We start from the raw sequence: 422,083 nt of genomic DNA on the forward strand, positions 1-422,083 counted from the left end.
GCTCGCGAATGCTCGTCACATATGCGGTCTCGAGGTTCTGCATAAAGAAGTTGGGGCGCAGCATGGTGTAGGGCGCCTTGACCTTGCGTAGGTATGCCTCGACGGCGTGGTGCGGGGTGCTGCGGTTGCCCTGAACGCCTTGCAACGAGAGAAACGCGACCTGCTTCATGCGCGCACGCTTGGCCGCATCGATTGTGGGAAACAGGTACGTTTGGACGTCCTCAATTGGCGGCGGGCGCATGAGGAACATGCGGTCGCAGCCTTCCATGGCGGCGTCGAGGTCGGCATCGGGTGACCCGAACTCAAAGAGACGCACTTCGACACCCTCGGGCAGGACCGCGGCGTCGTCCAATGACCGCACCCCCGCCACGACCTCTTGACCACGTTCCAGCAGGTTCGTCACCGTCGGGAGTCCTACGGTTCCTGTGGGTCCAGTGACAAATACTTTGCTCATCGTTGCTCCTCGGTGGTGCGGGTCAGGGTGTGGGCGAGGTGGTCAAGCTCCTCGTCATCGAGTCTGCTGAAGTGTGGTGCCAACGCGGCCTGGGCATCGGCTTCAAAGTCCCGGACGATGCCGCGGGCACGTTCCGTCAGCCGAACGACCTTGGATCGAGCATCGGTGGGGTGCGGGGCGAGTTCCACGAGCTCCTCGCGTGCGAGCGGCTCGATGGTTTGGGTGATGGCGCCTCGGGTCACGCCGATGTGGGTTGCCAATCGTCCCGGCGTGACGTCAGTGGGTCCGTGGGCAAGCGCGAACAGCAGGTCGATCTGAGACCTGGTGAGCGAGATGCCGTCGAAGGGGCGTCCAGGAAGGGAGGCAAGGCGGCGCTGCCACCAGACCAGCGATTCGAGGACCTCGGCAATGCTGTCCGCGCGGGCCATGTCAGGCGCTAATGAACGGCATCTGGTGCACGTATGTGGTGTCATCCACTTGTGTGACCAAGAAGTCTGCCAGGTCGTCACGGCTGATCTGGGTGCTGGCGTTCACGCCAACCCAGCCCACGCGGTACGTGCCCTTGCCCGGGTTTTCTGTGAGGCGCGGTCCGCGTGCGACGGTCCATTGCAGGGCCGATGCTTGAAGGACTTCGAGGTGACCCTCAGCGTCTGCAAGGACGTGTCCCGCCATGATCTTCAGCAGCGTGCGGATGATGCGGTCGGGCACGCCAGGCTTGTCTTGCGCTGCGCGGAGACCTCCCCCAGAGAGGGTGACGAGGCGCGTGACCCCGGCTTCGTCCATCGCCGTCACGATGTTGGTAGTGCCGCGGGTTTGCAGGTCCTTCTCGGAGCCTTTGACTTGGCCGAAGAGGCTGAGGACGGCGTCTGTGCCTTCGATGGTGGAGGCGACGGCGGCCGCGTCAAGGACGTTGCCTTCGATCACGGTGAGGTTGTCGTGTGTGGGAATGCGGGAGGCGTCACGTGCGAGGGCACGGACGGTGTCGCCGCGTTCGAGTAGACGGGTCAGGACGCGCGAACCGGTCTTACCGGTCGCGCCGAAGAGTGCAATAGTAGCCATATAAGTAGTTTAGCGACTAAACCATCTAGGCGCTGGGACTCAAGGCCCAGGCGTCGTGAAGCCCGCTGAGATGCTCGCGGTGACGCCTGACATGACGGCTGTTGTGACGCCATCACGAGGCGACTATCCCTCGCTTGGCTCCGGTGAAGGCTCAGGACTAATCGTCGCGAGCGGGTTAGCAGGCAGGTCACCTGGTGCGAGCCGCGCCTCCACGCCATCGACGGGAAGGCAGGTCTCACTAGCGGACAAGTTGAGTTCCGGATCCAGTTCCGGCGCCGACTCGCTCCGCAGACCCGGGCTTGTCGCGTAGGCCTCTCCAAGAATGAGGTCAAGCGTCACATCTTCTCGCTGGTCAAGCGTGAGCTCCGCCGCGGTGAACTGAAGTGCAAGGGTGTATGCCTCAGCCACACCGTTCTCCCCAAAGAGAATCCGCACTGTGCCGTCGTAGGTACGCGACCAGTTCTGCGAACCCACCACCCGGAAGCCGCGACTATCCAGCGCCGTCGCCGTCGTCCCGGCCAAGCCACTGGTCTCGGTGGCGTTGTTCACGCGCACCACGACCTGATCAGCAGCAACAGGCTTGGTGTCAGGAGGCGGGCACACAAGGTTCGATTCCGTCTTAATGACTCCTGCGGGAGTGTGAATAGCCACGCTGAACGGGCCGTCTGCGCTGCCACGATAGATCGCGAGCGAAGCGATGGTGAGTGCTGTCAGCACAATGATGACAACGCCGAACACGACAAGTTGGCGTTCGCGGCGCCGGCGGCGCGTTACCGAGGCAGGCTTGACCTTGCCAGGAGTGGGGGCGTCTGTCACGTGTTCCACCTCTTGAGCAGGGCGCGTCGGGGACGTCTTGGCGGAGGATAGGGGATTCGAACCCCTGAGGGCTTTAACACCCAACACGCTTTCCAAGCGTGCGCACTAGGCCACTATGCGAATCCTCCAGGCGACGAAATGCTACCCGAGCATCGGCTGAACTCCTAACTGAGCCGAATTTGGCACGCGGAAACAACCGGCTACACTGAAGCCAACCCCCCACGTGGCGATATCTCGCCCAACTCCCCCAGGGCAGGAATGCAGCAAGGGTAAGCGGGCTCTTTCGGGTGCGTGGGGGGCCTTTTCATGCCCGGGTGCAGCGACGTTGTGCACGGCCGATGCGCGTGTCACTGGGGAGGGTTAGGCTCAGTCCCGTGACTCAAGCCTTGTATCGCCGCTACCGCCCCGACACCTTCGCCGATGTCGTGGGGCAGGAACACGTCACCACGCCTCTCATGCAGGCGCTGCGTTCTGACAAGGTCAACCACGCATACCTGTTCTCCGGTCCCCGCGGCTGCGGAAAGACCACCTCCGCCCGCATCCTCGCACGTTGCCTCAACTGCGTCGAAGGCCCCACCGATACTCCGTGCGGCAGCTGTGCATCATGCGTAGAACTCGCACGCGGCGGTGCCGGGTCGATGGACGTGGTGGAGATCGACGCGGCCTCACACAACGGTGTCGACGACGCTCGTGAACTTCGCGAGCGCGCGGCTTTCGCTCCCGCACGCGACCGCTACAAGATCTTCATCCTCGATGAGGCACACATGGTGACCACGCAGGGCTTCAACGCTCTGCTGAAGCTCGTCGAAGAACCCCCACCCCACGTGCGTTTCATCTTCGCCACCACCGAGCCCGACAAAGTCATCGGCACCATCCGCTCGCGCACCCACCACTATCCGTTCCGATTGGTGCCGCCCGCCGTCCTCACGGACTACCTCGGCACTCTGTGCGAAGCGGAGAACGTCCCCGTCGCCTCCGGAGTCCTCCAACTCGTGGTGCGCGCCGGCGGTGGATCAGTGCGCGACACGCTCTCCGTGCTCGACCAACTCGTCGCCGGCTCCGACGCCAACGGCGTGACCTACGAGGGCGCGATTGCACTCCTGGGCTTCACCGATGCGACGCTGCTCGACGACACCATCGATGCACTCGCAGCCAGTGACGGCGCGTCTCTCTTCAATGTCGTGAACCGGGTCATTTCCACCGGGCATGAACCCCGGCGCTTTGTCGAAGACCTCCTCGAACGCATCCGCGATCTCCTGGTGTTGGCCGCCGCTGGGCCCGCAGGTGCGGGAGCCCTGGGCGAGGTCCCTGAAGACCAACTCGAACGCATGGTCGATCAGAGCCGACGCGTCGGACTGGCACGGGCATCTCGGGCAGGCGACCTCGTCAACGACGCGCTCACGAGCATGATCGGCGCCACCTCTCCCCAACTTCACCTCGAACTCATGTGCGCCAGGCTCCTCGCCACGGACGCCGCCCCAGCCCCGATCGCCCCCGCTGCTCCCATCGCTGGAGCCGCCTCGCAGTCCGCGGTGACGGCACCTGCACCACCGTCGACTCCCGACGACGGCCTCACCCCCGCCCAACGCGCCAAGGCCGCAGTCGCAGCGGCTCGCCCCCAAGCGCAAGCCCCCCAAGCGCAAGGCCCGGAGAGCGCCGCGCCTCAAGCCTCGGCCCAGCCAGCATCGGCCGCTCCCTCACGCCCCGCTCCGTGGGATGACCCCGAGGAAGTCCCGGAACAACCTCAAAAGGCCTCCCCCGCAACTTCATCCGCACCGCCTGCCCCCACACCGGCAGCCTCGCCAGCCCCCGCTAGCGCGCCGGCACCAGCCAGTGCTCCTGTCGCGGCTAGTGCGCCAGTCACAGCCAGTGCCCCGGCACCCGCGACTGCCCAGGAATCGCCTTTGGCTCCCGCCGGAGCCACAGCAGGAGCCGACGACGCCGAACTGGTGCGCCGCCGCTGGCCCGAGGTCCTTGGCACTCTCGAACGCCGTCGCGTCACATGGTCGATGGTCTCGCAGAGCGCACAGGTGGCAAGTGTCGACAGCGGCGTCCTCACCCTTGCCTTCGATAACAGCGGACTTGCCGGACGATTCGCCGGCTCCGCTCACGCAGAGAACGTTGCCCTTGCCGTACGCGAGACGCTTGGACTCACCGTGCGCGTCGAAGCAACCACCGGTCCAGTCTCGCCACCGCCCGGCGCTTCCGCCGCAGCCGCAGCACCCCCTGCGGGCGCCGCCAGCGCCCCCGCGTCCCGTGCGGCATCGGCCCCAGCGCCCGCAAGCAGCCCATACTCGGCCTCGTCCGTGCCACTCCAGGAATCGGCACCGCCCGTCGACGATGGCTACCCAGAAGAAGAGATCATTTCGGCCGACGATGAGGCTGCGCCGGACGCTCAATTATCAGGAACCGACGTAGTCGCAAAGATGCTCGGCGGCACCGTCATCGACAACCCGTAGGGACCCGACTGCCTGTCACATGTGAGTACATGGCTGGTACATTCTGAGCATGTCCGAGCGCGATGAGGAAGTCTCGTCACGGCCGCCCAACAAGTTTGAGTTGCGGCGAGCCAAAACCCGATCAGATCTCCTCCTCCTCGGAGTGCAGCGCTTCCCCATCAAGGGGTACGGCCCCACGACCATCGAAGACATCGTGCGTGATTCGCGCTACACACGAGGTGCGTTCTACTTCCACTTTGACTCCAAAGAAGAGTTCTTTCTCGAGGTCATTCGCACCCGACCACGTGTGTACGGCGACTGGGTCTCCGTGGTCCACGACCCCGCAGTCACGGACCTCCGCTCGGCGCTCCTGGCGGTCGTCATGCGCTTCCGGGCAGCCGAACCCGATGCCCCAAACTGGACCCTGTTGATTGCCGCGTTCGTAGAAGCCAACAGGCACAATGACGAACTCATTGCTCAACTGCGCGGCTTCTATGCGGGCTGGATCGAGGACCTCTCACCGCTCATTCCAGCTCTCCAGGAACGCGGTTTCTGTCGGACAGACCTGACCCCTGAGCAAGCAAGTCACCAGCTCCTTGCCGTGACCGAAGGCTTCGGCGCGCTCGACAGCCTCTACGGCGCGGGACTCGAGATGATGATGGACGTCTACGTCCGCCTCCTCGAGCCATAGGGTCCGTCCCGGCATTCACTCCGCACCGCCTCAACGGAGGCGTGCGCGCCTGGTCGTGAGTGTGGGTGCCGCCGCCTACTCTTAGTCCCATGTATGACGGCGCAGTGCAGGACCTGATCGATGAGCTTGGCTACCTTCCCGGGGTGGGCCCCAAGAGTGCTCAGCGCATCGCGTTCCACCTTCTCTCTGCTGATGCAACGGACGTCCGCCGGCTTGCAGACGCGATCATCACCGTGAAGGAGAAGGTGCGTTTCTGTGACACCTGCGGCAATGTCGCTGAGTCAGAGCAGTGCCGCATTTGTGCTGACACTCGGCGCTCCGATGACGTCCTGTGCGTGGTTGAAGAGCCCAAGGACGTGGTGGTCATCGAGCGCACCCGGGAGTATCGCGGGCGCTATCACGTCCTCGGTGGCGCGATCGATCCGATGAGTGGCGTGGGGCCTGATGATCTGCGGATTCGTGAACTGCTGACGCGTCTAGGTGATGGCACGGTGCAGGAAGTCATCATTGCGACCGACCCGAACATTGAGGGCGAGGCCACCGCGACGTACCTGACACGCATGTTGGTCCCCATGGGTGTGACGGTGTCGCGTCTGGCATCCGGACTTCCTGTGGGTGGCGACCTTGAGTATGCGGACGAGGTGACTTTGGGTCGCGCGTTCGAAGGCCGCCGCCAAGTCTCCTAACCCCCTCCCCCCGTTTCTTTCATGCGAAATGGCTCCATTTCGCTGTTTTGAGGTGCCTAGACAGCGAAATGGAGCCATTTGGCGAGTTAGGCGACGCGGGTTCCTTTGCGGAGTTTCTTGTAGGGGACGCGTAGGCGCTGAATCACCAAGGCCATCGACCCGAAGAGCAACACCACACAGACAGCGACACCTGGCCAAGGCGCCGGGGCTGTCGTCGCAACCGCGCGCTCATACTCCTGCCAGTCCTGCTCCTCCAGCGCCCACTCGGCTTCCAGTTCCTCGGCGGTCTGCGCGTCGGCTTCCTCGCCCGCTCCTGCACCGTCACCCGTGCCGAAGATTTCCGCGCATTCGTCCCACTGGGTCACGTTTCCCAGGTCGTCCTCGAATGGGCCCACCCGTGCACCGGACACCGCCGTGTGGATACCTGAGAACAGTCCAGGGGCGGCGCGCCCGTCACGGATGTACGTCTCCGGATCCACGACTGGAGCGGTTTCCGCAACCATGACTGCGGGGTTGAGCAAGAGGATCCACGCTACGCGCTCGGTGTGGGCTACACCCGACGTGTATTCATGTTCCGTGCATGTGTAGTCGGCTGGGTCAAGCGAACTGTAGTCACCTGACACGTATGCCGCGTCGAGGGCTTGTGCTTCCTCTTCGGACAGCTGTTCCCAATCGATGTAACGGTCGGTGTATGTGACCGTGTCGGTGACGGCGATGCTCGCGACGCCGTACAACACCAGAGTGCCGATCAGCAGCACGCCGGTCGTCAGGTGCGCGAGTGCCACAGATGCCACTGCCCGCGCAGCCAGTGACGACCACGCCAGCCCTACTGCAGTGAGCGCGAGGACCACTAGGAGCACGGCGGCAATGGTGACGAGGAGCTCGTCGAGGTGCCATCCGGACTTCAAGAAGGCGTAGACCAAGAATGGCGAGAGCGCCAGGAGCGCGATGACGGCCACACACCAGGACGCCAGGAGCTTGCCGACGGCGATGTCGCCGGCAGTCAGGTGGGACATTTGAAGGGGTGCGAGGACGCCCTCCGTCGAGTCACCGTTCACGGAGGTGGCGGACAGCGACGGTGCAATCAGTGCGCCGACGCCCATCACGAGGATGAGCGCGAGTTCCAGCGGCACGGATGTGAGCTCTGACGTGTCCATCACTGCGGCGAGAATGCAGATGCCAATGGTCACGGCGAAGGTCAGACCGTAGAACACGTACCCCTTGACGGTGGGCCTGCGCCGCCGCAGTTCGATGCGCGCCATGAGGCCGACGCCGTGCCAGGTTGGCGCCCAGGGGTTACCCCGGCGCGGTGGGGGCGATACGGGGGCGTGGGCGGGAGCGACGGCTCCGGGTTCAGTCGTGACGGTGCTCATCGTCGCTCCTCATTCATTGCCATGTACGTCTGTTCCAATGCGGAGCCCACTGGTCCGAACTGGTGGATAGCCACACCGTGCTCGACGATCCAGGACAAGGACTGCGCGGCGTGATCTTGGCTTTCCACACGGACGATGGCCCCGCCGGCTTCCGGCTCGAAGGCCACCTGGTATTGGGTGAGGAGGGCTTGCAGTTGCGCCGGGTTGGTAGCGCCGATGCGGTAGCGGGTTTTGGCGTCGGCGACCATGGCAGCGGCGTCGTCGCCGAGTGTGCGGCCTTGGGACATGAAGATGGCATCGTCGACCATCTCGTCCAGCTCCGCGAGCACGTGGCTGGAGACGAGGACGGCGCGCCCTTCGGCTGCGAATTCACGCACGAGTTCGCGCAGTTCGATCCGGGAACGTGGATCGAGTCCGTTGGCAGGTTCGTCCAGGAGCAATACGGCGGGGTCGTGAACCAGAGCACGGGCAAGGGACAGCCGCTGCTTCTGACCGCGGGAGAGCACACGCGCGGGACGCTCGGCAAACTCTGTCAGGTGGACCCGTGCAAGCAGTTCCATACCGCGAGTTCGAGCGGTAGCTCGTGGAATGCGGTAGGCCTCGCCCATGAGGGTCAGGGTCTGGAGGCACGTGAGGTTGTCCCACGAGCCGAGTTGGTCCGGCATCCATCCAATGGACGCACGTACTGCAGCGGCGTCTGTCCGGGGGTCACAACCGGCGACGGTGATAGTTCCACTGTCGGGGCGCAGGAGCCCCGACAACATCAGCATGAGGGTGGTCTTGCCGCAGCCGTTGGGACCGATGAGCGCGGTCACTGAGCCGGCCGGCACGGTCAACGTCGCGTCGGTCACGGCGTGAACTGAGCCGAATCGACGCGCGACGCCCGTGGCGACAATTGCCTCACGCACGGGCGCGGGTGCCAGTGCTGGTGAAGTCATGGTTCTCCTGTCTCGGGGATGGCGCGCCCCCTGCGCGCCGATAGGGACACCCTTTCAGTGGTCAGGCACTATCGGTATCAGGGACGTCCCTGATTTTTTGGCGTGTCGCGTCGGTGTACGTGATACCGCGGTGTCATAGTGAGTGAACCGACTACTCGACGACTGCCACTTCTGGAGGCACCATGCCCCGCAACCCGTCAGACAAGCGCGAACGCCTCACTGCTGCGGCCATCCGGTTGGCACGGACGCAGGGACTCGACGCGACCACGATTGCAGCCATCGCCGCAGAGGCCGGAGTGCCATCGGGAAGCGTCTACTACTACTTCAAAACCAAGGACGATGTCGCGGCCGGCGTCGCGCAAGGCATTGCCGATGCGCTCGCCGCGCAGGCCGCGGAACACGACGCCATCGGCGACGCCAAAGCTGCGCTGACGGCCTTCCTCGAAAGCTACCTCGAGGAGTCCACCACTATCGTCGAGTTCGGCACCGTGTTGTCCACGGCTGCACGCGCCGGATACAGCGGTCCTCACGAAGCGACACTTGAGTGGCTCGCGGAACGCTTCTCCGACATCGGCTTTGCCGAAGCTGCCGCCTCCGCCCGTGCCCAGCACCTGCTTGCAGGCGTTGAAGGCGGCTCAGCCGTGGCATCGGCTCTGGGCGATGCCACTCCCCTGCAACGCGAGGTTGCACAGCTGACGCGCTGGGTCGCGAACGCCTCGGCCTGAACCGTCACCAGCTCCTGACCACAGGAATAGGCCATTTGGCGCGTTTTCACTAGAATGAACCGCGCGTCCGAGGCCGGGCGTGCCATCCCTGAAATTTTACGGAGTCAACCCATGCCGCTCGTCGTGCAAAAGTACGGCGGGTCCTCCGTGTCGGACGCAGAAGCGATCCAGCGCGTAGCCCGCCGCATTGTTGAGACTAAGCGCGCCGGCAACGATGTTGTCGTCGCTGTGTCTGCAATGGGCGACACGACGGACGACCTCCTCGACCTCGCCAATGCCGTCACCGATGACCCGGCGCCCCGCGAGATGGACATTCTCCTCACGGCTGGCGAGCGCATCTCCATGGCACTGCTCGCGATGGCTATCCGCCACCTCGGCGTGGGCGCACAAGCATTCACCGGCCCCCAGGCTGGAGTCATCACTACCGAGCACCACGGGCGCGCGCGCATCATCGATGTGGCTCCCGGACGCCTCCAGAAAGCCGTGAGCGATGGCGACGTCGCTATCGTGGCCGGATTCCAGGGCCTGCACCCAGAAACTCAGGACGTCACGACGCTCGGCCGCGGCGGCTCCGACACCACGGCCGTAGCGCTGGCTGCTGCACTTGAGGCAGACGTATGCGAGATCTACACGGATGTTGACGGCGTCTTCACTGCCGACCCGCGCATCGTCCCCTCTGCCCGCAAACTCGATCGCATCTCTTACGAAGAGATGCTTGACCTTGCCGCATCGGGCGCCAAGGTCCTCATGCCGCGCTGTGTTGAATACGCGCGCCGGTTCGAAGTACCGATCCACGTGCGCTCGTCCTTCTCAGGTCTTGAAGGGACCTGGGTGACGGGTGCTGTTGAAGGAGAAGACATGGAAGACCCGATCATCGCCGGAGTTGCGCACGACCGCTCCGAGGCCAAGATCACGGTCATCGGCGTCCCCGACGTCCCCGGCTCTGCTGCTCGCCTGTTCGAGGCCGTCGCCACGGCAGACGTCAACATCGACATGATTGTGCAGAACGTTTCCGCGACCGTCACGGGTGTGACAGACATCTCGTTCACGCTCCCCGCAGACACCGTGCCGCGCGCCACCGCCGCTATCGAAGCCGACCACGCTGGCATCGGCTACGCGGAGCTGTCGACGGATGACGCCATTGGCAAGCTTTCCTTGGTGGGCGCCGGAATGCGCTCCAACTCGGGAGTGAGCGCCAAGTTCTTCACCGCATTGCGTGACGCGGGAATCAACATCGAGATGATCACCACCTCGGATATCCGCATCTCTGTGGTGACGCGCGCCGAGAAGCTCGATGAAGCCGTGCGCGCAGTGCACAGCGCATTTGACCTGGACTCAAAGGACGGCGAAGCCGTCGTGTACGGAGGTACCGGACGATGACTCTGACAGTTGCTGTTGTAGGCGCCACCGGCATGGTGGGCACCGTCATGCGCACGCTGGTTGCCGACCGCTTCCCCGAAGCGAACGTCCGCTTCTTTGCGTCGTCACGGTCTGCCGGGACGACGCTCGATCACCTGGGCGCCGACGTGACCGTGGAGGACATCGCCTCCGGTGACTATGCGGGCATCGACATCGCGATTTTCTCTGCAGGTGGCGGTCCTTCCAAGGAATTCGCACCCAAGTTCGCGGCCGCAGGCGCGGTAGTGATCGACAACTCGAGCGCCTGGCGTTCCGACCCCGACGTCCCGCTCGTCGTCTCCGAGGTCAACCCCGAGGCCCTCAACGACATCCCCAAGGGCATCGTCGCGAACCCCAACTGCACCACCATGGCCGCCATGCCTACCTTGAAGGCGCTGCACGAGGAGGCCGGCCTGAGCCGCCTCATCGTCTCGACCTACCAAGCAGTGTCAGGTTCTGGCGTTGCCGGTGTGGCGGAACTTGCGGGCCAGGCTCGCGCAGTCATCGACGGTGCTGAAGGGCTGGCTCGTGACGGCGCTGCCGTGGACTTCCCGGAGCCCGCGACCTACACCGAACCCATCGCGTTCAACGTCCTGCCCCTCGCCGGCGGCTACGTTGAGGACGACTCCAACGAGACCGTGGAGGAGCGCAAGCTCATCGATGAGTCCCGCAAGATCCTCGGACTTCCTGAGCTCCGCGTGTCAGGCACTTGTGTGCGCGTTCCCGTGTTCTCAGGCCACGCGCTGTCAGTGAACGCAGAGTTTGACCGCCCGCTTTCCCCTGCACGTGCCTACGAAATCCTCGCGGATGCCGAGGGTGTCGAGGTCGAGGAAGTCCCCACCCCGCTCAAGGGCGCTGGGCAGGACACCACGTATGTGGGTCGCATCCGTGCGGACCAGGGTGTTGCCGATGGCCGCGGCCTGGCACTGTTCATTGTGGGCGACAACCTCCGCAAGGGCGCAGCCCTCAACGCGATCCAGGTGGCCGAGCTGGTCGCCGCCAAGATCGCTCACTAATACCCCGTCTTCACCACGGCGGAGGCCCCTCACCAACCGGTTGGTGAGGGGCCTCCGCCGTGTGGTTTCCAGAGCGCTGGTTCCTTCTAGAGCGCTGTGTCGTTTCTGGCGCCGCGTCTCGGCTAGGAGCCGCTCGCGACGGTGTTCAGTCTCGACGCACGGATCAATCGTTGGCTACCGAGGGCGAGCAGCGCGATGAGCAGGACGATGGCGACGGGAACGATGTGAGTCCACGCGCGGTTGAGCGAGTCGCCTGTGCCGACGCGATAGGCGGCACCGCGGGCGACTGCCAGGAGCATCATCAGCGGCACGAACGCCGTGACGACGAAGCGCATGGGTCGCGTGGTGGTGCGGCGTAGCAGGACAAAGGCGGCGGCGATCAGGATGCCCAGTGCTGGGAGCATCGGGAACCACCCTCCGGCGTTGCCCACCGTGTTCTCCCAGGTCGCTTCACCGCTGGCTTTCACGAGTCCTGTTGTCAGGAGCGCAGCGGCAGCGAGCAGTGCCCACAGCCCCCACTCACCTGCCGCCAGGATCCACACCTGCCAGCGCGTGATCCACGGGGTGGCGGCGAGCGCTGCGAGTACGAGGATCCCGACCGCGGCTGCCAGTGAGATGAGCGCAGCCTTCGACATCGAGGTGGCGTACGAGTGCCAGATCCAGACCATGTAACTTTGCCACGCTATGGCGGCCACGCCGATGCTTGCCGGCACCCAGATGCGGACGGCGCGCGGGATTTCGCGTTGGGTCACGATGGGGAGCAGGACGATCGCGAGCAGCACGATGGAGTCGGGCCGGGTGACGACCGTGGCGATTCCGGCAATGACCATGACGACTGCCCAGCCCGTGTGGGTGGAGCGTTCGGCGAGCACCCATGCGCCTACGGCCAGCACTGCGACACCGAGTGCGACGGTCGCGTGCCCATTGATGTAGAAGCTAGTGAACACCAGCCGGTTCGTCACGAGTAGCGCGATCACGGCCACGACGGCGGTGGCGATGCCTGCCCGAGTGGCGAGCGCCCGCCCCACGACGCGCCACAGGCCCCATGTACAGACGGCCGCGATTGCTCCGGCGGTCAAAGGGGTTGCGGCGTGGAGGAAGAACTCTTGTTGGAGTGCGCTTGCCTCGTGCAACAACGGTGTTCCGACCACTCGGTCTTCCAAGAGTGCTGGATAGATGGTGTCGGGGTAGGTGTCATTGGCCAGTGTCGCGCCGATGTTGATGTACGTGAGGCTGTCGGTTGACCACTTGAAAAGCAGCAATGCCCGGACGGTGAACGCGGCGATGAGGCTCAGCGCCGCCGCACCTGCAAGCCAGCCCCAGGCGATTCCGGCGCCACGTTGGTGCCCGTTGCTTGCGCCGGGTGCTGCACGTCGCGTGGTCCACACCAGCGCCAGGGCTACCGCGGCGCCTCCGAGCGCTCCAAAGACCCAGAGGTTGACCGGCAGGTGAAGGACGATGAGTAGCCACCCGAGGGCGGGAGCGAGGGTGGATGCCACCACGAGCGCACCCACTGCCTGGGTCGCTCCGCGGAGTCCGCTTGCGTAGCTCACGACTGCGCCGGCAAGGAAGAAGACGGCCACGATGGTCAGTTCGAGGATCATGCGTCGTCACCTGCGAGGTCGACGTTCACGAGGCTTGTCTCAATGATGCGTTCGTTGGGGTTCGTGGGGCCAGGAACCATGTACACAAGTGAGGAGTGATCGCCGTCCGGATCCAGGATAATCTCCCAACTACGGTCGGCGTCTGCTTCTCCGGTGTGGATTACTGCGTCTGAGGGCACACTGATGGTGTCTTCCAGTGCGGACGTCGTCAGCGACGTTGCGACGACCGAGTCCGCCATGCCAAAGCCGGCAAGTTTCACTCCGGTCCACTCGCGAATCCGTAGCCCGTCATCGGGGAAGTACAGCGTTGCTCCGGGAGCGACGTTGCCAAGTGCCTCAGATAGCGAGTAGGCGTATTCCAATTGGGGAGAGTTCGCGGTGGCGAGGGCGAGGATGTCGCTCGACTCCATCATTGCCACTGCCTGATAACGATCTGGAAATTGTCCGTCGGTTTCGCGAAAGGTCAGTATGCTCGCGCAGATCGCCGCGACGAGTCCGATGGCCAATGTGGTGCGAATCACCCAGCCTCGTGCATGTGGGTGGTGTCGCTCAGTCATGCCCATACTTTAGGCGTTGTGAGTCGCGGCGTGGTTTTTGGCTGGTGGTTCACCCTGGGATTGGTTGTGCCAAGAGGGGTGCGAATGCGAGCTCGGCCGCGCCTACGACCATGAGGTCTTCCCCAAGGCTGTCACGTTCGAGGACGAGGTTGTGGCCCAGTGGTGCGAAGGCCTGTTCCTCGATCTTGGCGCGCAAGTCATCTCCGCGGAGTTCGTAGAGCGCTCCGAGGAATCCACCAAGGATCACTGCCTGCGGGTTGAACACCGACATATGGGAGGCGATCGCGCCCGCCAGGAGTTCGATCTGGCGGTTGATCTCCGCAGCGACTGGCCCGGCATCGACGGCGCCTAGCGACTCGGCGAGGTTGTCGAAGTCGAGTTCCCGCGGAGCCGCAGCGTCCTTGAGGCGGCTGAACTTGACCTCGGTCTCGAGGCAGCCGCGGCGGCCGCAGTGGCACAGAGGGCCGTTCGAGTCCACCACGGTGTGTCCGAGTTCGCCGGCGTAGCCGTCGGCGCCGCGGAGGATCGATCCGTGCGCGATGAGTGCGCCACCGATTCCTGAGGGCGATCCGTTCATATAGAAGTACGTGGAGTGGCTGCGACCTGCCCCAAAGACTGCTTCTGCCAGCAGTCCGACGGTCGCGTCGTTGTCGATGTGTCCTGGTACCCCGAGCGCGTCTTCAAGCATCTGGGCGTAGGGAGTTTCTTCCCACAGGAGGTGCGGCGAACGGGTGATCAAACCATCGGCCGGACGCACGAGGCCGGGCACTGCCGCGCCGACGCCAACGATGCGTTCGAGGTGTGGGTGGTGGGCGAGGAGGGTCTTGGCGGCGTCGGCAGCGATGCGGACCGTGTGTTCGGGGCTAGGAATCGAGGAGAGCGGGACGCGGGTGCGGTCGAGGACCGAGCCTCCCATTCCCACGAGCGCCACAACGATGCCGTCGATGTCGGGGTTGACGGCGATCGCGGCGATGCTGGAGTGCGGGGTGACGCGCGGGCTGGGACGGCCAACGGATCCGGTGAGCGCTGCGACTTCCACGACGAGTTCCGCCTCGGCCAGGTCGGCCACGAGGGCGCCGATGGTCGAGCGGTTGAGTCCTGTGAGACGTGTGAGCTCTGCACGGGAAATCTCGGGGTGATGGTGCGCCAGTGACATCAAGAGTGACAAGTTGTGCTGGCGGGTCGATTCGTTGCGGTTACCGCGTCCCAACGTCAGCGGGCGCACCTGATCTGCGTCGTCCATCGGCTCTCCTTCAAGGTGATCTTCCCCACACTCTGCCAGAGGCTGACCACAGATTGGCTATATGTTGTGCTGGACAACCTATACTGTTGTTGTCAAGGACGACTTATTACGGAGGACGCATGTCAGCAACACCTACCCCAGCAGACCGTTTCACCTTCGGGCTATGGACCATCGGTTGGAATGCCCAAGACCCCTTCGGCGGCGCGACACGCGGCCCGATCAACACGGTCGAGGCAGTCCACAAGCTCAGTGAACTGGGTGCCTACGGCATGACGTTCCACGATGACGACCTCTTCCCGTTCGAGGCCACCGAGGCTGAACGCCGCACAGCAATCGACGACCTGAAGAAGGCCTGCGACGACACCGGCATGGTCATCCCCATGGTCACCACCAACACCTTCAGCCACCCAGTCTTCAAGGACGGCGGCGTCACCTCGAACGACCGCGGAGTGCGCCGCTTCACGCTGCGCAAGATCATGCGCAACCTGGACTTGGCCGCTGAACTGGGCGCCAAGACCTTCGTGATGTGGGGCGGCCGTGAAGGCGCCGAATACGACTTCTCCAAGGACATCCGCGTTGCCCTCGAGCGCTACCGCGAGGCAGCCAACTTCCTCGGCCAGTACGCCACCGACCAGGGCTACGACATCAAGTTCGCCATCGAGCCCAAGCCCAACGAGCCCCGCGGCGACATCCTGCTCCCCACCATCGGTCACGCCATGGCGTTCATCGAGACCCTCGACAAGCCCGAGATGGTCGGTCTCAACCCCGAGGTCGGCCACGAGCAGATGGCTGGCCTCAACTTCACCGCAGGAATTGCTCAGGCGCTCGACGCTGGCAAGCTGTTCCACATCGACCTCAACGGTCAGCGCGGCATCAAGTACGACCAGGACCTCGTCTTTGGCCACGGCGACCTGCAAAACGCATTCGCACTGGTGGACCTGCTGGAGAACGGTGGCCCCAACGGCACCGAGGCGTACTCCGGCCCCCGCCACTTCGACTACAAGCCCTCGCGTACCGAGGACATCAACGGCGTATGGGAATCGGCTGCAGCCAACATGCGCATGTACCTACTCCTCAAGGAACGTGCGGCAGCATTCCGCGCAGACCCCGAGGTCCAAGAGGCCATGCAGGCCGCCAAGCAGGACCAGCTCGCACAGACGACGCTGGCCGACGGCGAAACTGCAAGCGACCTCAAGGCAGACCAGTCGGCATTCGAGAACTTCGATTCCGGTAGCTACTTTGACGGCAATGGCTTCGGGTTCGTGCGCCTGCAGCAGTTGGCTGCCGAGCACCTGATGGGCGCTCGCTAAGCCTCACCCAAGTATCACCGCGGGCACCCGTCGCGCGTCCTCGCAGCGCAGCGTCGGGTGTTCGCGGTGTTCTTTACCGGAAGGAACCGCTCATGACCCTGGTGGCAGGCATCGACTCGTCCACGCAAAGTTGCAAGGTCGTGGTGCGCGACCTCGATACCGGGGAGGTCCAGCGCACAGGTCGCGCCAGCCACCCCGACGGCACCTCCGTCGACCCACAAGCCTGGTGGGTCGCCCTGGGTGAGGCCATTGATTCCGCAGGCGGTCTCCACGACGTCTCCGCAGTCTCCGTGGGCGGTCAACAGCACGGCATGGTCGTGCTCGACGCTGACGGGCGCGTCATCCGTGACGCGCTCCTGTGGAACGACACCCGCTCCGCCGATGCCGCGGTCGCGCTCATCGAGGAATGGGGCGCAGAGACCCTGGTGGCCCGCACCGGCCTGGTTCCAGTGGCATCGTTCACCTCCACCAAGCTCCGGTGGCTTCGCGACAACGAACCTGACAGTGCCGAGCAGGTCGCGGCCGTGGCGCTCCCCCACGACTGGCTCACCTGGCGACTGCGGGGATACGGCCCTGCGGACGAATCGCCACTGGGGCCCGATCTAGAGCAGTTGACGACAGATAGGTCCGATGCCTCGGGAACCGGGTACTGGAACCCTCACACGGATGAATACGACCGTGAACTGCTCGCGAGCGCACTCGGCCACGATGCCGTGTTGCCGCGGGTCCTTGGACCAGGCGAAGTAGCGGGCACTGGCATTCCTGGCGTTTCCTCAACAGCCGATGCTGTGGTGGGGCCGGGCGCCGGAGACAATGCCGCCGCGGCCCTCGGCCTAGGCGCGGAGGCCGGCGACGTCATCGTCTCGATCGGCACCTCAGGAACCGTGTCAGGCATCATGCCCACGCCTGCACAAGACGCCTCTGGCGCGGTCGCGGGATTTGCCGATGCGTCGGGCCAGTTCCTCCCCCTGGTCGCCACCATGAACGCCGCTCGTGTGTTGGATGCCTTCACACAGACGCTCGACGTGTCCTATGAAGAACTTGGCGCGCTGGCACTCAGTAGCCCGCCGGGAGCCGATGGTGTGGTGCTGGTGCCGTACTTCGAAGGAGAACGCACCCCTAACCTCCCCGATGCGACCGCCAGTGTGAGCGGCATGACGCTGGCCAATACGACTCGCCCCAATCTGGCGCGCGCGGCTATCGAAGGCATGCTGTGTAGCCTTGCCGACGGCCTCGATGCGGCGCGAGCCCAGGGCCTCACGCCTCGCCGCCTACTCCTGGTGGGTGGCGCTGCCCAGAGCCCGGCGGTGCAGGCCATCGCGGCTCAGGTGTTCGATGCCCCTGTGGAGGTTCCGGAGCCGGCAGAGTATGTGGCGCTAGGAGCTGCGGCACAGGCTGCGTGGGTCTTGACCGGGCAGCGCCCCGATTGGCCGCTCACTGTGGTGGCAGCACTGCCGCAAGACACGCGTCCAATCATCCGGTCGCAGTACGCCATCGCCGCTCTGAAGTGGAAAGATTCCGCTGTTATGAGCAGTTAAAACAGCGGAATGGAGCCATTTCGCGAATAAAAGAAGGGCCGATGCCGGGGTTGTGGTGACCTGGCATCGGCCCTTCTTGCTGTGGTCGGGGTGACAGGATTTGAACCTGCGACCTCGTCGTCCCGAACGACGCGCGCTACCAAGCTGCGCCACACCCCGTGAATTCAGCCGTGCCAGGATACCTGAAACGGCGCTAGCGGCCTAACTGATTCGAGGCAACAATGTCAGCATTGTGGCCTCGGGCCGGCAGGCAAAACGCACTGGCGCGTACGGTGACGTGCCAATGCCGGCGGACACGTGCAGCCACGCAGAATCCTCGCCTCCAGGTGCATCCGGACGCGGGCCTGGCCACCCATGCAAACCTGACGCGCGGCCCGTGTCAATGTCACAATTCGTGACAAGCGCACCAGCACCAGGGACACATACTTGGCCGCCGTGAGTGTGACCGGCAATCAACACTTCAGCACCGTCACCGTGCAACGCTCCCAAGGCGCGCTGATAAGGCGCGTGCACCACGCCGATGCGCAGATCGCCGCGATCCTTGTCGGGTGCGGGCATCGAGTCACGCTCAATGTGAGGATCGTCAAGACCCACAAAGGACAGCTGGGATCCCATGATGTCGAGGCTGCCACGGGCATTGTTGAGATTGAGCCACCCGCGGGAGGTCATCCCGTCGGTCAGAGTCTCGACGTCCAGCTCCTGTTGACCCGCCTTGATATGCGTGGGCGCAGAGAAGTAGGTGAAGGGGTTCTTGGGTCGCGGCGCGAAATAGTCGTTCGAGCCGTGCACAAACACGCCGGGGAAATCCAGCAGTGGGTCCATGGCATCCAGCGCTGCGGACACTGCATCAACGTGAGCGAGGTTGTCGCCCGTGTTGACAACCAGGTCCGGACGGAACGCGGCCAGGGACTTGACCCAGTCAACCTTGCGTTGTTGGCGCGGGGTGACATGGAGGTCGGAGACCTGCAAGATCCGCACGGGGCGCGAACCTGGCTTGAGCACCGGAGCCGAGATCTGCCTCACGGTGAAGGCTTGCGCCTCCGCAAGCCCCCAGGCCAAAGCACCGGCAGCAACGAGGCCTGCTGCTCCTACGACGCGCTTCACCAACAGTCCTCCATCACCACATGCGCGCCCACGTCAGGGCGTGCGATTGTCACTGAGAATCGGTACGGATCAACGACTAGTCGTTGCCGTTCCCGTTCCCATTGCCATTGCCGTTTCCGTTGCCATTGCCGCCGTCCTCGCCACCTTCAGGCGCGGGGCAGGCTTCATTCAGGGCTTCGTTCCACCAGTCAGACGGATCCTGGCATTGCTCTGCAAGGACCTCTTCATCAATCCAGCCGTTAGGAGGATTGGTGCTGAACTCTGACGGCGGCCAGGTGTCACCCCAGTAGTCATCGGGGGCCTTGTCCCTGTCCCAGCCCTCAGGCCAGTTCTCCCACCAACTTGGCATCGAATCCGTCGACAACTGAACGGTGATGGTTGTTCCCGGCGTCATCATGCTGCCCTGTGCCGGAGTTTGAGTCATCACAGTGCCTGCTTCAACGCCCGGAGCAAAGACCAGCGAGTCACTGACCTGCAGCAAGAACCCAGCCTTGCTGGCTTCCTGACGAGCCCACCATTCAGTGGAGCCGGTGACCTTCGGCACGCGAACGGGCACACCATTGAGGATCTCGTCCGTCGGGTCGTCGAAGCCCGAGTGCTCAACACCATCCAACGCACGGCTCATGAAGTTTGACCACGTTGGCCCAGCAATCGTGGATCCATACACGATGTCGTACCAGCGGCCGTTAATGGTCTTGTACTGCTGCGGAACGTCCTCGTCGGGGTTGCCGAGCCAGAACACCGACACGAGTTCGGGCGTGAAGCCTGCGAACCACGTGTGCATGTTCTCGTTTGCGGTACCCGTCTTGCCAGCGGACTCACGTCCATCAGCCAAGGGGAAGTACTGACCGGAACCATCCGTCATCACGCCCCGCATGGCGTAGGTGACACCATCGGCAGCTTCCTTCGAGATTGCCTGGCGGCAATCTGCCTGCGGCACCGCAATGTCGTTGCCCTCGGCATCCGTGATCGACAGGATTGCGAGAGGCTCACAGTGGATTCCACCGTTGGCGAAGGTCTGGTAGATCTCTGCCATGGTCAGCGGCGAGGCGTTCTGCACACCCAGCACTGACGAGGGCACCAATTCAAAGTCCGCACCATCGGCGCGTTCGAAGCCCAAGGCCTCGGCGGTGTCTCGCACGTCGCACAGGTCCAATTGGCTGGCCATCGCCGCATACGCAGTGTTCACCGAGTTCGCGGTAGCGGTCATGACCGTCATCTGGCCCTGGTTGTCTGAACCGACGTTGCCGGGCTTCCATTCCTCGCCTACGAGGACCTTGCCCTGACAAGTCTCTGCCCAGTTCTCACTGGTCCACTCTTGCTGACGACCCGACACGTACTGATTCAGGGAGTGTCCGGTCTCCAACCAGTTGGCAAGAATCACGGTCTTGAAGGTCGAACCTGGCGAGAAGCCCTTAGAACCACCCATTTCACGATCCGCCGCATAGTTGATCGATGTGGAGTTCTCCGCCTCAGCGGTGGGGTCAAAGATGCGGTTCTGCGCCATCGACAGGATCTGCCCGGTGGCCGGGTCAAGCGCAACCATCGCCATCGCATAGCCGTTCTCGTCGCCAGGCGGAAGCGAATTGTTCAACTCTTCATTGGCGATCTTCTGCTTGCTCACATCAAGCGTGGTGACGATGTCGAGTCCACCGGTCAGGAGGAGGTCGCGGCCATTGAGACCGTCAGAGTTGAAGACTTCGTCATTTGAGATGACCTTGGTGACATAGTCACAGAAGAATGGCGCGTCCTGGGATGCCGAGCAGGACAGCAAAGGCTGCGACACCTTGAGCGAGTCCTGGACCGGCACGGCCTCGTACTCATCGAACTCGGCCTGGGTGATCATGCCCTGATCAAGCATCGTTCCCAGCACCGTGTCACGACGCACCTCGGCCTGCTCATAGTTGGTGACCTCACCGTCTTCACCTTCGAAGACGCGCGTGGGGTCCCACTTGCTGGGGTTCTGGGTAATACCCGCGATCGTGGCAGCCTCAAGCGCGTTCAGCTCTGCGGCAGGCTTGGAGAAGTAGTACTGCGCGGCCGCTTCCACTCCATAGATGTTGGGACCGAACTGCGCGATGTTGAGGTACTGCTGCAGGACTTCTTCCTTGCCACAGTTCACCGCGGGGTCCTCGGCGGAGCATTCGCTACCGAGCGAAGCGTTGAGGTTTTCTTCGAGCGCGAGGGCCAGGCGCCATTCACGAATCTTGCGTGGGAGCGCAACCTCGGTAGCGGCCTCAGCAGCCTCGTCGTCATCGGCGTTCTCTGCCGCAGTACGGAGGGTGTTCTTCACGAGCTGCTGCGTCAATGTCGACGCACCAGGCTGGGCGTCGGAAGTCAGGTTGGTCTTAGCGGCAGACAACAGACCTTCGCCGTCAACACCGTTGTGTTCCCAGAACCGCTTGTCCTCCACAGAGACCACTGCCATCTGCATCCACGGCGAAATCTCTTCCAGCGGGACAATCGTGCGGTTCTGGCTGTAGAACGTAGCAAGGAGCGTCTGACCATCGCGCGCATAGATGTTCGACTGCTGCGGAAGGGTCACGTTCTGCAGTTCATCGGGCAGTTCCTCGAACAACTCAGAGGTACCAGCTGCTGCCGAACTTGCGACCGTCGCCGCTGGCAAAGCAATACCTGCCAGCAGGAAGCCGCCAATAACAGAGAACGCGACAAACATCATCAGGGCGCTGACAAGTTGCACCGCGGTCACGCGGCCATCACGGCGCGCGTGATCAGAAGTGAAGAAACCCATACACCTACCTTACGTTGCACCTCTAACGCACCAGTCACGCAGAATGTTTCCGGCTCCTCAGGATAGTCTCAAGGTATGACTCAGTGGGAATACTCGACAGTGCCGCTCATCGACCACGTCACGAAGCAGATTCTTGACCAGTGGGGCGACGACGGCTGGGAACTCGTTCAGGTTGTGACGGGCCCCACAGGAGGTCTCGTGGCGTACATGAAGCGACCCAAGTCGTGACAGCATCGGCCCGGCTGGCTGAACTAGGCATCACCCTGCCCAACGTTGCCACCCCGGTGGGCGCGTACGTGCCTGCACTCTCCCATGGTGACCTCGTGTACACGTCCGGACAGCTACCGATGGTGGACGGAAGCCTTGTCGCTACCGGTCTGGTCGGTGACGGTGCGGGCCAGGTGAGTCCCTCACGCGCAGCCGAATGTGCCGAGATTGCGATCTTGAATGCGCTCGCTGCCGTGGCCGATGTGGCCGGCGGGATCGACCAGATCACACAGATTGTCAAAATCACCGGGTTCGTGGCAGCGCCAGCAACGTTCACCGGTCACCCAGCGATCATCAACGGGGCCAGCAATCTCATTGGCGAGATCTTCGGTGACCGCGGTCAGCACGTGCGTTCCGCCGTCGGAGTCGCCTCGCTACCTTTGGGCGCACCCGTCGAGATCGAACTCGTCGCACAGGTGCACCAGGCCTAGCGACTACCAGGCCTGGTGAGGCAGCGCCTCGAGCCGTACAGGGCTATCGCGAGGGACTAGCGCGAGCGGGCCCGCAGGCGCTCGGGCTCGTACACATCCACCGCGCCGATGTGCACATCAATCCACCCGCGGGATGCGAAGTCGGCCAGTGCCTTGTTGACCGTCTCACGCGACGCGCCCACCAACTGCGCCAACTCCTCCTGGGTGAGCCCATGGCGCACCGTGACGTGACCGCGTTCCATCCGGCCAAACCTGTGACCCAGATCCATGATGGCTTTCGCCACCCGGCCAGGCACATCGGAGAACACCAGATCCGCCATCGAGTTTGAAAGGCGGCGAATACGCACCGCGAGCGCCTTCATCAAATGGTGGGACAACTCCAAGTGTCCCTCAAGCCACTCATCGAGCTCTTTCTTAGGGAGCTCATACAGCACGGTGTCCTCGACCGCGTGAGCTCGCGCTACGCGTGGCCCCGGGTCAAAGACGCTGAGTTCACCGAGCATGTCCCCCACACCGAGAAGACCCAGCAGGTTCTCGCGGCCATCCCGGGCCGTCCGCACCAACTTGACCTTGCCCTTGACGATGAAGAACATTCCTTCGCCCTCATCGGACTCGGAGTAAATGACATCACCCTTGTGGAGGACCTGACGCGTCATACGGTCCATCAAAGACCGCGCGCTTTCTGAGTCCATCCCAGCCAGGATGGGCGAGGTGCGCAGCGTGTGCTCCTCCCGCGACAATTCAGCCACGGCTACCGCCAGGCGCACTCTCGCGGTGCTTCTCTCCCAATGCCTTCACCATCTGTGATGTCACCGTCTCCAGGTTTTCAGCCACTCTCGTCTCATAAGACTCTAGCCGGGCATCGAGCGCAATGAGGGCTTCTACGCTGCTTGGCGTGGTGCCGGTGCTATCAGGCCATACGGCGTGGGTGAGTTCAGTGCTGGTGGGGGCATCGGCAGCCAACGCTTCCCAAGCATCGGCGAGCCCCAATGAACCCAACTCCTCGGCATCGGTGAGTTGCGCGACCTCAAGATCCTTGCGGGCCTGCACCAGACGGCGCCACCACCGCACGCGGGCAAGTTCACGGCGCATCTCTTGCCGGCTGTGCCGCAACGTAGCAATCACAACATCAGGCGTAGGCACTTTCACCTCCGGATGGGCCAGTTGGGCTCCGCACGCTCCAACACCCACATTATCGGCACGCGTCTGAGCGCTCTTAAGCGTGACCTACAGTGAATCTCATGGCTTCTCGCACCCCGCTCACCGTGGCGACAGCGTCCATGGACGCTCCGCCCGTGGCCCTGACCCGCCGTGCACGCGCAGTGAACAGAGCGCTTGCGGAGATCTACCCCGACGCCCATTGCGAGTTGGACTACCGCACGCCGTTCCAACTGCTCGTCGCCACCGTGCTGAGCGCACAGTGCACCGACGTGCGGGTCAACATGGTGACGCCCGCACTTTTCGAGGCGTACCCCGATGCCACCGCCATGGCTGGCGCAGACCGCGAGCGCCTGGAGCAGCTCATCAAGTCCACAGGGTTTTATCGCTCCAAGGCAGAGTCGTTGTTGGGCCTGTCGCGCGACATCGTCGAGAAGTTCGATGGCGAGGTTCCCGGGAGACTCAAGGACCTCGTGACGCTACGCGGCGTGGGCCGCAAAACCGCCAATGTGGTCCTAGGCAATGCCTTTGACGTGCCGGGCATCACTGTCGACACACACATGGGACGGCTTGCGCGCAGGCTCGGCCTGACCGTGAATGAGGACCCAGTCGTGGTGGAACGCGACCTCATGGCCCTCATTGAGCGGCGCGAATGGACCCTCTGGTCACACCGAGTGATCTTCCATGGGCGCCGGCGGTGCAAGGCACGCAAGCCTGAATGCGGTGAATGCGAGATTGCCGCCATGTGCCCAAGCGCACCAGGCGCCAAAGTTCGCCCTCCGGAGTAACGGGACCCGCCCTCCGGAGTAACGGGACCCGCCCTCCGGACGAGCGAACGCGGGCTATGCCTGCTTGGGACCGCTGTCTGCGTCGTTCACGTCAGTGGGGTCAGCGTCATCGCCTGGCTCTGGGGCATCGGCGAGCGGCACTGATTCAACCTCGGCCTCCTGGTGGTGCAGGTCGATGACGTCGATTTCCTCAGCCTTGCGGCCGTGCTTGTTGGCAAGGGTCTGGGCACGAGCCGAGTCGATGGGCGTGGAACGCAGGTCGTAGAGGCGACGGTAGTAGCGGTCGCGCCAAAGCAGGATGATCACACCGACCAGCGCGGAAGTGAGCGAGGCAAAGAGCACGGACATCTTGACTTCCTCGACACGCTCTCCGGCGAACGCAAGCTCACCAATCAGTAGCGACACCGTGAATCCGATGCCCGCGAGGGAGCCCATGCCGAGCACGTCCCACCACGACAATCCGCGGTCAAGTTTGGCCTTGGTAAAGGTGGCCACGAGGAACGTGAACAGCACGATACCGAGGGGTTTACCGATCACCAGACCGGCAGCGACACCCTGGGCAACTGGGTCGCTCACGGCAACGGAAATGGTCTCCGAGTTGATGGTGACGCCAGCAGCAAACAGTGCGAACACAGGGACGGCGACGCCTGCGGAGACCGGACGCCACAAGTGCTCCCAGTGCTCAGCGAGGCTGGTGCGCTGGCCCTTGCGGGCGACAGCGGGCACTACAAGACCCAACGCCACACCGGCGATGGTTGCGTGCACACCTGACGCGTGCATCATGGCCCAGGCCACGACGCCCAGGGGAATGAGGATCCACCAGTGGGTAATGCCCTTGGACGCGAGGAACCCAAAGACCAGGATGACCGCGAAGGATGCTGCGAGCCACACAAATTGGACCTCATCGGTGAAGAACACCGCGATGATCATGATGGCGAGGAGGTCGTCGACAACCGCGAGGGTCAAGAGGAAAGCGCGCAGTGCTGCCGGGAGCCATCGACCGACGACGGCGAGCACAGCAATCGCGAACGCGATGTCTGTGGCTGTGGGCACTGCCCAACCGTCCATCGAACCGCCGTCTTGCAGGTTGATGACGACATAGAGAGCGGCGGGAACCACCATTCCGCCCACCGCGGCGACGATGGGGACGATGGCGGTTGACGGCTTGCGAAGTTCGCCGGCGACGATTTCGCGCTTGAGTTCGAGCCCGACAACGAAGAAGAAGATGGCCAGCAGGCCGTCCTTAGCCCACGTTCCTACGGAGAGGTGCAGGTGCGCCCACTCGGGGCCGAACTCGAAGTCACGCAACGACTCGTAGGAGTCGGCAAATGCGGAGTTAGCCCAGACCAGCGCCACCACCGTGCCGATGAGCAACAGGATTCCACCTGCACGTTCTGTGCGGAGAATTTCTGCAAGCGTGCGTTCGGTAGAGGGGGTGAGACGCGAGAAAAGTCGCGCAGGGCTACTGGAGGCCATGAAAGATGGTCCGTTCGCTCGGGGTCCAGGTCAACGGGAAACAGCCTACCGAGCGGTTGGCCTCTTCGACGATTCTTCCTGGTCTGCCTTGGGTGCCTTGGGGGGCGGAGGGTCGAACCGGTAGCCGACGTTGCGCACGGTACCGATGAGGTGCTCGTGTTCCGCACCGAGCTTGGCGCGCAGGCGCCGGACGTGGACGTCGACGGTGCGGGTTCCGCCGTAGTAGTCGAAGCCCCACACTTCCTGAAGAAGTTGGTCGCGGGTGTAGACGCGACCCGGATGCTGCATCAGGTACTTGAGGAGTTCGAACTCTTTGTAGGTGAGGTCGAGCGGGATTCCCTTGAGGCGTGCGGTGTATCCGCCGACATCGACGGTGAGGTCTCCCGAGGAGAACTCAACGGCCTTCTCGAGGGGGTCTTCGAGGTTAGCGCGTCCCATGAGGAGGCGGATGCGTGCCTCGAGTTCAGCGGGGACGGCATCGGCCAAGATCACATCGTCTGCACCCCAATCTGCATTGACGATGGACAGGCCGCCCTCGGTCAGTACCAGGAGCAATGGCACTGTGACGCCAGTGACTTGCACCAGTTTGCAGTCCGATCGCGCTTGGGCCAGATCGTGCCGTCCGTCGACTACCAGGATGTCCGCATCAAAGGCGTCAAGCATTGCGGTGGGGTTGGGTGGGAGTGTCCGGACGCGGTGTCCCAGCAGTCCGAGCGCAGGGAGGACCTCGGTCTCCCCGTCTGTTGACGAGGTGAGCACAAGTAGGTCAGCCATCGGAGCCCTCCGTTCGGCTTTACTGTACCGGCCCGAACTCTGAGACACTATCCCCCATGAATCCCACGACTCGCGCGTCGATCACTGCCGTCGCTGCAGCCGTCGTCGCCGGATCGGGATACTTCGGTGGCCGATGGCTCGTCCTTGGCATTGCCGTGATCATGGCATTTATGGCCATCGGGTGGCCCCGACTCTTGCGGGTGGCGCACTTGCGGGTGAGCACCGTGGTGATCGGTCTGGGATCGTTGATGGCTCTCGGCACCGTGGTCTATGGCAGTTCCGAACCGTTCTTGCGCTACATGGTGGTGGCGATGGCCGCGATCACCATCGCAGCGTTGATTTCGGAGATCTTCTTCCCCAGCCCGCGCGGGCGTGCGGTAGCAGCCGTGTCTGCCACGGCGGCTGGTGGCGCGCTGTGCGCGACGGGCACGGCGTGGGTGGCGGCGTATCGCACTGAGGGCGCACAGGAGTTGGTGGTGGCCTCCGCAACGGCCCTCGCGGTAGCGGCCGTCGCGTCCGTGCTGACGAACAACGGCAATGTGAACGCGATCCTGGCGCTGGCGCTAGGTACGGCCACCGGTAGTGGTTTGGCGTTCGTTTTCGATTCGGTGCCCTGGTACGCAGGAACGCTGGTGGGTATCGTCACCGCGGCTTCCGTGGTGGTCATGAATGAGTTGGCGCGCCGTGAGCCGCGGCCTAGTGATGCGTGGGCGGGAATAGCGTCGGGGGTCACGCCTGTTCTGGCTTGCGGAGTCTTGATCTATGTCGGCGGAGTGTTGCTCGTCGGCTAAGCCGCACGGAGCGTGACGCATGCTAGAGAAAATCGTGATCGTGGTAGCCCTGTTGGGCGCCGCGAGCGCGGGCTATTGGTGGTGGCAGCGCCGTCAGGGACGCGTCCGCCATGTGGAGAGGGCCGATGCTCTCAGTAGTGAGCAGATTGGCGCGCAGCGGGGCTACTACGCGACTTTCGTACAGTTCTCGACTCCGATGTGCTCGAAGTGCCCCGGCACCGCGCGCTTACTAAAGAGCGTGGCAAGCGAACAGCCGCATGTGGTGCATGTTGAAGTAGATGCCTCCGAGCGTCTGGATTTGGCTCGGGAGCTCAATATCCAGCGCACACCCACCACACTGGTGTTGGACGGCGAAGGCGTCATTGTGGCCCGGATGGATGGCGCACCGACTGTCGACTCCGCTCGGGCAGCACTGCGAGAGGTGCATTCCGAGGGCACCGAATACACGATCTGATCCCATTGATTTCCACCTAAGGACGCACCATGACCGCTGACTCACCCGCTACCCCCGTAGACCGCCAGGTTGATCCGCGTGGCGTGCGCTTTGGCGCTTCCATCACACTGGCCATCGCGCTGGTCGCGGTGCTCGCTGGGCCCACGACCGTGGGTCTTGTCGCGATGGCGCTACTCGTGGTCCTCTTCGCGCCAGGTGCCACCGTTGGCCCCCAGGCGACCGTCCAATCGTGGCTCTTCATCCGCCTGGTCCGTCCCCGCATCGGCCCTCCTACGGAGACCGAATCCTTCCGCCCTCCCCGCTTTGCACAGCAAATGGGCTTTGCGATGGCCATCCTGGCCCTGGTGCTGGGGCTCGTGGGCGTCGGCATTGGCTTCTATGTGTTTGCTGCCATGGTGTTGGTTGCGTCGTTCCTCAATGCTGTCTTCAACTTCTGCTTGGGTTGCGAGATCTACCTGGCAGTCCGCAAGGCCACCACGCGCGCAGCGTGAGCACTCCCTCACCCTGACGACTACGGGCGCATGCCGTAGTAGCATCGGACGCACTATGACTGCATTGGAAGCTGTCTTCACGGTCCTCGCCGCACTGGCCTTTGGTGGCGCCGCCTGGGTGTCCGCCATCGTGGGCTGGCGCCTGTTGAAGGGCCCCAAGCGTTGACATTCACCATCCCTGACGACATGGCCCCTGAGGTCTACCCCCTGGCATGGCTGGTGGGGCGCTGGCAGGGTCATGGCGAGATCGATTACCCCGGGATCCCCAAGGCTGAGACGCTTCAAGCGATTGCCTTTGACCACGACGGTGGCCCCTACCTGACGTACACCTGCACCACGTATCTGCGTGGGGACGACGGTGAACCCGGCCAGGTGTGGAGTGTCGAATCGGGATTCTGGCGTGTGGCTCCTCAGGCACCTGAGGGTGTGGAACTCAAGGAAGGCCAGCACCCCCTCGAGATCGTGCTCACCGAGGCCTCTGGAGTACTGACCTGCTACATGGGTGCTGTGGGCAACGGACGCATCGATATGGCCACCCGTTTTGCAGCCAGCACCGAGTCCGGGCCCGAAGTGCGTGGCGGAACACGCATGTACGGTCTGGTCGAGGGCGAACTGATGTGGGCGTGGGATCTGGCCGCCTTCGGCAACGACCTGCAGTCCTACATGAGTGCGCGACTCAAGCGCATTGAATCCTGACGGAATCACTGACGCCCAGGAGGCGTTCCCTCCCTATGACTTCACCTCTTCTTTCCCGCTCCGGCGCCGTTGACTCTGCAGCGCCCGATGCCGGTGTCGCGTGGCACTACGGCGACCCGACCGCCGAGCAACGTGCGCTAGAAGCAGGACGGGCCGTGGTCGATCAATCTCACCTCGGCATCGTCACGGTGTCAGGCCCTGACCGGCTCACGTGGCTTGACTCGCTGACGACGCAAGAGGTCAAAAACCTCCAGCCGGGCGAGTCGTCGGAATTCATGATCCTGTCCCCTCAAGGACGGATCGAGCACGTCGCAGGCATCGTGGACGACGGCGAGACTGCCTGGCTCATCTCGGAGACCGCGCCAGGGTTGGCCACGTTCCTTGACCGCATGCGCTTCATGCTCCGCGTGGAAGTCGCAGACGTCACCGACCAGTGGGCCGGGCTCGGAGAGGCCGTGTCCTCCCCTGCCGCCGAAGGCGAGCCGGTCACATGGGTCGATGCGTGGCCGCAGATTCGCACCGGTGGCACCACCTACGTTGAAGACCCCTCCGCAACGCACCCGGGTGCTGCCCGCGCATGGCGTCTGGTGTTGGTGCCCCGCGAGTCGTTGACTGCTGAAGTGGACGAACGCCTCGCTGCCGGATGGTCGCTGGCAGGCACGTGGGCCAGTGAGGCCGAACGTGTGGCCGCTCACCGTCCGCGCGCCGCGACCGAGGTCGACGAGACGACCCTTCCACACGAGTTGGATTGGCTCCGCACCTCGGTTCACCTGCACAAGGGCTGCTACCGCGGACAGGAAACCGTGGCCAAGGTCCACAATGTGGGACGGCCCCCGCGCCGGCTCACGCTGTTGCACCTCGATGGCTCCGCACATGCGGTACCCGAGCTCGGAGCCAACGTGCTTCTCGGTGACGAGGAGAAGGTCGTGGGCCGCATCACATCCGTGGCTCGCCACCACGAGTACGGACCAATCGCGCTCGCCATGCTGAAGCGCTCTGTTGACCCCTCCGCGGTCCTCACCGTGCCCTCCGATGGTGGGCTCTTGTCCGCTAATCAGGAACTCATTGTGAACGCCGATGGATTCTCCGCTGACCGGCCGGACAAGCCCGGCCCCACCATGAAGGGTCTCCTCATGGGCAAGGGCTGCGCTGCCGACGGCGGCGACATGTCCTGACCGGACACCATTGTCAGCGCGCCTGCCGTGACGCGCGCCCCTACCGGGGTTACGGTGGACAGCGTGGAACTGACAGTGACGCAGTTGCGTAAAGACCTGACCAAAGCACTCGACGCGGTCAAGGATGGCGACGAGGTTGTCATCACTGAGCGCGGAACACCCATCGCTCGCTTGGGTGGAGTCGAGTCTGCTTCATTGCTCGCCCAGGTTGAGGCGGACGGGGTCCTCACTCCCCCGGCTCAGTCGCGTGCCGTGCCTCGGCTGCCTGAGGCGGAGGCCGCGAAGGACGCGCTGTCCAGCCTGCTCGGCCGTCTGCGGAGGTAGACCGTGGCGCTGGTCTATTTCGACACCTCGGCCCTGGTGAAGTTGTGCGTCCTTGAGACCGGCTCGCCGTTGGCTGTGGCGCTGTGGCGCCGGGCCGATGCCGTGGTGACCTCCCGTATTGCCGATGCCGAGGTGCGTTCAGTGCTGGGCGCTGCCGAGCGCATCGGCCGTCTTGATGCCGCTCCCGCTGGGCAGGCCCGCGACAGGTGGGACGAACTGTGGCCGTCGCTCGCGACCGTGGAGGTCACGGCAGAGGTCGCAGCGCTTTCAGGTGACTTGACGGACCGTCGTCCGCTCCGTGCCGGGGATGCCATCCACTTAGCCAGCGCCATGCAGTTGAGTGATGCGAACCCGGTGTTTGCTGCCTGGGATCGGCGCCTTGCTGCGGCCGCCCACGCTGAGGGCCTGATGGTGCTTCCCCCTACACTGGCCTGAGTCTGACCGCACTCAACCGCTTGGGATTTCATGTTTGGCACTCTTCAGAACCTGATTGTCTTCGCTATCTCCGCCGCGGCCTTTGTGGGTGCGCTGTGGGGGTTGATTGACGCGTTCAAGTACCCCGATGCGACGTTCCGCGCCGCCGGCAAACTCAACAAGACGTGGTGGCTGGTCATCCTGGGCGCAGCCACCGTCATTGCTTTCCTGGCACTGCCGTGGCCGCTGGGTACTGGTGGCGGCATCGGCGGGATTCTGGGGTTCGCGGCCATCGTTGCTGTCATCGTCTACTTTGTTGACGTCCGCCCCAAGTTGCAGCAGTTCGGTGGTCGGAACATCGGTGGCCGCAGCAACAACACTGGCGGCTGGTAGCGCCGATGCGTGCCGTCCTGCAACGTGCCAAGCGCGCCTCCGTCACAGTCGAGGGCGAGGTCACGGCTTCGTTTGATTCTCAGGGGATTGTGGCGCTTGTGGGTGCCACACACGAGGACGGCCCTGACCAGGTGACGACCATTGCTCGCAAGATTGCCGAGCTCCGCATTCTGGACGATGAAAAGTCCGTCAGCGACGTCAACGCACCCGTCATTGTGGTCTCGCAGTTCACTCTCTACGCAGACGTACGCAAGGGCCGCCGGCCATCCTGGAACGGGGCAGCCGCCGGACCCGTTGCCGAACCGCTCGTCGACGCCGTCGTGGCAGCGCTTCGCGAGCGCGGTCTCACCGTCGGCACAGGCATCTTTGGCGCCATGATGGACGTTGAACTCGTCAACGATGGGCCCATGACGATCCTCGTCGAGGCGTAGGCCCTCCCGGCCCCATGGGGAGCGAAGCCGGTTAGACGTCCCGGACGCGCAAGACAATCCACGCGGCCACCATCGGAATGACTCCCCACAGAATCAGCACTGTCAGACCCCCCGCGGGGCTCAGTGAGATCGAACCATCGTCCACAGTTGCGGTAGCCAACGCGGCCTTCGCTGCCACCTGAGGGAGAAAGGCTCCGATCCAGTTCGCGATACTGCTGGCCATCGCTGGCAGGAAGGGCGGCAGGATCAGCTCGAGCGCGACGATGGTGAAGATTGTTCCCACCGACGAGCGGCCGATGACGATGACGTGATCGGCGGTCTGTTGCACTTCACTCATGAGGTGGCTCGACAAGAACACAGTCCGGCCGCTCTCCGACAGTTCGCGGGCGAGTTGGCGCACCCACACGACGCCGTCGGGATCGAGTCCGTTGACAGGCTCGTCGAACATGACGATCTTGGGGTCGGCGAGCAGTGCGCCAATCTCTTTGAGCGGGGTGGCGAGTTTGCCGTAAGGCTTGCCGCTGACGGTCACCGATCCGGAGCTGGGGTGATCGAGGCCAAGGATCATGCGCATGGTCGTTGACTTGCCTGCGCCATTGGGGCCAAGGAAGCCAGTCACGATCCCGGGCTGGACGGTGAAGGTGACGTGGTCGACGGCGGTTTTGCTGCCGTACTTCTTGGTGAGGTCTTTGGCCTCAATCATGAGGGCCTTTCTCGGGAGTCCCTGGACGTGAGCAGCGTCATTGGTGAGGTCGAACCTGACTTTTCCGTATTCCGCGGCGCTTGTCGCATTCGCCACACCGACATCTGCGCAATCGGACGTTGCGCAGGCCAGAACGACACACGCGGGTCAGGCGACGCCCCTCAGTCGTCACCTGACCCGCGGTCCCCCGGTGCTGCTAGGCCTCCGGAAGAGCGAAGAACACGTCGTCAGCAAAGATGCCTGGCGTCACGCGCAGCAGACCGTCCACAGCATCGGGCACCAGGAACGCGGTGAGCCCATCTTCTGTGGCGCCTTCGTAGAGTTCGGCGAGGATGTCAAACTCGGGTTCAAGCCCGGAGGCAAGTGCGTCGTGGTCGCCGATGACGGTGCCGTCAGGGGTGACGTAGTCAAAGCCCAGTCCCAGCGTGCTGCCCGTGTCGGTACCGGTGTAGGTGGCCTCGACTCCCAGGGTGATCCACACGGTGCCGTCGGTGGGTTCCTCGTTGAACTGGTTCGCAGCGGCGACGTCAGCGTTCGCGCTGGTGTTGAGCGAGGTCAACGTGATGGTCCAGTCGTCGTTCTGGATGGTCTCGCCAAACGCGTAGGGGTTGTCGCGGGTTCCGGCGGGTTCGCTGGGCTCTTCGGCTTCGGCGACTTCCTCCTCCGCTTCAGCCTCGTCAGCATCGGCCGTGTCAGCATCGGCCGTGTCCTCCTGTGCGGCGGCCGATTCCTCGGTGACGACCGTGGTATCACCACCCGTGGCATCGTCCAGGGCGTCGTTCACTGCGCCTGCAGCAACAGCCACAAACACGATGATGCCGACGATGGTTCCCACGACGGAGATGACGACAGCCGCGATACCCATGCCTTTCTTCTGGCCACGGCGAGTCAATGCGACGATACCCAGAATGAAGCCGACGGGCAGCAGCAGCCAGCCGACAATGAGAGCGCCCGGGATGCAGGCAAAAATGGCGGCCACGATCGCGACGATCATGGCGACCAAGCCGATGGTGTTCTTTTGTGCCGCGTCGAGGGGAGCCTCGGGAGCGGGCTGGGGTGCGCCGGCCGGAGGTGCCGGGGGCGTGGGGTTCTGAGTCATGTTTTCCTCGGTAGAGATGTCGTGTCACCGGCCGGCGGCACGGCTCCGTCGTGGAGCACCAACACTGTCTCGATACCAGGCACTTCCGCGCATCGGCCCTTCGTGTGAACCCAGGTAGCCGATCGGCCACGACTGCTGACCAAACGGGGGATGCTCACGTCACACCACGGATCTAGGGTTACTGCTATGACCTTCTCCCCCCTCGCCGCCCCCGTGCGACCCACGTCGGGTCAACGGGCGTGGGATGTGGTGCTGTACGTTCTCGGTTTCCTCGTCACCACCATCGCCGTGATGAACCCACCGCTGTCATGGAGCGATGGAGAGGTCTCCGGCAGTGCGGCACTGCTGTGGCTCGTGAGCGTCGGCGCGTGGGCAACCGTGTTCTTCCGGCGCAGCAACCCCATGGTTGTGGTGGTCGCGGGTGGCGTGCTCGCACTCATTGGCACCGAATACCTGCTCTTGCTCATCGGGCTACACCATGCGATGGTCGCCGCCTCAAAGGAACGACGCCTGTGGATCGCCGGCGCTGGCGTGGCTGCAGTGGCACTGTTCTGGGTCCGGGAAGCCACCACTTCATGGGGCGATGAGGCGGCGCTCGCCACCAACGGCGGCGCGGCATCCGACATCGTGCTCTCCGGCGTCATCGCACTCGCAAGCTTGGGCGCGACGTTCGCCTTCACCACGGTCGCGGTAGGCAAACGCGCCACCGAAAGCCAACGAGCACGGGCCGATGCCGAACACACCATCGCCACACAGTTGGGTGATGAGCTGGCGCGCCAGTCGGAACGCAGCGAGATCGCCCGCGAGATCCATGACGGGCTCACCAATCGGCTAGCACTCCTGTCCATGATGAGCGCCAACGTGGAACGCTCCGTGAAACAAGGAGACGAGCGAGCCGTGGGGCTGGCCCGAGAACTGCAAGAGCAGGCGCGGCTAGCGCTCACTGACTTGCGCTCACTGGTCCAAGACCTGCGCACTGAGCCACAAGCAGCACCCACGCCGTTGAAGTCAATGCGTGCCGTAGGAGATGTCATCAGTGCGACGCGCGCCGCGGGCACCCCAGTCGACGCGATCGTGATTCTCGATGGCGCCTCTCAAGCACCCCAAATACTCGACGCAGCCGTCTATCGCCTTGTTCAAGAGGCCCTCACCAATGCCGTGAAGCACGCACCCGGCCGCGCAGTGTCGCTGTACCTAGAAGCCAATCCGGCATCGGGCGTACGCCTCAGGGTGACCAACCCACTCGTGACCGGCACCCACCACGGAAGCGGCCGTGGAGCAGGAGCTGGGCTCATAGGGATCCAAGAACGCGTGGCAGCACTACAAGGAACCGTATGGATGGGACCGCATGAAGGCGAGTTCATCGTGGACGTCACCGTGCCGTGGATCAACCCGGCCGAGGTCGCAGCCAACACCGTGTCACCGGCGAGCCCTAGAGTGACGCCATGAGCACCGCCCCCGCTGCCGACGGCGCACCCCGCGCTCGCGTGTTGATTGTTGACGACGACCCGATGGTGCGCAGCCAAGTGCGCTTTGTTCTCGACACCAGCGGAGCGATCGAGATTGTCGGCGAGGCCTCAAACGGCCTCGAAGCCATTGCAGCCGTCGAGAACGAGCAACCCGACATCGCACTCATGGATGTGAGCATGCCGGGCATGACTGGGGTGGAGGCCACCGCCGCGATCCGTGCACTCGATGCCCCCACCCGGGTGATCGCGTTGACCGCCTTGGGCCACGACGACGTACTCATGGACATGCTGCGCGCAGGAGCAGCGGGTTTTGTCCCCAAGGAATATGCCGTCGAGGACCTCGAAACAGCCGTCGCACACGTGTTTCGCGGCGACAGTTATGTCTCACCCCACTGCCAACCCGCGCTGATCAGCCAACTCACGGCGGGCGGCGACCACTCCAGGCGTGATGCGGCGCGGGTCCGACTCGCGCTCCTGAGCGAACGCGAGCGCGAAGTCGCAGGGCACGTCGCCACCGGCGCCAAGACCGCTGACATTGCTGCCGCACTCTTTGTGTCCGAGTCGACCGTCAAGAGTCAGTTGGATTCGATCCGCACCAAACTTGGAGTATCGAGCCGCGAGGAGATTGCCGTCCTTGTAGAGCGGGCTCACTAGCGGAGCGGGATCGCTAGTGCCCCGAGTCCCGAGGCAGTCGCACGAGGAGTTCCCCGACTTCACAGTCGAGCACGTCGCAGATCGCGGCCAAGGTTGAGTACCTGATGGCCTTAGCCCGGTCATTCTTCAGTACCGAGAGGTTCACCACGGAGACGCCCACCGCGTCACTCAAGGCCGTGAGCGTCATGCCTCGCGCTTCCAGGAGCTCGTCGAGTCGGCAGTGAATTCCAGTGTCCTCGTTGGACTCTGCCGGGCTCATACGAGGCCTTCCGTGTCTCGCTGGAGACGTTCGCCGATGTCGAGCGCTCCGGCGACAGCGCCAAGCAACAGGATCCCCAGCATGGGAGTGAGACTCACCTCGAAGAGGATGGAGTCATAGGTGTACTCGCTGATGGCAGAGAGCGCGCCGTTGGTGGTCATGTTTGTCAGTATCGAGGTTCCAACCCAACCCACGGCAACGATGGCGACCGCACCATAGACAAGCCGCACGGCGCCGCGCGAGAAGGCGTGGCCACGGGCTACCCGGAGGAAGAAGATTGCTGCCACGACCAGCCCAGCACAGACGAAGAGGGCCTGCCAGATGGGTTGCGCATAGAGCGCGAATTCTGTTGCGGCCGCAGGATTCGCGACGATGACGGTGGCGGTGTCCACGGTTGCCGTCACCGGGGCTCCATCAGGGCCGAGCGGTAGTGAGGCGGTCTCCCCGATCAAGGGCACTTGCACTGGCACGTTGGTGCCGTCCCCCACTGCTTTGAGGCGTCGGACGGCGTCGATGATTGCCATGACTGCACCGACGACCACGAGTCCCACGGACATATACATGCCGACTCGGTCTGCTTTGCTGAGCCTACGTTCCTCATTCATGATTGCCTCCCCGTTGTGTGCGACGTATATCGATAAACGATAAATATCGATTATCGATATGTCAAGCGGTGCCTACCGCCGCGACCCCACCCCCTTGCGCCGGACTACGGGCGGCCTACCGGCATCGGCCCTCCTCACGCTCACAGTGAACGGGTCATGCCCCTAGCGAACACGGCAATATCGGCACCCCTGCGCTCGTTAGCCTTGACAGCAGATACCGGTCAGACGTGGCGACCCCGCCATCGGCCGGCTGGTCTTGAGGAGGAAGAAATGTTCGAGCGGTTTACTGATCGGGCCCGACGAGTCGTGGTGCTGGCGCAAGAAGAAGCGCGCATGCTCAACCACAACTACATCGGCACCGAGCACATCCTGCTGGGTCTAGTTCGCGAGGGCGAGGGAGTTGCCGCCAAGGCGCTGGAGTCCATGGACATCTCCCTGAACGCCGTGCGCGAGCAGGTCCAGGAGATCATCGGCGAGGGCTCGCACGCCCCATCCGGCCACATCCCCTTCACCCCCCGCGCCAAGAAGGTTCTGGAACTGTCGCTGCGTGAAGCGCTGCAGCTGGGCCACAACTACATCGGCACCGAGCACATCCTGCTAGGCCTCATCCGCGAGGGTGAAGGCGTCGCGGCTAAGGTTCTCGACAAGTTGGGCGCGGACCTCGGTTCTGTGCGCCAGCAGGTCATCCAACTGCTGAGCGGCTACGAAGGCAAGGAGCCCGCCACCGCTGGAGCCGGCCCTGCCGAGGGCACGCCCGCCGGCTCGACCGTCCTGGACCAGTTCGGCCGTAACTACACGCAGGCCGCACGCGAAGGAAAGCTCGACCCCGTTGTGGGCCGCGAGATGATCCAGGAACGCGTCATGCAGGTCCTGAGCCGCCGCACCAAGAACAACCCCGTCCTGATCGGTGAGCCCGGCGTCGGTAAGACTGCCGTGGTCGAGGGCCTGGCCCAGGCAATCGTGCGCGGCGACGTGCCCGAGACCCTCAAGGACAAGCACCTCTACACGCTGGACCTTGGTTCGCTGGTGGCCGGTTCGCGCTACCGCGGTGATTTCGAGGAACGCCTCAAGAAGGTCCTCAAGGAGATCCGCACCCGCGGCGACATCATCCTGTTCATCGACGAGATCCACACCCTGGTGGGTGCCGGTGCAGCCGAGGGCGCCATTGACGCAGCCTCGATCCTGAAGCCGATGCTCGCTCGCGGTGAGCTCCAGACCATTGGTGCCACCACGCTGGACGAGTACCGCAAGCACGTGGAGAAGGACCCTGCACTGGAGCGCCGCTTCCAGCCCATCCAGGTTCCCGAGCCCGAGCTGGCACACGCCATCGAGATCCTCAAGGGTCTGCGCGACCGCTACGAGGCGTTCCACCGCGTCACCATCACGGACGAGGCAATCGTGGCCGCCGCACAGATGGCCGACCGCTACATCTCCGACCGCTTCCTGCCGGACAAGGCAATCGACCTGATCGACGAGGCCGGTGCCCGCCTGCGCATTCGCCGCATGACGTCGCCTCCGGAACTGCGTGACCTCGACGAGAAGATCTCCGAGGTGCGCCGCGAGAAGGAATCGGCCATCGACGAGCAGCAGTTCGAGAAGGCCGCGAACCTTCGCGACGTCGAGCGCCGCCTGTCCGAGGAACGCTCCGAGAAGGAAGAGGCTTGGAAGTCCGGTGACCTCGACGTCGCCGCCGTCGTGGACGAGGAACTGATTGCTGAAGTCCTCGCCATGTCGACCGGTGTGCCGGTGACCCGCGTGTCCTCCGACGAGTCCTCGCGACTGCTGTCCATGGAATCCGAACTGCACAAGCGCGTCATCGGTCAGGAGCAGGCCATCAAGGTCCTCGCTCAGTCCATCCGCCGTACCCGTGCAGGCCTGAAGGACCCCAAGCGTCCTGGTGGTTCGTTCATCTTCGCTGGTCCCACCGGTGTCGGTAAGACCGAGCTCGCCAAGACCCTGGCCGAGTTCCTCTTCGGCGACGAGGACGCACTGATCTCGCTCGACATGTCCGAGTACGGAGAGAAGCACACCGTTGCTCGCCTCTTTGGTGCCCCTCCCGGCTACGTCGGCTTCGAAGAGGGCGGCCAGCTCACCGAGAAGGTGCGCCGCAAGCCGTTCTCCGTGGTGCTGTTCGACGAGGTCGAGAAGGCTCACCCCGACATCTTCAACTCGCTGCTGCAGATCCTGGAAGACGGTAAGCTCACCGACTCTCAGGGCCGCGAGGTGAACTTCAAGAACACCATCGTGATCATGACCACCAACCTTGGTGCCGACACCATCTCGCGTCGTCAGGCCACAGGCTTCTCGGTTCAGTCCGAGACCGGCCACACCTACGACGAGATGACCAAGCTGGTCAACGGAAAGCTCAAGGAGCACTTCAAGCCTGAGTTCCTGAACCGTGTTGACAACGTGGTGGTCTTCCCGCAGCTCACGCAGGACGAGATCGTGGAGATCGTCGACCTGATGGTCGCGCGTCTCGACGAGCGCATGCGCGACAAGGACATGGCGATCGAACTCACGGATGCCGCGAAGCGACTGCTCGCAGAGAAGGGCTACGACCCCGTGCTCGGTGCCCGTCCATTGCGTCGTGCCTTGCAGCGTGAGATCGAAGACCCGCTGTCCGAGAAGATCCTCTTCGGTGAAGTCACCTCGGGCCAGTTGGTTCAGGTCGACGCCGAGGGCGAAGGCATCCTGGGCGAGTTCACCTTCACGGGCATTGACCGTGACGACCTCCTCAGCGACGCCGACATCCCCGCCGAGGAACGTGAAGTGCGTGTGGGTGGCCGTGACAACGAAGGCGCCGATGTGCCGCGTGAAGACGGTGGCCCCGACGACAAGGGCGGCGACGCACAGGCAGCCGCTAACGACTAGTCGTTGATAGCGAAAAGCCCCGGCTCTCCTCACGGAGGGCCGGGGCTTTTTGCGTGTCTACGCTTGCGTTCAGCGGGACATCATAAGGTGGGGATGCTCAACTGCCGAGCGAGAACTCACCGATGCGGCCCACGAACACGATGAGCGCAATCACCATGAGCAAGGCCGGCACGGTGATGTTCGCGAGGGGGTCCCCGCGACGGATGTGAACGAAGGTCGCGCCGCCCGCAATGACCATCAGACCCGCAGCGGCCACCGGGACGATCCACGGGATAAAGCCGATGATGGGGAACAACACCACAGCAATGGAACCCACGATCTCCGCGGCACCAATCAGCCTCACGTGCTTGTCCTCAAAATCGTTGGCCCATTCCTGGCCCAGTTCGATCGAGCGCGCCTTACCGCGCACCAAGTGGACAAATCCCGACGGGATAAAAACGGCGGCCAAAGCAATCACAGCGACCCACAGCGCTGCATCCATGGTGATCCTCCTCGATAGAAACGCGATCCTGAGGTCAGACTATTGCAGGTGAGGGCCGGGTACAGCCTGTACCGGGCCGATGCGACCTTGTCGCTGCCATCATGAGGTTGCTCGACGACAAGTTTTGCTCCTAGGAAGACTGGCTGTCCCACCTAGCCCTCATTGGAGACGGTCCGCATCCGTCCCGTGCTGACGTAGCCGATGAGCACCATGGCAATGGTCATCGCGAGCACGATGGCCGTCTGGCTCACGACCCACTCTCCGTCCGCTACCGAACGCAGAAACTCCAGTTGATACGTCAGGGGATTCGCTGCTGCGATAGCGCGTAGGAACTGCGGCACTTGTTCCAGCGAGTACAACGTGGGCGCGCTGAACATCAACGGAGTGAACATCATTGCGACCACAAAATCACGGGTCTTGTAGGACTTGATGATCGCGGTGATGAGACATCCCACGGCGGACCAAAAGAGGCCACATATTGACACCCCCGCGATAAGCGGAAGCACTTGCAACTCCAGCTGGAACGATGTGATGAAGAAGACAACCATCAACACACACAAGACTTGGAACATCAGCGAGACCAGGGGCACGAACAGCATCCCCACGTAGTAGCCGACCCTCGGGACGCCGGAGCTGAGCTTGAGGCTACCCAGTGACCACTTCCGCTCCAGTGTCCAACGGAAGATGACTTGCGTCATCATCCGCACACACTGAATGCCGATCACTCCTACGGCCAGGAACGCTGCAAGGTCAGTCTGGACCGCACCGCCGCGGGAAGCGAGCGCCGTCACCACGAAGGCGGAGTAGAAGATCGGCTCGGCCGCCAAACGCACGATGCCGCGCCATGTCAGGAGGTTCGCCGCCTTGATCTCGAACTCAGCAGTCAGAGCCGCGCCGGACAGAACTCCGCTCATTTGCGCGCCTCTTTGCTGTGCTGACCGGGGTGGTCGTAGGCGGCTCTGATCGCATCGTTCAACGTCGGCTTGTTTCTCGTCACATCGAGAACCTCGGCCCGTGCAGCCACGAGGGCCACGAGTTCACCGATCAAACCTCCGGACTCGACGCGGACACTCAAAGTGTCACCTTCAGCGTGATGCTCGATATCGCCGAGTGCCTCGAGGAGTCCCTCACTGGCGGGATGGCGCAAAACGAACGTCACCGTATCCAGCGGCACAAAGTACTCCAGAAAGCCCTGAGTGGATCCACCGAACACCACCGAACCTTCGTCCAAAAGTGTGAGGTCGTGCATCTCGCTACCCAGAACATCCAGTTCATGCGAACTCACGAGGATGCTGGCTCCCGCTTCGGCACGTTCCCGGAGAATGGACATCAGATTCTCCTTCACCAACGCATCCAGGCCGACGAAAGGCTCGTCAAGAACGTAAAGATCAGGCGCATACGCCAGCGTGCGTGCAATCATCAGGCGCTGCTGCTCTCCCCCTGATAGTTCCTCGGGGCCGCGGCCTGCCTTGCCGGCCAACCCCACGGCTGAGAGCGCCTCAAGGGCAGCATCTCGAGCCTTTCTACCCGTGAGACCGCGCAGCCGTGCGCCAAGGAGGACGTTGTCCGTGACACCGAGGAACCAATCAATGACCAGCTTCTGAGCGCACCACCCAGCCCTGACTCCAGGCGCGCGATCAACGTGACCGGATATGGCTGGCTGTAGGTCTAGCAGCGTGTGCATGAGCGTGGATTTGCCAGCTCCGTTGCGGCCCAGTAGACCGTGGATCCGTCCAGCCTGCAAGGTCAAGTCGACGTTCTTGAGAACCGGGACATCTCGGCCGGGGTACGTCACCGTCAAAGATCGAGCCGTCAAGACTTCTAGCATTTCACTTCCTCGTATCGATGATGGGGTGAGCCCGTTCCTCCACCTTGATGTTGTCTGCAGGTTGATTCATACCAGGGATGTCCGGCGCCTCGCTCGCTCCGCTACTTACCACCCGGTCAGCGCAACCCCGGCATCGGCTCTAATCTAGAAACATGACCCACACACCTCACGTCGCCGCTGACGATCGCTACGAGACCATGCAGTACCGCCGTACCGGCAAGTCGGGCCTGAAGCTCCCAGGCGTGAGCCTGGGACTGTGGCACAACTTTGGTGGCGCCAACAACACCGACACGATGCGCGAGACCATCCGAACGGCCTTTGATCTTGGCGTCACGCACTACGACCTCGCCAACAACTATGGCCCGCCACCAGGTTCAGCCGAGGAGAACTTTGGTCGCATCTTCCGCCAAGACCTGGCGCCGTACCGCGACGAGATCCTGATCTCGACAAAAGCCGGTTACGACATGTGGCCCGGCCCCTACGGCGAGTGGGGTTCACGCAAGTACATGCTCGCCTCGCTCGATCAGTCGCTCAAGCGCATGCAGCTGGACTATGTGGACATGTTTTACTCGCACCGCTTTGACCCAGAGACGCCGCTCGAGGAGACCATCGGGGCGCTGGACACTGCCGTGCGCAGCGGCCGCGCCTTGTATGCGGGCATCTCCAACTACGGGCCCGAGCAGACGCGCGAGGCCGTCCGGATCGCGCGCGAACTCGGCACGCCCATCCTCATCAACCAGTTCCCGTACTCGATGTTTGAGCGCACCCCGGAGGATGGATTGCTCGACACCCTCGAGTCCGAGGGGATGGGCTCGATCGTGTTCTCCCCGCTCGCGCAGGGCATGCTCACTGACCGCTACCTCGATGGAGTGCCCGAGGGCTCTCGCGCCACGCACTCGCAGTTCCTCAGTGAGAACCAGTTGACCCCCACGTACCTTGAGCGCGTGGGTGCTCTCAACGACATTGCCAAGGGCCGCGGCCAGACCCTCGCGCAGTTGGCGATTCAGTGGGTGCTGCGTGGAGACCATGTGACCTCGGCGCTGGTGGGCGCATCGTCCGCCAAGCAGCTGCGGGATACCGTCGCGTCGCTCGACTTTGCACCTTTGACTGACGACGAGATCGCAGCCATCGAGCCGCACGCCGTCCACGGCACGCACCACCAGTAAGCACACCCACCCCCAACTCCACCCTCTCCCTTTCGCCAAGTGGCTCCATTTCGCTGTTTTGCGTCCTCTAGACATCGAAAAAGAGCCACTTGGCATGGATGGGGGCAGCCGTCGCGAAGGCTCTCGTTGAGCTCGCAGACAACCGGATTCCACACTCATCGGCAAGCCCCGTCCGGGCTATGGCATGTGCGCATTGGCGACAATCGCGCGATCCTCGACACCCGGTCCGGGGTCCTTGGCGAAGTGGCAAAATCTCGCTGTTATGCATCCTCTAGACAGCGAAATGGAGCCATTTCGCGGGGAAGAGAGGAGGGGAAGAGAGGAGGGGTTAGAGGGTGTACGTGGCCGGGGCGCTTTCTTGCACTTGAATGAGACCGTCCCGGACTAGCGACTCCAGGCAACGCTCGCGCTGCTCGGCCTCCACGTCACCAAGATCAGGATGCGAATCCAACACCACCGGAGCATCGGCCGCACGCAATAGCGCCATCATGCGCCCGCGCACCTGCCTGTCCGTCCCATGCCACGCCTGCGTTCGCCGCGGTGCCTCATCCAGCCCAGGAGAGCCCGCCGCCACCCACGCACACTCATCGCGCAAAGGACACTCCCCACACCGGGGCGCCCGCGCCGTGCACACCAAAGCCCCCAGTTCCATCGAGCCGGCGTTCCACTCCACGGACAGCCGCGCCGATGCCGGCACCAGCGCCGCCGCCTGCTCCCGTTCCGCACGGGTCATGTGAGCGGTGGGCAACGGCTGCGCACGCCACGCACGGCCGATGACGCGACGCACGTTCGTGTCGAGCACGACGGCGCGCTCACCGAAGGCGAACGCGAGGATGGCATTCGCCGTGTAGTCGCCGACGCCAGGGAGCGCCAAGAGTGCATCAGGATCGCGTGGAACTTCTCCGCCATGGCGCTCCACCAGCGTGTGCGCGCACTCCCACAGACGCTTGGCGCGACGCGGATATCCCAGCCGGTCCCACGCACGCACCGCATCAGCCTGGCTGCTCGCTGCGAGGGCTGCCGGGGTAGGCCACCTGTCGAGCCAACGTCGCCAAACGGGCTCAACCCTGGCCACTGGCGTTTGCTGCAACATCACTTCAGAGACGAGGACACCCCACGCCGAGCAGTCCTCACGGCGCCATGGCAAATCACGCGCCTCGCGCGCAAACCAGTCAATGACCTCACTCACACGGGGGTCGATGGCGGAATCATGCGGCATGGCTTCATTGTCCCAGCGGGAGACGGGGTTACGGTGTGCGGAAGAGAACAAGGAGGACTCATGGGGTCGCTGCGACACCCTGTAGGCGAACAACCGCCTCAGGTGTATTGGTTCCGCCGTGTCCTAGTCCTGGTCGTGGCGATTGCGGTGATCGTCGGCTTGTGGTGGCTGCTGTCCACCATCTTTGGCGGTGACTCCGCCGAGTCCGGCGGCGAGGGCTCAACCCCCGCAGAATCCTCCTCCCCCGGCGCCTCCAACTCTGCCGAGGCCGCAACAGTCAGCGACGACCCTTCACGCGCGTGCACCGCGAACGATGTGACGATCACTACAACCGCATCGCCTGCCTCCCCCACCATCGGCACCATGCCGGCATTCGACCTTTCGATCCAGCATGTCGGCACATCCCCTTGCACGCTTTCAACGGACACCGAGGGCACGGAACTAGCGGTCAGCTCAGGCAACGATCAGTACTACTCCACCAGTTGGTGCCCCGAGGACCCTGGTTTTGAGTCCAAGACGTGGGTTCTTCAGGCCGATGATGTGCAGGCGCTCCAAGTGGTGTGGCCGGGGATCTGGCAGAACTCAGACTGCACAGGTCCGGTCAACGAAATCCGGCCCGGCACGTATCAGGCTGCTGTCTCAGTTGCCGGGATTCCATCCGAGGTCGCGACCTTCACCATGGTGGAATAGCCAGACACCATCTGGCTCGCATTCCCTGCCGCTTCCGCCGCAGCGCCACTTCCCTACATTTTCCGCGTTACTCCCGAGCCTGTTGCGCACTAGTCCCGGGGTAGCGCGGCGTTGACTGCTTCGCGCAATGTCGAGACCCGATGCACGCGGATGCCTGCCGGATCCTTGTCGCGTTTGCCTGACTCGGGCACGATCACGTCAGTGAATCCCAAGCGTGCGGCTTCCGCGATGCGCTGAGAAATGGCGTTGACGGGCCGCACTGCCCCTGACAGCGCCACTTCGCCAATCGCAGCGAAGCCTGGCTTGACCGGGACATCCGCGCGAGCTGAGGCGAGTGCCAACGCCAACGCCACGTCAGCGCCGGGCTCGGTGACGCGCGCTCCGCCAATGGTGGATACGTAGACGTCGTCAGCGGCTACCGCGAGTCCTACGCGCCGGTGCAGCACCGCAAGGATCATGGATACCCGGGAGTTGTCGATGCCCGAGGTTGCGCGTCGCGGATTGCTCAGGGCGCTTGGTGCCACGAGGGCTTGAATCTCTGCGGGCAACGGCCGCTTGCCATCGATGGTGACTGTGGCGCATGTGCCAGGAACTTGGGTTCCCTCGCGCGACAGGAACAGGCCGGACGGATCAGAGACACCCTCGATGCCGCCATCGTGCAACTGGAAACAGCCCACCTCATCAACAGAGCCAAACCGGTTCTTGATGGCGCGCAACAGACGCAACTGTGAGTGCTGTTCGCCCTCGAACTGACAGACCACATCCACCAGGTGTTCCACAATCCGGGGGCCTGCAACGGAACCGTCTTTGGTGACGTGACCCACGATGACCATCGCAAACCCTTTGGTCTTGGCGGCCTGGATCAGTGCCGATGCGACCTCGCGCACCTGCCCCACACCACCGGGAGCGCCGTCCACTTGGGCGGAGGCGATGGTTTGAATGGAGTCCACAATGAGCAGCTGAGGCTGGACAGCGTCGATCTGCGCGAGCACGGCACCAAGGTCCGTCTCCGCGGCAAGCATGAGACGCGGTTCCAGAGCATCGATACGCTCGGCCCGCAGGCGCACCTGACCTGCTGACTCCTCGCCCGTGGCGTACAGCACGGACTGTTCCTCGCGGGCCGCTCGGGCTGCTACATCCAGCAGCAGCGTCGATTTTCCGACGCCGGGCTCTCCTGCAAGCAGCACCACGGCACCAGGAACGAGGCCGCCACCCAGGACCCGATCGAACTCCGCGACACCCGTACTGCGACGGGCCGATGCGGTGGCATCAACCTCGTTGATGGGGGTTGCTGGGTTGGTGGCGGCTGTGGCTTTGGTGGCCGGGCCAGCGGTAGCAGCACCCGATTCTTCAACGGTGCCCCACGCTTGGCACTCGCCACAGCGGCCCACCCATTTGGCGGCACCCCACCCGCATTCGGTACACCGATAGGTGGGCTTGGAAGAACGTGTCGCGGCAGGCATGACCACCACGCTAGTACCGCGGTGTGACACGCGACGGCACCGCTGCACGCCGTGGCGGGCTGCGTAGCCGTACGCTGGGATTCATGTCTGAGGAGAATTCCGACAAGCACGCCACCTCGCCGTGGCATCCCATCAATGGTGAGCGGGAGCCTGTCGCACCCTCCAAGCCTCGTGTTCCCTCGACAGGGTCCATACCTGTGGTGCCGGAATCCATCGACGGTGACGACGGCGAGATCATTGCTCCCGTCGAGCAGCCCGACCACGCGGAGATCATGCCGAACGCTGGCTCCAACCCTTGGCATCCCGCAACTGACGCGGCCGACACCCCTTCCGATGACGCCATTCGCAACCTCGGAGATTCCGCCGTCCGGTCGGCATCTCTGTCCGCCTCCGGTGCACCTACCCCTTTGGGAGGGATCCCCCTCGTGAACGACACCCCTCAGACCTTCGAACCCGAGGATGGAAACACGCCGGTCTCCCCCGTGTGGGTGGCAGGCAATCCCAAGGGCGACGCTCCAGATTCTGCCAACCTGTGGCCCAACCCCACCCCAGCGGACCCCGCCAGCACGCAATCCCCGTTGAGTCCGGCATCGGCCTTCCCGGTGCAGTCTCCTTTGAACGAGGCGTCGCCTCTCAACGATGAGTCCCCGGCGTATGTCCCTCCGGTCATGCCAGGCTCCGCTCCAGCTGAGCCCAGTAGCCAGACAGGAGCGGAATCCGCCACCAAGGAGTCAACGCCCTGGTACCGCAGTCTGTGGTTCCTCATCATCATCGGCCTGCTCGTCATGGGCGGCATCGGATACGGCGTTTACGCTCTGTTCTTTGCGCCCGAGGACGTGACCCTCGAAGCCGAGGTGCTCGTTGATCCCGCGCCCACGGCCACCATCGAACCCATTGCCCTCGAGGACCCCTCGGAGTTTCTCTCCGCAATGCCTGGCACCGTGGGCATGTTCGCGCTCAGTGGCGCAGTGGAAGTGAAATGGGCCGATGCCGGGGTTCCGATTCGTGCCGCAGAGATTGACGACCTGACGTACACCGACGGCACGGAGACGGTCACCGTCCGGGCGATCCAGCATTACGACGAGGAAGCGGCAATCCAGCAGTACGACCGACTCTCCGAAGGTGGCACTGAGCCTGAGCCCGTCACCGTAGGCGGCAGCGAGGTCGGTGAGCGTGTCGTCATTGATGGCGATGTCACCCAGTACGTGTGGCGCAACGCTACCGCCGTGTTCGTGGCGAGCGGCCCCGCGGCCATCGTGGAGGACTTCTACGCCAACTTTGGGCTGTGAAAGTTATCCCCACGTAGGGGAAACCCACAATAGCCAGCCGCAAGAACGTTCCTTAGCCTCGGTAGGGATGCGCGTCGGCGCCGATGTCGACCATAGGCCCTACCCTCGGGTGCGCATCCCGTCCCCTCAACCATGGAGCGTTCAATGCATCTCACGACCATCACAGGTCGGCTGCACGGGCGTGGACTCCGACTAGCCATATCGGCCATCATTGCCGCATTACTGGCCGTCGTCGCAGTTCCCGCCGTCACCTCCTCGCCTGCCTCAGCGCACGGCTGGGTTACCTCACCGCCAAGCCGCCAGGACCATTGCGCCAGCGGCACTACCTCCTTTGACTGCGGCGCCATCGCATACGAGCCTCAGTCAGTGGAAGCTCCCAAGGGTTCAATGAAGTGCTCGGGAGGATCCGACTTCGCCGTCCTCGACGATGAGTCCCTTCCCTGGCCACGGACGAACGTTGGCTCCTCGCTCACTCTTCAGTGGCAGCTCACTGCTGCTCACTCAACGAGCACCTGGGAGTACTTCCTCGACGGTGAACTCATCGCCACCTACGACCAGGGCGGCCAGCAGCCACCCTCAAACATCCAGCACACGCTGACTGGCCTGCCCGCAGGCGACCACACGTTGCTGGCTCGATGGAACATCGCGGACACTCCGATGGCGTTCTACAACTGTGTCGACATCACCGTGGGCGGCGGCGGAACCCCCGACCCCACTCCGACCGGCACTCCCGACCCCACTCCGACACCCACGTCGACTGGCACACCAACCGAGTGCTCGCCGGCATGGAACTCGGAGACCGTCTACAACGGCGGCTCAACCGTCAGCCACGCTGGCAACGAGTGGACCGCCAAGTGGTGGACCCAGGGCGAAACCCCAGGCACCCAGTGGGGGCCTTGGGAGTCCTTGGGCAACTGCGGATCGACCACCACACCCAACCCGACACCGACGGAGCCGAACCCGACTCCCACAGCCACGGGCACGGCAACCCCTTCGCCGACGCCCACCACAACCACCACGCCTGCGCCCGTCTGTAACGGACCGGCGTACGAGCCTGGACGCGTCTACGTTGGAGGCGACCACGTGCGCCACAACGGCTACGCATACAAGGCCAAGTGGTGGAACGTGAACAACGAGCCCGGAACGGCTCAATGGGGACCCTGGGAACAGGTCACCTGCCTGGACTAACGTCCGCTTAGGTGCAGTCCCCTACGCGAGGGCCTCGGAGCATTGCTCCGGGGCCCTCGTTGTGTGTCTCCGCCGCTACGACGGGCCTATCTCGGTGCACTCTGGTGCCACTACAGTGATCACCGAAGCACCTTACGCATCGAGAGCGTAGGGCCAGGTAGCCACGTCAAGGAGGATTCGTGAAAGTACTTCACGCTCCAGTCAACATTGCGAACCAGGCCACGGCATTGCGCGACGCATGGCGGTCACAGGGTGACGAAGCCGAGGTGTGGACATCGACGGAACCCGCGTTCGGTTACGCCTCCGACAAGATCGTCCCACCACCCGCAACCCCGCGAGAGCTCGTAGAAATACTGGACTCCGTGATTGCTGATGGCTTCGACGTGGTCCACTTTCACTTCGCACAGACGTTCTCCCACCCAGCACTTGGCTTGCCGGTGGGATGGGACGTGGATTACCTCCGTGCTGCCGGCGTCAAAGTGATCTATGGCTTCCATGGCACTGAGGTGCGCGATGCATCGCTTGAAATGTCACTCGACCGCTGGAGTTACTACCACTTTGGTGCACCCCACCGTCCCCAACGGGTAGTGCGCGAAGCAGCGGATCAGGCCCGCGTTCGCGCCCACGCGATGACCGTGTCGAACCCCGCAACCCACGACCATGTCCCTGACGCCACGTATCTGCCGCTGTGCCTCAACATCGAGGCCCTCGAGCCATCCACGCAGCAGCGTGAGCGTCCTGTGATTGCCCATGCGCCCTCGAAGCGAGCCATCAAGGGAACAGATGTCATCCTCGCCGCTTTCGACGAGCTCGCTGCGGCCGGCGTTGAGTTTGAGGTGGACCTTATTGAAGGGGTCACGAACGCTGAAGCGCTGGAGCGGATGCGCAATGCCGACATTGTGGTGGAGAAGGTCCTGGGTGCGGGGTGGGGTGTCACGGCGATCGAGGCAATGGCGCTTGGCCGTCCCGTGGTGTCCCGTGTCGCTGATCGCGGGCGAGGCGACCACGCGGACTGCCCCATCGTGGATATCGACCCGGACACACTGGTGTCGACCCTGACAGCACTCATTGGGGACCGTGAACGGCGCCTAGCGCTGGGGAAGCAAGGGCGCGCCTTCGCGGAATCGACGCACTCGCTGGCGGCCACCGCGCCCCGGCTCGCGCACCTTTACTCCGACACCCCAGATCAACCTGAGCGTCACGATGCGCCTGGTCCCGTAGTGCTTGCGCACCTCGAAGCGGTACGCAAGGAACGGGACGCAGCGCTGATTCAGGCGCGCGAGGCGCGGGACACGGCAGCGGCGTCAGTTGCCGCATCAGCTGCCGCCGTCCACCGTGAACAAAGTGCTCACGACGAGCAGGTTCAGCAGCTTCAGGATCAAATTGCGCGGCTCAAGCAGTCGCTTGCTACTGCCGCAGAGCACCGCACGCTGACGTACCGCATCAAGCGGCGTGTGCGGAAAACACTACGCCGCACCTAGCAACACCGGAGGTGCAGCTGGGCGCGGCGTAGAGCTACGTCGTGGAGTGTGGCTAGGCGCCGATGACGATGCGCGTCACGGTCTGCCATGCGGCAGGGTCTGTGACGTTGCGACCGTCGACCAGAACGCGGGCGCCGGGCAGTTCGGCCGGAGTCAGGGTCTTGTACTCGGCGTGGTCGGCCTGAATGATGGCCGCGTCAACGCTGTCGCCCAGCGTGTAAGCATCCCAGCCAAACTTGGCTAGTTCCTCGTCCGAGTACATCGGGTCGTGCACCACCACGGTGGCGCCGCGTTCACGCAGTGCGGCAACCGTGGCGAACACTCCGGAGAAGGCAGTCTCCTTGACGCCGCCGCGGTAGGACGCGCCAAGCACCGCAACGGTGGTGTTCGCGAGTGATCCGCCGAGCCCAGCTGCGGTGAGGTCTACCGCATAGTTGGGCATTTCTGCGTTCGCTTCACGGGCGGCACGCACCACGGTCGCGTCGGGGTCGTTGAAGAGGTACAGACGTGGGTACACGGGGATGCAGTGTCCACCCACAGCAATACCGGGACGGTGAATGTGGCTGTAGGGCTGGGAGTTCGACGCGTCGATGACCTTGTAGACATCGATACCGTTCTTGTCGGCAAAACGCGCGAACTGGTTCGCCAGGCCGATGTTGACGTCACGGTAGGTGGTCTCAGCAAGCTTGGCGAGCTCCGAGGCTTCGGCGCTGCCCAGATCCCACACGCCGTTGGGCTGGGGAAGGTCAGGGCGCTCGTCGAAGTCGAGTACGGCCTCATAGAACTTGCGGGCAAGCTCCGTGCCCTCGTCCGAGAGTCCGCCGATGAGCTTGGGGTATGCGCGCAGGTCCTTGAAAACACGACCAGTGAGCACACGCTCGGGCGAGAACACCGCGTGGAAGTCGGTGCCTTCCTTCAGGCCGGAGACTTCTTCAATGAGAGGCACCCAGCGGTTGCGTGTAGTGCCGACGGGAAGAGTCGTCTCGTAGGAGACAAGCGTGCCCGGCGTAAGAGTTTCAGCGAGCGAGCGCGTCGCAGCGTCCATCCACCCAAAGTCGGGCTGCCAGGTCTCATCGTTGACGAACAGAGGAACCACAATCACCACGGCATCGGCGCCAGGTACAGCGTCCGCGTAGTCGGTGGTGGCGCGCAACTTGCCCGCTGCCACCAACTCGCTGAGGCGGTCCTGAAGCTCTGCCTCACCGGGGAACGGCTCGATTCCCTTGTTCACGGAATCCACGATCTGCTCGTTGACGTCAACGCCAACAACCTCGTGCCCCTTGGACGCGAACTGCACGGCCAACGGCAAACCAATCTTGCCCATCGCGATGACTGCGATCTTCATTTCTGTCTCCTCATCGGGGCATCACGCTCCTGCGGACGCCCTCGTTACATTCGTTGTTAGAGCTCGACTGCCTGGCGAGTGCGCGATGACTCAAGAACAGCATCGGCTACACGTACGGTTGCCAGACCCTGCTCCATGGTGACGATGTCCGCGTCCTTGCCCAGAACGGCATCGCGGAAGTTCTCGTGCTCGGTCTTCAGCGGCTCTGCCTTGGGGAACGAGTACCGGATCATGTCGCCCTCAGAGACCCCACGGAACTCCGCAACCGAGTCCCACTCAGTCTGCACGGTGCCGTTCGCGTAGAACGTCAGGTCGGCAGTCAACGTGTCAGCAACGAACGCACCGCGCTCGCCCGTGACGACGGAGACGCGCTCCTTGATGGGCGACAGCCAGTTCACCAGGTGGCTCGTGACTGCGTCATTGCGCAGACGACCGGTGATGGCGATGAGGTCTTCGTGCTCACGGCCCGAGCGGAAGCCCGACTGTGCCGCGACGGTGGCGAAGTCCGACTGCGTCACCCACGCAGTAAGGTCGATGTCGTGGGTGGCGAGATCCTTCACCACGCCCACATCAGCAATGCGTGCAGGGAACGGACCCTGACGACGCGTCACAACCTGGTACATCTCACCCAAGTCACCCTGGGCCAGACGTGCGCGCAACTGCTGGAGAGCAGGGTTGTACCGCTCGATGTGGCCCACAGCGCCCACCAAGCCAGCGTCGGCAAATGCCTTTGTGACGCGCTCAGCAGACTCGGGGTTCGGAGCAAGTGGCTTCTCGATCAGTGCACTCACGCCCGCGGCAGCTGCCTTCAGCGCAAACTCTTCGTGCAGGCCCGTCGGAACCGCGATCACCACGGAGTCAAGACCCATCGCCAGCAGGTCGTCGAACTCCTGATGAACCGGAAGCCCACCCGCGACGCCGTGCTTGTCGCCAGCGGCATCGGCGATACCCACCAGTTCGACGCCATCGAGGCTCTTCAGCACGCGGGCGTGGTGACGCCCCATCATGCCGACTCCTGCGAGACCGACCTTGAGATCCGCCATCATGCACCTGCCTTTGCTACTGCGTTCACACCTTCGACGATGCGGGCCAAGTCGTCCTCAGAGAGCGAGGGGTGGACCGGGAGCGACAGCACCTCGTCGCACGCACGGCGCGTCTCAGGGAGCTCCGCTTCGATGCCGAAGGACGGAAGTTCGTGGTTGGGAATGGGGTAGTACACGCCGGAACCCACGCCGTGGTCGTTCAGGAGCGCCTGAGCGAAACCGTCGCGATCCGCGCTGACGCGAATCGTGTATTGGTGATAGACGTGTGTGGCGCCCTCGGCAACCTTGGGTGTCTCGACACCTTCAAGGTTGGCGTCGAGGAACGCGGCATTGCGCTGACGCGCTTCAGTCCACGCGGGAAGCTTGGTGAGCTGGACACGGCCAATCGCGGCGTGAATGTCCGTCATGCGGGCATTGAATCCCGCGACTTCGTTCTCGTAGCGACGCTCCATGCCCTGGTTTCGTAGCAACTTGACCATGCGGGCAATGTCATCCGTTGCGCAGGACACCATGCCGCCTTCGCCGGACGTCATGTTCTTCGTCGGATAGAGGCTGAACATGCCAAAGTCGCCAAACGAACCGACAGGCTCACCGTTCCACGAGGCACCGTGTGCCTGGGCAGCGTCTTCGTAGAGCGCGATGCCGTGCTTCGAGGCGATCTCGCGCAGAGCAGTCATGTTCGCCGGGTGCCCGTACAGGTGGACCGGCATGATCGCTTTGGTGCGAGGGGTAATCGCGGCTTCCACCGACGCAGGGTCGAGGCAGAAGAAGTCAGGCTCGATGTCCGCGAAGACGGGTGTGGCGCCAGCAAGCGCTACTGAGTTGGCCGTTGCTGCGAACGTGAACGACGGCACGATGACCTCGTCGCCGGGGCCAACGCCAGCGGCGAGCAGGCCTAGGTGCAGGCCTGCGGTGCCGGATGACACGGCAACACATTGACGTCCGCCCACAAGTGCATCGGCAAACTCTTGCTCAAAGGCGGCGACCTCGGGGCCCTGGGCGATCATGCCCGAGCGCATCACGCGGTCAACGGCCTCGCGCTCATCGTCTCCAACGATGGGCTTAGCCGCAGGGATGTTCTGCTGAGTCATAGGTGTGGTCCTCCGGCGCGGGACAAGCGCGCTCTTAGTTGTAGTGGGGGGACTCGTCGCGAGCCAGTTTATCCCCCGACTCCAGGTATCTGTCACCTGTGACGGGACATATCCACCGATTGTCGCCGTCGGCTTCCAGTGGGACACCCGCCTGGCCCACCCAGCGGATGCGCTTGGCGGGGACTCCCGCCACGAGGGCGTAGTCCGGGACGTCTTTGGTGACCACTGCACCTGCGGCAACGGTGGCCCATGCGCCGATGGTCACGGGGGCCACGCAGACGGCGCGTGCGCCCACGGAGGCACCGTCCTTCAAGGTAACTCCGACGGGCTCCCAGTCGTGCGCTGATTTGGGGGTGAGGTCCGGGTTGACGGCGCGTGGAAAGTGATCGTTGGTGAGCACCACAGCCGGTCCGATGAACACTCCTGTGCCTAACACTGCGGGCTCGTAGACGAGGGCATAGTTCTGCACTTTGCATCCGTCGCCCATCGTGACGCCGGTACCGATGTAGGCACCGCGACCTACGACGCAGTTCTCTCCGAGAACGGCGTTTTCACGCACCTGAGCGAGGTGCCAAATCGACGAACCGTCACCTACGGTTGCGTCGTCGGAGACATCTGCGGAATCAACAATCCGTACGGCCATCGAGCGATGCACCTTCCTCATGGTCGCGCTCAGGCGCGATCAGTGTGGGCAGGCCGGCGTGATGCCGGCTCGCATGTGTATGAACTTCCTGCTCCACTCTAGACGGGAGCTCCACAGATTCCTGTCGGCAAACGATGCCAAAGGTTGCCCACACAGCGAACGCGCGTTGGCGCTCGACCGCAGGAGCGCGCGCACCGGACGGGCGCGGGATTTACTCGAGGGAACCCAGGAAGTCGCTGACGTGTTCGTACATCCGGTGTGAGGCCTCGTCGTCGTAGTCGGCGTGTCCTTCAAAGCCAAACAGGTGCGCGTCGCCTGGATAGACGTATTCCTCGATGGTGTGTCCGGCGTGGTCTTTGAGCGCAGCTGCCTCGTCGTCGGTGACCCAGGGATCGCGTTCCATGCGGTGCAGTTGGGCGGGAAGGTCTGTGGGCCACGGTGCTCCGTCGAGCCAGTCGGGCGGGATGAGACCGCTCATCATGATGAGTCCGGCACAGTTGTCCTGTTGCGTCGCGAGCAGTTGCGCTACCCCAGCGCCGAGGGAGAATCCGGCGTAGACGAGCGGCTCAGGAAGGGTCGGGATAGCGGCCAGGGCGCGGTCCACAAATGCTGGTGGACCTCCCTCGCCGTCGACGAAGGACACCGCGGTGTCGAGGTCGTTGAAGGTGTGGCCTGCGAAGAGGTCGGGGGTGTAGACCTCGTGGCCTTCGGACTGCAGCACCTGCGCCCAGTCGTCCACATGCCGGGTGAGTCCCAGCGCCGAATGCAGCAAAATCACCGTCGCCATGGTCTGACGTTACTGCGGGCGGAGGGCCGATGCTGGCTTAACGGCCGCTGTCGTCCAGCGGAGATTGACCTTGGGACAGCGTGATGAGGTCCGTGGAAGTCTCGCCGAAGGTGCACTGCATGAGTTCGGCTGCCGTGGGGTCGTCGGCGGCGTCCGGCATGCGCATCGCGAGCAAGGTGGTGGTGAGCATGCCTCGCGCAAAGAATGCGCTCGCTTCCTCGGGTGTGAGGCCTGCTTCTTCGCGCACGATCGTGTAGGTGCTGAGGAAGCATGAGCGCGCCAGTGGGCCAAAGGATTCGTCGTGGCCTAGGGAGAACAGGTGCAGGAGCGTCAGCAGGATGCCGCGGTCTGCCACGAGGTGTGTGTACGCGATGGCGAGTTTGAGTGTTTTCTCGTGGACGTCGTCGTTGGCGTTGAACTCTGCGATGGCGCCGCGGAAGGCTTCGATGACCTTGTCTGCTGCTCTTTCAGCCGATGCACGGAAGAGCTTCTCTTTGCCACCAAACATGCGAACTACGTAGGCCTGGGAGACGCCTGCTTGCTGGGCGATGGCGTCGGTGGTTCCCCCGGCGTACCCGCGTTCACCGAAGACGACCGACGCTGCGGTGAGGATCTGCTCTCGGCGGTCAGCTGCGCTGAGGCGTCCGGTTTCTTCTGGTGACATCTTGACATGTTATCAACCGATAACTTACTGTCGCTCCGTAAGTAGTAATCAGTTGATTACATCAAGAGAGGCAACCGATGTCCCCCACCACCACACGCGCACCCCTAGCGCTCGTCATCACGGCCGCATCAGTCCCGATGTTCATGGCCATGCTCGACAACCTGGTCGTCACCAACGCCCTGCCCGTCCTCGCCACGGACCTGGGAGCGAGCATCGAAGAACTGCAATGGTTCATCAACGCCTACTCGCTGAGTTTCGCGTCCTTCATCCTCATGGCCGTCGCGCTCGGAGACCGCCTCGGCCGGCGCCGCATCTTCCTCGGCGGCACAGCACTGTTCACGCTTGCGTCCATCGCTTGCGCACTCGCAGATACTCCCGCCCAGCTCATCGCAGCACGCACCATCCAAGGCATGGGAGCAGCGGCACTTCTGCCCCTTTCACTCGCGCTCCTGGCCTCCAACGTGACCAAGAAACAACGCCCTCTCGCCATCGGAATCTGGGGAGGCATTTCCGGTCTTGGTGTCGCGCTCGGACCAGTCATCGGCGGCGCCGTCGTGGAAGGCATGAGCTGGCACGCCATCTTCTGGCTCAACGTTCCCGTCGGACTCATCGCCATCCCCCTCGCACGCATCGCCCTTCAGGAATCACGAGGCGAACGGGTGCGCCTCGACGGCACCGGACTCGTCTTCGGCATGCTGGGAGTCTTCGCGCTCGTGTTCGGCATCGTGCGCGGCAACGAGGTGGGCTGGACCAGCCCCCAAGTGCTTACTGGGCTCATCGGCGGCACAGCGCTGCTCATCGCCTTCCTGGCCTGGGAACGTCGCACACCCGCACCCCTGCTACCGCTCAGCCTGTTCCGCGACCGCTCCTTCAGCGTGGCCAACGCGGTGGGCATGACCTTCAGCCTTGGCATGTTCGGCGCAGTGTTCATCCTGATTCAGTTCCTTCAGGTGGTGCAGGGCTACTCACCACTCGAGGCCGGCATCATGACAATGCCGTGGACTCTCGCACCCCTCGTAGTTGCACCCATCACAGGCTTCCTCACCCCCCGCATCGGTACACGACCTCTGATCGTCACCGGCTTGGCATCCCAAGCAGTCGGCTTGGCCTGGATCGCGACCGTCATGGAACCCTCCACCCCTTATGGACAGTTCGTCCCGGCGTTCCTGCTGTGCGGCATCGGCATGGGAATGGTCTTTGCCCCCAGCGCCACGGCCGTGCTGGTGAACATGAAGGATGAGGACCACGCAAAAGCGTCCGGCACCAACTCCACCGTCCGTGAGATTGGTGTGGCACTAGGAATCGCGATCCTCACCGCAGTCTTCACGGGCGCTGGCGGCACCTTCACCCCGGACGGCTACACCGATGCCGCCGTCCGTGCCGTCTATGTGGGTGCCGCCGTGTTGGGACTCGCCACCCTCATCGGCACTCAGTTGCCCGCCCGCGATTCAAGCAGCAGCCAAAGCCGGCCACAAAACGCTGACGGCACGCTGGACGTCGACGGCGTCGTTGTAGACGTGGAAGCTCAGCCGCACGCGTCCATCGCGTGAAGCAGCTCGGATCCCTGCTGCCGCGAGATCACCGGGCTCCGCACTCAGCGACACAATCGCCGACCTAGCCGGTGGCATCCCCAACTCCGCACGGAACGCGTCCGCCAAACCCACGCAGTGCGCGTGGGTGGCGGCGCGGTCCTCGCGGGCGTGGATCTCCAACGCCACAGCGGCCGCCTCGCAAAGTTGCCAGGGCGGTGACGTGTCGAGTCGACGCGCGCGATCACTCAAACCCTCGGAGGCATAGAGGTTCGCCCACGGCTCGTCAGACCCGTACCAAGACGCACACACGGGACGGAGCCAGGAAGCCGATGCCCGCACGGCCGCAAGCGCAATGCCACGCGGCGCATTGAGCCACTTATAGGCAGACGCCACAACAATGTCGAACTGTGTGGCATCGATGGGTAGCCACGGGGTGGATTGAGTCACGTCGACGAGGGTGCGGACACCTGTGGCGGCCGCGGCGGTGGCCAAACCGTGCAGGTCAATGAGTGCACCGTTGCGGGATTGTGCAGCCGAGACGGCAACGAGGTCCACGCCCGGACCGATGCTGTCGATCAGTGCCGCCAGCGGCACGGCCTGAACCGTGAGTCGAGGGTCAGCAAGGAATGGGCGCACCAGTGACCCAAAGTCCCCTTCTGCCACGAGCACGCGCGCGCCGTCTGGGAGGGAGGCTGCCGTCATTCCGACGATCTGGGATGTTGACCCGGCGAGTGCCACATCCTGCGCACGGGCACCCACAAGCGATGCGAAAGCGGTGCGCAACCGCTCAACTGCGGCGTCAGCATCGGCCGGATCCATGGCCCCTGTAGCCCAAGAGTCAGTTGCTGCATGCAGTGCCTGAACCGTGGCGCGTGCGGGCAACCCGTAACTCGCGGTGTCGAGGTAACCGCGGGACTGACCGAAGGCATCGGCGATCCGTGAACTCAGCATGCTTCCATCGTGCGCCGTGAGGCGGACTGCGACAAGATGGTGTTGTTCTGGTCCTCACCAAGAAAATTTCGAGGTCTCATGATTGACGCCGAACGGCTCCTGATCTTGCGTGAAGTCTCGCGCCACGGATCCAAAGCTGCCGCTGCCCGCGCCCTCACGCTGTCCGAACCCACCGTCGCCCATCACCTCGCGGCCCTCGAACGCCAAGCCGGAGTGCCTCTCACTACCCGAGTAGGCCGCGTCACCAGACTCACGTCCGCCGGCGAGTCCCTGCTCGAACACGCCAACGCCATTGCCGACTCCCTCGCAAGCGCCGAACGCGCCATAGCCCAACACGCCGACCTCTCCGGCGGGCGACTGCGCATCGCAGCCTTCACGTCCTACTGCGCGGTAGCGCTCCCCAGCCCACTGGCACAGTTCGCGCGACGCTACCCCGGGGTCGAGGTAGGCCTCGTCGAGACGGAGACGGACGATGCCCTGGCACTCTTGGCCGCAGGCGACGTCGACTTGGTCATCGGGTTCGCTGACGACGCCACACCCGCGCCGCGCGACATCGCCGTCAAGATGCTGGAATCCGACGAATACCTCGCCGTCATGCCCGCCACACACCCGGCCGCACGACGCCCCACCATCGACGTCGCGACCCTGGCCGATGACACTTGGATCTCCGGCTGCCAACGCTGCCGAGCACACCTGCACGCCCTCGCCAATGCCGGAGGCTTCACACCCCAGATCGCATTCCAAACCGAGGACTATGTGACAGTTCAGCGGCTCATCGCCGAAGGTCTAGGCGTCGCGCTCCTCCCCCGCATGGCGCTCGCCGCCAGCCCTGAAGTCCCCGGCATCGTCACCGCACCCACCACGCCAACGTCCTACCGCGAGGTGTTTCTCGCAGTCCCCCGCGAGGCGTCCGCAGCAGCCCGCACCTTCGCCGGGCTCCTGGCGCCCTAAGCCAATAGGGTCGCGCCAGCCTCTCGCTCCAACAGCGAGCGCTTCACGTCCACTCCCCACGCAAAACCAGTCAACGCACCCGACGCCCCCGTCACACGGTGACATGGAATGAACAACGCAATCGGATTAGCCCCACACGCAGCCCCCACTGCACGGCTAGCGCCCGGCGAACCCAGTTCCGCAGCAAGTTCACCGTAGGTACGCACCTGCCCCGCCCCGATGCCGCGCAACGCGTTCCAGACGGACTTACGGAACGACGTACCCATCGCCGCGACCGGTACCTTCGCCACCGCACGGTGGTCGCCTTCATAGAAGGCCGTGACAGCATCGGCTGCCTGCACGGGGCCGCGCATCCCAGGTCCACCGTTGAGGCGCGAGCGCAACGCGAGTTCGTGCGCGTCGTCGGTCCAACCCGCGGCCACCACAACACCGTCTTCTTCAATCACCACGAACGTGCCATCAGGCGTGTCAAGACAATCATGTACGCGCATGGGCGCCTCCATTCTTCAGTGACGCCGCACGCCACGCATGCAACATCAGATAGCTGCGCCACGGCGCACATGTGGCGGCCGCCGCAGTAAGTTCCCGAGGAGAGTCCGGCAGACCCAACTCACGTGCGCCCGCACGCACCGCAACATCACCGGTGAGCAACACATCGGTCGCGCCGAGAGCACGCATGGCGACATAGCCCGCGGTCCAAGGGCCGATGCCGGCAAGGGCTTCGAGCGAAGCGACACCATCGGCGACGGCTACTCCCGGATCGAGGCGCACAGTGCCCTCGGCCAGCGCGGCACACGCCCCTACGAGCGCGGCGCGGCGTGCGCGTGGACCGCGCATCCACTGTTCCCCCTGCTCAGCAATCGCAGCGGGAGTGGGAAACAGTGTGGTGACCGTTCCTGTCGCTAGACCTGCGGGGAGGGCTTCACCGAGGTTCGTCACCAGCGTTTGCGCTGCAGTGCGTGCAGCGGCAACGGTGACCTGCTGACCAACGATCGCGCGCACCAACATCTCTGCACCGTCCACTGAGCCTGGAATACGAATCCCAGGATTCGCGAGGACGGACGGCGCGAGGTGAGCTTGGGCAGACAGTGCCGCATCAATAGCCACGGGGTCGGCATCAAGGTCGAGGAGGCGTCGCGCACGGGCCATCAACTCCGGGAGATCGCCCACATCAGTGATGTGCGCCGTCACCGACACCTCCGCTCCGGCCGGCCGCAATGACATAACGGCCGGACCGCGCGCAAGCATGAGCGACCGTGAATACCGTCCATCCGAGACGTCCTCCACCCCTGCCAGCGCACGCGTAGCCAACCACGCGAGTACCCCTGCACCATCAAAGGGCGCACGAGCTGCCAGACGCAGAGAGACCGTGACTGGCTGGTCGGCATCGACCCGCTGGCGACCGCCCAGCCCGCCGGGACGTTCCGTGTGCCGCGCACGTGCCCGCAGTTCGGTGGGGGTCAAGCCAAAGACCTCCCGGCACGTGTCATTGAACTGCCGCACCGAGGAGAACCCGGCAGCATGCGCAACATCGGCTGCGCTGAGCGTTGTCGCGACAAGAAGGTGCCGTGCCGTTTGCGCACGCTGCGCACGGGCCAACGCCACAGGCCCGGCACCCAACTCGTCAACAAGAATCCGGCCCAATTGCCGCGACGAGTATCCAAGCCGGCGCGCGAGCCCAGGAACACCTTCCCTATCCACCACACCGTCAGCGATGAGCCGCATGGCGCGGGCTGCAGTGTCTTGGCGCAAGTTCCAGGCAGGGCTACCCGGGGTCGCTTCAGGCAGACACCGACGGCACGCCCGGTAGCCAGCCTCGTGGGCTGCCGCTGAGGTCAGGTAGAACGTGCAGTTTTCAGGTTTGGGTGTGCGAGCAGGGCACGATGGCCGGCAGTAAATGCCCGTCGACCGCACCGCTGTCACAAACTGTCCGTCAAAGCGCGCATCACGCCCATGCACGGCGGCATACCGTGCAGCGAAGTCCATAGGCGTGTCCATGACTCCAGAATGCCGCGTATTGGACAGCCATGCTGGCGGTTTTCGGACACCGCCGTGGCGCTACAAGAGCGAGACATGGCCGCGCAGTGTCCGCGACCAACGGTTGTGGGGCAACTCGGGGTGCAACGCCGCGAGCGACGTGCAGTACTTCGAGACCTTCGCAGGGCGAACCCCGTGACCCCAGAGCGCCCGGTCCACTGTTCCTGCACGTGACTGAGACTTGGTCTCCACGATCAGGCAGTCCGCGAATGCTGCTGCACGCCCGTCTGCATCAATTCCAGTGACGTTCGAATCGACTGTCACCCGGGCATCGGCCGTCAGCATGGTGGTGCGCAGATAACGGGTAGTCAGCACGGGTCCCAACTCGCGAGCGGCCGCCGCAATCCCTGGGAACCCCGAGACGAAGTCCAAGGCCTGCCCCGACAACGCGTCCGAACGACCCACCGCGCCCTCGAGGAACTCGCGATACTTCACTGTGTCCCCGGTCCGCGACCTGAGTTTCACCTCAACAGCCGTGGTTCCCGTGTCCAGATACGAGCGGGTGCGGACCTTGTAGCGCGAAGGCCGCTTGTGTGCGGCGGCACGGTAACTTTCCCACTCTGGAGTGTCGTAGTAGGTCGAGGCGTACCGGAAGGCACGCACCCCGTCGATCTCGAGGACGCGCGGTCGTTGCGGGAGCGTCGCCACCACGTTGGCCCACGTTGCGGGGCTCACCAGATACTTACGGTCGACGCGCTGTTGCAGCGCCGCGGCATCGTTGATTTCTTCAAGCGAGACGGGGCCAAGGTCCGACGCCCACGCAAGATCGGGGATGGTGGCGAGAGTGCCCGTCGGGGTCCAGGTGACGGTTGCCGCAGTCATCGTGCGCTGCCCACAGTGGCGGGGATCTGTGTGTGGTGGTTCACAGACTCCTGCGGACGCTGGGCTGGAACGCTGTCCCGAATCGTGTACCGGACATCACACAAGGTGGTCTGCTGCACAAGGTCGGTTTTGCGGATCACCACGCGAGCCACGTCTGCATTGAGGAGGTCTTCAAGCATGTGCTTGGCTTCGTCTTCAGTGCTGACCGCGCGGTCCAACATGACCTGCTGCGTACGAGCCTTGGCGTAGAGGCGAGGGCTGTCACCAATCGTGATTGCGAGAATCAAGATCGCCATCAAACTCAACCCAATGACGCCGTTGATGCCCGGGAAGCCACCCAAGAGGCCAAGCGCGATCGCGGTGAAGTAGTACGCGATCTCGGAGTGGTCCATCTCAGTGGATCGCAGCCGGATGATCGACAACACGGCAAAAATGCCGAGGCCAAACCCGAGCGACACATCCGCCGTGGCCATCGCATAGGTCACTCCCATGACACCGACGTTGATCGCCAGGAATGCGACGATCATGTCTCGCCTACGGTGCCGGGGGAAGTACAGGCCAAACACCAGAATGGTGATGGCAATGAGGTCAGCGGCAATCAGTGCGTAGATAGTCATGGGACAGCAACTTTCGGATCAGAGCTCGTAGGTACCGGGGCACCGTGACTGCGTTATGCAGCCATGAGCGGAATTGGTTTCCATTGCATCGGGCATTCATGAGAACTGGCTGAGAACCAGCACACAGATGGCTTGGAAGCCCTCCGCCGCTCCCCGGTGATTCCCAGCAGGTTCTTAGGCGAAGGTGCTTCACTGGAGTCATGAACGCTCGACAGATCCTGGTAGTAGACGATGAGGACAATCTGCGCACCATGTTGGTGGCTGCCCTCAAGCACTCCGGTTATGACGTCGTACAGGCAGTGGACGGCGCGGAAGGCCTCAAGGCCGTGAAGGAGCACCGGCCAGATCTGATCGTGCTCGACGTGATGATGCCCAACATCGACGGCTTCGCCATGTGTAGGCGTCTGCGTGATGCCGGCGACCGTACCCCCGTGATCTTCTTGACCGCGCGCGATTCTTCCGCAGACAAGATTGAGGGTCTGCGCATCGGCGGAGACGACTACCTCGACAAGCCGTTCAACCTCGATGAACTCGTCGCGCGCGTGGAAGCGGTGTCGCGCCGCTTTGAGCGCGAACCCTCCTCCGCCACCACATATGAAGTGGCCGACCTCACCCTCGATGACATTGCCCACCGTGTGACCCGCGGCGGCGAGGAGCTCTCGCTCTCCCCTACCGAGTACCGACTGCTCGCGTACCTCATGCGCAACGTTGGCCGTGTCCTGTCCCGTGGACAACTCCTTGAGAACGTGTGGGGCTACTCCGCTGACGATGACCCTGCCGTGGTGGAGACCTACATCGGCTACTTGCGACGCAAGGTCGACGCTGTCGAGCCCAAGCTCATCCACACAGTGCGTGGAGCCGGATACACGTTGAGGGCTTCGTGACCGCTCGACGCACCTTGTCCCTGCGTGACCGCCTGTGGTGGGGGCTCGCTGCGATTGGCGTGATCTCGGTAGTGGTGGCTGTGATCGTCGCCATCACGACCCACCAGTTCTTGGTGGCTCAGATGGACGATCGTCTTGACTCGTACGCTGGTGCCGTCTCCCTGGACCAGCCCATCAGACAGATACCGGAGGCTCTTGCCGAGATTGACGAGGACGAACGCCCGTCAGAGGCCACCCGTGGCTACATCGACCAGGACGGCAACTTCTACGTCATTGTGACCTCGAACATTGAAGGCGCCAGCGACGCTGTGCCCGTGGTTCCGCTTGCCGAACTCACGGATGAGCGCACCCATTTCACAACCGAGGCCTCCGAAGGTTCGAGTGAGTTCCGTGTGCTCGCGCGCCCCACCGCCAATGGCTGGGACATCACGGCGTTGCCGTTGGACGATGTGAAGTCCGCGACAGGTCGCCTGGTGGCGATCGAAGCTATCGGCATCGCCCTTGTCTTGGGGACGCTGGCTTTGGTCGCCTGGTGGGTGAACAGACTGGGAATCGCGCCGATGCGCCGCATGGTTGACGCGTCGACTCAGATCGCGGAGGGCGACCTAGATGTGCGCCTCGCCGCAGACCAGGGCGGGACCGAGACGAATGAGTTAGCGCACTCACTCAACACGATGATCGGGAACCTGACGGACTCACTCGCGGAACAAGAACGCTCCGAAGCCCGCCTGCGCGAGTTCGTCGCAGACGCCTCCCACGAACTCCGCACCCCACTGACCACCGTGCTCGGCTACGCGGAACTGCACCGCCGGGGAGCGCTTGAAGATGACGACAGCCAAAACGATGCGTGGGCGCGAACAGAATCCGAAGCCGCCCGCATGCGTCGGCTCGTCGAAGACATGCTCACCCTCGCCAAATACGATGCGGAACCACACCTCGACACACGCGACATCGCACTCGGGGACCTCGCCACGGAAATCGTCGCGGATGCAACAGTCGCCTACCCCGAAACGTCCTTCGAGTTCACCGGCGGAGACGCAACAGTCGCCGCCGACGGAGACCGACTACGCCAAGCCATCCTCAACGTGATTGCCAACGCCGCCATCCACGGCGGGGATACCGTCACCGTCACCGTTGCCTCTCACCACGACGACGCCGCCATCACAGTTCATGACAACGGGCCGGGCATGTCCCCCAGCGTTGCCGCACGCGCCACGGAACGATTCGTTCGTGGAGACACGTCACGCCAACGCGCCACCGGTGGCGCAGGCCTCGGCCTTGCCATCACTGCCGCCATCGTGGACGCCCACGGCGGCACGCTGACGGTGGAGTCCGAATCCGGCGAAGGCACCACGGTGACACTGGCACTACCCACCGCCTGAACCTCGGCGACCTCGCTACGTCGGAGGCAGCTCTGTGCCACAGTACTTCCATGGCCACAGCCCCGGACCAAGCACGCCTCGCCGTTCTCATCGACGCCGACAACGCGCATTCCAAGCACGTCGAACAACTCTTCGTGGAGATTGCGAAGTACGGCACCGCGAGCGTGCGGCGGGCCTACGGCGACTGGACTACCAATCAACTCAAGCCGTGGAAGGACACGCTGCTCAACCATTCGGTGCAACCCATCCAGCAGTTCAGTTACACCCAGGGCAAGAATGCAACTGACAGCGCCCTGATCATTGACGCAATGGATCTGTTGCATTCAGGCACCGTCGACGGCTTCTGCCTGGTCTCCAGCGACTCCGACTTCACCCGACTGGCAGCGCGTATTCGCGAACAGGGTTTCAGTGCTTATGGATTTGGCGAACGCAAGACCCCCAAGCCCTTTGTTGCCGCATGCGACGCCTTCATCTACGTGGAGAATCTGGAGCCACCGGAAGCATCGCCCCCGGCTTCATCTTCACCGACATGGAAGCACGATCCCAAACTCGACTCGCTCCTCAAGGAAGCCGTGATGTCGGCGGCTCGCGACGACGACTGGGCCCACCTCGGCGAGGTTGGCAACAAACTGCTGCGCCGGGCCTCGGACTTTGACCCGCGCACTTGGGGTTTCTCAAAGCTCAAAGACCTCATGGCCGCTCACCCGAACTACGAGGTGAAACTTCCTGCAGCCGGCAACGGTGTGATGGTGCGTCGCAAGCCTTCGCGAAAGAAGAGCTAACGCACCAGAGAGTCCGTGAGTGCACCATTGGCAAGGCTCCACTCACGAGTAGGCCCGATCTGCGCCACAAAGTCTGCGTCGTGGCTGACCACCACGAGCGCCCCGCAATAGGCGTTGAGCGCTTGCAGGAGTTGCTCTCGGGTGGCGAAGTCGAGGTTGTTCGTCGGCTCGTCGAGCAGGAGCAACTGCGGCGCTGGCCGCGCCAACAAGACTGTCGCGAGTGCTGCCCGGAACCGCTCGCCGCCAGAGAGTTGGCCTGCTGGCCGTTCCGCCGCAGCCCCCCGAAAGAGGAACTTCGCGAGCTGCTCACGGACCTCGTGGGGGCTCGCGCCACCTGCGCCGCGGAGCACGTTGTGCGCGACGGACAGATTCGGGTCCAGCACATCAAGGCGTTGAGGCAAGTAGCCCACAGGGACCGGGATCTCAACGGTGCCCACACTAGGTGCGAGGTAGTCTCGCGCGCTCGCCGACAGCAACGCCCGTAGCAGTGTGGTCTTGCCCGCACCGTTCGCGCCAGTGAGCACGATGCGCTCGGGCCCTTGAATCAGCGCATTCACGCGGTGGCCATCCTCAAGGCGCCATCCCCGCAACGCGATGTCGTTTAATGCTGCGACGTCTCGACGCGGGGGCACCGCAGTGGTGGGCAGGTCGAGACGGATTTCCCGATCACGCCGGGCCGCATCCTTGGCGGCATCGAGCCGTTCGCGTGCAGCCTCCGCCCGAGCCTCATGCACTGCTGAGGTCTTGGCCTGAGTCACCTGTGCATTGGCCTTGCGCTGGTTGGCAAGAATCTTTGGCATGTCTTTGCCCTGTTTGGCTCCTTGACGCTGCCGCTTCCCCTCGCCTTCAATATGGGCGCGCAACTCGCGCTGCTGTCGGGACGCCTCTGCCGCCGCGGACTTCACCTCGGCATCGGCCCGTTCCCGTTCCGCCTCGACTGCCGCTTCATAGTCCGCGAGGTTCCCGCCAAACCATCTCAAAGAGCTCGCGCGAAGTTCACCGATCGCAGCCACCGCCCCCAGCACACGGCGATCATGACTCACCACCAATGTCGCGCCGTGCCGGCGTTGGAGTGCCGCCAACACCTGTGCGGTAGCGGTCTGATCGAGGTTGTTCGTCGGTTCATCGAGCAACAGCACATCGGGATTCGCATGCAGAGCAGCCGCGAGCGCCAACCTGGTGACCTCGCCGCCCGAGAGTTCACCGACCGTGCGAGTCAGGGTGTCTGCCGGGAGGCCCAATGCCGCCAACGTGGCGAGTGCGCGTTCCTCGGCATCCCAGTCGTCGCCGATGGTGTCGAAGTGACGTTGGTCAACGTCGCCTGACTCCACCGCGCGAATAGCGGCGCGAATGTCGCTGAGTCCCATGACGGCATCGGCTGGGCTGTCCGTAGCGAGCGCGACGTCTTGGGCCACGTACGCGACGCGAGAGGGCCGATGCACGGTGCCAGTTTCAGGCGAGAGCTCGCCGGCGAGCAGTCGCAGCAGGGTTGACTTGCCGGTGCCGTTGGTGCCGACGAGCGCGGTCAGGCCGTCGCTGACAGCACCGGTGACGCCGTCAAGCACTCGAGTGCCGTCGGGCCAGGAGAAAGTGAGGTGGGAAAAGGACAAGGAAGGCATAGGTTCTCGCAATTGCGTCTGGGGCAGATGTGCCAATGGCAGATGTGCGCGTGGCCAGACAGTGCGTCTGGCGAACCTAGATCTTCAACGGAGTGCTCCAAGCAACTCGGGGGTGATGTCCAGTTCCATGCTACGTCCCAGGAGGGGCTTTGGGTAACTTTCTGACCGAAAGCGTCGTGAATCCCCTACCGCGAAGACTCCGTGCAGGCCGCGGATGCTGTGCAGGCGGCCGATGCTGTGGTGATGGTGCGGTGGTGATGGTGCGGTGGTGATGGTGCGGTGGCTACCAGGGCATGGGCTTGTCGAAAATGGGCTTGGCGTCGTTGGGCAAGTGGGGAAGCTCGCCGCCGTCGCCACGAATGCAGAACCAGGTCAGCGGCTCGGTGCCCTCGGGGTCACAGCGCCACGTCCGCATGACGCCCTGCCCCACACGGATCACAGTGCCGGCGCCCACGTCTACGACCTCGTCATCGAGACCCATCTGGCCACGGCCGGTCAGGAACACGAATAGTTCCTCCACCGACGAATGCGCATGCCAGTAGCCCGCCTCTTCACCAGGAATCATGGAGTTCACCGACATCCCGATGAACTGCATGGGAAGCTCGTGATCCACCACCCGGCGCCCGTCGCGCGCGCGATCAGGCTTGAAGCCGCCGTAGTATTCGCGCCAGGATTCGATGGGGCCTAGTTCCATGCGTTGTACGTCGCTCATGCGTCAACGTTACGTCTCAATGCGGGACTTCACCCAAGCAACCACAGCATTGGCGTGTCCGTGGCCCATGCCGTGGTTGTCCTTGAGGTCAGACACCACGGCCATGTGCGCCTGGCCTTCCGCCAAACCCGCAACCGCGATATCCACCCAATGCTGCATCGGCTTCCCGTATGTTTTTTCGATACTGGGGAAGTAAGAGACAGGACCCTTCAGGGTGGCCCCGGACTCGATATCCGGGGCCACGATCCGCTGCTCGCTCACGCCAGTGCCTCGCGCTCAAGACGTGCGTACGAGTCCTCCATGCCGTCCACCATGCCGGTGCTCAACACGTATTCACGCAACTCTGCGGTCGGGTACGTGATGACCATGGTGAGCAGCGTCCCGTCAGGGTGTTCGGTAAGGGTCAGTTCGTTGGTGGTCTGCGAGTCCTCCATACCGATCATCGACTCAGTCATCACGGCACGGTGCGGGGCCTCGAGTTCGAGTGCCGTGCCGGTGAAGCCAAAGCGCTCCCCCTCGACACCCTCGTCGGGCTCCCACTCGTTGCGGTAGGTCTGACCCACCTCCGTCGCTACCTCGCACACCGGCATGGACCAGCCGTCAGGGCCGAGCATCCACTTGCGCATCAGGTCCGGGTCCATGTGTGCCTTCCACACTTGCTCGACGCTTCCGCGAATCACCCGGGACACGCGCGCTTGGGTATCGCCCAGGAGCGTGAGGTCGGCACCCTTGCCGGCCGCAAACGACGCGAGGTCGGCCAACACGGCGTCGATCTGGCTCATGGCGGACTTGGTGCCCTCTTCCATGCCCATGTCGATCAGTTGCTGGAGTTCTTCGAGCGAGTTGAAGTGGGTCACGGTGACCAGGCGCGAACCTGAGTCCGTTTCTTCGAAGGAGAAGGTCATGCGCATGGACGGCATGTCGGCGTTCTCGTTGCCGTCGCCGTCCGCGAAAACGTCGCGCACTTCAAAGGAATGTCCGGGCTCTACCTTGAGGAACTCCCATGCGGCGCCTGACGTCTCGCCGTCTGGTCCCGTCATGTAGTAGTGGCTGCGACCTCCCACAAAGACGTCGTGGCGCGTGAAAGTGGCGGGCCATTCGACGGGACCCCAGAACTTTTCGAGCTGACGGGGGTCGGTGTACGCCTCCCAGAGCCGCTCGCGGGGGGCGGCAAAGTCGGCGGTAATGGTCATGGTGAGTGCGTCGAGGTCCTTCTCGACTGAGGTGACTGGCATGGCGAAGACCTTTCGGTGAGGGTGTCGAGGGTGAGGGTGTCTAGTCAGTGGATCGTGGCTCGTCAAGCAGTGCGTCGAGGCGGCCGATGCGGTTGCGCCAGATCTGCTCGTAGGCGTCCAGCAGGCGCTGGGCGCGACGGATTGCTTCCGGGTTACCGCGGACTCTGCGTTCGCGGCCGTAAGGGTGCTTGGTCACAAGGCCCGCCCCTTCAAGAACGGCGACGTGCTTGCTGACCGCCGCGAAAGACATGTCGTACGTGCCAGCGAGCTCGGAGACCGAGGTCTCTTCCACCAGGGTGCGGCGGATGATGTCGCGGCGCGTGGCGTCGGCGAGGGCGCGGAAGATCCGGTCAACCTCGTCGTCAGTGAGTTCAGTATCTACAACCATTTGGTTATACGTTACGCCCGGCGAGGTTCGCCGTCAACAGATAGGCAGCGGCAATTGCGGGGCCACGGCGGAACCGCAGCGGAATGAGCCCACGGTCCCCACACGCGCCAGCCACCCCGGTGCAGCATGCGCGACGGTGGTCGACAGTGCTGAGAATGCGCCCGTACGCTCTGCACATGAACGATGGCACCCTTGCACTCACCCCTGCGCCCGTGCGCGTCCAACGTCACACCGGAACCTGGGACGCCCCCGAGACTCTGACCGTCCACGCCGCCTCCGATCTGCTTCCCGCAGCACGCCGCTGGGCCCTCGATACCGCCGCGGCCTTCGACGTCGATGTGCGGGTTGAGAACGCAGACTCCCCCGCCTCGGCCACGCCTGATGCAGACGTGACTTTCGTCATTGACGCCAGCATCCGCACTGCCGGCTACCGACTCGCTGTCACCGAGTCCAGCGTCTCCATCACTGTGGCCGACCTTGCTGGCGCTCACGCCGCCACCCAGACGCTGCGTCAACTCACCGGCCCGCAGGCGTTCCGGCGTGCGCCACGCGCGGACATCCCGCTCGCCATCGACGCCGTCACCATTGAGGACTACCCCCGCTTTGGCTGGCGCGGCATCCATCTCGACGTCTCGCGTCACTTCATGCCCAAGCACGAGGTGATGCGGTTTATCGACAACGCAGCGGCCCACCACCTCAACCTGTTCCACTTCCACCTGACAGACGATCAAGGCTGGCGCCTCCCGCTCGATCGCTACCCAGAACTCACGGAAGTGGGTGCATGGCGCCCGCGCTCGCAGGTGGGTAACTCCTACGACGACGTCAAGTTTGAGGAGCGGCCTCACGGTGGCCGCTACTCCAAGGACGATCTGCGCGAGATTGTGGCTCATGCCCGCAGCCGAGGTGTGACAGTCATGCCCGAGATCGATGTCCCGGGCCACGTGGAAGCTGCCATCGCCGCCTACCCACAGCTCAGTTCCACCGGCAAACCTGGCTCGGTCCTGACCACATGGGGCATTAGCCGCGATGTGCTCAACCCGTCGCACGAGAATGTCGAGTTCTTCAAGAACGTGCTGGACGAGGTCATGGAGATTTTCGATTCCGTGTTCATCGGCATCGGCGGAGACGAAGTGCCCACCTCGGCGTGGAAGGCCAATCCAGACATCGTGGCGCACGCCGAATCGTTGGGCCTGAACAGCGTCTCCGATCTGCACGGCTGGTTCCTTGGTCAACTGGCGACGCACCTAGAGAGCCATGGCCGACGTGCAGTGGTGTGGGATGAGGGCCTCACCGAGCACCTCCCACGCAGCGCCGTCGTCACGTCCTGGCGCGGCATCAACGCTGGTGCTGTGGCGATCAAGAGCGGTCACGACGCCATCATGGCTCCCGAGCAGGTGCTCTACCTGGACCACCGCGCGTCAGAACACCCCGACGAGCCCATTGCCGTGGGTTTTGCACGCACCATCGAGGACGTCTTGGCATTTGACCCGCTGCCCCCCGAGGTCATTGCCGCTCACCCAGAGTTGGAGTCCGTGGAACGGGCCGATGCCGTGGCTCCGTTCCCAGGCGACCGTCCAGTCGCAGACGAGGGTGAGCAGGGCGCACTGTTGGGCGCGCAGGCACAGGTGTGGACGGAGCATTTGGACAGCCCGCGCCGGGTGGACTACGCCACGTGGCCGCGGCTGGCCGCCGTTGCGGAAGCCCTGTGGTCCCCGCACATTGACCGCTCCCCGGGCACGGATGCGTCACGAGGCTTTTTGGAGCGTTTGCGCCACCACCTGCCCATCTTGGATGCGCTCGGCATCGAGTACCGCCCGCTCGATGGTCCGCACCCGTGGCAGACGCGCCCAGGCATCACCACCTACAAGCGCGACCTGGCCAAGGAGATGGAGTTGGCCGGCTGGACTGGAGCCGGCGGTTTCCGTGAGGACGAGGACGGCAACGAGTACACCAACTCGATGTAGCCGCTTCCAGGTTGGACGTGACATAGTCGCAGGTCTATGAGGTCGCGCGACTAGGCTCCCCCTTATGACTTACGCCACGACGATCGTCGTGATTCTCGCGGCAGGACTGACCGCGCAACTCATCGCGGCCCGAGCACGCATCCCCGCCATCATCGTGTTGATTGCCACTGGTCTGATCCTGGGCCCCATCACTGGGTTCTTGAGTGTCCCCGGCGGCAATACCGAGGTCTCCGCTCTGATTTCACTGGGTGTTGCCGTGGTCCTCTTTGAGGGCGCCATGGATCTGCGGTTCGGCGAGGTCGAGCGGGTAGGCAAGGGCATTCGCCGCCTCACCATTTTTGGGCCGCCGGTCGCGATGGTGCTGGGCTCACTGGCTGCACATTATGTGGGCGGGCTCGAGTGGCCGGTGGCGTGCGTTCTGGGCGCGCTCCTCGTCGTCACTGGACCCACCGTGATCATTCCGCTTCTGCGTCAGGCGCGACTCAATCAGGAATCCGCGGCCTTGTTGAAGTGGGAGGGGATCATTAATGACCCCATCGGCGTGCTCCTTGCGCTGCTCACCTTGCAGTACTTCCTGATTGTCGACGCCGAAATTGCCCCTGACTTGGGGGACATCGCACAAGCCATTGGCGTGGCATCGGTGGTCGTGACACTCGTGGGAGCTGTCCTCACTGCGGTGGTTCTGGGATCCCTCGCCGGGTTTGGCATTGGCACAGTGTTCCGTCGAGGCTGGCTTCCCAATCACCTCAAGTCGCCACTGTTGCTGGTGTTGGTACTGGTGGTCTACTCGGTTTCGGACATCGTGGTGCATGAGTCCGGGCTGCTGGCGGTGACGCTCATGGGCATCATCTTGGGCAACATGAATTTGGCTGAGCGCGACAGGCTGCTGGACTTCAAGGAAGGCATCTCCGTTGCCATCCTGTCCGCGCTGTTCATCATCATTCCGGCACAACTGGAACTCAGCCAACTGCTGCTGATCGACTGGCGGATTGTCGCGTTCGTTGTGGTGTTGATGTTTGTGGTGCGGCCTTTGACCATCGCGCTCGTCACGATCAAGTCACCGATTCGTTGGCAGGATCGGGTGCTGTTGGGATGGATTGCGCCCCGCGGAATTGTGGCGGCAGCCACGGCGGGTGTGTTTGGTCCGGAACTCATCGAGGCGGGGTACGAGGACGGCGATGTCTTCTTGCCGACGGTGTTCTTGGTCATCATCGTCACGGTCATCGCACACGGCTTCTCCATTGGATGGCTGTCGCGCAAACTTGGCCTCTCGACGGGACCGCCTAACGGCTTGCTCATCGTGGGAGCGTCCCCGTTCTCGGTGTCGTTGGCGAGAGCAGTTGCGAAGCTGAAGGTCTCTGTACTGGTCACTGACATTTCGTACCAGCGTCTTCAGCCGCTGCGGATGGCGTCCGTGCCGGTCTACTTTGGTGAAGTGTTGTCCGAGGACGCGGAGCGCGAGATGAGCAAGCGCAGCCTCAGTTACATGCTGTGCGCGTCAGACAACGACTACTACAACGCGTTGGTGAGTCGCTCGCTCGGCCCCGACTTTGGGTATCACCGGACGTTCCAACTACCTCCGCAGTCAGAGTCCGCTGACGAGGACAAGCAACTCACGTTCCAACGTCGCGGCTCCTATGCGTTCAACGGCACGTGGGACTACTTTGACCTCAACGACCGCGTGGCCTCGGGATGGTCGATTCATACGACCAAAATCACCGAGGGCTTTGGCTGGGATGCGTGGCAGCAGCGGCAGGCGGAACGTGGTGTTGATTGGATGCTGGTGGGCCAGGTGTCACCGGTTGAGGGGTTGCGGCTCTACGCCAACGATCAGACCTTTGAGCCTGAGGCGGGCTCGACGTTGCTGTTCTTCGCTCCCGATCACTCCAAGCGCGAGCGGGCGGCAGAGCGTGAGGCGGCGACGGGGGCTCAACGCGTCGTCAAGCCAGCCGATGGTGGGGCATCGTCGAGCGCTCCGTCATCTCAGGAGTAGGCCACCAGGGTCAGGCGAGCTCCGGGTTTTGCCTCGCGGCACGACGCACCATCAGTGATCCACCCAAGCCGATGCTGAGGAAGACTGCGGCGACAAGGAGTGACGCTCGGGTCGCGTCGGCGAATCCGTCCTCGAGGCTTTCCACCACGTCTGGGGTGGCTTCACCCAACGGTGAATCGGTGCCGAGGTCACGACCTTGACTGATGATGGAGCCTGCAGAATCAGCGGTGGCATCGGTGAGTTGCTGAACTTCCGGGTCAGGCAAAGCGAGCGGTTCGAGTGATTGCGGCACGGTTGTGGCGAGTGCGGCCGCGAGCGCCGCGCCTACCACGGCGGTTCCGAGTGCAGAACCCACTTGGCGGGCCGTGGACTGTGCGGCGGACCCCTCACCGGACTGCTCGGGTGGGACTTGGCTGAGGGTTGTACCGGTCAGTTGTGCGGACGCGAACCCGAGTCCGGCGCCGTACACCACCAGTACTGCGCCAAGCGCCCAGGGGCTGACGCCTGCGGTCGCGATCCACGCCACGAGCAGAACACCGATGACCTCGAGCGACAGACCCAGCACGACCACTTGAGGCGCACCGAATTTCGCAGCGACGTGACGTGCGGATGCTCCTGACACGAACGCTCCGAGCGCCATGGCCGCGAGCACGTAGCCGGCGCCCATCGTGGACAGTGCCAGGACGTTCACGAGGAACAGGGGGAGCACAAAGATGATGCCGAACTCACCGACCGCAACAGTCATCGCGGTCAGGTTGCCCCACCGGAATGTCGGCAGGCGGAACAGTGTGAGGTCAAGCAGTGCGAGGCGGCTTCGGCGGGCTTGGCGCTTCTCGTTTGCCACAAACAACGCGAGCAGCAGGAAGCCGACGACGAGGGCAACGGGAACGATGGAGATGGGAGCAGTCTGGGGCCACGTCCAGGGGCCGATGTCGAGGTCGGCAGTGGCGTTCCACCAGCCGAACGTTTGGCCTTCGATCAACGCGAACACAATGAGCCCAAAGCCGAGTGCGGACGTGACGAGGCCTGCGATGTCGAAGCCGGGCTTGAGTGTGGAGATCTTCGTTTCTGGGACCCAGAGGAACACTCCAATGAGCACGATGGCCGCGACCGGCAGGTTCACGAGGAAGATCCACGGCCACGTGAAGGACGTGGTGAGCCAGCCACCCGCGAGTGGTCCGAGGGCTGCGGCACCGGAGATGACGGCACCCCAGATCCCGAATGCGGCGGCGCGGTCTTTCCCTCGGAAGGTGGCATTCACTGTCGACAGGGTGCCGGGCAGGATGGCGGTTGCACCTAGGCCCTGCACCAGGCGACCCACGATCAAACTGCCCGCGCTATCCGCGCTCGCGGCAATGAGTGAGCCGATGAGGAACAGGATGACGCCCACGGTGAGGATGCGTCGCCGTCCTAGCCGGTCTCCGAGTGAGCCAGCGGTCAGAAGGAACGCGGCGAGGACCACGGCATAGGACGCGGACACCCATTGGGCGTCGGAGAGGTCCATCCCGAGGTCCTGCACGATGTCGGGGATGGCGACGGCCACAATGGTGCCGTCGATCACCACGAGCGAGAGAGCAAGGGCGAGGACTATCAGTGACCGCCAGCGGTTCGCGTGTGCCTTGGAATCGACGTCGGGCTCGCCAGCCGTGTTGTCTGGGGGTTCGGGCGCTGGGGTGCGGGGCGTATCGGAGGTCACGCTTCGACACTAGCCGAGGCGTGACCTCCGAGAGCTCTAGCCCTGTGCGGCTTGCGTGAGGATGTCGCTGTACTGCTCGGTTGCGGCGGCACCGGGGATAGCGAAGCGCTCTCCGATGACGGTGAACGGAACGCCCGTGGCGCCGAGTTCACCCGCCTGCTGGTGCTCGGCTTGGACGTCCTCAGCGAAGTCGTCGCTGGCCAGGATGGCGAGCGCGGCGTCGCGGTCCATTCCTGCCTGTGCTGCGGCATCGGCAAGGTCCTCGTGGCTTGCCAGATCGAGCTCGCCGGAGAAGTGGCCTACCTGGATGGCGTGACGCACAGCCAGTCCGAGGTCGTCGGCAGCGGCTACCAAGCGGTGGGCATCGGCGGTGTTGGCCACGATGCGGTTTTCAACGAAGGGCAGGCCCTCGGCCTCAGCCATCGCGGCGAGCTGCTCGTGCTGCTGGTGGAGCTGGTCGGCACCGGCGTTGAACTTGCGGCCCAGGTATTCCTGGACGGGTTCGCTGGTGGTGCGGTTGGGGTCGAGTTGGAAGGCGCGGGGAATGATCACCACGGGGGCGTCGATGGCGTTCGCGGCTGCGACAAGGCGGGCTTCCCCGATGTAGCAGTAGGGGCACACGATGTCTGCCCAGGCGTCAACGCGCACGGCGGTCACGGCGCCATCGGGTGAAGTCACGTCGTTTGTTGATGTCACGTCGTTTGTAGATGTCATAGTGCGTCCAACAGTATGTGCGCGCTCGTTGTTCCGTGCGTTAAAAGATCTCGGTGTCGAATCCGTCCGAGTCTTTCGAGACGCCCACCATGTCCGCCATCACCCGGTAGGCGTTGGCGATGGTGGTGAGGACGGGAGTGGCGCCGCCGTTGGACACGTGAGTGGCCGCGTCGACCACACGCACGTTCTCGTGTCCCCAGACTTTGCCCCAGCGGTCCACGACCGATGTCTCGGGGCGTTCGCCCATGCGCGCGGTGCCAGCTTGGAAGCGACTCACGATGGGGCCACCGGAGCCACTGCGTGGGTCGATGCGCACCACTTGCGAGGCACCTGCTTCGTGGAGCCAGCGGGCGGCTTTGCCTGACATGAAGTTGCGGATGCGCTTGTCTTGCTCGTGCAGGTCGCCGTGGAGCCGCGGCCGCGGCAGTCCCCAGTCGTCGGTGCGTCGCGGGTCCAAGGTGACCCGGGCATCGGCTGTCGGTACCTCATGGGCGGTGGCCATGATGCGCTGCATGCGTGGCATGAGTCGTGCGAACCGGGGCATGAGGTCTGGCCCGGCGAAGGGGAGGAGTCCGGCGCCTTGGAGTTGCCGGAGGGCCGATGCCGGTGTCGGCACGTAGTCGTTGGCGAGGATGCCGCCGCCCACAAGGTCTTTGTTGCCGTGGCGGAAGTCGGCGGTGGCGATTCCGGCTCCGGGCCCGAGGAGGTCGGTGACGGCGTCCTCGAAGATGCCAATGGCCCCCACTTGAGCTTGGCCTTGGAGGTAGCGGCCTACTTGATCGTGGTTGTTGCCGAGGCCGTCGGGTTCGCGGGTGGAGCGGGAGCTGAGAAGGATGCGGGCGCTTTCCACAGCGCCTGCGGCGATCACGACTTCGCTGGCTTCGATGTGTGATTCCCAGGGGCCACGCTCATCGACGCCTCGAATCACCGCGCCAGTGACGGTCCCGTCGGCGGACGTGGTGAGCTCGGCAACGCGTGCGCCGATGACAAAGGAGGTGCGGCCAGTGCGTGCAGCGCGCCACAGTGCGGTGTTTTGCGATCCGGATTTGGCGCCCACGGGACACGCGAATCCCAGGCATTGCGAGCATCGGACGCATGCGGCGCGGCCGCGGTACGGCTCGGAGTTGATGAGCATGGGCGTCGGCAGCGTGCGCCAGCCCAGGGTTTTGGCTCCGGCCAGAAGGGCCGATGCCGGGCGGGTTCGCGGGAGCGGCGGGAGTGGGAACGGGACGGATCTGTGGCCCTCGGTGCCTTCGGGGCCGGGGGCACCGCTGACACCCCATTCGAACTCGGCGTGGGCGTAGTACGGCTCCATCTCGTCGTACGTGACAGGCCAGTCGGCTTGTCCTGTGCCTTCGGGGGTGCCGTAGGTGCTGGCCATCGCGAAGTCTTGGGGAGCGAAGCGCCATGCTTGGGCACCATAGACGCGGGTTCCGCCGCCAAGTCCGAAGGCGCTTGCGCCCCAGCGAGGGTCGCTGGGCCCCACCAGGTCGGGGTCGGAGACTCCGACGCTGCTGTGGGCGTTGGGAGAGCGCAGATGGTCGCGCGCGAGTTCTCCGGTGGGGGGCGCTCCACCGCGTTCGACGACCAAGACGCTGCGTCCAGCTTCGGAAAGTTCTTGGGCTGCCACGCCCCCACCGGCACCCGAGCCGACGACGATCGCGTCGTAGCGCACGTCCATGCTGCGTGGGTCAATGATCGCGGCGACCACCTCAGCGGGCATGTCTGAACCCTCGGGCATGGGGTTCACGGACTGGGTCCACCCGAGAGCCCGCCAGGACTTGGGGTGCGTGACGGCGACTTGGCCGACCAGGCCGGCGAACCAGCGGACGTCCCGGTCGTCGGCTCGTGAAGCCAACTCCTCGGGCCGCATGCGCGCTGCGAGAGCAGCAAGTCGCTCTTCCCATCCTGCGTGATCATGCTCCAGCACCATGCGCAGGCGTTGTACTACGTCGTCCCCCTCGGACGACGGCCAGACGCCCTCAGGCATCACAGCGGATGCCCATTGGGCAAGATCCACAGCCGTTGTCATGTGCCCAGCCTAGGTGCTTCCAGGAGTGACACTGTCGCGCGTCCATTCACCATAGATGTAAAGAATGTTTGACACGGGCTCGCCGCAAGCCTATGGTGAGTATGTCAAGAATGTTTGACATCTCACACGAGGGTTTGCAGTTCAGTCAGTCCAGGGAGACAGCATGCGCAGCACCGACGTATCTTTCGAGGAGCGCCACACAGCCATCGGGCTCGTCATCGCAGTGGCGGCTGTCGCCGTGTACCTCGTCGTGGTGACGATCCGGGCCATCACGGACGGACTAGCCCTCACCGACGTCGCCTGGCAAGGCCCCATGCTCGCCTGCATCGGCATCGGCGCCGGGTTGTACGCGGCCGTCTACGCCTCCCTCTGGTGGCGCCGACGTTCAGAGACCTTGACCGACGAACGGGACGAACAGATCCGCGCTGCCGGCGAGGAATCAGGCTCAGCTTTCACTGGCCTTGCCATCGTGGCAACCCTCGTGATGCTCGCCCTCGACGTCGACACCTTCTGGATTGCTCACGTCCTCCTCCTTGCCTCCTTCGCCGGAGCACTCACCCAGTCCGCCACCGTGTTGGCCGCCTACCGCGGGAGCATCGCATGAACGCCACCTGTGAACCCTCCTCCCCCACATCCATGCCAGACGATGCCCCGGTACCCATGACAAGCGAAGAACGCGGAGTCTGGGTATTCCTCATCACCAACCTCGCAGCCGCAATCGCCTACGGGTTCGTCATCGTGCCCCGCGCCCTGTCGCAACCCATCGACGAGGTCTCCTGGGTGACGCCAATGCTGTGGGCAATCGGGTTGCAGATCGTGGGCACTATCGTCGGCTCCATCGTGGCGGCAATCGGCTCTGCGGTTGGGCAGACCCTGCGGGGAGGCACCATCGAGCCCGATGTCACTGACGAGCGAGACAAAGAGATCGCACGCCAGGGATCACGCGTGAGCTACGCAGTCCTGGGTACCGGCACCCTTGCGGCCCTCATTCTGGCCATGCTGAGCGCCGACACATTTTGGATTGGCAACACCATCTTCGCGTTCGGCGTGGTCGGCAGCGCCGCCGAAGCCATCGTGAAGATCCGTGCCTACCGGTGGGGGGTGTAAATGACTCGCTCCACACGCGTCACCAACTCCATCCGCCAACTCCGCGCCGAGCGCGGCGATGTCACGCAAGCAGAACTCGCATCACGCATCGGCGTGACACGACAAACCATCATCGCCATCGAACAAGGGCGCTACTCGCCGTCACTTGAGATGGCCTTCCAGATCGCGCACGTACTCGGGGTGCCGCTCGATCAGGTGTTCCAGTACCCCGACGCCGCACAGCACTAGCACCTCTCCACCACCCACGGCCTCACCATGGGCCCTGTTTGCCGTCCCCACATTCACTCGAAGGAGTCGTCATGACCGCCGCCGACACTGTCCGCACCGCCCGAGCCACAGGGCTCGCATACCTGGGCCTTGCCATCACTGGCATGGTGGGCTTCCTTGCCATCCGCCCCCAACTCTTCACTAAATCCCCCACAGAAACCCTCAACAACCTTGCCGACAATCCACACCTGGCCGCCGCCGCCATCGGCCTAGAGATGGGCATCGTCATCACGCAAGCACTCGCCGCCGTGTGGTTCTACAAGCTGCTCCGCGAGATCCGCCCCGGAGCGGCGTTCGCCACTGCCACGTTTGGCCTCATGAACGCCGCCGCAATCATGACCTCAGCCATGTTCAATGCCACCGCGGTGGCCGTCGCAGGCGACCCCACCATCATCAGGGCACTCGACTCAGCCGGGGTCGTCGGCACCCTCGCCTACCTGAGCCACGCCGCCTGGGGCATGGGAGCCATCTTCTTCGGACTCTGGCTGATTCCCATGGGATGGACTGCCATCACCACACGTCGCTTCCCCGTCACCCTGGGCTGGTTCCTCATCGCTGGCGGCATCGGCTACGTCCTCTCGGCGCTCGTGGAATGGGGAGTTGCCGATGCCCCAGCCTGGATCGCAGAGTCCCTCCCCCTCCCCGCCACCGTGGGCGAACTATGGATGATCGGATACCTCCTCACGGTAGGCATCCGCCCCACCCAAGCGGCGCACACAGAAGCGCCTGCGGCAGATCCCGCTCAAAATCAAGAGCTCGCCACCTCAGGCCACCAGTCATGAACACGCCGCACGCACTCCCGGACACCATGACCGCAGCCGTGCAGCATGCCTACGGCAACGCGGACGTGCTGTCCCCGGCCACGGTTCCCACCCCCAGCCCCAAGCCGCGACAAGTGCTCATCCGTATCGAGGCATCGGCGCTGAACCCCGCCGACGTCTTCACCATGACGGGCACGCCATTCGTTCTGCGGCTCATGGGAGGCGTGAGCCGTCCCCGCCAACCCATTCGCGGCTCGGACGCAGCAGGCGAGATTGTCGCGGTGGGGGCCAACGTGACCGAATGGTCGGTGGGCGACCGGGTCTTCGGTGAAGCCCTCGGATCTCTCGCCGAATACGCCGTCGCGAGCGCCGATCGCATCGCGCACTTGCCCTCGTCCGTCTCTGCCCGCGCCGGAGCAGCAACCGTCATGGCCGCACTCGCAGCCCTCCACGGGCTACGCACCGCTGGCCTGGATCCGCTACCCGAAGGTCAACCCGGTGGCGGTCTCGAAGGAAAACGCATCCTCGTCATCGGCGCAGGCGGCGGAATTGGTTCCTTCGCCGTCCAACTCGCCTCCGTTGCGGGAGCACACGTCACAGGCGTGTGCTCGTCGACGGCAGCCGATGCCGTCACTCAGTGCGGAGCACACGTCACCGTCGATTACGCCAAGGAGGACGTCCTCGCGCTTGACGGCGGGTTCGACCTGATCTTCGACAACGTCGGCGCACACGCCATGCTCGATATGGAACCCCTCACCGCACCCGACGGACTGCTGTTACCCAATTCGGGGATTCACGGCGCAGACGGCGGCGCGCTGGCCCGGGTAGCGAAAGCCAACTGGCACGAAAAAATCCGGCGCCGCCGCATCGGCTCGTTCTACTCATCCCCCAACCGCGCGGACCTCGAACTGCTCGCAGGCTTGCTCGCCCAAGGAGCTCTCACCCCTCTGGTGGATTCCGTGTGGAACCTCACCGACGCGGCAGCCGCAATGGAACGCGTGGCCGACGGTCACGCTCACGGCAAGGTGGTGGTCACTCCGAACGCGCCATGAGCCGGCGGTAACCCAGCCCCGTCAGGACCGCCAAGCCCAGCGCACACGCGTAGATCACGATTGAACTGATGGCGATATCCCCGCCACCGGCAGCAGCGACAACTACCAACGCCCCCACCGCTCCGGCAGCAACAGCGGTACGGGACTCGGTCGCAGCCGCGAGCGCGATCAGCGGCAACGCGAGCCACTCCGTCGAGGGCGCGTTGAGAACCAGCACTACCCACAGCACCAGGAGCGCGGCCCACCACATGCCACGCGAGCGGCTGCGCATCGACAGGCCACCCGCAGAAAAGACCACGAACAGCACCACGGTGCCAACGATGACACCCAAGGGCGCACCGCCCTGAGCCTGCCATGCCCCCACAATGCCCAGCATCCCAGCGGCAAACACAGCCAGGACGAGGAGCACGCGCAGAAAGGCAGGGAGTCGAGATGAGCGCATGGCCACTATTGTCCCCAACGAGTCGGGGTGCCCGTGACGCACCACGGGCCGCACCACGTGTGTTGCGCGGCCCTTGATGCGTCAACGCTTCCTCATTGAGCGCTTCTGCGACCTGGTAGTCGAGAGAGAAATCCGTACCGTCGACGGCCGTGATGACAACGTCCACGTCGAACTCAGCCGGGTCACCCTCGCTGCTGAGCAGGCACGTCACCTGCTCATCGACAACGAGATCGATGTTCTCGTCACCGCAGTCAATAATGGGACGTACTCCGACTTGCTCCTCAAGACTGTCCGCAACGGTTCTCTCGACATCCTCGGGCGAGGCGGTGAGGTTGGCGGAAGAGCTGGCGCTGCATCCCGCGAGCCCTACCCCCACTGCCATCGTTCCCACAATCATGCACATGGTGCTGCGTTTCACCGTGTTGCTCCCCTCTTCGTGATCGGCCTAGCCGCTAGTACTCCCAGGCGCGAGCCAAGGTGCTGTCACGCTTGGGGCGCCAGCCGTAGGCACGGAGAACAGTGAAGACAGGAATCTTGGCGTCCGAGGGCCTGAGCGCAGCCTTGCCGTGCGTTCCCCGGCCATCCGGCGACGTCACTTCCCCCACAGCCCACACATGGCTCACCTTGCCCGCGCCCATCGACTTGGACCTGTTCCACGACTTCGCCCCACTGAGCGTTCCCTTCGCAACGTCTCCCACGATGGTGGACGACGAGTGGTACTCCGCAAACTTATACGTGCCCTTGTCAGCGTCGAGGGTGACGATCATGCGCCACCGGAAGACGAGCTTCCCGCGTTGCATGAATGTACGCCACTTGAGGTCCTCAACGCGCCACTGCACCGTGACCTTCGCACCCCTACCGTCGGGCTCAACAGACACCGTGTAGGGGAGCTCTTTCTCATCCAATGACTCGAGATGGGCAACCACGTCACCCACAGGCGCCGGAGCATCGTACTGAGGCAATGGCCCGGTCACCGAGCCCAGACCGGTCAACGTGCGCTGACGCTGCACCTCAGTCAGAGTTTTGACTGCGCCGCTCCAGAGCCACCGTGCAAGCAAAGGCCCTATCAAGGAGGCGATAAGAAAAGGCACCGAGAGCCACAACGGCCACGCCCCAGGCTCGGCGACCAAGGTAAAGATCACAGTGAAGATGTTGCCGATCCAGCCTGCGATAGCCAAGATCAACAGGAACACCGCTCCTGCGATACGCGCTTGCGCACCTGCTACGCGTCGGTTCAGCGACTTCTCATCCATGACGCAGAGGCTACCAACCCGTAGCCACCCCAACCCTCAGAATGCGACGTAGGTTAGAGGCATGCCCACTCACTCCAGCATCGGCCCATCATGAGCCGAACGTTTGCATCGCTGGGGTACTACAACTACCGGCTATGGTTCGCTGGCGCTCTCGTCTCCAACGTCGGCACATGGATGCAACGCGTCGCGCAAGACTGGCTCGTCCTCACCCACCTCACCGATGACTCTGGTGTCGCGGTGGGCATTACGACAGCCCTGCAGTTCTTGCCGTTCCTGCTCCTTGGACCGTGGGCCGGCGTCCTCGCGGACCGTGTCGACCAACGCAAACTCCTCATCATTACGCAGTCACTGGCCGGCGCCCTCGGACTCGGGCTAGGCGCACTCGTCCTGACAGGCCATGCAGAACTGTGGCAGGTCTACGGGTTCGCTTTCGCACTCGGAGTGGTGGGCGCTATCGACACCCCAGCACGCCAAACCTATGTGGCAGCCCTGGTCCCACCCGAAGGCCTGTCCAACGCAGTGGGCCTCAACGCGACCGCCTTTAACGGCGCCAGGTTGATCGGGCCAGCCGTCGCCGGCCTCACAGTCGCCTGGGTCGGGATTGGCTGGGTGTTCATCATCAACGGCCTCACGTTCATCGCAACCGTGCTCTCCCTGGTCGCCATGCGCAAGAGCGAGCTGTGGATCATGGACCGTGCCCCACGAGAACCCGGCCAAGTCAAAGAAGGGCTCCGCTACGTCCGCGGCAGACCGGAGATCATTGTGGTGATGATCGTGGTCTCCACCGTGGCTGCCTTCGGACTGAACTTCCAGATGACCAGCGCACTCATGGCACGCGTCGCCTTCGATCGAGGACCCGAGGACTACGGGTTAATGGGGTCCGTCCTCGCCATCGGATCGTTAGCGGGAGCACTTCTCGCAGCCCGACGGACCCGCATCAGACTTCGCCTGCCCCTGGGCGCAGCCCTTCTGTTTGGTGTCTCGAGCGCCGTGATGGCGTCCATGCCCACCTTCGAGCTCTACATGCTGGCGTCGGTAGCCGTCGGGTTCTCCGCCCTCACCATGCTGACCAGCGCCAACGCGCTCATCCAGACCACCACCGAACCACGCATGCGTGGGCGTGTCATGGCGCTCTATTCGATGATCCTCATGGGATCGACACCTATCGGCGCACCCATCATCGGATGGATAGGTGAACAAGCCGGGCCTCGCTGGGCCGTCGGCGTCGGAGCAATCGCCGCCATCGCGGTGTCCATCGCCGCCACCATGTGGGCCGTGCGGTACTGGAACATGGAGATCACGTACCACCGGCATCGGCCCCACCTCGAGTTCACCTACCCAAGGCAAACCCTCTCCCGCGACGATGCAATTCTGCGACTGCGCGCCCAGAGCGTCGAGGATGCCTCGAACCAGCCTTAGGCACCCTTCCCGCTCTAGGCGCGCGTCACAGGAGTGCGCTCCCGGAGCGCGGCGAGGTTAGCCCTCGACGTTGCGCTGATCCGGGTTGCGGTGCTGCACATCGTGGTGATCGACGTGCTCTTCACGCACTTGCGTGTGCGTGGTGTTGCGGCGCTGGCCATTCACGATGAGGGACACGATGATGCCGATAGCGCCGGCACCCATCAGAATCCATCCGACCATCACGAGGTTGACCGCGTCCACGGTCTCGTTGAGCGCGAAAGCAAGGATCGCGCCAACTGCGATCAGGAAAATACCGGAACCAATTGCCATAGTGACTGCTCCTCCTGTCATGCGTGGCGCCACGACCACCCCAAGGGCGTCAAGGGGAATCTCCCCGAGGCGGCGCCTGCGTGAAGGCCAACAGAAGCAGGTATCTCAGGTATTCCCGCAGGTTCACAGGCTGGATAAGGTGTACGCATGGCCGAGTCCCCGGAGTACTACACAATCAAGCAGCGCTACACCCTTGGTGTGAACCGCTACGAAATCAACCGCACCGGCGCGGATTTCACGGGCGGAGAGCCCTTCGCGTTCGCGCAACAAAAGCGCATGAAGCTCAAGGAAGAGATCACCTTCTACACCGACGACACGAAGTCCGAGGTGGTTTTCTCGTTCAAGGCGCGCAACGTCATGGACATCAAGTCAGTGGTCGACGTGTTTGACGCGCAGCACCAGGCGATCGGCAGCTTCAGCAAGGACTTCGCGAAGTCGCTCATGAACTCCACCTGGTACCTCGATGCACCGGGCCTGCCGCAGTTGACCGCAAATGAGGACTCGACGGGCAAAGCCATCGCACGCCGGTTCATTAACTTCATTCCGTACAACTTCTCCATCCATGCGCCCGATGGTTCGGTCGCCATGACGATCAAGCGCAAGGGCGGTGTCCGGGACCTGTACCGCGTCACGGTTTTCGATACCCGGTACGACGAGCGTGTGGTCCTGGGCCTGATGGTGGCGCTGGACTCGTTGCAGGACCGGTAGGCCTAGGCGATTTGCCCGGTGCCGGGCACATAGCGGCGGAGTACGCGGCGACTCCCGAGGGGCCGACGGCGCGGGCTCGCCTCGGATTTGTTCCCGATGCCGCACAATGGCAGGCATGACACATGCGGTGACCATTGAGAACGACATTTGGCGCATCACCCTTCAGCCAGAACTCGGCGGATCGGTGACCTCTGGCGAGATTCGCCTAGGAGACACGTGGCAGGACGTCATGCGACCAAGCCCCGCAGACATCGACGACCCCCGCCTCTCTGCGTCCTACCCCCTCGCGCCCTGGTCAAACCGTATCCGCGACGGCGTCCTCACCTTCAACGGCCGCAACTATCAGATGCGTCGCAACTCCGTCGACGGCACCGCCATGCACGGCGCCGCCTGGGAGTACCCGTGGAAGGTCACCGCGCAGACCGCGCAGACCGTGACCCTCACCTTCGAATCCACCGGTCTCTACGGCGTCAACTGGCCCTGGAACTTCAGCGCGACCTACACCTACGCCCTCGAAGGCGACACGTTTGTCTGGACGTACTCCGTCACCAACATCGACGAGGAACCGTTCCCCGCAGGCTTTGGCTCCCACCCCTACTTCCAACGCCAAGTCGCGGGATCCACCGATGCCCTCCTCACCACGCACGTGAGCGCGGCCTATGCGCTCGACGCCGGCATGGCCGATGCCCCCGCTGGCGAGATCCGCACAGAAGCCGACTTCCGTGAGCAACGCCCGCTCGGCCCCGGGGGAGTCGACGACTGCTTCACCGGACGCACCGGCAAAGAACTGGCACACATCGAATGGCCCGGAGCCGTGCAACTCGATATCGCCGCAGACGCCGATCTCACCCACGCCGTCCTCTACATCCCAGTGGGGCGTGACTATTGGGCGTTCGAACCCGTCTCCCACGTCAACAACGGCTTCGCACTCGCCGCCGCCGGCCAGGCAGACACCGGCATCTTTGTCCTCGAACCAGGTGAGACCCGCACCACGTCATTCACCATGCGAGCCCACGGGATGAACTAAGCCCTCACGCCGCTGGGGCTGCTGGCGCAGCACGGTGTCGTGTGGGTGCGGCATGGTGTGGCATGGTGCGACGACCGTCGATCGTGCCCGCTACTATGGTTCGAGCACGGCCCCTCACGGGGCTTGCGGGTGTAGTTCAATGGTAGAACTTCAGCTTCCCAAGCTGATAGCGCGGGTTCGATTCCCGTCACCCGCTCCATTTCCCCGCCTTTCGCGGACTCAGCTTGCGCCCCCATCCACTGTCTGACGTGCTGCGTCTGCCTGCCGGGCTACTTGTGTACCGTGCCCCGAATGCGTTGAGGCTTCCGCGGCCAAACTGATGTTGTTGCGCGCCATCCCTGCGTACTTGTCTGTGGTCGCGGGGGAAGCATGTCCATCGATCTCGCGCACCGCCGTAAGGGGAACCCCTGCACAGATCCACGCCTACAACACTCACGTCTTCGCTGGGCGTGAATTGCGCCAACAACGTGCAAACGAGGCTCGATTTGCCCGACCGCATCTGCCCCCGAACCCTGATATGTGCAGGTTCGCGGAGGTCGATCGCAAGCGGACCGACAGCTGTCCGGCAGATGTGTGCCGAAGTCAACGCACACCGTCCGGCCTCTCGACACGCACTTCGCCATCGCGGGCTACGGGTTGCGATAGACGAGACGCATGAGCGCCTACAAGTGATCGCCTACCTCCAGCGTGAGGGCGATGTGCGGCGGCCCCCGGTAGAAGGAACCAATAGCACTCGCAGCGCGAACGACATACTCAACCGACTGGCCTGGAATGGTCTGCACCTGCACTTGTATGCCAGTGGGCGCTGAGGCAGGTGACGTGCGTTCACGCCTACCTCCGGTCCTCTTTTCTCACCGCCTCATAACGGATACCAGTCTGCGGCCGAAGTACCGCCCAGCGACGCAGGGCTCCCTAGGGGAGAGCGAATCGGAGCCAACGCAGTCCAGCACCCCGCGACAGGCCGAAGAGCACCACCCCTGCCCCGCGAAGCCTTCCCGCGACGGACATGGCGCTCAGGCTTCCTTCATCGCGCCGTACCCCCAGACCGCAGAGGGCCCGAAGCCTCCTTTACGACTTCCACCGACGGCTTAGGCGTTGTCCCGTCCGACCGCCTGGGAAGCGTGAAAAACGCCGTGTACTCCCCCACGGGATAGCCGTCGAAAGCAGTGGCCCGTACCCCCGTCAGCTCGCCCGACTCGGAACGCTCCAACTTGCGGTCGACCGTGATCTCAACGAGGTATCCGACGTTTGGATCGACAGCCACTATCTTCGTTCTGAGCCCCTTTGCCCGCCGACACCGCGGGACCAATTGATCCCCGAATCGATTCGGCGGAGCCGAGTGTCCCGCTTGCTGGTACGACCGCGCCACGTCTGATCGGTTCCGGTCAACGGTGGTCCAGTTGCGGGCCGAGTCGTCTGGAATATGCCACTACGTGGCTCAGGCCTGAAGCATGGAAGGGTAACTACACCGCGACGAGGTTCCTAACGATTCAGCGTTTGAGCCACTCAGCAGAGTCGTCGAGCCTCGCGAAGTGCGCTACGTCGAATCGCCAGACGCACACTGGCGACGCGTGCTTGGGTAGCCAACGCAAGCTATCGGAGACCTGATGTTGCTACGACGCCTCGTAGTGGACGAAGAACTCGCGACGGGCAGCATGAGTCGTCGACGGCGGGCCAAGATCACAATGCTCAGCAAGAACACGATCAAGAACTGGAACGACTCACCACTCACCTGGGACAACAATGAGGTCTGCCAGCAGTCGTTTCGGCCTCATCCTAACCGCAACGACCTTCCTGCTGACGCGTGGCTTCCTGACGACTTCGGCCCCTGGGGAAACACCTCGAGCTCGCGTCTCGTGGCTCCAGTATGGGCTCACGACTCGTGGCCCCAAGCCTTCCCACCTACCCGCGACGCCGATTCACCCGGTAGCTCGCTCGCCTCTCCGTATACGAGGACACAAGACCATCAATCACGAGTCGATCGAGCAGGGTTTGGACTTCAAGGCTCCGGGGCAGATCAACGGGTGGCCGCCCTCGCCTAGTCAGCTTCGCGTAGGGGTCCCCCAGCGCGGACAAGACCGCATGCAGGCCGTCAACGTTCTCCGTTTCGAGCGATCTTCCCAGCAGTTCCAGAACCACCATCGGCTCGCCTAGGCCATGCTCAACGAGCTCCTGAACCGCGTCGGCTCCGGGCACAAGCGCCGACTGGACCAGCGCGCGACTGATCTCGTCGACCTCCGCCGACTTCGCACCAGCAAGGAGTTCGCCAAAGCTCGCGACGGCTTCTCGCTTGAACCCATCGCCAATAACTGGACTCGAAATGAACTGCGCGAGGTGATCAGCTGGCAGGATGCTCGACGAGAGGTTCATGGGCGCGTATGACGAGACTCGAAGCGCACCCTCTCGATCACGCCACTGCTCTACGAGCGGCCCCGACAACGTCACGCCGTCGTCGGGCACAATGCTCTCTTCCAGGAGTCCGGCAGCCATGAGCCCCGCACCGTCAATGATACCCGCGGGGTCGAGGTTCGTTACCCCCAGGCGACTGACACGGTCGACGCGCAAGAGAGCTTCGACGCTCGCAGCGTTGAGGATCGCATACGCGACACGGACAATCCGCGCATTGTCTCGTTCGACATCGTGTACGACCTTCTCGCCGGCACGAATACGTTCACATATGGTTGCGTCGAGAGATCCGTCGCTCGATGCGTCCAACAGCTCAGCAACGTTGGACACGACCAGTGCATACCTACCGGCGGCACCCAGTTCCGTCCACAACTCCGGTGACACCTGCGAAATGTCCTCAACGATGCAGTCGGCCGGCGTCAAGGCCAGAAGGGCCACAAAAGCCTCGCCGGGTTCGAGACCTTGCAGCTCCTCAACGAAGTTCGCAGGATCGGCAATTGCGTAGCTCGTGGTCTTGCTTTCGCGCACCGCATCTACGTAGTGTGAGAGGTCAGCGCGCGCTCTCTGATGAACCAGCGGCTCATGCCTTAAGACATCGAGCGAGATCGTTGCGCTATCCACGAGCACTGCAAGGTTCCTTGCGTTAACCTCGAAGGCACCTCGCTCGCGAATGACGTCCTGCCCGGTAGGCCCGAAGATCGTGACGTCCGGCAGGATGCCCACGGCGTCACAGATTAACGTGACCGCCTGCCGCGTGGAGGTCGCCCAGTCAAACTTTGGGGTATTGAGCGTGCTCAGAGTCTCGCGGAGCAGAGCTCCCAACTCGCTCGAGTACTCGTACTCGACGCCCTCCGACATTTCGAGAAAGGCGTAATCCAGGTACCTCGCCCGGGCTTCTAAAGTGAGATCACTTGCGTCGGCAATTGCGACGAAAACACCTGGCCAATGCGGCGTAATCGCCTCCACGAGTCGCTTTCCGTGCGCCCCCTCGATGAGATAGCGATGGAACTCCCGGAAGCCGGTAACACCCCTTCTCAGTAGCAGCTTCACCACCGGGTCGCTATCAAGGTCTCTCGAGGCGAACACGTGGTTCATGATGGACAAGTTGATGGCCGCGTTCTCCGACAAGAGCCCCCGGCCACGAACGCTCAAGAGCGTCTTGATCTCATCGTCCTCAAGTGCGTAGTCCCAGTCGCTGAGCCCAGGATTAACGTTCCTCATAAGGTATTGCAGTGCACGCACACTCATGCCAGCGCTCTGTTGAATCGCGCTATAAACGTCAAAGTACTCACCGAGGTAGCCCTGACGAACGAGCAGGCGCGCAAGGTCGGAACTGAGATAACGCTCAATGAGCCGGTCGAAGGTAGTCGGATCCCCTGCCGCTTCAGGCGCCCTGTCCGCTAGAGCTGCAGCGGTCCTCTCCGGCACTTCTCGGGGACTGTTCTCGCCTTCCGGCGCGGACCGCTGCTCGGTAAGGCTCGGATGCTCCAGTAGAAGCTCCCAGGTTGCGTGCCTTAGAGCTTCGACCGCCTGCTCGTGCGTGCGAATCAACTTCTGCTGGTCGCGTGCGAGCGCTTCGTTCAATGACGAAACTCCGCCCGCGCCAACGACACCGCTGATGATCTGATCGCAAGTAGCTCGATACGCCACTCTCCTCCGCCCACTCGCATCAGTTCCTAGAATCTCTACGTACTCACTACCGGCACGAACTGCGTCCCAGAACTCGGGGCGACATATGGCCTCGCGGTCGTACCTCGCTTGACCGAGGTTGAACAAGTCGATAGTGCGGAGCGGGTTGCTGGTCTGAGCGTTTGCAAACACCTCGGCAATCCGCACTAACGCGGCTCCCCACCTCTCGGCTTGCGCCGGCGACGTTGGGACGGATTGCTCTACCTTCTTTGTCGCCTCGACGATTGCGTCCCGGTGACGCTCAATCGCGGCCGCGACCATGCGGCGACCAGCATCATGCAGGCGGTCAAGTTCGCTGTCACGCAACCTGATCTTCTCGAATTCCCGCATGTGTGCTTGTTTGTAGGCCACCAAAGCAAACATGATGTTGGCGCTGATTCCCGGCGCACTCAGCTCGGCCGCCACGAGCCTGTCATAGAAGACATCGTATTCAGTTCGGAAGTTCTTGATCAGCCGCATCTCCGCCAAGTGGGGCGCGACGGCTCTCAATAGCTCGGGATCCGGCAACTCTACGGCGCCCTTGAACTCCGCCTCCAACAAGCCGCTGGCATTCCTATGGGAGATGAACGGCACCACCGGCACGACAAGTTCGAAGAACTTCGTTCTATTGCTGCGCCCCAACTCGCGTCGCGCCGCGTCCTGGTCGTGGCCCTCCTCGAGAGATGCAAACAGGCTGTCCTTCACCGCATAGATGAACCGGACCGGTCCTGGGCCGAGATCCCTCCACGAGCCAGGCCTCGCCAACGCTGCAAGTCGCTTCAGCCCATCGTGTGAAGTCCACAGTGTTTGAGCACGACCCCACACCGCTGCAAGTCCGCGCTTGCTCGGGCGCCAGCGCCGCAGCTGGTCCGCGCGATTTAGCGTGCCGTTCAACGCTCGCAGGTCTTCGAAGATCGCGCTGTTGTTGTACCGATCCAGATCCTCGAAGAGCACTATGCGCCGGCCGCTGACCTCGAAGAAGTAGACAATCTCATCGAGAAACTCATCGAAGTATGAGTCTTCTTTAGTTGCTACAGACACGGTTGCGGCGCCCGCCGTGATTTTCTCAAGTCGAAAGCTCCCGCCGAGAGCCGTCCGAATCGCCAACCACACTGAACCGAATGCCGCGACTGCGACCGCGACCCCGAGATAGCTCGTCGCACCGTCCGGCATCAGATTCTGCAGCGGAGTGAGCCAGCCAAACATTGTGGCCGCGACGGCGAATACGGCACCTGCCAACAATGCCGCGCCCGCTTCGCGCCACACGACGACCGCTGCAGTTCGCCTAAACCGCGACCGAGGCATCTTTGCGGGATGCAGGCGATACAGGATTTGCTTGACGATCTCCCTCTGGAGCTCGCGCGCCTCACGCTCGCGCGCCTTTCCCCGGGGCGCCTTCCTCGTCTCGGTTGGATCGCCCGTGCCGAGTGTCGACAGGGAGACCTCCACGACATCATCGGGGAAGACATCGACAACACGCTGGAGGATACTGCTCTTGCCAACGCCATAGGGACCGGTGAGCGCGATATTCCGAATCGACGACTTGTCCCTGATTGCGCTCAGCAACATGTCGGCATAGACGCCGTGTTCATCTGACAAGTAGCTCGGCGCGAGACTGCGGATACTCAGCGGTCCCATGTCGCGTGTCTTATCCATGCTTGCTGTATCCCCCACGCTTCGCACACTAGCGAATGGCTCCCAAGCCGCTACCATCTCTACGCTATTTCAATACATGGAACACCCTAGGGGATCGAACAAGTCCAAGCGCGCTCGCACAAGCGGATTGGCACGATGTACTACCTCGGCTCGCCGAAGTCCCGGCACTCACGCGTGAACGCTGCGGGCCTGTCAGCCGCTCAGAACCTTGCCGGGCAAGACACCGACCCATTCGCCGATGGCCTGGCTCTGTGCGTAGTGAAGGAGCGACCGCATCTGCGAGTGCCGGAGAGCCTCCCTGCGCACCGAGCTACAGCAACCATTCAAGACCTCAACCTCATGAACAAGGCGTCGCATGTACCGCGTCGAAAGGGCGCGGCTACGCTCGGCGATCTCTCGGAAATGTCCGCGTTGACTTTTCCATATTGCCGCAGATTGCCCCTACCACGGTCCTCTCGATCTACGCAGCGCTGTTCACGAGCGATCCGCACCTCCCCATCGTCGCTCCGACAGTTCAGGACGACGGCGATGTCGACGCCCCAGGAACGCCCAGGGGCCTAGCCGTCTCTGCAGAGCCCTCCGAGTTCCTCAGCGCTTTGCGCGAGGTCTTGATCTATCTCGGCACAGTTGGGAGATGCGAGGCCGCGAAGTGCTCGCCAGTATGCGTTCGCAGACACACCCGGAAAGCTCGACGCCATCGGCGAGTCACGAGGTATCACTAGGGAGCGCGTCCGGCAGATCGACTAGAAGCCGTGGATCCCCTCGAGGGGTTCGAACGCGACGGGCGGGTTGGTACTCCCACACCTGAGCACGCCGCAGCGGATTTCCGGGCCGAGATCCGGGGGCTCACAGTTTCACCTGGGTTGGTGCCGATCGCAAGTGTCCGCGCGCTTCGCACCGACGCGTGGATCACCTCGACCGCACAAGTCTCAGGAAGTGGCTGGCGGACTGCGGAGTAGAGACTCGAGAGAGCTACGCCATGGTCTGCCGCACTGGCATGCTGGAGCGCGCAATCGCCACGCTAGCCGCCGCCGCTGAGCCGTTGCCGGCCGACACAACACTTGATCGGCTCGGCATCGAGCGGTCTGGTGCACCCCTCGAGCACAGGCTGTCCCGACACCAACGGTTCGTATGGGTCGGCCGCAACGCCTCCGCACTCGCAGAGGGGGTGACATCCGGCTACACGAGCATCCGCGACGCGCATTGAATTCGCCCCCAGAGCGTCGTTACCTACTCGACGGTGTATCCCTTCGAGAGTCGCAACTGCGTTGTCACGCTGACTCGCGCAGCGAACGGTGCCAACAAGGTGCTCTGCGGAGTCACGTCGTGTCGACCGCCGTCGCAACTTCTGGTTGTTCCGCTCAACGATGTCACACGGCCACGGGCGCGGGAGTGGGTCGCTCACGGCGGCCGGCTCCGCGCAACTGCTCGACGTGGTCGAGGGAGCCTCAGTAGATCTTCCCCCGCCTCTGGCTGGGCTCCCAGTCGCTCGACTGGACGGGGATTCAGCCCACCTTAGGCTCGTTCAATGTTTTCGTCGAGCACGTAGCCACCGCCATCGGCGCGCTCAGGGAACGTTGCGCCGATCGAGTGAAGGCATGGCTCCTCAAGCGCAGCGAAGTGGACTTTGCACTGACTTGGGAAAAGTCTCTCCGTTGATCGCCCGTCCAACCCTATGGCTTGCGAACGCCGCAACGCACACTTAGCTTGGATGCCCCCTGACTGGAGTCGTGCTCATGCGAGGACAGGGCAGGTGACACACCCTCGCCGCGTGGCTCCTGCTGATCGCGGCAATCCTGCTTGAGGTCAGCGCAGCTCTGTCGCTTAAGGGCGCCCTCACCCACCCCTCGCTTTATGCCGTCGTGGTCACGAGCTACGCGGGCGCCTTCACGATGCTGGCCTTGGTGTTGCGCGCTGGCGTGGGTCTTGGCGTGGCCTACGGCATCTGGGCCGCAGCGGGCGTGGCGCTGACGTCGGTCATCTCCAAGGCGCTTTCAAGGAGCCGCTCACGTGGCTGTGTCCGGACACAGCCCGCCACTACTCTGGGGTTATGAGCGCTGAGGGATTGAAGCGAGCCCAGGACAAGATGCGCGCCGAGGGCGTGAACCAGGCCGCCATCGACGTCTTCACCCACTACTATGGCGAGTTGGAGGCTGGCGCGACTGGCCTCATCCCGGAGGAGACCATCACGCCGCTGCACGATCCGCAGCGCTTGGCGGACGTCGACGTCTCGCCGGAGGCCGCAAGCGAGGCTCTGCGCCGCACCGCCATCATCAAGCTCAACGGTGGGCTGGGCACATCGATGGGCATGGACCGAGCCAAGTCGCTGCTGCCTGTGCGCGAGGGCAGTTCGTTCCTCGACATCATCGCCCGCCAGGTGGCGCACGCTCGCGGCGAGCACGACGCCCCGCTGCCGCTGGTCCTCATGAACTCGTTCCGTACGCGCGACGACTCTCTTGAGGCGCTGGACAGCCACGCAGGCATCGAAGTGGACGGGCTGCCCCTGGACTTCCTGCAGAACAAAGAGCCCAAACTCCTGGTGGATTCGCTTGAGCCCGTTGAGTGGCCCGCGGACCCGTCTCTGGAGTGGTGCCCTCCGGGTCACGGCGACATCTACACGGCGTTGTTGGGCTCCGGGGTCCTCAAGGCCCTGCTCGATGCCGGCTACAAGTACGCGAGCGCCTCTAACTCGGACAACCTGGGCGCCGTACCTCACCCGCAGATCGCGGGCTGGTTTGCGGCCTCGGGCGCCCCCTATGCCGCCGAGGTATGCGTGCGCACGCTCGCCGACCGTAAGGGCGGCCACCTCGCCATTCGCACCGCGGACAACCAGCTGATCCTGCGCGACACTGCCCAAACCCCCGCGGACCAGATGCACTACTTCACGGACGAACACCGCCACCCGTTCTTCCACACCAACAACCTGTGGTTTGACCTCGAGGCCCTGTACGCGGCCCTCTCCGAGCGTGGCGCTGTCTTGGGTCTGCCGCTCATCCGCAACAAGAAGACGGTGGACCCCACAGACTCCAGCTCCCCCGAGGTGTTCCAGATCGAGTCCGCCATGGGCGCCGCGATCGAGGTCTTCGAGGGTGCCACCGCGATCGCGGTGGAACGCGAGCGCTTCCTGCCGGTCAAGACCACGAACGACCTGCTGGTGTTGCGTTCGGACGCCTACCGCTTGGACGCCGACGGCGGCCTGCGCCTCGACGCCGCGAAGGCTCCCCTCGTGGACTTGGACCCCGAGTTCTTCAAGACCGTGGGCGACTTCGACGCCCGCTTCCCCACCGGTGCTCCGTCACTGCGCGAGGCGGCATCGCTCACCGTGCGCGGCGACTGGACTTTCGGGTCGGATGTCGTGGTGCGCGGCACGGTGATGTTGGAGGGCGGCGGTCACATTCCTGACGGCGCCGTTCTGGACAGCACTGAGTGGGCCGCCGGGGGCAACACGGCCAGCGACAACAGCCGGGACGTCTAGTTGCAGGAGCCTTCCGCGACGCCGGCCTGCGCGTCGTAGGAGTATGTGCCGACCTCGCCGCCGCTGTAGGTGAGCTCAACACACCATTCGGCGGTCGCAGTGCCAGTGATGCTGATGGAGTGCTCGGTCACAAGTTCCTGAGGAACATCCACGGCTCCCACCATGTAGGACTCGTCAGTCATCGTGACCTCGGGCACTGCGCCGGTTTCAACGGCCTGGGTTGCGACTTCTGCCCCCACGGCATGGATGTCCTGCCGCGCCTGAATGTCCACCTGCTCGGGTGCCGGGTCTTGCACATAGAACCATGCGGCTGCGGCGGTGAGCAGCAGGCCTAGCCAGCCGAGGATGGTGCCCGCGATGGCGAACGCTCCGTGGCGGGCGCGTCCGTGGCGGGCTGCATGCCAGCCCAAGTGTCCGAGAACAATCGCCACGATCGAGAATCCCAGGATGGCCGTCACGAATGAGGTGATTCCCATCCATGTGCGTGACTTGGCGGGTGTGGGATCGCTCTCGTTTCCAGGTTCCGCACTTGGGTCGTCGGGTTCACCGGGCCCGCTGGCCGCGCTCGACCCACTGGGCGTACTCGTCGCACTGGCCGCACTCGTCTCTCTTGGCACAGTAGCGCCGCGTGGCATGGCGTCGGCTTCTGGAATAGATGCCCACGGCGAGGCCGACTCGACTCCAGGCGTGGGAGAGTCAGCGCTTGAGTGGGGTGGCTCGCTGTCACCGGCGTCGTCGCGGCGAGCGGTGCGCGTCTCGTCCATCATGCTCCTTCGACTGGTGAGGCGCTGCTGAGCTGAACAGCTGAGCTGTACTGCTGAGCTGAGCGATTGAACGCAGTAGCGCCGATGCTGGTGTCGGTCTTTTCTCAAGGTACCGCCGTGCGGTCCCGGCCTCGGGAGCGCGTGCGGCCTGGCGAGGAATCTCACGCCGCGTTGCGAGGCTGCTCTGGCGAACCAGGAAAGGGAACTTGCCGCCATGGGCAGGAAGAAGGCCCCCGGGGGTGTTCACCCCGGGGGCCCTACCCACGGCTCGAAAGTTCTCGCTGCCTGGGGATAACCCGGCGCGAAGGCTGCGATTGACGCTGCAGCCTGTCGTCTTTGTGGACAACACCTTTCGGCCAGCGACCGGTGCCGCGAGACCCTACGCCGTCACCCGCAGTGGCCGTGCTCTAGCCGTCCATGGCTGTTGCCGTGCCACGGTCTCCCGTTGTCCTGATCGCCCAGGTCACACTGCTCACCTACGCCCTTAGGCGCATCTTTACCAGGCACTTCACCCACAAACCCGAGGGTCAAGCGCCTGGTCTAGTACGCATCGGCCCTTGTGGGACCTGTTCCACGATGAACTGCGCAACCCGCTAGGACTAGTCGTACTCTCGTGGGGCTAGCGGCGCAAGCCAGATTGGGGTGAGATTTCACTCTCTGAGTTATACAGAGGTTTCTCCACAGGATCTCCCCCTTGTTCACCACCTGTTCACATCCCTGTGGACAAAATCTGTGGATAAAGCTATTCGCCGGAGCGCCGGTCGTGTTCCGTCACATCGGCCAACATGGCGTTATAGGCACGCAATTCTGCGTCGTCGTCACGCTCTGCTTGGCGGTCCTTGCGCCTCGCCTCGCGTTCATCGGAGAGCCGCCACGCAATGATCACGCCAATCGCCAACGCCAGCACCGGAAGCTCACCGATGCCCCACGCAATGTTGCCGCCGTACTGCTGATCGGTGATCGCATCAGGACCCCAGGTACGGCCCATGAGCCCAAACCAGGTGGGCGCCAGCAACACTTCAGAGGCCGCGAGCGACACTCCAAAGAATGCGTGGAACGCCATGGTTGAGAACAGCAAGACAATCCGCAGGGGGAAGGCGGGACGTTTGGGCCCGGGGTCGATTCCCACGAGCGCGTTCGCGAAGAAGTAGCCCACCAGTGTGAAGTGGATGATCATGCCGATGTGCCCGGCATGGTTGCGCAGCGCGAACTCGAACAGCGGCGAGTAGTAGAAGACCACGAGGGAGCCAGCGAAGTTGACGGCCGCCACGATGGGATTGGCAAAGAACCGGGCGATGCGCGATTCCACGATGGTGCGGATCCATTCGCGCGGACCGCGAGTACCATCCTTGCGCGCCGGCAGAGCCCGGAGCGCCAAGGTGATGGGCGCACCGAGGGCGAGCGGAATGGGCGCCACCATCACCAGGAGCATGTGCTCCACCATGTGGCCCGAGAACGTGACCATGCCGTAGACCGTGGGTGCACCCTGCGTGATCCACAACATGACAGTCATGCCGACAAGGAACGATGCTGTCCGGTACCAGGGCCAGGAGTCGCCGCGGCGGCGCAGGCGAATGACCCAGCGGACGTACACCAGCGCCATGGCCAGCACCACAAAGAGGGAGAGGATCTCGAGTCGCCACTGGATGATCCAGTTGAGGGCCGATGGTGCGGGCGGCAATCCGTATCCCGTGAGGAAGTAGGCGGGGGTCGGGTCCTCGACGGCGACGATGGGGACCGGCGGCGCTGTTCCGGACATCACCACGGCGATGATGATGACGGCCGCAATGGCGGCGACGTCGACGGTGAGGATGCGCCAGAACTTGGTGCGTACGTGCTCGTCGGAAAGTTTGGGAAGCGCCACTCGCCGGTGCCATGCTGCGAGTCCCACGGCCAGCGCCATCAGGGCGATCTTCGCTGTCAACAGCCATCCGTAGGTGGTCGTGACGAAGTCCGCTGGCGAGTCAATACGCACCCAGGCGTTCGCAGCGCCAGAGACCACGAGCGCCACGGCAGCCCAGATCATGATCTTGGAACTGCGGATCACAGCGTTCTTGGCGTCCAGTCCTAGAGGCTTGCGCATGAGCGCCAGCGCACCGAGCATCCCCATCCACAGCGCGGATCCGCCCAGGTGCAGGAACATCGCAGAGGTCGCGAGGTGGTGATCCGTGGCGCCAGCCGCGTGGCCGGTCTGGGCCTGCCACCCCAAGGCCCACAGGAGCGGAACCATGGCCCAGGCTGCGCTCGCTGGGGTGCGGACAAGTCCAGCCACGATGGACACAAAGAGTGCCGCAATAGCCATCTGCAGGTAGGCCTGACCCAACGGGATGGTGGTCGCGAAGGACCACACTTCTTCAACAAATCTCGATGGCGCGATGGCGTCGTTCCGAATGTAGGCGTACGAGATGAAGATGTAGGCCACGGCAGAGAGAGCCCATACGGCGGCGCTGATCCGGGCGATCGTGCTGGCGCGCTCGGCAGCTGCGTGACGCGCGGGAACGATCGCGACAATCATCAGCAGGGCGCCGGCGGTCATCCCGAGGGCAATATCGCGGACGGCACCGGTCATGGTGACAAGGGTGTCGATGGGCACGCCACAAGGGTACGCGGCGTGAGCGGGCCTGTGGACGCACGTGTCACAGGCAACCATTAGCGTGAACGCATGATGACTCGTGAGCAGGTTCGGGCGCTCCGCATGCATGCGTTGGGGCTGGACTCGCCGCGCATGTCGTCCGTCGACGAGGTGGTGACATGGTTCGGCGCAATGCAGGCTCAAGATCTCGCGAGCGGCCTGTGGTCGCTAGGGATGCGTCTGGCCCCTGGGCAGCCTCGGGGCGTTGCCGACGTCCGGGCCGCGTTGGAGCGTGGCGAGGCACTTCGCACGTGGCCGATGCGCGGGACCATTCATCTCGTCCCATCGCGTGATGCACGGTGGATGCTCGACTTGATGGGAGCCAAGCCGCTCGCGGGTGCACCCAAGCGTCGTGCATATCTGGGGCTCACAGACGAGGATGCTGAACGGGCACTCGCCGTATTGCGAGAGGCTCTCGCGGGCAGACGCCTCACGCGCACCCAATGTGTCGAGGCACTCTCGGAGGCTGGCGTGCCCACGTCGTCGCAGCGCGCCTACCATTTGCTGTGGTTCGCAGCGCAGTCGGGCGTCACATGCATTGCGGCCGATGTTGATGGCGAGCAAGCGTTCGCACTCCTCGGTGAGTGGGCGCCCGAGCAGGTGGAGTTTGACCGCGATACGGCGTTGGCGACTATCGCTGGGCGGTATTTTCGCAGCCACGGTCCCGCGACCGTCAAGGACTTCTCTCGCTGGACGGGGTTGGGTATGCGCGAATGCCGGGCGGGTATTGAGGCTGCGAGCTCCGGAGGGGCGAGAGCCGACGAGCGCAGTGTCGAATTGCACAGCATTGAGTTACGCAGCATCGACACTGAGGACGGGCCGATGGTCGTGGCGGCTCACACGCTCGACGCTGACCCCATCGAGGCTTCGGTGTGGACGATTCCGCCGGGCTTCGACGAGTACATGCTTGGCTACGGCGATCGCTCGGGATTTGTCACCGAGCAGGGCTTCGCCCGCGTCGTCCCTGGCAAGAATGGCGTGTTTCGGTCAACACTCGTGCGCGAGGGATCAGTCATCGGAACGTGGAAGCGTACGGAGCAGGCCTCCGGCGTATCCGTGGCGATCGAGCCATTCGCGCCTCACGAGTTGGCCGCCGATGCCGAGGGTTCCTTTGCGCTGAGCACCACTGAGCGTGACGAAGTAGAGCGCCAGTTCGCTCGCTACGGCGAGTTCTTGGGCCAACCGCTCACGGTGACGTGGGCCGAATAGACCGCGTTTACTCTGCGGCGGTCGCCACCTCACGTGCGTAGCGCACCAGCACCCAGATCAACGGAATGAGCACCACGATTCCCGCGAGGGAAAGCCCCACATAGCCGGCATTAGCCAGCACCACGCCTGACAGCAAACCGGCCGTTGCCCCAGCCAGTCCCATCACCAGGTCTGCGACTCCTTGAATGTCAGTGGGGGCAGCATCGGCGTGATGCGACACCACAGCGATCATCGTGGCGCACGCCACGGTCACAGCCGACCAACCCAGGCCCAACAGCACTAGTCCCACCGTCGCCAACATCTCAGCGGTGTGGTGCGACCCACCACTGCGCGTCACCCATCCAGACGATGCCGTGAATCCGCACGCGATCACCAGGCCCACCACGCCCAATGCCACGACTGCACGGGCACCCCACCTGTCGCTGAGCCAACCGAACAAGGGCGCCAGTATGTACATCCCCGCCACGTGCGCGCTGATGACAATGCCCACAAAGGTGAGCGACGATCCATGTCCATGCAAATGGACGGATGTCATGACCATCACACCGACCATCACCGCATGGCCTGACGCCATTCCCACCAGACTCAATCGCCCAGCCGGGTTTGCCCACACCACGCGAACGGTGTCACGGATCTTGCGTTTGGGCGGAACAGTGGCTGGCACCGGGGTCCGCAATCCGACCGCGATCACCACGGTCGCGAGCGCCAACGCGATGATCGCGAAGAGCCATGGGCCACCCAAGGGTGCTCCCGCCAGGCTTTCGCCCAAGCGTGAACCTGGTTCGAGGAGGTTGGGGCCTAGGATCGCGCCGATCGACGACGCCCACACCACGACCGACAGCACGAGGCCACGGCGCGCATCGGGCACGCCATCGGTCGCCGCGAAGCGTGCCTGCAAACCCGCGGCCATGCCCGCCCCGACAACGAGGCTCGCCACGACAAGGAGCGGCAGACTTCGCGTCAGCGCCGATGCGAGGGCGAGTCCCGCTCCGATCGAGGCAATCGCATAGCCAAGGCTGAGGGCCCGCCGTCGACCGGCCCGCCCTGCCAGCCTCGCGAGTGGCACGGCCGCCAATGCGGAACCGAGCACCATACCGGTCTGGGGCAGCCCTGAGAATGCGGCAGTGCCAGCGATGTCCTCAGCGAGCAGTCCGCCCACGGACACTCCGGCTGCGACACCGGTCCCGGCAATGAGTTGTGACGAAGCAAGGACCGCAACCTTCGATGTGATGGAGGTCGGGGCCGGCACCTCGGTCATGCCCAAACAAGTCCCTGGGATGGGTCGTTCATGACACGGCCCACGTCAGCAAGCACGCGGGCGCCGAGTTCGCCGTCCACAAGGCGGTGGTCGAAGCTGAGTGCGAGTTGCGTGACCCATCGGATCTGGATCTCGCCCTCGTGGACCCACGGCTGCTGACGGATCGAGCCAAAGGCCAAGATCGCGGCCTCGCCGGGGTTGAGGATGGGCGTACCGGTGTCGATGCCCAGGGCACCCACGTTGGTGATCGTGATGGTGCCGTCTGACATCGCTGCGGGAGTGGTCCGTCCCGCGCGTGCGGCTGCGGTCAAGTCCATCAACTCTGAGGCCAGGTCGTGCAGGGACAGGCGGTGAGCGTCCTTGATGTTCGGCACCACCAGTCCGCGAGGCGTCGATGCAGCAATGCCTAGGTTCACGTAGTGCTTGTAGATGATCTCCTGCGCCGCGTCATCCCACGAAGCGTTGGCCTCCGGGTGGCGTCGGATCGACAACAGAAGGGCCTTGGCGACAATCAGCAGTGGAGTGACACGGACGTCCTGGAAGTCGCGGTCCTCCTTGAGGCGGCGCACCAAGTTCATGGTCTCTGTGACGTCTACGGTGAGGAACTCGGTGACGTGGGGAGCGCTAAACGCGCTCTGCACCATGGCCTCCGCTGTGCGCTTGCGGACCGACTTCACCGGGACACGCGTGGAGCGACCGTCCGATGCTGTGGTGCCGGCTTCGAGCCACGGCTGGTCGTCGCCAGCATAGGTCGCGAGGGTCTGCGCCGCGGTGGACTTCACGCGCTGCTCGACGTCTTCACGCGTGACGAGGCCCCCAGGGCCAGACGGGGTAATCGTGGTGAGGTCCACACCCAACTCCTTGGCGAGCTTTCGCACCGGAGGCTTGGCCAACACGGGGTACTGGTGCGCGTCCTGCTCCCCTCCCACCGGGTCAAGGGCATCGGCCTTACGTGGACGACGCGTCGCGCTTCCAGCCTTCACGCCGTAGCCCACGAGCACTGCGCCCGAGCCTTCGCTCGTCGTCTCCGAAACCGGTGCCGGGGCCGCGGGTTCAGGTGCTGACGGCGCAGACACCGGCGACTCTGCAGACCCGGCCGATGCGGCCGATGCGGCGGATGCAGTTGATGGGGCGGATGCAGTTGATGGGGCGGACGGAGCGGAGGGGGCGGAGGTAGCCGACGAATCCGACTGAGCGGAGCCGTCTGCAGGCGCACCTTCACCCTCGGGGTCGACGTCGACTTCCAGAATCGGTGCACCGACCTCGACCGTGTCGCCCACCTCAACGATGAGCTTGGTGACCACACCCGTGAACGGGCTGGGGAGTTCTACGAGCGACTTCGCGGTCTCGATCTCAACGATAGGTTGGTTCACCGTAATGGTGTCCCCCACCGCAATGTGCCACGCGACAATGTCCGCTTCCGTCAGACCCTCGCCCGCATCAGGAAGGTTGAACTGCTCAAATGTAGGCATCCGGTGCTCCTCAGTGGCGCGTCACTCGGTCAACGGCGTCTAGAACGCGGTCAACATCGGGCAGGTAGTCGTGCTCGAACTTGGCTCCAGGGTAGGGGGTGGAGAACCCTCCGACTCTGAGCACAGGCGCATGAAGGTGGAAGAAGGCCTGCTCAGTGATGCGTGACGACAGTTCCGCACCTGAACCAAAGTTGGTCGGAGCCTCATGAACGATGACCGCGCGGCCGGTCCGCTTGACCGACTTCACAACGGTGTCGGAGTCCATGGGCGAGATGGAGCGCAGGTCAATGACTTCGACCGACTTGCCTTCCTTGGACGCAACCTCTGCGGCCTGCAATGCGAGACGCATCGTCGGACCGTAGGCAATGAGCGTGACGTCCTTGCCCTGGCGAGCGACCCGAGCACGGCCCATCTCCGCAGTGGCGGCAGCGACTCCCCCGTCACTTGCCAACTGCGCGGGCACGCGCTCCACATCGACCTCGCCCTTGTCCCAATAGCGAGCCTTGGGCTCAAAGAACATGACTGGATCAGGGCATGCGATGGCCTGCTGAATGAGGTCGAAAGCGTCCTGCGGGCTCGCGGGCGACACGGCACGCAAGCCGGCAGTGTGCGCGAAAAGCGACTCAGGGCTCTCGGAGTGATGCTCCACCGCACCAATGCCACCGGCGAAGGGCACACGAATCACCACGGGAAGGTTGATCATTCCGCGCGACCGGTAGTGCATCTTGGCCAACTGCGTGGTGATCTGGTTGTACGCCGGGAAAATGAAGCCATCAAACTGGATCTCGATGACCGGGCTGTAACCGCGCATCGCCATACCGATGGCAGTTCCGACAATTCCGGATTCAGCCAACGGGCTATCCATGACTCGATCATCGCCAAAGTCTTTGTGCAGTCCGTCGGTGACACGGAAAACGCCACCGAGCTTGCCAATGTCTTCACCCATCAAGGTGACCTTGGGGTCGCGCTCCATCGCCGCGCGCATGCCAGCGTTAATGGCACCGGCCATCGTCATTGTGGCCATCTCAGTTGCCTCCCTCGACGTCAAAGGAGCGTTGGTAGCGCTCAAACCAGGCGCGTTCCGCCTCGACGCCACTGTGGGGCAGGGCGTACACATCGTTGAACATGTCCATGACGTCGGAGCGGGTCCACGACTTCACTGTCTCGCGCGTGCGCTTGCCCAGCTCCTCGGCCTCCGCAGCAACCTCACCGCGGTACTCGTCGGAGAGTTCGCCTCGTGCCGTCAAGTAAGCGTCCAACCGGGCGATCGGATCGCGTTCCGCCCAGAAGGCTTCCTCCGCCGAGTCGCGGTAGCGGCTGGGGTCGTCGGACGTGGTGTGTGCACCCATGCGGTACGTGAGCGCTTCAACGAACACCGGGCCCTTGCCCGAACGCGCATGGTCCAGAGCCCACTGGGTCACGGCGTAGCAGGCAATGACGTCATTGCCGTCGACGCGGACACTCGGCATTCCGGCGCCCTTGCCGCGTTCCGCGATGGGCACGCGGGTCTGGCGGATGACTGACTCGGAGATGGCGTACTGGTTGTTCTGGCAGAAGAACACCACTGGGGCGTTGTACACCGACGCAAACGTGAGGGCCTCAGAGATGTCGCCCTGCGACGTGGCGCCGTCCCCGAAGTACGCCACGGTTGCCCCGTCACGCTCGGGATCGCCGTTGCCGACCATGCCGTCGCGGCTCATGCCCATTGCGTAGCCGGTGGCGTGCAGCGCGTGGGCGCCAATCACCAGGGTGTACAGGTGGAAGTTGTGCTCGCGGGGGTCCCACGCACCGTGCTGGAGACCGCGGAAGATGCGGAGGATCTCGACAAGGTCAACGCCGCGGGTGTGTGCCACCCCGTGTTCGCGGTAGGACGGGAACACGTAGTCGTTGCCGTTGAGCGCACGGCCGGAGCCGATCTGTGCGCCCTCCTGCCCCCATGACTGCACCCACAGGCCCAGCTCACCCTGGCGCTGCAGGCTTGTTGCCTCGAGGTCGAACGCACGCACGATGGTCATGTCGCGCCACATTTCGCGCAGCTCTTGGGCGCTCAGGTGTGCCGCATAAGCGGAAAAGGTCGGATGGTCAACGGGCTCACCAGTGTGGGTAAGCACCTGGACCAGGCCGTCGGTCGATAGTGGGCCCGATGCGCTCACGCGTGCTCCTTCTCGGTCAGGGCAGGTTTGCCCGAGAAACGTAACTTACGCAAGCGTAGGCTACGGCACCGTAGGTTGTAAACCCGTACTGGCTAGTGGTGAGCCTGGTACGCGTCGATGACCTCGTCGGGATCGCCATCCATCTTGAGTTCACCGTGGTCAATCCAGAGCACGCGGTTGCATGTTTCACGGATCGAACTCATCGAGTGGCTCACCAGGAACACCGTTCCGGCACGCTCTCGCAGGTCACGGATGCGCTTCTCGCTCTTACGCTTGAAGTCACGGTCACCCACCGCGAGCGCTTCATCAACCAGCAGGATGCGGTGGTCTCGCGACACGGCAATCGAGAACCGGAGGCGCGCCGACATTCCGGACGAGTAGGTCTTCATCGGCATATCAATGAACTCGCCCAGACCGGAGAACTCAACGATGTCCTTATAAGACTCCTGGGCCTCGGCAATGGAGTGACCCAATGCCAGCGAGCCCAAAATCACGTTCTTCTCACCGGACAGCTCTGCCAACAGCGCAGCGTTGACACCGAGAAGCGCGGGACGCGAGGACGCGTACACGGTTCCCTGTGCCGGAGCCTGCAGGCCAGCAATCGCACGCATCAGCGTGGACTTGCCTGAGCCGTTGTGTCCGATCACGCCGATGCTCTCGCCCTCGCGCACCACGAAGGACACACCGCGGACGGCTCGCACTACACGAACGCCGCGCTGACGACGCAGGATATTGCGGCTATTTCCTGCCGCCTTACCTGAAGCAAATGTCTTGTAGTGAATGTGGACGTTGTCCGCGATGACCGCGGGTGCACCCAAATCGACGTCATTAGTCGTGGCCATAACGCTCCTCCGCCTTCCAGAAGAACCACACGCCAAACGTGAGCATGACGACGGCAGAAATAATGGCAACCCACCACATGAACCCAGTGACAGGGTTGCCCGAGACCATGTAGCCACGAATCAGCGCGATGAAGTCGTGGACGGGGTTGAGCTGTGCAAGTTTCAGTAGCTTGGGGTCATCGATCACGAGCTCAAGCGAGTAGAAGATGCCCGAGGCGTAGAAGAACAGGCGTGTGATCAGCGGGATGATCTGGCTCACGTCACGCAAGTGCACTGTGAGCCGAGCCACGACCAGGGCGACGCCCAGGTTGAACATCGTCATCACGGCCAACACGGGGATCGACATGAGCCACCACCATGTGATGGGCTCGCCGACAATCACCAGGATGACGCCCAGCACCACCATCATCGGAACCATTTCCATGACGTGGCGCGTGATGAGCGACACCGGCAGAAGCATGCGCGGGAAGTTCAGCGAGCGCACGAGCGCTGCATCACCCACGATCGCTCGCGACCCCATGCCGAATGCCTTGGAGAAGTACTCAAAGACGAAGACACCTGCCACCAAGAAGGCGATGAAGTTGTCTGGCCGAGTGTCGCTCGGCATGATGACGCCAAAGATGAATCCGTACAACAGTGCGTTGAGGATGGGCTTGAGGACAATCCATCCAAGGCCCAGGCGGTTCTCTTCCACGGAGGCTTGCACGCGGTAACGCGCCATCGTGTAGATGAATGCCCGGCGCTTCCACACAGAGACGAGGTATTCGCCAAGCGGGGGACGCGCGCCAACGCGCTCCAAGCCGGATTCGCGTGCTAGACGCGCAAGATCAGTATCGGTCACAGTTCTCCTTGAGCAACGAGTGTCAGGGCGACTTGCTCGCGTACGCACTCAAACCCGTACAAGATACCAGTGGCAATCAACACGGCACCATCATAAGTGTCGTGCGCGCGCAACGTCATCAGGCGAGTTCCGAGAGCGCGCGGACCAAGGCATCGTTCTGTTCGGGTGTGCCGATGGTGACCCGGATGCCCTCGGACACGAAAGGCCGCACCAAGAGTGCCGGCTCGCGCCCTGCCAACGCTTGAGCGATGGGGACGGCGCGTTCGCCGGCCGGGAGCCACACAAAGTTTCCTTCGGTGACGGGGATATCCCACCCCAATTCGCGCAGGGCGTTCCGCAGGCGTGGCCGCTCAGTGACAACGGCTTCGACGCGCTCCATCAGTTCGTCGTCCGCATCGAGCGAGGCAAGTGCTGCTGCTTGTGCCAGGGAGGATACGGAGAACGGTGTCACGCACGCGCGCACTGGACGGATAAGTTGCGCGGATCCGACGGCAAAGCCGACGCGCGCTCCAGCAAGGCCGTAGGCCTTCGAGAACGTGCGGGTCAGCACGAGGTTCGGGTGGCGGTCGAGTGCGGCAAGGCCGTTGACTGTCTCGGGGTCTCGCCCGAACTCCACATAGGCCTCGTCGAGCACCACCAGCACCCGACGAGGGACTTGTGCCATGAAGTCCTCGAACTCGTCGTGGCGGATGGATGGCCCGGTGGGGTTGTTGGGCGAACACACAATCACGACTTTTGTCTGGTCCGTCACAGCGGCCGCCATCGCGTCCAGGTCGTGGCGGGCATCGGCTGTCAACGGCACGGGAACTGCGTGCGCTCCTGCGATGGGGACGAGGATGGGGTACGCCTCGAAGCTGCGCCAGGCGAACACCACTTCGTCACCAGGACCGGTGTAGGCCTGCAAGAGATGCTGAAGGACAGCAACGGATCCCCCGCCAACTGAGACCTGGTCTGGTGCCACGGAGAGGCGTTCTGCAAGGCGCTCATGGAGTTCGACGGCGAACATGTCTGGGTAGCGGTTGATACCTTCCGCGGCGGCCGACATCGCAGACACCACACTCGGCAATGGCCCAAAGGGCACCTCGTTGGAGGACAACTTGATGGGCGGCAGGCTGTCTGCTGCGCCGCGAGCGCCAGGGACATAGGCGGGAAGTTCTGCGACCGCCGGACGCGGCACGGGAAGAGTCATAGATACCAATATGACAGGTGTGGAAGACTCTCCGTCATGAAGTTTGTGCTGAGAGCTGTTGCCATGGGCCTCGCTGTGTGGGTCACTACGCTGCTTCCCCTCGATGTTGCTGTGGTGGGTGGCGAGAGTGAATGGTGGACCCGCGCCCTGGTGTTCCTGGCTGTGGGTGCACTGCTGCAGCTCATGAACCAGGTGATCAAGCCCGTCATCTCCGTACTGGCGCTACCCATCACGATTCTGACGCTGGGCCTCTTTACCCTCGTCATCAATTGGTTCATTCTGTGGCTGGCGGCGTGGCTCACCACCTTTGTCCCCGACATCACCCTCGAGCTCGGCGGGTTCTGGGTCACTTTGGGTGCGGCTTTGGTGATCGCGATCACATCGGGCATCGTCAACGGGCTCACGGGCTCGAAGTCGTAGCGCCCGGCACGCCACCTCCGTCCTGAACTGAGGGCGCTGCGGCTTCCGGCATATACAAAGTGCTGGATACCGTTCCATCGGTGAAGGCGCTAGCGCTCGCCACAAACGCCTCGACGGACGGCGCCTGCAGCGCGTCCACTTCTCGCGCAGCCTGCTCATACGTTTCCAGCGAATGCGCACCAAGGGGATTCTCTGCGCGCGCCGCGAGGTGCGGATCGGACGATGAGCGAACGTCCGTGCGCACCACAGTCTCGTTGGCGGCCGGACGAGATGCGTCCCCATCTGTGCCCGGTATTGGGTCGGACTCGTCGGTGATCTCGATGTATTGAATCCCTGGCACCCGGGGGATGTCTCCGGTGGGGCCCGCAACTCCGACTACGTGCGTGATGTGAAACTCGCTTCGCACTCCTTCGAATGCGGCAATGGAGTAGGCGGCATGACTGCCTTGAGAATGCCCCACGAGCATCACGGGAGCATCGGCCGGAATGCCGTGCTCTCTCATTGCTGCGATCGCCACTGCCGCGTAGTCCGTCACTGACTCGACCGGGGTGTTGATGTCACCTGCTGCGCCAGCGAAGTTGTTCGCCCAGTCAGCGGGATTGAGGTCGGAGAGCGTGTTGTCGCTGGTGCCCGGGATATTGACGATGTATGCCTCACTCCCATCAGGCGCAGTGACAGTGTCGATTGTGATGCCGCCGTGAGCCTCATGTGCCGTGTCGCCAAGGCGCTCAACCACATCGCCCACGGTCTCCGATGCGTTCACTGGAGATTGTGCGGGCGTGGCCACCACGCCAGCCACGCGCGGCTCGCTTGCCGCCCTCTCCAACGCATGCATCACCACGCCGCCGGCGGTCGCCAGTGCCTGAAAGGTCGACATGTGCGCGCGTTGGGTGTGCCTGTCTTGAGACCGGTCGAGCGTCCCCAGGAGCCCACCCACCATCTGCTGATTGACAATGCCGGTCAAGGCGGGGCCTCGCTCCGGTCTGATCTTGTCACCTATGGGATCTTTGCCCGTGACGACACCGATGAGTCCCGGCGGCGTGAAGGTCCACTGCAGGGATCCCCAGGCACGTGACGCCCATACGTGCAGGCCCCAGACATCGCCGGCGGCCCGCTGGGCTCTGCGGAGCGGACCAAAGGCGCCCAGCGCCCCCATCTGCGCCTCGACCTGACGTTCTGCGTCGTCATAGTGCCGTGCGACCGCACTCTGGTCGCGCGCAGTTGCCGTGATGTCGGACACCAAGAAGGAAGCGAAGCCGCCGCCCCAGCGCGCACTGGCGAGGTACCGGTTTGCACGCTGAAGCCACGGCAATACTTCTGGCTCGGCTTTGTGTTGTTGTTCTTCGATCTGTTGGAACGCCTGCTCCAAGTAGCGGTGGCAGTCGTCGACGTGTCCGGCTACGGCATCGAGCACCGCGCTGGCGGTCGTCAGGTCCTCCGTGACGGCCTGGGTTCCGGCCGCGCCTCCGCGCACCATGATCGGAGTGTCACCGTCGCATTGCGTCATTGTCCGTACCTTCCTGCCACGGTGGCTGCGGCAGTGCACGCGTCTTGTGCCTCAAGTACCCGGGCTTCCAGTGTTGTGAGGTCGTAATCGTGTGAGTCAAGGACTGCACGGTAGGCGTCCGCGGCAACCGAGACCCACTCGACTGTGGCCGCGCTCGTGAGCGCAGCGCGTGCCGCAGCGACTGCTTCGACTGCTTGGGTGAGGTCGTAATGAGGCAAGTAGAGCGGGGCGGGTGGAGCGGGTGGTGGGAGCGCAGAGCCAGGGTCTGATGCGAGCGTCATGGCGATCACGGTAGAGACGGCACCTCTGTAGCCACACGTACCGGCTGACATCTGTGGATATCGCGTCTAGGGCGCCACGCCTGTGCATGACAGAATGAGGGCCGTGACCTCTTGGAACCCCGCCGCATACGCCTCTCTCGCCGACGTTCAGCCCGCTATCGCGATCACCCCGCTTGATGGCCGCTACCGCGCAGCAGCAGCACCGCTGATCGATCACCTCTCGGAGCCCGCGCTCAACCGCGCCCGCCTCTTTGTTGAGGTGGAATGGTTCATCCACCTGTGTGAAACGCAGGCCGTCCCCGGGACCCGTGCTCTGACCGCAGAGGAAACCGCGCTCCTGCGTGACATCCCCGCCACGTTCGACGCCGCCGGCATCGCCGAGCACGCGGAAATCGAGAAGGTCACCGTCCACGACGTCAAGGCCGTCGAGTACTACATCAAGCGCCGCATCGAAGGCACCTCCTTGGAGGCGCTCAGCGAGCTCGTGCACTTCGCGTGCACGTCAGAAGACATCAACAACCTGTCCTACGCACTCATGGTCAAGGGCGCAGTGGAACAGGCATGGCTCCCCGCAGCCACCTCCCTGGTGAGTGACATCGCGACCCTGGCCGAGGCATCGGCCGGACAGCCGATGCTGTCCCGCACCCACGGACAGACGGCCACCCCCACCACGCTCGGCAAGGAACTGGGCGTTCTCGCTCACCGCCTCAACCGTCAGCTGAACCGGGTCCGCCAGCAGGAATACTTGGGCAAGATCAACGGCGCAACGGGCACGTACGGCGCGCACACCGCCGCCGTTCCTGGCACCGACTGGGTCGAGGTGTCGCGCACGTTCGTCGAGGGCTTGGGTCTGACCTGGAACCCTCTGACGACGCAGATTGAAAGCCACGACTGGCAGGCCGAGCTGTACGCCGACGTGGCACGCTTTGGTCGCATCCTGCACAACCTCGCCACCGACGTGTGGACTTACATTTCGCTGGGCTACTTTGCTCAGGCCGCGGCCAAGGGCTCGATTGGGTCTTCCGCAATGCCACACAAGATCAACCCCATCCGCTTTGAGAACGCCGAGGCAAACCTCGAGATCTCCGCGGCCCTGTTCGACACGCTGGGCTCCACGCTCGTCACGAGCCGCCTCCAGCGCGACCTCACAGACTCCAGTTCGCAGCGCAACATCGGTGCCGCCTTTGGTCACTCGATGCTCGCCATCGACAACGTCCGTCGCGGCCTGAGCACCCTCAGCGTCAACGCCGCCGCACTGGACGCGGACCTCGACAGTTCGTGGGAGGTCCTGGCAGAGCCCATCCAGTCCGCGATGCGCGCCGCTGCAATTGCTGGCGTGCCTGGCATGGAGAACCCTTACGAGCGTCTCAAGGACCTCACCCGCGGGCAGGTCATTGATCAGGACGCGATCCGTGCGTTCGTCGGCGACCTGGAACTCCCAGAGGACACCAAGGACCGTCTGGCCAACCTGACGCCTGGCACCTATGTGGGGCTCGCAGAGCAGCTGGTGGAGCGCTACCTCAAGGTCTAGCAGCTACACAACCGCTCCACCTGCGCCCTGGCGGTCGCTCAGTGCTCATACCGAGCGGTTGCGGGCACTGAGACACCACCAGGAGACATTGCCAGGAAGTCACCTCACGACTCGACGGCGTCGCCCACCGCGATCACGCCTGGAGTCACCACGCTCAGGTAGACCGCTGCCTTCAGGTCGCGGGTCGCGCCCAGGGCCTTCAACCAGGAGGTCTGCCCATCCACGCCGTCCTGGGCCAGATCAATAGTGCGGCACCGCGTGACACGCTTCACCGTCGCTAGCTCTGCCGACCCGATGCGTATGTGACCGTCCCACTCCTCTTCCTCGAACGGGCGCTCGGTCTCGACCACAAGGTTCACGCGGAGGCGGCGAGGGTCCGCATCAATGCCGAGTTCACGCGCACACCACTCGAGCGTCGCGGTGCCGATCAGCGAGATGGGACTGTCGTCGAAGTGCTTCACGTCGTTCTCGGCGGCCACGCGCACCGATGCGTCGAAGTCCGCCGCGAGCGCGGCATCGGCGCTCGTGTCTCCAGCAATCCACGTGCCGGCTGGCCCCGAAATCTCGACGCCTTCTGCGGTGGTCCGTGCGGCGTATTCAAAGACTCGGTCGTGACGGACAAAGCGCTTGCCGTTCTTGCCGCAAGCCAGCCTCGACTCCTCGTCGCGCACCGCCCAGGCTCGGTCGCCGACCAGACCGCGGCCGTCAATGTCGACGGACTCGAGGGACTCGCCGCCCATAGCTTTGACGGGATAGCGACGGATGGACACCACGCGAAGGGACATAAGAAGACAATAGAGCCGATGCGCAGGTCACGACCCGCGCATCGGCTCCACTGGGGTGAGATGGCGTCACCCGGCAGCGCCAGGACACAGGCGATGCACTACTCCAGGGGGGTCCGTTCGGAGGCCGGGTTCTCGGGCTTGTGACCGCCGTACCCCACCTGCACGTTGCTTGGTTTCCCCGGAAGGTCGTCGGGCGTTACTTCCGCCCACACCGTCTCGCCATCAATCTGGTCTTCGAAGACATAGGTGCCGGCATCGTTCGCCTTCAACAGGAACTGTGAGCCGTCCGCCACCGTCAGGATCGCAGTGTTCGGCTCATCCCCTGGCACGAGTGAGGACAGGATCTCTCCGGTGGCAGCGTCTTGTGCGGAGTACCACTGGGTGTCACCCATCGTGGAGTCGTTCAACGGTGCCGGGCTCTGGGTGTCTATCGAGGCATCGGCTGTCAGCGACGTCGCTGGGGTGCCGCCCGAGGCCGGCTGCGCTTCTTCCGTGTGTCCAGGGCCAAGGTTCGCTACCCCGAGCGCGACAGCCCCAACGGAGACCGCGGCAGCGGACCCGATGCCCGCGGCGCGGACCGTCCGGCGTCGCCGAATGCGCGACCTCACCGTGCCGTGATGGGTGTCCGCGAAGTCGCCACCCCCACCCTGTGGCTGTGCGGCATCGTTCAAGAGTGAGTGCAAATCAGTCATCAGAAAGCTCCCTTCGTAGCCGGCGCCTTCACCGGCACGGTCCGTGCGTCGGCCTGCCAGTCGGCGACCGTATCGAGTTGTTCCGCGAGCCTGGCCGATGCATCGGCGAGGTATCGCTTGACGGTTCCGGGTGCGAGGTTCAAGGTGTTCGCAATCGCCGGCACCGTGAGGTCGTCATAAAAGCGCAGCACGATGCAGGCGCGCTCCCGTGGTGAAAGTGTGTGCAAGGCAGCGCGGACGTCCATCACTGCCTCGCGGTCCGGTCCGTCGGAAGCCGTCCCCTGAAGGCGCTCATGCCTGTCGTGGGCCCTACGTGCCGCATCGCGACGCCGAATCCCATCAATAAACACTGTCGGAATAGCGCGCCGCACATACGCCTCAGCCGTATTGACATGCGTGAAGGCGCGGCCCTTGGAGAAGCACTTCACCAAGGCGTCCTGAAGAACATCCTGCGCTTCCACATCGTCCTTCGTGAGAAGCCGGGCATACGCCAACAGGCCTGCGGAGCGTTCCCGCATCAGCGTTTCCAGCACTGGCTCCCATGTCGCCATCGCGGTGCCCCCTTTCGTGTGGTGTGCATTGTCGCTCATAGGACGCACCAGCACCCACGAATCGTTGGGGAACAATTTTTGCGCGGATACAGTGGCGGGGTGAGCGAGACACCACATGTCACGGACGGCACAGCAGCGAGCGCCCCTGCACTCCCCAGCAGACGCCGCCTTCGAGCCGAAGTGTTCATCGTGCTCGGGCTATCGCTTGGTTACTACGCGATCACTGCGGCGCTGCGGCTGATTGAGCGCTACCTCGCGGAACCGTCCATCGGTGAACAAGCCACCACCCTGAACCAGTCGCGTTCGGACATCGACATCATCGACATGCTCCAGCAGCTCGTGTACCAGGCCTACCTCCTGATGCCGGTGGCCTTGGCCCTCTTTCTTCTCTCGACGGGCGGCCGGCAACTGCGTCCCCTCCTCGGACTCACCGGCCCGGCCCGCGCGTGGTGGCGAGACGTGGGCATCGGCATCGGCCTTGCAGCGTGCATCGGCCTTCCGGGACTGGCGCTCTACGCAGTGGGGCGCGCGCTCGGGCAAACCGTGCGCATCGACACCTCGGGCCTTCCCGATGCCTGGTGGGCGGCCACCATCCTGCTGATCTCCGCAGCGGTGGCCGGCGTGCTCGAAGAGACCATCGTGGTGGGTTACCTCCTCACCCGACTGAAGGACCTCGGTTGGGGCGTCCCTGCGGCGATCATCGCATCGGCCCTCCTGCGAGGCGCCTACCACCTGTACCAAGGGTGGCCGATGGCGCTCGGCAACGTCGTCATGGGCCTGGTATTTGCATGGTGGTTCCACCGCACCGGCCGGCTAGCGCCGCTGATCATTGCGCACTGGACACTCGACGCCGTGTCCTTCATCGGACCCGAGGTCGTGCCGCAGGAGTGGCTCACCGAGCTCGGAATCGCGTAACAGCGCCGAAATACTTCTAGACTCAGGCCCATGGCCACCTCCGGAGAGACGCAGGAGTCGCCTGCGCAGCCGGAGGAAGTCGATCCACTGCAGGGGGTGACGGTCTTTGACGCGCCCGAACAACGGGTCCATCGCGTCACTGACTTGTTGGCCGGCATCGCCACAGTTCTGGGCATCATCCTTGCCCTGTTGTTCGGTGCCTACGGGAGTGCCACCACCGCCGGGTTCACCGAGGACGTTCGCGGCATCGCCAGTGTCCTCCAGCGCCTCCTCGTCGCTCCCGTCAACATCTTCTCCGGCATCGTCACACTGGTGGTTCCCGCGGCCGTCATCACGGACCTTGCCATTCGCCGTGAACCGCGACGCATCCTTGAAGTCCTCGCAGCCGGGGTGTTGGCGTTCATCGTGACCGTCATCGCGGCGTACACCACCACCCGCTGGGGCTCAGAGGAACTCATTGAGAGTCTCTCCATCAAGGGCCCCGAGGGCGAGCTCGTTGTCCAGCTCCCGGCCTACCTTGCGGCCGTCGGCGCAATGCTCACAGCCGCAGGATTGCGCACGACTCGCGCAGTGCTGTCGTGGTCATGGCCGATGCTGTGGATCTCGGCCGCAGTCGGCATCATCTCCGGCATCGTCACGCTCCCGGCAGCACTGACCGTGATCCTCATCGGACGCGCTTGCGGACTGCTGTTGCGCTACCTCCTCGGCTCATCGGCAGACCGCGCTTACGGCGGTGCCCTTGCCGATGGAATCCGCCGCGCCGGGTTCGAACCGAAGCGCATCATCCGTGCCGACGTTCACGACGACTACGAACCTGAAGAAGCGGACTCCGTCTCTGCGGCACTCGGGCGCACCCGTGCAGGTCGTGTCTACGACGTCACCACCGTTGAGGGCCACAAACTGGTGGTGCTCGCACTCGACGGCGACCAGCAAGCAGCGGGATTCGTCACCAAACTCTGGCAAACTGTGCGCTTCCGAGGCATCAACGCCCGCGCCGACGTCAGCCTCCGCCAAACAGCCGAGTCCACCGCACTCGTGTCCCACGCCGCTCGTACCGCTGGCGTCCGCACCGCCCGTGTCCTCGGAATGAGCCAGGCGCGCGACACCATGCTGATCGTGTACCAGCGTCCGCTTGCCGTGCGGCCGCTCTCCGAAATGAGCGGCGACGAAATCTCCGACGCCACCCTCGATGCGACATGGGAACAGCTCGATCACGCTCACAAGGCAGGAATCTCGCATCGCAAACTCAGCGGTGACACCATTCTTATTGGTGAAGCAGACGGCGTCCTCGAGCCATCCGTGTGGATCACCTCGTGGGACCTGGGCGAGGTGGCATCGTCCACGCTGTCCCGGCGGCTCGACAACGTTCAACTCCTGGCGGCACTGGGTCTCGTTGTCGGAGCGGAACGTGCGGCGGACTCGGCGTTCCGGGCACTTGGCGACGACGTCGTCGAGCAAGTCGCGCCATTGATGCAAACGATCGTGCTCCCCCGCGACACCCGCCACGCACTCAGTAGCCACAAGTCGCTGTTGCAGGACCTGCGCACCAACATCGTCGCGCAAGTCCCCGACGCGGAGGTCGAAGACCAAAACATCGTGCGCTTCGGATGGCGCACCATCTTTACGTTCGTGGCGCTCATCATCGCCGTCACCATCATCATCACTGGTTTCAACACCCAGCAGATCATCGATGCGCTGCAGACGGCCAACTGGTGGTGGATCGGCGGGGCCCTGCTGTGGGGCATGCTCACGTTTGTGGGTGCAGGTTTGGCCTTGCTGGCGTTCTCCCCCGTGTCACTACCGCCCTGGCGAGTCATCATGGCGCAAGTCGCGGCCGCCTACGTGGCGATCGCGGTCCCTGCCGGCATCGGCCCCGCTGCATTGAACCTGCGCCTCCTTACCAAGCGGAAGGTCCCTGCTCCGCTCGCGGTTGCGACGGTCGCATTGGTCCAGGTGTCCGCAGTGGTGGTGACTGTCGGTGGCTTGCTGTTGCTCACCCTGTTCACAGGTTCCGAGGGAACGCTGGCTTCGTTGCCGTCAACGTCCGTGCTGATCGGGCTCGCGGTGGTGGGTGGCGTCATCGTGGCGTTCATGCTGGTGCCAAAGGTGCGCCGCTGGGTCCTCGCGAAGGTCATGCCGCCCCTACGTCAGACGTGGCCGCGCCTCGTGCAGATCCTGGGTCAGCCATGGCGCCTGGCGATGGGTCTGGCCGGAAACCTCCTGCAGACGATCGCCTACGTGGGTGCGTTCTACTGCACCCTTGAGGCTTTCGGCCAGGAACTGGCGCTCATGGATGTGGCAGTCGTGTACTTCCTATCCAACGCCGTAGGCGCCGTCGTGCCGACGCCCGGTGGTCTGGGTGCAGTAGAGGCAGCCTTGATTGGTGGTCTGACGTCCGCTGGAGTCCCTATCTCCGTTGCCACCCCCGTGGTGCTGATCTACCGCTTCATCACCTACTGGTTGCGCATCCCGATTGGTTGGGGCGCCATGACCTGGTTGCAGCGCAAGGGTGAGCTCTAACCTCCCGCTTCCACGCCAAATGGCTCCATTTCGCTGTCATGAGTGCTTAAAGCAGCGAGATGGAGCCATTTGAGTGGTGCTTGGGGAGGGCGGTCAGGGCCGCATTTAGCCGGTGACGGCCGTCACCTCGTTAAGTGCGACGCCCACCTCAGCGGACTTCCAGACCTCACCCGCAACGTAGTCGACAATGTGGAGCGACTCGGTCGCTGGGTCGGTGACATAAGCCATGCCGTCAACAACGGTGAGCGACGGGTGTGCGGTCTGCCATTCTTCAGGAACGTCCCACGCATCAATCACTACCGTCTCGACCGTCACTTCGCCGGTTGCTGGGTCAATGGTGCGCAGCACGCCGTCGGAGCCCAGCACGAGCGCCTCGCCGTCAGATCCGCGGCGGATACCGCGGAACGTGTACAGAGCATCGGCGTCTCCGAAGGGCTTCACAACGCTCACCGATTCGCTAGCGACGTCGTACAGCGCAATCTGGTCCAGGCCTAGACCTGCGTCGGGGTCATCGTTGAAGTCTCCGAGGACCACCGAGCTACCTTCGCTGGAGAACAGGCTTCCGGTGCGTCCAGGGCTATCTGCGTTGACAATCTTGTGAACGTGGTCGCCGTGGAATACGAGGGCGCCGTCTTCGCACCCGACCATGAAGAAGTGCTCGTCATCGGCATCCCGGAATCCGGTTTCGCCGTGAACGCCGGGGCATTCGTCACTGACGGCCATCTCGGCGCCGTCTGCGGCGAGCACCATGGCGCCGGTGCGTTCATCTTCGTTGCCGCGGGTGACGAGCATCTGTCCGTCTTCGGTCACTGCCGCAACGCCGTGGTGCGCTTCGGGCGCGGTGTATTCGCGGATGGGGTGCAGGTGCGCGTGCTCAGCCATGTCGGTCCACTCAGAAATCTCCACGACGGTGGCGTGTCCAGTGGCGTCGTCCCACAGCGTGGTCGTGCCTTCGTGAGGCACCACGTGTCCCGGGGTTTCGGCGTCGATGGTGAGGTCCGTCAGCATCGGCTCTGCTGTGTAGTAGTGGTAGTGGTCTCCGTGCCCTTGTGACCAGGTGCCTGCGTCAAGCACTGTCCAGCCTCCGTCGGTCGCGACGGTGGCGTGGCGGCCATCCCCTACTGCCGCAACGCGCAAGAAGCCATCCTTGTCGATGGTGCTGACGACGTCGAGGCTGTTCGCGTCGATGATCGCCACTCCCCCGTCGTAGGTAGCGACAAGGCGTGGGGTGCGAACGGCCTGCTCTTCGGACTCGCTAGCTGCGTGGTCGTGGGATTCGGCCGATGCTGTGGGGCTCGTGGTTGAAGCGGCCGATGACCCGCTCTCGGCGGGCGCGCAGGCGGCAAGCGTGAGTAGCGCTGCGACACCGACGGCCGATGCGGTGGGAATGGTGGGAGTCTTCATGAGGGTTGGCCCTGGGGCCACCTTTCCAAGTGGGGCGAGGGCAGCGGCGGGTGGCCGCATGCTGGGTTCGCGAGGTGGTTGAACGATCAGGACACTAACACAAAATGGGAATCGTTATCATTATCGGAGTACGGGGATGTGCCCCTCAGAGCCACAACACCCCGGCAAGCGATTACCGTTGAAACCACCACGCCACGCACAACCACGCACACCCCACCCATCCGCCGGCCGCCCCGCAGCGAACACTCTCAGCGAACACCTCAGCGCCACCCAGCATCACAGGAGAATCCATGCTCGACGCCACCGCCGTTGCCTACGCACTCCTACTAGGCGCCGTCGCCGCATTCAACCCCTGCGGATTCGCGCTACTCCCCGCCTACATCACCGCGATCGTCACCGGAAGCGCCGAGGGCGGCGTCACTCGCGCCCAAGCACTCCGCCGCGGAATCCGCTTCGGCGTAGCAATGAGCATCGGCTTCCTGGCACTCTTCCTCGTGCTTGGCCTCATCTTTGGCGCAGTCAACCTCGCACTACAAGCGAAAATCCTGCCCTACGTCTCCTACGCCACCGTGGTCATTGGCCTAGCGCTGATCTGGCTCGGAATCGTCCTCACCGTCAAAGGCGAGATGCGCGGGCCTGGACTCCGCATCAACGGCGCCGCACCCCGACGCACCTTCTGGTCACAAGTCGGATACGGCGTCGCCTTCGCAGTCGCGTCACTCAGCTGCACCATCGGACTCTTCCTGGTGGTCGTCACCCAAGCACTGAACGCCTCCAGCCCCATCGATGCCGTCGCGCCCTTCATCGCCTACGGCGTCGGAATGGGAACGTCAGTGGTGCTCGTCTCGGTGCTCGCAGCGCTAGTCGGCTCCAGCCTCGCCTCGGGACTACGCAAACACACCGTCACACTCATGCGCGTAGGCGGCGTGCTCATGATTGCCGCCGGAATCTACGTCACCGTGTTTGGTCTCGCAGAAGTACTCCCCCAGTTCGGGATCCACACCTTGGACCCCGTTCTCAAGGCCACTATCTCCGCCCAAAGCGCAGTGTCACAGGCCGTGTCATCCTGGGGCACGCCAGTGCTCCTCGCTCTCTCTGGCATCGCGCTCATTGCCGTCATCTGGGCCTTTGTGACTGGCCGCTCAGAACGCAATGGCACCTCAAGCGAGCAGGAGACTGCCGGCGGCGGCGGTTCTCCGTCTGGCGAGACTGGCGCCACAGAGGCCGCCACCACCGTCAACGTGCCGAACGGCGGGGCCACCTCGCCGGCAACAGGAATCCGCACCGCCGACAGCGGGACACTCGACGCGATCCGCAAAGCCGCGAGCAACAAGTAGCGAGCCGCCTGCGGACGGCACTGTGTACCGTCCCTGACATGGCGCGGCCGCTCTCTGCCACCCCACACCACCACGCGATACAGCCGTTCGGGCACCGACCCGCGACATGCCCGCTGGCGAGAGTCCTTCGCAAGTCAGGGACGGCACAGGTTTAGGTCAACACCGGCCTAGGTCGGAACAGGTAAAGGTGGGCACAGGTAAAAGTGGGCGCCAACACAGCGATGCCGGAACCCTGACGGATCCCGGCATCGTGTTCATGCTCAGATGTGTGCGCTGACGACCAGCGCTTCTTGACTACTTCGACGCGAGCGCCTCTGCCGCTTCAACGATCTCAGCGGTGTCGAGCGAGCCGCCAATGGTCTCAATGCTGCCGTCATCATTGATCAACACGAAGGCCGGCTGGTAGGCAACGCCAAAGCCGGACCACAACGAGCCGTCCTCATCAAAGATGTGGTCAAAGCCTTCAAGGCCATAGGTCTCGACGAAACCCTGCGACGATGCCACGTCAGCCTGACCCGGCAAGCCATAGAGCGTCACGCCGTCAGGAAGCTGCTCCTGTGCAGCGCGCACGTCGGGAGACTCAGCCTGGCAGGTGGGGCACCATGACGCCCAGGCCCACAGGATTGCGTCAGTGCCGGCAAGCGACGCACCGTCGAACTCTTCGCCATCCATCAGGGTGGTCGCGGTGAAGTCGAGCTCCGCGGGGACGTCGGCGGCCATCGCGTCGTCTTCCATAGAGTCGTCCTCCATGGCGTCGTCCATCGAGTCTGAGGCCTCGGCACTGGAGTCCATCGCGTCGTGCGTGGCCTCCATCGCGTCCTCGGTCGCAGACATCTCGTCACCGGGCTCGGCGTCCGACGCACAGCCGGCAAGGGCCAGTGCGGCAACACCGGCGATGGCAGTTGTCACAAAGCGATTCTTCTTTGCAAAGATGCGGGTCATGGGGTCCTCCCAGGTCAGGGCACATCAAGGTGCGGCTGTCTTCACGGTACGACGCGGATCGCGATGAAGTCACGAGACGCTCACTCCGGGTTCGTTGCTGCCAGCCCCGCGGATGGGTTTTGCATGGGTCTCGCCTCGACCAATGTGCTCACAGCGACTCGTCACACTGGGCTCAACGCCCGAGCATGCGATCTTGTTACATGTCTGGAGCCATGTCCGTGAAGTGGGCGTAGTCCTTCTTGAATGCCACGGCGATCGTGTCAGTGGGGCCGGCGCGGTGCTTGGCAACAATGAAGTCCGCTTCGCCAGGCCGGTTTTCCTTGTCGTACACATCCTCACGGTGCAGCAAGATCACGATGTCTGCGTCCTGCTCAATGGCGCCGGATTCACGCATGTCGGACAACATCGGCTTCTTCTCCGTGCGTTGTTCCGCACCACGGTTCAGCTGCGAGATCGCGATCACAGGGACTTCAATTTCTTTCGCGAGAAGCTTGAGCGCGCGAGAAAACTCAGAGACCTCTTGCTGACGCGATTCGACCTTCCGACCTGAGCTCATCAGCTGGAGGTAGTCGACTACGACGAGTTGCAGGTCATGCTGCTGCTTGAGGCGACGGCACTTCGCGCGGATCTCCATGAGCGACATGTTGGGAGAGTCGTCGACAAACAGGGGCGCCTTGGCCAGTTGCGCGGCGGTGTGAGCGAGGCGTTCCCAGTCGTTGGGGCCCATGGGGCCTTTGGTCAACTTGGAGAGCTTCACGCTTGCCTCGGCGGACAGCATGCGCTTGGTGATTTCTTCGCGGCTCATTTCGAGCGAGAAGATGACGGACGCCTTGTTGTGGTGAATCGAGGCGGAGCGCGCAATGTCGAGGCCCAGCGTCGACTTACCTACTGCGGGCCGTGCCGCAAGGACGATCATCTGGCCGGCCTGGAGGCCGCCCGTGAGCTCGTCGAGGTCACGGAATCCTGTGGGCACACCGAGCATCTGCCCGTCTCGGTTGGAGGCTGCATCGACCTGCTCGAGCGTCTGCTCCATGATGTCGCCGATGGAGAGGTAGTCAGCGGAACTTCGGCGCTCTGTGACGGCGAAGATCTCGGCCTGAGCACCATCGACGACGGCGTCGATCTCAGCGCCGTCACCGTCGTAGCCCATTCCCGCAATGCGAGTGCCCGCCTCAACCAAACGGCGGAGGATTGACTGTTCGCGGACAAGGCGTGCGTAGTAGCCGGCCGATGCCGCGGACGGCACCATCGCGATGAGCGTGTGGAGGTACTCCGCTCCACCTGCGCGTCCGAGTTGATTGGTGCGCTGCAGTTCGGCGCCGACAGTCAGTGCATCGACCGGGTCACCGGCGTTGTAGAGCTTGACTGCCACGTCGAACACGATCTCGTGTGCGGGCTTGTAGAAATCGTCTGCGCGCACGGTTTCAATCACGTCCGCCATCGCGTCCTTCGACAGCAGCATGGAGCCGAGAACCGACTGCTCGGCCTCAAGGTTTTGGGGTGGCAGGCGTTCATACGACGGCGGCTCTTGTCCGTACGATGCTTCGAGTTCGTCGACTGACATGAACGCGATGAACCTCCCTGATTGATGCCTACCCGAAGTGTCCCTCACAGGTGTGACACGCCAAGTTATGGCCCTGAGCCGCTCGGCACAAGTTCACCGTTGTGTTACCCGTGGATAGAAATGGGCGTTTCGGTGGAAGACCTGTGCACAACTCCCCACTTCACCTGTGGAGAGATATGTGGATACCACCACAACCATCCCCAGCAATCGCCTATTACCAGGCAATATATTCCCCCTTGGCCTGGGGATAAACCTCCGCAGCAAAGTCACCGGCGTGTCGCACATCGGCGTGTCGCACTCCGGGTGCGGCGCATTCGCCGTAGCACTACGAACCGGCATGCACCCCCACGCCCGCCTCAACACTACGAACCGGCAAGCACTCCACCACGCCCGCCTCAACACTACGAACCGGCTCGCACCCCGACGCGCCGCTGCTCGGACCGAATCGAGCGAGCACACACGGCGCGCCCCGGCCACCTTTGGTTCAAACTGTCCCGGGATGGGGTGGCGAGAGACGGGGTGGCCTGGGGTGGCGTGAGCTGAGATGGCTTGAGGCAGCCCCGGCCGGCACACGGGAGGAACCAGCCACGCCGCTCTCCCCGAACACGCAACGAGGCCCGGCCCCCATGATGGGAACCGGGCCTCGTGAGCGTGAAGAGCGTTACTTCGCTGCTACCACCTGAACGGCGACAGTTGCGGAGATGTCTCCGTGCAGCGACACGTCCACGGTGTACTCGCCCAGCGCCTTGATGGGCTGGCCGATGTGGATGCGGCGCTTGTCGACCTTCGCGCGGTCGCCAATGGCGTCTGCGATGTCGGCCGGCGTCACGGCACCGAAGAGGCGACCGGACTTGCCGGCAGTCTTCTCGACCTTGACGGGAGCGGACTGCAGCGTGTTGCGTGCAGCCTGTGCCTCCTCGACGGAAGCGATCTCCTTGGCGCGCTGCGACTTACGCATGGCGTCGATCTGCTTCTCTGCACCTGCGGACCACGGGGTGGCCAGCTTGCGGGGAACCAGGTAGTTGCGTGCGTAGCCGTTCTTGACGTCAACGACGTCACCGGCGATGCCGAGGCCTGAGACCTCGTGGGTCAGGATGAGCTTTGCCATGTCTGACCCCCGATCAGCGGCCGGAGCCGGCGTAGGGAAGAAGCGCCATCTCGCGTGCGACCTTGATCGCGCGCGCGATTTCGCGCTGCTCCTGAACGGATACACCGGTCACGCGACGTGAACGGATCTTTCCGCGGTCGGAGATGAACTTACGCAGCAGAGCCGTGTCCTTGTAGTCGACGTGGTCGACCTTGGCGGCCTTGAGCGGGTTCACCTTCTTGCGCGGCTTGCGAATGTCTGGCTTAGCCATTGAATACTCCTGAAGTGGAAATAAGTGTTTAGAACGGGGGCTCGTCGGACGCGGGGGCGGATGCCCACGGGTCGTTGGAGGAGCCGCCTGCGGGAGCGCCACCACCGAAGTTGTTGCCGCCGCCGGATCCACCCTGACGCTGGGTACGGTTCACCTTGGCGGTGGCGTAACGCAGCGAAGGGCCGACCTCGTCGACCTGCAGCTCAACGACGGAGCGCTTTTCACCATTGGACTCAAACGAACGCTGCACGAGGCGGCCCGAGACAATGACTCGAGTTCCCTTCGTGAGCGACTCGGCCACGTTTTCCGCGGCCTCGCGCCACAAGGAGCAACGCATGAACAGGGTGTCGCCGTCCTTCCAATCACCGGACTGGCGATCGAAGGTGCGCGGCGTGGACGCCACAGTGAAGTTAACGACCGCGGCACCGGACTGAATAAAGCGCAGTTCGGGGTCAGCGGTCAGATTGCCAACGACGGTGATGGGCGTTTCGCCTGCCATGAGTATTCCCTTGAGTTTCGTGTGTGAGTATTTGGTTGCAGTCGGGATCAGTTGCTACTTGGCCTCAGGGCGCAGCAGCTTGGTGCGAAGAATGCTCTCGTTGAGGCTCAGCTGACGCTCGAGCTCCTTAGCGGTAGCGGTCTCAGCGGTGAAGTTCACCACTGCGTAGACGCCATCGTTCTTCTTCTTGATCGGGTAAGCCAGACGACGGCGGCCCCAGATGTCGAGCTTGTCGACGGTGCCCTTGTCGGTCGTGACCACGTTCAGGTACTTGTCGAGCGACGGCTGAACCGTACGCTCGTCCACCTCTGGATCGAGGATGATCATCATTTCGTACTGACGCATCGAGTAACCCACCTCCTTTGGACTGTGCGGCCACGGACGTTCCGTGGCAGGAGGGTTGATGCTTGCGCGCGATTTCACCCAGGTAGGTGAAGGCGAGCGCAGATCAGGATACCCCGCCGCAGTGACACGGCGCTAGCGGGTGTGGGGTTGTGCATACTCGGCGCTGCTGGAGGACTTCCGTAGACTGCCGGGGACACTGTTCGAGCAAAGGCGTGACTCTTGATGTACGGCAATGATGATTTTGTTCCTGTGCTCCTCGGTACGGGAGTGGGTGCGTATAACGTGGCCCGCTCGCTGCATGAGGTTTATGGGGTGAGGTCTTTGGCCTTGGGCCGGGCGGCGCTGCATGAGACAGCACATTCAGCGATTGTTGGGGTGAGGGCGCACCGCGATTTCGATAGCGCCGATGCCGTGGTTGCGACGTTGTTGAAGGTCGCCGAGGAATTTCCTGACCGCAAGCTGTTGTTGATTCCGACGATTGAGTACTACACGAACGTCGCGTTGGACCACAGGGAGGCTCTTGAGGAGCACTTCATTGTGCCTTTGGTCAGCAGGGAGACAGCCGATGCTTTGATCGACAAGTCGGCTTTCTACGCGACGTGTGAGAAGCACCAGATTCCGCACCCTCGGTCGGTCATTGTTCCTCCCGCCGGTGCGGGTGAGGAGCCCGAGATCCCTGACCTCCCGTTCAGTTTCCCGGTGATTGCGAAGCCTTCCAACACCGACATTTACCCACGCTTGCACTTTGCTGGCAAGGAGAAGGTGTATCTCGTTGACGATGCTGTGGAGTTGGTCAGCGTGCTTAAGCGCGTGAACGCCGGTGGCTATGACGACGACATGGTGGTGCAGGAGTTCATTCCTGGCGACGAGACGGTGATGCGTGTCGCGAACACCTACTCCGACCGAAACGGGACGATGCGTTCGTGTTCTGTAGGACAGGTGGTGATGGCTGACCACGACCCCACGATGGTGGGTAACAACAACGCGATCATCTCTGTCGACGACCCCGACCTCACTGCTTCCCTCCGCTCGCTGCTCGACGCCATCGGTTATACGGGCACGGCCAACTTCGATGTCATGAAGGATCCACGGGATGGTGTCTCCAAGGTCCTTGAAGTCAACCTGCGTCTGGGTGCCACCGCGTACTACGCGACGGCGGCCGGCGCCAACATCGTTCCGGCGATCGTCGAGGACCGCGTGTATGGCCGTGACCCTGGGGACTTAGTGACGACGGACAGCGTCCTGTGGATCAACCTGCCGCGATGGGTATCCCGCATCTACACGCCCAAGGCCCTCCGCCCGCAGGTGAAGGCCGCAGCTCGCCGCCGCACCGCCCACACACTTCGCTACCATCCAGATCTGACTGCCAAACGGTTCATCACGGTGATGCGGATCGACCTTCGCTATGCACTCTCGACGTTCAAGTACGGTCGCGCTGGAATGAATCAATAGCCTCACGAACATGCGCTGCGATGGCAGCGGTCTCGTGTGCGTCGCGTCCCGTGGGCACATTGACGATGCGTGAGATGACGTCTTCAGTGACGGCCACAGCAGGGTCGCTCGGGTCATAGCCATAGCTGCTTGGGTCGGTTGCGCCAGGAAAAAGCGCAGGCCGGTACCAGGACCCGGCATACACGCCACGGCCGCGAAGGTCGGCGACCACGGCATCCGCATCAACTCCTGCGGGGACCAACAACGGAAGTCGAATGAGCGGCTGCAGTGCACCGTCAGCGTCGACGATCGCGACACCTGCAGGAACCAGGTCGCTGAGAGTCTCAAGGTAAACCGCAACCGAGGCGCGCCGGCTCTGTTCGAGCGTTCCCAGCTGCGGAAGGTGCTCCGCCATGTGCCCCTGAACCCAATCTGAGGCCGCGAGGTCCGAATGCGCCAGTTCGCCGGCCTGCTCCGACGGTGCCACGGCGGGCTCGAACAGCCCTGCACGTGTGAGCCCGGCACGCATCGGCCGGCTAAGCGCGCCTGGCAAACGACGCAAGACTCCCAACTGGGTGCGATACGTCTTAGCCGCGAACTGCAGCCGTGCGGACGGTGCTACAAGCGCTTCCAACAGAGCGGAGGCACGGTCGCGAAACTCGGTGTGGGGAGTATCCGGGTTGATCCAGACTGCCCCACCAAACTTCGTGGGAAGCGCCTTCTCCACGCCAAAGGAATGGACCGACACATCCGCAAGGGGGACCCCGTGCTCGTCCCGCGCCATCCGACCCAAAGCGTGCGCCGAATCCTCCACGACCACCACGTTCCGGCCGCGTGCAGCTGCCGCGAGCGCACGCGATCGAGGCTCATCGACGATGCCGAACGTGTGCTGAACGGTCAGCGCCACCGCGTCATCAGGCAGCGTCAAAGCATCGGGGTCAAGAGCACACGAATCAGCATGAATATCGGCATACACCGGCCGCAAACCTTCAACCAGAATGGGATCGACAGCAGTCGAGCACGTGAGGGACTGTGTCAGGACGGTGCCGTTCTTCTGCTCCGCCGCGAGTGCCCGGTAGACCTGCTGAAGCCCGTACCGCGCCTTGAACGTCAGGTGCCAGTCGTCGGGACGCGTGCCAGTGAGCCGCGCAAGTTCCTGCCGAACCGTATCCATGCGCCCCATTATGGACGGGCGCGCCCCGTTGGTCGCGACTCTGCACAGTGCGCGGTGAGGCATTGGCCGCTAGCTCCCATGCGGTCTAGGCTCGTGGACGTGACTGCCACCCTCCACATCACCGAGATCTCAACTGATGACTTTCTCGCACTCGCCCGCACTGGATCCGAGCCGGTCCCCATTGAGCAGGGGCCTGCATGGGATGCGTACGATGCCGCGGTTGAGGGCCGTTCACACTGGCGGCGGCTGCGTATCGACGCGGGGGACGATGCTGTTGCCGTCATCTCGTTGAGTGCGTACGAGGGGCGCGGGTTCCGATATCTGTGGGCCCGCCACGGACCGGTGTGGTTGACCGAGCAGACAGCATCGCGGGAACGCGCCGTTCGCGGAGCACTCGTGGCATACCTGCGAAGGGAAGCGCCGTGGGCGACTTTTGTGCGGCTCCACGCAAAGGAAGAGGCCTCCGACCTCCACGAGCTTCTGCAGACCGTGACGTACGACCACACCATCGTGTTGGATCTCACGCCTGACGAACACAAGATTTTGGCGAGCTTCTCCAAGCGTGGTCGCTATAAGGTGCGCCGCACGCTCAAGGACACGGATATGACCGTGACCGAGGAGTCGGACACCACGCCGGAGAAGTTCGAGGAGCTGTACGCGATCTACCGCGAGACTGCCGAGCGTGATGGCTTCGGGATCTTCCCCGCATCGGTCTACCTAGAGATGCTCGATGCCCTCGGAGAGCACGTCCGCCTCTGGGTAGCGCGGCGCCATGACACTGGCAAGAACGGCGACCTCGTCCCGGGCCGCGCTGTCTCGTGGGTGTTGAGCACTGTCTACGACAACGCAGGATGTGACACGTACGCCGCCGGCAACACCGAGGCCCGTGACACGAACGCGGCCGTGCGCCTCAAGTGGGAGATCATTACTGCGCTCAAGGCTGAAGGCGTCACTCAATACGACCTCATGGGCGTGGGCTCGGATCGCGCGCCCACGCTGATGGGTGTGCGCGAGTTCAAGCAGCAGTTTGGCGAGGTTTCGTTTGTGGATCCCGCCTGGGACGTTGCCCTCAAGCCGTTGCGCTACCGCATGTTGCACTGGGCACTCAAGGCCAAGCGCGCGCTGCGGCGGTAGCCTTCCTGCGCTCGCCTACCGCGGCCTACCGCCCTGCGTCCGCAGCCGCCTGCGCTGCAAGAAGCGGTGACCGGTACCCGGGGGCACACGCCAAAGTGACGATGCTGGCCACAGCAAGCACAGCGGTCATCCAATGGGTCACATAGGCGGCTGAATCCAGAAGCTCGGGCGTCGCACCTGACTCTTCTCGCGTTGTTGTTACCAGGATGATGATCCACACCTGTCCGCACAGTGCAAGGACGATGCGCGCCGCATTCGCGACGTGTCCTCCCATGTCCGAAGCGTTCAGGCTGGCCAGCATCATCCATAGCCACGTCGCCAAGAACGCGACCCACATGGCGGCGGCTCCCCAGAAACCTGCCGCTTCGAATTCGATCGTCGCGAGCGGCGTGTAGCCGGTATAGACGATAGGGCCGAGCACGAGCACCGCCGCGGCAGCCCAAGGCCAGCCGAGCGCTCGCTTGCCGTGGCGCTGACGGGCTCGACGCGATCCCCACGCCACGCAGACAAAGACCACAATCGCGGCCAGGCCGCCAAAAGTCATCGGAGGTCCCCTACGGTGCGGGCGACGGTGCGCCCGAAACATCTGGCGCTGGCGACAACGTCGGTGTTGGGGTGGGCGTGGGAGTCGGCTTCGGTGGGTCCACGGTCTCCGTGGGCGTGGGTACCGGGTCCGGCTCTGACGTCTCGGTGGGCGTCGGGGTCGGCGTAGGCGTTGGGGTCGGCGACGGCGAGGTCGTCGGCTCCAGCAACTGGTCAGTTCCTACGTTCGCGCGTGCAGGGAACTCTTCCACCGGGTAGTCCTCGAGGATTGGGCCCATCATCCAGGTCCACACGGATGCGGGGACAGATCCACCAGTGATCTCGCTATACCCACCAAAGGTGGTGATGCTCTCCGTGGAGCCGTCTTCACCCACTTGGTACATCGACACCGCGCCCACAATCTGTGGCGAGAAGCCCACGAACCATGCGGACTTGTTGTCGTTCGATGTTCCGGTCTTACCTGCGAGGGGTCGGCCAAGTTCTGACGCGGTGATTCCCGATCCACCATTCACGACCTGCTGCATCGCGTAGGTGGTGTCCGCCATGACGTCCTCTTCGAAGACGCGCTGACTGTCAACCTCGTGGCTGTAGACAGTCTCGCCGTCGCGTGCGACCAGCGACGCGACAATGTAGGGATCCGTGCTCAGTCCGCCGGTGGCGAAGGTCGAGTATGCGGACGCCATGTCGATGTTGCGCGGAGATGCTGTTCCGAGGACGTTCGAGGCGTTTGCTTCGAGGCCCAGGGTGTCTTCGGGAAGACCGGCGGTGATTGCGGTGTCCATCACGGTCTGTGGGCCGATGTCCTGTGACAGGCCCACATAGGCCGTGTTGATGGACTGCTCGGTTGCTTCGACGAGGTCGACTACGCCGTAGCTGATGCCGCCGAAGTTGCGCACGGGGTCCTCGAACCCGGGGAACTCCATGTCGTTGTTGCCCAGGTACTGCGATTCGAGCGAGATACCGCGCTCGAGAGCCCCCACCAACGCGAAGGGCTTGAAGGTCGAGCCTGCTTGGGCGACGTCTTGCGTGACGGAGTTGCGCTGGCGTTCAAGGTAGTCCGCGCCGCCGTACATCGAGGTGATGGCGCCGGTGTCTGCTTCGATGGTGCTTGCTGCGACCTGCAGGTTGTCTGCGTGGTCGTCGGGCATCTGTGCCACGGCTTCCTCGGCGGCCTCTTGGTGGTCCGCGATGATTGTCGTGGTGATGTGATAGCCCTGCGACTCCACCTCGTCCCGGCTAATCCCTGTCGCTGCGGCTACCTCATCGAGTGCAGTTTGAATGATGTAGCCCTGTGGCCCACCAAAGACGTCTTCGCGCGCATAAGCGACTGGCTCGGGGAACACCCTTTGATCGTCGCGCTCGTCCTGGGTGATGAACTCGGCGTCGACCATGCCGTCGAGGACATAGTTCCAGCGGACCTCTGCTTGATCGTGGTCAACTGCCGGGTCCCAGGCACTTGGTGCGGGGACGAGGCCGGCGAGCATCGCGGCTTCGGACAGCGTTAACTCGGAAGCGTGCTTGTCGTAGTACTCGCGAGTGGCGGCCTCAATACCGTAGGCACCGCGGCCTAGGTAGATGGTGTTGAGGTAGTTCTCAAGGATCTCGTCCTTGGACTGTTGCGAGTCGATCTTCAGCGCGAGCAGCGTTTCCTTGATCTTGCCTGGAATCGAGGTGGTGGTTTCGCCCACGTAGTAGCGCTCGACGTACTGCTGAGTGATGGAGGATCCACCGCGAGGCTTGTCGAGCACGACGGTGTCCCACAGTGCCTTCACCATTCCGGGGATGTTGATTCCCGAGTTGGTGTAGAAGGTGCGGTCTTCGGCAGCCACGAAGGCGTCCGGAACATACTCGGGAAGGGTGTCAATCGCCACGGACTCGCGGTCGGCGACTCCTAGGCGGGCCATTTCTGTCTCGCCGTCTGCGTAGTAGAAGACGGATGATTCGGCCTGAGCGAAGTCGTCAGGCTCGGGTACTTCGAGGCGTGTGTAGACAATCACGACTGCAACGATGCCGATGATGGTGATGGCGAGCAGGGCAATCAGCATCCACAGCAGGATGCGCTTGACCCAGCCCTTCCAGCCGCGTGGTTCTTTCTCGTCGTCGGAGCCACCTGAGCCGCCCTTGCCGCCGCCTGAGCCACCCACGGACTTCGCGGCGGGTACTGGCTGCACGCCGGTAGCCCCCCATTCGGCCGTGGTGGGCTTTGACTTGGGCGCGGATGTCGCATTGACGCCCGTCGAGGATCGGGTCGGCTGCGCGCCGGTAGGCACGCGCGTCGACCTGCGCTGCGGTGTTTTCGAAGTGTCGCTCACGATAGTTACCCTAGGAAAGTTTCTGGGTTGTGCGGTGGTTGCCGCGCGCACAGGGCCGGTGCCTGTGCCCCCAATGACGTCTTCAACGCTTGACGACCCAGTTTTGTGACCTATGCGTGCAATTCTCCACAGTACCGTGATCTTCGTTTCCGATGTATCGCGGCGATACAACGCTCTGCTATGGTCGAGTTTTGGGCACATCTCTCGAGCGAGGAAGGCACTCATGGCAAAGACTGACGTTCTGTCACTTGCCATCCTTGGCATGCTCGCTGAGCAGCCGCTGCACGGATACCAGATCCGTAAGCGCCTGAGCGGCGAGCTTGGACCGTTCCGTGCCCTGAGTTACGGGTCGCTGTACCCCTGCCTGAAGCGCATGGTCGCCTCGGGCTACATCGCCGCCGATGACTCCAACAGCACCGATGTCACACGGCCCGGTGGTTCCAAGCGCTCGCGCATCGCGTACCAATTGACGGACGCCGGAACTGACCGGCTGGCGCGCGAACTCGCCTCTTCCGGAGCATCATCGTGGGACGACGAAGCCTTCGATGTGCGCTTCTCGCTCTTTGGGAAAACCGACTCCGAGACTCGGTTGCGCATTTTGGAAGGGCGCCGCACTCGGCTAGCCGAGCGCCTCGAAGATGTTGCTGAGGGCCTTGCGCGACAGCGCGATCGCCTGGACGCCTACACCGCTGAACTCCAGCGACACGGCCTTGAACGCGTTGAGCGCGAGGTCGAGTGGCTGGACAAGCTTATTGAAGACGAACGTTCCGCAACCCGCGGGACCGATCACCACACCGCTTCCGCGGGAGACAAGTAAAAGGAGAAATCATGGCTTCACTTCGCGTTGCCATTGTGGGCGTAGGAAACTGCGCCACGTCGCTCATTCAGGGCGTCGAGTTCTACAAGAACACGCCGGCCGACGAGTCGGTTCCGGGCCTCATGCACGTCCAGTTCGGTGACTATCACATCTCCGACATCGAGTTTGTGGCCGCGTTCGATGTGGACTCCCTCAAGGTTGGCAAGGAGCTCGTCGAGGCTACCGAGTCCTCCGAGAACAACACCATCAAGATCTGCGATGTCCCCAAGACTGACATCCAGGTTCAGCGCGGTGTCACCCTCGACGGTCTGGGCAAGTACTACAGGGAGACCGTCGTCGAATCCGACGAGACTCCCGTGGACATCGTTCAGGCCCTGAAGGACGCCGAAGCCGACGTTCTGGTGTGCTACCTCCCCGTTGGCTCGGAAGAAGCTGCCAAGCACTACGCACAGTGCGCCATCGACGCCGGCGTGGCGTTCGTCAACGCGCTGCCTGTGTTCATCGCCTCGGACCCCGTGTGGGCAAAGAAGTTTGAGGACGCTGGCCTTCCCATCGTCGGCGACGACATCAAGTCGCAGGTGGGCGCCACCATCACGCACCGTGTGATGGCCAAGCTCTTCGAACAGCGCGGCGTGGTCCTCGACCGCACTTACCAGCTGAACGTCGGCGGCAACATGGACTTCAAGAACATGCTCGAGCGCGAGCGCCTGGAGTCCAAGAAGATCTCGAAGACGCAGGCCGTCACGTCGAACCTGACTGGCCCCCTGGCTGGCATCAAGGACGGCCGCGACGTGCACATCGGCCCTTCGGACTACGTTGCGTGGCTCGATGACCGCAAGTGGGCTTACGTCCGCCTCGAAGGCCGCGCCTTTGGTGAGGTGCCCTTGAACCTTGAGTACAAGCTCGAGGTCTGGGACTCCCCCAACTCGGCGGGAATCATCATTGACGCGATCCGCGCAGCCAAGATCGCTAAGGACCGTGGCGTGGGTGGCCCGATCCTCTCCGCATCGACGTACTTCATGAAGTCGCCTCCGGTGCAGATGGAAGACACCCAGGGTCGCGCACAGCTCGAGGCGTTCATCGCCGGCGACCTGGAGCGCTAAGCCCACAGCTCTGACGCACAGTTAAGCCCGGGTCACTCGTGTGGTGGTGACCCGGGCTTCGCTGTCTCTCAGCACTCAGCACCCTCACCGCCTTCTGCGCTCCCACCTTGTGCGCTCCCGCCCTGTGCGAAATGGCTCCATTTCGCTGTCTTGGTGCCCCATAACAGCGAAATGGAGCCATTTGGCGGGGGGGGTTAGTTGGCGGGGGTTGGGGTTAGTTGTCGGTGGCGGCCTGAAGCGCTCGCAGGACCGGCGTATCGCCGGCAACAAGTTCCCACTGACGGCCGATGGTGGAGTCCTGATCGAGGCAATCCGCCACCGCGTGCGCCACATCGGCACGCGGAATGGTGCTGCGTTCAACGGTCTCGGCGACCTGGATCAATCCCGTGGGGACATCGTCGGTCAGCCCGCCTGGGCGAATGATCGTCCAATCCAGGTCCGAATCGCGCAGCGCGGCATCAGCATCCCGCTTCGCTTCGACATACGCCTTCCACACGGGCTCAACATCATCGGGCAATGGGTTGTCAACGCCAATCGCGGAGATCTGCACTAGACGCTGAGCACCCGCCTGCTGGGCCCCTGCAATGGACTTCAGCGAACCCTCGAGGTCAACGGTGCGCTTACGTTCGATGTTGCCGTCAGCGCCACCGCCCGCCGCAAACACCACGGCGTCACAGTCCTTGAAGACGTCGGCAAAGTCACCGTTCGTAGAGTCCTCGATGTCCAGCCGGACCGGCGTCGCTCCCAATGAGGCGAGGGCGATCAAGTGCTCTTCCTTACGAGCCGTTGCGACGACCGTGTGCCCGCGGGAGTTAAGGATCGGGATGAGGCGGCGGGCGATCTTGCCGTGGCCGCCCACAATGGCAATGCGTTGTGGAGTAGTCATCCCTCCACTGTGTCATCTACGCCAGCACCCCGCACTGGTCTTGGCAAGACTGACGTTCGCGCGGCGTGAACACGCCACTGGCATCGGGTCACACCACGCCGGATCACCCGGCGCCGCACAGTCGGTCGAGTTAGGCGGCTAGGCGCGGATCCTCGCCGTACCGGTTCTCCCCGGTGGTGCCGGGAAGCGCGCACAACACGAGGGGCACGATGCCTAGGCCGATGAACACCAGCCATGTGAAGTGCCCACTCAGCCCTCTGTCATGCAGACGGCGCACCATTGCGGTGAGGAGGGGGACGGCGAGCGCCATCGTCACGATCACGAGGAGCCCAAAGCCCACGTAGAACAGAATCCAGTTCATCTCGTCAGAAGAATCCACGGCGGGGAACGCAGCGTTCATCAGGATCACACTCGTGAGGTGCAGTGGAATCACCACCAACTGCACGAGAAGGAAGAACCACCAAAATTCTGCACGACGAGCACGCCCCAGTGGTGTGGCGTACTTCTCCATGCAAGCAACGGCAGCCTCAGCAAAACTCATAAGGCCCCTATTGTCTCGCACCGCAACACCTCCCCAGCACCCTAGGCTTGCGACATGTCTTTGGTGAGCGACGTCAAGGGCCTGTGGCACCTTCCAGGCTTCCGGCGATTGACCTATGCGCGACTGCTCTCCCAAGGCGGCGACGGAATGTTCCAAGTGGGAATCGCGGCGGCATTCTTTTTTGACCCCACAACGGCAGCCACCCCCGAGGCGATCGCTGCGGGCTTCGCCATTCTGCTGGCCCCCTTCACCATCGTTGGCCCCTTCGTCGGCCCCCTCATTGATAGGTGGCAACGCCAACGCATTCTGCTGGTGGGCAATCTGATTCGCCTGGCACTCGTGGTCCTCATCTGTGTGGCGCTCGCCGCGAACTGGCCCACATGGACTCTGTATGTCCTCGCACTACTGGCGCTGTCGGTCAACCGCTTCTTGCTTGCCGCCATGACCGCTGGTCTGCCGCGCATCGTTCCGGCGGACGACCTCCTCGCCGCAAACTCCGTGCTTCCTACGTTGGGCACTATTGCCGCGGCCATCGGAGGTGCTCTGGGTGGCATCGTGACGTTCTTTGCTCCGGGAGCGAGCGACGTGGGCCTCGCGTTCACTGCGCTCTTGTCCGCAGCGGTCGCGTTTGGGTTGGCATCGTGGGCGGCCACACTGATTGGCCGCACGGACCTCGGCCCGGAACATCCGCTGGAGAAGTTGCAGCTCGGCGCACAGGTCAAAGCACTTAGTCGTGAACTCGCCGACGGCGTGCGTTATCTCTATGCCCGCCGCACCCCATTCCACGCGCTCGGAGTGATGTCGGCACAGCGCCTGCTGTACGGAATGCTCTTTGTGGCATCTATCTTGATTTCGCGTCACGCCCTTGGCGACCCCGACCGTCCCGAACAGGCACTCGGCGCCTTCACCATTGTGCTGGCCTTTGCCGCTGTGGGGTTTGGGCTCGCTGCCGTGCTGACTCCGACCATCGGCGCCCGCGTCGAACGGCAAACGTGGATCCTGATCTGCCTCGGGATCGGCGCACTTGCGCAGTTGATCTTGGTGGTGTCCGTGGAGCCGTGGGCCTTGCTCACGTCTGCCGTGATCGTGAGCTTTGCGGTGCAGGGCGCCAAGATCGCGGTGGACACCATCGTGCAACGCGACACGTCCGATGATTATCGGGGCCGGGCCTTCACGCTGTATGACATGGCTTTCAACGTTGCGTTCATCGGCTCAGCGGTAGTCGCAGGGCTGACGTTGCCCGACAGCGGCTATTCCCGCACCGTGATGGGCGTCGTGATGGTCCTGTACGTCATGGTGGGCTTGATCTACGCACGGGCGCCGCGCACGCCGCGACCTGTGCCAGCGCCGTCGTCGGCATAGCACCCATGAGCGAGAACCGATGCACTAGAACCGATGCACTAGAACCGATGCGCTAGAGCCCACGCGCACACGAGCGCGCGGCGACCTACTGGCGCTCGTCGGGTGCTGCGACAGGATCGGCGGCACCCGGACGCGGCGGCTTCAACCTGTCGAGCGGATCCACCTCACCACTCACCTCGCGGGCGAGCTGCCGGAGCCGGTCCCCCTCAGGCGTGCGCCGCACCGCAGGGCGGTAGCGCTCGTCGAGGGACGGGTCGCCAAACCGGTTCGTTCCCGGAAACGATGCGGAGAGTGCCATGACCAGCGGAACCAAAAACAGCCAGCCAAAGATCCAGCCGCTGAGACCAAGGAGTCCGGCGATGGGGCTGGAGAGCCCAAGAACTGCCCACCACCCCGATCTGTTCATATCCCGTAGGCGCCGCGACATGACGGCATACGTGGGAAGTGCCATCGAAAGCGAGAAAACTGCGCCGACCACCAAGACGGTCAACACGGCATTCTGGGCATCCTCCACCGTCGCGTTAGCCTCGAGCGACGCCCCGGCAAGAGCTCCTCCACCGAAGAGGATCGCCAGCAAGAGCACCAGGACAATGCCGTTGAACCACCAAAACTCGGCTCGGCTCGCGCGGCCTGTGAAGGTCGCGTACTGCCGAAGGCATCGTTTGACTGCAGTGATTGGTCCCATGTTTCCCCCCATTTGTCATGTCCGTGCGACGTGACACTTCGCCGCTCAGTAATGAAACGTCGCCGGAAGCCTACCAGCGTTCAGTTCATGGGTGGCGGCTCACGCCTGCCGCACAGAATGCTGTACTGCACTCACCCTCGTACGCGGTCAGGACTGCTGACTCCACCACTGGCGGAGTTCAGCCTCAGCGCGTTCCCGGCCGAGCGGTCCATGCTCCATGCGTAGTTCCAGCAGGAACTTGTAGGCCAGGCCGACGTCACGTCCAGGGCCGATGCCCAAGATCTCCATGACGTCGTTGCCATCGAGGTCGGGGCGGATCGAGTCGATCTCTTCCTGTTCGCGCAGTTCAGCAATTCGGTGTTCGAGGTCGTCGTATGCAAACGAGAGGCGGTCGGCTTTGCGGCGGTTGCGGGTGGTGACGTCGGCGCGCGTCAGGCGGTGGAGCCGTTCAAGCTGGTCTCCCGCATCGGTGACGTAGCGGCGCACGGCGGAGTCTGACCATCGGGCGTCTGCGTAGCCGTGGAACCGCAGGTGCAACTCCACTAGGTGCGAGACGGCCTTAATGGTGTCCTTGTCGAAGCGCAGTGCTTTGAGCCGTTTGCGTGTCATCTTTGCGCCCACGACCTCGTGGTGGTGGAAACTCACACCGCCACCTGCTTCGAGGCGTTTGGTCGGTGGCTTCCCGACGTCATGCATGAGCGCTGCCAAACGCAAAATGAGGTCAGGTCCTGGCACGGCGCCGTCGACATCGGTCTCGAGGTCGATGGCCTGCTCGAGCACAGTCAGGGTGTGCTCGTAGACGTCTTTGTGGTGGTGATGCTCGTCTACTTCGAGTTTGAGGGCGGGGAGTTCGGGGAGGACGTGGTCTGCGAGTTGGGCGTCCACCAGAGCAGCCAGGCCGATGCGTGGGTGGGCTCCCAGCATCAGCTTGCACCATTCGTCGCGAACCCTCTCGGCAGAGACGAGCGTGATTTTCTCCGCCAGGCGCGACATTGCGGCGAAGGTTGCTGGCTCGATGTCGAAGCCCAGTTGGGAAGCGAACCTCGCTCCGCGCATCATGCGGAGGGGGTCGTCGGAGAAGGAGACGTCGGGTTCGATGGGAGTGCGCAGAAGCCCTCCCGCGAGATCCTCCAGACCACCGTGAAGATCCACGAACTCCTTGGCGGGTAGGCGGACCGCCATTGCGTTGACGGTGAAGTCGCGGCGCGCAAGGTCTCCTTCGAGGGCATCTCCAAAGGCGACTACGGGCTTACGTGTGATGCCGTCATATTCGTCTTTGCGGAAGGTGGTGATTTCTACCATCAGTCCTGCACGTCGGCCACCGATGGTGCCGAAGGCTCGGCCCACATCCCACGTCGCGGAGGTCCACGTCCGCAGAATCTTCTCGGTCTCGTCGGGACGCGCGGAGGTGGCGAAGTCCATGTCAGCACTGGAGCGGCCAAGGAACGCATCGCGTACTGGCCCCCCGACCAGTGCAAACTCGTGACCCGCCGCGTCGAATCGAGCGGCCAAGTCCATGACCTCTTCAGGCAGTGCGTCCCACAGGACCTGAGAACGTTGCTGCAGGACATCGAGGGATACAGGCTGGGGAGAAGTCACGGGTCTATGTTCCCAGATCACGTCTGGGACGGCTTCACTTCCGCGAGTTTGCCTCAGGTACGCGCTGGCCTCGTTAGAGTTGGCGCATGCCCCGTCCACCTGTGCCACACCCCATACCGGCGCCACCGCCGCCTGGTGGTGCGTCTATGCGGCAACGCAAGGACAGTGCTGCACAGCGTGCCTCTCACCTTCCCGTCTCAAACGAGACCTCCGCTGGCGGCATCGTCGTGAAGGTCGACGATGGCACGGCCGTCGTCGCGTGCATCGGCCGTCGCAACCGTGCAGGACGGCTTGAATGGTGCCTCCCCAAGGGGCATATTGAGGGTGAAGAAACTCCGCAAGAGGCCGCGATCCGCGAGGTTGCTGAGGAGACGGGTGTGGATGCCGAGATCATCCAACCCATCGGCGTGATCGACTACTGGTTTACCGGCGACGACCGCCGTGTCCACAAGGTCGTGCACCACTACCTCATGGAGTACAAGGGGGGCGTCATTACGACGGAAAACGACCCCGACCATGAAGCGGAAGTCGCAGAGTGGATCGCAGTCGCAGATTTGCGGCAGCGCTTGGCCTATCCCAACGAGCGAAAGATGGCTCAGGCGGCCATCCGGTTGCTCCGTCCTGAGCAGTGAGCGCGCGCGTCTGGAGCGCTGCTGTCCTCGCGATCGCAGCGATGACCGCAGCGTCGGCAGCCACAGCAGCACCGGTGGCACAGAACGCTGCCACGACACCGGTGCCCCCAGCGCCTACCGTCGCTACCGAAATTTCGGGACTTACCGCCACCCTGGTCGACTTCAGTGCATCCTCTGACCGGGCATCGGCCCTCAGCGCCCAGGTGCGCGCCACCAACGGTTCCGTGAACGAGATCACCGGCGCTTCCGTGGTGGTATCAACCACGGCACAACCCCTCGGCTCGAGTGCGGAGCTTGCCGCCTTCCTCGAGGATCCCAGTGCGTTCTCCGTCGTGGAGCAAGCGCGAGATCCAGAACTCGTGGTGCCAGACGAAGAAGAACCGCAAACGGACGATGCTGGGAGTGAGGACGAGGGCGGGGACGCCGCAGAGGAAGTTCCGGTCGGGCGCACGCTCAGCCCTCGTCAAAGCACTACCTTCATGGTCACTGGAGACGACGTCGACCTCGGCTCCGCCGCCGGGGTGTACGGCATGACAGTTGCCGTTGTCTCCGATCAAGGGACGTCGCAGGTCGACGCGGTGGCGTTCACGTGGACGGAAGGCGACATCCCGGCCCTCAAGACGGGCTTCTTGGCGTCGACCAGCACCGACACCATTACGACAGGCCAGATTGTCTCTGCCATCGAGGACAGTTCAGCATCACTCGCGGTCGACCCGACCACACTCACGAACCCCATGGTGTTTGACGCGAACCTCTTCGAACGCGACACCTGGTGGCTACCCTCCGGCAATCCAGACATCACGTCCCTCGCCCACGCCGAAGACCCCCGCCTCCTGTCCTTCGCTCTCCAACGAACGCCAGCATCGTCCCTCGCGTCCTCCCTCGACCCAGGATGGATCGCGCCCGTTCCGGTCGTCGACCAGTCAACCGCAACACTCGCCCACAATGCCGGTGCTCAAGCGCTGCTGGTTTCACACGACACTGCGGAGATCGAGACGCTGCGAGCGGATGCTGGAGACCTTCCCGTGGCGACGGTCCCCATTGGCGATGACTCCATCCCGGTCCTGATCCCCAGTGCGGGTCTCACGGAAGCAATCGAGTCATACCGGCCAGGGACGGTTGCGCAGTGGAGTCGAGTCGTTGCCGAGTCGGCGCTCCTCGCATTGGACGGCAACCCCTCCGCCCTTGTCGCACCCGGGTCTAGGTGGCAGACATCCACGTCGACCCCCACACTCATCGAGGACTTCGAGGAACTTCCCTGGACGACGCCCACCGGATTGACGGACATCCTCGGTGAGGCAGCACCACGCTCCCTCTCCGTTCCTGCCACCGCGGGTGAAGAGTCCGATGCTCCTGCGGACTATGTGGCTGCGCTCGGAGACGAGTTGGACCCACTCGCCACCCTCGCAACCGCCACGACGATGCCGCAGGACGCGTACGACGCATGGGGGTCAGTCCTCACTGACGCCGTGCGACTCTCCGCTCGCCTCACACCTGACGCGCACACGAGCCTGACGAACGCCGCACTGTCAGACACCGCGACCACACTGAACTCAGTGTCGATCGCTTCAGGGTCCGACCTCAACTTGCTGTCAGAGGACGGCGAAGTACCCCTCACCGTCAACAACGAGCTTGACTGGGATGTGGCCGTCAGCGTGGTCCTGGCCTCAAACTCCCCCAACCTGACGGTGCTGGACTCCCCTACGGTTGAAGTTCCTGCCGGTGAGACTCGCCAAGCGCTCGTTCACGTCTCCGCTGTGTCCTACGCCAATGTGGACATGACCGCCCATCTTGAGTCACCCGACGGCGTCGCACTGACCGACGATCAGCAGTTCTCCATCCGTGTCCGCGCCGACTGGGGCACCGCAGCAACTCTCGTTTTCACCGGTCTTCTGGTGCTGCTCTTGATTGCGGGAATCATCCGCACCATCCGCCGTGGCCGCAAGGACACCCGCACCGACGCCGCTCCGCAGACGGGGGACGTCGAGATCGAGAACGACTCAGAGGAAGCGTCCGAACGCGGCGCAGACTCGTCAGGTACCGCAGAGCCTGACGCTGAGAGCGCGTCACGTGAGGACACTAGTGCCGATGATGGCCACAAGGGCCAGGTGTCCCGTGACTAGCGTCGACCCCGCAGAACCGGACGAGACCGGTGACGCTGACGCCATGCCAGCACCTCCACGCAAGTCACTCAGCCGCAACTCCGCGGTCATGGTCGCCGGCACCGCGACATCTCGTGGACTTGGCTTTGCCCGAAACGCCCTGCTAGTCGCGGCCATCGGAGCGACATCCGTAGCGGCGAACGCATACGACATCGCGAACCGGCTGCCCAACGTCATGTTCGCGATCCTTGCAGCCGGAGTCCTCAACGCCGTGCTGGTGCCACAAATGGTGAAGGCGTTCGCTCGCCCTGGGGGAAAGCGGACCGTGGACCGCATCCTGACCATCGGCGGCGTGCTCTCCCTCGCCATCACCATCATCGCGACCTTGAGCGCCCAGTTGTGGGTCCACCTGTACACCCACAACTGGCCTCCAGAAATGGTGGCGTTGGCCACCGCCTTCTCCTACTGGTGCATTCCGCAGCTGTTTTTCTACTGCGTGTACACCCTGCTTGGCGAAGTCCTCAACTCGCGCGAGCAGTTCGGTCCCTTCATGTGGGCGCCCGCACTCAATAACGTGGTCGCCATCATTGGACTTGGCATCTACCTGTGGGTGTTTGGTCCCTTCATCGAGCCAGCCTCCACAGCTGAAGACCTCGCCAACATCTCCGACTGGACCCCCGACAGAATTGCGCTGCTCGCGGGCTTCGCCACACTCGGAATCGCGGCTCAAGCGCTCATCCTCATCGTTCCCATGGTCCGCGGCGGATATCGCTGGCGTTGGCAATGGAAAGGCCCCAAGGGCGAACTTGCCGTCGTGGGCACCATCGCAAAGTGGTCCCTCGCAGCGGTCCTCGTGGAGCAGGTGGCCGTCACCCTCGTGACCCGCGTCAGCGCTGCCGCCGCCGTCGCCGCCAGCCCCGACATCGTCGCCAGCAACGCGGCATATTTTCAAGCGATGTCGCTGTACATGGTGCCGCATTCACTCGTCACGGTGTCCCTCATCACTGCGATGTACACCGGCATGGCTAGATTCGCCGTCACCGGCAACATCCCCGCCTTGCGAGCAGGAACGTCCCGCGGCCTCCGAGTCACGGGAGTGTTCACCATCTTTGCCACGATCGCGATGCTGGTGTTGGCGCCCCTCATCACGCGTGCAGCGATCCCCACCGTCAGTGGCGACGACGTGATTGCGATCTCCCAAGTGCTGATGGTGATGATGCTGGGGCTGGTTCCCTTGGGCGCCACCGTGATGATCAAACGGCTGTACTTTGCGCTTGAGGAAGCGCGCGCCATCTTCCTCATGCACATTCCAATGGCACTGGTATGGATCGCGACTGCCTACGCCTTCCAACTCTTCACGGATCCCCGCTGGTGGACGGTAGGTGTCGCGTTCGGCATGGCGCTCAGCAACTGGACCGGCGTCCTCTTGCGCGTTGGCGGCTTACGCAGGCGCCTCGGCGGTGGCGGTGGCGCACGGGTGTTGCGCACCCATGTGCGTGCACTTGTTGCTGGACTCGTTGCCGGGGTCGTGGGGCTCGTCGCAGTGCGATTCGCGCCTGCCGCAGAGTCCCTGAGCGGATGGGGCGGACTCTTCACGGCTGTCGCATGCGTGATCATTATTGGCTCGGTGATGTTGGCGGTCTACGCTGCGATGCTCAAACTTCTTCACGTCAGCGAGTTCGATGAGGCTGTTGCACCACTGATGCGCAAAATCCGCCGCAACTAACGCCGCCCGCGTTCTATGATGGTGGTCATTCCCTCACTCCCCCGGCTGAAGGAGCCATCACGGTGAAACCAGGTACGACGCTAGGACGGCGTTTTACCTTGGTGAACCCGGTAGAGGACGCTCCCGCACACACCGAACGCTGGATTGCTGAGGATTCCCGACTTGCTCAAAAGGTCACCGTCGACCTTGTCCGCGGCGAATCAAGTGCTCGAATTCGACAGGCTTCGGTGCGCGCGGCGCAGGTACGTGACGCCCGCTTTGCCCGCATCGTTTCCAGCGGCAGGCACTCCGAAGATGGCGCATCGCTGATCTACGTCGTGTCGGAACGCCCGCGTGGCGTCAGTGCGGCCGACATCGTCGCCAAGGGCCACACGTCGGCTGATGTGGCGAGTGCACTCGTGTCTGAAGCTGCGCGGGCTCTCTCGGTGGCCGGCGCGCAGGGGACGTCTCACGGTGCGTTGACCCTTTCCTCGCTGTTGGTGTCGCCCTCGGGGCGCGTCATCGTCACAGGCTGGGGTGTTGACGGGCCCGTGGCCTTGGCTCATGACGAGATCGAAGAGATCTCGGAGGAAGCCGACGTCCGTGCACTCGCTGCAATCTACGTCAGCATCGTGACTGGCACCGATGCCGTTGCTGAGTCGGAAGCTGGAAGCGTCGAGTCCGAACGTGACGGCACTGAATCTGATGGTGACCGGTCTGACGGCACCGAGTCTGACGCCGACGACATCGAACACGAGGTCGAAGAGGATACTTCGGTCGAATCCGCCCGTCTCGCGAGATACCAAGCTGGGGAGGTTCCCACCACCCTCTCCGCCCTGATCCGTGACCTCGGCGTGCCCCCAGCCGGCGCGCTACGCAAGGCCGCAATCGCTACGGCCGCACCATCGGCCATTTCAGTCCTGTCCCCCGCCTCCGCCGCCACGCCACCGTCTCCGGTGTCCTCATTGACGGTTCCCACCGTGGCACCCGAAGGCGAAGACCAGTCACTTCTGCCCCTGGAACCGTCAGACATCGGTGTGACTGTCGAAACCATCGCCGCAGCAGCCGCCATGGTGGACGACCGCTGGATGCGCGCACGCGTGATCGCGTCTGCTCCCGAAGAGGTCGATGATTCCGAACTCCCTCCCCCGGACCCCAAAGAGGAACCGATCCGGGCGTGGAACACCATCGTCGACGCCCAGAATGCTGAACACAAGCCATCGTTCGTCGAGTTCGTCACGGGCACACTGCATCGGTGGTGGCCCGGCTCCGAGGCCATCGAAGCGGCTCACGTGCGTGCGCATGCCCGCGCCCAACGATCGGGGCCCCTCAACGCAGGTCCCATCGTGCTGTCCCTGACCTTCGTGGCACTCGTCATCATCCTGGTGTTGGCGTTCAAGTCATTCACCACAACCCCCGATTCGGCCACGGTCGACCAAACGCCGAACCCGTACCCCAGCTTCACGTACTCAGTCGAGCCTTATCCCTCGCCCAGCCCAGAGCCACCCGAAGAGGGCTAGATCACGAACTCTTCATGTTGGAGCGGGAAGATACGCCGTCTACGATCTGTTCAATGGGTGAGCGCAAACGCACTCTCCGCCGTCGTTATGTAAGGAAACACCGTGAGCGAGACTCGCAACCTGATCATCGTGGGATCCGGCCCTGCCGGCTACACGGCCGCTATCTATGCTGCACGCGCGGGACTTGACCCGTTGGTTGTTGCAGGATCCGTGACGGCTGGTGGTGCACTGATGAACACCACTGAGGTCGAGAACTTCCCCGGCTTTGTTGAAGGAATTCAGGGTCCGGAGCTCATGGAGACTCTCCAGGGCCAGGCTGAGCGCTTTGGTGCGCAGATCGAGTTCGACGATGTGACCGAGATGTCGCTTGAGGGCGACGTCAAGACCGTCAAGACGGGACTCGGCAAGGAGTACTCGGCGCACTCCGTCATCTTGGCAACGGGCTCGGCGTACCGGGAACTCGGCCTTGACGATGAGAAGCGCCTCTCCGGCAAGGGCGTTTCCTGGTGTGCGACCTGCGACGGGTTCTTCTTCCGTGACCAGGAAGTGGTGGTCATCGGTGGTGGCGACTCCGCCATGGAAGAAGCGACCTTCCTGACCCGCTTTGCCTCCAAGGTGACGATCGTTCACCGCCGCGATGAGCTTCGGGCCTCGAAGATCATGGCCGACCGTGCCAAGAACGACCCGAAAATCGAGTTCGTGTGGAACGCCGACGTTGTTGGCCTTGAAGGTGAAGACAAGCTCTCGGGCGTACAGGTGCGCGACCGTATCTCTGGCGAAGAGAAGACCATCGCCGCGACTGGAATGTTCGTCGCCATTGGCCACATTCCTCGTTCGGAACTCCTCACCGGAGTTGTCGACACCGATGCTGAGGGCTACGTCCTCGTCGAAGGCCGCACCACAGCGACCAACGTCTCCGGAGTGTTTGCGTGTGGCGACTTGGTCGACAACCGCTACCGCCAGGCCATCACCGCGGCTGGTTCCGGTTGCTCCGCCGCCCTGGATGCACAGCACTTCCTCGACAACCTCGCCGATGCCGCCACGAGCGGTGACGAGGCCGTTCCTGCTGTCACTGAGGCACCCGCGGCAGCCTTGCCTGCTGCGCCTGTTGCCGCCACGGAGGATTCTTTCCAGAACGAGGTCATCGACTCGTCGGTGCCTGTGATTGTGGACTTTTGGGCAACCTGGTGCGGCCCGTGCCGCGCGGTTGCTCCTGTTCTTGATGAGCTGGCTGCCGAGTACGCGGGCCGCATTAAGGTCGTCAAGGTCGACACTGACGCAAACCCGCAACTGGCCATGGCCTACGGCGTCACGTCCATTCCCACCATGACTTTCTTCAAGGGTGGCGAGGTTGTGAAGTCCGTTTCGGGCGCCAAGCCCAAGCCTGCCCTGGCGGCACTTTTTGATGAGGTCCTCGGCTAATCCACTGATTCATTTGTGTGGGGCCGGGGTCATTGAGACCCCGGCCTTTCGCATGTCCGCATCCCAACACATGAAAGACTGACCCCCATGAGCACATCCGACCGTCACGGCACCCGACTCGATCCTTGGTTCGATGCGTACGCCGCGCGCGCCCACCGGATGAGAGCGTCGGAGATTCGTGCGCTGTTCGCTGTAGCGAACCGCCCTGAGGTGGTGTCTCTTGCTGGCGGCATGCCCTACATCGGCGGTCTGCCCCTCGAAGAGATTGGGGAGATGTCTCGTCGTCTCATTGTCGAGCAGGGCGAGGTAGCACTTCAGTACGGATCCGGACAAGGCGACGAGGGGTTGCGTGAACAGATCACCGAGGTCATGGCTCTTGAGGCGATCTCGGCGCATCCGGACGATGTTGTTGTCACCACCGGCTCACAGCAGGCCCTGGATTTGGTCTCCACGGTGTTCTTGGATCCCGGCGATGTCGTGGTCGCGGAGGCGCCGTCCTATGTGGGGGCCCTTGGCGTGTTCCGTGCCCACGAGGCAGATGTCGAGCACGTGGCTATGGATGCTGACGGCTTGATCCCTGCCGAGCTGGACCGGGTTCTTACCGAGGTCAAGGCTGCTGGACGCAGGGTCAAGTTCCTCTACACCGTCCCGAACTATCACAACCCTGGCGGTGTCACACTGGCGCTCTCGCGGCGTCAGGAGGTCGTCGATATCTGCAAGCGCCATGGGGTGCTCATTCTTGAGGACAACCCTTACGGCCTGTTGGGATTCGATCGCGAGCCCCTGCCGGCCTTGCGTTCGTTGAGTGAGGAAGGCGTCATCTATCTGGGGTCCTTCTCCAAGACTTTCGCTCCCGGGTACCGCGTGGGTTGGGCGGTAGCGCCTCACGCAGTGCGCGAGAAGCTCGTGCTCGCATCGGAAGCCGCCATCCTGTCCCCTTCGAACGCTTCCCAGTTGGCGATCCGCACATATCTGGATCATTCGGACTGGCAGGGACAGATCAAGAAATTCCGCGAGCAGTACCGCGAACGCCGTGATGCAATGATCTCGGCTCTTGAGGAGCACCTACCCCAGGCGTCGTGGAACGTCCCTGACGGGGGCTTCTACGTCTGGGTCAAGCTTCCCGAGGGCCTCGATGCTAAGTCGATGCTCCCCCGGGCCGTCACCGCGCGTGTGGCCTACGTCCCTGGAACCGCGTTCTACTTCGACGGCCAGGGTTCCACCCATATGCGGTTGTCGTACTGCTATCCCACGCCCGAACGCATCCGCGAGGGCGTCCGCCGGCTCGCGTCGGTGGTGGAGGCAGAGATGGAAACCGTGAACCTCTTTGGGGTCGCCGGCAAAGGCCGTGGCGACGCCGTTGACTTCCCTTCACCCGACCTCGCGTAGCAATGGGAGATCTCATGAATGTCCTGGTACTTTCCGGTGGGTTGTCGCACGAGCGTGATGTTTCCATCCGCTCAGGTAGGCGTGTTCAAGAGGCGCTGCGTCACGCGGGCGCGAAGGTCACGGTGCACGATGTCGACTCCGACTTGATTCCTGCAGTCAAGGAGTTGGGTGACGGCGTCGTATGGCCGATGCTGCATGGGGCCTCTGGCGAGGATGGTTCACTCCAGGGTCTCCTGGAGATGCTTGACGTGCCCTACGTCGGCACTGAGGCGCGTACGGCGCGAGTGGCATGGGTGAAGCCCGTCGCCAAGGCAGTCATGAGTCGCTCCACCGTCTCTACGCCTGAGTACGTGACCCTCCCCCAGTCTTTGTTCCGTGAAGTGGGCGCCGAGCAGGTGATGGATGCCGTGGTTCACAAACTGGGCCTGCCGCTTGCCATCAAACCTGCACGTGGCGGTTCTGCTCTCGGAGTTTCCATTGTGCAGGAGCGTGCCGAGCTGAACCGTGCACTGGTGCACTGCTTTGCATACGACGCGACGGCTCTCATTGAGAAGGCGGTGACGGGCACCGAAGTCGCGGTGTCAATCCTAGGTACCGGCGCTGATGCCGCCGCACTCCCACCCGTGGAGATCTCGGCCAACGGACCATACGACTTCGACGCGCGATACAACGCGGGGCGTGTGGAGTACTTCGCACCTGCACGTCTCGATGATGCACAGTCAGCCGAGGTGACGCGTGCGGCGCTCGAGGTCCACCGACTTCTTCACCTTCGTGATCTTTCGCGCATCGACATCATTCTCGATGAGGAAGGCGTGGCGCAGGTTGTCGATATCAACGTCGCTCCTGGAATGACCGAGACCTCCCTGTTCCCTCAAGCCGTCGAGGCTGATGGTCGGGACCTCGCCAGCGTCTATTCGGGAATTGCTCAACACGCGCTTGAGCGCCACGGACGCGGCTAGCGCCTTTTATCTATATGAGAAGAGGCTCACGCCCTTCTCCTAAACCAGAAACAGTATCGCCGCAGGTAGATGGACCTTTTGGTCCTCACCTGCGGCGTCTGTGTCTTCCGGACTTGTCAGCGTTAGCCCGCCAAACCTGGGTCACTTGGGTCAATCTCGCGAATAATGCGGTTGAGGTCGTCAACGGTGGCGAACTCGATGGTGATTCGCCCCTTCGACTTCCCGAGCTGCACCTTCACGCGCGTGTCAAAGCGGTCACCGAGTCGGGAACCGAGGTCATCCAGCGCGGGAGTGCGTCCACCGGGACGCACACTGCCCTTCTTCTTCGGCTCGTCCTCCATGCCGAGAGTGACGGCTTCCTCGGTCGCCCGCACGGAGAGGCCTTCGGCAACGATCCTTTGTGCGAGCCGCTCCATCTGATCTGCATCTTCAAGGCCCAGTAGCGCCCGCGCGTGACCCGCTGAGAGCACTCCGGCTGCCACGCGGCGCTGCACGACAGGTGGGAGCCTCAGCAAGCGCAATGTGTTGGAGATCTGTGGGCGAGAGCGAGAGATACGTTCCGCCAACTGCTCGTGGGTGATGTCGAAGTCCTCGAGGAGCTGTTGGTAAGCCGCCGCTTCTTCGAGGGGGTTGAGCTGACTGCGGTGGAGGTTCTCGACGAGGGCGTCGCGCAGCATGTCATTGTCGTCGGTATTCCTGACAATGGCCGGGATTAGGTCGAGCCCGGCTTCCTTTGACGCACGAAGGCGCCTTTCGCCCATGATCAGTTCATGCCCGCCCGAAGGGAGCGTACGCACCACGATGGGCTGTAGGACGCCGATTTCCTTGATGGATCCGACAAGCTCGGCGAGGGCATCTTCGTCGAAGACAGCGCGGGGCTGGCGTGGGTTCGGAACCACTCCCGAGACATCGATGTGTGCAAAAGTGGCGCCGGGAACTGGGAGCAGTTCCTCCTTTGGCTCCTGCGCAGGGGAACTGAAGAAGACGTCGCGTGGCCGTTGCTTGGTTGCGGTAGCCGTGTCCTTACCTGATGCAGCTTCGCCAGTATCGCTACTGGCTACGTCCGTGGTGGCGGGCTCTTGTGCCGGTGCTTCTGGAATCAGTGCACCCAGGCCACGGCCCAGTCCCCTCTTCGCTGCGCTCACGCCATGTCCCTCTCGTTGTGCTCTGCGGCTACACCGCGCTCGGCAATTTCTTTGGCTACAGATAGGTAGGCCACTGCCCCACTGGAGTGTGGGTCGTGGGTAATGACGGTACGTCCAAAGCTCGGGGCCTCGGAGACCCTGACTGAACGTGGCACGGTCTGCGTGAGTGTCTGCTCAGCAAAGTGGGAGCGAACCTCCTCAGCGACCTCACGTGCCAGGTTTGTCCGGCCGTCGTACATCGTCAACACGATGGTGGAGAGATCAAGGTTCTTGTTGAGATGCTTGCGCACCATCTCTACGGTCTTGATGAGCTGGGTAAGCCCTTCTAGTGCGTAGTACTCGCATTGGATAGGGATCAAGATCTCTTGCGCCACGACCATGGCATTCAAGGTCAGCAACCCAAGGCTAGGTGGGCAATCGATGAAGATGTAATCGAGGTTCTTACCCGGGCCCTCCATCAACTCCATCAGTGCGTCATGCAAGCGGAACTCGCGCCGCACTACAGAGACAAGCTCAATATCAGCGCCCGCCAGGTCAATCGTTGCGGGGACACACCACAATGTCGGGATCTCGCTACTACGCTTGGCGACCTTCGCCATCGGAGTGTCGTTAAGGAGCACGTCGTAAATTGACGGAGTTCCCTCGCGGTGATCCACGCCTAATGCTGTCGAGGCATTGCCCTGTGGGTCAGCGTCAATGACGAGCACATTCGCACCGCGCTGTGCCAGTGCTGCCGCGACGTTGACGGATGTGGTGGTCTTCCCCACTCCGCCCTTCTGGTTCGAAACCGCGAAGATCCGTGTCTGCTTGGGCCGCGGGAAGTGAGCCGATTCAAGCGCCTTGCGCTGACGTTCGGTTTCGATCATCTCGTTAGCCAACGGGCTCCCAGCATCGTCATCCATGCCCTGGAAGGCGTCGTGGGTTTCACGTGAAACGTCCCCCCCGGGTCCGGATTGGTTAGTGGCGGCATCCACTTGCGAGCTCGGGCCGGTGCCCTTCTGTTCGACGCTCACACACACTCCCTGTCAGATCGCCCTTGTTTCACGTGAAACATGAGCGCCGTGTTTGGTTTCCGGTACGACTATGCACTCTACCTGTTCACGCCTCAGGGTCCACCTCGAAACCGTGTTGAATTGCCCGTATCTACAGGTGATTTGTACGTGTTCGTGGTGCCCCAAAGCGTGCAATGGCGGCGCCACAGCAGGCCCAGTTCTTGGGCTCGGTGGCCGTACTCGCCGTTGGAATTGTATGCAACCTCGTCCCCACACGCCGAGGATCTCCACCTCGCAGGAAGCGCTGAAGAAAGGATTGAAGAGGGGCAGGTCCTCTCGATGGCCTCTCCCAGCGCAAAGTGGTTCCCCGTAGCAACGGGTGCGTTCACGCAGTGCTTCCTACTCCGCGATGTACGGCTCTCTCTGCCGTGATGTGCTGGTCTCTCTGCTGGCACCCTTGCGCACGCTCGTGCGACGGTGACGGGTTGCGCGCTGGAGCAGCAGGTCCTCGGCATGGCGACCCAAGTGTGTGTGCTGTGAATCGTTCATCTCGGGACTGCGGGTGACCAGCACGCCGCAGTTCCCTGCGGGTCGCGCCCTGTGCGCTCGGTTGCCCATCCGCCCCGAAAGCAATGCCTCTCATGTGTCCACCCCTTCCTCTGTGAAGATTGCCCACTGGCGCTGAACACCTCCTTAGCGATGCGCCACACCCGCGCACGCTCCCCCGTAGCGATACCTCCCACTCGCGGGCACTCCACCTTGGAGCTGTGCCACGCTTACGGTCGCCTGTCCCATACTAATCTGTCTCCGGTGCCAATTGCTCCAGGTTCAGATCACGACAGGGGGCGCCAACCCGCTAGACCAGACCGGGTTCCCACTGGGTCGCAACCCATCCTCATTGCAGCGCCTTTGCACGCGTAGGGATAACGTGGTCTGACTGTTTCACGTGAAACACATCACCTATCTCCATGAGCGCTTGCCGTTCCATCCGGGCTCGCTGTGCTCTCCGTCAGTCAGGACTCCCTCTGTGGGTCAAAGACCACACCCACTCTTTGCCGACCAAATCCACCAGTGGCGCACCCGCCGTCGTTCGTGACACCTCCATCCCCGCGGAGAAGCCTGAACACCTGCGCGCCGGCGCCCCGTCTACCCATGTCGATACCCGCGCTCCCCTAGGTCGACTACCCTTGCCCCTAGTGAATATGGCATTGCCATCACGTGGGCCACGGGTCGCCACGGCTCTAGGGCATCCCCGTGCAGCACGGCGTGGGCAACGATTCATGTTTCACGTGAAACCAAGAACTGACTCGAAGTTGATCCCGTCCGCGAAAGAATCCGTGACCTGCTTTCAAGGTGCCTCGCTGGGGCCCGGGAGGGCCAACTCAAGCAACGCGAGATTAGCGTCAAGCAGTGGGGCGCGGGCGCAACATTCTGGTGACTGCGACCACGTCACGCTGAGGTCACACTTGATATGTAGAGCATCCAGGTGCCACCTTTCTCCTGGGGAGAACTCGGTGCATAACTAGCGGTTTACGCACAAAATGCCTGTGGATAACTTTGTGAACAACATCAACATGATTCGGCGCGAGTCCGCACTACCCGCCACGAATCATGTCCCCGACTGTCACCTCGCTCGACTACATCGGGCCCCACCTTCCCTTTGCTTTTGCCACGATGTCAAGCGCTCTTCATTACCGAGGGCCCTAGCGCCTGCGCCCGTGTGAAAGCCACACACCATGAACCGCACACCTTCACACCTCAGGTAGTGGAAGACACGTGGCGGCACCACGTCGGGCCACCGCAATGATGGGGGCGTAGCTCGCACACCTTTATCGGTGCGCACGCTGCGTCGAATCCCATGAGCAGCACGCTACGGAGTTGATTCGCGATACTCGCCTGTAGCCACTCCCCCGGCGTTACATACCTGTCCGACAAATGAAGACGCGAGCAACTGCCGACCGAGGGCCGCGTGCTCACGCTGCGTTGCTCTGCAATACGCGGGCCCTACAAATATGTATCTCGGCATACCCGAGCAGACGTTGAACAGTTGGCTCAACAACAACGACTTGACCACACCGGAGGAATCACGTCGCCGCACACGACCGGTCCATGCAGGCAACCTCCACGCAGCTACCCTCCATGCTTCCACTTTCTATGCACCCATCCTCCACGCATGCACCGTCAACGCTTGCGACCTGTCCTACGATGTGTGCCATCGGACGACGACCCCGACATTGCACGCGTCGAGATATCCCGCATGAAGGTTCAGACAACTGAGTTGTTCCGGGATCGCCACATCCCGGGGTCACGATAAGAAGTGCCAACGTGGAATCCCGGCATCAACGGACCAGGGATTCCTACCGCGAATCTCGCACGTTCTCCTCAGACGAGTTCTTCGAACCCGAGCCATCTCCCCCACGCGAAGCTTCACCCCACACAAAGTCTCACCCCAACACGCAGTCTCTCAATCGAACGGTCCACCAACGCGAACAGACCACCAACCCCAACCGGCCCCCAAATCCGAGTCTCGCACAGACGAGGAATCCAGTTCTGAGGCAAACGTGGCTCACCTCCAGGACTCAGCTGAGTCGCCTCACGGGCGCACGGTGGTCTGCCGTCAGTTCTCAGAGCCGCAATTCAAGCCATCGTGAGCATGCGAACCGCGCGACTTCGAGCCAAAAAGTTGTGTGAGAGCGATTCTGAGCGATTTCTAGCACATCCGCCGGAGTGGAATTTGGGGAGTTTAGGCTCGTGTGAGCGTCACAACCGTTGTGGGCTCAACGCTAGCGAGCGTGGCAGCGTCATGAACCTCCCCCACAAGGCCGGCGCGTCGCAAAACATACTTCGCTCGCTCAAGTTCGTCCGGTGCCGAACGACCTTTGAGGAAAGCCATGGAGCCCTGGTCGGACAGCAGCGGAGCACACCACTTCACTAATTTGTCGATCGAGGCTACGGCACGCGCAGTGACCACATCAGCTTCAACGCTTTCGCGAACCTCTTCAGCACGACCGCGCACCACGATGGCGTTGTCGATGCCACATCGCTCAGCCGCCTCAAACAGCCAGGCGGTCCGCCGCTCCATGGGTTCAACGAGAACCACGGTGCGCTCAGGCAGCATCGCTGCAATGACTAGCCCGGGCAAACCTGCACCCGAGCCGACATCGACGATGGTGCCCGTGCCAAGAAAGGGAACTACCGCAGCAGAGTTCAGAATGTGACGTTCCCAGATACGAGTAAGTTCGCGAGGACCAATCAGCCCACGCAACACTCCTTGGTCGGCAAGCAGATTCGCAAACGACTCTACTCGTTCAAAAGAGTCACCGAAGAACTCTGCGACTGCGGGATCACCTTCAAGAGGGTCGTTCGCAAGTGTGCGCAACTCGGCGGGCACTTCCTCGTTTTCACTCATCGGATTCCCTCCCTCTGATCCCTTACTCATTCACTTCGCGTACAGGTCACTCTGCAGCTGTCGCTGTCGTATTCACCGCGCATGTTTCACGTGAAACGCCGACCTAAGACGATGTTTCACGTGAAACAGACTAAGACTACGAAGCGGGAAGAACCACCACGTGACGGTTGGGGTCTTCTCCCTCAGACTCCGACGAGAGTCCCGCTTCCAACACCACATCGTGAACGACCTTGCGCTCAAAGGCGTTCATGGGTTCGAGGGCAACCTTCTGTCCCGTCTCGCGTACTTCACCAATGGCAGTACGCGCCTGCTCGGCCAGACGTTCCTTGCGGCCTGCGCGGAAGTCCGCGACGTCCAGCATCAGTCGGCTCAGTTGTGCTGTTTCCGATTGAACTGCGAGCCGAGTCAGATCCTGCAAAGCATCGAGTACTTCTCCGTCGGGACCCACCAGCCTCTTGAGATCCTGGTTAGGACCTTCCGAAACTACGGCGACCTTCGCGCGCCCCGCCTCAACAGAAATATCGATGTCGCCATCCATGTCGAGAATGTCGAGCAGTTCCTCGAGGAAATCCGCGGCGATGTCGCCCTCGGCCTCAAGGCTGTCCTTGGTGTTCTCAGTCATCTTGGTCCTTCTTGTCTTTGGTGTCGGAGGACTCTGAGTCCTCCGATGCGTCTGGTGAAGAGTTCTTTGGATCAGTTGAAGGAGCGCCCTTCTTGCGCTGTGAACGAGGTGCACCCTTCTTTGGCTGCTGGCGCTGGCCGCTCTTCTTCGAGTCGGACTCGTCTGTGACGTCTTCGCTTGCTGCCTCGATCACTTGACCTTTGCGGCGCGCCTTTGCTTCCTTTTTCTCCTGCAACTGGAGTGCGGCGGCTGACCCCGGCGTCGGGTTGCGCTTGATGACGTAGTACTGCTGTCCCATGGTCCACAAGTTGGTCGTGGTCCAGTAGATCAGCACACCCACAGGGAAGTTCGGACCGGTGATCACGAAGATAAAGGGCAGTGCGTACATCAGTACCTTCTGCTGCTGAGCCATCGGTCCTTCGAGCGCCGAGGCGGGCATGTTCTTACGCGTGATCTGGTGCTGGGTGGTGAACGTCGTTGCCACCATCATGATGATCAGAACGATCGAAACGATGATGGGAGCAGGGTTCCCCGAGCCCCACTGACCCACGAGCGTGTCGGAAAGCTTGGCGCCGAACAGTGTTGCATCGTGTGCTTCCACGGCAAGTTCAGTGGTCAAGAGTCCAATGGGCTTGGCCTCGTCGACACCTTCGATGCGGTAGTTCAGCACTCGGAACAGCGCGAAGAAGATAGGTGCCTGAACCAGAATTGGAAGACAGGATGAGAACGGATTTGTCTTGTGTTTGGCATACAGCGCCATGGTTTCGCGCTGCATCGCTTCGCGAGATGCCTGATCCTTTTTGCCCTTGTACTTGGCCTGGATCTGCTTCATCTCCGGCGCCAACAGCTGCATAGCGCGCTGCGACTTAATCTGCTTGACGAACAGGGGAATGAGCAGAATACGAATCGTGACAACGAGTCCCACGATTGCGAGCGACCAGGCCGCGCCTGAGTCTGACTCGAGTCCCATTGCAGTGAACAGCCAGTGCCAGAGCACCATGATGTTCGCCACACACCACTCAAGCGGGTACATGATCGTATCAAACATACGCTTCAGAGATCCTTACGATTGCACGAGCGAGGCCGCGGCCTCAGGGGAAGTTGAGGACTGTCGACGGAAGAGCGGTTCGCCACGCAAAGGTACGTCATCGACGCCGCCGTGACTCCACGGATTGCAACGCAGTACACGCCATGCACCGAGAACGAATCCGACGAGTGCGCCATGTTCGCGCACTGCCGCGAGTCCGTAGTGAGAACACGAGGGGTAGTACTTGCAGCGCGGTCCCGTCAGGGGTGAGATCACCAGCTGGTAAAAACGGATCACTCCGATGAGGGTGTATCTCGGAACACTCAGCACAGCGCGGCCGAGGGAACGCGAGTTCATGCGGTCACTGCTTTTCGCATTGCCGACCGCAGGGCACCGTGAACATCAGAGTAAAGTCCCTGGTAATCTACCGATGCGCTCGCAGGGAGGGCCCGGACAACTACGGACGTTCCCTGAGGAAGCGTCGGCAGAAGGGTAGCCATGATGGCACGCAAACGACGCTTGACGCGGTTGCGAATCACGGCACCTCCCACGGCCTTGGATACAGCGAAACCGGCCATGCTCGAAGCATTGCCGGTTTGCTTGATATAGACGACGACGGTGGACCGGCCACTCTTAGTGCCTCGGCGCATCACGGACTGGAAGTCCGCAGCCGACGACATTCGATGGGTGGCCGGAAGCACCTTACGCCGACAGCTTTGCGCGGCCCTTGCGGCGACGCGTAGCGAGAATTGCTCGGCCGGCACGCGTCCGCATGCGCAGGCGGAAGCCGTGCGTCTTAGCGCGCTTGCGGTTGTTCGGCTGGTATGTCCGCTTGCTCACGGGGTACTCCATGACGTTCGTTGGGGCTTGAGTAAATCAGCGCACTAACGCTACGCGCACATGTGGCGCGGGTCAAATCCGTGGAGAACCAATTGGTTCACGTCGGTGAACAAGATAGGCTCCCCCACACGGCAGCGCTCGTTTGGGAGCGACACGCCGATACCGGGTAACGAATGCGTGACACGCTATCAACCACCTGTGCACAACTGTGGGGATAAACACGCGTCAGAGGAGGACTTGATGGCGGACGACAAAGATCAGGATTCGATCGAAGCCATCTGGGCTCGAACGACATCCCGATTGTCCCAAGACGATACGGTCACGGCACAGCAACAGTCGTTCATCCGTCTGATCAAGCCCTTGGCAATCGTTGAAGACAACGTGTTCCTCGCCGTTGCCGAAGACTTCACCAAGAACTATGTGGAATCGACGCTCAGGCCGGGCCTGACAGCTGCGTTGTCAGAAGCACTCGGCCGTGACGTACGTATTGCCGTGACTGTCGACGCGTCGGTCACTCCCCCACAGCCGGTCGCCCAAGAGGACGACGACGTCAGTGTTGCCCGCCCAGTCACGACATCGGCCCCTTCCAAGCCTGCGCCCGCTGAGGTTGAAGACCCACATCTCAATCCTCGCTACACCTTTGACACCTTCGTGATTGGTTCGTCGAACCGATTCGCCCACGCGGCCGCCCTCGCCGTCGCCGAATCTCCTGGTAAGACCTACAACCCGCTCTTCATCTACGGAGACTCCGGGCTGGGCAAGACTCACCTCCTCCATGCGATTGGCCACTACACCCGTCACCTCAAGCCACAAACTCGGGTGCGCTATGTGAACTCCGAGGAGTTCACCAATGACTTCATCAACTCGATCCGTGATGACCGTTCGTTGAGCTTCAAGCGCCAGTACCGCGAGGTCGACGTGTTGTTGATCGATGACATCCAGTTCCTCCAGGGCAAGGAGCAGACCCTCGAGGAGTTCTTCCACACGTTCAATGCCCTGCACAATGCAGGCAAGCACGTGGTCATCACGTCCGATGTCAGCCCACGCAACCTCGATGGCATCGAAGAACGCATGCGCACCCGCTTTGAGTGGGGCCTCATGACAGATGTTCAGCCACCGGACCTCGAGACACGCATCGCGATTCTGCGCAAGAAGGCTGCAGCCGATGATGTTCAGGCCCCCTCGGACGTGTTGGAGTACATCGCGTCGAACATCACGAGCAATATTCGTGAGCTCGAAGGCGCGTTGATCCGAGTCACTGCGTTCGCTGCTCTCAACAAGCAGCCCGTTGACCTGTCGCTCGCACAGGTGGTGCTGAAGGACCTCATCTCTGACGACGACTCCGAGATCACTGCGTCTTCGATCATCGGTATCACCGCGGACTACTTCGGTATTTCGATGGAAGAGCTTGTCGGCACGAGTCGCTCACGCGTGTACGTGACAGCACGCCAGATCGCCATGTATCTGTGCCGTCAGCTCACTGATCTTTCATTGCCCAAGATCGGTGACAACTTCGGTGGGCGCGACCACACCACCGTCATGTACTCGGTGAAAAAGGTTGAGGATCAGATCGCTCAGCGGCGTCAGATGTACAACCAGGTCAACGAGATTCACGCGCGCATCAAGCAGCAGCGCCGCGCCTAGACCGTCTTCCACACCTCTCTGGACCCAAATTTTGGGGAGATTTGCGCATTTCACACTTGTGGAAAAAGTTGTGGAGACCCGTGGATACAGACGGGGAGCGCACGTGAACGAAATGTGAAGAACTACACGTTCCATGTGAACGGCCAGTGACTGTCCACGTGAACTTGTCATTTCTCCAGGGGTCGCTCCCCAAGGTCCTCACGACAACTTTTTCAGATCTACCAGGATTTTTGTCGTTTATCCCCAGTTTCCACGGGCCCTATGACAACTACTCACTCTTGTTCTTCCACCCATCCACATGCTGACCTTCATTGAGTTCCGACCGATCCGCGCCGCCACCCGTCATGTCCACTTGTCATAGCCGTGTGGTGGCGTAGTCTGTCCGACAGAATCTGAGGAGTTCGAGATGAAATTCACCGTCGACCGCGACGTACTCGCGGATGCCGTCGCCTGGACGTCACGTGCGTTGCCGGCACGTCCCCCTGTGCCTGTGCTGGCTGGGGTCCGGATTGAAGCCGATGCTCAGGGCACCGTCCGTTTGTCGAGCTTTGACTACGAGGTCTCGGCTCGCGGTGAATTCCCCGCTGACGTGGACGATGCCGGAGAGGCACTCGTGTCTGGTCGCCTGTTGAAGGAGATCGCGAACGCTCTTCCTCATAAGCCGGTCGAGTTCTCGCTCGAGGGCACCAAGGTGTCGGTCAAGTGCGGCGCGTCACGCTTCACGTTGGCGACGATGCCCGTTGATCAGTACCCAGCGCTGCCTCAGTTGCCGGAACACTCAGGCGTGCTCGATGGAGCGACGTTCCAGCAAGCCGTCAGCCAGGTCACCTCCGCAGCATCTCGCGATGACACATTGCCGATTTTGACTGGTGTGCGTGTGGAGATCGAGGGCTCAAACATCTCGCTTCTCGCCACTGACCGTTACCGACTCGCCTTGCGTGAGTTCTCGTGGAAGCCTTCCAAGTCCGACATTTCCTCGGTCGCGCTTCTCAAGGCCAAGGTTTTGAGCGACACGTCGAAGGCTCTTGGCGCTGGCGAAGTAACCCTCGCTCTCAGCTCCGGTCAAGGCATTGACCTCGTGGGCTTCGAGGCCGGCGGTTTGGTGACGACCTCGACGCTGCTCGATGGCGACTACCCACAGGTCCGCCGCTTGTTCCCTGATGAAAGCCCCATCACCGCTGTGGTGAAGACGACCGAGCTCATCGAGGCGACGCGCCGTGTGGCCCTCGTTGCCGAGCGCAACTCCGCTGTTCGCCTCGCTTTCTCTGAAGGTGAAGTGCGTCTCGACGCCGGTCAAACGGACGATGCACAGGCATCGGAATCCATCGAATGCGACCTGGTAGGTGACGCGATCACAGTCGCATTCAACCCCCAGTACCTGCTTGATGGCCTAGGCGCGCTGGGTAGTGAGTACGTGCGCTTGGGCTTTACGCAGGACTCAAAGCCCGTGGAGTTCGTGGGGCTTGCCAAGCCGGACGGCGACGTGGCAGCGGAGTTCCGCTACCTGCTCGTTCCCATTCGCATTCCCTCGTAGGACATGCGTGTCACGCATCTGAGCCTGGTTGATTTCCGCTCGTACGAGCTGGCGGACATCGAGTTTGGCCCGCGCGTGAGCACGCTCGTGGGGCGCAACGGCCAGGGAAAAACGAATGTGGTCGAGGCGGTACGGTACCTCTCGCACCTGTCCTCGCACCGCGTTGCCACTGATGTTCCATTGATTCGCGCGGGTGCTGAACGGGCTGTGGTCCGTGCACGGGTGGAAAAGTCGGGCCGCTCGCTGGCGCTCGAGGTATCGCTCAACGCCGGAAAGCCCAATACGGCGCGCATTGGCCGCTCTCAGGCAAAGCCTCGCGACCTTGTTGGAACGCTGCGCACCGTGGTGTTCGCACCTGAGGACTTGGCGCTAGTCAAGGGAGATCCTGGTGGTCGGCGGACCTTCATGGACGACATCGTGGTGTCTTTCCAACCTCGTCTTGCTGGTGACATGAGCGATTACGACCGCGTTCTGAGGCAGCGATCATCGATGCTGAAGACCGCGAAGAATGCGCGTGGCGATCTCACAATGCTGGATATCTGGGATGAGAAGCTCGCGGAACTTGGCGGTCGCATTGTTGCGGCTCGGCTCGCGGCGTTAAAGAATCTTGCTCCGCATGTCACGGCTGCATATGCGGCGGTTGCTCCTGAGGGCGGCGAGTGCACGATTGCGTACTCGACATCGCTGGATCTCGCTGCCACCGCTGGGGCAGACTCCGATGTTCCCTCCGCTGCTGACCTTGGTGCTGCTTTGTTGCAGCAAATGCAGGAGTTGCGCCCACGGGAGATTGACCGTGGAGTGTCGCTGGCGGGTCCCCATCGGGACGATATGACGATCACGTTGGGCGATCTTCCCGCAAAGGGTTACGCCAGTCATGGGGAGAGTTGGTCGTGTGCGTTGGCTCTCAAACTCGGCTCGTATGAGGCACTCACCGCTGATGACGGTCCTGATGCTGAAGACGACGGCGAACCTGTGCTGATTCTGGACGATGTTTTCGCGGAGTTGGACTCCGGGCGGCGGTCCGCTTTGGCTGACCGGTTGTCTGAGGCGAGCCAGGTGCTGATCACCGCGGCGGTCGCAGAGGATGTTCCGGCGGAACTTCGCGGCGAGGTCCTTGAAGTGACGCGCGGTCACGTCACCAGTGCTGGAGAGTCAACCCGTGACTGAAGACAAGTCCGAACCGACTGACGACGTTGGTTCACCTGACACTCCCGTCGACCCATCCACTTCTGGCGCAGACCTGGCGCGTCAAGCGATGGAGCGAGCCCGCGCATCGGCCCGGCAACGCGGCGCCTACCGGACCTCCCCCCGTGTTGCCCGCGAAAAGCGCGAAGAAAAACGGCGGGACTCACGACCCTTCGCTGCTGGTCGTGACCCACTCGCGATGTCCGATGCCGTGACGGCGCTGATGCGCCGCATGGGGTGGACTGAACAAGTTGAGATGTCCTCCGTGATTGGCCGATGGCGTGAAGTCGTGGGCGATCAGATCGCGGACAAGTGTGAGCCGCTGAGTTTTGATGAGGGAGTGCTGACCGTTCGCGCCTCGTCAACGGCATGGGCGACGCAGCTGCACATGATGAATGGCGATATCCGGCACCGCATCAATGAGGAGTTTGGCCGGGAGATTGTGAGGGATCTCAAAATTCTGGGGCCGACGGCACGTTCCTGGAAGCGTGGTCCGCGTACGGTCAAGGGAAGGGGCCCTAGAGACACCTACGGGTGAGGGTTCGAAAATTAGCTGGAGCGGCACATGCAGAAATACCGCCCAGCACTCACAGAATGGCCCTAGAACGCGCTAGAATAGACGGGAATACATCGCGTCCCGTCTGAGGCCGCGTCAGTCCCGTGAAAGGCAATATCTGTGGCCCAGAATGACGCGCCCGAGGCGCAGCCTGCGTATGGTGCCGAGAACATCACCGTCCTGGAGGGCCTCGAGGCCGTGCGGAAACGCCCGGGAATGTACATCGGTTCCACCGGTGAACGCGGCTTGCACCACCTGGTGTACGAGGTTGTCGACAACTCTGTAGACGAGGCACTCGCCGGCTATTGCGACTCGATCAGCGTGACCCTGCTTGAAGACGGCGGAGTCCGCGTTCAAGACAACGGTCGCGGTATCCCCGTCGACATGCACCCCACCGAAGGCAAGCCCACGGTTGAGGTTGTCATGACAATCCTGCACGCCGGAGGTAAGTTCGGCGGCGGCGGTTACGCGGTGTCCGGTGGTCTGCACGGCGTCGGTATCTCCGTGGTGAACGCACTATCGATCCGCGTGGAGACCGAGGTCCGTCGCCAAGGTTTCACGTGGAACCAAACTTTTGCCGACGGCGGTAAGCCACAGGGCACCCTGATCAAGGGTGAAGCTACAGAGGACACCGGAACGCAGCAGACGTTCTGGGCTGATCCGGAAATCTTCGAGACCACCGAATACGACTTTGAGACTCTGCGCGCTCGCTTCCAGCAGATGGCGTTCCTCAACAAGGGACTGTCCATCACGCTGATCGATGAACGTCCCGAACACGCGTCTGCCAGCGATGAGCTCGAGACCGAAGGTGATGACGACGCCCCGACGTCCCGTTCAGTGACATACAAGTACGAGGGTGGTCTCGTTGACTATGTCACTCACCTGAACGATGCCAAGAAGGCCGACCTCGTTCACGCTGACGTGATCTCCCTCGAAGCTGAGGATACGGACAAGAAGATCTCGCTGGAAATGGCGATGCAGTGGACCAACGGCTACGCCGAATCGGTCTTCACGTACGCCAACACCATCGCGACCACCGAAGGTGGAACGCACGAAGAAGGATTCCGTGCCGCGCTGACGTCGCTGGTGAATCGCTACGCCCGTGACAAGGGACTCATCAAGGACAAAGACGACAACCTCACCGGGGACGACGTCCGTGAAGGCTTGACCGCCGTCATATCCGTCAAGTTGGGCGAGCCACAGTTCGAGGGCCAGACCAAGACCAAACTGGGCAACACCGAGGCCAAGACGTTCGTCCAGAAGGTCTTTGGTGAGCAGCTCGCTGACTGGTTTGACTCGCACCCGAACGAGGCCAAAGAGATCATCCGTAAGGCCCTCCAGGCCTCGCAGGCTCGTCTCGCAGCACGTAAGGCACGTGAAGCAACCCGCCGCAAGGGTCTGTTGGAGTCCGGCGGCATGCCCGGAAAGCTCCGCGACTGCTCTTCGAAGGACCCGAGCATCTCAGAGATCTACCTGGTCGAGGGTGACTCTGCAGGTGGTTCCGCAGTTCGCGGTCGGAACCCTGCCACACAGGCAATCTTGCCGCTGCGCGGAAAAGTGCTGAACGTGGAACGTGCGCGCCTTGACCGTGCACTCGGAAACACCGAGATCCAGGCACTGTTCACTGCGTTCGGTTCTGGCATTGGCGACGAGTTTGAACTTGAAAAGTCCCGGTATCACAAGATTGTGCTGATGGCCGATGCTGACGTTGACGGACAGCACATCCGCACACTGTTGCTTACGGTCCTGTTCCGCTACATGCGCCCACTCATCGAGGCTGGCTACGTGTACCTGGCTCAGCCCCCGCTGTACAAGCTCAAGTGGACGAACGCGGATCACGACTACGTGTTCACCGACCGTGAGCGCGATGCCGTGCTGAAGGAAGGCCTTGCCAACGGCAAGAAGATTCCCAAGGACAACGGCATCCAGCGCTACAAAGGTCTAGGCGAGATGGACTACTCGGAACTGTGGGACACCACGATGAACCCCGAGACCCGCACCCTCTTGCAGATCACCATGGAAGACGCCGCCCTCGCGGACGAAACCTTCTCCATCCTTATGGGCGACGACGTCGAGTCGCGCCGTAACTTCATCCAGCGCAACGCGAAGGACGTGAGGTTCCTTGACATCTGAGGTCCACAACCACGGCAGGATCGACCAGATCGATCTCAATGTCGAGATGCAGCAGTCCTACCTCGACTATGCGATGTCCGTCATCGTTGGTCGAGCTCTCCCGGACATCCGCGATGGATTGAAGCCCGTGCACCGTCGCGTGATCTACGCGATGTACGACGGCGGCTACCGACCTGACCGCGCCTACTCCAAGTGCACCCGCATCATCGGCGAAGTGATGGGTAACTATCACCCGCACGGTGACTCTGCGGTCTACGACACTTTGGTGCGTATGGTGCAGGACTGGTCGTTGCGCTATCCACTCGCGGATGGTCAGGGAAACTTCGGCTCCCCAGGAAACGACCCTGCGGCCGCTCACCGTTACACCGAGTCCCGTATGGCGCCCATCGCCATGGAGATGGTTCGGGATATCGACAAGGAAACAGTCGATTTCCAGGACAACTACGACGGCCGGACCCAGGAACCTGTGGTCTTGCCCGCACGCTTCCCGAACCTGTTGGTCAACGGTTCCGCCGGTATCGCCGTCGGAATGGCTACCAACATTCCGCCGCACAACCTGCGCGAGGTTGCGGAAGGTGCCCAGTGGGCACTCGAGCACCCTGAAGCAACCAAGGACGAACTCCTCGAGGCGCTGATCCAGCGCATCAAGGGTCCCGACTTCCCCACCGGTGCACAGATTCTTGGACGCCGCGGCATCGACGAGGCATACCGCACCGGGCGTGGATCGATCACGATGCGCTCGATCGTCAATGTCGAGGAACTCCAGGGGCGCCAGTGCCTGGTCGTCACCGAACTGCCGTACCAGGTCAACCCTGACAACCTCGCACTGAAGATCGCGGAGCTGGTCAAGGAAGGCAAGATCTCCGGCATCGCGGATATCCGTGATGAGACCTCGGGCCGTACCGGCCAACGTCTGGTCATTGTGCTCAAACGCGACGCGGTCGCCAAGGTCGTGCTCAACAACCTCTACAAGCACACCCAGTTGCAAGAGACGTTCGGCGCCAACATGGTGGCGCTCGTTGACGGTGTGCCTCGCACGCTGCCGCTCGACGCGTTTATCCGTCACTGGATCAGCCACCAGATCGATGTCATTCAGCGCCGCACGGTGTACCGCCTGCGTGAGGCCGAGCGTGAAGCTCACATCTTGCGCGGCTACGTCAAGGCTCTTGATGCTCTTGATGAGGTCATCGCGCTGATCCGTCGCTCCCCCACTGTCGATGAAGCCCGCGAGGGCCTAATCGAGTTGCTGGATATCGACGAGATCCAAGCGAATGCGATCCTCAACCTCCAGTTGCGCCGCCTGGCCGCACTGGAACGTCAGAAGATCGAAGCCGACTACGCCAAGTTGATGGCCGAGATTGATGACCTGAAGGACATCCTCGCTTCCGAGCCACGTCAGCGCAGCATCATCTCTGAGGAACTCGCGGAGATCGTCAAGAAGTACGGCGATGAGCGTCGCACCGAGATCTCACCCTTCGACGGTTCCGTCGACGTGGAAGATCTGATCGCCGAGGAAGAGATCGTTGTGACGATCACCCGCGGTGGTTACGCCAAGCGGACGCGTTCGGACCAGTACCGTGCGCAGAAACGTGGCGGTAAGGGCATCCGTGGCGCAACGCTACGTAGCGACGACATGGTGGAGCACTTCTTTGTGACCACCACACACCACTGGTTGTTGTTCTTCACTAACTTTGGTCGCGTCTACCGTGCCAAGGGTTACGAACTCCCGGATGGCAGCCGCGACTCCAAGGGCCAGCACGTTGCCAACATGATGGCGTTCCAGCCTGGCGAGGAGATCGCCCAGGTGCTTGACCTCCGTTCGTATGAGGACAAGCCGTATCTGGTGCTGGCTACCAAGCGTGGTTTGGTCAAGAAGTCGCGTCTGGAGGACTACGACTCCAACCGTTCCGCAGGGCTCATTGCGATCAACCTCAAGGATGTTGAGGGTGAGGACGGCCAGAGCCGTCCGGACGAGCTCGTGGCAGCTCGCCTCGCGGCTCCAGAAGACGACCTGATGTTGGTGTCCCGCAAGGGGCAGTCGGTTCGCTTCCACGCCGATGACAAGGAACTACGCCCCATGGGTCGCTCGACCTCGGGTAACCGCGGTATGAAGTTCCGCGATGACGACGATCTGTTGTCGATGGACGTCATCCCGGCCGATGTTCCAGAGGGCACTGAAGCCGATGGCACCGTCACCGATGCCGATGGTGACGAGATCACCGTCTCCGACGGCCCGTACTCGTTCGTCGTCACCGAACTTGGTTACGCCAAGCGGACCGCGGCATCGGCTTGGGATGCCAAGCACCGCGGTGGTCTTGGCGTGAAGGTCGGCAAGCTGACTGATGAGCGCGGCGATCTGGTGGGCGCACTGTTGGTGGACGAGACCGACGAGGTCTTGGTCATCATGGAGTCCGGCAAGGTCATGCGTTCCCCCGTCACTGAAGTTCCAGCCAAGGGCCGCAACACGATGGGCGTCATCTTCGCGAAGCCAGCGAAGGGCGACAAGATCATCGGCATTGCGCGCAACGTGGAACGTAAGCTCGACGAGGAAGTTGCCGCGGAGGAAGGCGACGAGGCTGTCACCGACGGCGCGCCGGCTGAGGGAACAGTAGCCGCAACCGACAGCACCACGGATCAGGCTCCCGAGGCCGCTGCCGAGGTTGCTGACGATGGTGCCGCGGACGCCTCTGAGGACGCCAAGGAGTAAGTACCCTCGAGGCTTCACGCACACGAGCCCCGCCCCAACCTCACTTCGAGGCCAGGGCGGGGCTCTTGTCGTTGATGCCGCTTGTGGCTATGCGGTGGTGGGACGGTCCGCGGGGGTGCGGACGAACAGCAGCATGATCATGCCGGCGAGCACCACCGCAACCACGCCGAGCGTGCCCCAAATGGTCGCACCAAACAGCGCAATGGACAGTGACCACATCGCGGGTGCCATGAACGATGCGGCACGTCCGGTCGTGGCGTAAAGGCCAAAGATCTCGGATTCATGGCCGGCCGGTGCAACGCGGGCGAGCAACGATCGCGAAGCGGACTGAGCCGGGCCCACCATTGCCGACAGCAAGAGTCCACAGACCCAGAACACCATGGTGCCCGACGTGTGCAGCACCACGATGGTGACTCCCGCGAGGACGACCACCCCGAGCGCCACGAGGATCACGCGGCGTGGACCCACCCGGTCATCGAGTCGACCAGCAATGAACGTGGAGATTCCGGCGATGAGGTTTGCAGCGATGCCAAAAATCATCACCTCGCTGTCCGAGAAGCTAAAGGACACTGCGGCAATCACTGCGCCAAAGGTGAAGATTCCCGCCAAGCCGTCGCGATAGACCGCAGAGGACAGCAGGAACCACAGTGTGGAGCGCGCCGAGTGCCACAGCGTCTTGAGATCTCCAAAGAGAACCTTGTACCCCTCGATCAGGCCCACAGGTTCACGAATGGAGGCCTTGGACTCGGGCACAAACGCAAAGAGGGGCCATGCAAACGCTAGGGTCCACACCGCGCAACCCACCGCGATCAGCCGGTAGGCCATGCCGTTCGACGTATCCATGCCGAACCAAGAGAAGGCGTCCAAAAGCACGACGATGACGAGCGCCACGATGCCGCCCATGTACCCCAGGCCCCAGCCAAGTCCGGAGACACGGCCCATGGTTCGGGGCGTCGACACCTGAACGATCATCGCGTTGTAGTTGACGCCTGCAATCTCACCCACAATCGAACCCACAGCAATCAGCGCGACACCAAGCCAGAAGTACTGCGGAGCTGCCTCGACAAAGAACAAGCCAGCCACACACGCCACCAGGATCAGCGTCATCGCGCCCAGCCAAGCCTTGCGCTTGCCCGAAGCATCGGCCCTTTGCCCCAAGACCGGCGCGAGCAACGCGACCAACACACCCGCGGCAGTGATACCCCACCCCAAGCCCGAGGTGAGGTTGTCGATAGCGGCCTTGTATGCCGGGTCATCCTCGCCAAGTGCAGCAATAGCGGGATCGATGAACGCGTCAGATGTCAGATACAGCGCCGTGAAGACAAAGGTGATGATCACCGAGTTGAACGGCTGCGTCGCCCAATCCCACAGAGCCCAAGCCCACACCCTCCCCCGCGGCACCTCGACCACCGGTGGCGGAGCATCGGTGGACAGGGGGAGCACCTCGTCGTGGTCGGTCATGTCACTAGTGTGCCGATGACCCGCACTCAATGCTGGAGGCCACGCGCCTGACAAGTGATCAGCCAAGGCGCACTAGGCTCATGAACTGTGACGACGCCTGAACTTTCTTGGTCCGCAGACATCCTCGACGGCTATGAAGCCGCGCCGCTACCAACTGCCCAGGTTGGCAAGGAGACAGTGGCACGCACCCTGGTGCGCCGCGTGGAAAGACCGGAATCTCCGCGAGCCATCGCGCTCCATGTCCATGGTCGCAATGACTACTTCTTCCAAACACACCTTGCCGATGCGTTCACTGAGAACGGGGCAGCCTTCTATGCCGTAGACATGCGGCGGGCCGGTCGCTCCATCCAGCCCGGCGATATCCCCCACCACTTCACCGATATTGCTGAAGTCGGCGAGGACATCTCTGCGGCCATCGATGCGGCGATAGCCGACGCGGGAGACCTCCCCGTCATCGTGCACTCTCACTCCACGGGCGCGCTCGGAGCGGCAATCTGGGCCAACGACGTCGGCCACCCCAATCTCGCTGGCGTCATCCTCAACAGCCCATTGTTTGGTCTGCAACTGCACGGGTGGAAGGCCGCCGGAATCGAACTCACGCCGATCATCGGCGCTATCGCCCCGCGCTGGGTCATGGACCCTGCACCCACGGTGTACACACAACGCTTGGCTGCAGCCGATGGTGGCAAGTGGGTATTCCGCGACGACTGGAAGCGATCGTCGGGACAGCCTGCGACGGCAGGATGGCTTGGTGCAACGGTGTCCGCTCGACGCCGGATCGCCAAGGGCCTCGACATCCAGGTCCCCGTGTTGCTGGCCCACGCCGACTCTTCGGGCCCAGACAAGTTCGACAACCCTCGCGTCGACTCCCAAGACACCGTGGTTGATGTGGTGCCCATGCGTGAGTACGGACCCAAACTGGGGCCGCGCGTACAGATGAGTGAAGTCGCAGGTGCGATGCACGACCTTTCGCTGTCCAGCCCTGAACCGCGCCAGACCTATCTCGCGACGGTGGCGACGTGGATGGATACAGTTGTTGAATGAGTCATCCGTACTTCGATAATGGCGGGCACCCGGTAGCACTTGCGCACCGGGGCTTCTCGCTCGACGGCCTCGAGAATTCGATGACTGCATTCCAAAATGCCGTCGATCTGGGGTATCGGTACCTCGAAACGGATGCGCACGGAACATCCGACGGAGTCGCGGTTGCACTCCATGACGAGACGCTCGACCGCACCACCGATGCCACCGGGCTTGTCGCAGAACGGACCTGGGATTCCGTCAAAGTCGCGCGCATCGGCGGAATCGAACCGGTGCCGAAGCTGGAAGACGTGTTGTCCGCATGGCCCGACGTCAAGGTGAACATCGACGTCAAAGGAATGTCCGGCGTCGGCCCTGTAGCGGAGGCGATTGAGCGCACGAAGTCTCACGACCGCGTGTGCGTCGGGTCATTTGATGCCGCACGCCGTCGCGCAACGTTGCGGCTCCTCAGCAAACCCGTCGCACGGTCTGCGTCCCAGCGCGAAGCGATCGCATGGTGGATTGGGTCGTTCGTTGGCGGGAGTGCTGAGGCGACCATCGGAGATGTCGACGCACTACAGATTCCCTGGCGCCGGGGCAACGTGCCGTTGCTCTATCCCAAGCACGTGCGCCTTGCTCATGAGGCAGGGAAAGAGGTGCACGTCTGGACCGTCAACGAACGTAGCGCCATGGTGCGACTCTTGGCGATGGGCGTAAACGGCATCGTCACTGACCGGGCCGATATCCTCAAGGATCTGCTCATCGAACGGGGCCAGTGGGCTTAGCGACTTAGGGCTGTGGGTAGTCGCGAAGCGCCTTGAGGGCAGCGTGCGCGTCCAATGCGATCGGGTCGAGTGACGCCTGGCTCCGTTTCGCCCACGCTAACCAGGGGCCGAACTCGATGACGGCGATCCCCCTGACCTTCGTGGCGATGATCACCATCTCTTGCCCCGCTGTCCCCTCAGATCGGGCTGCCCCTACTTGAGTGACGGTGTTCCGCGGCAATGTGAAGGCCGGGGCGTCACCGCTGAGCCACACGTCAATCCCATGATCTTCAATGGCCAAAGCCACCGGAGCTCCCGATGCGATGGATCGCTACAGCATGGAAAACGTGCCGATGGCCAGGAAAACGGGCACGATCAGGGGCATGCGGGTCCTCAGGAGAGGAGGTCAGGGCGCTTCAACCGACTTACAATACAATCGCAGATGCCATTGGCCACGAGGGGTTGGCTGGGAAAATTCGTCACTTCGCGAACGGATGGGATGACACCCGTGCAAAGATGCTCGAGTCCGTCGCGAACCTAGCCGAGGTAAGTACGCAGTGTGGCGACTCTTCCAGTGAAGTCGACACCGAGCTTGCGGCAGCACTCAAGGGGGAAAAGTATCGTGGCGTCGCCATACACGTGGGTTCCATTGACCTCGGGGGAGAACCCCGTCCCTGGCAACCCGGTGACGATCGAGAATGGTGCAGCGCATTGTTCGACCCTTGCGGTGGCTATCGAAAATGCATCGGGTTCACTTAAGGACATCGAGACCCTAGATGTACATCAACCCGATGCCGTCTCTGCGTTGCGCGAACGTGAGGAAGAAGTGCGTGGTCACCTGAACGATGTGCAGTCCCGCTACGCATCGGCGGGCACGGCCTTGGACACTTACGCCGAGTCGCTGGCAGTTGCTGGGGGACAGTCAACTGCGGGCCTCAGTTCCATGGTGGCCGAGACCACGTCGACGGGATTCGACTTTCCCGCGTGGATCACCGGCCAGTCAGAGATGCGTGCCGCGCCTGAGAGGTTGGCGCTCCGTTGATGGGTGTGGTGTGGGGGGTTCCAGTTCCGGAGGTTCCTCCAGCCGTTCAAGAGCCGGATTTCACCTGGCCTGAAGTAGTGGTGTTGATGCTGGTGATTGTTGCGGTGTGGATGTTTGTTGCGCCGTTGGCGAGAGCGATGTGGCCGTGGTCGAAACCTCGTGAGGTGAGTGTTGCTCAGGGGCGGCGGTGGCTGATTGCGTTTGTGGCAATTCCGGTGTTGATGTTGATGGCCTGGCTGGTTGATGGTGCCGGAAATCGGTACTACGAAGGGTTGCGTGAAGAGCGTGACGCTGAGATTGAAGCAATTGCCGCACCCGTGCTCGACGAGTTAGAAGGTGAATACGGACTCACGGCTACAGAGGAAACGGAACGCACTTTCTGGAGGGTCGTCTTTTGGGCCGATGCGTTCGCTGAAACCCGTGAGTACACCTTTGTTGAGCCATCGGGTGATGAGGTGTTGTGTGCTGTGACGGTGTCGAGTTTTGATGAGGGTAGGGAAGCATCGATGCAGTGCCCAGCGCCTACAGAGCCGGGGACGTGACATGCCCCCTGCAATCACGCCTGGCGATGACTTTTTGGTCCCCTCCTGGTGCCACGGTGATGTCCAATCGAGTGATGATCTGTTTGTACAGCCGTGAGAGGATCCTGGCCTCTCCCGTGTTTGCGCGGCAGCTGTGGCTCGCGACGCACAACTTGCAGCCATGGACAGCATTGTCTTTGGAGCACTATGGGTCCCCCACCCATCGACCGGAGTGGTGTTGGCTACGGGTTGCCCTCCGGCGAGCGTGTGACGATCCGAAATGCGGATCTGTCCTCCGGCACACACGTGTACGCCCAGTGTCGCACAGGCCGACTTCAGTAAGTGCTTCGGAACGACTGAGAGCACGGAACCGTTCCTGCACACGCTGGTATCACGCCTTGGCTGGACCGGACTTCCTCCCGAGCACGCCCAATACTTCAAGGGAATGATGCCTGCTTCCGGGGGCAACGAGTGGCCATTCCCAGAGCCGCCCTTGGACTGCGAGCACACCGGCTACTTCTCTGTGACCAAGTACGACTCAATGGGGCTGGCTGCATATCGAAGAGCCCTGCCTTGCATCGTCTGCACTGGACCGAAACTGGACCGAAATGAGGATGGCTCTATCACTGTCGTGTTCGGCGACGATCGGTGTGCGGGGCGTAGTAACGTCAAAGAGACCACGGAAGGTCAGAAGTCCTACTACGGTCTTGGTCTCTACCGCCTTGTCGATGTGGCTGAAACCGTGGAGTCCATCAACACGGTGCGAGACAGCCCACCTCGACCGGCCTAGCGGCAGGTCGGGACGAACGTCCGAGTTTTGACAGCGTCAAAAGAGCGGCGTACTCTAGGTGACATGACAACAGAGGTGCTCCCCGAACCCGCAGCAATGCTGCGGGAAGCCGGGTTGCGCGTTACTGACACTCGCCAGGCCGTAATCATCGCACTTGGCGAGCACCCCCACAGTGGCGTCGACAGCATCGTCGCTGCAGTTGCAGCAGTGTTGCCCAGTACCTCCCGTCAGGCAGTTCACAACGTCCTCACCGACATCACCACTGCGGGACTTGCCCGCCGCATCGAGCCAGCAGGGCACCCCGCTCTGTACGAACTGCGGGTCGGAGACAACCACCATCACATCGTGTGTCAACGCTGCGGCACGATCGCGGACGTCGACTGCGTCACCGGTCACGCTCCCTGCCTCACGCCCAACACCACCCATGGTTTTGACCTCACGGAAGCCGAGGTCACTTTTTGGGGGGTGTGCGCCGACTGCCAGTCGGACGCATCCCCTGCCCCAGCATCGTCCCTGCTTGAAGAAATGAAGGAGAGTTCACCGTGACTGAAAAGTTCACCACCAACAACGCTGGCGCCCCCGTGCCCTCAGACCAGCACTCGCAGACCGTAGGCAACGACGGCGTGACTGCACTTACCGACCACTACCTGGTCGAGAAGCTTGCACAGTTCAACCGTGAGCGTGTCCCCGAGCGCGTGGTCCACGCCAAGGGCGGCGGCGCTTTCGGAACCCTCACCGTCACCAACCCCGAGATCGCCAAGTACACCCGCGCTGCACTGTTCCAGCCGGGCGTCGAGACCGAGATGCTCGCTCGCTTCAGCACCGTCGCCGGCGAAGCCGGATCACCCGACACCTGGCGCGACCCCCGCGGATTCGCCCTGAAGTTCTACACCACTGAGGGCAACTACGACATGGTGGGCAACAACACCCCCACCTTCTTCATCCGTGACGGCATCAAGTTCCCCGACTTCATCCGCTCGCAGAAGCGCCTTCCCGGCTCACACCTGCGCGACAACGACATGCAGTGGGACTTCTGGACCCTGCAGCCTGAATCGGCACACCAGGTCACGTGGCTCATGGGTGACCGCGGCCTCCCCCGTTCGTGGCGCGAGATGAACGGATACTCCTCACACACGTACCAGTGGATCAACGCTGAAGGCGAGCGCTTCTGGGTGAAGTACCACTTCATCTCCGAGCAGGGCGTTCACAACCTCACGGGCGACGAAGCAGCACAGCTGGCAGGCTCCGACGGCGACGTCCACATCCGTGACCTCTACGAGCACATCGACCAAGGCGACTTCCCCCGCTGGAAGGTCTCCGTCCAGATCATGCCTTACGAGGACGCCAAGGACTACCGCTTCAACCCCTTCGACCTCACCAAGGTGTGGCCCAAGGCTGACTACCCCCGCATCGAGCTCGGCATCATGGAGCTCAACAAGAACCCCGAGAACTACCACGCTCAGATCGAGCAGGCCACCTTCGCGCCGAGCAACTTCGTGCCCGGCATCGGCCCGTCGCCGGACAAGATGCTCATGGCACGCATCTTCTCCTACGCTGACGCACACCGTTACCGCGTGGGTACCAACCACTCCGATCTGCCCGTCAACGCTCCCCACGCAGCGGACAGCAACGGACACTCGTACTCGAAGGACGGCTCAATGCGCTACTCCTTCTCGTCGCCCGACACCCCTGTGTACGCACCGAACTCGCGCGGTGGCGCACACGCCGACGCAGACCGTGCCGGTGACGCAGGCAACTGGGGCAACGACGGCGAAATGGTCCGCGCTGCCGCAACCTTGCACTCCGAGGACGACGACTTTGGTCAGGCCGGAACGCTCTACCGCGACGTGTTCGACGATGGTGAGAAGGAGCGTTTCCTCGCTCAGATCACCGGACACGTGGGTGCCGTGAAGTCTGATGACATCCGCGAACGTGCCGTTCAGTACTGGACCAACGTGGACGCTGACCTTGGCGCCAAGTTGCGTGCCAACCTCGAAGCCGAGGGTGCTCCGAACGAGGCCGGCGAGCCCGGCACCAAGTGGGAGCCCACGGACGCATAACGTCCCCTTTCGGGCCGCGTGATGGTGGCGGCCCGTGAGTGACACACCAAAGACAGAAGGCCGGTCCCGTGTGGGGCCGGCCTTCTGCGCGTCTGAGGTTGAATCCTTCTCCGTCTAGCGGGTCAACACTACGAACCGGTGGCTCGCACCCCTCTCCGTCTAGCGGGTCAACACTACGAACCGGTAGCTCGCGCGCCTCTCCTCCCAGCCCTTCAACACTACGAACCGGTGGCTCGCGCGCCACGCCGTGGAGCAGGGCCGATGCCGGTGGATCGCCGGCGTGTTGGCCACACCTTTGGTTCGTAGTGCCAGTGGGGTGGGGCTGGTTGCTTCAGTGGGGTGGGGCTAGTCGCGCTTGATGGCCGCCTTCGCGAGGTCCGCAGCCGTGGCATCGGGCAGGTACGCGCGGCCTATGGACAGTGCGATGGCCGGAAGCTTGGCCTCGTCGCGGTACAGCAGCGACATGGGTGTGTGGTGAGGCTTGAACTTCTCCTTGAACCGCTCCAGGCTTGCGAATCCGTAGTAGGGCTCCATCTTGTCGGCCAACGTATCGAGCAACTTCTCGATGGAGGAATCAACCTCGTCGGCGTAGGCCAGTGGTGCGCAGGACAGCGACGCGTAGGTGTACCCGTCCTCCTTAAACTCCATGGCAGAGGCCGCGATGAGGTACTCCATGACGCCCTTCATGGCATCGTCATCGAGACGCCGCTTCATGATGTCGATCGTCCACCCAGACACCGCACCATCGCGGTACACGGGCATCCAGCTCGTCATGCCGTGCACCGTGCCATCCTCGTCCACCGCCACGTGCATCAACACGTTGGGGTCCATGGCTTCCTCGAGCGTGCCCAAAGTGAACTTCATCTCAGGCAGCGACTTGTCTGCAGTCCACTGAGCCTCGATCGCCTCCAGCTGGTCACGTAGCCCGCGGGGAGCATCGGCCAAGTGGAAGGACTTCATCGTGATGCCCTCGCGGTTCGCGCGGTTGACAGCCGAGCGCACGTCCTGCCAGGACTTGCCCTTGAACTCCAGTTTGGGAAGGTCAATCACCGTGTCTTGGGCGACCTGAATGCCCTTCCACCCTGATGGTGCCATGGCAGCAGTCAACTCTGGGCTTGCTGCGAAGTACGCGACGCGCCAGCCACGAGCGCGGCAGAACTCGTCAAAGCCACCGGCATTCGCCACCACGGAGTCACGGTCACCAGCCGGGTCTCCTAACACGACCGCCGTACCCAAGCTGACGGTGTAACCCCACGCGGCACTCTCGTCATCAGACTTCCAGTGGTGGATTCCGGGCCAGCGCGCCATGTAGCCCACCGACGTCATGGTGTCGCCATTGGTCTGCAACTCGATAAAGCGCTCGCGCGCGTGCTCGTCATCCTCAGGTCGACGGGTGGTCAACAGCAATCCCGCAACGGATGCGGCGATGATGGCCCACCAAATGACACTGACCGTCCCCAGGACAACGCTGGCTCCGGTAGTTGCGGGCTGGAGACCAGCCGGCGAATCACCGACCATGCGGACCAGCGAAGTGGTGACGGCTTCGCTGAGCGTGGGCTCGCTTTCGAAGCTGCCATCCATGGTCATGATGATTCCCGTCGTGAAGACGAGCGTGACGATGGCGGCAAGTCCGATGCGCAGGAAGATCTTGGAGCGCACACCCTGAGCTCCAGACACTCGGAAGTGGCGACGGCCCGTGAGGAGGAGCACTACCAGGACCCACTCGATCATCGTGCTGAAGACGATGCTTGGGGTGAGTCCATCAGCGATGAGGACCAGGGTGCCGCCCACGGCGCTGATGGCTGCGACTGGTGTGATCCACCACCATGCAAAGCGGCTGCCTCGGTGGGCGGCATACGCAAACAGGAAGCCCAAGATCGCCAGACCAAGGTCGCTGAGCAGCGTTGCCGTAGGTACCTCAGGGTGACCAAAGTCGAGGACGCCGCCCTCACCTGGCCAGACGTGGTTCAGGAGGCTGTGAGCGGCATTGACTGTCAGCAGTGTTGCCACCGTGTCGCGGACTTCTTGCGTGCCGTATTCAACGGACCACTTCTCGTAGGCACGGCCAACGACCCAGGGGCCAATTGCGAGACCCACAAAGAATGCGGCCGCATGGGTGAAGTCCCACACTTCGGCGGCCCACATGATCATCATGACGACGTAGATCGAGCCAAAGAGACGGATGCGCCTGCGCCACACGACTGACATCGCCGCAGTCGCGGCGCCCAGCGCACCGAAACCAGCATTGGACATACCTACGTCGGAGACCCTGGAGAGAGTGTCTACCCAGGGCAAGCCAGCGTCGCGCAGGAGCCAGAACACGCCCGCCACAATAAACACAGCTGCAATGTGAGTACCAAGTGTCACTGCGAGCATCTTGAGAGCGCCGTAGTACCGCTCGATGTACCCGCCACCGGCAATGAATAGCGGAAGTATCAGGAGGTACATCCATGGTGTGGGGGCAATGAGCAGGCCCGTCAGGACAGTCCACCATCGGCCCTCTTCAAAAGCCTGTTCACCCCAACCCCAGGAGTCAACGAGCCCCAGCGACTCCGCTGATGTCCATAGCGCCTGAGTGGCGATACCTACGATGACGAGGACGGCAGACAGCGCCAACGTCACCGGAATTGCCTTGGCGCTTGTGGCAATGCGCGACCATATGGACTCGGTCTCGGGGGTGACCTGTGCGGTGCTCATGTGTGACAGGTTAGTGGGCCTAGCAGAGAAATCTGGGGACTAGCACTTCAGGTACCGTCGCGCCTGAAGTACCCTGGGGTCTGGCTCACGCTGAACCGGCGTGAGATACGTGGAGGAGATTGCATGACCGCGGACGACCGCAACGCACCCGGAACTGGGCAGACATTCACCCCCCAAGGTGAGTCTGCACCGACGTCAGGTGAACACGCCGCGTCCCGTGCCAACGTTCCCCCTTCCGTTCCTCCGCGCTCCGCGAATTCTGCGCCGCAGACGGGTGCCACTCCTTCGGGAAGCACTCCCACGCGTTCATCGATGCGCACTCCGGCGCAGCCACAGGCTCAGGGCACTGCACCCACGACAGGACAGCAGCCAGTCGTGTCGCGCCAGCCCATCTCGGGCCAGCAGCCCGTTGTCAGCCAGCAGGGCCACCCTGCGTGGGCTCCCACGACACGTCCTAGCGCACCGGGCGCAAACTCAGCCCCGACCTCCGCTCCCCAGCACACCTCGCGCCCGCCGCAGACCTCAGGTCAGCCGCAGGGCTTCACAGGAGACTCCAACCCCGCTACGGACGAACAGCCCACCGCCCCCGCGGCGGGAGCAGGTTTCACGTCTTCCGTGGGTGCAGGATTTGGCAAGGTCAAGGGATACGCGGCCAAGGCCAAGGAAGACCTGCTCAGTGGCGACGACATGAGTTCGACGCGTCAGCAGGGCGGTGCTCGTAAAGCACGCGTCCTCGTCTCGCGCGTTGACCCGTGGTCCGCTCTGAAGATCGGCTTCCTGCTGTCCATTGCTGTGGGCATCATGACCGTTGTGGCGGTCTATGTCCTCTGGAGCGTCCTCAACGGAATGGGCCTGTTCGCTCTTGCCGACCAGTGGATCCAGGACCTGTTCACAGGCGAAGAGACACTCAACCTGCAGCAGTTCTACGACCTCGATAAGTGGCTGTCCGCTGCAGTGCTGATCTCCGTGGTGAACGTCGTGTTGCTCACTGCCCTCAGTGCCGTCGTGGCGTTCCTTTACAACATCGTTTCCTCGATCGTGGGCGGCGTATACGTCACTCTGACGGACGACTAAACCGCACCATCGACGGCCTCCCCAAGGTCAGTTTGGAATGGACGCTTTTCTTGGGGTATGGTTGGTCGCCGCGGCAGTCGCCGCGAAAAGGGCCCATAGCTCAGGCGGTTAGAGCGCTTCGCTGATAACGAAGAGGTCGGAGGTTCAAGTCCTCCTGGGCCCACCGAGGTGGACGAATGAAAAAGATTGTCGTAGTTGTAGCGCTGGTTTCCGCAGTCGCTGTCGCGTGTAAGATAGTGGCAGCAAACTCGGAGCGTGACATCTGGGATGATGTTCACCGAGGCTTGTGAATCACGTATTATTGTGATGAACAAGGGGCCTTAGCTCAATTGGTAGAGCGCCTGCTTTGCAAGCAGGAGGTCGTGGGTTCGATTCCCACAGGCTCCACGGTTAGCCGTCACCTATGGGTGGCGGCTTTCATCATTTCTGGGGAAGTTTCTCTACAGCCGCCGGCTGGTCCGAGCGCGGAAGTTGGCGCAGTGCCGCCACCCCGACCACCGGGCCCAACGCTAGAATCACCAGTGCGTACTGCCAGCCCGTCACCTCAGCCACAAGCGGCACCAACTGGATGCTTGCGACGGTCAGCGCGAACCCCACTGCCGTTTGGCCCGTCAGGGCCGTGCCCACATGCTCGGGTTCAACGGACTCTGACAGCGCCGTCGAGAACACTCCCGAGTCAGCGATGACTGAGGCGCCCCACACCGCACACAGCACCGTCAGCATCACAGCGTTGGCGTTGAATGCCACTGGAGACATGACGCAGCAGGCACCGCTGACGGTCAACGCAACAATGGCCGCACGCTTGCGTCCGTAACGGTCAGCGGCCCAGCCCCCGATAAGGCATCCCGCAAGCCCGCCGATCCCCATCGTCACAAACACCATGACCTGGCCAGAACCCGAGAACTCGGCCGCGGAGCGCGCAACGAAGACCGCAATCCATGTCCACAGTGCGTACAGCTCCCACATGTGGCCGAAGTAGCCCACGTTGATGAGCAAAGGCCGCCGCTGGCGGAACATGTGGATGAAGTAGCGCGGCTCCAAGGTGGTGCGCGATGCCGCAAGATACGGTCCGCTACGCACGAGCGTGAAGGCTGTGATTGCTCCGACAAGCCCAACGACGGCAGTGATCTGCAAGGTGCTGCGCCAAGGAAGGTCCGCGAGCCCGCCAATGAGGTTGGGAAGTGCGGACCCCACGGTGAGTGCGCCAATCAGCAGACCCATCGAAAGCCCCCGCTGCTGAGGCGGAGCCCATGACGCCATGAGCTTCATGCCGGTGGGGTAGACGCCGGCGAGGAACACACCGGTGACGAAACGCAGCGCGATCATCGTCGCGAGGTCGTGAGCGAGCCATGCCAGCAATGACGTGCTCAGTGCCGCGAGGGCAGCACTCGACCCCAACAGCAGGTGAATGGGCATGCGGTCAGCCAGGTTGGTGATGGTCGAGACGAGCGCCCCAGCGACGAATCCGAGCTGTACAGCGGCCGTGAGCCACACCGCGGCGGCGCTCGAGATACTGAACTCCGCCTGTACGCCTGGGATGACGGCGGACACTGAGAACCACACGGCCAAAGCCATGATCTGTACTGCGGCGACGAGGGCCCGCTGCGTCGCGGGGTTGCGCGTCATTCAGCGATGCCGATCTCCCACGTGACGGGGTTGGCGGTGTAGTTCGCCGCTGTGCCATGGAAGTTTCCGCGGTACTCAAGCGCAACAAGTTCGGCACCATCATTCACCATCATGACCCAGCAGCCTGTGGCAGTGCCGGTCTCCACGAGGGCGTCAGTGTCGAACGCAGGGCAGTCATCGGGAAGCGACGTCATCACGGGCTCTGAGGCCTGGCCGCCGCGGTCGGTGACCCCCGTCATTGCGGGTGTGTCGGTGACCGCATACCCTTCCGGGACGGGTTCGCCGACCATCGTCAATGTGGCGTGGACGTATGCCGGGTAGTACCAGCCCGTGAAGCCCTCGAGGTCTGTCGGTTCAATGTAGGGCGCGAAATCATCCAGCGTGACCGCGGTGACGTCTTCGAGGTGTCCCTGAACCTTGAGTTCGGTCGCTTCCCCCGCATCGTTCGTCGCCGTGAGGGGCAACACTACGTCTCCCCCGGCCTCGACGGTCGCGCCTGGCTCGGTGAGCGGCGCATCGGGAGCGATATCCGATGCGGTCGCGGGCTCCGTCGGAGTCATCGTGACCGCGGGGAGGGTCACCGTCGGCGTGGGGCTTGCCTCGTCCCCAGAGGAGGTGCTGCAGGCAGACAGCGTAGTGCTGACGGCAACGGCTGCGGCGAGGCCGGTGATGATGCGCAGAGCGGTCATTCTTCAACTCTGCCATGACTCAGCAGCGAAGACTCAGACGCGATGCCCCGTGAGCGGCGCGTGGACGTGCGGCGGAGTGCCACAGTGGCGCTAATCTGACATGCACACACGCGCACCGGGCGAGGGTCGCGTCAGCGTTGAGGAGCGATCGATGGCCAAGTTGTACTTCCGCTACGGGGCAATGAACTCGGGTAAATCGACGATGCTCCTGCAAGCGGCGTACAACTACGAGGAACGTGGGCAGACCCCGGTCATTGTGAAGCCCGGCACGGACACGAAGGCCGGGCGCGCAGTGTCGTCGCGGATTGGCCTTGAGCGGGAAGTTGATGCGCTGATCGCGGAAGATGTGCTGCTGGAGGATGTGCTTGAATCGGTCCGCCCTATCGCGCAGACCGATGCGATCTTCATTGATGAAGCACAGTTCTTGACGCCCTCTCAGGTGGACGAGGCATTCACCATTGCCGTCACGACGGGTGTCCCCGTCTTGGCCTATGGGCTGCGAAGTGACTTCCGCACACTCGCATTCCCTGGGTCCGCCCGGCTCCTCGAGCTTGCACACTCGATTGAGGAACTCAAAACCATCTGCCGGTGCGGGTCCAAGGCACTCATGAACGCACGCCTGGTCGATGGTGAGTTCGTCTCGAGTGGTGCGCAAGTGGCGATCGATGGACAGGCTGCAGGCTACGAGTCGTTGTGCGGCCGCTGCTACCTCGAGAAGGTCGGCCCGGTCCGCCACGTCTCCTAAGCTTTGTCCGTCCACCCAAACGAGCGCGTGAGTCCCTTACGCCACTCAGCACGGGCATCGGCCCTCTCGCTCTGTGAGGACGTGGGATCCCACTGCTTGTCACGGCGCCACAGGCCACGCAACTCGTCGAGATCTTCCCAGAAGCCCACTGCCAAACCCGCAGCGAACGCAGCGCCCAGAGCGGTGGTCTCAGCCACTGCAGGGCGCACGACGGGGATTCCGAGGGCATCGGCCTGCATCTGCATCAGGAGATTGTTGGCCACCATGCCGCCGTCCACCTTCAGTTCGGACAGTTCTTGCCCTACGTCACCGGCCATGGCTTCCAGGACGTCGCAGGTCTGCATGGCTACGGCTTCGAGCGCGGCTCGAGCGATGTGGCTGTGATTCGTGAACCGGGTGATTCCTAGGATCGCTCCCCGAGCATCGGGCCGCCAGTGTGGCGCCAGCAAACCGGAGAACGCCGGGACCACTACTACGCCACCGGTGTCGGGAACCTGAAGAGCCAGGTCCTCGACCTCCGATGCGGTGGAGATGATCCCGAGAGAGTCGCGCAGCCATTGCACAAGGGAGCCGGTGACTGCGATGGAGCCCTCGAGCGCATAGGTGGGTGCTTCTCCCCCGATCCCGTAGGCGACGGTTGTAATGAGGCCGTGTTGCGAGAACACGGGGGTGTCCCCGGTGTTGACGAGCACGAAGCTGCCGGTGCCGTAGGTGCTCTTGGATTCGCCGGCGGAGAAGGCTGCTTGTCCGAAGGCCGCTGACTGCTGATCTCCCAGGATTCCGGTGATGGGGATGCCGCGCACCAGGCTTGATTCAGATGCTTTTCCGAAGGCATCTGAGGATTGGCGGATGTCGGGAAGGCATTGCGAGGGGATGCCGAACAGGTCCAGCATCGTGGGCGACCACTCGCAGGTCCGTAAGTCCATGAGGAGGGTGCGCGACGCATTGGTCACGTCGGTGGCGTGTACTCCGCCCTGGGGGCCGCCGGTGAGGTTCCACAGCACCCAGCTGTCGATGGTGCCGAGCATGAGGCGGCCGTCGCGGGCTCGGGCATGGCCATCGTCGATGGTGTCGAGGAGCCAGCGGAACTTTGATGCGGAGAAGTACGCGTCCAGCGGGAGGCCTGTGATGTCGACGAAGGCATCGCGCCCGTGCTCCTCAGTGAGAGCGTCGATCGCGCCTTGAGTGCGGGTGTCTTGCCACACGATCGCATGATGGAGTGGCTTCCCCGTCTCGGGATCCCATGCGACAACGGTCTCGCGTTGGTTGGTGATGCCTACGGCGGCGAGGTCATGGCGAGTGATGTTGGCTTTGGCCATGGCGAAACCCACGGCTTCGCGAACGTTGGTCCAGATTTCGGTGGCATCGTGTTCGACCCAGCCTGGCGCTGGAAAGTACTGCTGATGTTCGAACTGGCCTGACGCGACGATGTCGCCGGCGGCGTCAAAGATGATGGCACGGGTGCTAGTGGTGCCTTGGTCGATCGAGACGACGTATGCCACGGGGGACTCCTTTGTTCGTGGTGCTTCCAAAAACTACGGCGCTAAGGAACGATGTGCGAGCCAGTTGCACACATGTGCGTCAGCGGGATTCCGCGAGACGCCGCGCGAGGGCCTCGTCGACGACAAGATCGGTGACGAGCGATCCCTCCAGAGCACCGCGTACCCCCGCAAACTTTTGTGCGCCCGAGGCAACGCAGAGACGACGAGGCACCCGTTTGAGCGTCGCGAGGCGTGGCCCGCTACTGCGTGCGTTGAGCGCAATGTTCGTTGAGGAGCCGTCCGCCCGGAAAAACACCGTCGCGACGTCTCCCACGGCATGGTCCGCTTTAAGACTGCGATAGTCGTTGGGGCCCAAGAAGCCGCCGATGTAGACATGGCTGGGAACCTCGGAGAACGGCGTCCCGACACCAAAGATCGCCAAGTCCATGCGGCTTTGCAGCTCAAGTAGGCGGCGAATGCTTCGCTCTCGCCACAACGCCTCACGCGTGGAGGGGTCGTCAAAGAAGGCTGGGACTGGGAACTGTTGCACGCGGGCCCCGAATGCTTGCCCGAACCGCTGCAAGATGTCGGAGGAGTACTCGATTCCGGTGCTTTGAGTGTTGCCAGCGCCGTTCATTTGCACGATCTCGCTGTGCCGTGTGGGGCGCGACACCAGATGCTTGCTCACCACGCTCATCGTGGACCCCCAAGCCACGCCCACTGTCATGTGGGATTCGACGAACTCACCCACGAGGCGCGCGGCGTTCATTCCGACACGTTCGAGCCGCTCGACGTCCGAGAGCGTGTCCGGTGTGGGGACCACGTGCGCCCGCACCGAGTACCGCTCGCCAAGTCGGCGTTCAATGTCACCCACATGCTGGTCCGGCGCTGAGACGTTGATCTCGACAATCCCCGTGTCGCGAGCGAAAGACAGCAGGCGGGACACAGAACTGCGAGAGACCGCGAGTTCTCTGGCGATTGACTCCATGGTCTGGTCTTGCACGTAGTACAACTGTGCGGCCCTGAGCGCTTGCCTGGTGCGCCGTCCTTCTGCGCTGTAGTCCTCCACCGCGGCTCCCTTCGCACATTTGTGCATCCGCGTTGCGCGACGGTGCACTTGCGATGGATTCTAGCCATATCGAATCCTTGAAGGAGGAACTATGACCGAGTCGCCGGTGCCGCGTCCCGACCGCTCCCCCCGTGCCCGGGCGGACGTCTCAGGCATTGACCGCACCCAGGTCCTCATCGTGGGCGGTGGAATCAACGGCATCGCTACGTTTCGTGACCTAGCGCTCCAGGGCATCGATGTAGTGCTGGTGGAGCGCAACGACTTCTCCTCGGGGGCCTCTGCCGCGTCCAGCCACATGGTCCACGGCGGTCTGCGATACCTCGAGAACGGAGAGCTGCGCCTTGTGCAGGAGTCGGTGCGCGAACGCAACGCACTGTTGACCACCGCTCCACACCACATCACGCCCCTGCCGACCACGATTCCGCTGCGCAAAACTTTCAGCGGCGTCGTCTCTGCTCCGCTACGAGTGCTGCGCCACCGGCCCAGTAGTGGCACTGAGCGCGGTGCCGCGCTAGCGAAGCTTGGCCTCGCGATGTATGACTCCTACTCGAGGCGCAACGGCTCCGTCCCTGCCCACGTGATGGAAGGGCGCACAGCACTCCGGGAGAAGTTCCCCGACTTTGCCCCCGACATCAAATGGGCTGCAACGTACTACGACGCCTCAGTAGGCCAACCGGAGCGAGTGGCCGTTGACCTCGTGCTCGACGGCACCGAGGCGCACGCCGGCGCCCATGCAGCGAACTACGTTGAGGTCACCGGAATGGCGGACGGCGAAGTGGTCGTCACAGACCGCCTCACAGGGGTCGAGTCCCGCATCCGAGCCGATGTGGTGGTCAACGCCTCGGGTCCATGGACAGACCTCACCAACGCTGACCTTGGTGAGACCACAGAGTTCATGGGAGGCACCAAGGGTTCGCACATCGTGGTGGACTCACCGGAGTTGCTTGCTGCCACACGTGGTCACGAGATCTTCTTTGAGCACCCGGACGGCCGGATCGTGCTCATCTATCCGTTGCATGGGCGTGTGATGATCGGCACCTCCGACATCCCCGTCGACCCGCGCGAGCCGGCACGTTGCACCGATGAAGAAGTCGCGTACTTCCTCGAACTCGTGGGACTGGTGTTTCCCGACATCGAGCTCAGTGAGGAGCACATCGTCTACCGGTTCTCCGGCATTCGCCCGCTCCCCAAAGCTGAGGACAGCGCGCCAGGCGTCGTCTCGCGGGACTATCGCTTGGAACGGGCCGATGTTGAAGGCACCCCAGTGGTCAGCATCGTTGGCGGCAAATGGACAACATTCCGTGCCTTGGGAGAGAGGGTCACCGACGAGGTTCTCGAGATGCTGGGGTCCACCCGTGTGCGCTCCACTCTCCGCGAGTGGATTGGCGGAGGGCGCGGTTTCCCCAAGAAGGACGAGCAGCGCACTGCGTGGTTCGAGCGGCATCTGCACGGCTTGAGTGACGACCGCCAGCAGACCCTGTTCGCGCGCTACGGCACACGCGCGAGCCGAGTCGCTGACTACATTCGCACCGGACCAGACGCGGAAATTCCCGGAACTGACCTGAGCACCGGAGAAGTTCGCTATCTCGTCGAAGTGGAGCATGCTCGCCGCATGAGCGATGTGATTCAACGGCGCACTACCTTGGCGTTCCGCGGCGGACTGACGGAGGCGACCATCACGGCCGTGGCTGAAGCGATGGCTCCTGCGTGTGGATGGAGCCCGCCTGAGGTTCACGAGGAGGTCCGTCGGTGTATGGAGCACCTGAGGGATGCACATGGTGTCCAGTGGTCTGGCCAACACGTCGCGCCGTAGTTTGCACGTCTGTGCAGATTCGCTGAAACGGCGTCCAATAGCAGTGAGCCGCAACTAAAGTTCCCGAGAAGCAGCAGTCCTCTGTGGCTGCGTATGTCCCCAACAAAGGAGTTGAACCCCATGAGCACCCCCGTGTTCAAGCGCAACGGTTTCTGGTTCACCGTTGCACTATTGATTTGTTTGGTGTCCGCAATTGGCGCCGCCACAGTTCAAACCGACCGTGGAGCAGTAGACATCAAAGACATGCAGTGGGAAACCGCTTCGGGTCGCATGATGAACGCGCTGTTGTTCCGCCCCGACACCGCGACCGTCGATAACCCCGCACCCGCCGTTGTCGTGAGCCACGGCTGGTGGAACAACCGCGAGATGCAGGACGCGAACTACACCGAACTCGCACGTCGCGGCTATGTGGTGGTGTCAATTGACATGTATGGCCACGGCAACTCTGACCCGCTTCCGTCCGAGGAGATCGCGGTCAACGGAACTGGCATGTACGACGCCGTGAACCTCGTAGCCGACCTTCCCTACGTCGACACCGAGAGCATCGGCGTTGAGGGTCACTCGAACGGTGCCCGCGCGGCAAACTTCTCCATCGGCATCGACAACACCATGGAGACCCCACTCATCGCGGCAGCCTTCCTCGTCGACAACGAGGCGTTCTACACGGATGCCGCCAACGACAACGCCTACTTCAACTACTACGGAAGCCGCGACGTCGGCCTCGTGGCTGATCAGTATGACGAGTTCTTCTTCCGCTCGTACTCCGCGGAGGGGGAAGCACTGACACCGCCCCGCGACTTCGCCACCACGCCCAACGCCCAGTCCTTCTTGCACTTTGGAGCCGACCCGACGACCGTCGACGACACTCGAGTGCCGGGTGAGTACTACACGGAAAACGTCGACGGCACAGATGCGGTCCGCGTTCTCTACACCCCCAACGAGATTCACCCGTGGAGCACTATCTCCAAGACCACGGTGGGCTCGATGCTCGAGTTCTTCGAGACGGCGCTCCCGGCGCCAGACCCCATCGCACCCGACCAGCAGGTATGGCAAACCAAGGAGTTCTTCAACGCACTTGGCCTCGTGGGTTTTGGAATCTTCCTGGTGACATTCGCAAAGGTCTTGATGCGCACGCCATTCTTTGCCTCCCTACGCTCCAACCCTGCACCCAAGGCAACGGCACTAGACAAGGCCGGACACGCATGGTTCTGGGGTGGACTCGTTTTCTTGTCCATCGTGTCGGCATGGAGCTACGTGTGGCTCAGCAACGTTGAGAGCCTCTCAGGCACAGTGTTCAACGCTGCGCCGTCATTCTGGCCGCAAGGCGCTGTGTTCTTCATCGCGTTGTGGGCAGCGATCAACGGTGTCGTCGCACTTGCGCTGGTGACGCTGATCTACTTGGTGCGAGTACGCAAGACCGGTACGAGCCTCAAGGACCTCGGAATCCTGCCTGGATGGGTAAACACAGGTAAGACCATCCTGCTGGGTATAGCCACGGTCGCCGCGGCATTCACACTGGTCTTCGCAGTGGACTATTTCTTCAAGACGGACTTCCGATACTGGGTCCTCGCGGTGAAGTGGTTCCCCGTCGACAAGATCGGCTACGCGCTCTACGTCATCCCATTGTTCCTGGTGTACTTCATCGGAAACTCGATCGCCGTCAACGCCTTCAGCCGCTTCACTTTGCTGGGGCGCGAATGGGTCAACACGGCGGTCCTGGCGCTGTTCAACGCCATGGGTCCGTTGGTGCTCGTGATCTGGCAGTATTCGACCTTCTTCACGACGGGCTACCTGACCGATCAGCTCGGCGGAATCTTCAGCATTTGGCTATTCCCCACTCTGGTGCTGCTACCGGTCGCGGCTGTAATCTCGCGCAAGTTGTATCGAGAGACCAACAACCCGTACATCGGTGGGCTCATCATGGCCCTCGTTGTGGCGCTGATCTCAGCGTCCAACACCTTGGTCACGACCTTCTAACCCGGAGCTGTCGAACCGAAGACACGGTGGAGGGCCCTACCCACAGGTAGGGCCCTCCAGTGTTCTATGGGTACCGCCGCTCGGTTGCGCGGCGTAGAGAGGCACGAAAAAGGCCCCGGTCACCATTCCTGGTGACCGGGGCCTAGGCGCTACTGCGCTACTTCTTCTTCTTGGGAGTCTTCTTCTCCGCGGGGGTCTCGCCGGACTCGTCCGAACCGCCCTCGTCCTCCCAGACATCCTCAGCATCGTCAATGACATCAACGGCTGCGTTGGTGGCACGCGAGCGGGCCGTGTCCACACTGGACTTAACCTTCTCGGTCTCGGTGTCAACCGTGGCCTTGACGCGACCGATGGTCTCGTCGGCCGTCGACTTCACCTTGTCGATGGTCGGACCAGCAGTGTCCTTGACCTTCTCGATGGTGGGGGCAGCCTTGTCGAGGGCATCCTTGCTCAGGTCCTGAGCCTTGTCCGCACCCTTCTTGGCTACGTCCGACACGCCATCGACGGCCTTGTTCACGTTGTAGCGAAGCTTCTGCGACAGGCCAGCGTCCGACTCGAGCTCCCACTCTTCGTCCTCGCCTGCCCATGCGTCACGGCCCGGATCACGACGTGCCCACACCACAAGAGCGGCAGTACCGGCAGCAACGAGAGCTCCGGCGATCACGATCTTGCCGAGGTTGCCCTTCTTCTTGGGCTCCTCAGCAGCGTTCTCGACTGCACTCACAACTGCGGGAATAGCGGCACCGACAATGGCGGCGTGTGCAATGTTGGTCCACTCGCTTGCCTTAGCACCAGCACGGCTCACGTAGGGGCTCGCCTTGCGGGCACCAGAGTGGTAAGCCTTCTGTGCGCGCGGAGCGGCCCAGTCCTTGGCCTGCTTGACCTGCGGCCCTGCCCATTCCTGAGCGCGCTTGGCCGCGGCCTTAGCGCTGACACCAGCTTCCTGAGCGGCCGACTTAGCCGTCGCAGCGGCCTCCTGAGCCTGTGCCCGGTACTTGTCGATGTCCTTGAGCTGCTTTACTTCCTTCTTGCGTCCCACCTGGGGCCTCCGTCCGTATGCAGGTCTTTCCCTCAAACCTATCTTGTCACCTACTGGGAAACAGTGCGACACCCGTGGAACAATAGGGACATGATTGCAACTCTTGAAACCACTGAAGGCGACATCCGCATCGAACTGATGCCCAACGACGCACCGGCAACGGTGAAGAACTTTGTGGGTCTGGCCACAGGTGAAAAGGAATGGACCAACCCCGAGACCGGAGAGAAGAGCAACGAGCCCTTCTACAACGGCCTTGTCTTCCACCGCGTGATCGATGGCTTCATGATCCAGGGCGGTTGCCCGCTCGGCACCGGCACCGGCGGCCCCGGCTACACCTTTGACGACGAGATCCACCCCAACAACAACTTCTCCGAGCCCTACATGCTCGCCATGGCCAACGCCGGCAAGCGCGTCAACCCCATCACCGGACAGCCTGGCGGCACCAACGGTTCGCAGTTCTTCGTCACAGTAGGCGCCACGCCTCACCTCAACCAGGGCCACACCCTCTTTGGCAAGGTTGCGGACGACGAGTCCAAGGCTGTCGTCGACAAGATCGCCAAGACTCCCACCGACGGCCGCGACCGTCCTCTCGAAGATGTCATGATCACCTCGGTCACCATCTCCGAATAAGCCTTCCCCCACACATGAGCACTCCCGCCCAGGGTCCCGCGCCCACCTGCCCACGCCACCCTGATCGCGTCGCCTATGTGCGCTGCCAGCGGTGTGAGCGGCCCGCGTGCCCCGAGTGCCAGCGTCCCGCTGCCGTGGGAGTGCTCTGTGTGGATTGTTTGAAGCAGGCTCAAGCCCAGGCGCGACCAGTGCGGTCGCGCCTGGGCTTCACCATGTCTGCAGGCCCGCCCATCGCCACCTATGTGTTGATGGCGTTGAACGTCGGGCTGTTCCTCCTCGGGCCGGTCCTGATTGGCTCTGCCTGGGAGGGGTACCTGGGGCTGTGGCCGGGCTACACAGCAGAGTTGGGCGCGACGTACATTGACGTGGGCAACGAGTGGTACCGCTGGATCACGTCTGGGTTCGTTCAGTTCAACTGGATTCACTTGGGCTTCAACATGCTCGCGTTGTTCCAACTGGGAAGTGTCCTCGAGCCTGCGATGGGACGCGGCCGCTTTATCGCCCTCTACATGGGGTCGCTCATCGGTTCGTCCGCTGGTGTGATGTTGCTCGCGGACTCCGGTGTCCACGGCGGCGCATCGGGTGCGATCTTTGGACTGATCGCCGCTTACGGCGTCATCCTCAAGCGTCTGAACCTGCCCGTCACTCAAGTTGTCGTGATCGCGGCGATCTTCATTGGTGCTCCGCTGCTGGGCTTCATGTCCGGCGTGTCCTGGGAGGGTCACCTTGGTGGTGCGGTCACCGGGTTGGTCATCATGCTGCTGATGTTCCGCAGTGTGGACAAGCGCGAGGCCGCGCAACGAGCGGGCCACACACCCTAACCCGCCAAATGGCTCCATTTCGCTGTTTTAAGGCACCAAAACAGGCATTTTGTTCCACTAGAGCCACGTTCCCGCTCCCCTGAGCTTGCCGTCGGCTACCGCCTCCAAGTGGAAGGCGAGCGTGGTGCGACGGGGTGTGCGCCATCGGCGCTGTCGCTTAGTGGCGCTGTGACTTAACTGCGGCGCGACCCACCAGTGCTGTGACACACCTAGGCCGGGACACAACTGTGCTGTGACTGGGCTGTGCTGTCACTCAATTGTGCTGTGCGCGTCGGCTGCCCTTCGCGCATCGGCGCTGTACAAATCTGTCCTGTGCACATCGGCCCTGTGTACATATGCCACCTTCGCGCGGTGCAATCACTGTGCCGAATGCGCGTCACGGGAGCAGACGCACGACTACTCCGCTGCTGAAGTGGCAGCTTTTGCCTGTCTAGCCGCCTCAAAACAGCGAAATGGAGCCATTTGGCGGGGAAGGGGGTGGGGGTGTGGATAACTCTGGGGAAATGTGAATGACACTGGTGTAGTTTTCCCCATGGTTATCCCCATCGGGGGATAACTACACCGGTGTAACTCACAGGTGTGTGGGGAGAACGCTACTTCCAGCGGGTCAACAGCACCATGCCTGTGCCGAGGAACACAAAGCCCACCACGATGTTCCAGTTGGCGATGGGGAGCGGGTAGTTCGCCTGGGTGATGTAGTAGATGACGATCCACACGACACCGACGATGAGCATGGTCAGGGCAGTCGGAATCAGCCACTTGGGGTTCTCTGATTCAGGCTTGCCGATGTTCCGGGGCGCCTTGTATACGTTCTTGTCGCGCTTCTTCGAAACAGCCACGCTGGTACTCCATTGTCGGTTTTGGCCCGCTTGTGACGCGGGATCGTGCCACTAGCGTACCGAGTGGACGCGCTCGCGTAGTCTAAAGGCACTATGTCTGACCCTGCGACGCTCCAGAACGAGGCCGCCCCAAGCGCGCCCGAACGCAAGCGCCCCCGCATCAGCATTGTGGGCATCATTGGGGAACTGCTGATATTTGCGGGCCTTCTGTTGGCGTTGTTCGTGGTGTGGCAGCTGTTCTACACCGATGTTCAAGGCGACCGTCAACAGGCGGAGATTGTTCAGGATCTCGCTTGGGCTGAGACCCCCGAGCAGGCTGTGGAGACGTCGACCACGCAGACGATTCCTGATGACCTCAAGGAGACGGACATTGATCCGCCCGTCCCTAGCCCCGAATATCAGGAAACGTTCGCTACATTCATGGTGCCTCGCTGGGGTGAGGGTTACGTGAAGCCCATTTCCGAAGGCGTGTCACGTCCGGACGTGCTGGACCCGTTGGGACTGGGCCACTATCCCGAGAACGCGATGCCGGGCGAGGCCGGAAACTTTGCCATCGCCGGCCACCGGACCACCTACGGAAAGCCGCTACGCAATGTCGACACGCTACACGTGGGGGACAGCCTCATCGTTCAGACCGAAGACATCTGGGCTGTGTACACCGTGACGGACTGGGAGATTGTGCACCCGTCCGAGTACGACGTGGTGGCGCCCACCCCGCGCGATGTCGAGGCGGGAACCACGGGCCGGTTCATTACATTGACCACCTGCCACCCTCTGTACTCCGCTGCCGAGCGGTGGATTGTGTATGGCGAACTCGAGTATTGGGCACCCACAGGTCATGGTGTGCCAGCAGAACTTTTGGAGGTGCCACAGTGATCTCGACGTGGATTTGGTCGCATTTGCCTGGGAACACTCTGGTGAAGCTACTGGTGCTCCTGTTCGTCATCGCGGCACTGGTGTTGGTGCTTTTTGAATGGGTCTTCCCCTGGATTTCTGAGTCGCTCCCTATCCAGGACCCCACCATCGCGGAGGAATCATGACGCGCATTCTTGTGATCGATAACTATGACTCGTTCGTGTACACGATCGTGGGATACCTGCGTCAGATGGGCGCGGAGACCACGGTGGTGCGCAACGACGCCGTAGCGGATGCTGGCCCCATTGACGATTACGACGGTGTGTTGGTCTCCCCTGGGCCTGGAACTCCTGCGGAGGCGGGCGCATCGAACGATGTGATCCGTGAATGTGCGCGCACGGGAACCCCGATGCTGGGCATTTGCTTGGGCCACCAGGCGTTGGCTGAGGTGTACGGCGGCGTGGTGAGCCACGCACCCGAGTTGATGCACGGTAAGACGTCGCTAGTGCAGCATGATGGCGCGTCGGTCCTCGCTGGCCTACCTGCTCCGTTCACCGCGACGCGGTATCACTCGCTGGCTGTGGAAACCCCGACGGTGCCCGACGAGCTCGAAGTCACCGCTCGTACCGATAACGGCATCATCATGGGCCTCAAGCACAAGGATTTGCCGATGCATGGCGTCCAGTTCCACCCAGAGTCGGTGCTGACCGAGGGTGGCCACCGCTTGCTGGCGAACTGGCTCGAGGTGTGCGGGATGCCCGATGCCGAGGGACGTAGCTCTGGGTTGTCGCCGCTGGTGCGCAAGTAGGAGCTCAGCCCAGGCGTACTTGCTTGGGTCAGCAGGCGTTTTGGCTAGGTTCCCCAGCCGTTCCACACCACGATCAGCAGCACCGTGACGAGGAAACCGACGGGCTGATTGAGCCACAGGAACGTGCGCCAACCGCGGTTGGCGTCCTCGCAGGTGGCGTCGGTGATGTTCCAGAAGCGGGCGGTCGAGGCCGCATAGGCCAGCGGTAGCGCGGCCGCCAGGATGCTGGGCCAGGGCAGGAACAGCAGGAGAGCCGATGCCACGAGGTACAGCACCGTAGCGAGACGGGCGGTAGCGCGTGCGCCAATCACTGTCGCCACGGAGCCGATGCCGCCGGCCCGGTCGGCGAGCACGTCTTGGACGGCGCCGAAGGCGTGACTTGCCATGCCCCACACAATGAACGCCACCCACACTGGCCAGATACCTGGCTGGGTGAGTGAGACGTCGGCGAGCACCAAGGCGTAGATCAGTGGCCCGGCGAAGTGCAGTGCTGAGGTGAGGGAGTCCAGGAAGGGCTTTTCTTTGAAACGCAGGCCCGGTGCGGAGTATGCGATGACGCCGAAGACCACAAGGACCAAAGTGATTCCCGCCCAGGTATCACCTGCCCACAGGAGCCACACCATGAACGGGATCACGGTGACGGCACAGGCGATGAGGATGCCGCGGTGGACTCGTTGAGCCTCCGTGCGGTCGCGGATGACGTCGCCTTCAATGCCGCCCTTGCGGGGGTTGGCGAGGTCTGATTCGTAGTCGAAGACGTCGTTGATGCCGTACATGAGCAGGTTGTAGGGCACGAGGAAGAACAGCGTGCCGACTATCAGCGTGACGTCGATCTCACGGGTGGCCATGAGATATCCGGCGGCGAACGGGAACGCCGTGTTGATCCAACTAATGGGACGCGAGGCTTTGAGGATTGAGGCAATCACTGTGTGTCACCTCCGGCCCGGGGTTCTTCAACGGGCCGATGCGTGGGGCGCTTGCCGCCGAGTAGTTCCCAGAACGTGGGGATCAGGAGAACCGCGCCGATGGCGTATGCCAAGTCTTCGACGGGGGCGATGGGCATCAAGACTCCGGAGATGAGCTCCGGGTCGTAGTCGACGATGCCGAGTCCGACGATGACGTTGTCGAACACGATGGTCAGGATGATCAGGACCAGGGCGGTCAAGGCCAGGGGGCGTGCGGGCAGGCGCCGCAGTACCGGGGCGCAGGCGATGGCGATCACTGCCAGCACCGCGACGGACAAGATGACGTACGTCATGCGCGCTCCCTCTGACGTGCAAACGCGCGCCACAGCAGCAACGTCTGATAGGTGAGCAGGATGAGGAAGAAGATCTCCTCGAGCGGAACCTCTGGAGCCACGGTGACGCCGCTAAGGTACGCGCTATCGCCAATGAAGAAGATGCCCAGACCCACTCCGATGAAGTCCCAGATGAGGAAGGCCGCCACACCCAACACGACGGTGACAATGGCCCTGCGAGGCTGATCGAACAGGGCCACGCGGTAGCGCCAGTCGAGAGTCATGAGGCCAGCAATGCTGACCAGGAGGCCCAGGAGGTACAGCCATTGCGTCATGGCAGGTCTCCGATCTGGTCTCCGCGCTGTCCTAAGGACCGTGCGATCGCGCCAAGCGTTCCAGAGCGGCGCGAACGTGCGAGGTAGTTGGCCGGCAGCGGTGCCTGCAAAGGCGAGACCCCTGTGGCGCCCAGCAGGCGCTTCGCCACCAGTTCTGCTGAGATCAAGCAAATCGGAACGCCGATGCCGGGAACAGTGGACGATCCCGCGTACAGCAGGTTGGGGACCGCGCCGGAAACGTTGGCCGGGCGGAACATGGCCGACTGGCTGAGACTGTGTTCGAGGCCCAGCGCACCGCCTCGCCAGGCGTTCAATTCGGAGGCGAAGTAGTGCGGGGTCAGAACGCGCTTCACCGACGTACGCTCGCGCAGACCCGGGATTTGCGCCCAGTCGCCCACTTGATCGAAGTACCGGCCGATGTGCTCGTCGAGTTCGCCGCGGGAGCGGGCTGTCGCGCCAAGGGACGGCTCTGCGGGGAACGGCACCAGCATGGCGAGGTTCTCATGCCCGGCTGGTGCGGTGTCATCTGTGGCCGACGTGCGAGACACGTAGATGGAGGCGGGCTGGGGAACCATGCCACGCACCATGATGTCGTCAAAGTTGCGGTTCCAGTCGCGCGTGAACAGCAGCGAATGGTGTGCCAGCTCGGGAAGTTCGCCTTCCACGCCTGCCAAGACCATCAGGGCACTAATGCCTGGTCGCTTCTTCCGCCACGTGCGTTCCGGACGGGTCTGATGCTCACGCGCAAGGAGAGCCGTCTCTGTGTGGTGCATGTCAGCGGCCGACACCACGGCATCGGCGCTCACCGTCGTGCCATCCGCCAGCGCTACTCCCGTGGCCTTCCCCCGTTCGACGAGAATCTCCCGCACCGCAACCCCGGTGCGGATCTCGACGCCCTCGTCACGCGCGACTCGCTCCAGGGCCTCTACGACTGCGTACATGCCGCCGCGCGGATAGCTCACGCCTTCAATCAAGTCGAGGTGGCTCATCAGCGAGAAAAGGCTGGGGAGGCGATCCGGTGTAGAGCCCAAGAACACGGCGTGGAAACCCAGAATCTGGCGAAGCCGTGGATCTGCGACCTTGTTCGCGATCGCATCACCCAGCGGCCTCGTGAGGAGTCCCGCGAGTTCTGGCAGGCGGCGCAGCGTTGCGGCATCGATTGAGCGGGTGGGCTTCTCAAAGGTGGTGTAGAGGAAACGATCCAGTGCCAACTGGTAGCGATCCCCAGCCGTCTCCGCGTAGGCACGCATCGCGTCACCGTCACCGGGGCTGAGTGCGTTAAAAGCTTCCCAGTTACGTGCAGGGTCAGCACTGACATCAAGGACTGACGCCGGGCCGGCCTCCCCTTCAAAAAACACTCGGTAACGCGGATCAAGGTCAATCAGATCCAGCTCTGCCGACACGTCGCGACCCAAGAGCGAGAAAAAATGAGAAAACGCGTCGCGCATCAAGTACCACGAGGGGCCTGTGTCGAAAGTGAAGCCATCGACTTCTAGCCGGCCCGCTCGCCCGCCAACACTGTCATGGCGTTCCACCAGCGTGACATCGGCGCCACCACGCGCTAAAAGGGCGGCCGTTGCGAGCCCTGACACCCCACCACCGACGACAACGACGGGACCACTCATGCGTTCACGGACTCCTGCTTAGCGGCGCGCATCGCGCTCGCGGCCAACGACAACTTCTTCAGACGCGGAACACTTACCCGCGTCGTCACCAACTTCTGCGCCGGAACCTTAGAGATGCGCTCCAGAAGTTCCTCATAGATCATCACCGTGGCGAGCACGGCGCGACGCGCTGCGAGCGGCAGGCCGGGGAGCGTGGCGCGTGCCGCCGCCAACTCCGCACGGCACTCGATGACAAGTGAGGCTACGTCGGCATCGGACATCTCGGTGACGTCAAGTCCGGGGAAATACACCCGGCCACGAGTCTCAAGATCCGCACCCAGATCCCTCAGAAAGTTGATCTTCTGGTACGCCGAACCCAACTTCCGCGCGCCAGCACGCAACTCATCCGGAACATCGGCCGGACCGTCGCCCGTAGCGAGGAACGCGGCCAGGCACATCTCTCCAATGACCTCCGCGGAGCCGTACACATACGTATCGAAAGACGCGGCATCGTGCTCGGTCACGGTGAGGTCCATGCGCATCGACGCAAAGAAGGGGTCAACCAACTCGCGCGTGATGCCCGTCGCGCGTGCGGTCACACCAAAGGCGTGGGCAATGACATCGGCAGAGAACCTGCCGTTCATTGCTTGGTGCACTTGCACCTCAAAGGCATCAAGCACGGCGGCAGTGTCCGGCCCCCGGTAGGTGTCAACGATCTCGTCAGCAATGCGCACCATCGCGTAAATCGAGGCAATGTGGGTACGCGTGACCGGCGGAAGTAGACGCGTCCCTAGCCCAAAACTGTTCGAGTAGTGGCGGATGACCTGAGCCGCGGCCGCCTGAGAAGCACTATCGAACAGGGCCAGCGACGTCTCGTCAGTGTGGTGGGCGCGGTGCCCAGACCCAGTCATGAAGCCCGCTCCTGCAGTTCACCAATCAGCTCCACCAAGTAACCACTCAGTGGTGCAGGAATACGTTCGCTGGCGATGCGCGACGCCTCACGGGCACGGCGACGAGCCAACGTCAACGCCGCCTTGCGGGCACCCGAGTCAGCGAGGACCGCTCGCACCTCAGATGCGCAGTCCTCGTCCAGTTCCGGATCCCCCACGTAGCGATTAAGAATGGCCTGCTGTGCGGGCGTCGCCTTCTCATAGCCAAGCCGCATCAACTCAGTGCGCTTGCCGGAGCGCAAGTCCGAGAGCGTCGACTTGCCCAACGTGTCTGCGGACCCGAACACGCCAAGGTCGTCGTCAATGAGTTGAAACGACACTCCCAGCGCGATGCCGAACCGCTCGAGATGAGCTTCCATCGTGGGGTCAGCCCCCGCGAGTTTGGCCCCTGCGAGCAACGGAATCACGCATGAGTACCACGACGTCTTGAGGATGGACACGAGGATCGGGTCCGCCTGCTGCACGGGTGCGATGTCCCCATAGACGTCGAGTAGCTCTCCTGCGATCGTGGAGCGAATCGCACGAGTAATGAGCTCCATACAGGCCACACGGTGGTGTGCGGGGAGCCCGCTACGCACGATGAGGTCATAGGAGCTCGACAGCGCGAGGTCTCCACCGAGGAGCGACGCTGCCAGCACCTGATCGTCGATCTTGTGAGCAGGCAGGTCAGAACCGGCAAACTGTGCGCGTCGCAGGCCAGCGATGTTGAGTTGGCCGCGGCGCACCTCGTCGTGATCCAAGATGTCGTCGTGCACCAGCATCGCCGTGTGGAGCATCTCCATGGACGCCGCTACAGGGACCGCAACCTTGGGGTCGCCGCCGCTGAGCCCGGTGTATGCCGCCAACGTCAGTTGCGGTCGTAGGTTCTTGCCACCGGAGATTTGGGCACCTAGGTAGTCCCACAGCACGCCATAGTCGGGTGCTGCTACGGCAAGATCGCCCTTGGCCTGGGCAACGTGTTCGCGCAGCGCGGCATGAACCGCAGGGACGTTCTCGTCAACTCTGACGCGGAGAGTCTGGGCTGTCGCTGTATGGCTCATGGTGTCTGTGAAAACTCTGGCCGTGGCATGTCTATTCCCAAAGTCCCCTGGAAAGGGCACTGCCCGGGCACCACTCGGTACCCGGGCAGAACGCGATCAGCGATGGTGGCCACTGTCGCTAATTGTTTCCATTAGTGGCAGTGGGCTGGGGGTCAGGCTCGGGCTCGGGCCCGTTCGACAGCGTCAGCGTCACCGTGGTGTCTGGTGCCACCTGTGTGCCCGCATTCGGGTTTTGGGTGATCACCGAGTTCTGTGGGATGTCGTCCGAATACTGCGACTGCCCATAGGTGAACGCGAGTCCCAGGGTTCCGAGTTCACGTTCCGCGTCGCTCTTGGTGCGACCGGTCACGTCGGGGACAGTCACGAGTGATGGCGCGGAGGCGACACCGAGTTCAACGGTGCTGCCCTGTGCCACCTTGCCAGAGCCGGGGCTTTGGCTGACGACCGTTCCTTCAGCGACCGAATCGTCCTCGACATCCTTGATTGACGGCACCAGGCGCAGGTCAGTCAACGCTGAGCGGGCCTCGTCCTCGCTCATTCCCACGAGGTCCGGGAGTTCGACTTCACCGCTCGAGACGGACAGCGTGATCTCGGTGTCGGGGGCGACTGACTCGCCTTCGGCAGGGTTGGTTTCCACGACGCGACCGGCCTCCATGGAGGCATCGTCGACTTCCTCGACGTCGCCAACTTTGAGCCCAGCTTCCTCGATCTTCAGGCGCGCGGATTCCTGTGTGAGGCCTCGAACCGAGGGAACCTCGACGGCGTCGGGTCCAGAGGAGACGTACACCGTGACGACCGGGACCTCGGTTTCAGCGGCTGCCGCGAGGGTGGCGGAACTGGCCGCAATGGCCTCGCCTTCTGCGGGCACTTCAAGTTCGGTACCAACACCTGGATCGGTGCGGGTCACGATGCCTTCTTCTACGTCCGTGCTTGCCTCTTGCTTGACGTCTGCGACAAGGCCTAGGTCTTCGATGGCCGCGACAGCCTCTGCTTCTTCGAGGCCTACGACGTTCGGAACACTCACCGTGGTGCCGGTGGGTTCTTCGTCACCGCCGGACAGCAGCACCCACAGCACGATGATGATGGCCAACAATGCGGCGCCACCCAGCGACCACCACATGATCTTCTTGCGGCGGCGCTCTTCCTCATCGTCGACGATGTCCTGCTCGCCTGTGACGGGCACGGAGGAGGCCTGCGGTGGCGGAACGGATCCACCTGCAGCGGCACCTGTGGCGCCCCACGCCTGCGGGCTCGCGGCGGACATCACTTCCGTGGCGCCCGTCTCAGGTCCGCCCGGGGTGACCGGCATGGCCTGCGTGGGCTGTTCCGCGATCTCTTCCTGAGACATGCCATTGGCCAGTGCTGCACCTGCGGCAGCACCAGCGACAGCTGCGCCGCCGACGGCAATCGCGCCGGTCGAGGGGCTGACAGGCGCGCCACCGAGGACGGCGCGGAGATCCGCGAGGAACTCCTGTGCAGTCGAATAGCGCTGGTCGCGGCTCTTGGCTAGCGAGCGCAACACCACCTGGTCCAGTTCCGTCGGGACGTCGGACGCGAACTGCGAGGGTGCCGGAGGCTCTTCGCGGACATGCTGATAGGCCACGGACACAGGGGAGTCGCCAATGAAGGGCGGCCGGCCGGTGAGGAGTTCAAAGAGGAGGCAGCCGACGGAGTACAGGTCCGAGCGTGCATCGACGGTCTCGCCGCGCGCCTGCTCTGGCGAGAGGTACTGGGCGGTGCCGACGACCGCCTGGGTTTGCGTCATGCCGTTGCCGGCATCAGCCAGTGCGCGAGCAATACCGAAGTCCATGACCTTCACCGCGCCCGTGGGGGTCAACATGACGTTGGCGGGCTTGATGTCGCGGTGGACGAGGCCTGCGTGGTGTGAATAGTCGAGCGCAGTCAGGACGCCTGCCGTGATTTCGATGGCTTCATCGATGGGAGCAGCGACATCTCCCTTGAGGATCTCGCGAACCGTGTGTCCTTCGACGTGCTCCATGACGATGTACGGCACAGCGTGGGGATTGCCATCCGGTCCGGTGGTGTGCTCCTCACCGGTGTCGTAGACGGCGACGATGGCGGGGTGGTTCAGACCTGCTGCAGCCTGGGCTTCGCGACGGAAGCGAGTCTGAAACGACGGGTCGCGTGCGAGGTCGGCTCGCAGAATCTTGATGGCGACGGTTCGGCCGAGCCGAGTGTCATAGCCGATGTGGACCTCGGCCATGCCGCCTCGTCCAATGAGGTCGCCGACTTCGTATCGGCCACCCAGGATCTTCGCTTGGTCGTTCATATGTCCTTCAGTCTGTCGGTCGCACGTACGCGTCGACAGTCATTGTCGCACTTGCGCCGTTTGGGCTCGCGGTGGTCATGGTATACCTACCTCGCCCGTGGAACATCGGGCCGTGGTCGGAAAGATTTGGGGGCCACGCTAGGAGGCATGCGTCGTGGCGGTGGGGCGTTGTCGGGTTCAGGGTCAAGGCTTGGGACCGGCATGACAGCGCCGTCAGGCAAGTCCAAACCTTCGATGCGCTCGGCCAAGGCGGTGGCGTTGCGCGGACGCTTGCGGGGGTTTTTCTCCAGCAAATCAGTGATGAGCTGTGCCATGGGGCCTGACACGCGGTCGGGAAGCGGAGGGACGTCCTCGTTCACGTGAGCGATCGCGATGTCGACAGCGGTTGCGGCAGTGAAGGGACGCTTTCCGACGACGCATTCGTAGGCGATGATGCCCAAGGCGTAGAGGTCCGATGCCGGTGTGGCCGGTTTGCCGAGCGCCATCTCGGGTGCGAGGTATTGGGCTGTGCCCATCACCATGCCGGTCTGGGTGAGAGTGGTTTGGTCGTGGCTACGGGAGACTCCGAAGTCGGTGACCTTGACGTGGTCGCCATCACGCACGATGAGGTTGCCTGGCTTGATGTCGCGGTGCATGATGCCCGCTTCGTGAGCGACGGCGAGCCCGCGTGATGTGTGCGCGAGGATCATGCCGATGCGGCGTTCGGGCAGTACTCGTTCGCGTTCAATGATGGTGGAGAGCGGTTCGCCTTCGACCAACTCCATCACCAGGTACGGCGTGCCTTCTTGGTCGCCGTAGTCAAAGACCTGGGCGATGTTGTCGTGGAGCAGGCTCGCCGCGTTGCGTGCCTCATTGCGAAAACGCTTGAGGAACGTCGAGTTCGCGGCCGCCTCCTTCTTCAGTACTTTGACGGCCACGGGACGGCCGAGTTCGGAATCCTCACCGCGCCAGACCTCGCCCATGCCGCCCACCGCGAGCAGCGACTTGAGTACGTAGCGGCCCCCGAGCGTCGTCCCTGCGTGGATGCTCATAGGTTCCCCTCACCTTGTAGGCGAAGCGCCTCTTCCATGAGAGCACGAGCGATGGGCGCTGCCACTGCGCCTCCCGTGGCTTCGTCACCCAAGGACCCGCCATTCTCCACGATGACGGCAATCGCAATCGCGGGGTCGTCGGCTGGGGCGAAGGAGACAAACCACGCGTGAGGGGAGGTGTCCTGGCCAGTTTCCGCAGTGCCAGTCTTGCCCGCCACCTCAACACCGTTGATGCGTGCCGCAGTTCCGGTGCCGTTGTCGACAACACCCACCATCATGTCGGTCAGAGCGTTGGCATCCGAGGACGTCATTGCTTCCTTGTAGACCTCAGGTTCCGTGACATCGACCACGGTCAGATCGGAGGCGCGCACCGTGTCCACTAAATACGGCTTCATGAGGACGCCGTCGTTGGCAATACCAGCGGCGACCATGGCCATTTGCAGGGGAGTGGCGCGGACGTCGTACTGACCGATCGCGCTCATTGCTGTCTGGGCCTGGTCGGGAGATTCGGGCAAACGTGAATCGGTGACGGCCAGCGGAATGTCAATCGACTCGGTCCACCCAAAGTCCTGAGCCTTGCGTTCAATGACCGACCACTGAAGGTCCATGCCCAACTGGGCAAACGCGGTGTTGCAGGAGATACGCAGCGCATCGGACAAAGAAATGGTGTCGGTGGCGGAACACGACTCGCCCCCGTAGTTGCCGATGGTGTTCGAGGAGCCCGGCAGGTCAAGTTCCTGGGGAGCGAAAAGTTCGGAATCCCCCGTCATCCCTGCTTCGAGTGCCGCCGCAGTGTCGATGAGCTTGAAAGTGGAGCCAGGAGGATAGGTGTCGCCGGCGATTGCACGGTTCACCAGGGGGCTGTCCTCACGGTTGAGGAGCTCCTGGTAGTTCTCATTGACCTCGGCGGTGTCGTGGCTTGCCAGCAAAGCCGGATCGTAGGTGGGGCTCGTGACCATCGCCAATACCTTGCCCGTCTCCGGATCAAGTGCCACGACCGCACCCCGTTGGTCACCCAACTGTTCCGATGCCACTTGTTGCAGCGTCGGCTTCAACGTCAACTCGATTGACGCTCCCTGCTGCTGCTCGCCGGCAAAGAGGTTGCCTAGACGAGTCCAAAACAGCGAATCGTCGGTGCCGTTGAGGAGTTCGTTCTCCGTCTGCTCAAGCGCAGTGCGGCCGTAGACGATCGAATAGAAGCCGGTGGCAGCGGCGTACAGGGCGCCTTCGCTGTAAGTGCGCTGGTAATTGTACGGATCGTTGACGGGGTCCGACCACACGATCGACTCGCCCTCGACCACGAAAGGCCCACGGAAGTTGCCGTACTGCTTGTATAGCGTGCGGACGTTGCGCGGGTCCTGATCCAAATCATCGGCGTTGATCACCTGGATGAAGGAAGCCGACATCATCAAGAGCAACACGAGCGAGAGAACAACGACGCTGAGGCGGCGTACTGGTTCGTTCATGCGGGAACCGCCTCCTCTGAGGGACGGCGTGCCATGTCAGACACGCGCAGCAGCAAGGCCAGCACTATCCAGTTGGCCAGGAGCGACGAGCCGCCGTACGCCAGGAAGGGGGCCGTGAGACCGGTGAGTGGAATGACGCGAGTCACGCCACCCACCACAATGAACACCTGAATTGCGATGGTGAACCCTAGACCGGACGCCAGCAACTTGCCGAATCCGTCGCGCACGCCAATGGCGGCCCGGAACGCTCGCTGCACAACAATCAGGTACAGCGTGAGAATCGCCATGAGGCCAGTGAGACCAAGTTCCTCACCAAGCGACGCGATGATGAAGTCGGACTCCGCATACGGGACCAGATCGGGACGTCCATTGCCCAAGCCGGTGCCAAACAGCCCTCCAGACGCCATGCCAAACAGCCCTCGGACCAGCTGCTCCGACGTTCCCGACGCGTACGTGTCCGCATCGAGTGCGTGAAGCCACGCATCGAACCGGGAACGCACGTGAGGAATGGTGAGCGCCGCCACCGTTCCACCGATGAAGAACAGTCCAGCGCCCGTGAGCACCCAACTGAGCCGTTGAGTGGCGACGTAGAGCATGCCCAAGAAGATGCCGAAGAACAGCAACGATGCACCAAGGTCACGCTCGTAGACCATGATGAGCATGGCTGCGGCCCACACCAGCAGCAACGGTCCCATGTCTCGGGGGCGCGGGAAACGCATCCCCAGGAACTTGGGGCCAGCCAAAGCCAAGGTGTCGCGGTTGGTCACCAGGTAGCCGGCAAAGAAGATGACGAGCGCGATCTTGGCGAACTCACCCGGCTGCATGGAGTGCCCCAGAATGGAGATCCAGATGCGTGCACCGTTGACGGTGATACCCAAGCCAGGCACGAGCGGCAGCAGGTAGAGCACGAGGCCCACCACGCCAGCGGTGTACGTGTATCGACGCAGTTTGCGGTGGTCACGCAGGACCAACAGCACCACGATCATTGCGGTGACGCCGAGGGCCATCCAAATCATCTGTGCATTGGCAAACGAGGTGTCCTCAGCCAAGTCAATGCGGTGAATCTCCGCGATTCCGACGCCGTTGAGCGCGAACACTGCCGGCAGTAACACCGGATCGGCGTTCGGTGCGACCTTGTCGAGCACCACGTGCGCCGCGATCATCAGCACGGCGGTGCCGAGTCCATACAGCGCGATGACGGAAATCTCGAGGTACGCGGCGTTGTAATCCACCTGAGCGCGCGCGAGCACAATGATGACCCACGAGATCGCGAGCAACGCCATCTCGGAGCGCCGCCCTGCGCGCACTCGAATCTCGGAGACCGTCGACACTTACGCGTCCCCTGCGGCAGCCGATGCCCCCGTGCTTGGGCTGGGCGACACGCTCGGCTCGGGTGTCGCTGACGGGGACGGTGAAACATCGTCGTCAGTGGAGTCGACGCCCAAGGCCTCCACGATAGTGCGGGCCTCTTCCAGGCTCGACGCGCGAATCGTGTCCTCGATGCGCTGCTGTTGGTACGGCGCCAAGCTCGCTACCGGCACGCCAGTGTCTTCCACCATGGTGTGCATATCGACCAAAGGAAGATCCTCAGGGATTCCCTGATAGATGGCCACATCAATGCCATCAGAGCCCACGTAGTACTGAGTTTGGGTCCACAGATACGCGCCCCACGCCCCCAACACCACAACGGCCAACGCGATCAGTGGCAACATCCACGGACGAATCTTCACCCACGTGCTATTGCCTCGCGCAGGATCCTCGTCATCCTCGGGAGTCTCACGTGGTGACGACAGGCGAGCAGCTTTAGCTGCAGCGGACGATCCGCCCGCAGTGGGCCGATGCCGGTCCAAGGCCACCGAACCGACGATCTGTGATGACGTGGACGGGCCCACGCCATCGGTCTCGTCGATGTCGACCACATCGGCCACCACGCACGTCACGTTGTCAGGCGCGCCAGAGGCCAGCGCCAACGACACCAAAGCATCGGCACAGTCTCCAGGATCAGAGACCTCCTTCAACGTGTGCTCCAGCGTCTCGCGACTCACCACACCCGAAAGCCCATCCGAGCACAGCAGCCACCGGTCCCCAGCCCGCGTCTCGCGTACCGAAATATCGACCGGCACGTCAGCGTCAACGTCACCCAACACGCGAAGCAACATTGACCGCTTGGGGTGATGTTCAGCATCGGCCGCACTCAAGCGACCCGTATCAATCAAGTGCTGCACAAACGTGTGGTCCGCAGTCACCTGATCCAGCACCGAATCGCGCAACAAGTACGCGCGAGAATCGCCGATGTGAGCCATCGACAACGTAGAACCCGCACGCAGGAGCGCCGTCACCGTGGTGCCAAGACCGGAAAGTTCAGGATCGTTGGCGGCGCGCTCAACGATCTCCGCGTGCGCATCGGCGATGGCATCCTTCAACTCATCGAGTGCCTCATCGGAGCCATGAGACTCACCATCCAGTGCGGCAAGGCGTCCCACCGCAATTGACGACGCAATGTCACCACCCGCGGCACCACCCATGCCATCAGCGACCACCAGCAAATGGGGGCCCGCATACGCAGAATCCTGATTATTGGAACGCACCAAACCCACATCGGAGCGCGCAGCGAAGTGAAGAGACAAGAACATGTCAGCTCCTCAACTCCAACGCTGTCGCACCCAAGCGGACACTGTCGCCCCGCTTAAACGGCATCGGATCACTCACACGCTGGTTATCCAAGAACGTGCCATTGGTGGAACCCAAATCCTCGATACGCCACTCATCGTTCTCAGGAAAAATCCTGCAGTGCTTCGCCGAGCAATAGTCGTCATCAATCACCAGAGTGCACGTAGGGCTCCGACCGATCAGAATCGGCGCAGTCCCCAACGGAATCGTGGTGCCCTTCAGCGGACCCGAAATGACCGCAAGGTGGCCCACAGCCTTCGACGACGTCGAAATCGAACCCGTCCGCACGCCAGTCGCAGACCGTGACGGTGCCGCAACCTTGTCAGCCCGGGCATCGTCCCTCCGCTTATTGCGGCCCTTGCCGCGCGACGTGACACGCGTGCCATAAAGATCAGCACGCAACACCGCAATCGAGGAGAGCACCAAAGCCCACAACAAAATGAGGAAGCCGAAACGCAGAACAGTGATCGACAGTTCGCTCATGGGCTAGTCATCCTCATCCGCGGGTACGCCGTCCCAATACATGATCGTGGTGCGCCCCACCGAAACCACATTGCCATCTAGCAGCGTGACTTCATTGATGCGCTGGTCTTCCACCATCGTGCCATTAGTGGAGCCCAAATCAGTCAGGATCGTGCCGTGCTCCGTCACTTCGAACCGGCAATGCTGCCTGGACACCCCAGTGTCATCCACCACAATGTCCGCTTCCTGGCCCCGGCCAATGACCGTCATGTCACCCGTCAGGTGATACCGCTGCCCATCAATATCAAGCAACGGATACCGCGACCGGTGATCACGATCAGTCGCAGGCGCCACCGGCCCACGCGTCGAACGACTCGTCACCGCCAACCGGCCAGTGTTCAGCGACACATCCTCACCGAACGACACCTTCACAGCTCCCACGAACGAATAGCGCTGACGCGTCGCATGATCACGCACCGCATCCTCAATCTCGCGAGCCAAGGCCTCATCGCCCCACTGCTCAATGGTCTCGTAATCAGTAGCGGACAGCGCAATCGAATACTCATTGGGCGCGACAGTACGGTTGCGGTCAACAGCAGCCGCCCGCGCGTCACACTCACGGCGCACCGCGCTCGCGATCTCCACCGGCTTCACGCCAGATTTGAAGGTCCGCGCGAACGCCCCTTGGACGACGTTTTCAACGCCCTTTTCAAAGCGGTCTAGGACTCCCATAAGGTGAATCGTATAGTGCCCGCAACTCGTGCTAAAGTTGCCCGGCACGCGCGAGTGGCGGAATTGGCAGACGCGCACGGTTCAGGTCCGTGTGCCCGAAAGGGCGTGGGGGTTCAACTCCCCCCTCGCGCACGTGAAGGAGTGTTCGTGAAAAACGAGCGCTCAATTGGGTTTATTCGTTAATTCGAAGGCCCGATGGCTCTTTAAGGGCTTGTGATACGGCAAAACGGCCGCTCGAGAGGTTTCTCTCGGGCGGCCGTTGCTGTTTCTGGTGGCGGGGTCCGGGGCTTGGCGGGTTTGGGCATGCTTGCGCCCCCGGTGAGGTCACACCGGGGGCGAGCGTTGCTGTGGAGTTCGGGGCGCCGCGCTAGCCGGCTGGCCAGAGGGGTGGCGGCTCGTCAGCTGCGTGGTCTGGTGCCGCTGACGCGGTCGGCGAGCTGGGATCTTGGGGCCGGGATCGCTCGGAGGCTTCGATAGGGCCTCGCGGTAAGACTGGACGAAGGTTTCGATTGCGCGGATGTTGGCAGAGAACACCATGAGTGCCGCGGGGAGTGCCTGCTTGGCGAAGCCGCGCACGGGACTCGTGGACATTCTGCACCAGCACAGTTCTCCCAGGTGTGACGAATCCGACACGAGTCAGTAGTTGCGTACCGAGTTTGACTTGCGGTAGAAATTGCCCAACCCACGAGCGGGATGTTGCCAGTGAGGGCGGCTACGGGGTGGCGGTTGAGGTTGTCTCAGCTCCGTTTCTTCGTTTTCTGCTTGTGGGGGTTTCGCTGTGGCGATTTCTGGTGTCTTGTGGCGCTCGCTGGATTTTCGGTGTGTTTCTGGTCGTGTGGCCGCTGTGGTGGGCATCTCGACGTTGGCGTTGTTCGCGGGTCTTGAGGCGGGGCCGGCTGCGGCTGATGATGTCATTGCCGAGGACGTGGCTGAGACGGCCGGTTCCGAGTGGGGTGGCGATACCGCTCCCGATGCCATCGCTGCTGCAGCCTTGGCCGCGATCCGTGGTGTCCTGGTCGAGGACCTCTCCCAGCGCACTGAGGTGTCTCAGACGTTCGCGTTGCCAGATGGTCAGTGGCGGACCGATATTTCTACGGGTCCGGAGTGGGTTGCCACTGGAGAGGACCCGACAAGCGATGAGGGCTGGGAGCACGCGGATAGCGACCTCGTGTCCAATGGTGATGGCGGGTTTGAGCCCAAGGCGCATGTCGCGGGCCTTCAGTTCAGTGGCGCTAGCGAGGGCCGTACCGAGGTTGTCGCGGGTCACGATGCTGACGGTGAACCGTTCTCGTTGTGGTGGGATGGCGGCCTTCCGGAGCCGATTGTGGCTGATGATGCGATCCGCTATGTCGACGTGGAGCCCGGTATTGACCTGGTGTTCAAGGTTGACGCGACCGGTTATGAGCAGTTCTTTGTAGCCAAGGATTTACAGGCGTTGGAGAGTGTCGGGGAGTTGGCGATGCAGTTCGCTGCTCCGGAGTCTGATCTTCGCGTCGCCGGCGATGGTCTCGTGGTGCGTGGCGACGATGGTGACAGTGTCGCTCAGGTGTCGGATGTGTCGGCGTGGGACGCCGATTCTGACGCCTTGCACGTGGAGCCTGTCTCCGAGATGGCGCCTGATCCCAGCGCCGCTGCGGACCCGGCAGGCACTGCCGATGAGGCTATGGACCTGAACCAGCTTCCCACGGTGGTGGATGTTCCTGCGGAAATATCGGTTGCGTCCGATGTGGCCGAGGTGTCTATCGCGGCCGACGACGTGCCGTTCGATGAGGATGACGCTTTTCCGGTGGTGATTGATCCGTCGGCAAACCTGTCGATCTCTTTCGACACGTACGTGTCTGACGCGTGGTTGTCTGACCGTTCGGGTCAGACGGAACTTCTCATTGGTACCGCGAACTCGGGTGCTGACAAGTTCCGTTCCTACCTCAACGTCAGCATTTCGCCGATTCTGGGTAAGAAGGTCACGGCCGCGACATTGAAGCTGTACAACCACCACTCGTGGTCGTGTACGGCTAAGGGGTGGGAGGTGTGGTCGACATCGACGACGTCGACGGCGACGAGGTGGACCAATAAGCCGGCGTTCGGCACCAAGTATGCCTCGAGCACATCAACGAAGGGTTACTCGTCGTCGTGCGCCGACGGGTACGTCAGCGCGGACATCACGTCGATGGCGCAGGCGTGGTCGACGGGTACTGCAACGTCGAAGGGCGTTGGCATCAAGGCCGCATCCGAGACGGACAACTTTGGTTGGAAGCGGTTCTACTCCGGAAACTCGTCGTCGAACAAGCCGGTGATCTCGGTGACGTACAACAGCTACCCGAACACGCCATCGAGTGTGAAGGTCAACGCGACTGCTCCGGCCTCGGGCGCGGTGCTGTACACCAAGGACACGACGCCGACGTTTACGGCCACGGTGTCCGATCCCGATGGCAACAAAGTCAAGGGCCTGTTCACGATCAAGCAGGGATCGACCACGGTCGTCTCCAACGCTTCTGGAACATCCGTCGCTTCTGGCTCGACAACCACGTATACGCCCGCGGCGCTCGCCCAAGGCAAGGCGTATGCGGTGTCGGTGGCAGCCAATGACGGTACCTTGACATCGAAGTCGTCCTCGTCGCCCACGTGGACGGTGTATGTCGACACTGCAGCGCCGGGAGCCACGGCGATCACGTCGTCGCAGTTCACCAACGGTCAGTGGAAGGACACCGCGCCGTCATCGGTCAGCGCCACACTCAAAGCAACCGACGCCGTCAAGTTCGAGTACAAGGTCGACGGAGGAGCGGTGAAAACTGTCACAGCCTCGTCGACGTCCGCGACGATCACTGGGCTACCGCGCGCCAAGGGTGGGCACAGGATCGAAGCGCGAGCCATCGACCGCGCCGCCAACACTGGCGCGTGGGGAGAGTTCGAGTACGGCATCGGATCAGTCGGCATCACCGCTCCAGCCGCCGGGTTCACCACGACCGACAAAGCCGTCGTGAAGGCCAGCGCCCCCCCGGGAGCAAACGGTGACGTGAAGCGCGCCGTGTATTGGCGCCCGTCAGGCAAGGCCAACGGCTCGGGATACTCAGACGCGACGGGATCTGTAAGCGGCTGGACCAAGATTACTGACCTCTCAACCGTCGCCGCTGGCGCGGCTGCCGATGTGAACTACACCTGGTCGGCAGCCTCTTCCGTTCCCGACGCCTACGAACGTCTGCCGTATCGCATGGACGTGCAGGTGTGCTTTACCTACGTCTACACCGCCGACACGCTGTGCAGTTGGACCGACGATGCCGACAGTCACACTTCGGTGGTGCGCCTACCCCACGCGTTCGGTGACGGCTTCCCCGTGACCGACGCGGGACCCGGTCAAGTCGCGCTCTGGACCGGCGAGTTCAACACTGCTGTGACCGACGTTTCCGTGCCCGGCTACACGGGCACGCTGTCCGTGTCGCGCTCGTACAACTCGTTTGCTGGCGGCACCGAGACCTCGCCCTTCGGGCCCGGCTGGGCCCCGTCGTTCGAGGGCAGTGATGCCGGTGCCGCGGGCCTGGCGGTGATCGACACCACCGGCATTAACGGCATGATCGCTTTGGAGGATGTCGACGGCACGTACTTGTTGTATGGCCAGCCCGGAGGCACAGCTACCGCGCAAAAGACGGGCACATATGTGCCTCTTGATGCCGACACCGCAAGTTCCGGCTGGCAGCTGTCGGTGGCGGGTTCGGGCACGAGCGCACGCCTGACGGTCGTCGACGAGGCAGGGGTCAGTACCGTCTGGGCCCACCGCGGTAGCGGACTGTGGCAGCAAGAGCGGGTCACCGAACCTGGCGGCGCCTCCACCACCTTCACCTACTCTCAGGGCAAGGTGAGCCGTATCCTCGCGCCTGTTCCCGACGGTGTGACGTGCACGACGCTAGTTGCGGGCTGCCGCGCGCTAAACATTTCGTACTACGCGACAACGGACGCTGCCGTGGGCGCCTATGCGGGCCGTGTCTCGCACATCACCTCGACTGCATGGGACCCGGTATTGGAGCAGATGACGGATGTGCCTGTCGCACAGTACTCGTATGACTCCAGTGGTCGTCTTACTAAGGTCACCGACCCGCGAAGCGGCCTCGCCACCTCTTACGGCTACGGCGCGGCAACTGGATCGGGTGCGCCGACGCTGACATCGGTGACGCCGGCAGGTCTCGCTCCGTGGAAGATCGCCTACGGCAAGTCGACTCGAGGCGAGAACTCGGTACTGCAGGTCTCCCGCAAGAGCGCCGACGGCGACGGCACGTATATTCCCACCACGCGACTCGTGTATGGCCTGGAGCCTCCTAAGGTGCCGTCCGGTAGCCCCAACGTGCGTGAAGCAGCCGCCGCATGGGGCCAATCCCGCATCCCGACACACGGATTCGCGGTCTTCACGCAAGGCTCAGATCCGGGTGGCTCAAGTGTGTCCGATGTCGACTCGAATGAGTGGCGTGACGCAGCAATCCAGTTCACGGACTCCCTGGGATACACGGTCAACGCGGTAAGTTTCGGTGCAGGGGCGTGGCAATACACCGCCACCGAGTACGACGACGAGGGCCGCATCGTGCGAGTGCTCGACGAAGCCGCTACCGCGCACCTGATGGAGCAGTCAGCTTTGAACGACGGCGACCCCGTCGCAGAAGAAGACGTCAATGCGGTCGGAACAGTCACGCGTTACAACAGTGACATCGTGGCCGCGTCAGCCATCACGGTCGGCTCTCTCACAATCGCCAAGGGTGCAGTGATTCTTCCTGCCGGCAGTGTCGTCACCGATGAATGGGCGCCCGCTTCGGAAGACGCCGACGGCCAGCTGAGCCGCCTGCACACTCACTACATTTACGACCAGGGCGCTCCGAACTCGGGTATCAACGCTGCGACGGGGCAGCGATACGCGCTGGTGACCACCACCACGCAGTCACGTGCCGACGCGACCGAAGGCGCCTGGGACACGACGGTTCCCATTGCCACCGCAGAACCCACCATCGGTCAGACGCTAACCGGCTACAACCCCATCGACGGCGAGCCAGCAACGTCGGCTACCTCGGGGTGGACGCTTGGCTCTGCGACATCGACTACGACTGTCATGGGTGGCGGCCAAGACATCGTCAGCCACACCCGCTACGACGCTCTTGGTCGCATTGTCGAGCAGCGCCAACCGGGCTCTAGCGGCACTGATGCTGCGACCGAACGCACCATCTATTACACCGCCGGAACCAACACCGAGGATGCACTGTGTGGGGCAAAGCCCGCCTGGGCGGGACAAGTGTGCGCGACACGCACGGCTGAGTCCGCGCCCAGCACTCCCACGACACGAGTCGAGTCCTACACGCGCGATCTCGCGCCCGCCACAGTCAGCGAGACCCTGGGCGACACCACACGCACCACCGTGACGACCTACCTCGCAGACGGCCGCACTGAATCAACCTCGACGTCCGCCACCGGACTGGAGGGCTCGTCACCCGTCGCGAAAACTTGGACGCTCTACGACACCGCGACCGGGCTGGCGACCGCGACCGCATCGGCAAGTGTGGATGGTCCGGACGTGCGTTCCGGGTTTGACGCCTGGGGCCGCACCGTGTCCTACACGGACACCGATGGTGCGATCACCACCACGCAGTACAACGCTGCAGGTGATGTTGCCGCCGTTGATGACGGTCACTTCGTCACCACCTACACCTATGACGGCACCGATGCGGCGGGCGCCGACGAGCATCGCGGCCTCGCCACCGCGATGACCGTCACCGGCGCCGATGGAGGCTCGTACACGTACACGGCCGCCTACGATGCCGCCGGCAACCTCACCACGCAGCAACTGCCAGGGGGTCTGACCCAAACGCGCACATACACCCTCGATGGCGATCCTATTGAGCTCGCGTATGTGGCTACCGACGTCGACGGTGAAACCGTTCCGCTGGTGGCGTGGAGTCAGCAGACGGACCTGTTCGGTCGCGTTATCGCCGAGTCCACTCCTAATGCGGGTATCGACCCAGCCGCGGTCAGTGCCTACAACCGCACCTATGCCTACGATCGTGCAGGACGCCTGACGGACGTCACCGACCGCTCCCCCACATTGGTCGTGGACGGCACCACGGGTGAAGAGACAACGGCCACGCCGTGCGTGAGTCGCCACTACAGCTTCGATACGCGAGGCAACCGACTCGCCCGCTCCACGGTGCTATCAGGTACTGACGGCATCTGTGCCGATGCTGCCGACGGCGCCACAGAGACATGGACCTACGACGACGCCGACCGCGTCCAAACGGCAGCTAACGCCGCCGGTGACTACGAGTACGACAGTTTCGGTCGCCAAACCCTCATCCCTGGGGCGGACAGCCCGGCAGGTATGAATGCTGGTGATCTGACGATTGGCTACTACGACACCGACCTGGCGCGCTCGATCACCCAAGCCGGTGCCACCACGACATTCGAGCTCGACCCGCTCATGCGCCGGTCCACCTCAACCACGTCTCGTGGCGAGGACACGTCGAGCACAGTGCGTCACTATGTCGACGACAGCGACGCCCCCGCGTGGGCCACATCGACCACTGCCGACGGCACCGCCACCATGAGCTGGTACGGTGCTTCACTGGCAGGCGACCTCGCCGTGACCATCACCGACGGCACGCCCAGAATGCAGTTGGCTGACTTGCACGGCGACGTCGCCCTACCCATCACCATCGGTAGCGACAACACTGTGGCCGCCATCGGCGCCTTCACCGACTACGACGAGTACGGACGGACCACCAGTGCGACCGTCACCGCTGAGACCGGGACCCTCACATACGGCTGGCTCGGAGCCAAGGAACGCGCCACCGACACCACCGGGCTCCTGCTGATGGGGGTACGCCTTTACAACCCCAACACCGGCCTATTCACCTCCGTCGACCCCATCCCCGGAGGCAACACCACCGCTTACGCCTACCCACAAGACCCCATCAACAAGTTCGACCTGGATGGCCGCGAGAAGCGCAAGGAGTTTTCAAGCGCGGAGCGTCGCGCAGCTGAGAAGGCCAGGGCCGGCCAACCTCTGACACGCGCGGAAGCCGCAGCATACAGAAGTTACAAGAAGAAGGCTGTATTCAACGAGAAGATCTCAAAGCAGCGCAATGTCGCTAAACGTCAGTCTTCTTACGGAAAGAGTAAGGGGCGCGGAGGTTCTATTAAGAGTTCGGGACTTGGAGGAGCTCTCCTTCTACTATCGACAGTCGCTGAGTCTCGGCGGATTTCGACATGTCGTTCAGCGCGTGGTCATTACTATAGTTATTCGAGTGGTACATGCGTATCAACCTTGATGTAGCTACTGGAGGGATGAGGTGACAAGGGTCCTAAATGCATACATCCAATGGGAGAGGACATCGATGTCGGAGCATGACTTGGACGCTTCAGAACTTTTGAGTTTTCCTCGCCGTGTTGGTGCCCACCGCCTCGACTCCGGTTGCGTCGGCTCTCGCAGTGTTGGTCAACCGCTTTCCGCGCGAGGGGTGAAGGTGCTCGACCACTACCTTGAGTCGACGCCCTCCGGCTTCGCGAGCGTCGTTGTTGTTCGCGCCGCGGCAAGCGCCGCGGGACCTGTGGAGATGAATGCGGCCTTCCTGCACACTGTTACGCGACATCATGCTCCAATATTGGTTGCAACCGGCTGGGCAGGAGGCCGTGACGAAGTCGACAGTCTGTTAGATCGCAAGATCACGGGGACGCACTTCGAGGAAGCGTGCGTCAGGTGGGAGCTCATTGTTCGGACCAGCAAGCTGGGGGTGCCACGAGTGTTGTCCAGCGCCACGGAGTGGTTTAGGGTCAGCTCCAATCCAGAGCGCGATGAGTCAGAGGTAAGCGCGCTTGTATCGCCCCAGGGTGTCCAAGAGCGAAATTACAACGGCCTTAAGTTCCCCACGTCGCTTTCTATCGAGGCTGTCGTCGAACCCGGCTGGGCTGTGATATCGATTCCATTGACCGTCGTCGAGATTGTCTCGAATACCCAGGGATCTATCTGGATGGATATCCAGCCCTCGCGTGCAGCTCTTGAGGACTGGAACGCCTCGCTATAGTGTCCCGTAAAATGATCAATTTATGCTTTTCGCATCTAGTTTGTCCGCTGTAAATGGCACCCCTTGATTGCCGTTGAGGCATACCCAACTTCCGCGAAGTGCTCTACAGGTTGAGCCGACGCCGCACAACAATCGTCATCACGGCGCTCTCGCACGCGACCGGTGTGTTTTGAACCGTCCCCGGTTTGATGCCGCTTACTTTCGAGTCTGGAAGGAAGATAGAGCCCGAGCCTCACGAGGATTCCCGAGGAGACCATGCAGCGTGTCGTGCGGCTGGTGCTGGACCATCTCGACGAGCACCCGAATCTCACCGTCGCGTGCCAAACGGTCGCTGGACGCCTCGGCTTCGGAGCCGAGTCGCTGCGCCGGTGGGTGCGCCAAGCGGAGGTCGATGCTGGTGAACGTCAGGGTATGACGACGTCCGAGTCAGAGAAGATCCGCAAGCTCGAGTGCGAGAACCGCGAGCTGCGGGAGGCCAACGCGATTCTCAAAGACGCAGCGGCTTTCTTGCGCTACGGGAACTCGACCCCCGTCGCCGTGTGACACGTCTCGTTCATCGACGAGCAGCGCGCCAAGGGTCGTGCGGTCGAGTCGATCTGCGCCGTCTTGCGTGGGCAGGGTGTCCAGATCGCCGCACGAACCTACCGAGACTCACGTGTCCGTGACGCGTCGGTGCGTGATCGAGTGGATGCGGTCGTGATCGACGCGCTACTGGCCACGATGGGAGCTTCCGAGGGCATGTATGGGCGGCGAAGATGGTCTCCCACCTGCGCCGCTAGGGCCTACCGGCCTCGGCCCGTCAGGTCGACCGTCTCATGCGTGTCTTGGGACTCAACGGCCGAGTGCGCGGCCGTGGGGTGCGCACCACGATCGCTGATCGCAATGCTGAGCGTGTCCCGGACCTGCTCGATCGGGGCTTCACTGCGCCCGCACCGAACATCCGCTGCGTCGCGGACTTCACCTACGTGCGCACGTGGGCCGGGTTCGCGTATGTGTCTTTCGTCATCGACTGCTACTCGCGTGCGATCGTCGGTTGGCACGCGTCGATGACCAAGACCACACCGCTGGTGACGACGGCACTGCGGATAGGGCTGTGGCGACGTGCCCGTGCTGGCCACTCCGCCAGCGACGGTCTGGTGCACCACTCCGACGCCGGAAGCCAGTTCACGTCCGTGTCGTTCGCCGAGACTCTCGCCCTTGAGGGCATCGCCGCATCGATCGGTTCTATCGGCGATGCCTACGATAAGCCACACGCAGAGTCCACAATCGGACTGTTCAAGAACGAAGCAATCCGCGACGACTCACCACTCCGCACCGGCCCACTGAAGTGTCTCGAGGACGTCGAATGGGTCACGCTGGCATGGGTCGATTGGTACAACCAACACCGCCTCCACTCCCGCCTTGGCCACGTCCCACCAGACGAGTTCGAGGCGACCTACTACGCTGACATCACCACGCCAACACCACCGGTGCCGGCACCCACATAGAAGCGGCAAGAAACCGGGGCGGTTCACGGTTTGGTGGCAGTTGGCGTGAGCATCTGGTGCGCGTTGAGGTGCGCGAAGATGCGTACGCAACTGACCGGAGACGCGCTAATACTTCATGGGCTCGTCGGAACCCGGAGAATTGCTCGCACATCGATTACTGCCGCGTGGGTCGAAGAGTCTGACGATCATGTACAGCTAACCGTCTACTCCCCGGTCCTTCAGATCGGCGGCGAAGAAATCATGCTTCACGCTCAGCACAGCGGGCCCAGTACGGTGGCGGATTCAAGAAGACGTGGAGGGCCTCGGCTGCCGATGGAGTCCTCACGGCGGCGACATTCGGCTTGGTGCGAGTACCCACGTCGTTGGCGAAGTACGGGCGCCTAAGTGGGGCGGTGAACCGCGCGAAACCTACGAAGTCGTGGAAGGCCATGCCGCGTTGGCAGCGTCGAGCCGTCTCTGCCCCGTCGCTCGCGGTGGGGTCCTCGTATAGCCTCGGTTGCAAGGTTCGTGCGACTCGGTACTGCCGTTAGAGAACACAGCGAGAATGGAATGTCGATAGTGACGCTGCGCGCATGGAGTTGGAACATCGTGGGGGTATCTGCATGTCTCATGTTTGCTTTGTCGGGCGCGGCGATGGCATCTGCAGGTGGCAACGGACTCTTTATCGTGGCCGGCCTAGTGACAGTTGGCGCGAGTATCTGGTGCGCGCTGAGGTGCGCGATGATGCGCACACGACTGACTCGCGACGCACTAGTGCTCCATGGGCTCGTCGGAACCCGGAGAATCGCTCGCAAATCGATTACGGGCGCGTGGGTTGAGGAGTCTGACGATCATGTGCTGCTCACCGTCTACGCTCCGGTCCTTCAGGTCGGCGGCGATGAGGTCATGCTTCGTGGCTTGACCAGCTATTCGCGTGGCGGTCGAATTTCAAGGCAGGTCGCGCAGGTCGAGGAGTGGCTTGGGCAGGGGTCCGCCGCCCTGACTGGCGAGACCGCGAGCTGACTTACGGTTCGGTGGCTCCCATCGCCGAGAGGGCAGAAGTACGGTGGTTCACACGCCGACTTCGGCCATTCGGTACACCGATGAACGTACACGTCAGGATCGGGCGATGATTGACTCTCTACCGGTGGGCGCTCTCACGCTCGGTCAGCGCTTTTCCTCGGTCGAGGCGCGTGCGCCAACGGCCATGGACCCGTGATTGGCCTCGAGTGCTATCTGTTGCACCGTCCGATTCGTGCAACCGTTGACGGCATCGAGGGCTGGCTTGAGGTTCTTTGGACACAATGCCCGGCGAACTCCGCGTGCGGCCGTGAAGTCGGTGCGCTTGACGATCTGTGGGTGACGCAGGACTCTTTGGGCGCTCTTCCAGGCCGAGATTTTGGCTGGGCATCGACGGATGAGGAGTACGGCGATGTGTTGGGCTGTATCAGTGGCCATGGTGGTTCCCAATGCAAGGCACGACAGGCTGCTGGTGCTCGCACGGGGCAGTTCGAGGTTGGCGCGATCGCCCGCATCGCTTCTTACTCTGCGTATGAGAGCCATGTGCGATTCGGCGTGACAGTTGTAGACAGGGAGGCTGACAGGCATGACCGCTGGGTGCGGCCCGGAGAGGGACGGCGATCTGGGCCTCAGGTCGGGCGCCGGGTGAGGGTCGGAGGCAGGATGGGGTTGCGGCATCGGTCATCTTGAGCGTGGCTTTTGAGGTCTGTCCCGGCACCCCATGCCGTGATGCTTGTGAAGGACGCGGCGTAGGGTACGTGGGCGACCCCGCACAGGACGGAGCATTCGCTTGGGCCTCGCGGCACCTTCTGGAGATGCGAGGTGTCCGTCGGGCGGTCTTGCCGGAAGCCCTCGCGAGCATACTCGCCGTTCCGCCAGCCTCCGAGTGGACCGCAACAGGATGACGTTTTGCGATCGCTTGGGTCTTCGCTCCGAGAATCATATGCGTCGATCCCCGAGCGGTGCATCGGACCCCGAGGAGGTACCGGTGACGGGACACTGGAACGTGTTTACATTGTCAGCACCGGGCCATGGCGATGACACCGTGGGCTTTATTGCGATGATGTTCGAGGACGGTACGCAGACCGTCAGACGGGGGATATTTCGGCGCAGCAAGTCCGCGGTCGAGTTGCTCACGTGGCGAGCGGCTTTCCTCGGTCGAAACGGAATTCATCCGGAGGGGATGGAGACCGTCACCGCGGACGTCAGGGATGAGTTGGCTCGGCAAATGTTGACCCTTCAAGGCGTGCAGTACGCGCTCCACCCTCTTGACGAAGTCGATGCTAAAGAAGTGTTCGAGCGGGAGTTTGCTTAGCTCGAGAGCCCGGTTCGTTGAGCGATGACTTCTGGCCGGTAGTCCTTGCGCCAACGCCTGTCGTCGGTCCAGCCCTAGAGCGTCTGCCGCGCCCATAGGTGACGCGAGGAGACGTCCCCGAGCGGCGGTGTGGCGGACGCGAAAGGCCGTGTGCAGCAACGGTCGAGGGAAATCGGCCGGGCGGCCGTGGGGAATGGACAGTCAACTTGCGGCATCACCCCGGTTGCACGATTTTCTCGAACAGCCCACGCGGAGAAGGGCCCCTGGGATACCGGGGGCCATTTGCGTTGTCTAGGGCTTCTCTGAGGGCTCGCGCCGTCCGGGCGTGTTCGTGCCTCGTGCGCATTGCCGTGCTGAACCTCCGCAGTCGCAAGTGCGAGAGCAAGCGGTCCGGAGGCAGGAGCCGCTAGCCGATGTGCTGTCACCGCGATCCGCCACACCGTGCTCTCCATGCGTGCCAAAGCCTGTTTGGCATGAGCCCTCTCTCGTCAGGTGGCGCTTGCTGGGCGGTGGAAGCCGAGCGTCAAATGCTAGAAAACTAGGACATATAAGTGAAAATCAAACTTGTCACTAAAACTTATAAGGCGGGTGGCGGTGGGCACAGAGAAGCCGGAGAACGCGGAAACCCGTGCGATCGAACTGCTCGCTCAAGCTGGTTTGCGGGCTGTCGTCCGTGGAAACGCGGAACTCGAGGTGGTTGACGGGGATGACGTCACTCTGGTTGAGATGAAGGTCCGACGGAGCCGGACGTACGAGTGGGAGGCTCAGCAGATTCTCGCGGGGACCTCGCGGCATATTGCACTCGCGGTCCCCCACGCGAGCAAAGCGCTGATCGCCATGGCTCACACCCACCCACGCCTCTCGGTAGTCTCGATCGACGACGGCCATGTCATCTGGAAAGGGGTCGAGCGAGGCCGCCCTCAAGACCCTGTGTCGCAGGCACCTGTTGGACGGCTTCGATCGGCGTGGGGTCGATGGGCGCTCATGCGAGCGCTTGCCGTCGACGAGACGCCGCGCTCGCAAGCCGACCTCGCACGAGCGATCGGCATTTCTCAGCCAGCCGTATCGATGGCGCTCAAGGACCTCGACGGCACGGTCGAGCGCACGTCTGCCGGGTGGCGGGCTTTGGATCCGGAGCAGATGTGGGATGCATTTCTCGACGAGTACCCCGGCCCGGGTGGCTTCACCACATATTGGTATGGGTTGGAGTCCATCACCACGCAAGGTGAGACTGTTCGTAATCTCGAGCCGTGCCGACGTGCGAGTTCTCAGCTCGGGCGACGTCGCGGCTGACGTGCTCGCGACGTGGAGAGTGCCGTCCAGGGTGGTCGTGTACGCCACATCGGGACTTGCGCTCGCACATGCTGGCTTCGCAGAATCACCCCGCAGTGAGGCAACCGTTCAGGTCACTGTCCCTGCCGATCGCACAGTGTGGAACACATCGGTATCCCTCGCTCGACCGGACCTTGCGGACCCGGTGCTCGTCGCATGGGATGTGTTGCGCACTGGTGGTCCCGACGCTCCCGAGGCTGCACGCCACCTCAAGCACGCGACTTTCGACCGCGGTCGGGGAGACAACATCGGGGGATGAGGACTTGGGGTACCGGCGCCGTGATTGCGAAGGCGCGAAAGGGCGCGCGCGGTCTAGTGCCCGCCAGCGGCGATGTAGGCGACCGCGCCCAGGATGGCGACAAGGCAAATGCCGAAGCACAGCCACGCAAGAACCAGGCGGCCGGGCGTGACCTTGCCTGACTCATCCTTGGCGCCTGGCCCGGCCATGATGCGCACACCGATGGCAAAGAGCGTGGGCAGTCCAGCACCAACGAGTAGTCCGTAGAGCAAGATGTTGCCCAGGGCTTCCCATTCAACGAAACTTTGCATGGCGGCCCCTATTTCCCGTTCTCATCGGTGGGTGTGGATGGGGTGTCGGTCGCCCCGGCATCGGCTCTGTCCGGTGGGTCGACGACCTCGGTAGCGGTGCTGGTTGCCTCCGCCCCGAGCGTAGCGGCGGCCTCTCGCTCAGCGAGTGCCTTCTTGGCTCGGCGCAGGCGCTTCGTCTTGACCGTCATGGTCTCGGGACGGTGGGTTGCGACCGATTCGGCGACGAAGGCCTCGGACTCTTCTGCGGGGTCCCAGTCGTCGTTCACGTTGTGTGGGTTGACGGGGTTGCGTCGCGACCAGGCAAAGATCCCAGCGGAGATGACGACCAGCACACCGAACACGACGTACGAGCCCGCTGCGCCACCGACGAGCTGGTCGAGGAAGTACGCCGCCGCACCCACGGCTGCCGCGGACGGCACGGTGATGAGCCACGCGGAGAACATGCGGCCTGCGACGCCCCAGCGCACGGAAGCGCCCTTCATGCCCACACCGGAACCCAGGATGGAGCCGGTAGCGACGTGTGTGGTGGACAGCGAGTAGCCAAAGTGGCTGGAAAGCAAGATCACGGCGGCGGAAGAGGTCTCGGCGGCCATGCCCTGGCGGGATTCGAGTTCCACGAGGCCCTTGCCGAGGGTGCGAATGACTCGCCAGCCGCCCATGTAGGTACCGAGCGCCATCGCGAGAGCACACGAGAAGATCACCCAGAACGGCACAGATGAGTCCGAAGGCACGGCGCCGGCTGCGATCAGCGCCAGCAGGATGATGCCCATCGACTTCTGGGCGTCGTTAGTGCCGTGCGCAAGTGACACCAGTGAGGCAGAGCCAATCTGGCCCCAGCGGAACATCTTGTCGTTGTCCTTCTGCTCCACATCACGGGTGAAGCGCACCACGAGCCACGTGCCGACGGTTGCGACCGCAATGGCGACCACGGGTGCCACGAGCGCGGGGATGAGCACCTTTGAGGTGAGACCAGACCACAAGACACCTTCTGAGCCAGCCGCAGCGAGTGCGGCACCGACCACGCCACCAATGAGTGCGTGGGAGGAACTCGACGGTATGCCAAAGAGCCAGGTGATGAGGTTCCAGATGATGCCGCCCGCCAAACCGGCAAGCACCACCTCCAGGGTGACGATGTCTGCATCGACGATGCCCGTGGCAATGGTCGCGGCGACGGTGAGAGACAGGAACGCTCCCGCCATGTTCAGGGACGCAGAGAGAAGCACCGCGGTCTTGGGTTTGAGTGCTCGCGTGGCAATCGAGGTTGCCATGGCGTTTCCGGTGTCGTGGAAGCCGTTCGTGAAGTCGAAGGCGAGGGCCGTCGTCACAACGAGAACCAGGAGGATGGGCTCAGTCACGCCGACTATTGTGACGGAAAGGTGAACAACAGGTGAACTGTCGGCGTGAGGTGGTGGAGGCCGGCTCTTGCGTAGGGTGGGGATGTGCTCTCCACTCCACACGTTGTCCTCGTTGCGGGACCTCCGGCGTCCGGCAAGTCCACCACTGGTGGTGTTCTCGCTCGATCACTTCATGCAGCGCTCCTGGACCAGGACCGGCTGACTAACCCGCTCATGGACGTTGTGACCGAGCTAGTGGGCGCGAGAGAATACGGTGATGCGGCAGTGGCGTCGATCTCTCGCGACGCCCGCTATGAGTGCGTGTTCCGAGCCGCGGAGGACGCGGTGTCTTCTGGAGTTTCTGCGGTTGCGGTGGCGCCGTTTACGCGGGAATGCCGCGATCCCGATGCATGGAGTGGCGTTGAATCGCGGTTCTCAGAGTTAGGCGCGCACGCGGTGCTGGTGTGGATCGACGTCGATCCACAAGAGATTGCTCGACGGATGCGCGGGCGTGCTGCGACGCGGGATTCCCTCAAGCTCGCTGATCTTGACGGCTATCTCGCCACGCTCGACACCGCCCGGCCCGAGGTGCCGCATATTGCGGTCGATGGCACCGCTCCCGCGGACGTGCAGGCTACCCGGGTGCGCCGCGCCCTGCTTGGCTAGCGCGAGCGCCACCGTCCCGAAGTCGCGAAGGTCACGAAAACATCACAACAATGACATCGGTGTCATAAATGGATTGACATCGGTGTCATTCGTGTTCATGATGGGTCTCACGCAGTTGATGACAACGATGACATGACTCGATGGAGAGGGCGGACCGATGGTGTTTCGCATGGCAGGCCAGCAGGTGCTCAGCGCCCGGCCCACATCGTTCATGGGCCGTGACCGCTCAATCAGCGAGGACCGCTCGTGACCTCCTCGAAAGGCGCGACCCTGCGCGATGTAGCCGCACACGCCGGAGTCTCCATCAAGACAGCGTCACGCGTCCTCAACGATGACCCCCGGGTAGCAACGGACACACGCGCAGCAGTCACAGCCTCGATGGTGACCTTGTCCTACCAGCCCGACCCGGCAGCGAGGTCCCTACGAGCCGGCCGCGACCGCACCGTGGGTGTCGTCGTCGAAAGCATCGGCGATGTCTTCGTTGCCGGTCTCGTGGCTCAAATCGAACGCGTCCTCGCAGAAGTGGGCTACCAAGTGCTCGTGGCCTCGAGCTACCGCGAGCGCGACCGCGAACGCGCGATCGTCTCCAACTTTGTTCAGCGCCGGTGCGCCGGCCTGATCGTGATGCCCAGTTCTCACGATGCGCTTCAAGGCTTACCGCTACGAGACCTTCCCGTGGTCTTTGTCGACCGCGAAGGCGACGCCCCAAGCAGCCAGTCTGTCGTCGTCAATGACCACAAACTCGCCAAAGAAGCGACGTCGCACTTGATCGCCCAAGGCCACCGGCGCATCGCCCTCATGAGCGACGTGCTCGTCGTCGACACCACTCGCCACCGCCACGAGGGCTACCTCGAAGCGCTCCGCGACGCCGGCATCACACCTGACGACCGCCTCATCAGAGCTGAGTGCATCGACGAGCCCCGCGTCTTCGCGGTTCTCGATGAGCTCCTTGCGCTCGACGCACCACCAACGGCCATCTTCTCCGCGAACACCCGAGTGTCCCTCGGAATTGTCCCCGCCCTACACGTGGCCGGACGCACCGACGTCGCCATGGTGGCCTTCGGTGACTTCCCGATGGCCGCCAGCCTCAAGCCCGCCATTACCGTCATCGACCACTCGCCGGCCCGCATCGGCGAGGTGGCGGCGCGAACACTCATGGCGCGCCTCATTGAATCTTCAGACCAGCGACAGGGCGGGCCCGTGATCACGGTCCCGGCCCACTTAATTGAGCGTGGCTCAGGGGAGATCCCCGCTGAACCGCCGCGTCGGAAATCTAGGAATCGCCGGTAAAGCGGTGATCCGGTGCAACTCGGCAATCGACAAGGGAGTGGAAATGCCAGCACAAGCGTCAAACTCGAAGGAGGTGCGGAGATGAGCACCCCACTGTACGAAGCCCGCGGTATTGAGCGGTCCTTCGGATCTGTTCAGGCCCTACAAGGCGCTGACTTTGATGTGCGCCCCGGCGAAGTCTCCGCACTCATCGGTGACAACGGTGCCGGCAAATCGACATTGGTACGCATCCTCTCCGGAGCGGATAGGCCCGATGCTGGTGAGATCTTCTTTGAAGGAAAGCCCGTATCGCTTGAGACGCCGACGGATGCACGTGTCCGCGGGATCGAGACCGTCTTCCAGGACCTTGCACTCGCGAACCACCTTGATCCCATCCAAAACATGTACCTCGGGCGTGAACTCGCGCGGCCAGGCGTGCTGGGCAAGTTGGGATTCATGGACCGCGCACAGATGCGCCAGGTCGGCCAAGCGGCATTCTCAGATCTCGGCGCCACCGTGCGTGACTTTGAGAGTCCGGTGGGCGGTATGTCCGGTGGTCAACGTCAGGCCATTGCCGTGGCCCGTGCCGCGGCGTGGGCAAGCAAAGTGATCTTCTTTGATGAGCCCACCGCTGCGCTTGGAGTGGTCCAAACCAAAGGCGTGCTTGATCTGATCCGCCGTATCCGCGACAAGGGCATCGGCGTGGTGCTCATCAGCCACTCCATGCCGCACGTGCTCGAAGTCGCCGACCGCGTGCACGTATTACGCCACGGACGGCGCGCAGCGGTGATGAACAGCGCGGACACCAACGTCGAAGAGCTCGTGGGCGCCATGACCGGTGCACTCGATGGCAAGGAGGCGGCAGCATGACCGCGACAACCACAGTTTCCTCCGGCACTGGTGTGGGAGGACAGCAACCTGGCCGCCCCAACGGCTTCGGAGCACGAGTTCAGCACATGATGCGGGCTCAGGCAATGCAGATCGTCCTGGTGTGGCTTGGCATCGTCGCCGTCTTCACGGCACTGGCGCCCGGCTCATTCTTTGACGTCACCAACTTCCGCAACATCGCAATCTCGGTGTCGATCCTTGCGATCTTGGGAGTAGGAACCACTTTCATCATCGTGACAGGGGGCATCGACTTGTCGATGGGCTCCGTGCTGGTCTTCAGCGGCGTGGTCTCATCCCTGGTCATGCAGTCCATCGGTGATGGTCAAGGCTGGTTCGTATCGATTATCGGGATCTGTGTGGCGTTGCTGTCGGGGCTTGCGTGGGGCTTGCTTAACGGCGTGCTCGTCGCGAAGGCCAAGGTCCCGCCGATGATCGTCACGCTGGGAACGTTCGTGGCAGCCTTGGGCTTGGCTCAGGTACTCACCGGCGGTCTCGACCTGCGAGCTGCCCCTGAAGTCCTGGTCGACACCGTCGGCTTCGGAGACGTATTTGGAGTCCCGAGCCTCGTCATCATCTCCGCGCTGGTGGTCATCGGCGGAATCATCCTGCTCAACCGCACACGGTTCGGTCTCCATACCTCCGCCGTCGGTTCAAACGCTGAAGCGTGCCGCAGAGTGGGCATCAAGGTGGATCGCCAACTGATCAAGGTTTACGCCTTCGCTGGACTCCTGGCGGGTCTGGCCGGACTCCTGAACCTGGCTTTCTTCCGCTCCACGACCATCGCTGGCCACAGCCTTACCAACCTCGACGTCATTGCCGGTGTGGTGATTGGTGGAACCAGCCTCTTTGGCGGTGTGGGTTCCGTCTTCGGAACCGTGATCGGCCTCCTGATCCCCGCAACGCTCCGCAATGGCTTCGTGATTCTCGGAGTCGAGCCCTACTGGCAGCAGGTGGTCGTTGGCGCCTTCCTCATCGGCGCCGTCTATGTCGATCAGGCGCGTCGCGCAGCAGCGGCACGCAACACGACACGAAAAACCTTGTTCAGCCGGATTTTCAGACGTAGTTCAGAACAGAAATGAAAGGAAACACCACGATGCGAAAGACGCATGTTGTAAAGGCTGCCTCGGTAGCCACCCTTGCCCTCGCACTGGCTGCGTGCTCATCGTCGAGCGACGCTACTGGTGATGCATCGGCCACCGCAGGAGGAAGCAACGATGCTTCATCCTCGGAAGCCGTCAGCGTCTCATTCATACAAGGAGTCATTGGTGACAACTTCTACATCTCGATGGAGTGTGGAGTGCTTGCCGCTGCAGAAGACCTCGGAGGTATTGACGTCAGTGTTCAAGGTCCACAGAAGTGGGACCCCGCACTCCAGCAGCCCGTATTGGCATCGGTGACAGCTGCCGACCCTGACGCGATTTTGATTGCACCCAACGATGTTTCCGCGCTTCAGCGTCCTCTGGAAGAGGCCGCTGAGGGAAGTGAAATTGTCCTTGTGGACACGACGGTCGAAGACCCGTCGTTTGCCGTGAGTGAGATCTCGTCGGACAACGTCGGTGGCGGCGCTGCAGCGTTCGAAGCCATCAAAGACATGGTCCCTGACGGCGGAAAGGTGCTCGTGATCGACAACCAGCCCGGAATCTCTACCTCTGACGCACGTGTTCAGGGCTTCGAGGGAGCTGTGGAAGAGGACTCGAACTTCGAGTACATCGGCGTTGAGTACGCACAGAACCAGCCTGCCAAGGCTGCGCAAATCGTGACCTCAACGCTCCAGGCTCACCCCGACCTCAAGGCAATCTTTGCTACGAACATCTACAGCGCTGAAGGTGCCGCAACCGGCATCGAGCAGGCTGGTGTCGCTGGTGAGGTGCAGGTTGTCGGCTTCGACGCCGGCCCGGCACAGGTTGAAGCTCTTGAGGATGGCACGGTTCAGGCCATCATCGCGCAGCAGCCGTTTGACATTGGTTACCAGGGCGTTGAGCAGGCACTTGCCGCGCTGAATGGCGAAGCAACTGAGTCGAAGATTCAGACTGGCTTCACCATTGTCACCAAGGAAAGCCTCGAAACCGAGGAGGGTCAGGCGGCTTTGTACGCCTCGACCTGCTAGTAGTTCCCCTCCCAGTGGTGGGTGTGCACTTCGCGTCGCCCAGTGCGCACCCACCACTTCCTCTCCCCCTTTGACCCGCCCCAAGGGCGCCGCTGTGCGCTGCCCTCATGACCTCTATGGAGCCATTGTGAAACGCCCCTACCTCATGGGAATCGACCTCGGAAGTACCGGAGTCAAGGTGCTCGTGAGCGACGTCAACGGCAACGAGTTGGTCGTGGAGCAAGCCCCCACGCCCTGGATCCACGGTGCTGACGGTGCTGCGGAACTCGACGGGCCCACGCTCCTCGACACGGTCATCGACTTGTGCCGCAATGTATGCGATCAACTCGCAAGCCAGGTGGCGCCACAGGCTCCTCGCATTGCTGCCGTGGGTGTGACCGGAATGGGCGAATCTGGATTGGTCGTGGGCGCAGACGGGACGACGCACAGTCGTGCACTTGCCTGGTTCGATCCGCGCGGCAAGCTTCAGCTCAACGCAATGCCCGCGCCGTTGGCGCGCGAGTTCCCCGGACGCACGGGCTTGCCCCTCGGTGTCCAGGTCTCTGTCATGAAGATGCTGTACCTGCGTGACAACGGACTTGACCTCCGTGGCCGCCACTGGGCGAACCTCCCCGAGTGGGTCGTCGCCAGGCTGGGCGGTTGTATGGCAAGTGAGCGTTCGCTTGCCTCGCGAACTGGCCTCATCGACCAAGACACCGGGGAGCCATGGGCGCCGATGCTCGCGCACCTTGGCGTCACACCTGATTTTGTTCCACCCCTCACGACTGCGGGGTCATCGTGGGGCACCGTGCATGGCGACGGGCTGCCTCCCGCGATGGAGGGGGCTCAACTGACCGTCGCGGGTCACGATCACCTCGTTGCGGCTAGTGCGGGCGGAGCAATCCCAGCAGACCGCTACCACGTGTCGATGGGGACTGCGGAGGTCATTCTGCAGGTCCTCGACGCACCCCTGAGCGTTGCGGCGCGTGACCGGCTCGCGCACCACTTCATCAACCATGTCACCCACGTGGTCCCTGGCCAATATGTGCTGGTCGCAGGCGTCAAGACAGGTCTCCTGATGCGGCGCGCACTCGACCTGTTCGATGCCACGGGTCCTGAGGATCGAGACGCACTCGACCAGGCAGTCCGTCGCCTCCCGCCTGGAGGCTCCCTGCCCGAGGGTGCGGTCCAGGTTCAAGGAGCACGCAACGACGACGGGATGCTCTCGCTCGTCATCCGTGCCGACGGCGCCACCTCCGCCGAAGTGTTCGCGCGCATCTTGGAGCACGGAAATGATGAGATCCATGTCCTCCTGCAGGCGATGGCGCGTGAAACACCGCCGCCGACGTCGACCTTGATGTCCGGCGGGTGGACCCGCATGGAGAGCGTGACTGCCGCGCGCCGGCGTGTGCTGCCACACGTCACGGTTTCCCACCGATCACAAGACACCGCGCTTGGCGCTGCCTTGGCAGCGGCGCCCCTGGAGTTTGCCCCACTACCCCGCAATTGACCTCACCCCACTAAAGAGAGAAGAGGATCGCTGTGCCTACAACACTCACGAATGCACCGCTACTGACCACCCAGGAGCGCCGAGGGATGAGCGCTATCTGCACCCCCGCTGGGCGAATGCTGATCGTCGCAGCCGATCAGCGCAACGGCATGAAGGCCGTCATGACTGACGGTGATGGAACGCCTGTCACTCAGGATCAACTCGTCGAGGCGAAGGCGGACCTTGTCTCGTACCTCGGCAATCACGCTGCGGCGATCTTGCTCGACCCTGAGGTTGCGCTGCCTCAGATCGTGGATGACGGCACCTTGTCGCGCGACACGGCTCTTGTCGTAGGAATGGATGCGTCAGGCTTCGAAGAGGTCGATGGCCTCCGCTATACACGTTTCGTCGATGGGGTCACTCCTGAGCGGGTGCGTGAATTGGGCGGGGATGTCGCGAAGATGCTGTGGTACTTGCGCCCAGACCGTCAGGACGAAGCCGACCGGGCTGTGCGCGAGATCCGCGAACTCACTGAGGCGTGCAGCAGTGCCGGGTTGCTACTCATTGTCGAGATCCTCACCTATCAACTCGAAGGCGAATCGGACGAGGACTATGCCGCTGCGTTCCCCGGGCTGGTAGCCGACAGCGCCAGGATTTCCGTGGCCAACGGCGCACGAGTGCTGAAGCTCCAGTATCCAGGATCTGCTGAAGCGAGTGCTGCAGTCACCGAGGCAGCCGGCGGTGTGCCGTGGGCGGTGCTCTCCGCCGGTGTTGACCACGAGACCTTCATCGACCAGGTCCGCACGGCAGTCGCTCACGGCGCGTCCGGCGCCATGGCGGGGCGGAGCCTATGGAAGGACAGCCTCTCGGTTTCTCACGAGGTGCGCGAGGAAAAGCTCACTGAACTCGCACAGCCTCGTCTGCGGGAGCTCGCTGAGGCTGTGGAGGGATAAGCGAAGTTACGGGGCCCGGTCGCGCTATGCGGCCGGGCCCTTAATGTCGCTGGAGGCGCGTGGAACGAAGGTTGTTTCCACCGTGAGGCGCGGCGCAAAGGTAGCGTCTGGGTCGTTGATGCGCGCCAACAGGCGTGTCGCCGCCTGGACGCCGATGTCCTTGGGGTGTTGGTCGATGGCTGCGACACTGGGCGTGAGAGCATCGGCCAGGGGGAAGTCTCCGAAGGAGATGGCAGCGACAGGGATGTCCTTGAGTTCTGGACCAAGGGCCATCGCGGCGCGGGCGTTCGAGCAGATCAAAGCCGATGCTGGGGCTGACAGTGATGCCATCGCCCGGGCTATTGAAGGTGCGAGCGTGGGGTTGTCGCCGTGGAACGTCACGAGATCTGGGTCTTCGGTGAGGCCTGCAACGGCGAGGCCTTGGCGATAGCCGCGCAAGCGCTCTTGGGTGGTGGTGATGTCAGCATTGTTGCCGATGAAGCCGATGCGTGTGTGTCCGTGGGCTGCAAGGTGCGTCACGGCGCGCTGGGTTGCGTCGAGGTCGTCTGACAGGACAACATCCGCGTCCAGTCCCTCGGGAGGGCGGTCCACAAACACGATCGGTAGTTGAGCGGTCCATGGCGCGAGATATGAGTGGTCGTGAGAGGCCGGTGCGATCACGAGTCCCCGCAGACGGCGGTTGAGGAGTGCCTCGACGCGGTTGCGTTCATCGTTTGGATCAGAAATCGCCGCGACGATGGTCATGAGTTCCGCCCCGGCCACTGTGGCGTCGATAGCCTGCACAAGGCTGGCAAAAAAATGGTCGGTGAGCGATGGGACGACTACTCCCACGAGTGGAGACGTGCCTTGGCGGAATGTCGTTGCGAGGGCGTTCGGGAGGTAGCCGAGTTCCTTCATTGCCGCTTCGACGCGTTTTCGCGTGGCGGGCGCGACATTGGGATCCGCATTGTGGACCCGGGACACGGTTTTGAGTGAAACTCCCGCGGCCTGGGCGACGTCTCGCATGCTTGTCACGGCGGCCGTTCCCTCCTGTTGGTCTGACTCTCGTCCTGAGGGTATCTGTTGTGACCCTCGCGAGGCTGGCTACACGCAGGTATAGCCACCGTCGACGGGCAAGTGGGCGCCGGTAATCATGCTGGCGGCATCGCTGAGGAGGAACGTGACGGGCGCTGCGATCTCGTCCTCTGTTGCCCAGCGTCCAAGCGGCATCCGTGCGAGTGCGGGCTCTTCGATCTCGGGCCTGCCCCAATAAAACGCTGACATCTCGGTCATCACGACGGTCGGGTGGACAGAGTTCACGCGGATCCCGTGGCGCCCGAGTTCCAGAGCACTCACGCGCGTGATGTTGTCGAGCGCCGCCTTTGATGAGCCGTACGAGACGTGGTTGCGCAACGCGACGAGCGACGCTTGGCTCGATACGTTGACGATCGAGCCGCCTTCGCCGGCCTCGATCATGCGCCGAGCTGCATGTTTGATGACGAGTAGTGACCCTCGCGCATTCACAGCCATGACCTTGTCGAAGACGTCGATGTCCGTGTCGACGGGTGACGCGATCTCTCCGCCGAATCCGCCACAGTTCACTACGCCCCACACATCCAAGCCTGCGATTGCATCGGAGATCTCATCTTCTGACGTGAGATCGAAGACTGCGGTGCTGCAGCCAGTTTCGGCAACGAGGTCCGTCAGGCTGTCTCCGGACCGCCCGCTCGCGATGACATGGGCGTTCGCTGCGGTGAGGTGGCGGGCGATGGCGCCCCCGATGCCGCCAGCGGCACCCGTGACAAGGATGGGACGGCCATTGAAGTCGGTGTGGATCATGATGCTCCTGAGTTCGCGGGCATCCAACGCCACGGTTGGTGCCCCTGTTCCGGCGAGAATAGCGCGGATTGACACCGGTGTCATCTCGACGATATTGTCAACGCAAGTGCAGCGATGCAGGTATGCCGGAAAGGTGACGAGCGTGGACGATCAATCGCCTTCAGTGCCAGTGATGACCCTCGAGCAGGCCCAGATCCGTGCTGCCTGGTTAGCTGAGGCGCCCCAGCGCGTGGTCATCGGCCTGGTCGGGGCCCCCGGCTCCGGTAAATCCACTGTGTCCGATCACCTCACCGCAAGCCTTCTGAGTGCGGTTGCAGTCCCGATGGACGGATTCCACTTTTCCAACGAGGTGCTGCGCGACCTGGGCCGTCGCCAGCGAAAAGGGGCGCCAGACACCTTCGACGTTGCTGGATATGTCGCTCTACTGCAGCGACTTCGAGCCGACGCTGGTGTGGTTTATGCACCCCGGTTCGACAGAAGCCTTGAAGAGTCGATCGGAAGTGCCATCGCAGTGGCCCCCGAATGCCGTGTTGTGGTGACGGAGGGTAACTACTTGCTCGCCCAAGACTACGGCTGGGACGCGGTCCGCTCACATCTCGACGAGGTCTGGTATCTCGACGTGCCTCGCGAGTCGCTGGTCAAACGGCTCGTCGCGCGACGAGTTTCCCACGGGCACCCTGAGGCCGAGGCGCGCGCTTGGGTGGACAACGTTGATAGCCCCAACATCGACCACGTGGTGGCAACCGCTCACAAGGCCGATTTCATTCTCACCATTCCAGAGGCTCAAGGAGCTCAAGGAGAACAATGACCGACCACCTAGACCGCGAGACCGCTCGTGCGAGAGCCGACCTCCTGCCCGGACCTACATATCGACGTGACGAGATCACCCCTGGAATTGCACACATAGGTGTAGGTGGCTTCCATCGTGCCCACCAGGCGATGTACGTCGATCGGGTGCTCGATCAGGACCCTGACTGGGGCATTGTGGGAATTGGGCTCCGCGCCGAGGACCTCGGAACACTTGACGCGCTCGAGGCGCAGTCAGGTGCGTACACGCTGACGATCGTTGACCCAGCGGAGCACGAGGCGTCTCGGGTCATTGGAAGCATCGTAGAGACCCGTCACCGCGACCGCGACGGTGCCGCCACTCTCATCGAAACCCTTGCCCAGCCGTCGATACGCATCGTGACGCTCACCATCACCGAAGGTGCCTACGGCGTCGATGGCGACACCGGTGAGTACGCCCCGCGTGACGAGGCGACATTGGCCGATCTCGCCGGGGCCGAGCAACCTCGCAGCGCGATGGGCCTGATCGTCGATGCCCTCGCGTCGAGGTACAGGAAGGGGATCCCGCCATTCGCTGTGGTCTCCTGCGACAACATTCCGCATAACGGATCCGTCGCACGGGCCGCCCTACTCGGTATGGCCCAGTCTCGAATCCCCGACCTCGAGTCGTGGATCAGTCACCACGTGTCGTTCCCCTCCTCCATGGTCGACCGCATTACGCCTGTCCCTACGCCTGCGGTGCAGAAGGCCATTGCGGAGAAGTTTGATGTCGACGACGCGTGCGCAGTGCGGTCCGAATCGTTCGTCCAATGGGTGCTTGAGGACACCTTCCCCGAGGGGCGCCCCGCACTCGAGTCGGTCGGGGTCATGATGGTGGAGGACGTCACGCCGTACGAACTGATGAAACTTAGACTCTTAAACGCTTCGCACCAGGTCATGAGCTACCCGGCGCTGCTGATGGGGCACCGATGGGTTCACGATGCGTGCCGGGACTCCCAGGTGCGCAGCCTCATCGAACAGTGGATGCTCGCCGCGACCAGCACCCTTGCCCCTGTGCCTGGAGTGGATCTGGTTCAGTACCGCGAGGAACTCATTGCCCGGTTCTCATCGGCAGCAGTCAAGGACACCTTGGAGCGCCAAGTCGCGTTTTCCTCTGACAGGATTGCCACGTTCGTCAAGCCCGCTCTGGACGACATGGGCGTGGCTGATCAGCAACGGGTCGGCGCGCTTGTGCTCGCTCTCTGGGCTCATTGGGTGAAGGGCCAACTGGCCGATGCGGATTCCGAGTGGAGCGACCCCAGGCTTCAGGAACTGCAGGCCGCCGTGGCTAGCGAAGACGTCAACAGTGCCGCGATTCTTGACCTGCAAGAGATCGTCGGAAGTTTGGGCCAACACCCTGAAGTGCGTCAAGCCTATCTACAGGTGCGCGCCGAACTTGAGAAGACTCCCGTGGCTGACGTGATTGAGCAGGCGTTGAGCGTGGTGCCCAAGAATCTCGTGAGTGGAGCACCGCAGTGACAGATCATGACAATTCTGCAGCGGAGAATTGGCCGGACGAACCTTGGTGGAGGCTCCGCCAGAGCGAACTCCTGGCTTTTGGGCGAGGGTTTCCCGTGGGTGCGGGAGCCGGCTATCTCGATGGGGCCGGCGTTCCCGTTCCTACCGACCCACCAGACAACGCCGAACTTTACGTGACATGCCGCATGACCTACGTCTACTCATTGGCGTACATGGATGGCGACGCGGACGCATTGCCGCTGGTAGCACATGGGTTGGCTTCCCTCGATGGCCCACTGCGGGACGACCACTACGGTGGCTGGTTCGCTGCCGCCACTCCACAGGTTGCTGTCAATACGGCCAAGGAAGCGTACGGTCACGCGTTTGTTTTGCTCGCCACCGCATCGGCGTGCGCGACGGGACTGCCCCAAGCGCGAGAGCTTCTCAACGCCGCTGTCGACGTGTTCGAACGGCACTTCTGGGACGACGAAGCGGGAATGACTGTCGAGTCCTGGGATCGCGAATGGTCCGAATGTGAGGACTATCGCGGTGTCAACGCCAATATGCACGCAACCGAGGCGTTCTTTGCTGTAGCCCTCGCCACGGGTGACGACGTATGGCGCCAACGCGCATTGCGGATCCTTCGTCGGGTCATCGCCTGGGCCCACGAGTACGACGGTCGCCTACCAGAGCACTTCACAGGCCAGTGGCAGCCTCAACTGGACTACAACCACGACATGCCCGCCCACCCGTTCCGACCCTATGGTGCGACCGTGGGCCACTGGTTTGAGTGGGCACGGTTGGCGCTCCAGGCTTACACCAGTGAGCGAGAGCTGGGCCGTGCAGGCGATGCGGAATGGTTGTTGGAGGGAGCGACGTTCCTCTACGACGCTGCAGTCCGCGATGGGTGGTCGGTAGACGGAGCGCCCGGCTTTGTCTACACCGTTGACTTTAAGGGCAAGCCGGTGGTGCGACAGCGAATGCACTGGGTTGCGGCAGAAGCTGTGGGTGCCGCGGCCGCCTTGCGGATCGCCACTGGGGACCCCCGCTACGCCAAGGATGAGGCGACGTGGTGGCGCTACATCGTCACGCACATGATTGACGGGTCCGGCTCGTGGATCCACGAGCTCGATGAGGCCAACTCCCCATCGGGCACTGTGTGGCCCGGCAAGCCAGATCTCTATCATGCGGTGCAGGCGACGATGGTGCCGCGCTTGCCCCTATGGCCACCGTTGGCCTTTGCCCTTGCAGCGACAGGGGAGTCTGCTCAGTCGAAGTGATGCCCGTCGACGTAAACCCAGCGCCCGTCGAGCCGGGTAAAGGTGCTGGTTTCTCGGATGGCGTCCCGTTGCCCGTTGCCATCCTCAAAATAGGCTGTGAATGTCACTTTTCCTTCAGCATCGTCCGGATTTCCGCCTGATGTTGAACCGACTTCGAGACCGCGCCATGCGGGCGTGGAAAGGTCGCCAAGGGTCTCGCGGGTGGGGCGGGTTGCGGGGTCCCAGGTACGGAGGATGTAGTCCACGTCGCGGCGGACATACGCGGTGTAGCGCGAACGCATCAGTTCAACGCAGGTCGTGGCCTCACGCTCACCTTTCATGAGGGGCTTGCAGCACTCGGCATACCCCGCTCCCGACCCGCACGGGCAGGGCAGTGCGCTCACGCAGCGACCTCTCGGACCCAGCGTTGGCCGTCCCTGTGGAAGCCCACCTTGGTCAGATATGCGGCGTCCTCGCCTTCGTGGGCCGGCATTTCGAGTGAACTGAATCCCGCATCGGCGAGGATTGAGGACTCGCGGTACACGAACTCGCCAGGGCTGAAGTCGCGGAAGCGCTCCTTGACCCAGTCCAGGTCGATGCGTCCCACGCCATCCCCGGCGTCAGCGACAGCGACCACACCGATGGCTTCATCGCCGTTGACGAGCAAGAACACGGTGCGCTTGTCGCCGTCGAGGGGAAGGGCCTCGAAATCGGGCCGATGCTCGGCGATGTCGTCGTGGTGAATCGACAGGACGTGCTGGAGGTACGTGTCGTTCGCCTCGACGGGAAGCGCACGGTAGACGGTCGCGTCACTGCGCTCGCGGTACAGGCGGCGCAACCAGTAGGCGTCGATGAGAGTGATGGCGAGGTTCATGAAGGCGAACGGCCACACTTCGATGATGCCGTTGTAGATCGTGGCGATGAAAGCTCCGGCGAAGTTCATCCACCGAAACTTCAGCACGCGGGCCTGCATGAGCGAGGCGACAATCAGCAGCGAGCCAATCCAGCCAATGATCTCTAACACCATCGTTGTGTCCATTGCACAAGCGTACGCCGCACCGCACCCCTGATGACTGCGCCGCACTCAGTCGTGAGCGCCACCCACCCCCAATGCGGCTAGGAGCTCTTCCCTCTCGAAGCGCCCGGATCCGTGGGCGCGGGTCTCATGAATGATGCGCCCTGGCCTACCGGACAGCACCACGATGCGGTCGGCCAGCATGATGGCTTCGTCGACATCGTGGGTGACAAGGACCACGGTGCTGGCCAGGTTGAGTCCCGCGAGCCACGCATTCATGTGCCGGCGCGTCAGTGGGTCGAGTGCGCCGAAGGGCTCATCGAGCAACAGCACAGGCCGTTCTGACAGGCATGTGCGCAGCAGTGCAAGACGCTGGCGCATGCCCCCGGACATCTCGTGCGGCCACGCGCGTTCGAAGCCCGCAAGCCCGAACTCTTCAAAGAGTTCCGCGGCCCGCAGTGCCGCCCTGTCGCGGGGGACTCCAGCGGCGATCGCGCCGACCATCGCGTTGGACATTGCGCGCCGCCACGGCAAGAGGCAGTCGTGTTGCGGCATCCATGCGGTGGGCGCGGCGCTGGTCACTGCGCCGTGAATGGTGGCTCGCTCGTCGAGCAGTCCGCCCATAGCGCGCAGCAGTGTGGACTTCCCGCATCCGGATGGCCCCAGGATTGCCACAAACTCGCGTTCCTTGATGGTCAGGGAGACGTCCTCCAGGACCCGCACTGCGCTTTCATGACGCTTGCCGTTCCCTCGTGCTGCGAACTCGACGGAGTAGTTCTCCACAGTGATGGTGGCAGGAGATTCTGCGCCGGGGGCCCCGGCGGGGGTGGCCGCTGTGGAGCGACCCTCCCCGCCGGTGGTGATGGAGACATCGGTGGTCATGGCTGTTCCGGGAGGAAGTCATTGGTCCAGGCGCCTTCAACCACGCTGGCGTCCTCGAGCAGACCCTTGTCTTCCATCCATGTTGCGAAGCGCTCCCACTCCTCGGCGTGCTGGACGCCCCACTCCTCAGGGGAGGGCGCGTAGCGCGTTGAGAGCCACTGGGCGCTTGCGGTCACGAGTGGTTCCTCGAGTTCGGGCGCGATGTCCATCAGGGCGTCCGAAGCATCCGTGGGTGTGTCCATGGAGTGCTGGAAGCCGCGCACCGTGGCGCCCATGAAGGCTTCCACGACCTCAGGATTGGTCTCGATGTCCGATCCGTTTGCGGCCAGCATCGGCGTGTACCAGTTGGGGATGCAGTCCATCCAGTCGCGGAACGCCAACGTGTTGACGTCGAGGCCGTCGACCTCGCCCAGGCGGATGGTGTCCCACGCGTCGAACACCCATGCGGCGTCGTACTGGTCCTCGGTGAGTCCCAGTCGGAAGTCGGCGCTCGCAAGCGGCGTGAAGTTCACAAGCTCCGGGTCGCCGCCGTCGCAGGCCACGAGTTCGTTGATGATCGTCATGCCGAGCTCGTCGCCCCACGTTCCGAAAGTTTTGCCTTCGAGGTCCTTGGGACGTTCGATGCCGTCTTCAGCCAGCGACAAGAACGAGGACGTGTTGTCGTGAATGACAGCAGCGACGGAGACCACGTCCGCACCGGCGGCCCGGGCGGGAAGCAGGCCCTGGGCGTGAGAGAAAGCGAAGTCCGCTTGTCCCGCAGCGACGAGTTGCAGGCCATCGGTTTCGCCCGGTTCGATGACGTTGACGTCCAGGCCCGCGTCCTCGTACCAGCCGTTCTCGAGCGCCACGTAGACGCCCGAGTGATTGGTGTTGGGGGTCCAGTCCAAGACCACGGTGACGGGCGTCAGTGCTTGTGCACCGGCAGCGGTGGGGTCAGCATCAGCGGACGTGGAGCAGGCGGTGAGGGTGAGGGCCGATGCCGCTGTGACCGCGAGCCCGGTGACCATGGTGGGTCGTGAAGAAAACAAGAGAACTCCTTGAGTAGAAAGTGAAGAATTACAGGCGTGCGGGCGCGGTCTGCCACGGTGTGACAGCGCGCCGCAACGCGACGATGGCGAGCACAAAAATGCCGGAAAGCGCGGCAATCAGGACGATGCCGACAAAGATTTGGTCGACGGCATAGGCCTTGCGGGAGCGCTGGATAAACACCCCGATGCCGGATTCGCCAGCCAGATACTCCGACACCACCGCCGCGCCTACCGCATACGTTGCGGCGATCCGCAGCCCAGCGAGGGCCCCGGGAATGGAAGCGGGCAGGCGCACCAGCCACAGTTGATGCCGGCGTGTGCCGCCCAGTCCCGCCACCATGTCCGCATGGTCGGCATCCACGTCACGAATCGCAGCCGCAGCGGAGATCAGCACGGGGAAGAACACGGTCAATGCGACCAGGATCACCTTGGAGGTGAGCCCGTAGCCGGTCCACAGGATCATCAACGGCGCCAGCACCACCGTGGGGATCGTTTGGCTGAGCAACACCATGGGCTGTGCCACGTGGCCTGATGTGGGGATGGTGGCGATCAGTACCGCCATCAGCCACCCAACGAGCACCCCACACGCCAATCCCAGTACTGCCTCCGTGGCGGTCGTGATGACGTGCTCCCCCAGCATCGGCGCTGTTTCCACAGCCGTGGACGCGACATGCGACGGTGCGGGAAGCACAAACTCCGGGAGGCCGGCCGTACGCACGGCCGCCTCCCAGATTGCCAGCAGCACCGCCACGGTTGCGCTTCCGATGACGATGGCGCGTGCCCGCCCCCGAATCATTGGCGGTGCTTGCCCACGAGGTCCTGCACGCTCGGGCCATCATCGTTTGCGGCGCCGGAGACCTTGATGATGGACATGCAGCCCTCGGCGCCTGAGTGAAGCGTCGCCTCGTGCACGGTGCGCAGCAGAGCCCAAATCTGGTCGGGGCTACCCTCAATGGTGGTGCCCATACCGCCGACCTCGTACTTCAACCCCGAGGCGCTGATCGCAGCGATGGCTGCGTCGACGTGCTTGTAGCATTCCTCGGTCTTGATGATGGGGCGGGGGACTACTTGGATTTCAGCAATCATGGCTGACTCCTTCAGGTTCAGACCTGAGGAATGGCAGCGCTGAACCGGAGTGCGCGGCGCACAAACGCACGCCGTGCATGCCGCCACTGGGCGCAGACGTATAGACGCGTGCCTGGATAGACCCGCGCTCAACGCCGCACCTTGTGGCACGTCCTTACGCTGGAATTACCCAGATCAAGTTTTCGGGTCAACAGCGCATGATGGCTGTACTCTCAGCTCGGCTGTCCCGAGCTCCCCGCGTTGGCATCGTCATCGTAGCGCGTCTGGTTCTCAGATCCACCTACCCTGGTCTCATGACTCCAGCACCCACCCGCACCACGGCACGAGCCGATGCGTGGGTGTGGGCTGTGCGCTTGGCGAAGACCCGCTCTCAGGCAACTGCGGCATGCAAGGCAGGGCACGTACGCATCAATGGCGACAAGGCCAAGCCCGCGACTCCAGTGCGTATTGGTGACCGCGTTGAGGTCCGTGGAGGTGAGTGGCCGCGGATTGTCGAAGTGCGGCAACTGCTGGTCAAGCGCGTGGGCGCTCCCGTTGCCCAGGCCGCGTACGTTGACCACAGCCCTGCCCAGCCGCCAAAGGTGGAACGTCCGGCGGCGATCGGGGTGCGCGACCGCGGCGCAGGGCGCCCCACCAAGAAGGAACGTCGTCAGATAGAGAAACTACCGGGACGCGAGGCCGCCAAGGAGCGCCGCCAGCGTCGCTAGCGGCCCCCTTGGCGTCACGGCCAGAACCCTAGGCGCGCCAGATGCGTGCCAAGTAGTCGCGAATGGAACGGTCGGAACTGAAGAAACCAGTGCGAGCCGTGTTCAAAATGGCCGAACGCGTCCACCCATCCTGATCCGCATACGCAGCCTCGACGCGTTCTTGAGCGTCCACATATGAGCGGAAGTCCGCCAACGCCATGAAGCGGTCGCGCTCGATGAGGCTTGCCACGAGTGAGGCGACAAACCCGCCCGTCTCACCGTCGGTGAAGCGTCCCGAAGCAATGAGGTCGAGCGCATTGCGCAAGTCCTCGTCCTCCGCGTAGTACTTCTCCGGGGAGTATCCCGAGGCCTGAAGTGCCGCAACTTGAGGCTCATCCATGCCGAACAGGAAGAAGTTCTCGTCACCCACCAGTTCGCGGATCTCGATGTTTGCGCCATCGTCCGTGCCGATGGTCAACGCACCGTTGAGCGCGAACTTCATGTTGCCGGTACCGGAGGCTTCCTTACCGGCCAAAGAGATCTGCTCGGAGAGGTCCGATGCCGGGATCAGCTTCTCGGCAAGAGTCACGTTGTAGTTGGCCGGGAAGGCGACCTTCAAGCGACCCTGCAGTGAAGCATCGGCGTTAATGGTGGCACCCACGTGATTGATCAGCGCGATCGTTTCCTTGGCACGCACATAGCCAGGCGCTGCCTTCGCACCGAACACGAAGGTGCGTGGCGTGACATCCTCGATGGCCAGCTTTCCCGTCGCGATGCGCTCATACAGCGACACGATGTGCAGCAACTTCAGGGACTGACGCTTGTATTCGTGCAAGCGCTTCACCATCGCGTCGATCATGCCGTCCTCGGCAATCTCCAAACCGTCACGCGCCATCAACGTGTCTGCAAAGCGGCGACGGTTCGCGCGCTTAATGGCCGCATACGCCAGACGGAACTCGCGGTCCTCGGCCAACGGCTCAAGGTCGCGCAGACGGTCAAGGTCAGAGACCCATCCATCGCCAATAGCAGCAGTGATCAGTCCCGACAGCCCGGGATTGGCCTGAGCCACAAAGCGCCGCGGCGTCACACCATTCGTGACATTCGTGAACTTCTGGGGGTACATGTCCGCGAAGTCAGAGAGCACTTTGTCCGAGAGCAACTGCGAGTGCAGCGCAGCCACGCCGTTGACCTTGAACGCCGTCACCGTCGCCAGGAATGCCATCCGCACAGCGCGCACAGGCTCTTCCTGAATGATCGACATGTGGCGCACCCGCAGGGGGTCGTGGGGGAACTGTTCGCGCACCTGCACCAAGAACGCGTCATTGATGCGGTAGATGATCTCAAGGTGGCGAGGAAGTAGCCGGCCCAGCAACTCCACAGGCCACACTTCAAGCGCCTCCGGAAGCAACGTGTGGCAGGTGTAGGCAAACGTCTTCTGCGTCAGGGCCCAGGCGTCGTCCCACTCCCAGCCGCGCTCATCCACGAGGATGCGCATCAGTTCGGGGATGGCGATGACGGGGTGGGTGTCGTTGAGCTGGAAGGTGATGCGGTCGGGCAACTCGGCCAGGTCCGTGCCGGCGGGCAGCACCTGGTCGATGTAGTCGCGCAGCGAGCACGCCACAAAGAAGTACTGCTGCTGCAGACGCAACTCCTTGCCCTGCGGGGTGGAGTCCTCGGGGTAGAGCACCTGAGAGATGGTCTCTGCGCGAGTCTGGCCACGCACGGCATCCTCGAAGTCACCCGAGTTAAAGATCTTCAGATCAAAGGCCTGCGTCGCACGCGCACTCCACAGGCGCAGCGTGTTCACACGGCCATTGCGGTAGCCCGGCACCATGTAGGTGTACGGCAAACCCATCACGTTCCACTGGGGAACCCAACGACGGCGCTCGCGGCCAGCATCGTCCGCGTACCCCTCAACCGTTCCGCCAAAGCCCACCTCGACGGACATCTCCGGGTGCGGCATCTCCCACGGCGAACCCATGTGCAGCCAGTTATCGGCGTGCTCCACCTGGTGGCCATCCTCAAACGTCTGCTTGAAAATGCCGTGCTCGTAGCGAATGCCATAGCCAATGGACGGCACACCCTCGGTCGCCATCGAATCAATAAAGCATGCAGCCAAACGGCCCAAACCGCCGTTGCCCAAACCCGGCTCAACCTCAGCCTCACGCAGTTCGTCGAGGCTCAGCCCCAGACCCTGCATCGCCTCGCGGGCAAGATCCTCCAGGTCCGCCGTCAACAAGTTGTTGTCGAGCTGACGGCCCAGGAGATACTCCGCGGACAAGTACGCCACGCCCTTCTCAGAGCTGGACTTATCCTGCGACAGCGTCTCGAGCCAATCCGTCGTCAGGTACGCGCGCACCGTGCGGGCCAGCGCCTGGTACTTGTCATTGACCGAGGCGCGCTCAAGCGAAATTCCCTGAGTGAACGTCAACTCACGCAGAAACTCCCGCGTGAAAGACTCGACGGAGCGCTCGCGGGCGGCAATGGATGGGATGGCAGGCGACTGGTTCACAGCTAGCGACCTCGTTGACTTCGGGGACTTGAGGTGCAAGTCCGTTCACGTCAACGGTAGCGTGGCTGAGCGCCTCAACGTGGGGTCTGAGGTCCCACGACTCGCCGAATTTACGAGACCTTAACGGACCCGATCGGCTTCCCGTCAGCGACAGCGTCAATGACGTCCAACTGCTCGAGCGCCTTGGCATGTACCTCGGGGAATGCCGCAGCAATGGTCGCCGCAATGTCCTTGGACTGGTCAGCCAACGCACTGATGCGAATCTGGAAAGCTTCACCGTCAAGATCAGACGCAGCGGAAGCCCACTCAGCAAGCCCAAACATGTCGAGCACCTCGCGATACTTGTGCGACCACCCCAGCACCAGCGTCGGCACCCCCATGGCGAGAGAAGAGACCATGGCGTGGAAGCGCGACGCGACAAACAGATCACAACGGCCGATGAGGCTACGCAACACCTGGCTCGAGAGCTCGCCATCCGGGAAGAACACCTTCTCCGGGGAAGTGACCCGCGCCAGAATCGCACGGCACACCGGGAGGTCGTTGTTGTGCAACTTGTCGTCACGCGAGCGAGTCGAGTGCGCCACCAAATACACCGGGCGTCCCAGCGACTCAGTAATGAAGTCGATCTGAGCCGCAACCTCGCCCACGTAGTCTTCGCCGCGTGCCTCCGCAGCCGCGCGGAGAACCTGCGACGGCGACACGCCTACGACGTCGTTGCCGTCGAAGAACGACCCAGCCACGGCATCGGCTTCCTTCACGTCCCGGTCCGTCAACTCCAAAGTGAAAGCAAGGTCTGCGCCAGCGACCGTGTTAGTCAGGCCCAAGCCATCGAGGTGCTCTTGCGTCTTGGCGCCGCGCGACACAATCGCCGCCATCTTGGGCAGGAAAGTCCGGGCAGCCCAACGGTTCGGAGTGCTGGTGAACGGGCCCAAAGCCTGAGCACACTTCACCACGGGAGTCTTGGTGTTCAACGCCGGCAGGACTGACGCCACGTTGTAGACCAGGTACTTCTCGCGACCATCCACAAAGGTGATGCCGCCCTGATCCAGCAGGACATCAGCATCGGCAATGGCGCCCACCTCAGGCACGGCGTTACGAATGGCACCGCGCAGTGCGGGAACCAGACGCCACAACAGGGCACCCGAATTGATGAAAATGCCCAGGCGCAACGGAGATGCGTCCATCACGGTGACGTTGTCGTAAGGATTAAGTTCAGCGTCCGTCCCCGGGTACATGCTGAGGTGCGTGATCTGCACATCCGGGTGGCGAGAACTCAAGTGCGTCACCGCGCTCTCCAGCATGGCTGCAGCGCCCTTGTTCCCTGCAAAAGCTGAACCAATAATGGCGACGGACTTCATGAGTTCTCCTTCGGTGGCAACGAGCCAGTTGAGCCGGCCCGACGCCGAGCTACACCCGCGAGGCCAAGATAAATTGCGGCGATCAGCACATCAGCAAAAGTCGCCAACACGCGAGCCACCAACGACACCAGGATAGCCATGTCGGCTCCCAGATACGGAGCGGCAAAAAGAACAAACACAGACTCGCGAACACCCAAGCCCGACGGCACAAACACCGCCATAATGCCCACAGCACCAGCAATCGCATACGCTGCGGCCAACGGGATCCAGGACTCCGGCGCGGCATCCGCCAACGCCACCGCAATGATGACGACGCCCACGCCGTTGATGACCCGGGGAATCAAGAACCCCACCTGATACGTCAACGCAGTCCGCGTTGAGAGCAGCTCCGACGACGGCACCGCACGGCCCAACGTGCGCTTCCCCAACACCGTCATCACACGACTCAACACCGCGGGATGCATGGCCGCAGCCAAAGGAACCATTGCCGCAAGCGCAATCCACACGGTGCCGCTCACATCGCCGGCACCACCGCGCGCCAACAGCAGAATCGCGATCATCGGAACAGTCGAGCCCAGCAGCAGGAACGCATTCTCGTACACGACGGAAAGCAGCACCTTAAAGCGAGACAGGCCACGCGCCTTGCCCCACACCACCTTGGACATCACAAAGCCCACCTGGCCAGGGATGTACTTCAGCAGCCACGCCCGATAATGAGCCTGGATAGCCTCCGCCTGGGAAATGCGTGTCCCCGTGAGCCGGTGCAACAACGAACCCCACATCGAACCCGAGACCGCCACCGCCACAACAAACAGCACAGTGGCGCCCAGCGCCCACCAGCCCAGGGACAAATCCTGCTCCTGCAGGGAATCCCAGTTCGCCGCTAGCGTCCGCCCAAAGAACCACGCCACCACGCCAATGACAGCAAGCGCAATGCCATTGCGAATCCAGCGCTTACGCCGGTTGCGCGGGCGCCCGGCGTCGGGGGTGTCGCTAGCGCTCGAGGCCATGGAAGGTTCGGAGATTAGCGATGTCCTTCTTCTGCGAGTATGCGACCAAGGCTTCAGGGTCCGGGTAGCCCACAGCCAAAAGCATGATGACGCGCTGGTGCGGCTTCAAATCCAGCTTCTTCGCCATCTTTGCTTCCAGTGGCTCAAAGTCAGGCCAGTTGATGACAGAACTCGACAGCCCCAGTGTTTCCAAGGCATAGATGAAGCCCATGGTGGCCAGCGACGCATCGATGTATGGCACGTGACGGTCGCGCGGAGAGAAGTAGTTCGACAGATCACCCTTCACCACGATGACCGTCGGCACCTGGTGCGAATAGCCGGCCGCGCCAAAGGGAATGCTTGCGATCTCCGCCACCTGCTCGGGGTTGTCAAAAACCTCAAAGTCGTAGGGGAGACGGTTGCACGCGGACGGCGACTGGCGGGCCACCAGGAGCGCCTTGTCGATCAGCTCGCGGGGAACAGGCTTGTCCTCAAACCAGCGAATCGACCGGCGGGACTGAGCCAGCGCCAACATCTGGTCATACGTGATGTCCGTGCGCTTCAGGCTCTTCTGCGCATACGGGTGCACATCGCTCGGCGTGCCATAGGGCGGGAGTGCCTCGAAGCGGGCGCGAGAGCGCTCAATGCCCTCATCGCCGTCGCTGACGATGGAGAAATACTCCGCCAGCACGTCGTGCGCCCACTGCATCTCGCCTGCATCCATGTTGCTGAACGCCGCAGGACGAGCGAGCGCGGCCTCATAAAACTCAACAGTCTCTTCGATGTAGTCGCGCGCAAACACATCGCGGCGCGGCTGCATGAGGATGCCCTTTTCAAGGCGGTGGACGTTGCGGCGCAGTTCCACGTGGTTGGCGCGGTGGCGTCCCAAGTTCTTGTAGTAGGCACGGCGTCCCGACAGCACGGCATACTGCTCCCGATTGTGGGTGAAAAACCCAGGAATCGAGTACAGCGTTGCGCCGATGCGGCTGGAGCCTGCGACTTCAAGCACGGCACGGTTGGTCCCGTTGTAGGCCTTGCGGATCGTGGGATTGGCGAGCGCGTCCTTGGCGATGCGCTTCAACTTGCCGATCATGCGTTTTCCTTTGCGATGGGTGCAGGCTCAGTCACGGCGCGTCCCGCAGCCACAGCGGGAATGGCCGGGCCAAAGCGTTGCGCCTTAGCGTGTTCGAGCGCTTGTTCCTGCAGCGTGCGGTTGGTGCGGAGGAGGTCAGAGAGGACACCTAGAGCCAACGACAAGAACGCACCGACCATCAAGAGCGTTCCAAGCAGGAGGGACTGGTAATGATTGCCGTGATCCCCGCTGGCCATCAGGAACAGGTAGCGAACAAACGGGATGAGCCCGATGACCGCGAAAATGGCGGCGAGCATCGCGAAAATGTTCCACGGCTTGAACATGATGTACGAACGCATGATGGCCTGGCCAGACTTCATCATGTGCTCGCCCATGCTGTTGAACAGGCGTGATTCCCGCGTCTTGGGGTTGGTGTCGATCTCCACCGAGGCAATGGCAAGACGCTTATTGCCAGCCTGGATGATGGTCTCCATGCAGTAGCTGAACTTCGTCACAATGTTGAGCCGGTACAGGGAGTAACGGGAGTAGGCCCGGAATCCGGAAGCCGCGTCGGGCAGGTCGGTCCCGGCGGCCTTATTCACCACCCACGAACCGAACTTCTGCATCGTCTTCTTAAAGCCGGAGAAGTGCTCAATCTTGTGCGTCTGGCGGTCGCCGATGACAATCTCGGCCTCGCCATTGACGATGGGCGCTACCAGATCACTAATCCGCTCCTGCGGGTACTGATTGTCGCCATCGGTGTTCACCACAATGTCCGCGCCACGGGAGAGCGCCAGCTCCACACCGTCCCGGAAGGATTGTGCGAGACCCATCGGCCGCGGGTGTCGCAGGACCACAGCCCCCAGTTCATGTGCAATCTCGCCAGTGCGGTCCGTCGAGCCATCGTCGATGACGAGGAGTTCAATTTCATCGATGCCATCAATGTGTCGAGGGATGGACGAGAGCACTGTCTCGAGCGTCGCTTCCTCGTTCAGGCAAGGCACTTGGACTACGAGTTTCATGTGAACAAGAGTAGCCGTCAGGTCGAAGCGCTCCGATTGCGGCGGTCAAGAGCACGCCATATGGAGAGCGCGATGCCTGTCACGGCGATGGCGAGCAGCCCTCCAAGAGCCCCTGCAGCGAGAGCACCCACCAAAGAGTGGCCTCCAAGAGCGTCAGTGAGACGTGCGCCCCACCACGCCATCCCGAGGCGCCCACCGCAGGCACCGAGGATTGCCGCCAAGACCCACCCAGGGTTCACAGCAGGGTGCACGCGCGATCCAGTCAACCCGGTGAGCAGGCCGGCGATCCACGGCGCAAGAGCTTCCACGCGATTCCTCCCTAGGTGAGAGTTCATCGTCGCATAGCTGTATGAGCCAAGGACAGGGAAATCTGAGGACGGAAACGATTCGATGAACATCATGCGCTTCCGGATGCGCTCTGCTCCAGACGCTTATAACGTCGTCCCGGGTGCATAACCCCGACAAAAAGGAGAAACCATGACTAAGTCCCCACGTATGGGCTGGAGGTCGGCGTCTACCCTGAGCGCCGTTGCCGCCAGCACTCTTGCTGTTGCCGCGATCGCGGTCCCGGCGAGTGCCGCTGACGCGGAGACTGCCGTAGTGACACCTCCCGAGGGAGGAACGGTGGTTCAGATTCTGGGCACTAATGATTTCCACGGCCGCATCTTGCCGGACGCCTTTGGTGGCTCCGCGGGTGCTGCATCGCTCGCTGGCGCCGTCGACGCGCTTGAGGCCGATTACCCCAACTCCGTCTTCGCTGCTGCGGGCGACTTGGTGGGCGCGTCAACCTTTGAGTCCTTCATCGCTGATGATGAACCGACCATTGAGGCGCTGAGCTTGGCGGGCCTTGACGTGTCCGCCGTCGGCAACCACGAGTTTGATACGGGCTTCGAGGACCTGCGCGACCGCATCATGCCTTCGGCAACCTGGGAGTACCTGGGTGCGAATGTCCGCTACCTCAACGGTGATCCGGCGCTGCCCGAGACGTGGGTCCAAACCTTTGGAGACGGCGACGATGCTGTCGACGTGGGCTTCATTGGAGCCGTGACCGACGAGACCCCATCACTGGTGGCGCCGTCCGGCATCGCAGACTTGCACTTCGAGAACGAGGCTGTCGCCGCCAACCGGTCAGCCGATGCTCTCACCGAGGCGGGCGCGGAACTCATTGTTCTGTTGGTTCACGAAGGTGCCCCCACGCAGGCGTACGACGACGCTGTCGACACGTCGAACGACTTTGGCGCGATGCTCGCCGACCTGGATCCTGCCATTGATGCTGTGATCTCGGGCCACACGCACCTGGAGTACGACCACCGTGTGCCCGTGGACGAATGGGTTCAAGAGGGACGTGCTGTGATGGAACGCCCCGTCGTCTCGTCGGGGCAGTACGGCATGAACCTCAACCGGCTGATCTTCTCCTTCGACGCTGCCGGTGATGTTGTCGGTCTCGACACCAGCGTGGTGGACCTCTTTGAGTCGGGCGCCGATGCTCCGGTCTATGCCGAGGACCCGGACGTTGCTGCGGTGGTCGCTGAAGCCGTAGCCAATGCGGACAAGCTTGGCGCGGTCGAGTTGGGCATCTTGGATGACCCTCTGTATCGCGCACGCTTGGCCGACGGTGCACCGGGCAGTTCGCGTGGTGCGGAGTCGACGCTGGGCAACGCGGTTGCTGATGTGCAGCTGTGGGCAACGTCTGAACTCGACACGCAGATCGCGTTCATGAACCCCGGTGGACTGCGCGCAGACCTCCTGGGACTTGGTGCAGGCGAAAGCGCCTCGTACCCGTCCGCTGTGACGTACAAGCAGGCGGCTGAGGTGCAGCCGTTCGCGAACACCTTGGTGACGATGACCCTGACGGGCGACCAGATTGCTCAGGTTCTGGAGGAGCAGTGGCAGCCCGAGGGCTCGTCACGGCCCTTCTTGCGCCTTGGTACGTCTGAGGGCTTCGAGTACACCTATGACCCTGAAGCTCCGGCTGGCGAGCGCATCCTGTCGATGTGGTTGAACGGTGAGCAGATGACCGCCGATGGTGAATACCGGGTTGTCGCGAACTCGTTCCTGGCGTCCGGTGGCGACAATTTCTCTACTCTGACTGAGGGCTCCAATGTTGCTGATTCCGGGCGAGTGGATCTCCAGGCCATGGTTGACTACCTCGACCAGGTGGGGTCGCTGAGCGCGGACTACCGTCAGCACGCAGTGTCGGTGACGGGACTTCCAGAGACGATCGCCGTGGGCGACGAGGTCACCTTCCAGGTGGGTTCGCTGCTGATGACTGACCCCGATGGCGTGACCGACAAGAAGGTTGCAGTCGAGATTGCCGGGAAGTCGCGTGGAGCCGATGCTGTCGTCAACGAGATCTCCGCGGAACCGTTCGATGAGCACGGCACTGCGGAAATCTCGTTCAAGGTACCCAGTGCGGCCAAGGGCGAATCCGTCATCACACTGACGGGTAAGCAGACCGGCACGACGGTGCGCATTCCGGTGACGGTGGGCGCCAAGGTCACACCGGTGTGCTCGATCGACTACGAGGTTCACGGCGAATGGCCGGGCGGCTTTATTGCACAGGTCACGGTGACGAACACCTCTAAGCAGGATGTCGACGGGTGGAACGTGGGCTGGAACTTCACTGGCGATGAGTCCGTGCGTCAGCTGTGGAACGGCACCGTGTCGGAGGATGGCTCAGCGGTGACTGTCGCCAACCCGCATTGGGACACCGTGCTGGAGGCAGGAAGCAGTGCGACGTTCGGCTTCTTGGGCACCACGACCGACGGTGCGCAGACCCCAGCCGATCTCACGCTGAATGGTGCTGCTTGCCAGGGCTGATCTAGCCCGCTCGCACCACCCACCCCCTCCCCCTTACAGTTCGAACCAAAGAAACACCCAACACGCCGGCGCGCTGCGCGATCCTTAGCGGATTGCACGGCGCGCCGGTGTCATCTTTGGTTCAAAGTGTCGTGGGGGTGGAGGCTCGCGGCCCTTCCAGCCGCCGTGATGGGAGCCGATGCGACACAATGGGCGCGTGACTGCGTTTGCGACCCGACACATCGGCCCCTCCGACGACGCTGTGCAAGCCATGCTTGCCGCCGTTGGCCATTCCTCGCTGGAAACGCTCATTGAAGCGGCAGTTCCGGAGTCCATCCGCCAGGACGACGTGCTCGTGCTCCCCGATCCGCTCACTGAAAACGACACCTTGCATGCGCTCCAGGGCTTCGCTCAGCGCAACAAGGTCAACATTCAGATGATTGGCCAGGGCTACGCCGACACCATCACCCCCATGGTGATTCGCCGCAACGTGCTTGAGAACCCTGCCTGGTACACCGCTTACACGCCGTATCAAGCAGAGATCTCGCAGGGCCGTCTGGAAGCGATGATCAACTTCCAGACCATGATCGCGGACCTCACTGCGCTCCCCATCGCAGGTGCATCGCTCCTTGACGAGGCAACGGCTGTGGCCGAGGCTGTGCTGCTGATGCGCCGTGCGGTCCGAGGCAAAGATGACGGCGTCATCGTTCTCGACGACGAGTGCCTTCCCCAGACCATCGCGGTGGTCTCCGCCCGCGCTGAAGCCATTGGTCTGCGCCTCGAGGTGCAACACATCGATGCCGGCTGGACTGCACCTGACGACCTCATCGGCCTGGTGTTGCAGCAGCCGGGCAACACCGGCGTCCTGCGAGAGATCCAAGACGTTGTCGCCTCGGCGCACGATGCCGGAGGACTGGTCACGGTTGCCGCCGATCTGCTGTCATTGACGATGGTCAAGGCACCCGGTGAGATTGGTGCTGACATTGCCGTCGGTTCCGCCCAACGCTTCGGTGTGCCCCTGTTCTTCGGAGGACCCCACGCGGCGTTCATCTCGGTGCGCGAGGGCCTCCAACGTCAGTTGCCAGGACGCCTCGTGGGAGTCAGCGTTGATGCCGACGGCCGCCCCGCCTACCGCCTGACCCTCCAGACGCGCGAGCAGCACATTCGCCGCGACCGTGCGACCTCCAGCATCTGCACGGCGCAAGCCCTCCTTGCCGTCATCGCTGGCTTCTATGGCATCTATCACGGCCCAGACGGCCTGCGTGAGATCGCTACTAAGGTCCACAGCACCGCAGTGACCTTGGCCGACGCGCTCGCGGCCGCAGGCGTTGACGTCCTGCACGAGCACTTCTTCGACACCGTGGTGGTGGCGGTCCCGGGCGGCGCCGAGTCCGTCATTGCCCGTGCGGCCGCCGCCGGCATCAACCTGCGTCGCGTCGACGACGACCACGTGGGCATTGCCTGCGACGAGGTCACGAGCCTCGACATCCTGGACGTTGTGGTGGAAGCCGTCACAGCACGCAAACGCCACGGTGTGTACAGCGCACCACGCGTCGCGATCCCACTGTCACTACGCCGCACGAGCGACTACATGACGCACCCGATCTTCCACGAACACCGCTCGGAAACATCGTTGATGCGCTACATGCGCCGCCTCGCGGACCGCGACCTCAGCCTCGACCGGACCATGATCCCGCTCGGGTCCTGCACCATGAAACTCAACGCCGCCGTCGAGATGGCACCCATCAGCTGGCCCGGCTTTGCGCGCATCCACCCGTTCGCACCATCGGACCAAACCGCCGGCTACCGCGACATGATTGCGCAACTGGAGGACTGGCTGGCGGACATCACGGGCTATGCGGCAGTCTCCGTCCAGCCCAATGCTGGCTCGCAAGGCGAATACGCGGGGCTGCTCGCGATCCGCTCTTACCTTCGCGACCACGGCGGTGAAGCGCGTGACGTGTGCTTGATCCCCGCATCGGCTCATGGCACGAACGCGGCGTCGGCAGTGCTCGCCGGTCTACGAGTGGCCATGGTGGCCACGGCTGACGACGGCAGCATTGACGCCGATGACCTGCAAGCGGTTCTCGCCAAGTACGAGGGCGAGGTGGCCTGTGTGATGCTCACCTACCCCTCGACTCACGGTGTCTACGAAGAGAACGTGCGTGATGTGTGCGCCGCCGTGCACGACGCCGGCGGCCAGGTGTACATCGACGGCGCGAACCTCAATGCGCTCGTCGGCCTCGCTAAGCCCGGACACTTCGGCGGCGATGTCTCCCACCTCAACCTGCACAAGACCTTCTGTATCCCCCACGGCGGAGGCGGCCCCGGCGTCGGCCCTGTTGCTGTCGCGCAACACCTGGTGCCCTACCTGCCGGCCCTACGGCAGACCATCCAACGTCCCGCAGAACTCGCGCGGCGCGGCGCGCCCGTCTCCGCGGCACCCTACGGCTCTGCCGGAATCCTGCCGATTACGTGGGCCTACATTGCGCTGATGGGCCACGAAGGTCTGGGTCAGGCCACACGCGTGGCGGTTCTGGCAGCCAACTATGTCGCGACGCGCCTCGATGACGCGTTCCCCGTCCTGTACCGCGGGGAAAACGGCCTGGTGGCCCACGAATGCATCCTCGACATCCGCCCGCTGACCAAGACCACAGGCATTACTGCCGAGGACATCGCCAAGCGGCTCATCGACTTCGGTATCCACGCGCCCACCATGTCTTTCCCCGTGCCAGGCACGCTGATGGTCGAGCCCACCGAGAGCGAAAACTTGGCAGAGCTGGACCGGTTCGTTGACGCGATGCTCGCCATCCGCGAGGAGATCGCGACCGTCGAGAGCGGCGACATTGCGGCCGAGGACTCGCCCCTCCGTCATGCCCCTCATACGGCCGATGCCGTGGTCTCCGACTCGTGGGACCGCGCCTACGGCCGGGAGCAGGCCGCGTTCCCCGTGGCTGCTTTGCGCCAGGACAAGTACTTCCCGCCGGTATCGCGAATCGACAACGCTTACGGCGACCGCAACCTCATGTGCGAGTGCCCACCCATCGAGGAACTCGCCGAGGAGTAAGGCCGCGGCGTGCAATGCTTCACACCCGTGGTGACATTGCATGGAAATACTGGAGTTGTCCGCTAGAGTTACCCCGTTCTGAGTGCCTGTCAGGAAGTGTTGCCGGCTGTCTGCGGCACTGATGCAGGTAGTGCTGAGTCCAGGGGAGGGGGACTATGGCTAAGCGACAACCGTTGAGCCCACCAGTCTTGCCGGGGTACACCTATGTGCGGCCCTTGGGTTCCGGTGGCTTTGCTGACGTGTTCTTGTTTCAACAGGACATGCCGCGCCGTCTGGTGGCAGTCAAGGTCCTTCTCAGTCGCGTTGAAGATGCCGCAAGCGCCCGCGCGATCAGTGCCGAGGCCGATGTGATGGCTCGCCTCAGCGCACACCCCAGCATCCTGACGCTCTACCAAGCAGGCGTCTCAGCAGATGGTCGCCCGTACTTGGTTTCCGAATACTGCCCTGCGTCCTTGACCAACCGGTACCGCAACGAACGTATGTCGGTGAGCGAAGTGCTGTCCATCGGCATCAAGATTTGCGCAGCCGTGGAAACTGCCCACAAGGCGGGTCTGCTGCATCGCGACATCAAGCCCTCCAACATTCTGTTGACGTCCTTTGGCCACCCCGTTCTCGCTGACTTCGGTGTCGCGTCTGCGGTGGAACAAGGCGAAGACGACGTAATCGCAATGTCCCCGCCCTGGAGTGCCCCCGAGGTAGTGGACCGTCACACCTCAGGCACGGTCGCCACGGAAGTGTGGGCGCTTGCTGCCACGATCTACACGCTGCTTGCCCAACGCAGCCCCTTTGATTTGCCGGGACAGCGCCGGGACGATGCCGAACTCACCCGCCGCATTCTGAAAGCCAAGTACGTGCCCATCGAGCGTTCGGACGTTCCCGACGTCCTGCAGCAGGTCCTGGCCGGCGGTATGCGTAGGCTCCCCGGCGACCGTTACGTCAGCGCCCGTGCTTTGGGAGAGGCGTTGCAAGAGGTGGAGCGAGAAGAGGGGTTCCCCGCAACACCACTGGACGTTCCGACTGAAGAGTGGGCGCACACAGCCGTGACGCAGGACCGTGGGGATGAGGGCTCCGGAGTCATTCGCTCGACGGTGCCCGTGCAGTCGTCGCGCCAGCGCCGTGACCCGCACACTCAGTCACGGGTGGGCACGTCCACCATGCGAGCACGCCGCGCCAATCGGTTGGGACGCCGCATTGCGGTAGGCGTTGCCGTGGGTGGCGCCGCGATTCTGGGTGCCGTCGTGGCTGTTGTCGTGGTGGTGGGGGCCTAAGCATGAGCGCAGTAGACGCAGGACTCGGGCGTGCCACCGCCGCAAAGTGGCGCAACGTACGTCGAGTCGCGGTAGGCGCGCTGATTGTGGCCGTAGGAGCGGGAGCTTTCCTCGCTCCCGGCTTCGATGAACGAGAGGTCCAGTCCGATAGCCCTGCCGTATGGGCGATGCAAAGCTCTACTGGAGAACGCATCGGCCGTGTGAACACTGCTGTCACCGAACTCGACACCACCAAGACCGTGGACTCTCCGTCTGATGTGGTGCAGTTTGGGACCACCCTGCTGGTGTATTCGCACAACCTGGGGTCTGTCACCACGATGGACGTGGCACAGCCACACGAGGTTGCCGCGGATGCGCCCGAGGGCACCGTCGCAACACCCCTGGGCACCGATGTCATTGACTACCAGGGAAATTACGTCGCGTACCTCACTGAGCGTGGGGAAGTTTTTGCTGGAGCAGTCACCGATGGCACTGCCGTCGCGCCAGCACAATTCGATCCCTTTGCCGCCGTTGACGTTGAAGAAGGGGAAGAGCGTCCCCAGTTCCGCGCTGTCGCTGTCGCAATCTCGAGCGAAGGGCGCCTAGCGGCCTACTCCAGTGAACGCCGTGCGGTGTTGACGGCCTCCGTGGGCGGCGCCGACATGGAAACTCAAGCGCTCCCCGAGGGGCCCGAAAGCGAAGACCTCCAAGTGACGTGGGTCGGCGACAGTTGGGTGCTGTTCGATGCTGAGTCTGGGCTCTTGTGGATGGCGGATCACGCAGAGCCGGTAGCGACTGGGGCAAGCGACGGCGCCCGCCTGCAGCGCTCCACTGACACCACAGAAGCCGTGGGCATTGCAGATGAGTTTGGGCTCATCAGCGTTGATCTTGATGCGAGCGGATCGACCCGCGTGCACGGCTCTACCGAGTCCGTCGTGCTGGGGGTTCCGGCGCGTCCAGTGAGTGCCGCCGATGGGTCAGGACTTGTCGCAGCATGGCTTCCCGAGGGCGAAGGACCAGGAACGCTGTGGCGCTCCGGTCAGGGCGCAACGGAACTGACCTATGGAACTGAGGCGCTCCCTGAACGGCTCTCCCCGACGTTGCGCAGCAACGGCACTCGGCTCATTGTGAATGAAACGCGTACGGGCTGGGTCTGGGACGCGTACACCGGCGAACTGGTGACGTCGTCACAGGCGTGGGACAAGGACGACTCGGCAGAGGTTGTCGCCAACGAGCGCAATGCGACCACTGAGGTCACGGACCCGCGCAACCCCATCGCTCAGGCAGACTCCTTCGGTGTCCGAGCTGGCCGTCAGGTCGCACTACCGGTGTTGCTGAACGATCACGACGCGAACCACGACCTTCTGACCGTGGAACCGTCCTCCGTGACAGCGCTGGACGAGAACTTTGGCACGGTAACGGTGGCCGACGACGCTCAGACCATCGTGATCGATGTCCACCCGGAAGCCACTGGAACCGCGACGTTCACGTATGTCGTGACGGACGGAACTACCGACGACGGGCTGATGTCCGAGCCGGCTCAAGTGACTGTCACGGTGAAGGATCCGTCGGAGAACTCCGCCCCTGTGTGGTGCGGTACCGAAGATTGCCAGTTCGAATGGCCGCGCCCACAGGTAGCTCCTGGTGGCACCGTGACGGTGGACGCGCTGACCGGTTGGGTTGATCCTGAAGGCGACCCCATCTATCTCTTGAACGCGACCTCGGGTTCGACCGTTGGCGTTGTCGCAGCCTCACCTGAGGGTCAGGTCGTGTTCCAGCACACCGATGCGTCCGATACGGATACGGGCTCTGTCCCCGTGGAGATCACCGTGTCCGATGTTCACGGTGCGACCCAGACTAAAGATCTGTCGATCGCGGTGACGGGAGAGCCCGACCTGCAGGTGGAGGACGTCGCGGTTGCGGTGTCCGCTAGCGTGACCGCGACCGTGGACATCACGGGTCACGTCACGGGCGCTCGCGGCCCGTTGACGGTGACGGAAGTGTCATTGGGTCAGGATGACGACGCGGTAGTCGCCACGTCCCCAGGTTTGGTGGGGTTCACTTTCAGCGCCCCCGAACCGGGGAGCTACCTGGTCGACTTTGTCGTGTCCGACGGTGTGGCCGATGCTCGTGGCGTGGCGCGCGTGACCGTCACCAGTCCGGATGACGAGCAGCTCAGCACCGTGCCGCTCACCGCATTTGTTCGCTCCAAGGAGGATGTCACCGTTGACGTGTTCGAGGCGGTGACCAACCCCAGCCGTGCCGTGTTGCTGCTGTCTGACCTCGAGACCGAGCCCGCTGACGGCGCGCAACTCTCGGCAGATATCGTCGGTCACGCAGCGTTGCGCTTGAGCGGCGAGACAAGTGACTCCCAGCCCGGGTCGCTGGGAACGGTGACCTACGTGGTGTCCGACGGCTCGGGCCGGCCTCAGGGGACAGCACGCGGAGAAGTGACCGTGGTGCTGCTCGGGAGCGACGTTCCCACTCGCCCTCTCGCCGTGGACGACGCCATCACAGTCCGAGCGGGGGCTCAAGCGGACATCAAGGTGCTGAGCAACGACGTTGCGCCCGCAGGAAACGTCATCGCGCTCGACGCCGATTCGGTCAACCTCTCCGAAGGTGGCGGGCTTGCCTTCCCGGCAGGCTCGCTGGTGCGCTACTTGGCTCCAGACGAGCCCGGCACCTACACGATTGACTACGCGACTTACGTGCTGGGTTACCCCACGCAGTCAGACACCGCACGGGTGGTGGTGACGGTGACGCCCGCCGACAACAACCAGCCGCCTATTCCTCAGCCGCTGCGAGGACGGGTGGCCTCCGGCCAAGAGGTGCGAATCCCGTTTGACGGCACCGGAACCGATCCGGACGGCGACGCGGTGACGCTCGAGGAAGTGCAGACTCAGCCCACCAGCGGTGCGGCACGAGTCGCCTCCGACGGCCGTTCGCTCGTGTACACCGCGGACTCTGGATTCGCTGGGCAGGTGTCCTTCGAGTTCACGGTGGCGGATGCCCGGGGTGCAACGGCGACGGCCACCGCGACCGTCGGTGTGCTCGCAGCCGAACTTGACCCACGTCCTGTGACCTACACCGATTACATCCAGGCACAGGTCGGCGATGACCGACGCGTCCTCATCACGCCCACCGCGAATGACCACGACCTCGCTGGTGGCGAGTTGACTCTGGAACAGGTGCGCCCGGATGCCGATCCCGACAGCGCCGAATATGCGGATCTGGACTCGCGCCTCGAGGGAGTAGAAGAGGGACGTGTCGCACTGTCGGTGGGCACGGAACCAGGCACCTATGCCTACGTCTACACGGTGGCCAATGACTCGGGATCCACCTCGATCGGCCGCATCATCCTCAAAGCAGTGCGTGAGCCGATTGCGGATGTGCCGATCATTGCCGACACGGTTCTGACGTCGGAGACCCGTGAGACGTTTACCTCCGGTGTCGACGTTCTGACGGACAAGGTGGCGTGGGGCGCAGGCGATCTCAATGCCCTCACGTTGAGTGCCTGGGGCGACCCTGACGACCTCGACGTCTCGGGCCGCGAGATCTCCGGGCCGCTCCCCGACGCCGCTCGGTTGGTGCCATTTGAAGTGACGGGGCAGAACTTTGCGGGCGAAGACATCGTGTCGTATGGATTCTTGCGAGTGCCCGGTGAAGAAGACGTCCGGGTGGCTCTCCGCGAGACCTTCACCCCGCCCGAGGTCAATGAGAACGAGTCCATCACGTTCGACCTGAAGGAACTCATCGCCCTGCCAGCCGGGACGCCGTTCCGTATCGACGGTGATGGCGTCGCGGCATCGGGCGTGCGTACCGAAGCCACATGTGAGCTTGCCGGTGGGACGCGTCTGACCTACAGCGCCGGTGCTGGTGAGCCTTACACCGACACGTGCCAGGTGCCGGTTCTCATCGACGGTGCCGAGACCGCTGTGATGCTCCCCGTCCCGATCATCGTCATTCCTGAGATTCCACAGCCGATCCTGACGGGTGCAGCAATGGAAGTCTCGCCTGGCGACTCTGCCAACTTTGACCTGACCGGAATGGTGTCGTGGCCGGCAGGTGCAGCGGCCCGTGCCGTGGACATCGCGTTCCAGTACTCGGGCCAGCAGTTCACCGTCACGCGCTCCGCCAACACCCTTGCTGTGACAGCCGCCGACGCTGCCGTCCCGGGCCACGTCGATGCCGTGACGGTCTCGCTCCCAGGTGAGCCGGACCTCGCGCCAGTGACGCTGTCGCTTGAAGTGGGGCCGGCACCATCCGTGCTGCCTAAGGGCGGCACTGTCGTCAAGACGTGCTCGCAAGCCGACGGATCATCGTGCACGGTGGACGTCATTGGCGGCAACGGCGAGGTCAACCCGCTACCGGGAACGCCACTCACACTGGACTCGGTCTCGGCTGCAGGTACGTGCTCTGGTGTCGCTTTCTCTGTGGCCTCGGACTCGTCCATTCGCGCCTCGTGGACCGGAGACACTCCGGGAGCGGTGTGCAACGCCACGTTCGTGGTGGTCGATGCTCAAGGCCGCAAGAGTTCCGGTGACCGCACGGGAAGCCTCAGCATCGACCTCCAGGGCTACCCCGCCGGCCCGTCCGCCATCACGCAGACCGGCTACGGCAACGGCACCGTGACACTAGGCGTGGACCCCGGATCGGCATCGTCCTCCTACCCATCGATCACCGGGTTCTCCGTCACCGCCAACGGTCGCGAGGTTGCGACCTGCACCGCACAAGGTGTGTGTAGCCAAGTGACGGGCCTACAAAACGGTACGAAGGTGACCTACAGCGTGGTCGCGGTGAACTCCGTCGGGCAATCCAAGTCCTCGGCGTCCACCACCGCATGGTCCTACGTGCCGCCGAACCGCCCCGCGCTGGTGCGGTGGGAACCCACCCAGGCTGGCAACGCCGGCTTGAAGGCCGACCTCGTGCTCAGCGTGTCCGATGCGTCGACGCGACAGCTGATCATCACCAGCCCTGCTGGAGAAGAGCGAATCCACACGGTGTCCGGCCGTGGAAACCAGACCGTCAGCGGCTACCTCCTGGGATCCAATGACACGACCACGGTCACAGTGACGCCAGTAACCGCCCATGAACTGCCTCCCACCAGCGACGGCAACAACAAGGGTGAAGCGCTCACGTTTAGCGCGAACGGCGTAGGCGGGCCGCTGGTGTCGAACGCTAAGTGGACGCCGAACTCCGAAGGAGATCAGGTCACTTTCACCGCCACGATCGGCAGTGCCGGTGCAGGTTCAGTGACGTGGGTAGGTATCGCTCGTAGCGGCCAGCACTGCACTCCGTCGCAGCAAGTAAGCGGCACGAGCGTGACGCTTACCGCCGGCATTGAGCCCAACCGCCTGACGGATTACGACCTGTGCGCCCAAAGCAGGTGGAACGAGCAGACATATGGCTCGACCACCACGGACATCAACGGTGTCTACGCCTACCGTGACCCGGGTGCTCCCAGCGTCGACCGGGGCTACCGCGTCGCCAACAACTGCACTGGCATCGTGAACAGCCCACAGTGCAATGCGGATTACACGCAGATGCCGTCCGTCCGTGCTGCACAAGGTTTCAGCGTCTTCTACCGCATTGTCGGCGGGCCGCTGATCGCTGCCGCCAACCTGAACGCCGGCAGCCTCCCCTACGGACGCACGTTTGATCTGACTGCCTACAACTGCGTCGATGTTCCCGGAGTGGGCCAGCGATGCTCCCAATCGGGCGCAACGGTGCAGGCAGAAAGCGGCGGGCCGTCGCACGCGACTGGCGTGGCGTTCACCCAATGCACCGTGTCCGATAAGGACGTCAACGTGACGGTTAATGCCGCTGGCTCTGCCTGGACCCTCGACAGCGTGCAATGGCTCGACAGCAACGGGCGCGTCACCGACGTCGACTGGGAAATCCGCTCAGCGAAGGTCACGGTGTCCTTCTCCGGAGCCCTCACGGGATTGCAAACCTGGACGTCTCCCGCCCGTGACTGCGGTTCCCTCGTGCCAGAGCCAGAACCAGACCCCGATCCATCGGGAGGCCCGTGATGCTTCCTGCCACCCCCACTCGTGTCCCACTAGCGCGCAAGGAGCGTTCATGACCGTCACTGACGAACAGGCCACCTGGTTCGCCTCAACCTTCAGCGCGCTTGCCGACAACGTCGAGCGTGCCGTGCTCGGTAAGCGGCACGTCGTTGAGTTGGCCTTCACCGCGATGATCTCCGAGGGCCACCTGCTGCTGGAGGACGTTCCTGGCACTGGCAAGACCTCGTTGGCTCGTGCTTTGGCGCAGACGGTGCGAGGAACCTCAAGCCGCATCCAGTTCACTCCCGACCTGCTCCCAGGCGACGTGACAGGCATCTCGGTCTTCGACCAGAAGTCCGGCAGCTTCTCCTTCCACGCAGGACCCATCTTCGCGAACGTGGTGCTGGCCGATGAGATCAACCGTGCCTCACCCAAGACGCAGTCGGCGCTCCTGGAAGTCATGGAAGAAGGCTCCGTCACTGTTGACGGTGAAACCCGTGAAGCAGGCTCACCGTTCATGGTGGTCGCGACACAAAACCCCGTTGAACAAGCCGGAACCTATGCGCTCCCCGAGGCGCAGTTGGACCGCTTCATGATGCGCACGTCGCTCGGATACCCGGACCACGGCTCCACAGTGCAGATCCTCGATGCGGGCCGTCCCGTCAAGATGCCGGTGCCTCAGATCGCTGAGCTCCAGACCATCGGCGCCATGACTGCGCTGTCGCGTGAGGTCCACACCAGCCCGCTCATCCTGGACTACATTGCACGCATCGTGGAAGCGACTCGTTCCGCGACCCAGGTGCGTTTGGGTGTGTCCGTGCGCGGCGCCATCGCGCTTTCGCGCACCGCCCGCACGTGGGCTCTGGGCCACGGCCGTGCTTACGTCACACCCGATGACGTGAAGTCCCTGGCGGAGCCCGTGCTCGCTCACCGTCTGATCCTTGACCCTGAGGCCGAGTTCGACGGTGTCACAGCCACCGCGGTCATTGGCCAAATCTTGCTCGACACCCCGCCGCCTTCACAGCAGGACCTCGCATAAGTCATGACCCAGGCTCCACCCCGCCGTGATGGCGAAACCCGATCCCATACGCGTACGCACCGTACGCGTACTGGGCATACCCATGTGACGAGCCGCACCCACACTCAGGTCGCGGAAGAGTCGCGTGGACGCTGGGTTGCATTGGGTTTGTGGGGCCTACGGACAGGGCGAGCGATTGGTGATGTCGCATGGCGGGCATGGCGCACAGTCGCGTCGGTGACGACCGCCGCGGGCTGGGCAGTCATCGCGTGGACTGTGGTGGGGCTCATCGTGGGCCTGGTGTGGGGTTGGGGCGAGTTCCTCATTGGCGCTGTCGTGGGGCTCGTGCTCCTGATCATTGCGGTGCCGTTCCTCCTGGGCCGTGAAGCGTACGAGGTGGACTTCCGTTTGCTGCAAGACGCGGTGGTAGCGGGCCACGATGCCCAAGCGGAGATTGTGGTGCGCAACCAGCGTTCCCGCGTGGCACTTCCCGGACAAGTGGACGTTCCTGTCGGTGAAGGCCTCGTCGACTTCCACGTTCCGCTGCTCCGCCAAGGTCACGCCCACCACGAGCCGTTGGTGATCCCGGCAGCTAAACGTGGCATCGTCGATGTGGGGCCGGCCACCACCATTCGCGCGGATCCTTTGCGCCTGCTGCAGCGGACCTTTCACTGGGCCGATGTCCAGACACTGTTCATCCACCCGGTCACCATCGCCGTGCCCAGCACATCGATGGGCTTCATCCGGGACCTTGAGGGCCGTGCCACCCGCACGCTGTCCAACGAGGACATCTCCTTCCACGCTGTGCGTGAGTACGCCCGTGGAGACGCGCAACGCCAGATCCACTGGAAGTCGACAGCCAAGACCGGCACGTTGATGGTCCGCCAGTTTGAAGAGACGCGCCGTTCCACGCTGTCCATCGTGATCGACGTCGAGCGTGAGTCGTATGCCAGCGACACCGAGTTTGAGATGGCGGTGAGTGCTGCTGGATCGCTCGGCGTGCGTGCCGTCCGCGACGCTCGGGACGTGCAAGTAGTGGCTTCGGGTGAGGTCCCTGAGTTTGCTCGCGCATCTGTGCGTTCCCTTGAGCACCTGAACGTCACGACCCCGCGACGGCTCCTCGACTCCCTCTCGGGCATCGAGGCTGCCGCGTCTGCCGTGCCGCTTGCATCCTTGACCCGCATGCTCGTTGAAGTGTCTCCAGACACCTCGCTTGCGTTTCTCGTGACTGGCTCGCGCGCCTCGCTGCCCGACATCGCTAGTGCCGCGCTCGCGTTCCCCACAGACGTCGCTGTCGCGGCCGTGGTGTGTGACCCCGAGTCCGAACCGTCCATCCACGCGATGGGTCGCACTCGCATCCTGAGCGTGGGTGTTCTCGACGATCTGCGCCAGCTTTTGGCTCGGAGCGCATCGTGAAGCGGCAGCGCAGCGCACGCCCCACCCTGCTGATGGGCACGGGTGCGATGGTGGTGAACGCAGTGTTCGTGATGCTGGGCATGGGCGTGGCTGCCTGGACCCTTTATCCAGTCTTTGAATCGACACGGTACTTGCTGGTGATGCCACTGGCGATCGTCGCGGGTGCCGCAATCGCCGTGTGCTGTGCGCGGCTGCGGTGGGGAGCGGCGAGTGCCTGGCTCCTCGTGGCGGCTGTGTACGTTGTCGCAGGTCTGACGCTTGTGGTGCCAGGTGCCACCAGCGGTGTGGACTCTGCGCTGGGAGCGCTCATTGAACTTGCGCGAGGCCCGGTGTGGGGGTGGAAGGACATCGTCACGCTGCCACTGCCGCTCGGCGAGTACCGTGCGACCCTCGTGCCCATCTTTGCGATGCTCCTCGCGGGATCGATGATGGCAACGTGGACAGCGGTGCGTTCGGAGCGTCGCTGGGGTGGTGCGGCCGTGATCGTCGGTGCCGTCCTGGTGGTGGCCATCGGGCTGGGTCCTGCGCAGCGGGCCGATGCCTACAGTTGGGCGCCGTTCGGTGTCTACGTGAGCCGTGAGTTTGTTGTGGGGTTCGCGGCCTTCCTGATCATGTTGGCGTGGTTCAGTTGGCGTGCGGCGTGGGCCCGCAAGCGTTCCTTGGCTGCTGCAACCGCCAAGAGCGGGGGAGTGCGGCTTGCTCAGGGTGCGCGTGCGCGCGCTATCCCAGGGGCGCTGGCCGTCGTCGCGATGGTCGTCATGGCCACCGTGGTCGGAGTATTGGTCGCAGGGCCTATCGCGTCAACGGAAACGCGAGACGTTGCGCGTACTGCCGTCGCACCCGAACTGACCATCGAGGCCCAGGTGTCACCGCTTGCGGGCTTCCGTGAAAACTTCACCGACGACCATTACGACAGCGTGCTGTTCTCCGTGGATGTCCTTGAGGGCAGCCCGGAACGCGTCCGTCTTGCGACACTGCCGTACTTCGACGGCGAGGAATACACGGCATCGGCTCCCACCGAGGCTGTCGCTGATCGTTTCCAACGCGTGCCATCGGCGCTTGATCCCATTGCTGAAGCCACGCCGATGCGGGCACGAGTGGCCGTGGATACCGCCACCGGTGTGTGGGTGCCCATCGTCGGCGATCTGGGTGCGGTGACCTTTGAAGGGCCGCGGCGCACGCAACTGCTCGACACTTTCTACTACCAGCGCGATGCCCGCTCGGGGCTTGTCACCGTTGAGGGTGGGCTGACAACCGGTGACGCCTATGTCATCGATGGCTACGCCTACGAGAACGCAGGCCTCGAATCCTTGGGTGCCCCTCCCGGAACCAGCAACGTGGATTCTGACCTGATCCCCGAGTCGCTGAGGGACTGGGTCGAGAACCAGGGCGTCACGAATGACGGCGAAGGTCTCGCGGCACTCGTGGAAACGTTGCGCGAACGCGGCTATTTGAGCCACGCCCTGGAACAGGGGGAGCAGCGGCGCGCGTGGGAAGAGGATCTTGGCGGCTACGTCTTCGTCGCATCTGCTGCAGGGCACTCGCGTGACCGCATCGACCGGCTGTTTGCATCCCTCCTCGAGCGTGAGGCCGACGCCGGTGAGGGGGCATCGTCTGATCAGCTGATCGGTGCGCCTGGCGACGATGAACAGTTTGCGACTGCCGTGGCTTTGATGGCCGCGGACATGGGCTTCCCTTCCCGGGTGGTGTTGGGTGCACACCTCGTGGACAGTGCCGACACCGTGTACCGCACGCCCGCCTGTGAGGACGGTGTGTGCCGCGGAAAGAACATGACTGCTTGGGTTGAAGTCCAAGGTGCTGACGGCACTTGGGTTGCTGTCGACGCGACCCCGCAGCACTCCACGTTGGTTTCGCCAGACCTGAGCGAGCAGAGTGACCCTGAGTATGTCTCCCCCCTCGATCCGTCACGGACAGAGGCCATCGTTCCGCCTGCAACCCAGCGCGGTACGTCCGACGACCAGCCTCCGCCTGAGCCTGAACCCGAGAATGAACCTGCGGCGTGGCTTGGGGTGGCCCGACTCATCGCAGCCAGCTTGCTGGGTGTCCTGATTCTGCTGGCGCCGTTCCTGGCGATCGTGCTGTGGAAGACGGTGCGGCGTGCCAAGCGTCGCAAGGGTGCACCGCAAGACGCGGTCTACGGTGGTTGGGATGAGTATCTTGACTCCGCCGTGGATTCGGGGCTAAACCCGATGCCGATGGCGACACGGACGGAGACCGCGACGGCCTATGGCGCGACTCATGCGTCTGCGATTGCGGTTCTGGCGGATCGAGCGACGTTCTCCGGCCGCGAGATTGCCCAGGAGGACGCAGATCACATGTGGCGCCTCGTTGATGAGGACCGCTCCGAGTGGTTGAGTCAACGCGGCATGTGGGCTCGCTTGCGGATGAAGCTCTCGCTGCGCTCGCTCTGGCACTCGACTGCTGATACGACTGAGGTGGACGGCGCGCCGAGTGACACCCACCGAACTCAGTGGCGAAGCGACCACACTGGTGCCACGCGGGCACCACGACGACGAGGGCGCACCGCGACTGAACGCAGAAAGAAGAAAGAGAGCCGATGACGTACCTAGTCCTGCTCGCCTACGCACTTCCCGTAGCGATTGGCTTTGTCTGGATGGGCTTTGCCCTGGGTGCGGTGTTGGACAAGGTGGGCCTCAATCGAGGACTCGCTTTCGTTCCCGTCATGCGCTGGGTTGCGGCGGCTCGCGCAGCCCGTCTCGCCACCCTGCCCGTGGCGATTGTGCGGGGAGTGGCGCTCTTTGGCGGAATCCTCGCGCTGGTGGGCGCAATTCTGGAGATCTCGGCGGGCGACTCCGCGATGTCGACGGCCCGCATCATGCTCCTCGCTGGTGGCGGCATCTTCGTGGTGGGCTCTTTGGTTGGCTGGGTGCTGTGGATCTACGGCGCCGGAACCATCGAGTTGAGGCTTCATGCGCCCGCGGCCTTCACCTGGTTGGCAGCGATCAGTCCGGTGTTGTGGGCGTCCATCATTGGCTGGGGCTCCTATTCCCTCTCGGGGAGAACCGATGCCGCCGCTCGTGCAGCGGCCGCCGACCGGCATGAGGGGCGCACTGCGATGCCCGCAGCGGTGCCGGCACCCGCGGCCCCGGCTGAGCATCCCGCCCATGCGCCGGAGCCCGAACATGTTGACAGTGGCATGCCTCCTCACCCGCAGGCAGAATCCGCGCACGGTCAGCGACCCGACCCGTGGGCATGGGCACGCGGTGACGACGATGCAAGTACAACAGTGATGGCCTCGGGTGAGCCGCACGCTGCACTCACGAACGACCACCTCACCGAGGAGCCCGCATTGGCTGTCCCTGACTCGCCACTTCCTCCACACGTGGCAATCGAAAGCGAGGCGCAGGACGACGACATTCCTGCGACACCTCCGCCGTCGGCTGCCACCTCGACCGTAGACTCCGCATTGCCGTGGGCTTCTGTGAGTTCCGTCCCAGATGCGCCCGAGGCGCCTGCGCCGTCCGTCGAGCGCCCGGCCGCGCCCACGTCGGATGATGCCGTGGTCTCGATGCCTCCAGGGTGGGCACCGCCAGCACAGGCGTCTGCGCCTGCCCCGCAGCAGTCGTTGCCGCCAGAGCCGGCAACTGCACCGCAACCACCACGGCCCGCGCCGGAGCCCGAGCCCGAGGCTGTCGCTTCACCGGAGTCGCCCGCCACGCTGCCTCCAAGTGCAGCACCGCATGAGCCGTCGAGCGCACCGCCTACCCCGCCGCCTAGCGCCCCTTCGAGTGCCGCACCGAGCGCGCCGCCCCTATCCCCGTTCTTGGCGCCTCCGCCGGAAACCCCGGCCGCAGCGCCCGCGGTGCCCGACACCCCAGCGCCCACAAGTGCGCCTTCTGTCTCGCCTTACGGCACGGTCAATTCAGGATCATCGGCACCCGAGCCTGACTGGCTGGTGAAAGCGCGTGAAGAGGCCGCCGCTCCTCCTGTGGCACCCCCGACGCCGGCGCCCACCTCCGCGCCTGTGCCAATTCAAGAACCTGTGCCAATTCAAGAACCTGCGCCAATCCAAGAACCTGCGCCAGCATCGGCCCCAGAGCCTGCGCCAACTTCAGAGCCCGCGCCCGCGCCCGCGCCTCCGGTGTCGGAGCCAGCCACCGCACCTACCCCAATGCCACCTGCCGCAGCGGTCGCCCCGCAGCCTCCTTTGACGCAGGAGATGCGTACGGTGCGCGATGTTCCGTCCGCCGAGCCGACTCTGGCAGCTTCCCCGGCCCGCACGTCCGCGCCGTCTCCTGACGACAGTGACGACTTCACCGTGATGGCGAAGCGACGTCGCGGGAGCTGGCAGATTTCCGTCATTGGCGGAGAGTCCTACGAACTTGTGGACGACGTTGTGACGCTCGGGCGCCTTTCCGCCGTGCGCAGCGACGTTCTGGGCATCGTTGACGACACCCGGACGATGTCAAAGCGGCACGCCCGCTTGGAGTTCACCGAGGGCGCCTGGCACGTCACAGACCTTCATTCCACCAACGGCACGTACCTGCGTGACACCAGTGGCCGTGAAACGGAGATCAGCGAATCGGGCCTGACTCGCATCGAGGGAGTGCTGCTCCTGGGTGACCTCGAAGCACGCGTTGAGCCGCGCGAGGACTCATGACGGCAGAGTCTTCCTGGAGTGCCGGCGCTGGCGCCACTGATGTAGGCCCTCGTGCGCGCAACGAGGACGCGTACTTGTCGCGTGGTCCTGTCCACATTGTCGCTGACGGCATGGGTGGACATCTTGCCGGCGCGGCCGCCAGTGGTGCAGTCGTCAAGGTCTTCTCTGCGCTTGCGGAACTGCCTGTCGTGACACCGGGCGATGTTGTCACCGCGGTACGGGATTGCCAGGAGGCGGTCATCGCGGTGGCCCGTGAGGCTGGCGGCGAATCGGGGACCACGCTGACCGGCGCAATCTGTGTCGAATACATGGATGCGCCGTGGTGGATGGTCATCAACGTGGGCGATTCGCGCACCTATCTTGCTGACGGAATGAACGTCCACCAGGTCACCGTCGACCACTCCCATGTGCAGGAGTTGGTAGACGCGGGCAGAATCTCGCAGGCTGAGGCTGCCGTTCACCCAGATCGCAACATTGTGACGCGCGCCATTGGCGACGGTGACCCGCGCTTCGACGCATGGTTGGTCCCTGTGGCCCCCGGCTCGCGGATGGTGATCGCTAGCGACGGGCTCATGAAGGTCGTTGATGATGCGCGCATCGGTTCTATCGCCGCACTAGCTGGTACGCCGCAGGATGCCGCTTCCGGTCTGGTGGAAGCAGCGCTCGCCTTGGCCACCAATGACAACGTGACGGTGGTGGTCGCCGATTCGTTGCATGCGCAGACACCTCCGGGGATTGATGTCGCTCCGTGGCGCCTCTGGGGAACACCATGGGAGCCAGAAGATGACACCACCTTGGGTGCTCGACGGCGGGCGCGCGCGTGAGTGCCCACACTCCCGAGATTGACGACGAACCCGAGGACGTTACGGTGATGTCGCAGCGCCGGCGGCCTGGGGATGAGGACGACCACACGGTCGTGTCACGCAGGCGAGACCGTGACTCCGAGCATCGGCCCGATGTCGGCACTGACGTCGATGACGAGACCAAGATCTCTCAACGCCGCGCCGTCGAGGCAACAGAGATAGACGACGACCACACGCGAGTCTCGTCCCGACGGTCAGTGGACCCGGCCGATGCTGACGACGACCGGACCACAGTGTCACGCCGCCGTGGAGCAAATGCAGGTGACGGCAGGGCGGCTGCCGCCGGGGCGGAGGACGGCGAGGACCGAACAACGGTGTCGAGTCGCCGAGCCAACGACGTTGACTCCGACGCCACCCGAACGTCGTCCCGCCATGCAGGAAATCCCGCGAGCGACGCCACCCACACATCGGCCCGTCATGCCGCCTTGAGCGAGGAGCCGACCCAGGCAGCACCGGGTCTAGGAGGGCGCGGTGCCCTGCGTTCCGCCCTCCCCCCGGGTTACGCGTTGCCGTCTCACGGCAATGTGAAAGCGGCGAGTATCACGTCAGGTCAGGTTGAGGCGGGCAAGCTGCCACGCCAGGCCCCCAAGGTTGCCAAGGTAGTCCCCGAGCCCGACCCCGCAGAAGCCTCTCGTGGCGGAGGGGCTGCATGGAGCGTCGCGTCACCAGAGGAGGTGGCCCGACGCAAGGCTCGTCAGCGCCGCAAGCGCGTGGTGTGGATCTCGATTGTGGCGGCAGTGGGAGCAGCAGCGTTGACGGCGGCTGTGCTGATCGCTGTGGGATTGCTCGGAGAGTAGCCCGGGGTGACGCGGAGCCGTGATGCGGCTCTTGGGACGTCCGTCGCGTAGGTTGGTGAACGTGACTACGTTGCAGACTCCACTGTTGGACCGGCACCATGCCGCCGATGCGACCATTGTTGATTTCGCTGGCTGGGACATGCCGTTGCGATACTCGAGCGATGTTGCCGAACACCATGCTGTGCGTGAGCGCGCTGGGTTGTTCGACCTGTCGCACATGGGTGAGGTGATGGTCACTGGACCTGATGCCGCCACAGCGCTCGACTATGCGCTGGTGGGCCACATGAGCCAAATGCCACTCGGCGCAGCGAAGTACACGATGATGTGCGCGCCTGACGGTGGTGTCATTGACGACGTCGTGGTGTACCGCCGTGACTGGGAACACTTCATGGTGGTCGCCAATGCGTCAAACCGTGAGGTTGTGGTTCAAGAGTTGCGGGCGCGTATTCATGCGGCTGGACTCGATGCTGCGGTAGCCGATGAAACCGCAGCGATTGCGCTGATCGCAGTGCAAGGCCCAGCGAGCTGCGAGATCGTGAGCGACATGTGTGAACTTGGCGCGGAGGATCCTCCCGCACTGAAGTACTACAAGGCCACGCATGTGGTGCTCCATGGCGGGATCCACGCGTTTGTGGCTCGTACGGGGTATACCGGCGAAGACGGGTTTGAACTTTTTGTTCCGGTCGATGTTGCGGGCGAGGTGTGGGATCTGGCACTGGAGCGTGGCGAGAGCCGAGGCATTCAGTTGTGTGGGTTGGCTGCGCGCGACTCTCTTCGGCTCGAAGCAGGCATGCCCCTGTACGGGAACGAACTCTCACCCGACGTGACGCCTTTCGAGGCCGGTCTGGGCCGCATCGTGAATTTTGGGCGAGCCGATGGCCCTGCACGCGGGGACTTTGTGGGCCGCACGGCGCTTGAAGAGCGCAAGGCTGCAGGGTCGGAGACCACGCTGGTGGGGCTGCGTGGTGAGGGTCGCCGCGCGGCACGTGCGGGCTATGACGTGGTGTCCGAGGACGGAGCCGTCGTGGGAACCGTGACGTCTGGGGTGCCGTCGCCCACGCTGGGCTACCCGGTGGCAATGGCATATGTGGCGACTGAAGTGAGCGAACCAGGAACGGCGCTCGCGGCCGATGTGCGGGGCCGGCAGGAGCCGATGACGGTTGTCGCGCTACCGTTGTATCGTCGGGGCGCGTAGCCTCAAAGGTGAGAGCCCGTACGCGGGAGAATAGGTGGTTGAGGTGCCCGAGATTCCTGACAGTTTGATGTATTCCGAGGAACACGAGTGGGTCCGTGGTGACACTGCACCTGGCTCGACTGTGACGGTGGGAATCACCGACTATGCGGCCGATGCCCTGGGTGACGTGGTGTACGTCGAGGCACCCTCGGTGGGTGACGAGGTCAAGGCCGGAGACGTGTGCGGCGAACTCGAGTCCACGAAGGCAGTCTCCGAGATGTACTCGCCAGTGACCGGTGTTGTCACGGACGTGAATGCTCAATTGGAGAACTCGCCGGACTTGGTGAACTCGGATGTGTACGGCGAGGGTTGGATCTTCAAGGTCGAGTTGAGTGAGTCTGCTCAGGACCTGCTGGACCCCGACGCTTACGCGGACAAGGTTTCCTAGGGCTCGCACGTGGGTACGTCTTCGCGCCTGGTGGTGGCCGCAGCAATCACCGACGACCTGACCATGCCACGCACGTTGTTGGCCGCACGCCGCACTGCACCGTCGGCGCTTGCGGGTTTGTGGGAGTTTCCCGGCGGCAAGGTCGAGCGCGGTGAGTCTCCCGAGCAAGCGTTGCGTCGTGAACTGCGTGAGGAACTCGGCGTTGAAGTGGAGATTGGAGATGAGATCGTCGGACCGGATGAGGGCTCCGGTATTGACGATCGGTGCGGTGACGATCCTGTGTGGATGTTGCGCCCCGGGGATGCGGATGTGCAGCGCTTGGTGATGCGCGTGTGGTGGGCGACCATCCTTCCTGGTGCCGACGGTGCAAAGGTGGAGCCGCGTCCGTTGGAAGATCACGATCTGCTCCGAGACCTCGAGCCGGGCGCCTGGAACGACGTTGCGTGGCTCCCTGCCGACAAGCGCATCGTGGAGGCCCTGCAGGCAGATGCTCGGGAGCGCCACCGCCGCGCCTACTGCTGACGTCTTGCGTGTCAGTTCGTGCGCGCCAAGCAGTCTGCTGGGTGGTCGTCGACGAGCCCGATGGCCTGCATGAGTGCGTACATCGTTGTGGGCCCGACAAAGACGAAGCCCCGCTTTTTCAGGTCCTTGGCCAGTGCCTTGGAATCGTCAGTGGCGCCCGGCACGTCATGGGAAGTTGCCAGGGGTGCCTGCCGGGGCGCGGGGGCGTGAGCCCAGATGACCTCGTCGAGGCTGGTGCCTGCGGCGTGTAGCGCCACGACAGCACGGGCATTGGTGATCGCTGCCTCGATTTTGCGCCGGTTGCGGACGATCCCCGCATCGGCCATGAGCCGCTCCACGTCGTCATCGGTGAATGCTGCCACCGCCTCGGGCTCGAACCCTGCGAAGGCAGCCCGGAACGCATCTCGTTTCCGCAAGATGGTGAGCCATGACAGCCCCGACTGGAATCCCTCAAGGGTGAGCCTTTCCAGAAGTTCCGCCTCACCATGAACGGGGGCGCCCCATTCGGTGTCGTGATAGCTCTCGTAGAGCGGGTCTCCGTCGCCGAAGCAGCGCGCCGTCGAGTTCAGTGAGGTGTCGGGTTGAGGTTCGGTCTCCATAGCTCCAGTGTGATGGCCAAGGATGTCTTTGCCGAGGTGACGCGACCTATCTGCCGACAGTGGCAGGCGGGAATTACTCCTGGGGACGGTCCGAGACCAGCACCACCGAAGCATCGGCCCGTGAACTCCCGACCGTGAGTCCGCTATTGTGGCGAGCGCTATGACGATCCGTGAATTGCTGGGCGATCAGACGCCCACACTCAGCTACGAGCTCTTTCCTCCCCGCACGCCTGCGGCCGAGTCCACGCTCGAAGCGACCATGCGCACGCTCGCGCTCACGGACCCCGACTTCATCTCCATCACCTACGGTGCTGCAGGTGCCACACGGTCGACGTCACGCGGTGTGGTGCAGAAGCTCGCCGAGTCCCACACCATCCCGCCCCTCGCGCACCTCACCTGCGTCGACCAGTCCCGCGACGAGGTCATTCAGGTCATCGAGGAGTATCTCGACGAAGGTGTGCGCGATTTCTTGGCCTTACGTGGAGACCCGCCTCAGGGCCAGCCTGACTGGCGTCCCCACCCGGATGGATTGCGATACGCCTACGAGCTCGTGACGTTGCTCCGCGAGGTCGCGGCGACTCATGGCATCGACAACCTCAGCATTGGCGTGGCCGCTTTTCCCGCCCAACACGTGATGCCTCAGTGGCGGAACCAAGGCCTCGAGGTGCTGCGCTCCAAGCAAGAGGCGGGCGCCGACTTCGCGATCACACAGGTGTTTTACGACATCGGGCAATACACGTCGCTCGTCGAGGATGCCAAGGCCGAAGGCATCACGATCCCGATCATCCCCGAGGTCATGCCGCTCGCCACTGCGCGGCGTGCACACCGCGCCTCGCAGATCACCGGCGTGCCAACCCCCAGCGAGATCATCGCGGACCTGGAAGCCGCCGAGGACGACGATGCCGCGCGTGCTGCAGGCGTCGCTCACGCCGCCCGGCTCTCGTGTGGCCTACTCGACGCGGGCGCGCCAGGAATCCACGTCATCACATTCAACAAGCACGATGCCGCACTGGAACTAGTGAAGGAACTGCCGCTGCGCGGTCACCACCACTAGGGACCACGAGGCCACCAATGCCAACGGAAGCGCTGGCATCGGCCGATGCTTGAGGCTAGGCCTCGCGGAGAGTGACCTCAGCGCCGTGGGCGACTGTGCGCGACACGGTGCAGGTCTTTTCCTCAGCGGCCTTGAGTGCTGCCGCCACACGAGCACGAGCCTTGTCACCATCGGCGCCCTCAGGGAAGGCAACGTCGAAAGCCACGTCAATGTCACGCAGGATGGCAGGGGCGGAGCCACCCACCTTCTCCGCGGTCACGTTGGCTTCAAACTTGGTGGGTTCTGCGCGACGCGACGTCATCATGTCGAGGTCGGTGGCAGAGCAACCAGCGATCGCCACTAGCAAGAGATCGACAGCGCTGAGCGCGCCCTCCACGTTGTAGCCGAATCGGATCTCCGCGCCGTCAGGATTGCGTGCGACGTAGACACCTTCAGCCTCACGGGTCAGAGTGACATTTTTGGTTGTGACTTCATCCATTTAGCCATTGTCACACTGCAGCGCTCGCCGCGTCACATCGCCGGCAAAAGTCCCCGTCAGCAGCCCACAATCCGTGCTAGCCAACGCCGCCGTAGGCCGGTAGACTCACGCATTGCACGCATCGGCGCTGATTGCACGCGTCGACCAAGCGCAATGGCGAGCCCGCCGCGCACCAAAACCTCCACGAGGAAAAATGACTGACAACACGAATAGTTCTGCCCCTGCGCCCGCCTTCCCCGGCGGCACCATTCTTGGTTACCCGCGCATCGGCCGAATGCGTGAGCTCAAGCGGGCGCTCGAATCATTCTGGAAGGGCAACTCCACGCAGGACGAGCTCGAAGCAACCGCCAAGGCGCTCCGCGCTGAGAACCGCGACCGCCTGGCCGCGCTGGGCCTGGGAAAGACCGACTCGTCAATCCCGTCCAACTTCTCCTTCTACGACCACGTGCTCGACGCCGCCGTCACCTTTGGCGCCGTGCCGGAGCGCTTCGCTGACCTGCGCGCCGCAGACGGTTCCGTCGACCTCGCCGGCTACTCGACCATCGCACGTGGTCAGGGCGACAAGGCTCCTCTCGAAATGACCAAGTGGTTCGACTCGAACTACCACTACCTGGTTCCCGAGATCGGCCCCGACACCACCTTCGCGCTCTCCTCCAACCGCTGGGTTGAGGAGTTCATCGAGGCTAAGGAAGCCGGCTTCCTAACGCGCCCCGTCATCACCGGCCCGCTGACCTTCCTGTACCTGTCGAAGGCTGCAGACGAGGCACCCGAGGGCTACCAGCCCATCGACCGCCTCGACGACGTGCTCGCTGTCTACGTCGAGCTCCTGGCCGCGTTCAAGGCTGCTGGCGCCGAGTGGATTCAGATCGACGAGCCCGTCCTAGTCGCTGACATCGACGCCGACCGTGCCGACGTTCTGGCGAACACCACCAAGGTCTACAACGCCCTGGTCTCCGCCGAATCGCGTCCTGCACTGTTCGTCGCAGCGCCGTACAACTCGCTCGACGACGCACTGCCCGTCCTCAAGGACACCGGCGTGGACGCGATCGGCATCGACCTGGTTCGTGGCTCGGTTCCCTCCGGTGTTGACCTGTCCGGCGTGACCATTGCCGCAGGTGTGGTCGACGGCCACAACATCTGGCGCACCAACCTCGACGAGGCGCTCGCCAAGGCAGATCAGGTCGCAGACCTGGGCGCCACCGTCACCATCGCATCGTCCACCTCGCTCTTCCACGTGCCCCACACCCTCCAGGGTGAAGAGCACTTGGGCGAGGAACTGCTCTCCTGGCTGGCCTTCGCCGACGAGAAGGTTGCGGAGATCGTCACCCTCGACACCGCATTCACGCAGGGCGAGCAGGCGGTGGCCGGTGCACTCGGTGAGGCTCGCGCCGCACTGCAGGCCCGCGCCGAGCACCCCGGCACCAACCGTGCCGAGGTTCGCGAAGCACTGTCCGGCATCGAAGCACAGGCCTTCGAGCGTTCCGACTACAGCATCCGTGCTGCTGCTCAGGACGCCCGCTTCAACCTGCCCGAGCTCGCGACCACGACCATCGGCTCGTTCCCCCAGACCCCCGAGATCCGCAAGGCTCGCGCTGCCTGGGCCAAGGGCGAACTCTCGGACGCTGAGTACGAGCAGGCCATGAAGGACGAGATCGCGTCCGTCGTGAAGTTGCAGGAAGACCTCGGCCTCGACGTCCTCGTCCACGGTGAGGCTGAGCGCAACGACATGGTGCAGTACTTCGCGGAGCTCCTCGAGGGCTTCGACGTCACCAAGAACGGCTGGGTCCAGTCCTACGGTTCGCGATGCACCCGTCCCTCAATCCTGTGGGGCGACGTTGCTCGCGCCGAGGCCATGACCGTCGAGTGGGCTTCCTACGCGCAGACCCTCTCGGACAAGCCGGTCAAGGGCATGCTGACCGGCCCGGTCACCATCCTCGCGTGGTCGTTCGTCCGTGACGACCAGCCGCTGGCCGACACTGCCAACCAGGTGGGCCTCGCACTGCGCGGAGAGATCGCAGACCTCGAAGCTGCCGGCATTGGCATCATCCAGGTTGACGAGCCCGCGCTGCGCGAACTGCTGCCGCTGAAGAAGGCAGATCAGCCTGCGTACCTCGACTGGTCCGTGAAGTCGTTCCGCCTGGCCACCTCCGGTGCCAAGGACGACACTCAGATCCACACCCACCTGTGCTACTCCGAGTTCGGCGAAGTGATTGACGCGATTGACGGCCTCAACGCTGACGTCACGTCGATCGAGGCCGCTCGTTCGCGCATGGAGGTGCTGCCTGCAATCAAGGACCACGGCTACGAGCGCCAGGTCGGCCCGGGCGTGTGGGACATCCACTCCCCTCGCGTGCCCTCGACGGAGGAAGTCACTGAGCTGCTTCAGCTCGCCAAGGACTCGATCCCCGGCAAGCAGCTGTGGGTCAACCCTGACTGCGGTCTGAAGACCCGTGGCTACGACGAGACCAATGCATCGCTCAAGAACATGCTGGCTGCTACGAAGGCTGTGCGTTCCGCATAACCTGCTGGCGACCGCCGCTTAACAGAAGGGCCGGTGCTCGGGGTGACCCTGGCATCGGCCCTTCTGCTTGCCGCGGACTTCCCATGAAGGTGGGGGGGTTAGGAGGTGGCGCCGCAGGCAGCGTTCTCGACGTACCCCTGTTCCGAGTCAAAGCGCACCCCAGGATCAGCGGAGTGTTCGCCGTCAGGGTGGCGCAACTGCAGGCACCAGGTCTCGACGGTGTCACCGCTATAGGAGACGAACTCAACGCCGGGTGAGGCTCCAAACGCCGTCTTGCCATTGATGATGTACTCGCCATCCAACATGGCGACTTCCGTGACTCCGTCGCCATCGTCCCAGGCCGCGCGCACCAGTGTCCCCAGATTGATGGCGTCCGATTGCGCCGCAGCGTCCTGAGCTTTGCTTTGTTGGCTCAGATACAGCGGGATGGCCACCGCAGCCAGAATGCCGATGATGACCACAGTGATCAACAGCTCGGGGATAGTGAATCCCGCGGCGCGCACCTGACGGCGCCGATCGTCATGAGTGTGATGTGTCAGTGGCATCAGCCACGCTCCCCTCGACCCGCCCCTCAGCGGGGTTACCTGCGTGTGCCGGGGTGCACATCACAGGTAACGGCACCATTGTGCCCACCATCGACTCGTTTGTGCAATGACTGCATCACTGCGCACAAGCGAAGCGGTCGGAGAAAGTCCCGGGTTTTAGGCGACCTTGAGCTGGAAGTAACCCACATCGATCCAGCGGCCAAACTTGAAGCCAGCCTCACTGAGCGTGCCGATCTCCGCGAAGCCAAACGCCCTGTGAAGGCCCACCGACGCCTCATTGGGCAGAGCGATCAATGAGACGGCGCTGTGAGCATGGGACGCGCGCAACGCATCGAGAAGAGCGCCGTAGAGCTCCCGCCCCAACCCTCGACCCCGAGTCGCTTCGGCCAGGTAAATGCTGGTTTCCACGGTGTGGAGATATGCGGCGCGGGGCCGATACGGCGCGGCATAGGCAAAGCCCACAATTGCGCCGTCTTCCTCGACCACCAGGTAAGGAAGGCCCTGACCGAGGATGACGCGGATACGCTCTGCCGTCTCTTCCACGGTCACGTCGTCGTACGCAAACGTGATCACCGTGTCCCGGATGTACGGGTTGTAGACGGCTGCGATTCCAGCCGCGTCATCCTCAGTGGCCGTCCTGATCATGGCTCTATTCTCTCGTGGGAATCGAACCAGTCAGGACCGGCAACTCAGTGGTGCTGGGCAAGGCCTCTACGGATGCCTCAGCTTGTGCAGGTGCGGCAATGTCCTCACGGATACCGGCTGCTGGCAATGCGACCGTGATGGGCATCTCCTGGGTCACCGCTGCGGGTTCGGGAACCAGACGTGCCGTGGCTGGCGGGCCGGCCTCGGTGATCGACGGGACGTACGGCGCACTGCGTCGCAGATAGTGCCATGCGGCGGCTGCGGTGAGCAGACCCACCGCTCCCGCGATGAGCGTCACACCGAATCCAGCCTGCGCACCGTGAGCATCGATGGCGACACCGGTGCCCCAGGCGCCGATGGCGACACCCAGGTCGATGCCGGTGCGAGTCCAGGTCATCCCTTCGGTCACGCGGGCACGGGTCACGGCGCGGTGCACGAGGGAGTCGCCAATCACCATGTTGGGTGCGGTGAAGAGTCCCATGCCGAAGAGCAGGCCGCAGAGCACAAACATCGACGGAGAGAAGATCAACAGCGCGGCAAAGCTACCCGTTGCGGTGACACCCATCAGCAGGCGGCTTGCGAGCGAGCGGCGCCAACCAATCACGCCGTAGGCGAGGCCACCAATGAGCGATCCGACGGACCACACGCCGAGGATCACACCGGCCATGCCCTTGGCGTGCAACTCCTCGGAGAACGCCACCACGGAGGCGTCGATCGACGCGAACATCGCACCCTGGGTGAGGAAGATCACAGCAACGACCGCGAGGGTTGGTGTCGTGACAAGCAGGTTTCCTGCGAAGGGGTTGCGGTAGCGGCGGACGCGACGGACTGCGGAGGTGTCGAGGTTCGGTAGCGCAGCACCTGCACCGGCCGTTGCGGGGGTGACGGCTAGGGCTGCTTCCACAGTTCCGGCATCGGCGCTGTGGCGACGGACAGGAGGCTCCGTGTCCTTAAGGCTCAGGAAGATGTATCCACCGACTGCGAGCGCCACAACGGCAATCACTGACGGAACCCACGAGCCCACGGAGATTGCGAGAACCGTGGCGATGGCGGGGCCACCGATCCACAGGAGCTGCTCGAGCGAGGATTCAAGCGAGAACGCGGTAGCCAGCTGGCGGTCGTTCTTCACGACGTAGGTCCAGCGAGCGCGCGTCAGGGTGGACTGTGAACCACCTGCAGCGAACATAGGCGCCATGAGTGCGAGCACCCACAGGGGCTGCTGTGTCAGCGCGGCTGCCAGGAACCCGAGGCGGCCGGCGATCGCAATGGCATAGCCCCAGCGCAGCACACGCGCCTGCCCGTGAGCGTCAACGAGGCGGGCCACCTGCGGTGCGATCAGTACATAGGACACGGAGATAGCGGCGAGCATGATGCCGCCCGCAGCGTAGGAGCCGTACTCCATTTGGACCAGAAGGAAGGTAGCGAGGCCCGTCATTCCCATCTGGAGGCGAGCCAGGAGGCCCCATCCAGCGAATGCACGCGCACCCGGGATCGACAAAACTTCACGGTAGTGGAACAACACGACAACAACCTCGATAGACGTACTCGGGGTGTCCTTGAGCAAGGGTCAGCACTGCTGGTGGTCCTGGGTGGGGACGAACGATCCGGGACTCCGAACCGTTTGCTACGCCACCTGCGCGACGTAGCCGGCGCATCACCCGCTCAGATGGGGTGACGCGTCAATGTTCACACACTCACGAGCCCCCGATTGACCATTTTTCCAAACTTTTCCTTGCCAGGAAAGCACTCGTAAAGAGTGGGTTTTATGCGGGTTCCGACGCGCCCGGCGACACGCCGATGCGGGTCAAGTTCGGGTGCGTACGCCGAGGGGTTGAGGGGTGGGTCGCGCGCCCTTGGTGCGCATGCCCGGAGGCAGTGGAATCTGGTCTGCAAAACGCATCAGAAGGGATCCGACAATGGCGAGCGTGAGCACGTATCCGGCTGCCAGTGGGCCGAGTTGAGGTTCGATTCCTGCTGCGACGCCGAGGCCCGCGATGACGATGGAGAACTCGCCTCGAGGGATGAGGGAAAGGCCGGTGCGCCACTGGCCTCGAGGGCCGATGCCGTTGCTCCTGGCCGCATAGATTCCGGTGGCGATTTTGGTCACCGCGGTGATGGCCGCGAGGATGAGCGCGGGGATGAGCACGGGGACCAGGTCGCGTGGGTCGATGCTGATGCCGAAGAACACGAAGAACAGACCACCGAACACGTCGCGTAGCGGCGGCATGAGGCCGCGTACGTCGTCCGCTACCTGGCCCGAGAGGGTGAGGCCCAACAGGAACGCGCCGACGGCCGCTGACACCTGGACTGCATCTGCGAGACCGGCAACAAGAAATGTCAGCCCCAGCACCGTCAGCAGCAGGAGCTCGCGGGAGTGCGAATGCACCATTGAGGAGACCTTCTCCGAGTACCGCATTGACACGACGAAGGCCAGGATCACGAGTGAGAGCGCAATTCCTGCGGCGATAGCCCCCTGCAGCACCGTCGCCCCGACAAGCAGCACACCCGTGATGGGAAGGAAGATCGCCATCGCGATGTCTTCCATCACAAGGATGGATAGCAACACCGGGGTCTCGCGGTTGGCGACACGGTCAAAGTCATCGAGAAGGCGAGCAATGATTCCGGAAGAGGAGATATAGGTGACTCCACCGAGAAGGAGGCAAGCTGTGGGTGACCAGCCCAAGATAAGTCCCATGGCGAATCCGGGAACACCGTTGGCCACACCGTCTATGAGGCCCGCGACCCAGTTGGACTTAAGACCATTGCGGAGGTCCCGCGGGGAGTACTCCAGTCCCAGCAGCAAGAGAAGGAGAACCACGCCAATCTCGGCGCCCACCTCAAGGAACTCTTCGCCGGCCGAAACGGGGATCAATCCCCCTTCCCCCATGAGGACACCCGCTAAGAGGTAGAGCGGGATCGAGGGAATCCCGATGCGCGCTGCGAGTCGCCCCAGCCCGGCGAGCACCAGAAGGATGATGCCCAACTCAATGAGCACTTGACCTGCGTGGCTCGCTTCAGGTTCGGGGAGGACCTCAAGCGGCAGCGGGAGCAGCATGGCTATCCAGTGAGGATGGCGCTAGCGCGGCTGACCGCTTCGGAGCTGCCCATGACCAGCACGGTATCTCCTGCATGGAGGACAAAGTCGGGTTCGGGTCCGGGAAGGCCTTCCTCGCCGCGGATGATGGCGACCACGGATGCAGACGTCTCGGTGCGGATGCGCCCGTCGGCGATGGTCTTGCCGCTCAAGCCACCAATGGCGGGCATGGTGACCCATTCGATGGCAAGGCCTTCCACGTTGTGGCGCAGTGAATCCAGCCGCGCAGTAATGGAGGTACCGCCCATGAGTTCTGCCAGTTTGGCTGCGTCGCCCTCGGAAAGTTCCACGGTGCCGCGGCACGCATCGGGGTCCTCGCGGTCGTACAGAGCGAAGTCGCGTTTACCGTCGCGGCGCACCACCACGCCCACATGGTCACCGCTTTCCGCCTGAAACTCATACCGGACGCCGATGCCCGGGAGGGGGGTCTCGAAGATGTCCATAGCTGTCAGTCTTGCACGCGTTGCGTGCTAGTCCTGGTCCCGACGGGCACGCCATTCGCGTGCGAGCAATCCGTAAATGGCGTCGTCCATGACTTCATCGTCCACCCAGTAGGCCTCACGGAGCACGCCTTCTGCCTGAAAGCCAATGCGGTCAAGGACTCGCACGGATGCCAGGTTGCCTGGGTGCGTCATCGCTTCCACGCGATGCACGTTCAGATCGAAGACGGCGTAGTCGACCATGCGTGCCGTGGCCTCGGTGGCGTAGTGGTGGCCGCGTGCCCAGGGGTGGAGGGTAAATCCGACTTCAGCGGTTTTGCCGTTGTTGCTGAGATGGATGGCGACATCTCCCAACACCTTCCCATCGCGCTTACGCACTACCGCGAGCTGATACCAGTGCCCCGGCATCGGCCCGGGGCGCGACGTCACTTCAGCGATCAGTTCACGTGCACGTTCAACGGGGTATGGCGCGCGCCAGGCTTGATACTGGGCAGTTGTGGTGTCCGAACGGCGCTCTGCGAGATCCTCTGCGTCGTCCAGGGTCATGGTGCGCAACGTGAGGCGTTCTGTCTGCAAAGGCGTGAAGACGTCCGTCATGACACCACGCTAGCCCAGGGGGTGGGTGCGCCGCTGGTCGAACGAACGCAATGCCCGGAGTCCGGGCTCGCTGTACTGCGCATCGTCGATGTTCGCCAGCGTGACCGCAAAGTTCACGGCCTCGGACCGCACTTGGAGGCGCCCGGCCGCACTCGCGATGAACCGTGCAGCACTGTCTGTGGCAGCACCCGCGTATGCGTCGAGTAGCGGCGCCACGTGCTCCCGGCCCACCGCCACGCTCGCTTGGCCAAGGTCCGTGGCAGGGGACCCTACTCCGGCATCGCCCCAATCCAGGATCCCGGCGAGTCGTCCTCCCTGGGTCAGGATGTTCCCGCCGTGGAGGTCAAGATGCGTCCATGTGACAGGACCGGGTGCCGTCTGCGCGCCCGCGGCGAAGGCCTCTCGGAGGCGAGCCCCACCGTCCTCCAGCTGTGGCTCGATGCGATGCAGGCGAGCGCCAAAGGTCTCTGCACGCTCACTCAAGGGCACACTGCGAAAGGGGTTGCGCGGCGCATCGGCAGGAGCAGGCGTGTGGATCTGTGCGAGCGCCCACCCCAGATCCTGCGCGCCCTCGACGCTGAGCGGCTTGGTGAAGGCCAGAGCGCCACTAATCCATGGCACGATGCTCCACCGCCACGGGTAATCGCCCGACGGTTTTCCGACGCGCTGAGGTACTGGAGCGGGAAACGTCCAGTGGGCGCTCACTCGGGGTAGCCACTCGATCTCATTGTCCGCAAGCGGTGCCGCTAACTCCCGGCGCGGCAAGCGCACCGCGAGTGAAGAGCCCAGCCGGTAGGTGACGTTGTCCCAGCCTTCCGTACGCTCGCCGAGGGCCAGTGACGCCAAGTCTGGGTGTTGGTCAGCGATGAGTGAGCGCACGAGCGCATCATCAATCACGACCTCTGCGGCGGGGACGGCCATCAACGTCATGCAATCCACGGTAGTCCCCTGCGCCGCGGAGGTGACATTCCCGTGCCCGTGCGCCCCAGCATCGGCCGGTCGTTCTTCTAGCCGAGTAGAGCCTGCCCCACGTATTCTCCTGGCTTGCAGCCAGGCGAGATCGCAAACACTGCAGAGCCGATGGGGGTGGTCCAGGTGTTCAGCAGGTCCGCCTCCGCGAGCCGCTTCTGAATAGGTACGAACTGCCGTGACACATCGGCTTGGAAGGACGCAAAGATCAGACCCGATTCGGACACAGTGCCGTCGTGTGGAGGGACGTCGTAGTTGTATCCGCGCCGGAAGATGACCTCCTCGCTCGCTTCTGGACGCGACCGCGCGATATGCGACACCGGAGAGATCACGGTGAGTCCCGAGGGCGTTGTCGCCTCAAAGTCCGGCACGTCCGCTTCCTTGCTCCCCGTCAACGGCGCACCGCTAGTGATGTCGCGTCCCACTGAGAACGAGCGGCCCGTGGGGTCTACCTCATCCCACGTGTCGAGATCCATCCGGATCCGTCGAATCGCCAGCGTCGTGCCACCCGCAGCCCAGCCGCTCGTGCGCCACACCACATGGTCAAAGTCCACGGTGCCGGGCTCCGGGTTGGTGGTGCCGTCGATCTGCCCAAACAGGTTCCGCATCGTTGTGCCCGAAACCTCTGACCCGTACGCGCGGCGGAAACCATCCTGACGCCACCGGACCGTGCCGAACGCGCGCGTGTCCTTGAGCAGCATCCGTACGGCGTGAGCGTTCGTCACCGGGTCATCCGACGAGACCAGAATGAGGAAGTCTCCGTCGCTCCAGGCGTCTTCGAGGGCATCGATATCGAAGCCCGGAATTGGGCCCATCCACGACGGCACGGACGCCCCTGCCCGTTCAATGAATCCCGGACCAAAACCAAACGTGACCGTCAGCGATGCGGGAACTACCGCCAACTCAGGCTCCGTGTCCGCCAAGGCGCCGTCCCCCTCAGTCAGACGTGCGGCATCGTCCGTCACAAGCTGCATGAGGCGGCGCAAGGCATCACGGTCAACATCATCATGAAAATCGATTGCGACGTAGGTGGCGTGAGCACACACCGACGTGGCAATGCCCGCCTGGTGGGCCCCATAGAACTCAACTTCGCGGGCGCCATTGAGGCCCGTGACATCGCGCTCGGGCGGTGGCGGAGACGACTCTGCTTCGGTGCCGGAAGCGAGCGTGCGATCAGCTGCCACGCCCGCCACTGCGCCCAGACCGACGGCAGCCCCTCCAAAGAGGAGCCGCCGCCGGCTAGTGCCCGGCGCCTGTGGGTGCTCGGACTCAGTCATCACACGGACCTAGTGGTCGGTGCCCGTTGAGTGGTCCGTCGAGTGGTCCTCGTCCATCGAGTCGCCGTGGTCGTGCGACATCTCGTCGTCACCGCTGTACTCCTCGTTGGCACCCGAGAATTCCTTGGCCACAGCCTCAACGTCAAGGGTGTCGCCGCTCTCAAACGTCAAGGTGAGGGTCACGACATCTCCTGCCTCAATGGGCTCGGTGACATCCATGAGCATGATGTGGTTGCCGCCTGGCTCAAGAGTCAGTGTCTCGCCCTCGCCCACGGCAAACCCGCCTTCCTTAGCGGACATCATCATGTCGCCACCGTCATCCATGGTGGTCTCATGGAGCTCCACCATGGAGGACACGGGGGTTGATGCACTGACAAACACGATCTCCTCGTGGGTGCCATTGTGCAATTCGCCAAACGCGGCCGTCATACCTTCGTCAACGACCTTGACCCACGCCTCATCAAATGTGACCTCATGTACGTGATCACTGGTGGGCTCGGCAGCAGCAGTGGTTTCCTCGGCGGCATCGTCACTAGCGCAGGCGCTCAATGCCAAAGCCGCGATGGCGGCGAATACGGTCGCGCGGACGGTCATACGGGAACGGGAAATAGTAGTCATGCGAAAACTCCAGAATGCAATGGGGCGTCGATGTGCCCCGGGGGACAGTAAGAACGCGCACGCCTCGTGTCGGGGTGCGCACTGTGCCAGCTCAGCTGGCGGAGGAAGTCCCTACTGCAGGAGGCCCACGTAGGCCCAGACCGCCCGATGCGGTGGCCGGAGTAAAAGCGACGATGCGTGTGGCGATCAACTCTGGAATCGCCGCCATGGGTACCAGGCGCGGTTCCGACAAGGCCACCACCGGCGCAAGCACCGCGTGCCATGCGTCCACCGCCCGTGCGATGGCGCTGTCGAGGTGAATCAGCGCCAGTGTGGTCAGCACTGCAGCACCGAGGTGAGCAGCACTCATCACGCCACCCCCGTGAGCACCGTGGGCGCTCGCGTCGGTCACCACAGTTGCCGGCGACAGCGCTCCTGGCTCTAGGTGATGAGCATGGGCGTCGCTTCCCGTGAGTGTCGCTTCAGCGGTGCCGACGACGAACAGTACGTGGAACAGTGCCTGACTGGCCGTGACTCCGATAGCGATGCGCCACCACGAGCCCAGGCGTCCTGCCAACTGCGTCAGAATCGCAAACGAGAGGACCAGAGGCACGGCCACGCCCATGGGTGCCGGAGCAGCGCCCCCGCCAAGGACGTGAGAGAACAGCGCCACTCCGGTCGCCACCAACGCGGCGACAGCGGCGCGCACAGCAATGGCCACAGGGCCAAGCGCGCGGCGTCCGGAGTTTCTCACCGCGGCATTCTCGCACGAGTGCGCTAGCCGCGGTGCGTGGATGCGCCCATCCGCCGTACAGCCTCACGAATGATGTCGGGGTGCGTCGCAATATTGAGGCGCACGTGTCCCTCGCCACCGGGGCCGAACAGCGGACCCGAGTTGAGGGCCACACGGGCATCCTCAAGGAAGTGCTGCGACGGATCCACATCCAGTTCCAGGGCGGAACAGTCAATCCACGTGAGGTACGTTGCCTGCGGCATTGTGTAATGAGCTTCTGGAAGGTGCTCGTCGATCAGGCTGGCAAGGAGTTTGCGGTTCGCATCGAGTCCCTGCATCAGGGAGTCCAGCCAAGGGCCTCCGTGACGGTAGGCCGCGGTCTGTGCGAGCGTGCCAAAGTGCGTGGGGCCGTGGTGGGTAGATGCCGCATAGCGCACCACCTGTTCCTTGACTGCAGTCCCGCCGATGACCATGGCCGCAGGAATTCCTGCGAGGTTCCACGCCTTGGATGCCGCCATGATGGAGAACCCGTGCTCACCGCCATTCACCGTGAGGTAGGGCACAAAGGTGGCGTCGTCATACACAATCGGGGCGTGGATCTCATCGACCACCACGGTGACGCCGAATTGGTCCGCAAGGCTCGCGACCTGCTCCAGTTCTGCGCGTGTGTGTGCGGTGCCCGTGGGGTTATGGGGGCTGCACAGCAAATAGGCAGCGCTACGTCCGCCAGCGGTAGCGTCCCGGAAAGCTGATTCGAGCGCGGCGAAGTCCAGGCGCAGGTCCTCTCCCAGCGGGGCGTGTGCGATCTCGCGGCCCGCTGCCTCCAAGTAGGAGTAGAACGGCGGATACACCGGTGGGTTCACCACCACCTGCGAACCAGGGTCCGTCACCATGGAGATGATGTCCACATACCCGGTGATCACGTCAGTCACCGGGGCCATGTGTGACGGACTGGGCTCCCAGTTCCATCGGTCCTTGGCGAACTCTGACAGAGCCTCCTTATAGGACGTCCCTGAGGCATATCCCAAGTCACCGCCAGTGACCGCCCGGTTGAGCTCATCACGGATGGGTGCGGCCAGCTCGACGTCCATCTCTGCCACCCACAACGGGAGGACATCGGGGTCGTAGCGGCGCCACTTCATGGACGTGCGTTCGCGCAATTGTGCAAGCGTCAGCGACGTCAGCGGGTTAGGGACAATCGTGTCAGGGGCAGGCAGGGCCATGGTCACACTGTGGCAACCCCGGGCCTTCGATGCAAGTGGGTCCCCCGCTCGGGCGGAGCGCCTGCACAGTGACACGCCCCCACCTCGCCTACTCTTCACCGTATGAAGAGGCGTGATTGTGGGGTGCACACGAGGTTGCGCAGCGGAGCCTCAATGAGGGCCGACGACGGCAAATTCGCGGTGGGCTGGCTCATTGCCCTCCTGATTTTGGCAGGCGCAGCCTATGGTGCCTACTGGTTCCTCGGTGAGTACGGGTTCATCGACAAGGCTGGCACCGAGACCGAGGGTGGTCTCCAGGATGACGCTTCCAGCGCAGGTGGCGCCGACTCTGGCGACAGCCGCCCCGGTTGGCTCGAAGGCACTGACTACGAGATGCCGCCTCTCATCGAATCCGACGGCGAGCGTCCGGATCTGTATGAACTTCCAGACTGGATATGGGAGGTCGACGACGACTCTTGGGACCTCACCGTCATTCGTGAGGGTGACGGCGACGGCGAGGACGCGCTAGCTGAGCGGCAAAGCCTGGTGCTGGTGAGCCCCACAGGAGAGTTCTTCCTCGTGACCGACGAACTGCGCAACGATTACCGCTTCTCCGTAGTCCAGTGGGATGCCACACACAATGTGGCCTGGATGCGTCGCGGTGGGCGGCCAGGCCTTGAAGCAGTGACGGAACTCGACTTGATCTCAGGCGAGTCCAACAACGGCTGGGGTGGCGGGGCGATCCCCGCGACCAACCGCGTTGACGGGGACGTTGTCAACGTTGATGTGGTCGGCGAACAGGCCGACGGCCTTGAACTCTGGGAAGCCTACGACATTGATGGCTACGTGACGGGAGTGATGTGGCGCGACGGCGCAGACTTTGTCGGCTCCCTCATGACCAACCGGATTTCGCGCATGGTGAGCCAGGGTTTCTCAACAGGCGACGGCGTCCAAGCATGGATTGACCTGTCTGGGATGCGCGCCGTCTACCACGGCTATTACGTCAATTCCTCGAGTGATGAAGCCGAGGAAGATCAATGGTTTACCCACGACCTCTCAGACGACTCCTTTGCCCAAGCATGGCTCTACACACCCACGCTCGATTGCCGTCCCACTGACGCGGTGCGCAAGGGGACCTTCGAGGGTGACCGTGTTGTCGCTACATGTGACGGTGACGAGTACCTGCTCGACCCCTACAACCGGGAGACGGCACAGTCACGCTGACGCCAACGCATCGGTGAGCGCCCGCGAAAAACTCTCGACGTGCCCGCCACACTCGCGTAGCCCGTCGGCGTCGATCAGCTGAACCCAACCATCGGCTGTCTTGCCCATCACCAGCGGCAACTGCAAGGGCGCCACGGCGGCCGCGAGAGCATCGTCCATCTCGTTGCGATGCACCACGCGCACAGGCACATCGAACCGCTGTATCGCCCGATCCCAAGCGCGCTTGCGCTTCACGTGCGAATGGGTGATGTCGCACAGCGCACATTCTGCGGTGCCCTTGAGGTGGCCCCACACGTAGGTGAGCTCACCTCGAATACCGCCGTCGGCATCGTAGATTCCCACCACTGCTGTGACTGTGCTCATGGCATTACAACCGCACGAGTGGTCAATCTGTTCCCGCAGGCGCCTCGGGCCGCAGCGTGGGCCGAGTCAGGGAAGGCAGCGGCGAATGGCCTGCGCAGCACGCTCGGCAGCGCCGTCGGACACCTGGAGGAACAGGCTTGGCTCAATCAGTTCCAGTTCCAAAATGACGGGCCCGTCCTCTGTAGGGAGCAGATCGACCCGGGCGTAGGGCAACGGGCCACCCGTGTGGGGGACCCCGGGAAGTGAGGCGACCACCGCATCGGCGACATAGCGTTCAGCCAGCGTGGCCTCGCACGGCTCGATGTGCTCCTCAGCGTGCAGGGCGTCTGCAGCAGCGCCCGAATCGCCGCCGGACAGAATTGCGGCCTTGCGCGCTGCGTGTGAGAACTCGCCGCCCAGGTACACCATGGCTGTCTCGCCAATGCGGTCCACCTGCTCTAGATACGGCTGGACCATCGCGACCTTGCCCTGCTCGTGCAGGGTCTGGACATGCGCTTGGGCTTCCGTGATGTCGGAGCGGATGCGCCGCGCGCCCAGAGAACCAGCCCCGACTGCGGGCTTGATGACGACATCGCCGTCAAGGTCCGATGCGTCCGGCGTGTGGCCAGCAGGGACAAACGTGGTGGGCACGACGGGGAGTTCGAGTTCTTTAAGGTCAAGAAGGTAACGCTTGTCTGAGTTCCACAAGAGGGTGGCGAAAGGGTTGACCAGGGTTGACTGCTTGGCGACGCCCGCTGCCCAGAGCCGGAACTCGTCGACACGTTGGGCGTAGTTCCAGGTGCTGCGCACCACCACGAGGTCATAGGTGGACCAGTCGATGGTGGGATCGTCCCATGCGGCCAACTCGGCCTCGGGAAGGTGGTTCAGGATGAGGGTCTCGTCGATGTCCGGAGATGTCATCTCTACGGTGGTGGCGAGTGCAATGCGAGGGGCCATGAGTCGAGCGTAGAACACTCTGGCTGGGGTTGATCCGGCGTCGGCACCTCGGGGGGAGGGGCGGGAGGCGCCGACGCTCGGAAGTATGGGGCTCAGGCGATCTAGTCCCCGGATGACCGCCTGAGCCACAACTTTGTCGGTAACTGCTATGTCACCTGACGACACTCATAACGTTACGGGTGCTGTGGGCCTGGGCGCCGGGACGAAGGTCCCCTCGCAGGCGTGATCTCCATCACATTTCCCAGCGCACCGCTACACCTCCCCACGCACCGCCAAATGGCTCCATTTCGCTGTTTTGAGGCCCCAAAACAGCGAAATCGAGCCACTTGGCGAGGGGAGTTAGACGTTGGGCGGGAACGGCGGAGTCTCAACCCAATCATCGGCGCCATGCATCGACAGCGGTTCGGGGTCGTCTTCCTTGACCCCCGGACGCTCGGTGCCACGGCGGACCACGGGCGCCGTCAGCACGGAGATGCCGAACATCGCAATGGCCGCCCCAGCAGCCAAGAAAAAGCCGGCCTGGGCATCAATGTGGTCCACCAGATAGCCCCCAGCCCACGCACCAAAGCTCACGCCCACACCTTGGCCAATGCGCAACCACCCCATGCCCTCCGTGATCTGGTCGCGGCGCACCACCCGTTGGGCGACCGTGTCGCAGTTGGTCAACGTCGGAGCAATGGCGATACCTGCCACAAACCCAATGCAGGCCAGCATGATGAGGTTGGTCGAGAACGACAGCACCGTCATGCCCACCGCCAGCATCACCGTGCCAATGATGAGGCGTTTCCACAACGGCGTCTTCCAGTGGCGAGTGCCGTAGTACAAGCCCCCGGCAAATGAACCGAATGCAATGACGCCTAGCACCAAGCCGGACCAGCCCTTGTGGCCCAACTCCTCGGAGAACGCCACCACGGAAATGTCGAGCGCACCAAACATGACACCGAGACCCAACGCCACAAATGTCACCGCAATAATCGCGGGGGGAACCTTCAAACCCAGGCTGCTACCGCTGTCGACGGCGCGCGGTGGCGGCTCGGTTGAACGTTGTGACAGCAGGATCGCCAGGCCGATGAGCATGGCTGAGGTGGAGACGACGATGCCGGCTGCAGGCCACACGGTGGTCGCGAGGATGGTTGCGAGGGCGGGGCCGGAGATGAAGAGCACTTCGTCGAGTGCACCTTCGAGGGCGAACGCGGTGTGGATGTCCTCGTCAGAATCAAGCATGTGTGACCAGCGCGCTCGCGTCAGTGAGCCCAACGGGCCTTGGAACGAGGCCAAAATCACGGCGATCCACAGCATCCATTCGGGCTGACCGTTGACTGCCGCCCAGATTCCCAAGGTCGCACCGACGGTGTGGATCAGTGCCAGAGGGATCATGGCTGCCCGCTGACCAAAGCGGTCGGCAAGCCTGCTCGTGGGGACGGTTTGCAGCGCCCAGCACAGGATGCCGATCGCGGCGACGCGGCCTGCCATCTCGTAGCTGTCGTATTCGATCTGCACCATGAGGATGAACGAGATGTTGAACATCGACATGGGTAGGCGTGACAGGAGGCCAGCGAAGGCGAAGGCCTTCGCGCCAGGGCGGCTCAGAATAGAGCGATAGGGGGCGAGCACTCTCGTATGGTCTCACCCTGACCGTCTGGTCAGCGACTTGGTAGAGCCCGGCCGATGGTGGGGTTACGGCGTCGACGCAGGTGGGGCGGTCTTGGGCGGAGGGAGTGTGGAGCGGTTGCGCGCGCGGCGATCCTGGATCACGAGCGCGGTGGCGCCTCCGATCACGATGACGAAGCCAGCGATGACGCCCAGCCATGTGAGGACTGGACCCCAGGGGAAGGCTTCTGAGGTTTCTGCTGTGATGCGGATTTCAGGTGTGGTGATCAGTTCGGCCAGCCCCAACGTCACGGAGTTGCCGTCGATTTCGCCTGCCGTGGCTGATGTGACTTCACCGGGAAAGGTGAAGGTCGCAGAGACGTCGACGGCGCTCTCCAGCAGTGTGAGTTGACTCTCACCTAGTGCCATGAGTTGGAGCGCTTCGTCTCCGGGGCCTGCGAATGTCACGGTGTACTCCCCGTCCTCAAGCACAGCCGATGCGGATGCGCCGACGCTGCCGAGAACCTCGCTGGACGTGTCGGAGAACACGTCGAGGGGGAGGTCGGTCATCGTGAGTTTGAGGCCGTTGAGGTCGCCGTCACTGTATTCAACGAGTTCGACCTGGCCGGGGTACTCCTCCTGGAGTTCGATGAACTCGGGGGTCACCTCGAGATCACCGACGACGGCGTCAACGTCGGCACCGAGGCGGTCGGTGATCTCTGAGGCAACCGAGTCTTCGTACGCCACGATGGCGGTTTGCGAGAACGTGCCGTCCTCGCTGAAGGTCGTGTCGGCTGTCGCGCGGACGCAACCGGTCAGCGCGACAGCGGCCACGATGGCCGTGGTGCCATAGCGAAGTGCGACGCGACTCAACGCTGTTCGCGGTCCTCGGGAGTGTCGTCGCCGGGCTCGGCCGCAGCGTCGGCCTCAGCGACGGGGTCTGCGTCTGCAACGGCGGTCGCGTCGCTGTCGTCAGTCACAGCGCTGTCGTCAGTCACAGTGCCGTGGTCAGTCACAGCGCTGCCCTCAGTCCCAGTGCTGTCGGGGGCAACGGACTGCGTGCTCTCGTCCACCGGCAGTGGCGCAAAGGTCGAGTCGGCGGCGAGGTCGTGGGTGTCTTCGGCCGTGTCGTTGTCGTCACGCTTGTTGCGGAGTGTGAGCCACAGGATGATGCCGATCAGAAGACCGAGCGCCACGCCTGCCACCAGCACGATCCACAGCGGGAAGTCTGAGCCTTCTGTGGCGCCTCCGCGAGCGTAGACGTCGTCGGTTGTAGTCGCGAGATCCCACGTCACGGTGGTGTGGTCGTCTGGCGAGATGACGCCGTTGGTGTCGCTGACGTCGCCGGGGAAGGTGACGGTCATGGTCATCGAGGCTTCAGCGGGAAGTTCGCCGAGGGCCTGTTCGCCGGCGCCGGGAGCCGGGCCTTCCACGATGAACTCGTTGGCGTCGTCATCGCGGGTGATGGAGATGCTGCCGTCATCACCGGTGAATTCGCTGAGGGGCTGGTTCTCGAATGTGATGCGCTGTCCGATGTAGCCGTCTTCGTTGTACTCGGAGACTTCTCCTTCAGGGAACTCGTCTTCGGTGCCTGTGAACATCTCAGTTGTCAGGTCTTCGTCGCTCATGCCGAGCGCTTCTCCCGCGCCCTCTTCGAAGGCCATCACCACGTCACCGGAGACGGTGTCGTCTTCTTGGATTGTGAAGTTGACCTCCATTTTGAGGCACCCGCTCAATACCAAGACGGAGAGCAGGGAGAGTGCGACGGCACGAGCAGTGGTCTTCATAGGGATAAGCCAACCACACTACGGCCATCAGTGGGCCCGGTTCTTGGAGCTGCGCTGGTGTGCCGTAGGCGCCTTCAACATATGTTGGATACCGTATGAAACTAGACGTAGACATGGGGCGTGCCACGGGAAAGACCGAAGGAGTGCTGGTGTTGCAGCCACGACGCAGTGTAGCGATGGGCCTGATCGGACTCTTGGCGGCCACGGGCTTGGTGGCGACTGCCACGACAGCCTCGGCAGACCCGGACCCGGCAGGCGTGTCTATCACCAAGACAGGTCCTGGTCCCGAAGCGATGCCGCTCCTGCCTGGCGATACCTTCAACTACACGATTCAGGTGAGCTGTGACACCGCTAATTGCTACAACGCAGCACTGACCGACACGGTGCCGCCGCCCCTAGAGATCGCGGGAACTCCCACCGTCGTTTCGAGTGATCCGTTTACCGTCAGCACCTCGGGCTCTGACTCGTTCGAGGTCAACTTCACCGCAGATTTCAATGACTTGGCGAACCCTGGATCGGGTATGCACGCAGGTACGACTGCCACCATCACGGTGCCTGTCCGAGTGCCTAATGACGCCAACTATGACTACAGCGATCAGGAGTTGCTCAACACTGCTCAGATGAATGCGGACAACGCGGATGAGCAGACTTCGAGTTGGCCCGTCGAGATTCAGGTCGACCCGAACATCGACACTGACGTGACCAAGACGATGACGCCTGCCAGCGGCACGGCTCAGGCGGGCCAGGAGACTGTCGCGTCGATCACAGTCAACAACCAGTCGGACACTGGTGCGGATTCGATGACGGTGACGGATCCGCCGGCGGGCAGTTCGTCGGACGTGTTCACTTACTTGGATCTCAACACGATCACCATCACGGAGATCCCTGAGGGTGCCGACACAGTGACGGTGACGGTCCAGACATCTGCGGGACCGGTGACGCAGACCTATCCGGTTGCGGACCTGACCCCGCTGCCGTACGACGTGACTCCCAGCGGCATCGACGGGAGCGATGTCACGTCTGTGTCCGTCTCGTTTGACGATGACGGTACTGCGCCGTTGATCGCCGAGGACGCGACCGGTGGAGTCAACATCGGCTTTGTGCAAAAGGATCCAGGTGAGTTGACGTCGGACGTCACTGTCACCAATGAGGTGGGTTCTGAGGTGGCGCGTGACGATGTGACGGCTACCGACAGCGACGATGCCACGTATGTCATCACCACGAACCTTCCGACCATCGTCACTACCAAAGACTTTGCCGACGACTTTGTGGTGAAGGGTGATTCCTCGGTGGCCACCATCACTGCTGGAGTGGGTGGAGATGTGCCGGTCACGACGATCACCGTGACCGAGCCTGCTGCGCCAGCCGAGTTTGGCCCGGACGGATTAACGTTTGTGGGTTTTGACGCCGCGGGAGTGACGTATCCCGAGGGTGCCACGGGAGCGTCGATTACCTATCAGACGACCAACGGCCCGGAGACCTATACCTTCGGCAACGGCGAAGTCCCGCCGGTCCCGGCGGATCCGAGTACCGTCACGAGTTTCACCATCACGTTCACCTCCGATGACGGATCGCCGATGCCCGCGCCGGGCACCGCGGCCTCGATCCCCGTGGAGATCGGCACACCCGACTCGGTGTCGCCGGGCAAGATCGACTACCCGAACACCATTGAGACCACGGGAACGTCTCCGGATGGAGTCAACGGATCTGAGACCGCCACGGATGTGCTCCCGGCCTACGACGAGAACATCGACACCACATCGGACAAGGTCATTGTGCCGTCCGAGATCTGGGGAAACGCTGGCGAGTGGATTGTGGTGCAGCTGTCCGGAGGCATTGCTGGCAATCCGGATCCTGACAATCCCGATGCACCGTATTCCACTGACGGTGCGGATCAGATTGTGATCTCTGATCCGAGCGCCAACCCGTCCGACGACGACCCGTTCTGGTCCGCCTTTAACCCGTCCGCGATTCGTGACGCCGCCGTCCCCGACGGCACCACCCTCGAGATTCAGTATTGGGATGGTTCGTCCTGGCAGACCTTGACTGGCCCCACTGATGGACCTGCGACGATCAACTTCGACATCACATCGAACCCGAGCCCTGATGAGATCGGTGGCCTCCAGTTTGTATACACCCCCACTGATCCGGATGCGACGTTCCCTCCGGGCACGGAGTTCAAGCCCAACGTCGTCATGAACCTTGACCCGGACTGGGCTAACGCTGACCCAGACCCGTGGGATGGCGCTGACTCCGTCTTGCTTGAGAATTGCACGGCCACCGACGCGGCGGGCACAGGGTCCACAGGGCCAGTGACGCCCGCTGAACCTGCGACGGCATGCGACGACGCCACCATCCTGGATCCTGACGGCCAGGACGGCGGCCCCGGCCCCACGGTGGTCAAGACAGTGAACCCGGAGGCGGTAGCGGCGCGTTCGCACAACGAGACGACCGCCACGTTGCGGTGGTCGACTGGTGGTGAATCGAACGTCGACACCTTCGTCATTACTGACGAAAATTCGGCACCTGCAACGGACCAGAGTGGCCCGATTGACAGCACCGGCAGCTTCTACGATGCGTTCGATCTGCGCCGCATCGCCATCAACGACGATCTGATTCAGTACGACGCAGTGGACGCCGTGCAGATTCTCAACGGGGACACGGGCGCCTGGGAGACACCGTCCAACAGCTCATGTGACGGCACTATTGATGGCACCGCGCTGGAAGACTGCTGGGGTGCCATGCCAGCCTTCAACCTGACGGCGGCAGAGCAAGCCACCACCATTGCTGTACGCGTGGCCTACATTGAGAATCCGGACCAGACGGCGCGTGCAACTCAGCCGGGCGTGGCGGTTCCACCCGTGGGGTCCGGGGTCGCCCGATCAAACGCTGCCGATGCAGAGAAGCGTCGCCTGAACCTCACGTTCCGACTACGCGACTGGCTCCGATCATCGGCCGATGACAACCTCATCCCGGTCACCGAGGCCTTCAACAGCACGAGCACCACCAACAACGTGGCTGGTGTGACGGCAGAGTCCACCCTCAACGGCAATTCGTCCGACACCGACAATGCCGTGGTCGTGATCGACCCCGCTGACCTCGCCATCACCGGTGAAAAGGTGTGGGACGGCGGCCCTGTCGGCATTCCGCCGGAGGGAACCCCGCAGGAAGACTTTCCCCACACTCGTGGCACGGTGACGGTCACCAACAACTCGGCACAGACCTACGTCGACGAGATCTACGTCGTCGACCGTCCAACGCAGAATCGTCCTGACGCAGACACGCTGCTCTCCACGGACGTGTTCAACATCACGTCCCTCGAAATGAATGAACTGCCTGCTGACGCTGACGGGTTTGCGCTCTATCTCTATTCGGACGATGCACAAACCCGCGACAATCCCGCCTTCTTGCTCGATAACGAAGCGGATGTTGCTGCACTGACAGAGGCTCAGCTCGAGCCAATCATCGGTGTGGAACTGCGCGTGTTTGGCCGTAGCACCATCACGAATGTCGGTCCCGGGGACCCGACGGCCGGCGGACTCGCTCCGGGCGACACGGCCGTAGTGTCGTTTGTGATGCAGCTCCGTGAGACGGATCGCTTCCGCAACGTCAATATCACTGCACCGGAGAATCGGGACGACTACGTAGGCCAGTACGTCTACAACACCGCCGAAGCGACCGTTGAAGATGCCGGAGTCGCCGATGCCGTCACCCTCCCGGATCTCAATGCTGACGTGCTGCTCGAGGACTTCCAGATCGGTGTCGACGTAGAGAAAGGGTTCTCCGCTGACATCGACACTGCGCCGGGAACCGAGCCCCTCACCCAGACAGAGACTGCGCCGGAGACTCAACCGTCGTTCGTGATGTGGCTGACCGCGCAGCCCACCATGGGTGCGCGACCCGTCTCGATGTCGGTCAGTGACCTTGACCCGACCTTCTGGAACGCCTACGAGTTTGTGGGCATCGATGACAGTTTCGATCTGGTCGCGCCTATCGAGAACGTGGAACTGCAGGTCTGCTTGCAGAGCGAAACCCCCATCGCCACGGACGGCACCGGTGGCTGCTCTCGCACGGTCGCAGCGGACAATTCCGTGTCATATTCGGGCCTCCATCCCACGTCATCGACCATGGCCGCCGGAGCTGGACCCCTGGAACTTCCCACCGGGGTGGATGCCGCAGATGTCAACGGCATCGTCTTGACGTACTCCAGCGCGGATGCATGGGACGACCCGTGGAACCCGGAACAGGTGATTCCAATCGAGGTGAAGCGCCGCACTGAACGTCTGACTGGCGGCGCGCCCGAAACTGACTACACCGAAAACACCCCCGCCCCGGGCGAGAGCCAAGCGGGTCACACGATCAATACCGTCGATGGTGCGGTGACGTCCGCGGTGGGCGACGGTCAAGTGACGAACATCCATGCCGTTGCTGAACCCGACGATGCCGAGGTCATCTACGAGCACCTCGTCACCGCCGTGAGCGTCGAGAAGTCGCCGGGTGGGGTGGACGACCCAGTCCAGCCGCTGTCGCCCGGCGCGTCGGTGCCATTCACGCTGACGTTCACCAACATCGGCCCGGCCCCGATTTACCAGCCGGTCTTCACCGACATCCTGCCCGACGTGGACGGCAGCGGGGAGCCGGACCTGCAACTGGATCCCAACGTCCTGCTCCAGGGACTGAGCCCCTACTCCTACTCGCTTGATGACTCCTCCGCAGAAGCCTTGCCTGCGCCGTGGGTGGCACCCGGAGTCACCGATGCCGACGTGACGGTGACGCAAGATCCTGCGACTGGACACCCCTTCGTCCTGACATTCGAGTTCCCCGATGGCACTGCCCTGGCGCCCGGAGCGTCCTACTCGATCACCATTCAGATGATTCCCGAGCCCGGTTTCCTGCCCAACCAGAACTTCGTCAACACTGCCCAGATTGAGGGCGACCAGCAGTTCGACTACTGCGACACCGACGACAGTGATCCGGACAGCTATGCGGAGTCATGCACTGCCGATGCCACCAACTCGGTTGCCGAGGGCGGCGCACTCCGCACAGGCAAACTTGTCCATCCCGGACCTGCCGATGCGCCGAACTATGACCTCGGAGCGTTCGTGAAGGGCGACGCCAGCCAGTCGTGTGACCCGCTCTCGGACACCGACACGCTCGCACCAGGCTTCTACGACCCACTGTGTATCCCTCGCACGCAAGAGGGGCAGATCGAGACCTGGCGCCTCGCCATGCAGAATACGGGAAACGTGCCACTCTCGACCATCGTGGGCGTGGATGTACTGCCCACCGTTGGCGACACTTCAGTCCTTCCGCCGAACACTCCCCGCGATTCTGCGTGGCACGCCGTGCTGAGCGACCCCCTCGCGCAATGGACGCCCCGGCCGGGCGGTACTGGAACTATCGAAGCGTTTGTCACCACTGACGCCTCTCCGTGCCTCGACATCCTGAATGGAACCGGCACCTGCGACGGTGACTGGACCAACTGGAGTGACTTCAGCGGGGACCCCGTGGATGTCACCGCAGTCATGTACATTGCGACCTTCGGCGACGATGACCCGTTGGGTCCGGGCGAGTTTGTGTCAGTGGACATGGAGACCTACACGCCAGCAACGGTGCCGACTGATGCCGACACCGTGGCATACAACTCGGTCGCGACATCCGCCATCACCGAGGGCGGAACCCAGTTGCCGCCTACCGAGGGCCTCAAGGTTGGGGTGGCGCTCGCCACTGGGTCGATCAGCATCGAGAAGCAGATTGACGGCGACGTGCCCCGTGACTGGATCCCGGATGAATTCGATGTGGTGTTGGTGTGCACCGTCGACATCAACGGTGAGCCGGTTGAGGTCATCCGTGACACGTACACGCTGAACCTTGTGGATGGGCCACAAGTCGTTGGCGACCTGCCCACCGGTGCGACGTGCATCCTTGAGGAAGAGACGGACTTTGGTGAGGTGTCGTCATCCCTCAACCCCTCCACCATCGAGGTTCCGTTCGGAGACACCGATCTCCCGAACATCGTGCTGACCAACACCTACACCGACGCGTCTTTGAGCATCAGCAAGCGCGTGGTGGGCCAGGGGCAAGCATCGAATGCGAACCCGGAAGATGCCGGTCCATTCACCATTGGCGTGCTGTGCACCTACCTGGGTTCCGCGGTGCAGCCGACGGAGGCCGGCGATTGGATTGACTACCCCCTGATCAATGGTGCATTCACGGTGTCACTTAGCCACAACGAATCAGTCACCGTGGGTGCTCTGCCGACCGGCGCTGAATGCCGGGTTGCCGAGTGGGCTACCGATGGCGCGAACCGGGTGGGAATTGCCTGGGAGACCGCAAACGAGTCCGGTGCCATCGCGGGTGAGCCTGACGATGATGGCACCGTTCCTGTGGTCAGCGACCCGTTCACCTTGACGGCCGATGGTGCCGTCGGTGACCCGGACCCGAGCGACCCCGTGTCGAACTATGTTGACGTATACAACCAGTACGCACAGGGTGAGCTGGACATCACGAAGGTCGTGGATGGACCAGGCCAGAGCGAGCACGTGGACAGCGAGTTCACGGTCGAGGTCTACTGCACGTGGGTGGAGCCCGACACCGGCGAGGTCGTCGTCACTTTCGACGACGCCGTGACGGTGACCGTAGGGGAAGCCACCACCATCGAGGGACTCCTCGTCGGTTCCGAGTGCACGCTGACCGAGCCCGAGGATGGGCGCGATGGCGCAGATCAGTGGGTCTTCACGCCGTCTGTGGTGGATGATCCCGCAACGGGCGTGGTGACCATTGATTCGAGTGACACCGCCGCTCAGGTCACCGTGACCAACATCTTTGAGGTGCCCACGGAACTCGTGGTCACCAAGGAGGTTGAGGGCCCCCAGCTGAACGAGGCGGGCGATGTCCCTGATCTGGGACCCTTCGAGTTCGCTGTGCAGTGTGTCTACGGCGAGGAAGGCAGCCCGTACGAGCGTGAAATCTTCGCCGCGGAGTTCCCGGACCTTGCTACCGGCGAGGCCATGGAGTTCACCCTGAGTGATGGTGAGAGCCAGATCCTCACTGAGTTGCCGACGGGCACCGTCTGTACGGTGACCGAGGCCGTTGCGGGGGCTGAGGTCGACACAACCTTCACGACCCAGCAGGCCGGTGGCCCCGTCGTGGGCCCTGACGCGGGCAATGAGGCCGAGATCACGCTGGCGCAGATGACGGCGTTCCAGACCAACACCGTGACATTCATCAACACGTACCCCGTGGCTGACCTTGAGATCATCAAAGAAGTCACCGGCGAGGGCGTGACTGAGCGTGATCCCGGACCCTTTGTTGTCAGCGTTGAGTGCTACTCCGACGTCTACGGAGTCCTCACCTATGAGGGCGACGTCACGTTGGACCGCGACGACAATCTCACGGCCACGATCTCGAACATCCTCTCGCCGTCCACGTGTGAGGTCGCGGAGACCAACGACGGTGGCGCAGACGAAGTGACGTACACACCGGGCGGCACCGGAATTGACAGCAGCACCACGGTGACCGTGGATGCAGACTCCCAGACGCCAGCAACCGTGACGGTCACCAACTACTTTGGTCCGCTCGCGTCGTTGGAGGTCACCAAGACCGTCGAGGACACTGTGCTTGACGCTGACGGAAACGCCGTGGATCTCGGTCCCTACTGGGTGATCGTTCGCTGCACTTATGATCCGGACGGTCCTAACGATCACCGGGTGTGGGCAGACGGCTATGGCCCGCTGCGCCCGATGGCGGTAGCGCTCGATGCAGGTGAGACGCATGTCTTTACTGGCATCCCCTCGGCGTCCGTCTGTACCGTCACAGAGATCGTGGATGGGCAGGCTGCTTCCACGACCGTCACGGTGGAAACGGCCGATGCCCCGGCCACCACTACGGACGGAAACGAAGCAGATCTCGAGCTCACCCCCGGCGACACCAACAGCGCCGTGGTGCACAACACCTTCGATGCGGGCTCCTTGCAGATCAACAAGGAACTCGTGGGAGAGGGCGCGCCTGACATCGCCGATGCGGGCCCGTTCGTCTTCACGGTGCAGTGCACCTGGGATCGCGAGAACCACGATCCGCTCGTGACCTACGACGGCCACGTCACTCTTGGTGGGGGCGAGCCGCTTACCGTGACTATTGACTCGATCGCCACGGGCTCAGAGTGTGTCGTGACGGAAACCGATGCCGGAGGAGCCGATGACACCCGTCTTGTGCCCGCCGGAGACGGTGACACGGAAGCTCGTGTGACCATCGGTGCCGCGACCGCAGTGACGGTCACGGCCTACAACCAGTTCGACGCATCCGGCTTGTTACCCATCACCGGTTACGACGGTTGGTGGCTAGCAATCGCTGCGATCGTGATCATGCTGGCGGGCCTGGCCATGATGATGGTGGCCCGCCGCCGTCACTAGCTGTCGAGAGCCTCGGCAACCACCTTCTGTGCAGCGTCCTTGACCTGCTCGAGGTGGTCAGCCGAGACGAACGACTCTGCATAAATCTTGTAGACGTCCTCGGTTCCGGACGGACGCGCGGCGAACCACGCATCGGCCGTCGTCACCTTCAGACCACCGATGGCCGCGCCGTTTCCGGGTGCCTCGGTGAGCTTGCCGGTGATTTCCTGGCCCGCGAGTTCCGTGGCGCGCACCTGTGATGGAGAGAGCTTCTTCAGGGTCTCCTTTTGCGCCTTGGTTGCCACGGCGTCGAGGCGTGCATACCAACTGTCGCCCAAGTCGTTGACGAGCCCTGCGTGAATCTGCGAGGGCGTCTTGCCCGTGGCGCCTGTCATCTCTGCTGCCAGGAGGCACATGATCAGGCCGTCCTTGTCGGTGGTCCAGACACGGCCCTCGCGAGTGAGGAACGATGCTCCGGCAGACTCCTCGCCGCCAAAGGTCACGTCGCCGCTCATCAAGCCCGGCACAAACCACTTGAATCCCACCGGAACCTCTTCCACGGGACGTCCCAAGCGCTTACCCACGCGGTCAATCAGCGAACTCGACACCAACGTCTTACCGATGCGGGCATCGTCCCTCCACTGCGGCCGCGCGCCACTGTGCAGATAGTGGATCGCTGCAGCGAGGTAGTGGTTCGGGTTCATCAAGCTGCCATCACGAGTGACAATCCCGTGACGGTCCGCGTCTGCGTCATTTCCCGTAGCGATGTCGTACGGAGCCTCAGCGCCGTCCATGAGCGTGCGGAGGCTCGCCATCGCGTACGGGGAACTGCAATCCATGCGGATCTTCCCGTCCCAGTCCAGCGTCATGAAACTCCAGCGCGGATCCACCTCAGGGTTGACCACTGTCAGGTCAAGGCGGTGCTCGTCGGCAACCGCACCCCAATAGTCCACGGCTGCGCCGCCCAGCGGATCAGCGCCGATGCGCACCCCGCCGTCACGGATAGCGTCCAAGTCCAGAACCTTCGGCAGCTCGGCGATGTAGGCGGCCATGAAGTCATACGGTCGCACCGTTGTGGCGTTCTTGGCACGCGTGTACGGGATGCGCTTCACATGCTTCCAGCCATTCTTGGCGAGCAGTTCGTTGGCGCGGTTCGCGATCCATGCCGTAGCGGTGGAATCGGCCGGTCCACCATGAGGCGGGTTGTACTTAAAGCCTCCATCGCGAGGTGGGTTGTGTGACGGCGTCACCACGATGCCGTCGGCGAGCCCCGGCCCCGAGGTGCGCAAGCCTGCCTCGTCCGCGGCGCCATTGGCGACCAGGATCGCGCGGCTCACTGCGGGCGTTGGCGTAAAACCACCCCGGGCGTCCACCCGAACCTCGACTTCAGCGGCAGCGAGAACCTCGACGGCGGTCTCCATCGCAGGCCCGGAAAGCGCGTGCGTGTCGATTCCGAGGAACAGCGGGCCGTCTGTGCCTTGAGCATTGCGGTACTCCACAATGGCCGCAGTGGTGGCGACAATGTGAGCCTCATTAAAGGCCGTATCCGCAGCGCTGCCGCGGTGCCCTGACGTCCCAAAAACGACCTGCTGCTCAGCGATCGTCGGGTCAGGGATCAGGTCGTAGTAGTCGCCCAGGAGAGAGTCGACATCAATCAGATCCTGGGGCTGGGCAGGTGTTCCGGCGCGCTCATGCATAGGGCATACTCTTCCACCACCAGACGCGGGGGACAACGGGAGCGCACCGTTTCTTCAGAGCTGAGTGGCGTCCATGCGCGGTGCGTCACGTTTCTCTCACCAAAAGCCCAAGGTTTTACCAAAAGACCGGGGGTCGGCGCTAGGCTAAACACCGTGGAACCGCAGCGCGACACTTCAGGCTCGTCGTCGCCCCAAGATGGCGCCAGTTCCGCGCGCCCCGGCGACCCAAGCATCGGCCCGGCCAACAAGAAAAAGGCCCCAGGCAAGAGCGCCTCCAAGGCGACAGCCAAACCCACCGCCAAACCCGCCGCAAAGCCCTCGACCAAGCCGTCCACGCAGTCAGGAACCAAGCGCCCCCGCGCGGGCAGGATGCGCCGCCCCATCGAAACGCCGCAGGACCTCCACGTCGCAGCCGCCCTGATCGTTGCCCACAACCGTGCCCGACGTATCGCTGCCACCGTCCGTGCTGCCCGCTCCATTCCGGGCGTCGACACCGTGCTGGTAGTTGACGACGCCTCCACAGACAACACGCAAGAGCTCGCTCGTAAGGCCGGTGCGGTCGTAGTCCGCCATTCACACCCACGCGGACGCAGCGCCTCCATCGAGACCGGCGCCTCCGTCATCGCGATGCGCGACGAACCTGGCCGCGAACCACGCGCCATCCTTCTCCTCCCCGCCTCCCTCGGGCACTACGCCGTGGGCGCTGCACCCCTGGTAGCGGCGGTGACGGAGCACGTCGCCGACCTCGTGGTCGCCCGCGCAGAAGGGGAGCCACGCGTCGAAGGGCCATCTTCCAAGGCCGCCCGCCACGCCGTCGAGAAAGCCACCAAGTGGACCCCCGAGGAACCACTCGCGCCCGTCCGATGCCTCACTCGCGAAGCGCTTGAAGCGTCCATGCCGCTCGCGCGCGGCTCCGGCCTCGAAGTCGGCATGATCCTCGACGTGTTGCACGCGGGGCTCACCGTGACAGAGGTCGAATGCGAACTCGGGCATGTGCAGCGCTCCAGCGGAGAAGGCAGCGGTCGCGCCAAAGTGGCGCGGTACCGAGACGTGATGCTTGCCATCAATACACGGCGGGTCAAGAGCGGACTGTCGCAGACACGTGGAATGGTGGGGCGCAAACGGCGCAACATTGCCGACGACGACCCAAAGGACAGCCTGTGAGCTCACTTCCCAAGTACGCGTACCTGGGGCCAGCCGGAACCTTCACCCATGCCGCCCTGCGGGCCATGGTGGACCCGGACACCGCGGAGTTTGTGCCATGCGTCGATGTGGTGACAGCCCTTGGTGCCGTGCGGGCTGGGGACGTGGACTACGCGGTGGTCGCTATCGAAAACACCGTTGAAGGTGGAGTGACAGCCACACTCGACACCCTTGCCAGCGGTGATCCACTCGTGATCGTAGGCGAGACGGTACTTCCGGTGGCCTTCGAATTGCTGGTGCGTCCCGGCACTGAACTCTCAGACATCACTGCCGTGTCAGCGCATTCGCACGCATGGGCTCAAGTCCGGCGCTGGGCTAACGCAACGCTGCCAGACGCCACGTTTGTGGGGGCGTCATCGAACGCTGCCGCGGCAGTGGCGTTGGCTGACCAGTCCCGGTCGCTCGATGAGGTAGGTTTCACCGCCGCGCTGGCACCTCCGGGTACTGGAGAGGCGTTGGGCCTGACGGTGATCGCGGACCGAGTGGCGGACAGCGTTTCCGCTGCAACTCGTTTTGTGAAGGTGGGGCGCCCCTGCCCGGTGGGACGGCCGACTGGTGCGGACAAAACCACCCTCGTCGTGCATCTGCCGTCTGACCACTCGGGTGCGCTGATGGAGATGCTGGAGCAGTTCGCTGTCCGCGGTGTCGTACTGTCCCGCATCGAATCGCGTCCCATTGGGGACCGTCCCGGCGAGTACTCGTTCTCGATGGACCTCTTGGGGCATGTCGGGGAAGCGCGTGTGGCGGAGGCGCTCATGGGTTTGAAGCGCACGTGCCCCGTGGTGCGATTCTTGGGCTCGTACCCGAAGGCCGACGGTGAGGTCACGGATGTGAGCATGGACACGGGCGATGAGGCCTTCGATCAGGCGGCCAACTGGGTGGAATCGCTCCGCGACGGCACCCACTAACCCCGCTTCCCCCCCCCGCGCCCCTTCCCCTCGCGAAATGGCTCCATTTCGCTGTTTTGACGTGCCATAACGGGCATTTTTCGCCACTCCAGGTGAGCGGGGCATCGGCCCTACGCAATGGCCCGACAGACAGCCCTGACAGCCAGCCCTGACAGACAACCTGGACAACGCAATCCGCGCAAGACAGTCTGCGCTCGTTCCGCGTCATCGCGCTTGAGGCCGTCCCCAGGTCCCAGCCCGTCCACGCGTTACCGACATCTCGCCATGAGACTCTTCGGCTGGATCTGAACCGCACCTACGGTCGCCACCATGACCCCACGCCCAGCATTCGCCGTCTACGCACTTGTCGCCGCGCTCGCGGAGTCAGGTGTGGCACATCCGCGCCGCCACGTTGAGGAACGCTGGTCCAGTGCCACACTTACGTCGGCCCTGCAGTCGGGTGATGTGGTCCGCGTCGGTCCCGGGCTGTTTGCCCACCGCGACGCGGAGCAGACCATGCGATGCAGACTCTCCGTGGCCGCCCAGTGGCTGCCCCAGGGCGGAGCGGTTGCCGGTCGAGCGGCGCTCTGGTGCGCAGGGTGGCGAGATGAGCATCCAGCCCAGCTCCACGCCATCGTTCCGCGCGCTGTGCGCACGCCGGCACCTCCCCTGTTGAAGCTGCGGCGCACGGACATTGAGATGGCGGCAACTCATATCGAGGGGGTGCCGGTAGTGAATTCCGCGGATGCGCTGATCCTCGCGTGGCAGTGGACTCAGCCCCATGAACGCATTGGGTTCGCGTGTGATGCGTTTCGTTCGGAGGTGGTGCGCCCGGCCGATGTTGCGCGTCGGACGGGTTTTCATCCCCGGATCCCCAACCGTACGGATCTTGAAAGTGCGTGCTCGCTCGCGTCACGCGGTGTCACGTCGATGCTGGAGTACCGCGCAATGACAGAGGTTTTCACGGGGGACGAGTGGGATCGTTGGGAGGTTCAGGCTCCGGTGTCTGCTGGTGGGCGCACGTTTGTAGTGGACATGCTCCTGCGCGCGGCTCGCGTTGCAGTTGAGTTTGATGGGGCTCGCTATCACTCAGATGACCTGCGGCGCCGTCGAGACCTTGAGCGTGATGCGCTCCTTGCGGGCGCGGGCTATGTGACGGTCCGTCTTACCTGGGAGGACATTGCTGGACGGCCTGGGTGGTGTCGTCGGCAGGTGAGGCTTGCGGTGGCGCGGCGGACGGCCACGGATAGGGCCGATGCTGGTGGAGCTGCCGGTGCAGAGATCCCCTGGAGTGGCTGAAAATGCGCGTCTTGGTGCCGCAAAACAGCGAAATGGAGCCATTTCGCAGGGAGGGTGGGGGGAAGGGTGGGGAGGGTGAGGGCTTAGTCGCGGGCGACGCGGATCTTCAACGCGCCGGGCTTCACCCAGCCACGCAAACGGATCGCACGCCCCAGCGACTCACCGTCAACCTGGACACGCTGCGGCTGCGCCATCTCCACGGAGACCTCTACGCCACGCACGTGGTCAATCCGCGACGTTCGCCACGCACGCAGCGCCTGACGCTGGCGAATGCCCGCGCCCTGCGCCACCACAGAGCCAAACAACTCGGTCCATCCCACTAGACCGCCGCGCGCATCCAACGTCGCGATGTCGAGTTGCCCATCGGTGATCGACGCATCGGGAATCAGCTGCAAGCCGCCGGGGAGTCGTCCCGCATTCGCCATGAGGACGGTGCGCATTTCCGTTGTTGAAGGCTCTCCCTTGTCAACGGCCACCGTCGCGGTGATGCGCTTGTCTCCCAGATGTTCGATCGCGGCAAAGAAGTACGCGAACCATCCCACGCGCTTCTTCAGGGTGGCATCTGTGCCAGCGACCATCTCAGCATCGAAGCCAATTCCAGCCATCACGAGGAACAAGTGTGTGCCGTCTTCACCGTGGCCTGGGTAGGCACGTTCGATGTCCATGAAGCCCACGTCGACGGCCTGCGTGTTGCCTTCGAGGATGATCCGCAACTGGGTGCCGACGTCGTTCAACGGCATGTCCAGGTTGCGGGCAAACAGGTTCCCCGTCCCTATGGGAATAACTCCCATTGACGCGTCGCTATCTACGAGCGCATCCGCCACGGCACGCACGGTTCCGTCGCCGCCGACGGCGACCACGACATCGGCTCCCTGAGCGAGAGCTTCACGTGCCTGCCCGGTTCCGGGGTCATCGATGGTGGTTTCGAACCACAGCGGTTCGGGTAGGTAACGCGCTGAGCAGGCCTGGATTGCTCGCTCGCGCATTTCTGGCACCCCGGATTTGGACGGGTTGGCGACGAAGGCGATAATTTGGCGTTCGCGGCCTTCGAGTTTGCCGGCGCGGTCTGCTGTGGCGCTGGAGATGGGTTTGATACGGAGGAATCGGCGCCAAAAGATGGGCACCGACAATGGATCACGGGCACCGACGCGGCGTACGACACTGACGACGAGGGTGAGCGCGATTATCGCGATCACCAGCGCCGCTCCTCCGAGTGCCATAGGCCAGACCATGTCAGGAGCCTACAGACCTTCAGGACGTTAGACTCGCGGACATGATCGACCTGAAGCTCTTGCGCGCCGAACCTGAGACCGTCCGTGCTAGCCAGCGCGCCCGTGGTGATGATCCTGCTGTGGTGGATCAGGTGTTGGCCGCTGATGCTGAGGGCCGTGCCGCGCTGACGGAGTTTGAGGCAAAGCGCGCGGAGCAGAAGGCGCTCGGCAAACAGGTCGCGCAGGCGCAGGGCGATGAGAAGCAGGCGTTGCTCGCTCACACCAAGGAGTTGGCTGCGGAGGTGAAGAGTCTGCAGGCAACGGCCGATGCTGCGGCGACGCGTGCGGTGGAGCTCGCTCGGTCGTTGGGCAACATTCCGGAGCCGGGGGTTCCTTCGGGAGGCGAGGAGAACTTCGCAGTGTTGCGTCACGAGGGTGCGCCTCGGGATTTTGCGGCTGAGGGTATTGAGGTTCACGACCACCTCGCCATTGGTGAGGGTTTGAAGGCTATTGATATGGAGCGCGGCGCGAAGGTGTCGGGCGCGCGCTTCTACTTTCTGACGGGCATTGGTGCTCAGTTGGAGTTGGCGATCCTCAACGCCGCCATGAATCTTGCGACGGAGCGTGGCTTTAGCCCCATGATTACGCCCACGCTGGTCCGCCCAGAGACGATGGCGGGCACTGGCTTCCTGGGCAATCACGCTGAGGAAATTTACTTCTTGGAACGTGACGAGCTGTACCTGGTGGGGACGTCGGAGGTGGCGCTCGCGGGCTATCACAGCGACGAGATTCTGGACTTGAGCGATGGGCCGCGCCGTTATGCCGGGTGGAGCGCGTGCTATCGCCGTGAGGCCGGTTCGGCTGGCCGGGATACTCGCGGGATTATCCGTGTGCACCAGTTCCACAAGGTGGAGATGTTCACGTATGTGACGGCAGCCGATGCCGCGGCTGAGCACGAGCGCTTTCTCGCCATTGAGGAAGAGATGCTGCAAGCGCTCGAACTGCCGTACCGAGTGATCGACACCGCGGCCGGTGACTTGGGTTCGAGTGCGGCTCGTAAGTTCGACTGTGAGGCATGGCTGCCAAGCCAGGAGCGTTGGATGGAGGTCACGTCTACGTCGAACTGCACCACCTATCAGGCGCGTCGCCTCGCGATCCGTGAGCGGGTCGAGAAGGGCACCGCGCCTGTGGCAACCGTCAACGGCACCATTGGTACGACGCGCTGGTTGGTGGCGTTGCTGGAGAATCACCAGCAGGCCGATGGTTCGGTGTACGTTCCGGAGATCTTGCGCCCCTATCTGGGCGGCCGCGACGTGCTGACGCCGGTGAAGTAGGCGTGACGACAGACGCTTCTGGAGTTTCGTTGCAGTTCACCCTTGACCCGAATGCACCGGTGTTGGTGGCGCTCGATATTGATGAGACGTGTTCTTCGCAGGACACCGTTGACGGCAGCCGCACGCTCGGAGTGGTGACTGCCGCGGTGCAGGATGCGATTGACAGGGTCCGTGCGAGCGGCGCGCATCTTGTTTTTGCGACCGGTCGCCAAACGGATTCCGCAGTATCGATTGCTCGCCAGCAGGGGTGGGGTGACCTCGACATGTTGTGTTCTCAGGGGGCGGTCACGGTGCACGTGGGCCCGGGTGCTGAGGACTTCACGGTGACGGCTCGGCGCACGTTTGATGCCCGCCCCGTGATTGCAGCACTTGTGGAGCGCTTTCCTGAGGTGCGCTACTCGGTGGAGCATCGTGACGCAGGTCATGCGGTGGGGGTTCACCATCCGCAGGGCACCGTTTTTGGGCGCCTGGTGGGCGACATGACGGATGCCGATGCCGCGGCCACCACACAGTTGATGGCCAGCAGCACGGAGGTCAGCGGTGAAGATTTGTTGCGGGCGGTGGAACACCTGGGGCTGAGTTGTCACGCTTTTGACGACTTGGGTGCTGGTTGGCTTGATGTGTCACCGGCTGGTGTGGACAAGGCCGCTGGGCTCGAGGAGTTGCGGCTTCGCTACGGGGTACCGCGTGGCAACACTGTCGCTGTGGGTGACGGCCATAATGATCTGCCGATGTTCGCATGGGCGGCGCATGGCGTGGCGATGGGGCAGGCGGCACAGGAAGTGCGCGATGCCGCGACGCACGTGACCGGGTCACTGGCCGATGATGGTGTGGTCGCAGTGCTGGACGCGGTCGCCTCCCGAGCAGTTCCTGTCGCCTAGGCAACGCCTGCCTGTCCCCGGCGACGTGCGACGCGCGCAGGGTCCCGTTTTACCGTCGTGTCACCTGGCCGTCGTAGGCTCAAGGCATGAGTCCGGCCCCGGAAGACATGAACCCACCCCTTGGACCCGACACTTGGCGACTGCTCGGTCTCGACATTGACGGAACCCTGATGCACTGGGGTGGTGAGATCACTCCGGCGATTGTGCGGGCTGTCGAACAGGTCCGCATGTGCCGCAATCACGTGATCTTGGCCACGGGACGCAACATTGTTGCCACCCTTCCCGTCGCAGAGCAGTTGGGGATCCGTCGCGGCTGGGCAGTGTGTTCCAACGGTGCGGTCACGATCCGCTTAAACCCTGCGACCCCGGGCGGGTACGACATCGTTGAGACCGTCACGTTCAACCCTCGTGCCGCCCTCGAACTCATCCGCAAGGAAATGCCTGACGCCTTCTTTGCCGTGGAGGATCTGGGCGTCGGCTTCCGCGTGAGCCGCGAGTTCCCGATGGGTGAGCTAACGGGACGCCAGCGCGTCGTCGACAACTTCGACGAGCTCTCCCACGAGGAAGCAACCCGCGTCGTTATTCGTGCCCCCGGTGCCGATGTCAGCCACTTCGATGATCTCGTTCACCGCATCGGCCTGAATGACGTGACCTATGCCGTCGGTTACTCCGCGTGGCTGGACTTGACGCCACCTGGGGTGACCAAGGCATCGGCCCTTGAAGCGCTCCGCCGCAAACTCGGTGTCTATCCCGACCATACGGTTGCTGTGGGCGATGGCAATAACGACATTGACATGCTCCGTTGGGCGGGATACTCCGCGGCGATGGGTAGCGCACCGCGCCAGGTCATGGAGGCGGCGGATGACGTGGTCGGCTCGGTCGAGGAGAACGGGTTGCTGCAGGTCCTTGAGCAACTCATCGACCCTGAGCGTTTGGCTGTCCTCTAGGTCCCTGAGCGCGTGAGGCTGGCCGGTGGCGTGCGCCGTCACTAGGGTGACGCTATGACGTGGTTGACGACGCCCTCCCATTTTCGCTGGCTCGAATCAGAGAGTGCACGCTTGCTGCAGTTTGGGCGTGCGAGCCGGCATCCCCGCGGTGGTTTTGGGGGACTCGACGCCGATGGCGTGTTGCCAGAAGATGCCGAGGCTGAACTGTGGATCACCGGCCGCATGACGCACTGCTACTCCCTTGCGACGCTGATGGGGCATCCGGGTTCTGCCGCTTTGGTGGACCACGGCATTGATGCATTGCGTGGGCGTTTGCGGGACGACGAACACGGCGGCTGGTATGCCGCTGTGGGTGCGGACGGGCCCACGAATGATTCCAAGCAGGCGTACGCCCATGCGTTCGTGGTGCTGGCCGCGACATCCGCCCTTGCGGCCGGCCGCCCAGAAGCGGAGGAGTTGCTTGAGGAGGCGCTCGCGGTCATCGACACCCATTTTTGGGATGACGAGGCGGGTATGACCCGTGAGGATTTCAATCGCGATTGGTCACATTCCGAGGATTATCGCGGGCTCAACTCCACGATGCACATGGTGGAGGCGTTCCTTGCGGCTGCCGACGCCACGGGGGAGCGCAGGTGGCTGGACCGCGCGCTGCGCATTACTGAGCGCGTGATGGATCGGTTTGCGCCCTCGCATGGGTGGCGACTGCCGGAGCACTTCGAGGCGGACTGGACTCCTGTGCTGAGTTACAACGAGGACGATCCCAAGCATCCGTTCCGCCCCTTTGGTGCGACTATCGGCCACGGGTTCGAGTGGTCGCGTCTGACGGTGCAACTGTCTCTTGCGCTGCAACAGCGTGGGCTTGGCGCGCCGGAGTGGTTGATGTCGAGTGCGACGGAACTGTATGACGCGTCTGCTCGTGATGGCTGGAACGTTGATGGGCAGCGGGGCTTTGTGTACACGGTGAACTGGGAAGGCCAGCCTGTGGTGCGGGAACGCATGCATTGGGTGAGTGCGGAGGCCATCGCTGCCGCTGCCGTGCTGTGGCGGGCGACTAAGCGACCGGTCTATGCCGAGCACTATCAGGAGTGGTGGGACTTCGTGGGGGACCACCATCTTGACCTTGAGGGTGGTTCTTGGTGGCACGAGTTGGACGCCCAGCTCGCGGTGGCGGGGACTGTGTGGCCGGGAAAGATCGACCTTTATCACGCGCTGCAGGCGACTCTCATCCCTCGCCTGCCGGTGACGCCGTCCCTTGCTGCCTCACTCGTGGCGGGCAACCTCGCCTAATCTTCTCGCCAAATGGCTCCATTTCGCTGTCTTGAGCGCTCAAAACAGCGAAATGGAGCCATTTGGCGTGTCTGGTGGGTCGGTAGAGGCTCAGGACGGGGACAGAATGAGTTTGCCAAAAACCCCACCGGCGCGCAGTGCGTCGTGCGCCGCCTGGGCCTCCGCCAAGGGGTAGCTGCCGTGGATGACCGGACGTACGGCGTCAGGAACCAGTGGAATGATGTCGCGCGCGACGCCAGCCACGATCGCTGCCTTCTGCTCATGAGGCCGGGCTCGTAGCGTTGTTCCGACAATCCGGGCACGCTTGGTCAACAGGACACCCAAATCCAGTTCGGCGCGCGATCCCTTCTGCATCCCAATGACCACCAGAGTGCCCTCAGTCCGCAAAGCCGCGAGGTTGTCTGCCAGGTACGCCGCCCCCACGACGTCAAGAATCACATCCGCTCCGCCAAGGTCTCGCACCGCTTCGCTGAAGTTGCCGTCGCGATAGTCCCACGCGGCATCGGCCCCCAGCGCCTCACACCGTGCCGCCCGTTCCGGGCCTCCGGCCGTCGCGAGGACTCGCATCCCCATCGCGTGAGCCCATTGAATTGCGAACGACCCCACTCCTCCGGATCCTCCGTGGACCACCAATGTTTGCCCGGCCACGGCATCGGCCGCATCAAAGTTGGACCACACGGTGCATGCGGCTTCCATGAATCCTGCAGCCTCGCTCATGGTGAGGCCCTCGGGCACCGGGAGCGCAAGATCCTCGTGGACGGAGGCGCGTTCGGCGTAGCCGCCGCCTGCCAGCAACGCCATGACACGGTCGCCGGGCCGATGCCGGCTTACGTTGGAGCCCACCTCCACGACCGTGCCGCTCACCTCGAGGCCAGGCCAGGAAGGTGTCCCGGGTGGTGAGGGGTAGTGGCCTGCGACTTGAAGGAGGTCGGCACGGTTGATACCGGCACCTTCGACGCTGATCAGGATGTCATGGTCTGCCACAGCCGGATCGGGGGCGTTATCCACAATCAGACTCGGCTTTTGCGTTCCTACGGTCGGAGTGGAAATAATCACATCGAGTCCCTTAGGCTTCGTGTCGCCTGCGTACCGTTATAACGTGTCACAGCATAGATGAGCATGGAGTTCTTCAAGGTTCTTGGCGGACGCGCCGATAACGAGGAGAGCTGGAACGGCAGCGACGTCGTTCTGGCCGTTTGCTTCAGCAAATGACGATGGCTCGTGAGGGTGAGGATTTATGCTCGACAGACTGGGTATTCGCGGCAAAGTGCTCGCGGTTGTTGCCGTGCCTATTCTGGTGCTGGTCCTTGCTGCCGGTTTCATTGTGGCCCAGGCCGCACAGTCATCATCTGAAGCCAGTGACGCTGAGCGCGTGCTGGATGTTCTTGCTGACATTCAGACGGCGCAGTCCGATTTCCAGGATGAACGTTGGGAAGCCACTAACTTTGTGAGCTCCGTTCAGGATGGCCAGGACAAGCGGGAGGCTGCCGAGGAAAGCACGGACGCCGCGCTGGTCGACATCGATGCTGGCATTGCTGAGATCCCCGAGGACGAGTTCGGCGAGTATGAAGGTCCGAGCCCTGAGGACGTCCGCGCGACGCTCGATGCCGCGATTGGCCGTAGCCCCGGTGGCAGTTACATGCAGTCCGCGCGCGCCGTCACCATCGGTGTGCCCACGGAGGAATCCGGCGGCTGGGTAGTGTTCCCGTCAGAAGAGGACACTGCAGCGATGCAGACGAGCTACGAGAACGCGGCATCGGCCGTTGACGACCTCGCTGACACGCTTCCTGATTCCTACGGCCTTGATGTTCCGCTGGCCGCCCTGGCCTTCCGTTTGAACAACGAGTCGACCCTCGCGATGGCCCTCTTCACCGAGCCACGGACCTACCAAGAGGACTATCAAACTGCAGCGGCTGCCACCAATGCGTCTGTGGCGAACCTCGATCTTTCGACTGACTTCCTTCAGGTCAACGCGGATAACGACGGTGCCATTGAGATCTTGGCTGAGGCCGAGACAGCCCTCGAGTCGCTGCCTCAGATCCGTAGCGGTGTGGCGAGCGCAACCGCCAACCTCGCCGTGATTACCAACTTCTACACCAGCGTCATCGACGCGACGGTGCGAAGCTCGTCTGTGGTGGCTGTCACCATGGGTGACCCGGACCTGGTCCAGGGTCTGCAGGGCTTTGGAAACCTCGACTCCCTCGTGGAGGCGATGAAGTACGAGGAAACTATCACCCAGTCTCTGATCCGTGCCGGTACCTTCGCCCCTGGTGAAGAAGCCCAGGCACGTACCATGACGACCCGCACCGACCTGGCGCTTGCCGCTGCTCAGGCCTCGTCCGAATCCATCCCCGGCGCACCTGAGGTCCCCGGCTACGGGGCATCGGCCGCGGACAATGACGGCACCGCTGACTCGTTTGTGTCAGTCCGAACCCAGGTACTGACTGGTTTGGACGCATCGCTGATTGGTCAGCGTGACGCTGACTGGCCGGCTCAGGTGGACGCGGAGCTCGCGGTCTACGAGGGTCAGATGACCCAGATGTGGAACTACGTCGAGGATGAGGCCGCATCAGCCCGTCAGGGAGCGTTGGTGCAGACGATTGTGACCGCCCTGGTCGCTATCGCGGTCATCGTGCTGTCCCTCGTGCTCGCACTCCTGATCGCTCGCCGTATTGTTGGCCCGCTTCGCCGCCTGACCACGACGGCCGACGCCGTGAAGACAGAGCTTCCACGTCTGGTGGAGCGCGTCGCTATCCCTGGTGAAGAAGTCGATGTCTCCGAAGTGCAGATCCCGGTGGAGTCGAAGGACGAGATCGGCCGCCTGGCAGAGTCGTTCAACGAGGTCAACGCGACCACGCTGAGCATCGCAGCCGAGCAGGCCGCTCTGCGTGGCTCGATCTCCGAGATGTTCGTCAACGTCGCCCGTCGTGACCAGGTGCTGCTCAACCGCCAGCTGTCCTCGATCGATGACATGGAGCGCACCGAGGACGATCCAGACACGCTCACCAAGCTCTTCGCGCTTGACCACCTGGCAACCCGGATGCGTCGTAACTCGGAGTCGCTCCTGGTGCTTGCCGGTATCGACACCGGTCGTCGCCTCCGTCGCCCCATGCCGCTGTCCGACGTGGTGCGTACCGCGTCGTCGGAGATCGAGCTGTACGAGCGTGTGGAACTTGACCTGCACGAGGACCCCGCAATGTTGGGTCACGCAGCGTTGACCACTGCTCACCTCTTCGCTGAGTTGCTGGAGAACGCCACGGTGTTCTCGGACCCCGGCTCCCCCGTCACCGTGCGCACCATGCGCCGTGGCGATGACTTCTCGGTAGAGATCATCGACAACGGTATTGGTATGACCGAGTCGGAGACGGCCGATGCCAACGCACGTGTCGACTCGACCGCCGCATCGGAGATCCTGGGTGCTCAGCGCCTGGGTCTGTTCGTGGTCGGCCGTATTGCTCGCCGAGTGGGTGCGACCGTGTCCATTGCATCCCGCGAGGGTCAGGGAACTGTCGCGACCGTCTTGCTGCCGGCGACGCTGTTCGCGGAGGCATCGAGCGACAACGCCTTCGACGGCGGTATGAGTGCGCCCACCGCTACCGAGCCTCAGTCGATGGCGGCGCCCTCTGCCCAGGCAGCTCCGGCAGCTATCGGTGGTACGTATGCTCCGGCCGCTGTGGAGCCCGGTGTAAGCCTCTCCGGCCGTGGCGAGGACCGTCCCGCTGAAGGTGCTTTGCCTGGCCGCGGCACGCCCGTAACCGCGGATAGCAACTCCATTGATGCGCTGATTGCAGCTGATGCTGCTGACGCCCCGTTTGCTGAGGCCACCAACCCTGAGGCGCTCACAGACGGCGCCACTGAGGGTGGCCTTCCTGCTCGTCGCCGGCGTCCCGATGTTTCTGCAGCCGATGCCGAACGCGAACGCAAGAGCGTGGTGGGTCTGCCGGCCCGAGCAACTCCGGAACAGCTCTCCGCTCTTGCGGCCGAATCGAACAACGCGTTCGCCCCTGCGGTCGCTGCAGGCGAGATCTCGCCTCAGTCGGTTGATGAGCGCGCGTCGATGTTCCGTGGATTCCGTTCACGCCGCGAGAACGAAGAGCAGCAACAGCAGGCATCAGCACTGCCCACGCGTTCCCGTGCGCAGTCACCTGATTCTGTCGAGATCCCCGGCTTTGCTCCCTCATCGCCAGAGTTTGATGACGCACAGAAATCCGATGACTCCCAGCATGTGGACGAGCAGACGTTCGAGGCTCCGAGTGCCGCTGCACCGGCTCCCGAGCATGACGGTGGCCTTGGCGGCCCAGCATTGGCTGGTGCGGCCGGTGCTGCCGCGTTTGGTACCGCGGCGTTCTTCGGTGCACGTGACCGCGCGCCGGAATCCTCACAGAGTGCCGTAGGCGCCGATGCCGGTGAATCGGTCCCGAGCGTGCCCGAACAGGGGTCTGCTCCCGAAGCGCCCGCGACTCCAGCAGCCGCGGAGCCAGAGCCTGCTCCGCGTTACGAACTCGAGCCTGACAACGAGGCCGGTGTTGCAGGGTTCCGGATGCCTAAGTTCGACTCGGTGCAGTCCGCCGTGTCGACACTGTCCGGGCCCTCCGTGTACTCCGCGCCGTCGGCATACTCGGCACCCAGCGCACACTCCGCTCCGGCCGCGGCGTCCGAGCCCATTGACCTGGCTGATGAGAGCGCGCCGTACATGCCGGCCTTCTTGTCGGACGACGAGTCTGAGCAGCCTGAGGCCGCGGCAGCGTCCCGAGAGGCACCTGCTGCACTTTCAGCGCCTACCGTCCATGCTGCTCGTGCGCCTGAGGCAACTCCCAGCGCTCCAGAGTTTGTGGCGAACGCCCCGGAGATCGAGGAGCAGGTTCCGGCCGCTGAGCCAGGTGTGATCAACTCGCCTGATGAGCCATTCCTGATTCCTTCATTGGAGGATGACGAGGACTCCGCTTCAGAACAGTTCGACGAAGCACCTGTGACTCAGACTCCGTTCCGTCCCAGCGAGAACCCGTTTGCGCCCGTCTTCGGCGGCCCGTCGGCTCAGCCCGCCTCAGGCGACTCTGCACCGCAGCAGCCGTTTGCGGAGGAACAGCCCGAGGTCCAGCACGTCGACGAACAGCCGCAGTACGCGGGATACAACGACGGTGGAGCACCGCACTTTGGTGCTCCCGCCGACGAGCCCGCGGTGGAAACCCCGTTCGCCGCACAGCCGTGGAACAACTCTGCACCGGTGGACGATGCACCGAGCCCGCACAGCAACGCTGGCTACAGCAACAACGACTACGACAGCGCGGCACCTCAGTTCGAGAGCGCACCGGCAGCGGCAAGCCCGTGGGCGACCGCCCCGGTCGCATCACAGCCGGAGCCAGTCTCGGCAGCATCTGCGGACTCACCGCAACTTGACGCCCTGATTCAGAGCGCCGTTGAAGATGACCACAAGCCCGGATTCTTCTCGCGGCTCTTTGGTCGGGGACACCGTGATGAGGTCGAGACGCCAGCTCCGTCATCGGCGCCGCATGCGGCGTCGACGAGCGGCGTGTCTTTCAACCCGGTTGCCCCCGCGCCTCACTCATCAGAGTCTGCACCGTCCGCTCCGAGCGCGCCCTTTGCCGAGCCTGAAAACGCGGCCCCGGCTCGAGCATCGTTCCTGCCGGACAGCGCATTCAAGCCTCAGGCGGAGCCTGAGCCAGAGCCGGCTCCCGCAACGCAAGCGCCGCAGAGTAACGATGGTTGGGCGCCACAGCAGGCCGCACCCGCTGCCGCTCCGATGGCGTTCGAGCCGGTAGCGCAGCAGCCCGTCGCTGAAGAGCCCGCGCCGGCACAGCCTGCCGCCGCCCCTGAGCCGTTCACTCCAGCTCCGCAGTCCTTTGCCCCCGCGGCGCAGGAATTTGAACCAGAGCACGAGTGGAATGCTCAGCGCCAGACGGCGTTCACGCCGGACGATCTTGCTCGCCCGACTGGCTGGGAAACTGCTGGCCAGAGTGCGATTCAGGCGGCCGCTCCCGAGCGGACCGGTGAATACCAGCCCATCATCCAGCCCGAGCCGTTGCCTGACGACGAACCGGACATGACGAGTGCTGTGTTCTCAGAACTTTCATCCTTGGCCTCCGAGCGGCCTAAGGTTGAGAAGACGCGTGCGGGACTGCAGAAGCGCCGCGGAACGGATGCGCCTCCTGTGGAGGTCAAGCCGCTGGATCAGGAGCCTTCTGCGCAGGTGCAGCCTGCGGAGCGGGATGCTGATGCGGTTCGCAGTCGATTCAGTTCCTTCTACTCTGGCACTCAGCGCGCCCGCTCAGACGTTGAAGCTTTGGAGCAGGGAAATGCCGATCAGCAGGGTCGGGAGTAAATGCTCATGCACAATGACACATACCTACACGTGCTTCCTCAGGGGAGCAGCAACCTCAAGGAGGACCAGTGACCGAGTTGAGTACTGAGGCCACAAACTTCGGATGGCTCTTGGACAACTTCGTCCAGACGGTTCCGGGGACCCGCCACACGCTCGTCGTCAGCGCCGACGGCCTGTTGATGGCTATGTCGAAGAACCTGGACCGCACGGGTGGCGACACGCTCGCCGCTGTGGTGTCTGGCATGGCTAGCCTGACCCGCGGTGCTGCCCGCCAGCTCCGTGCCGGTGAGGTGCGCCAGTCGATCATTGAGATGGACGAACTCTTCTTGTTCCTCATGAGTGTCTCCAACGGATCGGTGTTGGCGGTTGCCGCTGACTCGACCTGTGATGTGGGCCTCGTGGGTTACGAGATGACGCTGCTGGTGTCGCGTACTGAGAACGCGCTCACGCCGCAGCTCATCACCGAAATGCGGCAGAACCTGCCCACTGATGGCGAGATGCGCGCCTAGGGAGAACCCCCATGACTGACCACTCTTACGAAGAAGAGGCCTACACGGTCCGGCCGTATGCCGTGACCGGTGGGCGGGTCAGCGCTGCAAGCAAGGACCTTCCTATGGAGGCCCTGGTCGAAGCGCGCTCAAATGTACAGACTTTGAGGGGCCTGACCCCCGAAAAGAAAACGATCCTGCAGCTTGCTGCGGGTCAATATCAATCCATCGCTGAGCTCTCTGCTCACACCCGGCTCCCGCTGGGTGTGGTGCGCGTCTTGGTGACGGATCTTTCTACCGACCAATACCTTGTGATTCACACAGGCGGCACCGCGGACGACAAGTCAACTCACGACGAGTCCGGTGGTCTGTCGCTCAGTCTTCTGGAGAGTGTCCTTGATGGCATCGCAGCCCTCTGACGCCGCCGTGGCGCCCAGCGCTCCGCACGTGGCCCCTACCGTTGTCAAGATCGTCATTGCCGGCGGTTTCGCGGTAGGCAAGACGACCTTTATCGGATCTATCTCTGACATTGACCCCCTCAACACTGAGGCGGCAATGACGGAGAAGTCCATTGGCGTCGACGATGCCGGTGGCGTGAGTGATCGCAAAACGACCACGACGGTCGCCATGGACTTTGGCCGCATCGCGCTGCCGGGTTCACTGTGGCTGTACCTGTTCGGAACCCCCGGCCAGGACCGCTTCCTGTTCATGTGGGATGACCTCGTGCGTGGTGCCATTGGTGCTGTGGTGTTGGTCGACACTGAGCGCCTCGAACAGTGCTTCCCTGCTGTCGACTACTTCGAGGGTCGCGGTGTGCCGTTCATCGTCTGCGTGAACTGCTTCGATGGCGTTGCTCGCCACAAGTTGGAGGACGTGCGCGAGGCTCTTGGCATTCCTGACGAAGTTCCCATTATGTACACCGATGCTCGTGAGAAGTCTGCAACGAAGCAGGCCTTGATCGCAGTGGTGCAACTCGCGATGCGGCAGCTCAGCAAGAGCTGACCATAGGCGGCCGGTGCGTGCGCAATGGCGCGTGCGCATCGGCATATCCGACAGGGCTATCCTTGCAAGGTGATCTATCTCGACGGTTCTGCGCTATGCCGGTTTTTGCCGGGCGTGCGGTACTTTGACGAGTTTGCTGAGTGGGTGTTGCCGCGACTCGATCAGGTCGCGACTACTCAGTTGGGGTTGACGGAGGTCCGTCAGACTGCGGAACTGTATCCCCGCGAGGAAAAGGGCCGCGCCTTCGAGGTGGTGGAGCAGATTCGCCAGAAGGTTCCCGTGCTGAGGTTCTCAGATCAGAATGTGGGGATCTCCACACATGCGTCTTCGGTATTGCGGCCGTTTGCTGCGTTACACCTGGGTGCGGCGGTAGCGAACCCGCATATTGACCGCATCGCCACCTATGATGCAGACCTTGCGACGGTGGCTTTGATCTATGAATTGACTGTCGTTTCGCCAGGTATGCCTCCGGGCTGGCACAATGGCACCGCTAGGGCGTGAGTTCTGGCATTGGAGAGTTGACCGAGTGGCCGAAGGTGACGGTCTTGAAAACCGTTGAGGCGTTTTAGCGTCTCCGTGGGTTCGAATCCCACACTCTCCGCGGAAGTGAGTGGGTCAGGTGTGACGCACCACGTCGCGAGGCCCCTCCTGTGGGAGGGGCTTTCGTGTTTCTGGCTGCACGTGGGGCGCGAGCCGGCACCGTGGGCTGTTGTTTCGTGTCCGCTTTGCTCAGTGAGCCCTGCGACCGGTACCCTGTGGAGGCACCACTCATGGAGACGTGACTGAGCGGCCGAAAGTGCATCCCTGCTAAGGATGTGATGGGGTAACCCATCCGTGGGTTCGAATCCCACCGTCTCCGCCCATGGACGCCCCGTCATTCCAGCCCTGTTGGGTTGGCGGGGTCTCCGGTGGACGAGTGTTCTGAGGACCGCTCTGAAACCTGTATAGTGGTGTCTCGGCCCAGCAGGGTCATGCGCCCGTAGCTCAACGGATAGAGCATCTGACTACGGATCAGAAGGTTGGGGGTTCGAATCCCTCCGGGCGCGCAGATAGAACCCCCGTCGCGATTGCGGCGGGGGTTCTTTGCGTGGTGGGTGGGGTGGTAGGTCTCCCTGCGGCGGCGCCGCCATCGGGGCCGGATGTGGCGACGCAAGCGGCGGTATCCGACCAGATTCGAAACGTTTCGGGACCATGGTCCTTGGTGTGACGCGCATCACAGTGAGAGTGTGGAAGTGGTCACAAAGATATGACCGGCCGGTGTCTCTGCCACGAGGCGAGAACACCATCGATATGAGCACATAGTCTCCAGCGGGCCCGGTTCCCGACCCAGTGAAACTGGAGCGTTGTCATGTACCACTTGTCCCCGTCCTCGCACCACCTCCTCCCCGCTCTTGTCCTCCGTGCACTCGGCGTCATCGCCGCCCTGGCCGTAGCGGCAGTTCTCCTCGGCGCATTCGCGGTGCCGGCATACGCCGCTAGCGATGCCGATATCGCAGCCGTCACCGATGTTCAGAACCCCGCCGATGACACCGCAGACACCGATGCGGAACCCACCGCCACCGCGGTCCCCAGCCCAGACCCGACTGTGGCCCCGAGCGAGACGCCAACTGCTGACCCCGCAGTGATCTCCACCCCCACAGCAACACCCACTCCTCCACCCATAGCGGACGACTCCTCAAACCCAGCCCCAGCCCCCGCTCCAGCACCCACCGACTCCACGAACATCGTCGATGCGATCACCGGCATCGTCCTTGACTCCACCCACATCACCGATGGCGATCAGGTCATGCTGAAGGCCACCTGGTCACTCCCCAGCAACGTCGCTCCCGGAAGCCACTTCGGAATCACTCTTCCCGCTCAGCTCAGCAGCCACCCACTGCCCCCCTTCTCCTTGCTCGACTCACAGGGCGACGAGGTCGGCATCTGCACCGTTTCCAACGACGGAATCGATTGTGTCGACGGCGACTATGTCGGAACCCACCAGCACGTCCACGGCGACATCTGGATGAAGGTCACGGCGCACACCTCCACCGAGGTCACTGAGGTCGAGATCCTGGACGCCACCGGTGCTTCGCACACTGTGCCAGTCACCCTGGCACCCAAGGCTCCCGCCCACCACTCCAGCCGCCACGCATATGTGCCCAGCACTCACGTAGTAAAGCGGGCCCTCAGCACAGACACCGACCGCCGCCGTATCCACTGGCAGGTCAGCACTCCCGCAGGCTCGGGCGACGTCACCGTGAATGACGTGTGGACAGCCACGGGTGTCGACAGCAGTGACATCACCTTGCAGGGAACACCTCAGGTGCAGTGCAAGGCCGCTGACTCGGGTGCGGTCTCTCAGGTCCCACGCGGCCAAGTGTCGCGGACCGGGAACTCCGGAATGCACGTGCACATCAATGGCACATGCGATGGAACGTACATCGTCAAGTACTGGACGCAACTGCCCGCGAGCGCCACTGGGTCCGTGACCGTCAAGAACACTGCCACCGTCCCAGGGGTAGGCACAGCAACTGCTCACCGCGACTGGAACGCCCCGGCCCCGCTGACCAAGTCAGTAGCCGGTGACAACGATCACCGCAGCGCTACGTGGACGGTCAAGGTCGACGCATCGAGCGTCCCTAGCGGCGCTGTCGTGATCAAGGATTCATACTCGGACCGCTTGACCCTCGACGCTGACTCGGTGGCTTTGCAGTGCAAGGTCATGGGGAACTCTCACAGCATCGACGACTCGACCTGGTCGGCCGCCGCATCGGACGCCCAACGCCACCTGCTCCAAGTGACGATCAACGACACGTCGTGCCGAGTCGATGGAGGCCAGTATGTGCTGACCTACAGCACGGCCTACCCGCGGGACGCCTTCACCGGTGAGAAGTACAGCAACTCAGTGCACGTGGATTCCCACACGGCAACTCGCACAGTGACGTACACCGCATCGGCTGGTGGCGGTGCTGCCGGAACGCCGATGTGGTCGCTGCACCTCAGCAAGGACGTCACTGGCGCCGGCGAGGCTTTGGTGGGCGACACCCCGTTCACCGTTGACTGGTCCTGGACCGATGGTGGCGCCACCAAGTCGGGTCACGTCGACGTGGCAGACGGCACGGGCGCAACGATTGCCCGGATCCCCGCAGGTGCACACGTCACGCTGAGCGAGCACGAGTCACCCGTCGACGGTGTCTACTTCACTGACCCGGTGTACTCCGGTGCACACGTACAGCAGGTCGCACAGCGTGCAGCTCAGGTCGCAGGTACCGACGGTACCGTCGCGGTGGGGCTGGAGAACCCGACGGCTCTGGTTCCCGCTCCTACTGCCGTGAACTCGCCTCACCAGGTGCCGAACCAAGTGCCGACCCCAACTCCGGTAGCCACACCCCCGTTGGTCCCCGCACTGCGGACGCCCTCGACGCCTAGCACCACCACATCGGTCCCTTCAACCCCCAGTGTCACCACCGATGTCACCGCCCACCCCAGCGATGGCAACCGTGTGCCGCCGGCCCAGGTCCTCGCCCACACAGGCGCTGACCCCCTCCCGGGTGTGCTGCTCGCGCTTGGCCTGCTGATCGCTGGTGGCGGACTCGTGGTGGCCGGTAGCCGCCGCCGGGTTACAGTCGGAGAATGACTGAGTTGAAAGCACTTGCCGACGAGTACTTCGCCTTTCGACAGGAAGCCGACGTACTCCGGCTGCTGTGGAGCGGTTCTCTTGACGCCCTTGAGCGTTGGGAGGACCTCTCCCCAGCGGGCATTCACGAGCAACAAGACGCCTTGCGCGACTTTGCCGCACGTGCGGCGGCGCTGGAGATCGATGAGTCTGACCCTCGCGAGGTGTCGTTGCGTGACTCGCTGGTGCATACGGCAACTCAGCGTGCCGTGAGTTTGACGTGGTTCAGCGAGTTGGAGGCAGTCAACCCGCACATGGGTGTGATGCCTCTGGCGCAGGTGTTCTTGGGGCGTTTCCCGTTGACCACCGATGCTGATGGTGAGCGTTACGTTGCCAAGCTGGCTGCGTTGCCAGCGATGCTGGATGACATGGCAGCCGCAGTTCAGGTTGCGGCATTGTCGGGGCGTGTGGCGTTGGCTTCGCATCTGCGCCAAAGTGCGCAGGGGATGGCGGATCTGGCCGCAGACCCCGCACCGTTGTTGGCGCAGAACCCGCCAGCCGAGTCGTCGGACTCTCAGGCGTGGCAGGAGCGTGTGAGGGCTGTCGTGTCCGGCGATGTGGTGCCGGCTTTGCAGCGGACGGCCGATGCCTTGGTGGACGTCGCACGACGTGGTCGAGATGATTCCGAGCCGGGTTTGGTGCACCTCGAAGGCGGCGCCGCGCACTACGAAGCATTGGTGCAGGGGCATACGACGTTGCCGATGACAGCGCAGGAGGTCCACGACCTGGGCTTGGCGGTGATCGAAGAGCTTGAAGCGGAGTACCTCAAGGTTGCCGGGCCGCTATTGGGCACTGACGACATTGCAACGATCTACCGCCTGCTCCGTGACGACACTTCGATGCACTATTCCTCAGGCGAGGACATTGTTGCTGACGCGATGGCGGCATTGGACCGTGCCAACCTGGCAGCCCCGGAGTGGTTTGGGACGCTACCGACCTCCGAGTGCGTGGCTCATGCCACAGAATCTGGGCCCACTGCGTTCTATTCGGCTCCGTCTCTTGAGACGGGCAAGCCGGGTGAGTTCTTTTTCAATGCCGGTAACCCTGCGGCGTGGTCAACGTATGAACTTGAAGCGATCGCGTTTCACGAGGCCATCCCTGGCCACCACCTGCAGTTCGCGTTGCACGAGGAGTCGCAGGACCTGCACCCCGTGGTGAAGCACCTGGGTGTGACGGCCTATCTCGAGGGTTGGGGACTGTACACCGAGCGTCTCGCGGATGAGATGGGCCTCTACAGTTCTGACCTTGCGCGTGTGGGAATGCTGGCCGCGGATTCGCTGCGGGCTTGCCGTTTGGTTGTCGACACCGGCATGCACGCGTTGGGCTGGAGTCGTCAGGACGCGATCGACTACATGGCGGCACACTGCCCCATGAGTGTGGACCAGATCACTCAAGAAGTGGACCGGTACATCGGTCTGCCGGGACAGGCGTTGTCGTACATGGTTGGCCGCCGGGAAATTCAGGCCATCCGGCGCGAAGCCGAGGCTCGGGAGGGCTTTGACATCAAGGGCTTCCACGACACTGTGCTCGGCTATGGGATGGTGCCGCTTACTACGCTGCGTCGGCTAGTTCTCGGGGCGCCAGCAGGATAAGGTGGGTTTGTTGTCGCGACCGCGGCATAACTATCTTCATTTTGCTCGAGGAGTTTTCCGTGGATTTCTTTGCTGACTTCCTGTCGATCCTGCTGTTCACGCTGTGGATCTTCGTCATGGTGGCGTTCTTTGTCGTCATCATCCGCATCCTGATGGACATTTTCCGTGACCACGACTTGGGCGGCTTTGGAAAGACCCTCTGGGTGCTGTTCGTCATCTTCCTGCCGGTGCTGGGTGCACTGGTCTACCTCATCGCTCGCGGCAAGGGCATGGCCAAGCGCGACGCTGATCAGGCTGCTCAGGTGCACAAGGCTCAGGTGGAGTACACCAAGGGTCTGATGTCTGAGGCTGGCGGTGCAAGTGAGATCAAGGCAGCGAAGGAGCTGCTGGACTCGGGTGCCATCACTCAGGAAGAGTTCGACGCACTCAAGGCGAAGGCAATCCAGAAGTAACGCACTTCCGCTAGAGAGCTCAACGGCGCTCGCTCTCTGATGGGAGCGGGCGCCGTTTGCTGTGTCTGTGTGGACTTGGTACCCGGGCGTCGGGTGGTGAGTCCGACGCGCTTGTGTGTGGTCCCGCTACCGGTCGAGTGGTTCGCCTTGCGCGTCCAGCGAGACTCGGGTGACGTTGTCACCGTCGACGGCAGTGATCGTCAGCACGGCGGTGCGGCCTGGCGGCAGGAGTCGAATCGTCACGGTGCCACCCTGCGCGGCATCGATGACGTTCACGGCACTGGTCACGATGCGTTCGAGCACGTGGCCGTCCGAGATCGGTGTCCCGCGGTCGTCCAGCAACGCAATGTGGACACCTCGTGCGCGTGCCTTGTCGGTCGCTTCGACCACATCGGGAAGCGCGACAGCCCTGCCGCGAACGCCGTCACGCAACTGGGCCTCGGCCCGGCTGATGACTCCTCGTTCATCCTCGGTGAGTGGTTCAGGGGACGCCACGCGGTCCAGCAACGGCATCACAAAGGCGGTGAGCTCTTTGACTCGAGTACGGCGAATCTCTGCAGCAGCACCGGTGATCGCAGTGCTGGTAGCAACGTCCATGGCTCGGGCATTCACCTGTGCGATGTCTCGTCCTGAGCGCCGTAGGGCCAGTGCAAAGAGAGTGCCGACCACCAGGATGCCGATGTGTGTGTCGAGTGTCCCCAGTGCGGCGAGGGCCGTATCTCCGGTGCGGATCTCCCAGCCCATCGTGTGAACAATGAGTAGGGCCATCCCAAGCCACGCGTATCCGATGCGCCCGCGGACTGCGAGCAGGAACAACACCCACGTAACGGAACCGATGTGCCAGCTGGCCCGGCTCGCATCGGCGGGTCCGTCGAGGTTGGTAAAGGCTGCAAGAGCCCCAGCGCCCAACAGTGCGAGCGTGACGAAGGAGTCGGCGAGCGGGAAGGGGTATGGACGCGAGCGTGTCACCCAGAACCCCGCGCCAGAAATGATGACGACCGCCACGAATGCTTGCCAGGGACGTTGGACATCATCGAGTGTGCCCCACGCGAAGGCCAGGTTGGTGACGGCGAACAGCACCAGCAGGGCGCGTGCGGGTTTGCCACTGACAGGCAGCAGATCGGCGGGAGTGATGGTGGAGATGCGGTTCATGGGTGCACCCAACCCAAGGTGACGGTGGTGCCTGCGCCGGGCCTGGACTCGACGCGTGAGGACCCGCCCGGGAGCTGCTGCATGCGCTCCCCAATGGAGACCGCAATGCCGAGCCTGCCTGGGTCGGTGGCCTTGGGGTCAAAGCCTTGCCCGTCGTCCATGACCTCCACCACCACGCCCGAGTCGGTCACGGATGATTCGACTGTGACGCGTGCTCCCTCGCCCGCATGTCGTCCACAGTTGCGTAGCGCCTCAGCGACCGCTTCCGAGACCGCCTCGACCACTGCGCCGGGGACATCACGACCCGAGGTTGCGGGCAGTGTCACGTCGACAGCCATGCCGGCATCGGCCGTCGTGGCTCGTATGGCGGCCTGAAACTGCTCTGGTGTGTATGTCCGGGTGGTGGGGCCGTCCGTGTCCGCCATGGTGCGAATCGACTGTTGCGCGTTGCGCGCCTGGGTACGGACCTCGTCCGTCACACCACTGCGGCCGGCCGTCAAGAGCACCGACATGACGTCATCGTGGACGATCGCATTGATGCGGGCGTGCTCTCGCTCGCGAGCGCGCGCTGTCGCATCTGCGGCCGCGAGTGACTTCGCCTCGGCAGTGGTGCGGTCAAGTTGCCCGCCAGCGCCAACGACGGCGCTCGCCATGGCGGTGAGAATTGAGCAGAAGATGATGGCGCCGCACCCGTTGAGCACGGCATCAGTCACGTCGATGTTCGATGCCGAAAGCTGCCCAATCGGCACCAGGAACAGTTGCGAGACCGGCACTACCCAGGCTGCACGCGAGCGAATCACCACCCCCGCAAGGGTTGACGGCAGCGCATTGATGCCATGCAGCCACGGCGTCCCGTTCTCGTCGAGTGTGAGGTCATGCATGGCTGGCACCCACAGCAACTCCGCGACCAAAAATCCACCCACGCAGAACAAGGCGATCGCGTGCAGGACGCGCAATGGAAGGAGGAAGGCGATGAGGATGAACGATGCGGGGACCGCCACAGCAACGGCCATGGCAAACCACCAGTACCACGGGGCAATCTGGTCGTAGGAGCTCGCGATCCCGGAGCTGCCGGGGACGAGGAGATAGCCAAAGACAAGTGCGCCAATGCCGGATGCGAAGTACAGCATGCGTTGGACGCGCTCGCGAGCGGCATGCTCGCCGGACGTCGCCATTAGATCAGGCCGTCTTCAATGGCCCGTCTGTAGAGGTCCACGCGTGTGGTGGCGTCTCGTCCCACCATCGAGTACTTGCGTCGGATCCTTAGGACGTAGTCGCTTACGGTGTTGCGTGAGATGCCCAGGTGGCGTGCCACTGTTTGCGCCGTTTCCCCGGCCGCGTACATGGCGAGGACCTCAGATTCGCGGTCGCTGAGACCGGCATCGGGCAGGTCCCGGTCCGCATCGATTGCGGCAGCCCAGTCCGTCGTGAAGACCGCGCCGCCGCTTGCTGCGGTGCGGATCGCTTCGAGGAGTTCCTCGGGGGGAGCGGACTTGCGTACCAGTCCAGCGGCGCCGGAGCGGGCGGCCGATTGGATGAGGTCTCGATCTTCGGCCCCGGTATAGATCAGTACGGGTACACCGCGGTCGAGCACAGCGGCAACGTTGTCCGATGGCTGCGAGCCGTCCGCAAGCCTGAGATCGAGGACCACCAGATCGAGGTGTTCGTCAGGGAGAGTAGCGACGGACTCCACACACGCCCGCAAGGTGATGTCATCTGTCTTTGCAATGAGGTCACCGAAGCCCAGCGAGATGAGCGCGTGGTCTTCAACGAGCGCGATGACGTGGGGTTTCGCCATCGGTCCTCCTCTGCGTCGGGATGGTCCGTATGGCGCCACGATAGCGCTCTACGCACCGGCCTCGGGTCAGGCTGCCGGGCCGATGCGGATGTCGGGTACGCGGGGGTGTGCCCCTGACGTTGCTGCCCCCAGAGTTACTGCCCACATAAATAAGGGCTTTACGGGGGTATCGCACGGTGCCAGAGTGTGATTTACGAGAGGCGGCCTGATGCCATCGCAGGCCGCCTCTCGACCTGCAAGGGGGGATACGAATAGCCAAGGGGGGCGCATGTGGAATGTAGGTGGGGAGTCAATCCTCGTCGCCACAGGCGTGCTATTCGGTGTAGTGGTCGCGCTCGGCTTCATGCCGCGCGTGATGCTGGACCGACGCGCGCGAGGGGCCTACGGATTACTGTCCGCAGGTCTCCTCGCGGCAGCGTTGGCCCTGACTGCTGACTACGGCATCGCCATCCCACCAGCAATGTGGTGCTTGCCACTCATCCCGCTGGCCGTACTTCTTGGGCTCTGGCGCGACGGTTTCCCCGGTTCCGGCCACACGGCAATGCCAGCCCAGAGTGCCGCCGCAGCGCACATGGCAGGTCACGTTGTCGGTGCAGACGCCGATGTGCCAGACACAGGCGCCGCAGCGTTTGAAAGTTCCCAAGGCGAGCAACCGGTCACGTCACCGTGTTCCGGACGCAACCAGCCAAGCGTTACCGTTCACACCGAACTTCAGAACGGTATCGACGCCCGCTGCCGTGCCGCCAACCCAGAAACTCCGGCCAACGAACTCGCACACATCGCGTACCGGCATCCTGAAGCGCGGGCCGCAGTAGCAGGGAATCCTGCGACGCCGTCCAACGTCTTGGAGTGGCTAGCTGCCATTGGTGATCAGAGCATTCTCGACACCATCGCAGCGCGCTCAAACTAAGCGCCCTGCTCGTGACCGCTGTCGTCCTCTTCAGTTGAGTCCACCGTTCCTCGGCCCACGTTCGACGAGCCCTGCAGCAGGTCGGTCGTGGAGTCCGGAGACGATGTCACCAGACATGTGATGGTGCGGTCTCCCCGAGTCCACGAATCGCTCGTGGGAATCCACGCCGTCCATTCACTGCCGTCTGGAAGGTTGCGGGGGATGCGTGGTGTGCAGAACTCGTCTACCTCGTCCAGCAACACTTCGTGTCCGGGATAGATCTCGTATCGCACTGTGCTTTGTGCCACTACTTGAGCTCCGTGAGCAGTCTCGCACGGCACCACTGTGACCTCGTCGACCGCGCCGTCGCCTGGTGAGTCCTCAAGGCACATGCCTTCCACGACGCTGAGGGAGTGCATCGACCCTGTGGCGTCAGGGTCCGCGGGACTGGTCTGAGCGGACGATACAGCGAGGGCGCCGCCCCACACCATGCCAGCGATGATGGCGACACCCGCGCCCGCGACAGTCCACCACACCCAACGCGGAGCGCCACCCTTGGAGGCGCGCGGAGGCACCGATCCTGGCGTCTGACGTGGCGCATACGAGCCAGGTTGGGCGTATGGACCAGGTTGGGCGTATGGACCGGGCTGCGCATATGGACCGGGCTGCGCATAAGGCCCCGGTTGGGCGTACGGGCCGGACTGTACGGGAGGGCTGGCCTGTGCGGAAGTGCCGGGCTGGGTCGGCTGGGTGGGGTGAGCCTGGTGCGGCGGGGCCACCGGCGGCACAGCGCCGGGCGGCGTGAACGCGGGCCCAGGAGGCGTCTTTTCATCGGGCTGCTGTGCCTCGTCGCTGTCGGCCACTAGTCCTCCAAGTCCAGGATCACGGGGACGTGGTCGGAAGCACCTTTGCCCTTGCGTTCGTCGCGGTCGATCGTGACTCCCGTGGCCTTGTCAGCGAGCGCCTGCGAACCGTAGATAAAGTCGATGCGCATGCCCTCGTTCTTGGGGAAGCGGAGCTGCTTGTAGTCCCAGAAGGTGTACTTGCCTTCGTCGGGGATAAAGCGTCGTGAGAGTTCCTCGTAGCCGGCATCAGCAAAGGCGTGGAATGCGGCACGTGCCTCGGGGGTGACGTGCGTTTCAGCATCGGCATCGGCTTCCGACCACATATCTGTGGTGAGTGGCGCGACGTTGAAGTCTCCGACCAGTGCCGTTGGGGCATCGGCCCATTGCCGTGCCTGTTCTTTGAGGACGTCCAGGAACTGCAACTTGTAGGCGTAGTGGGGGTCGTTGAGGCCGCGCCCGTTAGGGACGTAGAGACTCCAGACGCGTACGTCGCCACAGGTCGCTCCGAGGGCGCGTGCTTCCACGATGGGTTCCTGGCCGGGTTTGCCGAACGCAGGTTGGCCGGGGAAGGACGTCTCGACGTTCTCGATGCCCACACGGGAGGCGATGGCGACGCCGTTCCACTGGTTGAGGCCGTGAATGGCGAGTTCGTAGCCTGCGGCCTCGAAGGGCTCGCGGGGGAACTGCTCTGGCTTGCACTTGATTTCTTGCATTGCCAGGACGTCGGTGTCTGACTTTTCCAGCCAGTCGATGATGCGCTCGCTGCGCGCGCGGACGGAGTTCACATTCCAGGTGGCCAATCGCATGCCCCCACGCTACCGGTCGCGGCCGTGCGGCTTAGGCTGGAGGGATGGCTACAGCATTGATTACGGGCGCGTCTAAGGGACTTGGCGCGGAATTCGCTTGGCAGTTGGCGGCGGGACGGCACGATTTGGTGTTGGTTGCTCGTAGCGCCGATGCCTTGGAGACTCTCGCGGCACAGATCCGCGGGGCGGCGGGTGTGGACGTTGAGGTGCTCGTCGCAGACCTGTCCGACGCGGCAGATCTCGATGCGGTGGCTGAGCGTCTGGGTGACGCCGAGCGGCCGGTGAGCCTGTTGGTCAACAACGCGGGCTACGGCATCGGTCAGGATGTGATCGATTCTGATTGGGAGACCGAGAAAGCCGTTCTCGATGTGCTGATTGCTACCCCGCTGCGCCTGTCCCAGGTGGCTGCGAAGGGCATGGTGGAACGTGGACATGGCGCAATCTTGAATGTGTCGTCCATCGCGGCGCATTTAGCGAACACCACGTATGCCGCACATAAGCGTTGGGTCCTGGACTTCACTGAGGCACTCGCCAGCCAGCTTCACGGGACTGGCGTGACGGCCACGGCTGTGCTGCCGGGCTTGACGGTGACGGAGTTCCATTCCCATCCCACGCTCGAGCACATGCGTGGGGACTACCCGGCTGCGGCGTGGTTGACTGCCGAGCAAGTGGTGACTTCTGCGCTCGCGGCGGTGCGTCGTCAGGACGTGGTGGTGACGCCTTCGGCTCGCTACGCGGTTGCTGGGTGGCTGATGCGTGTGACGCCCTCGGCACTGACGCGCAAGATGAACTCGATGCGCTCGCGCTGACCCCACCTCCCCACTTTCCCCCCGCCTTTCCCTCGCCAAATGGCTCCATTTCGCTGTCTAGAGGTGCCAAAACGGCGAAATGGAGCCATTTGGCGAGGAGGGGTGGGCGGTAGTCTGGCCGCATGACTTCCCTGACGCCCCGCGAACAACTGCGCGATCTCATCAAGGACCTGGCTGTCGTTCACGGCCGCATCACCCTCGCCTCCGGCAAGGAGGCCGAGTACTACGTCGACCTGCGCCGTGTCACCCTCCACCACCGTGCCGCACCACTCGTCGGCCACGTGCTGCTCGACCACCTCGAAGTCAACGGCTTCGGCCCCGCCGATGTTGACGCCACCGGTGGTCTCACACTCGGCGCTGACCCGGTAGCCACCGCCTTGATGCACGCAGCGGCGTCGCGTGGCCTCGACCTCGACTCGTTCGTGGTGCGCAAGGAGAACAAGGCTCATGGCCTCCAGCGCCGCATCGAGGGGCCGGACATTGCTGGCCGCACCGTGATTGCTGTTGAGGACACGTCAACGACCGGTGGTTCCGTGCTGACCGCCGTCGAAGCGATCCGCGAGGCCGGCGCCACCGTCGCTGCCGTCGCAGTGATCGTTGACCGTGACACGGGCGCCCGCGAAAAGATTGAAGCTGAGGGTCTGCCGTACATCTCGCTGTTCGGACTGGACGATCTGGGCCTGAACTAACCTGGCCCTCAACTCAGCCAGGCAACCCCAGGCATCGGCCTTACCCCATCCGTGTGACGGAAGATTCTTGGCCGGTCCCCCGGGGCGCAATACAGTGACGTCATGATCTCGATGGCGACGCTGTGGCGGTGGGCACTTCCCGCGTCGCTCGCCATCCTGGGACTCGTGGGAGTTCTGGGGCCTTACGGCGGCAGTGCAGTGTTGGGTGTCGCGCTCGCGATCCTGGTGGTGGGCTTGCTCTGGCTTGCGTTCGATGCGTGGTCCGCCCTGCGCCACCGAGACGAATACCAGGCATTCGCTCGCGACCACGGCTGGGATTATGCGAGTCAGACGAGCGCCTACTCGCAGCGATTCGCGAGCTACCCCTTTGGCGTCGGAGACATCACGCGCCAAGAGTCAGTCGTCGCAGGAAACTTCAACGGCCACCAATGCGCGTCCTTTGTCCACGTCTATGAGTCCCGGAATGACGACTCCTCAACCTCCGGTGCCGTGTCGCACCAGGTGAGTTTGGCGGAACTGGACGTCAACCTGCCCCGCCTTGAACTTGTCCCTCAGGGCCTGGGACAGGCGTCGTTGCGCGTGTGGAACAAGGGTGATCTCGACACCGAGTCACATGAGTTCAATGAGATGTGGCGCGTCATCGCCGACGATCAGCGCTACGCACACGCTGTCCTGGACCCCAGGATGATCGAGCGACTGACAGCGGCCGATGCCGTGGGCAAGACCATTCGCATTGAGGGTTCCGCGGTGTACGTGTGGGAGGCCGGCCGGGTAGCCACCGCAGATCTTGCGTCCCGGCTAGCGCTGGTGACAGGCATTGCGCGGCGCATCCCCGAGCATGTGGTGCGGGAGTTCCGCGAACTCGGGTACGGCGCGACCGGTGCTGCAGCAAGGGACGCGAACGCCGGCCCCGCGTGGGCAACAGAAGGCGGGGTGTTGAATTCCCGTCGCTACACCGGCATCGGGCACGATGGCACGGGAGGCGTCAACGAGGACTGGCGACGGACGTACCGCTAGACTCACCGGCAAGACCGAGGGGGTCATGACGTGGAATGGTTCTTTGTCGCTCTGGCACTGGTGGTGGTGCTGCTGATCTTGTGGGGCATCGCGCTCTACAACTCGCTCATCAAGGTGCGCAATCTGGTGCAGGAGTCCTGGCGCCAGATCGACGTGGAACTCCAGCGTCGCCATAATCTGATCCCCAATCTGGTGGAGACCGTCAAGGGCTACGCCGCCCACGAACGGGAAACCCTGCAGGCGGTCATTGAGGCACGCTCGGCGGCCTCGGCTCCCGGTTCCAGCCCCGCCCAACAGGGTGCACAAGAGAACGCGTTGACGGCCGCGCTGAGTCAACTGTTTGCCCTCTCGGAGAGTTATCCCGACCTCAAGGCCAATGCGCAGTTCATGGAATTGCAGCGCGAGCTCGCCAACACAGAGGACAGGATTGCTGCCGGCCGGCGGATCTACAACGCCAACGTCCGCACCCTCAACACCAAGATTGAAGTGTTCCCCTCGTCAGTGGTCGCTGGCATGTTCGCCTTCCAGCGCGAAGAGTACTTCGAAGTCATCGAGCCCGCCGCACGGCAAACTCCCGACGTCCGCTTCTAGGTCCGCTGGCCCACCGTGTTCGAACCCCTCATTCCGTTCCTCATCCTGGGCGGTATCGCGGCACTGTGGTGGTGGATGCGACGTCGCTATCAACGCGGTGGCAACACCATTCGGGAGAGCGCACTGCGGCAAGGGCTGACCTACACGTCACGTCAGGATGAGGTGCTGTCGCTGTTCACCGTGACGCCGTTTGACCGTGCGGATCAATCCGCGGAGCACGTGGTGAACGGAGAACTCGCTGGGACTGCGTTCCTGACGTTCCGCCACGTGTCGCTGAGCCCGGTAGCGCACTCGCTCCACCGCATCAGCCCCGTGGACGCCGCCGTCAACGGGGTCAGCAAGCGTGTGGCTCCGGAACTGCGCGGTGCCGATACTCGCCAGGTTCTCGCCATCACACTGCCAGGCAGTCTGCGCCCCGTCGCGTTTGGTCCCACATCCCTCCGCCACGTCGAGCGGACCCTCGGGAGTTCCCTCGACGTTGAGTCCGCGGACTTCAACCGTCGGTGGCTACTCGCACAGGGAGATACCCAGGACGCGCTCGCGCTCCTCACTCCCACCGTCGTTTCGCTCATGCTTGACCTGTCGCGCCGCAGCATGTGGATGGCAGTCGACGGCAACCAACTGGTGCTGCAGCGCGTCGGGGGAGGTCACTCGCTGGACTGGCTGGACGCAGAAGTGGCGACGCTCGCACGGATCAGAGACGCCATCCCGCACCACCTCTACGGCGCAGATTTCGCGCCCTAGAACAGTCCTTTGTGCCCACGGGGTCCGCGCCAGCGGTGGCACACTATCCGCATGACCTCTCTGGGCACGCCGCTGACCGCACACGCTACCCGCGTCCTCCTGTTGGGCTCGGGTGAGTTGGGTAAGGAAGTCGCGATTGAACTGATGCGCTTAGGTGTGGAGGTGGTCGCAGTCGATCGCTATCCGGATGCTCCGGCCATGCAGGTGGCGCACCGCAGCCGCGTCATCGACATGCTTGACGCGGAAGCTCTACGCGCGGTGGTTGCTTCTGAGCAGCCTCATCTGATTGTTCCCGAGATTGAGGCGCTGGCCACGGAGGTGTTGGTGGAGGTTGAGGCCGCGGGGGAGGCCACGGTGATTCCGACGGCTCGTGCTGCACGCCTCACGATGGATCGTGAAGGTATTCGCACGCTCGCCGCCGAGGAACTTGGCCTGCCGACGTCGCCGTTCCGGTTTGTGGATTCGTTGGCGGGACTGGAGTCCGCGGTCGCCGAGTTGGGTACGCCGTGCGTGGTGAAGCCGGTGATGTCGTCCTCAGGTAAGGGGCAGTCGGTGGTGCGGGAACCGGCCGATGCTTCGGGTGCCTGGGACTATGCGCTCGCCGGGGGCCGGGCGTCGGGTACGCGGCTCATTGTCGAGGCGTTTGTGGAGTTTGACTACGAGATCACCCAGTTGACGGTGCGGCATGCGGGCGGGACAACGTTCCTTGATCCCATCGGCCACGTCCAGGCCGACGGTGACTATCGCAAGTCGTGGCAGCCTCAGCCGATGTCTGATGCTGCCGCTGCGCGTGCGCGAGAGATTGCCGGGCAAGTCACGGACGCGCTGGGCGGTTACGGCGTCTTTGGCGTGGAGCTGTTTGTGCGGGGCGACGAGGTGCTGTTTAACGAGGTATCACCGCGTCCGCACGACACCGGATTGGTGACGTTGGCGTCTCAACGCTTGAGCGAGTTCGCGTTGCATGCGCGCGCCATTCTTGGTTTGCCACTGCCCGAGCACATCGAGACTGTTCCGGCCGCGTCGTGTGCAGTGTTGGCGGAAGGGAACGGCGTGCCCATCATCGGGGGAATCGAGCAGGCGCTCGCGGTTCCCGAGACTGATGTGAGGCTCTTTGGCAAGCCTCGTGTGGACGGCCGGCGCCGCATCGCAGTGACCGTTGCGCGCGGCGAGAGTGTGGAGATCGCATGTGACCGCGCTCGAGCGGCCGCGCACGCACTGACGGTTGAGCTCGCATGAGCGCGTCCGATTCCCTGGTGCCTGCCGAGCCTACTGAGCCAGCCGAGCCGGCCGAGTCAGCCGAACCCGAAGGTGACACGGAGCCCAGTCACGGCATCGGCCCGTATCCCGGCGGGGAGTCGGCGTGGCCCGACGACCCACGCCTTGACCCTGAACTGCTGCGTGACGGCGACCGTCGCAACGTGACCGACCGCTACCGGTATTGGCGCCATGATGCGATCGTTGCCGATCTTGACGAGCGCCGTCACTCGTTCCACGTAGCCATCGAGAATTGGCAACACGACTTCAACATCGGCTCTGTGGTGCGGACCGCGAATGCGTTCCTGGCACGTGAAGTGCACATTGTGGGGCGGCGCCGGTGGAATCGTCGTGGAGCGATGGTCACCGACCGCTACCAGCATGTACGCCATCACCCGACAGTCGAGGAGTTTGTCGAGTGGGCTCATGGCGAGGGTCTGACGGTGATTGGCATCGACAATCTGCCTGGATCTGTGCCGATGGAGACGTTTGAGATGCCCAAGGACTGTGTGCTGGTGCTGGGCCAGGAGTCCGTGGGGCTCACGGACGCGGTGCGAGAGGCGGCCGATGCCACTCTGGCGATCGGTCAGTACGGTTCCACGCGGTCTATCAATGCAGGCGCAGCGGGTGCGATTGCGATGCATGCGTGGATTCGTCAGCACGGCGACATTGATGCGGGGCATCAGGGCTAGCAGCCGTTGCGCCCAGCTGCCGTCGTTTCACTGCGAACCGGCCCTGCCGTCATTTCACTGCGAACCGGCCCTGCCGTCATTTCACTGCGAACCGGTCATGCCGTCGTTTCACTACGAACCGGTAGCCCCTCCGACACGCCGATGCAGGCATCCTCGCGCCGCATCCGCCCGGCGCGCCGCAGTCACCTTTGGTTCAAAGTGTCCAGCCCGGGTGGCTCGCAGTGTCCGAGGACGGCGTTCCGGACTATAGTTTTCGGTATGCCGAACTTTCGCCCGAGGAGCGTGCGTCACACCGCCACCGTTGCCGGCGCGCTCGCACTCATGCTGACGCTGTCATCATGTGCAACAAGCACCTCCAATAGCGCGGCAACAAGCGACGCCCCAGACGATGCGCCCTTGGTTCTGACGACCTTCACCGTGCTTGCGGACATGGCACGCAACGTGGCTGGCGACGATCTGCGAGTGGAGTCCATCACCAAGGTCGGCTCCGAGATCCACGGCTACGAGCCCACACCGGGGGACATCCGTACGGCGCAGGACGCGGACCTCATTCTCGACAACGGTCTAGGGCTTGAGGCATGGTTCGCGCAGTTTGTGGAGACCGTCGAGGCCCCGCATGTCGTTGTCTCAGCCGATGTGGAGCCCATCGACATTGCCGCCGACGCGTATGCCGGGACTCCCAATCCGCACGCCTGGATGAGTCCCTCGGATGCGCAGTTGTACATCGACCAGATGGTGGCGGCGTTCGGCGACTTGGACCCGGCCAATGCTGCAGAGTATGAGTCGCGCGGAGCTGACTATCAGGCGCAAATCCAGGCCACTGCCGATAATCTCGACGCCGCGCTTGCTGAGATTCCGGAGAGTCACCGGGCGCTCGTCACGTGCGAGGGGGCGTTCTCCTACTTGGCGCGCGATGCTGACCTGACGGAGGTGTACCTGTGGCCCGTCAACGCTGAGCAGCAGGCCACTCCGCAACAGGTGGCGGCGGCCATCGAGTACGTGGATACATATGAGGTCCCTGCCGTGTTCTGTGAGTCGACAGTCTCAGACAAGGCCATGCAGCAGGTAGTCGATGCCACCGGCGCCGAGTTTGGTGGGACGTTGTATGTGGACTCGCTGTCGGAGTCGGATGGCCCGGTGCCGACGTATCTGGATCTCCTGAGCCACGACATCGACCTGATCGTCACGGGGCTGACTGGCGGTGAAGGGTGAGCACTCCATCGGAGCTGGCGCTCGAGGTCGACGGCCTCAGCGTTTCTTATGGCGACGTCCAAGCGCTGCGGGATTGCACGTTCTCCCTTGAGCCTGGGCGCGTGACGGGGCTCATCGGTATGAACGGCTCGGGTAAGTCGACGCTGTTCAAGTCGATCATGGGAGTTGTCACGCCGCAGCAGGGTCGCATTCGGGTGGAGGGGGCCGATGCCGGTGTGGCCAGACGTGCCCAGCAGGTGGCGTATGTCCCCCAGAGTGAGGACGTGGACTGGGACTTTCCACTGTCCGTTGGTGATGTGGTGATGATGGGCCGCTATGGGCATATGGGGCCAACGCGTCGGGCCCGCGCGGCTGACCGTGCCGCGGTTGCTCATGCCTTGGAGCGCGTGGACCTCACGGACTTGGCTGACCGGCAGATCGGTCGCCTCTCGGGTGGTCAACGCAAGCGTGCTTTTGTGGCGCGCGGGATTGCTCAGGAGGCGTCGTTGATGTTGCTTGATGAGCCGTTTGCTGGGGTGGATAAGCGTTCCGAGGGCACGATCATCACGTTGCTGCGCGAACTCGCCGCCGAAGGGCGCACTGTGCTGGTGTCGACGCATGATCTGCACGCGTTGCCGACGCTCGCCGATCAGGCCATCTTGTTGTTGCGCACGGTGCTGTATCAGGGTGATGTTGAGGGAGCCCTTGAGCCGCGGAATCTGACGCGCGCCTTTGGGCTTGACCTCACCGGTGACGCGGACTCTGGCGGTGCCGCATGAATCTCATCGACGTCATCATGGAGCCGCTGCAGTACGACTTCATGGTCCGTGCACTCGTCGTGACGGTGATGGCGGCGGTGGTGTGTGCGTTGCTGTCGTGCTGGCTGGTGCTGGTGGGGTGGTCGCTGATGGGTGACGCCGTGTCGCACGCGGTGCTGCCCGGGGTGGTGTTGGCCTATGTGATCGGGGCTCCGTTCGCAGTGGGGGCGCTCGCGTTTGGGGTGTTGGCGGTCGTCATGATCGGCGTGTTGCGTGGCACGAGCCGAATCAAAGAGGACGCGTCGATCGGCATTGTCTTCACGACGCTGTTTGCGTTGGGCCTGGTGCTGGTGTCAGTGGTGCCGTCTCAGACTGACCTCTCGCACATTCTGTTCGGCAACATCCTGGGTGTGTCGGCATCGGACCTGTGGCAGGTGGGCGTGCTCGCGGCGATCGTGCTGGTGGTCGTGCTGTTCAAGCGCCGTGACCTGACTCTGTTTGCCTTTGACCCCACCCACGCTCACGCCATCGGTCTGAACCCCAAGCGTCTGGGCTGGCTCCTGCTGGGTCTGCTTGCCGTGACGTGTGTGGTTGCCCTGCAGGTTGTCGGAGTGATCCTGGTGGTGGCGCTGCTCATCATTCCTGGTGCTACGGCGTACCTCTTGACCGATTCGTTCCGGACGATGCTGTGGGTGGCTCCCCTCACATCGGCGCTGTGTTCTGTGGTGGGCATCTACTTGAGTTACTGGTTCGATGCGTCGTCCGGTGGGCTTGTGGTGGTCACGCAGGGTGTGTTCTTTGGGCTGGTGTACTTGCTGAGTCCCCGTCATGGTGTGCTGACGCGTGCAGTCCGCACCCGCCGCACCCGCCCGACCCGCCGCCACCGCCGCCCCCTCTCTCCGCCAAATGGCTCCATTTCGCTGTCTAGAGACCTCTAGACGCGCATTTTCTTCCACTCCAGCCTCACGGCGGTGGCGTGTGCCGGCGCAACAGCACCGTGGTGAAGAGACCGCAGTGAAAGGCCTGTAACGCATAGGGAATTGCATAGGGACGATGCTTGGGCTGAGCGCCGCCCACGGCTCACGCGGAGTGGCACTTTCTCGCTGTCTTGAGCCGCGAAGACAGCGAAATGGAGCCATTTGGCGTGAAAGGGGGCGGGTGGGGAGCGGGACGATGCGCAACAAGATGCGGAACAATAGGACCTGAACCGAGCGACTTCGCGCGACGAAAGGATCCAGGCCATGGCGGGACCCACCGTGACCGAGGACTACCTGAAGGCCATCTTCAACGCCTCCGAGTGGTCCGACGGACCCGTGACCGTGACGGCGCTGTCTCAGCGGCTCGCGCTGTCACCGTCCTCGGTGTCTGAGGTAGTGAAGAAACTTGCTGCCCGCGGCCTCATTACCCATGTGCGGTACGGCAGCATCTCCCTGACCCCTGAGGGCGAAACCATTGCGCTCGCGACGGTCCGCAAGCATCGGCTGGTGGAAACGTTCCTGGTCGACTATCTCGGATACGGCTGGCACGAGGTCCATGACGAGGCCGAAGTCTTGGAGCACGCCGTGTCCGACACGTTCGTGGAGCGTTTGGCAGAGAAGCTCGGCCAGCCCACTCACGATCCCCATGGTGATCCCATCCCCAGCGCGAACGGCGAACTCCCCGAGGAAACCCTGACGGCGCTCCCCGACGTCACGCCTGGAGCCGAAGTTCGCATTGCCCGGGTCTGGGACGACGACTCAGACCTCCTGCAACACCTGCGTTCCGTGGGGCTAGACATCGGTACGGAGTTGACTGTCGCCGCTCACCATCCCGCCGCGGGAACTGTGGAGTTGATGGTCGCTGATGCGCCGGTGAGTTTGGGTCTTCCGGCAGCCCGCGCGATTCTGACCGCGCCTGCCTAGTGAACTCCTACCGGTGGACAGGGCGCGCAGATCGATCTACCGTCTGCGCAACGCCACACAATAGGGTGTGGGCGTTCTGATCTAGGGGGCTGTACTGAAGTGAAGACACCTTTAAGACCGCTCAGGCTCAGGGAAGGTGCGTCGAGATCCAGTTGGCGCACATTTCCCGCATCCCGGTCGTATGGAGCGTGATCCCGTGTTCGCGCGTGTGACGCTAGGAGCCCTCGGGATGGGCGTTGTCTTCGCGGTGGTTTACCTGTTGCTCGGGTTGATCACTGGCGATGGCGAATATTGGGACGCTTCCTTTGTGGCAATTGGCGTGATGGTTGGTGCTGCTGGCGGGTTTTTTGACCACCGGAGGATCACCAAGCGCCGGAGAGCGGAACCGTGACCTCGGCCGCGTGACCTGACTTCAGCATCGTCCCTCGCCTATGTCCTTTCCGACTCTCCACGGATGTCGATCTGTGGCGCGTTGTGCGTCGTCAGGGTGAGACTGGGGACAGGCCCTTGCTCATTGACCTGGAGGTTCATCATGAAATACCTGCTGCTGATTGCATCGGATCCGTCGCTTCCATCGCCAGAACCTGGCGAGGACGGTTTTGATGAGTACATGGCTGCCTGGAGTCAGTTTGACCAAGATCTGAATGAGGCTGGCGTCAATCTTGGGGGCGAGGCGCTGCAGGGCGCTGAGACCGCGACGACGGTCCGGCACCACCAGGGTTCGACCACGATCGCTGACGGGCCCTTCGCGGAACTCAAGGAGCACTTGGGCGGCTACTACCTGATCGATGTGGACACTTTGGACGATGCGATTGGGTGGGCGCGCAAACTGCCGGTGGGGACTGGTGCGGTAGAAGTGCGCCCCATTTTCCCCACTGACGAGTTCTAGGGGCGCTGACCGTCATCACGCCGGATGAGGCACTGTCGTGTGTCGCCCGTGAGGAGGGTGGGCGTTTGCTTGCCCTCCTCACGGACCGCCTGGGTGACTTGGAGATTGCACACGACAGTCTCCAGGAGGCGTACGCGAAGGGTGCGGTGACGTGGGCCGATGCCGGCGTTCCGGACGATGCGGCCGCGTGGATTTACGTGGTGGCGCGCAACGCGGGAGTTGACCGTTTGCGTCGGAACCTGGCGGAGGGGCGGCGGGTTGCGACCAATGCGCGAGTGTTGGAGACAGCTGTAGCCGATGCCGATGCCGGTGCGGTCGAGGCAGCGGCGAGCGAGTCACGCATTGTCGAGTTGTCTGAGGTGAGTGATGAGCAGCTGAGGTTGCTCCTGCTGTGCTGTCACCCGGCGTTGTCGCAGGACACTCAGGTCACGTTGACGTTGAGGCTTGCCGGAGGGTTGACGACGCAGGAGGTGGCTGCCGCGCTGCTGCTCCCGGAGGCAACAGTTCAGCAGCGCGTGGTGCGGGCCAAGCGTAAGATCCGCGCAGCCAACATTCCGCTGGTGATCCCAGAGGACCTGCATGAGCGCGCTGCCGTGCTGACGACGGTGCTGGGGCTCATTTTCAACGAGGGCTACCTCGCTCATGCCGCGGATGCGGAGACGTTGACGCGCGCCGATGTGGCTGACCAAGCAATCCGCTTGACTGCGACAGCCGCCGACGCGTTGCCTGACGAGCCGGAACTCGCTGGACTCCTGGCATTGCAGTTGTTCCACCGCTCCCGTGAGGCGGCAAGGACGGATCGCGATGGCGCTCTCGTGAGGCTTGCCGACCAGGATCGGGAGCTGTGGGATCGAGCCATGATCGGCCGTGGGTTTCGCGTACTGGCTGAGGCGATGGCGCAACGGCGTTTGGGGCCGTGGCAGGTACAAGCGTTGATCGCCGCTGAACATACGCGCACATCCACTAACTGGCCTCGTGTGGTGCGGTATCACGACCTTTTGCTGACGATGAATCCGGGTCCGGTTGCGCGGCTCGCGCGGGCTGTTGCTGTCGCTGAGGTTGAGGGGCCGGAGGCGGCCCTTGTGGAGGTCGACCAGATCGAGGGGCTCGAGAGTTACCACCTTGCGCACGCAGCAAGGGCGGATCTGTGGGAACGCGTGGGCGACCATGCCGAGGCGTTGCGTGCGTGGGATCGTGCTGCGGCGCTCGCGACCAACCCTGCCGAGATTCACTACGTTGAGCGCCGGATCAGCGCCTTGCAGCGCTAGAACGCGTCGCGGGGCGCCCGAGTTTGTGGTGACTTGCGCGGTACGTGAGTGAGGTAAACCTACCTATGGACAGTTTCTGCGGGTTGGCTTAATCTGTACCCGGAATCACACAACAGGGTGGGGCTGCAATCAATAAATGGGGGTCGTAGCAGGTTGAGAACAATACTCATGGGGGGGCATCGCTCTTGGGGTTGTGTCATATGAGTTTGGTGACCAGGGCCAGCTCGATGTTGAGGTTTCACTCGATGCGGGTCTGCCGGTCATGACAGACAACGACGTTGACGGGCCTTTGGAGATCTCTCTGCCAACAGAGGTGGCGGTTGCGGATGGTGAAGTCGCTTCTGATGGCACGGTGGTGCATGCCGCCGATCGAGGTGATGTTCACGCTGCTGTGCAGGTCCTTGACGATGGCGTGCGGTTACGAACCGTCCTTGAAGGCTCCGAGGCTCCCTCGACGTATTCGTACGAGTTCGCGACAGGAGTCGAGCCGATCTTGTTGGACGACGGCTCGATTGAACTAGTTGAGCAGTTCGACGAAGGTATCTCAGTGGTCACCGGCACTAGGGACTCGCGATGCCGGTAGAGCCACTGACGCAGTTGCCGCGTAAGGAGAGCGGAGCAAGTCTCTTACTCCAATGGTCCCTTTTCGGCGTCGGTTTGGTGATGCTCATCTTTGGTCAGTCCTCGGTTGCAGGCAGTTGGTCCTGGGTGCCGTTGGTACTTGCATTGATGATCTCCGAGCGGCGTTGGCGACGGGGTACGTAGCGCACCAAGCGCAGCCCTCGCGGTCGTTCTGTGATGCCGGGTGTGGAGTCGAGCGGTGGCCCCTCACACGGCGCACGCAGCAAGGGCGGATCCGTGGGAACGCGTGGGCGACCACGCCGAGGCGTTGCGTGCGTGGGATCGTGCTGCGGCGCTCGCGACTAACCCTGCCGAGATTCACTACGTCAAGGCTCGTGCCGAGGCCATCGCGAGCGCCGGAAACGAGAGAACTTCACAGCCCGGGACTTAGGTGCCATACCGACTTCCGTCGATATCTGACAGAATGGACGACGGTTCCAACCGCACAACTTCAGGAGAGACACATGGCAATCGCCACCGTTGAGTCGTATTCCGCGATGCTGGACGCCGCAAAGGCCGGCTCGTACGCGTTCCCCGCGATCAACATCACCTCGTCGTCGTCCATCACCGCAGCCATCCAGGGTTTCGCGGAGGCTGAGTCGGACGGCATCATCCAGGTTTCGGTCGGTGGCGGTCAGTACGCCTCCGGTTCGACCATCAAGGACCAGGTTGTGGGCTCGCTCGCACTGGCTGCTTACGCACGTGAGGTTGCCGACTCGTACGGCGTCACCATCGCGCTGCACACCGACCACTGCCACAAGACCTACCTCGACTCGTGGCTCAAGCCGCTACTGAAGATTGAGGCTGACAAGGTCGCTAACGGTGGCGCTCCTATCTTCAACTCGCACATGTGGGACGGCTCGACCGTTCCGATGGAAGAGAACCTCCTCATCTCGGAGGAACTCCTCGAGCTGTCGCAGGCTGCCAAGACCATCCTCGAAATCGAGATCGGTGTTGTCGGTGGCGAAGAGGACGGCCACTCGGCTGAAATCAACGACAAGCTGTACTCGACTCCTGAGGACGGCATTGCGACCATCGAGAAGCTGGGTCTGGGCGAGAAGGGTCGTTACCTGACCGCTATGACCTTCGGCAACGTGCACGGTGCTTACAAGCCCGGTGCTGTGAAGCTGCGTCCCGAAATCCTGGGCGACATTCAGAAGGCTGCTGCTGAGAAGTACGGCAAGGACAAGCCCTTCGACCTCGTGTTCCACGGTGGTTCCGGTTCAACCGCTGAAGAGATCGCGACCGCTGTCTCGCACGGTGTCATCAAGATGAACGTCGACACGGACACCCAGTACGCGTACACGCGTCCCGTGGTTGACCACATGATGAAGAACTACGACGGCGTCCTCAAGGTTGACGGCGAGTGGGGCAACAAGAAGGCTTACGACCCCCGCGCATGGGGCAAGCTGGCTGAGGCCGGCATGGCTGCTCGCGTTGTCGAGGCCTGCCAGCAGCTCGGTTCTGCAGGTAAGAAGATCTAAGTCCGACATTCGGCGCGTCAGCCCCGGGGAGTCGGACAGACACCCCGGGGCTGACGTACGTCCGGCCGATGCGCGCGTCGTCTCCCGTATGAGGCGTCACAGTGTGGTCGGATAAGACGACGGGACACACCCGTCGTACCAAGCCCCCGGCGCGTACCGGGGTGAGGGGAGAGGGCACATGCCCGGAGTAGTAATCGTCGGGGCCCAGTGGGGCGACGAAGGTAAGGGCAAGGCCACCGATGTGCTGGGTTCGCGCGTCGACTATGTGGTGAAGTTCAACGGGGGCAACAACGCGGGGCACACGGTCGTCATTGGCGACCAGAAGTTCGCACTCCACCTGCTCCCCTCGGGAATTCTGACGCCGGACGTCACGCCAGTCATCGGTAACGGTGTCGTGGTGGATATTTCCGTGTTGTTCAGTGAGATTGATGCGCTGATTGAGCGGGGAGTTGACCCGTCCAAGCTGCTGATCTCGAATGCTGCGCACGTGATTGCACCGTATGCGCGCACGCTGGACAATGTGTCTGAGCGGTTCTTGGGTAAGCGCAAGATCGGCACGACAGGCCGCGGTATTGGCCCGGCGTATGCGGACAAGATCAACCGCCTGGGCATCCGTATGGGTGACCTGTTTGACGAGGAACTGCTGCGCGACAAGATTGAGGGCGCACTCGAGCAGAAGAACCACCTGTTGGTGAAGGTCTACAACCGTCGTGCCATTGAGGTCGATGAGGTTGTCGAAGAACTGTTGCAGTATCGCGACCGGCTTGAGCCGATGGTGACGGACACGTCCCTCGTGCTGAACAAGGCCATTGAAGCGGGCAAGACTGTGCTGTTCGAGGGCGGCCAGGCGACGATGCTTGACGTCGACCACGGCACCTACCCGTTCGTGACGAGTTCTAACGCGACTGCTGGTGGTGCGTGCACCGGTTCGGGTGTGGGCCCCACGCGTATTGACTCGGTCATTGGCATTGTCAAGGCGTACACGACGCGCGTGGGCGAAGGGCCGATGCCCACAGAGTTGTTCGACGAGGACGGCATTAAGTTGCAGACCATTGGCGGTGAGTTCGGTGTGACCACGGGACGCACCCGCCGTTGTGGCTGGTATGACGCCGTGATCGCCCGGTATGCGTCGCGCATCAATGGCTTGACGGATCTGGTGCTTACCAAGCTCGACGTCCTCACGGGCTGGGAGTCCATCCCCGTGTGTGTGGCGTACGACGTCAATGGCAAGCGCTTTGAGGAGTTGCCGCAAGACCAGGCAGATTTCGCTGCTGCGAAGCCCATCTGGGAAGAGTTCCCTGGCTGGACCGAGGACATCTCGAAGTGCCGGAGGTTTGACGAGTTGCCGGCAAACGCCCAGAACTACGTCAAGGCCCTGGAAGCCATGTCGGGATGCCGCATCAGTTCGATTGGTGTCGGCCCCGACCGCGAGCAGACCATCGAGGTTCACGACCTGATCCACGCCCGGGGCGAGTAGCCCTCTGCATCGTGGGCCATGCGCCCACACATGAGCCTCCCGCTCCCTGGCCCGTTCATTGCGGCCAGGGAGCGGGAGGCTTTTGCGTTTCAACATCGCTCGCCCGCCACATGCCGAGCGAGACGAGAACACACTCTTGACCGTCGGTAGGTTCCCTCATAGTGTTCCGAACATGAACACCAATGGGGGGACCTGGAGCCTGGGTGCCAGCAATGTCGTGAGGGCTTCTCATGCCGCGAGGAACTAGTCGCGTCCTCGGTCTCTTGTTGACCGTTGGCGTCTGTGGAGGCTGCACGACGGCCAGCGAGAGTCCACCGCCGGAGGCTCCAGTCGCGTTGAGTGACTTCACGGACCAGCAGGTCTTCTTGCATGAGTTGATAGCCGAGGCCGCTCTTGATGATCGAGTCAGTGAGTCGCAGTTGGAGACGTTGATTCGGTGGCGAGATATCGATGACACCCCGAATGAGGAGTACCGCGAGTCGATCCGTGTCTTTATCGGGTGCCTTGACCTCCAGGGAATTGATGCGGGCATCGTGGAAGACGCTCGAGGTGGCGATTACCCGGAGACCACGTACGCCGTGTACGGATCGCAGCCCATGGAGGCCAGCGACCCATGCATGTACCAGGAGATTTGGTACATTGACCAGGCATACCAACTTGGCGACGGAGTGACGCAAACACGCATGAGGCGCGAAGAGGAGTACCTCCCCGAGGCGGTGGCGTGCCTGACTGACCTAGGGTTCGACGTTCCCGAGGACGCGACTTTTCGGGATCTCGAAGAGTTGGTTCCGGATACTGATGAGGACGGCACGGTGTGCATGCTGCTGCCAGGCCGATGGGGATTCTAGAGTCCGTGCAGCTAGCACTGTGTGGACGAGGTGTTGGGCGGTGCCGTGCAGTGTTCTGCGCGACGGCTCGCAGGGCGGTGACTGTTGCGGTCGCTGGACACATGGGCTCGTGAGGGTTCTCCCGAATCCGACAGAGACCGCTGACGAAGGCTTGGATTACGAACACCTGGAGCGCGCAGTAGTTGCTGAACTCACCTCCCTGGTCGACGGCGTGGATCAACAGGGAGTTGTGCCCCTTTCGGCGGGACGCCAATGATGGCCCGGTGTCCCCTGGTATTCCAGCATTTTGGAATGATTGAGTCTGATCGTTTCGATGCCTTAATGTCCGCTTGATGAAATATTCACAAGGGGGGCGCAGGAGCGCCAAGACTGTACTTATTGCGACGATCGCTGCGGCGCTACTGGCAACGGGAGTCAGCCCAGCATCTGCTGCAGGCGACCATTTCAAGTACGTGTACGACAAGAACGGACACTGCACGGCGCTGGGGTGGAAGCGCAGCACGTGGGCCAAGACCTCATCCACCACCTATGACCCGTGCTGGTACGTAGAAATCAAGGCTCGGCTCGTGACGCCCAATGACCAGCTGCAGGTCATGCCTTGGAAGATGGGGCGGGATTCGGCGAGTTACTCTGCGCGCATCGTGACTGATGCTTGGCATCGTGCCGCGTTCTAGGCAGGCACTCAAAGTCTGGTCTGTCAGCGCGGGCGCCCTAGCCCTGATGGGGTGTTCCGGGGTTGCGTCTGAGCCATCCGGTGACGGCGCGAGCGCAGCGAGCGAGTACCAGTCGGAGTCCACACTGCGCGCGCTCACTGGCGCTGAGCAAGACCCGCGTGCCTCCGACGAGCAGCGGCAGGCCCTCACACGCTGGGCGGACTTGGGCATCACACCATACGAGGACGTGGCGCTCGCCGTTGATCGAACTTTCGAGTGTTTCCAGGTAGTGGGGGTTGAGTACACGGATCTTGGGAATGAAGGTGAGGGAGATTTCCCTGAGCCTTTGTTTAGTTACGACGAGACGGCCGCGGCAGAGGGCTGCATCGCCCAGGAGTACCACTATCTGAGCCTCGCGTATCAGCTGGGAGACGGTGTATCGCAGTCGCGCGAGCGTCAAGCAGCAGCGTCTGAGGTGGAGCTACGCGCGTGCCTGCAGGCGCTGGGCGTTGACGTTGCCGAAGACTCCGACTTCCACGCCCTTGTCGACGAGGTGATGGAGTCTGGAGATGCGGACAGTATGCGCTGCGTGGACGAGGTGATGGGCGGATGAGGAAGCCAGCCGGTCTGGCCCCTTGCGCACCTCGCTAGACTCACACGCGTGAAGGTACTGATTGTTGGCCCCGGAGCCCGTGAGCACGCGATTGCCCGCTCCCTCCACCTCGACCCCGCTGTCACTGAGCTGCACGCCGTTCCGGGTAACCCCGGCATCGGCCAGGTGGCGACGTTGCACGCTGGGGATGCGAACGATGGCGCTTCGGTAGCGCAGCTTGCCACGTCGCTGGGTGTTGACCTTGTTGTCGTTGGCCCTGAGGCGCCGCTTGTGGCAGGTGTCGCTGACGCGGTGCGGGACGCCGGTATCCCGGTGTTTGGGCCTAGTGCGGAAGCCGCAATGCTGGAAGGCTCCAAAGCGTTCGCCAAGGAAATCATGGCCGCCGCGAACGTGCCGACAGCCGAACCGCGCATCTGCACCAACCGCGTCGTTCTCGATGCAGCCCTGGCCGAGTTCGGTGCGCCATATGTGGTGAAGGACGACGGTCTTGCGGCAGGCAAAGGCGTAGTCGTGACCGATGTTCTCGACGAGGCGACCGCACACGGTCAAGCAATTCTTGACGCGGGCGGCACGGTTGTCATTGAGGAGTACCTCGACGGGCCCGAGGTCTCACTGTTCTGCATTTGCGATGGTGCCACCGTTGTCCCGCTTATGCCGGCCCAAGACTTCAAGCGCGCCTACGACGGCGACGAGGGCCTCAACACTGGCGGCATGGGCGCCTACACCCCGCTGCCGTGGGCTCCCGTTGACGTGGTGGATGAGGTTGTCAAGCACGTCGCTCAGCCGACCATCGACGAGATGGCTCGTCGCGGCACGCCCTTCTCCGGCGTCTTGTACTGCGGCCTTGCTCTCACCAGCAAGGGCCTGCGCGTCGTGGAGTTCAACGCCCGGTTCGGTGATCCTGAGACGCAGTCAGTTCTCGCACGACTCGACACTCCTTTGGGGGCCGTGCTCCTGGCTGCCGCAGAGAACCGACTCCACGAGATTGACCCGCTGGTGTGGAGTGACGATGCCTTCGTGACGGTGGTCCTCGCATCGCACGGATATCCGGAGTCGGCCCGCAAGGGTGACCCCATCACCGGCACCGAGGACGCTGAGGCCGTTGAGGGTGCTCACGTGTTGCACGCGGGAACAGCGCTCGATGCCGACGGCCAGTTGGTGGCTGCAGGCGGCCGCGTACTGTCCGTCATTGGCCGCGGGGAAAGCCTGGCCGATGCTCGCAACGTTGCGTACGAAGCGTTGAGCAAGATCTCTCTTCCGGGATCGCACCACCGCACCGACATCGCGCTGGTCGCCGCCCAAGGTGAAGCGAACGCGCGCGAGGCGCGAGCCTGATGCCCGGCCACGTCGTCGAACCCACCGCGCCAGAGCTCGCAGGCTGGCGCCACATCTACTCGGGCAAGATCCGCGACCTGTATGAGCCAGTAGACCCGCACCCCCGGGGTGACGTGGTGCTGGTGGTCGCCTCTGACCGCATCAGTGCCTACGACTGGGTGTTGCCCACCGAGATTCCTGCCAAGGGTGGAGTGCTCACGGGGTTGAGCATGTGGTGGTTTGACCAGGTGCGAGACCTCGTCCCTAACCACACCGTCGAGGCACCCGTGCCCCCCGAGGTTCAAGGCCGCGCCATGGTGTGCCAGCGGCTCGAAATGTTTCCCGTGGAATGCGTGGCCCGTGGCTACCTCACCGGGTCCGGACTCGTGGAGTACCGAGAATCCGGCACGGTCTGCGGCATCCCCTTGCCTCCCGGCCTCGAGGATGGCTCACGACTTCCCGAACCCATCTTCACTCCCGCCACCAAAGCCGAGGTAGGTGAGCACGACGAGAACGTCACGTTCGAGGCGGTCGTGGAACGCATCGGCTTGGAAGACGCCACCGCGCTCCGGGACCTCACCCTTGCGGTCTACGCCCGTGCCCACGAGATTGCTGCCGAGAAGGGCATTATTCTCGCGGACACTAAGTTCGAGTTCGGCCGCGACGCCGACGGCCGGATTGTTCTTGGCGACGAAGTACTGACCCCAGACTCCAGCCGCTTTTGGCCCGCGGACACGTGGGAGCCCGGAAAGACCCAGCCGAGTTTCGACAAGCAGTTTGTGCGGGACTGGCTCACGTCCGACGAGTCGGGATGGGACAAGAAGTCCGACGACCCGCCCCCGGCCCTGCCGGACGAGGTCGTGGAGCGTACCCGCCAGCGCTACCTGGAAGCGTTCGACCGCCTCGCCAAGCAGTAGCAACCGCTCGCAGACGTGACGTTCGGTCGCTCGTTCTCGTCGCTAGTTCCAGTCCACCTGCGGCGTCTCGTGGAACGTGAGTCCCTGACGACGCCACCCATCGGCCGCCGCGGCCACGCGGGTGCGGTAGTCCTCCCAGTCCTTGCGCTCTGGGGCCGTCCACGCGACCTCCGCCACGGCAGTGAGGCGCGGCAGCAGCATGTCGAAGAGTTGCTCGCGCGTGGAGAGCGTCTCGGTCCAGATGGCCGCCTCCACGCCATCGACCTGGTCGCCGGGCACGCCCTCGATCAGGGTCGCTGGATCCCACTCGTAGGAATCGCGCAACTCCACCAGCCCCGCCCAGTCCTGACCTCGCTCGTAGTCGGCGGTGTACTTCATGTCCAGGTAGGCGTGGTTGCCGGGAGACATGATGAAGCGAGACCCGCGCTGGGCTGCGGCCACGAATGGGGCAGTGTCGGCGCGTGTGTCCCAATATTGCAGGACCGTCCCTGGCTGGGTGGGCGCGGCTGCGGCCTCCTGCCACATGATGACCTTCTTGCCGGTCTCCGCCACCGCCTCCTCAAGGAGCGTGATGAATTTTGCGTACTCCTGCTTGCCAAGCGTGAGCGCCTCGTCGCCGCCAACGTGCAAGTATGGCGCGTCCGTGATGCCTGCGAGGTCTCCCAACACGTCGCGGATGAAGGGTGCCGTGGCGGGGAGGTCGAAGGTCAACTGCGAGAACCCGACTTCCATGCCCTCGTACTTTTCCGTGGGCTGGCCATCCGGCCGTAGTTCACCGTAGATCGCGGTTGCGGCGTTGGTGTGGCCCGGCATGTCGATCTCGGGGATGACGCTGATACACCGTTCTGCCGCGTAGTCCTGGAGTTGACGGAAATCGGCGAGGGTCAAATACCCCTCGGCCTTGCCACTGTTGGACGTGTCGGAGGAGAACTTGGCGAGTTCGGGTCGCGAGGGCGACTCGATGCGCCAGCCTTGGTCATCGGTCAGGTGGAGGTGCAGCACGTTGAACTTGTACGCCGCCAACACGTCGATCACGTCTTCAAGAATGTCGAGCGGGAAGAAGTTTCGCGCAATGTCCAGGGTGAGGCCGCGCCACGAATAGCGCGGTGCATCGACCACCACAGCTTGTTCAATGAGGACGCCGCGATCAGCGTCCCGGGTCAGGAGTTGACGCAGTGTCTGGACTCCATGGAAGAGGCCGGCGGCGCTTGCGGCCCGCACGGACATCGGGCGTGTGGTGGTGTTGACCTCGTATCCATCGGCATGGCCGTCGGTGGAACCGGCCGATGCGTCGAGGTGAAGGATCACTGCAGGCGCACCCGGTTCAGGGGCCTCAGCGACAGGTACGGTGACCCCGGCATCGGCGCTCAACAGCGTGGAGGCCTGAAGTGCGACGCGGTGCTCCGTGGCCGTCGGGCCAGCTATCAGCACCAGACCGTCAACGTGAATGGGCGAGGCTCCCGCGGGAGTTGTGACGCTCTCTGGCTGGGGAATGATGGAAGGCATTCGGTACCTCGCTGTTGTGGTGGCTCATAAGCCCCAGGCAAGGCTTCACTGGGCCTGCCTGCGGTGTGGCTTGAAACGCGAGACTACTGGATTCTGTCGTGGTGGTCACACTGCTCATTGCAGCGGCAGGACGCGGTCGCGTTGAGGGGTGCCTATCCGCCGTAGTGGCCGATGTCAGGGTGGCCGTGTGGTGCATCAACATCGACGCGCTTGCCGCCCACGGTGGGGACACCCCAGCCAAACTTGATCGACGCAAAACGTACAGCCAGGATCACCACGATGGGCACCCAGAACACCACGGTGCGCGGCACGTCGAACCACAGCAACGTCGTGTACGAGGCGGCGCCAGCAAGCGCGGCCGTCGCATAAAACTGGCCGTTGCGCAGCACATCGGGCACATCGTTGGCGAGCATGTCGCGAATCACACCGCCGCCGACACCCGTCAGGATGCCCAACACCGCGGCCACCATCAGCGACGCCCCCGCATCAATCGCGATTCCTGTTCCCACCACCACGAACACCGCGAGGCCCACGGCGTCCGACGCCTGGACAATGCGGAAGCGCTCAAGGCGGTCTGGCGGGTGCCAACGAGCCAGAAGCGCCACCGCGACACCGGTCAGCGCGCCCACGACGAGGAAACTCGGGCTCTCCATCCAAAACACTGGAACATCCAGGATGACGTCCCGCATCGTTCCGCCGCCAATGGCCACCATGCACGCCAACACCACAGCGCCCACCAAGTCCATGCGCTTACGGCCGGCAGCCACGGCACCGGAGATCGCAAACGCGACAGTGCCGAGGTACTCCAACGCAATACGCATAGTGCCCAGCGCGGAGTCGAGGATTTCGGGCGCAGTAGCCAAGTCAAGAAGCGCAGGCACGGGTGGGCCAATCAGTGAAGGGGATGTGAGCGGTCGCGCGCGGCGACACAATGCGCCCATCGTAACGGGCGCGGGCCACGCAACGTAAGCCAGCATCGGCCGGTTTCCATGCCGAAACCGCGCCTGTGGATAACCGCCGTACCCATAGCCACTACGGGGCTCCACTGCTAGGTTGAGGCCGTCGCCCGCACCGACGTCGGAAGGAAGCCCCATGCGCCGCCGCATGTCCCCCATCATTGCTGTTGCAGCGCTCGTGGTCGCCCTCACCGGCTGTGGCTCCGAACCCGAAACAGAAATCACTGTGGAAGCCCTCACCATGACCGTCGGCGAATGTGTCTGGGATGAAGCCATCACCTCCGACACCACCACCGAAATCGGAGAGCGCGAGACCGTCGAGTGCTCCGAGCCTCACCACGGCGAGGTCTACTACACCGAGGACGTCGCCGGATCTGTGATTCCCGACAACCTCGCTTCCACGGCGACCGACGCCTGCGTCGAGAACTTCGAGCCCTATGTTGGCATCGCGCACACGGAATCCAAGTACGCCGTATCTCTCGTGTACCCCTCCGCCACCACCTGGGAGGCCGGCGACCGCCAGATCGCGTGCCTCCTCATTGCCGGTCCAGACGAGGAACTGACGTCCTCCGCCAAGGGCAGCGCCGAATAGCGCGAGCGCCCGCGAGAGGCCGGTAGACTGCCGCCATGCCCACGATCGTCGTTCACGTGATGCCCAAGCCCGAGATCCTTGACCCCCAGGGCAAGGCCGTCGGAAACGCACTCCCTCGCCTCGGCTTTGAAGGGTTCGCCTCGGTTCGCCAGGGCAAGCGCTTCGAGCTCACCGTCGACGGTGACGTCACCGAGGAGATCCTCGACAAGGCGCGCGAAGCCGCCGAGACGATGCTCTCGAACCCTGTTATCGAAGACGTCGTGGCCGTGGAGGTCGTGGACTCATGACACGCATCGGCGTCGTGACCTTCCCGGGAACGCTCGACGACCGCGACGCAGCACGTGCAGTACGTGTGGCCGGCGCAGAGTCCGTCAACCTGTTCCACACGGACCACTCGCTTCAGGACGTCGACGCCGTTGTCCTCCCCGGCGGCTTCTCCTACGGCGACTACCTGCGCGCCGGAGCAATCTCACGCTTCTCTCCGATCATGGAGCAGGTCGTGGACGCAGCCAACGGTGGAATGCCCGTGCTGGGCATCTGCAACGGCTTCCAGGTGCTGACGGAAGTCCACCTGCTGCCCGGCTCAATGATCAAGAACAACCACCTCCACTTCCTGTGCCGCGACCAGGTGCTCCGCGTCGAGAACAACGACACCGCCTGGACCAATGCGTACGACCTCGGCGAAGAGATCACCATCCCGCTGAAGAACCAGGATGGCCAATACGTCGCTGACGAGCACACGCTCGATGCCCTTGAAGCCGAAGGGCGTGTGGCGTTCCGCTACGTGGGTGGCAATCCGAACGGTTCGCGCCGCGACATCGCTGGCGTCACCAACGAGCGCGGCAATGTCGTGGGCCTCATGCCTCACCCCGAGCACGCAGTCGAGCCGGGCTTTGGCCCCGACTCGCGTGAAGGCGGCCGTTCGGGCACTGACGGCATCGGCTTCTTCGCTTCGGCTATCAACGCGCTCCTCACCCCCGCCTAACCCGCCAAATGGCTCCATTTCGCTGTTTTGGGCGGCCATAGCGGGCATTTTTTGCCACTAGGCCGTCAGTTGGGGTCGCCGCGATGCGGGGCAGACCAGACGCATGCCGTCGGCTGTCTCACTCGTTCGCTCGTCAACTCGGTTCGACATCGCCGATTTCGCCTACGCGGGGCCCTGCAGGAGAGTCGATGCCGATGGAGGGCCCCCAGAATTCGTCGTTGCTCCATCCATGTGGGATCCCCATGCCTCGCAGGTTTAATGCGGGTCTATTGGAGAGGAGATTCTGGAGTCGTTCGGCCCACTGGCTACGTGGCGACACAGTGTTGAGTACCGCTTGGAGCGAAACGAGGACGGGGTACAGGCGTCTCAGGCTCACGTCAGGTACGGCTCCCCAACTGCGCGGCCAGGAAACCTGTGATGACTTGGGGATGGCGGGGTACACGCCTAGGCCAACGTTCCAAAGCCTGCCGTGATGTGCACATATGTTGCGCACCCGGACGTAACTCTTAAGCCATGAGAGTAGGAGTGGGTCGGTCAGACCCAGGCTGTGGGCAATCGCAGTGCGGTCGGACCGGTGTCGCAAGTTGTGAATAACTGACGCGAGCTGCCCTAGGGTGAGCGACTCCACCATGAGCCACGATGGAGGAAGCTCCGGTTCTCCGTAGGTCGTGACGTAGTGATCGAGAGCCGATTTGTGAACGATCTCGTCTGCACCGATGTCGGCGTGGTGGTGAAGTGTGTCATCGTAGAGTTTCTTCACCAACTTCAGGAACGTGGTGTGCTTGCCTGCCCGTGCGAACAGGGCAGGATCTAGATACCAGTGCGAATCTGTGTAGGTCGTCGCCATGTGGTCCGTCAAGGCCGCTCGTATCGCAACCTCGGCACGCTCCAGCGCATCGAGTACTAGTAGGCGCAAAGCGCGGTCGAAAACGTAGAGATCCAGGATCTCGTCGAAAGTGGTGCCATCCGTGAGGGTGTGCTGGCTTCTGTCCTGTTGAAACGGGATGGTGTAGGGCGACAGGCGGTAGTAGCCGATGTGTCGGATGTAGCGGCTGCCGCGATCACGATCGGGGATGACCATGCCGCGCTCCTGCAACCGATCTACGAGCTCACCCACCGACAACGGAGGTTTGTCGTAGCGGCGGCTGCCGCGCTCCGTTGCGCTCGCAGTCATGGCTAGCCCTCCCCGCCCGAGGTAGTAAAAATCCCCCAAGTGCGCTTCCATGGAGAGGCGTGGGGGATGTAGTGACTTCATCGTAGCACCGGGGTTGGAGAGGTCACTTCACCCGACGCCCGACGTTAAGAAACTTGTCAATCGCGCATGCGAATAGCGACCGTGTACTCGAATTCCCTTTGGCTGGGGACCCCTCACTCTGTGGCCGCTAGTAGTGAACTCTAGGGTTCGGAGGCCCGGACATTCACGGACTCGTGTGCTGCGGCGCCAAGCGGTTGCGGAGTTCCCCGTTGGCAACGCGTAACTGCGAGATTCAGCCACTTGAGTTGGCATCGGGCTATGCTCAGCGACACTGAGCCAATGGAGGCTCGTCTTGATAGGGGTGGGCCGAATGCAGATCGTCAACCTGGGTGTCAGTGTTGTCCTGGTGATGGCGCTTGCGGCATGCACGAGTCGGGCTGAGACTGCCGACAGCGGCGGCGGTAGTGAACTGGCCTGCGCCGCGATGTATGTGTCCGTCTCGGAGTCCGAGGTGCGCGCCGGGGACTCTGTCGACGTGACGGTTGAGAACATCGACGACGAATGCCTGGACACTGGTGAGTCGAGTACTCCCCACGAGCCAGCGGCCTACGAGTTGATCTTCGACCAGAACGAGAACGGCGTTGACCTTGTGACGTTCACCGCAGACGACGGCCCGACTGCCGAGTTCTCAGTGACCATTCCAGAGAGTGCCACTCCAGGTGCTGCCACGATCGGTGTGGAGTTCGCCGAAAAAGCCAACATCGTCATCGTTCCCTAGCGTCAGCCCAACCAACGCCCCACTGAATCCCCGCCAACCCTCGCGAAATGGCTCCTTTTCGCTGTCTAGAGCCCTCAAAACAGCCACATGGCTCCACTTCGCGGGGAAGGCGCGGGCCTTAGGCGCGGGGAAGGCGCGGGGCGTTAGGCGAGGCTTGGGCCCGTGTGATGGGGTGCGAGCCGGTTGCGGAGTTCTACGAACGCGTCGAACGTGGTGCGATTGAAGTCCGCGCCTAGTTGGTTAGGGATGGTGACGAGCAGGGTGTCGGCGCTCATGACGGCCTCGTCGTCGCGCAGTTCGGCTTCGATTTTGTCGAGGTCGCCTACGTAGGTCTTGCCGAAGGTCGCAATGAAGTTGTCGATCTGTCCCACTTGGTCTTGATTGGCTCCCATCTTGTCGCGCTCTAGCGTGGTGCCAAAGTAAGTCCGTGTAGCGGCGTCGAAGATTGGCATGATCGAGCGGGAGACAGAGACACGTGGTGTTCCTGAGTGGCCGGCCTCGCCCCACGCAGTCCGATACGCGTCGATCTGCCGCTGCTGGATGATGCCCAGTGGCTCGCCTGACCCGCCTTCCACGAGGGTCGACGACATCAAGTGCATACCAAGTGAGCCAACTCGCTTCGCAGACTCCTCTCCGCCTGCGCCATACCAAATCCGGTCGCTGAGCCCAGGCGACTGTGGCTGGATTGGCAGCTTCTCTCCCGCTCGACCATGGGCGCGGGCTCCAGGCGTCGCAATCCCGGCGCCCGAGATGGCCTTGCGGAACGTCTCGATGCGCTGAGCAGAGTCCTCCACAGGAGTCATCCCCACGGGGAGTGGATACCCAAACTCTCCCGGCCCATCGGCTGCGGGCTCTGGTGAACCTCGGCTCACGCCCAGCTGCAACCGGCCATCCGCGATGAGGTCCGCAGTCGCGGCGGCCTCGGCCATGTAGAGCGGGTTCTCGTAACGCATATTGATCACTCCCGTGCCGAGTTCGACGCGGGACGTGCGGGCGCCCATGGCCGCAAGCAAGGGGAAGGGCGAGGACGTGTTTTGCTCAAAGTGATGGACGCGGATCCAGGCTCCGTCCATTCCCGCTTCTTCGGCAGCTTCTGCCAGTGCGATGGTGTCGTGCATGAGGTCGCTGGCGGTACGTACCTGTGATCCGGGTGCACCTGAGAACCAGCCGAAGGAGAGAAAGCCGACATTGAGCATGTGGAGAGAACGCTTAGGTCGAATTCACGATTCCCCGTGAGCATCAGTGTTCGCTGCGAGCGTCAGTATGTCTGCGCCTTCTTCCGTGATGACGATCGTATGTTCGGTATGAGCGGCCCGGCAGCCGGTCGCGCTACGTAGAGTCCACCCGTCATTGGGGTCGGTGATGAGTTGGTCGGTATCGGCCATGACCCATGGCTCCAGGGCCAACATGAGGCCTGGCTGGAGTTTGTAGCCGCGTGCCGGTTTCCCGTTGTTGGGCACGTGTGGGTCTTGGTGCATGGTGGTACCAATTCCGTGTCCGCCGAACTCCATGTTGATCGCGTAGCCTGCGGCCGAGAGCACTGTGCCGATTGCGTGGGACAGGTCGCCGATGCGGGCGTTGGGTTTTGCTGCAGCGATTCCGGCCGCTAGTGCCCGCTCTGTGGTGTCAATCATTCGTTGGTCTTCCGACGAACCGGCTTGCCCGACTACAAAGCTGATGGCCGCGTCCGCGGCGACGCCGCGGAGTTTGACGGCGAGATCGAGGGTGAGGAGGTCGCCGTCGGCCAATCGGTAGTCGTGTGGCATCCCGTGGAGTACGCCGTCGTTGACGGCTGTGCAGATGTAATGGCCAAAGGGCCCGTGCCCGAATGATGGTGCGTAGTCGACGTAGCAGGACTCGGCGCCTGCTCCGAGGATCGCTTCGCTAGCCCAGCGGTCGAGGTCGAGGAGATTAGTCCCGACCTGCGCTCGGCGTCGCAGTGTTGCGAGGATGTTGGCAACCAGGCGGCCTGTGACACGGGCGCGGTCCACCTCGGACTCGCTGAGAATTTCGATCATTCCAATAACTATACCGGTTTTATAATAACGGTACTATAATGCTGTCATGGTCCGACTCCCACTTACCGCTGAAGAGATTGAGCGTGGCCAGCGCCTTGGCGCCTTGCTGCGTGAGGCGCGCGCTGACCGCTCTATCCTCGAGGTCGCATTGGACGCCGGAGTGTCCCCCGAGACGCTACGCAAGATCGAGACTGGGCGCGTGGCTACCCCTGCGTTCTCGACAATTGCCGTCCTCGCGGCGGTGCTTGGCCTCTCTCTCGACGACGTGTGGGCGCAGGTATCGATACGTACTCCCGAACCCATGGCAGTGAGCTCCTGACACTCGCGACGGTGCCTTCACCGTTGTCCATACGACAGTATGGGAGTTATGACTGAGTCCCAGACCAGCCCTGACCCCCGCACGGGACGCCGCTCGCCCGAGGCCCTGGACGAGTTCCAGCTGGCCGAGTCCCGCCCTGACTTCCGTGTGGACATCGAACGCATCCGCTTCTCGCCGTACTTCTCGCGCCTGTCCGCCGTCACGCAGGTGATCTCGCAGGCCGGTGCGGGCCTCGCGGTCCACAACCGCTTGACGCACTCAGTGAAGGTGGCGGCAGTGGCGCGCGCCATCGCGATGCACCTGCATCGGGACACTGGCGAGGTGGGCCGACTGGTGGAGGAGCTCGGCGGCTGCGACCCGGTGGTGGTGCAGGCCGCTGCGAGTGCGCACGACGTGGGTCACCCGCCTTTCGGGCATCTGGGCGAGCGCGCGCTGGACCGCATCGCTCGTGATCGGTTCCGGCTCCGCGAAGGGTTCGAGGGGAACGCGCAAACGTTCCGCATCCTGACGCGTCTGGATGAGCACGACACCGCCGGTGTGGGTCTTAACCTCACGCGTGCGGTGCGGGCCGCGGTCCTGAAGTACCCGTGGCTTCGTGGGGAGGGTGGCGATCGTCGCGGCGCCGCGAGCGACAAGTTCTCGATGTATGTGGTGGATGTGGACGATGCCCGGGACGCGTTGACTGCGTACCCCCGGATTGAGCAGGGGCAGCAGACGCTCGAGTGCTCGGTGATGGACATCGCCGACGATATTGCCTACTCCCTTCATGACCTGGACGACTTCTACCGGGCGGGCCTTCTGAACCAGGCCACCATTGCAGGTGAGTTCCGTGAGTGGCGGCGTGACCTCGCAGAGCTGCGGGCTCTCGACGCGAGCACCCTTAAGGAGACAAGCCGCTCTCCTGGTCATTCGCTGGAACTGTTGTGGCGCCGGTTGTCTGAGCGGGACCCGTGGATCGCGGATGCTGACGCCTTCGACGATGCTGTCACCCGTGTGACGGAGGAGGTTGTGGAGGGGTTGCTCACCGTGCCGTTTGATGGCTCGCTGGCAGCGGACCGGTCGTTGGCGCGTTTCACCACTGAGTGGATTCGTCATTTGCAGTCCTCCGTGGAGGTGCACCGTGATCCGGATAACCGTTCCGGGCACGTGTCCCTGAATCGGAGGGCGTGGCATGAGGTGGCAGTCCTCAAGTTCCTTCACGAACGCTTCATTCTGGACCGCCCGGATTTGGCGGTCTACCAGCGTGGACAGGCGAGCCTCATTGAGCGTCTCGTCAACGGTTTCGCGGACTGGCTCGACGACGACCATGATGCGCGCCGGGCCCCGCGCCGGTTGCTGGACCTCGTGGACATGGCCACCGAGGACTACATGCGCATCCTTCACGAGGAGCCACAACTTTTGCCCACCGTGGACGAGGTGGAACTGCGGCGCCGTGCAGCAGGCCGCGGAATCATCGACTATGTGGCCGCACTCACAGATGCGCAAGCAACTCACTTGGATGCGATGCTCGCTGGCCAGACCGAGCGGCTGTGGGGTGCCGGGCAAGGTCTCTGAGGCGCGTGGCGGGGACTCTCGCCGGCCCCAGCATCGGGCCGCTGTCAGGGATACTTGACGCTATGTCTGCGCTCGCCATCCGCCACAGTCGTGACCCGGACGCCGCCGTCGTGGTTCTGTGGGCTGACCAAGAACGTGACCTCGCGCGGCGCTATGACGACGAGTCCTTGACGCTTGAAACGGAGTTCGCCACGGGCATCGGCGTGTGGACTGCGTGGAATTCCTCCGACACTGTCGTGGGTGCGATCGCCGCGCGCTGGGCTGTGCGCCACGAACTGCGCCCGGGGGACCTGGAGTTGAAGCGTCTGTGGGTGACCGCGGAGGCGCGGGGGCTGGGAGTAGCCAAGGCCCTGATGCGCGCAGCCGAGGAGGCTGCGCGCCGTGTGGGCGCGACCCGTCTGGTGTTGGAGACGGGCCTGAAGCAGCCCGAGGCGCTTGGGCTATATGAATACCTGGGCTATCACCGCATTCCGAACTACGGCGACTTCGCGGACCACCCTGACACGGTGTGTATGGCCCGCGATCTACGAAGCCAGGTATTGGTCGTCAACGGCACCATGGGTGCAGGCAAAACGACCACGGCTGCCGCGATCCACGACCTTCTCATCGCGCGGGGCGCACACGCTGCCTGGATTGACGCCGACTCACTGTGCCAAGCTTCGCCGGCTCCTGACGGCGACCGCTTCAACCAAGGCCTACTGTTCGATGCGCTCGCTGGAGCCGCCCCCGCGTTCCGTGACCGTGGCATCGGCCTGATGATCGTGGCGCGAGTGGTGGAAGACCCGGCTGACCGCGACCGTTACGCTCGCATTTTTGGGACGGCCGATGCGGGTCCAGCCCGGGTGAGCATCGTCCGGGTTGGAGCGGATGAGGACGTGCGCCTGGCACGGTTGCGGGAACGCGAGCCGGAGGGGCCGTGGCAGGAGTTTGCGGCGGCGCGAACGGTGGAGCTTCAGAGTTCGCTTGAAGCCTTGGACCTCGACGATGCGGTGGTCGCCACCGACAACGCAGACCCGGCCGATGTCGCAGCTAAGGTGCTGGACGCGGCAGGGTGGTGACGTAGCCCGCCGATGTGGCGCGTGCTAGTTGAGGGCAAACCGGAGTGCGGCCTCCACATGCAGTGCCATGGAGTCGAAGTATGGCTCGTCGACGTCGTCTGCGGTCAACACCATCGGAATCTCGGTGCAGCCGGAGATGACTCCCTGGGCGCCGCGCTCCTTAAGGGAGTCGTAGACGCCACGCACCCACGCGGGAGCGCCGTCGGGGACCACGCCGCGTGCGAGCGAACCGTAGATGAGGTCGTGGACCTCGCCGAGCACGGGCTCCTCGGGGACGATGGTGGTGATGCCTCGGGCGGCCATGTGGTCGCGGTAGAACGGGTCGCGCATGGTGTAACCGGTGCCCAGGAGCGCGACGGTGTCGAGGCCGGCGGCCAGGATTGCATCGGCGGTGGCGTCGAGCATGTGGATGACAGGGATGTCGATAGCGTCGGCGACGGCGGGTGCGACCTTGTGCATGGTGTTCGCACAGATCAGGATGGCCTCCGCTCCCGCGTTTTGGAGTGCTCGGGCATCCTGGCCAAACGTCTGACCCAAACCTTCCCAGTCCCCGGCCGCTTGGGCATCGGCGATCTGTTGGAAGTTGTAACTGCGCACCACGAGGTCGGCTGCGCTGGAACCTCCGAGAGCCGCGTTGACCCCTTCGTTGAGGAGGCGTTCGAACTCCAGCGAACTGTGCCATGTGATGCCGCCGAGCAGTCCCAGGCGGCGGGGTGAGGTGCGGCTTGCGGTGAGGGGGGTGCTGGAGTTCGGGGTAGTCATGCTTTCGATGCTAGGCCCGTGGTCGGACTCGTCACCAGAGCCACCTCCACGCCAAGTGGCAGTTTTTCGCTGTCTAGAGGCCTCATAACAGCGAAATGGAGCCATTTGGCGAGGGATTGGCGTGTGGTGGGAGGCCTTAGGCGGGGTGGTGGGATTGCTCGAGCGGCAGTCCGGATTCCTCCGAGGCGTGGCGCGTGACAGCGCGAGCGAGCCACGGCGCCAATGCGGCCCCAGTGAGCGCCACCACTGCGATGGGCAGCATCGACCACATTAAGTTGACTGACTCGATTGCAAAGACGGCCGCCGTGACCGCAGCGCCCAAGAGCGCCCCCAGTTGCCGCTGCGTATTGAAAACACCAGAGGCACTGCCGGTCAGATGCGAGGGCACCGACACCATCGCAATCACCGACAGCGGGGACCACACAAATGAGTTGCCCAGCCCATAGAGCGCCATGACCAGCGCAATCGTGATGGCATCCGCCCCGGCGGCAATCGCTACCGTCACGCCGCACACCGACGCCGCCAACACCGCAGTGCCGCCGATGGCCACGCGACCCGCGCCCACACGGTTCACCAGCGCGCCCGCAAGGGGGGCCGATGCCGCCGCGAGTAGTCCCATAGGGATCAGCACATAAGACGACGGGCCAGGCGCCATGCCCAGATCGCTTTGGAGGTACAGCATCACGGGGATCAGCGTGGCCGTGACGGCAAACGCCGTGGTGGTCACGATGACCGCGGACAGCGTGAAGGGCCGCGTCCGGAACAGCGCCAGCGGCACCAGCACCTCGTCCTCGGGCCCGCTCTGATGGCGCAGGTACCAGAGCAGCCCCAGCACTCCGCCAGCGATCAAGATGGGTGCGGGAACCACACCGCCAATCAGCCCCCATGCATGCGCAGGGCCCTCGTGAATGCCGACCACGATGGCGGCAATCGCCACCATCGAGACCACTACACCCGCGACCGGCACCTTTCTCGCCTGCTGCGGGAGGGTCGGTAGCCACCACCAGGCTGTCAGGAACGCCAGCGCCCCGATCGGGACGTTGATCAGGAAGATCCACTCCCACCCGACGGTGTCGATGAGCAGTCCCCCCAGCATCGGCCCGCTGATGCTCGCGATGCCTCCCACGGTGCCCCACAGGCCCATCGCAATGGGAAGCTCTTTGCCCGCGAAGATGCGGGCGATGATAGCCATGGACTGCGGAGTCATGGCCGCGGCACCCAGACCCTGAAGGACACGCGCCACCACCAGGAACTCGTAGGACGGTGCAAAACCTGCCAGAGCCGAGGCGATCACAAAGACGGCGAGTCCCACCAGGTAAAGGCGGCGCGGACCAAAGCGGTCCCCGAGGCGTCCCGTCACGAGCAGCGGCACCGCATAGGCAAAGAGATATGCGCTGGTGATCCACAGGGTCTGGGCCGCATCGATGGAGAAGGCGTCCATGAACGTGGGTGTCGCCACGGAGATGATGGTGCCGTCAACGAGCAGCAGGAAGAACCCCGCGCACAGTGTTGCCAGGGTGTGCCAGCGGCGCGGGTAGGTGCCCCGGGCTTCCTGGGGGGTGGTGCTCATGGTCTGACCTCTTACTGTCATGAGGCGGTGGCGGGAGTGCGCACGGCCTCAGGAATGGTGGTGTCGACGGGGGCTTCCGGTGCGGCGATAGGAGGCTCGCTTCGGCGCCGTGCGACAGGGATAAAGAGCAGCGCGGCGACAATCAGCACGGCAGCGATGGATGCCAAGGCCCACCAGACAGTGGCCTGGTCGTACAAAGCAAAGACGGCAAGCGGGCCGATGACCGCGCCTACGTCGCCTGCGGTCCGCGTCACTCCCACGGCGGTTCCGGTGAGGTGGCGGGGGACACGATCAGCGGTGACGACGCCGGGCACCATGCCCGCGATTGCAGAGGACACGCTGTAGGCGGCGACGAGGGCGGCAAAGGCCCAGGCCTCGTCGGCGAGGGGGAAGATCATCACGGTTGCGGCGGTCATGATGGTCGCCGGGAGGAAGACGCTCAGGCGTGCACCGCGGTTGACGGCGCGACTAATGGGGGCGAGGGCCGCGATGGACAGGGCGGTGCCGAGGGCGAGCATTCCGCCCAGTGCGGTGGGGCTCACCTCCGCGACGGTGTACGCGAGGGTCGGAATGAGTCCCTGCTCACCTGCGAAGCGGGCATAGAAGGCAGAGAATGAGACGAATGCAAGCACGGTGATCAGCCATGCCACGGAAGTGGTGGTGCCTGATGCTTTGCGCATCGGCTTGCTCGGCGTTGTGCGTGAGGGCTTGCTTGAGGCAGCGAGCGGCGCGACGTCAGCCTCCGCGGGCATCTCCGAGGGTGCCCCCGAACGCGCCTCGACGGGCGTGACCGCGTCACGCTGGGGTGAGCGAGCATCGGCCGCTTCCCAGTAGTGCCGAGCGGGACTGATCTGGTCCCACACGATGACCGCGATCACGGGAATGATCACGGCGAGGAACACCCAACGCAGTCCCCAGGTATCCGCGACCCAACCACCCAGGAGCGACCCAATGGCACCAGCGGAGAGCTGCACCACGGTCGCGGTGGCCATCACCGAGCCGCGCTTGTCTGCAGGGGCACCCGCGATCAGCACAGCGAAGGCAATGGTGATGGTGGCGCCGGCAAACAGTCCGGCAATGAGCCGCGCGGCGACCAACTGCGTGGGAGTAGCCACCAGTGCGGTGAGCGCAGTGGCCACAATCAGTCCAGTGACGCACACATAGAGGTAGGGGCGGGGACGCCACCAACGCATCAGGATGCCGGCAGGAATGCCCATGATCGCGCGACCAAGAGCGAATGCCGCGAGTGCGGGACCGAGCAGCGCAACGCTGGTCCCGAACTCGCTGGCATAGAGGGGGAGGATCGGCGCGAGCGCGCCCCACGTGATCTGGCTGGCGCCGATGAGAGCGCTGAGAAGCAGAGCTTGGACCGTGAGGCTAGACGCTCGCGCCGACGTCATGAGCGCAGGCTTTCGCGCAACGTGCTGTTCTCCTGCTGCGGTGCCAAGAGGCCGCGGCGACGCAGTTCGGGGGTCAAGAGTTCAGCAATGTCGGCGTAGCCGCCGGGCATCGACAGTGGCGACGAGAACATGAATCCGCCGCGACTTCCGGTGGCTTCAAAGTTCTCCTCCAGCGAGTCCGCCACGGATTCTGCGGTGCCGCAGAGCACGTGGTCGAAGTGGGTGGCGTGACGCCATCCGCGCTCAAAGAACTCGTCGCGTGAGATGCCGTGGTCCGGGCCAAACTCCTCGATGAGGGATCCCACGAGGCCGCCGGGGCTGGCCTGCTGTGCGCGGATCAACTCGCCAAGCTCCCCCAGCACGATGGTGTCGGGCAGGTCTGAGAAGTCGTAGCCGGAATTGTGCGACAGGTACGCACCTACCGCCTCCTCATCCCAGAACTCGAGCGTCTCTGCCAACCGTGCACGCGCCTCGTCGTCCGAGCGGCCGACGACGGCCTGCGTGGACCACAGGATGCCCACATCGGCCGGGTTGCGACCTTCCTCCACCAGCGCCGCGTCCAACTGCTCACGGTGACGCTGTTGTGACGCGACGCTTGAGCCGGCACCAAAGACCAGATCGGCAAACTTTGCCGATGCTGCAATACCTCGCGGGGAGTTGCCGGCCTGGATGAGCACGGGCCGGCCCTGAGGGCTCGGCACGCTGGAAAGCGGGCCCTTGACCTTGAAGAATTCGCCATCATGATTGATGGGGTGGACCTTGGCTGGGTCTGCAAAACGGCCCGTCTCGCGGTCCGTGATGATGGCATCGGGCTCAACCGAATCCCACAGCGCCTGGCACACCTCGACGAACTCCTCCATCCGCTCGTAGCGCTTGGCGTGCTCCATGAGTTGGTCGAAGCCGTAATTGTTGGCGTCTGCACTGCGCGACGAGGCCACCACGTTGAAGGCCAACCGGCCGCTAGTGACGTGATCGAGCGAGTTCAACAGCCGCGCCACATAGAACGGGTGCATGAAGGTCGACGAATACGTCAGCCCAAAGCCGATGTTCTTGGTGACGGCAGCCATGGAAGCAATGAATGGACTCATGTCCTGGCGAGGCCACTGGATGCCCCACTCCACAGCGGAATCGATGGATCCGCGCCAGGTGTCGGGGATTCCCGAACCATCACCAAAGAACAGCAGGTCGATGCCGGCCCGTTCCGCAGTCATGGCGAGCTCCTGGAAAACGCGGACATCGGGGAACGATGTTCCGGCCCAGGAGCCGGGGCGTGCCCACCGGCCCTCGGTGTGGCTGAAGGACAGGTCAAATGCGAGGTGCATGCTGCCGCTCATGACGCCACCTTCCATTCTGTGGCAGCACTGCGCCACAACTGTGCGATGTCCGCCGAGGTGGCAATCACTGCAGCGTTGTAGCTCAACTGCTTGAGCGCCGCCTCGTGCACGTCGCTCTCATAGGCGGCGGTGGCATCGGAAGAGACGATCACGGGAAAGTCCCGCTGGCATGCGTCGAACGCCGTGGTAGCCACGCAGCACTCTGTGGTGAGGCCCGCCATGACAAGCCACGTGACACCAAGGTCGCGCAGCACGGTCTCGAGGTCAGTGCCTTGGAATCCCGAATAGCGAGGCTTCACAACCACGGGTTCACCAGCCCGTGGCGACACCTGGAACCACTCGGCCCCAGGTGTCCCCACGACGCATGGATAGTCTGCGCCCACAGGAGCGTCGAATGCTTGGCCGGCAATCCAGTTCGATGCACGCCATGGCACGTCAGGATCCGAACCTAGCTCCACCCACACCACAGGGATGTTGAGCGCACGAGCCTCGGCGACCAACTCCTCCGTACGGGTGATCGCGTCGGCTACGGCACTACCCTGAGCATCGTCCAGGCCAAAGGCAGTCAAGAACTGCGGGTCTGCGAAGGAACGCTGAACGTCGATCACGACGAGCGCGCCCCGGTGTTCGGATCCCAACAATTGGGCTACTGCTGGGGAATCCGAAAGGTCTGTCGTGACTGTCATGCCGACACGTCCTGATTCTTCAGCAGCGGTAGCGCCTCAGCACCAAAGATCGGCAACTCACGCTCGTAGTCGGGGAAGATCAGCATGAGACCGTCGAGCTCGGCGGTCTCCACCAACGCGTCAATCTTCTCCACCACGGTGTCGCGAGAACCGGCAACAAACGGTGTCTGGAAAGCGGCCTGACCCTTCGCATCCTGCGTCCAGTTCAACGCACGGTCGCGCGGCATGCCCCAGGACATCGCCATATTGGTCAACGCCTCTCGGTCCACGCCCTCGCCGTACGCTTCCGCACGCTGCTCAGCAATGGCATCGGTCTCATCCATCACGACGGTGAGCATCGCGTAGGTCTTGCACTCACGGTCATTCGCCGCTGCACGCTCGTGGACGTCGCGCGACAAGTCCCGCAGATCCTCGAGTGTGTCTCCTGAGAGGAAGGCGCCGTCGCAGTGCTTGGCCTGGAATGCGCGGCCCGGCTCCGAACGACCCGCACTGATCAACGTGGGTGCCGAGGTGGGCTGTGGCCGTGACTCGCAGTCGTCGAGAGAGAAGAACTCCCCGTCCATGTCCACGCGACCATCGGCCCACAGGAGCTTGATGGCGGTGATCCACTCGTCCACCATGCGGTAACGCTCATCCTTGGTCATCTCGGCATCCCACATGCCCATCTGCTCGAACTCTGCCGCATACGAGCCGGACACGATGTTCATGCCCACACGGCCCGGGGCGATGTGCTCCAAGGTGGTGAACATCTTGGCTGCGATGGCAGGGTTCTGAAGGTTGGCGTGAACCGTCGCCCAGATGTTGATGGACGAGGTCGCTTCAGCAATGCCAGCCATCATGGTGATGGACTCCAGGGTGCGGCCCCAGTGGTCCGTGGTGCCGCCAAAGCCGCGCCACTTCGCCATCGCCATGGCAAAGTCCATGCCGCAGTCCTCCGCCAGTGTGGCGATGTTCTTGTTTTCTTCATACGTTGCCTGCGGATGCGGCGCCGTGTCGGAAATCAACCAGCCACCGTTGCCGATGGGGAGGAAGACTCCGTATTCCTTGGAACTCATGGTGCTCTCCTTTTACTTCTGGGGTGGGGCGGGGACGCTTAGGAGGTGGCGGGCCAGAGCAGGTCGGTGCCGTCGTAGATTGCTTCGTTGAAGGAATCGTCGAACAGTGCCTGCGCGCCGTCTTCGCCGAGGTCAGCGGAGACCAGTTCGTACTCGGTCAGGAAGGCGTAGATCGAGGAGATGAGCTCGGGGTCCACGTGTCCAAGTGCGGTAGCGGTGTCGTGAGATTCGGTGACGACGTCAACCTCGGTGTTCCAGACAGCCAGGTTGTGGTCCTCGTCATAGCCGGGGCCGGACGCGGCGGAGGCATAGCCCACGCACTCTTCGCCGTTGGCGACGCAGTAGTCATATCCGTGGAGCACTGCGCGCAGGAAGTCTTCAACGACAGTGGGGTTCTCGGCAGCAAACTCAGGGTTCACGGCCGTCACGCCCATCGAGGAAGGCACGTCATAGTCGTAGGGACGCCAGACGGTGACGTCCTCGCCACTGGCAGCGAGCAGGTTGGGCTCGTTCGAGATAAAGCCGGTGAGGGAATCCACCTGGCCGCGAGGGAGGATCGATGGGTCGTAGCCCACCGTCACCTGCTCGATGGCGTCAATGTCCACGCCTGCGTTCGACAGCATCGCTGCAACAGTCGTGGGGAGCGAGCCCTTCTGGCCAAGGATCGTGCCCTCAAGTTCGGTGAGGCCGGTGACATCCGTGGGCGTCATCAAGATGTCGAGGCCCACATCGGAGAACACGGAGACACCCATGATGTCGATGTCGTTCTCCGACGCAAGGATGACGTTCTGCACGTCCATGCTGGTGAACTGGATGGTGTTGGCAGCCAGCAACTGAGTGTTCTGTGCGGTGTCGCCGGTGCCGGGCTGGATGGTGACGTCGAGGCAGAGGTCGTCGAAGTAGCCGAGCTCGTCAGCGGCCACCACGTTCAGGATGCCCACCGATGCTTGGTAGTAGTAGCCGGTGGCAAAGGTGATCTCTCCCACGGCCTTGTTGGTTTCGCAGCGCTCGTCCGAGAACTCGGCAGACGCGGCAGCTGCGGTAGTTGCTGGAGAGGCGCTCGCGGTGGTTTCGGCTGCCTCGTCACTGTCGGCAGAACAGCCGGAAATGATGAGTGCGGCCGAGGCTGCGAGAGCGATGGAGGGTAGGCGGTAGTGCATGGTGTACTCCTTGGGGGCAATTGCGGGCGGCGCCGCGGGGTGTGGTGGTGCAGGTGGTGGTGCAGGTGGTGGTGCGTGTGTGGATTACGACTGAACCTGGCGGGACTCGTGCCAGTGCAGGACGCGTCGCTCCACAGCAGTGACGATGAAGAGCAGGCCGGCGCCCATGAGGGCAAGGAACACAATCGACGCGTAGATCACGGACAACTGGTTGTTCGAAGAAGCCAAGCTGATGGCGGTTCCCAATCCCTCGGCGGCGCCAGGGGCGTTCAATTCGGCCACGACTGCACCGATGATCGACAGCGGGAAGACCACCCGTAGCGCCGTGAACATGTAGGGCAGCGAGCTGGGGATGCGCAGGTGCCACAGGGTTTCAAACCGTGAAGCTTTGAGAGTGCGGAACACATGCAGCGCTGCCGGGTCCACTGACAGCAGGCCGGTGGAGACGCTGATGAGGATAGGGAAGAAGCAGATCAGTGCAGTCACGATCAGCTTGGGTTCCGAGCCAAACCCGAACGCCACTACCAGGGCCGGCGCCAACGCCACCAACGGCGTCACGTTCAGCACCACGGCGTAGGGCATGATCGCGCGACGTGCCATCGGGATCTCGCTGATCAGGATGGCAAGGAGGAACGATGCGACGAAAGCGATCGCGAGGCCTATGAGAGACACCTGCAGCGTGACCCAGGCATTCGACACGTAGTACTGCCAGTCGTTGACGATTGACTCGCCGATGGCGGACAGCGGTGGCAGCAGATACGGCTTGGAATCAGCGGTCCAGCGCCACAGTGTGGCGAAGATGACGAGCAAGACCGTCGCGGGCAACCAAAAACTGGGGCGCAGGACTGACTTAACGGCAGCCACTGGACCGGTGGAGCGTGAACTTGAGGAACTGGTGCTTTTCTTGGACGTGCCAACGGCGTTCTTCATGCGGGAAACGGCACTGTCAATAGCGGTCACGTTGTTCTCCCTCTCAGGCCGCAGCGGCGCTGTTGTCACGCCATGCAGACTGGAGCTGGTGGCGAATGTGGTCTTCGTAGTCGTGGAATGCGGTGCTTTTCAGCAGCTCCTCGTCGCGGGGGCGCGGCAGGTCGATCTCGACCTCTGCCGTGATGCGTCCCGGGTTTGCCCCCATCACGATCACGCGGTCGCTGAGGCGAACGGCCTCCGAAACGTTGTGGGTGACGAACACGACTGTGGTCTGCATGTCCCGCCAAATCTCGAGCAGCTGACCCTGCAGGGCCTCTCGCGTGAACTCGTCCAATGCGCTGAACGGCTCATCCATCAACAGGACGTCAGGCTGAAGCCCAAACGCCCGCACAATCGACGCACGTTGCCGCATGCCACCGGACAGCTGAGCGGGCAACTTGTGTGCAGCATCGGCTAGGCCCACCCGGTCCAGAAGACCATGGATGTCGACGGGATCGGGACGGGTGTAAACCCCGCCGATGCCGTGCTGACGGCGGCGCTCAGCGCCGCGGTTGATCTTCGACGGCAGAGTCACGTTGTCCAAGACACTGAGCCACGGCAAGAGCGCCGGCACCTGGGGAACCAGGCCGATCATCTTCGCGTCGCATGCGTCCTCGGTCCGTAGACCAAAGATCGAGACATCGCCCGAGTCGACCTCTTCCAGGCCGGCGATCATCCGCAGCATGGTGGACTTGCCGCAGCCCGATGGCCCAATGATGCTGACGAACTCGCCACGCTGAATGGCGGCGTCAACGCCACCCAAGGCGACCACTGCTTTCTGGTCAGTGCCGTAAGTCTTGTGAGCGTCGGAGACGACGATCGCGTCGGGACTCTGAGGAAGTGTCATGACTAGACCAAGTTTCGGTAGGCCCGGTTTTGGTAGACCAGGGGTGGGTTGTCAGAAGCGGACACTGCTTCCACCTCGATGAGCAACATGAGGTGGTCGCCGGCATCGTCCCGATGGGCGATCCGGCCTTTGAGTGCAGCCATGTGGCCGTCAATGACGGGCAGGTCGGGGTGTGCGTCGTCGAGAGTGACCTCGGCGAACTTGTCCGTGTTCTTGCGCGCGAAGTGGTTCGCGATCTCGCCCTGGCCGTCCGCGAGGATGTTGACCGCAACCCGGTCCGCTTCACAAAATGCGGCGTAACTGTCTGCAGTCTCCGCAAGAAACACCGCTACGAGCGGTGGGGACGAGGACACTGACGTGAAGCTGTTGGCAGTGAACCCGTACCGCTCGCCACCGTGATGGGTGGTGACGATGGTGACGGACGTAGCCATGGCGCCGAGTGCGGCGCGCAACTGGCTGGCGTCAAATTCTTGGGGCTGAGCGGCGGGGTTTGACTCGGTGTCGCGGCTGGCGTCGTGGTGAAGGGTAGTCATGAGAGTTCTCCTCAGGTCAAGGGGGTGGGCGACGGTGCCCAACAGTGATGTGGTGCGTTACGCGGCGGCGATGACAGGCAGAACAGCCTTCTGGCTGTCCACCCAAGAACTGATGGCGTCGGTGAGTGCCGCCTCATCGCGTGCGACGGACTCCATGACGCCGAGACCGTTGAAGGGGGTGAGCCCTCCGACCTCGTGAATGAGCGTGCGAGTGTGAACCGGAGTGACGGTGGCGTGGACCGGCGAACCTGCAACAGCGACAGGGATCACGATGGTGCCCGCAAGCGACGTGGGGCCGTAGCCATCGATGAATGCCTTGAGCAGTCCCGTGTAGGTGCCCTTGTAGGAGGGGGTGGCGATGAACACGATCGATGCTGCGGCCACGCGTTCGCGGGCCGCCTCGGCCTCGGGGTGCTGCCAGGTCAACAGCGTGTCAGTGAGTGACGAGAGTTCCAGGACGGAACTGTCGAGTTCGGTCTCGGCGGCGGCAAAAAGAGCGTGAGCGGCCTGGGTGGCGACGGCAAGTGTCGTCGACTCTGGGCGTGGATTGCCCGATAACAAAAGGGTATGGCAAGGCATGGGTACCTCCGTGGCTCGGTCAGTGAGTGCACTGAGCGGAGAGCTTGCTGGCCGAGTGGGTGAACCAATTGGCCTGCGGAGGTCCGTCGTGTAGTAATTAAGTTAGAGGCTCAACATTTCGGAAGATTTCACGTCGTGTTAAATCTACGTGTCGTGATTGTCGGGGGCAGGGATGAGCCTCGAAGCGCCGTTCTCGGTGCAGATATAGACGTCCACTCCGAGGTCGACCGCGGCCTGAGATGGCCAACTCGTCACGCCAAAGTAGGGGGCGATGCCCTCGGTGATGCCCAGCACCAGGCGCGCTCGCGGTACGGCAGAGGTGCGCAGCCACGTCAGTTTGAGCATGTCGGCAAGTACTCGGTTGCGATGTGCGGACTTCACTGTTCCTTGGGTGGGGACTAGCTTCACCAGGATGCTGTTGTCCGGTGCGGCCCCGTCGACCTCGGCTCTGACTCCTGAGGAAAGGGCTAGTGCTCGTGGCGCGAGGCTGGTCCCTAGTTCCGTGGAGATCGCGCTGAGCATGCGCCCCTCCACGGACTCAGGGGTGAATCTGTGCCACGCCTGGTGGGTTTGCTCGGTCGCGTCTGTCATGACAGCAGTGTCGCTGGACAGTGTTTCGGTCACGTTTCTCTCGCCCCGCTCTTCGCCAAATGGCTCCATTTCGCTGTCTAGAGGGCTCAAAACAGCGAAATGGAGCCATTTGGCGAGGAAAGAGCGAGGAAAAGAGCGGGGAAATGGCGGGGAACGAGAGGCGGGGCGGGTTAGCGTCCTGAGGGTGCACCCGTGATGGCCGCAATGATGTCCTCGTAGCGCACATCGGATGCCACGAAGGAACCGTTGTTGCGGCCATGGCGCAACACCTCGATGCGATCCGCGACCGCTCGGATGTCCGTCAGGTTGTGGCTGATGATCAGGACGCCCAGTCCCATCGAGCGCAACTGCGAGATGTACGTCAACACCTCTGCTGTCTGGGAGATCGATAGCGACGATGTGGGCTCGTCCAACACTATGAGCTTGGGCTTGCCTACCAGCGTGCGCGCGATCGCCACGCATTGGCGTTGCCCTGCGGTGAGGTTGGCGAGTGGGGTTCGTGGCGAGGGTATGCGGGCGTTGAGGTTCTTGAGGAAGTCGCGGGCCATCGACTCCATGGCTTCCTCGTCGAGCAGTCCGTGCTCGATGATTTCCTGGCCGAGGAAGATGTTGGCAGTGACGTCGAGGTTTTCGGAGAGCGCGAGCCCCTGGAAAACGGTTGCGATTCCCGCTGACCTCGCACCGCGCGTGGTGTGCGATGGCAGTGGCTTGCCGTCGATGCGGAGTGTTCCGCCGTCAGGTGCGTAGACGCCTGCAATGACGCGCGCGAGCGTTGACTTTCCTGCGGCGTTGTCCCCGACTAGTGCAACGACCTCGTGCGGGCTCACTTCTATGTCCACATCCACAAGCGCTTGGACGGCGCCAAAGTTCTTAGAGATGTGGCGTGCGTGCAGTAGTGGCTCCGTTGCCATTCGTGCTCCATCGTTGGGGGTACTCATAGTGACACCTCCGGGGCATTGCCGGTGGCGGGGGAAAGATCGGCGGCTACGGCGAGTGCTCCGTACAGTTCTGCGTCTTCTCCGAGTTGGTTGGCGCGGACCTCGACTGCAGGTGCTTGGGACACGGGGACGCGCCTGCGCATGGCTTCTTCGATGGGTGCCATCAGCAGGTCGCCTGCGGCTGCGAGCTCTCCTCCCATCAGTACCACGCTGGGGCCTACGGCTACGGCGGCGTTTGCTGCCACCAGGCCGATGGCGGCTCCAGCGTCCATGACGACTTGCTGGCATCCGGGGTCACCTTGCTCGGCGTAGGTGAGGACGTCGGCGAGGGTAAGAGGGCCGTGGGATTGGCGTAGCGAGTCGACGAGTGCGTGCGAGCCGCAGACGGTGATGAGGCAGCCGCGGCTTCCGCATCGGCAGATGGGGCCTTGGGGGTCCACGAGCGCGTGGCCGATCTCGCCTGCGAGCCCACGGTGGCCGTGGTGAATGGCGCCTTCTACGATGACGCCGGAGCCGACGCCGTGGGAGGCGCGGATGTAGAGAAGGTTGCTGATGCCGCGGCCAGCTCCGAACCGCACCTCACCGAGGGCTCCCAGGTTGGCGTCGTTGTCGACGGTGACGGGTACGCCGAGTCTGCGGCCGAGGACTTCTCCGAGTGGGATGCCTTCCCAGCCACGGAGGATTCCTGCGACGGAGATTGCGCCTGTGGCGGGGTCGACGGGTGCTGGAACGCCGATGCCGATGCCGAGGACTTCGGTAAGGCCGGAGCCCAGGCCGTCGACGAGCTCGGCGACCATGACGGCGGCACGGTCGAGGGTGGTGTCGTGGCGGTGGTCGTCGGGGAGCGGCAGGACACGCCGTTCGAGGAACTCGAAGCGGGAATCGGCCACGGCGACTCGGAGGGAACGTTCGGTGACGTGGAGTCCGACGAGAAGTCCGGTTTTGTGGGCGAGGGTCACCATTTGTGCGCGGCGGCCGCTGCGGATGGTGTGGCGGGTCTCGACGATGCCTGCGGCGAGGAGGTCTTTGACGATGCCTGAGACGGTTGCTGGGGAGAGTCCGGTGGCCTGTGCGATCTCGACTTGGGTGATGGATCCGAACTGGCGGATGGCGTCGAGGAGGCGTTCGCTGTTGGCTTGGCGCAGGGAGGACTGAGATCCGGAGTTCTTTTGCGCCCGCGCCATGGCCAGATACTACCGGTGGAAGGGCAGTGTCGGTAGCCCCATTGACTTTGGGATGTGAACTCAAAGAGGGCCGCCAATCCGGCTGAATTCAGTCCGAATGCGTGCTTCCAGGGCCTTTGGCGGGGCAATCTTCCTAGAATGTCGAGCTTTGCTGCATCGAGCGCCGCGACTTGACCGGTTGAGTTCGCGTGTTGTTACGAACGGATAACGCTTGAGTTTGGGACTTGACGACAAGGGGGCGCGGTCCTAGCGTTTGGTGGTGTCGCCAACAATCGGCGGCACACGCGAATCTGCACAATGAAGTGGAGCCCACGTGAGTACTTCTCACCACAAGCTTGAGATGCGTCAGATCACCAAGGAGTTTCCTGGGGTCAAGGCGCTCGATCGGGTCGATCTCACCGTCGACGCCGGTGAGATCCACGCGATCTGCGGCGAGAACGGTGCCGGCAAGTCGACCTTGATGAAGGTCCTTTCCGGCGTCTACCCGCACGGAACTTACAGCGGAGACATCGTCCTGGATGGCGAGGTTGTCGAGTTCAAAGACCTCAAAGCCTCCGAGCACGCCGGCATCGTCATCATTCACCAGGAACTGGCGCTCATCCCCGAACTCTCCGTGATGGAGAACATCTTCCTCGGCAACGAGGTGGTGTCCCACGGACTCATCGACTGGGACCGTGCCCGCTCGCTGACCCTTGAACTTCTGGCCCAGGTAGGCCTCAGCGTGGACCCGCGCGTTCCCATCAAGAACCTCGGCGTCGGCCAACAGCAGTTGATTGAAATCGCCAAGGCGCTCTCCAAGGACGTGAAGCTGCTGATCCTCGACGAACCCACGTCGGCGCTCAATGAGCACGACTCGCACAACCTGCTCGAGCTCCTCCGTGGCCTCAAGGCCAAGGGCATGACGTCGATCATGATCAGCCACAAACTCAACGAGATCGAGGCCATCGCAGACTCCGTCACCATCATTCGTGACGGCCTGACCATTGAGCGCCTGGCCAAGACCAACGGTGACCTCGACGAGGACTGCATCATTCGCGGCATGGTCGGACGTGCGCTCGACGCCCGCTACCCACCTCGCGACGTCAAGGTCGGGGAGGTGCTGTTCGAGGTCGAAGACTGGACAGTCGAGGACGCCAACATCCCGGGCCGCATGCTTGCCAAGTCCTCAAGCTTCAGAGTCAGAGCGGGAGAGATCGTCGGCTTCGCTGGTGTGATGGGCGCCGGCCGTACCGAACTCGCGCGCTCCGTCTTCGGGCGCTCGTTCGGCACCTACCGGTCCGGTACCACGCGACTGCACGGCAAAGAAGTGAAGATGACCACCGTCGACTCCGCTATCAAGCACGGCCTCGCGTACGTCCCTGAAGACCGCAAGACGCTCGGACTGAACCTGCTCGACAGCATCAGGACCACCATCGTCTCAGCAGACCTCGACAGGATCACGCCCCACGTCCTCCTCGACGAAGACATGGAGTACGAAGCGGCCGAGTCGTTCCGCAAGTCAATGCGAATCAAGACTCCCCACGTCAACCGTGGTGTCGCGACACTCTCCGGCGGCAACCAGCAGAAGGTCGTGCTCAGCAAGTGGATGTTCACTGAGCCGGAGCTGCTGATCCTTGACGAGCCCACCCGTGGCATCGACGTGGGCGCGAAGTACGAGATTTACGGCCTCATCAACCAGATGGCGGCTGCAGGCAAAGCCGTGGTGCTGATCTCCTCGGAACTGCCTGAACTGCTCGGAATGTGTGACCGCATTTACACGGTCTGTGAAGGGCGTATCACTGGCGATGTGCCCCGCTCGGAAGCAGACCAAGAGATGCTCATGCGTCTCATGACGACCACGACGTCAGCCGCATAGGCGCGGACGACATCGCTCACCCCTGTATCTAAGGAAAACTTCCTCATGACTGCACTGAGAACTCACTTTGGCGGCGCAGGCCGTCAGTTCTCCATGTTGATCGCGCTTGCAGCGTTGATCGCGTTCTTCCAGATCGCCACGGGCGGCAAGGTCTTAACGCCCAGCAACATGATGAACCTCATCAACGGCAACTCCCACGTGCTGATCCTCGCCATCGGCATGGTGATGGTGATCGTCGTCGGCCACATCGACCTTTCTGTTGGATCGGTCGCCGCCGTCGTCGGCATCATCGTCGCGATTGCACTCCGAGACTGGGGTATTCCCTGGTGGGCCGGCCTGCTGCTCGGCCTTGTGGTGGGAGCCCTGATAGGTATGTGGCAGGGCTGGTGGGTGGCTTACATTGGCATCCCCGGCTTCATTACGACGCTCGCGGGCATGATGATCTTCCGTGGCCTCAACCAGTACATCGGTAAGTCCAACTCTGTGCCCGTGCCGGAAGAGTTCCAGACCATGGGAGCGGGGTATATCCCGGAGTTTGGGCCAGTCACAGGTTTCAACAATGCGACCCTGCTGTTAGGTATCGCCGCGGGCGCCTACGTCATCTGGCGTGAGGTCGCCAAGCGTCGTCGCGCCGCCAAGGTGGGCTTCGCTCCCGACCCGCTCTGGGTGGTCGGTATCCGTGCAGGCCTCCTGTTGGCCTTCATCGGCTACTTCACCTACCTGTTTGCAACCGGCCGTCCCGGAACATCGTTCCCCATCCCCGGTGTGATCCTCGTATTGCTCGTGGTGCTCTATCACACGATCACCCAGCGCACGAAGCTCGGCCGTCACGTCTACGCCGTCGGTGGCAACCGTGCCGCTGCATCGCTGTCCGGTGTCTCCACACGTCGCACCTACTTCTTTGTCATGGCGAACATGTCCGTCCTTGCAGCCTTCGCAGGAATGATGTTCATCGGCCGAGCCCGAGCATCGGGCCCGTTCGACGGAACGATGTGGGAGCTCGACGCGATCGCCGCAGTCTTCATCGGCGGTGCCGCTGTCACAGGTGGTATCGGAACGGTGACCGGCTCGATCATCGGTGGTCTGGTCATGGCGACGCTCAACAACGGGCTGCAGCTCATGGGTGTCGGTTCCGACATGACGCAGATCATCAAGGGCCTCGTGCTCCTCGCGGCTGTCGCCTTCGATGTCTACAACAAGTCGCAGGGCAAGCCCTCGATCACCGGACTGCTGTTCCGTCGCCGCCCCCGTGACGACGATTCCGACAGTTCAGGTGCCACCGCAGGTGGATCAGGAGAGACCGGCGCCATGGGTGCGGACTCCGACAACGCCACCGCTACTAGCCCTGCCCCGGTCCCCGAGGCCGAGGCTCGCCAGCAGCCGGGACTCCCCGGCGCCACACAGATGTCGCATTCAACGCCGAATGCGCAGAAAGGAAACTAGACATGAGCAGGAACATGAAGGGCATCGCTGCCCTGGCAGCGGTAGGAGCAATTGTGCTCGCCGGCTGCTCGACTGACCGCGAAGGAACCGAAACGGAAGAGTCGATGTCGGCTACTGCCGCAGCCGGTGGCTCCGAAGTCTGCATCGAGGAGGGCGCCACGATTGGTGTTGCCCTTCCGCAGAAGACCTCTGAGAACTGGGTGCTTGCTGAGGAGCTGTTCAACGACGGCTTGACCGAGGCCGGCTACCAGCCCATCGTGCAGTTCGGAAACTCCGGCGTGACCGAACAGCAGAACCAGATCGATGCCATGGTGGAGCAGGACGCACAGGTCATCGTGGTGGGTGCCATTGATGGCTCGCAGCTGGGTACCCAGCTTGAGTCGGCCAAGGATGGCGGCGCGACGGTCATTGCTTATGACCGCCTCGTCAAGAACACCGAGGCCGTTGACGCTTACATTGCCTTCGATAACTACCAGGTGGGTGTGCTCCAGGGCGACGCTCTCCTCCAGGGACTCGGCGAGCGTAAGGGTGAAGGTCCTTACAACATCGAGCTGATTGCGGGCTCCGCTGACGACGCGAACTCCATCCCGTTCTTTGAGGGTGCCATGAGCGTTCTGCAGCCAGAGATCGACTCGGGAAACCTGGTCGTTGTTTCCGGTCAGACCACGTTCGAGCAGGCAGCCACCGATGGCTGGCAGGCTGAGAACGCTCAGACTCGTATGGACACCATCATGTCGGGCTCGTACTCGGGTGACACTGAACTGCACGGTGTGCTCTCCCCCAACGACACGCTGGCTCGTGCAGCGCTGACGTCGGTGGACCAGGCCGGTAAAGACACCCCCGTCATCACCGGTCAGGACTCGGAGGTTGAGTCGGTGAAGTCGATTGTGGCTGGTGAGCAGTACTCCACTATTTACAAGGACACCCGCGAGCTCGTGGCTCAGACCATCGACTCGGTGAACGCACTTGCCGCATGTGGTGAGATCCCGATCAACGACACCGAGCAGTATGACAACGGCGTCAAGATCGTTCCGGCATACCTGTTGGAGCCCACCATCGTCACGCAGGAGAACGCGGCTGAGGTCTACGCAAATGACCCCACGCTTGGCCCGCTGACTGAGTAATACTGCAGTAGTGAAAGCATGATCGGGTGCGGGCGGTGAAGAGTGATCTTCACCGCCCGCCAAACGAAAACCTCTTTCTGCCAAATGGCTCCATTTCGCTGTTTTGAGCCCTCTAGACAGCGAAATGGAGCCATTTGGCGGGAGGCGGGGTTATAGTTGGCTGGAAGGTTGAGGCGCAATGAGAGGGAGGGCCGATGCGCATCGGAGAGCTCGCGGAGCGTGCGGGAGTGACCGCCAAAACAGTCCGCTACTACGAGTCCATCGGGTTGCTCGACGACCCCGGCCGCACCACGTCGGGCTACCGCGACTATGACGCCGAAGCCCTCGAACGGCTCGTGTTCGTGCGCGATGCGCAGGCCGCGGGGCTCACGCTCAAAGAGTCCGGGCATATCCTCGACATGAAGGCCGCCGGACACGGCACCTGCCAGCACACCAGCGCCCTGTTGGATCGCCACCTCGCAGACATCGAATCGCAGATCGCGTCCCTCGAGGCCGCCCGTGCTGAGCTCACCGCATTGCGTTCCCGCGCAGACGTCCTCGACCCCGCATCCTGCACGGACCCCAACCGCTGCCAGGTTGTCGGAGAACACGGCGCCTAAGCCAGCCCCGCTGCGCGCCTGAACAGGTGCGTTCCACCAGCGTCGTCCCTGGTTCTCGGGGACCATTGTCCCAGCGCCCACAGCTCCACCCCGGCTACAGTCGTTCCCACAGGCGCGCCCGCGTGCCACAGATGTTGTGACCGGCTCAGGTTGTGGAGAGGCAGACTGCATGAGGATCGCAATCCCCAAGGAGGCGGCGAGTAGTTCAACGCTCGTGGCCGCTACACCCAAAACCGTGAAGGCGTTGGGGAAACTTGGCTACGACGTGCTGGTGGAGTCCGGTGCAGGTACCGCCGCCAACTTCGCTGACCAGGCCTACGCCGATGCTGGCGCCACGATCACCGATGCCGCAGGCGCGTGGGGTGCGGACATCGTCGCGACCTACACGCCGCCGGGCGAGGCGCAGCGCGACCTGCTCAGTGCCGGTGCAATCCTCATGTGCACGTTGGCTCCGCATTCTAACGAGGACCTCATCGCGGACCTCGCCAAGCGTGAGGTGACGGCGCTTGCTCTGGATGCCGTTCCGCGCATCTCTCGCGCACAGTCGTTGGATGTCTTGTCCACCATGTCTAATGTTTCCGGCTACCGCGCGGTCATTGAAGCGGCGGAAGCCTATGGCGCAATGTTTGCCGGCCAGGTCACTGCTGCAGGCAAGACTGACCCGGCCACGGTGTTCGTCATCGGCGCAGGTGTTGCTGGCCTGGCGTCGCTTGGAGCGGCCGTGTCTCTGGGTGCGCAGGTGCGTTCGTTTGACGTGCGCCCTGAAGTGGCCGAGCAGATCGAGTCGATGGGCGCCCGTTTTGTGAATGCGCCTTCCGCGCAGCAGGAGGTCTCGTCTGACGGGTATGCAAAGCCTCTGACTGACGAGCAGCTCGCCGCCGCATTGGACGTTTATGCGCAGGAATCCAGTGAAGCGGACATCGTGATCACCACGGCGCTCGTCCGCGGCACCGCACCGACCACCATCACCGCGGACATGGTCGCAGCCATGAAGCCGGGGTCCGTCATCGTTGACCTCGCGGCTTCAGGCGGCGGCAACTGCGAACTCACCGTCCCCGGTCGCAAGGTTGTCAGCGATAACGGCGTGACAGTCATCGGCTACACGGACCTGCCCGGCCGCATGCCGCAGCACACGTCTCAACTGCTCGGCACCAACGTCGTCAACCTCATGAAGCTCCTCACGCCCGCCAAGGACGGCGAGGCGGCCCTCGACATGGAAGACCAGGTCGTGCGCGGGATGACGGTCGCGAGTGGTGGCGACGTGATGTGGCCGCCTCCCGCTGTGTCGGTCTCGGCTGCCACTCCCAGCCCAGACGATGCCGGTGCAGCCGACGCTGCTCCCTCACCTGAGCAGGTGGAAGCCGAGCGCAAAGCGGCTGCCGCACGCGCATCGGCCCTCGACGCACAACGCAAGAAGCGCAATGCCTGGACTGCAGGCATCGCGGGTGGCCTGTTGGCGCTTGCCCTGTGCTTCGCGAACCCGGCGTTCCTCATGATGATGACGGTGTTTATCCTCGCCGTATTCATTGGCTACTACGTGATTTCCAACGTCTCCCACTCGCTGCATACCCCGCTCATGAGCCAAACGAACGCCATCAGCGGCATCATCCTCATCGGCGCATTGCTGCAATTGGGATCATCCTCGACCGTGGTCACGGTGCTCGCGTTCATTGCGGCGTCGGTGGCATCAATCAATGTCTTTGGTGGATTCCTTGTGACCTACCGCATGCTCGGCATGTTCCAGAAGGGGGCGTAACTGCCATGACCCTCGTATCCGTCGCGCAGGTCGCCTACCTGGTGGCCGCGATCTTGTTCATCCTGTCCCTTGCTGGGCTGTCCAAGCAGGACACCGCCCGTCGCGGCAACCTGCTGGGCATGGTTGGTATGGCCATCGCGATCATCGCCACCGTCGCTCTTGCCCTGGATCAATCGGAACGCCCGTGGGCTGTGACCGCGTTGCTGATCGCGTGTGTGTTGCTCATCGGAGCAAGTATCGGCATGTATCGAGCCCGCACAGTCGAGATGACGCAGATGCCCGAACTCATCGCGCTCCTGCACTCCTTTGTGGGCCTCGCCGCCGTGCTGATTGGCTACAACTCGTACCTCACTGAGGGCCACGACGCCATGCACCTTGTCGAGGTGTTCCTAGGCGTGCTCATCGGTGCGGTGACGTTCACCGGTTCCATCGTCGCGTACCTCAAGCTGTCCGCGAAGATGAACTCCAAGCCCCTCACGTTGCCCGGCCGCCACGCTCTGAACGCGGGTGTGCTGGTGGCATCGGCGGTGTTGCTGGTGTGGTTCCTTGCCTCGCCCTCGATCTGGCCTCTGCTCATCATGACGGTGCTGGCACTGGCCCTGGGATATCACTTGGTGGCCGCCATTGGTGGTGGCGATATGCCGGTTGTGGTGTCGATGCTCAACTCGTACTCGGGCTGGGCTGCGGCCGCGGCGGGCTTCATGCTCGGCAACGACCTGCTGATTGTCACCGGTGCCTTGGTGGGTGCCTCGGGTGCCATCCTGTCCTACCTCATGTGCAAGGCCATGAACCGCAAGTTCATGCAAGTGATCCTCGGCGGCTTTGGTGGCGAAACCGGTGGCGGCGCAGCGGAGGTTACCGGCACGCATCACGAGGTGTCCGCCACTGAGACGGCCGAGGCGCTCAGTCGCGCACGGTCCGTTGTGATCGCTCCCGGATATGGCATGGCCGTGGCGAAGGCGCAGTATCCCGTCGCGGAGCTGGTGTCCCGACTGCGCGAGTCCGGTGTGCAGGTGCGCTTCGCCGTGCACCCTGTCGCCGGGCGCCTTCCAGGACACATGAACGTCCTGCTTGCTGAGGCGCGCGTGCCTTACGACATCGTGCTGGAGCTCGACGAGATTAACGACGATTTCCCTGACACCGACATGGTGCTGGTGATTGGCGCCAATGACACGGTCAACCCCGCAGCGCTCGACGATCCCGGCTCGCCCATCGCGGGAATGCCCGTGCTTGAGGTCTGGAACGCTGGCGAGGTTGTGGTGTTCAAGCGGTCTATGGCCACCGGGTATGCCGGCGTGCAGAACCCGCTGTTCTTCAAGGACAACACGTCCATGCTGTTCGGTGACGCTAAGGAGCAGGTCGAGGCAATTCTCGCTGCGATGCCTGCGCGCGTGTAGGCCCTCTCCGGCGTGCACGCTCCGGCCGCCCTTGCGTCGCGCCACTTGACATTCCAGTGGGGTGGAAGGTTTACGGTGAATCCATCGTTACTCATACGGAGGAAAGAACCATGACTGCACAGCCCATCATCACCGTGAACGTTTCCGGAATGACCTGCGGAGGATGCGCCAAGAGTGTCCGCGAAGCCGTCGAGGGCGTCGACGGTGTCGCTGGCGCGCAAGTTGACCACGTCTCAGGGCGCGTCGACGTCACCCCTGCTGGCACTGTCTCCCGCGACGACCTCGAATTCTCGCTTGACGAGGCCATCTCAGCCGCCGGATACGAGGTCAAGTGATGGCCGCCAACACCACGTCTCAGCCCAGCATCGCGCTCGCGATTGACGGCATGACTTGCTCCAGTTGCGCCGCCACCATTCAGGGTGGCCTCGCAAAGCTCCCCGGTGTTGACGACGCCGTCGTGAACTACGCGACCCGGCGCGCGACAGTCCGCGGTGACGGCACAATCGACCCTGATCAGCTCGACGCCGCGATGCGTGAAACCATCCAGGGCTTTGGCTACAGCGTGCTGACCAAGCCACGTGCGGGTCAACGGGGAAGCGGCACTGGCACGTCGACGGCCGATGCTGGCTCGGCAAGTGAGCGCAACGCCAGCACTGACCATGGCGATCACGACGGCCACGACGGCCACGACGGCCACGACGAGGATGAGCACGCCGCCCACATGCGCGCGGACTCGGCCCGGATCGCGGACTACAAGCGCCGCTTCATCATCGCCGCGACATTGAGCGTCCCACTGATGTTGATCTCGATGATTCCGGCCTGGCAATTCTCTGGCTGGGAGTGGCTCGCCGCTGCGCTCGCGACCCCTGTGGTGTGGTGGGCTGCGTTGCCGTTCCACCGTTCGGCCCTTGCCTCTGCGCGTCACCGGTCCACGAACATGGACACGCTGGTGACGTTGGGAACGGTCGCTGCATGGACGTGGTCCACCGTGGTGGTTGTCGCCCACGCGTTCGATGCGATGCCTGGTGCTCACGTGTATTACGAGACTGCCGGCGTGATCGTGACGCTGATCTTGCTGGGTAAGTGGCTTGAGGTGCGGAGCACCGCCAAGGCTGGCGATGCGATTCGTGCTTTGAGCTCGCGTCAGTCCAAGACTGCGCGGCTCGAGGACGGCACTGTCATTGACCGCGATCAACTCGAGGTGGGGATGCGCTTTGTGGTGCGTCCAGGCGAGACGATCGCGACTGATGGCGTGGTGGTCGAGGGTGGTGCTGCCGTGGATGCCTCGATGGTCACAGGTGAATCTGTGCCAGTGCGCGCAGATGAGGGCGCTGAGGTGGTGGGCGGCACTATCGCGACCGATGGGTCGATGACCGTTGAGGCCACCAAGGTGGGCTCGGAGACGATGTTGGCGCAGATCGCCCAGATGGTCGATGACGCTCAGAATGGCCGCGCCCGCGTGCAGCGCCTCGCTGACCGCATCTCTCGAGTCTTTGTCCCGATTGTCATTGCGATTTCACTTCTTACGCTCGTGGGCTGGCTCGTGGCGACCGGCGATGCCAACGCCGCCTTCACTGCCGCTGTTGCCGTGCTCATCATCAGTTGCCCGTGTGCTTTGGGCCTTGCGACCCCACTGGCGATCATGGTGGGGACTGGTCGTGGTGCGCAGCTAGGGATTCTGGTGCGTGGCCCGGAGGCATTGGAAGACACCCGCGAGGTGACGACCATCGTGCTGGACAAGACTGGAACGGTGACCGAGGGTCGGATGGCACTTGTTGATGCCTCTGCGCCTGGGGTTGAGCGCGATCATGGTGCCGATGCAGTCGAGGCCTTGCTGGACGCGGTCGCCTCCGTCGAGGCTCGCTCGGAGCACCCCATTGCGCAGGCTATTGCCGATGCGCGTGAGGGGCGGGTCAAGCTCAAGGGCTTCCGCTCCGTGGCGGGTCATGGTGTTGCGGCGACGGTGCAGAATGCTGGTGCTGACGGCACTCACGCTGATGTGTTGGTGGGCGCTCGCCGCATGTTCGACTCGGTGCCGGATGAGCTGGAGCGCATCGCCGCCCGTGCGGAAGAAGACGGTCACACGGCTGTCTTTGCCGGGCGGACGTCCCCCGTGGGTGCTGGCTCCGACGGTGCGTTGACGACCCGTGCATCGGCTGTAGCCGAGGTGGTCCTGAGTGTCAGTGACACCATCAAGCCCACGTCCGCTGAGGCTGTCTCGGCGTTCCGTGAACTTGGCCTTGACGTGGTGTTGCTCACTGGAGACAACGAGCGTGCCGCCCAAGCCGTGGCCCGCGAGGTGGGTATCGATCGAGTGATTGCCGAGGTTCTTCCCGGAGACAAGGCCGATGTTATTCGTCGGTTGCAGGAGGGCGGCGCCCGTGTCGCGATGGTCGGGGACGGCGTGAATGATGCCCCGGCTTTGGCTCAGGCCGACTTGGGCCTCGCGGTGGGAACCGGCACGGATGTAGCGCGTGAGGCTTCCGATCTGACGATCGTCTCGGGCGACCTACGTGCGGCAGCTGACGCGATTGCGCTGTCCCGCAAGACGCTCGGCACTATCAAGGGCAACCTGTTCTGGGCCTTCGCGTACAACACTGCGGCGATCCCGCTTGCGGCGCTGGGGATCCTGAACCCGATGATTGCGGCTGCCGCGATGGGTGGATCCAGCCTGTTCGTGGTCGGCAATTCGCTGCGCTTGCGTGGCTTTGCGGGCTATCGGGCTCGTCGCTGATCGCACCGGAATCGTCGCTGATCACACCGGGTGCGCGCCTGGAGCTCGAAGTTCGTGTCCCCTTACATTCCGGCCTCGACACAGTCATAGAGGTCCGGTTCGGGCAGTTCGTGTATCTCGCCCGTCACGAGGTTCCAATCGGCATCGGCGGGAAGGTCGATGCCCTTGTCCTCGAGGCACTCGATGCGCGCATCGAGGCGCCGCTCGTCGATCACTGCTTGCCACGCGAGGAAATCCGGCTGCACTTGATAGAGATAGTTGACCCAGTGGGCTTCTTGGTAGTCGCAGGTGTCGATGAGCGCGAGGGCCGCGGCCTCGTTCTCGGGGTCACCGTTGGCCAAGAAGCCGGGCAGAGGGCCAGCTCCGGGCTCGGAACTTTCGGTGTAGCTCGCGTCGCCGCCCGCATCATTGATGCAATCCACCGTGCGCATGGCGGCGTCCTTGGCCAGTTCGTAACTTACTGAACCTTGGGCCGCGATCTCGTCGATGAGGGCGAGCTGATAGTCGGAGGCACCCTGCTCGAGGGCATCCATCTGTGCCTGAGTGACTTCGTTGCCGAAAGCCGCCGCCGACGTGGGAAGTGTCGAGGGTTCTTGCGCTACGGAAGCAGCACCTTCAGGCCCTGCGAAGACGGCTGCGTCCCCTGAAGCCTGGGTGCACCCTGCCATCAGCGCACTCGCGATCAGGGTCATGGCGACGGGGAGGCGACGGCGCACTAGTGTCCCGCCTGGTGCAGCAGGATTTGGGTGCCCGATGGGAGTGCGTCGTCGATGGTCCCGTCGCCCCCGTTCAGAGAGGTGAGGCGCTCACTCAAGGCTCGCAACAATGCACTGGGTTCGCTGTGGCTCGGGAAGTTCGTCCACAGCCTCACGTACCGTTTCCCACACAGGATCTGCGGGCGCCGTACCGCCGGCTTCCTCTAGACAATCGATGCGAGCGGCAAGTTTCAGCGCCTCTTCTTGAGCCATAGAGACGACGGCGTCAGGTTGAACTTGGTACAGATAGTTCACCCAGTACGACTCCTGGCGGTCGCACGTATCAATGGCCGCCAGGTCGGTGCCCTCGGCGCCGGTCCCACCGGCGGCGGAGTAGCTCGGTACCGAAAACTCCTCGCCTTGGGTGAGATCCATCACTTCGGCGCTACCGCCGGAGTCCTCGATGCACTCGACGGTGCGTACTGCCGCCCCCTTGGCTTGCTCGTAACTCACTGAGCCTTGCTGGCTGATCTCGTCAATCAACGAAAGTTGCTGCTCCGACGCTCCCCCGGCGACGGCATCGACCCTGGCACGCGCTACCTCTTCATCGAATGCAGGTGCCGCAGCGGGGTCAGCGGCAGCGGCATTCCCAGGAACAGCGTCAGCGACCCCCGTGCCCTTCGCAACTGTGGCGGCGGGACTACACCCTGTCAACGTGGCGAACGACACGAGCCACGCCACGACAACAATGGCGCGTCGCATTAGTGCGCCGACTGGTGGCTCAGGGTTCTTACCCCTGAGGGGAGGCTGATACTCGCATCGCGGGTGCCCCACTTGAAGCCCGTGTAGGTGACGCGGGCGCCACTGGCGATCTTTGCGCGCACACCAACGTAGCCATCGCAGGAACGGGGCTCTTCAGACCATGCCCACCGACTGTAGTTAGAGGATTTCACTGCACAGTTTCCTAGATACGTGTAGTGGTCGCCATTGACCCACCCGGAGGTAGCGGCCGATGCCGGCACGGCTGAAGCGATCATGAGCGCGCAGACAGCAACGGCAGTAGCAATGGTTTTTCTCATGGTGTCCCCCCTGGACAGTTGGCAAGTGCCTGGGTGTCCTCTTCATTGAGGACAAGATGACCGCAGGTAGGTAACTTGCAGGGGTTACGTTAGCGTGGAGCAGGCGCCTCGTCAATGGTGCCGTCGTCCCTGTTGAGAGCGGCTTCGCGGGCATCGTTCACAGCATCGGCAGCGTGGTTGTCGTGCGGGTTAGCCTGGCTGTTTCTGGTGCGCCGCGGGCGGAACCGAACCTTGCTTGAAGCCCATGCGCCGCCGCTCTTGGCGACCTTGCGAAGCCCCTCGGTCTCGATGCGGGAGCGTGTGTGTGCGGCCCAGCGTTGCACGACGCGGCTGCTGCTGGCGGCATCGGCCCTGGGCAGTCCTGGACCAAAGCGAGAGCCGGTGGCTTCCTCGTAGATGTCGCCGAGTTCACCATGGAGTTCGCGAACGTCCTCGGACAGCTCAATGGTGCGTGGTGACCCCCATCCATCCTCATGCGTCGCAGTGAGGAGGCTCAACTGTGCGCCCTGCAAGTACGTCAGCGCCCGCTTTCCTGGCAAGCCGCTGATGCGAGCAGCGGCACGGCGCACCTCACGCCGGGTGCGCCGTGTGGCGAGGAGGCGGAAGTCTGCGGGACTGACCAAATCATCGGGCACCACCTTCGCGGCCAAACCCGCAAAGGTACGACGCTCCCGGAGGTGAGCCCAGCGCAAGACGCCGAGGAACAACAGGAGCACCGGAATGCCCTTGGTCACGGAACTCACCCAGACATTGCCATTCACGATCGGGGTATTGAAGAAGCCGTGGACCGCCATCGCCAACGCCAACGTGCCGAGCATCACTGCCCAGCGCCGGACTGCCGAAGCCGACGCGTTAAAGAAGTAGCCGACTCCCGCACCAGCCATCGCGGAATACGTGGGGTGATTCCACAACCCACCCACAACACCACGCAACATCACCATGGCGAACACCGTGCCCGCGGTGCCATCCGCACTGACCACCGCGGTGTAGAGGAACGACTCAGACACCTGGAAACCCAGGCCAATGACGGCACCGTAGAACAGGCCATCCGCCGCCGAACGCAACCGCGCCCCAGGAATCAGCGCGAGTGCCACGACACCCAGCCACTTCAGCGGTTCCTCCACTAGCGGGGCGGCAAACGAGGACACCCACTCGTCGGCAACAGGCAACGTCACCGCGACAATGTCATGCATAGCGGGAGCTGCGATAGCGGCCACACCCGGAGCCGCAAGGCCACCCCAGGCAAGTGCGCCCAGAACCGTGACGGGAGACCGGCGCTCAAAGAGCTCCATCCGGTACAGGATCATCATGAACACAAAGCCGTACAGCAGCCACGCGATCGCGGACAGCACTGCAGTGGTCGGATGGCTTTGGAGCCTGACAAAGACCAGAGGCATCCACGTCAGGAGACCATAGAGCGTAATCGCGCAACCGGCCCAAAACACTGCAGAGCGGGTGTCGATGAAACTACTCGTGCGAGGTAGCGCACGCTTGATGGTCGCGATCGCCACTGTCGCGGGAGCGGGTTCGACGGCGCCCTGGGCCGCTGTCATGTCGGCTCCTCTGAGAACGTCGTGGACTGCACCATGTCCTCGGCGCCGGCCTGCAGCGACTGCCACGTAGCAGCAGGGGACTCAGCCTCAAACGTGACGTACTCGCCGTCGTGAACGACTGCGCAGCGGAACTGAAGGTCGGTGGTGGTGGACGCGGTGACGCACTCGCCTGGGTCCCCGCTGTCCGTCGTGAACTCCACGGGATCGGAAATGACCCACGCGCTCGCAGGGTCATCCTCGAGCGGTGCCGTTGCTTCGATCAGCAACTCATCAAGACCCACCTCGGGTCCGAGCTCCTGAGGAGGAGTAATTGCGATCGTGGCACCAGCATTCACCAGAGTCGCTGACATCGGGTCTGCGCCCTCGACGGGTTCGTCCGAAATGTTCCAGCCCTCGGCAAGCGTGATCGTCACGGCCGTGGACCCAGGCGAACTCACCGTCAGAGTCCGCGTCGACGGTTCCTCAAGCCCCTCCTGGACGGGTAGGGCAGAGGCCAGCCATGGCAGACCCCAAATGAATGCGCTCGCGGCAACGACAAGGAGAAGTGCGCCAGGCCAGCTTGGGCGCCCAATGAGCCGCAGCGACAGTGGCAAGCGCGCGGTCATGTCGCGAAACTAGCATGCACACCTGCCACAAGTGCGGTGGCTTTCCGACCGGGTCGGCTACTGAGCGGTCACCGGGTGAGCGTCGCCCCCGCTGGAGCTGTCGACTTCATCGGTCCCGTTGCTGTTGCGCTCGTGGCGACGCATGATCCCCACCAGGACGAGCAACACCACCAAGGCCGGGAAGCCCTTCGCGATGGTTCCCAGCAAGATATTGTCGTCAAGGATCGGGGAATCAAAGAACGCGTGTAGCGCGATGGCGACGATGAGTGCGCCGAGCAGCGCAGTCCAGCGACGTGCTGCGGACGTGCCCGACACCATGAAGTAGCCGAGGCCGCTCGAAGCGATCGCTGTGTACGTTGGGTGGGACCAGAGGCCACCGACAATGCCGCGCACAAACAGCATCAGCAACACCGTGATGATCGGGCCACCGGCATCGGCGGCGGAGGCGGAATACAGGATCGACTCGGTGACCTCGAAGCCCAAGCCCACAAGGATGCCGTAGTACACGAAGTCCAGCGTGTGTTCCATGCGCGTCGCGGGGATGTACGCGAGTGCGAACACGGCGAGCAGTTTCAGGGGCTCTTCCGAGAGGCCTGCTGAGATGGCTCCAGCCCAACCGTCGTCGGACACGACCGAGGACACGAGGGTGTGCATTGCACTGCTCGCCCACGTGGCGATTCCCGCCACGACGATGCCACCCCACAGGAACGCGCCAAAGGACGCGCCACGGGGAAGCTTCCGGGACCTGAAGATCCGCCGAACGATCAGCCACAGCAGCCACGCGTACAGACCCCACACCACCAGCGCGGTGAGGAAGCCCATGGGTGAGGAGGCAAGCGCGCTAAGGAACAGAGGGAACAAGCCGACGATGCCGACAACGGTCAGGATTCCTGCCGCCCAAATGATGGGGTTACGTAGGTCGATCATGCGTCGTCTCCTTCGCCAGTAGTGGCATCAGTGATGACGATGGAGTCCACCATGAGCTCTGCGGACTCGGACGCCGTAGTCCATTCGTTGTCAGGGCTCGTCAGAACAAACGTGGCGTACATGTCGCCGTTGGAGACGATCCACGTCTCCGCAGTCTGGCCATCACTGTGCGCTTCGACGCCCACGCCGTCGTATCCGGCATCGGTAACAAAGGTCACCGGGTCGGTCACTGCCCAGGAGGCATCGTCCTCATATGCCGAGGCAAATCGGTTGACCACGGCGTCAAGATCTTCGCCGTCCTCGAACGCCACCGCGCCCACCGGGATGAACTGAGCGCCACCGTTAGTCAGCGACACAAACAGTGCGTCGTCCTCATTGGTGCCCGACCAGCCCTCTTCGACTGTGATGGATGTGTTGTCCGAGACAGCAAGATCAGACCCCGGCTCGATGGTGTCTCCGCCGGCGGTGCCAGCCAACGCTGGCAACAGCACGATGGCGATGACGACGGCAACGGCAATGAGTAGCGTCGCCTTCCACTGCTGGGCTCTGCTGACGTCACGCACAGGTGACTCCCCTCACGGCCGCGGCGCACCCGCGGCTCGAGTCCGTTATACAGCAGAGAGTCAGCGCTACACCGCTTTAAGCGCTTGCTCCAGGTCCGCTCGCAAGTCCTCAACGTCTTCGAGACCCACCGAGAGCCGCACAGTGGTCTCGTAGATGTCGACCTCAGCGCGAGCATCGGCCGTCAATTTGTTGTGTGTCGTGGTCGCCGGGTGAGTCGAGATCGACTTGGCGTCACCGAGGTTGTTGGAAGGCGTGAAGAGCTTCAACGCATTGATAAAGCGGAACGCTGCGGCCTGCGCTTCGGGGCCTGCTGGGTCAATGTCATCGCCCAGTTCCAAGTCGATCGTCACCAGCGTGCCGCCGAGCGTCATCTGCTTCACGGCCTGCTCATGCTGAGGGTGAGAGGGCAGTAGTGGGTAGCGTGCTGACTTGATCCCCGGGTGCTGCTCCAGCCACGCCGCGAGATTCATGGCGTTCGCGGCCTGGTGGCGCACACGCACGGGCAGCGTCTCAAGGCCCTTCAACAGCACCCAGGCGTTAAACGGCGAGATGGTCGCGCCCATGTTGCGGATCATCAACTTCACCGGACCGTCAATGTAGTCCGAGGAACCCAGAATCGCACCGCCCATGACACGGCCCTGGCCGTCGATGTGCTTGGTCGCTGAGTACACCACTGCATCGGCTCCCAGCTCCAGGGGCTTTTGGCCAAGGACAGTCGCGAACACGTTGTCGACAATGAACGTGGCGCCAGCCTTCTTGGACAATGCGGCCACGAAGGGGATATCCACGATGTCCTGCATCGGGTTAGTGGGCGACTCAATGAACACGGCCTTAGCGGGCGTGGCGAGCGCGCGCTCCCAGTCAGCGTTGTCCGTCGCATCCACGTAGTCGATCTGAATGTCCCACTTCTCAAAGAAGTTGGCGAAAGTCTGCAAGGTTGAACCAAACAGTGCCTTCGCGGCGACGAGGCGGTCACCTGCACTGAGGATTGAGCCCAGCGAGACGAACACCGCAGCCATGCCAGTCGCAGTAGCGAAGCACCGCTCCGCACCCTCAAGGGCAGCCAGACGGTCCTCGAACATCGTGACCGTGGGGTTGGCGTAGCGCGAGTACATGTAGACGTCGATCTCGCCGGCGAAGGCGTCGCGGGCTTGCTCGGCGCTGTCATAGGCGTAGCCCTGCGTGAGGTACATGCCTTCCGACATCTCGTTGGCACCGGAGCGCATGATTCCGGTGTGGAGGGCAAGAGTGTCGGGGCGCAGTTCGTCAGGCAGATCGCTCATGGGAGCAGACTATCGCCCACCCCTCCATGCCAAATGGCTCCATTTCGCTGTTTTGCGTGGGCTAGACAGCGAAAAGGAGCCATTTGGCAACAACGGAAGGGGTGCGAAGGGTGCCTATCCCTGACGCCAGGGAAGACCCTCCGCCTTCCACCCAGTCGCACCGCGGTGACCAGCGGCATCGACCGCGCCCTCAAACCCATCGGAGATGTTGTACGACGGCCCAAAGCCCGCTGCCGTGGCCGCGGTTGCCCCGCCAATCGATCGCTGGCCCGAACGGCACAGAAACACCAACGGCGCACCCTCCGGAACATCGGCCGCCTTCAACTGCTCCACAAAGTCGACATTGCGTGCCATCGACGGGTACGACACCCATTCCACGAGAATCGGCTCGTGACCCAGCGACGAGGTGTCGGGCACTCCAACCCACTGCCACTCAGCCGCGGTGCGGACATCCACCAATCGCGCATCCGGGTTGGACTTGAGGAGATCCCACGCTTCGGTGGGGGTGACGTGGCCAGCGAATTCGGTCATCGGATGGTCTCTCTCTGTGATGATGGGCTCATCGTTCGGTACTTCCTGTTTCCGGGTGAGCGCCGTCTGGCGTGACGGGAGGCAAAGCGGACCACGGGAACGTGATCCAGCCATCGGTGTGTTTCCACACATAGTCGGGCTCGATGACCGAGCGCGGCTTGGCATACAGCACGACGGTGCGAACCTCGGCGGCGTACTGCTCCATGAGGTGCTTCACCAGCGCGAGAGTCTCACCCGTGTCCGCGACATCGTCAGCGACAAGGACGCGGAGTCCCGCCATCGCATCGGTGTCGAGCAGGGGAGGCAACAGGATGGGTTCTGGCAGGCGCTCGTCAACGCCGGTGTAGAACTCGACGTTGAGAGTGCCGACGCCCTTCGTGCCCAACGCATAAGCCAGTGCGCCACCGACTGGGAGCCCGCCACGCGCGATGGCAACCACCGCATCGGGCTTGTATCCATCATCGGCAACTGCCTGCGCTAGTTCGCGCGAGGCATCTCCAAACCCGACCCAGGTCAGTTCTTCGCGCTCGACCGTCATGACGTCTGCGAGCGTTCTGGTGATGCCGATTTGGCGCCCCGCTCGGCGGCAGCAAGCTGGTGCTCGAGCCGGTAGACCCTGCGGCGTGTCGCCTGCAAGTTGATGGCCAGAATGGCAGCACCAACCAGGGCGACAACCAAGAGGGCGCTGAGTATCCAGTCCATGAAGCCACTATAGGCATCGCTCGTGGGCAGTAGAGATCCTCGATGGAGTCTGTGGGGTAGGGCGTGATAACTTCCAGCTGTGCTCCAGGCCATAGGTGCACGTATCGCGGACAGGGATGTCCGAGCGCATCGGTGTGCTGCAACGCACGACCAAGGCGGCTTTGCGCGAAGCGACAGGGGGTTTCGGGGGAATGATCACTTTTCGTGACGTAGGTAAGTCCTACGGCGACAACGCAGTGTTGAAAGACGTCACGTTTTCAGCAGCGGATGGCCAGGTCACTGGCTTCGTGGGTCCAAACGGGGCAGGTAAGTCCACCGCCTTCAAGGTGTTGCTTGGCTTGGAGCAAGCCGATGCTGGCGAAGCGCTCGTTGACGGGCACCGCTATGGAGCGGATCGCGAGGGAACGTTGCGGGTTGGGAGCTTGCTCAACGCGCAGTGGGTCCCCGGTCGTATGACGGGGCCCGATTACTTGCGCTACCTGTGTGGATTGCGCGGGCTTGATGCCAGCGAGGCCGCCCGCACGATCGCGCTGGTGGGCCTGGGGTTTACCGGCAATGCGAGAGTCAGAACGTATTCCTTGGGGATGCGTCAACGGCTCGGCATCGCTGCAGCATTTCTTGGCAACCCGCGCAACCTCGTCCTTGATGAGCCCGTCAACGGCTTGGATGTTGATGCCGTGCGGTGGCTTCGCGAGACCCTTCGACACGCAGCCAACGGGGGCACTTGCGTCTTGCTGTCATCGCACATGATGAGTGAACTCGAACTCATCGCGGATAGCGTCGTGATGCTTTCAGGTGGCCAGATTATTAAGCAGGGCTCCATTGCTGAGGTCAGGAAGCCCGAGCACACGGTGGTGCATGTGCGCTCGGCGGACAACGGCCGAGTTGCCCGCGAGCTCGCCGCCGTCGGTGCGCACGTGGAACACACTTCGAGTGCAGTAGTGGTCCAGGGTCAGACAGTGAATTGGGTCGCCGCTCAGGTCAGTCGGCTCGGGGTCGAACTCGAGAGTATCGAGCGCCCGCAGGCGCGCCTGGAAGACGTCTATATGCACCAGGTGGCCACGAACGGAGTGCAGTCATGACGGCCGCTGTCGAGAGTGCGCGCCAAGGGTCACGTTCCCAGGGTCACGCCTTTGGGACGGCGTTCGGTGCTGAGGCGACGGCACTTGCGCGTCGAGGTGGACTCCGATTGTGGTGGATCGTGTCCGCCGCAGTCGCTTTCGGATGGACGATGCTGTTCCTCCTGGTCGCAGGGTTGGCTCGCACGGAGGACGGCTTGGCTACGGTCGCTGCCGTTGGGGGCATCGGCCCTGTGGTGGTGATGGTGCTCATGGGTATCGCCACGGCGGCACACGTGGCACGTGAGATCGGCGACGGGACGATGGTGAGCGCCCGCGTAGTTCAGCCGCGCCCTGCAGTGCTCTATGCGGCGAAGGCGCTCGCGCTGGCAGTGACAGTAACCGCCCTCGGGATCGTCATGGGGGTGGTGGGAGTAGTGGCAGCGTTGCTTTCCTTCGTCGTTGAGGCATCGGCATGGTGGGAGGTGGTGTTGACGCTGCTGTTGACCGCACTCGTCACGGGACTGACGATCTGCTTCGTTTATGGTTTGTCGATCATCGTCAAACGTGGCGCATTGATTGTTGCCGTTGGACTTGCCGTCTTTGTGATCGCACCCTTGCTCGCCGCCATCGGAGGTGTGTTTCTTGCGCCACCCTGGAACGGTCTGGTCGCAACCCTGGGCGACGCGCTCCCCGGCACCCTGGTGGTGTACGCATCGACCATCCCTGAGCCGGGTGTCTCAACGTGGACGACGCTCGGGCTCTCGTTAGGCGGTCTGGTGTTGTGGACGGCGGCGGCAACGTTCGGCGGTCTCCTCACCATGCGCAAGTCGGGATTCGGCGAGCCGTAGCCACGCTGCAGATTGCACAGGTCTCGCACTTCACAATCGCGTCAGGATGCGATGCAATGGAAGAAGCGCCTTATGTGCGGGCGCATTGCAGTCGATGAAACAGGTATGGCGATGACGCGAGGCGACGACGAGACCCCTGAGGTGCTTGATCAAGTGGCGCGCGGATTGGGCGAGGCGCGCGAGTTCGAGCCTGATGTGGCGGAGCAGCCGGCCGGGTTGCCGGGCCGGCGTGGCGATCGTGAGGCCTCCCCGGGCGCTGCTCCCATTGACGATGCCGGGGTCCTGGACTGTGGAACGTCCCGACGCGGTGGCTTCACCCACGTGCTGTGGCTCGACCGAGGCGCGACGCCTGAGGGTCTTGCGCATTCACTTGAACTCTCCCCACTGGTGGCCCGCGTGGAGTGGGAGGGCACCGAACTCCTGCATGTGGAGGCGCCTGGTGCCTCTCACGGTGACCTCTTGGCTGAGGCCCGGAGGCTCGCTCGTAGTTAGCCGCGCTTGTACCCTGCGCTGGGTCTAGGAGCCGATGCCTCGGGCGCTCGCGTGCGCCGGTAGGATTCACGCGTACCGGCCTCACACCCAAGGGATGACATGACCGACGCACCCGCAGATAAGAACCTCGACACTGTTGAGGATGCCGCCGCGACTCCTGATCAGGACATGCCTTACGCAGAGTTGGGCCTGAAGCCTGACGAGTATGCGCGCATTGTTGAGCTGCTGGACCGCCGCCCGACGGCCGCTGAACTCGCGATGTATTCCGTGATGTGGTCGGAGCACTGCTCGTACAAGTCCTCGAAGGTTCACCTCAAGCAGTTCGGTGAGAAGACCACGCCTGAGATGAAGGAACGTCTCATGGTCGGCATGGGTGAGAACGCCGGTGTGGTCGACGTGGGCGACGGCTGGGCCGTGACCTTCAAGGTGGAGTCCCACAACCACCCGTCCTATGTGGAGCCTCACCAGGGTGCTGCCACGGGTGTGGGTGGCATTGTGCGTGACATTCTTGCGATGGGCGCGCGTCCCGTGGGCGCGATGGATGAGCTGCGGTTTGGTGAGATCGATCACCCTGACACATCGCGTGTGGTGCACGGCGTTGTCAGCGGTGTGGGCAGCTACGGGAACTCGCTGGGCTTGCCGAATATTGGTGGCGGTTCGCTTTTTGACCCCTCGTACCAGGGCAACCCGCTGGTCAACGCACTGTGCGTGGGCGTGATGAAGCATGAGGATATTCACCTCGCATCCGCTCACGGTCCCGGCAACAAGGTGGTCCTCTTCGGTGCCCGCACGGGCGGCGACGGCATTGGCGGCGCCTCCATCCTGGCCTCCGAGACTTTTGAGGACGGCGTGCCCGCGAAGCGCCCGTCGGTCCAGGTGGGCGACCCGTTCATGGAGAAGGTCCTCATCGAGTGCTGCCTTGAACTGTTCCGGGCCGATGTGGTGGAGGGCATTCAGGACCTCGGCGCTGCTGGAATCTCGTGTGCCACGAGTGAGTTGGCCTCGAACGGCACTGGCGGTATGCACGTCTGGCTCGATGACGTCTTGCTTCGCGACCCGTCGTTGAACGCCGGCGAGATCCTCATGTCTGAGTCGCAGGAACGCATGATGGCGGTGGTCACTCCTGACAAGCTCGAGGCCTTTATGGCGATCACGGGCAAGTGGGATGTGGAGTCCTCCGTGGTGGGTGAGGTCAATGATTCTGGCCGTCTCACCATCGATCACCATGGTGTCCGCATCGTTGATGTTGACCCGCGCACGGTTGCTCACGAGGGTCCCACCTACGACCGTCCGTACGCACGTCCCGCGTGGATGGACACGCTCCAGGCCGATGCCTTTGCGGCTGACCTTCCGGCTGACGGTGACGCTTTGCGCACCGCGGTGCTGGACTTGATGTCGTCGCCAAACTTGGCGGACCGTTCGTGGATCACGAACCAGTACGACCGTTACGTCCAGGGCAACACTGCCGCTGCGCGTCCCGACACTGTGGGCGTGGTGCGTGTGGATGAGGAGACTGGTCGTGGCGTGGCGATTGCAACGCGCTCGAACGACCGTTTCACCAAGCTTGACCCCTATGAGGGTGCACGTCAGTCTGTGGTGGCGGCCTACCGCGCTGTGGCTGTGGCCGGTGCCACGCCTACCGCGATCACCGATGGCCTGAACTTTGGTTCGCCGGAGGACCCCGACGCGATGTGGCAGTTCGTGGAAGCGATCCGCGGCCTAGCCGATGTGTGCCAAGAGCTTGGTGTGCCGGTCACGGGCGGCAACGTGTCGCTTTACAACGGCACCGGCGAGCCTGGACAGTTGGATTCCTCGATCAACCCCAACGCCATTGTGGGCATGCTCGGAATCTTTGACGACGTGGAGCGTGTGACGCCCGCAGGATGGCGCCAGGATGGGCTGATTCTTTACGTGCTGGGTGAGACCGGTGCAGACCTGAATGGCTCGCGTTACGCACAGTTGGTGGGGCACATGGGTGGTCTGCCGCCCAAGGTCGACATTGATGCGGAGAAGACTCTCGCTGAGGTGATGGTGGCGTCTTCGCGTGACGGCCTCGCCGATGCTGCGCGCGAGATTGGCGACGGCGGCCTCGCTGCCGCATTGGCGCAGGCCTCGTTGCGTTACGGCGTCGGTGCGCGCATCGTGCTCGATGAGTTGTGCGAGCGTGACGGCGTGACGCCCGCGGAGGCACTGTTCTCGGAATCGCAGGGCCGTGTGCTGGTGGGCATCATCCGTGAAGACGAGCCGCGCTTCACCGCCATGCTGGAGGCGCGCGGTGTGCCTGCGGTCCGCATCGGTTACACCGTTCCTGAATCCTCGTTGGAGATCCAGGATCAGTTCGAACTGCCTCTCGACGAGCTGCGTGAGACCTGGGAAGCGCCGCTGCTCAAGCGCTTCGCGTAACCACCATTGAGGGTGCGCGCCCGCGCGTGCGGCTGCACCCGGGCAGTGGCCCTGGTCACGACCCTCTTGACGCTCCCCCGTGGCATCACTACGGTGACGCTCGGGCGCGCCGGAGGGGCCGATGCGCCGATCCCAGTCTTCAGCTGCTGGACCGGGAGGGTTTCGCGGCACTTTTCGAGTAGCGACCACACGGTACAGCCGCGTTTCCTCGACCCCAGCATCGGACCGTCAGGGCGACCTCGTACCCTGGTGTCATGCCCTCTCGTCGCCGCATTGACCTCAAGGCCGGCCGCGCCGCAGTCCGCGCGTGGACGGTATCGAACCGCGCACCGGACCTTCACGCGCCCACAGCCGCGACCGCACCCGACGATGTGCCCGTCGTGGATCGGGTGACGACCGCGACGGCTGTGCGGTTCACGTTGGAGGAACTTGCGGCACGCGCTCCGGGCAACGCGCTCGAGGTCCGTGTTCCACCTTTTGGTGCGACGCAGTGTGTTGAGGGGCCTACGCATCGGCGCGGGACGCCCCCAGCGGTCGTCGAGATGTCGCCCGAGGTCTGGCTGGCACTCGCGTGCGGAAAACTGCAGTGGGCCGATGCTGTGGCGGTGGGGGATGTTGACGCGTCAGGGGAGCGCTCCGACCTGTCTGCTTTGTTGCCTTTGTGGGCGGAGGCGCTGTAAGCGTCTGCGCGGCGTTCGGTGGCGCGATGGCTGGCGCGATGGCTGGCGCGATGGCTGGCGCGATGGCTGGCGCGATGGGGTGGCACGCGGTGCGTTGCCCATCAGCGGCCTGGAACTGTTCCCAGCATCGGCCCTGTAAATGTCACAATTCGGTGACAACGGCCTGAGTTTGTAGACACTTCCCTCAAACGATCCCTACGGTGAATGTAAGCGTTTGCGTAATGGTGCGTAAGGCCTGAGCGTGATCGCAGCCGTGACCCGGCTTCGGTGTTGCGGCCCAACTCAATGAAGAGAAGGGGAATCACGATGAAACGCACGTTTATTGGTTCCGTGGCCGCCATTGCGGCAACGGGGCTCGTCCTGGCCGGGTGTTCGAGCGACGGATCTGACGGCTCAGACGACGAGATGTCAGAAGGCTCAACCGACGCCTCCGGCGAAGTCGCCGCCGGTTGTGAAGACTTCGCCGAATACGGCACGTTCGACGGCGGCGCAGTCGAACTCTACGGAACCATTTCCGGTGTCGAGGCAGAGCAACTGACCGAATCCATCGTTCCGTTTGAGGACTGCACGGGCATCGACGTCACGTACAACGGTTCGGACGAGTTCGAGACAGAAATCAACGTCCGCGTGGAAGGCGGCAACCCGCCAGACCTCGCGATCATCCCTCAGCCTGGACTGCTCCAGCGCGTCGTGGGAACCGGATCCGTCGTGGCCGCGCCCGAGAGTGTCTCCGCCAACGTCGATGAGTTCTGGTCCGAAGACTGGAAGAACTACGGCACCGTGGGCACAACGTTCTACGCGGCCCCACTCATGGCATCGGTCAAGGGTTGGGTTTGGTACTCGCCCACCGAGTTCATGGACAACGGCTACGAAGTCCCCACTACCTGGGATGAGCTCATGACGCTCACGCAGACCATGGCGGACAACGGTGGCTCTGGCGACGCATACAAGCCGTGGTGCATTGGATTCGAGTCAGGCACCGCGACCGGTTGGCCAGGCACTGACTGGATCGAGGACTTGGTCTTGCGCCAGCAGGGTCCCGAGGCCTACGACCAGTGGGTCGCCGGCGAACTGACCTTCCAGTCAGACGAGATCACCGAGGCCTTCGAGTCCTTCGGTGCCATCGCCACTAACTCGGACTACATCAACGGTGGTCTGGGCGACGCATCGTCCATCGTGGACACCGCATTCCAGGAGGCCGGTCTGCAGATCCTCGACGGCAACTGCTCGCTCCACCACCAGGCCTCGTTCTATGAGGCACAGTGGCCCGAGGGCACCACGGTCGCAGAAGACGGCGACATCTGGGCCTTCCTGACCCCCAACGTCAACGCTGACGACGGTGCTGCCGTCACCGGTGGTGGCGAGTTCGTCGCGGCGTTCAACGAGAACCCCGAGACGGCCGCGCTCCAGACCTACCTGTCTTCGGACACTTGGGCCAACGAGCGTGTCTCTATCGGAGGCGTGATTTCCGCCAATAAGGGCCTGGACCCCGCCAACGCGTCCAGCCCCATTGGTCAGGCCTCCATTGAGATCCTGCAGGGCGAGGACACCGTCTTCCGCTTTGACGCCTCGGACCTCATGCCCGCAGAGGTCGGAGCATCTGCATTCTGGACCGGAATGAACGACTATGTGAGTGGCACGGAGTTGTCGACGGTGCTGTCGAACATCGACAACGCCTGGCCGTGATCAGTCGCTGAGTAACCCGCTGGGGCCCCGTGCATGGCGCGGGGCCCCACCGGCACCAGTCTCCGACCATGAAAGGACTCGACAATGGGGTCGATGCAGGATCTAGCGGCGCACCCTCCCGTGCGGACTGCGACTGACTTGGGACCAGACTTCTGGGCCTCGCAAGGTCAGAACCTACTCTTTGGCGCGATCGCCGTGGTGGCCTTTCTCGCGATTGTTGCTCTCATCATGTTTGGCGCAGACCTCATCAAGGGGCGCGCCCGTGACAAAGTGCAGTTGGCGGTGCTTGTCTCACCCGTGCTGCTACTGCTGGGCGTGGGACTTGTCTACCCGGCACTCGACACCACGTGGCTGTCCTTCAACGAGATCACCAACGAGCCGGACCCTGACACCGGAATCTTCACGACGACCATGCAGTTCATCGGTCTGGACAACTACCGCTTTGCATTCTCCGACCCCTCAACCTTCCGCACCATCATCAACACCTTTGTATGGATGATCCTGGTGCCGCTCATGTCCACAGGATTTGGGCTCGCCTACGCCGTCTTCATTGACCGAGCCAAGGGCGAAAAGCTGCTGAAGTCACTGGTGTTCATGCCCATGGCGATCTCCCTGGTGGGTGCCTCCGTGATCTGGGGCAACATCATGTACGACTACAACCAAGTGGGATCCCAAACCGGAATGCTCAACGCGCTCCGGGAACTGGTGGGGCTCGACCCCTATAACTTCCTGCGTGACAATCCGTGGAATACCTTCTGGCTCATCGTCATCCTGGTATGGATCCAGACCGGTTTCGCCATGGTGATCTTGTCTGCGGCAATCAAGGCTGTCCCGCCGGAGATGAACGAGGCAGCATCCCTCGATGGAGCAAACGCCTGGCAGCGCTTCTGGCGCATCACGGTGCCCTCCATCCGCACCACCATCGTGGTGGTCCTGACAACAATCACCATCATGGCGCTCAAGGTCTACGACATTGTTCGCACCGTCACGCAGGGCCGAGATAGTACCGACGTGGTCGCCAACCGCATGTACGTCCTGAGTTTCGTGGAGGGCCGCGAAGCCTTGGGTGCAGCACTTGCCGTGATTCTCTTCATCTTTGTGATTCCGGTGGTCATCTACAACGTCAGATCCCTCAACAAGGCTAAGGAGGCCCACTAATGAGCGTCACGACGCCTCCGCAACAGCCGGTTGATGACCCCACTCCGGTGAAGGACCACAACGGACGTTCCTCGCGAGCGAAGAAGGCCAAGGACAACCTCACCAGTCCGTGGGCCACTGCGATCTCCATCATCATCGCGATGCTGTGGACCATCCCGACCGTCGCGTTGTTCATGACTTCGCTGGTCCCGGGAGACAGATACCGTACCGACGCATGGTGGACCGTGATGGCCGATGGTGACCTCACCTTTGGCAACTTTGGCCAGGTCCTCTTTGACTCGTTTGGTGATAACTCCACGGCGCCACCGCTCCTTGAGTACGTCTTCAACTCGATCGTGGTCACCGTTCCTGCGGTGGTGTTCCCCGTCGTGCTGGGCCTCATGGCGGCGTACGCGTTTGCGTGGATTCCGTTCCGCGGTTCCAGCTTCCTGTTTGTGCTGATCTTTGCGCTTCAGGTGGTGCCACTCCAGCTCGCCCTGATTCCGCTGCTACGCATCCTTGGCCCCGAGAACCTGGGACTGGCCGGTGAGTTCTCCGGCGTGTGGATCGCGCACACCATCTTTGCTCTACCGCTATCCGTGTTCTTGCTGCACAACTTCGTGGCGAGTATTCCCAGGGAGATCCTGGAGGCCGCGCGTGTGGATGGCGCCAGCCACACTCAGGTGTTCTTCCGCATCATCATTCCGCTGTCACTGCCTGCGGTGGCCTCCTTGGCCATCTTCCAGTTCCTGTGGGTGTGGAACGACCTCCTGGTGTCCGCCGTGTTCGGAAGTGCGGAGACTTATCCGTTGACGTACCCGATCTCCAACCTTGCGGGTGACTACGGCCAGTATGCGTACCTGGTGCCGCCGGCGGCATTCATCTCGATGATCATCCCGCTGATCGTGTTCTTCTCCTTGCAGCGCTACTTCGTGCGCGGGCTGCTTGCGGGTTCAACTAAGGGCTAGGCGGTTTGCGCGCACCTGTGACTTGTGCGCAGGTCCTCTTGCGTGAGGTGCGTCACCGTGTCAGTCGTCCCTGTGGGGGAGTGCCTCCAGTGAGGTGTGGGCCTCGTGATGTGTGCCGCCTAGGCGGTGCACGGCATGACGCGGTGCCGGCTCGTACACTGGGGGCGTGACTGAACCGACCTCGCATGCCTCCGATGCCGTCCCTGCCGATGTGAAGCGGGATGCCATCCCTGCGACGTATCGCGTTGCGCCGCGGTTTGGGCGCATCATTGGGCTCGGTGGCGTGGTGGGTTTTGTCCTGGGTGTCGTGGTGTCACTGGTGATGCCCAATACGACGGAGACGGGCCTGTTCATGGTGGCGATGCTGGTGGGTGCCGGTTTTGCGCTGTTGGGTGGCGCGCTCGCGGGCGTGATCGTCGCGCTGATGGATCGGGATACTCCTGGGCGCTTGAAGGCGGCCCAGTCGAGTGCTGTGGACGCCTCCGAGCAGGGGGCCGATCTGGCGGCTCCCGAGAGCACGGAAACCGCTCCGGAACACGACAATAAATAGTAGATTCTTTCAACTTTTATTGCGCTAGAACCTCTTGAATGTTGCATTCTTTGCGACAGTTGTGTGCCTATTGATAAGTGGATTCTCCCCACTTAACCAGGGGTTTTCCACCGAAGAATTGCAAAGAACGCAACTCAAAACGTTTTGATGTCTCAGTTGTATTACGGGGCTTGCATAGACATCAATCCCATTGCGTAGAGTCGCGCCCAGCACCTGCCCGATCGGGCACGTGTCAGCACACACAGACGTGTGACGAGGACGTCGCACGTCGACCCTTCGAAAGGACCAAAGATGATCCGAACCATGGGACGCAAGCGCGTAGTCGCTGCTGCCTCGATGGTCGCTGGGCTCTCGCTGCTGGTAGCTGGTTGCTCCAACGGCGACGGCGAAGAGACCGACTCAACCAACTCGCCTGACTCGAGCGCAGCGGCCGAGGGTGCGAAGACCGACCGCGAACTCGTTGTCTGGGCCGGTGCCACTAAGCCCATCAACCAGACCTTCAACCCCTTCTCTCCCCAGGTACAGCACGTCGCACTGGGAGGTATCTACCAGACGCTCTACTACTACAACAAGGCCGGGTCGGGGGACCCGATGTCACTGCTGGGCGAGTCCTTTGAGTGGAACGATGACGGCACTGAGCTGACCATCACCATTCGCGAAGGCGTTACCTGGAACGATGGTGAGCCCTTCACCACCGACGACGTGATCTACTCCTTCACAAACGACATTGCTGGCCCTGCGTACATCTCGGGTGCTGAAGCGCCTGACGACACGACCGTCGTCCTGAGCTTCGACGAGCCGCAGTACACCAACGAGTTCTCTCTGCTGGGCTCGACCTATATGGTCCCCGCACACATCTGGGAGGACCTCGAGGAAGACCCAATCGAGTGGGGCAACCTTGAGCCAGTCGGTACCGGTCCCTACACGGTCAACTCCATCTCTGACGAGGCCCTCACCGTGGTTGCTAACCCCGACTACTGGGGCGGCGAAGCTAACGTCACCAACGTTCGCTACGTCGGTGTCGACGACAACGCAGCTGCGCAAGACCTGCTCATGTCCGGCAAGATCGACTGGGTTGGAATGTTCATTCCCCAGCCGGATCCGGTCACTGACCTTGGCATCGGCTACATCAACACCCCGCAGGACCCCACGGTCATGTACACCTGCTCCAACGCAGACCTGGGCTGTGAAGGCGACCAGACGGACGTGGCCGTGCGCCAGGCACTCAACCTCGCCATCGACCGCACAGAGATCAAGGACAAGGCGTTCGTCGGACTGACCGGCGACGTCTCCCCCACTTTCGCTCTGCTTGGCCGTGACGACAAGTGGATCTCACCTGACGTTCCTGCCGAGAGCCCTCAGACCGCCAACATCGAAGAAGCACAGGCCATCCTCGAAGAGGCCGGCTACACCATGGGTGACGACGGTATCTACGAGAAGGACGGCGACCCCATTGAGATGACGCTGTCGTCCGTCGATGGTTGGACGGACTACAACAACGCCGCCAAGCTCATTGAAGAGCAGGCTGCTGCCGCCGGTATGACAGTGACGGCAGCTACCGTCTCGTGGAACGAGTTCGCCGAAGGCCGTAGCGCCGGTGACTACGAACTCATCATGGGTGGAGTCATCGGAACCTCGGTGCCCGACCCGTTCCAGATCTACAAGGACTGGATGGGTGGAGACTCCACCACACCGGTTGGCACCCCGCTGGAGCCTGGATTCTGGAACTTCTCGCGCTACGACAACGACATTGTTGACGAGCAGATCGAGGTAGCAGCTGGAACCCTCGACGAGGCAACCAAGATGGATGCTTACGCCGCGATCCAGGAAGAGATCACCCGGGACCTGCCTTACATCCCGATCGTGATCAACGCCACGCAGACCTTCTACAACCAGACCGACTACACCGGCTGGCCTACGGAAGACGACCTGTACGCCTTCCCACCGGCCTGGGGTGCAGGTGCCTCCGGCGTCGTGCTCCACAGCCTCGGTGGAACGGAGTAAGCGGGTCTCGAGCGAGATCTAGCAGCTGAAATGGAGAGGCGCCTGATGGAACCAACGCGCACTGGTGCGTGGCAGCAGACCGAGGAGGATGGACGATGAGGTATATCGCCAGACGACTGGTCATCTATGCCATTACCTTGTGGGCGGCGATATCACTGAACTTCCTGCTACCGCGATTGTTGCCCGGTAATCCTGCCGACATCATGATCGCGAAACTCAGCAGGCGGGGTGATGTCTCCGATGCGCAGTTGGAGTCCATCAGGCGCCTCTTCGGCAACCCCGACGCCTCCCTGTGGCAGCAGTACCTCGACTATTGGGGTCAGCTGTTCCAGGGGGACCTCGGGACCTCAGTGCAGTTTTACCCCTCGTCCGTCTCAAGCCTGATTGGTTCGGCGCTGCCGTGGTCCATCGGACTGGTCGGTGTCGCGACGGTACTTTCCTTCATCATCGGTATCAGCCTCGGAATGTTCGCGGGTTGGAAGCGCGGCACCTGGGTCGACCACATCGTTCCGTCGACGACCTTGTTGCAGTCGTTGCCGTACTTCTGGGTCGCAATGGTCCTGATCTACTTCTTCGCCCGCGAGAACGAATGGTTCCCGCGGACCGATGGCTACGACATCTGGACTTTCAACAACACGGAATGGTCCTGGGCATTCGCGGGATCCGTGATCTACCACGGGATCTTGCCTGCCATCACCATCATCATTTCTTCCGTCGGCGGCTGGCTACTGGGCATGCGCAACATGATGGTGTCCACCATGGGTGAGGACTACGTTGTCACTGCCGAGGCCAAGGGCCTGAAGAAGGGCCGCATCATGCGTACCTACGGCGCACGTAACGCCATGCTGCCGTCGATCGCCGGAATCGGCGTCTCGCTCGGCTTCGTGGTGAGCGGCTTCGTTGTCATGGAACAAGTGTTCAGTTACCCCGGCATCGGAAAACTCATGATTGAAGGGGTCGAGGGCAATGACTACGCCCTCATGCAGGGCGTTTTCCTGGTCATCACACTCACTGTGTTGGCTGCGATGTTCATCACCGACCTGGTCTACGGACTTATCGACCCGAGAGCGCGCCAAAATGCCTGATCTACTTACTCACGCACCCGACCCTGTCGATCCCGGTGAGGCCGCAGACGCGCGCGAGGATGAGCGCCACATCAAGCGCCATGTGAACGGAAAGTTCCTCATCGGTGCCGCGGTTCTCACCTTCATGATCCTGTTCGCGATCTTTGGGCCCATGATCGCTCAGTTCGACCCCCGCATATCCGGCGACAACCCCGTACTAGCTCCGCCAGATAGCACTTACTGGATGGGCACCACAAGCCTGGGTCATGACGTGTTCTCCCAGATGGCGACGGGCGCCAGGACCTCCCTGTTGATCGGTGTGATCGCGGGATTGATCGCGGTGACGCTTTCTATCCTCTTTGGTGTTGTCGCAGGATATGTTGGTGGAGTTACTGACGAGGTCCTCACACTGATCATTGGCGTGATGCTGGTGATCCCTGGTCTGCCTCTGACCATCGTCATCTCCTCCGCCGTCCCCGGACGTTCAGGGTTGCTCGTGGCCGTGATCCTCGGTATCACCGGATGGGCGGGTGCCGCTGTGGTGCTCAGATCCCAGGCGCAATCTCTCCGAAACCGAGATTATGTGGCGGCATCTCGCATTGCAGGCGAGAACCCCTTCCGAGTCATCGGTGTTGAGGTGCTGCCTAACCTGCTACCACTGCTGACTGGGCAGTTTCTGTTCGGAGTTATCTTCGCCATTCTTGGTGAGGCTGGCCTGTCCTACCTTGGTCTTGGGCCAACAGGGTCAATCTCCTGGGGAACCATCCTCAATGATGCGAACTCCGGGTATGCACTGCAGAGCGGCGCTTGGTGGTGGTTCCTGCCGCCCGGTATCGCTGTCGCATTGGTGGGTATGTCCCTGGCTCTCATCAACTTTGCCGTAGACGAGGTGATCAACCCGAAGCTCCGCTCGGCACCTCTCGAAGCCCGTCGCCTGCGCAAGGCCAAAGCTGAGAAGAAGGCAATCGCCAAGGCCGATAAGCAGGCCGCCAAGGATGAGAAGAAAGCGGAGGCTCAAGCATGAGCGACGCACCAACTGCTGACGCCACGGTTGCTCCAGAGGTGCCCGTCACTGCTGGCACCCATGAGCACGTAGGCGCAGATGGCACCCGCGATGTCGCAAACGCAGAGGCGGTTATTACCGCTCGCAACGTCCACATCGAGTACGAAGTCGACCCCGTGGCGGTCAGGGCTGTCCGCGGCGTAGACCTCACGGTGTACCGCGGAGAGATCCTGGGGCTGGCAGGGGAGTCTGGCTGCGGCAAGAGCACACTCGCCTACGGTCTGAACCGGTTGCTCAAAGCTCCCGCGCTCATGACCGAAGGCGAGGTCACCTTCCACGACCGCACCGACGGTGTCGACACGGACATTGACGTGCTGGCACTGGATGGCGACCAGTTGCGGGCATTCCGCTGGGACAAGATTTCCATGGTGTTCCAGGGAGCGATGAACTCCCTCAACCCGGTCATCAAGATCCGCAAGCAGCTTTTCGATGTGTTCACCACGCACCGCCCAGGCATGACCGATGACGCGATGGAAGAGCGTTCGCGAGAGCTGCTGGAACTGGTCGGAGTCGATCCAGACCGCATCAACTCTTATGCGCACGAGCTCTCTGGCGGTATGCGTCAGCGCGTCATGATTGCGATGGCGTTGGCCCTGGAACCGCAGTTGATGATCATGGACGAGCCCACCACCGCACTCGATGTGGTGGTGCAGCGAGACATCATCCGGGAGATCATGCGCTTGCGTGAGATCTTCGGCTTCGCCGTCATCTTCATCACGCACGACCTCCCGATGCTGCTCGAAATCTCGGATCGTGTGGCCATCATGCTTGAAGGCCAAATCGTCGAGCGCGGAACCGCGCACCAGATTTACACCAACGCGCAGCACGACTACACCAAGAAGCTGCTGAGCTCGTTCCCGAGCCTCACTGGTGAACGCGGCTCGTTCGTCCGCGGTGGAGAGGACCTGTAATGGCCACGTTGAACGAGCAAGGAACCAAGGCCAACAGCGGCGAAGGTACGTTGGAGTTCCGCAATGTCGTCAAGGAGTACCGGGTCCGCGGAGCCCACAAGAAACTGCGCGCAGTCAACGACGTCTCCTTCACCCTGGAACCAGGTAAGACCATCGCATTGGTGGGAGAGTCGGGTTCCGGCAAGTCCACGATTGCGAAGACGATCCTGCAACTCGAGAGGCCTACCTCGGGTGATGTCCTGATTGACGGCAAGAGTGTCCCTCGTCGAGGGCGTGCACTCAAGCGCTACCGCAAAGACGTGCAGATGGTGTTCCAAGATCCGTTTGCATCGCTCAACCCGTTCCATAGCATCGGCCATCACCTCGAGCGCCCCATCCGCCTGCACAAGGCGGTCGGTGCTGATCAGACGGTTGACGAACGCATTGCTGAACTCCTCACCCGTGTGAATCTGGAGCCAGTGGAAGAGATCGCCGGTCGCCGTCCGCACGAACTCTCCGGTGGTCAGCGACAGCGTGTGGCCATCGCACGCGCCCTCGCACCTGGAAGTCGCTTCCTCATTGCCGATGAACCGGTCTCGATGCTTGACGTGTCCATCCGCCTGGGGGTGTTGAACCTGCTAGCGCGCTTGCAGCGTGAAGAAAATCTGGGGGTGCTCTACATCACCCATGACCTCGCGACCGCACGTCACTTCTCTGACGAGATCATGGTGATGTACCGGGGCGATGTCGTTGAGCGTGGGCCCTCCGATGAAGTCATCCTGAACCCTCAGCACGACTACACCAAGCGACTCCTTGCCGCAGCTCCAGACCCGGACCGTCTGGGCCAGATGCGTGATGAGGTGCGCCGCGCGCTGTAGTCGGAGCTCTCAGCATGTGACCAGTGGTTGCACTGTCGCTCTCAGGGGCGGCAGTGCACCCGCTGTGTGGGACAATGATCCCGTTGTTTCCCGCCCCCATCAGGAGGACCGTAGATGCCCCGTGGCGACGGCCGGCTTAACCACGACCTTGACCCTCAGGACAAGGGGCCACAGGACGCCTGTGGTGTCTTTGGCATATACGCCCCTCAAGAGGAAGTCTCCAAGCTGACCTACTTTGGTCTCTACGCTCTGCAGCACCGCGGCCAGGAGTCAGCCGGCATCGCGACCTCTAACGGCGACAAGATCCTTGTCTACAAGGACATGGGCCTCGTATCCCAGGTCTTCGATGAAGCGGCCCTGGGTGCTCTCACCGGCCACATCGCCGTTGGTCACGCCCGGTACTCGACCACCGGAGCATCGGTCTGGGCCAATGCGCAACCCACGCTCGGCCCCACCAAACACGGCACCGTCGCCCTCGGACACAACGGCAACCTGACCAATACACACCGCCTCCTCGAGCTCGTTGAAGAGCGCCTGGGCGCGGCTCGAGCCAAAGAGATGCGCGAGGGCGGCGTTACCGACACCTCGATCCTGACTGCACTGCTGGGCTGGGACCACTACGACTCGGTGACCGAAACTGCTCTGGAACTCCTCCCGCACGTCGACGGTGCCTTCTGCCTCGCGTTCATGGATGAGGACACACTGTATGCGGCACGTGACCCTCAGGGTGTGCGACCGCTGGTGCTGGGCAAGGTGCCTTCCGGCGGCTGGGTTGTGGCGTCTGAGACCGCTGCTCTCGACATCGTCGGTGCGACATTCGAGCGCGAAGTGGAACCCGGCGAGTTCCTGACCATCAACGCCGACGGTGTCCACTCCCAGCACTTCGCTAAGGCCGAGCCCAAGGGCTGTGTCTTCGAATACGTGTACCTCGCCCGCCCTGACACTCACATCAACGGCAAGTCGCTTCAGGCCGCGCGCGTAGAGATGGGTCGGCAGCTGGCACGTGAGCACCCGGTCGAAGCAGACATGGTCATGCCTACCCCGGAGTCCGGGACCCCGGCCGCTGTGGGCTACGCGCAAGGTTCTGGCATTCCCTTTGGCCAGGGCCTTGTGAAGAACGCCTACGTTGGCCGTACGTTTATTCAGCCGTCGCAGACGCTGCGCAAACTCGGTGTGCGCCTGAAGCTCAATCCTCTGCGCGAGCAGATCGAAGGCAAGCGTCTCGTGGTGGTCGATGACTCCATCGTGCGCGGCAACACCCAGCGCGCCGTCGTGGCGATGCTGCGCGAGTCCGGAGCCGCTGAGGTTCACCTGCGGATCTCATCGCCGCCCATCCAGTGGCCATGCTTCTACGGCATCGACTTTCCGACGCGCGAAGAACTGATCGGCGTGACCATGTCCGTGGAGGAGATCCGCGAACACTTGGGCGCGGACTCGCTCGGCTACATCTCCGTTGAAGGCATGATCGCGGCCACCGAACAGGCAGAAGAACGCCTGTGCACCGCCTGCTTTACCGGCGAATACCCCATCGAGCCGCCAGTCGATGCCAAGCACCTTTTGCTGAACCAACCCGTGGAGGCCTCCTCATGACCGAGCCCATCACCTATGCCGGTGCCGGCGTTGACACTGAGGCAGGCGACCGCGCCGTAGAACTCATGAAGGATGCAGTGGGCCGCACCCACGGCCCCGAAGTCCTCGGCGGCGTGGGCGCCTTTGCGGGGCTCTTCGACGCATCGGCCCTCAAGTCCTACAACCGTCCGCTGCTGGCCTCCTCCACCGACGGTGTGGGCACCAAGATTGTGATCGCCCGCGCGCTCGATGTGCACGACACGATTGGTCAGGACCTGGTCGCGATGGTGGTGGACGACATCGTGGTGTGTGGTGCCAAGCCGCTCGTCATGACCGACTACATTGCGTGCGGCAAGGTCGTTCCCGAGCGTATTGCGGACATCGTTCGCGGTATCGCCGAGGGCTGCGAAATGGCTGGCACCGCGCTCGTCGGTGGCGAGACCGCAGAGCACCCAGGAGTGATGGATCCAGACGATTACGACGTGGCCGGTGCCGCCGTCGGCGTCGTGGAAGCCGATGCTGTCCTCGGCGCCGAGCGCGTCCGTGAGGGCGACGTGGTGGTGGCCATGGCATCGTCCGGGCTGCACTCGAATGGCTACTCGTTGGTGCGTCGCGTCGTCGAGCACGCCGGCTGGAAACTCGATACGCAGATCGACGACCTCGGCCGCACGGTCGGTGAGGAACTGCTCGAGCCAACCCGCATTTACGCCCAGTTGTGTGTCTCGCTCGCAGAGTCCACCCCAGGTTTGCGTGCCTTCTCGCACGTGACAGGCGGTGGTCTCGCGGCGAACGTTGCGCGCGTGCTGCCCGTAGGCCTCGCCGCCACCGTCGCGCGCGATGCCTGGGACCTGCCCGCAGTGTTCTCGGTGGTTCAAGCGGCTGGTTCAGTGCCGTGGAACGATCTGGAGTCGACTCTCAACATGGGCGTGGGCATGGTTGCTGTCGTGGCCCCAGGGGACGCCGATGCGCTCATCGCCGCGTCGTCAGCGGCCGGCGTTCCAGCCTGGACGCTCGGGACGATTGTTCCTGACGACCAGCGCGCAGTGTCCCCTGATGTCATCCGTGGCTCCAAGGGCGTCGACGGCGGGGCCGTGTACCTCAGCGGCGCTTACCGGGTCTAACTCCGCGGCGCTTGCGGGGTCTAACTCCGCGGAGGTTTGGCTTCGGTGGCAGCGGGGAAGCCGACCCCGGCTCTACCCCGGCAGGCGCGCTCTCTACCCCGGCAGGCGCGCTCTCTACCCCGGCAGGCGCGCTCTCTACCCCGGCAGGCGCGCTCTCTACCCCGGCACGTGCGCTCTCGGCTCCGCCATCTGACCTCGCTCGACTCCAGCATGTGCGCTGGCGGTGGATTAGTGCCCAATGAAGGTGGATTTGGGCACTGACGTACCGCTAGCGAGCGGCTCGTTGCGGGCGTGCCGCTGCTGGCCTGCGGGCGCGGTGGGTGCTGGCGCAAAGGGTGGAGACGATGTTCAGGCTCTTGGACGCATGCCAATGAAACGCTCCATGAGCGCCGGTGTGAAGAGAGAGTTGAAGAACCGCTTAGCGGTCGTCGTCCTCGGCCCAACGGTCGATGTACTCGTCGGTTTCCTCGACTGAAACAGGGTCCGGCGTGCTTGGCTGCGACTCGGTTCCACTGATGAGCTCTCGCTCAAGATCGCGCAGATCTGCGCCGTGGTTCGAGTACTTCAGCTGACGCGCGATTTTCGCGTCCTTAGCCTTCTGACGGCCACGCCCCATGAACGCTGTCCCTTCTGCTCGTCGCGGGCGCACGCCTTAGCGGGCCCGGCGTGCTGAGTCCTAAGCGGTACTTTACAACGCGACAGAGGGTGATTGCGACTCTGGGCGCATCGGACACTGAGGAAAGTTCCGACAAACAGCGTCATAACGGCGTACGTGCTCCGTCTCAAGGTATGAAAAGGGTCCAAGGATGGGCCGTTGAGATAGCTAGAGGACGATTTGATGATGCCAGGCACCATGCAGGAACCGGAAAAGTTGCTGACGCCCAGTGAGGTTGCTGCGATCTTCCGTGTGGACCCCAAGACTGTGACTCGGTGGGCCAAGGTGGGGAAGCTCTCTGCGATTCGGACACTAGGTGGCCACCGTCGCTTCCGGGAGGCTGAGGTTCAGGAACTCTTGGCTCAGGCGCAAGAGGGCACTGCCTGATCTTTGCCTTGTATGGCCAGGCGTACGCTGAACCGCATGGAGACGTCCCCTCTCACTGCTGCCGCATACGCCACTCCATGGGGTGATCTTGCGGTACTTGCCGATGCTGCAGGTGCCGTGCACGCCGCCGGGATGGGGACGGTCCGCGCCGTCGCGGCGCAACGTCCCGTCGAGAGCGCGCAACGCCCGTGGGAACCGGGGGAGCAGCCACAGATCGCCGATGCCTTGGAGCAGTGGCTTGCCGGGAATCCCGATGCTGTGACGTCGATACCCGTCCACCTGTCGGGCCCAGATTTTCTTGTCGAGGTGTGGACCCACCTCCGTGACGTTCCCGGGGGTGCAGTGGTCTCCTACGGTGAACTGGCGGAGATGGCCGGGCGGCCCCGTGCCTCGCGTGCCGTGGGAACGGCCTGCGCGCGCAACCGGGTTGGCATTTTTGTGCCGTGTCACCGGGTAGTGCAGGCGGGCGGGCGGCTCGGCTCCTATGGATTCGGCGGCACCAGGGTGAAGGCCCAAATGTTGCGCCTCGAGGGGGTAGAGGTGCGTGGGGACGATGAGGGCGCACGCCTGATCGAACCCGCTGAGTTTCGCGCGTGAGCGCCGCAGATGTTCCGCTGCGTAGTTGGCTCCCCTACTTTCTGGGGGTCTCCGCTGCGTGGGGATGTAGCTTCCTCTTTATTGAAGTGGCTCTGCGTGAGTTTGCCCCCACGCAGGTGGCTTTTGGGCGGGTGTTCTTTGGTGCCATCACCCTCATCGTCATGGTGCTGGTCACTGGCAACCGCCCCACTCTGACGTGGCGCAAAGTTGGCGCCGTCGCTGTGGTCGCGGCCTTCATGTCTGCCATTCCATTGGTACTGATTCCTGCCGCCCAGCAGCACATCTCCTCCATCCTCGCCAGCCTTTTGAACGCCACCACGCCACTGTGGACGGCGTTGTTCGTCGCACTCCTCATCCCCGCAGAGCGCGTGAGCCGTGCACAGCTTGCCGGCCTCGTCATCGGCGCCGGAGGAATCGCGATCCTGCTCGGTGCTTGGCGAGTAGACGACTTCCCCCTGTGGGGAGCGGCACTGATGCTCGGAGCGACCGCCTGCTACGGCATCGGCTCAACGCTGTCCCGCGTCCTTCTGGGCCGCGTCCAGGACTCACCCATGGCGCTGTCGTCGATCCAGATCACCCTCAGCGCCCTCATGCTCGCCCCAGTGGCCCTCGCAGTACCCAGCCCGGATGCCGAGGCCTTCGCATTGAGTTCGGTGTCCCTGTGGGCGCTCATCGCGTTGGGCGTGACGGGAACGTCATTTGCCTACGTGTGGTTCTGGAAGGTCGTCAAGGCGGCAGGAGCAACCACCGCCGCATCCGTCACCTACGTAGTGCCCGTGGTCGCGACCGCCCTCGGTGTGCTCGTACTCGGAGAGACGCTCGCCTGGTACGAGGTCGTCGGCGCTGCCGTCGTGTTCGGGGGAGTGTGGCTCTCCCAGCGCAAACCCAAGCCGCGCCCCGAAGCCCTTCCAGAGATCAAAGGCTCGGCGGCGTAACCCGGGTCACCGAAGCATCGGCGCTATGCCGTGCTGTCTGAACCGGGGCGCGCTGTCTTGCCCAGAGACAGCAACGCGGGCGCCCTCCGTGGAGGACGCCCGCGTGTGGAGAAAACTAGAAGGAGTTCTTGATGCGCTCGATCGACGCGGTAGGCACCAGGTCCTTGTTCTTCTTGATCTTGTGGGCACCCCAGATGCCGTAAATCACGATGAAGAACAGCAGCACGCCCGCGACAATCAGGCACGCACCCCACACCGGCATGACGAGCGAAAGCCCTGCGATCGCAGCACCCAGGAGCACGAGCACCATGAAGATGCCAAGCACTGCAACGACGGCAAGCATCGCGGCGCCCTTACCGAGTTCACGGCTCTTGACCTTGAGCTCGACCTTGATCACTTCGCTCTCGGCCCGGATGGTCGCCATCCACTGCCCAGCGATGGCGCTCAGCATTGCGTTGAGAATAGTTTTTGCGAAACCTGATCCAGGCATGAGGCCTCCTTGTAGGCGTTTCTCCTAGTGAACCGTCTATCGGCACTTCCACGCAAACGCTGAAGGACCGGTTGGGCATAAGAAAAGGCCCCCGGTTTCCCGAGGGCCTCACTGTGGTGGCTCCGACCGGCGTCGATCCGGTGACCTTTCGATTTTCAGTCGAACGCTCTACCAACTGAGCTACAGAGCCTTGCGAACTGTGACATCCGCTAGCGAGAAAGCCCCTCCGAATTGAAGGGGCAGTCGCACCGCGACCCTGACGGGACTTGAACCCGCGACCTCCGCCGTGACAGGGCGGCGCGCTAACCAACTGCGCTACAGGGCCTTGCTTGTCGGCCGCCCAGAAGACGACCGACTAGTAGTGTAGACCACTTTCTACGCTACTCAGTACCCCCAACGGGATTCGAACCCGTGCTACCGCCGTGAAAGGGCGGCGTCCTAGGCCGCTAGACGATGGGGGCGCCGCTCGAAACCCTGAAAACAGGGAACCGAACGCGTCTATCTTACGGTGTGTTTGGGGATGCTCAAACCACTTGGGGGAATCAATGCGCACGAAGGGCCCTGGGCACGGGATTTCTTGACCCCACAACCGTGTCGAGAGGACCACCCAGGTGCGAAACAATGGCGTCATGGTCGAGATGAGCGAAGAGGACTTCGAGTCCGCGGTGGACGACGCCCTGGATGCGATCCCTGAGCAGCTCTTGGCGATGGTCGACAACGTGGTGATTCTGATCGAGGACGAGCCGGAGAACGGTGAGGAACTCCTGGGGCTCTATGACGGTGTCGCACTCACCGAGCGGGGTGCCGACTGGGGGATGGCTGACTTGCCTGACCGCATCTTCATTTATCGCGGCCCCACGTTGCGTCACTGTGACGATGCGGACCACGTGCGCGAGGAGGTTGCGATCACGGTGGTGCATGAGATCGCGCACCACTTCGGGATCGACGATGACCGCCTGCACGCCTTGGGGTGGGGCTAGCCGTTCCGTCGGTGCGGGTGCGGGTGCGGGTGCGGGTGCGGGTGCTGAGGGGCGTTTACTCAGCGGGCTCGTCGAGTACCCATCCTTGACGCTGCAGGTCGAACACAAACTTGTTCAGGACTGCGGTGGACTCTTCCTCGTTCTCGCACTGTTCGTAGGCCACTTGCGCGGGCTGTTCGGGTAGTGCTCGATCGGCGGTGGTGACCACCACGGTTGCACCATTGTCTTCGACGTGAAAGACCTTGACCTGGGTGTCGCGGGACATGCTGAAAGGCTCCATGGCACCACTCTAAGTACTCTGAAGGTATGCGAGAGAACTTCGACTCCGGTGGCCAGTGGGAAGACGCTCACGGATACTCGCGTGCGGTGCGAGTGGGCTCGATGGTGTGGGTGTCAGGGACGTTGGCGTCGCCGGCCGCTCTGGACCAGGGGCCGGAGGGGCAAGCGGCCGATGCCTTGGCGCGGATTGAGCATGCGTTGGGTGAGGCGGGGGCCACCATGGAGGACGTGGTGCGCACCGTGATTTTTGTGGTGGACATTGAGCATTTTGATGCGGTGTCTCGGGCGCATCGGCATGCGTTTGGTCAGATCCGGCCGGCCTCAACGATGGTTGAGGTGTGTGCGCTGGCGGATCCTCGGGCGCTCGTGGAGATCCAGGCTGACGCGATCATCGCCTAAACCCTCGCCAAATGGCTCCATTTCGCTGTCTAGAGGCCTCAAAACAGCGAAATGGAGCCATTTCGCGTGGAGAAAAGTGGGGGGGGGAGAGAGGAGGTTAGGCGTCAGGGGCCGCTTTCCAGGCCGAGGACGCCATGTCCTCAATGGTGTGGGACATCTTCCATTCGATGTCGTCTGCGGCTTTCTCGCCGCGCGCGACGATGCGGTCTGGGTCGCCGGGGCGGCGGTCCCTGACCACAGGCACGAGGTCCGACGACGCTGCCTCCAGGAGTGAGCCGACAATCTCCTTGACTGAAGTCCCATCCCCCGAGCCCAGGTTGTAGACGCGATCGAGGGGGCGCCCGGCATCGAGCATCCGCGCCGCGGCCACGTGCGAGTGCGCGAGGTCCTGGACATGGACGTAGTCGCGCACGCAGGTGCCGTCGGGGGTGTCGTAGTCCTCGCCAAAGATGAGCGGAGCCTGGCCGCCCTTGATGGCCCGGATGACCTTGGGGAACAGGTTGTGAGGGGAAGCGTCATAGACCTCGTCGGTGCCGGACCCCACCACGTTGAAGTAGCGCAGCGAGGTGGCGCGCAGCGGCGCATCGGAATCGGCAGTGGCACGCACTTGGTCATTGATCAGCCACTCGCCGATCAACTTGGACTCCCCGTAGGGCGACTCGGGTGTGGTGGCGGTGTCTTCCGTGACGACCTCAGCATCGGGCGTGCCGTAGACGCCTGCGGAGGACGAGAACACGAGTTGAGTGACCCCAGCATCGGCCATGGCCTGCAGAAGCGAGACGGTGCCCTGCACGTTCTGGGTGTAAGTGTGAAGCGGGTACTTCACGGACTCGCCGGCGTACTTATAGCCCGCGCAGTGGATGACACCTCGTACGTCGTGCTCGCGCATGGCTGCGGTGACAGCAGCAGTGTCGAGGATGGATGCCTGGACGAACGGCGCGTCCTCAGGGACGAACTTCTCGAAGCCGCTCGAGAGGTCGTCGACGACGATCGCGTCGATTCCGCCATCGCGCAGCGCCCGTACTACGTGCGCGCCAATGTAGCCCGCTCCGCCCGTCACCATCCAGCTCATCGTTGCCTCATTCCGATTACGGCATCGAACAGGGCCGATGCCTCTCCTCAGGGGATGTATTGAATTGTCCGCCTCGTAGGGGCTAAACGTCGCGTCGCGCGCCCTGGGAGGGCACCACGGGGAAAATAGTGGGCTCGCGCAGGCCGTGTTCGGCCAGGACGGCACGGACCGCCTCGGCGATGGCCTCGGCCTCGCTCAGGGGCACGAGGGCAATTGCTGAGCCGCCAAGACCACCGCCCGTCATCCGTGCTCCGATGGCGCCAGCGGCTACTGCCGCGTCACAGGCCAGGTCGATCTCGCGCACCGTGATCTCGAAGTCGTCACGCATGGACACCTGTGAAGCGTTCAGCAGGTCACCGAGGGCGCGAGGCCCGTCTTTCCTCAGGGTTTCGACGGTCGCAAGGACACGCTCGTTCTCCGTCACCACGTGACGCACACGGCGCAGGGTCTCTGCGTCCAGGACTGTCGCGGCCCGGTCAAGATCGTCGACGCCAATCTCGCGAAGCGAGTCCACACCCAATGCGCCGGCACCCACCTCACACGAGCGGAACCTGTCGCCGTAGCCGCCGGTGGCATGATCGTGATTCACGTTGGAGTTCATCACGAGGATTCCGAGTCCCTCCTCGCGCAAGTGCAGCGGTACCGGCTTCGCGTCCTCGGTCAGGCAATCGAGGAACACGACGTGATCCTCTTGACCCAGCATCGACGCTGCCTGGTCCAACAGTCCCGTGGGTGCGCCCACCGCAGAGTTTTCTGCAACCCGGCCTAGGCGCGCGAGGGCCAGAGGCGTGAGGCCCCAGTCCCACAACTCATTGAACGCGACCCCTGCCGCGCATTCGAGTGCGGCAGACGAGCTCAGTCCAGCGCCCACCGGAACCTGGGAGTCAATCACAATGTCCAGGCCGAACGCACCCTCCAAGGAGACTCCGGCATCGGCCGCTGCCCATGCCACTCCGAGCACGTACGCTGACCAGCCGTCCATCGAGGCCGGATCCAAAGAGTCCAGAGAGGCCACTACCTCGCCGTCTGTGAACGTGGAACGCAGATGCAATTCGCGGTCCTCGCGACGGGCGACTGCCACGCGTGTGCGGTAGTCAATGGCGAACGGCAGGACGTAGCCGTTGTTGTAGTCGGTGTGCTCCCCGATGAGGTTCACACGCCCTGGGGCTGACCACACTCCGTCAGGTGTCCGGCCGTACGCGGCGGTGAAGATGTCACTCATGCTGGTCATTGGTGGCTCCACTTCTCGTCAGCGAGGGAGAGTGCGTCGCGCAGTGCGGCCGCCGAGTTTTCGGGGACAAGGTCGCCAACCCACGCCCCCATGGCGGACTCGGAGCCTGCCAAGAACTTCATCTTGTCGGCAGCGCGCCGCGGGCTGGTGATCTGCAACATGAGCCGAATGCCGTCCGCTGCACGTACTGGCGCCTGGTGCCATGCCGAAATGTAGGGCGTTGGGGTGTCATACATTGCGTCAAGCATGCGCAAGAGGCGCGGTTGAAGATTCGCGAGTTCGTCCCGCTCCGCGAGGGTGGTGTGCGCGAGGTCGGGGATGTCGCGGTGTGGCAATACGTGGACTTCGATGGGCCAACGTGCAGCGTATGGAACGAACGCGGTCCAGTGATCGCCAGCGATCAGTACCCGAGGGCCCGAGCGCTCGCGGTCCAGGATGTCCGCCATCAGTGATGGGCCGTACTCCGCGACCGATGCGTGGAGTCGGAGCGTCCGGGGTGTGACGTACGGGTAGGCGTAGATCTGTCCGTGTGGGTGGTGCAAGGTGACGCCGATGGCTTCTCCGCGGTTCTCAAAGGGGAAGACCTGTTGGATGCCGGGGAGTTGGCTGAGTTCATGGGTGCGTTGTGCCCACGCCTCAATGACGGTGCGTGCGCGCTGGTCTCCGAGGGTTGCGAAGGAGCCGTCGTGCTCAGGCGAGAAGCAGACTACTTCGCAGCGGCCTACGGATGTTTGGGTGCGCTCAAGGCCGATGCCGGTGGGGTGGGGATCCCCAGGGGTGCCGAGGGCGGGGCCGAAGGAGGGGGAGCGGTTCTCGAAGACGGCGACGTCGTACTGGTCGGGGACCTCGGAGGGGTTGGTGGCGGTTTGCGGAGCCAACGGGTCGAGGTGTGCGGGGGGCAGCATGACTCGGTTCTGACGGGATCCGGCGATGGTGATCCATTCGCCGGTGAGGGGGTCCTGGCGTAATTGGGCGGTGTCAGGGCGGGGGTCAAGGCTGCGCGAGTCGGGCTTACGGTGGGCGGGAAGTGTCGTGGCGGCGTCGTCGAAGTAGATCAGCTCACGGCTGTCCGCGAGCGTGTCGCGGATGACTCGGATGGAGGGGTCGGCGGCGTAGTCCACAGGGGCGTCGTCGGACGCGCGTTGCAGGGTTTCTTCTACGTGGGGCACGGTTCATTCCCAACCTGTGAGTGGCTCTTCGTCTCAAAATGTTTACGTCACCATACACCAGCCGGAGGGGCATGCGCGAATGCTGGAATGCCCGCTGGGGCGGCGGTTTCGCCGCCGCTGGACAGTTGACGGTGGGGACTACAAGCGCGGCTGAGAGGCGTCCCTGGCGGAGGGTGCTAGGCGAAGGGGTGGGCGTTGCCGTCGGTACGGGGCGGCGCAGTCGATGAACGCACCACGAGTTCGGCCGGAAGCAATGACGTCGAGGCGCCGTCGTGAGAGCCGTGCTTCATCTGCTCCATCAACAGAGCGACCATGCGGGTGCCGATGGCGGCAAAGTCCTGCCGCACCGTCGTGAGCGGAGGCACCAGAAACTCCGACAAGGGAAGGTCGTCAAAACCCACCACCGAAACATCCTGCGGTACGCGGATCCCGCGCTCATGGAACGCCAGCAATAGACCTGCCGCCATCTCATCGTTCGCGCACACCACGGCGGTGACGCCCGTGATGTCAATGGACTTCCCGACCACGTATCCCGACGCAGGCGTCCAGTCACCTTGCCACGGCACGCTCACCCTCGAGTGATGGGCTTTCAGGGTGGACTCCCAGGCGTCGCGGCGGACGCGCGCCTGAATCGAATCAGCGGGACCGCCGAGCAAATGCACAGTGCGGTGGCCCAAACCGAGCAGGTGCTCCACGGCGGCGCGGGTGCCCGCGACCTGATCGGCTCCCACTGCAGGGATGTGGCCCTCGAAGCGCGAGTCCGACACCACGACGGGCATTCCTGGCGGCAGGACAAGATCCCCTGGGTTCGAGATCTCTGCGCGGACGATGATGAGGCCATCAATCGACTGGTGCGAGAGTCTCGAGGCTGCGCGAGTCATCTCCTGCGACGATGGTGACGCCACATCGACCAGCGTGACGGTGTGGTCAGTGAGTCGTGCGGCTTCGATCACCGCTTCCGCAGTGCGCGACTCTCCCGTACGCGCCAAGTTGTGTGCAATCAGGCCGATGGTGTGAAACGCACCGTTGCGCAAAGCGCGAGCTGCGTTGTTGGGCGAGTAGCCAAGGCTTGCCATGGCCTCGAGGACCCGTTCGCGCGTCGCAGGCTTGACGTTATCTTCGTTGTTGGCAACGCGAGAGACGGTTTGGCCGCTTACCCCAGCGAGCTCGGCAACGTCCGCCTGCGAAGGCCCCGAGCGAGGGCGCGTGCCTGCTCGGGTTGGCAGGTCGGGATCCGTATCGCCGTTGCGGCTCATGGTGCCGATGATAGGTGCATTCGCCATTGCGGCGACCACGCACCAAGGGGAAACCCAAGGCCGCACAGCACCGGAACGGCACACAACGTCCGCAGCTGTACGGCCTCGGTAATGAGAACGCTACTAGCCTCTTACGATAGGGGCGATAGTTGTGGCCGAAGATTGTCATATCTACGTGGAGGAATCATGGGAATTGCGGACGAACTGGTAGAAAACAACACTCGCTATGCGGCTGAGTACACCCCGGACCGGCCTTTGCCGCCGCGGCGTCAGCTCGCTGTGGTGGCCTGCATGGACTCGCGCCTCGATGTGTTTGCGCTGCTGGGCCTTGAGGTCGGTGACGCACACATCATGCGGAACGCTGGCGGCGTCATCACGGACGACATGATTCGTTCGCTCGTGATCTCTCAGCGCAAGCTCGGTACCCGCGAGATCATCCTCATTCACCACACCGATTGCGGCGCGCTGACGTTCACAGACGACGAGCTGCGCAATGACCTTCTCGACGAGACTGGCATCAAGCCCGCATGGTCCCCTGAGTCGTTCACAGACCTCGATGTGGACCTGCGCCAGTCGATGGAGCGCCTGCGCCGCGACCCGTTCCTCGTGGACTCCACTCAGGTGCGCGGATTCGTCTTCGACGTCCACACGGGCAAGCTTCGCGAAGTCGTATAGCCGGGCCGATGCCGCGGTTGGGGAAGAAAAGTTTCCCCCCGCGGCGTTACCTTGGGTGAAGACGTGACCGCATCGCGGTCCGGGGAGGTGACGGCGCATGTCGTGGTGGAAGTTTCTGGGCGCTGTGCGCCGAGGCGAGCACAAAGTGAGCCCCTTCACATGGATGACGGGGATTGTCACAGTGCTGTACACGTTCTGGCCTGTTGACCTCATACCGGAGTTGGTGTTGGGTCCGCTGGGCTTCATCGACGACCTGGGGCTATGGGGTGTGTTCATCATGCTCGCGAGCCGAGAAAAGTCTGCGTGGGAGGAACAACTCACCACGAGCCCTCGGGTAGTCGACGTTTAATTCACGCTTGACACAAGGAGGACGCACGATGAGTACTTCCGACTTTTCCGATCTCAAGGCTTGCTTTGTGAACTGCACCCTGAAGCCTTCGCCCGCGCTGAGTCACACTCAAGGGCTGATGGACAACTCGATTGCCATCATGGAAGCGCAGGGCGTAAGCGTGGACTCGTTCCGCGCTGTTGACTATGACATCGCGCCAGGAGTGAACCCGGACATGCGTGAAGACGTCCCGGGTGGCAATCAAGCCACTGACGATTGGCCGGAACTTGCCAAGCGCATCCTCGACGCAGACATCCTCGTGCTGGGGACCCCGATTTGGTTGGGCGAGCGTTCATCGGTCGCCTCGCGGGTGATTGAGCGTCTGTACGGGCTCTCCGGTGAAACCAACGATCGAGACCAGTACCTCTACTACGGGCGCACTGCCGGTGTCATCAGTACGGGTAACGAGGACGGCTCTAAGCACGTCGCAATGAATACCCTTTATGCCTTGCAGCACTTGGGATACACGATCCCACCCGCCGCTGACGCCGCCTGGCTCGGCGCCATAGGCCCGGGACCGTCCTACTTGGACGAGGGCTCTGGCGGTCCCGAGAGTGAGTTCACGCGACGCAACACGACATTCATGGCATGGAACCTCATGCACGTTGCCGCGTGGCTCAAGTCCGGCGGTGGCTTCCCCGCCGGCGGAAACTCCACCAAGGAATGGAACGACGGCGCGACGTTTGACCACCCCAACCCGGAGTACCGCTAGACGTTGAGCCGTCAGGGCGGTGCAAGGTCACCGCATGGGCGGCCGGACCCCGATCGACGGGTCCAGTCGCTTCACTGTTGTTCCCGCGCTAGATCATCCCGATTGAGCTTCCGGAGCAAGCGTTTACGCCGACGTTTGCCCGGGTGAGCAGCGCTCGGCACTAGCCCACGGTGGTGGTGTGAGTGTGGGGTAGGGTGCGTGGGGCAGTGGCGGTTTCCCCGACCAATGTGGTGAAACACGTAGAACGCACAGTGGTGTTCCATCCCTGTCTGTGAATCGATGGTGTTTCGGGGAGATGAGTTGGTGTTGTTGAGTGTGAAGCGTGTCGTGGCTGCGGTCATTGCCGCCTCCGGCGGCCTGGCACTTGTCATGGCTTCGAGTGCGGCTTCTCTTGCTGCAGATAGCGTGGCCCCGTCGCCGGGGTGGCCTGTCGCTTTAGAAGACAGCGGCGCGATCCTGACACAAGGGGTCGGCGATCTTGACGATGTACCGGAGCTTCCTCCAGGTGTGACATATACCGCTATCTCTGCTGGCGAATCTCATGCTGTCGCGCTGCGTTCAGACGGTCAAGCCGTGGCCTTCGGTACCAACGACGACGGTCAGACGGATGTACCGGAGCTTCCTGAAGGTATGAGGTATACCGCTGTTGCTACGGGCGATTATCACACCGTGTTGCTGCGTTCAGACGGTCAAGCCGTGGCCTTTGGAAGTAACCACGACGGTCAGACGGATGTGCCGGTGCTTCCCTCCGGTGTCACATATAGCGCGGTTGCCGCCGGCAACTTTCACACGATTCTGGTGCGTTCAGACGGTCGAGTCGAACTCTTCGGATACGACAGTTTCGGCCAGTCAGATGAGTCGAATCTGGATCCGACGGCTACGTATGTGGCTGCTGCGGGCGGCGGCGCTCACACGGTGTTGCTGCGCTCGGACGGCACAGTCGAGGCCTTCGGGCTCAACAGTCAGGGTCGTACGGATGTGCCGGTGCTTCCTGCCGGTGTGACGTATACGTCGGTGGCTTCCGGCGGCTTCCATACGGTGTTGTTGCGCTCGGACGGTCAGGTCGAACTTTTCGGATACAACCAGTCGGGTGAAGCTGATGAGTCGAGTCTGGAGTCAGGGACCACCTATACGGCAATTGCAGCCTCCAACCTTGGTAAATCGACACTGTTGTTGCGCTCCGATGGCACAGTTCAGGCCCTCGGTTCCTACACTTACGGTCAGTTTCTTATTCCGGAGCTTCCTGACGGGATGCGTTACACCGCCTTCGCGGCAGGCACCTTCGATACCGCAGTACTGCGTAGTGCTGTGAAAACGGAAACCACCATCACGGCTCCCGCCTCAGTACAGGCAGGCGAGTCTGTCAGCATCAGTGCCCAGGTTGCTGCCGTAGATGTGGATCCGGGCGTGCGCTTTAGCGGCTTCGTTGAGTTCACTATCGAGGGAGAACCACAAGAACCCGTTCGAGTTGCCGCGGACGGTTCAGTCAGTTTTGACTGGTCGCCAACCCAGACCGGTACCTATGGTGTCAGCGCTCAATATGTAGGCGGTGGCGACGGCAGCTACTTCACTTCTGCCCAACCCTCCGCCACCGCGAACATTTCTGTCACCGCAGGAGACATCGCCTCCCTTGCCTT

General features: G+C 63.1%; 383 protein-coding genes, 12 tRNA genes, 1 other RNA gene, 1 pseudogene and 1 riboswitch (1 of these 398 only partly in view). Of the genes and pseudogenes, 206 read left to right on the top strand and 191 right to left on the bottom strand.

The genetic code is table 11. The annotated features are described in order from the left end of the window. The 5 genes from AOP79_RS02905 to AOP79_RS02920 form a co-directional block, all read right to left on the bottom strand. A protein-coding gene (locus AOP79_RS02905) for an SDR family oxidoreductase (protein WP_062070249.1) crosses the window boundary here: on the bottom strand, positions 1-454 show its 5' portion. It extends 410 nt beyond the left edge of the window; only the first 454 of its 864 coding nucleotides appear in the window; its start codon is at positions 452-454; its stop codon lies beyond the left edge, outside the window. Further along, entirely contained in the window at positions 451-882 is a 432-nt protein-coding gene (locus AOP79_RS02910; protein ID WP_062070251.1) for a MarR family winged helix-turn-helix transcriptional regulator, read from the bottom strand. The genes AOP79_RS02905 and AOP79_RS02910 overlap by 4 nt, the downstream gene beginning before the upstream one ends. 1 nt (position 883) lies before the next feature. Beyond that, a complete protein-coding gene (locus AOP79_RS02915) occupies positions 884-1,513 on the bottom strand; it encodes an NAD(P)-dependent oxidoreductase (protein WP_062070253.1) in 630 nt (209 codons plus the stop codon). A 123-nt stretch (positions 1,514-1,636) separates the two neighbouring features. Next, a complete protein-coding gene (locus AOP79_RS11530; protein ID WP_161794214.1) occupies positions 1,637-2,329 on the bottom strand; it encodes a LytR C-terminal domain-containing protein in 693 nt (230 codons plus the stop codon). 38 nt (positions 2,330-2,367) lie between these two features. After that, positions 2,368-2,457 (bottom strand) — tRNA-Ser (locus tag AOP79_RS02920). An 85-nt stretch (positions 2,458-2,542) separates the two neighbouring features. Between AOP79_RS02920 and ffs the strand changes: the two genes are divergently transcribed. From ffs to recR, 4 genes are all read left to right on the top strand, one after another. Beyond that, an RNA gene (gene ffs / locus AOP79_RS02925) (signal recognition particle sRNA small type) lies at positions 2,543-2,633 on the top strand. Between the two features lie 34 nt (positions 2,634-2,667). Continuing rightward, entirely contained in the window at positions 2,668-4,788 is a 2,121-nt protein-coding gene (locus AOP79_RS02930; RefSeq protein ID WP_439644667.1) for a DNA polymerase III subunit gamma and tau, read from the top strand. 49 nt (positions 4,789-4,837) lie between these two features. Beyond that, the gene (locus tag AOP79_RS02935) at positions 4,838-5,458 is read left to right on the top strand and encodes a TetR/AcrR family transcriptional regulator (protein WP_062070257.1); all 621 of its coding nucleotides are present in this window, start codon (positions 4,838-4,840) and stop codon (positions 5,456-5,458) included. Between the two features lie 89 nt (positions 5,459-5,547). Continuing rightward, positions 5,548-6,144, top strand: a complete 597-nt coding sequence (gene recR / locus AOP79_RS02940) for a recombination mediator RecR (protein ID WP_062070259.1) — start codon at positions 5,548-5,550, stop codon at positions 6,142-6,144. Between the two features lie 86 nt (positions 6,145-6,230). Here recR and AOP79_RS02945 read toward each other — a convergent pair whose 3' ends face one another. Both AOP79_RS02945 and AOP79_RS02950 read right to left on the bottom strand, forming a co-directional pair. Continuing rightward, the gene (locus AOP79_RS02945) at positions 6,231-7,517 is read right to left on the bottom strand and encodes an ABC transporter permease (protein WP_062070260.1); all 1,287 of its coding nucleotides are present in this window, start codon (positions 7,515-7,517) and stop codon (positions 6,231-6,233) included. Next, positions 7,514-8,455, bottom strand: coding sequence for an ABC transporter ATP-binding protein (locus AOP79_RS02950; protein WP_062070262.1), 942 nt, complete (start codon positions 8,453-8,455; stop codon positions 7,514-7,516). The genes AOP79_RS02945 and AOP79_RS02950 overlap by 4 nt, the downstream gene beginning before the upstream one ends. Positions 8,456-8,637: 182 nt before the next feature. Between AOP79_RS02950 and AOP79_RS02955 the strand changes: the two genes are divergently transcribed. From AOP79_RS02955 to AOP79_RS02965, 3 genes are all read left to right on the top strand, one after another. Further along, positions 8,638-9,180 carry a TetR/AcrR family transcriptional regulator gene (locus AOP79_RS02955; RefSeq protein ID WP_062070264.1) on the top strand — a complete coding sequence of 181 codons (543 nt, stop codon included), beginning with the start codon at positions 8,638-8,640 and terminating at the stop codon, positions 9,178-9,180. Between the two features lie 111 nt (positions 9,181-9,291). Then, positions 9,292-10,560, top strand: a complete 1,269-nt coding sequence (locus AOP79_RS02960; RefSeq protein WP_062070266.1) for an aspartate kinase — start codon at positions 9,292-9,294, stop codon at positions 10,558-10,560. After that, the gene (locus tag AOP79_RS02965) at positions 10,557-11,594 is read left to right on the top strand and encodes an aspartate-semialdehyde dehydrogenase (RefSeq protein WP_062070268.1); all 1,038 of its coding nucleotides are present in this window, start codon (positions 10,557-10,559) and stop codon (positions 11,592-11,594) included. The genes AOP79_RS02960 and AOP79_RS02965 overlap by 4 nt, the downstream gene beginning before the upstream one ends. A 122-nt stretch (positions 11,595-11,716) precedes the next feature. Here the strand turns inward: AOP79_RS02965 and AOP79_RS02970 are convergent, their stop codons facing one another. Genes AOP79_RS02970 through AOP79_RS02980 form a run of 3 tightly spaced genes read right to left on the bottom strand, consistent with a single transcriptional unit; the run spans position 11,717 to position 14,998 of the window. After that, a complete protein-coding gene (locus AOP79_RS02970; RefSeq protein ID WP_062070270.1) occupies positions 11,717-13,198 on the bottom strand; it encodes a hypothetical protein in 1,482 nt (493 codons plus the stop codon). Continuing rightward, positions 13,195-13,755 carry a hypothetical protein gene (locus tag AOP79_RS02975; RefSeq protein WP_152647970.1) on the bottom strand — a complete coding sequence of 187 codons (561 nt, stop codon included), beginning with the start codon at positions 13,753-13,755 and terminating at the stop codon, positions 13,195-13,197. The genes AOP79_RS02970 and AOP79_RS02975 overlap by 4 nt, the downstream gene beginning before the upstream one ends. A gap of 49 nt (positions 13,756-13,804) precedes the next feature. After that, entirely contained in the window at positions 13,805-14,998 is a 1,194-nt protein-coding gene (locus AOP79_RS02980) for an ROK family transcriptional regulator (protein ID WP_062070275.1), read from the bottom strand. A gap of 119 nt (positions 14,999-15,117) precedes the next feature. Here AOP79_RS02980 and xylA point away from each other — a divergent pair, with 119 nt between their 5' ends. Together xylA and xylB are read left to right on the top strand one after the other, a co-directional pair. After that, entirely contained in the window at positions 15,118-16,308 is a 1,191-nt protein-coding gene (gene xylA, locus AOP79_RS02985) for a xylose isomerase (RefSeq protein ID WP_062070277.1), read from the top strand. A 92-nt stretch (positions 16,309-16,400) separates the two neighbouring features. Next, the gene (gene xylB / locus AOP79_RS02990; protein ID WP_062070279.1) at positions 16,401-17,846 is read left to right on the top strand and encodes a xylulokinase; all 1,446 of its coding nucleotides are present in this window, start codon (positions 16,401-16,403) and stop codon (positions 17,844-17,846) included. Positions 17,847-17,928: 82 nt separating this feature from the next. On the opposite strand, the gene AOP79_RS02995 is transcribed toward xylB, so the two are convergent. From AOP79_RS02995 to AOP79_RS03005, 3 genes are all read right to left on the bottom strand, one after another. Then, positions 17,929-18,005, bottom strand: a tRNA-Pro gene (locus tag AOP79_RS02995). A 42-nt stretch (positions 18,006-18,047) separates the two neighbouring features. Further along, the gene (locus AOP79_RS03000; protein ID WP_236683198.1) at positions 18,048-18,950 is read right to left on the bottom strand and encodes a metallophosphoesterase; all 903 of its coding nucleotides are present in this window, start codon (positions 18,948-18,950) and stop codon (positions 18,048-18,050) included. Between the two features lie 76 nt (positions 18,951-19,026). Further along, on the bottom strand, positions 19,027-21,702 hold the full coding sequence (locus AOP79_RS03005) for a transglycosylase domain-containing protein (RefSeq protein WP_062070283.1): 2,676 nt from the start codon (positions 21,700-21,702) through the stop codon (positions 19,027-19,029). Positions 21,703-21,777: 75 nt separating this feature from the next. Here AOP79_RS03005 and sp36 point away from each other — a divergent pair, with 75 nt between their 5' ends. Together sp36 and AOP79_RS03010 are read left to right on the top strand one after the other, a co-directional pair. After that, complete coding sequence (gene sp36 / locus AOP79_RS11675; RefSeq protein WP_152647971.1) at positions 21,778-21,930, top strand: Sp36 family protein; 153 nt, start codon at positions 21,778-21,780, stop codon at positions 21,928-21,930. After that, the gene (locus AOP79_RS03010; RefSeq protein WP_062070285.1) at positions 21,927-22,400 is read left to right on the top strand and encodes a RidA family protein; all 474 of its coding nucleotides are present in this window, start codon (positions 21,927-21,929) and stop codon (positions 22,398-22,400) included. The genes sp36 and AOP79_RS03010 overlap by 4 nt, the downstream gene beginning before the upstream one ends. Positions 22,401-22,456: 56 nt before the next feature. Here the strand turns inward: AOP79_RS03010 and AOP79_RS03015 are convergent, their stop codons facing one another. Beyond that, a complete protein-coding gene (locus tag AOP79_RS03015) occupies positions 22,457-23,092 on the bottom strand; it encodes a Crp/Fnr family transcriptional regulator (RefSeq protein ID WP_062071031.1) in 636 nt (211 codons plus the stop codon). 49 nt (positions 23,093-23,141) lie between these two features. Beyond that, the gene (locus AOP79_RS03020; protein WP_062070287.1) at positions 23,142-23,543 is read right to left on the bottom strand and encodes a hypothetical protein; all 402 of its coding nucleotides are present in this window, start codon (positions 23,541-23,543) and stop codon (positions 23,142-23,144) included. Positions 23,544-23,641: 98 nt separating this feature from the next. On the opposite strand from AOP79_RS03020, the gene nth reads away from it, so the two are divergent. Then, a complete protein-coding gene (gene nth / locus AOP79_RS03025; protein WP_062070289.1) occupies positions 23,642-24,346 on the top strand; it encodes an endonuclease III in 705 nt (234 codons plus the stop codon). A gap of 54 nt (positions 24,347-24,400) precedes the next feature. Here nth and nhaA read toward each other — a convergent pair whose 3' ends face one another. Continuing rightward, positions 24,401-25,822 carry a Na+/H+ antiporter NhaA gene (gene nhaA, locus AOP79_RS03030; RefSeq protein ID WP_062070291.1) on the bottom strand — a complete coding sequence of 474 codons (1,422 nt, stop codon included), beginning with the start codon at positions 25,820-25,822 and terminating at the stop codon, positions 24,401-24,403. 45 nt (positions 25,823-25,867) lie between these two features. After that, positions 25,868-26,596, bottom strand: coding sequence for a response regulator transcription factor (locus AOP79_RS03035; RefSeq protein ID WP_062070294.1), 729 nt, complete (start codon positions 26,594-26,596; stop codon positions 25,868-25,870). Between the two features lie 56 nt (positions 26,597-26,652). Here AOP79_RS03035 and AOP79_RS03040 point away from each other — a divergent pair, with 56 nt between their 5' ends. The 9 genes from AOP79_RS03040 to dtd all read left to right on the top strand — a co-directional run bounded on the left by AOP79_RS03040 (position 26,653) and on the right by dtd (position 31,765). Continuing rightward, positions 26,653-27,387: a hypothetical protein gene (locus tag AOP79_RS03040; RefSeq protein WP_062070296.1), complete on the top strand. Its 735-nt coding sequence runs from the start codon at positions 26,653-26,655 to the stop codon at positions 27,385-27,387. Between the two features lie 19 nt (positions 27,388-27,406). Continuing rightward, entirely contained in the window at positions 27,407-27,841 is a 435-nt protein-coding gene (locus AOP79_RS03045) for a thioredoxin family protein (RefSeq protein ID WP_062070298.1), read from the top strand. Positions 27,842-27,870: 29 nt separating this feature from the next. Then, a complete protein-coding gene (locus tag AOP79_RS03050; RefSeq protein WP_062070300.1) occupies positions 27,871-28,332 on the top strand; it encodes a DUF4395 domain-containing protein in 462 nt (153 codons plus the stop codon). A 162-nt stretch (positions 28,333-28,494) separates the two neighbouring features. Next, entirely contained in the window at positions 28,495-29,028 is a 534-nt protein-coding gene (locus tag AOP79_RS03055; protein WP_062070303.1) for a heme-binding beta-barrel domain-containing protein, read from the top strand. A gap of 35 nt (positions 29,029-29,063) precedes the next feature. Beyond that, positions 29,064-30,203, top strand: coding sequence for a CAF17-like 4Fe-4S cluster assembly/insertion protein YgfZ (gene ygfZ, locus AOP79_RS03060; protein ID WP_062070305.1), 1,140 nt, complete (start codon positions 29,064-29,066; stop codon positions 30,201-30,203). Positions 30,204-30,266: 63 nt separating this feature from the next. Then, entirely contained in the window at positions 30,267-30,527 is a 261-nt protein-coding gene (locus AOP79_RS03065; protein WP_062070307.1) for a type II toxin-antitoxin system Phd/YefM family antitoxin, read from the top strand. 3 nt (positions 30,528-30,530) lie between these two features. Then, on the top strand, positions 30,531-30,962 hold the full coding sequence (locus tag AOP79_RS03070; protein WP_062070309.1) for a type II toxin-antitoxin system VapC family toxin: 432 nt from the start codon (positions 30,531-30,533) through the stop codon (positions 30,960-30,962). Positions 30,963-30,992: 30 nt separating this feature from the next. Beyond that, complete coding sequence (locus AOP79_RS03075; RefSeq protein WP_062070311.1) at positions 30,993-31,334, top strand: DUF2516 family protein; 342 nt, start codon at positions 30,993-30,995, stop codon at positions 31,332-31,334. Between the two features lie 5 nt (positions 31,335-31,339). Next, complete coding sequence (gene dtd, locus AOP79_RS03080; RefSeq protein WP_062070313.1) at positions 31,340-31,765, top strand: D-aminoacyl-tRNA deacylase; 426 nt, start codon at positions 31,340-31,342, stop codon at positions 31,763-31,765. Between the two features lie 31 nt (positions 31,766-31,796). Here dtd and AOP79_RS03085 read toward each other — a convergent pair whose 3' ends face one another. Then, positions 31,797-32,468: an ABC transporter ATP-binding protein gene (locus AOP79_RS03085; protein WP_062070314.1), complete on the bottom strand. Its 672-nt coding sequence runs from the start codon at positions 32,466-32,468 to the stop codon at positions 31,797-31,799. 196 nt (positions 32,469-32,664) lie between these two features. After that, positions 32,665-33,567, bottom strand: coding sequence for a DUF4190 domain-containing protein (locus AOP79_RS03090; protein WP_062070316.1), 903 nt, complete (start codon positions 33,565-33,567; stop codon positions 32,665-32,667). A 186-nt stretch (positions 33,568-33,753) separates the two neighbouring features. Here AOP79_RS03090 and AOP79_RS03095 point away from each other — a divergent pair, with 186 nt between their 5' ends. Both AOP79_RS03095 and AOP79_RS03100 read left to right on the top strand, forming a co-directional pair. Continuing rightward, entirely contained in the window at positions 33,754-35,016 is a 1,263-nt protein-coding gene (locus AOP79_RS03095) for a sensor histidine kinase (protein ID WP_062070318.1), read from the top strand. After that, the gene (locus tag AOP79_RS03100) at positions 35,013-35,690 is read left to right on the top strand and encodes a response regulator (protein ID WP_062070320.1); all 678 of its coding nucleotides are present in this window, start codon (positions 35,013-35,015) and stop codon (positions 35,688-35,690) included. The genes AOP79_RS03095 and AOP79_RS03100 overlap by 4 nt, the downstream gene beginning before the upstream one ends. 13 nt (positions 35,691-35,703) lie before the next feature. On the opposite strand, the gene AOP79_RS03105 is transcribed toward AOP79_RS03100, so the two are convergent. Beyond that, positions 35,704-35,949, bottom strand: a complete 246-nt coding sequence (locus tag AOP79_RS03105; protein WP_062070322.1) for a helix-turn-helix domain-containing protein — start codon at positions 35,947-35,949, stop codon at positions 35,704-35,706. Next, on the bottom strand, positions 35,946-36,554 hold the full coding sequence (locus AOP79_RS03110) for a hypothetical protein (RefSeq protein ID WP_152647973.1): 609 nt from the start codon (positions 36,552-36,554) through the stop codon (positions 35,946-35,948). The genes AOP79_RS03105 and AOP79_RS03110 overlap by 4 nt, the downstream gene beginning before the upstream one ends. Positions 36,555-36,824: 270 nt before the next feature. Between AOP79_RS03110 and AOP79_RS03115 the strand changes: the two genes are divergently transcribed. After that, positions 36,825-39,425: an ATP-dependent Clp protease ATP-binding subunit gene (locus AOP79_RS03115; RefSeq protein WP_082093303.1), complete on the top strand. Its 2,601-nt coding sequence runs from the start codon at positions 36,825-36,827 to the stop codon at positions 39,423-39,425. Positions 39,426-39,522: 97 nt separating this feature from the next. On the opposite strand, the gene AOP79_RS03120 is transcribed toward AOP79_RS03115, so the two are convergent. The 3 genes from AOP79_RS03120 to AOP79_RS03130 all read right to left on the bottom strand — a co-directional run bounded on the left by AOP79_RS03120 (position 39,523) and on the right by AOP79_RS03130 (position 41,734). Continuing rightward, positions 39,523-39,906, bottom strand: a complete 384-nt coding sequence (locus AOP79_RS03120) for a DoxX family protein (RefSeq protein WP_062070327.1) — start codon at positions 39,904-39,906, stop codon at positions 39,523-39,525. Positions 39,907-40,058: 152 nt separating this feature from the next. Further along, positions 40,059-40,820 (bottom strand): ABC transporter permease, encoded by a 762-nt coding sequence (locus tag AOP79_RS03125; protein WP_062070328.1) that lies wholly within the window; start codon positions 40,818-40,820, stop codon positions 40,059-40,061. Then, positions 40,817-41,734, bottom strand: a complete 918-nt coding sequence (locus tag AOP79_RS03130) for a metal ABC transporter ATP-binding protein (protein WP_062070330.1) — start codon at positions 41,732-41,734, stop codon at positions 40,817-40,819. Before AOP79_RS03130 ends, AOP79_RS03125 begins: the two co-directional genes overlap by 4 nt. Before the next feature lie 152 nt (positions 41,735-41,886). Between AOP79_RS03130 and AOP79_RS03135 the strand changes: the two genes are divergently transcribed. Further along, the gene (locus AOP79_RS03135) at positions 41,887-42,900 is read left to right on the top strand and encodes an aldo/keto reductase (RefSeq protein ID WP_062070332.1); all 1,014 of its coding nucleotides are present in this window, start codon (positions 41,887-41,889) and stop codon (positions 42,898-42,900) included. Between the two features lie 328 nt (positions 42,901-43,228). Here AOP79_RS03135 and AOP79_RS03140 read toward each other — a convergent pair whose 3' ends face one another. Continuing rightward, positions 43,229-44,119: an iron-sulfur binding domain-containing protein gene (locus tag AOP79_RS03140; protein WP_062070334.1), complete on the bottom strand. Its 891-nt coding sequence runs from the start codon at positions 44,117-44,119 to the stop codon at positions 43,229-43,231. A 60-nt stretch (positions 44,120-44,179) separates the two neighbouring features. Here AOP79_RS03140 and AOP79_RS03145 point away from each other — a divergent pair, with 60 nt between their 5' ends. Next, complete coding sequence (locus AOP79_RS03145; protein WP_062070336.1) at positions 44,180-44,809, top strand: hypothetical protein; 630 nt, start codon at positions 44,180-44,182, stop codon at positions 44,807-44,809. A gap of 89 nt (positions 44,810-44,898) precedes the next feature. Here the strand turns inward: AOP79_RS03145 and radA are convergent, their stop codons facing one another. Further along, complete coding sequence (gene radA, locus AOP79_RS03150; protein WP_062070338.1) at positions 44,899-46,272, bottom strand: DNA repair protein RadA; 1,374 nt, start codon at positions 46,270-46,272, stop codon at positions 44,899-44,901. A gap of 83 nt (positions 46,273-46,355) precedes the next feature. On the opposite strand from radA, the gene AOP79_RS03155 reads away from it, so the two are divergent. The 3 genes from AOP79_RS03155 to AOP79_RS03165 all read left to right on the top strand — a co-directional run bounded on the left by AOP79_RS03155 (position 46,356) and on the right by AOP79_RS03165 (position 50,230). Next, complete coding sequence (locus tag AOP79_RS03155) at positions 46,356-47,561, top strand: hypothetical protein (RefSeq protein ID WP_152647974.1); 1,206 nt, start codon at positions 46,356-46,358, stop codon at positions 47,559-47,561. A gap of 144 nt (positions 47,562-47,705) precedes the next feature. Next, on the top strand, positions 47,706-48,749 hold the full coding sequence (locus AOP79_RS03160) for a lytic polysaccharide monooxygenase (protein ID WP_152647975.1): 1,044 nt from the start codon (positions 47,706-47,708) through the stop codon (positions 48,747-48,749). 179 nt (positions 48,750-48,928) lie between these two features. Continuing rightward, positions 48,929-50,230 (top strand): glycosyltransferase family protein, encoded by a 1,302-nt coding sequence (locus AOP79_RS03165; RefSeq protein ID WP_062070342.1) that lies wholly within the window; start codon positions 48,929-48,931, stop codon positions 50,228-50,230. Positions 50,231-50,282: 52 nt separating this feature from the next. Here the strand turns inward: AOP79_RS03165 and AOP79_RS03170 are convergent, their stop codons facing one another. From AOP79_RS03170 to AOP79_RS03195, 6 genes are all read right to left on the bottom strand, one after another. Further along, positions 50,283-51,575, bottom strand: a complete 1,293-nt coding sequence (locus tag AOP79_RS03170) for a nucleotide sugar dehydrogenase (RefSeq protein WP_062070344.1) — start codon at positions 51,573-51,575, stop codon at positions 50,283-50,285. A gap of 56 nt (positions 51,576-51,631) precedes the next feature. After that, positions 51,632-52,618, bottom strand: coding sequence for a Gfo/Idh/MocA family protein (locus tag AOP79_RS03175; protein WP_062071033.1), 987 nt, complete (start codon positions 52,616-52,618; stop codon positions 51,632-51,634). Then, entirely contained in the window at positions 52,618-53,709 is a 1,092-nt protein-coding gene (locus tag AOP79_RS03180; protein ID WP_062070346.1) for a DegT/DnrJ/EryC1/StrS family aminotransferase, read from the bottom strand. Before AOP79_RS03180 ends, AOP79_RS03175 begins: the two co-directional genes overlap by 1 nt. Before the next feature lie 34 nt (positions 53,710-53,743). Further along, positions 53,744-54,352, bottom strand: a complete 609-nt coding sequence (locus tag AOP79_RS03185; RefSeq protein WP_062070348.1) for an acyltransferase — start codon at positions 54,350-54,352, stop codon at positions 53,744-53,746. Positions 54,353-54,563: 211 nt separating this feature from the next. Then, on the bottom strand, positions 54,564-55,139 hold the full coding sequence (locus tag AOP79_RS03190) for a dienelactone hydrolase family protein (RefSeq protein ID WP_082093304.1): 576 nt from the start codon (positions 55,137-55,139) through the stop codon (positions 54,564-54,566). A 37-nt stretch (positions 55,140-55,176) separates the two neighbouring features. Next, entirely contained in the window at positions 55,177-55,803 is a 627-nt protein-coding gene (locus AOP79_RS03195; protein WP_062070352.1) for a TetR/AcrR family transcriptional regulator, read from the bottom strand. A gap of 77 nt (positions 55,804-55,880) precedes the next feature. On the opposite strand from AOP79_RS03195, the gene AOP79_RS03200 reads away from it, so the two are divergent. After that, positions 55,881-57,353: a DHA2 family efflux MFS transporter permease subunit gene (locus AOP79_RS03200; RefSeq protein ID WP_082093305.1), complete on the top strand. Its 1,473-nt coding sequence runs from the start codon at positions 55,881-55,883 to the stop codon at positions 57,351-57,353. Here the strand turns inward: AOP79_RS03200 and AOP79_RS11535 are convergent. Beyond that, on the bottom strand, positions 57,252-58,286 hold the full coding sequence (locus AOP79_RS11535) for an aminotransferase class V-fold PLP-dependent enzyme (RefSeq protein WP_082093306.1): 1,035 nt from the start codon (positions 58,284-58,286) through the stop codon (positions 57,252-57,254). The genes AOP79_RS03200 and AOP79_RS11535 overlap by 102 nt on opposite strands. A gap of 78 nt (positions 58,287-58,364) precedes the next feature. Between AOP79_RS11535 and AOP79_RS03205 the strand changes: the two genes are divergently transcribed. After that, positions 58,365-59,237: a LysR family transcriptional regulator gene (locus AOP79_RS03205; RefSeq protein WP_062070355.1), complete on the top strand. Its 873-nt coding sequence runs from the start codon at positions 58,365-58,367 to the stop codon at positions 59,235-59,237. Here the strand turns inward: AOP79_RS03205 and AOP79_RS03210 are convergent. From AOP79_RS03210 to AOP79_RS03225, 4 genes are read right to left on the bottom strand one after another with little or no spacing between them, the layout of a single operon-like run. Next, complete coding sequence (locus AOP79_RS03210; RefSeq protein WP_236683199.1) at positions 59,234-59,728, bottom strand: methylated-DNA--[protein]-cysteine S-methyltransferase; 495 nt, start codon at positions 59,726-59,728, stop codon at positions 59,234-59,236. The genes AOP79_RS03205 and AOP79_RS03210 overlap by 4 nt on opposite strands. After that, positions 59,715-61,235 carry a DNA-3-methyladenine glycosylase 2 family protein gene (locus tag AOP79_RS03215; RefSeq protein ID WP_236683200.1) on the bottom strand — a complete coding sequence of 507 codons (1,521 nt, stop codon included), beginning with the start codon at positions 61,233-61,235 and terminating at the stop codon, positions 59,715-59,717. Before AOP79_RS03215 ends, AOP79_RS03210 begins: the two co-directional genes overlap by 14 nt. 60 nt (positions 61,236-61,295) lie before the next feature. Further along, positions 61,296-62,096, bottom strand: a complete 801-nt coding sequence (locus tag AOP79_RS03220; RefSeq protein ID WP_152647976.1) for a polyphosphate polymerase domain-containing protein — start codon at positions 62,094-62,096, stop codon at positions 61,296-61,298. Next, positions 62,093-62,713 carry a DUF4956 domain-containing protein gene (locus tag AOP79_RS03225; RefSeq protein WP_082093308.1) on the bottom strand — a complete coding sequence of 207 codons (621 nt, stop codon included), beginning with the start codon at positions 62,711-62,713 and terminating at the stop codon, positions 62,093-62,095. The genes AOP79_RS03220 and AOP79_RS03225 overlap by 4 nt, the downstream gene beginning before the upstream one ends. A 200-nt stretch (positions 62,714-62,913) precedes the next feature. On the opposite strand from AOP79_RS03225, the gene AOP79_RS03230 reads away from it, so the two are divergent. The 3 genes from AOP79_RS03230 to AOP79_RS03240 all read left to right on the top strand — a co-directional run bounded on the left by AOP79_RS03230 (position 62,914) and on the right by AOP79_RS03240 (position 65,761). Beyond that, positions 62,914-63,597, top strand: a complete 684-nt coding sequence (locus AOP79_RS03230) for a response regulator transcription factor (RefSeq protein ID WP_062070361.1) — start codon at positions 62,914-62,916, stop codon at positions 63,595-63,597. Between the two features lie 122 nt (positions 63,598-63,719). Next, positions 63,720-64,979: a sensor histidine kinase gene (locus tag AOP79_RS03235; protein ID WP_439644671.1), complete on the top strand. Its 1,260-nt coding sequence runs from the start codon at positions 63,720-63,722 to the stop codon at positions 64,977-64,979. A 50-nt stretch (positions 64,980-65,029) separates the two neighbouring features. Continuing rightward, entirely contained in the window at positions 65,030-65,761 is a 732-nt protein-coding gene (locus AOP79_RS03240; RefSeq protein WP_062070365.1) for an NYN domain-containing protein, read from the top strand. On the opposite strand, the gene AOP79_RS03245 is transcribed toward AOP79_RS03240, so the two are convergent. The 5 genes from AOP79_RS03245 to AOP79_RS03265 all read right to left on the bottom strand — a co-directional run bounded on the left by AOP79_RS03245 (position 65,758) and on the right by AOP79_RS03265 (position 69,715). After that, positions 65,758-67,380, bottom strand: a complete 1,623-nt coding sequence (locus AOP79_RS03245; protein WP_062070367.1) for an ABC-F family ATP-binding cassette domain-containing protein — start codon at positions 67,378-67,380, stop codon at positions 65,758-65,760. The two genes, AOP79_RS03240 and AOP79_RS03245, sit on opposite strands and share 4 nt — an antisense overlap. A 283-nt stretch (positions 67,381-67,663) precedes the next feature. After that, on the bottom strand, positions 67,664-68,092 hold the full coding sequence (locus AOP79_RS03250; RefSeq protein WP_062070369.1) for a cupin domain-containing protein: 429 nt from the start codon (positions 68,090-68,092) through the stop codon (positions 67,664-67,666). A gap of 9 nt (positions 68,093-68,101) precedes the next feature. Beyond that, positions 68,102-68,353 carry a DUF4287 domain-containing protein gene (locus tag AOP79_RS11680; protein ID WP_062070371.1) on the bottom strand — a complete coding sequence of 84 codons (252 nt, stop codon included), beginning with the start codon at positions 68,351-68,353 and terminating at the stop codon, positions 68,102-68,104. Continuing rightward, positions 68,350-69,327, bottom strand: coding sequence for an SRPBCC family protein (locus AOP79_RS03260; RefSeq protein ID WP_062070373.1), 978 nt, complete (start codon positions 69,325-69,327; stop codon positions 68,350-68,352). Before AOP79_RS03260 ends, AOP79_RS11680 begins: the two co-directional genes overlap by 4 nt. Positions 69,328-69,367: 40 nt before the next feature. Beyond that, positions 69,368-69,715, bottom strand: coding sequence for an ArsR/SmtB family transcription factor (locus AOP79_RS03265; protein WP_062070375.1), 348 nt, complete (start codon positions 69,713-69,715; stop codon positions 69,368-69,370). Positions 69,716-69,891: 176 nt separating this feature from the next. Between AOP79_RS03265 and AOP79_RS03270 the strand changes: the two genes are divergently transcribed. Together AOP79_RS03270 and AOP79_RS03275 are read left to right on the top strand one after the other, a co-directional pair. After that, positions 69,892-71,679, top strand: coding sequence for a beta-N-acetylhexosaminidase (locus tag AOP79_RS03270; RefSeq protein ID WP_152647977.1), 1,788 nt, complete (start codon positions 69,892-69,894; stop codon positions 71,677-71,679). A 64-nt stretch (positions 71,680-71,743) separates the two neighbouring features. Then, complete coding sequence (locus AOP79_RS03275; protein WP_062070377.1) at positions 71,744-73,672, top strand: cation:proton antiporter; 1,929 nt, start codon at positions 71,744-71,746, stop codon at positions 73,670-73,672. A gap of 10 nt (positions 73,673-73,682) precedes the next feature. Here the strand turns inward: AOP79_RS03275 and AOP79_RS03280 are convergent, their stop codons facing one another. Genes AOP79_RS03280 through AOP79_RS03290 form a run of 3 tightly spaced genes read right to left on the bottom strand, consistent with a single transcriptional unit; the run spans position 73,683 to position 78,114 of the window. Further along, positions 73,683-75,368, bottom strand: a complete 1,686-nt coding sequence (locus AOP79_RS03280) for a DHA2 family efflux MFS transporter permease subunit (protein ID WP_152647978.1) — start codon at positions 75,366-75,368, stop codon at positions 73,683-73,685. A 36-nt stretch (positions 75,369-75,404) separates the two neighbouring features. Continuing rightward, the gene (locus tag AOP79_RS03285) at positions 75,405-76,082 is read right to left on the bottom strand and encodes a DsbA family oxidoreductase (RefSeq protein WP_062070379.1); all 678 of its coding nucleotides are present in this window, start codon (positions 76,080-76,082) and stop codon (positions 75,405-75,407) included. Between the two features lie 40 nt (positions 76,083-76,122). Beyond that, the gene (locus AOP79_RS03290) at positions 76,123-78,114 is read right to left on the bottom strand and encodes a GMC oxidoreductase (protein ID WP_062070381.1); all 1,992 of its coding nucleotides are present in this window, start codon (positions 78,112-78,114) and stop codon (positions 76,123-76,125) included. Between the two features lie 163 nt (positions 78,115-78,277). On the opposite strand from AOP79_RS03290, the gene AOP79_RS03295 reads away from it, so the two are divergent. The 5 genes from AOP79_RS03295 (at position 78,278) to AOP79_RS03315 (ending at position 81,301) form a co-directional block, all read left to right on the top strand. Continuing rightward, entirely contained in the window at positions 78,278-78,718 is a 441-nt protein-coding gene (locus AOP79_RS03295; RefSeq protein WP_062070382.1) for a hypothetical protein, read from the top strand. Positions 78,719-78,750: 32 nt separating this feature from the next. Next, the gene (locus AOP79_RS03300) at positions 78,751-79,221 is read left to right on the top strand and encodes a hypothetical protein (protein WP_062070383.1); all 471 of its coding nucleotides are present in this window, start codon (positions 78,751-78,753) and stop codon (positions 79,219-79,221) included. Continuing rightward, positions 79,222-79,449: a helix-turn-helix transcriptional regulator gene (locus AOP79_RS03305; RefSeq protein WP_062070384.1), complete on the top strand. Its 228-nt coding sequence runs from the start codon at positions 79,222-79,224 to the stop codon at positions 79,447-79,449. Positions 79,450-79,520: 71 nt separating this feature from the next. Then, positions 79,521-80,270 carry a DUF4386 domain-containing protein gene (locus tag AOP79_RS03310; protein ID WP_062070385.1) on the top strand — a complete coding sequence of 250 codons (750 nt, stop codon included), beginning with the start codon at positions 79,521-79,523 and terminating at the stop codon, positions 80,268-80,270. Beyond that, on the top strand, positions 80,267-81,301 hold the full coding sequence (locus tag AOP79_RS03315) for an NAD(P)-dependent alcohol dehydrogenase (RefSeq protein WP_062070386.1): 1,035 nt from the start codon (positions 80,267-80,269) through the stop codon (positions 81,299-81,301). Before AOP79_RS03310 ends, AOP79_RS03315 begins: the two co-directional genes overlap by 4 nt. Here the strand turns inward: AOP79_RS03315 and AOP79_RS11945 are convergent. Both AOP79_RS11945 and AOP79_RS03325 read right to left on the bottom strand, forming a co-directional pair. Continuing rightward, a complete protein-coding gene (locus AOP79_RS11945) occupies positions 81,282-81,743 on the bottom strand; it encodes a hypothetical protein (protein WP_236683243.1) in 462 nt (153 codons plus the stop codon). The genes AOP79_RS03315 and AOP79_RS11945 overlap by 20 nt on opposite strands. A gap of 452 nt (positions 81,744-82,195) precedes the next feature. Then, complete coding sequence (locus AOP79_RS03325; protein ID WP_062070388.1) at positions 82,196-82,996, bottom strand: hypothetical protein; 801 nt, start codon at positions 82,994-82,996, stop codon at positions 82,196-82,198. A 90-nt stretch (positions 82,997-83,086) separates the two neighbouring features. On the opposite strand from AOP79_RS03325, the gene AOP79_RS03330 reads away from it, so the two are divergent. Continuing rightward, the gene (locus tag AOP79_RS03330) at positions 83,087-84,415 is read left to right on the top strand and encodes an MFS transporter (RefSeq protein WP_062070390.1); all 1,329 of its coding nucleotides are present in this window, start codon (positions 83,087-83,089) and stop codon (positions 84,413-84,415) included. A 57-nt stretch (positions 84,416-84,472) separates the two neighbouring features. Here AOP79_RS03330 and AOP79_RS03335 read toward each other — a convergent pair whose 3' ends face one another. Next, positions 84,473-84,727 carry a DUF6458 family protein gene (locus tag AOP79_RS03335; RefSeq protein ID WP_062070392.1) on the bottom strand — a complete coding sequence of 85 codons (255 nt, stop codon included), beginning with the start codon at positions 84,725-84,727 and terminating at the stop codon, positions 84,473-84,475. A gap of 147 nt (positions 84,728-84,874) precedes the next feature. On the opposite strand from AOP79_RS03335, the gene AOP79_RS03340 reads away from it, so the two are divergent. From AOP79_RS03340 to AOP79_RS03350, 3 genes are all read left to right on the top strand, one after another. After that, complete coding sequence (locus tag AOP79_RS03340) at positions 84,875-85,435, top strand: LURP-one-related/scramblase family protein (RefSeq protein ID WP_062070393.1); 561 nt, start codon at positions 84,875-84,877, stop codon at positions 85,433-85,435. Between the two features lie 115 nt (positions 85,436-85,550). Then, positions 85,551-86,462 (top strand): aldose epimerase family protein, encoded by a 912-nt coding sequence (locus AOP79_RS03345; RefSeq protein WP_062070394.1) that lies wholly within the window; start codon positions 85,551-85,553, stop codon positions 86,460-86,462. Positions 86,463-86,587: 125 nt separating this feature from the next. Continuing rightward, positions 86,588-86,661 (top strand) — tRNA-Gly (locus tag AOP79_RS03350). A gap of 1,703 nt (positions 86,662-88,364) precedes the next feature. Here AOP79_RS03350 and AOP79_RS03360 read toward each other — a convergent pair. Beyond that, on the bottom strand, positions 88,365-92,192 hold the full coding sequence (locus AOP79_RS03360; RefSeq protein WP_062070398.1) for a YobI family P-loop NTPase: 3,828 nt from the start codon (positions 92,190-92,192) through the stop codon (positions 88,365-88,367). Between the two features lie 1,817 nt (positions 92,193-94,009). Between AOP79_RS03360 and AOP79_RS11550 the strand changes: the two genes are divergently transcribed. Together AOP79_RS11550 and AOP79_RS03375 are read left to right on the top strand one after the other, a co-directional pair. Further along, positions 94,010-94,246, top strand: coding sequence for an SMR family transporter (locus AOP79_RS11550; protein WP_236683231.1), 237 nt, complete (start codon positions 94,010-94,012; stop codon positions 94,244-94,246). Then, entirely contained in the window at positions 94,243-95,667 is a 1,425-nt protein-coding gene (locus AOP79_RS03375) for a UTP--glucose-1-phosphate uridylyltransferase (protein ID WP_062070404.1), read from the top strand. The genes AOP79_RS11550 and AOP79_RS03375 overlap by 4 nt, the downstream gene beginning before the upstream one ends. On the opposite strand, the gene AOP79_RS11690 is transcribed toward AOP79_RS03375, so the two are convergent. Further along, a complete protein-coding gene (locus tag AOP79_RS11690; protein ID WP_152647979.1) occupies positions 95,664-96,434 on the bottom strand; it encodes a DUF4190 domain-containing protein in 771 nt (256 codons plus the stop codon). The two genes, AOP79_RS03375 and AOP79_RS11690, sit on opposite strands and share 4 nt — an antisense overlap. 739 nt (positions 96,435-97,173) lie before the next feature. After that, a complete protein-coding gene (locus AOP79_RS03390; RefSeq protein WP_062070410.1) occupies positions 97,174-99,024 on the bottom strand; it encodes a bifunctional copper resistance protein CopD/cytochrome c oxidase assembly protein in 1,851 nt (616 codons plus the stop codon). Between the two features lie 69 nt (positions 99,025-99,093). On the opposite strand from AOP79_RS03390, the gene AOP79_RS03395 reads away from it, so the two are divergent. Next, complete coding sequence (locus AOP79_RS03395; protein WP_152647980.1) at positions 99,094-100,272, top strand: winged helix DNA-binding domain-containing protein; 1,179 nt, start codon at positions 99,094-99,096, stop codon at positions 100,270-100,272. Between the two features lie 7 nt (positions 100,273-100,279). On the opposite strand, the gene AOP79_RS03400 is transcribed toward AOP79_RS03395, so the two are convergent. The 7 genes from AOP79_RS03400 to hisC all read right to left on the bottom strand — a co-directional run bounded on the left by AOP79_RS03400 (position 100,280) and on the right by hisC (position 108,027). Then, the gene (locus AOP79_RS03400) at positions 100,280-101,530 is read right to left on the bottom strand and encodes an MFS transporter (RefSeq protein WP_062070412.1); all 1,251 of its coding nucleotides are present in this window, start codon (positions 101,528-101,530) and stop codon (positions 100,280-100,282) included. Next, positions 101,527-103,002: a dihydrolipoamide acetyltransferase family protein gene (locus AOP79_RS03405; RefSeq protein ID WP_062070414.1), complete on the bottom strand. Its 1,476-nt coding sequence runs from the start codon at positions 103,000-103,002 to the stop codon at positions 101,527-101,529. The genes AOP79_RS03400 and AOP79_RS03405 overlap by 4 nt, the downstream gene beginning before the upstream one ends. 10 nt (positions 103,003-103,012) lie before the next feature. Further along, on the bottom strand, positions 103,013-104,026 hold the full coding sequence (locus tag AOP79_RS03410; protein WP_062070416.1) for an alpha-ketoacid dehydrogenase subunit beta: 1,014 nt from the start codon (positions 104,024-104,026) through the stop codon (positions 103,013-103,015). Between the two features lies 1 nt (position 104,027). Further along, positions 104,028-105,155: a pyruvate dehydrogenase (acetyl-transferring) E1 component subunit alpha gene (pdhA, locus tag AOP79_RS03415; RefSeq protein WP_062070418.1), complete on the bottom strand. Its 1,128-nt coding sequence runs from the start codon at positions 105,153-105,155 to the stop codon at positions 104,028-104,030. A gap of 92 nt (positions 105,156-105,247) precedes the next feature. Then, positions 105,248-105,997 (bottom strand): ABC transporter ATP-binding protein, encoded by a 750-nt coding sequence (locus tag AOP79_RS03420; protein ID WP_062070420.1) that lies wholly within the window; start codon positions 105,995-105,997, stop codon positions 105,248-105,250. After that, complete coding sequence (locus AOP79_RS03425) at positions 105,984-106,838, bottom strand: ABC transporter permease (protein ID WP_062070422.1); 855 nt, start codon at positions 106,836-106,838, stop codon at positions 105,984-105,986. The genes AOP79_RS03420 and AOP79_RS03425 overlap by 14 nt, the downstream gene beginning before the upstream one ends. 118 nt (positions 106,839-106,956) lie before the next feature. After that, positions 106,957-108,027: a histidinol-phosphate transaminase gene (hisC, locus tag AOP79_RS03430; RefSeq protein ID WP_062070424.1), complete on the bottom strand. Its 1,071-nt coding sequence runs from the start codon at positions 108,025-108,027 to the stop codon at positions 106,957-106,959. Positions 108,028-108,063: 36 nt separating this feature from the next. Here hisC and AOP79_RS03435 point away from each other — a divergent pair, with 36 nt between their 5' ends. Beyond that, on the top strand, positions 108,064-108,447 hold the full coding sequence (locus AOP79_RS03435; RefSeq protein WP_062070427.1) for a phage holin family protein: 384 nt from the start codon (positions 108,064-108,066) through the stop codon (positions 108,445-108,447). Here AOP79_RS03435 and AOP79_RS03440 read toward each other — a convergent pair. Then, positions 108,428-109,954, bottom strand: coding sequence for a hypothetical protein (locus AOP79_RS03440; protein ID WP_062070429.1), 1,527 nt, complete (start codon positions 109,952-109,954; stop codon positions 108,428-108,430). The two genes, AOP79_RS03435 and AOP79_RS03440, sit on opposite strands and share 20 nt — an antisense overlap. Next, on the bottom strand, positions 109,951-110,235 hold the full coding sequence (locus tag AOP79_RS03445) for a hypothetical protein (protein WP_152647981.1): 285 nt from the start codon (positions 110,233-110,235) through the stop codon (positions 109,951-109,953). The genes AOP79_RS03440 and AOP79_RS03445 overlap by 4 nt, the downstream gene beginning before the upstream one ends. A 103-nt stretch (positions 110,236-110,338) precedes the next feature. Between AOP79_RS03445 and purB the strand changes: the two genes are divergently transcribed. Beyond that, the gene (gene purB, locus AOP79_RS03450) at positions 110,339-111,766 is read left to right on the top strand and encodes an adenylosuccinate lyase (protein WP_439644668.1); all 1,428 of its coding nucleotides are present in this window, start codon (positions 110,339-110,341) and stop codon (positions 111,764-111,766) included. 104 nt (positions 111,767-111,870) lie between these two features. On the opposite strand, the gene AOP79_RS03455 is transcribed toward purB, so the two are convergent. From AOP79_RS03455 to AOP79_RS03465, 3 genes are all read right to left on the bottom strand, one after another. After that, positions 111,871-112,551 carry an MOSC domain-containing protein gene (locus AOP79_RS03455; protein ID WP_082093314.1) on the bottom strand — a complete coding sequence of 227 codons (681 nt, stop codon included), beginning with the start codon at positions 112,549-112,551 and terminating at the stop codon, positions 111,871-111,873. A 98-nt stretch (positions 112,552-112,649) separates the two neighbouring features. Continuing rightward, entirely contained in the window at positions 112,650-113,243 is a 594-nt protein-coding gene (locus AOP79_RS03460; RefSeq protein WP_062070438.1) for a hypothetical protein, read from the bottom strand. Further along, positions 113,243-113,833 (bottom strand): RNA polymerase sigma factor, encoded by a 591-nt coding sequence (locus AOP79_RS03465; protein ID WP_062070440.1) that lies wholly within the window; start codon positions 113,831-113,833, stop codon positions 113,243-113,245. The genes AOP79_RS03460 and AOP79_RS03465 overlap by 1 nt, the downstream gene beginning before the upstream one ends. A gap of 60 nt (positions 113,834-113,893) precedes the next feature. Between AOP79_RS03465 and AOP79_RS03470 the strand changes: the two genes are divergently transcribed. Both AOP79_RS03470 and AOP79_RS03475 read left to right on the top strand, forming a co-directional pair. Beyond that, positions 113,894-114,709: a CPBP family intramembrane glutamic endopeptidase gene (locus tag AOP79_RS03470; RefSeq protein WP_062070441.1), complete on the top strand. Its 816-nt coding sequence runs from the start codon at positions 113,894-113,896 to the stop codon at positions 114,707-114,709. A 30-nt stretch (positions 114,710-114,739) separates the two neighbouring features. Continuing rightward, entirely contained in the window at positions 114,740-117,229 is a 2,490-nt protein-coding gene (locus AOP79_RS03475; protein ID WP_062070443.1) for a lysylphosphatidylglycerol synthase transmembrane domain-containing protein, read from the top strand. A 105-nt stretch (positions 117,230-117,334) separates the two neighbouring features. Here AOP79_RS03475 and AOP79_RS03480 read toward each other — a convergent pair whose 3' ends face one another. Continuing rightward, positions 117,335-118,633, bottom strand: coding sequence for a hypothetical protein (locus tag AOP79_RS03480; RefSeq protein WP_062070445.1), 1,299 nt, complete (start codon positions 118,631-118,633; stop codon positions 117,335-117,337). Positions 118,634-118,923: 290 nt separating this feature from the next. Between AOP79_RS03480 and AOP79_RS03485 the strand changes: the two genes are divergently transcribed. Then, positions 118,924-119,970, top strand: a complete 1,047-nt coding sequence (locus tag AOP79_RS03485; protein WP_062070447.1) for a cytochrome c biogenesis CcdA family protein — start codon at positions 118,924-118,926, stop codon at positions 119,968-119,970. Between the two features lie 294 nt (positions 119,971-120,264). Here the strand turns inward: AOP79_RS03485 and AOP79_RS03490 are convergent, their stop codons facing one another. The 6 genes from AOP79_RS03490 to rpsF all read right to left on the bottom strand — a co-directional run bounded on the left by AOP79_RS03490 (position 120,265) and on the right by rpsF (position 124,678). Beyond that, positions 120,265-120,912 carry a redoxin family protein gene (locus AOP79_RS03490; RefSeq protein WP_062070449.1) on the bottom strand — a complete coding sequence of 216 codons (648 nt, stop codon included), beginning with the start codon at positions 120,910-120,912 and terminating at the stop codon, positions 120,265-120,267. A gap of 196 nt (positions 120,913-121,108) precedes the next feature. Then, positions 121,109-122,476, bottom strand: a complete 1,368-nt coding sequence (gene dnaB, locus AOP79_RS03495) for a replicative DNA helicase (protein WP_062070451.1) — start codon at positions 122,474-122,476, stop codon at positions 121,109-121,111. 661 nt (positions 122,477-123,137) lie between these two features. Next, positions 123,138-123,584 (bottom strand): 50S ribosomal protein L9, encoded by a 447-nt coding sequence (rplI, locus tag AOP79_RS03500; protein ID WP_062070453.1) that lies wholly within the window; start codon positions 123,582-123,584, stop codon positions 123,138-123,140. A 13-nt stretch (positions 123,585-123,597) separates the two neighbouring features. Next, positions 123,598-123,834 (bottom strand): 30S ribosomal protein S18, encoded by a 237-nt coding sequence (rpsR, locus tag AOP79_RS03505; RefSeq protein WP_062070455.1) that lies wholly within the window; start codon positions 123,832-123,834, stop codon positions 123,598-123,600. A 28-nt stretch (positions 123,835-123,862) separates the two neighbouring features. Continuing rightward, positions 123,863-124,333 carry a single-stranded DNA-binding protein gene (locus AOP79_RS03510; protein ID WP_062070457.1) on the bottom strand — a complete coding sequence of 157 codons (471 nt, stop codon included), beginning with the start codon at positions 124,331-124,333 and terminating at the stop codon, positions 123,863-123,865. Positions 124,334-124,387: 54 nt separating this feature from the next. Next, positions 124,388-124,678, bottom strand: coding sequence for a 30S ribosomal protein S6 (rpsF, locus tag AOP79_RS03515; RefSeq protein WP_062070459.1), 291 nt, complete (start codon positions 124,676-124,678; stop codon positions 124,388-124,390). A 219-nt stretch (positions 124,679-124,897) separates the two neighbouring features. Between rpsF and AOP79_RS03520 the strand changes: the two genes are divergently transcribed. Beyond that, a complete protein-coding gene (locus AOP79_RS03520) occupies positions 124,898-126,130 on the top strand; it encodes a carboxylate--amine ligase (protein ID WP_152647982.1) in 1,233 nt (410 codons plus the stop codon). Here the strand turns inward: AOP79_RS03520 and AOP79_RS03525 are convergent. Next, complete coding sequence (locus tag AOP79_RS03525; RefSeq protein ID WP_062070463.1) at positions 126,099-127,283, bottom strand: DegT/DnrJ/EryC1/StrS family aminotransferase; 1,185 nt, start codon at positions 127,281-127,283, stop codon at positions 126,099-126,101. The genes AOP79_RS03520 and AOP79_RS03525 overlap by 32 nt on opposite strands. Before the next feature lie 99 nt (positions 127,284-127,382). On the opposite strand from AOP79_RS03525, the gene AOP79_RS03530 reads away from it, so the two are divergent. Continuing rightward, a complete protein-coding gene (locus tag AOP79_RS03530) occupies positions 127,383-128,417 on the top strand; it encodes a lipid II:glycine glycyltransferase FemX (RefSeq protein WP_161794215.1) in 1,035 nt (344 codons plus the stop codon). A 25-nt stretch (positions 128,418-128,442) separates the two neighbouring features. On the opposite strand, the gene AOP79_RS03535 is transcribed toward AOP79_RS03530, so the two are convergent. Both AOP79_RS03535 and AOP79_RS03540 read right to left on the bottom strand, forming a co-directional pair. Further along, entirely contained in the window at positions 128,443-128,961 is a 519-nt protein-coding gene (locus tag AOP79_RS03535) for a hypothetical protein (protein WP_062070467.1), read from the bottom strand. A 10-nt stretch (positions 128,962-128,971) separates the two neighbouring features. After that, positions 128,972-131,272, bottom strand: a complete 2,301-nt coding sequence (locus tag AOP79_RS03540) for a transglycosylase domain-containing protein (RefSeq protein ID WP_161794216.1) — start codon at positions 131,270-131,272, stop codon at positions 128,972-128,974. Positions 131,273-131,495: 223 nt separating this feature from the next. On the opposite strand from AOP79_RS03540, the gene AOP79_RS03545 reads away from it, so the two are divergent. Together AOP79_RS03545 and AOP79_RS03550 are read left to right on the top strand one after the other, a co-directional pair. Further along, positions 131,496-132,089 (top strand): PadR family transcriptional regulator, encoded by a 594-nt coding sequence (locus AOP79_RS03545; RefSeq protein ID WP_062070469.1) that lies wholly within the window; start codon positions 131,496-131,498, stop codon positions 132,087-132,089. An 11-nt stretch (positions 132,090-132,100) separates the two neighbouring features. Beyond that, positions 132,101-133,192 carry an inositol-3-phosphate synthase gene (locus AOP79_RS03550; RefSeq protein ID WP_062070470.1) on the top strand — a complete coding sequence of 364 codons (1,092 nt, stop codon included), beginning with the start codon at positions 132,101-132,103 and terminating at the stop codon, positions 133,190-133,192. A 214-nt stretch (positions 133,193-133,406) separates the two neighbouring features. On the opposite strand, the gene AOP79_RS03555 is transcribed toward AOP79_RS03550, so the two are convergent. Together AOP79_RS03555 and AOP79_RS03560 are read right to left on the bottom strand one after the other, a co-directional pair. Then, positions 133,407-134,078 (bottom strand): SDR family oxidoreductase, encoded by a 672-nt coding sequence (locus AOP79_RS03555; RefSeq protein WP_062070471.1) that lies wholly within the window; start codon positions 134,076-134,078, stop codon positions 133,407-133,409. A gap of 130 nt (positions 134,079-134,208) precedes the next feature. Then, positions 134,209-134,619 carry a DUF805 domain-containing protein gene (locus AOP79_RS03560; protein ID WP_062070473.1) on the bottom strand — a complete coding sequence of 137 codons (411 nt, stop codon included), beginning with the start codon at positions 134,617-134,619 and terminating at the stop codon, positions 134,209-134,211. 54 nt (positions 134,620-134,673) lie between these two features. Here AOP79_RS03560 and AOP79_RS03565 point away from each other — a divergent pair, with 54 nt between their 5' ends. Next, positions 134,674-135,981, top strand: a complete 1,308-nt coding sequence (locus AOP79_RS03565) for an MFS transporter (RefSeq protein WP_236683201.1) — start codon at positions 134,674-134,676, stop codon at positions 135,979-135,981. A gap of 85 nt (positions 135,982-136,066) precedes the next feature. On the opposite strand, the gene AOP79_RS03570 is transcribed toward AOP79_RS03565, so the two are convergent. After that, complete coding sequence (locus tag AOP79_RS03570; RefSeq protein ID WP_062070475.1) at positions 136,067-136,666, bottom strand: DUF805 domain-containing protein; 600 nt, start codon at positions 136,664-136,666, stop codon at positions 136,067-136,069. Positions 136,667-136,813: 147 nt separating this feature from the next. After that, entirely contained in the window at positions 136,814-138,265 is a 1,452-nt protein-coding gene (locus AOP79_RS03575; protein ID WP_062070477.1) for a CCA tRNA nucleotidyltransferase, read from the bottom strand. An 86-nt stretch (positions 138,266-138,351) separates the two neighbouring features. Between AOP79_RS03575 and AOP79_RS03580 the strand changes: the two genes are divergently transcribed. The 7 genes from AOP79_RS03580 to AOP79_RS03610 all read left to right on the top strand — a co-directional run bounded on the left by AOP79_RS03580 (position 138,352) and on the right by AOP79_RS03610 (position 147,994). Beyond that, entirely contained in the window at positions 138,352-138,897 is a 546-nt protein-coding gene (locus AOP79_RS03580) for an NUDIX hydrolase (RefSeq protein ID WP_082093319.1), read from the top strand. Continuing rightward, a complete protein-coding gene (locus AOP79_RS03585; protein WP_062070481.1) occupies positions 138,894-141,020 on the top strand; it encodes a DUF6049 family protein in 2,127 nt (708 codons plus the stop codon). The genes AOP79_RS03580 and AOP79_RS03585 overlap by 4 nt, the downstream gene beginning before the upstream one ends. Further along, positions 141,013-142,725, top strand: coding sequence for a murein biosynthesis integral membrane protein MurJ (murJ, locus tag AOP79_RS03590; protein WP_062070483.1), 1,713 nt, complete (start codon positions 141,013-141,015; stop codon positions 142,723-142,725). The genes AOP79_RS03585 and murJ overlap by 8 nt, the downstream gene beginning before the upstream one ends. Before the next feature lie 62 nt (positions 142,726-142,787). Then, complete coding sequence (locus AOP79_RS03595; protein ID WP_152647983.1) at positions 142,788-144,224, top strand: protein kinase family protein; 1,437 nt, start codon at positions 142,788-142,790, stop codon at positions 144,222-144,224. A 102-nt stretch (positions 144,225-144,326) separates the two neighbouring features. Beyond that, the gene (gene trxB / locus AOP79_RS03600; RefSeq protein WP_082093321.1) at positions 144,327-145,646 is read left to right on the top strand and encodes a thioredoxin-disulfide reductase; all 1,320 of its coding nucleotides are present in this window, start codon (positions 144,327-144,329) and stop codon (positions 145,644-145,646) included. 78 nt (positions 145,647-145,724) lie between these two features. Further along, complete coding sequence (locus AOP79_RS03605) at positions 145,725-147,035, top strand: aminotransferase-like domain-containing protein (RefSeq protein WP_439644672.1); 1,311 nt, start codon at positions 145,725-145,727, stop codon at positions 147,033-147,035. A 14-nt stretch (positions 147,036-147,049) separates the two neighbouring features. Further along, a complete protein-coding gene (locus tag AOP79_RS03610; RefSeq protein ID WP_152647984.1) occupies positions 147,050-147,994 on the top strand; it encodes a D-alanine--D-alanine ligase family protein in 945 nt (314 codons plus the stop codon). 122 nt (positions 147,995-148,116) lie between these two features. On the opposite strand, the gene AOP79_RS03615 is transcribed toward AOP79_RS03610, so the two are convergent. The 8 genes from AOP79_RS03615 to rpmH all read right to left on the bottom strand — a co-directional run bounded on the left by AOP79_RS03615 (position 148,117) and on the right by rpmH (position 156,029). Further along, the gene (locus tag AOP79_RS03615) at positions 148,117-149,139 is read right to left on the bottom strand and encodes a ParB/RepB/Spo0J family partition protein (protein WP_062070491.1); all 1,023 of its coding nucleotides are present in this window, start codon (positions 149,137-149,139) and stop codon (positions 148,117-148,119) included. Continuing rightward, the gene (locus tag AOP79_RS03620) at positions 149,136-150,152 is read right to left on the bottom strand and encodes a ParA family protein (protein WP_304512068.1); all 1,017 of its coding nucleotides are present in this window, start codon (positions 150,150-150,152) and stop codon (positions 149,136-149,138) included. The genes AOP79_RS03615 and AOP79_RS03620 overlap by 4 nt, the downstream gene beginning before the upstream one ends. Before the next feature lie 2,722 nt (positions 150,153-152,874). Next, entirely contained in the window at positions 152,875-153,540 is a 666-nt protein-coding gene (rsmG, locus tag AOP79_RS03625; RefSeq protein WP_062070493.1) for a 16S rRNA (guanine(527)-N(7))-methyltransferase RsmG, read from the bottom strand. Positions 153,541-153,676: 136 nt separating this feature from the next. Continuing rightward, a complete protein-coding gene (locus AOP79_RS03630) occupies positions 153,677-154,162 on the bottom strand; it encodes a Jag family protein (RefSeq protein WP_062070495.1) in 486 nt (161 codons plus the stop codon). After that, positions 154,155-155,210, bottom strand: coding sequence for a membrane protein insertase YidC (gene yidC, locus AOP79_RS03635; protein WP_082093322.1), 1,056 nt, complete (start codon positions 155,208-155,210; stop codon positions 154,155-154,157). Before yidC ends, AOP79_RS03630 begins: the two co-directional genes overlap by 8 nt. 15 nt (positions 155,211-155,225) lie before the next feature. After that, entirely contained in the window at positions 155,226-155,546 is a 321-nt protein-coding gene (gene yidD, locus AOP79_RS03640) for a membrane protein insertion efficiency factor YidD (RefSeq protein WP_062070497.1), read from the bottom strand. Next, complete coding sequence (gene rnpA / locus AOP79_RS12075) at positions 155,543-155,869, bottom strand: ribonuclease P protein component (protein ID WP_062070503.1); 327 nt, start codon at positions 155,867-155,869, stop codon at positions 155,543-155,545. Before rnpA ends, yidD begins: the two co-directional genes overlap by 4 nt. Positions 155,870-155,891: 22 nt before the next feature. Next, a complete protein-coding gene (gene rpmH / locus AOP79_RS11555) occupies positions 155,892-156,029 on the bottom strand; it encodes a 50S ribosomal protein L34 (RefSeq protein ID WP_082093373.1) in 138 nt (45 codons plus the stop codon). Between the two features lie 240 nt (positions 156,030-156,269). On the opposite strand from rpmH, the gene dnaA reads away from it, so the two are divergent. The 6 genes from dnaA to gyrA all read left to right on the top strand — a co-directional run bounded on the left by dnaA (position 156,270) and on the right by gyrA (position 165,788). After that, complete coding sequence (gene dnaA / locus AOP79_RS03650) at positions 156,270-157,673, top strand: chromosomal replication initiator protein DnaA (protein ID WP_062070505.1); 1,404 nt, start codon at positions 156,270-156,272, stop codon at positions 157,671-157,673. A gap of 406 nt (positions 157,674-158,079) precedes the next feature. Further along, complete coding sequence (dnaN, locus tag AOP79_RS03655; RefSeq protein WP_062070507.1) at positions 158,080-159,207, top strand: DNA polymerase III subunit beta; 1,128 nt, start codon at positions 158,080-158,082, stop codon at positions 159,205-159,207. A 3-nt stretch (positions 159,208-159,210) separates the two neighbouring features. Next, a complete protein-coding gene (recF, locus tag AOP79_RS03660; RefSeq protein ID WP_062070509.1) occupies positions 159,211-160,374 on the top strand; it encodes a DNA replication/repair protein RecF in 1,164 nt (387 codons plus the stop codon). Beyond that, positions 160,367-160,930 (top strand): DciA family protein, encoded by a 564-nt coding sequence (locus tag AOP79_RS03665; protein WP_062070510.1) that lies wholly within the window; start codon positions 160,367-160,369, stop codon positions 160,928-160,930. The genes recF and AOP79_RS03665 overlap by 8 nt, the downstream gene beginning before the upstream one ends. A 138-nt stretch (positions 160,931-161,068) precedes the next feature. Continuing rightward, entirely contained in the window at positions 161,069-163,081 is a 2,013-nt protein-coding gene (gene gyrB, locus AOP79_RS03670) for a DNA topoisomerase (ATP-hydrolyzing) subunit B (RefSeq protein WP_236683202.1), read from the top strand. Between the two features lie 46 nt (positions 163,082-163,127). Further along, positions 163,128-165,788 (top strand): DNA gyrase subunit A, encoded by a 2,661-nt coding sequence (gene gyrA, locus AOP79_RS03675; protein ID WP_082093374.1) that lies wholly within the window; start codon positions 163,128-163,130, stop codon positions 165,786-165,788. Positions 165,789-165,875: 87 nt separating this feature from the next. Here gyrA and AOP79_RS03680 read toward each other — a convergent pair whose 3' ends face one another. Then, positions 165,876-167,249, bottom strand: a complete 1,374-nt coding sequence (locus AOP79_RS03680; RefSeq protein ID WP_082093324.1) for an MFS transporter — start codon at positions 167,247-167,249, stop codon at positions 165,876-165,878. 87 nt (positions 167,250-167,336) lie between these two features. Between AOP79_RS03680 and AOP79_RS03685 the strand changes: the two genes are divergently transcribed. Continuing rightward, the gene (locus AOP79_RS03685) at positions 167,337-168,293 is read left to right on the top strand and encodes a serine aminopeptidase domain-containing protein (protein WP_062070523.1); all 957 of its coding nucleotides are present in this window, start codon (positions 167,337-167,339) and stop codon (positions 168,291-168,293) included. Continuing rightward, positions 168,290-169,054: a glycerophosphodiester phosphodiesterase family protein gene (locus AOP79_RS03690; protein ID WP_062070525.1), complete on the top strand. Its 765-nt coding sequence runs from the start codon at positions 168,290-168,292 to the stop codon at positions 169,052-169,054. Before AOP79_RS03685 ends, AOP79_RS03690 begins: the two co-directional genes overlap by 4 nt. A 4-nt stretch (positions 169,055-169,058) precedes the next feature. On the opposite strand, the gene AOP79_RS03695 is transcribed toward AOP79_RS03690, so the two are convergent. Further along, complete coding sequence (locus AOP79_RS03695) at positions 169,059-169,340, bottom strand: hypothetical protein (RefSeq protein WP_152647985.1); 282 nt, start codon at positions 169,338-169,340, stop codon at positions 169,059-169,061. Positions 169,341-169,655: 315 nt separating this feature from the next. Here AOP79_RS03695 and AOP79_RS03700 point away from each other — a divergent pair, with 315 nt between their 5' ends. The 4 genes from AOP79_RS03700 (at position 169,656) to AOP79_RS03720 (ending at position 173,446) form a co-directional block, all read left to right on the top strand. Further along, complete coding sequence (locus tag AOP79_RS03700) at positions 169,656-170,075, top strand: hypothetical protein (RefSeq protein WP_062070529.1); 420 nt, start codon at positions 169,656-169,658, stop codon at positions 170,073-170,075. Next, entirely contained in the window at positions 170,075-170,617 is a 543-nt protein-coding gene (locus tag AOP79_RS03705; RefSeq protein WP_062070531.1) for a hypothetical protein, read from the top strand. The genes AOP79_RS03700 and AOP79_RS03705 overlap by 1 nt, the downstream gene beginning before the upstream one ends. A gap of 832 nt (positions 170,618-171,449) precedes the next feature. Then, a complete protein-coding gene (locus AOP79_RS03715) occupies positions 171,450-171,932 on the top strand; it encodes a Fur family transcriptional regulator (RefSeq protein ID WP_062070535.1) in 483 nt (160 codons plus the stop codon). Beyond that, entirely contained in the window at positions 171,929-173,446 is a 1,518-nt protein-coding gene (locus AOP79_RS03720; RefSeq protein WP_062070537.1) for a catalase, read from the top strand. The genes AOP79_RS03715 and AOP79_RS03720 overlap by 4 nt, the downstream gene beginning before the upstream one ends. Before the next feature lie 345 nt (positions 173,447-173,791). Here the strand turns inward: AOP79_RS03720 and AOP79_RS03725 are convergent, their stop codons facing one another. Continuing rightward, on the bottom strand, positions 173,792-176,143 hold the full coding sequence (locus tag AOP79_RS03725; protein ID WP_062070539.1) for a DUF2156 domain-containing protein: 2,352 nt from the start codon (positions 176,141-176,143) through the stop codon (positions 173,792-173,794). Between the two features lie 123 nt (positions 176,144-176,266). On the opposite strand from AOP79_RS03725, the gene AOP79_RS03730 reads away from it, so the two are divergent. The 3 genes from AOP79_RS03730 to AOP79_RS03740 all read left to right on the top strand — a co-directional run bounded on the left by AOP79_RS03730 (position 176,267) and on the right by AOP79_RS03740 (position 177,604). Then, positions 176,267-177,217: a DUF3566 domain-containing protein gene (locus AOP79_RS03730; protein ID WP_062070541.1), complete on the top strand. Its 951-nt coding sequence runs from the start codon at positions 176,267-176,269 to the stop codon at positions 177,215-177,217. An 89-nt stretch (positions 177,218-177,306) separates the two neighbouring features. Continuing rightward, positions 177,307-177,380 (top strand) — tRNA-Ile (locus tag AOP79_RS03735). Positions 177,381-177,531: 151 nt separating this feature from the next. Beyond that, positions 177,532-177,604: transfer RNA gene (locus tag AOP79_RS03740), tRNA-Ala, on the top strand. A gap of 33 nt (positions 177,605-177,637) precedes the next feature. Here AOP79_RS03740 and AOP79_RS03745 read toward each other — a convergent pair. After that, positions 177,638-178,843: an MFS transporter gene (locus AOP79_RS03745; RefSeq protein ID WP_062070543.1), complete on the bottom strand. Its 1,206-nt coding sequence runs from the start codon at positions 178,841-178,843 to the stop codon at positions 177,638-177,640. After that, entirely contained in the window at positions 178,840-179,532 is a 693-nt protein-coding gene (locus tag AOP79_RS03750) for a hypothetical protein (protein WP_062070545.1), read from the bottom strand. The genes AOP79_RS03745 and AOP79_RS03750 overlap by 4 nt, the downstream gene beginning before the upstream one ends. A gap of 151 nt (positions 179,533-179,683) precedes the next feature. Between AOP79_RS03750 and AOP79_RS03755 the strand changes: the two genes are divergently transcribed. Further along, positions 179,684-180,277, top strand: a complete 594-nt coding sequence (locus tag AOP79_RS03755) for a thymidine kinase (RefSeq protein ID WP_062071050.1) — start codon at positions 179,684-179,686, stop codon at positions 180,275-180,277. Here AOP79_RS03755 and glpK read toward each other — a convergent pair. Both glpK and AOP79_RS03765 read right to left on the bottom strand, forming a co-directional pair. Beyond that, a complete protein-coding gene (gene glpK / locus AOP79_RS03760) occupies positions 180,274-181,779 on the bottom strand; it encodes a glycerol kinase GlpK (RefSeq protein ID WP_062070547.1) in 1,506 nt (501 codons plus the stop codon). The genes AOP79_RS03755 and glpK overlap by 4 nt on opposite strands. A gap of 79 nt (positions 181,780-181,858) precedes the next feature. Beyond that, positions 181,859-182,854 (bottom strand): sugar-binding transcriptional regulator, encoded by a 996-nt coding sequence (locus tag AOP79_RS03765; protein ID WP_062070549.1) that lies wholly within the window; start codon positions 182,852-182,854, stop codon positions 181,859-181,861. A gap of 64 nt (positions 182,855-182,918) precedes the next feature. Between AOP79_RS03765 and AOP79_RS03770 the strand changes: the two genes are divergently transcribed. After that, positions 182,919-184,640 carry a glycerol-3-phosphate dehydrogenase/oxidase gene (locus tag AOP79_RS03770; RefSeq protein ID WP_062070551.1) on the top strand — a complete coding sequence of 574 codons (1,722 nt, stop codon included), beginning with the start codon at positions 182,919-182,921 and terminating at the stop codon, positions 184,638-184,640. Between the two features lie 120 nt (positions 184,641-184,760). Next, complete coding sequence (locus tag AOP79_RS03775) at positions 184,761-186,617, top strand: dienelactone hydrolase family protein (protein WP_174435651.1); 1,857 nt, start codon at positions 184,761-184,763, stop codon at positions 186,615-186,617. Positions 186,618-186,774: 157 nt separating this feature from the next. On the opposite strand, the gene AOP79_RS03780 is transcribed toward AOP79_RS03775, so the two are convergent. Then, entirely contained in the window at positions 186,775-187,656 is an 882-nt protein-coding gene (locus AOP79_RS03780; RefSeq protein ID WP_062070553.1) for a hypothetical protein, read from the bottom strand. A gap of 90 nt (positions 187,657-187,746) precedes the next feature. Here AOP79_RS03780 and AOP79_RS03785 point away from each other — a divergent pair, with 90 nt between their 5' ends. Together AOP79_RS03785 and AOP79_RS03790 are read left to right on the top strand one after the other, a co-directional pair. After that, a complete protein-coding gene (locus AOP79_RS03785) occupies positions 187,747-188,286 on the top strand; it encodes a peptidylprolyl isomerase (protein ID WP_062070555.1) in 540 nt (179 codons plus the stop codon). A gap of 14 nt (positions 188,287-188,300) precedes the next feature. Continuing rightward, complete coding sequence (locus tag AOP79_RS03790) at positions 188,301-189,107, top strand: rhomboid family intramembrane serine protease (RefSeq protein ID WP_082093325.1); 807 nt, start codon at positions 188,301-188,303, stop codon at positions 189,105-189,107. A 593-nt stretch (positions 189,108-189,700) separates the two neighbouring features. Here the strand turns inward: AOP79_RS03790 and AOP79_RS03795 are convergent. After that, entirely contained in the window at positions 189,701-189,946 is a 246-nt protein-coding gene (locus AOP79_RS03795) for a cell division protein CrgA (RefSeq protein ID WP_062070560.1), read from the bottom strand. A gap of 93 nt (positions 189,947-190,039) precedes the next feature. Here AOP79_RS03795 and AOP79_RS03800 point away from each other — a divergent pair, with 93 nt between their 5' ends. The 3 genes from AOP79_RS03800 to AOP79_RS03805 are packed head-to-tail and all read left to right on the top strand — an operon-like array spanning position 190,040 to position 191,609. Continuing rightward, the gene (locus AOP79_RS03800) at positions 190,040-190,822 is read left to right on the top strand and encodes a class E sortase (RefSeq protein ID WP_062070562.1); all 783 of its coding nucleotides are present in this window, start codon (positions 190,040-190,042) and stop codon (positions 190,820-190,822) included. A gap of 41 nt (positions 190,823-190,863) precedes the next feature. After that, entirely contained in the window at positions 190,864-190,986 is a 123-nt protein-coding gene (locus AOP79_RS12025; RefSeq protein ID WP_269078440.1) for a hypothetical protein, read from the top strand. Next, positions 190,983-191,609, top strand: coding sequence for an aminodeoxychorismate/anthranilate synthase component II (locus AOP79_RS03805; protein ID WP_062070564.1), 627 nt, complete (start codon positions 190,983-190,985; stop codon positions 191,607-191,609). Before AOP79_RS12025 ends, AOP79_RS03805 begins: the two co-directional genes overlap by 4 nt. Before the next feature lie 44 nt (positions 191,610-191,653). Here the strand turns inward: AOP79_RS03805 and AOP79_RS03810 are convergent, their stop codons facing one another. The 13 genes from AOP79_RS03810 to AOP79_RS03870 form a co-directional block, all read right to left on the bottom strand. After that, positions 191,654-192,535 (bottom strand): prenyltransferase, encoded by an 882-nt coding sequence (locus AOP79_RS03810; RefSeq protein ID WP_062070566.1) that lies wholly within the window; start codon positions 192,533-192,535, stop codon positions 191,654-191,656. Beyond that, complete coding sequence (locus tag AOP79_RS03815; RefSeq protein ID WP_062070568.1) at positions 192,532-192,867, bottom strand: lycopene cyclase domain-containing protein; 336 nt, start codon at positions 192,865-192,867, stop codon at positions 192,532-192,534. Before AOP79_RS03815 ends, AOP79_RS03810 begins: the two co-directional genes overlap by 4 nt. Continuing rightward, on the bottom strand, positions 192,864-193,181 hold the full coding sequence (locus AOP79_RS03820; protein ID WP_062070570.1) for a lycopene cyclase domain-containing protein: 318 nt from the start codon (positions 193,179-193,181) through the stop codon (positions 192,864-192,866). Before AOP79_RS03820 ends, AOP79_RS03815 begins: the two co-directional genes overlap by 4 nt. Beyond that, positions 193,178-194,806, bottom strand: coding sequence for a phytoene desaturase family protein (gene crtI / locus AOP79_RS03825; protein ID WP_082093326.1), 1,629 nt, complete (start codon positions 194,804-194,806; stop codon positions 193,178-193,180). Before crtI ends, AOP79_RS03820 begins: the two co-directional genes overlap by 4 nt. Beyond that, a complete protein-coding gene (locus AOP79_RS03830; RefSeq protein ID WP_062070572.1) occupies positions 194,803-195,696 on the bottom strand; it encodes a phytoene/squalene synthase family protein in 894 nt (297 codons plus the stop codon). Before AOP79_RS03830 ends, crtI begins: the two co-directional genes overlap by 4 nt. Then, the gene (locus tag AOP79_RS03835) at positions 195,693-196,775 is read right to left on the bottom strand and encodes a polyprenyl synthetase family protein (protein ID WP_062070574.1); all 1,083 of its coding nucleotides are present in this window, start codon (positions 196,773-196,775) and stop codon (positions 195,693-195,695) included. The genes AOP79_RS03830 and AOP79_RS03835 overlap by 4 nt, the downstream gene beginning before the upstream one ends. 118 nt (positions 196,776-196,893) lie before the next feature. Further along, on the bottom strand, positions 196,894-199,065 hold the full coding sequence (gene pknB, locus AOP79_RS03840) for a Stk1 family PASTA domain-containing Ser/Thr kinase (protein WP_062070576.1): 2,172 nt from the start codon (positions 199,063-199,065) through the stop codon (positions 196,894-196,896). A gap of 86 nt (positions 199,066-199,151) precedes the next feature. Continuing rightward, complete coding sequence (locus AOP79_RS03845; RefSeq protein WP_062070578.1) at positions 199,152-200,096, bottom strand: serine/threonine-protein kinase; 945 nt, start codon at positions 200,094-200,096, stop codon at positions 199,152-199,154. Next, complete coding sequence (locus AOP79_RS03850) at positions 200,093-201,562, bottom strand: peptidoglycan D,D-transpeptidase FtsI family protein (protein WP_062070580.1); 1,470 nt, start codon at positions 201,560-201,562, stop codon at positions 200,093-200,095. Before AOP79_RS03850 ends, AOP79_RS03845 begins: the two co-directional genes overlap by 4 nt. Continuing rightward, entirely contained in the window at positions 201,559-202,893 is a 1,335-nt protein-coding gene (locus AOP79_RS03855; protein WP_062070582.1) for an FtsW/RodA/SpoVE family cell cycle protein, read from the bottom strand. Before AOP79_RS03855 ends, AOP79_RS03850 begins: the two co-directional genes overlap by 4 nt. Continuing rightward, positions 202,894-204,195, bottom strand: a complete 1,302-nt coding sequence (locus tag AOP79_RS03860; protein ID WP_062070584.1) for a PP2C family protein-serine/threonine phosphatase — start codon at positions 204,193-204,195, stop codon at positions 202,894-202,896. Between the two features lies 1 nt (position 204,196). Then, positions 204,197-204,715 (bottom strand): FHA domain-containing protein FhaB/FipA, encoded by a 519-nt coding sequence (locus AOP79_RS03865; protein ID WP_062070586.1) that lies wholly within the window; start codon positions 204,713-204,715, stop codon positions 204,197-204,199. Between the two features lie 3 nt (positions 204,716-204,718). Then, positions 204,719-205,426: an FHA domain-containing protein gene (locus AOP79_RS03870; protein ID WP_062071054.1), complete on the bottom strand. Its 708-nt coding sequence runs from the start codon at positions 205,424-205,426 to the stop codon at positions 204,719-204,721. A 48-nt stretch (positions 205,427-205,474) separates the two neighbouring features. Between AOP79_RS03870 and AOP79_RS03875 the strand changes: the two genes are divergently transcribed. Further along, positions 205,475-205,558: transfer RNA gene (locus AOP79_RS03875), tRNA-Leu, on the top strand. Positions 205,559-205,750: 192 nt separating this feature from the next. On the opposite strand, the gene AOP79_RS11695 is transcribed toward AOP79_RS03875, so the two are convergent. Further along, the gene (locus AOP79_RS11695) at positions 205,751-206,017 is read right to left on the bottom strand and encodes a hypothetical protein (RefSeq protein WP_152647986.1); all 267 of its coding nucleotides are present in this window, start codon (positions 206,015-206,017) and stop codon (positions 205,751-205,753) included. A gap of 187 nt (positions 206,018-206,204) precedes the next feature. Here AOP79_RS11695 and AOP79_RS03880 point away from each other — a divergent pair, with 187 nt between their 5' ends. The 4 genes and pseudogenes from AOP79_RS03880 to AOP79_RS03900 all read left to right on the top strand — a co-directional run bounded on the left by AOP79_RS03880 (position 206,205) and on the right by AOP79_RS03900 (position 215,963). Next, positions 206,205-212,726 (top strand): DNRLRE domain-containing protein, encoded by a 6,522-nt coding sequence (locus AOP79_RS03880; protein ID WP_152647987.1) that lies wholly within the window; start codon positions 206,205-206,207, stop codon positions 212,724-212,726. 190 nt (positions 212,727-212,916) lie between these two features. Then, positions 212,917-213,474 carry a hypothetical protein gene (locus tag AOP79_RS03885; RefSeq protein WP_062070590.1) on the top strand — a complete coding sequence of 186 codons (558 nt, stop codon included), beginning with the start codon at positions 212,917-212,919 and terminating at the stop codon, positions 213,472-213,474. Positions 213,475-213,729: 255 nt separating this feature from the next. Beyond that, positions 213,730-214,961: pseudogene (locus tag AOP79_RS11560) on the top strand (IS3 family transposase). A gap of 720 nt (positions 214,962-215,681) precedes the next feature. Beyond that, entirely contained in the window at positions 215,682-215,963 is a 282-nt protein-coding gene (locus tag AOP79_RS03900; protein ID WP_152647988.1) for a hypothetical protein, read from the top strand. 144 nt (positions 215,964-216,107) lie between these two features. Here AOP79_RS03900 and AOP79_RS03905 read toward each other — a convergent pair whose 3' ends face one another. Beyond that, positions 216,108-216,398, bottom strand: coding sequence for a hypothetical protein (locus AOP79_RS03905; RefSeq protein WP_062070599.1), 291 nt, complete (start codon positions 216,396-216,398; stop codon positions 216,108-216,110). A 550-nt stretch (positions 216,399-216,948) separates the two neighbouring features. Here AOP79_RS03905 and AOP79_RS03910 point away from each other — a divergent pair. From AOP79_RS03910 to AOP79_RS03920, 3 genes are all read left to right on the top strand, one after another. Then, the gene (locus AOP79_RS03910) at positions 216,949-217,275 is read left to right on the top strand and encodes a hypothetical protein (RefSeq protein ID WP_062070601.1); all 327 of its coding nucleotides are present in this window, start codon (positions 216,949-216,951) and stop codon (positions 217,273-217,275) included. Between the two features lie 594 nt (positions 217,276-217,869). Continuing rightward, positions 217,870-218,568 carry a helix-turn-helix domain-containing protein gene (locus tag AOP79_RS03915; RefSeq protein WP_152647989.1) on the top strand — a complete coding sequence of 233 codons (699 nt, stop codon included), beginning with the start codon at positions 217,870-217,872 and terminating at the stop codon, positions 218,566-218,568. A 19-nt stretch (positions 218,569-218,587) separates the two neighbouring features. Beyond that, on the top strand, positions 218,588-218,866 hold the full coding sequence (locus AOP79_RS03920) for a hypothetical protein (protein ID WP_152647990.1): 279 nt from the start codon (positions 218,588-218,590) through the stop codon (positions 218,864-218,866). Between the two features lie 53 nt (positions 218,867-218,919). Here AOP79_RS03920 and AOP79_RS03925 read toward each other — a convergent pair whose 3' ends face one another. Both AOP79_RS03925 and AOP79_RS03930 read right to left on the bottom strand, forming a co-directional pair. Continuing rightward, positions 218,920-219,156: a hypothetical protein gene (locus tag AOP79_RS03925; RefSeq protein ID WP_062070607.1), complete on the bottom strand. Its 237-nt coding sequence runs from the start codon at positions 219,154-219,156 to the stop codon at positions 218,920-218,922. A gap of 8 nt (positions 219,157-219,164) precedes the next feature. After that, positions 219,165-220,511, bottom strand: coding sequence for an inorganic phosphate transporter (locus AOP79_RS03930; RefSeq protein ID WP_082093327.1), 1,347 nt, complete (start codon positions 220,509-220,511; stop codon positions 219,165-219,167). Between the two features lie 84 nt (positions 220,512-220,595). Here AOP79_RS03930 and AOP79_RS03935 point away from each other — a divergent pair, with 84 nt between their 5' ends. From AOP79_RS03935 to AOP79_RS03965, 7 genes are all read left to right on the top strand, one after another. Continuing rightward, entirely contained in the window at positions 220,596-221,156 is a 561-nt protein-coding gene (locus AOP79_RS03935) for a P-loop nucleotide/nucleoside kinase family protein (RefSeq protein ID WP_062070609.1), read from the top strand. Between the two features lie 246 nt (positions 221,157-221,402). Next, positions 221,403-222,446 (top strand): LacI family DNA-binding transcriptional regulator, encoded by a 1,044-nt coding sequence (locus tag AOP79_RS03940; RefSeq protein WP_062070611.1) that lies wholly within the window; start codon positions 221,403-221,405, stop codon positions 222,444-222,446. 81 nt (positions 222,447-222,527) lie between these two features. Next, on the top strand, positions 222,528-223,295 hold the full coding sequence (locus AOP79_RS03945; protein ID WP_062070613.1) for an ATP-binding cassette domain-containing protein: 768 nt from the start codon (positions 222,528-222,530) through the stop codon (positions 223,293-223,295). Beyond that, complete coding sequence (locus AOP79_RS03950) at positions 223,292-224,392, top strand: ABC transporter permease (RefSeq protein ID WP_082093328.1); 1,101 nt, start codon at positions 223,292-223,294, stop codon at positions 224,390-224,392. The genes AOP79_RS03945 and AOP79_RS03950 overlap by 4 nt, the downstream gene beginning before the upstream one ends. Positions 224,393-224,406: 14 nt before the next feature. Continuing rightward, entirely contained in the window at positions 224,407-225,420 is a 1,014-nt protein-coding gene (locus tag AOP79_RS03955) for an ABC transporter substrate-binding protein (RefSeq protein ID WP_062070615.1), read from the top strand. Positions 225,421-225,547: 127 nt separating this feature from the next. Then, the gene (locus AOP79_RS03960) at positions 225,548-226,909 is read left to right on the top strand and encodes an FGGY-family carbohydrate kinase (protein ID WP_201774427.1); all 1,362 of its coding nucleotides are present in this window, start codon (positions 225,548-225,550) and stop codon (positions 226,907-226,909) included. 32 nt (positions 226,910-226,941) lie between these two features. Then, entirely contained in the window at positions 226,942-227,841 is a 900-nt protein-coding gene (locus tag AOP79_RS03965) for a hypothetical protein (RefSeq protein WP_201774428.1), read from the top strand. Positions 227,842-227,865: 24 nt separating this feature from the next. Here AOP79_RS03965 and AOP79_RS03970 read toward each other — a convergent pair whose 3' ends face one another. Together AOP79_RS03970 and AOP79_RS03975 are read right to left on the bottom strand one after the other, a co-directional pair. Then, positions 227,866-228,846 (bottom strand): LacI family DNA-binding transcriptional regulator, encoded by a 981-nt coding sequence (locus AOP79_RS03970; RefSeq protein WP_062070619.1) that lies wholly within the window; start codon positions 228,844-228,846, stop codon positions 227,866-227,868. Between the two features lie 78 nt (positions 228,847-228,924). Continuing rightward, positions 228,925-229,743 (bottom strand): SDR family oxidoreductase, encoded by an 819-nt coding sequence (locus AOP79_RS03975; RefSeq protein ID WP_201774429.1) that lies wholly within the window; start codon positions 229,741-229,743, stop codon positions 228,925-228,927. A 58-nt stretch (positions 229,744-229,801) separates the two neighbouring features. On the opposite strand from AOP79_RS03975, the gene AOP79_RS03980 reads away from it, so the two are divergent. The 3 genes from AOP79_RS03980 to AOP79_RS03990 are packed head-to-tail and all read left to right on the top strand — an operon-like array spanning position 229,802 to position 233,222. After that, positions 229,802-230,467, top strand: coding sequence for a nucleoside/nucleotide kinase family protein (locus tag AOP79_RS03980; protein ID WP_201774430.1), 666 nt, complete (start codon positions 229,802-229,804; stop codon positions 230,465-230,467). Continuing rightward, positions 230,464-231,963 (top strand): mannitol dehydrogenase family protein, encoded by a 1,500-nt coding sequence (locus tag AOP79_RS03985; RefSeq protein WP_082093329.1) that lies wholly within the window; start codon positions 230,464-230,466, stop codon positions 231,961-231,963. Before AOP79_RS03980 ends, AOP79_RS03985 begins: the two co-directional genes overlap by 4 nt. Then, positions 231,960-233,222, top strand: coding sequence for an AGE family epimerase/isomerase (locus AOP79_RS03990; protein ID WP_082093330.1), 1,263 nt, complete (start codon positions 231,960-231,962; stop codon positions 233,220-233,222). Before AOP79_RS03985 ends, AOP79_RS03990 begins: the two co-directional genes overlap by 4 nt. Here AOP79_RS03990 and AOP79_RS03995 read toward each other — a convergent pair. From AOP79_RS03995 to AOP79_RS04020, 6 genes are read right to left on the bottom strand one after another with little or no spacing between them, the layout of a single operon-like run. Continuing rightward, positions 233,210-233,605, bottom strand: coding sequence for a YchJ family protein (locus AOP79_RS03995; RefSeq protein WP_439644670.1), 396 nt, complete (start codon positions 233,603-233,605; stop codon positions 233,210-233,212). The two genes, AOP79_RS03990 and AOP79_RS03995, sit on opposite strands and share 13 nt — an antisense overlap. Continuing rightward, positions 233,602-234,240, bottom strand: coding sequence for a hypothetical protein (locus AOP79_RS04000; protein WP_236683203.1), 639 nt, complete (start codon positions 234,238-234,240; stop codon positions 233,602-233,604). Before AOP79_RS04000 ends, AOP79_RS03995 begins: the two co-directional genes overlap by 4 nt. Positions 234,241-234,285: 45 nt before the next feature. After that, a complete protein-coding gene (locus tag AOP79_RS04005) occupies positions 234,286-235,098 on the bottom strand; it encodes an ABC transporter ATP-binding protein (protein ID WP_062070627.1) in 813 nt (270 codons plus the stop codon). After that, positions 235,095-236,126, bottom strand: a complete 1,032-nt coding sequence (locus tag AOP79_RS04010; RefSeq protein WP_152647992.1) for an ABC transporter substrate-binding protein — start codon at positions 236,124-236,126, stop codon at positions 235,095-235,097. Before AOP79_RS04010 ends, AOP79_RS04005 begins: the two co-directional genes overlap by 4 nt. Before the next feature lie 28 nt (positions 236,127-236,154). Then, positions 236,155-236,922, bottom strand: coding sequence for an ABC transporter permease (locus AOP79_RS04015; protein ID WP_062070631.1), 768 nt, complete (start codon positions 236,920-236,922; stop codon positions 236,155-236,157). Beyond that, complete coding sequence (locus AOP79_RS04020) at positions 236,919-237,212, bottom strand: thiamine-binding protein (protein ID WP_062070633.1); 294 nt, start codon at positions 237,210-237,212, stop codon at positions 236,919-236,921. Before AOP79_RS04020 ends, AOP79_RS04015 begins: the two co-directional genes overlap by 4 nt. A 134-nt stretch (positions 237,213-237,346) precedes the next feature. Then, positions 237,347-237,460: riboswitch (TPP riboswitch) on the bottom strand. 45 nt (positions 237,461-237,505) lie between these two features. On the opposite strand from AOP79_RS04020, the gene AOP79_RS04025 reads away from it, so the two are divergent. Continuing rightward, positions 237,506-237,919 carry an RNA-binding S4 domain-containing protein gene (locus tag AOP79_RS04025; RefSeq protein WP_062071064.1) on the top strand — a complete coding sequence of 138 codons (414 nt, stop codon included), beginning with the start codon at positions 237,506-237,508 and terminating at the stop codon, positions 237,917-237,919. Between the two features lie 28 nt (positions 237,920-237,947). Here AOP79_RS04025 and AOP79_RS04030 read toward each other — a convergent pair whose 3' ends face one another. The 6 genes from AOP79_RS04030 to AOP79_RS04055 all read right to left on the bottom strand — a co-directional run bounded on the left by AOP79_RS04030 (position 237,948) and on the right by AOP79_RS04055 (position 245,252). Further along, entirely contained in the window at positions 237,948-240,410 is a 2,463-nt protein-coding gene (locus tag AOP79_RS04030; protein ID WP_062070635.1) for a glycogen/starch/alpha-glucan phosphorylase, read from the bottom strand. 110 nt (positions 240,411-240,520) lie between these two features. Beyond that, on the bottom strand, positions 240,521-241,768 hold the full coding sequence (locus AOP79_RS04035; RefSeq protein WP_062070637.1) for a polysaccharide pyruvyl transferase family protein: 1,248 nt from the start codon (positions 241,766-241,768) through the stop codon (positions 240,521-240,523). Next, entirely contained in the window at positions 241,765-242,778 is a 1,014-nt protein-coding gene (locus AOP79_RS04040; RefSeq protein ID WP_062070639.1) for a lysylphosphatidylglycerol synthase domain-containing protein, read from the bottom strand. Before AOP79_RS04040 ends, AOP79_RS04035 begins: the two co-directional genes overlap by 4 nt. Further along, on the bottom strand, positions 242,762-243,850 hold the full coding sequence (locus AOP79_RS04045; protein ID WP_062070641.1) for a nitroreductase family protein: 1,089 nt from the start codon (positions 243,848-243,850) through the stop codon (positions 242,762-242,764). Before AOP79_RS04045 ends, AOP79_RS04040 begins: the two co-directional genes overlap by 17 nt. Then, a complete protein-coding gene (locus AOP79_RS04050) occupies positions 243,847-244,851 on the bottom strand; it encodes a glycosyltransferase family 2 protein (RefSeq protein ID WP_082093331.1) in 1,005 nt (334 codons plus the stop codon). Before AOP79_RS04050 ends, AOP79_RS04045 begins: the two co-directional genes overlap by 4 nt. A 17-nt stretch (positions 244,852-244,868) precedes the next feature. Then, on the bottom strand, positions 244,869-245,252 hold the full coding sequence (locus tag AOP79_RS04055) for a hypothetical protein (RefSeq protein WP_161794218.1): 384 nt from the start codon (positions 245,250-245,252) through the stop codon (positions 244,869-244,871). 76 nt (positions 245,253-245,328) lie between these two features. Here AOP79_RS04055 and AOP79_RS04060 point away from each other — a divergent pair, with 76 nt between their 5' ends. From AOP79_RS04060 to AOP79_RS04120, 13 genes are all read left to right on the top strand, one after another. Beyond that, entirely contained in the window at positions 245,329-247,671 is a 2,343-nt protein-coding gene (locus AOP79_RS04060; protein ID WP_161794219.1) for a 5'-nucleotidase C-terminal domain-containing protein, read from the top strand. Positions 247,672-247,849: 178 nt separating this feature from the next. Then, positions 247,850-250,717, top strand: a complete 2,868-nt coding sequence (gene gcvP / locus AOP79_RS04065) for an aminomethyl-transferring glycine dehydrogenase (RefSeq protein ID WP_062070647.1) — start codon at positions 247,850-247,852, stop codon at positions 250,715-250,717. Positions 250,718-250,872: 155 nt separating this feature from the next. Further along, the gene (locus AOP79_RS04070) at positions 250,873-251,985 is read left to right on the top strand and encodes a serine/threonine-protein kinase (RefSeq protein WP_062070649.1); all 1,113 of its coding nucleotides are present in this window, start codon (positions 250,873-250,875) and stop codon (positions 251,983-251,985) included. Positions 251,986-251,987: 2 nt separating this feature from the next. Further along, on the top strand, positions 251,988-257,996 hold the full coding sequence (locus AOP79_RS04075) for an Ig-like domain-containing protein (RefSeq protein ID WP_062070651.1): 6,009 nt from the start codon (positions 251,988-251,990) through the stop codon (positions 257,994-257,996). A gap of 49 nt (positions 257,997-258,045) precedes the next feature. Next, positions 258,046-259,011, top strand: coding sequence for an AAA family ATPase (locus AOP79_RS04080; RefSeq protein WP_062070653.1), 966 nt, complete (start codon positions 258,046-258,048; stop codon positions 259,009-259,011). Positions 259,012-259,095: 84 nt separating this feature from the next. Further along, complete coding sequence (locus AOP79_RS04085; RefSeq protein ID WP_062070655.1) at positions 259,096-260,406, top strand: DUF58 domain-containing protein; 1,311 nt, start codon at positions 259,096-259,098, stop codon at positions 260,404-260,406. After that, on the top strand, positions 260,403-262,988 hold the full coding sequence (locus AOP79_RS04090) for a transglutaminase domain-containing protein (RefSeq protein ID WP_152647993.1): 2,586 nt from the start codon (positions 260,403-260,405) through the stop codon (positions 262,986-262,988). Before AOP79_RS04085 ends, AOP79_RS04090 begins: the two co-directional genes overlap by 4 nt. Then, positions 262,985-265,048 (top strand): FHA domain-containing protein, encoded by a 2,064-nt coding sequence (locus AOP79_RS04095; protein WP_062070659.1) that lies wholly within the window; start codon positions 262,985-262,987, stop codon positions 265,046-265,048. The genes AOP79_RS04090 and AOP79_RS04095 overlap by 4 nt, the downstream gene beginning before the upstream one ends. After that, a complete protein-coding gene (locus AOP79_RS04100) occupies positions 265,045-265,872 on the top strand; it encodes a PP2C family protein-serine/threonine phosphatase (protein WP_062070661.1) in 828 nt (275 codons plus the stop codon). The genes AOP79_RS04095 and AOP79_RS04100 overlap by 4 nt, the downstream gene beginning before the upstream one ends. Next, on the top strand, positions 265,869-266,708 hold the full coding sequence (locus AOP79_RS04105) for a hypothetical protein (RefSeq protein ID WP_062070663.1): 840 nt from the start codon (positions 265,869-265,871) through the stop codon (positions 266,706-266,708). Before AOP79_RS04100 ends, AOP79_RS04105 begins: the two co-directional genes overlap by 4 nt. A gap of 61 nt (positions 266,709-266,769) precedes the next feature. Next, positions 266,770-267,903, top strand: coding sequence for a glycine cleavage system aminomethyltransferase GcvT (gene gcvT / locus AOP79_RS04110; RefSeq protein ID WP_236683204.1), 1,134 nt, complete (start codon positions 266,770-266,772; stop codon positions 267,901-267,903). A 43-nt stretch (positions 267,904-267,946) separates the two neighbouring features. Then, positions 267,947-268,330: a glycine cleavage system protein GcvH gene (gcvH, locus tag AOP79_RS04115; RefSeq protein WP_152647994.1), complete on the top strand. Its 384-nt coding sequence runs from the start codon at positions 267,947-267,949 to the stop codon at positions 268,328-268,330. Positions 268,331-268,339: 9 nt separating this feature from the next. After that, complete coding sequence (locus AOP79_RS04120) at positions 268,340-268,852, top strand: (deoxy)nucleoside triphosphate pyrophosphohydrolase (RefSeq protein ID WP_304512069.1); 513 nt, start codon at positions 268,340-268,342, stop codon at positions 268,850-268,852. 11 nt (positions 268,853-268,863) lie between these two features. On the opposite strand, the gene AOP79_RS04125 is transcribed toward AOP79_RS04120, so the two are convergent. After that, complete coding sequence (locus AOP79_RS04125) at positions 268,864-269,451, bottom strand: DNA-3-methyladenine glycosylase I (protein ID WP_062070669.1); 588 nt, start codon at positions 269,449-269,451, stop codon at positions 268,864-268,866. A gap of 160 nt (positions 269,452-269,611) precedes the next feature. On the opposite strand from AOP79_RS04125, the gene AOP79_RS04130 reads away from it, so the two are divergent. Further along, on the top strand, positions 269,612-270,505 hold the full coding sequence (locus tag AOP79_RS04130) for a methylenetetrahydrofolate reductase (RefSeq protein ID WP_062070671.1): 894 nt from the start codon (positions 269,612-269,614) through the stop codon (positions 270,503-270,505). A 55-nt stretch (positions 270,506-270,560) separates the two neighbouring features. On the opposite strand, the gene AOP79_RS04135 is transcribed toward AOP79_RS04130, so the two are convergent. After that, positions 270,561-270,983: an OsmC family protein gene (locus tag AOP79_RS04135; protein WP_062070673.1), complete on the bottom strand. Its 423-nt coding sequence runs from the start codon at positions 270,981-270,983 to the stop codon at positions 270,561-270,563. Positions 270,984-271,176: 193 nt separating this feature from the next. Between AOP79_RS04135 and metE the strand changes: the two genes are divergently transcribed. Further along, the gene (gene metE, locus AOP79_RS04140; RefSeq protein ID WP_062070674.1) at positions 271,177-273,504 is read left to right on the top strand and encodes a 5-methyltetrahydropteroyltriglutamate--homocysteine S-methyltransferase; all 2,328 of its coding nucleotides are present in this window, start codon (positions 271,177-271,179) and stop codon (positions 273,502-273,504) included. Positions 273,505-273,602: 98 nt separating this feature from the next. Here the strand turns inward: metE and AOP79_RS11565 are convergent, their stop codons facing one another. The 11 genes from AOP79_RS11565 to AOP79_RS04195 form a co-directional block, all read right to left on the bottom strand. Continuing rightward, a complete protein-coding gene (locus AOP79_RS11565; protein WP_082093334.1) occupies positions 273,603-274,049 on the bottom strand; it encodes a type IV pilin protein in 447 nt (148 codons plus the stop codon). A gap of 156 nt (positions 274,050-274,205) precedes the next feature. Further along, positions 274,206-274,694 carry a GNAT family N-acetyltransferase gene (locus AOP79_RS04150; protein ID WP_062070676.1) on the bottom strand — a complete coding sequence of 163 codons (489 nt, stop codon included), beginning with the start codon at positions 274,692-274,694 and terminating at the stop codon, positions 274,206-274,208. Between the two features lie 4 nt (positions 274,695-274,698). Then, complete coding sequence (locus AOP79_RS04155) at positions 274,699-276,216, bottom strand: MFS transporter (RefSeq protein WP_062070679.1); 1,518 nt, start codon at positions 276,214-276,216, stop codon at positions 274,699-274,701. Between the two features lie 282 nt (positions 276,217-276,498). Continuing rightward, positions 276,499-277,749, bottom strand: coding sequence for a cation:proton antiporter (locus tag AOP79_RS04160; protein ID WP_062070681.1), 1,251 nt, complete (start codon positions 277,747-277,749; stop codon positions 276,499-276,501). Positions 277,750-277,751: 2 nt separating this feature from the next. Beyond that, complete coding sequence (locus tag AOP79_RS04165; protein WP_062070683.1) at positions 277,752-278,231, bottom strand: cation:proton antiporter regulatory subunit; 480 nt, start codon at positions 278,229-278,231, stop codon at positions 277,752-277,754. Between the two features lie 27 nt (positions 278,232-278,258). Further along, entirely contained in the window at positions 278,259-278,825 is a 567-nt protein-coding gene (locus AOP79_RS04170) for a GNAT family N-acetyltransferase (protein ID WP_062070685.1), read from the bottom strand. A gap of 9 nt (positions 278,826-278,834) precedes the next feature. Further along, positions 278,835-279,755, bottom strand: a complete 921-nt coding sequence (locus AOP79_RS04175; protein ID WP_062070687.1) for a phosphotransferase — start codon at positions 279,753-279,755, stop codon at positions 278,835-278,837. A gap of 77 nt (positions 279,756-279,832) precedes the next feature. After that, on the bottom strand, positions 279,833-281,071 hold the full coding sequence (locus AOP79_RS04180) for a Dyp-type peroxidase (RefSeq protein ID WP_062070689.1): 1,239 nt from the start codon (positions 281,069-281,071) through the stop codon (positions 279,833-279,835). 9 nt (positions 281,072-281,080) lie between these two features. Then, positions 281,081-281,689 carry a copper chaperone PCu(A)C gene (locus AOP79_RS04185; RefSeq protein WP_082093335.1) on the bottom strand — a complete coding sequence of 203 codons (609 nt, stop codon included), beginning with the start codon at positions 281,687-281,689 and terminating at the stop codon, positions 281,081-281,083. A gap of 91 nt (positions 281,690-281,780) precedes the next feature. Then, on the bottom strand, positions 281,781-282,422 hold the full coding sequence (locus AOP79_RS04190; RefSeq protein ID WP_152647995.1) for a hypothetical protein: 642 nt from the start codon (positions 282,420-282,422) through the stop codon (positions 281,781-281,783). A gap of 23 nt (positions 282,423-282,445) precedes the next feature. Next, positions 282,446-283,624, bottom strand: a complete 1,179-nt coding sequence (locus AOP79_RS04195) for a MalY/PatB family protein (RefSeq protein WP_062070693.1) — start codon at positions 283,622-283,624, stop codon at positions 282,446-282,448. A 153-nt stretch (positions 283,625-283,777) separates the two neighbouring features. Here AOP79_RS04195 and AOP79_RS04200 point away from each other — a divergent pair, with 153 nt between their 5' ends. Further along, positions 283,778-284,827 (top strand): hypothetical protein, encoded by a 1,050-nt coding sequence (locus AOP79_RS04200; RefSeq protein WP_062070695.1) that lies wholly within the window; start codon positions 283,778-283,780, stop codon positions 284,825-284,827. Here the strand turns inward: AOP79_RS04200 and AOP79_RS04205 are convergent. The 5 genes from AOP79_RS04205 to AOP79_RS04225 all read right to left on the bottom strand — a co-directional run bounded on the left by AOP79_RS04205 (position 284,819) and on the right by AOP79_RS04225 (position 289,503). After that, a complete protein-coding gene (locus AOP79_RS04205) occupies positions 284,819-285,190 on the bottom strand; it encodes a hypothetical protein (protein WP_062070697.1) in 372 nt (123 codons plus the stop codon). The two genes, AOP79_RS04200 and AOP79_RS04205, sit on opposite strands and share 9 nt — an antisense overlap. A gap of 66 nt (positions 285,191-285,256) precedes the next feature. Then, a complete protein-coding gene (locus AOP79_RS04210; protein WP_082093377.1) occupies positions 285,257-286,126 on the bottom strand; it encodes an ATP-grasp domain-containing protein in 870 nt (289 codons plus the stop codon). A gap of 339 nt (positions 286,127-286,465) precedes the next feature. Further along, entirely contained in the window at positions 286,466-287,740 is a 1,275-nt protein-coding gene (locus AOP79_RS04215) for an MFS transporter (RefSeq protein WP_062070701.1), read from the bottom strand. A gap of 63 nt (positions 287,741-287,803) precedes the next feature. After that, positions 287,804-288,589: an LppM family (lipo)protein gene (locus AOP79_RS04220; protein ID WP_062070703.1), complete on the bottom strand. Its 786-nt coding sequence runs from the start codon at positions 288,587-288,589 to the stop codon at positions 287,804-287,806. Beyond that, on the bottom strand, positions 288,586-289,503 hold the full coding sequence (locus AOP79_RS04225; RefSeq protein ID WP_062070705.1) for an LppM family (lipo)protein: 918 nt from the start codon (positions 289,501-289,503) through the stop codon (positions 288,586-288,588). The genes AOP79_RS04220 and AOP79_RS04225 overlap by 4 nt, the downstream gene beginning before the upstream one ends. 95 nt (positions 289,504-289,598) lie before the next feature. On the opposite strand from AOP79_RS04225, the gene AOP79_RS04230 reads away from it, so the two are divergent. Next, positions 289,599-297,914 (top strand): DUF5979 domain-containing protein, encoded by an 8,316-nt coding sequence (locus AOP79_RS04230; RefSeq protein WP_152647996.1) that lies wholly within the window; start codon positions 289,599-289,601, stop codon positions 297,912-297,914. Here the strand turns inward: AOP79_RS04230 and pgm are convergent. Further along, complete coding sequence (pgm, locus tag AOP79_RS04235) at positions 297,911-299,590, bottom strand: phosphoglucomutase (alpha-D-glucose-1,6-bisphosphate-dependent) (protein WP_062070709.1); 1,680 nt, start codon at positions 299,588-299,590, stop codon at positions 297,911-297,913. The two genes, AOP79_RS04230 and pgm, sit on opposite strands and share 4 nt — an antisense overlap. A 153-nt stretch (positions 299,591-299,743) precedes the next feature. Here pgm and AOP79_RS04240 point away from each other — a divergent pair, with 153 nt between their 5' ends. The 3 genes from AOP79_RS04240 to AOP79_RS04250 all read left to right on the top strand — a co-directional run bounded on the left by AOP79_RS04240 (position 299,744) and on the right by AOP79_RS04250 (position 302,979). Continuing rightward, positions 299,744-300,754 (top strand): glycosyltransferase, encoded by a 1,011-nt coding sequence (locus tag AOP79_RS04240; protein WP_236683205.1) that lies wholly within the window; start codon positions 299,744-299,746, stop codon positions 300,752-300,754. Continuing rightward, positions 300,751-301,701 (top strand): prephenate dehydratase, encoded by a 951-nt coding sequence (pheA, locus tag AOP79_RS04245; protein ID WP_062070711.1) that lies wholly within the window; start codon positions 300,751-300,753, stop codon positions 301,699-301,701. The genes AOP79_RS04240 and pheA overlap by 4 nt, the downstream gene beginning before the upstream one ends. Before the next feature lie 309 nt (positions 301,702-302,010). After that, positions 302,011-302,979: a DUF559 domain-containing protein gene (locus tag AOP79_RS04250; RefSeq protein ID WP_062070713.1), complete on the top strand. Its 969-nt coding sequence runs from the start codon at positions 302,011-302,013 to the stop codon at positions 302,977-302,979. An 83-nt stretch (positions 302,980-303,062) separates the two neighbouring features. On the opposite strand, the gene AOP79_RS04255 is transcribed toward AOP79_RS04250, so the two are convergent. Continuing rightward, positions 303,063-304,211 (bottom strand): diacylglycerol/lipid kinase family protein, encoded by a 1,149-nt coding sequence (locus tag AOP79_RS04255; RefSeq protein WP_082093337.1) that lies wholly within the window; start codon positions 304,209-304,211, stop codon positions 303,063-303,065. Positions 304,212-304,252: 41 nt separating this feature from the next. Here AOP79_RS04255 and serS point away from each other — a divergent pair, with 41 nt between their 5' ends. The 4 genes from serS (at position 304,253) to AOP79_RS04275 (ending at position 308,639) form a co-directional block, all read left to right on the top strand. After that, entirely contained in the window at positions 304,253-305,524 is a 1,272-nt protein-coding gene (serS, locus tag AOP79_RS04260; RefSeq protein ID WP_062070717.1) for a serine--tRNA ligase, read from the top strand. Between the two features lie 2 nt (positions 305,525-305,526). Continuing rightward, on the top strand, positions 305,527-306,405 hold the full coding sequence (locus tag AOP79_RS04265; RefSeq protein ID WP_062070719.1) for an HAD family hydrolase: 879 nt from the start codon (positions 305,527-305,529) through the stop codon (positions 306,403-306,405). A gap of 86 nt (positions 306,406-306,491) precedes the next feature. Then, entirely contained in the window at positions 306,492-307,352 is an 861-nt protein-coding gene (locus AOP79_RS04270; RefSeq protein ID WP_236683206.1) for an HAD family hydrolase, read from the top strand. 54 nt (positions 307,353-307,406) lie between these two features. Further along, entirely contained in the window at positions 307,407-308,639 is a 1,233-nt protein-coding gene (locus tag AOP79_RS04275; protein WP_062070723.1) for an AGE family epimerase/isomerase, read from the top strand. A gap of 90 nt (positions 308,640-308,729) precedes the next feature. Here AOP79_RS04275 and AOP79_RS04280 read toward each other — a convergent pair whose 3' ends face one another. After that, positions 308,730-309,695 (bottom strand): NAD(P)H-quinone oxidoreductase, encoded by a 966-nt coding sequence (locus tag AOP79_RS04280; protein WP_236683207.1) that lies wholly within the window; start codon positions 309,693-309,695, stop codon positions 308,730-308,732. A 181-nt stretch (positions 309,696-309,876) separates the two neighbouring features. Between AOP79_RS04280 and AOP79_RS04285 the strand changes: the two genes are divergently transcribed. From AOP79_RS04285 to AOP79_RS04335, 11 genes are all read left to right on the top strand, one after another. Beyond that, a complete protein-coding gene (locus AOP79_RS04285; RefSeq protein WP_062070725.1) occupies positions 309,877-314,979 on the top strand; it encodes a HAMP domain-containing sensor histidine kinase in 5,103 nt (1,700 codons plus the stop codon). A gap of 68 nt (positions 314,980-315,047) precedes the next feature. Then, positions 315,048-315,488 carry a roadblock/LC7 domain-containing protein gene (locus AOP79_RS04290; RefSeq protein ID WP_062070727.1) on the top strand — a complete coding sequence of 147 codons (441 nt, stop codon included), beginning with the start codon at positions 315,048-315,050 and terminating at the stop codon, positions 315,486-315,488. Between the two features lie 11 nt (positions 315,489-315,499). Then, complete coding sequence (locus AOP79_RS04295; protein ID WP_062070729.1) at positions 315,500-315,886, top strand: DUF742 domain-containing protein; 387 nt, start codon at positions 315,500-315,502, stop codon at positions 315,884-315,886. After that, positions 315,867-316,469: a GTP-binding protein gene (locus tag AOP79_RS04300; RefSeq protein WP_062070731.1), complete on the top strand. Its 603-nt coding sequence runs from the start codon at positions 315,867-315,869 to the stop codon at positions 316,467-316,469. The genes AOP79_RS04295 and AOP79_RS04300 overlap by 20 nt, the downstream gene beginning before the upstream one ends. 69 nt (positions 316,470-316,538) lie before the next feature. After that, complete coding sequence (locus tag AOP79_RS04305; RefSeq protein WP_152647997.1) at positions 316,539-316,970, top strand: PIN domain-containing protein; 432 nt, start codon at positions 316,539-316,541, stop codon at positions 316,968-316,970. 11 nt (positions 316,971-316,981) lie between these two features. Continuing rightward, positions 316,982-317,070, top strand: a tRNA-Ser gene (locus AOP79_RS04310). 171 nt (positions 317,071-317,241) lie between these two features. After that, positions 317,242-317,328 (top strand) — tRNA-Ser (locus tag AOP79_RS04315). A gap of 114 nt (positions 317,329-317,442) precedes the next feature. Then, positions 317,443-317,515, top strand: a tRNA-Arg gene (locus tag AOP79_RS04320). Positions 317,516-317,817: 302 nt separating this feature from the next. After that, positions 317,818-320,088 carry a DUF5979 domain-containing protein gene (locus tag AOP79_RS04325; protein WP_062070735.1) on the top strand — a complete coding sequence of 757 codons (2,271 nt, stop codon included), beginning with the start codon at positions 317,818-317,820 and terminating at the stop codon, positions 320,086-320,088. Then, positions 320,085-321,719 (top strand): DUF885 domain-containing protein, encoded by a 1,635-nt coding sequence (locus AOP79_RS04330; protein ID WP_062070737.1) that lies wholly within the window; start codon positions 320,085-320,087, stop codon positions 321,717-321,719. The genes AOP79_RS04325 and AOP79_RS04330 overlap by 4 nt, the downstream gene beginning before the upstream one ends. Positions 321,720-321,778: 59 nt before the next feature. Next, entirely contained in the window at positions 321,779-322,171 is a 393-nt protein-coding gene (locus tag AOP79_RS04335) for an SHOCT domain-containing protein (protein WP_236683208.1), read from the top strand. A gap of 126 nt (positions 322,172-322,297) precedes the next feature. On the opposite strand, the gene AOP79_RS04340 is transcribed toward AOP79_RS04335, so the two are convergent. The 3 genes from AOP79_RS04340 to AOP79_RS04350 are packed head-to-tail and all read right to left on the bottom strand — an operon-like array spanning position 322,298 to position 325,121. Further along, complete coding sequence (locus tag AOP79_RS04340; RefSeq protein WP_062070739.1) at positions 322,298-323,323, bottom strand: DUF8320 family protein; 1,026 nt, start codon at positions 323,321-323,323, stop codon at positions 322,298-322,300. Next, positions 323,320-324,498, bottom strand: a complete 1,179-nt coding sequence (locus tag AOP79_RS04345; RefSeq protein WP_062070741.1) for a sensor histidine kinase — start codon at positions 324,496-324,498, stop codon at positions 323,320-323,322. Before AOP79_RS04345 ends, AOP79_RS04340 begins: the two co-directional genes overlap by 4 nt. Continuing rightward, entirely contained in the window at positions 324,498-325,121 is a 624-nt protein-coding gene (locus tag AOP79_RS04350) for a response regulator transcription factor (protein ID WP_062070743.1), read from the bottom strand. Before AOP79_RS04350 ends, AOP79_RS04345 begins: the two co-directional genes overlap by 1 nt. A gap of 268 nt (positions 325,122-325,389) precedes the next feature. Here AOP79_RS04350 and AOP79_RS04355 point away from each other — a divergent pair, with 268 nt between their 5' ends. Then, complete coding sequence (locus AOP79_RS04355) at positions 325,390-326,031, top strand: variant leucine-rich repeat-containing protein (RefSeq protein ID WP_062070745.1); 642 nt, start codon at positions 325,390-325,392, stop codon at positions 326,029-326,031. On the opposite strand, the gene AOP79_RS04360 is transcribed toward AOP79_RS04355, so the two are convergent. After that, the gene (locus AOP79_RS04360; RefSeq protein ID WP_082093339.1) at positions 326,028-326,873 is read right to left on the bottom strand and encodes a septum formation family protein; all 846 of its coding nucleotides are present in this window, start codon (positions 326,871-326,873) and stop codon (positions 326,028-326,030) included. The genes AOP79_RS04355 and AOP79_RS04360 overlap by 4 nt on opposite strands. After that, complete coding sequence (locus AOP79_RS04365) at positions 326,873-327,661, bottom strand: exodeoxyribonuclease III (RefSeq protein ID WP_062070749.1); 789 nt, start codon at positions 327,659-327,661, stop codon at positions 326,873-326,875. The genes AOP79_RS04360 and AOP79_RS04365 overlap by 1 nt, the downstream gene beginning before the upstream one ends. 44 nt (positions 327,662-327,705) lie before the next feature. Here AOP79_RS04365 and AOP79_RS04370 point away from each other — a divergent pair, with 44 nt between their 5' ends. The 23 genes from AOP79_RS04370 (at position 327,706) to AOP79_RS04480 (ending at position 347,391) form a co-directional block, all read left to right on the top strand. Next, positions 327,706-328,470 carry an SDR family NAD(P)-dependent oxidoreductase gene (locus AOP79_RS04370; protein WP_062070751.1) on the top strand — a complete coding sequence of 255 codons (765 nt, stop codon included), beginning with the start codon at positions 327,706-327,708 and terminating at the stop codon, positions 328,468-328,470. 122 nt (positions 328,471-328,592) lie between these two features. After that, positions 328,593-329,159, top strand: coding sequence for an orotate phosphoribosyltransferase (gene pyrE, locus AOP79_RS04375; protein WP_062070753.1), 567 nt, complete (start codon positions 328,593-328,595; stop codon positions 329,157-329,159). Between the two features lie 102 nt (positions 329,160-329,261). Next, complete coding sequence (locus AOP79_RS04380) at positions 329,262-330,176, top strand: DUF3137 domain-containing protein (RefSeq protein ID WP_062070755.1); 915 nt, start codon at positions 329,262-329,264, stop codon at positions 330,174-330,176. 30 nt (positions 330,177-330,206) lie between these two features. Then, positions 330,207-330,767 carry a LemA family protein gene (locus AOP79_RS04385; RefSeq protein ID WP_062070757.1) on the top strand — a complete coding sequence of 187 codons (561 nt, stop codon included), beginning with the start codon at positions 330,207-330,209 and terminating at the stop codon, positions 330,765-330,767. A gap of 15 nt (positions 330,768-330,782) precedes the next feature. After that, a complete protein-coding gene (locus tag AOP79_RS04390; protein ID WP_062070759.1) occupies positions 330,783-331,511 on the top strand; it encodes a hypothetical protein in 729 nt (242 codons plus the stop codon). A 51-nt stretch (positions 331,512-331,562) separates the two neighbouring features. Continuing rightward, complete coding sequence (gene purT / locus AOP79_RS04395) at positions 331,563-332,747, top strand: formate-dependent phosphoribosylglycinamide formyltransferase (protein WP_062070761.1); 1,185 nt, start codon at positions 331,563-331,565, stop codon at positions 332,745-332,747. Next, positions 332,744-333,457: a TrmH family RNA methyltransferase gene (locus AOP79_RS04400; protein WP_062070764.1), complete on the top strand. Its 714-nt coding sequence runs from the start codon at positions 332,744-332,746 to the stop codon at positions 333,455-333,457. The genes purT and AOP79_RS04400 overlap by 4 nt, the downstream gene beginning before the upstream one ends. Positions 333,458-333,715: 258 nt before the next feature. Continuing rightward, entirely contained in the window at positions 333,716-334,669 is a 954-nt protein-coding gene (locus AOP79_RS04405; protein ID WP_062070766.1) for a metal ABC transporter substrate-binding protein, read from the top strand. Further along, a complete protein-coding gene (locus tag AOP79_RS04410; RefSeq protein WP_062070768.1) occupies positions 334,666-335,427 on the top strand; it encodes a metal ABC transporter ATP-binding protein in 762 nt (253 codons plus the stop codon). The genes AOP79_RS04405 and AOP79_RS04410 overlap by 4 nt, the downstream gene beginning before the upstream one ends. Further along, positions 335,424-336,344 (top strand): metal ABC transporter permease, encoded by a 921-nt coding sequence (locus AOP79_RS04415; RefSeq protein ID WP_062070770.1) that lies wholly within the window; start codon positions 335,424-335,426, stop codon positions 336,342-336,344. Before AOP79_RS04410 ends, AOP79_RS04415 begins: the two co-directional genes overlap by 4 nt. A gap of 303 nt (positions 336,345-336,647) precedes the next feature. Then, a complete protein-coding gene (locus AOP79_RS04420; protein ID WP_062070772.1) occupies positions 336,648-337,307 on the top strand; it encodes a metal-dependent transcriptional regulator in 660 nt (219 codons plus the stop codon). A 181-nt stretch (positions 337,308-337,488) separates the two neighbouring features. Then, positions 337,489-337,698, top strand: a complete 210-nt coding sequence (locus AOP79_RS11770; RefSeq protein WP_161794220.1) for a hypothetical protein — start codon at positions 337,489-337,491, stop codon at positions 337,696-337,698. Between the two features lie 141 nt (positions 337,699-337,839). Continuing rightward, positions 337,840-338,196: a YciI family protein gene (locus AOP79_RS04430; protein ID WP_062070776.1), complete on the top strand. Its 357-nt coding sequence runs from the start codon at positions 337,840-337,842 to the stop codon at positions 338,194-338,196. Between the two features lie 32 nt (positions 338,197-338,228). Next, positions 338,229-339,464 (top strand): RNA polymerase sigma factor, encoded by a 1,236-nt coding sequence (locus AOP79_RS04435; RefSeq protein WP_369401060.1) that lies wholly within the window; start codon positions 338,229-338,231, stop codon positions 339,462-339,464. Between the two features lie 193 nt (positions 339,465-339,657). Continuing rightward, positions 339,658-340,047 carry a hypothetical protein gene (locus AOP79_RS04440; protein ID WP_062070780.1) on the top strand — a complete coding sequence of 130 codons (390 nt, stop codon included), beginning with the start codon at positions 339,658-339,660 and terminating at the stop codon, positions 340,045-340,047. Between the two features lie 237 nt (positions 340,048-340,284). Continuing rightward, complete coding sequence (locus tag AOP79_RS04445) at positions 340,285-340,476, top strand: hypothetical protein (RefSeq protein ID WP_062070782.1); 192 nt, start codon at positions 340,285-340,287, stop codon at positions 340,474-340,476. A 73-nt stretch (positions 340,477-340,549) separates the two neighbouring features. Then, positions 340,550-341,569 carry a class II fructose-bisphosphate aldolase gene (gene fbaA, locus AOP79_RS04450; RefSeq protein ID WP_062070784.1) on the top strand — a complete coding sequence of 340 codons (1,020 nt, stop codon included), beginning with the start codon at positions 340,550-340,552 and terminating at the stop codon, positions 341,567-341,569. A gap of 178 nt (positions 341,570-341,747) precedes the next feature. Continuing rightward, on the top strand, positions 341,748-343,046 hold the full coding sequence (locus AOP79_RS04455) for an adenylosuccinate synthase (protein WP_062070786.1): 1,299 nt from the start codon (positions 341,748-341,750) through the stop codon (positions 343,044-343,046). Between the two features lie 335 nt (positions 343,047-343,381). After that, positions 343,382-343,894, top strand: coding sequence for a hypothetical protein (locus AOP79_RS04460; protein WP_152647998.1), 513 nt, complete (start codon positions 343,382-343,384; stop codon positions 343,892-343,894). A 332-nt stretch (positions 343,895-344,226) separates the two neighbouring features. Next, entirely contained in the window at positions 344,227-344,568 is a 342-nt protein-coding gene (locus tag AOP79_RS11700; protein WP_152647999.1) for a hypothetical protein, read from the top strand. Then, positions 344,555-345,160, top strand: coding sequence for a hypothetical protein (locus AOP79_RS04470; RefSeq protein ID WP_062070793.1), 606 nt, complete (start codon positions 344,555-344,557; stop codon positions 345,158-345,160). The genes AOP79_RS11700 and AOP79_RS04470 overlap by 14 nt, the downstream gene beginning before the upstream one ends. A gap of 48 nt (positions 345,161-345,208) precedes the next feature. Continuing rightward, positions 345,209-346,495 carry a phosphoribosylamine--glycine ligase gene (gene purD, locus AOP79_RS04475; RefSeq protein ID WP_062070795.1) on the top strand — a complete coding sequence of 429 codons (1,287 nt, stop codon included), beginning with the start codon at positions 345,209-345,211 and terminating at the stop codon, positions 346,493-346,495. Beyond that, positions 346,495-347,391, top strand: a complete 897-nt coding sequence (locus AOP79_RS04480; RefSeq protein WP_062070797.1) for a phosphoribosylaminoimidazolesuccinocarboxamide synthase — start codon at positions 346,495-346,497, stop codon at positions 347,389-347,391. Before purD ends, AOP79_RS04480 begins: the two co-directional genes overlap by 1 nt. Before the next feature lie 42 nt (positions 347,392-347,433). Here the strand turns inward: AOP79_RS04480 and AOP79_RS04485 are convergent, their stop codons facing one another. Continuing rightward, entirely contained in the window at positions 347,434-348,897 is a 1,464-nt protein-coding gene (locus tag AOP79_RS04485) for a beta-N-acetylhexosaminidase (protein WP_062070798.1), read from the bottom strand. Between the two features lie 152 nt (positions 348,898-349,049). Next, the gene (locus AOP79_RS04490) at positions 349,050-349,760 is read right to left on the bottom strand and encodes a trimeric intracellular cation channel family protein (protein ID WP_161794221.1); all 711 of its coding nucleotides are present in this window, start codon (positions 349,758-349,760) and stop codon (positions 349,050-349,052) included. A gap of 229 nt (positions 349,761-349,989) precedes the next feature. Between AOP79_RS04490 and AOP79_RS04495 the strand changes: the two genes are divergently transcribed. Genes AOP79_RS04495 through purQ form a run of 3 tightly spaced genes read left to right on the top strand, consistent with a single transcriptional unit; the run spans position 349,990 to position 351,430 of the window. After that, positions 349,990-350,445 (top strand): septum formation family protein, encoded by a 456-nt coding sequence (locus AOP79_RS04495; RefSeq protein WP_062070802.1) that lies wholly within the window; start codon positions 349,990-349,992, stop codon positions 350,443-350,445. A 35-nt stretch (positions 350,446-350,480) separates the two neighbouring features. Then, entirely contained in the window at positions 350,481-350,732 is a 252-nt protein-coding gene (gene purS, locus AOP79_RS04500; RefSeq protein WP_062070804.1) for a phosphoribosylformylglycinamidine synthase subunit PurS, read from the top strand. Further along, complete coding sequence (gene purQ, locus AOP79_RS04505) at positions 350,729-351,430, top strand: phosphoribosylformylglycinamidine synthase subunit PurQ (protein ID WP_062070806.1); 702 nt, start codon at positions 350,729-350,731, stop codon at positions 351,428-351,430. The genes purS and purQ overlap by 4 nt, the downstream gene beginning before the upstream one ends. Positions 351,431-351,563: 133 nt before the next feature. On the opposite strand, the gene AOP79_RS04510 is transcribed toward purQ, so the two are convergent. Next, positions 351,564-352,604 carry an Abi family protein gene (locus AOP79_RS04510; protein WP_062070808.1) on the bottom strand — a complete coding sequence of 347 codons (1,041 nt, stop codon included), beginning with the start codon at positions 352,602-352,604 and terminating at the stop codon, positions 351,564-351,566. 391 nt (positions 352,605-352,995) lie between these two features. Here AOP79_RS04510 and AOP79_RS04515 point away from each other — a divergent pair, with 391 nt between their 5' ends. After that, complete coding sequence (locus AOP79_RS04515) at positions 352,996-353,403, top strand: hypothetical protein (protein WP_062070810.1); 408 nt, start codon at positions 352,996-352,998, stop codon at positions 353,401-353,403. Between the two features lie 143 nt (positions 353,404-353,546). Here AOP79_RS04515 and AOP79_RS04520 read toward each other — a convergent pair whose 3' ends face one another. Continuing rightward, entirely contained in the window at positions 353,547-354,599 is a 1,053-nt protein-coding gene (locus AOP79_RS04520) for an LLM class flavin-dependent oxidoreductase (RefSeq protein WP_062070811.1), read from the bottom strand. 24 nt (positions 354,600-354,623) lie between these two features. Beyond that, complete coding sequence (gene map / locus AOP79_RS04525; RefSeq protein ID WP_062070813.1) at positions 354,624-355,421, bottom strand: type I methionyl aminopeptidase; 798 nt, start codon at positions 355,419-355,421, stop codon at positions 354,624-354,626. Positions 355,422-355,467: 46 nt separating this feature from the next. Here map and AOP79_RS04530 point away from each other — a divergent pair, with 46 nt between their 5' ends. The 3 genes from AOP79_RS04530 (at position 355,468) to AOP79_RS04540 (ending at position 358,352) form a co-directional block, all read left to right on the top strand. Beyond that, the gene (locus AOP79_RS04530; protein ID WP_062070815.1) at positions 355,468-355,740 is read left to right on the top strand and encodes a helix-turn-helix domain-containing protein; all 273 of its coding nucleotides are present in this window, start codon (positions 355,468-355,470) and stop codon (positions 355,738-355,740) included. Between the two features lie 48 nt (positions 355,741-355,788). After that, positions 355,789-357,294, top strand: a complete 1,506-nt coding sequence (locus tag AOP79_RS04535; protein WP_082093341.1) for a deoxyguanosinetriphosphate triphosphohydrolase family protein — start codon at positions 355,789-355,791, stop codon at positions 357,292-357,294. A gap of 62 nt (positions 357,295-357,356) precedes the next feature. Continuing rightward, positions 357,357-358,352, top strand: coding sequence for a GNAT family N-acetyltransferase (locus AOP79_RS04540; RefSeq protein WP_062070817.1), 996 nt, complete (start codon positions 357,357-357,359; stop codon positions 358,350-358,352). Positions 358,353-358,376: 24 nt separating this feature from the next. Here the strand turns inward: AOP79_RS04540 and AOP79_RS04545 are convergent, their stop codons facing one another. The 14 genes from AOP79_RS04545 to AOP79_RS04610 form a co-directional block, all read right to left on the bottom strand. Next, positions 358,377-359,114: an aspartate/glutamate racemase family protein gene (locus AOP79_RS04545; protein WP_062070818.1), complete on the bottom strand. Its 738-nt coding sequence runs from the start codon at positions 359,112-359,114 to the stop codon at positions 358,377-358,379. A 136-nt stretch (positions 359,115-359,250) separates the two neighbouring features. After that, complete coding sequence (locus AOP79_RS04550; RefSeq protein ID WP_062070820.1) at positions 359,251-360,684, bottom strand: DHA2 family efflux MFS transporter permease subunit; 1,434 nt, start codon at positions 360,682-360,684, stop codon at positions 359,251-359,253. Between the two features lie 17 nt (positions 360,685-360,701). Next, complete coding sequence (locus AOP79_RS04555) at positions 360,702-362,084, bottom strand: MFS transporter (protein ID WP_062070823.1); 1,383 nt, start codon at positions 362,082-362,084, stop codon at positions 360,702-360,704. Then, a complete protein-coding gene (locus tag AOP79_RS04560) occupies positions 362,081-363,418 on the bottom strand; it encodes an NtaA/DmoA family FMN-dependent monooxygenase (protein ID WP_062070825.1) in 1,338 nt (445 codons plus the stop codon). The genes AOP79_RS04555 and AOP79_RS04560 overlap by 4 nt, the downstream gene beginning before the upstream one ends. Further along, positions 363,415-364,104 (bottom strand): cysteine hydrolase family protein, encoded by a 690-nt coding sequence (locus AOP79_RS04565; protein WP_062070827.1) that lies wholly within the window; start codon positions 364,102-364,104, stop codon positions 363,415-363,417. The genes AOP79_RS04560 and AOP79_RS04565 overlap by 4 nt, the downstream gene beginning before the upstream one ends. Continuing rightward, positions 364,101-365,159, bottom strand: coding sequence for an LLM class flavin-dependent oxidoreductase (locus tag AOP79_RS04570; RefSeq protein ID WP_062070829.1), 1,059 nt, complete (start codon positions 365,157-365,159; stop codon positions 364,101-364,103). The genes AOP79_RS04565 and AOP79_RS04570 overlap by 4 nt, the downstream gene beginning before the upstream one ends. A 38-nt stretch (positions 365,160-365,197) precedes the next feature. Next, positions 365,198-366,319 (bottom strand): ABC transporter substrate-binding protein, encoded by a 1,122-nt coding sequence (locus tag AOP79_RS04575; RefSeq protein ID WP_082093344.1) that lies wholly within the window; start codon positions 366,317-366,319, stop codon positions 365,198-365,200. 84 nt (positions 366,320-366,403) lie between these two features. Next, positions 366,404-367,279, bottom strand: coding sequence for an ABC transporter permease (locus tag AOP79_RS04580; RefSeq protein ID WP_236683210.1), 876 nt, complete (start codon positions 367,277-367,279; stop codon positions 366,404-366,406). 13 nt (positions 367,280-367,292) lie between these two features. Continuing rightward, positions 367,293-368,135 carry an ABC transporter ATP-binding protein gene (locus AOP79_RS04585; RefSeq protein ID WP_062070834.1) on the bottom strand — a complete coding sequence of 281 codons (843 nt, stop codon included), beginning with the start codon at positions 368,133-368,135 and terminating at the stop codon, positions 367,293-367,295. Positions 368,136-368,137: 2 nt separating this feature from the next. After that, positions 368,138-368,668 carry a flavin reductase family protein gene (locus tag AOP79_RS04590; protein WP_062070836.1) on the bottom strand — a complete coding sequence of 177 codons (531 nt, stop codon included), beginning with the start codon at positions 368,666-368,668 and terminating at the stop codon, positions 368,138-368,140. 57 nt (positions 368,669-368,725) lie between these two features. After that, a complete protein-coding gene (locus AOP79_RS04595) occupies positions 368,726-369,247 on the bottom strand; it encodes an NADPH-dependent FMN reductase (protein WP_082093345.1) in 522 nt (173 codons plus the stop codon). Positions 369,248-369,391: 144 nt separating this feature from the next. After that, positions 369,392-369,838, bottom strand: a complete 447-nt coding sequence (locus AOP79_RS04600) for a hypothetical protein (protein ID WP_152648000.1) — start codon at positions 369,836-369,838, stop codon at positions 369,392-369,394. A gap of 170 nt (positions 369,839-370,008) precedes the next feature. Next, the gene (locus AOP79_RS04605) at positions 370,009-370,776 is read right to left on the bottom strand and encodes an ATP-binding cassette domain-containing protein (protein ID WP_062070842.1); all 768 of its coding nucleotides are present in this window, start codon (positions 370,774-370,776) and stop codon (positions 370,009-370,011) included. After that, positions 370,773-371,960 carry an ROK family transcriptional regulator gene (locus AOP79_RS04610; protein WP_062070844.1) on the bottom strand — a complete coding sequence of 396 codons (1,188 nt, stop codon included), beginning with the start codon at positions 371,958-371,960 and terminating at the stop codon, positions 370,773-370,775. The genes AOP79_RS04605 and AOP79_RS04610 overlap by 4 nt, the downstream gene beginning before the upstream one ends. Positions 371,961-372,300: 340 nt before the next feature. Between AOP79_RS04610 and AOP79_RS04615 the strand changes: the two genes are divergently transcribed. The 8 genes from AOP79_RS04615 to AOP79_RS04650 all read left to right on the top strand — a co-directional run bounded on the left by AOP79_RS04615 (position 372,301) and on the right by AOP79_RS04650 (position 382,868). Beyond that, positions 372,301-373,815: an ATP-binding cassette domain-containing protein gene (locus AOP79_RS04615; protein WP_062070846.1), complete on the top strand. Its 1,515-nt coding sequence runs from the start codon at positions 372,301-372,303 to the stop codon at positions 373,813-373,815. 45 nt (positions 373,816-373,860) lie between these two features. Next, positions 373,861-375,258 carry a multiple monosaccharide ABC transporter permease gene (mmsB, locus tag AOP79_RS04620; RefSeq protein WP_082093347.1) on the top strand — a complete coding sequence of 466 codons (1,398 nt, stop codon included), beginning with the start codon at positions 373,861-373,863 and terminating at the stop codon, positions 375,256-375,258. Between the two features lie 2 nt (positions 375,259-375,260). Beyond that, positions 375,261-376,382, top strand: coding sequence for a substrate-binding domain-containing protein (locus AOP79_RS04625; RefSeq protein ID WP_062070848.1), 1,122 nt, complete (start codon positions 375,261-375,263; stop codon positions 376,380-376,382). A gap of 194 nt (positions 376,383-376,576) precedes the next feature. Further along, positions 376,577-376,981, top strand: coding sequence for a heavy metal-responsive transcriptional regulator (locus AOP79_RS04630; RefSeq protein WP_062070850.1), 405 nt, complete (start codon positions 376,577-376,579; stop codon positions 376,979-376,981). A 169-nt stretch (positions 376,982-377,150) separates the two neighbouring features. Next, entirely contained in the window at positions 377,151-378,737 is a 1,587-nt protein-coding gene (locus AOP79_RS04635) for a Re/Si-specific NAD(P)(+) transhydrogenase subunit alpha (protein WP_062070852.1), read from the top strand. Between the two features lie 5 nt (positions 378,738-378,742). Continuing rightward, complete coding sequence (pntB, locus tag AOP79_RS04640) at positions 378,743-380,134, top strand: Re/Si-specific NAD(P)(+) transhydrogenase subunit beta (RefSeq protein WP_062070854.1); 1,392 nt, start codon at positions 378,743-378,745, stop codon at positions 380,132-380,134. A 110-nt stretch (positions 380,135-380,244) separates the two neighbouring features. Beyond that, on the top strand, positions 380,245-380,469 hold the full coding sequence (locus tag AOP79_RS04645; RefSeq protein ID WP_062070856.1) for a heavy-metal-associated domain-containing protein: 225 nt from the start codon (positions 380,245-380,247) through the stop codon (positions 380,467-380,469). Next, positions 380,469-382,868 (top strand): heavy metal translocating P-type ATPase, encoded by a 2,400-nt coding sequence (locus AOP79_RS04650; protein ID WP_062070858.1) that lies wholly within the window; start codon positions 380,469-380,471, stop codon positions 382,866-382,868. The genes AOP79_RS04645 and AOP79_RS04650 overlap by 1 nt, the downstream gene beginning before the upstream one ends. Positions 382,869-382,930: 62 nt before the next feature. Here the strand turns inward: AOP79_RS04650 and AOP79_RS04655 are convergent, their stop codons facing one another. The 11 genes from AOP79_RS04655 to AOP79_RS11775 all read right to left on the bottom strand — a co-directional run bounded on the left by AOP79_RS04655 (position 382,931) and on the right by AOP79_RS11775 (position 390,807). Beyond that, a complete protein-coding gene (locus AOP79_RS04655) occupies positions 382,931-383,560 on the bottom strand; it encodes a hypothetical protein (RefSeq protein WP_152648001.1) in 630 nt (209 codons plus the stop codon). Between the two features lie 114 nt (positions 383,561-383,674). Further along, a complete protein-coding gene (locus AOP79_RS04660) occupies positions 383,675-384,325 on the bottom strand; it encodes a hypothetical protein (RefSeq protein ID WP_062070862.1) in 651 nt (216 codons plus the stop codon). Beyond that, positions 384,325-384,642 carry a hypothetical protein gene (locus AOP79_RS11705; RefSeq protein ID WP_152648002.1) on the bottom strand — a complete coding sequence of 106 codons (318 nt, stop codon included), beginning with the start codon at positions 384,640-384,642 and terminating at the stop codon, positions 384,325-384,327. The genes AOP79_RS04660 and AOP79_RS11705 overlap by 1 nt, the downstream gene beginning before the upstream one ends. An 89-nt stretch (positions 384,643-384,731) precedes the next feature. Further along, positions 384,732-386,195 (bottom strand): PrsW family intramembrane metalloprotease, encoded by a 1,464-nt coding sequence (locus AOP79_RS04665; RefSeq protein WP_062070864.1) that lies wholly within the window; start codon positions 386,193-386,195, stop codon positions 384,732-384,734. Then, positions 386,192-386,800: a hypothetical protein gene (locus AOP79_RS04670; RefSeq protein ID WP_062070866.1), complete on the bottom strand. Its 609-nt coding sequence runs from the start codon at positions 386,798-386,800 to the stop codon at positions 386,192-386,194. The genes AOP79_RS04665 and AOP79_RS04670 overlap by 4 nt, the downstream gene beginning before the upstream one ends. A gap of 57 nt (positions 386,801-386,857) precedes the next feature. Further along, positions 386,858-387,727: a PrsW family intramembrane metalloprotease gene (locus AOP79_RS04675; protein ID WP_062070868.1), complete on the bottom strand. Its 870-nt coding sequence runs from the start codon at positions 387,725-387,727 to the stop codon at positions 386,858-386,860. Then, positions 387,724-388,290 carry a hypothetical protein gene (locus AOP79_RS04680; RefSeq protein ID WP_062070870.1) on the bottom strand — a complete coding sequence of 189 codons (567 nt, stop codon included), beginning with the start codon at positions 388,288-388,290 and terminating at the stop codon, positions 387,724-387,726. Before AOP79_RS04680 ends, AOP79_RS04675 begins: the two co-directional genes overlap by 4 nt. 66 nt (positions 388,291-388,356) lie before the next feature. Then, complete coding sequence (gene metZ, locus AOP79_RS04685) at positions 388,357-389,574, bottom strand: O-succinylhomoserine sulfhydrylase (RefSeq protein WP_062070872.1); 1,218 nt, start codon at positions 389,572-389,574, stop codon at positions 388,357-388,359. A gap of 114 nt (positions 389,575-389,688) precedes the next feature. Continuing rightward, positions 389,689-390,105, bottom strand: coding sequence for a rhodanese-like domain-containing protein (locus AOP79_RS04690; RefSeq protein WP_062070874.1), 417 nt, complete (start codon positions 390,103-390,105; stop codon positions 389,689-389,691). A 28-nt stretch (positions 390,106-390,133) separates the two neighbouring features. Then, complete coding sequence (locus tag AOP79_RS04695; RefSeq protein ID WP_062070876.1) at positions 390,134-390,643, bottom strand: phosphoribosyltransferase; 510 nt, start codon at positions 390,641-390,643, stop codon at positions 390,134-390,136. Further along, the gene (locus AOP79_RS11775; protein ID WP_161794222.1) at positions 390,640-390,807 is read right to left on the bottom strand and encodes a hypothetical protein; all 168 of its coding nucleotides are present in this window, start codon (positions 390,805-390,807) and stop codon (positions 390,640-390,642) included. Before AOP79_RS11775 ends, AOP79_RS04695 begins: the two co-directional genes overlap by 4 nt. 116 nt (positions 390,808-390,923) lie before the next feature. Between AOP79_RS11775 and AOP79_RS04700 the strand changes: the two genes are divergently transcribed. The 16 genes from AOP79_RS04700 (at position 390,924) to purM (ending at position 409,221) form a co-directional block, all read left to right on the top strand. Then, positions 390,924-391,889, top strand: coding sequence for an ABC transporter ATP-binding protein (locus AOP79_RS04700; protein WP_062070878.1), 966 nt, complete (start codon positions 390,924-390,926; stop codon positions 391,887-391,889). Beyond that, the gene (locus AOP79_RS04705; RefSeq protein ID WP_062070880.1) at positions 391,886-392,716 is read left to right on the top strand and encodes a hypothetical protein; all 831 of its coding nucleotides are present in this window, start codon (positions 391,886-391,888) and stop codon (positions 392,714-392,716) included. Before AOP79_RS04700 ends, AOP79_RS04705 begins: the two co-directional genes overlap by 4 nt. A gap of 72 nt (positions 392,717-392,788) precedes the next feature. Next, entirely contained in the window at positions 392,789-393,208 is a 420-nt protein-coding gene (locus AOP79_RS04710; protein WP_062070883.1) for a hypothetical protein, read from the top strand. A 99-nt stretch (positions 393,209-393,307) separates the two neighbouring features. Next, positions 393,308-395,611 (top strand): phosphoribosylformylglycinamidine synthase subunit PurL, encoded by a 2,304-nt coding sequence (gene purL, locus AOP79_RS04715; RefSeq protein ID WP_062070885.1) that lies wholly within the window; start codon positions 393,308-393,310, stop codon positions 395,609-395,611. Positions 395,612-395,865: 254 nt separating this feature from the next. Continuing rightward, entirely contained in the window at positions 395,866-396,291 is a 426-nt protein-coding gene (locus AOP79_RS04720; protein WP_062070887.1) for a sterol carrier family protein, read from the top strand. Positions 396,292-396,597: 306 nt separating this feature from the next. Further along, positions 396,598-397,977 carry an ABC transporter substrate-binding protein gene (locus tag AOP79_RS04725; protein WP_062070890.1) on the top strand — a complete coding sequence of 460 codons (1,380 nt, stop codon included), beginning with the start codon at positions 396,598-396,600 and terminating at the stop codon, positions 397,975-397,977. A 93-nt stretch (positions 397,978-398,070) separates the two neighbouring features. Beyond that, positions 398,071-399,135, top strand: a complete 1,065-nt coding sequence (locus tag AOP79_RS04730) for a carbohydrate ABC transporter permease (RefSeq protein WP_082093380.1) — start codon at positions 398,071-398,073, stop codon at positions 399,133-399,135. After that, positions 399,135-400,082 (top strand): carbohydrate ABC transporter permease, encoded by a 948-nt coding sequence (locus AOP79_RS04735; RefSeq protein WP_062070892.1) that lies wholly within the window; start codon positions 399,135-399,137, stop codon positions 400,080-400,082. Before AOP79_RS04730 ends, AOP79_RS04735 begins: the two co-directional genes overlap by 1 nt. Positions 400,083-400,248: 166 nt before the next feature. Next, positions 400,249-400,632, top strand: a complete 384-nt coding sequence (locus tag AOP79_RS04740) for a hypothetical protein (RefSeq protein WP_062070894.1) — start codon at positions 400,249-400,251, stop codon at positions 400,630-400,632. A gap of 291 nt (positions 400,633-400,923) precedes the next feature. Continuing rightward, positions 400,924-402,636, top strand: coding sequence for an ABC transporter substrate-binding protein (locus AOP79_RS04745; RefSeq protein ID WP_062070896.1), 1,713 nt, complete (start codon positions 400,924-400,926; stop codon positions 402,634-402,636). 95 nt (positions 402,637-402,731) lie between these two features. Next, positions 402,732-403,721, top strand: coding sequence for an ABC transporter permease (locus tag AOP79_RS04750; protein ID WP_062070898.1), 990 nt, complete (start codon positions 402,732-402,734; stop codon positions 403,719-403,721). Next, entirely contained in the window at positions 403,714-404,724 is a 1,011-nt protein-coding gene (locus AOP79_RS04755; protein WP_082093348.1) for an ABC transporter permease, read from the top strand. Before AOP79_RS04750 ends, AOP79_RS04755 begins: the two co-directional genes overlap by 8 nt. Then, positions 404,721-405,674 carry an ABC transporter ATP-binding protein gene (locus AOP79_RS04760; protein WP_082093349.1) on the top strand — a complete coding sequence of 318 codons (954 nt, stop codon included), beginning with the start codon at positions 404,721-404,723 and terminating at the stop codon, positions 405,672-405,674. Before AOP79_RS04755 ends, AOP79_RS04760 begins: the two co-directional genes overlap by 4 nt. Continuing rightward, the gene (locus AOP79_RS04765; protein WP_062070900.1) at positions 405,674-406,531 is read left to right on the top strand and encodes an ABC transporter ATP-binding protein; all 858 of its coding nucleotides are present in this window, start codon (positions 405,674-405,676) and stop codon (positions 406,529-406,531) included. Before AOP79_RS04760 ends, AOP79_RS04765 begins: the two co-directional genes overlap by 1 nt. A 114-nt stretch (positions 406,532-406,645) precedes the next feature. Then, positions 406,646-408,121, top strand: a complete 1,476-nt coding sequence (gene purF / locus AOP79_RS04770; protein WP_062070902.1) for an amidophosphoribosyltransferase — start codon at positions 406,646-406,648, stop codon at positions 408,119-408,121. Continuing rightward, positions 408,118-409,221: a phosphoribosylformylglycinamidine cyclo-ligase gene (purM, locus tag AOP79_RS04775; protein WP_062070904.1), complete on the top strand. Its 1,104-nt coding sequence runs from the start codon at positions 408,118-408,120 to the stop codon at positions 409,219-409,221. Before purF ends, purM begins: the two co-directional genes overlap by 4 nt. Positions 409,222-409,639: 418 nt before the next feature. Here purM and AOP79_RS04780 read toward each other — a convergent pair whose 3' ends face one another. Continuing rightward, a complete protein-coding gene (locus tag AOP79_RS04780) occupies positions 409,640-409,837 on the bottom strand; it encodes a DUF3073 family protein (protein WP_062070906.1) in 198 nt (65 codons plus the stop codon). 225 nt (positions 409,838-410,062) lie between these two features. Between AOP79_RS04780 and AOP79_RS04785 the strand changes: the two genes are divergently transcribed. The 3 genes from AOP79_RS04785 to AOP79_RS04795 are packed head-to-tail and all read left to right on the top strand — an operon-like array spanning position 410,063 to position 411,795. Then, the gene (locus tag AOP79_RS04785) at positions 410,063-410,263 is read left to right on the top strand and encodes a BldC family transcriptional regulator (RefSeq protein ID WP_062071084.1); all 201 of its coding nucleotides are present in this window, start codon (positions 410,063-410,065) and stop codon (positions 410,261-410,263) included. 36 nt (positions 410,264-410,299) lie between these two features. Further along, positions 410,300-410,860 (top strand): methylated-DNA--[protein]-cysteine S-methyltransferase, encoded by a 561-nt coding sequence (locus tag AOP79_RS04790; RefSeq protein ID WP_062070908.1) that lies wholly within the window; start codon positions 410,300-410,302, stop codon positions 410,858-410,860. Next, positions 410,857-411,795 (top strand): DMT family transporter, encoded by a 939-nt coding sequence (locus AOP79_RS04795; RefSeq protein WP_062070910.1) that lies wholly within the window; start codon positions 410,857-410,859, stop codon positions 411,793-411,795. Before AOP79_RS04790 ends, AOP79_RS04795 begins: the two co-directional genes overlap by 4 nt. A 115-nt stretch (positions 411,796-411,910) precedes the next feature. On the opposite strand, the gene AOP79_RS04800 is transcribed toward AOP79_RS04795, so the two are convergent. The 4 genes from AOP79_RS04800 to AOP79_RS04815 form a co-directional block, all read right to left on the bottom strand. Beyond that, positions 411,911-412,285: a phage holin family protein gene (locus tag AOP79_RS04800; RefSeq protein WP_062070912.1), complete on the bottom strand. Its 375-nt coding sequence runs from the start codon at positions 412,283-412,285 to the stop codon at positions 411,911-411,913. Positions 412,286-412,399: 114 nt separating this feature from the next. Then, positions 412,400-412,475 (bottom strand) — tRNA-Phe (locus AOP79_RS04805). A 61-nt stretch (positions 412,476-412,536) separates the two neighbouring features. Beyond that, a tRNA-Asp gene (locus tag AOP79_RS04810) sits at positions 412,537-412,610 on the bottom strand. 63 nt (positions 412,611-412,673) lie between these two features. Then, positions 412,674-412,746, bottom strand: a tRNA-Glu gene (locus AOP79_RS04815). 168 nt (positions 412,747-412,914) lie between these two features. On the opposite strand from AOP79_RS04815, the gene AOP79_RS04820 reads away from it, so the two are divergent. Next, the gene (locus AOP79_RS04820) at positions 412,915-413,265 is read left to right on the top strand and encodes a metallopeptidase family protein (RefSeq protein WP_174435652.1); all 351 of its coding nucleotides are present in this window, start codon (positions 412,915-412,917) and stop codon (positions 413,263-413,265) included. A gap of 55 nt (positions 413,266-413,320) precedes the next feature. Here the strand turns inward: AOP79_RS04820 and AOP79_RS04825 are convergent, their stop codons facing one another. Continuing rightward, positions 413,321-413,545 carry a hypothetical protein gene (locus AOP79_RS04825; protein WP_152648003.1) on the bottom strand — a complete coding sequence of 75 codons (225 nt, stop codon included), beginning with the start codon at positions 413,543-413,545 and terminating at the stop codon, positions 413,321-413,323. A 26-nt stretch (positions 413,546-413,571) separates the two neighbouring features. On the opposite strand from AOP79_RS04825, the gene AOP79_RS04830 reads away from it, so the two are divergent. After that, positions 413,572-413,943 carry a Rid family hydrolase gene (locus AOP79_RS04830; protein WP_062070916.1) on the top strand — a complete coding sequence of 124 codons (372 nt, stop codon included), beginning with the start codon at positions 413,572-413,574 and terminating at the stop codon, positions 413,941-413,943. Positions 413,944-414,040: 97 nt separating this feature from the next. Here the strand turns inward: AOP79_RS04830 and galE are convergent, their stop codons facing one another. The 4 genes from galE to AOP79_RS04850 form a co-directional block, all read right to left on the bottom strand. Next, the gene (gene galE, locus AOP79_RS04835; RefSeq protein WP_062070918.1) at positions 414,041-415,015 is read right to left on the bottom strand and encodes a UDP-glucose 4-epimerase GalE; all 975 of its coding nucleotides are present in this window, start codon (positions 415,013-415,015) and stop codon (positions 414,041-414,043) included. A gap of 82 nt (positions 415,016-415,097) precedes the next feature. Further along, positions 415,098-416,246, bottom strand: a complete 1,149-nt coding sequence (gene galK, locus AOP79_RS04840) for a galactokinase (RefSeq protein WP_062070920.1) — start codon at positions 416,244-416,246, stop codon at positions 415,098-415,100. Next, positions 416,243-417,367: a galactose-1-phosphate uridylyltransferase gene (gene galT, locus AOP79_RS04845; RefSeq protein WP_062071088.1), complete on the bottom strand. Its 1,125-nt coding sequence runs from the start codon at positions 417,365-417,367 to the stop codon at positions 416,243-416,245. Before galT ends, galK begins: the two co-directional genes overlap by 4 nt. 224 nt (positions 417,368-417,591) lie before the next feature. Next, the gene (locus AOP79_RS04850) at positions 417,592-418,698 is read right to left on the bottom strand and encodes a LacI family DNA-binding transcriptional regulator (RefSeq protein WP_236683212.1); all 1,107 of its coding nucleotides are present in this window, start codon (positions 418,696-418,698) and stop codon (positions 417,592-417,594) included. Positions 418,699-418,857: 159 nt separating this feature from the next. Here AOP79_RS04850 and AOP79_RS04855 point away from each other — a divergent pair, with 159 nt between their 5' ends. From AOP79_RS04855 to AOP79_RS04870, 4 genes are all read left to right on the top strand, one after another. Next, on the top strand, positions 418,858-419,346 hold the full coding sequence (locus tag AOP79_RS04855; protein WP_062070921.1) for a beta-class carbonic anhydrase: 489 nt from the start codon (positions 418,858-418,860) through the stop codon (positions 419,344-419,346). Between the two features lie 97 nt (positions 419,347-419,443). Continuing rightward, positions 419,444-419,695 (top strand): DUF1232 domain-containing protein, encoded by a 252-nt coding sequence (locus AOP79_RS04860; protein WP_062070923.1) that lies wholly within the window; start codon positions 419,444-419,446, stop codon positions 419,693-419,695. 28 nt (positions 419,696-419,723) lie between these two features. Beyond that, the gene (locus AOP79_RS04865) at positions 419,724-420,446 is read left to right on the top strand and encodes a flavodoxin family protein (protein WP_062070925.1); all 723 of its coding nucleotides are present in this window, start codon (positions 419,724-419,726) and stop codon (positions 420,444-420,446) included. Positions 420,447-420,725: 279 nt separating this feature from the next. After that, positions 420,726-422,083: Ig-like domain repeat protein (locus AOP79_RS04870; protein ID WP_062070928.1), on the top strand; the 1,358-nt coding region annotated here is incomplete at its 3' end.

The sequence above is a fragment of the Demequina sediminicola genome, from assembly GCF_000975055.1.
In the GTDB taxonomy this organism is placed as follows: domain Bacteria; phylum Actinomycetota; class Actinomycetes; order Actinomycetales; family Demequinaceae; genus Demequina; species Demequina sediminicola.

Excerpts from the sequence above, each read along its gene's own strand:
- AOP79_RS03095 (WP_062070318.1), top strand. The coding sequence starts at position 33,754 with ATGACCTTCTCCCCCCTCGCCGCCCCCGTGCGACCCACGTCGGGTCAA.
- AOP79_RS04095 (WP_062070659.1), top strand. The coding sequence starts at position 262,985 with ATGACGTACCTAGTCCTGCTCGCCTACGCACTTCCCGTAGCGATTGGC.
- purL (WP_062070885.1), top strand. The coding sequence starts at position 393,308 with ATGACCGACGCACCCGCAGATAAGAACCTCGACACTGTTGAGGATGCC.
- AOP79_RS04695 (WP_062070876.1), bottom strand. The coding sequence starts at position 390,643 with ATGACGGTCGAGCGCGAAGAACTGACCTGGGTCGGGTTTGGAGATGCC.
- AOP79_RS04800 (WP_062070912.1), bottom strand. The coding sequence starts at position 412,285 with ATGCCTGGATCAGGTTTCGCAAAAACTATTCTCAACGCAATGCTGAGC.
- AOP79_RS03125 (WP_062070328.1), bottom strand. The coding sequence starts at position 40,820 with ATGAGCGGAGTTCTGTCCGGCGCGGCTCTGACTGCTGAGTTCGAGATC.
- AOP79_RS04340 (WP_062070739.1), bottom strand. The coding sequence starts at position 323,323 with ATGAACCGCATCTCCACCATCACTCCCGCCGATCTGCTGCCTGTCAGT.
- AOP79_RS03325 (WP_062070388.1), bottom strand. The coding sequence starts at position 82,996 with ATGGATGAGAAGTCGCTGAACCGACGCGTAGCAGGTGCGCAAGCGCGT.
- AOP79_RS04820 (WP_174435652.1), top strand. The coding sequence starts at position 412,915 with ATGGTCGAGATGAGCGAAGAGGACTTCGAGTCCGCGGTGGACGACGCC.
- AOP79_RS04755 (WP_082093348.1), top strand. The coding sequence starts at position 403,714 with ATGCCTGATCTACTTACTCACGCACCCGACCCTGTCGATCCCGGTGAG.
- AOP79_RS03435 (WP_062070427.1), top strand. The coding sequence starts at position 108,064 with ATGAAGTTTGTGCTGAGAGCTGTTGCCATGGGCCTCGCTGTGTGGGTC.
- dnaN (WP_062070507.1), top strand. The coding sequence starts at position 158,080 with ATGAAATTCACCGTCGACCGCGACGTACTCGCGGATGCCGTCGCCTGG.
- galK (WP_062070920.1), bottom strand. The coding sequence starts at position 416,246 with ATGACCAGCATGAGTGACATCTTCACCGCCGCGTACGGCCGGACACCT.
- AOP79_RS04570 (WP_062070829.1), bottom strand. The coding sequence starts at position 365,159 with ATGAGTTCCAAGGAATACGGAGTCTTCCTCCCCATCGGCAACGGTGGC.
- AOP79_RS03925 (WP_062070607.1), bottom strand. The coding sequence starts at position 219,156 with ATGCAAAGTTTCGTTGAATGGGAAGCCCTGGGCAACATCTTGCTCTAC.
- AOP79_RS04485 (WP_062070798.1), bottom strand. The coding sequence starts at position 348,897 with ATGCCTTCCATCATTCCCCAGCCAGAGAGCGTCACAACTCCCGCGGGA.
- AOP79_RS03105 (WP_062070322.1), bottom strand. The coding sequence starts at position 35,949 with ATGAGCCCGGCAGAGTCCAACGAGGACACTGGAATTCACTGCCGACTC.
- AOP79_RS03805 (WP_062070564.1), top strand. The coding sequence starts at position 190,983 with ATGACGCGCATTCTTGTGATCGATAACTATGACTCGTTCGTGTACACG.
- AOP79_RS03860 (WP_062070584.1), bottom strand. The coding sequence starts at position 204,195 with ATGTTCTTGTCTCTTCACTTCGCTGCGCGCTCCGATGTGGGTTTGGTG.
- AOP79_RS04070 (WP_062070649.1), top strand. The coding sequence starts at position 250,873 with ATGGCTAAGCGACAACCGTTGAGCCCACCAGTCTTGCCGGGGTACACC.
- AOP79_RS04615 (WP_062070846.1), top strand. The coding sequence starts at position 372,301 with ATGCGTCAGATCACCAAGGAGTTTCCTGGGGTCAAGGCGCTCGATCGG.
- AOP79_RS03200 (WP_082093305.1), top strand. The coding sequence starts at position 55,881 with ATGTCCCCCACCACCACACGCGCACCCCTAGCGCTCGTCATCACGGCC.
- AOP79_RS04175 (WP_062070687.1), bottom strand. The coding sequence starts at position 279,755 with ATGACGTTGATGGCCGTCCCCGCCGCAGAGGTCGTGATTGATGATGCG.
- AOP79_RS03360 (WP_062070398.1), bottom strand. The coding sequence starts at position 92,192 with ATGGATAAGACACGCGACATGGGACCGCTGAGTATCCGCAGTCTCGCG.
- AOP79_RS04480 (WP_062070797.1), top strand. The coding sequence starts at position 346,495 with ATGCCCGGCCACGTCGTCGAACCCACCGCGCCAGAGCTCGCAGGCTGG.
- AOP79_RS04045 (WP_062070641.1), bottom strand. The coding sequence starts at position 243,850 with ATGATCGGCAAGTTGAAGCGCATCGCCAAGGACGCGCTCGCCAATCCC.
- AOP79_RS03340 (WP_062070393.1), top strand. The coding sequence starts at position 84,875 with ATGGCCGAGTCCCCGGAGTACTACACAATCAAGCAGCGCTACACCCTT.
- AOP79_RS03750 (WP_062070545.1), bottom strand. The coding sequence starts at position 179,532 with ATGACCGCTCTGCGCATCATCACCGGCCTCGCCGCAGCCGTTGCCGTC.
- AOP79_RS03175 (WP_062071033.1), bottom strand. The coding sequence starts at position 52,618 with ATGGCGGATCTCAAGGTCGGTCTCGCAGGAGTCGGCATGATGGGGCGT.
- fbaA (WP_062070784.1), top strand. The coding sequence starts at position 340,550 with ATGGCAATCGCCACCGTTGAGTCGTATTCCGCGATGCTGGACGCCGCA.
- AOP79_RS04050 (WP_082093331.1), bottom strand. The coding sequence starts at position 244,851 with ATGAAACTCGTAGTCCAAGTGCCTTGCCTGAACGAGGAAGCGACGCTC.
- AOP79_RS04595 (WP_082093345.1), bottom strand. The coding sequence starts at position 369,247 with ATGCCTTGCCATACCCTTTTGTTATCGGGCAATCCACGCCCAGAGTCG.
- AOP79_RS04790 (WP_062070908.1), top strand. The coding sequence starts at position 410,300 with ATGGAGACGTCCCCTCTCACTGCTGCCGCATACGCCACTCCATGGGGT.
- AOP79_RS03440 (WP_062070429.1), bottom strand. The coding sequence starts at position 109,954 with ATGACGCAATGCGACGGTGACACTCCGATCATGGTGCGCGGAGGCGCG.
- AOP79_RS03295 (WP_062070382.1), top strand. The coding sequence starts at position 78,278 with ATGCGCAGCACCGACGTATCTTTCGAGGAGCGCCACACAGCCATCGGG.
- AOP79_RS04665 (WP_062070864.1), bottom strand. The coding sequence starts at position 386,195 with ATGACAGCGGCCCAGGGCGCCGTCGAACCCGCTCCCGCGACAGTGGCG.
- AOP79_RS04200 (WP_062070695.1), top strand. The coding sequence starts at position 283,778 with ATGAGGGCCGACGACGGCAAATTCGCGGTGGGCTGGCTCATTGCCCTC.
- gcvP (WP_062070647.1), top strand. The coding sequence starts at position 247,850 with ATGCGACACAATGGGCGCGTGACTGCGTTTGCGACCCGACACATCGGC.
- AOP79_RS03745 (WP_062070543.1), bottom strand. The coding sequence starts at position 178,843 with ATGACGCGCAACCCCGCGACGCAGCGGGCCCTCGTCGCCGCAGTACAG.
- AOP79_RS03285 (WP_062070379.1), bottom strand. The coding sequence starts at position 76,082 with ATGACATCTACAAACGACGTGACATCAACAAACGACGTGACTTCACCC.
- AOP79_RS04575 (WP_082093344.1), bottom strand. The coding sequence starts at position 366,319 with ATGCACTACCGCCTACCCTCCATCGCTCTCGCAGCCTCGGCCGCACTC.
- AOP79_RS04195 (WP_062070693.1), bottom strand. The coding sequence starts at position 283,624 with ATGGCCCTGCCTGCCCCTGACACGATTGTCCCTAACCCGCTGACGTCG.
- AOP79_RS04330 (WP_062070737.1), top strand. The coding sequence starts at position 320,085 with ATGACTGAGTTGAAAGCACTTGCCGACGAGTACTTCGCCTTTCGACAG.
- AOP79_RS11535 (WP_082093306.1), bottom strand. The coding sequence starts at position 58,286 with ATGCTGAGTTCACGGATCGCCGATGCCTTCGGTCAGTCCCGCGGTTAC.
- AOP79_RS04860 (WP_062070923.1), top strand. The coding sequence starts at position 419,444 with ATGTCGTGGTGGAAGTTTCTGGGCGCTGTGCGCCGAGGCGAGCACAAA.
- AOP79_RS03375 (WP_062070404.1), top strand. The coding sequence starts at position 94,243 with ATGAGCGCTGAGGGATTGAAGCGAGCCCAGGACAAGATGCGCGCCGAG.
- AOP79_RS03110 (WP_152647973.1), bottom strand. The coding sequence starts at position 36,554 with ATGAATGAGGAACGTAGGCTCAGCAAAGCAGACCGAGTCGGCATGTAT.
- AOP79_RS04550 (WP_062070820.1), bottom strand. The coding sequence starts at position 360,684 with ATGAGCACCACCCCCCAGGAAGCCCGGGGCACCTACCCGCGCCGCTGG.
- AOP79_RS03790 (WP_082093325.1), top strand. The coding sequence starts at position 188,301 with ATGAGCACTCCCGCCCAGGGTCCCGCGCCCACCTGCCCACGCCACCCT.
- AOP79_RS03045 (WP_062070298.1), top strand. The coding sequence starts at position 27,407 with ATGCTAGAGAAAATCGTGATCGTGGTAGCCCTGTTGGGCGCCGCGAGC.
- AOP79_RS04865 (WP_062070925.1), top strand. The coding sequence starts at position 419,724 with ATGAGTACTTCCGACTTTTCCGATCTCAAGGCTTGCTTTGTGAACTGC.
- AOP79_RS03040 (WP_062070296.1), top strand. The coding sequence starts at position 26,653 with ATGAATCCCACGACTCGCGCGTCGATCACTGCCGTCGCTGCAGCCGTC.
- AOP79_RS03135 (WP_062070332.1), top strand. The coding sequence starts at position 41,887 with ATGACCCACACACCTCACGTCGCCGCTGACGATCGCTACGAGACCATG.
- AOP79_RS02910 (WP_062070251.1), bottom strand. The coding sequence starts at position 882 with ATGGCCCGCGCGGACAGCATTGCCGAGGTCCTCGAATCGCTGGTCTGG.
- AOP79_RS04455 (WP_062070786.1), top strand. The coding sequence starts at position 341,748 with ATGCCCGGAGTAGTAATCGTCGGGGCCCAGTGGGGCGACGAAGGTAAG.
- metE (WP_062070674.1), top strand. The coding sequence starts at position 271,177 with ATGACTGACAACACGAATAGTTCTGCCCCTGCGCCCGCCTTCCCCGGC.
- AOP79_RS03785 (WP_062070555.1), top strand. The coding sequence starts at position 187,747 with ATGATTGCAACTCTTGAAACCACTGAAGGCGACATCCGCATCGAACTG.
- rnpA (WP_062070503.1), bottom strand. The coding sequence starts at position 155,869 with ATGTCGTCGGCTGCGGACTTCCAGTCCGTGATGCGCCGAGGCACTAAG.
- gyrA (WP_082093374.1), top strand. The coding sequence starts at position 163,128 with ATGCAGCAGTCCTACCTCGACTATGCGATGTCCGTCATCGTTGGTCGA.
- AOP79_RS03870 (WP_062071054.1), bottom strand. The coding sequence starts at position 205,426 with ATGGGAGTCCTAGACCGCTTTGAAAAGGGCGTTGAAAACGTCGTCCAA.
- AOP79_RS03265 (WP_062070375.1), bottom strand. The coding sequence starts at position 69,715 with ATGGTTGTAGATACTGAACTCACTGACGACGAGGTTGACCGGATCTTC.
- AOP79_RS11690 (WP_152647979.1), bottom strand. The coding sequence starts at position 96,434 with ATGATGGACGAGACGCGCACCGCTCGCCGCGACGACGCCGGTGACAGC.
- AOP79_RS03570 (WP_062070475.1), bottom strand. The coding sequence starts at position 136,666 with ATGGGACCAATCACTGCAGTCAAACGATGCCTTCGGCAGTACGCGACC.
- AOP79_RS03865 (WP_062070586.1), bottom strand. The coding sequence starts at position 204,715 with ATGAGCGAACTGTCGATCACTGTTCTGCGTTTCGGCTTCCTCATTTTG.
- AOP79_RS03140 (WP_062070334.1), bottom strand. The coding sequence starts at position 44,119 with ATGCCGCATGATTCCGCCATCGACCCCCGTGTGAGTGAGGTCATTGAC.
- AOP79_RS03905 (WP_062070599.1), bottom strand. The coding sequence starts at position 216,398 with ATGGCCACTGATACAGCCCAACACATCGCCGTACTCCTCATCCGTCGA.
- serS (WP_062070717.1), top strand. The coding sequence starts at position 304,253 with ATGATCGACCTGAAGCTCTTGCGCGCCGAACCTGAGACCGTCCGTGCT.
- crtI (WP_082093326.1), bottom strand. The coding sequence starts at position 194,806 with ATGAGTGGTCCCGTCGTTGTCGTCGGTGGTGGGGTGTCAGGGCTCGCA.
- AOP79_RS04670 (WP_062070866.1), bottom strand. The coding sequence starts at position 386,800 with ATGACCGCGCGCTTGCCACTGTCGCTGCGGCTCATTGGGCGCCCAAGC.
- AOP79_RS04635 (WP_062070852.1), top strand. The coding sequence starts at position 377,151 with ATGAGGATCGCAATCCCCAAGGAGGCGGCGAGTAGTTCAACGCTCGTG.
- AOP79_RS04005 (WP_062070627.1), bottom strand. The coding sequence starts at position 235,098 with ATGACCACCGATGTCTCCATCACCACCGGCGGGGAGGGTCGCTCCACA.
- AOP79_RS03815 (WP_062070568.1), bottom strand. The coding sequence starts at position 192,867 with ATGACGTACGTCATCTTGTCCGTCGCGGTGCTGGCAGTGATCGCCATC.
- AOP79_RS04750 (WP_062070898.1), top strand. The coding sequence starts at position 402,732 with ATGAGGTATATCGCCAGACGACTGGTCATCTATGCCATTACCTTGTGG.
- AOP79_RS03225 (WP_082093308.1), bottom strand. The coding sequence starts at position 62,713 with ATGACTATCTACGCACTGATTGCCGCTGACCTCATTGCCATCACCATT.
- AOP79_RS03755 (WP_062071050.1), top strand. The coding sequence starts at position 179,684 with ATGGCCAAGTTGTACTTCCGCTACGGGGCAATGAACTCGGGTAAATCG.
- AOP79_RS04690 (WP_062070874.1), bottom strand. The coding sequence starts at position 390,105 with ATGACCGAATTCGCTGGCCACGTCACCCCCACCGAAGCGTGGGATCTC.
- AOP79_RS03565 (WP_236683201.1), top strand. The coding sequence starts at position 134,674 with ATGTCTTTGGTGAGCGACGTCAAGGGCCTGTGGCACCTTCCAGGCTTC.
- dtd (WP_062070313.1), top strand. The coding sequence starts at position 31,340 with ATGCGTGCCGTCCTGCAACGTGCCAAGCGCGCCTCCGTCACAGTCGAG.
- AOP79_RS04825 (WP_152648003.1), bottom strand. The coding sequence starts at position 413,545 with ATGGAGCCTTTCAGCATGTCCCGCGACACCCAGGTCAAGGTCTTTCAC.
- AOP79_RS04020 (WP_062070633.1), bottom strand. The coding sequence starts at position 237,212 with ATGATTGCTGAAATCCAAGTAGTCCCCCGCCCCATCATCAAGACCGAG.
- AOP79_RS03730 (WP_062070541.1), top strand. The coding sequence starts at position 176,267 with ATGACCGCGGACGACCGCAACGCACCCGGAACTGGGCAGACATTCACC.
- AOP79_RS04350 (WP_062070743.1), bottom strand. The coding sequence starts at position 325,121 with ATGGCGAAACCCCACGTCATCGCGCTCGTTGAAGACCACGCGCTCATC.
- AOP79_RS03245 (WP_062070367.1), bottom strand. The coding sequence starts at position 67,380 with ATGCCTTCCTTGTCCTTTTCCCACCTCACTTTCTCCTGGCCCGACGGC.
- AOP79_RS03145 (WP_062070336.1), top strand. The coding sequence starts at position 44,180 with ATGGGGTCGCTGCGACACCCTGTAGGCGAACAACCGCCTCAGGTGTAT.
- metZ (WP_062070872.1), bottom strand. The coding sequence starts at position 389,574 with ATGAGCGATCTGCCTGACGAACTGCGCCCCGACACTCTTGCCCTCCAC.
- AOP79_RS03580 (WP_082093319.1), top strand. The coding sequence starts at position 138,352 with ATGCCCCGTCCACCTGTGCCACACCCCATACCGGCGCCACCGCCGCCT.
- AOP79_RS04250 (WP_062070713.1), top strand. The coding sequence starts at position 302,011 with ATGACCCCACGCCCAGCATTCGCCGTCTACGCACTTGTCGCCGCGCTC.
- AOP79_RS03120 (WP_062070327.1), bottom strand. The coding sequence starts at position 39,906 with ATGGATGCAGCGCTGTGGGTCGCTGTGATTGCTTTGGCCGCCGTTTTT.
- AOP79_RS04270 (WP_236683206.1), top strand. The coding sequence starts at position 306,492 with ATGAGTCCGGCCCCGGAAGACATGAACCCACCCCTTGGACCCGACACT.
- rpsR (WP_062070455.1), bottom strand. The coding sequence starts at position 123,834 with ATGGCTAAGCCAGACATTCGCAAGCCGCGCAAGAAGGTGAACCCGCTC.
- AOP79_RS02930 (WP_439644667.1), top strand. The coding sequence starts at position 2,668 with ATGCGCGTGTCACTGGGGAGGGTTAGGCTCAGTCCCGTGACTCAAGCC.
- AOP79_RS03240 (WP_062070365.1), top strand. The coding sequence starts at position 65,030 with ATGGCCACAGCCCCGGACCAAGCACGCCTCGCCGTTCTCATCGACGCC.
- AOP79_RS03770 (WP_062070551.1), top strand. The coding sequence starts at position 182,919 with ATGACCGAGTCGCCGGTGCCGCGTCCCGACCGCTCCCCCCGTGCCCGG.
- AOP79_RS04415 (WP_062070770.1), top strand. The coding sequence starts at position 335,424 with ATGAATCTCATCGACGTCATCATGGAGCCGCTGCAGTACGACTTCATG.
- AOP79_RS03275 (WP_062070377.1), top strand. The coding sequence starts at position 71,744 with ATGACTTACGCCACGACGATCGTCGTGATTCTCGCGGCAGGACTGACC.
- purT (WP_062070761.1), top strand. The coding sequence starts at position 331,563 with ATGACCTCTCTGGGCACGCCGCTGACCGCACACGCTACCCGCGTCCTC.
- rsmG (WP_062070493.1), bottom strand. The coding sequence starts at position 153,540 with ATGAGTGAAAACGAGGAAGTGCCCGCCGAGTTGCGCACACTTGCGAAC.
- AOP79_RS04700 (WP_062070878.1), top strand. The coding sequence starts at position 390,924 with ATGTCCGAGCGCATCGGTGTGCTGCAACGCACGACCAAGGCGGCTTTG.
- AOP79_RS04300 (WP_062070731.1), top strand. The coding sequence starts at position 315,867 with ATGGCATCGCAGCCCTCTGACGCCGCCGTGGCGCCCAGCGCTCCGCAC.
- yidD (WP_062070497.1), bottom strand. The coding sequence starts at position 155,546 with ATGAACTCGCGTTCCCTCGGCCGCGCTGTGCTGAGTGTTCCGAGATAC.
- AOP79_RS03850 (WP_062070580.1), bottom strand. The coding sequence starts at position 201,562 with ATGAACGAACCAGTACGCCGCCTCAGCGTCGTTGTTCTCTCGCTCGTG.
- AOP79_RS03260 (WP_062070373.1), bottom strand. The coding sequence starts at position 69,327 with ATGCCAGTCACCTCAGTCGAGAAGGACCTCGACGCACTCACCATGACC.
- AOP79_RS03465 (WP_062070440.1), bottom strand. The coding sequence starts at position 113,833 with ATGAGCGACAATGCACACCACACGAAAGGGGGCACCGCGATGGCGACA.
- dnaB (WP_062070451.1), bottom strand. The coding sequence starts at position 122,476 with ATGTCAGTCGACGAACTCGAAGCATCGTACGGACAAGAGCCGCCGTCG.
- AOP79_RS04855 (WP_062070921.1), top strand. The coding sequence starts at position 418,858 with ATGGGAATTGCGGACGAACTGGTAGAAAACAACACTCGCTATGCGGCT.
- AOP79_RS03220 (WP_152647976.1), bottom strand. The coding sequence starts at position 62,096 with ATGACTGCGGCAACCGTCACCTGGACCCCGACGGGCACTCTCGCCACC.
- AOP79_RS03765 (WP_062070549.1), bottom strand. The coding sequence starts at position 182,854 with ATGCACAAATGTGCGAAGGGAGCCGCGGTGGAGGACTACAGCGCAGAA.
- AOP79_RS03395 (WP_152647980.1), top strand. The coding sequence starts at position 99,094 with ATGATGACTCGTGAGCAGGTTCGGGCGCTCCGCATGCATGCGTTGGGG.
- AOP79_RS03690 (WP_062070525.1), top strand. The coding sequence starts at position 168,290 with ATGAGTCATCCGTACTTCGATAATGGCGGGCACCCGGTAGCACTTGCG.
- mmsB (WP_082093347.1), top strand. The coding sequence starts at position 373,861 with ATGACTGCACTGAGAACTCACTTTGGCGGCGCAGGCCGTCAGTTCTCC.
- AOP79_RS04495 (WP_062070802.1), top strand. The coding sequence starts at position 349,990 with ATGCGCCGCCGCATGTCCCCCATCATTGCTGTTGCAGCGCTCGTGGTC.
- AOP79_RS04535 (WP_082093341.1), top strand. The coding sequence starts at position 355,789 with ATGACTGAGTCCCAGACCAGCCCTGACCCCCGCACGGGACGCCGCTCG.
- AOP79_RS03475 (WP_062070443.1), top strand. The coding sequence starts at position 114,740 with ATGGCCACCTCCGGAGAGACGCAGGAGTCGCCTGCGCAGCCGGAGGAA.
- AOP79_RS04560 (WP_062070825.1), bottom strand. The coding sequence starts at position 363,418 with ATGAGCGGCAGCATGCACCTCGCATTTGACCTGTCCTTCAGCCACACC.
- AOP79_RS03950 (WP_082093328.1), top strand. The coding sequence starts at position 223,292 with ATGACCGCGACAACCACAGTTTCCTCCGGCACTGGTGTGGGAGGACAG.
- AOP79_RS04165 (WP_062070683.1), bottom strand. The coding sequence starts at position 278,231 with ATGGACATCTTCGAGACCCCCCTCCCGGGCATCGGCGTCCGGTATGAG.
- AOP79_RS04075 (WP_062070651.1), top strand. The coding sequence starts at position 251,988 with ATGAGCGCAGTAGACGCAGGACTCGGGCGTGCCACCGCCGCAAAGTGG.
- AOP79_RS03400 (WP_062070412.1), bottom strand. The coding sequence starts at position 101,530 with ATGACCGAGGTGCCGGCCCCGACCTCCATCACATCGAAGGTTGCGGTC.
- ygfZ (WP_062070305.1), top strand. The coding sequence starts at position 29,064 with ATGACTTCACCTCTTCTTTCCCGCTCCGGCGCCGTTGACTCTGCAGCG.
- rplI (WP_062070453.1), bottom strand. The coding sequence starts at position 123,584 with ATGGCAAAGCTCATCCTGACCCACGAGGTCTCAGGCCTCGGCATCGCC.
- AOP79_RS02975 (WP_152647970.1), bottom strand. The coding sequence starts at position 13,755 with ATGACTGAGCGACACCACCCACATGCACGAGGCTGGGTGATTCGCACC.
- AOP79_RS03075 (WP_062070311.1), top strand. The coding sequence starts at position 30,993 with ATGTTTGGCACTCTTCAGAACCTGATTGTCTTCGCTATCTCCGCCGCG.
- purQ (WP_062070806.1), top strand. The coding sequence starts at position 350,729 with ATGACACGCATCGGCGTCGTGACCTTCCCGGGAACGCTCGACGACCGC.
- AOP79_RS02935 (WP_062070257.1), top strand. The coding sequence starts at position 4,838 with ATGTCCGAGCGCGATGAGGAAGTCTCGTCACGGCCGCCCAACAAGTTT.
- AOP79_RS03345 (WP_062070394.1), top strand. The coding sequence starts at position 85,551 with ATGACACATGCGGTGACCATTGAGAACGACATTTGGCGCATCACCCTT.
- recR (WP_062070259.1), top strand. The coding sequence starts at position 5,548 with ATGTATGACGGCGCAGTGCAGGACCTGATCGATGAGCTTGGCTACCTT.
- AOP79_RS03100 (WP_062070320.1), top strand. The coding sequence starts at position 35,013 with ATGAGCACCGCCCCCGCTGCCGACGGCGCACCCCGCGCTCGCGTGTTG.
- AOP79_RS03985 (WP_082093329.1), top strand. The coding sequence starts at position 230,464 with ATGACCGACCACCTAGACCGCGAGACCGCTCGTGCGAGAGCCGACCTC.
- AOP79_RS04830 (WP_062070916.1), top strand. The coding sequence starts at position 413,572 with ATGCGAGAGAACTTCGACTCCGGTGGCCAGTGGGAAGACGCTCACGGA.
- AOP79_RS04655 (WP_152648001.1), bottom strand. The coding sequence starts at position 383,560 with ATGACCCTGATCGCGAGTGCGCTGATGGCAGGGTGCACCCAGGCTTCA.
- AOP79_RS03550 (WP_062070470.1), top strand. The coding sequence starts at position 132,101 with ATGGCTTCACTTCGCGTTGCCATTGTGGGCGTAGGAAACTGCGCCACG.
- AOP79_RS04730 (WP_082093380.1), top strand. The coding sequence starts at position 398,071 with ATGCAGGATCTAGCGGCGCACCCTCCCGTGCGGACTGCGACTGACTTG.
- AOP79_RS04000 (WP_236683203.1), bottom strand. The coding sequence starts at position 234,240 with ATGGACACAACGATGGTGTTAGAGATCATTGGCTGGATTGGCTCGCTG.
- AOP79_RS03335 (WP_062070392.1), bottom strand. The coding sequence starts at position 84,727 with ATGGCAATTGGTTCCGGTATTTTCCTGATCGCAGTTGGCGCGATCCTT.
- AOP79_RS11770 (WP_161794220.1), top strand. The coding sequence starts at position 337,489 with ATGGAGCGTGATCCCGTGTTCGCGCGTGTGACGCTAGGAGCCCTCGGG.
- AOP79_RS04760 (WP_082093349.1), top strand. The coding sequence starts at position 404,721 with ATGAGCGACGCACCAACTGCTGACGCCACGGTTGCTCCAGAGGTGCCC.
- rpsF (WP_062070459.1), bottom strand. The coding sequence starts at position 124,678 with ATGCGTCAGTACGAAATGATGATCATCCTCGATCCAGAGGTGGACGAG.
- pntB (WP_062070854.1), top strand. The coding sequence starts at position 378,743 with ATGACCCTCGTATCCGTCGCGCAGGTCGCCTACCTGGTGGCCGCGATC.
- AOP79_RS03235 (WP_439644671.1), top strand. The coding sequence starts at position 63,720 with ATGGACGATCGTCTTGACTCGTACGCTGGTGCCGTCTCCCTGGACCAG.
- AOP79_RS04295 (WP_062070729.1), top strand. The coding sequence starts at position 315,500 with ATGACTGACCACTCTTACGAAGAAGAGGCCTACACGGTCCGGCCGTAT.
- AOP79_RS03715 (WP_062070535.1), top strand. The coding sequence starts at position 171,450 with ATGACAACAGAGGTGCTCCCCGAACCCGCAGCAATGCTGCGGGAAGCC.
- AOP79_RS03305 (WP_062070384.1), top strand. The coding sequence starts at position 79,222 with ATGACTCGCTCCACACGCGTCACCAACTCCATCCGCCAACTCCGCGCC.
- AOP79_RS04590 (WP_062070836.1), bottom strand. The coding sequence starts at position 368,668 with ATGACTACCCTTCACCACGACGCCAGCCGCGACACCGAGTCAAACCCC.
- AOP79_RS04035 (WP_062070637.1), bottom strand. The coding sequence starts at position 241,768 with ATGAAGTCCGTCGCCATTATTGGTTCAGCTTTTGCAGGGAACAAGGGC.
- AOP79_RS03230 (WP_062070361.1), top strand. The coding sequence starts at position 62,914 with ATGAACGCTCGACAGATCCTGGTAGTAGACGATGAGGACAATCTGCGC.
- AOP79_RS11945 (WP_236683243.1), bottom strand. The coding sequence starts at position 81,743 with ATGCGCTCATCTCGACTCCCTGCCTTTCTGCGCGTGCTCCTCGTCCTG.
- AOP79_RS03090 (WP_062070316.1), bottom strand. The coding sequence starts at position 33,567 with ATGACTCAGAACCCCACGCCCCCGGCACCTCCGGCCGGCGCACCCCAG.
- AOP79_RS02980 (WP_062070275.1), bottom strand. The coding sequence starts at position 14,998 with ATGGACGACGCAGATCAGGTGCGCCCGCTGACGTTGGGACGCGGTAAC.
- AOP79_RS04530 (WP_062070815.1), top strand. The coding sequence starts at position 355,468 with ATGGTCCGACTCCCACTTACCGCTGAAGAGATTGAGCGTGGCCAGCGC.
- AOP79_RS04660 (WP_062070862.1), bottom strand. The coding sequence starts at position 384,325 with ATGCGACGCGCCATTGTTGTCGTGGCGTGGCTCGTGTCGTTCGCCACG.
- nhaA (WP_062070291.1), bottom strand. The coding sequence starts at position 25,822 with ATGGCCTCCAGTAGCCCTGCGCGACTTTTCTCGCGTCTCACCCCCTCT.
- AOP79_RS04565 (WP_062070827.1), bottom strand. The coding sequence starts at position 364,104 with ATGACAGTCACGACAGACCTTTCGGATTCCCCAGCAGTAGCCCAATTG.
- AOP79_RS03800 (WP_062070562.1), top strand. The coding sequence starts at position 190,040 with ATGTCTGACCCTGCGACGCTCCAGAACGAGGCCGCCCCAAGCGCGCCC.
- map (WP_062070813.1), bottom strand. The coding sequence starts at position 355,421 with ATGATCGAAATTCTCAGCGAGTCCGAGGTGGACCGCGCCCGTGTCACA.
- AOP79_RS03215 (WP_236683200.1), bottom strand. The coding sequence starts at position 61,235 with ATGGACACGCCTATGGACTTCGCTGCACGGTATGCCGCCGTGCATGGG.
- AOP79_RS04650 (WP_062070858.1), top strand. The coding sequence starts at position 380,469 with ATGGCCGCCAACACCACGTCTCAGCCCAGCATCGCGCTCGCGATTGAC.
- AOP79_RS04160 (WP_062070681.1), bottom strand. The coding sequence starts at position 277,749 with ATGCTGCTCCCGCTGCCGCTTGAGGTCCTCCCCGAACCTGAAGCGAGC.
- AOP79_RS04705 (WP_062070880.1), top strand. The coding sequence starts at position 391,886 with ATGACGGCCGCTGTCGAGAGTGCGCGCCAAGGGTCACGTTCCCAGGGT.
- AOP79_RS04430 (WP_062070776.1), top strand. The coding sequence starts at position 337,840 with ATGAAATACCTGCTGCTGATTGCATCGGATCCGTCGCTTCCATCGCCA.
- xylB (WP_062070279.1), top strand. The coding sequence starts at position 16,401 with ATGACCCTGGTGGCAGGCATCGACTCGTCCACGCAAAGTTGCAAGGTC.
- AOP79_RS03560 (WP_062070473.1), bottom strand. The coding sequence starts at position 134,619 with ATGAGTTTTGCTGAGGCTGCCGTTGCTTGCATGGAGAAGTACGCCACA.
- AOP79_RS04630 (WP_062070850.1), top strand. The coding sequence starts at position 376,577 with ATGCGCATCGGAGAGCTCGCGGAGCGTGCGGGAGTGACCGCCAAAACA.
- AOP79_RS04185 (WP_082093335.1), bottom strand. The coding sequence starts at position 281,689 with ATGACTACTATTTCCCGTTCCCGTATGACCGTCCGCGCGACCGTATTC.
- AOP79_RS04765 (WP_062070900.1), top strand. The coding sequence starts at position 405,674 with ATGGCCACGTTGAACGAGCAAGGAACCAAGGCCAACAGCGGCGAAGGT.
- recF (WP_062070509.1), top strand. The coding sequence starts at position 159,211 with ATGCGTGTCACGCATCTGAGCCTGGTTGATTTCCGCTCGTACGAGCTG.
- galE (WP_062070918.1), bottom strand. The coding sequence starts at position 415,015 with ATGAGCTGGATGGTGACGGGCGGAGCGGGCTACATTGGCGCGCACGTA.
- AOP79_RS04345 (WP_062070741.1), bottom strand. The coding sequence starts at position 324,498 with ATGGCGACGTCCGGCGAGCATGCCGCTCGCGAGCGCGTCCAACGCATG.
- AOP79_RS03955 (WP_062070615.1), top strand. The coding sequence starts at position 224,407 with ATGCGAAAGACGCATGTTGTAAAGGCTGCCTCGGTAGCCACCCTTGCC.
- AOP79_RS03545 (WP_062070469.1), top strand. The coding sequence starts at position 131,496 with ATGGCAAAGACTGACGTTCTGTCACTTGCCATCCTTGGCATGCTCGCT.
- AOP79_RS11705 (WP_152648002.1), bottom strand. The coding sequence starts at position 384,642 with ATGAGAAAAACCATTGCTACTGCCGTTGCTGTCTGCGCGCTCATGATC.
- AOP79_RS04025 (WP_062071064.1), top strand. The coding sequence starts at position 237,506 with ATGACTCCAGCACCCACCCGCACCACGGCACGAGCCGATGCGTGGGTG.
- AOP79_RS03410 (WP_062070416.1), bottom strand. The coding sequence starts at position 104,026 with ATGGCCACAATGACGATGGCCGGTGCCATTAACGCTGGCATGCGCGCG.
- AOP79_RS03455 (WP_082093314.1), bottom strand. The coding sequence starts at position 112,551 with ATGTCCCTTCGCGTGGTGTCCATCCGTCGCTATCCCGTCAAAGCTATG.
- AOP79_RS03725 (WP_062070539.1), bottom strand. The coding sequence starts at position 176,143 with ATGAGCACCGCACAGGTCACCCCCGAGACCGAGTCCATATGGTCGCGC.
- AOP79_RS03315 (WP_062070386.1), top strand. The coding sequence starts at position 80,267 with ATGAACACGCCGCACGCACTCCCGGACACCATGACCGCAGCCGTGCAG.
- AOP79_RS03945 (WP_062070613.1), top strand. The coding sequence starts at position 222,528 with ATGAGCACCCCACTGTACGAAGCCCGCGGTATTGAGCGGTCCTTCGGA.
- AOP79_RS03300 (WP_062070383.1), top strand. The coding sequence starts at position 78,751 with ATGCCAGACGATGCCCCGGTACCCATGACAAGCGAAGAACGCGGAGTC.
- AOP79_RS03330 (WP_062070390.1), top strand. The coding sequence starts at position 83,087 with ATGAGCCGAACGTTTGCATCGCTGGGGTACTACAACTACCGGCTATGG.
- radA (WP_062070338.1), bottom strand. The coding sequence starts at position 46,272 with ATGCCTGCCGCGACACGTTCTTCCAAGCCCACCTATCGGTGTACCGAA.
- AOP79_RS02970 (WP_062070270.1), bottom strand. The coding sequence starts at position 13,198 with ATGATCCTCGAACTGACCATCGTGGCCGTCTTCTTCCTTGCCGGCGCA.
- AOP79_RS11775 (WP_161794222.1), bottom strand. The coding sequence starts at position 390,807 with ATGGACTGGATACTCAGCGCCCTCTTGGTTGTCGCCCTGGTTGGTGCT.
- sp36 (WP_152647971.1), top strand. The coding sequence starts at position 21,778 with ATGACTCAGTGGGAATACTCGACAGTGCCGCTCATCGACCACGTCACG.
- AOP79_RS04380 (WP_062070755.1), top strand. The coding sequence starts at position 329,262 with ATGATCTCGATGGCGACGCTGTGGCGGTGGGCACTTCCCGCGTCGCTC.
- AOP79_RS04555 (WP_062070823.1), bottom strand. The coding sequence starts at position 362,084 with ATGACGTCGGCGCGAGCGTCTAGCCTCACGGTCCAAGCTCTGCTTCTC.
- AOP79_RS02945 (WP_062070260.1), bottom strand. The coding sequence starts at position 7,517 with ATGAGCACCGTCACGACTGAACCCGGAGCCGTCGCTCCCGCCCACGCC.
- AOP79_RS04780 (WP_062070906.1), bottom strand. The coding sequence starts at position 409,837 with ATGGGGCGTGGCCGTCAGAAGGCTAAGGACGCGAAAATCGCGCGTCAG.
- AOP79_RS03835 (WP_062070574.1), bottom strand. The coding sequence starts at position 196,775 with ATGAGCCATACAGCGACAGCCCAGACTCTCCGCGTCAGAGTTGACGAG.
- AOP79_RS04540 (WP_062070817.1), top strand. The coding sequence starts at position 357,357 with ATGTCTGCGCTCGCCATCCGCCACAGTCGTGACCCGGACGCCGCCGTC.
- AOP79_RS03160 (WP_152647975.1), top strand. The coding sequence starts at position 47,706 with ATGCATCTCACGACCATCACAGGTCGGCTGCACGGGCGTGGACTCCGA.
- AOP79_RS04210 (WP_082093377.1), bottom strand. The coding sequence starts at position 286,126 with ATGGCCCCTCGCATTGCACTCGCCACCACCGTAGAGATGACATCTCCG.
- AOP79_RS03970 (WP_062070619.1), bottom strand. The coding sequence starts at position 228,846 with ATGCGAGACGTCGCCCAGGCCGCGGGAGTTTCACTCAAAACCGTGTCC.
- AOP79_RS03525 (WP_062070463.1), bottom strand. The coding sequence starts at position 127,283 with ATGGATACGGTTCGGCAGGAACTTGCGCGGCTCACTGGCACGCGTCCC.
- AOP79_RS04405 (WP_062070766.1), top strand. The coding sequence starts at position 333,716 with ATGCCGAACTTTCGCCCGAGGAGCGTGCGTCACACCGCCACCGTTGCC.
- AOP79_RS04420 (WP_062070772.1), top strand. The coding sequence starts at position 336,648 with ATGGCGGGACCCACCGTGACCGAGGACTACCTGAAGGCCATCTTCAAC.
- AOP79_RS02950 (WP_062070262.1), bottom strand. The coding sequence starts at position 8,455 with ATGACTTCACCAGCACTGGCACCCGCGCCCGTGCGTGAGGCAATTGTC.
- AOP79_RS04370 (WP_062070751.1), top strand. The coding sequence starts at position 327,706 with ATGGCTACAGCATTGATTACGGGCGCGTCTAAGGGACTTGGCGCGGAA.
- AOP79_RS03480 (WP_062070445.1), bottom strand. The coding sequence starts at position 118,633 with ATGAAGACTCCCACCATTCCCACCGCATCGGCCGTCGGTGTCGCAGCG.
- AOP79_RS04170 (WP_062070685.1), bottom strand. The coding sequence starts at position 278,825 with ATGACGGACGTCTTCACGCCTTTGCAGACAGAACGCCTCACGTTGCGC.
- AOP79_RS02965 (WP_062070268.1), top strand. The coding sequence starts at position 10,557 with ATGACTCTGACAGTTGCTGTTGTAGGCGCCACCGGCATGGTGGGCACC.
- AOP79_RS03485 (WP_062070447.1), top strand. The coding sequence starts at position 118,924 with ATGCTCGACGCCACCGCCGTTGCCTACGCACTCCTACTAGGCGCCGTC.
- AOP79_RS03535 (WP_062070467.1), bottom strand. The coding sequence starts at position 128,961 with ATGACTTTTGGCGGCCTGGCCGCGATTGTGGTCTTTGTCTGCGTGGCG.
- AOP79_RS04585 (WP_062070834.1), bottom strand. The coding sequence starts at position 368,135 with ATGACACTTCCTCAGAGTCCCGACGCGATCGTCGTCTCCGACGCTCAC.
- xylA (WP_062070277.1), top strand. The coding sequence starts at position 15,118 with ATGTCAGCAACACCTACCCCAGCAGACCGTTTCACCTTCGGGCTATGG.
- AOP79_RS04230 (WP_152647996.1), top strand. The coding sequence starts at position 289,599 with ATGAAACTAGACGTAGACATGGGGCGTGCCACGGGAAAGACCGAAGGA.
- AOP79_RS02955 (WP_062070264.1), top strand. The coding sequence starts at position 8,638 with ATGCCCCGCAACCCGTCAGACAAGCGCGAACGCCTCACTGCTGCGGCC.
- AOP79_RS04205 (WP_062070697.1), bottom strand. The coding sequence starts at position 285,190 with ATGAGCACAGTCACAGCAGTGGTGGGAATCTACGATGCCGACGGCGGT.
- dnaA (WP_062070505.1), top strand. The coding sequence starts at position 156,270 with ATGGCGGACGACAAAGATCAGGATTCGATCGAAGCCATCTGGGCTCGA.
- AOP79_RS03775 (WP_174435651.1), top strand. The coding sequence starts at position 184,761 with ATGAGCACCCCCGTGTTCAAGCGCAACGGTTTCTGGTTCACCGTTGCA.
- AOP79_RS04055 (WP_161794218.1), bottom strand. The coding sequence starts at position 245,252 with ATGATGTTCATCGAATCGTTTCCGTCCTCAGATTTCCCTGTCCTTGGC.
- AOP79_RS02915 (WP_062070253.1), bottom strand. The coding sequence starts at position 1,513 with ATGGCTACTATTGCACTCTTCGGCGCGACCGGTAAGACCGGTTCGCGC.
- AOP79_RS03630 (WP_062070495.1), bottom strand. The coding sequence starts at position 154,162 with ATGACTGAGAACACCAAGGACAGCCTTGAGGCCGAGGGCGACATCGCC.
- AOP79_RS04275 (WP_062070723.1), top strand. The coding sequence starts at position 307,407 with ATGACGTGGTTGACGACGCCCTCCCATTTTCGCTGGCTCGAATCAGAG.
- AOP79_RS04610 (WP_062070844.1), bottom strand. The coding sequence starts at position 371,960 with ATGGCGCGGGCGCAAAAGAACTCCGGATCTCAGTCCTCCCTGCGCCAA.
- AOP79_RS03555 (WP_062070471.1), bottom strand. The coding sequence starts at position 134,078 with ATGACTACTCCACAACGCATTGCCATTGTGGGCGGCCACGGCAAGATC.
- AOP79_RS04745 (WP_062070896.1), top strand. The coding sequence starts at position 400,924 with ATGATCCGAACCATGGGACGCAAGCGCGTAGTCGCTGCTGCCTCGATG.
- AOP79_RS03820 (WP_062070570.1), bottom strand. The coding sequence starts at position 193,181 with ATGACGCAATGGCTGTACCTCCTGGGCCTCCTGGTCAGCATTGCTGGC.
- AOP79_RS04625 (WP_062070848.1), top strand. The coding sequence starts at position 375,261 with ATGAGCAGGAACATGAAGGGCATCGCTGCCCTGGCAGCGGTAGGAGCA.
- AOP79_RS04510 (WP_062070808.1), bottom strand. The coding sequence starts at position 352,604 with ATGACTGCGAGCGCAACGGAGCGCGGCAGCCGCCGCTACGACAAACCT.
- AOP79_RS04600 (WP_152648000.1), bottom strand. The coding sequence starts at position 369,838 with ATGACAGACGCGACCGAGCAAACCCACCAGGCGTGGCACAGATTCACC.
- AOP79_RS04180 (WP_062070689.1), bottom strand. The coding sequence starts at position 281,071 with ATGACTGAGTCCGAGCACCCACAGGCGCCGGGCACTAGCCGGCGGCGG.
- AOP79_RS03290 (WP_062070381.1), bottom strand. The coding sequence starts at position 78,114 with ATGACAACGGCTGTGGATCTTGCCCAATGGGCATCCGCTGTGATGCCT.
- AOP79_RS03900 (WP_152647988.1), top strand. The coding sequence starts at position 215,682 with ATGATGCGCACACGACTGACTCGCGACGCACTAGTGCTCCATGGGCTC.
- AOP79_RS04150 (WP_062070676.1), bottom strand. The coding sequence starts at position 274,694 with ATGATCAGGACGGCCACTGAGGATGACGCGGCTGGAATCGCAGCCGTC.
- yidC (WP_082093322.1), bottom strand. The coding sequence starts at position 155,210 with ATGTTTGATACGATCATGTACCCGCTTGAGTGGTGTGTGGCGAACATC.
- pknB (WP_062070576.1), bottom strand. The coding sequence starts at position 199,065 with ATGAACGACCAAGCGAAGATCCTGGGTGGCCGATACGAAGTCGGCGAC.
- AOP79_RS03610 (WP_152647984.1), top strand. The coding sequence starts at position 147,050 with ATGAATGTCCTGGTACTTTCCGGTGGGTTGTCGCACGAGCGTGATGTT.
- AOP79_RS02960 (WP_062070266.1), top strand. The coding sequence starts at position 9,292 with ATGCCGCTCGTCGTGCAAAAGTACGGCGGGTCCTCCGTGTCGGACGCA.
- AOP79_RS03705 (WP_062070531.1), top strand. The coding sequence starts at position 170,075 with ATGGGTGTGGTGTGGGGGGTTCCAGTTCCGGAGGTTCCTCCAGCCGTT.
- AOP79_RS04725 (WP_062070890.1), top strand. The coding sequence starts at position 396,598 with ATGAAACGCACGTTTATTGGTTCCGTGGCCGCCATTGCGGCAACGGGG.
- AOP79_RS03490 (WP_062070449.1), bottom strand. The coding sequence starts at position 120,912 with ATGACCCGCATCTTTGCAAAGAAGAATCGCTTTGTGACAACTGCCATC.
- AOP79_RS04015 (WP_062070631.1), bottom strand. The coding sequence starts at position 236,922 with ATGATTCGGGGGCGGGCACGCGCCATCGTCATCGGAAGCGCAACCGTG.
- AOP79_RS04545 (WP_062070818.1), bottom strand. The coding sequence starts at position 359,114 with ATGACTACCCCGAACTCCAGCACCCCCCTCACCGCAAGCCGCACCTCA.
- AOP79_RS03445 (WP_152647981.1), bottom strand. The coding sequence starts at position 110,235 with ATGACGCTCGCATCAGACCCTGGCTCTGCGCTCCCACCACCCGCTCCA.
- AOP79_RS04285 (WP_062070725.1), top strand. The coding sequence starts at position 309,877 with ATGCTCGACAGACTGGGTATTCGCGGCAAAGTGCTCGCGGTTGTTGCC.
- AOP79_RS03050 (WP_062070300.1), top strand. The coding sequence starts at position 27,871 with ATGACCGCTGACTCACCCGCTACCCCCGTAGACCGCCAGGTTGATCCG.
- AOP79_RS03250 (WP_062070369.1), bottom strand. The coding sequence starts at position 68,092 with ATGAGCGACGTACAACGCATGGAACTAGGCCCCATCGAATCCTGGCGC.
- AOP79_RS11695 (WP_152647986.1), bottom strand. The coding sequence starts at position 206,017 with ATGTCCACGAGTCCCGTGCGCGGCTTCGCCAAGCAGGCACTCCCCGCG.
- AOP79_RS04365 (WP_062070749.1), bottom strand. The coding sequence starts at position 327,661 with ATGCGATTGGCCACCTGGAATGTGAACTCCGTCCGCGCGCGCAGCGAG.
- AOP79_RS04645 (WP_062070856.1), top strand. The coding sequence starts at position 380,245 with ATGACTGCACAGCCCATCATCACCGTGAACGTTTCCGGAATGACCTGC.
- purF (WP_062070902.1), top strand. The coding sequence starts at position 406,646 with ATGCCCCGTGGCGACGGCCGGCTTAACCACGACCTTGACCCTCAGGAC.
- nth (WP_062070289.1), top strand. The coding sequence starts at position 23,642 with ATGGCTTCTCGCACCCCGCTCACCGTGGCGACAGCGTCCATGGACGCT.
- AOP79_RS03190 (WP_082093304.1), bottom strand. The coding sequence starts at position 55,139 with ATGGCGACGGTGATTTTGCTGCATTCGGCGCTGGGACTCACCCGGCAT.
- AOP79_RS03035 (WP_062070294.1), bottom strand. The coding sequence starts at position 26,596 with ATGGCTGACCTACTTGTGCTCACCTCGTCAACAGACGGGGAGACCGAG.
- hisC (WP_062070424.1), bottom strand. The coding sequence starts at position 108,027 with ATGACTCTTCCCGTGCCGCGTCCGGCGGTCGCAGAACTTCCCGCCTAT.
- AOP79_RS04225 (WP_062070705.1), bottom strand. The coding sequence starts at position 289,503 with ATGAAGACCACTGCTCGTGCCGTCGCACTCTCCCTGCTCTCCGTCTTG.
- AOP79_RS03460 (WP_062070438.1), bottom strand. The coding sequence starts at position 113,243 with ATGACTGATTTGCACTCACTCTTGAACGATGCCGCACAGCCACAGGGT.
- AOP79_RS04080 (WP_062070653.1), top strand. The coding sequence starts at position 258,046 with ATGACCGTCACTGACGAACAGGCCACCTGGTTCGCCTCAACCTTCAGC.
- AOP79_RS04040 (WP_062070639.1), bottom strand. The coding sequence starts at position 242,778 with ATGGCCTCGAGCGCTAGCGACACCCCCGACGCCGGGCGCCCGCGCAAC.
- AOP79_RS04675 (WP_062070868.1), bottom strand. The coding sequence starts at position 387,727 with ATGATCGACCTACGTAACCCCATCATTTGGGCGGCAGGAATCCTGACC.
- AOP79_RS04515 (WP_062070810.1), top strand. The coding sequence starts at position 352,996 with ATGCAGATCGTCAACCTGGGTGTCAGTGTTGTCCTGGTGATGGCGCTT.
- AOP79_RS04130 (WP_062070671.1), top strand. The coding sequence starts at position 269,612 with ATGACGATCCGTGAATTGCTGGGCGATCAGACGCCCACACTCAGCTAC.
- AOP79_RS04720 (WP_062070887.1), top strand. The coding sequence starts at position 395,866 with ATGCCCTCTCGTCGCCGCATTGACCTCAAGGCCGGCCGCGCCGCAGTC.
- AOP79_RS03210 (WP_236683199.1), bottom strand. The coding sequence starts at position 59,728 with ATGCGCGTACATGATTGTCTTGACACGCCTGATGGCACGTTCGTGGTG.
- AOP79_RS03195 (WP_062070352.1), bottom strand. The coding sequence starts at position 55,803 with ATGTCACCAGAAGAAACCGGACGCCTCAGCGCAGCTGACCGCCGAGAG.
- AOP79_RS04255 (WP_082093337.1), bottom strand. The coding sequence starts at position 304,211 with ATGGTCTGGCCTATGGCACTCGGAGGAGCGGCGCTGGTGATCGCGATA.
- AOP79_RS04060 (WP_161794219.1), top strand. The coding sequence starts at position 245,329 with ATGACTAAGTCCCCACGTATGGGCTGGAGGTCGGCGTCTACCCTGAGC.
- AOP79_RS04850 (WP_236683212.1), bottom strand. The coding sequence starts at position 418,698 with ATGGCGAATGCACCTATCATCGGCACCATGAGCCGCAACGGCGATACG.
- AOP79_RS04135 (WP_062070673.1), bottom strand. The coding sequence starts at position 270,983 with ATGGATGAAGTCACAACCAAAAATGTCACTCTGACCCGTGAGGCTGAA.
- AOP79_RS04520 (WP_062070811.1), bottom strand. The coding sequence starts at position 354,599 with ATGCTCAATGTCGGCTTTCTCTCCTTCGGCTGGTTCTCAGGTGCACCC.
- AOP79_RS03680 (WP_082093324.1), bottom strand. The coding sequence starts at position 167,249 with ATGACCGACCACGACGAGGTGCTCCCCCTGTCCACCGATGCTCCGCCA.
- AOP79_RS04100 (WP_062070661.1), top strand. The coding sequence starts at position 265,045 with ATGACGGCAGAGTCTTCCTGGAGTGCCGGCGCTGGCGCCACTGATGTA.
- AOP79_RS04710 (WP_062070883.1), top strand. The coding sequence starts at position 392,789 with ATGTGCGGGCGCATTGCAGTCGATGAAACAGGTATGGCGATGACGCGA.
- purM (WP_062070904.1), top strand. The coding sequence starts at position 408,118 with ATGACCGAGCCCATCACCTATGCCGGTGCCGGCGTTGACACTGAGGCA.
- AOP79_RS03170 (WP_062070344.1), bottom strand. The coding sequence starts at position 51,575 with ATGAAGATCGCAGTCATCGCGATGGGCAAGATTGGTTTGCCGTTGGCC.
- AOP79_RS03405 (WP_062070414.1), bottom strand. The coding sequence starts at position 103,002 with ATGCCTACATTTGAGCAGTTCAACCTTCCTGATGCGGGCGAGGGTCTG.
- AOP79_RS04785 (WP_062071084.1), top strand. The coding sequence starts at position 410,063 with ATGCCAGGCACCATGCAGGAACCGGAAAAGTTGCTGACGCCCAGTGAG.
- AOP79_RS04325 (WP_062070735.1), top strand. The coding sequence starts at position 317,818 with ATGTACCACTTGTCCCCGTCCTCGCACCACCTCCTCCCCGCTCTTGTC.
- AOP79_RS04125 (WP_062070669.1), bottom strand. The coding sequence starts at position 269,451 with ATGGAGACCGAACCTCAACCCGACACCTCACTGAACTCGACGGCGCGC.
- AOP79_RS03015 (WP_062071031.1), bottom strand. The coding sequence starts at position 23,092 with ATGGACTCAGAAAGCGCGCGGTCTTTGATGGACCGTATGACGCGTCAG.
- pgm (WP_062070709.1), bottom strand. The coding sequence starts at position 299,590 with ATGCATGAGCGCGCCGGAACACCTGCCCAGCCCCAGGATCTGATTGAT.
- AOP79_RS03085 (WP_062070314.1), bottom strand. The coding sequence starts at position 32,468 with ATGATTGAGGCCAAAGACCTCACCAAGAAGTACGGCAGCAAAACCGCC.
- purS (WP_062070804.1), top strand. The coding sequence starts at position 350,481 with ATGCCCACGATCGTCGTTCACGTGATGCCCAAGCCCGAGATCCTTGAC.
- AOP79_RS03420 (WP_062070420.1), bottom strand. The coding sequence starts at position 105,997 with ATGGCCACGACTAATGACGTCGATTTGGGTGCACCCGCGGTCATCGCG.
- pyrE (WP_062070753.1), top strand. The coding sequence starts at position 328,593 with ATGACTTCCCTGACGCCCCGCGAACAACTGCGCGATCTCATCAAGGAC.
- AOP79_RS03115 (WP_082093303.1), top strand. The coding sequence starts at position 36,825 with ATGTTCGAGCGGTTTACTGATCGGGCCCGACGAGTCGTGGTGCTGGCG.
- AOP79_RS11700 (WP_152647999.1), top strand. The coding sequence starts at position 344,227 with ATGAAATATTCACAAGGGGGGCGCAGGAGCGCCAAGACTGTACTTATT.
- AOP79_RS03180 (WP_062070346.1), bottom strand. The coding sequence starts at position 53,709 with ATGACTCAGCAGAACATCCCTGCGGCTAAGCCCATCGTTGGAGACGAT.
- AOP79_RS03270 (WP_152647977.1), top strand. The coding sequence starts at position 69,892 with ATGAACGATGGCACCCTTGCACTCACCCCTGCGCCCGTGCGCGTCCAA.
- AOP79_RS03845 (WP_062070578.1), bottom strand. The coding sequence starts at position 200,096 with ATGAGCATCCACGCAGGGACGACGCTCGGGGGCCGCTACGTACTCAAG.
- AOP79_RS04735 (WP_062070892.1), top strand. The coding sequence starts at position 399,135 with ATGAGCGTCACGACGCCTCCGCAACAGCCGGTTGATGACCCCACTCCG.
- AOP79_RS03185 (WP_062070348.1), bottom strand. The coding sequence starts at position 54,352 with ATGGCCGTACGGATTGTTGATTCCGCAGATGTCTCCGACGACGCAACC.
- AOP79_RS03205 (WP_062070355.1), top strand. The coding sequence starts at position 58,365 with ATGATTGACGCCGAACGGCTCCTGATCTTGCGTGAAGTCTCGCGCCAC.
- AOP79_RS04605 (WP_062070842.1), bottom strand. The coding sequence starts at position 370,776 with ATGAGTACCCCCAACGATGGAGCACGAATGGCAACGGAGCCACTACTG.
- AOP79_RS04400 (WP_062070764.1), top strand. The coding sequence starts at position 332,744 with ATGAGCGCGTCCGATTCCCTGGTGCCTGCCGAGCCTACTGAGCCAGCC.
- AOP79_RS03830 (WP_062070572.1), bottom strand. The coding sequence starts at position 195,696 with ATGACTGGGTCTGGGCACCGCGCCCACCACACTGACGAGACGTCGCTG.
- AOP79_RS04355 (WP_062070745.1), top strand. The coding sequence starts at position 325,390 with ATGTGGAATGTAGGTGGGGAGTCAATCCTCGTCGCCACAGGCGTGCTA.
- AOP79_RS03975 (WP_201774429.1), bottom strand. The coding sequence starts at position 229,743 with ATGACACCGGTGTCAATCCGCGCTATTCTCGCCGGAACAGGGGCACCA.
- AOP79_RS03310 (WP_062070385.1), top strand. The coding sequence starts at position 79,521 with ATGACCGCCGCCGACACTGTCCGCACCGCCCGAGCCACAGGGCTCGCA.
- AOP79_RS03155 (WP_152647974.1), top strand. The coding sequence starts at position 46,356 with ATGTCTGAGGAGAATTCCGACAAGCACGCCACCTCGCCGTGGCATCCC.
- AOP79_RS03510 (WP_062070457.1), bottom strand. The coding sequence starts at position 124,333 with ATGGCAGGCGAAACGCCCATCACCGTCGTTGGCAATCTGACCGCTGAC.
- AOP79_RS03005 (WP_062070283.1), bottom strand. The coding sequence starts at position 21,702 with ATGGGTTTCTTCACTTCTGATCACGCGCGCCGTGATGGCCGCGTGACC.
- AOP79_RS03130 (WP_062070330.1), bottom strand. The coding sequence starts at position 41,734 with ATGCTAGAAGTCTTGACGGCTCGATCTTTGACGGTGACGTACCCCGGC.
- AOP79_RS11565 (WP_082093334.1), bottom strand. The coding sequence starts at position 274,049 with ATGCCACTGACACATCACACTCATGACGATCGGCGCCGTCAGGTGCGC.